Below are 458009 nucleotides of genomic sequence, written 5' to 3'. Positions count from 1 at the left end.
CGTCGGCCGCCGCAATCACCTTGTTCACCGCCGCCACCACCAGTTCCGGCTCCTCCAGCTGGATGTTGTGCCCGCTCTTCGCCGTCACCACATGCTCGCCCTTGCTGAACTGGCGCAGGAAGTCCGCGTGCAGGTCCTTCTTGATCGCCACGGCCGGCGCCGTCTCCAGGAAGAACATCGGCTTGTCCGCCTGCTGGACCGAGGTCAGGACCACGACCGGCACGTCCGGCAGCTTGCCGGACAGCGGCAACGTGCCGCTGTCGAGCACCGGCTGCAGCAGCTTGTACTCGGGCAGGAACTTCGGCGGCACGAAGCCGGCGAACTGGCGGTCGTCCGCCGCGGCGCGTTCGGCGTCGAGCTTGCGCAGGGCAGGGTTGAAGCGCTCGTCGGCCGGGTCGACCAGCACCATGCCGGCCACCTGGCCGGGATGGCGTGCGGCGAAGGAGCGCATCAGCAGGCCACCGTAGGAATGGCCCACCAGGATGAAGGGCGGGGCCAGCTTGGCCGCCGCGATCAGCTGTTCCAGTTCCGTGGTGTTCTGCTCGATGGTGCGCGGTTCCGGACGCGCTTGCGAGGCGCCATGGCCGGCGCGCGAATACGTGAGCACGCGCGCCGACTTCGCGACCTCCGGGGCAACCTTGCGCCAGGCGCGCAGGTCGGTCCCGAAACCGGATTCGAAGATCACGGTGTAGCGGCCCGCGCCCGCGGTGGCCGCCTGTACCTGGTGGGCTTGCGCTCCGACCGCAAGCAGCTCGGGAGGGGACGATGGCGCCGCGGCTTGCGCGTGGGCTTGCGCCTGGCAAGCGCCGGAGGCGACGGCCAGTACGAGGGCGAGACTGCGAGCGGTGAGCTTCATGCGGGGACTTTCAAGGTTTATATTCCGGCAAGTATAATGCAATCGCATGGCCGAAAATACACACTTTTCCACCGCTTCGGAGCGCTTACCCCTTGTGGCGGATCGCGTCGATCACCAGGGCCAGCGCGCGCGAGGAATGGCGGCGGCTCGGATAGTAGGCGTGCAGGCCGGGAAAGCGCGGGCACCAGTCTTCCATGACGCTCACCAGGCGTCCCGCGCGCAGGTGCTCGTCCACCAGGTCTTCCGTCATGAAGGCCAGGCCGCAGCCGCTGAGCGCGGCATTGAGCATCTGGTACACGCCGTTGAAGATGAACTGGCCGCGGATGCGCGCTTCCACGTCGCGGCCATCCTGGCGCAATTCCCAGGCATACACCCCACCGCTGCTCGCCAGGCGCAGCCCGATGCAGTTGTGCTTCATGAGGTCCTGCACCGATGCCGGCCTTGGGCGGTGCGCGAAGTATTCGGGCGAGCCGACGATCCTCGTCTGCATGTCCGGCGTGAGGCGTACCGCCACCATGTCCTTGTCGACCTGGTCGCCCCAGCGCACGCCGATGTCGTAGCGTTCAGCCGCGATGTCGATCATCCGGTAGTCCGAGCTGATCTCGAGGTGGATGTCCGGATACTGCGGCAGGATCCTCGCCAGCCGCGGCCACAGGATGTTGTCGATCACGTGGTCGGTCGCCGTGATCCGTACCAGGCCCGAAGGCTTGTCGCCCAGGTCGCTGATGGCGGCGATCTCCTCTTCGATTTCCTCCAGCCGCGGGCCGACGTTCTGCAGCAGGCGCTCGCCCGCTTCGGTGGGGGAGACGCTGCGCGTGGTGCGGCTCAGGAGGCGCACGCCCAGGCGTTCTTCCAGCCCGCGGATGATGTGGCTGAGGGCCGATTGCGTCATTCCGAGCTTGGCCGCCGCGCGGGTGAAGCTGCGTTCGCGCGCGATGACCAGGAAGACCAGGATGTCGTTGATGTTGTCGCGCGCCATGGTTCTGCCTCTCCGAGGAAAATGCTCGTATCTTATGATAACGCACGCTAAATAAATATTCTTATTTATGAGAAGTATTCATAAGGCCAAGGAAAATCCGGCCGGTTGCGCCCTGGCGTTTGCCGCTACCATTTCACCCCTGACAATGCAATCGAAGGAACAGCATATGACCGTCAAAGCCTATGGCGCCCACGCCGGCGACCAGCCACTCGAATCCATGGACATCCCGCGCCGCGCCGCCGGCGCGCATGACGTGCAGATCGCCATCGCCTACTGCGGCGTGTGCCACTCGGACCTGCACCAGGTGCGCGGCGAATGGGCCGGCACCGTGTATCCCTGCGTGCCGGGGCACGAGATCGTCGGCACCGTGACCGCCGTCGGCGCGCACGTCACCGGCTACCAGGTCGGCGACCTGGTCGGCGTCGGCTGCATGGTCGACAGCTGCAAGGGCTGCGAGGACTGCGAGGCCGGCCTCGAGAACTACTGCGACGGCATGATCGGCACCTACAATTCGCCCACCCCCGACGCACCCGGCCACACCCTGGGCGGCTACTCCGAGCAGATCGTGGTGCACGAGCGCTTCGTGCTGCGCGTGCGCCATCCACGGGAACAGCTCGCGGCGGTCGCGCCGCTGCTGTGCGCGGGCATCACCACGTACTCGCCGCTGCGCCACTGGAATGCGGGGCCCGGCAAGACGGTCGGCGTCGTCGGCATCGGTGGCCTGGGCCACATGGCGATCAAGCTGGCGCGTGCCATGGGCGCCCATGTGGTGGCCTTCACCACCTCGGAATCGAAGCGCCGGGATGCCGAGGCCCTGGGCGCGCACGAAGTGGTGGTCTCGCGCGATCCTGCCGCCATGGCCGCACAGGTAAAACGCCTGGACCTGATCGTCAACACCGTGGCCGTGCCGCACGACCTGGACGCCTACCTCACGCTCCTCAAGCGCGACGGCACCATGGTGCTGGTCGGCGCGCCGTCCTCGCCGCATCCGTCGCCGCAGGTGTTCAACCTGATCATGAAGCGCCGCGCGCTGGCCGGCTCGATGATCGGCGGGATTCCGGAAACCCAGGAGATGCTCGACTTCTGCGCCGAGCACGGCATCGTCGCCGACATCGAGATGATCCGTGCCGACGAGATCAACGCCGCCTACGAGCGCATGCTGGCCGGCGACGTGAAGTACCGCTTCGTGATCGACAGCGCCACGCTGGCGGCCTGAAGGTCACCGAAGGGCAGGCGGGGCTTGAGCGCCCGCTTGCCAGTCAGGCCGAGCGTCGCTTCATCGTCCGGACAAGGGAGTTGCTTCCCGATGCCAAGCGCTCGCACGGCCGCTTGAGTGCACCGGGAGAGTGGCTTCGACCCGGGTACCGAGCCCGGGACGGCTATGCACGATGAAACGCCCGCCCAACAGTAGGACCCGTTCGCGCATGCCGGCCATGCCACTGGATGCTGTCCCGGCATAGCGTTCTTCCCAACCTTCCGAATCGAAGCCGCGGCCGTTGTCTCGCACAATAATTTCCAGCTCGGCGCCATCCGCCCCGCCATTGATTTCGACGACGACATGGCTGGCTTGCGCATAGCGCACGATATTCGTAATGCTTTCTTGCACTATTCGATATGCGGTGATTTCGAGGAGCGGCGGCAGGCGTCCTGCAGGCAAGGCGCATTCGAACAGATAGGGCGGGCCACCGTCGAACTGACGCGCAAGCAGCTGTTCCAGGGCCGGCTCCAGTCCGAAATAGTCCAGGCCAGGGGGACGCAGCGAGAGCGAGATGTTGCGCACTTGCGATACCAGTGTCGCCAGCTCGCGCTCTGCGTCGCGCCAGACCTGCGCCGCAGGTGTGCCGGAGACAGACGGCTGCATCCGGTATAACAGCATGTTCAGGACACTCAGCCGCTGTCCCAATTCGTCGTGCAGCTCACGCGCCAGGCGTTTGCGCTCATCCTCCTGGGCACCGACCAGCTGTTCGCTTGCCTGGGCAGCTTTCCGGTAAAGACGCTGTTTCTCAAGCGCATCCTGTTCGGCGCGGCGCTGTGCAAACACCGCATCCTCATAAAGGAAGGCTTTGTTCAGGCCGACGGCTGCCTGTGCTGCAAGCGTTTCCACCAGCAGCTCGTGTTCCGCCTTGAAGATGGCTTCGTCTTCGTGCCCGAAAAATAATCCCCCGATGACATGTCCGTCTCCCAGCCTGACGGGCACGGCAAGGTAAGAGCAGACCGGCAGGTGTCCCGCAGGCATGCCGTCATGCGGGGCAGCCTGGCCGTAGCGAGGATCGTGCCGAATGTTGTCGCTGCGGATGGTCCCTTCACCCATGAACGTGGGACCGAACAGTTGGGTCTTGCGCGGAAGCGGGAATTGCGTGAAGTGTTCTTCCGGGACACCCGAAATCGTATAGAGCGTCAGGGACTCGCCATGTTCATTGCGAACGTTGTAGAAGAAGGCGCCGAACTGTGCACCTGTCAGGCGTGTCGCGGTATCGGTTACGGCCTGTACTATCTTTTTGTGATCGAGTTCCTGAAGAATGAGCAAACCGATCTTGTGGAGCGCATCGCGCTGGCGTTCCTGTTCTTGCTGTGGCCGCGCATCCTGCACCTCGATGACCGTTCCGACCACCGTGCCCTGGCGCCTGATGGGACTGGCGGTGAATGTTACCGGATACAAGCTGCCGTCCTTGTGGACAAACATTTCCTTGCCGCGTTCCTGCATGTCCCGGGGCGCAGCGCGATCGATCGGACATTCCTCGAGCGGGTAGTGGCTGCCGTCAGGACGGGTGTGATGAACGAAATTGTGTAGCGGCGCCCCCTGGACCTCGGCCAGCGTGTAACCCGTGAGATGCTCGGCTGCCGGGTTCATGTAAACGCAGTGTTGACGATGGTTCATCACGAACAAGGCGACGGTGGCATTGCCACACAGGTCATGTAAATTCAGCAATACATCGTTTTCTAATGGCGCCGGCATCATTGAGAATAAATCATGATCTGGAATCCATTATATGGACGGAAACTCATACAGCAGCGTACGATTCGGACCGCCTGCCTTCGTTCACACGCACGCATCGGCAAGCGGCCTGGGTGTTCTCAGAACAGTTCGATCAGGGGCGCGTCGTCCTGTCCGCCGAGGCTCGTCCCGTGCAGCTGTTCGGTGGCCAGGTACTCGGCGGTGATGTCGGCGATGAGCCGGGCCAGGACCGCCGGTTGCGGCGCGGACTGGCTGGCGAATTCCTGGCCGAGGGCCGCATTGCGCTGCGCGATCGCGTGCTGGAGCCGTTCGACGCACTGGCGCACCACGTCCTGGTACTGCAACTGGCCCAGTACGCCGGCGCTGCCGGCCGCCAGCGCTTCGCCGTGCGCCAGCATCTCGGCCAGGCGCGCATGGTAGCTGCCGCTGATCTGGTCGAAGCTCGACTGCAGCGCGGCCACGGTCCGGGCGGCCTGGGTGATCTGGGCCAGGTCGTCGGTCGATTGGGCCGCGTTCAGTTCCAGGCCTTCCCTGAGCGTGCTGCGGATGCGCTGCAGGCTGCCGCCGATGCGGGAGGCGGCCGCGTTCGAGTTGGCGGCCAGCGTGCGCACTTCCTCGGCCACGACCTTGAACGCCTGTCCGGCGGCGCCCGCGCGGCTGGCTTCGATGGCGGCGTTGATCGACAGCAGGTGAGACTGCATGCTGATCGCCTGCACGCTTTCGGCCAGCCCGGACAGGCTCTTGATTTCGGCGGCGATCTCGGAGATGCAGGCGAGGTCGCGCTGCAGGCGCTCCGGCAGGCATTCCAGGAAACGCGCCATCTGGCGCAGCGCGGCCACGTTGTCCACCATGTCGCGCTCGAACTGGTCGGCTTCCCGGCTGGCGGCCTGCAGGCGCCCGGCCAGTTCGGCCGAGCGGTCGCATAGCGCGCGCACTTCCTCCATGATGGCCAGGGCCGAGGCTTCGGTACGGGCGACGGCTTCGTCGAGCTTGCGGCCGATTTCCCGGTCCAGGTCGCAGCTGGCCTCGATCGCCGCCCCATAGCCGGTGTCGTTCGCGGCCGGAACGGCGACGGCACGCCGCGGCAGGACGCGACCGACAATGGCCGACAGGCCTTCGCGCGCGCCCATGTCAGGCTCCCGGCAGCACTTGCTTGACGATCTTCAGCAGGTCGGCGCCGCTCACCGGCTTGACCATCCAGCCGGTCGCGCCGACCTTCTTCGCCTCGTCGCGGCGTGCCTGCTGGCTCTCGGTCGTCAGCACCAGGATCGGGGTGAAGCGGTAGCCCGGCGTGGTGCGCGCGCTGGCGATGAACTCGATGCCTCCCATGTTGGGCATGTTGATGTCGGTGATGATCAGGTCGGGCTTCGGGCCGGCCCGCAGGCGTTCCAGGCCCTTGACGCCGTCGCTGGCGGTGATGACCGAGAAGCCGGCGATTTCGAGGTTGTTCTTCAGGCTCAGCACCATCGTGCCGGAGTCGTCAACAACGAGAACAGTCTTTGCCATGTTTCTTTCCTTTTTGTGTTTTAAGTAGGTAAATGCTTGTGCTCAGGCCTGGGGCAAGGCCGCGCGCAGCCAGGCGGCCAGGGCGGCATCGGCCGGCCACGCCTCGACCCGTACGCGCGCCGCCATCAGGACCTGCAGCGGCGCGGCGTGCACGTGGCTGCACCCGGACAGGTCGGTGCGGGCACCCGGCCGGGCCGCGAGCTCCTGCAATAGCGCTTCGGCGTCGTCCACCGTGAGCGGGCCGGCGCAGGCCAGCACATCGTCTTTCCATGCGAACGTCATTGCAGCAGCTCCTTCGGGTTGATCACCATGAGCACCGAGCCGTCGCCCAGCAGCGCCGAGCCGGCATAGGCGGCAAGGCTGCCCAGGATGCCGGCCATCGGCTTGAGGATCACTTCGACCACTTCGCGGAAGTCGTCGATCACCAGGCCGACGTACTGCCCGTGCACGCGCAGCACCAGGGTCGCCATCTCGTCCTGCTCGTTGTGCAGCTGCGGGCGTTCGACGGCCAGCAGCTCGTTGAGCGAGCGCAGGGGAACGATGCGCCCGCGCAGGACCGCCGCGCGGTGCTGCTTGATGGCGTGTACGGTATTGGCGGGGATGCGCACGGTTTCCACCACCATGTCCATCGGCACCCCGACCTGCATCCCGCCCGACTCCACCACCATGACGTTGGTGACGGCCATCGACAGCGGCAGCGACAGCCGCAGCCGGGTGCCCTGGCCGGGGGTGCTCGACAGGGCGACGCTGCCGCCCAGGCGCTCGATCGCGCTGCGCACCGCGTCCATGCCGACGCCGCGGCCGGACAGGTCCGACACCTGCTCGGCGGTCGAGAAGCCCGGCAGGAACACCAGGTTCACCGATTCCTGGTCGCCCATGCGTTCCAGCGCCGCCTCGTCGATCAGGCCCTTGGCATAAGCCTTCCGCCGGATCGCGGCAGGGTCGATGCCGCGGCCGTCGTCGCCCACTTCGATCACGACGCGGTCAGCCTCCTGGAATGCGCCGATGACCAGGCGCCCGCAAGGCGGCTTGCCGGCGGCAAGACGTGCCTCAGGGGCTTCCAGCCCGTGGTCGAGGGCATTGCGCACGATGTGCACCAGCGGGTCGGCGAGCGCCTCGATCACGTTCTTGTCGGCTTCGGTGGCTTCGCCCTGGAGCACCAGCTCGACCTCCTTGCCGAGGCGGCGCGCGATGTCGCGCACCAGGCGCGGGAAGCGCTGGAACACGAAGGACACCGGCGTCATGCGCACCTGCATGATCGCGTCCTGCATCTCCTCGACGATGCGGTTGATCACCGCGTGCTGGGCCTTGATCTCGCGCGCCATGTCGCGCACGCCGTAATGTTCCTCGGCGCGCGCCGCCAGGTAGGGCAGGCCGTTGCGCGCCACCACCATCTCGCCGATCAGGTTCATCAGGCGGTCGACCTTGGCCTGCTCGACCTTCAGCACGCGGCCCGCGCCGTGGTCCTCGGCGCGGCGTCCGAACTTCGGATCGGTGTCGGGAAGGGCGGCGGCCGGTGCGGCAGCCGCTTGCGTCAGGGGCGGCTCAGCGGCCGCCACCATATGGGCCGCCTCTTGCGCATGGCGCTCGATCCAGGCCAGCACCGGCGCGGCCGAGCCGCAGGCCAGTGCCTCGGCGGCGCAGCGTTCCAGGTCGTCCAACCCGGCAGTGCGGCCGATGGCCCGCATGCAGCCGCGGATCGTGGCGACAGCCGCCAGCAGGCGGCCCGGCACCCAGGGTGCGCCGTCGCCGCTCCACAGGGCTTCGCCCTGGGCCTGGACGATGGCCAGTGCCTCCGCCACCAGTTCCGGATCCAGCGCCGGCGCGGCCTGTTCCGGCAGGGCACTGACCCAGACCTGTTCCGGCACGTAGCGGAAATGCTCGTCGACCGCGGCGCGGGGAGCCTCGGTAACAGCCTGGAACAGCAGGTTGCAGCGGTAGGGGTCGAGTTCGGACAGCGCAGGCCAGGCGTCGGCCGGCACCACGCGCTGCCACAGCACTCCCGGCAGCTGCATGGCCTGGTACAGCGGATCCTCGCCCTTGTAGAAGCATTCGGCCTCGGGGGCATACTCGACCCAGTGCAGCGTCGTGCCGGCCGCAATCGACTCGCGCCAGCCGGCGTGCAGTCCGGACGGGGCCAGGGCGAGGGCGGCGGCCATGCGCGCGGCGCGCGGATCCTCGGCGGCGGCCGCGTCGATAAAGGACCCGGTTGCGCCGGGCCCGGCTTCGGCGCATGCGCCCGCGCTGCCCGTGCCGGTGCCGTCTTCGGCCAGCGCACGCAGGCGGGTGGCCAGCTGCACCGAGGCCGGACCGTGGCCGGCGCCGGGTTCGCCCGCGGCCTCGATCCCGTCCAGTTGCAGGGCCACGAAGTCCATGGCGTCGAGCAGGGCGTCGGCCATGTCGCGGTCGTAACGCAGGCGGCCGTCGCGCACCGCTGTCATCAGGTCCTCGGCGGCGTGGATCACGCGGAACATGTCGGGAAAGTCGAACAGGCCGCAATTGCCCTTCAGCGTGTGGACGACCCGGAACAGCGCATCCATCAAGGCCGCGTCGAGCGGGTCGCGTTCGAGTGCGAGCAGGCTGTCGGCGATGCCCTCGAGCGCGTCGCGCGACTCGAGCAGGAACTGCTGCAGCACGGAATTGGAAACGGGGTTCATGCCTGCCCTCCCAGCAGCAGCGTCACGATCCGCAGCAGCTGTTGCGGGCGTACGGGTTTGGCCAGGTAATGGTTGGCGCCGGCGGCCAGGGCCAGCCGGCGGTCGCCGTCCTCGGCTTCGGTGCTGACCATGATGGCCGGGGCCTGTGCGCCGCCGCGCCCGCGCAGCGCGCGCAGGAAGCCGTAGCCGTCCATCTGCGGCATGTTGACGTCGACCAGGTACAGGTCGAAGTCCGCCGTCATGGTCTTTTCCAGGGCTTCGAGCCCGTTGGCGGCCTCGGTGGCGGCATAGCCCGCCTCTTCGAGGATGCTGCGGTGGTACATGCGCACGGTGGCGGCATCGTCCACGATCAGGATGTGCTTGCAATCCTTGTTCATTGTCCCTCCATGGGCTTCTGGTACACGATCGCCTTGGGGAACTTGCGTATCCTGAACAGCGACGAAATACGGCTCATCGATTCCGAATGGCCCAGGCAGATGAAGCCGCCCGGGCGCAGTACGTCGAAGAACGACTCGGCGGCCTGGCGGCGCGAGGCGTCGTCGAAATAGATCAACAGGTTGCGGCAGAACACCACGTCGTAGTCGCGGTAGGCCGCCACCTCGGCAGGGTCGTTCAGGTTCACGCGGGTGAACGCGACCGCGTCGCGCAGCATCGGGCAGATGCGCCAGCCGCCGGCTTCCTGGGTGAAGTACTTCTGGAGCCAGGCAGCGGGCAGCTGCTGGACCGCGCGCTGCGAATACAGGCCCGCCTGGGCCTGGGCCAGGATGCGGGTGTCGATGTCCGACGACACGATCTCGACGTCCCAGTTGGCCAGCTGCGGCCAGCGCTCGAGCAGATACATGGCGATGCCGTAGGCTTCCTCGCCCGACGAGGACGGCATGACCCAGATCCGCAGCGGCTCGCCCGGGCGCTTGCGCGCCACCAGCTCCGGCAGCATCGACTCCACCAGGCACGCGAACTGGTAGTCCTCGCGCATGAAATAGGTCTCGTTGACCGTCATCTCGTTGACCAGCGCCTGCCATTCGCGGCCCGAGGCCTCGAAGCGCAGCATGGCGAAGTAGTCGCGAAAGCCGGTGCAGCCGGTGGCCTGGATGCGCTCGACCAGGCGCTTGTCGACGAAGTAGCGCTTGGACGGCTCGAACTGGATCCCGCTCCTGCGGTAAAAATACTCGCGGAAGCGCTGGAAGTCCTCGGCGGTGATGACGGTGTCGGTCATTCCTCACCCCGCCAGGCGCGCGAGCACCAGCTTGCCGGCGAACGCGATATACGGTTCGTCCGCGAAACGGGCGAGCAGGCGCGCGACCGGCGCGCGCGCGGCCTCGGTGGCGATCCCGGCCAGCACGTCGAGGGCGGCGCCGCAGACGTTGACGTCCTCGTCGGCCTCGATCAGCTGTAGCAGCCATTCCTCGACGCGTTCGTGGCGTAGGGTGTCGAGGATGCCGACGGCCAGGATGCGCACGTCGCGGTCCCAGTCCACCAGCAGGTGGGCGATCGCGCCGTCCACGCGGTCCGGCAGGCCGCGCAGCACGTCGATGGCGGTGTTGCGCAGCCAGGCGTCCTCGCGGCGCAGGCAGCCGGCCAGGGCGGCGACCGCTTCCTCGCTGCCGATGCGCGCCAGGGCGCCGAGCAGGGCGCTGCGCACGGCCTGTTCGGGCTCGTCCTCCAGCGCCGCCGCCAGGACTGGCACCGCATCCGGCCGGTCGGCCAGCGCATGGGCGGCGGCGCGGCGCACGGCCGCATCGGGCGAGGCCAGGCGCTGCGCATGCTGCGCCGGGCCGGCATCCTGGGCGACGTCCGCCAACGCGGCCGCCGTGTGCTTAATGAATGGCATGTCAGTTTCCTCCTTGCGGCTGCGGGCGTGCCGCAACCCATTCGACGAGCCGGCCCGCGACCTGCTCGGCCGCCAGCACCTGCTGCGCGCCGCCGCGACGGATCAGTTCGGCGGGCATGCCGAACACCACGGCCGAGGATTCGCTTTCGGCGATCGTGCGCCCGCCGCGGCGGGCGATCTCGGCGAAGGCATCGGCGCCGTCATGGCCCATCCCGGTCAGCATGACGGCCACGATGTCGCGCGCGGCGTAATGCTCGAGCGCGCTGCGCCCGAGCAGCTCGACCGAGGGATGCCACAGGTACTCGGCGCTTTCCGGCCGGGCCAGCAGCGTCGGCACGCCTGCGCGCCGGACCACGGTGACGTCGGCGCCGCCCTTGCAGATGTAGACCGTCCCGGCCTGGAGCGGCATCGGACGGTTGGCCTCGACCACGCGCAGGCGACACAGGCCATCCATGCGGGTTGCGAACGGGGCCGTGAAATTGGCCGGCATGTGCTGCGCCACCACGACCGGCCACGGGAAATCGGCCGGCAGTTCGGGCAGGATGCGTTCCAGCGTGCGCGGTCCGCCGGTCGACACGCCGAACAGCACGATGCCGGCCGGGGCGCCGCCAGGTGCGCAGGCGCCCGGCACGGGTTGCTGCGCGGATGCCGCGCGCGGCGCGGCAGCGCAGGCACGGGCCGGCTCGCGCGATGCGGTGGTGGGAGCCGGACGGGCCGGACGCGGAACGAGCGCGGCCGGCAGGCTGCGCCGCACCCGGGCACGGACGGCCCCGCGCACCTTCTCCACCAGCTGGGTACTGATGGCATCGAGGCCGAGCGAGATCGTGCCGCCCGGCTTCGGGACGTAGTCGACCGCGCCCAGGTTGAGCGCCTCGAAAGTCGCCAGCGCGCCCTTCTCGGTCAGGGAAGAGAGCATGATGACCGGCACCGGGCGCTCGAGCATCATCTGCGCGAGCGCCGACAGGCCGTCCATCTCGGGCATGTTGATGTCGAGCGTGACCACGTCGGGCTCGAAGTCGAGGTTGGCGGCGAGCGCCTCGCGCCCGTTGCGGGCGTAGGCGAGCTCGAATCCGCCCGCTTCCTCGAACAGCGTGCCCAGCTGGCGCCGCATCAGCGCCGAGTCGTCCACGATCAGCAGCTTCATGCCGGTCCCTTATTCCCCGAGTCCGGCCAACCGCGCCAGGTCGCCTTCGGCAACCAGGTGGCGCGGGTCGAGCAGTTGCACCATGCGCTTCTGCTTTTCCAGGTTGGCCATGCGCGCCAGCAGGCGCGACTGCTCGTGCGACAGCTGCGGGGCCGGTTCGATGGCGCGGCGCTCGACCTTCAGCACCTCGGCCACCGAGTCGACGATGAAGCCGGTGCACACGCGGTCGATCACGAACACCATGATGCGCTGGCGGTCGCTGCGCGCCGCCTCCGGCAGGCCGAGGCGGCGGCGCAGGTCGATTACCGGCAGCACCGAACCGCGCAGGTTGATCACGCCTTCGACGAAGGCGGGCGCCTTCGGCACATGGGTGAGCATTTCCGGCACGCGCACGATTTCCTGCACGCTGTCGATCGGCACCCCGAACTCCTCCTGGCCGAGTCGGAACACGACCAGCTGCTCCTCGTCGTCCTTGCCGGCGCCTTCGCCATCGAGGCCGGCATCGATGTCACTGTCCTGTTGCACGTGTTGGTTCTCCATGATGTCCTGAATGGCGCTGCGGCGGAACATGCTGGCCGCGTCGATGATCGACACCAGGCGCTTGCCGCCGTCGAGGCGGCAGATGCGCGCGATATCCGCCATCCCCGTCTCGCGTGCCAGCAGCGGCGGCACCGGCTCGACCGCGGACAGGGCGACGCGCAGCACTTCGTTGACGCTGTCCATCACCACGCCGACCGCGGCGGCGCCGATCGACACCACCACGATGCGGCTCTGTTCGTCGGCGGCGCGCGCCGGCAGCGCGAACATGCGGCGCAGCGAGACCAGCGGCAGCAGGCGCTGGCGCAGGGTCATGATGCCCAGCACGTGGGGCTGCGCATGCGGCACCTGCACGATCTCGTCCGGCATCTGGACGATTTCCTGCACGTCCTCGATCGCGACCGCGTACTCCTGGCCGGCGACGTCGAAGCTCACCAGCTGCAGCTCGTCGGCGGCGCGCTCCTCGTCGTCGCCTTCCGCGGCGTCACCGGCGTCGAGCGCACCGGCAGCGGCACGGCCGGCGCCGGCGGCCTGCGCGAACTCGGCCGCGATCAGGCGCGCGAAGTCCAGCACCATGATGGTGGCGTGGCCGCCCACGTCCTTCAGCAGGCCCGACACCAGGTCGCTGCGCACCGTGGCGGCGATGCCGGAGGCGTCCTCGATCTGGCGCACGTCGACGCCGACCACGCTGGCGACGCGGTCGACCACGAAGCCCAGCGGCTGGCCGAGGTCGATGACGACGGCGCGCGTGGCGTCGTCGGCGGCGCGCTCGGGAAAGCCGAAGATGCGGCGCAGGCTGATGATGGGCAGCACCTTGCCGCGCAGGTTGGCCAGGCCGTCCAGCGTGGGCGGGGCCAGCGGCACCCGCACCACCTCGGGCACGCGGATGATTTCCTGCACCGGCGCCATGTCCACGGCGAACACCTCGTCGCCGGCCACGAAGGTCACGAACTGGCGTACCTCCGAGTCGGCCGCGGCCTGGCCCGGCGGGTTGATTTCGTCTTTCATTGCGGTTCCCCGGATTTTTGTTAGGCGCTCTGCAGCTCGTCGGCCAGCGAGGCGACTTCCTCGACGGCGCTGGACAGTTCGTCCGCGCCCTGCGACTGCTGGCGCGAGGCGGCGGCGGCCTCGGCGGCGGCTTTCTCGGCTTCCTGGGCGGCGGCCGCGATCTGGTCGGTGGCGGTCTTGACCTGCACGATGGCGGCCGAGATGTCGTTGGCGGCGGCCAGGATTTCGCCCGTGCCTTTCTCGACCACTTCGACGTCGCCTTCGATGGCGACCAGCGCGCCGGTGATGGCCTTGGCCTTCTCGGCTCCGGCCAGCGCGGTGGCGGCGATCTCATCCAGGTCGCGGGCGACCACGCCGATCTGGTCCTGCACGGCCTTGACCAGGTCCTTGATGTTGTCGGCGTTCTCGGCCGAGTCGTGCGCCAGGTTGCGGATGTCGGTGGCCACCACCACGAAGCCCTTGCCGAATTCGCCGGCGCGGGCCGCTTCGATCGAGCCGTTCACGGCCAGCATGTTGGTCTGGATCGACACGGTGCTGATGGCGTCCACGATCTTGTCGATGCGGCGCGACACCAGGGCCAGTTCCTTGATCTGGTTGAGCGAGGCGCGCGACGCGTCGACCGAGCTGGCAATGCCGGCGATCAGGCTGTCCACCGCGGTCTTGTTCTGGCCGAGCAGGGTGCGGATCGTGCCGACCTTCTGGCCGCTGGCGCTGGCGCGGCTCTGGGCCAGTTGCAGGCCCTTCTCGATCTGGTTGATGGCGGCGCTGGACTCTTCGGTGGCGACCGACTGCACCTGCGCACCCTTGCGGATCTGGTCGATGGCGGCCATGATCTGGCCGCCGGCGCGGCTGATTTCCTGCACCGCCGACGACAGTTCCTCGGCGCTGGAAGCGACTTCCTCGGCGCTCTTGGCGACATCGGTCGAATTCTTCAGGTCTTCGGCCAGTTCGGACAGGGTCTGCGAGGTCTGCTCGCACTCGGCCAGGGCCTGGCTCTGCTCCTCGACGGTCTTGGCCGATTCCTCTGCGGCGGCCGACTGCTCCTCGGCGGCGGCCGCGATTTCCTGCGAACCCTTCAGCGCCTGCTGGGCGGCGGCGGCGGATTGCTGCGCGCCGACTGCGATCTCGCGCACGCCGGACATGATCTCGGCCGCGTCGAGGCGGATGCGCTCGAGCTGCACGCTGATCGCCTTGCCGTTCTCGACTTCTCCCAGCACGGTACGCGCGGATGCGCCGATGCCTTCGGCCACGACCTTGACTTCCTGCTGGATCTGGCCGACCAGGTCCTGGATCTGCTTGGCGCTCTTTTCCGAGGTCTCGGCCAGGGTCCGCACTTCGTCCGCGACGACGGCGAAGCCCTTGCCGTGCTTGCCGGCGCGGGCGGCTTCGATCGCGGCGTTCAGGGCCAGCAGGTTGGTCTGGTCGGCGATGCGCGCCACCGCCTTGACGATGTCGCCGATGTTGGCGGCCTGCTTCTCGAGTTCGGCGACCATGGTCACCGAGGCGGCCTGGCGCTCGGCGGCCACGCCGACATTGCCGACCAAGGCGGTGATGTCTGCGCTGGTGCCGGCCACCAGCTTCTGGGTCGCTTCCATGCGCACCGCGCTGGCGTCGGCGTTCTCGAGCTGGCGGCCGATCGCGACTTCCACCTGCTGGAAGGCGGCCAGCGATTCCTGCGAGGCCGACGAGGCCTGCTGGGCGCCGGTGGCGATCTGGTCGGAGGCGCGCTTGAGTTCCTCGGCGGCGGAGGAGGCTTCGTTGATACCGGCCGCGAGCTGGGCGGCGGCGGCGGCGATGCGCTCGGCGGCCTGCTGCTGCTTGGCCAGGGTGCGGGCCTTCTTGCGTTGTACCTCGGCGAGGCGGGCGGCAGACTGGGCCGGCTTGTCGCCGGCAGCGCTGTCGTAGGTTGTGCTGTGAATTTTCTTGACGAGCGCCATCTGCGCCTCCTGGATTGAGTTGATCGGGTACCCTTTGCAGGGATGGATCGAGTCTATGCAGGAGGAATGTTTCTATGAAGTAGGATCTGTCCTACAAGAAATAGAGTTTTTCCTAGGGAAACTTAGGAAATTGCCGCGATGACGAATTGGCTAGCCCGGTTTCTTGACCAGTCCGTGCTTGACCGCAAACAGCACCAGACCAACGAGATCCCTTACGCCGGTGCGCTCCATGATCTGTGCACGGTGGGCAGCGATGGTCTTTTCGCTAAGGTCTAGCTCATAGGCAATTTCCTTAGTTGATTTTCGGTTGGCGATCATCGTGAGGATTTGTTGTTGCCTTGGTGTCAGCAGGCCGAGTGGCTTGTCGGCAACAGTTTTTGGTCTGACGAAACGGTCGATCATTTTTTTCGACACGGCCGGGCTGAGGTAGCTGTCGCCACGGGCCACGGCCTGCAGGGCGATCTGGAGTTCGCCTGGCGCCGATTCCTTCAGCAGGTAGGCCGCTGCCCCCAGTTGCAGGGCTTCGGCGACCAGCTCTTCCGAAGCATGCATGCTGAGGATGACCACGCGGGTCAGGGGACTGGCCTGCGCCACCGGCGCCAGCAGGTCGAGGCCGCTTTGTTCGCCGATCGTGATGTCGGCCACCAGCACTTCTGGGCGATGTTGCCGGACCAGTTCCAGGGCGTCGGCATTGTTGCTGGCTTCGCCGACGACCTGGAAGCCGTCGATCTGGTTGATCAGGTTGGAGATGCCGGCACGTACCAGCGCATGGTCATCGACCAGGATCACGTTCATGGTTGTTCTCCACAGGATGCAGGGGAAGGGTGGCAGTGATGCGCGTACCGCGGCCGGGCGCGCTGTCCACCTCGAGGCTGCCGCCCAGGAGCTGGATGCGTTCGCTCATGCCTGCCACGCCGGCACGCCCGGTGCGTGCCGCATGTTCGCGCCAGGACGCCGCGTCGAAACCGATGCCGTTGTCCCGGACGATCAGTTCCAGTTCCCTGCCGTCGGCGCCACCGTTGATCTCCACCACCACGTGGCGGGCCTGCGCGTGGCGCACGATGTTGGTGACGCTTTCCTGGACAATGCGGTACACGCTGATCTCGATCGTCGGCGCCAGCCGCTCGGGCAGGCCGGCATACTCGAAGACCCAGGTCGGCCCGGCTTCGAACTGGCGGGTCAGCAATTGCCGGATGGTAGGTTCCAGGCCGAAAAAATCAAGGCCCGGCGGCCGCAGCGAGACCGACAGGTCGCGCACCAGCCCGACCAGCGCGCCCAGTTCCCGTTCGGCCTGGCGCCACAATGCCTGTGCCTCGCCTTGCTCGAAGTAGGGCAGGGCGCGGTGCAGCAGGAGGTTCAGCGCCGACAGGCGCTGCCCGAGCTCGTCGTGCAGTTCGCGCGCCAGGGCCTTGCGTTCGTTTTCCTGCGCATTGATCAGGTCGCGCGACAGGCGGCCCATGTGGTGCCGTTTCAGTTCGAGCTGCTCGATCAGGCGCGCGCGTTCGCTCGCGGTCTGTTCGAGCTCGGCCAGGAGCCTCCTCTCCAGGGTGACATCGTGCTGTACGCCGATGCAATGCGTGATCGCGTCTCCCGCGATCCGGAACGGGAACAGGTAGAGTTTGTTCCAGAACATTTCGCCGGATCTGCGGTAGTTCCGCAGCAGGCATTCGCAGGACGTGCCGTTGCGGACCGCGTCGCGGATGACCGCCCGGTCGTCCTGGTGCCGGTCCTCGCCCTGCAGGAAGCGGCAGTTGCGCCCCACGACCTCCGTGCCGGTATACCCGGTCATGCGTTCGAAGGACGGGTTGACGAACACGATCGGGTTGTCGGGTGCCTGAGCGTCGGTAATCACGATCGACGAATTGCTGGCGTTCGCGAACGAGAACAGGAAGCCGAGCGGGTCTGGCGGGGAATACGCGATACTCATCTGGCCCTGGCAAAAGAATACACCTCCTCATGCTAGTGCAAGCGGTGTACGTACGTCGCGCGGGACAGGGGCGATGAAGCGGGCATGACGCTTCAAGAGCGGCATGGTGCGGCTGTCCGGATGCTCAGTCTGCGCTCTTGAGCTCGACCCGCTCGATATTGCGGCGCCATTCCTGCAGGCTCAGGATGCTGCCGGTCTCGGTGTCGTCCACCAGGATCTCGTCGCCCTGCTGGGAAACGAGGAAGCTCTCGCGGCGGCGCACGTCGTTGGCGCGGTTTTCCACGAACGTGAGCTGGTAGTACTTCCTGCCGTTGATCTCGCGCGGCGCCGGGTCGTCTTCGATGACGGCGCCGTGCGCCTTGCCCTTCGAGCGCTTCTCGATCTGCTCGGACCAGGCCTTCAGCTCGGGGACGGCGAGCAGGGCGCTCATCGCCTGCTCCTTCGTGCGTACCGGCGCTTCCTGTACCTTTGCCGGGGCCGGCTTGGCCGCTTCCTCGCGCTCGGCGCGCTTGCAGCCGCCCGCGCTCATGGCCAGGGCCACGATGAGCGGCGCGGCCAGCAGGGACAGGGAGGGGCGGGTTGCAGCGCGTGGGAACATGGATTGCCTCGTTTGGTGACAGGGCAGTCTACACCTTGCGTGTTTCAGCGGCAATATTGCCCTCATGCCGACAATGCCAGGCCATGTTCTTCGCACCAGGCGCGCATGGCGGCGAGGGTGCGCGCCTGGCGGAAGGCGTGCCAGCGCGCCAGCAGGCCGCGGCTATCCGCCAGTTTCGCGAAGCGTTCGAAGCCGCCGGCGCCGCGCAGCATCCCGGCGACGGCATCCTCGTCGCCCGGCATGTGCTCCCGCACGAAATCGCGCACCAGCGCCTGGCCCAGGCCGAGGCGCCCCAGGCCGGGGACGGGGAGGTATCTTCCTTCTTCGCGGATGTCATCGGGCAGCCGGTCGTGGCTGCCCACCATGTCGGCGCGCACCAGCACCGTGCCGCTCCGGGGATCGACCCAGGCTCGCCCCGCGCGCGGCGGGTCGGCCAGGATCATCGCGTTTTCGAGTTCGTCCGCGTTCACGGTCGCCATGCTCGCCTCCAAAAGAAAAAAGCCTGCAAGGTTCAACCTTACAGGCTTTTCGGTGCTGGGCAGCGCCGGAAAGACCGGCGCCATTCCTGGACTATTACATCATGCCGTCCATGCCGCCCATGCCGCCCATGCCACCCATGCCGCCCATGCCGCCGGCCGGCTTGTCTTCGACGACTTCCGAGACCATGCAGTCGGTGGTCAGCATCAGGCCGGCGATCGACGCTGCGTTCTGCAGGGCCGAGCGGGTGACCTTGGCCGGATCCAGCACGCCCATTTCGACCATGTCGCCGTAGGTGCCGTTGGCGGCGTTGTAGCCGTAGTTGCCCTGGCCGGCCAGCACGGCTGCCACGACGACCGACGGCTCGTCGCCGGCGTTCTGGACGATCATGCGCAGCGGCTCTTCCATGGCGCGCAGGACGATCTTGATACCTGCGTCCTGGTCCGGGTTGTCGCCCTTGATGTCCAGCGAAGCACGTGCGCGCAGCAGGGCCACGCCGCCGCCCGGGACGATGCCTTCTTCCACGGCAGCGCGGGTTGCGTGCAGCGCGTCTTCCACGCGTGCCTTCTTCTCTTTCATCTCGACTTCGGTGGCTGCACCGACGCGGATCACGGCAACGCCGCCGGCCAGCTTGGCCACGCGCTCTTGCAGTTTTTCGCGGTCGTAGTCCGAGGTCGCTTCTTCGATCTGGATGCGCACTTGCTTGACGCGTGCCTCGATCGATTCAGCCGAGCCGGCGCCGTCGATGATGATGGTGTTTTCCTTGCCCACTTCGACGCGCTTGGCCTGGCCCAGCTCGTTCAGGGTGACTTTTTCCAGGGTCAGGCCGACTTCTTCGGCGATCACCTGGCCACCGGTCAGGATGGCGATGTCTTCCAGCATGGCCTTGCGGCGGTCGCCGAAGCCCGGAGCCTTGACGGCGACGGTTTTCAGGATGCCACGGATGTTGTTGACCACCAGGGTAGCCAGCGCTTCGCCTTCGATGTCTTCGGCGATGATCACCAGCGGACGGCCGGCCTTGGCGACTTGTTCCAGCACCGGCAGCAGGTCACGGATGTTCGAGATCTTCTTGTCGCACAGCAGGACGAACGGGTTCTCGTGAACGGCAACCTGCTTGTCCGGGTTGTTGATGAAGTACGGCGACAGGTAGCCGCGGTCGAACTGCATGCCTTCCACGATGTCCAGCTCGTCGTTCAGCGACTTGCCGTCTTCGACGGTGATGACGCCTTCCTTGCCGACTTTTTCCATCGCTTCGGCGATGCGCTCGCCGATCGAGGTTTCCGAGTTGGCCGAGATGGCGCCAACCTGGGCGATTTCCTTCGAGGTGGTGGTCGGCTTGGCGATCTTCTTCAGTTCTTCGACGGTGGCGGCGACGGCCTTGTCGATGCCGCGCTTCAGGTCCATCGGGTTCATGCCGGCGGCAACGAACTTCATGCCTTCGCGCACGATGGCTTGTGCCAGCACGGTCGCGGTGGTGGTGCCGTCACCGGCGTTGTCGCTGGTCTTCGAAGCGACTTCCTTGACCATCTGCGCGCCCATGTTCTGCAGCTTGTCCTTCAGTTCGATCTCTTTCGCGACCGAGACGCCGTCCTTGGTGACGGTCGGGGCGCCGAACGAGCGCTCCAGCACCACGTTGCGGCCTTTCGGGCCCAGGGTGACCTTGACTGCGTTGGCGAGGATGTTGACGCCTTCAACCATCTTGGCGCGCGCTGCGTCGCCGAAAATTACTTCTTTAGCTGCCATTTGTTATTTCTCCGAATGAATTCGTGAATGTAGTACGGGAGGAGTGCGTTGATTGGCCGATTACTGGCTGACGACGGCCATGATGTCTTCTTCGCGCATCACCAGCAGTTCCTGGCCATCGACCTTGACGGCCTGGCCCGAGTACTTGCCGAACAAAACGCGGTCACCGACCTTCACTTCCAGCGCGCGGACCTGGCCGTTTTCCTGCACCTTGCCGTTGCCGACAGCCAGGATCTCGCCCTGGTCCGGCTTTTCAGCGGCCGCATCAGGGATGATCAGGCCGGATGCAGTCTTGGTCTCCTGGTCGAGACGCTTCACGATTACGCGATCGTGCAGAGGACGAAGGTTCATGCAAAACTCCTTATTTTTCAGTGGTTTGACTAGCTATTCAGTACCGCCGCCAGCGTGGCGTCGGTTTCGGAATTTGTATAAGCGGTTGTTAGCACTCTCTACTAACGAGTGCTAATTATAGGGATCATAACACCCTATTTCAAGACGCTATGTGTGTGCGCTAACCGACTTTTTTGACAGAACACAATGTAATGAAAGGCTGTGTTCAAGCAGGATGTGGTCTCGTGTGCAACAGCCGGGCAGGTTACACTGGATGGCGAGCCCATGACGCACGCGAGGCGCGCCACCATTTTTTGCGCCTGGGCGCGCATGCGACCTGCGACCGTCAGCGTTTGCGATTCGGTTGACGGAAAAACCATCTCAGTCCTATAGTGTCGAATGATTTCCGAATTCCAAGACCTCTCAGACAAAATCGACCGGCTCGCCCAGCTGACCCAGTCGCTGCGTGCCGAGAACTATCTTCTTCGCCAGGCCAATGCCCTGCTGAGCGCCGAGAACATCGCGTTCAAGGAGCGGCTGAACCAGGCGCAGCGCCGCGTCGAGGCGCTGCTCGAACACTTCCCGGCACCCGGGGCAGAGGGCGGCGACGGCAGTGCCGGCGCCGATGAGGGTGCCCCCGGAGACGGCGCCGCGCCGGGCGCCCGCGACAGCGAGGCCTCCCAATGATCTATCTCGATTGCACCATCATGGGCCAGCCCTATCGCCTGGCCTGCCGCGAAGGCGAAGAGCGCACGCTGCGCGAAGCCGTCCATTACCTCGACGGCAAGATGTGCGCGCTGCGCGATTCGGGCAAGGTCAAGGGGACCGACCGCATCGCCGTCATGGCCGCGCTGAGCGTGGCGGCGGAATTCCTGTCGGTGAAGTCGCCTCAGGGACCGCTCTCGGACATGTCGATCCTCGAGGTCAAGCAGAGGCTGGAAGCGATGCACACCGTGCTCGACAGTGCACTGTCGCCACAGGAAAATTTGTCCTGAGGTCTCAATTTCGTTTGACATGGCGGAGCAAGCGAGTAAACTGCGCACTACCCTGCGGTGTTCGAGATTTGCCATATATTCCTTGAACCATTTTCGTGCATAGGTTGTGGGACATGTTCGATGGGCGTGAGCGTCGCTAGTCCGACGAACCCGAAATTGAACTGACTGCGACCACCTTGAACCGTCAGGTTCGGGATGCCGGCAAAAACGGCACAGGCGGGGCTACACACACGAGCGGTTGCGCACTTCGGTACGCAGCCGCTTTTTTATTGGTTTTTTGTAGGTGAGGCGCGATGCGCTATTGGTTGATGAAATCCGAGCCCGACGAAGTCAGTTTCGAGGACGTCTTGGCCGCCCCGGACCGCACCGTCGCCTGGTTCGGCGTACGTAACTACCAGGCGCGCAATTTCATGCGCGACGCCATGTCGGTCGGCGACGGCATCCTGTTCTACCACTCCAGCTGCGCCGTGCCCGGCGTGGCCGGCATCGCCGAAGTGGCGAGCACGCCGTACCCGGACGCGACCCAGTTCGACCGCGCCGGCAAGTACTTCGACCCGAAGGCGACGCCGGAACAACCGCGCTGGATCTCGGTGGACGTGCGCGCGGTGGAGGCCGGGCGGTTCCTGGCGCTGTCCGAGATGCGCGCCATCCCCGCGCTGGAAGACATGGTGCTGCTGCAGAAGGGCAGCCGGCTGTCGATCTCGCCCGTCACCCCGGGCCAGTGGAGCACCATCGTTTCCCTGCTGCGCGAAGGGGAGCGCTGATGGACATCGGCTTGATCCTGGCGCTGCTGGCCATGGGCACCTTCGGCGGTTTCGCGGCCGGCTTGCTCGGCATCGGCGGCGGCATGGTGCTGGTCCCGTTCATCACGATGATCTTCACCGCGCGCGGTTTCAACCCCGAGCTGGTGATCCACATGGCGATCGCCACCTCGCTGGCCACCATCCTGTTCACGTCCCTGTCCTCGGTGCGCGCCCACCACAAGCACGGTGCGGTGCTGTGGCCCGTGGTGAAGCTGCTGGCGCCGGGCATCCTGGTCGGCTCCTGGATCGGCCCCTGGTTCGGCAAGCAGATGGATGCGTCGGTACTGGCGGCCTTCTTCGGCGTGTTCGTCGCGTTCTCCGCCACCCAGATGCTGGTCGGGAAAAAGCCCGCCGCCGCGCGCGAGCTGCCCGGCAAGCCGGGCATGTTCGCGGCCGGCGGCTTGATCGGCATCCTGTCGGGGATCGTCGGCGCCGGCGGGGGTTTCATTTCCGTACCCTTCATGACCTGGTGTAACGTGCGCATCCACAATGCGGTGGCGACCAGCGCGGCCCTGGGCTTTCCGATCGCGCTCTCCGGAACCCTCTCGAACATCTGGTTCGGCTGGGGCGAGCCCGGGTTGCCGGCGTATTCGCTCGGTTTCATCTACGTGCCGGCGCTGGCCATCATCGTACTGGCCAGCGTGACGATGGCGCCGCTCGGCGCGCGCACCGCCCACAAGATGCCGGTGCGCCAGTTGCAGAAGGTGTTCGCGGTGATCCTGTATGCCCTGGCGGCCTACATGTTCTGGAAGGCGGTCAACTAGGGCTGTCCGACGGAGCTGGAAGGCGTACGGCATATCAAATCGAGCATGCTTTCCGGCGACGCCGCCTTCAGCTGAACGCGCGGTCGGCGGAGCCGACCACCCTACGGTGGCACCTGGCTGCCGGATGTGGCCGGGCCTAGACCTTTGTCGCGAAGGCCCGCATGCGCGCCCGGTCCAGCGGCAGGTCGCGCACGCGCACGCCGCAGGCGTCCTGCACCGCGTTGGCCAGCGCCGCCGCGGCCGGGCCCTGCGCGGCTTCGCCCACGCCCAGGAAGGGCTGGCCGGGGCGGTCCGCGAGATGCACGCCGATGTGGTCCGGCAGCTGCCTGAAGCGCAGGATCGGATAGCCGGCCCAGTCCTGCGTGAGCACGCGGCGCTCGTCGACGCGCACCTGCTCCAGCAGTGTCCAGCTGGCGGACTGGAGGATGCCGCCTTCGATCTGGTTGCGCACGCCGTCGGGGCTGACGACTTCCCCGCAGTCGATTGCGGCATCGAGCCGCGTGATGCGCACGAAACCGGTATCCAGCGCCACCTCGACCTCCAGCGCAATCGCGCAGTAAGCCGCCAGGTTCTTGTAGCGGGCAAAGGCAAAGCCGCGGCCGCGCCGGGCGCTGCGCGCGTACGCATCCCATCCGAACTTCGCGCTTGCCAGGCGCACGACCTCGATGGCGCGCGGGTCGGCCAGGTGGCGCAGGCGGAAGGCCACCGGATCGATCCCGGCCTCGCGCGCCAGCTCGTCCATGAAGCTCTCGATCGCGAACACGTTGCAGTAGGCGCCGAGCGAGCGCACGGCGGAGGTGCGCAAGGGGGCGGCAGGCTGGAAGTGGTGGGTCACGCGCGCGTTCGGAAGGGCGTAATAAGGCACGGCGTTGCGGTCGCCGCCGCCCTGGGGCTGCGGGATCGGTCTCGGCGCCGGCGGCGCGAACGGGCGCGCCAGGTGGGTGGCGGCCAGCAGGTTGCCCGCCCGGCCGGGCCGGGTGCTGTGCGGCGGGCTCCAGACGGCGTATTGCCAGTCGGCGATCCGGCCGTCCGGCCCCAGCGTCGCCTCCACCTCGGCCACCATCGCCGGGCCGAACGGCTCCCAGCAATGTTCGTCCTCGCGCATCCACTGCACCCGCACCGGCACGCCCGGGAAGGCGCGCGCCAGCAGGGCGGCGTCGGCCGCCGCGTCGTCGGCGCCATTGTGGCCGTAGCAGCCCGAGCCTTCCATGTGGAGGCAGTGCACCGATTCCTCGGGCGCGGCAAGCAGTTCGGCCAGCGCGCGGCGCAAGGGGAACACGCCCTGGGAATGGGTCCAGACCGTGTAGCGGCCTTCTTCGAGCCTGGCGATGGCACAGGAAGGGCCGATCGAGGCGTGCAGCTGGAACGGGCGGACATAGCGCGCGCGCAGGGTCTTGCCAGCTGTTCCAGTGACGCCTGCAACCCCGCGCGCGAATACCTGTTCCGGTTGCGCCGGCAGGCCGCGCACCAGGTCCGCCACCGGGCGGCCAGCCGGCAGCGTGGCCGGCACTTCCCAGCGCGCGGCCCGCGCCAGCGCCATCGCCGCTTTCACCGCGCGCCACTCCTCCATCGCGATGACGGCCAGGAAGCGGCCGTCGCGCACGACTTCCAGCACGCCGGGCAGGCGCGCCACCGACGCGGTATCGACCTCGAGCAGGCGCGCCGCCGGCGAGGGCGGGCGCACCACGCGCGCGTGCACCATGGCCGGCAGGCGCAGGTCCTGCAGGTAAGCAAGGTGTCCCTTCACCTTGCCCGGGATGTCGACCCGCGCCACGTCCACGCCACTGTAGCGCGGCGCGCCGGGCATGCGCGGGGGCAGGGCGCCGGTTGCGCGCACGTGCTGGTCCCGGCCGGCCACCAGTTCGCCAAAGCTCACGCGCCGCCCATCGAAGGTACGGAACACGCCTTCGCGCAGCGTGAGCGCTGCCGCCGGCACGCCGAGGCGCGCGGCGGCCTGCTGCAGCAGCAGCGCGCGCACCTGGGCGGCCGCGTGGCGCAGCGCGGTGCCGCTGTCCTGCATCGACTGGCTGCCGGCGGTGTAGCCTTCGTCGGGCGTGCGTTCGGTGTCGGCGGATACGAGGCTCATGCGGCCCGGATCGACGTGCAGCTCGTGCGCCGCCACCTGCAGCAGGGCGGTCTTGATGCCCTGGCCCAGTTCGGCCTTGCCGGTGAAGACGGTGACGCGGTTGTCGGCGCCGATCCGGATCCAGGCGTCCAGCCAGGGCGCCTTGCCGAGGCTGCCGGGCAGCGTGCCGTTGCCCGGCGCATCCGGCGCGGCGCGCAGCGGCAGCGCGAAGGACAGCGTCAGCGCGCCCCCCGCGGCAAGGAAGCGGCGCCGGGCGGGGCGCTCGGGCGCGTCGTTCATGGTTCTACCTTCATCGTTCCACCGTCATCTTCCACAGTCATCCATCCACCTCATCGGCCAGGCCGTTTCACGCGCTGGTGGCGGATCGCCAGCACGTCGGCGGCGCGGCGCACCGCGCGCAGGATGCGCAGGTGGGTGCCGCAGCGGCACAGGTTCGGCTGCATGGCGGCGCGGATCTGGGCGTCGGTCGGGTTGCGCGTGCGTTCGAGCAGGGCGGTGGCGCGCATGATCATGCCGGCGATGCAGTAGCCGCATTGCGCCGCCTGCTCGTCGATGAAGGCCTGGCTCAGCACCGAGGCCGGCACCGCCTTGCTGCCGCGCGATTCGATCGTGCGCACCTGGCGTTCGCCCACCATCGCCACCGGTACGATGCAGGACATCACGGCCGCGCCGTCGAGCATCACGGTGCAGGAGCCGCATTGCCCCAGGCCGCAGCCGAACTTGGCGCCGTTGAGCTCCAGGTTGTTGCGCAGGACGTACAGCAGCGGCGTGTCGGGATCGGTATCGACCGTGTGCGCCGTGCCGTTCACCTGCAGGCGGTAGCTCGTCATGGTTTCCTCGTTTCTTTCACGGTTTCTTCCAGTCCTGGCCAGGGCGCGGCATGCGCGCCGTAGCGCCGCAGGTAGGCCGCCAGCGCCGTCACCTGGGCGTCGCTCATCATGTCGAAGCCCGGCATCCAGCGGCCCGGTTCGCCATCCGGCGGCACGATGCCTTGCCGGATGATGTGGATCAGGCTGCGCGGATCGGGATCATGCAGCGCCACCGCCTGCTGCAGCGGCAATGCCGTGCCGGAGCTCGCCTCGCGGCCCGCGTCGTGGCAGCGCGCGCAGGCCGTCGTGTACAGCTCGTGGCCGAGGCGCATGCTCGCCAGTTCGGCATCGTTCTCGGCCGGCGCGGGCAGGGGACCTGGCTGTTGCGCCGGCGGGTGTGCCTTGTGTTCGCGCGCCGGCGCCTGGCGCAGGTAGCCGTGGATGTAGGTGGCGAGGGCGGCGACGTCCGCCGGCTCGGCCTGGCCGAGTTCATGCACCACGTCCTGCATCGGTCCCGCCGCCACCGCGTGGCCGGGCGCGATGCCAATGCGCAGGTATTGCGCGAGGTGCTCGCGCGTCCAGGGCAGGGGAGAGGGCGAGTTCGCGTTGAGCGCGGGCGCGTACCAGCCGCCGGCCTCGCCGCCGTCGAACTGGCGTTGCAGGTCGGGGCCGCCCAGCCCCGTGCGGGGCGTGTGGCAGGCGGCGCAATGCGCCAGCGCATGGGCGACATAGGCGCCGCGGTTCCATTCGGCGGACTGGCGCGGGTCTTGCCGCCACGGCGAATCGTCGAGGTAAAGGCTATTCCAGAACGCCACCAGCGGACGCAAACCGAAGGGGAAACGCAGGTCGTTCGGGCGCGCGGGCGCTTCCAGCGCGAGCCGCGTCATGAAGTAGGCGTACAGCGCGCGCATGTCGTCCCGGGCCAGCCTGGTGTAGTGGTTGTAGGGGAAGGCCGGGTAGAGCAGGCGGCCGTCGCGCGCGACGCCCTGGCGCATGGCGCGCTCGAACGCTTCCAGGCTCCAGTTGCCGATGCCGGTGCGCGCGTCGGGGGTGATGTTGGTGCTGTAGACGGTGCCGAAGGGCGTCCCGATGGGCACGCCGCCGGCGAAGGGCCGCGCCGGGTCGGCCGTATGGCAGGACGCGCACATGCCCAGGCGCGCCAGGTTGGCGCCGCGCGCGAGCAGCGTGCGGTCCACGCTTGCCGGCCTGTCCAGCGGCGCCAGGGCGGGGCGCCACATGATGGCCCACGCGGCGCCGGCCAGCACGGCCAGCAGCGCCAGCGCAGCCAGCCATCGGTTGCGTCGCCTGGATTGCGCCATGCCCGGTTTTCTCCTCAGTTCGCTCGGTTCGTGATTGGGGTGACAGGTTAGCATCTCTGCCGCTTCCAGGCACGCCAAGGGGGACGATGCGGCGCCGGCGGCGGTGGTATGCTGGCGCCATGACTACCGATTCCGACATCGAACTGTCCGGCCCCTTCCAGGCCAAGGACGGCAACGGCCGTACCCTCGACGTCAAGGCGATCCGCATCTTCGACGAGGGTTACGGGATCATCGACGTGTACGTGGATTTCGCGGCCAGGCTCGACCCTGGCGCCTACAAGGACACGGTGCTGGTGCGCCAGATCGTGGACCGCCTGCGCGCGCTCGGCTACAAGGGCCCCGATTTCGGCCACAGCGATCCGGGGCTGCAGGAGAGCCGGCTGATCGTGCTGGAGGCGCCGGAAGAGTTCACGGACTTCGCCAAGCGCCGCGGCTGGAAGAACCTGGCCGAAGACTTCGACGAGTAAGGCCGAACAAGGACGCGAGCGCGGCGGTCGCTGCGGCACCCGGCCCTGGCGGATTTTCTGGCGGTCGCGGCATTGTGCCTATAATGTCCTTTTCCTTTGGGCCAACCTCATGCCGCCGCGCCAGCGCTCTACCGTCTCGCTCCGGCGCCTGCTGGTCCTGCTCACCGCGCTCGGCCTCTTGCCGCTGGCGCTGCTGGGCGTATGGGGCTTGCACCTGGTCAGCGAGTACCAGCACCGCGAGCAGGAGCGCTCGTTGCTCGACCTCGCGCGTGCCCTGTCGAGTGCGGTCGACGCCGAGATCGACGGCGCCATTGCGGCGCTGACGACCATGGCGCGCACGCCTGCCATGACGGAGGGCGACCTGCGCGGCGTCTACGAGGTCGCGCGCCAGCAGGTGGCGGCGCAGCCGGAGTGGATGGCCGTGATCCTCACCGACGCCGGTGGCGCGGTCCTGTTCCGCACCTCCGCACCCTTCGGCACGCCCGGCGGCACCATCGCCGACCCGGAAAGCATGCAGCGCATCGCCGCTGCCCACCAGCCCGTGGCCGGCAGCGTCGCGCGCGGCAAGGGCGGGCGCGCAGCCTTCCCGGTACGCATTCCCGTGGAAGACGACGCCGGCCGCCGCTATATCCTGACCGCCGTGATCCAGCCCAGCCGCATGCTGCGCGTGATCGAGCGGCAGCAGGTTCCGCGCAGCTCCGTGCTGTCGATCGTCGATAGCGCCGGCAACATCGTGGCACGCTCGAAGGGGCAGCAGGAGCTGGTGGGCGGGCCGCCCAGCGCCTCGCTTGCGAAGCTGATGCGCGAAGCGGGCGCCGAAGCCGTTGGTGACACCACCACGCTCGAAGGCGAGCACGTGGTCAGCGCCTACGCGCGCTCGCGCTATGGATGGGGCGTGGCGATCGGCGTGCCGACCGCGACGCTTGCGCAGGCCTCGCTGCAGGCCATTGCCCTGCACGCCGCGGGACTGGCGGCATCGCTGCTGGCCTGCATGCTCATCGCCACCGTCGTCTCCGGCCGCATCGTGCGCTCGTTCCGCAGCCTCCAGGAAGGAAGCGCGGCGCTGGGAGCCGGGCAGCCGGTCGCGGTGGCGTCTTCGCACATCACCGAAATCGCCCGCATGGAGGGAGCCTTGATTGCCGCCGCCGCCCGGCGCGACGCACACGAGGCGGAGCGCTCGCGCCTGCTGGTGTCGCTCGAGCGGGCGCTTGCCGACAGCCGCGACGCGGGGCGGGTCAAGGACGAGTTCCTCGCCATGCTCGGGCACGAGCTGCGCAACCCGCTCAGCCCCATCGTCGCCTCGCTCGACCTGATGGACATGAGGAATGAACCGTCGAGCCAGCGCGAGCGTGCCATCCTGCGGCGCCAGGTCAATCACCTCAAGCGCCTGGTGGACGATCTGCTCGACGTCTCGCGCATCGCCAGCGGCAAGCTGCAGGTCGACATCGCGCCGCTCGACCTGGCCGAGCTGGTGCGCAATGTGGTCGCGTCCTTTCCCGGCGAGCCGGTCGCCCTGGAGGCAGTCGATAGCCTCTGGGTGAACGGCGACGAGAACCGGCTCACCCAGGTGCTCAACAACCTGCTGTCGAACGCGGCGCGCTTCGGCAGGGGCGACACGCGGGTGGCGCTGGCGGCCGAAGGCGGCCTGGCGCGGCTGTGCGTCAGCGACGATGGCATCGGCATGCCCGCGGAGATGCTGGCGCGCGTGTTCGACCCCTTCTTCCAGGCGCCGCAGCCGCTGGCGCGCCGCACCGGTGGGCTCGGACTGGGGCTGGCGATCGTGCGCCAGATCGTGGAGCTGCACGGCGGCACTGTCAGTGCGCACAGCGAGGGGCCGGGCAAGGGCAGCCGCTTCGAGGTGTCGCTGCCGCTGGCGGGCGCCGGCATGCAGGCGCAGCCGCGGGCCCCGGCGCCGCAGGGCGTGGGGCTGGACGTGCTGCTGGTGGACGACAACGGGGACGCGGCCGCGGCGACGGCCGAACTGCTGCGGCACATGGGACACACCGTGCGCGTGGCGGGAACGGCGACGGAGGCGATCGCGCAAGCGGGAGTGCGGGCGCCGGACGTCGCGATCCTCGACATCGGCCTGCCCGACATGGATGGCTATGCCCTGGCCGCGCGCCTGCGCGAAGGGCAACCAGGGCTGCGGCTGGTGGCGCTGACCGGCTACGGCCAGCAGGCCGACGTGGCGCAGGCACTTGGCGCCGGCTTCGACCTGCACCTGACCAAGCCGGCCACGCTGGAAGAGCTGGGGCGCGCGCTGGCGCCCCCCGCATGAATCCGGCTCAGGCGTGCGCCGGACGCCCGTTCGGCTGGCGGTAGGCCCAGGCCAGCATGGCCAGGGCGGCCACGATCATCGGCAGCGACAGCACCTGGCCCGAGGTGATCGGCATCCCGAGCACGGTGGTTTCCCAGTCCGGCACCCGGAAATACTCGGTGGTGAAGCGCGCGCACCCGTACAGCAGGGTGAACATGGCGCCCACGGCCAGGCGCGGGCGCTGCTTGCGCGCATACGGCCACAGGATCAGGAACACCACGATCCCGTCGAGCAGCATCTGGTACAGCGGCGACGGGTGGCGCAGGCCTTCCACGCCGGGCCACAGCATCGCCCACGGCAGGCTCGGGTCGGCCAGGCGGCCGGGCAGTTCGGCGTTGATGAAGTTGCCGAGGCGGCCGGCGGCATACCCCAGCGGCACCATCGGCGCGATGAAGTCGTACACGTCCAGCAGGTTGCGCTTGCGTTTGCGCGCCCACAGCGCCATCGCGATCAAGACGCCCAGGAAGCCGCCATGGAAGGACATGCCGCCGCGCCAGACCATGAAGATCTCGAGCGGGTTTTCGAGGAAGTAGGCCGGCTGGTAGAACAGCACTTCGCCCAGGCGCCCGCCCACGATCACGCCGAGCATGCCGTAGAACAGCATGTCGTCGAGGTCATCGGTCTTCCAGCCCTGCGCCGCGATGTGGGGCTGGCGGATGCGCACGCGCCCGAGGATCAGGAACAGGGCGAAGGCCACCACGTACATCAGGCCGTACCAGTGGATCTGCACCGGCCCGATGGCAAAGGCGATGGGGTCCGGCTGCGGATGAATCAGCATAGTCAGTCTTTCTCAATCTTGAAGAAGCAGGTCCAGGAAGCCCCTGAGCACGGGCGAGGCGTTGTCGCGGCGCCAGGCCAGGCCGGTTTCGGCCAGCGGCGTGGGCCCGGCCAGGGCACGGTATTCTACGCCCGCACGCATCAGGTTCGACACGGATTGTGGCACAAGTGCCAAGCCCATGCCGCCGGACACCAGGCTGACGATGGTCTGCATCTGGATCGCTTCCTGGCCGATGACCGGGGTGAGGCCGGCCGCGCGGAAGCACCCGAGGATGGCGTCGTGCAGCGCGGGCGCCACCGCGCGCGGGAAGATCACCAGGGGCAGCGGCGGCAGGTCCTGCAGCCGCACCGGGACGCCGCCCCGCAAGGCGTCGAGGCCGGCGGGGGCGCACAGGATCAGCGGTTCCTCCAGCACTTTCACATAGTCGAGCAGCCCGTGCGCATTGCCCGGCAGCGGCGGGATCACGAAACCGGCGTCGATGCGCCCGGCAAGCAGTTCTTCCGACTGCACGTCGGAAGTCGCTTCGCGCAGCACCAGCTGGACCTGTGGGTAGGCGGCGCGGTAGCGCTGCAGGATCGACGGCAGCACGCTGTAGTCGGCGGTGGAGACGAAGGACAGCAGCAGGCGTCCCGCCTCGCCGGCGGCGACGCGGCGCACCAGGTCGGGCAGGCCGGCCGCGTCTTCCAGGATGCGGCGCGCTTCGGGCAGCAGGGCGGCGCCGGCCGGGGTGAGCGCCACCTGGCGGCGGTTGCGCAGGAACAGCGGGGCCCCGAGCAGGTCTTCCAGCCCGGCGATGCTTTGCGACAGCGGCGGCTGGGTCATGTGCAGGCGTTCGGCGGCGCGGCCGAAGTGCAGCTCTTCGGCGACCGTGACGAAGTGGCGCAGCTGGCGAAGTTCGAGGTTCATTGATACGCGCAGTATATGGGACGGGCCCGGTGATATGCAGAACATATCACACTGCGCGCAAGACGCCATCAAGAGGGATCAGCGGCGCTTGTCGAAGGCCTGCTTGACGCGCGCGGCGCGCTGCTTGTCCAGGTCCTTGTGTTGCTTTTTCTTGTCCAGGCCGAGCAGCTTTTCGATGAACTCGAACCAGACAAAGGCAAACACCATCAGCGCAATGATGTAGCCCCAGGACAGGTCGGCAAACACCCACACTTCGAACACACGCAGCCCGCAGAGGGCTGCAATCAAGACAATCAGCGGCATGGAAGACTCCTTCAAGCATGCATAGTACAAAACAAAATGATGCCGCGTGGAAAATTTTTGCTCATTGCGCCAAATTGAGCAACCCGGCCGTTGCACCTTCGTTACAAAGTGTTTCGCCAGATGGTTACTGGGGAAAATCACGGTAGAATGCAGGCGTCATAAACCTGGAGAAACAAATGAAACGGTCTTTGTTGTTGTGTGTCGTGATGTCGGCCTTCGCGTCCACCAGCGCGTTCGCACAAGCCGACCTGGCGAAAGCCAAGAACTGCATGGCCTGCCACGCGGCAGCCAACAAGCTGGTCGGCCCCTCGTACAAGGACGTGGCCGCCAAATATGCCGGCCAGAAGGGCGCCGAAGAAAAACTGGTGCAGAAAGTGATGAAGGGCGGCGCGGGCGTGTGGGGCCCGGTGCCGATGCCGGCCAACCCGCAGGTGAGCGAGGCCGAAGCCCGCAGCCTGGTGAAATGGGTGCTGGAGCAGAAGTAAGCTTCCGCCATAAGCCTGCCGCCGCAAGCGGCAACGAACGAAAAGCGCGCCTGCGTGAGCATGGCGCGCTTTTTTGTTGGTCAGCGGCCGATGCGGTAGATGACGTCGACACCCTGCCACAGCGTCTGCGCGGCCACCAGCGTCAGGCCGCGCGGGGCATCGGGGGCGCCGCCCGTGTAACGCCCGCTCGGGTCGGTCGCCATGCCCATCGCGTTCGACAGGTTCTTGAACGCGCCCAGCGTGACGCCGGTTGCCGGCTCGAGCTTGGTCCCGACGTTGCGCGCGATGTTCTGCGCCTTGTCCCTGGCATTGGCCAGGGCCTGCCGGACCAGTTCCGCTTCGATCTTGTCGCGGTCGCTGCGGCTGAACGCGACCGCCAGCGATTCGACGTTCGCCATCGTCATGAGGGACTGGATCATGGCGGCCCAGGCCGACAGGTCGCGGACCACGACGTTGACGGCCACGCGCGTGTCCATCTGTGGCGGCGTGCCGTCGGCCGGATGCTCGGTCTTGCGGGGACGGCGCAGGATGTCCTGCACGGTGATGTCCTCGGCGGCGACGCCGTGGGCGGCGAACAGGGCGCGGCTGGCATCCAGGCGTTCGCGCACCAGGTTCCACGCAGTGGTCGCATCCTGGTCGGCGGAGACGATCTCGAAGTCGATCTCGCCGGTGTCGGGCGTCACGCCGAGGCTGGCGCTGGCGCTCACGTGGATAAACGGATGGGTGGGCAGGTCGGCCGCCATGCCCGGCAGGGCGGCGGCAGCCAGGAAGAGTAGCGCGGCGAGTCGTGTCAGCATGCGTGCAATCCTTTTGTCGATGAGGGAAGGTACGCATCGACGATAGAGTATCTAGACATCAATGTCTATAAAAATACCTATGTGGGATGCAATTTATGCCCCACTCATAGAACTGTCTTTCTAGGTTCGCAGACCATGAAATGGCGGTAGCCGAGCGCGCAGAAATAGTCTTCCAGCGCCTGCGCCGAGGCGCCCGGGTCGCACAGGGCCACGTGGCCGTCCGGGCGGACGAGGTAGCCCGCGTCGCGCGCGAAGCCGGCGTCCTCGTGCTCCTGGCCCCATTCGAACTCGCGCAGGATCATGCCGTGGCGGTCGCACCAGGCACGCAGGTCCGGGTAGGCCTGGCCGTAGACGTGCACCTGCCAGTCGATCCGTGCCGGCGGCGCGTGATTGTCCACCCCCTGGCGCGCCACCCAGGGCAGGCGGTCGCCGCCATGCACGCGGCCGGCGGCGCCGCTGCTCAGGGGGCTGTCGCGGTAGTGGAGCGTGGTCTGCGAAATGATTCGGAACAGCAGCTCGCGCACCGGCCCGATGCCGTAGGCGACGCTGGCGAACAGCGGGGCGATACGGGTGCGGGCGAAGTCGGCGAAGTTGCCCTCCGCGGTGACGAAGCTGAACATGCGGTCGGTGGTCTCCACCAGCTTGCGCGCGAAGGCGATGCGCTCGGTTTCGTAGGTGTCGAGCAGGCTGTCCGGGGCGTCGCCGCGCACCACTTCGGCCAGTTTCCAGCCCAGGTTGATGGCGTCGCCGATGCCGGTGTTCATGCCCTGGCCCCCGGCCGGGCTGTGCACGTGGGCCGCGTCGCCGAGCAGGAACACGCGGCCGCGCCGGTAATGGGCGGTCACCCGGTGGTGCACGCGGTAGGTCGAGAACCAGTGCACCTGCTCGACTTCCAGACCCAGGCTGCCCATCGCGCGGCGGCTGACGTCGTCGAACGTCAAGCCGTCTCCCTGCGCGTCGCGTTCGCCGCGGATGGTTCCGACCAGGCGCCCGCGCCCGGTATCGGTGTAGCCGAGCAGGAGCACGAAATCCGAGGTCTCGAGCGACAGGTGGATTTCGCCGTTGGCGGCCGGCCCGCGCGCCTGGACGTCGGCCACGTAGAACAGCTGGTCGTAGGTGCCGCCGGCAAAGCCGGTGCCGAGATTGCGCCGCACGAAGGAGCGCGCGCCGTCGCAGCCGGCCAGGTAGCGCGCCTCGACCTGCACGTCGTTGGGCTGGCCGCGCACGGCGCGGCGCAGGCGCGCCACCACGTGGTCGCCGCGGTCCTCGAAGCCGGCCAGCTCGGTCTGGCGCTGGACCGACACGCCCGCCGCCGCCAGGTGCCGCTCGAGCAGTTGCTCGTGCGCATCCTGCGGGTAGATCAGCACGAACGGGTAGGGCGTCAGGCGCGCGCCGGCGGATTGAAAGTCCAGGTGGGCGCGGCGCTTGCCCTTGACCCACAGGTTGATGGCGGGGTTGCGCTTGCCGGCGGCAACCACCTCGTCGGCCAGCCCCAGCGGGCGGTACAGCTCCAGCGTGCGCGCCTGCACCGCCATCGCGCGCGAGGTCGTGCCCGGCCCGGCCGCCTTGTCCACGATGCAGACCCTGATGCCCTGCTTGGCCAGCGCCAGCGCCAGCACCATGCCGATGGGTCCGGCGCCCGTGATGAGTACGTCGTAACGGTCCATCTTCGTCTCCTGCTGCGGGTCGTACTTGCACAGATGCCGGCGTGGGGAAAATGTTCCGCTCCAGAGGGAAGTGCCGCAAAAATTGTTGTCGTCAGATTCCGCTATTGATCTCTGCCATATACGCCAGTACTGCCTGCTCAACAGTTTCGTTTCGATTTAGGTCAGGCCTTACCGTGCCACGGGAAATGCTGCCTGTGGTAATGCGCGCATTTCGCCAGATCGCGGCAAGCTAGAATCGGCATTGACAACTGCCTCCCGCCAACCCTGCCAGGAGTCCCATGTTCCATAGCTCCAAACAATCGATCCTGATGGCCGTGATCCTCGCCGCGCCATGGCCAGCGGCATGGGCGGCGTCGCCCTTCGCGCGGGAAGTGCCAACCACCTATGCCAGGTTTGAAGACGGCGCGGGAAGCTTGACGTTGGTTGTAACGGAGGTCGTCGCCACCGATTACCTGAAGGGCTACGATTGTCCCGAATCGCGGACCAACGCCGATGGCAGCACCATGGTTTCCATTTGCTTGAACCCGCCTCCAACCTGGTTCAAGGCGCGTGTGCTGCAGCATGTGGCGGGAGCGGACATTGGCGACGAGTTTTACGCGGTGACCGGCAGCCATTGGGGCGCAATGAAAGTCGGCCCCGCCGAGCCCGCAAAGCTGATGCTGCTCAATTCGAATGGCACGGCACTGGAAATGCTGCGCTATAGGTCCTGGCCCCTTGCAAGAAGCCGCGACGGGCAGTACCACCTGGTCGTTGAAGGGGGGGGGCATTCATTGGCTGCCTTGCTGGACCGCTTCCTTGAAGCAGGAAATCGACTATGGCGAATTTGCCGCCGACCTGGCGATCACGCGCGAGGAATACAACAGCCGCTGGGCGGAACGACATGCGGCCTACTACCGCGTCACCGCTGACAGCGTGCGCCCGCGTTACGCGATCCCCGTCGCCCGCTTGCAGCAGGGCTTGAAGGATGTGCCGCTGGCGGCTGCCGATTTTTCCTGCCGTCAGCCAACTCCAGGACGTTGAGCAGAGATTGGCAGCCAGCGCCGTCAGGCCAGCCAGTACCAGATCCCTGCCGCCCGCCCGGCCAGCGGAATATGCGCCCAGGTCGCCAGCAGCCAGACCAGCAGGCCGCCGCCCAGCGCATGGGCGCCGAAGCCGCCGAAGCGCGCCCGGCCCTGGAGGATGGCGGCGAAAGGCCAGTAGCTGGTGCGGCTTTCCCAGGCAACCCAGCCCTGCGGATCGAGGGCCGCCTTCTTGCGGTCCTGGAGCGCCGCGCCGCCCAGCGACAGCACGATGATGGCCACCGCGACGATGATGTTTTTTGTCACCGGATACACCAGGATGTGCACCATGCCCCAGATGGCGAAGGCCCATAGCATCGGATGCCGGGTGATGCCGTACACGCCGCGGGCCTCGGCGCTGGCCGCGTTGGTGGCGCCGGGCATGGCCGGGTTGCCCACCAGCGAGCCGAGCAGCATGATGGAAGCGGCCAGCATCAGGACCGTGGCCAGCGCCCACATGCCGTCGCCGACCTGCCACAGCGGCGCGGTAGTCGGGGTCCTCGGGTAGGCCCAGGCGATGGCGCCCAGGGTGGCGAAGGCCACGACGGAATATAGCGCCAGGAAAGCTTTTTCGCCCAGCGCACCCACCAGGGGACGGCGCAAGGGGTGGGACAGGAGGAAATGCGACCCTACGAACGCGCCGGCGCAGGCCAGCAGCAACATCGATCCGTCCATGCGCTGCTCCTCGGTGATTGTCGGGGAGCGCCGACTATAGCAAATGCAGGAATGTCAACTTGTCGATCGAGGCAAACGTGCGTCATGCGTCGCTCACTGCGCTCCGGGCTGATCTGCCGGCTATTCGATGACGAGCGGCAGGTCGCGTCGCTCGCGCGCGACATGGCCGGCATAGTCGGCCGCATGGATGCGCAGGATGTACGCGCCCGGCGCCAGGCCGCCGACTTGCCAGCTGCCGGTCTCGACTTCGCCGTCGCGCAGGCGGCTGTGCAGCGCATACGCGAAGCGGGTGGTCTTGCTGCCGTACACGGTGATGCCGCTGTCGGGCGCATACACGGCCTTGACCGCATCCTGGTTGCGCGGCAAGCGGTCATAGACCTGGGTAATGCGCGGGCGCTCATAGCCGGGCAGGGGCGTGCCGTCGGCGCGCAGCAGCTGGTAGCCGAGCTGGTACAGGCCCAGGCGGCGGCGCGCCAGGTTGCCGTCCACCTGGTCGTAGGCATCGACGACCACGTTGACTTCGCCCAGCGCGCGCGGCACGCGCAGCGGTTCGCCCCGCTTTCCCTTCGGTGCACTCAGCCGCTTTCCCTGGCTGTCGAACAGGGTGATGCTGTTGATCGTCGGCGGCACGGTGTCGGTAAAGCCCACGAAGGGCAGGCTCAGGGGATTGACCACCGCGCCGCCCTGGTAGTAGTCGAGGTGCACGTGCGCCATCGCGTTGATGGTGCCGAGCGGGTCGCCGACCGCGAAGCGGGTGCCGCGCGGCACCCGCACGCGCTCGGCCTTGCCGCGCGCCTTGGGGTCTTCGCTGCGCAGGACCTGGAAGCGCGCATCCAACGCATTGCCGCGCGTGTCGCGGCCGACCCGCATGTGGATGTACGACAGCGGGCCGACGCTGATGCCCTCGCTGAGCGTGTTGAAACCCCAGTTGGCATACGGGTCCGACACCTTCGAGGGAAACACGGCCAGCACTTTCGCGCCCACGTCGGCGCGCACGTCGAGGCCGGCGTGGAAGTGGTGGCGGCTGTCGCCGTTGTAGCTGCCGCGCACCTCGCCCATCACGCCGACGACTTCGTGGACGGTGTCCTGGGGGCCGACCGGCCAGGGCATCGGTTCGGTGCGCCGCACGGCCACCGGCTGCGGGCGGGCCGGGGCCGCTTCTTCGGGGCGGGGACTCGACAGGCGGTGCAGGCGGTGGGCATTCGCGTCCGCCACCACCAGGCTGCCGTCGCGCTCGACCGCGATGCCGCGCGGGCCGTAGAACTGCACCGTGCCGTCGGCGCCGAAGCCGTCGGCGGCCGGCGGCACGTCCGCATCGGCCAGCGCCCGGTATTCGCCCTCCGGCGTGAGCTGCAGGATGCGCCCGCCCGAGCTGGCCGCGATGTACAGGTAGCCGTCGTGGGTGAGCGCCAGGCCCACCGGACGGCGCAGCACGGGACGCTGTTCGCCTTCGCGCGGCTGGGCGATGGTCGTCACCATGCCATCCGGGCTGACGCGGCGGATCGCATTGTTGCCGGTATCGGCGACGTAGAGCGTGCCGTCCACGGCGACGGCGATGGCGCTGGGCGTGTCGAAGCCCGCTGCCGTGGCAAGACCGTCCGCATTGCCCGGCCTGGCGCCGCCGGCGACCGTCGTCACGCTGCCGTCCTTGCCGATGCGGCGGATGCGGTCATTGTAGGTATCGGCCACGTAGACGATGCCGGCATGGTCGACCGCCAGGCCGACCGGGCCGTTGAAGCGGGCCGCGCGCCCGATGCCATCGAGCTCGCCCGGGGTGCCGTCGCCGGCCAGCGTGGTGACGCTGCCGTCCTGGTCGATTTTCCGGATCGCGTGGTTGCCGGTGTCGGCCACGTACAGGTTGCCTTCGTGGTCGAAGGCGAGGGCGGACGGGGTGTGGAAGGCGGCGGCGGTGCCCACGCCGTCGGCAAAGCCTTCGCGGCCGCCGGCGAAGGTGGTCACCGTGCCGTCCGGCGCGATGGCGCGGATGCGATTGGCGTCGCCGGCGTCGGCGACATGGATCCTGCCTTTGGCATCGACGGCGACGCCGAAGGGGTCGTCGAAGCGGCTCGATGCGGCCGGGCCGTCGACCGCGCCCGGGATGCCTTCCCCGGCCAGGGTGGTCACACGCGCCGGCCAGAACGCCTGCGTCTTCGCGGCTTTCGGGGTGAACACGGCCAGCGCGCCCGGCTGGCGCTCGATGGTGTCGGTGAAATACAGGACGGCGCCGGCCGCCAGGATGCCCGCGCCCGCAAGCGCCGCGATGAGGATCTTTCGGTTCACTGAAGCCGCTGGATGAATTGCAGAGGCTGCAATCTTAACGGAAGTTTCATCGTAGGGTGGCCGGCTTGGCCGGCCGCGCGTTCAACGCACGGATGCGTCGTGGCGACACCTATTCGAACTCCATCCCGTCGCATGCGGGGTTGCCGCCCCAATCGGCCGGGTATATTCCCGTGCGCACAAACCGTCCAAATGTTGAGAATGGCCATTCCGATGCATGCTTCGCCAATCCATGCTTCACCGGATTGAAATGAATGTAATCCACGTGTCGCTCCATATCGACCTCGTTCCGGATCTGATGTTCCCAAAAGCGGCGCTGCCAGATAGGCGCGGCCCCGCGTTCTTGCCTCGACTTCGACAGGGTCATCGGATACAAGTGGCCGCAGGAATACGAGACGTGGTGCTTGATCTGCGTCCAGCGAATCGAGAAGTTGGTATCGTCGTCGGGAAGCGTCCATATGCAGTGGAGGTGATCCGGCATCAAGACCATCGCATCGGTTGTAAACGGAAACCGGATGCGTACGCGTTCGATGGCATGGCGAAGCGCGGCGCGTATCGCATCGTCACAGAGGATCGGGCGGCGGTGGGTGACGACCGTGAAAAAGTAGGTCGTGCCGGTCAGGGCGCGGCGGTAGTGGGGCATCGGCGCATGTTAAGTTGCCGCCGGAATTAGAAGGTGCGTCCGATCAAAGGGAAGTTGGACGCGCGGACGGCGAAGCCGTCCACCCTACTGCGTGCGCAGGTATTCGATTTCCTGCGACACGGCCTTGCTGACGATCTCGCCCAGCGCCTCGTGCAGCCCTTCGCGCAGGTCGGCGGTGAAGGTTTCGAGCGTGCGCTGCATGGCGTCGGCCATGGCGTCGCGCACGCGCTGCTCGAGCACGAAGTCGACGCGGCCCTGCAGTTGCTGCAGCACGCGCTCGGTCACGCGGCGCTCCAGCACGCTCCATTCCTCGCCGGTCCAGCGCTCGCTGGCACGGCGTTCCAGCTGCTGCGCCAGCGGTTCGGGCGGCTCGGGAGGCGCGGCTGCCGGCGCCGGCGGGATGACCGGCTCGGACACGACTTCCGTCAACACGGGGATGCTCGGGTCGAAAGCGGCGTTCTGGCTCATGACTGTCCTGCGACGAAGTGGGTCAGGGGGTAGGACTGCTTCTTGTAGGCGACGTAGCGCTTGCGGCCCTCGGCGGCGTCCGCTTCGTCGGTGGAGATGATCTCGAACACGCGCGCGAACTTCGCCAGTGTAGCCGGCGTGCGGCGGGTGAGGTTGACCAGCATCTCATGATGTGGCAGTGGCGCGCCTTCATCGAAGGTGACGATGACCGGCGTCTGGCCCGCCAGCGGATCGCCGGCCAGGACGTGCGGGATGAAATCGGTGCTCGAGACCGTCCACAGCGCCGCGTTCAGCGCTTCGGCCTGGGCGGCATCCTCGGCCAGCAGCACGACCCTGGCCTTGGCGGCATAGGCTTTGCGGGCCAGGCGGCAGGCGTAGGACAGCTTGTCCGGGATGTTGGTATGGAAGTCGATGCGGGTCATGGTGCTTGCAAGGAAAGAGGGCGGCACGGGCCGCCCTCGGGACATCAGGCGTTCATGCCGCCCTGGGACTGGCCGGCCTGCGCAATATCGGCCTGAACCATGCCGCTATGGCGCAGCAGCGCGTCGATCGAGGGCTCGCGGCCGCGGAAGGCCCTGAACGATTCCAGCGCCGGGCGCGAGCCGCCCACCGCCAGGATCTCGCGCTGGAAGCGCTTGCCGGTCTCCTGCAGCTGGCCGGACTCCAGCGCCTCCTCGAACGCCGCATAGGCGTCGGCGGACAGCACCTCGGCCCACTTGTAGCTGTAGTAGCCGGCCGCGTAGCCGCCCGAGAAGATGTGGCCGAACGAGTGCTGGAAGCGGTTGAAGGACGGCGGGATCATCACCGAGAACTGCCTGCGGATGTCGTCGATCAGGGCCTGCACGGTGCGCTCGCTGGCCGGGTCGAAGTCGTAGTGCAGGTGCATGTCGATCAGCGAGAACTCGACCTGGCGCAGCGTCATCATCCCGGACTGGAAGTTCTTCGCCGCCAGCATCTTGTCGTAGAGCAGACGCGGCAGCGGTTCGCCCGTCTTCACGTGGGCGGTCATCTGCTGCAGCTTGTCCCACTCCCAGCAGAAGTTTTCCATGAACTGCGAAGGCAGTTCCACCGCATCCCATTCCACGCCCGAGATGCCCGATACCGACAGTTCCTCGACTTCGGTCAGCATGTGGTGCAGGCCGTGGCCGAACTCGTGGAACAGGGTGATGACTTCGTCGTGCGTGAACAGCGACGGTTGCAGCTTGCCGTCCACCGTTGCCGGTGGCGTGAAGTTGCAGGTGAGGTAGGCGATCGGGGTCTGCACGATGCCGCCCGTGGTCAGGCGGCGGCCGCGCGCGTCGTCCATCCAGGCGCCCTGGTTCTTGCCCTCGCGCGCATACAGGTCGAGGTAGAACTGCCCCACCAGTTCGCCGTCGCGTTCGATGCGGAAGAAGCGCACGTCCGGATGCCACACGGGCGCTTCATCGGCCTTGATCTGCACGCCGAACAGGTCCTGGATGACCGTGAACAGTCCCTGCACGACCTTCGGTTCGGGGAAGTATTCCTTCACTTCCTTCTCGGAGAAGGCATAGCGCTGCTCGCGCAGCTTTTCCGAGGCGTAGGCCACGTCCCAGGATTGCAGGTCTTCGATGCCCAGCTCGCTTCTAGCGAAGGCGCGCAGCTCTTCCAGGTCCTTCTCGGCGAAGGGGCGCGCGCGCTTCGCCAAGTCTTCCAGGAATTCCACCACGTGCTGCGGGCTCTCCGCCATCTTCGGCACCAGCGACACTTCGGCGAAGTTGGCGTACTCCAGCAGCTGGGCTTCTTCGTGGCGCAGCTGCAGGAGCTTGACGATGTTCCCGGTGTTGTCCCATTCAGCAAGCTTGCTGAACATGGTGCCGGCGTCGGAGGCCTTGGTGGCGCTGGCGCGGTAGATGGTTTCGCGCAAGGAGCGGTTATCGCAGAACTGCAGCACCGGGTAGTAGGACGGGAAGTGCAGGCTGAACTGCCAGCCGGCCTTGCCGTCCTTCTCGGCGCTGGCGCGGGCCGCAAGCTTCACGTCGTCCGGAATGCCCGACAGTTCTTCTTCGCTCTCGACCAGCAGCTTGTAGTCGTTGGTCGCGTCGAGCACGTTCTGCGAGAAGCGGGTCGAGGTGGCGGCCTGCTGTTCCTGGATGTCGGCGAAGCGCTGCTTTTTATCTTCCGGCAGCTCGGCGCCGCCCAGGCGGAAGTCGCGCAGCGCGTTCTCGACGATGCGCTTGCGGGCAGGCGTGAGGCTGTCGTATTCAGCGCTGGCGCGGAGCAGCTTGTACTTGGCGAACAGCGCCTCGTTCTGGCCGAGGGAGGTCCAGAACTCGGTGACCTTCGGCTGGTTCTCGTTGTAGGTGGCGCGCAGCTCGGGCGTGTCGGCCACGTGGTTCAGGTGGTTGACCACGCCCCAGGCGCGGCCCAGGCGCTCGGTGGCTTCCTCGAGCGGCACCACGAAGCTGTCCCAGGACACGTTCTCTTGCGGCGCTTCGAGCCGGGTGACGACCTCGGCGGCTTCCTTGATCAACTGTTCGATGGCCGGCGTGACGTGCTCCGGGCGGAACAGGTCGAAGCGCGGCAGGCTCGAGAAATCGAGGAGAGGATTGCTGGTGTCAGTCGTCATGGTGTTCCTTCCTGGTTCTGGGTTATGCCACGCCGGGCTTCGGTTCCATTCCCGTTGCCTGGCTGGGGCAGTTCTGGCTGCTGGAGTGCACGCGCTCGGCGGACTCCACCGTGTTCATCAACAGCATGGTGATCGTCATCGGACCGACGCCGCCCGGCACCGGCGTGATGTGCGACGCGACTTCGCGTACGCCCGCATAGTCCACGTCGCCGCACAGCTTGCCGGCGTCGTCGCGGTTCATGCCGACGTCGATCACGACGGCGCCCGGCTTGACCATGTCGGCGGTAAGCGTATTGCGGCGGCCGACGGCGGCGACGACCACGTCGGCCTGGCGGGTATGGTAGCCCAGGTCCGGCGTTGCGCTATGGCAGATGGTGACGGTGGCGTTGCCTTGCAAGAGCAGCAGCGCCATCGGCTTGCCGACGGTATTGGAACGGCCGATCACGACCGCGTGCTTGCCGCGCAGGTCGATGCCGGTGGTCTCGATCAGCTTCATGCAGCCGTAGGGCGTGCAGGGGCGGAAGCCCGGCAGGTTGGCGACCAGTTCGCCGGCCGACAGCACCGAGTAGCCGTCGACATCCTTGCTGGTGGCGATCGCCTCGATGACCTTGCTCGGGTCGATGTGCTTCGGCAGCGGCATCTGCACCAGGATGCCGTGGATGCTCGGGTCGGCGTTCAGCGCGGCGATACGGTCCAGCAGGGCCTGTTCCGTCAGGTCGGCGTCGTATTTCTCCAGCACAGAGTGGAAGCCCACGTCGCCGCAGGCCTTGACCTTGTTGCGCACGTAGACGTGGCTCGCCGGGTCCTCGCCGACCAGGATCACGGCCAGGCCGGGCTGCCTGCCGGCAGCGGTCAGCTTGGCGGCGCGCTGGGCGATCTCGCCGCGCAGTTGTTGGGAAAGGAGGACTCCGTCGATGTTCTGGGCTGGCATGTTCTGGCTCATGGCTAGGCAAAAATGAAATTATAAGGCCCGCGCCCGCAATGCACCCTGAATCGCGCGCCGCGGCGGGCCAAGCATTGTCATATTTACCTTTCGCTCCGCCAAAGGGGGAGTGGCCGGCAGCCGCTTCGATATACGATGGTCTGCAGGGCGGACGGCTCTGCCGTCCGCGCGTTCAAGCGCATGATGAACAGCCCCCGCGTCAATTCGCGCCGGATTTGAACGCGTGGTCGGCGAAGCCGACCACCCTACGAAAATGTGCGGTCGCAGCATGGAATTTCGCAATGTGAAATTACATATCGCAATTTGAAAAAGGCAAAATCCACTGGTAGAATCGAACGGTTTATTTTCAGATATTTGAAATTTCACCATATCGCCGCCAGCCATTTTCAGGGAACGGGTGGGGCGACACTCTAAGGAGACGCATTACATGTCAGCTCAACTCGACCAGTTGACGGCACAAGCTGCCAACGACCCGGATACGCTCGAAACCCAGGAATGGCTGGACGCGCTGGAAGCGGTGATCGAACATGAAGGCACCGAGCGCGCGCATTATCTGATGGAGCGCATGGTCGACCTGGCGCGCCGCCGCGGCGCCCACATCCCGTTCTCGAGCAATACCGCCTACGTGAACACCATCCCGGCGCACCTGAACGTGAACTGCCCGGGCAACCTCGAATACGAAGAGCGCCTGCGCTCGTGGATGCGCTGGAACGCGATGGCGATGGTGGTCAAGGCCAACCGTGCCGACGGCGACCTGGGCGGCCACATCTCGTCCTTCGCCTCGCTGGCGAACATGCTGGGCATCGGCTTCAACCACTTCTGGCACGCCCCGACCGAAGAGCATGGCGGCGACCTGCTGTACATCCAGGGCCACTCTTCGCCCGGCATCTACGCGCGCGCCTACCTGGAAGGCCGCATCACCGAAGAGCAGCTGCTGAACTTCCGCCGCGAAGTCGACGGCAAGGGCCTGTCGTCGTACCCGCACCCGAAACTGATGCCGGACTTCTGGCAGTTCCCGACCGTCTCGATGGGCCTGGGGCCCCTGATGGCGATCTACCAGGCGCGCTTCCTGAAGTACCTGCACGCACGCGGCATCGCCAACACCGAGAACCGCAAGGTCTGGGTCTTCTGCGGCGACGGCGAGATGGACGAGCCGGAATCGATGGGCGCGATCGGCATGGCCGCGCGCGAGCGCCTCGACAACCTGGTCATGGTCGTCAACTGCAACCTGCAGCGCCTGGACGGCCCGGTACGCGGCAACGGCAAGATCATCCAGGAACTGGAATCGGACTTCCGCGGCGCCGGCTGGAACGTCGTCAAGGTCATCTGGGGCTCGCAGTGGGATGCGTTGCTCTCCAAGGACAAGGACGGCATCCTGCAGCGCGTGATGATGGAAACCGTGGACGGCGAATACCAGAACTACAAGGCCAAGGACGGCGCCTACGTGCGCAAGCACTTCTTCGGCAAGCACCCGGAGCTGCTCAAGATGGTCGCCAACATGAGCGACGACGACATCTGGCGCCTGACCCGCGGCGGCCACGACCCGCACAAGATCTACGCCGCGTTCAAGAACGCGCAGGAAAACAAGGGCACCCCGACCGTGCTGCTGGTGAAGACCGTCAAGGGCTTCGGCATGGGCAAGTCGGGCGAGGCGCGCAATACCGCGCACCAGACCAAGAAGCTGGACGACGCCGCCATCCGCGAGATGCGCGACCGTTTCAACATCCCTATCCCGGACGACAAGCTGGCCGAGATCCCGTTCTTCAAGCCGTCCGACGACGCGCCGGAGATGCAGTACCTGCACGAGCGCCGCAAGGCCCTGGGCGGCTACCTGCCGCAGCGCCGTTCCAAGGCGGACGAGCAGCTGGTCGTGCCGCCGCTGGAAACCTTCAAGGCCGTGCTCGAGCCGACCGCGGAAGGCCGCGAGATCTCGACCACGCAGTCGTACGTGCGCGTCATCACCAGCCTGCTGAAGGACCCGAGCATCGGCCAGCGCATCGTGCCGATCCTGGTCGACGAATCGCGTACCTTCGGCATGGAAGGCCTGTTCCGCCAGATCGGCATCTTCAACCAGCAGGGCCAGCTGTACGAGCCGGTCGACCGCGACCAGGTGATGTACTACCGTGAAGACAAGGCCGGCCAGATCCTGCAGGAGGGCATCAACGAAGCGGGCGGCATGAGCTCGTGGATCGCCGCGGCGACCTCGTACTCGTCGAACAACCGCACCATGATCCCGTTCTACACGTTCTACTCGATGTTCGGCATGCAGCGCGTGGGCGACCTGGTCTGGCTGGCGGGCGACATCCGTGCCCGCGGCTTCCTGATGGGCGGCACTGCCGGCCGTACCACGCTGAACGGCGAAGGCCTGCAGCACGAGGACGGCCACAGCCACGTCATCGCGGCCACGGTCCCGAACTGCATTCCCTACGACCCGACCTTCGGGCACGAAGTGGCGGTGATCATCCAGGACGGCCTGCGCCGCATGGTGCAGGAGCAGGAGGATGTGTTCTACTACATCACCATCATGAACGAGAACTATGCCCACCCGGGCCTGAAGCCGGGCCAGGAAGAGGGCATCCTGAAGGGCATGTACCTGCTGCAGGAAGGCGCGCCGATCGAAGGCGACGCCGCCAGCGCCAAGCGCGTCCAGCTGATCGGTTGCGGCACCATCCTGCGCGAGTCGATCGCAGCAAGCGAGCTGCTGAAGAACGACTGGGGCGTCGATGCGGACGTGTGGTCGGCTCCGTCGCTGACGCTGCTGGCGCGCGACGGCCAGGATGCCGAGCGCTGGAACATGGTCAACCCGGACGCCGAGCAGCGCGTGCCGTACGTGACCTCGCTGCTGCAGAACACCGCCGGCCCGATCGTCGCCACCACCGACTACATGCGCCTGTTCGCCGAGCAGATCCGCGGCTTCATGCCGAAGGACCGCACCTACAAGGTGCTGGGCACCGATGGCTTCGGCCGCTCGGATTCGCGCGTCAAGCTGCGCGAGTTCTTCGAAGTGAACCGCTACTACATCACCGTGGCATCGCTGCGCGCCCTGGCCGATGAAGGCAAGATCGACCGCGCCATCGTGACCCAGGCGATCCAGAAGTACGGCATCGACCAGAACAAGCCGAATCCTGTGACCGTGTAAATGCTCAGAGGCGTCGCTCCCGCACAGGCGGGAGCCCAATTTTGCGTGAGCAGCCTGCATGCAAAATTGGGTCCCCGCCTGCGCGGGGACGACGACTCAGGCGCTAACTCAAAGAATAATTGGAGCTAACACTATGAGCATTGTGGAAGTCAAAGTCCCCGACATCGGCGACTTCAAGGAAGTCGAAGTCATCGAACTGCTGGTCAAGCCGGGCGACACCATCAAGGTCGACCAGTCCCTGATCACGGTCGAATCGGACAAGGCGAGCATGGAAATCCCGGCCAGCCACGCCGGCGTCGTCAAGGAAATCAAGGTAAAAGTCGGCGACAAGGTCGCCGAAGGTTCGCTGGTGCTGCTGGTCGAGGAAGCCGGCGGCGGCGCCGCCGCTGCTGCGCCCGCACCGGCTGCCGCTGCTCCGGCTGCCGCACCTGCCGCGGAAGCCGCGCCTGCACCTGCAGCCGCTGCCCCGGCAGCATCCGCGCCGGCTGGCGCCGGCGCCATCGTCGAAGTCACCGTGCCGGATATCGGCGACTTCAAGGAAGTCGAAGTCATCGAGCTGATGGTCAAGCCGGGCGACCAGATCAAGGTCGACCAGTCCCTGATCACGGTCGAGTCGGACAAGGCGAGCATGGAGATCCCGTCCAGCCACGCCGGCACCGTCAAGGAAATCAAGGTCAAGGTCGGCGACAAGGTCGCCAAGGGCTCGCTGGTGCTGCTGGTCGAGTCGACCGGCGGGGCGCCGGCTGCCGCACCGGCCGCTGCCGCCCCTGCGCCTACCGCAGCCGCACCGTCGGCCACGGCCGCCGCGTCCGCACCTGCTGCTGCTCCAGCGCCTGCCGCAGCCGCACCGGCGCCGGGCGTCACCGGCTCGAAGGCCCACGCCTCGCCGTCGATTCGCAAGTTCGCCCGCGAACTGGGCGTGGACCTGGCGCGCGTGCCGGGCACCGGCCCGAAAGGCCGCATCACCCAGGTCGACGTGCAGAACTTCGTCAAGGGCGTGATGGCTGCGCCGCCGGCAGCAAGCGCTCCTGCAAAGGCAGGCGGTTCGGGCGTCGGCCTGGACGTGCTGCCATGGCCGTCGCTGGACTTCTCGAAGTTCGGCCCGACCGAAACCGTGGCCCTGCCGCGCATCAAGAAGATCTCGGGCCCGAACCTGCACCGCAACTGGGTCATGATCCCGCACGTGACCCACTTCGAGGACGCCGACGTCACCGACCTGGAACAGTTCCGCGTCGATTCGAACGCCGCGCTGGCCAAGCAGAAGTCGGCCGTCAAGCTGACCATGCTGGCCTTCGTGATCAAGGCCTCGGTCGCCGCGCTGAAGAAGTTCCCGCAGTTTAATTCGTCGCTGTCGGAAGACGGCGCCAGCCTGATCGTCAAGCAGTACTACAACATCGGCTTTGCCGCCGACACCCCGAACGGCCTGGTGGTGCCGGTCGTGAAGGACGCCGACAAGAAGACGATCTCGCAGATCGCCGTCGAAATGGGCGAATTGTCGGCAGCCGCACGCGACGGCAAGCTGTCGCCGGCCGCGATGCAGGGCGCGACCTTCACCATCTCGTCGCTGGGCGGCATCGGTGGCACGGCCTTCACGCCGATCATCAACGCACCGGAAGTCGCGATCCTCGGCCTGTCGAAGTCGGCGATGAAGCCGGTCTGGGACGGCTCGGCATTCCAGCCGCGCCTGATGCTGCCGCTGTCGCTGTCGTACGACCACCGCGTGATCGACGGCGCCGGCGCCGCGCGCTTCGCCGCCTACCTGGCCGACGTCCTGGCCGACCTGCGCAAGACCCTTCTGTAAGGAGCCGGGCATGAGCACTGTTGAAGTAAAAGTCCCGAACATCGGCGATTTCAAGGACGTCGAAGTCATCGAACTCCTGGTCAAGCCGGGCGACACCATCAAGGTCGACCAGTCCCTGGTGACGGTCGAATCGGACAAGGCCAGCATGGAGATCCCGTCGACCAACGCCGGCGTGGTCAAGGAACTGAAGGTCAAGGTCGGCGACAAGGTGAACGAAGGCTCGCTGCTGCTGATCGTCGAGGAATCCGGTGCGGGTGCAGCGCCCGCACCGGCTGCGGCACCGGGCGCTGGTGCGGCAAGCGACAAGCCTGCCGCCCAGATCGGCACGCAGGCCGCGGCGCCGACCGCGGCCGCCGGTCCGACCGACTCGTACGCGCCGGCCCACCCGGCGCCGGCAGCCACCCCGGCGGCCGCCCCGGCTCCGGGCGCGGCCAGCTACGGCGGCCCGGTCGACATCGAATGCGAAATGATGGTGCTGGGCGCCGGCCCGGGCGGCTACTCGGCCGCCTTCCGCGCCGCCGACCTCGGCATGAACACCGTGCTGGTCGAGAAGTATGCGACCCTGGGCGGCGTGTGCCTGAACGTGGGCTGCATCCCGTCCAAGGCGCTGCTGCACGTGGCGCACATCATGGACGAGACCGCGCACATGGGCGACCTCGGTGTCACGTTCGCCCCGCCGCAGGTCGATATCGACAAGCTGCGCGCGTACAAGGATGGCGTGATCAAGAAGATGACCGGCGGCCTGAACTTCATGGCCAAGGCGCGCAAGGTCAATGTGGTGCAGGGCGTGGGCAGTTTTCTCTCCCCGAACCACATCGAAGTCACGGCCGGCGACGGCAGCAAAAAGGTCGTGAAGTTCGCCAAAGCGATCATCGCCGCCGGCTCCTCGGTGGTGAAGCTGCCGTTCGTGCCGGAAGACCCGCGCATCGTCGATTCGACCGGCGCGCTGGAACTGCGCCAGGTGCCGAAGCGCATGCTGGTCATCGGCGGCGGCATCATCGGCCTGGAAATGGCAACCGTGTACTCGACCCTGGGTGCGCGCATCGACGTGGTCGAGATGATGGACGGCCTGATGCAGGGCGCGGACCGCGAGGCCGTCAAGGTCTGGCAGAAGTTCAACGCGCACCGCTTCGACAACATCATGTTGAAGACCAAGACCGTCGGCGTGGAAGCGCTGCCGGAAGGGATCAAGGTGACGTTCGAGTCGGCCGAGGCAGGCCAGGCCGCGCCGGAACCGCAGCTGTACGACCTGGTGCTGGTGGCCGTGGGCCGCAGCCCGAACGGCAAGAAGATCGCCGCCGAGAAGGCCGGCGTGGCGGTGACCGACCGCGGCTTCATCGGCGTGGACGGCCAGATGCGCACCAACGTGCCGCACATCTTCGCCATCGGCGACCTGGTGGGCCAGCCGATGCTGGCGCACAAGGCGGTGCACGAGGCCCACGTGGCGGCCGAGGCGGCGCACGGCGAGAAGGCCTATTTCGACGCCAAGGTGATCCCGTCGGTGGCCTACACCGATCCGGAAGTCGCGTGGGTCGGCCTGACCGAGGAAGAAGCCAAGCAGAAGGGCATCGCCGTCGAGAAGGGCCACTTCCCGTGGAACGCCAGCGGCCGCGCGGTCGCCAACGGCCGCGAAGAAGGCTTCACCAAGCTGCTGTTCGACGCCGAGACCAAGCGCATCATCGGCGGCACCATCGTCGGCACCAATGCCGGCGACATGATCGGCGAGGTGGCGCTGGCCATCGAGATGGGCGCGGACGGCGTGGACATCGGCAAGACCATCCACCCGCACCCGACCCTGGGCGAATCGATCGGCATGGCGGCGGAAGCCTACAAGGGCGTCTGCACCGACCTGCCGCCGGCACGCAAGAAGTGAGCACTGCGCCGGCAAGCGTCGGAGACCGACGGTAGCCGGTAAACATCAAAGGCCGGGTCCTGGTTGAACAGGACCCGGCCTTTTTGCTTCTGCTACGGTGGCGCTTACCGTAAACATGCTTCGAAAATCACACAAAGTAACAATTTGACTTGCATCGAAGTAACAATAGTTTCAGCTTGGTTAATTTGTGTCTATACTGCCGGCCTTTCATCCGAAGCAGTAGACAAGCATGACCACCGTGCGACCAGTAGAAGAAGCTCATCAGAAAGCTCATCATCCGGCAAAAGTAGAGAAAAAGCGGTCATTGTTCAATATCTATCCGCTGCTGGGTGTCGTGCTCGTTCTTGTCACGGCGCTCCTGACATACGGCGGATTGTTACTTTTCTTCGTCGATGACTGGAGTTTCCTCCAGTTCGGCGAGCCGGCCAAGGCAAGTCGATAGCCGGGCGCCTGGTCGGCCGAAGATCATGCCGTGGGGCATCCGGCGGCATCAATGCGGCGACAGGAAGGCGTGCAGTTGTTCGCTCGAGAGCGGCCGGCTGAAGAGATAACCCTGGAACGATGTGCAGCCGCAGCGTCCAAGCAACTCGCGCTGCGCCTGCGTTTCGACGCCTTCGGCGATCACGGCGATTCCCATCGCCTGCCCGAGCGCCATGATGGCGTTGACGATCGCCAGGTCGCGTGCGTCGAGCAGCAGGTTGTGGACGAAGGACTGGTCGATCTTGAGCTGGTCGAGCGGCAAGCGCTTCAGGTACGACAGCGACGAGTAGCCGGTGCCGAAATCGTCGAGCGAGAAACATACGCCATGCCGCTTCAGTAACTGGATCTTGTCGATCGCGCTTTCGATGTCCTCCACCAGGAGCGATTCGGTCAGCTCTATTTTCAGCCGGCGGGGATCCGCCCCGGAACTGGCCAGCACCGCCAGCACATCGGCAACGAAGCCTGGCTGGCGAAACTGCAGCGCACTGACATTGACCGACATGTGCAGGTCCTGTCCCACCGGGCCACCGGCCAGGCGCACCAATTGCGCGCACGCCTCTTCCAGGATCCAGCGGCCCAAAGGAAGGATCAGGCCGGTGTCTTCGGCTGCCGGGATGAATTCCGCAGGCGACACCATGCCGCGCTGCGGGTGGCGCCACCGCACCAATGCCTCGACGCCGGTGACGGCGCCTTCGCTGTCCAGCTGGGGCTGGTAATAGAGCAGGAATTCGCCGCGCGACAGGCCTTGACGCAACTCCGCCTCCAGCATGGCGCGTGCCAGCGCAGCCGCTTGTATCTTCGGATCGAAGAAACAGACCATGTTGCGGCCCGCCGCCTTCGCCTGGTACATCGCGAGGTCGGCACGCTTGAGCAGTTCGGTGAGGGTCAGCGTGCTGCAGCCGAACAGGGCCACCCCCATGCTCGGCGTGATGTGGCGCTCGTAGCTTCCAAGCTTGAATGGGGTGTTCAGTGCGTCCAGGATCCGGTGGGCCACCTCGGTGGCGTGTTGCGCCGCCGCCTCCTCGCAAGCCCCGATGTCCTCCAGGATAATGACGAACTCGTCGCCGCCGAGCCGCGCCACCGTATGGCGCTCGGCGACGCTCGCCAGCAGGCGACTGGCCACGAGATCGAGCAGCAGGTCGCCGTTGTCATGGCCAATCGTGTCGTTGATGTTCTTGAAGTTGTCCAGGTCGAGCAGCAGCACCGCGCCGACCCGCCCGAGCCGTGCATGCAGCGTCACGGCATGGTCGAGGCGGTCCATCAGCAACTGCCTGTTCGGCAGCCCGGTCAGCGTATCGTAGAAGGCCAGCCTGCCGATCTCTTCGTAGGCAAGCTTCATGTCGTGGATGTCGGTGGTGGTGCCGTACCACTTCGTGATGTTTCCTTGTCCGTCCCGGATCGGCATGCCTTTGGCAAGGTGCCAGCGGTAGACCTGGTCTGCGCGGCGCAAACGGTACTCGGCGGAGAACACGGCGCCTGTCTGCACCGATTCTGCCCAGGTTGCGAGCGTCCGCTCGACGTCGTCCGGGTGCAGCAGTCCGATCCATTGTTCGCCAATACGCTTGCTGTCGGGAAGATTGGCATAGTCGATGATCGACTGGTTGGCGAAGTCGATCACGCCCTCCGGTGTCGCGGACCAGACGATGTAGGGCATCGAGTCGGCCAGCTGATGAAAGCGGTCGCGGTGCGACGCTCCGTGATCGCAGCCGTACCGGCGCAGTTCGAGCCGCGCCATGACTTCCTGCGCCAGGATTCGCAAACCGTCCAGCTGGCCTGGCGTCGGGGTATGAGGTTCGCAATGGATGACCACCAGTGCGCCAAGCACACAGCCGTCGTGCGTGAGCAGCGGAATTCCGGCAAAGAAGCGCCAATTGTCCGGTACGCCGGCCGCGGCCTCCCGGGGCAGGGCGCGCAGGTCGGCAACGACAAGCTCTTCACCGCTGGCGATGACCTGCGCGCAAAGGGAATCCTGGCGCGCCACCTCGGCCACATCCAGGCCGACAAGCGATTTACGCCACTCGCGGGCGGCGTCGACAAAACAGAGCGCGGCCATGGGCGTGCCGCATAGTGTTGCAGCCAGCCGTACCAGCCGGTCGAAGCAGTCTTCGGCACCACTGTCGAGGATGTCGTAGGCGTGCAGGACATGGAGGCGGCGCGCTTCGTTCAGGTCATCAAAAGACATACTTTACCGGTGAAATTGGCAATAACGCCACGGCCGGCATGGAACGCATTACCTGCCGCGGCGCATTTTCATTCTAGCCAATGTTGAATATATTCCCGGAACGAATGCCGCGATGCAAAAGCGTTCGGCATTGCATCAGTCCCGCAGTATCCAGCCCATGCCACAGCCGGGTCAGGATGCCGCCCATTCGACCTGCAGGGCCGTCCTCGAGGCGGACCGGGTGCGCGGGCCGGTGGCATGCGTCGCGGCGCGCTGGGGCTGCGCCTCCTGCCCGAAGCGGAACACGCTCACGCGCTGGGCCAGGCCGGCAGCGCTTTCTTCCAGCGATTGCGCCGCGCTGGCTGCTTCCTCGACCAGGGCAGCATTCTGCTGCGTGACCTGGTCCATCTGGCTGATGGCCTGGTGGATCTGTTCGATGCCCGCACTCTGTTCGCTGGACGCGGCCGTGATCTCTTCCATGATGTCGGCCACGCGCCGCACGCTCAGCACGATCTCTTCCATGGTGGCGCCTGCCTGATTGACGAGGCGGCTGCCGCTGTCGACCTTGTCGACCGAGTCGGTGATCAGGGTCTTGATCTCCTTGGCCGCGGCGGCCGAGCGCTGGGCGAGGTTGCGCACCTCGGAGGCGACGACGGCGAAACCGCGGCCCTGTTCGCCGGCCCTCGCGGCCTCGACCGCGGCGTTCAGGGCCAGGATATTGGTCTGGAAGGCGATGCCGTCGATGACCGCGATGATGTCGACGATCTTGCGCGCGGAATCGTTGATTGCGCCCATGGTGTCCACGACCTCCGCGACGACGGCGCCGCCGCGGGTCGCCACATCCGACGCGGTGGCCGCCAGGCCGTTCGCCTGGCGTGCATTGTCGGCATTCTGGCGCACCGTGGTGGTGAGTTCCTCGACCGAGGCCGCGGTTTCCTCGATCGAACTGGCTTGCTGCTCGGTGCGCGAAGACAGGTCCATGTTGCCCATGGCGATCTGGCTCGAGGCGGTGGCGATCACGTCGCTGCTGCTGCGCACTTCACTCACGATGCCGGCCAGGCTGGCCGTCATGTCGCGCAAGGCGCCGAGCAACTGGCCGAATTCGTTGCGGGAGTCGACCGTGACGCGTGCGCCGAGGTCGCCGTCGGCGACGCGCCGCGCCAGGTCCACGGCCACGTCGAGCGGGCGGGTGATGGCGCGCACCAGATACACCGTGGCGGCAGCCGCGAGCAGCACCGCCAGGACGATGGCGCCGATCGTCAGCATGTTCAGCAGGCGCAGTTCGGCATGCAGTTCATCGCTCTGGCGCGCATTGCGCGCGCTGAGGTAGTCCTGCAGCTCCTTGTAGGCGCGCTGTCCTTTCAGGTAGGTCGGGTTGATCTGGCGAATCAGGATGGCCTGGGCCACATCCCAGTTGTTCTCTTCGAGGGCGCGGGCCGCGTTGCCGACCATGTCGATGCCGAAGTTCTGGCTCTCGTTTTCCCAGCGTACGATTGCTTCCCTGGTTTCGGGAAAGCGCAGCGATGCCAGCAGCGCATCGCGCTCCTGTTGCAGCTCGGCGGTATTGCTGTGGATGCTGTTGAAATGGTTCGCGAGCGGGTGGTCGTGCATGACTGCGTACTTGCTCTCAGGATTGTGCTGGAGCGCCTGCAGAATCTGGCTGCGGTTGGTTTCCATGCGGTGTGCGATGCTGGCCAGCGCCAGCTGCTGCTCGGCGCTGCGCAAGGCGGTATGCTCGAGCAGGTTGACGGCATGCTGGGTCGAATAATAGCCAAGACCGCCGACCGCCAGGGTCACGGCGATGAGGCCGCTCGTCACCAGGGTGATGACATGTTTGATACGGAGGTTTTTCATGAATGGGAGATTGGCGTTGTAAGAACGGCGAGGTGCCGCAGAAGCGTTGTATTCTCGGCTAAAAAATGACGAATTTCCACACGGAAACTATGCAGATCGTCCAGAATAGTGTGCTATCTGTCTGAATTTGATTAAATGGATAAATTGTCATCAGTTTTGGGACGCCACGCCTTCCACGCCCGTATCTTCTTCAACGGCCGGTTTTGCGACGCCAACCAGTTCCGGGAGAACGGCAGCTCCGGCCACCTTCACTTGGTGCGCGTCGGGCCGGTCGAGTTCGTCCACGACGACGGTTCGGTGGTGCGTGCCGACCAACCTGCACTCGTCTTCTACCCGCGCGGCAGGGCGCACCTGCTGCGCGTGCCGGAGGGCCATACGGCCTTGCTCCTGTGCGCCAACATCGTGTTCGAGCATGGCGTGAGCAATCCGCTGGCAGGGGTGTTGCCGGATTGCCTGCACCTGCCGCTGTCCGAGATCGCAGGCCTGGGCGCCACGCTCGAGCTGTTGTTCAGTGAAGCGGGCAGCGCGGCGCCTGGGCGCGAACTGATCCTCGACCGGCTGTGCGACGTTCTGCTCACCCAGGTGATCCGGCGCGAATTCGAGACCGGCACGCTGTCGCCGGGCCTGCTGGCCGGGCTGGCGGACCGCCAGCTCGCGCTTGCCCTGGCGGCGATCCACGAACGGCCGCACGAACCCTGGACCTTGCATTCCCTGGCCGGGGTCGCCTGCATGTCGCGCGCCGCCTTCACTGAACATTTCCGCGAGGTGATCGGCATTCCGCCCGGGGAGTACCTGAGCCGCTGGCGTATCGCATTGGGCGCCCGGCTGCTGCGCCAGGGGATGCCGGTCAAGCTCGTCAGCAGCCAGGCAGGCTATACGAGTCCGTCCACGTTCACGCGGGCTTTCACCGCACACATGGGCGCCGCGCCGCGCGACTGGCTGAAACGGGCGGCCTGAAGGCGTGATTTCAATCGTGACAGGCCCTCTGCGGTGTATTGACGCGCTATGATGAAGGACATGTGGCGGCAGGCCACTTTGTCGCCGATCGCGTGTTACAGCTACAGGGAGACGGCTATGTACGAACACGGCAATGAATACGTCGGGACGGTTTTTGTGCTGCCCGAAACACGCTGCTTCGAGCTCAAGACCACCATCCACGGCTCGCCCGGCATTCTCCACGGCACCATTTCCCAGCAACTGGCGGCGCGCCTGGCAGACGGTGCACCGGACGGAATCGACCCGCGCCTGGTGGCAACCGAGCCGCGCCGGGTCGAGGTGATGACCCGCGAGATCCACGAACGTCACCGCGCGCCGCGCAAGGTGTATTGCCTGACGCGGCTGTTCGACTTCGAAACCCGCACCGAAGGCAGTGCGGCACCGGCCATTGCCGGCTGACCCGGCCGGCAGGGCATGAAAAATGCCGCCTGGCTTGCGCCGGGCGGCATCCTGGTCATTGCAAATGAGCGCTCGGCCGAGCGCTCGCCTGAGATCAACTGAACGCGATGAAGCGTTCCGGAATATCGATCGCGCCAGACTGCGCTGCGGCGGCGTATGCGCGCATTTCGGCAACGACCGCTTCCAGCTGTTCGTTGTCCGGATTCTGGAGGAATCCTTTCATCCGTTCCTGCAGGGCCGCCTGCTGGTCTCGCCACTCGTATCGGGAAGACTTGCTCATGCTTCCTCCTCGCGGCAAACAGCCGCTGTCGTTTTATTGTTCATGACATCCTCCTGTAAAGGAGTTCAGGTTGTCATAGATACCCGCACAAGGTCGGTGCGTTGACGCACAGACCCCCGGTTCATTCTCTGGTCAAAGGATGCTGCGGTAAAACAATTCGAGCCGTTCGGCAAGAAGCTGGCGTCCTTCCTGGTGTCCCGGCCCCCGTTCCGGAAACAGAAAGCGGATGACCGGGTCTCCATTGATACAGGCAATCAAATGCGAGGGCAGGAGGGCGAGCGGGGCGTCCGGGCGCAACTGCGCACGGATGTCGGGGCGCGCGAAATAGCGCTCGAGCATGTCGCGGGTCATGCGCGGGCCAGCTTCGTAAAAGGCTTCCGCCAGTTCCGGGTTGCTGCCGGCTTCCGCCATGACCACGCGCTGCAGCGCCACCGCGTCCGGTTCGCACAGCATGTCGTAGAAATGACCGGCGAACTCGCCGATCACCTCGCGCAAGGGGCGCTCATCCTTGTCCATGCCGCCGACGGCGAAATAGCGTTCGCGGCGTGCCAGCAGCACGGCCTTGAACAGGCCGGCCTTGCCGCCGAACTTCACATAGATGGTCCGCACGGCCACCCGCGCTTCGCGGGCGATGGCCTCCAGGCTCACGCCGGCATAGCCGTGCCTGAGGAACAGGCGGGCTGCCGTATCGATCAGTTCCTGCAGGCGTGCTTCGACTTCCGACGCCTTCGGGCGGCCGGCCGACTTGGCAGGGGTAGGAGACGTGGTCGGTTTGCTCATGGGGCAACTCTAAACGACTTTAAAATGAAACGCAACCGTTTCATTTCTTGACTTGGGGCGGCGCCTGGCGAATAATGCGCATGACCCATTTCATTTTTCCTTTGGAGTTTGTTTTCCATGGCAGAAACGCATATCCCGGCTGCGCAGCAAGGCGCCCAAGCTCACGCCACGGCACAAGCCAAGGCGCCGACCAACAAGCGCGTGCTGGGCGTGGTGGCATTGATCGCGGTGGCCGCCATCGGCGCGGGCGGGCGCATGTGGTACCGCAGCCATCATTACGTCGAGACCGAAAACGCCTACGTGACCGGCCGCGTGCACCCGGTCTCGGCGCGCGTGCCGGGCGTGGTGACGCGCGTGCTGGTGGACGACAACCAGCAGGTGAAAGCGGGCGACGTGATCGCCGAGCTGGACCCGGCCGACCACCACGTGCGCGTCGAGCAGATCGAAGCGCAGATCGCCACCGTCCAGCAGCAGATCGGCCAGGCCGATGCACAGGTGGCGCAGGTGAAGGCGCAGGCTGCCGCTGCCGGCGCGCAGGTAAGGCAGGCCGAAGCCCAGCTGCTGCGTGCGCGCCAGGATGCCGAACGCTTCGGCCAGTTGTACAACGAGACCATGAAGGCCGTGTCGAAAGCGGAAGTGGACGCGTCGAACGCCGCGCGCGCGGCCGCCCTGGCCGACGTCGCGGCGCGCCGCGACAGCGCCGCCGCCGCCCAGGCGCAGGTGGCCGCGGCCGGCGCCGGCCGCGGCGTGCTCGAGGCCCAGGTCAAGGTGCTGCAGGCCCAGCTCAAGGACGCGCGCCAGCAGCTGGCCTACAACCGGATCGTCGCGCCGGTGTCGGGGCGTGTCGGCAAGCGCAGCGTCGAAGTCGGTGCGCGCGTGCAGCCGGGCCAGCAGCTGCTGGCCGTGGTGGAGGACGAGGTCTGGGTTACCGCCAACTTCAAGGAAACCCAGCTGGCGGGACTCGAGCCGGGCCAGCAGGTCTCGCTCGAAGTCGACGCGCTGCCGGGCAAGCACCTGAGCGGCCGCGTGCACAGCTTCTCGCCGGCCTCGGGCAGCCAGTTTGCGCTGCTGCCGGCCGATAACGCCACCGGCAACTTCACCAAGATCGTCCAGCGCGTGCCGGTGAAGATCGTGCTCGACCCGCTCGATGTGAAGAAATACGCCGGTCGCCTGGTGCCGGGCATGTCGGTGGTGGCCGAGGTGGAGCTGGGCCAGAAGCTTCCTCGTACCCAGACCGCTGCTGCGCACTAAGGCCCCGCCATGACAAGCCTGACCACGGCAACTGCTCCCGGCACCATGCCGGGTGCGGCACCGGTCGCGCCGCTCAACGGCACCCCCGGCGAGGCGCGCATCGACGCCCGCACCTGGATCGCGGTGGCCGCCGGCATGCTGGGCGCCTTCATGGCGGTGCTCGACATCCAGATCACCAATTCCTCGCTGCGCGACATTCTCGGCACGCTGTCGGCTACGCAGGAAGAAGGTTCCTGGATCTCGACCGCCTACCTGTGCGCGGAAATCGTCGTGATCCCGATGACGGCGCTGTTCACGCGCGCCCTCGGCGCCCGCACCTACATGATCGGCACCACCGCGCTGTTCCTGGTCTTCTCGACCTTGTGCGGGGCGGCCTGGAACCTGGAAAGCATGATCGTGTTCCGCATGCTGCAGGGTTTCACGGGCGGCGCGCTGATTCCGATGGCGATGACGCTCGTGATGACGCGCCTGCCGGCTTCCAAGCGCGCGGTCGGCATGGCGATCTTCGGCCTGACCGCCACGCTGGCGCCAGCCATGGGCCCGACCCTGGGCGGCTACCTGTCCGAGATCTACGGCTGGCCGTCGATCTTCTACATCAACTGGATTCCCGGCGTACTGCTCATCGCGGGCATGGTGTGGGGGCTGGACCCGGAGAAGCCGGACTACAAAAGCCTGGTGAAGGCCGACTGGCTCGGCATCGGCCTGATGGCGATGGGCCTGGCCTGCCTGACCATCTTCCTGGAAGAGGGCAATTCGAAGGACTGGTTCGAGTCGTCCTTCATCGTGAGCTTCGCCTCGCTGTCGCTGGTGGGCATCCTGGGCTGGGTCGTGGTGAGTTTCACGCGGCCGGATCCGTTCGTGAACCTGCGCCTCTACGGACAGCGCAATTTCCTGGTCGCGACCGTGCTGTCGGCGGTGACAGGCATGGGATTGTATGGGTCGTCGTTCCTGCTGCCGCTGTACCTGGGCCAGATCGCCGGCTACACGCCGATGCAGATCGGCGAAGTCATCGCCTGGGTCGGGCTGCCGCAACTGATCGTGATGCCGTTCGCGGCGGCGCTGTCGTCGAAAGTGGACAATCGCATCCTGTGTTCCTTCGGGCTGCTGCTGTTCGGCGGCTCCTGCCTGATGAATGCGTTCATGGATGCGAGTACCGGCTACGACCAGCTGATGCTCACGCAGGTGATCCGCGCGATCGGCCAGCCCTTCGTGATGCTGACCTTGTCGAATTTCGCGATGCAGGGCCTGGCGCCGAAGGACATGCCCTCGGCGTCGAGCCTGTTCAACATGACGCGCAACCTCGGCGGCTCGATCGGCATTGCGCTGCTGGCAACCGCCTTGAGCAAGCGCGAGCATTTCCACTCGGCCCGGCTGGGCGAGTCGGTGTCGCACTACGCCTTGCCGACCCAGCAGCGCCTTGAACAGCTGAGCCAGGGGTTCATCGCGGGCGGCATGGACCCGGCCACGGCCGCCAGCCAGGCGCTGGCCATGCTGGACCGCCTGGTGCGGCGCGAAGCCTACGTGATGGCCTATAACGATGCCTTCTGGATCATTGGCCTGGTGCTGGTGGGCTGCATCGCCGCGATCTGGCTGGCCGACAAGGTGAAGTCGCCGGGCGGCGCATCGGGTGCCCATTGAATACGCGCATTGAATACGCGCATCGAATGCGAATGAAGAGAAAACAGATGTTGAAGAACTTTGCCAAGGGTGTCATTGCCGCCGCTGCCGTGGCGGCGCTTTCCGGTTGTGCCACGGTCGGTCCCGACTTCAAGGAACCAAAGGTTGCGAGCGACGCCGCCTACCGTCATGCGGCTGCCTCCACGGACGCCGCGCGCCTGCCGGCCGCATGGTGGACCGTATTCGGCGACGCCACGCTCGACGCACTGGAGCGGCGCGCCCTGCGCGACAACCCCGGGGTGCGGGCCGCGGCGCAGCGCCTGCTGCAGGCGCAGGCCCAGTTGGGCGTGGTGCGCGCCGGCCAGGCGCCGAACGTTGCGGTGAGCGCCGGCGTGTCGAATGCGCGCACGTCGAGCGAGACCTCGCAGGGCCTGGCGCTGGGCGGCCGTTCGATCGAGGGCAACAACCTCAGCGTCGGTGCCTCGCTGTCGTATGAGCTCGACCTGTGGGGCCGCGTGCGCCGCGTGGTGGAGGCGGCTGACGCCCAGGCGCTGGCGGCGCAGGATGACCGCGATGGCGTGATCCTGCTGCTGTCGAGCCAGGTGGCCTCGAACTACTGGCAGCTGCGCGGGATGGACGCCGAGCTGGCGATCCTGCGCAGTGCACTGGACGCACGCCGGGAAGCCTCGGCGTTGGTCGAGGCGCGCTTCAAGGCCGGGCTGTCGAACGAGCTGGACGTCTCGCGCGCCCGCATCGAGCGCGCCAATGCCGAGGCCGACCTGCACGAGGTGCAGCGCCAGCGCAACGCCGTCGAGCATGCGCTGGCGACGCTGGTCGGCGCCTCGCCGAGCGCGCCGCTGCTGGCCGGCACCCCGGGTGCGCAGCTGCCGCTGCCGCCGCGCGTTCCGGTCGGCCTGCCGGCCAGCCTGGTTGGCCAGCGTCCCGACCTGGCGGCCAGCGTGGCCCAGCTGAAGGCGGCCAATGCGCAGGTGGGCGTGGCCGAGGGCGCGTTTTATCCGTCGCTGACGCTGACCTCGAATTTCGGCTTCGCTTCCGAGCACCTGCGCGACCTCGCCAGCGGCGGCGCGCGCCAGTTCTCGATCGGGCCGCTGGCGCTGTCGTTGCCGGTGTTCGACGCAGGACGCAACCGCGCCAACCTGGCGCTGTCGAAGGCGCGCTACGAAGAGGCCGTCGCGAACCACCAGGCGCGCCTGTTGACGGCGCTGCGCGAAGTGGAAGACGCGCTGTCCGACGTTCAGCAGCGCCAGCAGCAGGGCGAGGTGCAGGCGCAGTCGCAGCAGGCGGCGGCGCGCGCGCTGCAGGTGGCGCAGGCGCGCTACGAGCGCGGGGTGTCGACCTACCTCGACGTCACCGATGCCCAGCGCACCTCGCTGGCGGCAGACCGGGCGGCGGCGCAGATCCGTACCCAGCGCCTGCTGGCGACCGTGGCCGTGGCGCGTGCGCTCGGCGGTGGATGGGAGCAGGGGCCGGCGCTGGCGACCGTGCGTTGACCCTGCGGCCATGCATACGCAAAACCCGACAACACCCGCTCTTTCGAGGATTACAATGTTCCGGTTGTCATTCCTAAAATACGGAGACCCATGAAGAACATCCTTGCTCCTCTCGTGCTGTTCGCGGCCGTCGGCGCCGCGGTACAGGCGCAAGCGGCCGAACCGGCCACCCCGGCCACCGTCAGCCAGCTGAACGCCATGGCCAAGCGCTTCGCGCCGGTCGAGCTGAAGGCCGATACCTCGAAGCTGTCCAAGGGCGACCGCGCCGCGATGGCCAAGCTGATCGAGGCCGCCAGGATCATCGATACCCTGCAGCTGCGCCAGCGCTGGTCCGGCAACGAGGCGCTGTGGGCGGCACTGCAGAAGGATGATTCGGAACTCGGCCGTGCGCGCCAGAACGCGTTCTGGCTGAACAAGGGCCCGTGGTCGGGGCTCGACGACAACCGCTCGTTCATGCCTCTTGAGTACGCCGGCATCAAGATCCCGGCCAAGAAGCCGCTGGGCGCCAACTTCTATCCCGAGAACGCGACCAAGGAAGCGCTGGAAAGCTGGATGAACGGCCTGCCGGCCGCGCAGAAGGCCGAGGCGCAGTGGTTCTTCACCACCATCCGAACCGGTCCGGACGGCAAGTTCCGCACCGTAAAATACTCGGACGAATACCGCCCGGACCTGGAAAAGCTGGCAAAACTGCTGCGTGACGCCGCAGCACTGACCGACAACGCCTCGCTCAAGAAATTCCTGAGCCTGCGGGCCGATGCCTTCCTGAGCAACGACTACCTGGCCTCCGATTTCGCCTGGATGGACCTGGACTCGCCGGTCGACGTCACGATCGGCCCGTACGAAACCTATAACGACGAGCTGTTCGGCTACAAGGCGGCGTTCGAAGCCTATGTGAGCATCCGCGACCAGAAGGAAACGCAGAAGCTGGCCTTCTTCGGCAAGCACCTGCAGGAGCTGGAAGACAACCTGCCGCTCGACAAGCGCTACCGCAACCCGAAGGTCGGCGCAATCGCCCCGATGGTCGTGGTCAACCAGGTGTTCGGCGCCGGCGACGGCAACATGGGCGTGCAGACCGCCGCCTATAACCTGCCGAACGACGAGCGCGTGATCCGCGAGCGCGGCTCCAAGCGCGTCATGCTCAAGAACGTGCAGGAAGCCAAGTTCGAATCGACCCTCAAACCGATCTCGAAACTGGTATTGCGCCCGCAAGACCAGAAGGACCTCGACTTCGACTCCTTCTTCACGCACATCCTGGCGCACGAGATCATGCACGGCCTCGGCCCGCACACCACCAGGAAGGACGGCAAGGAATCGACCCCGCGCCAGGACCTGAAGGAAACCTACTCGACCATCGAGGAAGCCAAGGCCGACATCACGGGCTTGTGGGCCTTGCGCTACATGATGGACAAGGGCCTGCTGAAGGACACGCTGGGGCAGGGCGAGGCGGCCGAGCGCAAGCTCTACAACACCTTCCTGGCCTCGAGCTTCCGCACGCTGCACTTCGGGCTGACCTCCTCGCACGCGCGCGGCATGGCGATCCAGGTGAACTACCTGCTCGACAAGGGCGCGTTCGTGGCCAATGGCGACGGCACGTTCTCGGTGGATTTCAAGAAGATCAAGGGGGCCGTCACCGACCTCGATCGTGATTTCCTGACCATCGAGGCCACCGGCGACTACGAGGCTGCCAGGGAGCTGATGAAAAAGTACGTGGTGATCCGCCCGGAAGTGCAGCAGGCGCTCGACCGCCTCAAGCAGGCCGTGCCGAACGACATCCGCCCGGCCTTCGTCACGGCTGCCGCGCTGACGAAGTGATCGGCACATAAGCGGCACGTGAGCAGCCTGGCAGCGGAAGAAGGCGATTGGCATCCACGCAACAGTGATGCCAATTTTGCTTAACTTAAACTGAAGCCTGCGTCAATCCATACACCGGCCATGTTATAGTCGCTGCATTGCCTGGGGGAAATTTCTGGCGCTTGAATGCGCCTCTTCACAGGCGGATTGTGACCATGACATGAACAAGCCCCTCTCGATTGGCGCGCGGCTGGCCATCGGCTACGCCGCCGTTTTCCTCCTGATCGTCGTCCTGGCGACGCTGGCGGCGGCGCGGGTCGGGCAGATCGATGGGCTGCTCGACCGCATTGGCGACGTCACCGACGCCAAGCAGCGCTACGCGGCGAACATGCGCGGCAGCGTGCACGATGTCGCGATCGCGCTGCGCGACGTGGTACTGGCCCCGGATGCGGCAGCCGCGGCGACGCCGATCGGTAAGATCAAAACCCTCGGCGACACCTATGCGCGCGCGGTTTCGCCGCTGCAGGCGCTGGTCCATGAACTGCCGGACGGCACGCTGAAGGAAACCGAAGCACTGGCCGCGATCCGCGAGCAGGAGCGTCGCGCGCGGCCGTTGGCCGACCGCGTCATCGCGCTGCATGCCACCGGGCAGGCGAGGGAAGCGGCAACGCTGCTGTCGCAGCAGGCGGCGCCGGCGCTCGCGGACTGGCGCGCCAGCATCACGCACTTCATCGACCTGCAGCAGGCGCTGCACGACAAGGACACGGCCACCGCCCGTGAACTGGCGTCCGGTTTTTCCGCCTGGATTTTGCTGCTGTGCGCCGCCGCGATTGCCGTCGGGGCGCCGGGAGCTTGGGCTGCCCTGCACAATCTGCCGCGTGAGCTGCAGCGCAGGCCGGAGCACGAGGCAGCGCAGGATCCGGTGCCCATGCCGACCGCGGCGCCAGCCTTTTCGAGAAACGCTGAAGACATCGTCAGTGCCATCGACGGCATCGCCTTCCAGGCCAATATCGTCGCGCTCGATGCGGCGGTGGAGGCCGTCCGTGCCGGCGAGCAGGATGGCAGCGTGGTCGCGGTGGCGCAGGAAGTGCAGGAGCTGGCGCAGCGCTCGGCGGCGGTGGCGCAGGACATCCGCGCGCTGCTCGGCAATCCGGTGCAGCAGGCCGGCGACGCCGGCAGGCTGGACGAGATCGCCGACGCGGTGGCACGGCTCACGGCCATCACCGGTGGCATCGCCGACGGCCAGCGCGGCGAACCGGTCCCCTTGGACGAGGCAACGCGCACGAACGCGGCCCTGTTGCATACCGCCGCGGCGGCAACCGCCCTGGAAGCGGAAGCGCAACGGCTGGGGCGTACCGCGAGCGCGTTCCTGGCGCGCTCGGAGCCGGCCAAGGCGGTGCCGCTGCCCTCCGGCACCTGAGCCGGCCTGCCGGCAAGGCAAGATTGACAAGTTTGACGTTCTCGAAACGACGAAAAATTCTCCTGAAAGCGGGGCTTGATCCGGGGCTAGAATTGCCGATAGGAATTTATTGTCCTTCGGAGTATCACCGTGTTCAAACCCCTCCTGATCGCCGCCACCCTGTTCGCCCCCGCTCTTCACGCCGCCGAGTTGACGGCCCTGGAGAAACGCTGGCTCAGCGCCGCAGGCCCGGTGCTGGCCTACGCCCAGCAGCTCAAGCTTCCCCTCGACATCACCGTGCAGCCCCAGCCCCGTCCCAACGACGTGCCGCTGGCAATGGGCTTCGACAAGGGCCGCTGCAAGCTGGTCATGACCCTGCGTAACAACCCGGATGCGGAAACCGTGCTTGCCGGTATTCCGGAAGCCGAGCAGGACGCCCTGATCGAAACGATGGCGGCGCACGAGATCGCGCACTGCTGGCGGTATGCGCAAGGCGCCTGGCATGTGCTCCCGGCCGGCTTCGTGGAGGTAGGCGAGGAAAGCGCGGCCGATCCGGCGCTGCTGGCCGCTTCGCGTGCCATGCGCGAAACGCGCCGCGAAGAAGGATTCGCCGACCTGGCGGCGCTGGCCTGGATGCAGCATAGCAAGCCGGCCGAGTACGCGCGCGTGTACCGCTGGCTTGCCGGCGTGCGCGACAAGGTGGCGGTGCCGCGCAGCAGCCATGACACGCGCGCCTGGGTGCGGCTGGCCGGCGACGGCGCCCGTTTCGGTGCAGCGGATACGCCGTTCGAAGGCGCCATGGCGCTCTGGCGCGAAGGCCTGGTCGAGACCGAGTAAACGCGTCTGGCAGGCACGGTGGCGGGACGCCGCCGCCACGCCTGCGGTGCCATGGATGCGTCAATTCCATGCTGGCACGATCGCAACAGCAAAAGCTGTTTTTCCGACAAGTGTGTACGTTGTCGCACAGATGGGTCCCGGCGTGGGGCGTTTAATGGACGCTACCACAACAACCGAATGCAAGGGACACCATCATGAATACCCTCATCGCGACGCTGCTGGCTTCCGTAGCCGGCGCCACCATCGCGGCCGCACCGGCCGCTGCCCAGACCAACGACGCTGCGGGTTACCGCAACGCGATGCAAAAGATCGAGGCCGACCACAAGGCGGCCAAGCAGAAATGCGACGCGCTCAAGAACGAGGACATCTGTGAAGAGCAGGCCGATGTCGCACGCGCCCGCGCCGAGCTCGCGGCCGTCACCAAGTACGACAACACCCCGGGCAACCTCGAGTCCGCACGCCGCAAGCTGGCCGATGCCGAGTACGAGCTGGCGGAAGAGAAGTGCGACGTCATGAAGGGCAACGAAAAAGACAACTGCATGAACAATGCCAAGTCGGTGCGCACCGCCGCGCTGGCCGATGCGAAAGCCGGCGGTGAAAGCAGGACCGGCAGCACCGGCGGCAGCGGCGCTACCGCTGCCACGGCTGCAGGCGCCGGCGCCGCCGCAGGCAGCAGCTCGTCGAACCGGGACAAGGATGGCGGCCTGGTTGCCAGCACCGACACCAGGGATCCGGTGAAGGCAGCCGCTGTCGAGAAGTGCGACGAGAAGGGTAACAAGACGGCTTGCCTGGTCGAGAACAAGGGCACGGCCGACACCGCATTGGAACGTGCAGGCGAGAAGACCCGCGCCGCCGCCGCGACCGCGGTCGACAAGACCAAGGAAGCAGCGCGCAACGTTGCCGACAAGACCAAGGAAGTCACTGGGGCCGCCGTTGCCCGCACCGAGCAGGCCGCCGAGAACGTCGGCGACAAGACCCGCCAGACCGCCTCGAATGCCGCCGACAAGACCGAGAACGCCACCGGCCGTGCCGGCAGCAGGACCGCCACCGCGATGTCGGATACCGCGATCACGGCCAAGGTCAAGGCCGGCCTGGCTGCCCAGCCGGATACGAGCGCACTGGCCATCAAGGTCGAAACCGAGAAGGGCGTGGTCATGCTGAGCGGCTTCGTCGATTCGAAGGCCGAGGCGGAACGCGCCGAGAAAGTCGCCAAGGGCGTGGAAGGCGTCACCAGCGTCAAGAGCACCATCAAGGTGAAGTAATTCCGGCGGCCGCTGCCCGCAGCGTTCCCCGCATCCGGCCCGCACTGTTGTGCGGGCTTTTTCTTTGCCGCCCTGGGCCATGGCATTTGGCGGGAGCCGGCAGGGCCGGGGGTATAATGGCCGCGTGAACAAACTCGAAGCCTTTGGATACATTGCCGCCCAGGCGGCGCGTGGAGAAATCAGCTTTCCCACCAGCGTCAACGCGGTGCTGCGCCTGCAGCTGGCCCTGGACGATCCCGATTGCCACGTCGAAGAGGCGATCCGGCTCGTGCTGTCCGAGCCGCAGCTGGCAGCGCGTACCGTGGCGCTGGCCAACACCGCCGCCTTCGGCGCCGCCGGCGTGCAGGTGACCAACGTACGCGCGGCCGTGCAGCGCATCGGTTACCACCGCCTGCGCGGACTGGTCGCGGCGCTGCTGGTGCGCCAGTTCGGCCACCGCATCGGCGACCCGCTGCTGCGCGCCAAGGCTGCGCAGTTGTGGGAGCATAGCGCGCAGGTCGCGGGGCTCGCGCAGGCGCTGGCGCGCCACGTCACGAAGATCGATCCGGATACCGCGCTGTTCGCCGGCATCGTCCATGAAGTCGGCGGCTTCTACCTGCTGTCGCGCGCCGACGAGTTCCCCGGCCTGCTCGAGGACGACACCGAGAACTGGAGCGAGCTGTGCGAAGACGTGGTCAGCATCGAGGTCATGCGCAAGCTGGCGATCCCGGCCGACGTGGCAGCGGCGATCGGCGCGCTGCGCGACGGCGTGCTCGACCCCGAGCCGCATACCCTGCTCGACACGCTGCTGCTGGCCAACCGCTACGCACCGGTGGCGTCGCCGCTTGCCGCCGCGCCAATCATGCAGGATGGCGGCCCGCTCGATGGGGCCGTGCTCGACAAGCTGCTTGCCGAAGCCGGCGAGACCGCCCAGGCGCTGGGCGACGCCGCGCTCGTCTGATTCTCTTTATTCCCAACCGATGATGCCGGCGCGTCCGGCTTGCGTCGTCGAGCGGACCGGGACGTTCGCCGCTGCTCAGTCCTGCGTCAGGCGGGTTCAGGCGGCGGCGCGCGCCCGGGTGCGGCCTTGTGCCAGCATGACGAGGGCCAGCGCGACGCCGGCCAGCGCCAGCCCGGCCGCCACCCATTGCGGCGAGGCATACGAGTAGCCGAGGGTGAGCGGAATCCCGCCGAGGAAGGCGCCGGTAGCGTTGCCGATGTTGAAGCCCGATTGGCCCAGCGAAGAACCCAGCATTTCCGCTTCGCGCGAGTGCTCGATCAGCAGCATCTGGATCGGCGGGCCGAGTGCCAGCGCATTGGCGCCGGTGGCGAAGGCCAGCGCCAGCATGGCCGGCTGCGAGGTCGCGAACAAGCCGTTGCACAGCAACAGGGTCGTCATCGTGCCCAGCAGGATCAGGATGGCCGGCAGCGGCGCGGTCCGGTCGGCCAGTCTGCCGCCGAGCTGCACGCCGACCGTCATGCCGATGCCGACCACCGTCATCACCGTCGGGATGGAGGACGGTTTCATGCGCGTGACCTCGATCAGCAGCGGTGCGATGTAGCTGAAGAAGGCGAAGAAGCCGCCGGTGCCGATCGAGGTGATCGCCAGCGCCAGCCACAGCGCGCGGCTGCGGAAGATGCGCAGGTCCTGCATCAGGCCGGTGCGTGCCCTGGCTTCGATGTGCGGCACCAGCTGCCTCAGGCACAGCATGGTGGCCAGCCCGATGGCTGCGACCACCAGGAACACCAGGCGCCAGCTCATGTTGTGGCCGAGCCAGGTCCCGGCCGGCACCCCGACCACGTTCGCAAGGGTCAGCCCGGTGAACATCGTCGCCATGGCGGCCGCGACCTTGCCTTCATCGGCCAGGCGGCTGGCAACGACCGCGCCGACACCGAAGAAGGCCCCGTGCGGCAGGCCTGCCATGAAGCGCGACAGCATCATCACCTCGAAGTTCGGTGCGAATGCCGACGTCGCATTGAACACCGTGAACATCAGCATGAACCAGACCAGCACGCTGCGCGGCGGACGGTGCGCGAACAGGCTCACCAGGGTCGGCGCGCCGACCACGACGCCCAGTGCATAGGCCGTGATGAGGTAGCCGGCTTGCGGGATAGTGATGGCGAGGCCGGTGGCGATGTCGGGCAGGATGCCCATCATCACGAACTCGGTCATGCCGATGCCGAATCCGCCGAGGGCGAGGGGAAGGAGACTTTTTTTCAAGATGGGTGCGGTAATGTGGCGCCGGCTGTCGTGCATGGCGCAGCCGTACTGGGGCGGCCACTATACGCGCCGGTGGCTGCGGCGTCCGCTTTCGTGTCGTGATGACAGGTATAGCCCGCGAAAATACATCCTTACCGTTCGGGGCGGGGCCAGCCGATGCGGCCGTGGCCGGCATTGTCGAGGCGGGCGCGCAGCGCATCCGCATCCTGTGCAGGAAGGCTGAAGTCGAACAGCACCTCATCGCCGTGCGCTACCGCGTCGAGGCAGGCGCCGGCAGCATCGAGTTCGCGCCGCACCAAACCTTCGAGCGCGTACGGCGCCGTGCAGCGCAGCTGCTGGAGCTTGACGATCGGCACCTTCTGCGCCTGCAGCAGGGCCTGCGCCACGCTGTCGGTATAGGCCCGCACCAGCCCGCCCGCGCCGAGCTTGACGCCGCCGAAGTAACGCACCACGGTGGCCAGCACGCCTTCGAGGTCCTGGTGGCGCAGCACGTCGAGCATCGGCCGGCCGGCCGTGCCGCTCGGCTCGCCGTCATCGACCGCCGCCGACTGGCCGCCGGCCAGCAGCGCCCAGCACACGTGCGCGGCGCCGGGATGGTCGGCGCGCAGCCTGGCGACGACCTGCTGGGCGCCGGCCCGGTCGGGCATCGGCTGGACGCAGGCGAGGAAGCGGCTCTTCTTGATGACGAGTTCGAAATGGACGGGGGCGGCGATGGTCTGTGGCATGGCGCCGGGTATCGGTAATGCGGTAAGACGGAAAAAGAAAACAAAAAAGGCGTCACGATTACTCATGACGCCTTCCTTGCTGAATCTTTGGTAGGCCGTGCGGGATTCGAACCTGCGACCAACGGATTAAAAGTCCGCTGCTCTACCAGCTGAGCTAACGACCCGAAGAAGCCAAGATTATAGCGGCGTTTGCGCGAATGTCCAAGTGTTTCGTTTCATTTCTGGCGACATCCGTGCAATTCCTGCCGCCCGCGCTCATTTTTCGATCTCCTTGTCCTCGGCCTGGACCTTGTGCATGGAATACGGCTCCAGCTTTTCGGCATCGACGTTCATGCGCACGAACAGGCCCCACGTCGCCAGGATCGCCGCGGCGGCAAGCCCGATTGCCGCGGAATGCAGCAGGAATTCGGGTTTGCTGTGCATGAACTGGAACACGCCGATCAGGCATTCGATCGACAGCGACACCACCACCACGATCAGGAAGCGGGAAAGGAAGCGCCTCACGCGGGTAGGGGAGCTGATGTTGACCGAGGGCTGCACTTCTTCCTCGAGCACGGTCTGGCCGAGTTCGAGCGCGGCGACGGCGATCGTCAGCAGGCCCACGCATTCGAGGATCAGCTGGAAACGCCCGCGGATATCCAGTTTGCCACCGGGGCTGAGCGCGCTCCAGGTTTCGATTGCGGCAAGCACGATCAGGCCGGCGCCGCAGACGAAGAAGAGTGCGACGATCAGCAGGTAACCGACCGTAAAGATGTTCTGGATGAGTTTCACGGCCTGCCTCGTGGAGATGCGCGTGTTTCAGTCTAATCCTGCCTGCGGCGGGACCGCGCCCGCCAGGAAGCGGCATTTCGCCAGGGGATGATGCTCCGCAAAAATTTCCTTTAAGACTGCCACTATCGTGGGGACTTCGGCTGTCGCCACGGCGACGCTTCATCGTCTCGACGGAAGGAGTTGTGTCGGTATGAGCATGGCGCTGACGGAACAGGTGATGGCCGCGCTGGCGGAATTCGGCAGCGCCAGCAGGCTCTACGCGCTCAGGATTGGCGACGGCGATGGCCCCGGTCTCATGGTGGAAGCGTTTGCGGCGCAGGACGCCGTCCAGGAAATCGGCAGCCGCGACGTCATCGCCCTGGCAACCGACGCCCATATCGACCTGGACGCTCTGCTGGGACAGCCCGCGACACTCGAGATCAGCCTGGCGGACGGCACGCGGACCGCCTTTGCCGGCGAGATCAGCGCGGCGGCCATGCTCGGCAGCGACGGCGGGCTGGCGCGCTACCGGGTACGGATCGCTCCCTGGCTGTGGCGCCTGGGCCAGGTGCGCAATGCGCGCGTGTGGCAGGACAAGAGCGTCATCGAGATCGTCGACGCGGTGTTCGACGCCTACCGGCCTGCGGCCCGGTGGCGCTGGAGCGACGACACCGGACCCTTCCTGTCGAAGGTGTCCGCGCGCAGCTACTGCTGCCAGTACCGTGAATCCGACCTCGACCTCGTGCAGCGGCTCCTGGCCGAGGAAGGGCTGTGCTGGCGCTGCGAGCAGACCGAAGACGGTCCCGGGCTGGTGCTGTTCGCGGACAGCAGCCAGCGCAGCGCCGTACCGGAAGACGCCAGCAGCGCGGCGCACGCGGGGATCCGCTTCCACGGGGCGCGCTCGATGGAAGAATCCGACAGCATCCAGGCCTTGTACGCCCAGCGGCGCATGCACGCATCGCTGACGACCGTCTTGAGTAGCGACTACAAGGCGAAGCGGGTCATCGGGGCTGCTTCGCCATCGCACTTCCGCAACGGGACGAAGCTGCCGGAACTGGAATCCTTCGACGTGCCGGGGCAGTACGCCTATGCGGACTGGAGGCAGGCCCAGCACTATGCCGACCTGCGGATGCAGGGACAGGAAGCGCGCGGGCAGCTGTGGCATGGCCGCTCGACGGTGCGGACCCTGCGCGCGGGCACGCGGGTGCGCGTCGTCGGCGCACCGCTGCGGCGGTTGGGTGACGATGCATCGTTCACGGTGCTGCGCGTGCTGAGCATCGGCGTCAACAATATGCCGCCGCCGACGCAGCACGCGCTGGCGGAGCTGTTCGGGCCGATACCGGAATTGCTGGAAGAGATCGTTCAGAAAGACATGGCCGACGACCTCGCGCCGGTGATCGCCCAGGCGCGCGAGACCGGCTATGCGAACTGCTTCGATGCGGTCGCTACCGACATGGTCTGGCGGCCTGCGCCGGCACGGGAAGATGGACGGGGCCGCGCGAAACCGGTCGCGTTCGGTGCGCAGAGCGCCATCGTCGTCGGCGCCGACGGCAGCGACCAGCCGAACGGTGCGGACGAGGTGTACTGCGACCGGCTCGGGCGGATTCGCATCCGGTTCCACTGGCAGGACAGCGGCGATGCGACCTGCTGGGTGCGGGTGGCCCAGCGCTCGGCTGGCAGCGGCATGGGGCAGCAATTCCTGCCGCGGATCGGGCAGGAGGTACTGGTGCAGTTCCTGGAGAACGATATCGACCGCCCGATCGTCGTCGGGGCACTCTACAACGGCCGGGGCCAAGGGGGCATTCCCGCCACGCCGGGCGGAAGGCGCGACAGCGCCGCGGAGCTGTCCTGTTTCGAGCGCGCCAACGATCACATGACATCGGGGCAGGGCAATCTCAGCGGCGGGAACAGCCCGGTCTGGCACGGTGCCTCGGCAGACAGTGCCGGGCACCGCAATCCGGCGGCGCAGTGGGGGATTCGCAGCAAGGAGTTCGGCGGTTTCGGGTATTCGCAGCTGTTGTTCGACGATGTGGATGGGCAGGGGCGGGTGCAGCTCAAGACGACGTATGCGGGCAGTGAACTGAATCTTGGGCATTTGATTCATGCGGCCGACAACTATCGGGGGAGCTTGCGCGGGCGGGGGGCGGAGTTGCGTACGGATGCGTATGGGGCGGTGCGGGCCGGGGCGGGGTTGCTGGTGACGAGCTACAGGATCAATCACAGCAATACGAAACGCGATCCGGCCGGTGATAACGCGGCCGGCGTGGGATTGATGAAGCAGGCGGTCGCAATGGCAGAGTTGTTCAGCTCGGCGGCTGGAACGCATCAGACCGTGGCATTGGCTGCGCATCTCGGTGCAAGCAAAGCGAACGCGAGCGTGCTGGACACCGCAGCCGCGCCGCTCAAGGCGGTGCAGACTGCCCTGGCAGGAATGCTCGACGCAAAGGATGCTCGGGCCGCCCTTGCGGATGCCGGCGTGAAAAGCACGAAAGCCGATGATGGAAAGCTGCCTGCGCCGACCGACCCTGTTGTCGCAATTGCTGCGCAGGCGGCATTTGGCGCGAGCGCTGGACAAAGCGTGCAACTGGCAAATGGTGAAGCAGCGATTTTGATGAGCGGACAAGATACTCAGCTTGTCGCAGCTGGCCAGATGCGGCTCCAATCCAGGCAGGCGGTTGGCATATTGAGCGGAGCAATCAAGCCGGTCGAGGTCGGCCTTGGCTTGGACCTGGTTGCTGCCAAAGATGCGATCGATATCCAGTCCCAGGCAGATGAGCTGAAAGTATATGCAAGAGATGAACTGAGCATTGTCAGTGCCAGCGCTCACGCCGACTTTGCCGCTGCAAAGAAGATCACGCTATCGACATCAGGTGGAGCAAGTATTGCAATCGACGGAGGAAATATTCTGTTGGCCTGCCCTGGGTCGATCAAGGTACACGCTGGCAAGAAAAGCTTTGTTGGGCCTGCTCGGATGAATTATCCCATGCCCGGATTGCCGCGCAGTATTTGCGTTGAATGCTTGAGAAAATCCCTTCAGGTCGGACCGGCGTTCACCAAGGTTGAATAAGATGCTAATTGATAAATTTGACTCTCAGTGTCTGGATAAGCTTTATCAACGGGCTACTGGCCTGCTTGCCGAACACTATCTATATCTTTTGGTTGACGGCGCGTTCGTCTGCGGTTTGCACAGAAGCATTGGCGAACAGGAGAAAAGAATATTCTTCGAAGCACTTCCGTCCTGCAACGATGACACGCGTGATGTCTCGCCATTTCTAATAAATTTTGATCCGCAAAATAGCAAGCTTCGGCGTCTGCTGGAGAAGTGCAGCGGTTGGCCAATGCTCAGCGTGATTGAAACACCTGAAACGCTTGACCAGGTGGCCGAACGATTATCAGCGTGGTGCGTTGTCGATATCGACAGGGAGCGTTTTAATTTTCGATTTGCCGATACGCGTCGCCTGCCAGCAATCGGACGGATTCTTACTCCGGGCCAGAGATCGAACTTTATGGGGCGGACTCAACGATGGGATTATGTTGGTAGAGACGGCGCTTGGCAGGCACTCGCCGTGGATTCAAGAATGGGGTTGGCCAAAAGCACCCGGGGTCTTGATGCAGCACAATTTGCTTCGCTCGTTGCCGATGGCAGAGTTGATGAACTGTTGGCGCTATTAGCATACCGTGGCCAGAAACTCAGCATGTCTCCATCAGCGCAATTTGCCGCGGTGGGCGCCGCGATTGCGGAGGTTGAGAAACTTGGATTAGATGACATTGATAGCGCTGAAGAAATACTCGCCATCGTGTACGCTCAAGACAGGGGTGGCGAGGTTCTTTTTGCTAAATAATTTTACCGGAATTTACGGTCCCATCTAGTTCTTTCATTGGATGCGGAATTTGAACGTTGATGTAAGTAGTCATGCAAAAATCAAATTAACCCGGGAGAAGGTCATTATGAGATGGTGTCCGGCTATTCAGTCTATAAAGCGAACATGTACCTTCCTGGTTTGCAGTGCTTGGTTGTTCTTGTTGCCTGGTTGCGAAGCTCAAACTATCGGCGTTAGTGTGCATGGCGTTAACTACACAAAGGAAATATTTAGGTACGGCGTAACCAATCCTGAAATACCAAGCTCCCGGGGAGCAGGTGAACTCATTGACCCGTTTGCTGGAGGCGGCACAACCTGTTGCGTGGTGTTGCCGGTAGTATGGGCGCCAAATATATATCTCGATGTTGAGACAAAACATTGGGTGAGAAAGCATCCGCAAGACGAGCTTTCTGAAGTTGCAGGAAGCTATCGCGTAAAGGTTCCTCAGTACACGAACGGAAAACCCGGGGAGATCTGGGTCATCCGTGAGCCGGATGGGAAAATAAGCGTTGTGTCCAGCAATCTGCAGCCAGACCATCCGAAGTGGCCAGGGAAAATCAAGGGATGGCCGGTTGCATCGTTAGAGTACCGACGAGAGCGTTGGGAAATTTTTCGTAAACACGAGGCGGATGGGGTAGATCTCTACATGAGGCTATTGGCTGACCTAGAAGCTTCGCCAGAAAAACGTGCAAGCGAAGCATGGGAGAACTCTAAAGAAAATTTTCCAGCTGAAATCGAAGGCTTCTCTGGTCCTGACGATCCGCGATATCGGGTCGCACTACTAAAAGAGTACGAAGAAGGGCTGCTGGAAAGTAAGCGACGTCTAAAAATAGTGATGGAGTCTAAGCCATGACAGCCAAGTTATGTCCAATGATTCCGGCGGAGTTCGTTGAGGCCCAAAATAGCGATAAGTTCTTCGGGAAAGATGGAATGAATACGATTCGCAGGATTTGGGAAGTCCGAGAATTTTTTACGGCCAAAAACCCAGATAAATCTTGTGAGTCGAATCTTTTCTTCGGGTTCTTTTTCGACGGAACTAAAAATAATTATCGGGAAGATGAGCGGACAAACGGGTTTTCAAATATAGCGCACTTGTACGATTGCTATCCTGGGAATGGCGTTCGGTATGTTCTGCCGGAGTCTTCCGACTGGCAACATGAGATTGAGAAATATTCGCACTTCTTCAAGGTATATATTCCTGGCGTGGCGTCCCCCTTTGGACACGTCAACGATACTGGTGCGGGGAACGATCTTACACTTGGCGCGGCGATGGGATGGCTTGGCGAGCGGCGTATTATCTGGGCTTTGGTGCAGGCAATCAATAATGTACACAGATTCATATTGAAAGAAGCGCTGGTGGGTCCCGATGAGTTAAAGAAAATATTCCCGAAGATCACGCTTGATAAAAAAGCCAGGAGCCTGATGGTTGGCCCGAATCCAGCACTCAGGCGGAATGACCGACATATAGGTGAGATTACCAGTGATGGTGCAGCCCGAGTTCAGTTCGAGGTGTTGCTGAAGAGATTGCATGCGGTATCGTCTAATCATTGGCCGGATAAGAAGACTGGAAAGCCAAAGAAAATTGATCCTGCGATCATCAAGAACATTTATATTTCGATATTTGGTTTTTCCCGAGGAGCGACGCAAGCTCGAGCATTTACCAATTGGCTACAATCACTTTGCAAGCTTGATGCGCAGTTGGCGGGACGCGGCGCCGATATGTCGCTCGGTGGGTTCAACGTACAGTTTGACTTTCTCGGAATATTCGATACGGTTGCGTCGGTCGGGGGCGGTAATACCTTAGGCAATGCTCCGGTTGGAACGTATTTGGATGGTCACGGCGCCTGGGCAGACGCGGAAGATAGCCTTCGAATCCCATGTGGATTGAAGTGTTTGCATCTCGTGGCTGCACACGAAATTCGGCGTAGCTTTCCAGTCGATTCTATTTCGGTGGGTGGCAGTGTGGCTGGACAATGCGAAGAGCTGGTTTTGCCCGGTGCACACTCTGATGTTGGAGGGGGGTACTGTCCGAGAGAGCAAGGAAAAGGATCTGATTTACTCGGTTCGGACATGATGTCTAGAATCCCGCTGCTATTGATGTATAAAAGCGCTAGATTGAGCGGTGTGCCGTTCAAGCTTGAGCTGGCCAATGAGATCGCACGAAAAAGATTTGCAGTGGATCCTCGGGTAATTCAGCATTTCAATGCATACCTTTCCAATTGTATTGAAAAGCAAGGGCCGCTTCATCGCCTCATGCGGGAGCATGCTCGCAAATATATTGAATGGAGATTGTTAAGGCGGATAGCGGGAAAGGAGTCGTTGCAGCGGATCGGGAGTTTTTCGCGGGCTTCCAATTTTCATCAAAATGATCTTCATAGTGCTGCGGTTGAGTTTGAAGAGGAATTGAAGCGATTTGCGGGCTGGCTTGGTGAGAAAGGAAAAAAATTTGTTCCGCAAGCCCAGAAAATGGGGTTTGGGAATGAGGTTGAAGCGGAGTGGGAGGAAATTGCGCGGTGGTGGGGTAAGCCGAGCTCACTAAGTCCCGAGGCTGTCCGGTTTTTCGATGATTATGTCCATGACTCACGTGCCTCTTTCAAGTTGCTCGGACCAGATAGCGAGAGCAAGCAACATGAGGAATTGCGGGAATGGTTGCGAAGAAAGAAAATTGCAAGTGATATCAACTCTGCGCATTCAGCAATGGGGGGAGGCGGACTTGGCGTAGATATGGGCATCAACATTGCAGTTTCGGATGGCTTGAATACTGTGCAACGCCGAGCAGTCGATGAGTATTCGACGACCAAGAAAATTCCTCGGATGGTGAACAGCGGAAGAGAGCCTTGGAAAGCACCCGTTTACGCGGGGTATCTTCGATATAGAAAGGTATATGGCGGCGCGGATAACGTCTTATTATCATCTGCATCAAAGCACTCGACTTTGATCGAGCAAATTGCAGACTTTGACTCCAGTTCGGATGGTGCGTTAGTGTAGTCGTGAGCAATACAAAAAAGGCGTCACGATCACTCGTAACGCCTTTCTTGCTACAACAAATTCGTGGTAGGCCGTGCGGGATTCGAACCTGCGACCAACGGATTAAAAGTCCGCTGCTCTACCAGCTGAGCTAACGACCCGAAAGAGGCAGCATTATAGCCGGGCATTTTGATTTGCGCTAGTGCCGGTTTCGCAAGCCGCTTCACGACAGCGCGGCCGTCACCTTCAATACCTCGTCCGCGGTCGTCACGCCTTCGACCACCTTCATCGCACCGGCGATGCGCAGCGGCTTCATGCCATCCAGCACGCTCTGCTGGCGCAGCTTCTGGATCTCGCCGGATTCGCGCACGGCCCGCGCAAAGCCGTCGCTCACCGTCAGCAGTTCATAGATGCCGGTCCGGCCGCGGTAGCCGGTCTGGCGGCATTCGGGACAGCCGATCGGCCGGTACACGGTGGCAGGCTTCGGGATATTCCACGCGCCGCCGATGCCCTGCCACAGTTCGTCACTGAGCTCGCCACCCGGCGCCTTGCAGTCGGGGCACAGCGTGCGCACCAGGCGCTGGGCCAGCACGCCGATCAGGGTCGCCTCCAGCAGGTAATCCGGTACGCCCAGCTCCAGCAAACGCACGACCGCCGCCGGCGCATCGTTCGTGTGCAGGGTCGAAAACACCAGGTGACCGGTCAGCGCCGCCTGGATCGCCATCTCGGCCGTCGCCAGGTCGCGGATCTCGCCCACCATGATGATGTCCGGGTCCTGGCGCATCAGCGCGCGCACGCCGTCGGCGAACGACAGGTCGATCCCCGGCTGCACCTGCATCTGGTTGAAGGAAGCCTCGACCATCTCGATCGGATCCTCGACCGTGCACACATTGACTTCGCTGGTCGCCAGCGCCTTGAGCGTCGTGTACAGCGTCGTGGTCTTGCCCGATCCGGTCGGCCCGGTCACCAGGATGATCCCGTGCGGACGCGACGTCAGCGCATCCCAGCGCTGCGCCTCGACCGGCGGAAAGCCCAGTTCCGGCAGCGTTTTCACCACGACTTCCGGGTCGAAAATACGCATGACGAGCTTTTCGCCGAAGGCGGTCGGCAGGGTGGACAGGCGCAGCTCGACTTCCTGGCCGCCGGCGGTGCGGGTCTTGATGCGCCCGTCCTGGGGGCGGCGCTTTTCGATGACGTCCATCCGCCCGAGCAGCTTGATTCGCGCCGTCATCGCGATCATCACCACGGCAGGTACCTGGTACACCTGGTGCAGCACGCCGTCGATGCGGAAACGGATCACCGCGAATTCGCGCTTCGGCTCCAGGTGGATGTCCGAGGCGCGCTGCTCGAACGCATAGCTCCAGAGCCAGTCGACGATGTTGACGATGTGCTGGTCGTTGGCGTCGAGCTGCTTGGTCGACTTCCCCAATTCGACCAGTTGCTCGAAGTTGTTGCGCATCGCCAGGTCCTGCCCGGTGCTGCGGTTGGCGTCGCGGATCGACTTGGCCAGGCTGAAGAACTGCGAAATGTACTGGGCGATGTCGAGCGGGTTGGCCAACACCAGTTCGATCTTGCGGCGCGAGATTTTCGCAATCTCCGCCTCCCATTCCACATTGGCCGGGTCGGCCGTCGCCACGACCAGGGTCGAGCCGCTCATTTCCACCGGCAGGATATTGAAGCGCGCCGCATAGCTGGCCGACATCACGTCCGCTACCTTGGTGAAGTCGATCTTCAACGGATCGATGCGGATGAACGGCAGGCCGACCTTGGCGGCGCACCATTCGGTCAGCACGTCGAGTGTCAGCAGCCGGTGCGGCGGCTGGCTGGAAACCAGCTTGCACTGGGCGAGCGCGGTGAGCGGATGCATCGACCCCACCGCATTCTTGAGGATGCCCTGGGCCTGCGCGAACTGGGCCTTGACGTGTTCCTTGGTGACGATGCCGTCGGCCAGCAGCCAGGAGAAAATCGACTGCAGGTCGAGCGCCCGCAGGCGTGGCGCCTTGGGGGGAGTGGGTGGGGCGGCATGGGTGTTCACGTTCGGCTCCCGGTGGGAAGGTTCAGGCGGCGGCGAGGATACCCTTGACCCAGGATTTCGCCGGCAGCCTGGTATCGGCCACGATCTGCGCCGCACGCGCGGCCAGGGCGTCCTTGTCCAGCTGCGGCCGGTTGCGGAAGCACAGCGCCACGACGTTGCCGTCATGGACTTCCGGCAGGCAGATCACGTGCTCGAAGGCGAACTTCATGGCCTTGATGTTCTTGGCAAAGCTCGGGTGGTCGCCGAACAGGTTGACCGTCATGATCCCGCCATCACGCAGGCAGTCGTTGCAGGCCTGGTAGAACTCGGGGGTGTCGAGCACGGGGCCGCGGGCGGTGGCGTCGTACAGGTCGCATTGCAGCACGTCGAAGGCGCCGTGCCTGGCCGGATCGGTCACGAAATCCATCGCATCCATTTCCAGCACCGACAGGCGCTCGTCTTCGGGCGGCAGCTTGAACATCGAGGCGCAGATGCCGATCACCGATGCATTGAGCTCGACGGCCGCTACCGTCGCTTCGGGGAACTGGCGGTAGCAGAACTTGGTCAACGTAGCAGCACCGAGGCCCAGCTGGGCGATGGACTGGGGCTGTTCGATGAACAGCATCCACGCCATCATCTGCTGCGCGTATTCGAGTTCGGGCCAGTCCGGCTTGCGGATGCGCATGGCGCCCTGCACCCATTCGGTGCCGAAATGCAGATAGCGGACGCCGTCCTGTTCGGACAGCGTGACGGGGGCGAACTTGGGCTTGCGTGCAGGACGGCGCGAGGATTCGGCCTGTTCGATGGATTTGCGTTTGATGAGCATAGGGCTACCTGGTGGAATCGCCCTATTATCGGGGGAGGGGTTCCCGTAGCGCAAGCGCGGGAACCGGAAGGATGCGGCGGAGCCACCGGGGGGGCGCCGGCAGCCCGATCAATAATAAGCGTCGAGCGGCTGCACCGATACGCGCAGGCGCACGCGGTTGCCCGGGTCGCGGTTCATCAGCGAGGTGTAGGTCTGGCCGCGGTATTCGTAGGTGACGTCGTAGCCGTTGGTGCGCGACTCGTACGCGTCCACGGTGCGGCACTGGCGCACGGCCTGTTCCTGTACTGCGGGGCCTTGCACGCGGCCGTTGTTGTCGACACGGTCGCCAACCATGGCGCCGGCGATGGCGCCTGCCGCCGTTGCGGCCACGCGGCCGCTACCGCCGCCGACCTGGCTGCCGAGCAGGGCGCCGGCAATGCCGCCGACGATCCCGCCGCCCGCGCTGCGTTCCTGCTGCACCGGCACCTGCACGTAATCGGTGCGGCATTCCTGGCGCGGCACGCGGATCTGTTCCACACGTGGCTGCACACGCACCACGCGGCCGAAGTCTTCGAAATCGTTCGGTGCCTGGGCCTGGGCCAGCGGCATCGCGGCGACACCCATGGCAGCAATGATCAGTTTGGCTTGGAAGTTCATGTTCTACCTCGTAATGGACTCGTTCATATGGTCCGGTGGGGAGCGGAAACCGACCAGACTTCTTGCGTTCTATGGTAATCCGATCGACCCATTACAACGAATCTTGGTGGCAACAAAATGTAACAGCTACTCGGCCGTTTGCAGACTGCCGCCAGAATGGCGGAGCTGTCGTTCAAGGGGTGATGTATGCATGCCGGTTGCTAACCAAATCTTACAAAGCTGATTCCTGTAATCACATTTGGGTTGCTTCCAATACCACAAAACGTTACCCTTACACACTAGTGGGTTATTGGTGCATGGAAATGACAGCGGGGGAGAAAGAGTGGCGGATGCCAACCGTCGCGACATGTGGTGCTTGTCCGTGCGCTCGTTCGTGCATCGACGCCCGCTGACACTGACCTGGTCAACCTGAGGAAAAAATGAGTTTGTTGATGAGAGTGCCGCCCAATCTTGTGCAGTCGATCCGCGCGTTCCGCGTCGCCGAGCTGCAGCAGGAGGCTGCGCGCCTGGGTCATCACTTCCTGTATGCGCATTGCGCCAACACCCTGACCAAGCAACAAGTCTGCGCCCGTATCGGCGAGAGCTTTTATTTCCCCAAGCCTTGCAGCAAGAACTTCGACGCCTTGCGTACCTGCCTGACCGACACCGTACACGAAGCCGGCCCGCAGCCGGGTTTCCTTGTGGTGCTGGAACAACTGCCCAGCGCCCAGAAATTCGACAAGGAAGCGCGCGAAAACCTGCTCGACGTGTTCCGCGATGCGGCCGAGTTCTGGGCCGAGAAGAAAGTGCCTTTCCGCGTATTCTACTCCTTCGCGATTCCCGCCTAGGAGCGTTCGACACCCGCCTGGCGGTGTCGAGGCGTGCCTTGCCCTGAAGGCTTTGGCGGGCGCTTCCCGACGCCGTCTCATCCCCCGGCCGCTGCGGTTGCCCGCCGGCGATACGTTACAATGCCGGGTATGAAAAATATCGTGATCCTCATTTCCGGCCGCGGCAGCAACATGGAAGCGGTCGTGCGCGCCCTTGATGCGGAAGGGTGGCCTGCCCGTATTGCGGCGGTCATCAGCAACAAACCGGAAGCAAAAGGCCTGGAGTTCGCCCGTGCCCGCGGCATCCCGACGGCCGTGGTCGCGAACAAGGAATTCGCCACCCGTGCCGAATTCGACGCGGCCCTGCAGGAAACGATCGACCGCTTCGATCCGGACCTGGTCGTGCTGGCCGGCTTCATGCGTATCCTGACGGCGCCCTTCGTCGAGCACTATGCGGGGCGCATGCTGAACATCCACCCGTCGCTGCTGCCTTTGTTCCCGGGGCTGGGCACGCACCAGCAGGCGCTCGACGCCGGCGAGAAGGAACACGGCGCCACGGTGCATTTCGTGACGGCCGAACTGGATCACGGTCCGGTGGTGGCGCAGGCCCGGGTGCCGGTGCTGCCGGGCGACACCGAAGACAGCTTGTCGGCCCGCGTGCTCGTCGAGGAACACAAGATCTACCCGTATGCGGTGCGCCTGTTCGTCGAAGACAGGCTCAGTATTGAACATGGTGAAGTACGCATCCGCGAAACGCGCGATGGCGCTCCAGCCTGAGCCCGCAGACATCCAATCAAGAATTTAACCAAGGAATTTCATGAGATTGCCACCTGCAATCCTCGGCAATACGGAAGAGGTATTGCGTGAGGTACTGCGCTTTACATCGCCGGCCGACGTCACCCTGTCGCGCTACTTCAAGGAGCACCCGCGTTTCGGCGGCCGCGAGCGCGGCGTCATCGCCGAGGCCGTGTATGCCGTGCTGCGCAACAAGTCCTTCTTCACCGATTTCGCCGGCGCCGGCAACACGCCGTCGATGCGCAAGCTGGCCCTGCTGGGCCTGGCGGAGACCGTCGGCATCGATGCCCTGGGCGGCCTGAGCGAGGATGAGGTGCACTTCCTCACCCGCGTCAAGGAAGTCGACCGCAAGCTGCTGCCTGCACAGATGCGCGCCAACATGCCGGGCTGGCTGTACGAGAAGCTCGTCGCCCAGTTCGGCGAAGCCGAGGCGCTCGAGCTGGCGGCCGTGCTGAACACGCCGGCGCCGCTGGACCTGCGCGTCAATTCCATCAAGGCCAACCGCGACGACGTGATCGCCGAACTGGCCAAGGCGCCGATCGCGGCCGAGCCGATGCCGTATGCCCCGCTCGGCCTGCGCGTGCTCAAGAAGCCTGCGTTGCAGAACCTGCCGCTGTTCAAGGAAGGCGCGATCGAGGTGCAGGACGAAGGCAGCCAGGTGCTGTCGCAGATCGTCGGCGCGCGCCGCGGCGAGATGGTCGTCGACTTCTGCGCCGGCGCCGGCGGCAAGACGCTGGCGCTGGGCGCCCTGATGCGCAATACCGGCCGCCTGTACGCCTTCGACGTGTCGGACAAGCGCCTGTCGAAGCTGAAACCGCGCCTGGCGCGCAGCGGGCTGTCGAACGTGCACCCGGTGCTGATCGCACACGAACGCGATGCCAAGATCAAGCGCCTGGCCGGCAAGATCGACCGCGTACTGGTCGATGCGCCATGCTCCGGCCTGGGCACCCTGCGCCGCAACCCGGACGTGAAGTGGCGCCAGAAGCCGGACGCCATCGCCGAGATGCAGGAAAAGCAGGCCTCGATCCTGGACGGCGCCGCGCGACTGGTCAAGAACGGCGGCCGCCTCGTGTATGCCACCTGCAGCCTGCTGAACGAAGAGAACGATGTCATCGTCGAACAGTTCCTGTCCACCCATCCGGACTTCGAACTGGTACCGATGAACCGGGTGCTGGACGAGCAGAAGATTCCGCTGGAAATGGATGCCTACCTGAAGATGCTGCCGCACAAGCACCAGACCGACGGCTTCTTCGCCGCCGTGCTCGAACGCAAGGCGAAAGCGAAACCCGCCTCGACGAATGAAGCGGGTAGTGATGCGGCCGGCGAGTCGGCTGGCGACACCGACGAATAACGCCGGGTCATGCCGCTCCAGCAACTGCTGGCCGACCTGCTCGGCGACATCAACAAGCCTGCCATCCTGTGGCAGGCGCTTGCCATCGTCCTGTGCGTTGCAAGCGGCTGGAGCCTGGCGCGGCTGATGCACCGTTCGTGGCTGGAGAACCGCGAGCACACCGGCCTGATCGGCCTGGGCATGGGCAGCTTCAGCCGCGTGCTGCCGCCGTTGCTCATCCTGGCGCTGCTGGCGATCACGCGCGCCGTGATGGCGCGCTACCACAGCGTGCACCTGCTCGACATCGCGGTCCCGCTGGCAGCCTCGCTGGCGGTGATCCGCACCGTCCTCTACCTGCTGCGGCGCGTGTTCGCGCGCCACGGGCCGCTGGGCGAGGCGCTCAAAACGTTCGAGAAGATGTTCGCGCTGGTCGTCTGGCTCGGCGTGGCCCTGCACATCACGGGCGTGCTGCCCGACGTGATGCACGTCTTCGAAACCACCGAGCTGACGATCGGCAAGCACAAGCCGTCCCTGGCCGACCTGGTCGAAGGCATCGTGTCGATCGTGGTGCTGATGATGCTGGCCCTGTGGGCCGGCGCCGCGCTGGAAGAGCGCCTGATGAACGTCGAGCGCATGCACACCTCGATCAGGGTGGTGCTGGCGCGCATGAGCCGTGCCGTGCTGATCCTCGTCGCCGTGCTGTTCAGCCTGTCGCTGGCCGGCCTCGACCTGACCGTGCTGTCGGTGTTCGGCGGCGCGCTGGGCGTCGGTCTCGGTCTCGGCATGCAGCGCATTGCCAGCAACTACGTGTCCGGTTTCATCATCTTGCTGGAACGCAGCCTGACGATCGGCGACCCGATCACGCTGGACAAGTATTCCGGCAGGGTCGCACGCATCAATACCCGCTACACGGTGCTGCGCGGGTCCGATGGCACCCAGACGCTGTTGCCGAACGAGATGCTGATCACCGGCGTGGTGCTGAACCAGTCCGCGACCAACCGCAACGTGCGCGCCACCACCAAGCTGACGGTATCCTACGACAGCGACTTGACCAGGGTCTTGCCGCTGCTGGAAGCGCAGCCGAAGGGCGTGCCGCGCGTGCTGGAAGAGCCGGCGCCGAACGTCCTGCTCAATGCCTTCACCGCCGACGGCTACGAGATCGAAGTCGGCTTCTGGCTGGGCGACCCGGAAAAGGGGCTGGGCGGGCCGGTCTCCGACGTGAACCAGAAGATCTATGCGCTGGTGCGTTCCGGCGAGATCAAACTTGGCCATCCGGCCATGGATATGCGCCGGCTCGATGCACACATTGCATCGGTTGTGGCAAGAACTCCGGGTCAGACCTGATTCACACCTGAATTCGGACATCTTGGCGTGCCGTGCGTCACTAGAACCGCGTAAAATAATGGGTTGCGAGCGCCGTGCATGAAACGGTGCCGACGCAACATCCATTGGAGACTGAATGAATTTCTTTAGTAGCGAACCCGTGCACGCCGTACTGCAGTTCCTGTCGACCGGCCTGCTCGATTTCACCGGTTGGGAGGTGTTCTTCGCCACGCTGGTGCTGACGCACATCACGATCGCGAGCGTGACCATCTACCTGCACCGTCACCAGGCGCACCGCGCCCTCGATCTGCACCCGATCCCGAGCCATTTTTTCCGCTTCTGGCTGTGGCTGACCACCGGCCAGGTGACCAAGGAGTGGGCATCGATCCATCGCAAGCACCACGCCAAGTGCGATACCGTGGAAGATCCGCACAGCCCGCAGACCCGCGGCATCCGCAAGGTCCTGTTCGAGGGCGCCGAGCTGTACCGCGCTGAAAGCAAGAACAAGGAAACGATGGAAAAGTACGGCCACGGCACGCCGGACGACTGGATCGAGCGCAACCTGTACACCAAGCACAGCGCCATGGGCATCGTGCTGATGCTCCTGATCGACTTCGCGCTGTTCGGCATCGTCGGCATTTCGGTGTGGGCGGTCCAGATGATGTGGATCCCGATCACCGCCGCCGGCATCATCAACGGCATCGGCCACTACTGGGGTTACCGCAACTACGATTGCAGCGATGCGGCCACCAACATCTTCCCGCTGGGCATCCTGATCGGAGGCGAGGAGCTGCACAACAACCACCACACCTTCGCTACCTCGGCCAAGCTGTCGAGCAAGTGGTACGAGTTCGACCTGGGCTGGGGCTATATCCGTATCCTGGAAACCCTGCGCCTGGCCAAGGTGAAGAAGGTCGCGCCGAAGCCGGAATTCGCCAAGGGCAAGCTGGTGGCCGATCTCGACACCCTGCAGTCGGTCATCGCCAACCGCTACGACGTGATGGCCAAGTACGCCAAGTCGGTGCGCCATGCCTTCCACGAAGAGTTCGAGCACCTGAAGCACAAGGCCGAGCTGGAAACGCGCTTCCTGAAGAGCTCGCGCAAGCTGATGCAGCGCGAGCCGGCCAAGCTGGAGTCGCAGCACCACCAGCAGCTGAACGAGTTGTTCCAGCACAGCAAGGCGCTGGAAACCATGCACCAGATGCGCGTGGAGCTGGGGGCGATCTGGGAGCGTTCGCACGCCACCCGCGACCAGCTGCTGCAGCAACTGCAGGATTGGTGCGCCCGTGCCGAAGCCTCGGGCATCAAGGCGCTGCAGGACTTCTCGCTGCGCCTGCGCAGCTACGCGTAAGCAAGACGCGCCGGCAAGCCGGCAGTAACTGAAAACGGCTCCTTCGGGAGCCGTTTTCCATTGCAGCGGCCGTGCGCAATTCAGATGAGGAGCACCTGCGCATTTTCCGGCAGCACCAGCCGGGCGCGCGGATCGAAGGCTTCGTCGCCGGTAAAACGGTGGCAGTACACCGGCGCGTTCGCGTGGTTGCGCGCCGGCTCGCTCGCCGGGATCCGCGCCAGCAGCCGGCTGCCGTCCAGCACGTCGACATGCGCGTGCGGCGAGGGGCTGCACACCGACAGGCCGAGCCTGCGGGGGAAGGCCCAGTTCAGGACGCGGTGGTGCCAGGGCACCAGGGGATCGATGGTGGCATGCACGTCGTGCAGCAGGCGCCGCACTTCGCCGATCGTCCATGCATCCGGCGCCAGGGTGGGAACCAGCACCAGGTTGGCGCGCAGGTCGGTGGGTTGCTTGTTGATCGTTACGCTGCCGTCGTGCTCGGCGATGCGGTCGTCCACCGGCACCACGTAGAGCCCGTGTTCGCCGGCAGGGAGCGGCAGGGATGCGCCCCCGCCTTCGAGCCAGATTGCCAGGTCGTCGGTGCGTACGCCCACCCGTGCCGCGCGCAATTGCACGGCCAGCGTGGCGCGGCCCGCCAGCTTGGTGCGGACAGCCTTGGCCATTGGGTAGAACAATTCCTTGTACGGCGCCAGTCGCGCGTGGCTGGCCCGGACTTCGACCGTATGCGGCTGTTCGGGCGCAGGGGGCGGCAGTGGCGCCGGCGGCTGGGCGTGTGCCGGCAAAGTCGACAGTGCGCAGGCGGCAAGGAGGGATGACAGCTTGGACATGCTGTTCGCGATGAGATCAGGACACGCCATGCTTTCACGGCCGGGTAGCGAATGCAATCCGTGCATGCCTTATCGCTGAGTGCGCTCAACAGGAGCTCATGGCGCGGGTGACTGCTGTCGCGTTGTCCGCCATGCCGGCAGCTCCAGGTAAGTGAGCATGCGCCACACCCATTCCGCCGGTCCATACTGGAAGCGCGCCAGCCACCAGCCGCTGAACGCCGCCTGTGCGGCGCACAGCGCCACCGCCACCGCCGTCTGCCCGCCCCGTCCCATGCCCCAGAGGCCCAGCCCGTAGCTGTAGAACAGGCAGGACAGCACCAGCGACTGCACCAGGTAGTTGGTGAGCGCCATGCGGCCGAATGGCGCCAGGACGCGCGTCAGCCCCGGCCAATGCCCCAGCAGCAGGAGGACAAGGGCCATGTAGCCGAGCGAGGCGGGCAGGCTGCCCAGCATGAGCAGGCCGTGGGCGAAATCGTAGCCCTGGTCGTCCACGCCGACCGGCCGTCCGGTCGCGATCAGGCTGCTTGCCAGGCCGAGCCCGATGCCCAGCGGCAGGCCGATCCAGGCAAGGCGGCGCAGGAGCGGCCGATGCGCGCCGCTGTCGGCGACGATACCGCTGCGCACGCACCAGACGCCGATCAGGAATACACCGGTCAGCACCACGGCAAACCCGGGTTCGTCGCGCATGCGCTCGCCGAGATGGCCGGCACGCATCGCCACGGCTTCGCGGTAGCTTCCGCTGGTGAGGACGATACGCTCCTCCCTGCTGCGCTGAACGCGTTCGCGGTCGCGCAGGCGGCGTGCCGTATCGTCGTCGACTTCCGTGCCTTCGGCGTTGGTGGCGGCCGCTGTCGTCAAGGGGCCGGCCGCGGGCGCGACATAACGCGTGCCGCCTTCCGCCGCCAGCAAGCCGAAGGTGAGCACGAAGATCGCCACGCCCGCGCGCCAGGGCCGCGCTTCGGCACTGCCGCCGTAGCGTTGCGCCAGCAGGCCGATCCCGATCAGGACTGCCCCGGCAACGATGAGCAGGCGGGCATCGCCCGACCCTCTGCCCAGCAGCAGCACGAGCGCTGCCAGCAGGATGATGCAGCCGGGTACGATCATCGCCAGCGGAAACATCGACCTCTCGGGCGTGCTGCGCAGATACAGGGCCAGCAGCCCCGCAAAGCCCAGCGGCATGGACAGGGTGGCGAGTGCATGCCATGGGGCCGGCAACAGCGCCAGGGCCATGCACGCGAGAATGGCGGCCAGCAGCCAGCGGCCGCGTGCGAACAGCGCCACCAGCAGGAGCAGGGCGCCGACGGCATAGCTGATCAGGATGTCGCCGCTCCACAGGAAGACATGGTGCAGCAGGCCGAAAACCAGCAGTGCGGCGATGCGCCGCAAGTAGACCGGCAGGAACGAACGGCCGGCTTGCCGGGCACGCTCGAGCATCAGTGCAAAGCCCATCCCGAACAGCAGGGTGAAGATGGTCCAGAATTTCCCGCTGAAGAAGTAAGCGACCACCCACGCCACGAGCCAGTCCAGCCCGTGCAGGCCCTGCGCCATCCCGAGACCGGATTCCACCACGGGACGGTTGAAGAATTCGACGTTGACGATGCAGATGCCAAGCAATGCAAAGCCACGCAGCACGTCCAGCGCATCGATGCGGGTGCCAGCCGCGACAGGGGAGAAGGATTGCGGATTTGTCATCGTGTCGCAAGCTTACCGCAGGGCTCCGGCCGGCAGCGAACAATAAAAAAGCCGCCCGTCTGGGACGGGCGGCTTTTCGGGATCGCGCAAGATCGATTACTTGATCTTGGTTTCCTTGTAGATCACGTGCTTGCGTGCCTTCGGGTCGAATTTGGTGATTTCCATCTTCGCCGGCATCGTGCGCTTGTTCTTGGTGGTGGTGTAGAAGTGACCGGTACCTGCGGTCGATTCCAGCTTGATTTTGTCGCGGCCAGTTTTTGCCATGATAGCTCCCTAATTAAACTTTTTCGCCACGGGCACGCATGTCGGCCAGCACGGCGTCGATGCCGAGCTTGTCGATCACGCGCAGACCGGCGTTGGACAGACGCAGGGAGACCCAGCGGTTTTCCGATTCCACGAAGATGCGGCGGTTCTGCAGGTTCGGCAGGAAACGACGCTTGGTTTTGTTGTTAGCGTGGGAGACGTTGTTGCCAACCATCACTCCCTTGCCGGTAACTTGGCAGACACGTGCCATAGTGCACTCCTTAAGAATATCCAGGATTGGAAAAACGAGAGTATAGCGTGAAAACAGACGACAAATCAATCACTTGCGAAAAACAATTGTGTCATATTCAAATCGAACTATTTAACAATTGCGGTTGAGCTGTCTAGACCTTTGTTTTGCCTCGGTTTACAGAACACGGGCGTCTATTGATGCATGTGAAATCTCTGCAACAAAGAAAGAAAAATACCCTGCTGTGTCGTACTTCCCATACTGTTACTTGCAAGATCTACATGCTAAAGTTGTACGGTTTTACCGTCACCATTCCACTTAGAAAGTAGGTATTCCATGCGCATACTCGCCACCTTGTTGCTCAGCCTTGCCATCCTCTCGCCGCACGCCGCCATGGCGAGTCCCGCCTCGGATGCGTTGGGCAACTGCTTGAAGGACAACACCAGCGGCAAGGACCGCAAGGACCTGGCGCGCTGGATCTTCGTGTCCATGTCGACCCACCCCGAAATCCGGACCATGGCCAACATCAGCGAATCCGTGCGGACCGATACCGACAAGCAGATGGCGGACCTGTTCACCCGGCTGCTGACCGTGAACTGTGCCGCGCAGACGCGCGCCGCCGCCCAGCAAGACGGTCCGAACGGCATGATGTCGTCGTTCAAATCGCTGGGCGAAGTCGCGATGATGGAACTGACCTCGAATCCTGCGGTGGCTCAATCGATTACCGCCTATGTCCAGTTCGTGGATAAGAAGAAAGTCGAGGAAGTGCTCGGCAAGTAAGCGGCAAACAACGACAAACAGCGGCAAGCGCGCCGGCTTACAGCTGGCCGTGCTCAGCGAAGGAGTGCACTTGTGCGCCGGCCACCACGAAGTGGTCGAGCACGCGGATATCAACCAGGGCCAGCGCCTGCACCAGGCTTGCCGTCAGGCGCAGGTCGGCTTCGCTGGGCTCGGCTACGCCGGACGGATGGTTGTGCGCCAGGATCACCGCCGCGGCGTTGCGGTGCAGTGCCGTCCTCACCACTTCGCGTGGATAGACGCTGGTATGGGTCAGCGTGCCACGAAACATCTCTTCATGGTTGATCAGCCGGTTCTTGACGTCGAGGAAGAGCACGACGAAGGATTCATGCGCCTGTAATGCGAACTGGTGGCGCAGGTAGCCGCGCACGGCGTCCGGCGAGCACAGTGCCTTGCGCTCGAACTCCTCGGCCACCGCGCGCCGGGTCAGCTCGACCGCCGCTTGCAGTTGCGCATACTTGGCCGGGCCGAGCCCATGCAGCGCGCCGAATTCGCTCGCGCTGGCGTGCAACAGGCGGTGCAGCGAGCCGAAATGGTCGAGCATGTCGCGCGCCAGCGCCACTGCGCTTTTTCCTGCGACGCCCACCCGCAGGAAGATCGCCAGCAGTTCCGTGTCGGACAGTACCCTGGGGCCGCCGCGCAACAGACGTTCACGCGGGCGTTGATTTTCCGGCCAATCAGTGATTCTCATTGTCTGATCCTTGCGATAAAAAAGGGAGGCGCCGGGGCGTGAGAAGCGGGCGTGGCTTACAATAACGGTTTGCCTGAATCAGGCCTGCCTGTCACCACAACGAACATGTCCAACGCCCAGTCGCCCAACGCCGTCGTCAACGAATCGTCCTACCTGACCCTGCATTATCGGCTTGCCACCGCCGACGGTACTGATCTCATCACTACCTTCAACGGCACGCCGGCTACCTTGATGCTGGGACAGGGCCAGCTGGCGCCTTTCCTCGAGTCGCGCCTGATCGGCCTGCCGGAAGGCGCGCACCAGACCTTCCAGCTGAGTGCGGCGGACGCCTTCGGCGACCGCAACCCGGACCTGATCCAGCCGGTCTCGAAGGCCACGCTCGAACAAAACTCGGTGCCCGACGCCGACTACAAGGTGGGCGAGCTGATCGAGTTCAATGCGCCCAAGGGCGGCCGCTTTGCCGGCGTGCTGCTGGAAATGCGCGAGACCACGGCGCTGTTCGATTTCAACCATCCGCTGGCCGGCCAGGCCCTGCAATTCGAAGTGAAACTGATTTCGGTTCTGTAAAACAGGAAACCTTCATGGAAAACGAAATTCTGCTTGCCCAACCACGCGGCTTCTGCGCCGGCGTGGACCGCGCCATCGAGATCGTCGAGCGCGCCCTGAACCAGTTCGGCGCCCCGATCTATGTGCGCCACGAGATCGTGCACAACGCCTACGTGGTCGAAGACCTGCGCAACAAAGGCGCCATCTTCATCGAGGAACTTGAAGACGTCCCGGCCGGCAACACGCTGGTGTTCTCGGCCCACGGCGTCTCGAAGGCCGTGCGCGCCGATGCCGAAGCGCGCGGCCTGACCATCTTCGACGCGACCTGCCCGCTGGTCACCAAGGTCCACGTGGAAGTGGCCAAGATGCGCAAGCAGGGCTGCGAGATCATCATGATCGGCCACGACGGCCACCCGGAAGTCGAAGGCACGATGGGCCAGGCCGAGGAAGGCATGCACCTGGTCGAGACCGTCGAGGACGTGGCCACCCTGCAGGTGAACAACCCGGACCAGCTGGCCTACGTATCGCAGACCACGCTCTCGGTGGACGACACCGCCGACATCATCGCCGCGCTCAAGGCTCGCTTCCCGAACATCATCGAGCCGAAGAAGGGCGACATCTGCTACGCCACCACCAACCGCCAGGAAGCCGTGAAGTTCCTGGCGCCGCAGGTGGAAGTGGTGATCGTGGTCGGCAGCCCGAACAGCTCGAACTCGAACCGCCTGCGCGAAGTGGCCGAGAAGAAGGGCACGCCGGCCTACATGGTCGACAATGCCTCCAAGATCGACCCGCAATGGATTGAAGGCAAGAAGCGCATCGGCGTCACCGCCGGCGCCTCGGCCCCGGAAGTGCTGGTGCAGGCCGTGATCGACCGCCTGAAGGAACTGGGCGCGGCCAGCGTGCGCGCGCTCGAAGGCGTCGAGGAGAACGTGGTGTTCCCGCTGCCGAAAGGGCTGGACGGCGTTAAGGCGGCCTGATCAATGTAGCGTGGCTGCTTGTCCGCCCACGCTGCAACCGCTGAACAAACTTTAGCGGAGTAACATGTTTTCCGGTTCTAGTTTTCCAAGCGTCAAGTTATGATGGCGGCCATCGGAACATGAACGTCAGGCCAGGAACGGCACTGCGGGGATACCCGGAGTGCCGTTTTTGTTAGACCGGAGAACAAACGCACGATGGAAACATTCATCCAACAAATCCTCAACGGCCTGGTGCTGGGCAGTATGTACGCACTCGTCGCCCTCGGCTACACGATGGTGTACGGCGTGCTCAACCTGATCAACTTCGCCCATGGCGACGTCCTGATGATCGGCGCGATGATCGGCTTGACCATCCTGAAACTGCTCGACGCCTGGGCGCCCGGCCTGCCCGGTTACGTGCAGCTGGCCGTCGCCATCCTGGGCGCGATTCCCGTCACCATGCTGGTCAACGTCTTCATCGAACGCGTCGCCTACCGGCGCCTGCGCAATGCGCCGCGCCTGGCGCCCCTGATCACCGCGATCGGCGTGTCGATCCTGCTGCAGACCTTCGCCATGATGATCTGGGGCCGCAGCCCGCTGCCGTTCCCGCAGCTGCTGTCGCCGGAGCCGATCGAGATCGGCGGCGCTTTGATCTCGCACACCCAGGTGCTGCTGCTGGTGCTGGCCGCTTGTGCCATGGTGGCGCTGGTGCTGCTGGTCGAGCGCACCCGCATGGGCCGCGCGATGCGCGCCGTGGCCGAGAACCCGCGCGTGGCCGGCCTGATGGGCGTCGATTCGAACCGCGTCATCGTCGCCACCTTCGCCATCGGCGCGGCGCTGGCGGCGGTGGCCGGCGTGATGTGGGGCGCGAACTATGCGTCGATCACCTTCACCATGGGCGTGCTGCCGGGCCTGAAGGCCTTCTGCGCGGCCGTGCTGGGCGGGATCGGCAACATCTACGGTGCCATGATCGGCGGCCTCCTGCTGGGCATCATCGAGGCGCTCGGCGCCGGCTACATCGGCGACCTCACCGGCGGCTTCCTGGGCAGCCACTACCAGGACATCTTCGCCTTCGTGGTACTGATCCTCGTGCTGACCCTGCGCCCGTCCGGCATCATGGGCGAGCGCGTGGCGGACCGCGCCTGATCGAGAGAGGACCCCAACATGGCACTCCTGACCTTCGACGTCCAGCACAAGCCGCGCCAGGCCTACGCCAGCATGGCCATCGTCCTTGCGATCATGCTGGTCTTCCCCTTCGTCGCCTCCCAGTTCGGCAACTCCTGGGTGCGCATCATCGACATCGCGCTGCTGTACATCATGCTGGCGCTGGGCCTGAACATCGTGGTCGGCTTCGCCGGCCTGCTCGACCTGGGCTACATCGCCTTCTTCGCGGTGGGCGCCTACCTGGTCGGCCTGTTCTCGTCGCCGCAGTTCGCGGCGCTGCTCGAGTCCGTCATCTACTATTCGCCGGCCCTGGGCGAAGCGCTGGTGGCCTTGTTCGGGCCCGAGATCCAGCAGAACGGCATCCACCTGTCGGTGTGGGCGATCGTCCCGCTGGCGGCCATCGTCGCGGCGCTGTGCGGCGCGCTGCTGGGTGCGCCGACCCTGAAGCTGCGCGGCGACTACCTGGCGATCGTCACGCTCGGCTTCGGCGAGATCATCCGCATCTTCATGAACAACCTGAACGACCCGATCAACTTCACCAACGGGCCGCAGGGCATCAACATGATCGACCCGATCCGCGTGTTCGGCGTGTCGCTGGCGGGCGAGGCGGGCTCGCAGGCCACGGTGCACATCGGCGGCTTTTCCATGCCGTCGGTGAACGCCTACTATTTCCTGTTCCTGGGCCTGGTCATCGCGACGATCTTCATCACCTCCAGGTTGCAGCATTCGCGCCTGGGCCGTGCCTGGGTGGCGATCCGCGAAGACGAGATCGCGGCCAAGGCCATGGGCATCAACACCCGCAACGTCAAGCTGCTGGCCTTTGCGATGGGCGCCAGTTTCGGCGGCGTGGCCGGGGCGATGTTCGGCGCCTTCCAGGGCTTCGTGTCGCCGGAATCGTTCTCGCTGACCGAATCGATCGCCGTGCTGGCGATGGTGGTGCTGGGCGGGATCGGCCATATCCCGGGCGTGGTGCTCGGCGGCGTGCTGCTGGCGGCGCTGCCGGAAGTGCTGCGCCACGTGGTGGAGCCGGCCCAGCACGCGCTGTTCGGCACGGTCGTCATCGAAGCCGAAGTGCTGCGCCAGCTGCTGTACGGCCTGGCGCTGGTGCTCATCATGCTGGTACGGCCGGCCGGCCTGTGGCCGTCGCCGAACAAGGAAGACCGTCCCAATGCGGCACTGGCGCGCGAGGATGAAGAGGCCGCGGCGGCCTGAGGAACGGAACCATGAGCGACCAGACCATCCTGAACATTTCCGGCGTCAACAAGCGCTTCGGCGGCCTGCAGGCGCTGACCGACGTCGGCATCCGCATCGAGCGCGGGCAGATCTACGGCCTGATCGGCCCGAACGGCGCCGGCAAGACCACCTTCTTCAACGTCATCACCGGCCTGTACCAGCCGGACAGCGGCAGCTTCGAGCTGGCCGGCAAGCCGTATTCGCCGTCGGCGCCGCATGAAGTCGCCAAGGCGGGCATCGCGCGCACTTTCCAGAACATCCGCCTGTTCGGCGAGATGAGCGCCCTGGAAAACGTGATGGTGGGACGCCATGTGCGCACCCGCCAGGGCGTGCTGGGCGCGATCTTCCGGCACAAGGCGGCGCGCGAGGAAGAAGCGGCGATCCGGACCCGCGCCCGGGAACTGCTCGATTTCGTCGGCATCGGGCAGTTTGCCAACCGCACGGCGAAGTACCTGTCGTATGGCGACCAGCGCCGCCTCGAGATCGCGCGCGCGCTCGCCACCGACCCGCAGCTGCTGGCCCTGGACGAGCCGGCGGCCGGCATGAACGCCACCGAGAAGCTGGCGCTGCGCGAGCTGCTGGTGAGAATCAAGGCGCAGGGCAAGACCGTGCTGCTGATCGAACACGACGTCAAGCTGATGATGGGCCTGTGCGACCGCATCACGGTGCTGGAGTACGGCAAGCAGATCGCGGAAGGCGTGCCAGCCGAGATCCAGAAGAACGAGGCCGTGATCAAGGCCTACCTCGGAGGTGCCCACTGATGGCAGAACAGATGAGCAACTGCGTCCTGAAGATCGCCGGCCTGAAAGTGGCGTACGGCGGCATCAAGGCCGTCAAGGGCATCGACCTGGAAGTGAACAAGGGCGAGCTGGTGACGCTGATCGGCGCCAACGGCGCCGGCAAGACCACCACCCTCAAGGCCATCACCGGCACGCTCCCGTCGTGCAAGGTCGAGGGCGAGATCGCCTACCTGGGCCAGCCCCTGAAGGGCACGCCGTCCTTCCGCATGGTGCAGCGCAAGCTGGCGATGGTGCCGGAAGGGCGGGGCGTGTTCACCCGCATGACGATCCACGAGAACCTCTTGATGGGCGCCTACACGCGCAGCGACCAGGCCGGGATCGCGGCGGACGTCGAGAAGTGGTACGAGGTCTTCCCGCGCCTGAAGGAACGCTCGACGCAACTGGCCGGCACCCTGTCCGGCGGCGAGCAGCAGATGCTGGCGATGGCGCGCGCGTTGATGTGCCACCCGACCCTGCTGCTGCTCGACGAGCCCTCGATGGGCCTGTCGCCGATCATGGTGGAGAAGATCTTCGAGGTGATCCGCGACGTGTCGCAACAAGGCATCACGATCCTGCTGGTGGAGCAGAACGCCAAGCTGGCGCTGCAGGCGGCGCACCGGGGCTACGTGATGGATTCCGGAGCGATCACGATGACGGGGAATGCGGCGGCCATGCTGAACGATCCACGGGTACAGGCGGCGTATTTGGGGGAATGACTTGGCGGTACGCGCGCGCCGGTTCGACCATTAGCTCGAAAACCGTCGCTCCCGCGAAGGCGGGAGCCCAATGCCCCATGCAGGTCGGTGGCTTCAGGCGGTAGCGGTTTTGCGACAGACTTGGATTCCCGCCTGCGCGGGAATGACGGTTTCCCAGTGAGCAGGGACGGATGAGCCGAATAAGCTGATGCCGTCCAAAAACAAAAAGCCGGGACATCGTCCCGGCTTTCTCATTTCACGAGGTACAGCTTAGGCAGCAGCCGCAGCGGTCGCAGCAGTCGCGCTGGCAGTAGCCTTGTTGGCAGTCGCCGAAAACTGGCTCACCGCGGCGTTCATGTTGGTTTCCATGGCTTCGACAGCCTGCTTGGTGGTCTTGCTGAACTGCTCGTAGCCGGCATTGGCGTTGCTGATGGCGGTCTTGACGGCGGCAACGAAGCTCTCCGAACCGGCCGGGGCGTTCTTGCTCACTTCGTCGACCAGCGAGATCACCTTGCGGTTGGCTTCGACGATCTGGCCTTCGGCGGCTTTCGAGAACTCGGCGCCGGTGCCGGTGGCGATCGATGCCAGCTGGCGGCTGTACGACAGGGCCTTTTCGGCGGTCGGCTGGGCCTGCGATGCGGTCACCGAGAAGAATTCCTGCGGGTCCTTGGCACCCAGCAGCTGGCGGGCGACGTTCGACGAATCCTGCAGGGTGCTGCGGGCGGTGCTGATGTTCAGGTCGACCAGCTTCTCCATGCCTTCGAAGGTCTTGGCCGTCAACGACGACATCAGCGCGAACTGCGACTCCAGGCTGGCTTTGGTGGCATTCGAGAACTGCTCAGGAATTGCAAACATGTGACTCTCCAAAATTCAATACGTTTAGTGGATGAAATGTTGCTTGGACCGGTGAGGCAGGTTTTATCGTCGGTTTTGAACGAAACTCTTTTTTGTGCACCGCAACAGGGCGAATTTTCACTTAACTTTGGGGGGGGCGTCAAGCGTTTTTGACGCGCTGCACCATCTAATGTGCATAATTTTCTTGAATGCATTGAATGCAAGAAATTTCAGCCTTTTTCGATTGATTTATATCAATAAAATGGCAATCTGCCCATCGCCAACGCAGCCTGCCTCAGCATGCTAGACTAGGCGCTTGTGTTTTCGTTAAGCTGCTGCGCAGCATCTTCCCATCCATGTCGCACGGCACTCCATCCAGCGCGCCATCCGCATCCGCTTCCTGGCTGTCGCCGGTGCCGCTGTTTTTCGTCTTCCTGTGGAGCACCGGCTTCATCGTCGCCAAGCTGGGCCTGCCGTATGCGCCGCCGCTGACCTTCCTGATCCTGCGCTGCCTCGGGGTGCTGGCCGTGCTGCTGCCGCTGGTGCTCGTGTTCCGCGCGCCCTGGCCGCGCGGGCAGCTGCTGCACGTGGCGGTGGCCGGGCTGCTGCTGCATGCGGGCTACCTGGGCGGGGTCTGGGCCGCCATCAAGCTCGGCATGCCGGCCGGGCTGGCCGCGCTGATCGTCGGCATGCAGCCCATCCTCACCGCCGCCGCCGCGCCCCTGATTGGCGAACGGGTAAGGCCGCGCCAGTGGCTCGGGCTGGTCTTCGGCCTGTCCGGCGTGGCGCTGGTCGTTTATGCCAAGCTCCACCTGGCCGGCCTGAGCACGGCCGGCATCATGCTGTGCGTGTTCGCGCTGCTGAGCATTACCGCCGGCACCATGTACCAGCGCCGCCATTGCCCGTCCTTCGACCTGCGCACCGGCACCGTCATCCAGTTCGGCGCCACGGCCGCGGTGCTGCTGCCGCTGGCAGTCGTGCTCGAAGGCTTCGATGTGCGCCTCTCGAGCGTGACCTGGAGCCCCGACTTCATCATTGCCTGGCTGTGGTCGATCTTCGCGCTGTCGATCGGCGCGATCTTCCTGCTGTTTACCCTGATTCGCCGCAGCCAGGCCACTGAAGTGACGAGCCTGCTGTACCTGACGCCGCCCACCACGGCCATCATGGCCTGGGCGCTGTTCGGCGAGTCCTTCAGCCCCCTTGCGCTGGCCGGGATGGCGGTGGCCGTCCTCGGTGTCGCATTCGTCGTCAAAAAATAAGGAAAAAGGAGACCCCATGATTACCAGCCCCCAGCAGGAAGCCGTCGACGCGGCCATCACCTCGCGCCGCTCGATCCGCGCCTTCCTCGACAAGCCGGTGGCGCGCGACGACATCGAACGCATCCTGGACGTGGCCGCCCGTGCGCCGTCCGGCACCAACACCCAGCCGTGGAAGGTGTACGTCCTGAGCGGCCGGGCGCGCCAGGATCTCGTGGATGCGATCCTGGCCGTGAACGCCGACCCGGAACAGGCCGGGCAACACACCGAGGAATACGCCTACTACCCGCGTGCCTGGGTGTCGCCTTTCGTGGACCGCCGCCGCAAGGTCGGCTGGGACCTGTACAGCCTGCTCGGCCTGACGCGCGACAACAAGTCCGGCATGGCTGCCCAGCACGCGCGCAACTACCGGTTTTTCGACGCGCCCGTCGGCCTGATCTTCACGATCGACCGTATCATGGAACAGGGCTCATGGCTGGACTACGGCATGTTTCTGCAAAACATCATGGTGGCGGCGCGCGCACGCGGCCTCGACACCTGTCCGCAAGCCGCGTTTACGCAGTACCACCGCGTCATCGCGCAGCAACTGCAGTTGCCGGAAAATGAGATGGTGGTGTGCGGCATGGCACTGGGCTGGGCCGACCCGGGCAAGATCGAGAATTCCCTGATCACCGAGCGTGAGCCGGTGCATGGTTTTACGCGCTTCATGGAGTAAGCTTGCGGTAAATACAGTGGTAAATGCGTGGGTAAGCACTAGCCCTTGTATTTCGAAATATTGCTGCACGGAATTTACATTTTGCTTGCGATCAGGCGCTGTTCGGCTAAACTGCGTTTCGTACCTCATCAGTTTGCGTCGAAGGGTTTCCAGATGTTCAAACTTGCATTGGCCGCCATCGTTTCGCTGCTGTTTGCCCTGCAGCCCGTCCAGGCTGCCGGCGCAGGCGCAGGCGCCGAGGCCGGCAAGAGCCAGGCCGTCAAGAAAAAACAGAAGGGAAAGGCCGCGAAAAAAGGCAAGGCCGTGCGCAAGAAAGCCGTGCGCGGCAAGCGCAAGGACCTGGCCCACCAGATCGCTGACGACAACCGCGAGCGCATGGTGCGCCGGGTGGAGACGGTGCGCGGCAAACGCAAGGTCAGCTACCACACGGTGCGCCGCGCCGCGGGCGCCGGCGCCGCCGTTGCCCTGGACCCGCGCAGCCTGGGTGACATCGCCGGCCTGAACCGTACCGTCGACGCCCTGTCGCTGCGCTCGAACGTCGCCCTCGTGCTCGACCAGAACAGCTCGGAAGTGCTGTTCGAGAAGAACGCCAATGTCGCGCTGCCGATCGCCTCGATCACCAAGCTCATGACCGGCCTCGTCGTCGTCGAGGCCAGGCAGGACCTCGACGAAGTACTGCGCATCACCGATGCCGACGTCGACCGCCACAAATATTCCAGCTCGCGCCTGCCTGTCGGCACCCGGATGACCCGGCGCGAAATGCTGCACATTGCCCTGATGAGTTCGGAGAACCGCGCCGCGTCCGCGCTCGGACGCCATTATCCCGGCGGCATTCGCGCCTTCGTCGACGCCATGAATGCCAAGGCGCGCGAACTGGGCATGGACGACACCCGCTTCGTCGATTCCAGCGGCCTGTCGAGCCGCAACGTGTCGAGCGCGCGCGACCTCGCCAAGCTGGTCGTGTCCGCCCACCAGATGCCGCTGCTGCGCGAATACTCGACCACGCCGAAATCGACCGTCAAGGCCAGCGGTCGCACCATGCATTACGCAAACACCAACTACCTCGTCGCGCTGCCCGACTGGAACATCGGCCTGCAGAAAACCGGCTTCATCAACGAAGCCGGGCGCTGCCTGGTGATGCAGGCCATGATCCATGGACGCAACGTCGTCATGGTCTTCCTGGATTCGAAGGGAAAGATGTCGCGCACGGCCGATGCCAGCCGGGTCCGGCGTTTCCTGGAGAAGCTGCCCGATAACCTTGGGGCAACGTCCAGCGGCAATATACCGGTCATGAGCGCCGCCAATGCGGTCGCGCCGACCCTGGAGTAAGCGACCGTACCCGCGGGCTCAGATCGGCGGGGCAGGGCGGTAGCCCAGCGTCGCCGAGATGCTCGAGGCCGTCTGCACCAGGTCTTCCAGCCATTCTTCCTGCAGGCGGTCGGCCGGCGCCGAGATCGACAGGCCCGCCACCAGCTTGCCGCTGTCATCGAAGATGCCGGCGGCCATGCAGCGCACGCCCAGTTCCAGCTCTTCGTTGTCGCGTGCATAGCCGCGCGCGCGCACCAGGCCCAGCTCGCGCTCGAAGCGCGCCAGGTCGGTGATGGAATTCTTGTTGTGGCCTGCCAGGCCGGTGCGTGTCGCATAGGCGCGGATCGCCTTGGCGTCGTCGATCGACAGGAACAGCTTGCCGGTCGAGGTCAGGTGCAGCGGCGCCCGGCCGCCGATCGCGCGCACCACCTGCATGCCCGAGCGCTCCGAATAGGCGCGGTCGATGTAGACGATCTCGTCGCCCTGGCGCACCGACAGGTTCACGGTCTGCTGGGTCTTCTTGTGCAGGGCGCGCATGAAGTCGAGCGCCGCCTCGCGCACCGACAGCCTGCTCTTGACTACGTTCCCCAGTTCGAGCAGGCGCATGCCGAGGCGGTAGGTGCCCGGCTCGACCCGGTCGACGAAGCGCGTCACGACCATGTCGTTCAGGATACGGTGCGCGGTCGAGGGATGCAGGCCGGAGACCTTCGACAGTTCCTTCAGGCTCACCGGGTCGGAATAATTGGCCAGCGCGTCGAGCAGCGCCATCATGCGCTCGATCACCTGGATCGAGGTCTTGGCCGGGGCCGACGCGGGTGCCAATTCTGGGGTTTCCATTTTCATGATGTGGTTGGTGCAGTGCAGTATCTGCCTCTTTATACCATGATGTGAAACGCTGATGCAAACCGATGGGTTGTAGTGTGCAGGGCAGGGCCGACACGGCATAATGACATTCCGGCATTCTTTTCGAGCATTCATGGAACAACCGACCAGCGAGTTCAAGACCAAACGCGGCATCGCCCGCATCCTGGCGGCCTGCCGCAACACCTGGGACGGCCTGGCCTGGGCCTGGCGCAGCGAAGCCGCCTTCCGCCAGGAGGTCATGGTGATCGCATTCGCCTCGCTCGTCGCCGTGTTGCTGCCGGTCTCGGGCTTCCAGAGGCTGGCGCTGGTCGGCGTGCTGGTCTTCGTTCTGATTGTCGAGATCATCAACTCGGCCATCGAAGCCGTCGTCGACCGCATCTCGCTCGAGCGCCACCCGCTGTCGAAGGTGGCCAAGGACATGGGCAGCGCTGCGGTGGCGCTGAGCCTGCTGCTGGCATTCGCGACCTGGGCGGTCGTGTTGTACAGCCGGTTCATGTAATCAGCCAAGTAACGCCGCCGCACAAGCAAATAACAAACTTGTCGTTTGCATCACTGCCGAGTCCTCTTAGACTATGCGTTGATGTTGCCGATCCGTGATCGGCTTCCGTAGTTCAATCACCATGGAGAAATGAAATGACCTTACGTCTTGGCGATACCGCCCCCGACTTCGAGCAGGAATCCAGCATCGGCAAGATCCGTTTCCATGAGTGGGCGGGCGATTCCTGGGTGGTGCTGTTCTCGCACCCGGCCGACTTCACCCCGGTCTGCACCACCGAGCTGGGCCTGACTGCCAAGCTCAAGCCGGAATTCGACAAGCGCAACGTCAAGGCAATCGCGCTGTCGGTCGACCCGGCCGACAAGCACCGCGACTGGATCAAGGACATCGAGGAAACCCAGCAGACCGTGGTCGGCTTCCCGATCATCGCCGACGCCGACAAATCGGTCTCGGCCCTGTATGACATGATCCACCCTGAGGCTTCGGCCACCGCCACCGTGCGTTCGCTGTTCGTGATCGACCCGGCCAAGAAGGTGCGCCTGATGATCACCTACCCGATGAGCACCGGCCGCAACTTCGACGAAGTGCTGCGCGTGATCGACGCCTTGCAACTGACCGACGGCTACACCGTCGCCACCCCGGGCAACTGGAAGGATGGCGACCCGGTCATCATCCCGCTGACCGTGCAGGATCCGGAAGTGATCAAGCAGAAGTATCCGAAAGGCTATGAGGCGCCCCGTCCTTACCTGCGCCTGACGCCACAGCCGAACAAGTAATTGTTTCTGCGCCGGGTATCGATTGCCCGATGCGTCAGTAGGGTGGACGGCTTTGCCGTCCGCGCGTCCAACCAGTTCATGAGCAGCCGGCCCGGCCTTTCTACTGGTAACGATCACCGCGCGGCCGGCGAAGCCGGCCACCCACAGCCCATCCCTTGCCGCATAAGCAAATAAGAAACCTGTTGTTTGTTTCACTGCCGAATCCCCTTACCCTGTGCCATAACTTAGGGGTAAAGGCATGTCGACGACGTACATCATCGCAGGGTTTGCAGTAGGGCTATTGGTTGGAATGACAGGCGTAGGGGGCGGCTCGCTCATGACGCCGCTGCTCACGCTCCTGTTCGGCGTTTCGCCTTCGGTTGCCGTCGGCACCGACCTCGCCTTTGCCTCCATCACCAAGGGTGTCGGCACCATCACCCACCGTTTCAACCGCACCGTCCAGTGGCAGATCGTCGGCCGCCTGTGCCTGGGCGCCTTGCCGGCTGCGCTGCTGACGGCGCTGGCGCTCAAGTACTTCGGCGGGATCGACGAACGGATCGGCCAGTTCATCCGCTATGCGATTGCCGTTTCCGTGATGCTGACCGTGGTTGCGCTGCTGTTCCGTGCACGCATGCAGGCCTGGGTGAATGCGCGTCCGGGACGCCAGTTGCAGGGACGGGCGCTGGCCGTCACCACCGTCGTTTCCGGCGCCGTGCTCGGCGTGCTGGTCACGGTGTCCTCGATCGGCGCAGGCGCGATCGGCGCCACGCTGCTGGTCATGCTGTATCCACGCCTGACCCCGGCCGAGGTGGCCGGTACCGACATCGCCTATGCCGTGCCCCTGACCGCCATCGCCGCCATCGGACACTGGTGGCTGGGCTCGATCGACTGGATGTTGCTGCTGACCCTGCTGGTCGGCTCGGTGCCCGGGATTACCCTGGGTGCGATGGCGGCGCGCAAGGTGCCGGAACGCTTCCTGCGCGCATTGCTGGCCACGACGCTGACCGGCGTTGCTGCAAAACTGGTTTTCTGAGCGTGGCAAGAAGGTGCGGCGGCGCCGTGGCGTGTTGTCAGGCGTGCCAAGTCGTAATAGCCGAAACCGTCTATACAAATGAGGAAAGTTTCGTTTGTAATATGAAGGCTGCGTGAGATTATGGCAGCCCGTTAGAAGAATTTGTAATAAGGGCTTCCATGACATCGCTCAAAGCGCCACGCAGGTCTCCCGGCCGGGTCATCCCCGGATTCGGCATCTCGCTCGGCTTCACGATTTTCTACCTCGCGCTGATCGTCTTGATCCCGCTGTCGGCGGTCTTCCTCAAGACCTTCACCATGAGCTGGGAGGCATTCTGGAGCGCGGTCACTTCCGAGCGCGTGATGGCCTCGTACCGCCTGAGTTTCGGCGCCTCCCTGATCGCCGCCTTCATCAACGTCATTTTCGGCGGCATCGTCGCCTGGGTGCTGGTGCGCTACACCTTCCCGGGCAAGCGCATCGTCGACGCCCTGGTGGACCTGCCGTTCGCGCTGCCCACCGCGGTGGCCGGCATCACCCTGACCGCCCTGTACTCGCACAACGGCCTGATCGGCGAACAGCTGGCCAAGCTCGGCATCAAGGTGGCCTTCACCCCGCTGGGCGTGGTGCTGGCCCTGACCTTCATCGGCCTGCCGTTCGTGGTGCGCACGGTGCAGCCGGTACTGGAAGAAGCCGAGCGCGAGCTCGAGGAAGCCGCCGCCAGTCTGGGCGCCTCGCCGCTGCAGACCTTCTTCCGCGTGGTGCTGCCCTCGATCGTGCCGGCGCTGCTGACCGGCTTTGCGCTCGCCTTTGCGCGCGCCACCGGTGAGTACGGCTCGGTGATCTTCATCGCCGGTAACCTGCCGATGGTGTCGGAGATCACGCCGCTGCTCATCATCAGCAAACTCGAGCAGTATGACTACACGGGCGCCACGGCGATCGCGGTGGTGATGCTGGTCGCGTCCTTCATCATGCTGCTGGCCATTAACCTGCTGCAGGTCTGGACACGCAAGCGTTCGGGCAAGGAGGCGGGCCAATGAGCGCCGTCCTCGACAACATCAAGCCGGCGCCGGCCGCTGCGCGCGGCCGCCCATCGACCAACGTGCTGGAGCCGGACTGGATGCGCTGGCTGCTCATCGCCGTCGCGCTGACCTTCCTGACCCTGTTCCTGTTCGTGCCGCTGGCCGCGGTCTTCACCGAAGCACTCAAGCGCGGCTGGGATACCTACCTCGAGTCGATCCGCGACCCGGAGGCGCTGTCGGCCATCAAGCTCACCCTGATCGCGGCCGCCATCTCGGTGCCGCTCAACCTCGTGTTCGGCGTGGCGGCGTCCTGGGCCATCGCCAAGTTCGAGTTCCGCGGCAAGAGCATTCTGCTCACGCTGATCGACCTGCCGTTCTCGGTGTCGCCGGTGATCGCGGGCCTGACCTTCGTGCTGCTGTTCGGCGCGCAGGGCTGGTTCGGCGAGTGGCTGGCCGAGAACGACATCAAGATCCTGTTTGCGGTGCCGGGCATCGTGCTGGCGACCGTGTTCATCACCTTCCCGTTCGTGGCGCGCGAGCTGATCCCGCTGATGCAGCAGCAGGGCACCGAAGAGGAAGAAGCCGCGCTGGTGCTGGGCGCCTCGGGCTGGTCGACCTTCTGGCGCGTGACGCTGCCGAACATCAAGTGGGGCCTGCTGTACGGCGTCATCCTGTGCAATGCCCGTGCGATGGGCGAATTCGGCGCCGTATCCGTGGTCTCGGGCCACATCCGCGGCGAGACCAACACCATGCCGCTGCAGGTCGAGATCCTCTACAACGAATACAACTTCACGGCCGCGTTCGCGATCGCCTCGCTGCTGGCGCTGCTTGCGCTGGTGACCCTGGCCGTAAAAAGCTTTATCGAATGGCGCCTGCACCAGGCAAGGGCCGGGAACAAGGACGCCGCCGACGCACACCTGAAGGAAGCAACATGACTATCGAAGTCCAGCACATCCGCAAGCAGTTTGGCCAGTTCACCGCACTGGACAACGTGTCGCTGCAGTTCCCCGACGGCGAGCTGACGGCCTTGCTCGGCCCCTCGGGCTGCGGCAAGACGACCCTGCTGCGCATCATCGCGGGCCTCGAGCATCCTGATTCCGGCACCGTGCTGCTGGACGGCCAGGACGCCGCGTACCGCCATGTGCGCGAGCGCCAGGTCGGTTTCGTGTTCCAGCACTATGCGCTGTTCAAGCACATGACCGTGTTCGAGAACGTCGCCTTCGGCCTGCGCGTCAAGCCGCGCAAGGAACGCCCGTCCGAGCAGCAGATCCGCGACAAGGTGCGCCAGTTGCTCGAGCTGGTGCAGCTCGACTGGATCGCCGACCGCTACCCGCCGCAACTGTCGGGCGGCCAGCGCCAGCGCATCGCCCTGGCGCGCGCGCTGGCGGTGGAGCCGCGCGTGCTGCTGCTCGACGAGCCTTTCGGCGCGCTGGACGCCAAGGTGCGCAAGGAACTGCGCCGCTGGCTGCGCCGCCTGCACGACGAACTGCACGTGACCTCGATCTTCGTCACCCACGACCAGGAAGAAGCGCTGGAAGTGGCCGACCAGGTGGTCCTGATGAACAAGGGCCGCATCGAGCAGCTCGGCACGCCCGACGCCGTGTACAACCAGCCGGCTTCGCCCTTCGTCTACGGCTTCCTGGGCAACGTCAACCTGTTCCATGGCCGCGTGCACGAAGGCGTGCTGGCCAGCGGCGAAGTCCAGTTCGACGTGCCCCAGCATGCGCAGGTGCGCAATGGCGCGGGCATCGGCTACGTGCGCCCGCACGAGCTCGATGTCGCACGCTATACGCCCGGCGAAGGGGAGCCGCAAGGCGTGGTCGCGAAACTGCGCCGCGCCCACGCGATCGGCCCGCTGGCCCAGCTCGACCTCGAGCGCGCCGACAACCAGCAGCTGATCGAGGCCGTGATCCCGAACGAACTGTTCTCGCGCCAAGGCTTCAAGGAGGGCGATACCCTTGTGGTCAAGCCGCGCCGCATCGAAGTGTTCGTCGACGCCGGCGAAGGCATCTGAGAGGCGCGGGGACATGAACTTCCAGCAGCTGCGTTCCGTGCGCGAGGCCGCGCGCCGCGACTTCAACCTGACCGAGGTGGCCAACGCGCTGTTCACCTCGCAGCCCGGCGTATCGCGCCAGATCCGCGAGCTCGAGGAAGAGCTCGGCGTCGAGATCTTCGAGCGTAACGGCAAGCGCCTGACCGGCCTGACGCCGCCGGGCAAGGGCATCCTCAGGATCGTCGAGAAGCTGCTGGTGGAAGCCGAGAACCTGCAGCAGGCCAGCCGCGAGTACGCGGCCCAGGACAGCGGCACCCTCACGGTGGCCGTCACCCACACCCAGGCGCGCTATGCGCTGCCGCAGGTGGTGCAGTCCTTCCGCAACGCCTTCCCGGGCGTGCGCATCGCCCTGCAGCAGAGCGCACCGGAACACATCGCCGAATGGGTTTTATCCGGCAAGGCCGACATCGGTATCGCCACCGAAGGCCTGTCGGCCTTCCCCGACCTGGTCTCCTTCCCGTGCTACCGCTGGAGCCACCTGGTCGTGGCGCCGGAAGGCCACCCGATTTTTGCCTCGAGCCAGCCGCTGCGGCTGGAAGACCTGGCCGAACATCCGCTGATCACCTATGACGTCGGCTTTACGGGCCGCAGCCACATCGATGCGGCTTTTGTGGAAGCCGGGCTGGCGCCTGACATCGTGCTGACCGCGATGGACTCGGACGTCATCAAGCAGTACGTGTCGCTCGGCATGGGCGTGGGAATCGTGGCCTCGATGGCTTTTGATCACGGACGCGACAAGGGCATGCGGGCGATCGAGGCCTCGCACCTGTTCGCGCCGAACGTGACGCGCCTCGCGGTGCGCCGCGGGTCTTACCTGCGGGCGTATGCCTACCACTTCATCGAGCGCTTTGCGCAGGGGTACACGAGGGCGGATATCGAGAAGGCCTTGCAGGCGGTGGAGTGATTGTTTGCGGTAATGGTGTGCTACTAACATTGGGTTCCCGCCTTCGCGGGAAGTCGTAGGCGCCAGTGGCGCGTACGACGTGCTAAGTGTACTGGCTGGTGTAGTGTGATCGGTTCGCTAGCCTAAGAACCGTCGTCCCCGCGCAGGCGGGGACCCGATTTCCCATCCGAAGTCACATCAGCCGACCAAGCCCTCACTGCCCCGGATTCGTGTACCTCGCATGAATCTCCTCGATCCCCTTCACCACCTCCTCTGACAGCACCAGCTCAGCCGCATCGATGTTCTCCTTCAGCTGCGTCAGGTTCGTGGCCCCGATGATGGTCGCCCCCACGAACCAGCGCGAATAGCACCACGCCAGCGCCATCTGCGCCGGCGTCATTCCATGCGCCCTCGCCAGCGCCGCATATTCCGCGGTCGCCTCCAGCACGCGAGGGCGCACATAGCGAGGACTCCAGTTCTTCGGGAAGATGGTCAGGCGACCGCTTGCGTTCGGATCGTCGAGATACTTGGCCGTGAGCTGCCCGAAGGCCAGCGGGCTGTAGGCCAGCAGGCTCACGCGTTCGCGGTAGCAGGCCTCGTCCATCAGGCTGGTCTCGAAGTGGCGCGCCGTCAGGTTGTACAAATTCTGCACCGTGGCGATGCGCGGTAGCCCGAGCAGCTCCGACTGCTTGATGTACTGGCACACGCCCCAGGTGCTCTCGTTCGACACGCCAATGTGGCGGATGGTCCCGGCACGCACCAGTTCGTCGAGCGCGCCGAGCGTCTCGGCGATCGGCACCGCCGGCCGCTCGCCTTCCGGATTGAAGCTGTTGGCGCCGAAGATCGGGAGGTTGCGGCTCGGCCAGTGGATCTGGTACAGGTCGATGTAGTCCGTGTTCAGGCGACGCAGGCTGTCCTCGACGGCGGCGCGGATGTTGGCCGCATCGAGGTTGTGGTTGGCGCCGCGGATCCAGGGCATCATCTTGTTCGGGCCGGCGATCTTGGTCGCCAGCACGATGTCGGCGCGGCGCCCGGTCTTCTTCAGCCAGCTGCCGATGAAGCGCTCGGTCGAACCTTGCGTGTCGGGGCGAGCCATCACCGGGTACATCTCGGCGGTGTCGATGAAGTTGATGCCGCGCGCCAAGGCATAGTCGAGCTGGGCGTGCGCATCCGCTTCCGTGTTCTGCTCGCCGAAGGTCATGGTGCCGAGGCACACTTTTGAAACCATCAGATCGGTTTGCCCCAGCTGCCTGCGTTCCATCATTGCTCCTTCAGCGGCGCAGCGCGGCCGCGGTGTCGCGCACCAGCGCCGGGCCGGCGTAGATCAGTCCACTGTAGAGCTGCACGAGTTGCGCGCCGGCTTCGATCTTGGCGCGCGCATCCTCGCCGCGCATGATGCCGCCCACGCCGATGATCGGCAGCGCGTCGCCCAGCTCGCTCTTCAACAGGCGGATCACCGTGTTCGACAGCTCGAAGACCGGCGCGCCCGACAGGCCACCCGTCTCCTCGCCGTGCTGCATGCCCTGCACCGCGGTGCGGCTGAGCGTGGTGTTGGTGGCGATGACGCCGTCGATCTTGTGGCGCAGCAGGGCGCCGGCGATGTTGCGCACCTGGTCGCCGTCGATGTCCGGAGCAATCTTGAGGGCGACCGGCACGTAGCGCTTGTGCTGGTCGGCCAGCCGCAGCTGTTCTTCCTTGAGTTGCGACAGCAGGGCGTCGAGTTCCGATTCGCCCTGCAGCTGGCGCAGGTTTTTCGTGTTCGGCGAGGAGATGTTGACCGTGACATAACTCGCGTACGGGTAGACCTTGCGCAGGCATTGCAGGTAGTCGTCGGCGGCGCGCTCGATCGGCGTGTCGGCGTTCTTGCCGATGTTCAGGCCGAGCACGCCTTGCTTCTCCTGGTAGAAGCGGGAAGCCTGGACATTGGCGACGAAGGCATCGACGCCGCCGTTGTTGAAGCCCATGCGGTTGATGATGCCCTGCGCCTGCGGCAGGCGGAAGATGCGCGGCTTGGGGTTGCCGCCCTGCGGGCGCGGCGTCACGGTGCCGATTTCGATCGATCCGAAGCCGAGCGAGGCGAGGCCGTCGATGTAGGCGCCGTCCTTGTCGAGGCCGGCGGCCAGGCCGACCGGGTTCGGGAAGGTGATGCCCATGACGGTGCGCGGATCGGGCGCCGGCTTGGCCGACAGTTTCGTCAGGCCGAGCGCGGCGGCGCGGCGCAGCAGCGGCAGGGTCAGGTTGTGGGCGTTCTCGGCATCGAGCGAGAACAGCATCGGACGGGCGAGCTTGTACAGGAGTTTGTCTGGCATGGGGGACTCGGGGAAATGACTCTCGCCATTTTACCGCGTCGGACTTGTCCCTTCGACCGAGATGGCTTGTTAGCGGTCGAGTACGCCCCAAACGCCCTTGATGCGCGCTTCCAGCGGCCGGAAGTTGATCTTGTAGGCCATCTTCGGGCTTTGCTCGATCCAGTACCCGAGGTAGACGTAGGAGAGGCCGAGCTCGCGCGCCTGGTTCACCTGCCACATCACGTTGTAGGTGCCGAAGGACGCGCCCGGCACGTCCGGGTCGAAGAAGGTGTAGACCGAAGACAGGCCGTCGGACAACACGTCGATGATCGACACCATGCGCAGGGTCCCGTCCGGCTCGCGGAACTCGACCAGGCGCGTGTTGACGCGGCTTTGCAGCAGGAACTGGGCATACTGGTCACGGCTGTCCTGGTCCATGCCGCCGCCGACGTGGCGCGTGGTCTGGTAACGCAGGTAGAGCGCGTAGTGCTCGTCCGAAAAGGCGAGGTTGGCCACCATCGCGACCAGGTCGCCATGGCGTTTCCAGGCGCGGCGCTGGGTGCGGTTGGGCGTGAAATCCTCGCACTTCACCCGCACCGGGATGCAGGCCTGGCAGCCGTCGCAATAAGGACGGTAGGTGAAGATGCCGCTGCGGCGAAAGCCGTTCTTGACCAGTTCGGAATACACGTCGGCGTTGATGAGGTGCGACGGCGTCGCGACCTGCGATCGGGCCTGGCGTGCATCGAGATAGCTGCACGGATAGGGTGCCGTGGTGTAGAACTGCAGCGTGGCAAAGGGCAGGTCATTTAGGTGCGTCATGCAAAAGCTCTCGAGACGACGTGATGAACCTATTTTAGCGAATTCGAACGGGTGTCACCGTTAGCCAGTCAACGGTGGCGCGCAGGGCGGAACAACTTCCCAACGCGGGATGGCAGGCTCGTGGATGGCCTGGCGCAGGTGCGAAAGAAAAGCGCTGCGTGGGATCGGCGCGGCGCCCAGCGAGGCCAGGTGCCCGGTCTCCTGCTGGCAGTCGATCATCCTGACCCCATGGCTGCGCAGGAAGGCGACCAGGTAGGCCAGCGCCACCTTGGACGCATCCGGGACACGCGCGAACATCGATTCGCCGTAGAACATGCGGCCGATGCACACGCCGTAGGCGCCCCCCACCAGCTCGCCCTCGAACCAGACTTCGGACGAGTGGGCGTAGCCCATCGCGTGCAGGCCGGTATAGCCGGCGATGATGTCTTCGGAGATCCAGGTGCCGGGCCCGTCCTTGCGCGGCGCGGCGCAGGCGCGCATCACGGATTCGAACGCGCTGTCGAAGCGCACATCCCAGGGGCCGCCGCCGGTGCGGCTGCGCTCGACCCGGCGCAGGGTCTTCTTCAGGCTGTCGCTGACCTTGAAGCGGGAGGTAGGCAGCACCATGCGCGGGTCGGTACTCCACCACAGGATGGGCTGGCCTTCGGAGAACCAGGGGAAGATGCCGTTCTGGTAGGCCAGCAGCAGGCGCTGCGGCGACAGGTCGGCGCCGGCCGCGAGCAGGCCTGGGGCGTCCGCGGTCAGTGCCTCGGACACGTCGGGAAACGGCGATGTCGGCTCGAGCCAGGGAATCATGGCGGCGCTCGCTGGATCAGTCGGGCTCGCGTGGAGCCAGCATCGGGCGCACGATGTCCCGGCTATGGAACCCGTAGCTGCCGCCCTCGCGGATTTTGACGCGGTCGGCGAAGAACAGTTCCAGCGTGGTGCGGATGGTCGGGAAGGCCAGGTCGTCCCACGGAATCTCGTCTTGCGTGAACAGCCGCACGTCGAGGCTTTCCTCGCCCGGCGCGAAGTCGAGGTCGCGCAGGCGCGCCAGGTAGAACAGGTGGACCTGGTGCACGTGGGCGACGTTGAGCAGGGTGAACAGATTGCCCAGCTCGACATGGGCGCCGGCTTCCTCTTCGGTTTCGCGCACTGCGGCCTGCTCGGTGGTTTCCTCGTTCTCCATGAAGCCGGCCGGCAGCGTCCAGTAGCCGTAGCGCGGCTCGATCGCACGCTTGCACAGCAGGACCTGCAGCTTGCCGTCCTGTTCCCAGACCGGGATCGAGCCGATGACCAGCTTGGGGTTCTGGTAGTGGATGGTGTGGCAGTGCGGGCAGACGTAGCGCGGCCGGTTGTCGCCTTCGGGGACGGCCAGGGCGACGGGATGGGCGCACTCGGAGCAGAATTTCATAGGTCAGCGGCAGGTTGGGATTGTGCTTACTTTACACTGAATTGCCGTCGCCATGACGTGCTTCGGAGGCGGGCGCCGGGGGCGGGGCGGCGGGGAGGGCGTCCCGGATAGCCATCGTGTGCTGCAATTGCACACCGGGAAGGCATTGGATTTGCCTAATGGCCTGTTTCGGCGTATAATTCATTTCATCAGACGCGGGGTGGAGCAGTCTGGCAGCTCGTCGGGCTCATAACCCGAAGGTCACAGGTTCAAATCCTGTCCCCGCAACCAGATTCGAAGCCGTTGATCCGCAAGGATCAGCGGCTTTTTCATTTCCTGCCCGGTTTCCCGCCTTCAAATCGACGCACATCAAGCCTGTCGCGTCCGCCTGCAACATCCACACCCCCTGTCCGGTCAAACAACGCGATCGCCGGCCTTCACGCTTCCCGCGCCGGCATGCGACGCAATAGGGGCACAAAGACATGATCAACGTAGACGACATCAACGACGCCTGGGGATGGGTTGGCTTGACAGCGGTCGAAGTCCTTGGGGCGAATGCATTCGGCAACCTCATCATCCGCGACGACGAAGGGCGCTACTGGCGCCTGCGTCCGCAAGACCTGTGCTGCGAGCCGGTGGCCGACAGCCGCGCCGCATACGACGCGCTCGCGTACAACCAGGATTTCCTGAACGACTGGTACATGCCCGAAGTGGTACACCTGGCCGAAGCGACGCTGGGGCCGCTCACCGACGGGCGGAAATACTGCCTCAAGATTCCGAGCGCACTCGGCGGGCATTATGGGTGCGACAACCTGGCCATCGTGCCCTTGCCGGAACTCATACGGTTTTCGGGCGAGGGGGCGCAGCAGTTCGACAATCTGCCGCGCTGGAACTGAAGCGCTTCGTTGGGTGGGCGGCTCTGCGCCGTCCGGGTCAGTCGATGACCTCACCCAGGCTTGCCCACAAATACGCTGCCGCCATGGTCCGGTGCGGGGCATAGCGTTCGAGCAGCCGTTCCGTGGCCGGGATGCTCGGCCGCTCGTCTCCGCCCAGCAGGCGGTGGAAGGCGGTGCGGATCGCCACGTCGCCCTGCAGCGAGCAGTCCGGGTAGCCGTAGCCGCGCAGCAGGGCATAGTTGACCGTCCAGGGGCCGATGCCCTTGATGGCCAGCAGTTCCGGCACCACCTCGTCGATTGGGCGCCCGCGCTCGAGCGAGAGCGCCCCATCGGCGACGAGCCGGGCCACGCGCAGCAGGGTCTCGGCTTTCGCGCGCGAGAACTTCCGGCTCGTCAGCGCTTCCAGCGCCAGGCGGGTCACGTCGGGCGCTTCCGGGTAGCACCACAATCCGCCCGAGTGGGGGCGGCCTGCCAGTTGGATGAAGGTGCGCCGCAGCGCAATCGCGAACGGCAGGTTGATCTGTTGGCCAATGATCGCCCAGGTCAGCGCCTCGAAGACCGTCGCGGACTGGACGATGCGCAGGCCGGGCTGGCGCGCCAGGATCGGGCCGAGCATGGGGTCGTCGTGGGCGAAGGCGGCGAACGCGGCCGGGTCGATGCGCAGGCCGAGGATGTTGAGCAGCGCATCGTGGGCGCGTGCGAGCAGGTCGGGCGTGAGCTCCCCGTCGGCGTCGGCCGTGCAGCGCGCCTCGCCGGGCGTGAATCCGGCTGCCAGCACGACCGGCACGCCGCCCAGCAGCACGCCCTTGCGCAAGCCGTCTGCCCCTACCTGTTCGGCCAGGGCCTCGGTATCGCGGCCGTGGAAGTCCAGCACATCCTGCAGCCGGTACCCGTCCGGCAGGGCGATCGAAAGTTCCGCCGCCGCCATCATTTGCCCTGCACGGCCGCAGCCGGCCGCCGCATGAAAGCGGGCACGAAGCCGGTCACCAGCGCGGTGCCGACCAGCACGACGGCCGAGCCCACCAGCGTATGCCAGCCGATCACTTCATGCAGGAAGATCGCGCCCCACAGGATCCCGAACATCGGGTTCAGGAAGGTGACGGTGAGCGCCGAGGTGGTCCCGACTTCCTCGATCAGCTTGAAGTAGATCATGTAGGCGATGCCGCTGCACAGCACGCCCAGCGCGAGCACGGCGGCCATGATGCCGACGGTGGGCTCGCCGGGGGCCGGGAAGAAGGGCAGCGCCGGGATCACGAACAGCGTGGCCGCCCACATCGAGCCGTGCGCGTTGGCGAAAGGCGGCACCGCCCTGGCCGTCTTCGCATACTGGCTGGCGATGCTGTAGCTGAATGCCGCCACCAGCGCGGCGCCGATGGCGACAAAGGCGCCCGGGCGTTCCGACACATGGTCGAAGCCGACCAGCAGGGCCACGCCGCCGGTGCCCAGCAGCAGCCCGAGCGCGCTGCGTCCCGAGACAGCCTGGCGCGCCCACACGGCCCCGACCAGGGCGCCGAACATCGGTGCGGTGGCGTTCAGCACCGACAGCACCGAGGCCGACAGCGTGCGCGCCGCGAATGCGAACAGCAGGAATGGAAGGGCGGAATTGAAGAAGCCCAGGATCAGGTAATGCTTCCAGTGCCGGCGCAGGTCGAGCGGCACGCCCTTGCCACGCCGGCGCATGAACCACGCGACCCCCAGCAGGAACAGCGCCGCGAACGCCACCCGGTATTCGATCAGCACGGCTGGGCCGAGCACCGGTGCGGCAATGCGCATGAAAAGGAAGGAGCTGCCCCAGATGGCGGCGAGCGCCACGAGGCGCAGCATGTTTGTCGTGTTCATCGGTGCAGCAGGCAATGAAGTGGAAGTATGGCGGCGCGGGCGCGCCCATGCCATCCGGTTCTTGCGGCCGGATTCACGCCGCGCACGCGATGCCGGTGGCCGCTTGCGGGGCGGCCGCGTGCGGCACCAGCAGCTCGGACGGCACGCCGTTCTTCACCGCGGTCATCTCGGCCATGATCGAGATCGCGATCTCGGCTGGCGTCTTGCTGCCGATGTAGATGCCGACCGGACCGTGCAGGCGCGCCAGTTGGGCGTCGTCGAGGTCGAACAGCCTGAGGCGCTCGCGGCGCTTCTCGTTGTTCAGGCGCGAGCCGATCGCGCCCACGTAGAAGGCCTCGGACTTGAGCGCTTCCATCAGTGCCAGGTCGTCGAGCTTCGGGTCATGGGTGAGCGCCACGACGGCGCTGCGCGCGTCCAGCCGTGCCTCGATCACCAGGTCGTCGGGCATGGCGTGCACCAGCTCGACGCCTTCCAGGTTCCAGCCGCTGCGGTATTCCTCGCGCGGATCGCACACGGTGACGCGGTAATCCATGCCGCTGGCCACCTGCGCCAGGAAGCGCGACAGCGGGCCGGCCCCGATGATGAACAGGCGCCAGCGTGGGCCGTGGATGGTGGCGAGCACGCCATCCTCCACGCGCTGGATGGCGCTGGCGGCGGCGCGCCGCAGCTCCACCGCGCCGGTCCCCAGGTGCACGCGGCGCTCGACCAGTTCGCCGCCGAGCAGGCGCGCGAGCAGTTCCGGGATGCGGCTGTCGAACGACAAGGGTTCGATGGCCAGTTCGATGGTGCCGCCGCAGGGCAGGCCGAAGCGGTGCGCCTCGTCGGCGCTGATGCCGTAGCTGACGATCTCCGGCCGTGCCAGTTCGATGCCGTTGCGGCGCACCCGGTCGATCAGGTCGTCCTCGATGCAGCCGCCTGAGACCGAGCCGACCACGGTGCCGTCGTCGCAGACCGCGAGCGTGGCGCCGATCGGGCGCGGGCTCGACCCCCAGGTCTTCACGACCGTCACCAGCTGGCAGCGGTGGCCGGCGGCGAGCCAGGCGTCGCAGGTCTTGAGTACGTCGAGGTCGATGCTGTCCATGGGGCGCGGCCGCTTGCGCGGCGCTGGTGTCCGAGATGGACAATGATACAAAAAACGGGGATATCCTGCCGGATGGGTGCATGTAGGGTGGCCGGCCATGCCGGCCACCCTACGAAATCACGGCGTCAGCGGCCTGTTCGCCGACTTCTTCGCCTTGACCTCGGCCACCGCCTTGTCGATCGCCGCGATCCGCTGCGTCATGGCGGGGTGGTTGGCCGTGTGGCCGTTCAGGACCGTCGCCGGGTGGGTGGCGGCGAAGCGCTTCCAGAAGGCCGTCACGCCGTCGATGCGGTAGCCGGCGCGCGTGAGCAGGTAGACCGCGAGGCGGTCGGCCGAGGCGTCGAGTCCGGAGGGCATCGCCTTGATGCCGCCGCTGCCGATCAGCATCGAGGTGTCCGGCGAGATGCGGGTGAGGTTGTCGATGATGCTGCCGATGGTGGCCGCGTTGCGCTGGCTGGCTGCGTGGCCAAGCATGTTGTGCGCCATCGTATGGGCGACCACGTAGGCCAGTTCCTCGTCGTTCTGGGTAAAGCCCATCATGCCGCGCGTGACCATGATGCGCGCACCGTCGGCATAGGCATTGACATTGTCCGCGTTGCCCAGTTCGATGGCGAAGGCGCAAGCGCGCGTGACGGGGATGGTGAGGTCGCGCGTGCTGCCGTTGCGTTCGATCGTCAGCGGCAGGTTGGACTGCTTCGTGACGATCGGACCGAACACGGCGCCCGCTTGCGACAGCGCGTTCGGGCCGGTGGGCAGCGGCTTGCCGCCGGCGGCCACCAGTTCGTCGCCCTGGCGCAGGCCGGCCTTGGCCGCGCCGCTGCCGACCAGCACGTTGGTCACCTGCAGGCGCTCGCCCATGCCGAGCACCATGTGCGCAGCGTCGTTATAGTTTCCCGGGTAGGTATGGCGGTTCTTGGCGGTGAAACCGAGCAGGTTGCGCGCGTGGCGCGTGCACAGTTCCGCATTATCGATGAGGAGAGGCGCGGCGACCTTGTACAGGCGGTCCTGCAGGGTTGCCATGCGGGTCAGCGTCTCGGCTGCCGCCGCCATTTCCGGGCTCACTTGCGGGGCGGCCGGCGTGGCCGGGCCGAAGGGGCCTTGCTGGCCGCCGGGTGCCACCGGACCCTGTGTGGCGCAGGCCGTCAACAGGGCGGCGGTGGCGATTCCCAGCGCAGTCTGGCGCATGCGTTGGATGCGGGTCATGGTCCTCCTTAACTCGTTTTTATTGTTTGCCGGTGCTGCCGAATCCTCCGGCGCCCCGTTCGCTCGATGCGAACTCCTCTACCACGTTGAAGCCCACCTGCAGCACCGGCACGATCACGAGCTGGGCCAGCCGGTCCATCGGCTGCAGCGTGAAGGTGGTGTGGCTGCGGTTCCAGGTCGAGACCATCAGCTGCCCCTGGTAGTCGGAGTCGATCAAGCCTACCAGATTGCCGAGAACAATGCCGTTCTTATGGCCGAGTCCGCTGCGCGGCAGGATCATCGCCGCATAGCCCGGGTCGCCGATGTGGATGGCCAGGCCGGTCGGCACCAGCACGGTCTGGCCCGGCTCGATGACGAGCGGCGCGTCGATGCAGGCGCGCAGGTCCAGGCCCGCGCTGCCGGGCGTGCCATAGGCCGGCAGCAGCTCCTTCATGCGCGGGTCGAGGATTTTGAGATCGATGTTCTTCATGCTCTTCTTGTGTTTTCAGGTGAGTAAGGAGCGGCGTTCCAGGCGCTTCGCAATTTCGGATACCAGCTGGCGTGCCAGCGTCAGTTTGTCGGCGCGCGGCAGGACGGTATGGCCGGTCTCGTCGAACAGGATGATCGTGTTCTCATCCTGCCCGAAGGTCTGCGGCCCGATATTGCCCACGAGCAGGGGAATGCCTTTTCGCTCGCGCTTGGCCGCGCCGTACTCCACCAGGTTCTCCGATTCGGCGGCAAAGCCCACGCAGTAGGGCCAGCCCGACAGCGAGGTGGTGGACGCGACCGAGGCCAGGATGTCGGCGTTCTGCACGAATTCCAGCTGCGGCGCGCCGCCGTCCTCCTGCTTCTTGAGCTTCTGGCCGCTGGCATTGGCCACGCGCCAGTCCGCCACTGCGGCCACGCCGATGAAGACGTGCTGGCCTTCGACGCCGGCCATGACCGCGTCGTGCATCTGCTGCGCGGTGAGCACGTCGATGCGGCGCACGCCGTGCGGCGTCGGCAGGGAAGTGGGGCCGGTGACCAGGGTGACGTCGGCGCCGGCCTCGCGCGCGGCGCGGGCCACGGCGTAGCCCATCTTCCCGGACGACAGGTTGGTGATGCCGCGCACCGGGTCGATCGGTTCGAACGTAGGGCCGGCCGTGATCATCACGCGGCGGCCCGCCAGCACCTTGTGCTGGAACGAGGCGATCAGTTCTTCCACCAGCTCTTCCGGCTCGAGCATGCGCCCCAGGCCGGTCTCGCCGCAGGCTTGCGAGCCGGCGGCAGGGCCGAACAGCTCGATGCCGTCCTCGCGAACCTGGGCCACGTTGCGCTGGGTCGCCGGGTTTTCCCACATCTCGACGTTCATCGCCGGCGCCACCAGCAGCGGCACGTGGCGTGGCCTGGCCACGCACAGGGTCGACAGCAGGTCGTCGCAGGCGCCGTGCGCCAGCTTGCGGATGAAGTCGGCCGAGCAGGGCGCGACCAGCACCGCGTCGGCATGGCGGGTGAGGTCGATGTGGGCCATGTTGTTGGCCATGCGCGGATCCCACTGGTCGGTGAAGACCGGTTGGCCGGACAGGGCCTGCATGGTGACCGTGCCGATGAAGTGGGTGGCCGCTTCGCTCATCACGACCTGCACGCCCGCGCCCTGCTTGACGAGGGCGCGGCACAGTTCCGCAGCCTTGTAGCAGGCCACGCCGCCGGTCAGGCCGAGGACGATCTTCTTGCCCTTCAGGTCCATGCTCATGATGCCTCCAGCATTCAATGCTTGTTCAATACAACTTGTACGATGCAACTTGTTGCTACGACTGGTTCACGCGGCGCAGTTCGTCCACGATGAACAGGAAGGCGCCCACGCAGATGCCGATGTCGGCGATGTTGAAGGCCGGGAAGTGGCCGATGCCGTTCCAGTAGAAGTCGAGGAAGTCGATCACGTGGCCGTAGGCCATGCGGTCGATCACGTTGCCGATGGCGCCGCCCATCATCAGGGCCACGCCGAAGCAGAACAGGCGCTGGCTGGCGTGCTTCTTCAGCAGGTAGAGCATGAAGCCGACGGCGACGAAGGCGATCGCGGTGAAGAAGTAGCGCTGCCAGCCGCCGGCGTCGCCCAGGAAGCTGAAGGCCGCGCCCGGGTTGTACACCTTGATGAGGTTGAAGAAGCCGGTGATCGGCAGTGTTTCGCCATAGGCGAAGCTGCGCTCGACGGTGATCTTGGTGACCTGGTCGAGCAGCGCGACGATCAGGGCGATGCCGAGCCACGGCAACAGGCCGGCGGAGCTCTTGTAGACGGGCTTGGCGCCCGGGGATGCGGTTTTCTTTTTGGTGGCCATGGTAGAGGTGTCGGTGGCCGCCATGCCGTCGCGGGGATGGCATGGCGGTGGAACCCGCGAAGGGGCTGGGCGCTAGCGGTGCTCAGGCAAAGCGGCGCTGCTCGCCGCTGCCGAACAGGTTGCTGACGCAGCGGCCGCACAGGCCGGCGTGCTCGTGGTTGTGGCCGACGTCGCGGCGGTAGTGCCAGCAGCGCTCGCACTTTTCCGCTTCCGACGGGGTCACGGTCACCGCTTCGCCGGCGGCGTCTTCCACTTGCTCGACGCTTGCCTGCGAGGTGATGAAGACGAACTTCAGGTCGTCCTCGAGGCTCGACAGCAGGGTGTACTTCTCGCCGGCGGCCTTGATCGCCAGCTCCGCCTGCAGCGAAGAGCCGATAGCGCCCGAGGCGCGCACTTCTTCCAGCTGCTTGGTGACGTCGGCGCGCACCTCGCGCAGCGCGGCGTACTTGGCCAGCAGCGCTTCGGCGTCAGGCAGTTCCGGGAAGGTCCACAGCGTCTGCGTGAAGATGGTCTCGCCGCTGTCCTTGTAGGCTGCTTCGCCCGCGAACACGGCCCAGGCTTCCTCGGCGGTGAACGACAGGATCGGTGCCATCACGCGCAGCAGGCTGTGCGCGATGTGCCACAGCGCGGTCTGGGCCGAGCGGCGGGCCGTTGACTCGACGCCGGTGGTGTACAGGCGGTCTTTCAGGATGTCGAGGTAGAAGCCGCCGAGGTCTTCCGAGCAGTAGTTCTGCAGGCGCGCGACCACCGGGTGGAACTCGTAGCGCTCGAAGTGCGCGTCGATGTCCTTCTGGAGCGCGGCCATCGCGGCGATCGCATAGCGGTCGATCTCGAACATCTCCGCCACCGGCACGGCGTGCTGCGCCGGGTCGAAATCCGAGGTGTTCGCGAGCAGGAAGCGCAGGGTGTTGCGGATGCGGCGATACGATTCGGTGACGCGCTTGAGGATTTCCTCGCCGATCGACAGCTCACCCGTGTAGTCGGTCGAGGCGACCCACAGGCGCAGGATGTCGGCGCCGAGCGTGTCCGAGATCTTCTGCGGCGCCAGCGTGTTGCCGAGCGACTTCGACATCTTCTTGCCCTGCTCGTCGACCGTGAAGCCGTGGGTCAGCAGCGCCTTGTACGGCGGGCGGCCGTTGAGCATCGAGGAGGTCAGCAGCGACGAGTGGAACCAGCCGCGGTGCTGGTCCGAGCCTTCCAGGTACAGGTCGGCCGGGAAGCTCGACTGTTCCAGGTGCGAGCCGCGCAGCACGGTCTGGTGCGTGGTGCCCGAGTCGAACCAGACGTCCAGCGTGTCCTTGTTCTTCTCGTAGTTGGCCGCATCCTCGCCCAGCAGGGTGGCCGGGTCGAGGGTCTGCCAGGCGTCGATGCCGTTCTGCTCGATCAGCCGGGCGACCTGCTCCAGCAGTTCCGGGGTGCGCGGATGCAGTTCGCCGGTCTCCTTGTGGATGAAGAAGGCCATCGGGACACCCCACTGGCGCTGGCGCGACAGGGTCCAGTCCGGACGGTTGGCGATCATGCCGTGCAGGCGCGCCTGGCCCCACTCTGGGAAGAATTTGGTTTCGGCGATGCCGGCCAGCGCGGTCTCGCGCAGGCTCGGGCCGCCGTCCTTGGGCGTGATGTCCATGCCGGCGAACCACTGGCTGGTGGCGCGGTAGACGATCGGGGTCTTGTGGCGCCAGCAGTGCATGTAGCTGTGGTCAAACATCTTGAGTTCGAACAGCGCGCCGGCGCCGCGCAGCGCTTCGCAGATCGGCTTCGAGGCTTCCCAGATGGTCAATCCGCCGAACAGCGGCAGGGTCGAGGCGAAGCGGCCGTCGCCCATCACGGGTTTCAGGATATCGTCGTCCTTCATGCCGTGTGCCTTGCACGACTGGAAGTCTTCCAGGCCGTAGGCCGGCGCCGAGTGGACCACGCCGGTACCGCTGTCGGTGGTGACGTAGTCGGCCAGGTAGACCGGCGAGGTGCGGTCGTAGAACGGGTCTTGCGCATGCAGCGGGTGCTTGAAGCGGATGCCGTCCAGTTTTGCGCCCAGGGTGGTGGCGATGACCGTGCCTTCCAGCTTGTAGCGCTGCAGGGTGGCTTCGACCAGGTCCTGCGCCAGGATCAGGAGCAGGGGCTGGCCTTCGCGTTCGGTCTGCACCAGCGCGTACGTCACTTCCGGGTTGGCGTTGAGCGCCTGGTTCGACGGGATGGTCCACGGGGTGGTGGTCCAGATCACGATGAAGCCGTTTGTGGTCGGCAGTTGCGGCAGGCCGAAGGCGGCGGCCACTTTGTCGGCTTCAGCGAACGGGAAGCCGACGTCGATCGCCGGGTCGCGCTTGTCCTGGTACTCCACTTCCGCTTCGGCCAGCGCCGAGCCGCAGTCGAAGCACCAGTTCACCGGCTTGAGGCCGCGGTAGACGTAGCCCTTCTCCAACAGCTTGCCCAGCGCCCGCAGTTCGTCGGCCTCGTTACCGTAGGCCATGGTCATGTACGGATTGTCCCATTCGCCCAGCACGCCCAGGCGGATGAAGCCGGCGCGCTGGCGGTCGATCTGCTCGAGCGCATAGGCGCGTGCCTTCTGGAGCACCTCGGCGGTCGGCAGGTTCTTGCCGAACTGTTTTTCGATCTGGATCTCGATCGGCATGCCGTGGCAGTCCCAGCCCGGCACGTAGGGTGCGTCGAAGCCGGCCATGGTGCGCGACTTGACGACCATGTCCTTCAGGATCTTGTTGACTGCGTGACCGAGGTGGATGTCGCCGTTCGCATACGGCGGGCCGTCGTGCAGGATGAACTTCGGACGGCCGGCGGCGGCCTTGCGGATGCGCTGGTAGATCTTCTTGTCCTGCCATTGCTTGACCCAGCCCGGTTCACGCTTGGCGAGGTCGCCGCGCATCGGGAACGGGGTGTCGGTCATGTTGACAGGGTATTTGCTTTCCGGCTTCTTGGCCGCTTTCTGCGCAGGCTTGTTCTGGTCTGGTTTGGTATCGGACATATGCTTCTTCTCTAGGGGATTCTTCAGGATCGCGGCAGGGCGCCTCGGCGCTGCGCCGGCTTGCATTCAGGGCGGGCTGCGCGTCAAATTCGGTCGGTCGCGGTCAGGGCGCCGTTGCGGTGCGCGAAGAACGCGCGCGCCTGCGCGGCGTCGCGCTCGATCGCGGCGGTCAAGGTAGGCAGGTCGACGTATTTTTCCTCGTCGCGCAGCTTGGCGAGGAATTCCACGCGCACCAGCTTGCCGTAGGCCGGCTGGCCGTAGTCGAAGACGTGTACTTCGAGCAGCATGCGGCCCGCGTCCTCGACGGTCGGGCGTACGCCCAGGCTGGCCACGGCCGGCAAGGGCTGTTCGGCCAGGCCATGCACCTGCACCACGAAGATGCCTGCCAGGGCGGGGCGGTGCGCCACGCGCAGGTTCAGGGTCGGGAACCCGAGCGTGCGGCCGAGCTTCTGGCCGTGGATGACGTGGCCGGACATCGCATAGGGGTGGCCGAGCAGTTCCTGGGTGGCGGCGAAGTCGCCGGCCGCCAGCGCCTCGCGTACGGCGGAAGAGGAGATGCGGCGCGCGCCATGCATCACGGCGCCGAGCGTCTCGACCTGGAAACCCAACTCGCGGCCGGCTTCCTGCAGCATGGCGATGTCTCCAAGGCGCCGCGCGCCGAAGCGGAAGTCGTCGCCGACCATGAGCCATTTGACGTGCAGGCCGTCCACCAGCACGCGCTCGATGAAGTCCTGCGGCGACTGGGCGGCGAAGTGTTCGTTGAAGTGCTCGACGATGACGCGGTCGATGCCGGCCGCGGCCAGGTCGCCCAGCTTGTCGCGCAGATTGGCGATGCGCGCCGGTGCTTTCGACAGGTCGCCGGTGCGCTGGGCAAAATACTCGCGCGGGTGCGGTTCGAAGGTCATCACGGCGGCTTCGATCCCGAGCGATGCGGCGGCGCCGCGCACGTGCGCCAACAATGCCTGGTGTCCGCGGTGGACACCGTCAAAGTTGCCGATCGTGAGGGCGCAGGGCGCGCGCGCCCTGTCGTTGGGAAGTCCGCGAAATACCTTCATCAATGTTCCTTGGCGCTGCCGGACGCTCCGGCGCGAAATACCGATTATACGGTAACTCGGATGTTGCACAGCAACGTGGGTTTCCGTAAGGGTGGCCGCATCTCTCGGCCGTGCGATCGCGTCACCGATGCGCTGTCGCAACGCGGTCCGGAGTTGGACGCGCGGCCGGCAGGGCCGACCACCCTACGCTTGCGGCAATCCGGCCCCGGCCCGACCGGCAAAAAAAACGCCGCCTGCGAACAGGCGGCGTTTCATGATCGCTCGATCGATCGTCTTATCAGGCAACCGGACGGTTGATTGCCATGATCCAGTAGCGGGCCAGGTCGGCAGTGCCTTCCTTGCCGCCCACGGTCTTGAGCGTGTTGATGGCCTGCTGCTTCTTGCCGGCCGCGGCATAGGCTTCGCCCAGGCGCAGCTTGGCTTCATCGGCATAGCGCAGGTTGCCGGCCTTGATGGCGTTCTCCATCATTTTCAGGCCCCTGTCGGCCTGGCCAGCCTGCACCAGCGCGTAGCCGAGGCCCACCAGCGCGTCGTTGTCCTTGGCGGCCGTGTATTCGGCCTCCAGGGCGGCAACGTTCTTGTTCTGGTCAGCCAGGTTCTTCTCGGCCAGGTCCTTCAGGCGCTTGTGGCGCTCGGCATCAGGGCCGGTGCCCAGGGCGCCGGCCTTGTAGCCCTTGTCGATGACCTTCAGCGCTTCCGCCGGAGCCTTCGCCTGCAGCACGAGCTGGGCCATTTCCATGTACTCGCTCGGCTTCTTCATCAGGTTGTTGGCCAGCTTCAGGCGGTACACGTCCACTGCCAGGCGGCCGGAGAAGCCCGGCTTGCCCTGCACGCGGTTCAGCAGGTCAGTCCAGTACTGGGCCTTCGGGTAGTTGGCGGCCAGCTTCTCGATGGTGTTGACGTAGCCTTCCTTGTCGTTCTTCTTGAGCTGGATGTTTGCCAGCATGCCGAGCTCGTCTTCGCTCAGGCGACCGCTCTTCTCGGCATTACGCAGTTCCTGCTCAAGCGCGGCGACGTTGCCCTGCTTGTAGTAGTTCTGCATCAGGTAAGCGCGCAGCTTCGGATCGTTGCCGTTCTTCAGCAGCTTCTGGATGGTGGCGTTGGCCTTGTTCAGGTCACCGGCGCGCATGTAGATGCCGACCAGGCCTTCCGAGAACTGCGACCGTTCAGTGGCGCTCAGCTTGCCCGAGTCGAGCAGCTTCTCGAACGACCTGGCAGCGGTGTCCCAGTCGCCGGCCGACGACGCCGCCGAGGCGCGCACGCGCTCGATCAGGAAGCGTTCGTTGTCGGTGTTGGCCGCCTTGTCCGCATCGCGCAGGGCAGCCAGAGCGCCCTTGTGGTTGCCTTGCTTCATCAGCGATTGGGCTTGCTGCAGCGGCTTGCCGACTTCCGGGCGCATGCTGACTTGGGCGTGCGCAGGTGCCAGGCCGACGACCGGCACGGCAGCGGTAAAGCCGAGGGCGGCCAGTGCGAGGCCAAGGTGTGCGAGACGGAATTTAATCATCTGAAAACATCCTTCTTCAAAATGGACACGGCAGGGAAACCCTGCCGTGTTGGTCAAACATGCATCGATTACTGGAACTGCTCGTTACCGACCATGCCGATCTTGGTGACGCCGAGACGCTGGGCCGTTGCCATGACACCGGCAACCACCTTGTATTCGACCAGCTTGTTCGGACGCAGGTGCACTTCCGGCTGGTTAGGCATCGCAGCGACGCCGTTCATCTTGGCTTCCAGTTCCGCACGACTCGGGACAACCTGGCCATCCCAGAGGATAGTGCCGTCGAAGTCCACGTCGATCGTGACAACCACCGGTTTCTCATCCGTCATCGGCGGGGGGGTACCGACCGGCATGTTCAGATTGACCGAGTGGTTTTGCTTCGGAATCGTGATAATCATCATAATGATGAGAACGAGCAGGACGTCGATCAGCGGCGTCATGTTCATTTCCATCATCGGTTCCGGATCAGCTCCTTTGGCGGAGCCCGAACCTACGTTCATGCCCATGGTGTTTCCTTTTCAAATGTTGGGTAACCGACGCGGCGCCCGGTTTCCCGGGCGCCGCGGACAAGGGTGGTTAGCCCCCCTTGTCAGGCGGTTCGATGACGAAACCGACCTTCTGAATCCCAGCACGCTGTGCCGTGTAGATGACCCGGCCGATCGATTCGTAGCGCGATTCCTGGTCGCCACGAACTTTCACCGCAGGTTGCGGGTTCTTCACCGACTGCTCCGCGAGGAACTTGAACAGCTCGTCCGTGTTCGCGATGCGCGTCTGGTTGTAGTACATCTCGCCATCACGGTTGATGGTGATGTTGACGTCTTCCGGCGTGGTCTTGGTAACCTGGTTCGTCTCTGTAGGAAGGTTCACTTTCTGCAGATTCAGAACCACCGGGCTGGTGATCAGGAAGATGATCAGGAGAACCAACATGATGTCCACGAGGGGCGTCGTGTTGATCTCCGACATCACGGTATCTTCATCTCCGCTATCGGAGCCGACACTCATCGACATGATTAGCCAGCCTTCTTAGCACCGGCGGCAGCGTTCGAGGTCGACATGGCACCCGAGATCAGGACCGAGTGAACGTCAGCCGAGAACGAACGGATGTCTTCCATGACGCCCTTGTTGCGGCGCACCAGCCAGTTGTAACCCAGAACCGCCGGGACTGCAACGAACAGACCGAACGCGGTCATGATCAGTGCTTCACCCACCGGGCCTGCCACTTTGTCGATCGACGCGTTACCCGACATACCGATGGCGGTCAGCGCGTTGTAGATGCCCCAGACGGTACCGAACAGACCGATGAACGGCGAGGTCGAACCAACGGTTGCCAGGAACGACAGGCCATCCTGCAGGCGCGACTGGACGCGGTCCACGGCGCGCTGGATCTGCATGGTCACCCAGGTCGACAGGTCGATCTGCTCGAGCAGGGCGCCGTCGTGGTGCTGGGTTGCCTTGGTGCCGGTTTCAGCAATGAAGCGGAACGGCGAGCCTTCCTTCAGCGTTGCCGAGCCAGCGGCGATCGACGGCGCTTTCCAGAACTTGGCCGACGCTTCCTTCGACTGGCGCATGATCTTCTGCTGGTCGATCAGCTTGGTGATGATGATGTACCACGAACCGATCGACATCAGGGACAGGATGATGATGGTGCCCTTGTTGACGAAGTCGCCGTGTTCCCACATAGCCTGGATGCTGTATGGGTTTTCGATTTCTTCGGTAACGCCTTCAGCGCCGCCAGCCGCAGGAGCGGCTGCGTCGCCGGCAGCAGCGTCGGCTGCCGGTGCGGCAGCGTCGGTAGCCGCAGCGTCGGCTGCCGGAGCTGCCGTGTCAGCCGCCGGGGCAGTAGCGCCTGCAGCAGGAGCGTCAGCGAAGGCCGGTGCGGAGACCAGGGCCGATGCCGCCGTTACCGAGAACAGGACAGCCGCCAGCATAGCGGACAAACGGGTATTCTTAAACATGCTTCCTCCAAAAATATAAAATAGACAGTTCGCTGAACTAGTGACAACGAAAATCATAGATTGAGACGATGCTCTGTCTCGGTTTTATTCCAGCGTCCAGACGTACTGCACCGCTGTCCACGCCTGTTGCGGCTGGCCATCTACCGTGGCCGGCTTGAATCGGCATTTGCTGAGAGCCGAAATTGCGGCTCGGTCCAGATCGCGGAAGCCACTCGACTTCTGCAGTTTGGAATCCATTACTCGACCATCGACACCGATCAGGAACTGCAGGGTCGTGGTACCCGTTTCTTCGTTACGCTGCGACGAACGCGGATATTCCGGACGTGCGCAAGTGTTGAAGTCGGCCACTGCTTCGGTACGGCTTGGACCACGCGGTGCTGCCGGTGCCGGCGGAGCTGGCGGTGCCGGCGGGGCCGGAGGAGCCAGGGTCGTGGTCGGCGGCGGCGTGTTGGTCGCAGTCGTGATCGCGTTTTGCGGTGGCGGCGGTTGCTGCACCTGCACTTCGACCGGCGGGATGAACGGCGGTGGCGGAGCCTTCATTTCCGGCGGTGGCGGCGGGGGCGGCGTCTCCGGCGGCGGTGGCGGTGCCACCTCTTCAATCAGTTTCGTTTCAACAGCCTCGGTTACCTTGGTGACGATTCGGGTGCCCAGGCCATTCATGAATGCCCAAGCTACCACCACGTGCAACAGGATAACAATGGCGAGACCGGTGTAGTTCTTTCCCGGGTTCTTATCATGCGTAAAATTCATGCCATCTTTCTCCAATACCAACTCTTTTTTGTTGCCACTAAACCCACTAAACACGACAAAAACTCATGGCCGCATCCGGGACATTCGCGGAATTATACCTACGAATTCTTTTTTGGGCATACATTTTTATACCCAAGAAAGTACCCCTAACTACCTGTAAAAACAGGCAAAGCAGCTCATCTATACAAGTGTGATGTCGTGTCGTGTGTGGTCAAGAAAGCAAAGCCCGTTTGTAATTGTTTGTAGTTGTTCTCCTCCATATGTGGATCGTCAGGCAGGAATGCTGGTTTTGCCAAATTTTCCTTGCCAAAACAGCTCAGCAGCAAATTTCATATGACTCAACCGTGATCTTTATGCAAACTATAGCCAGTTTCAACCTTGGCGTGCGTACTGTTGACTTGTCAACTCACGGGTATCTGGCCCGCATAACTCATAGCTGAAAGTCATGGCACGACCGCTTCTTGATATGCTTCAGTTGCGCATCAGTTGCGGTTCTGATAACGTCATAACTCATCACTGACTACATACGCATAGCAAAACTACATGTAAATGCCGCTTTTGAACAGTGTGTTCGCGCACTCAGACGCAAAAAAATTACGTGGTCCTGGTGCTTTTGTTGGGATGTTCTGGCAAAAGTGGCGGCTAGTCAAGAGAAGAGAGCTCGTCCGATGGACGGTGGGGAGCCCATGCGCGTAGGGTAGCAGCCCGGCGCGGCCCGGGCGAAGCGCCGGCAAGGCAGGACATGGCAGCGCAGCCGGCGTGCTACCGGTGCGAAGCGGCGAGGGTTGGAAGAGGTGGGAAGGAGGAGGGGCCGGGCCCGCTTCGGCAGAAGGAGCCCGGCAGGGGAGGATCTCAGCGACCGCGCTTCTCGCGCCGGCACTCGAGGAAGCTGACCACGTGGCCGCTCGGGTCCACGGTTTCCAGGCGTACGTCGAAACCCCACAAGCGGGCGACGTGCTTGAGCACTTCCTGCGCCTGCTGGTTCAGGGGACGCCGGTTGAACTGGGTATGACGCAGGGTCAGGGCACGGTCGTCCCGGGTATTGACCTGCCAAACCTGAATATTCGGCTCGCGGCTGCCCAGGTTGTACTGGTCGGCCAGCTTCTGGCGCACGTAGCGGTAACCCTGCTCGTCGTGGATCGCCGAAATCGTCAGCTTGTCGCTGCGGTCGTCGTCGAGCACGGCAAAGAAGTGGAATTCGCGGATCAGCTTGGGCGAGAGGTATTGCGCGATGAAGCTCTCGTCCTTGAAGTTGCGCATTGCAAAGTCCATCGTCTTCAGCCAGTCGCTGCCTGCGATATCGGGGAACCAGGCGCGGTCCTCGTCGGTCGGGTCTTCGCAAATGCGCCGAATGTCGCTCATCATCGCAAAACCGAGCGCATACGGATTGATGCCGCTGTAGTAAGGACTGGTGGCCGGCGGCTGGTAGACGACGTTGGTATGGCTCTGCAGGAACTCCAGCATGAAGCCGTCACCGACGATGCCCTCCTTGTACAGGTCTTGCAGGATCGTGTAGTGCCAGAAAGTGGCCCAGCCTTCGTTCATCACCTGGGTCTGGCGCTGCGGATAGAAGTATTGCGAAATCTTGCGCGTGATGCGCACCAGTTCGCGCTGCCACGGTTCCAGCAAGGGCGCATATTTCTCAATGAAGTACAGCAGGTTTTCTTCGGGCTCGGGCGGAAAGCGCGCCGGCGCGGTGCTCGCCACGTGTTCCTCGCGCAGGGGCAACGTGCGCCAGATGGAGTTGACCTGCGACTGGGCGTATTCCTCGCGCTCTTTCTGGCGAGCCTTCTCTTGTGCCACCGACAGCTTGGCCGGGCGCTTGTAGCGGTCGACGCCGTAGTTCTGCAGCGCATGGCAGGAGTCGAGCAGTTCCTCGACCGCGTCGATGCCATAGCGCTGCTCGCATTCGGCGATATAGTTCTTGGCAAAGACCATGTAGTCGACGATTGCGTCGGCATCGGTCCAGGTGCGGAACAGGTAGTTGCCTTTGAAGAAGGAATTGTGCCCGTAAGCAGCATGCGCAATGACCAGGGCCTGCATCGTCAGGCTGTTCTCCTCCATCAAGTAGGCAATGCAGGGATTCGAATTGATGACGATTTCGTAGGCCAGACCCATCTGGCCGCGCTTGTAGCTCTTTTCGGTCGTCAGGAAGTGCTTGCCGAAAGACCAGTGGTTGTACGACACCGGCATGCCGACGGACGTGTAGGCGTCCATCATCTGCTCGGCGGTAATGATCTCCAGCTGGTTCGGATAGGTGTCCAGGCCGTAGCGCTTGGCCACCCGCTTGATTTCCTCGTGCGCCTGTTCGATCAGGTCGAATGTCCATTCCGACTGCTCGGGTAGTGCGCGCGGGTTGTTCGGGTCTCGTGGCATGGCGGGCCTCCGTGTTTTCTGCTGCGTGCTTTACTTCGGCTGTTTCTTGAACAGCTCGCGGAAGATCGGGTAGATATCGGCCGGGGTGACGATCTTCTGCATCGCGAAATTCTTGTGGTGGTCGGCTACCTCGCAGTACTGCTCCCACAGGTTCTGCGGCGGGCCGTCGGTGATTTCGACATAGGTGTAATACTGGACGCGCGGCATGATCGCGTTGCTCAGGATCTGCTTGCACAGCACCGAGTCGTTGTCCCAGTTGTCGCCGTCCGAGGCCTGGGCCACGTAGGCGTTCCAGTCGGCGCTGCCGTAGCGTTCGGCCAGCACCTTCTGCAGCAGGTGCAGGGCCGAGGACACCACGGTGCCGCCGGATTCGCGCGAATGGAAGAACTCGTTCTCGTCGACCTCGGCCGCGGCCGTATGGTGGCGTATGAAGACGACATCGATCTTCTCGTACACGCGCTTGAGGAAGAGATACAGCAGGATGAAGAAGCGCTTGGCCGTGTCCTTGCGGGTCTCGTCCATCGAGCCGGACACGTCCATGATGCAGAACATCACGGCCTGGGTGCTCGGCTTGGGCACCTTGATGCGGTTCGAGTAACGCAGGTCGAACGGGTCGATGAAGGGGATCGCGTTGAGCCGGATGTGCAGGTGGTGGATCTTGTCCTTCAGCGCCACCACTTCTTCGTCATCGGAAGGCGCGCCGCGGTCGAGCAGCGCCTGCAGGGCTTCCTCGGCTTCCTTGAGCTCGCGCTTGGCCGGGCCGCCGACGGCGATGCGCCGCCCGAGCGCGCCGCGCAGCGAGCGCAGCACGTGGATGTTCGAGGGCGTGCCGGACACGTTGTAGCCGGCGCGCTGGTTCTTGAATTCGATGGTCTGGGTAAGCTGCGTCTTGACCATGTTGGGCAGCTCGAGGTCCTCGAAGAAGTAATTCATGAATTCTTCGCGCGACAGCTCGAAGATGAAATCGTCTTCGTTCGTTTGGTCGCTGTTGCCGGCGCGCCCGCGCCCGGAGCCGCCGCCGCCGCTGCGCGGCCGGTTGAACTGGTCGCCTTTCTGGTATTCGGTATTGCCCGGGTTAACGGTTTCCCAGACACCGCCGTGGGCATGGCCGAAATGGGGCTCGTTCACGTCCTTGACGGGAATCGTGACTTTTTCGCCGTTCTCGATGTCGGTGATCGAGCGGCCCTTGATGGCGCGGCCTACCGCGTCCTTGATCTGCGCTTTGTAGCGGCGCAGGAAGCGTTCGCGGTTGACCGCAGACTTGTTCTTGCCCTGCAAGCGACGGTCGATGAGATAAGTCAAAACTGGCCTCCTGTGGTGACGGCTCGAAGAACCTACTGCGCGTTGCAGTTGCGGTCTGCGATGCTCACCGTACGCCTGTACGGTTGCGCTTCTCGACCGCAACTGCCGCCGCTCGCTACGGTTCTTCGAGCCGCCGATGCTATGCGGGCGGGCTGCTGAAATCTCGATAGGTCTATCTTAATACGCACCGCCATCGCGTGTGCAGCGCACGCCATTTTTTTGCGGCGCGCCCCGGCGCCCTTGTCAGGAGGATTTCCTCACGCGCAGGTACCATTCGCACAGCAGGCGCACCTGCTTCGGCGTATAGCCTTTTTCGACCATGCGGGCCACGAAGTCGGCATGCTTGTTGGCATCCTCGGCGCTCGCCTTGGCATTGAACGAAATCACAGGCAGCAGTTCTTCGGTGTTCGAGAACATTTTCTTCTCGATCACGCTACGGAATTTCTCGTAGCTGGTCCAGGCCGGATTCTTGCCGGCATTGGTGGCCCGCGCACGCAGGCTGAAGTTGACGATCTCGTTGCGGAAATCCTTCGGGTTCGAGATCCCGGCCGGCTTCTCGATCTTCTCGAGCTCGGCGTTGAGCGATTCGCGATCAAAACTCTCGCCGGTATCCGGGTCGCGGAATTCCTGGTCCTGGATCCAGAAGTCGGCGAAGGTCACGTAGCGGTCGAAGATGTTCTGGCCATATTCGGAATAGCTCTCGAGGTAGGCGGTCTGGATTTCCTTGCCGATGAAGTCGACATAGCGCTGCGCCAGGTGCTCCTTGATGTAGGACAGGTAGCGCTGCTCGGTCTCCGGCGGGAACTGCTCGCGTTCGATCTGCTGCTCGAGCACGTAGAGCAGGTGCACCGGGTTGGCCGCGACCTCGGTGTTGTCGAAGTTGAAGACCTTGGACAGGATCTTGAACGCGAAGCGGGTCGACAGGCCGTTCATGCCTTCGTCCACGCCGGCGTAGTCGACGTACTCGTGCAGCGACTTGGCCTTCGGGTCGGTGTCCTTCAGGTTCTCGCCGTCGTACACCAGCATCTTGGAGTAGATGCTCGAGTTCTCCGGGTCCTTCAGGCGCGACAGGATCGCGAACTGCGCCATCATGCGCAGCGTGCCGGGTGCGCACGGCGCCTTGTCGAGCGAGGAGTTGTGCAGCAGCTTGTCGTAGATCTTGATCTCGTCGGACACGCGCAGGCAGTAGGGCACCTTCACGATGTAGATACGGTCGAGGAAGGCCTCGTTGTTGCGGTTGTTGCGGAAGGTCTTCCATTCCGACTCGTTCGAGTGCGCCAGCACGATGCCCTCGAACGGAATCGCGCCGAAGCCTTCGGTGCCCTTGTAGTTGCCTTCCTGGGTCGCCGTCAGCAGCGGGTGCAGCACCTTGATCGGCGCCTTGAACATCTCGACGAATTCCATCAGGCCCTGGTTGGCCAGGCACAGGCCGCCCGAGTAGCTGTAGGCGTCCGGGTCGTCCTGGGCGTAATCCTCGAGCTTGCGGATGTCGACCTTGCCGACCAGCGAGGAAATATCCTGGTTGTTCTCGTCGCCCGGCTCAGTCTTGGCGATCGCGATCTGCTTCAGGATCGACGGGTAGCGCTTGACCACGCGGAACTTGTTGATGTCGCCGCCGAACTCGTGCAGGCGCTTGACGGCCCACGGGCTAGGGATCGTGCGCAGGTAGCGGCGCGGGATACCGTAGTCTTCTTCGAGGATGGTGCCGTCTTCGTCCTCGCTGAACAGGCCGAGCGGCGATTCGTTCACGGGCGAGCCCTTGATGGCATAGAAGGGCACCTGTTCCATCAGGTGCTTGAGCTTCTCGGCGATCGAGGACTTGCCGCCGCCGACCGGGCCGAGCAGGTAGAGGATCTGCTTGCGTTCTTCCAGGCCCTGGGCCGCGTGGCGGAAGTAGGAAACGACCTGCTCGATCACTTCTTCCATGCCGTAGAACTCGCGGAATGCCGGGTAGATCTTGATGACCTTGTTGGCGAAGATGCGCGACAGGCGCGGGTCAAGACGGGTATCGATCAGGGTCGGTTCGCCGATGGCCGCCAGCATGCGCTCCGGGGCGCTTGCATAGGTCAGTGGATCTTTCTTGCACAGTTGCAGGAACTCCGACATGGAGTATTCCTCTTCCCGGGTACGCTCATAGCGGGATGCGTAATTATCAAAGATGCTCATTTCGAATGTCCTTTAATGTGCAAACAACGATCACTGTGGTGGGCGCCCCGAATAACCTACTGCGCGTTGCATTGCCGGCCTGCGATGCTGCCGCTCGCTACGGTTGTCGAGGCGCCCGTGACAGTCCCACTATGCGAAGGACTGCCATGGGCCCCGGTCTTATTGGCGTACTCCTCGTCGGTCGCGGCGCATGCGGGACCGGGGTGGCCGGCGCCGACTATGCGTGCGATTTTCTTGTTGTCGTCCCGGATGGTCCTGGTTGGCCCGCCCGGTCTCCCGCTGGTTGGAGAGCGTCTTTTTTGCGTTTGTGAAATTTATTATGTGCCTATTGGTTTCCGAAGTCAAAGCAGTGTCGTGCGAGCTGGTGTGGCTTGTGTAAATGCTTGAAAACAAATAAGAAACTGGCTTTTCCGGGCGCTCGGGCGGCGCTTTCGGCAGGGCCCCGGCGCAGAGCGCCGCGGCGCGCGGAGACAGCCGTTTTGCTCCGCTTGAGGCTGCTTAAATTCAACGAGCCATGAACCGATATTGCACGATATGTTCAAGCTGTGGCGCACGCGAACCCTCGCTGCAAAGCACCCGTTTTCGCCTATGACGCAGGGTGTGGGCAGGCATGCGTTACACTTGTGGGTCACGCCCGTCCACACAAAGAAAAGCCGGAGAAAAACATGCTGAACGACCAGCTGCGCCACATCCTCCAACACATGCCGAAGGCAGAATTACATATCCACATCGAAGGTTCGCTGGAGCCCGAGCTGATCTTTGCGCTGGCACAAAGAAATGGTGTGTCGCTGGCTTACCCATCGGTTGAGGCGTTGCGCGATGCCTACGCTTTCAGCGACCTGCAATCCTTCCTCGACATCTATTACGCCGGCGCCAGCGTGTTGCTGACCGAGCAGGACTTCTACGACATGACCGCCGCCTACCTCGCACGCGCGCATGCCGACAACGTGCGCCATGCCGAGATCTTCTTCGACCCGCAGACCCACACCGCGCGCGGCGTGCCGTTCGAGACCGTCATCAACGGCATCTGGCGCGCCTGCCAGGAAGGTCCCATCAGCGCCAGCCTCATCATGTGCTTCCTGCGCCACCTGTCCGAGGAAGAAGCCCTGGCCACGCTGGACGAAGCGCTGCCGTACCGCGACAAGTTCATCGGCGTGGGCCTGGATTCGTCCGAGGTCGGCCATCCGCCGGAAAAATTCGCGCGCGTGTTCGAGCGCGCCCGCCAGCTCGGCCTGCGCCTGGTGGCGCATGCGGGCGAGGAGGGGCCGCCGGCCTACATCGACAGCGCGCTCGACATCCTGAAGGTCGAGCGCATCGACCACGGCGTGCGCAGCCTGGAAAGCCCGGAACTCGTCGAGCGCCTGGCGCGCGAAGGCATGGCGCTGACCGTTTGCCCGCTGTCGAATATCAAGCTGCGCGTATTCGACGTCATGGGTAGCCACAACCTGCGCAAGCTGCTCGATGCCGGCCTGGCGGCCACCGTCAATTCGGACGATCCGGCCTACTTCGGCGGCTACATGAACGCCAACTTCATCGCCGCGTTCGAGGCGCTGCCGCTGGACGAAACACATGCGCGCCAGCTGGCGCGCAACAGCTTCGCCGCGTCCTTCCTCGACCCGGAGCGCAAGCGCGCCTTCCTCGCCGAGGTCGACCAGTTCTTTGCCAACGCCAGCGCCAACGCCAACGCCAACGCATAAGGACGGCACATGTTCATCCAGTCCCTCCGCATGACCGCCCGCGACTGGCGCGCCGGCGAGCTGCGCTTCCTGCTGGTAGCGCTGATCGTGGCCGTCTCGGCCCTGTCCTCGGTCGGCTTCTTCATCGACCGCATGCGTGCGGGCATGGAGCGCGACGCGCACCAGCTGCTGGGTGCCGACCTCCTGATCAATGCCGACGACCCGGTGCGCGCCGCGTGGCGCGACGAAGCGCGCCGCCGCGGCCTGCTGGTGGCCGACACCGTCGCCTTCCAGAGCATGGCGCAGGCCGGCGAGGGCGAGGCCACGATGGCGCAGCTGTCGGCTGTGAAAGCGGTGTCGAACGGCTACCCGCTGCGCGGCCAGCTGGCGGTCACCACCAATCCGGAGGACGCCAGCCGCGCCATCGGCCAGAAGACGACGGCCATTCCCGCGCCGGGTACCGTGTGGGTGGACGCCAACCTGCTGCCGGCGCTGCGCGTCGAGGTGGGCGGGACCATCCAGCTGGGCGACAAGCAGTTCCGCATCGCGCAGCTCATCGCCACGGAGCCGGACAAGGGCGCCTCGTTCGCCAACTTCGCGCCGCGCGTGATGCTGTCGATCGAGGACCTGCCGGCGACCAGGCTGGTAGACGCGTTCTCGCGCGTGACCTATCGCCTGCAGGTGGCCTCGACCTCGAAGAACGACCTGGCCGGCGTCAGGGACTTCGAGCAATGGGTGCGCGCCGACATCGTGAAGAACAACGTGCGCGGTGTGCGCATCGAGACGCTGGAGAACGGCCGTCCCGAAATGCGCGCGACGCTCGACCGCGCCGACAGCTTCCTGTCGCTGGTCGGCCTGCTGTCGGCGATGCTGGCCGCGGTGGCGGTCGCGATGGCGGCGCGCCGCTTCATGCAGCGCCACCTGGACGCCTGCGCCATGCTGCGCTGCCTGGGCATGACCCAGAACCAGGTCGGGGCCATGTACCTGATCGAATTCGCCATCGTCGGCCTGGGCGGCAGCCTGCTCGGGGTGCTGGTCGGCTTCGGCGCCCACTTCATCCTGCTCGAACTGATCGGCAACCTGCTGCCGCCCGACCTGCCGCCGGTATCGGTGCTGCCTGCGCTGCAGGGCGTCGCGACCGGCATGCTGCTGCTGGTGGGCTTCGCCCTGCCGCCGGTGCTCCAGCTGCGCAACGTGCCGCACAACCGCGTCATCCGGCGCGAGCAAAGCGCGCCGCAGCCGATGGCGCTGGCCACCTACGGCCTGGGCATCGGCGTGTTCCTGGCGCTGCTGCTGTGGCAGGCCGGCGATACCAGGCTGGCCCTGATGACGGCCGGCGGGTTCCTGGGCGGCCTGGCCGTGTTCGCGCTCGTTGCATGGCTGGGGCTGCGCCTGCTGCGCCGCCTGCGTGGCGTGTTCAGGCACCAGGGCTGGCGCTTCGCCATCACCTCGCTGCAGCGCCGCCCCGGCGCCACGACCGTCCAGGTGGTGTCGCTCTCGCTCGGCCTGATGGCGCTGCTGCTGCTCACCGTCGTGCGCGGCGACCTGATGGCCGCCTGGCGCACCGCCACCCCGCCCGATGCGCCGAACCGCTTCATCATCAACATCCAGCCCGAGCAGGCGGCGGGCGTCGAGCAGCAACTGGTGGCCGCCGGCGTGAAGGACGTGACGCTGTACCCGATGATCCGCGGCCGCCTGACCGCCGTCAACGGCAAGCAGATCACGCGCGACACCTACCAGGACGGCGACGCGCGCCGCCTGGCCGAGCGCGAGTTCAACCTGTCGACGACGACGACGCTGCCGGAGACCAACGAGATCATCGCAGGCAGCTGGTACAAGGATGCCCCGGGGGTGGCGGAAGCGTCGGTGGAGCAGAGCCTGGCCAACAGGCTGGGCCTCAAGCTGGGCGACGTCATGCGCTTCGACATGGCGGGCATGCCGGTGGAGGCCAAGGTGACCAGCCTGCGCAAGCTCGAATGGGGCTCGATGCGTGCGAACTTCTTCGTCATCATCAATCCGCAAGCGATGCAGAATGCGCCGAAGAGCTACATGACGGCTTTCCACCTCCCTGGCAGTGCAGGCAACCTGACCAACGCCCTGACGCGCGAATTCCCGAACCTGACGGTGATCGACGTCTCCGGCATCATCCGCCAGCTGCAGGAGGTGCTCGACCAGGTCGTGGTGGCGGTCGAATTCCTGTTCCTGTTCACGCTCGCTTCCGGCGTGCTGGTGCTGTATGCGGCGCTGATGGGATCGCAGGCGGAACGCACGCGCGAAGCCGGCCTGCTGCGCGCGCTCGGCGCCACGAAGGGCCAGCTGGCGCAGGCGCAGCGCATCGAATTCGTGCTGGTGGGCGGCTTGTCCGGCCTGCTGGCGGCGACCGGCGCCGCGGCGATGGGCTGGGCGCTGGCGGAATACGCCTTCAAGTTCCCCTGGAAGTTCGAGCCCGTCGTCTGGGTGGCGGGTATCGCCGTGGGCGCGCTGTGCGCGCTGGTCGGCGGCTGGCTCGGCCTGCGCAGCGTGCTGCGTCAGCCACCGTTGCAGACGCTGCGGGAGGCATAAGCACCCAGGTCCGGGCCGGCGACGGGCTTGCCGGCTTCATGCGGCCAGGTCCGCCGGCGCGCTGGACAGCAGCGCACGATAATGGCGGTACCAGTTGCTCTGGAAGCGCTGCTGAGGGTCGAGGCGGCGCTTCGCTTCGAGGAACCGCCCGATGTCCGGATGGCAGGCGCGCACCTGGTCTGCGCTGGCCGCTCTCGAGTAGGTCAGGTAAAAGCTGCCGTCGCGTGCGATCGCCATGTCGATCAGCCGGCGAAAGCTGCGCTCCGTCGCGGCGATGCCGTCCGGCGTGTGCGGCGTATGCAGGTTGAAGATCACGCAGGCGTAGTCCTGGCGTGCCCACGGCAGGAAGCTTTCGGTATCGCGTTCGATCAGGCGAACGGTCCCGTAGATGAGGTCCACGCGGTGCTGCCGGAAGTCGGCTGCGGCCGCGCGCATGAAATCCACCAGGCGCTCGCGCGGCACATAGAGTTCGCCGATCACCTCCGAACCGCAGTGCTTGAGCGTGCGGTCGATGTCGAGATGGTAGCCGTCCAGGTAGGTGCTCTGCTGCAGCCGGTCGCTCCAGTCATGCTGGCCGTTGGTTGCCAGGTAATGGCGTGCGTAGGATTCGAAAGCGTGCGTCTTGTCGGTGTGGGCCAGGTGCAGCAGCCTGCGCCAGTCCTGTTCCGACAGTTCCCGGGCCGCGCCGGCCTGCGGCAGGGTATCGCCCACCGGCACGTAGCAAGAGAACACGCCGCGCTCCATGAAGTCGCGCGATGCCGGATCGATCGCGAACTGGAAGTCGCCGAACGCATAGCCGGCGGCGATGCGCTGCGCAAACGCGGGCATGAGATCGTCCAGGCCGAGCAGCGTCACGTCGCGCCGCAGCGCCTGGCGTGGCGCCAGGCGCAGGGTGAGGCTGGCGATGACGCCGAACAGGCCATAGCCGCCGATCGCCAGCGCGAACAGTTCGGGGTTGCTGCTGCGGCTGCAGTGCCGCACCTCGCCGTCGGCGTCGACCAGCGTGAAGGCTTCCACGTCGCCGATGAACGGGCGCATGCGCAGCCCGCGGCCATGGATGTTGGCCGAGAGACAGCCGCCGAGCGACAGCCGGTCGGCGCCGGTCTGCTTCTGGCGAATGCTCCAGCGCCGGCCATGCGGCGTCGGCGCGCAGTCGAGGTAATCGATCAGCTCGGGCCACTCGATGCCCGCCTCGACTTCGATCAGGCCGGCGGCCGCGTCGAACGCCAGCACGCGCCGCATCTGCCGCATGTCGAGCAGCACTGCATCGGCAGCGAACTGCTGGCCGCCCATGGCATGCCGTCCGCCGCATATCGAGAGCGGCATGCCGTGTCGCGACGCCTGCGCAATGCAGGCGCGAATCTCGGATACCGAGCGCGGTTGGTGGATCGTCGCGACGCGGGTCGCGTTGAGTGCCGAATGGATGTCGTTGACGAGCGAGGAGGCATAAGGTGGATGCATGGCGTGACTCCCGAGTGAGAAGTGCGGCCAGTATCCAGAGGCGGGCTGGCCGATGCCAGCGATTCCCGCCGGGTAGCGCGGGACGCCACCGGGCGTATCGCCCACAGCGCCGGGCCGTCGTTGCAATATCGCGAAGGGGCGGCCACGGGCCGCTTCGGCTGCGCTATCATGGCGGCATGTCCGAACCGCACAACTCCGAAGCACAAACACTGTATGACGTGATGGGCGGCGCCGAGCGCCTGCGCGAACTGGTCGACCGCTTCTACGACCTGATGCAGCTGGAGCCGGAATTCGCCGGCATCCACGCGATGCACCCGCAACCCAACGACAGCTCGCGCGAGAAGCTGTTCATGTTCCTGTCCGGCTGGATGGGCGGCCCCGACCTGTTCGTGCAGCAGTACGGCCACCCGCGCCTGCGCGCGCGGCACCTGCCGTTTGCCATCGGCACCAAGGAGCGCGACCAGTGGCTGCGCGCGATGGCCTGGGCGATGGAAGACCTCGGCTACGACGAGGAACTGCGCATGCGCCTCATGCAGTCCTTCTACCATACCGCCGACTGGATGCGGAACAAGGCGGACTGAGCGCAGTATCCAATCCATGAATATCGTCGACATCCTGATCCTGCTGGCCGTGCTGGCGGTCGCCGCCCTGCAGCTGGTCCTCCTGGCCCGCATGCGCAAGTCCGGCCCTGAGGCCGGCGACGGCCGCCACATCGAGCGCCTGGAGCGCGAACTGCGGCTCGAGATGCAGTCCACCGCCCAGGCCACGCGCCAGGAAGTGGCGGGGCACATGGGCCAGTACCATGCCGCCACCGTGCAGCAGCTCGACGGCATGCGCCAGCAGATGCAGCTGCACTCGGCCAGCGGCCGCGAGGAGCAGGCGCGCGCCCTCAAGCGCTTCGCCGACACGCTGCAGCTGACCCTGTCGAACCTGACCGAATCGAACGCCCAGCGCATGCTGGAAGTGCGCGGCACGCTGGAAACCAAGATCCGCGACCTGCAGCTTGATAACGCCAGGCGCCTGGAAGAAATGCGCCAGACCGTCGACGAGAAACTGCATGCGACGCTGGAAACCCGCTTGAGCGAATCGTTCCGGCAGGTGAGCGAGCGCCTGGAGAAGGTGCACCAGGGCCTGGGCGAAATGCAGGCGCTGGCCATCGGCGTGGGCGACCTGAAGCGTGTGCTCACCAACGTCAAGACCCGCGGCACCTGGGGCGAAGTGCAGCTCGAGATGCTGCTCGAGCAGGTGCTCACGGTCGACCAGTACGCCAAGAACGTCGAAACGGTGGCCGGCTCCAATGCGCGTGTCGAATTCGCGATCAAGCTGCCGGGCGTGGTCGACGGCGGGCCGCCGCTGTGGCTGCCGATCGACGCCAAGTTCCCGAAGGAGCAGTACGAGCGCCTGCTGGAAGCGGCCGAACTGGCCGACGCCGACGGCGTGGCGCGCGCCGGCGCCGAGCTGGAACGCGCGGTGCGCGGCGAGGCCAAGACCATCTGCGAGAAGTACGTGTCGCCGCCGCAGACCACCGACTTCGCGATCCTGTTCCTGCCGACCGAAGGCCTGTACGCGGAAGTGATGCGCCGCCCGGGCCTGGCGGACGACCTGCAGCGCTCGCTGCGCGTGACGATCGCCGGCCCCTCGACCCTGAGCGCGCTGCTCAACAGCCTGCAGATGGGCTTCCGCACGCTGGCGCTGGAAAAGCGCTCGTCCGAGGTGTGGCAGGTGCTGGGCGCGGTGAAGACCGAGTTCACCAAGTTCGGCGACGTGCTGGCCACCACCAAGGCCACGCTGGAGAAGGCCGCCAAGAACATCGAAAGCGCCGAAGTGCGTAGCCGCCAGATGGCGCGCAAGCTGAAGTCGGTGGAAGCGTTGCCGAGCGAGGCGGCGCAACTGATGCTGGGGCCGGACAGGCTGGATTCAGACGACGGCTCGTAGGGTGGACGGCATAGCCGTCCACCCTACATCAATCCCTCGAAGACCAGCACGTCGACCATATCCCCCGCCGCGACATTGCCCTGCCCGTCGTGCAGCACCACCATGCAGTTCGCTTCGGACATCGAGCGCAGGATGCCCGATCCCTGCGAACCCGTGATGCGCACTTCCGGCTGCTCGTCCTCGCCCCGGGACAGGATGCCGCGCTGGTATTCGGTGCGGCCCGGTTTCTTGCGGATTGCGCCGCTGGATCTCGCGCGCAGCAGCGGCAGCGGGGCTTCGGCGCCCATCATGCGCAGCAGCGCTTCGCGCGCGAAGAAGTAGAAGGACACCATCACCGCCACCGGGTTTCCCGGCAGCCCGAACAGGAAGGCGCTGCGGCCGTTCGAGTTGATCCGGCCGAAGGCCAGCGGGCGGCCGGGGCGCATGCCGATCTTCCAGAAGGTGACGTCGCCGAGCTTGGCGATGATCTGCTTGGTATAGTCGGCCGCGCCCACCGACACGCCGCCCGACGTGATGATGGCGTCGGCGTTCTCGCAGGCGCTGCGCAGCGCGTCTTCCAGCGCCTGCGGGTCGTCGCGCACGACGCCCATGTCGATGATGTCGCAGCCCAGGCGCTGCAGCATGCCGTAGATGGTGTAGCGGTTGCTGTCGTAGACGCAGCCTTCGTCCAGCGCTTCGCCGACCGAACGCAGCTCGTCGCCGGTCGAGAAGAAGGCCACGCGCAGGCGGCGCTGCACCGCGACCTCCGGGATGCCGAGCGAGGCGAGCAGCCCGAGGTCCGCCGGCCGCACGACGCGGCCCGCCTTCAGGGCCGGGCTGCCGGCCCGCAGGTCTTCGCCCGCAAAGCGGCGGTTGTCGCCGGTGCGGATCACCCCTGCCGGCAGGGTGATGCTGTCGCCTTCCTGCGTCACGAATTCCTGCGGCACCACGCTGTCACAGCCTTCGGGCATCACGCCGCCCGTCATGATGCGCACGCATTCGCCGGATGCCGGCACCAGTCCCGACGGGGTGCCGGCGAGGGCGGTGCCGAGGACGCGCAGGGTGAGCGGGGCGTCGGGACGCAGGTCGCTGCCGCGCAGCGCGAACCCGTCCATCGCCGAATTGTCGTGTGCCGGCACGTCGATCGGCGAGACCACGTCTGCCGCCAGCACGCGCCCGAGCGCGGCGCGCAGCGCCACCTTCTCGATGGCCCGCACCGGCTGCACGAACTCGCGGATGATGCGCTGGGCGTCGCGCACGGGCAGGGCGTCCGGGTCGTAGCCGGACAGGCAGCTCGTCACTGTCGCCAAGTTCGGCGGCACTGCGGGCGGCACTGCGGGCGGCAGCGTGTCGTCCAGGCCGTGCAGCTCGTCGAGCGTATTGATGTTGCGGAAGGCCTCGGCATCCTCGAACGGCACCTCGACCGCCGTCAAGTCCTTGTACCAGCCGTCCATGCGGCGGCCGCCTTCGGCCAGGTAGCGCGACAGCACCGGCAGCCGGCTTGCCTTCACCAGGCAGAACACCGGATGCGGCTGGGGGCGCATGCCCGGCTCCCGGGTCACCGCGAAAGCGAGGTCGGCATCGGTTTCCTCGGCTGCGGCGGCCAGCCGTTCGGCCAGGTCGGGCGGCAGGAAAGGCGAATCGCAGGGCACGGCCAGCAGCCAGGGCGTGGCGCAGTGGCGCAGGCCGGCTTCCAGCCCGGCCAGCGGGCCGGCAAAGTCCGGCGTTTCGTCGGGCCACACCGGCACGCCAAGCGCACGCCAGGTGTCGAGATTACGGTTGGCATTGACCATGACCGTGCCGACCTGCGGCGCGAGGCGCTCCAGCACATGCTGCGCCATCGTCGTGCCGCGGAAGGGCTGCAGGCCCTTGTCCACGTTGCCCATGCGCGAGCCGCGCCCGCCCGCCAGAACCAGTCCGGTAATGAGGTGTCGTTCCATGTTTTCTCAGCCGCCGATATATGACATTTCGACCTTCTTCGCGCCGCGCGCCAGGCCGGCGGTATCGATCGTGCGCGTTTCCGAATAGCGGTCGGTGCGCCCGCGCCACAGCTGGGCGACGGCGGCCGAGACCTCGGCGTCCGTGCGCCCGGCGCGCAGCAGTGCCCGCAGGTCGTGGCCGCGGGTGGCGAACAGGCAGGTATAGAGCTTGCCCTCGGTGGACAGGCGCAGGCGCGAGCAGTCGTGGCAGAAGGCCTGCGTCACGCTGGAGATCAGGCCGATCTCGCCGCTGCCGTCAAGGTAGCGCCAGCGCGCCGCGGTCTCGCCGCTGTAGTTGGCAGCCACCGGCGCCAGCGGCAGCTCGGCCGCGATCCGGCGCACGACCTCGGCCGAAGGCACCACTTCGTCCATGTTCCAGCCGTTGGAAGCGCCCACGTCCATGTATTCGATGAAGCGCAGGATGAAAGGCGACCCCTTGAAGTGGCGCGCCATCGGCAGGATCTGGTCGTCGTTGGTGCCGCGCTTGACCACCATGTTGACCTTGATCGGCCCCAGCCCCGCCTCGTGCGCGGCATCCAGCCCGTGCAGCACGTCGCTGACTGCGAAATCGACATCGTTCATGCGGCGGAATACGGCATCGTCGAGCGCGTCGAGCGACACCGTCACCCGGTCCAGGCCCGCATCCTTCAGGGCGCGCGCCTTGCGCGCCAGAAGCGAGCCGTTGGTGGTGAGGGTGAGGTCGAGCGGACGGCCGCTCGGGGTCGGCAGCGCGCGCAGCATTCCGACCAGGCGTTCGAGGTGCCTGCGCAGCAGCGGCTCGCCGCCGGTCAGGCGGATCTTCTCGACGCCGTGGGCGATGAAGGTGCGCGCCACGCGCGCGATCTCTTCGAACGACAGCAGGTCGCCGTGCGGCAGGTAGGCATAGTCCTTGTCGAACACCTCTTTCGGCATGCAGTACACGCAGCGGAAATTGCAGCGGTCGGTCACCGAGATGCGCAGGTCGTGCAGCGGCCGGCCGAGGGCGTCCGACAGCAGTCCGGTAGGCGCTTCATCGACCTGGGACGCCGCCGGCACCGTCAGCGACGGCGAGCGCAGGTCATTCAGCAGGATGATTTTTTCAGGCATGCCAATACGATAGCACGAGCCCCGCCAGCGCACAGGCGGCGATCAGTTTGATGGGCCCGACCTGGTAGCGCAGCAGGGCAATGCTCGCCAGCACGCCGATCGCGATGGCCGCCGGCTGCGCCTGTCCCCCGGCGAAGAACACGTGCTGCCCGAAGAACACCGCCAGGCTGGCGACCACGCCGACGACCGCAGCCGAAATGGCCGTCAAGGGCGCGGTGAGCCGCACATTGCCGCGTCCGGACTCGACCAGCGGCGCGCCGGCCAGGATGAACACGAAGGACGGCAGGAAGGTGAACAGGCTTGCTACCAGCGCGCCGGCGGCGCCGGCCAGCGGCAGGGCGGCCGGGCCGAACAGCGCATGGGTCCAGCCGCCGACGAAGCCCACGAAAGCGACGATCATGATGAGCGGCCCGGGCGTGGTTTCGCCCAGCGCCAGCCCGTCGATCATCTGCGCCGCGCTGAGCCAGCCGTACTTCTCGACCGCGCCCTGCACGACATAGGGCAGCACGGCATAGGCGCCGCCGAAGGTCATCAGGGCGGCCTTGGTGAAAAACCAGCCCATGCGCGTGAGCGTACCGTCCACCCCGTACACGGCGGCCAGCGCCAGCCAGGCGGCCAGGGCCAGGCCGAAGCCGATGGCGGACGCCTTGAGCAGGCCGCGCAGCGAAAAGCGGGCGTGGCCGGGCGTGGGCGTGTCGTCGTCGATGAGCGCCGGGCCGTAGTGCTTGCGGTCGGCGGGATGGCCGCCGCCGGGCTGGAAGCGCTGCGGCGCCAGGCGGCCGCCGGCGAAACCGGCCAGCGCGGCGGCGAGCACGATCAGCGGAAAGGGAACGTCGAGCAGGATGGCCACGAAGGCCAGCACGGCGATGGCGCACAGCAGGCCGTTGCGCAGGGTGCGGGTGCCGATGCGCCAGGCGGCCGCGATCACGATCGCCACCACGGCCGGCTTGATCCCGGCCATGATGCCGGCAATCGCCGGCAGGTGGCCCCAGGCCAGGTAGATCCACGACAGGCCGATCAAGAGCAGCAGCGAGGGCAGGATGAACAGCAGCCCGGCCATGATGCCGCCCCAGGTCCGGTGCAGCAGCCAGCCGATGTAGACGGCGAGCTGGGTCGCTTCCGGACCGGGCAGCAGCATGCAGTAGTTCAGCGCGTGCAGGAAGCGCTGTTCCGAGATCCAGCGCCGGCGCTCGACCAGTTCGCTGTGCATCAGGGCGATCTGGCCGGCGGGGCCGCCGAAGCTGATGAAGCCGAGCTTGAACCAGTAGAGGAGGGCTTCGCGAAAGGTGACGGGGGCAGGTGGGGGCATGTCGTTATCGTAACCCATCAATATGTCGGCAGTGTTTGCTGAGTGGCTTCGGTGAGGAAACCGGATCCCGGCCTGCACCGGGATGACGGTCTTCAAGTTTTGGTGGGAGTACAGCGTCAACTCCCGGCCCGCACCTTCGCCCGTCGCTCCCGCGGAGGCGGGAGCCCAAGTTCGTTTGCACAGCCACCTGCCAAACAAAAGGGAAGCCGAAGCTTCCCTTTCTTACCGTTCACGCCAGAACACTTACTGGCGCGTATCCACCTGGATCAGCGGCTCGTCCACCGGTGCTGCCACCGGCTTGCGGGCGCGGCCGACGCGCGGCGGGGTGGCTGCGGCCTGGGCGGCAGCTTCCTGGGCGGCGCGCAGCTTTTCCGGATCGGTCGCTGCGAGCTGCAGGCCGGCCTTGGCCAGCACTTCGCTCATGTCCATCGGAGCCTGGGCAGGCGCCGGTGCGGTGGCGACAGGCGCAGCCGGTGCTTCAGCCACAGGTGCCGGAGCCGGGGTCGGAGTAGCAGCTGGGGCAGCAGCAGGGGCAGCGACAGGAGCCGGAGCAGCAGGAGCAGCCGGAGCAGCAGCAACCGGAGCAGCCTGGACGGCCGGTGCCGGTGCAGCTGCGGCTTCAGCGGCTGCCTTCGCAGCGGCCACCGAGGCGGCGGTCGGGAACGCCCACGGCGCCGGTGCGGTTGCCACGGCCGGAGCCGGAGCAGCGGCGGCCGGTGCAGCCGGGGCAGCGGCAGGTGCAGCCGGGGCCGGTGTTTCGGCCGCAGCCTTTGCCTTGGCAGCGGCGGCGGCTACCGACGCGGCGGTCGGGAACGGCCACGGGCCCGGTTCGGCCTTGGCGCCAGCCTTCTTCGGTGCGGCGGCCTTGGCCTGGGCGGCTACCTTGGCGGCTTCCTCGTCGGCCACCGGCTCGAAGGCCGGGGTGCCGTCGGCGCCGTCGGCCGATTCCATGCCTTCGACCTGGTCGCGGTCGCGGCGGTTACGGTTGCGGCCACCGCGGCGGCGGCGGCGGCGCGGCTCGTCGCCGCCTTCGGCGTCCAGTTCCTCGCCGTTCGGGCCGGTGGTCGCGACCTTCACCGCATGATCCAAGATGTCACCGTGCGGGGTGGTGGTCGACAGTTCGCTTTCCGGCGTCGGGATGGCTTTCACTTCCTCCAGCTTGGCTTCGATCGCCTGCTGGGTGCGCTCGGTCCGCTCGCCACGCTCGCGCGGCTGGCGAGGTGCGCGTTCCGGACGCTCGGCACGTTCGCCACGCTCTGCGCGTTCGCCACGTGCAGCCCCCGGCGCGGCCGGTGCTGCCGCCTGTGCAATGTCGAGCTGCTCGCGCGGCTCGCGTGGTGCGCGCGGCTCGCGCGGCGGGCGCGGCGGACGCGCCGGCTTGGCTTCGGGCGTCTCGGCGGCCTTGACGGTACTGTCCTCGGCCTTGCCGTTCAGGTCGCGCTCGTCGCGGTCACGGCCGCCCTTGGCGCCGCGGCCATTGCGGCCGCGCTGGCCGTTGCCACGGCCATTGCGCTCGCCGCGCTCGGCAGGCGCCGGTGCGGCCGGCTTGTCGGCGACGACCGGGGCTGGGGCCGGAGCCGGTTCGTCAGGCTTGCCGAAGAAGAAGCTGCGGATGCGGGCAAAGAAACCGCTCGCGGCAGGCGCCTGGGCAGGCGCTTCGACCGGCGCCGGCGCGGCGGCGGGCGCGGCAACCTTGGCCGGCTTGGCCGCTTCGCTGCGGTCCACCATCGGGGCCGGCTGCGCCGGGGTGATGGTCTTGACCACGGCTTCCTGGCGCGGCTTGGCTTCTTCCTTCTGGCGCTTGGCGAAGCCCATGTCGGTCTCGGCCGATTCCGCCATGGTGTAGCTGGCGGCGGCGTCTTCCAGGCGCGGGTCGTCGCCCTTGATGCGCTCGAGCTTGTAGTGCGGCGTGTCCAGGTGCTTGTTCGGGATCAGGATCACGGTGATGCGGTGGCGGTTCTCGATCTTGAGCACTTCACCACGCTTTTCGTTCAGCAGGAAGGCGGCGACGTCCACCGGCACCTGCACGTGGATCGCGGCCGAGTTCTCCTTCATCGCCTCTTCCTGGATGATGCGCAGGACCTGCAGGGCCGAGGATTCGGTATCGCGGATGTGGCCGGTGCCCGAGCAGCGCGGGCAGGTCACGTGCGAGCCTTCCGACAGCGACGGACGCAGGCGCTGGCGCGACAGTTCCATCAGGCCGAAGCGGGAAATCTTGCCCATCTGCACGCGTGCACGGTCATGGTGCAGGGCGTCCTTCAGGCGCGTTTCGACTTCGCGCTGGTTCTTGGCCACTTCCATGTCGATGAAGTCGATCACGATCAGGCCGCCCAGGTCGCGCAGGCGCAGTTGTCTAGCCACTTCGTCAGCGGCTTCGCAATTGGTGTTGAAGGCGGTGGTCTCGATGTCCGAGCCGCGCGTGGCGCGTGCCGAGTTGACGTCGATGGAGACCAGGGCTTCGGTGTGGTCGATGACGATCGCGCCGCCCGACGGCAGCGGCACGGTGCGCGCGTAGGCGGTCTCGATCTGGTGTTCGATCTGGAAACGCGAGAACAGCGGCACGTCGTCGCTGTAGCGCTTGACGCGGTGCGCCATGTCGGGCATCACGTGGCTCATGAACTGCTGGGCCTGGTCGAAAATCTCGTCGGTGTCGATCAGGACTTCGCCGATGTCAGGCTGGAAATAGTCACGGATGGCGCGGATGACGAGCGAGGACTCCTGGTAGATCAGGAACGGACCGGCGGCCGACTTGCCGGCGCCTTCGATCGCGCGCCACAGCTGCATCAGGTAGTTCAGGTCCCACTGCAGTTCTTCGACCGTGCGGCCGATGCCGGCGGTGCGGGCGATGACCGACATGCCCTGTGGCAGGTCGAGCTTGTCCATGGTTTCGCGCAGTTCCTGGCGCTCTTCGCCTTCGACACGGCGCGACACGCCGCCGCCGCGCGGGTTGTTCGGCATCAGGACCAGGTAGCGGCCGGCCAGCGAGATGAACGAGGTCAGGGCAGCGCCCTTGTTGCCGCGCTCTTCCTTCTCGACCTGGACCATGATTTCCTGGCCTTCCTTGAGGGCTTCCTTGATCGTGCAGTTACGCACGTCGACGCCATCGCGGAAATAAGAACGGGCAACTTCTTTGAAGGGGAGGAAACCGTGGCGGTCTTCGCCGTAGCTGACGAAGCAGGCTTCGAGGGAGGGTTCGATGCGGGTGATGACACCCTTGTAGATATTGGACTTGCGTTGCTCGCGACCAGCGGTCTCGATATCGATGTCGATCAGTTTCTGGCCGTCGACAATTGCTACGCGCAACTCCTCTTGCTGCGTAGCATTAAACAACATGCGTTTCATTTTTATTAACTCCGCGACCCGAAGGCCGTGTCATGCCGCGTCTGGTGGACGCGGCGAAAGTACAGGGAATGTACGCGGAGACAGGAATGTCGGAGGGGGGAAATGCCCGGGCGTGGGGCACGACGACGCAATGCGTCGCTGCCGCACAGGGCGCAGATGGAAGTCGAACGTCATTGTCTACGCACGCCGCAACCAGCAACTGGCCGCCTGCCACCACGTTGGGGTGGGCACGACGGGATCAGCGGGGCGGTGTGCAACAACGAGCCAAACCGTAGCCAGCATACAACCAAGACTTCGATACCGAGGCGAACAATCAGCCTTACTCTCTCAAGCCTTCAGGTGAGGCTTACATCAGGTCGGGCGAAAACGACAAGCGTTATCGACACCATCAACCGGCGAGCCGCCAACCGGGCGGCTTGCTGGTAATGTCCTTAAGAATCCAAACAATCCAATCCTGCATCCACGCGCGCAACCCGATTAACAACTGCAGGTGCAACCCTGATTCGCGCCTGAATGTGCATACACGTTTTTTTCCATCGAATTCGCCTCCGGCAGGGCCGATGGAGCGCGCCCCTGTGTAGAATATCGTTTTAATTCTTACACCAGCAGAGGTTTGACCGCCGCCTGTCGATTATATATTCAAAATGAAGGACTTAGAGAGAATTTCTGGGAAGACAGAGAGAATGGCAGTGCAAAGCGATGTTGTTCCCCCTTCATCACAGCAGGCGTTACAAGCCCAGTTCGTTACGATCACCGAAGAAGAAGCCGGCCAGCGCATCGATAATTACCTGTTGCGTGTGTGCAAAGGCGTTCCCAAGAGCCACGTCTACCGCATCCTCCGTTCGGGAGAGGTGAGGGTCAACAAGGGCCGTATCGACCAGCTCTACCGGCTGGCGGAGGGCGATGTCGTGCGCATCCCGCCGATCCGCATTGCCGAAAAAAGCAGCACCCAGGCCGCGCCCGGCGCCGAGTTCGCCATCGTGTTCGAGGACACCCACCTGCTCGTCATCGACAAGCCGGCCGGCGTGGCCGTGCATGGCGGCTCCGGCGTATCGTATGGTGTCATCGAGCAACTGCGCGCGGCGCGCCCGCAGGCCAAGTTCCTGGAACTGGTGCACCGGCTCGACCGTGAAACGTCGGGTTTGTTGCTCATCGCCAAGAAACGCTCGGCGCTGACCAACCTGCACGACCAGATGCGCGATGGCGTGACCGACAAGCGCTACCTGACGGCTGTGGCCGGCGACTGGACCAACAAGCGCCAGCATGTAAAGCTTCCTTTACATAAATTCACGACGCCGGACGGCGAGCGGCGCGTGGTGGTGCAGGCCGGCGGGCAGGAAGCACACACGGTTTTCAACCTGAAGCGCAAGTGGAAGGACTTCGCCCTGCTGGAAGCCGAGCTCAAGACCGGACGCACACACCAGATCCGCGTGCACCTGGCCTCGAGCGGCTTCCCGATCCTGGGCGACGAGAAGTACGGCGATTTCGCGCTGAACAAGCAGTTACAGAGGGCCACGGACGGGCGGGGGGCGCTCAAGCGCATGTTCCTGCACGCCTACCAGATCACGTTCACGCATCCCGACACCGGCCAGCTGCTGACCCTGCGCGCGCCGCTGCCGGCCGAGTGCGACCGATTCTTGGTAAGCTTGGGGCAACCATTAACATGAGCAAAACAAAAAAAATGCCAAGAAAGCAGTTTGACCTGATCGTCTTCGATTGGGACGGTACGCTGATGGACAGCACGGCGACGATCGTCAAATGCATCCAGTCGGCTGCGCGCGACCTCGGCCTGCCGGTACCGAGCGATGCCTCGGCCGCGCACGTGATCGGCCTCGGCCTGCTTGAGGCGATGCAGGCCGTGATGCCGGACATCGACCCGGCGCTGTACCCGCGCATGGTCGAGCGCTACCGCTACCACTTCCTCACGAAGGACCACGAACTGGTGCTGTTCAAGGGCGTTCGCGAGATGTTGAGCGAACTTCAGCAGGAGGGCTACTTCCTGGCCGTGGCCACGGGCAAGAGCCGTGTGGGTCTGAACCGCGCGCTGAATGCGGCCGGGCTGCTGGCCACTTTCGACGCCACCCGCTGCGCGGACGAGACCTTCTCCAAGCCGCACCCGGCCATGCTGCAGGAACTGACGCGCGAGCTGGGCCAGGACATGCGCCGCACCGTGATGATCGGCGACACCACCCACGACTTGATGATGGCGAACAATGCCGGCGCGTCCGGCATCGCGGTCGAGTTCGGTGCCCACCCGGTGCACCAGTTGCAGGCATGCCGCCCGATCTTCTCGGCCCGCTCGATTCCCGAGTTGCACGCGTGGTTGCTGGAGAACGCATAAGAATGTCGGCAGAAGAGGGCCTGTTCGTGTGCGAAGCCGCCGCGCTGCTCGACGGCGGCAAGGGCGTGCGCTTCCCCGTCATTGCCTTCGGGCACCCGGCTACCGGCTTTGTGGTACGGTATGACGGTAAACCATTTGCCTATCTGAACCGTTGTGCCCATGTGCCGATCGAGCTCGACTGGTCGCAAGGCGACTTTTTCGAATCGAGCGGCCTGTACCTGATGTGTGCAACCCACGGCGCCGTGTATGCGCCGGATACCGGCAAGTGCGCCGGCGGCCCCTGTCGCGGCGGCCGGCTGCGCCCGATCGCGGTCAGCGAGCGCGACGGTGGCATTTACTGGCAGCCCGACGACATGGTCCGGGCGCCGGCGCAAGGCGGTGCGCCAGAGGGCAAGGTTATTTAGACATCCATATTTATGAGCGACCAAAGAAGTCACGATCATCCGGGTGCGCAGTCGAGCGAACAGCGTTTCGTTGCCAACCCGACGGTGGGTAACTGGGAGCGCGAGACACTTGAAAAGCTCGTCCTCGCCACTGTGCACGAGCGCCGTGCGGCGCGCCGCTGGGGCATCTTCTTCAAGCTGAGCTTCCTGCTGGTTGCGGTCCTCGCGCTGATGACCTATTACGGCTCGACTTTCGGCTTCGGCGGCGACGAAAACCTGGGGCGCCATACCGCGTTGATCGAAGTCAAGGGCGAGATCGAATCCGGAGGCAGCGGTGCGGCCGATACCGTCATCCCGTCGCTGAACAAAGCCTTTTCCGACCCGGGCTCGGCCGCCGTGGTGCTGCGCATCGACAGCCCCGGCGGCAGTCCGGTGCAGGCCGGCATCATCGTGGACGAGATCCAGCGCCTGAAACGGGGCTACCCGAACAAGCCCTTGTACGTCGTGGTCGACGAGATGTGCGCCTCGGGCGGCTACTACATCGCCTCGGCGGCCGACCGTATCTATGTCAACAAGGCCTCGATCGTCGGCTCGGTCGGCGTGCTGATGGATGGCTTTGGTTTCACTGGTGCAATGGAAAAACTGGGGATCGAGCGGCGCCTGCTGACGGCGGGCCAGAACAAGGGTTTCCTGGACCCGTTCAGCCCGCAGTCCGACAGGCACATGGAACGCGCCCAGGCGATGCTCGACGAAATCCACCAGCAGTTCATCTCGGTGGTGCGTGCCGGCCGCGGCAAGCGTCTCAAGGAGACGCCGGAAACCTTTTCGGGCCTGTACTGGACCGGGGCGAAAGCAGTCGAGATGGGCCTGGCCGACGGCTTCGGCACGGTCGACACCGTGGCGCGCGACATCGTCAAGGCCGAGGACATCGTCGACTACACCGCCCAGGAAGGATTGCCGGAGCGGGTGCTGAAGAAGTTCGGCGCGTCCGTCGGGAACGGCGCCGTGGATGCCGCCTACCGCGGGGCAGTGCCAAGGGTACGTTGACTTTTTGCTTGCATCCTGCGATTCGTGTTCTATATTGTGTGTAGCGGCTAGCGGACGGGCGATAACAGGATTCAATTGTTATCACCCGCATTGCGAGGCGCTCCCAACCGCACTGCGGTGCGGCTTCGAGAGAATTCAATTCCTCACAGTAGTGTTCCTTCTCAGGAAATGAAAACGACGGCTCCGGCCGTCGTTTTCATTTCCCGGGGAGGATTTACCTGTTGAAATCCTTCAGCTGCAGGTGCCGACCTGCTGGGTGTCGCCATCGGGCATCGGCTGGGCCTGGTCCTCGTACTGGCTGAAGCCCCCGCGATCGAGCCAGGACTGGAAGTTGCGCCGGGCCGCGGCATGCCAGGCGGCGCGCAGCGCGGGCAGTTTGGCGCTCATCTCCCCGAAATGCGGGTGCGGCAGGTGGACCCCATGCTGCCAGCGGGCCAGGGCGAGCCGGGTCGGGAACAGGGAGGCGTGAAATCGGGCAATCTGTCGCCGCTCCACGGGGTTAGCAGGGAGGGGGGACGGTCCATCGGTCGCTTGCGTGTCGGTGTGCACGGTGTTGTCCTATCGTCGATGCGAGTGAACTCTAGAGTAAAGATTTCCTCGGGCCGTTAGGCGGATTCCTAACGCGTTGAAGTCTATCAATCGGAATTTTCCTAGGCTTGACGCTCGTCAAATGAACCTACGCATGTCACGGCCTTGAAACCGGATCATGCTTCCCTCACGGCAGGGGGTGGCTTTGTCCGGGACAGGCCCTTCTGTTAAAGTGGCGCCCCATGAGCAAACTTTCCCTCGACCGGATCCTGCAATCGCAGGGATTCGGCACCCGCAAATACTGCCGCGCCCTGATCGAAGACGGTGATGTCGCGGTCAATGGTGTGGTCGAAGACAACTACAAGGCCAGCTTCGACACCACCGACCTGGTGCTGACCGTCTTCGACGAAGAATGGCGCTACCGCGAGCACGTGTATGTCGCGCTGTACAAGCCGGCCAACTACGAATGCTCGCGCAAGCCCAGCCACCACCCCGGCGTGCTGACCCTGCTGCCCGAACAGTTCGAATGGCGCGACGTGCAGCCGGTCGGACGGCTCGACCATGACACCACCGGCCTGTTATTGATGTCGGACGACGGCCCCTTCATCCACGCCCAGTCCTCGCCCAAGCGCCACGTGCCCAAGGTCTACCAGGCCACCACCGCCGAGCCGGTGACGGCGGCGCTGGTGGAGCAGATGCTGGCGGGCGTGCAGCTGCATGACGAACCCGCGCCCCTGAAGGCGGTCTCGTGCGTGCAGCGCGGCGAGCACCTGCTCGAGATCGTGCTGGAGCAGGGCAAGTACCACCAGGTCAAGCGCATGCTGGCCGCGGCCGGCAACCACTGCAGCGCACTGCACCGCTCGCAGATCGGCGGGCTGACGCTGGAATCGCTCGGGCTGGAAGAAGGCGAGTGGTGCTTCCTCGAAAAAGAGCAACTGGATCTATTGGTTCCGTAAGGTTTTCGCCGCACCGCAGCAAGCCGTGCGACATAAACCGGGCTTTTCCACGACACTGCTGTTGACAATCCGCCATGTCATGGCGGCCGTTCAGCCGTTTCGAAGAAAACCCATGCATTTGAAGAAGATTCCTGCCGCACTGCTGCCGCTCCTGCTGTCCCTCCCTGCCACCGCCCAAGAACAAGCGCCACAGTTACCCCAGCAACTGAGCGGCTGCGCCCAGGTCGTCGACACCGCCCAGCGCCTTGCCTGTTTCGACCGCCTGGCCGCCGCGCACGGGGCCGCTCCCGCTGCCGCCACCCCGGCGCCGGAAGTCGCCGCGGCCCCACCCGGCCAGCAGCCGACTGCCTTCCCGACCACGCCGCAGCCGAACCCGGCGGCATCGGTCGACCCGGTCGTCGAGGCCGCCAACGAATTCAGCCTGGACAGCCACTGGGAGCTCAGCGACAAGCACCGCCGCGGCACCTTCGTGTTCCGTCCGCACCGCCCGAACTACCTGATCGCGAACCGTACCTACCGTCCCAACAACGCCCCGTACGAACCGTTCCGCACCCGCGACTTCACCGGCGACCTGTCGCACGCCGAACTCGAATACCAGCTCGGCTTCAAGATGAAGCTGGTCGAAACCGCGTTCGAATCGCCGGTGGACGTCTGGTTCGCCTACACCCAGAACAGCTTCTGGCAGGCCGGCAACCGCGAGGCGTCCAGCCCGTTCCGCGAGACCAATTACCAGCCCGAAATCATGCTGGTGACGCCGCTGAACATCCCGTTCCTCGGGGCCAACCTGAAGTTCCTCAACTTGGGCCTCAACCACCAGTCCAATGGCCAGTCCTCGACCCTGTCGCGCAGCTGGAACCGGATCTATGCCCAGGTCGGCCTCGAGCGCGGCCCCTTGACCATGACGGCACGCGTGTGGAAGCGGCTGAACGAGTCGATCGAGGACGACAACAACCCCGACATCGTCGACTACATGGGCCGCGCCGAACTGAACGGCCTGTACCGCGTGGACGGGCACGAGTTCTCGGCGATGCTGCGCCATAACTTCCATACCAACAAGGGGGCGACCCAGCTCGGCTGGGCCTTCCCGCTGGCCGGCCCGCTCAAGGGTTATGTGCAGTGGTTCTCGGGCTATGGCCAGAGCCTGATCGACTACAACTACTTCCAGCGCAGCATCGGCGCCGGCGTGGTGGTCAGGTATTGACGGCAGGGCGGGCCGGCGCGATTACAATGGCGGGTCGCCAACAGGAGGAGCCCGCCTTACATGAAACTCGCCACGCTCAACGACGGCACCCGCGACGGTCAATTGCTGGTCGTCTCGCGCGACCTGAAAACCGCCCACGTCGCCGACGGCATCGCCCCCACGCTGCAGGCCGCGCTCGACGACTGGGCCTTCATCGCGCCCCAGCTGGCTGAGCTCTACCAGTTGCTGAACGAAGGAAAAGCGGAAGGGCATGCGCGCCGCCCCTTCGATTTCGACCCGAAGCAGTGCATGGCGCCGCTGCCGCGCGCCTATCAATGGGCCGACGGATCGGCTTACGTCAACCACGTCGAACTGGTGCGCCGCGCGCGCAATGCCGAGATGCCGGCCTCGTTCTGGGAAGACCCGCTGATGTACCAGGGCGGCAGCGACGATTTCATCGGCCCGATGGACGACATCGTGCTGGCGCACGAGGAGTGGGGCATCGACTTCGAGGCCGAGGTGGCGGTGGTCACCGGCGACGTGCCGATGGGGGCGACGCCGGACCAGGCGCACGGGCAGATCCGCCTGTTGATGCTCGCGAACGACGTCTCGCTGCGCAACCTGATCCCGGACGAGCTGGCGAAGGGCTTCGGCTTCCTGCAATCCAAGCCGGCGACGAGCTTCGCGCCGGTGGCGGTCACCCCGGACGAGCTGGGCGAGGCCTGGCGCGGCGGCAAGGTGCACCTGCCGTTGCGATCGAGCTGGAACGGCCACCTGGTCGGGCAGCCGGACGCCGGCACCGACATGGTGTTCAACTTCCCGCAACTGATCGCCCACCTGGCCAAGAGCCGCAACGTGCGCGCCGGCAGCATCATCGGGTCCGGCACGGTCTCGAACAAGGATGCGTTGCGCGGTTACTCATGCATCGCCGAGAAGCGCTGCCTGGAGATGATTGCGGATGGGGCGGCGAGCACGCCGTTCATGCGCTTCGGCGACACGATCCGCATCGAGATGCTGGACGAGAAGGGCAGGTCGATCTTCGGGGCGATCGACCAGGCGGTAAAGCGGCTGGAGCGTTAATTCGACCAGAATGCATCCGGCGCGCCCGATCCGCGCAAATCCACCTCCACCGGCCGCGCCATCCTGCGCAGCACATCCGCCGCCAGCAGCCGCCCGTCCGGCTCGTGCAGCCGGTACCACAGAATGGCAACCCCCGACAGCCGCAGGTGCTGCCCCGTGAACAAGTTCTCCTTCACGATGCCCAGCCCCTCCAGCCGCAGGTCGACATCGAGCACCAGGGAACCGGCCGTGCGTTCGCCATAGCCGAGGTAGCGCGCCGTATTGAACAAGGGACTTTTCTCGCTCGCTTCGCCTGCCTTGAGCGAGTCCACGAAGGCATCCACCAGCTTCAGCTGCGCCAGCGCCGCCTGCGCCACCGCCGCCAATTCCTTTTTCTCTTCTCCCTTGGCGTTCTCGGCCATCGCCTGCAGTTCGGCGATGCGCTGGGCGTAGGCGGCGCGGTGGCCGGCCAGGGCTTGCAGGCGGCCGAGCAGTTTTTCGTAGCGCGCCCAGTCGAGTTCCCCCAGGTAGCCGGTGCCCAGGCCGCTCACGCGCTCCGGGCAGCTTTGCGCCAGGGCGCTGGCGAACAGGCTGCGCGCGCCTTCGCCGTAGCCGATAGCGGTCGCCGTGACGTCGCTGCGCAGCAGGGCGGCGATGTCGGCGCCGGCGCGCACCGTGGCCGGTACCGCCGCCAGCACGGCCAGCGGCAGCGCGGCCGCGCTCGAGCCGGGCGGGCGGCGCGTGTCGAGGTAGCGCTGCAGGGCCTTGTTGCGGTCGGCCATGTCGTTCGACAGCCGGGCGAGGGCGCTGTCCACGGTGCGCGCTGCCACCATGCCCTGGGCGGCGGCCGGATCGTAGAGCGCTGCCGTGCGTCCGGCCGGCAGGCGGGTGCAGAGTTCGCGCGCTAGTTCGCGTGCCAGGTCGACCGCACGCACCAGGCCGGCGGCGCCGAACCCGCGGGTCTCGACCGTGCCGGCCAGGGGCTTGGATTGGGCAGGCGGCAGGCGCGCCAGCAGTTCGGCGCGCTCGGCTTCGGCGAGCGCCTGGCGTGCCTCGGCCTCGAGCCGGCGGCTGCGCAGGTCGGCCAGCTCGGACGCCGATTGGGCATGAGCCGTCCCGGCCGCCATCGCGATCAATATTGGGAAACAATGCGTGATAGATAAAACAGGGATTCTAAAAGAAAGGTTCCCGCATATCCGGAACATCCGTTTCCAGTTCATTAAGAATATTTCCAAATAAAAATGTCACGAATTGTCGGGAAATAGTAGAGAAGTTCAAGCGCGATTGCTTGGCGAATATCAAATTCCATAGAATCGTCAGATTGTCCAAGACAATCAGGGACTTGCGTCACTCATGCGGAAACAGGTTGTAACACTATTAATAGTTGGCCAAATCGAAATGCGATAGAATTGACGAGTTAACAAAGTGGTTCTATGAGTATTACTAATCTGCCATTCGCCGGCCTCGAGCTTGGTTTCGCCGTGTCGCTCGCCTGTTCGCTGCTGCTCGTCCTGACGACGCGCTGGCACGGGCGCTATTCGCTGGACGCTACGCACGGCGTGCAAAAGTTCCACATTACGCCCACCCCGCGCGTGGGCGGCGCCGCCATCATGCTCGGCTTGTGGCTGGCGCTGGGCGTGCTGCCCGAAGCGCTGCAGGAACTGCTGCTGCCGGTGCTGGTCGCGGCGATGCCCGCTTTCGTGTTCGGCCTGGCCGAAGACCTCACCCGCAATGTCTCGGTGCGCGCGCGCCTGCTTGCCACCATGGCCAGCGGTGTCTGCTGCTGGGCACTGACCGGCGTCAGCCTGCTGCACAGCGGCATCGCGCCACTCGACACGCTGCTGGCCTGGTTGCCGTTCTCCGTCCTGTTTACCGCCTTCGCGGTCGGCGGCGTGGCCAACGCGGTCAACATCATCGACGGCTTCAACGGCCTGGCCAGCGGCACTGTGCTGATCGGCCTGGTCGCGCTCGGGCTGATCGCCCAGGGCGCCGGCGACGTTGCGCTGGCACAGCTTTGTTTCGTCGTATGCGCGGTCACCGCCGGTTTCTTTGTTGTGAATTTCCCGTTCGGCAAGCTGTTCCTGGGTGACGGCGGTGCCTATCTGCTCGGCTTCCTGCTGGCCTGGCTGTCGGTCATGCTGGTCTACCGTAACCCGGGCGTGTCGCCATGGGCGCCGCTGCTGGCCTGCGGCTATCCGGTGTTCGAGACCGTGTTTTCGATCCTGCGCCGGATCTGGTGCCGGCGCCATCCGGGATTGCCCGACAGCCGCCACCTGCACAGCCTGATCAAGACCGCCATCGCGGCGCGGTATTTCCGGGCCTTGCCGGCACCGCTGCGCAATGCCTCGGTGTCACCCGTATCCTGGGCGCTGGCCATCGTGCCTGCCGTCTCCGCGGTACGCTTTGCCGACAACCCCTTCCTGCTGATCCAGGCGGTGTCGATCAGCTTCGCACTGTACGTGCTCGTCTATGCCCTGGTCGCCCTCCTTGGGCGCCGGAGCGCCCGCTCGCGTCATGCCGTGCCGGCCAAGCCGGTCTTCGCCGCGCCCAGCGACGAGTTCGACGTCAAGCCGGCGCGCCGCGCCGCCAGTTGACGGCCCGGCCGTCCAGCGTCCGTAGCCGCACGCCACTTGCTAGGCCGCCTTTGCCAGCTTGTTGCCGCGCGTGCAGTGCGGCACACGCTGCGTACCACCCGTCTCGTCCGTGTCGTCTGCCACGAAAATAAAGAATAGTCAAGAAGATGCGATACGCATGCGCACCTTTCGCATGCCTGTCGCCGTCTTTTTTGGACGCCCAACTTGCAAGCACCTATTTGCACGGCTGAACCTTATGGAAGAGGGCGCTTGGGCCAGAAACGGAAACAGTCGTGACCGTTGTTCAGATACAACAAGAACACAAGTTTTTGCTTTCCCAGTGGAATTTTTTTTGTCTTGACTAAATGAAAACGATGATGGCAAACGATTCATGCCACCGCATAAAATTTCACTTTGGATTATCACTAAATGTAACAAAAAATGCTGGAAACCCTTCCTTTGATTGCAAACGATAAACATTTGTACCAAGTATTTGTAAAATTGGCTATAAACCGGTGTTTTAGCTTGTAATGACGGCAATATCGGCAAAAAAGTTCACCGATCTAATACCTAGAGCAAATATTTTTCTTCGACTACAATCCCTGTTTGCCTGCAATTGATCGACTTTTCGTTAGCACGATTGCAGGATTGTGAACGTCAAATAGCCATTACTCCCGCACGCTGTCGTCGAGCGTGCATGGTCTTCCGCTGCCGCCTTCGCAGCACCACTTGGATTTGCCATGACTGCCCTGTCCCGCCCGGGTCTTTCCGTACTCTATTCGACGTGGAATGCCTTGTTCCTGCGCGAAACCGTGAACCGCCTGTCGGCGGGACGCGCCGCATGGGTGTGGCTGCTGGTCGAGCCGATGGTGCACGTGTTCTTCATGCTCGCCATGTTCACGCTGGTGCGGGTGACGGCGGTCGGGGGCATCGACGTGACGGTCTGGCTGACGATCGGCATGCTGTCCTTCTTCCTGTTCCGCCGCACCGCCAACCAGTGCGCGAACGCCATCGGCGCCAACCGCGCACTGTTCACTTATCGCCAGGTCAAGCCGGTCGATACCGTCCTCGTGCGCGCCGCCAGCGAGGGCTTCCTCATGCTGCTGGTCATTAGCCTGGCCGTCGTCATCCTGGCCCTGCTGGACCACCGGGTCGCCCCGGCGGATCCGCTGGAGCTGATGGGCGCGCTGCTCGGCCTGTGGCTGGTCGGCCTGGGCTACGGGCTGATGGCGTCGGTGGCCGTCGAACTGATCCCGGAACTGGGCAAGATCCTCAGCATGATCATGATGCCGCTGTATCTCATGTCGGGCGTGATGGTGCAGATCGGCGCCATCCCGGAGCCGTATCGCAGCTGGCTGGCGCTCAATCCGCTGGTGCATGGCCTGGAAGCGGCGCGCCTGGCCTTCGCCCCGTACTACCACACGATCTCCACGCTGAGCCTGGCCTACCTGTATGGCTGGGCGCTGGTGCTGGTCTTCCTCGGGCTGGCGCTGCACGTGCGCTTTGCCAACCGCCTGGTGAGCCAATGATCATCGTCGACGACGTTCACAAGCGCTACCGTACCGAGCGCGGCCCCGGTAAATGGGTGTTGCAGGGGGTCTCGTTCACGATCCCGCGCAACGTCAGCGTGGGCCTGGTCGGCCGCAACGGCGCCGGCAAGTCGACCCTGCTGCGCCTGGTCGGCGGCACCGACACGCCGAGCCGCGGCCGGATCGAGCGCCAGTGCCGCGTGTCCTGGCCGATGGGTTTCGGCGGCGGGCTGCAGGGCTCCCTGTCGGGACGCCAGAACGCCAAGTTCGTCTGCCGCATCCACGGCCACGAACACGACATGGCCGAGCGCATCGCCTTCATGCAGGACTTCGCCGAAATCGGCGCCTCGTTCGACGAGCCGGTCAAGACGTATTCGGCCGGGATGAAATCGCGCCTGCAGTTCGCGATGTCGCTGGCCTTCGATTTCGACGTCTACATCTCCGACGAAGTCACCTCGACCGGCGACGCTGCATTCCGCGGCAAGGCCAACAAGGCATTCAAGGGCCTGGCCGACCGCGCCAGCCTCATCATGGTCTCGCACAGCGACAGCACCCTGCGCGAATTCTGCAAGGCCGGCATCTGGCTGCACGAAGGGCGCGCGCACTGGTTCGACGATATCAACGATGCCCTGAAACACTACAAGGAAAGCATAGCTGTATGAATGACCGCATCAACGAAGACGCCGTCACGCCGGTGGCGCCGCCGGCGCCAGGGTCACCGCTGGGGCGCGCCGGCAAGCGTGCCCGCGGCCTGTTCGCGTCCGTGCGCAAGCGCGGCATCTTCGGCGTGGCCGCGCTGGCCTGCGCGGCAGCCGCCACCTACTGGGGCGTGGTTGCCTCCGACCGCTACGTATCGCAGGCCAACGTGATCGTGCAGCGCACCGACCTGGCGGGCAGCCAGACGATGGATTTCAGCTCGCTGCTGGGCAGCGTGAACGGCAGCCGCAGCGACGAGCTGCTGCTGCGCAACTACCTGCTGTCGATGGACATGTTGCGCAAGCTCGACGCCAAGCTGAACCTGCGCGCCCACTACAGCGATGGCGCGCGCGACCCGCTGTCGCGCATGTGGGCGGCCGACGTGCCGGACGAACGGTTCCTGGAATACTACCTGTCGCGCGTGAGCGTGGAGCTGGACGAGTATTCCGGCGTGCTGGTGGTCAAGGCGCAGGCCTTCGATGCCCGCACCGCCCAGGCCATCACCACCTTCCTGGTCCAGGAAGGCGAGCGTGCGATGAACGAGATGGCGCACCGCCTGGCGCGCGACCAGGTCGCGTTCGTCGAAAAGCAGGTGGCGCAGATGGCCGAGCGCTTCCAGCAGACCCGCCAGGCGGTGGTGCGCTTCCAGAACGCGCACGGCCTGGTCTCGCCCGAAACCCGCGCCCAGCAGCTCAACAGCGTGGTCGAGCGCCTGCAGGCCCAGCGCACCGAGCTGCAGACCCGCCGCACGGCCCTGCTGGGCTACCTCGAGCCGCACGCGGCCGCGGTGGTCGAGGTCGACCTGCAGATCGGCGCCATCGACAAGCAGATCGCGCAGGAGCAGGCGCGCCTGACCTCGACCAGCGGCAAGGCGCTCAACACCACCGTCGAGCAATACCAGCGCCTCGAGATGGAAGCCGGCTTTGCCAACGACATCTACAAGACCGCGCTGGTGGCGCTGGAAAAGGGGCGGGTCGAGGCGACCCGCAACCTGAAGAAGGTCTCGGTGGTGCAGAACCCGACCCTGCCGCAGCAGGCGCTCGAGCCGCGCCGCGTCTACAACATCATCGTATCGGTGCTGACGATCCTGCTGCTGGCCGGTGTCGTCCACCTGCTCGCGGCGATCGTCCGCGACCACAAGGATTAACATGTTCCGTCATATCGTTACCTGCTTGACCACCCTGGCCGCGCTGCTGTCGTGCGCTTCGGCCATCGCCCAGGCGCCGGCCGGCATGACGCCGGCGATGCTGGCCCGAGTCGCCGCTGCGCAGCAGGCGGGCGCTTCACAGCCGGCCGCCGGAGCGCAAGTCCAGCCAATGCAGCAGATGCAGCAGCAGGGCGCCGCCCCGGCCGTCGATGCCCCGGTGGCGCTGCAGGCGCCGCAGCACTACGACTACAGCGCCAACCGCAACAGCGACGTGTTCGGCGCCTCGCTGTTCTCGGGCAGCTTCGCGCTGGGCGGAGCGACCCAGTTCAACCCGGACTACCTGATCACCATCGGCGACCGCATCCAGGTGCGCCTGTGGGGCGGCTACACCTTCGAGGGCACCCTGGTGGTCGACCCGCAGGGCAACCTGTTCGTTCCCCAGCTCGGCCCGGTGAAACTGGCCGGCGTGCGCAACCGCGAGCTGCAGGGCACGCTCGAGCGCGCCATGCGCCAGGTATTCCGCGCCAACGTGTCCGGCTACGCCAGCCTGGCCACGGCCCAGCCGGTGCGCATCTTCGTCGGCGGTTTCGTCAACCGTCCCGGCATGTACAACGGCACCAGCATGGACAGCCTGCTCAACTACCTGGACCAGGCCGGCGGCATCGATACCGAGCGCGGCAGCTTCCTGATGGTGCAGGTCAAGCGCGGCACGCAGGTGCGCGCCACGGTCAACCTGTACGACTTCCTGCTCGACGGCACGATCCCGCAGATCCAGCTCAGCGACGGCGACGTGATCTTCGTGACGCCGCGCCAGAACACGGTGCGGGTGGGCGGCATGGCGGCAAACGCCAAGCGCTTCGAGTTCGCCGGCCCCGCGCTGACGATCGACGAACTGGCGCGCCTGGCCAAGCCGGCCGCCGCCGCCACCCACGTGCGCGTGGTGCGCAACACCGGCACGGTGCGCAATACCGACTATTACCCGCTGGCCGAGGCGCGCCAGGTCAGCGTCGCCAATGGCGACGACGTCGAATTCACGGCCGACAAGAAGCCCGGCACGATCACGGTCCGGGTCGAAGGCGAGCACGCCGGCCAGCAGGAATTCGTGCTGCCGTACGGCTCGCGCGTCGGCGCCCTGCTGGGGCAGGTGCGCTTCACCGAGATGTCGGACCGCGCCAGCGTGCAGCTGTTCCGCCACAGCGTGCGCGAGCGCCAGCGCCAGATGCTGCAGACCTCGATGCGTTCGCTGGAATCGGCCGTGCTGACCGCGCGCAGCGGCACCAACGACGAAGCGGCCCTGCGCAAGGGCGAAGCCGACCTGATCCTGCAGTGGGTGGAACGCGCCAGGAAGGTCGAGCCGAGCGGCCAGGTCTTGATCGCCAGCGCGAGCGGGCGCGACGAACTGCTGCTGGAGAACGGCGACGTGATCCGCATCCCGTCGCGCGACGGCCTGGTGCTGGTGAGTGGCGAAGTGCTGTTCCCGAACGCGGTGGCCTTTGATGGCAAGTTCAGGGTAGGGGACTACATCGCCCGCGCCGGCGGCTATACCCAGAACGCGAAAAGCTCGCGCGTCGTGATCGCCCACCGCGACGGCAGCTTCGAAGAAGGCACGGAAAGCACGGCGCTGCGCGCCGGCGACGAAATCCTGGTGCTGCCGAAGGTCGACGTGAAGTCGCGCCAGATCTTCAAGGACATGACCCAGATCATTTATCAAATCGCGGTGGCGGCAGGCGTCGTGATCGGCCTCTGACCCGCACCCACCTGCCCGGCGAATCACCGGGCGACAAAGAACACAAATACTAGGAATCGACTGAAATGACAATTCTCGTAACGGGCGGCGCCGGCTTCATCGGCTCGAATTTCGTGATGGACTGGCTCGCGCAGAGCGACGAGCCGGTGGTGAACCTCGACAAGCTGACCTATGCCGGCAACCTGGAGAACCTGGCCAGCCTGCAGGGCGACGCGCGCCACATCTTCGTGCAGGGCGACATCGGCGACCGCGAACTGGTGGCGCGCCTGCTGGCCGAGCACGGGGTGCGCGCGGTGCTGAATTTCGCCGCCGAAAGCCATGTCGACCGCTCCATCGAAGGCCCGGGCGCCTTCATCCAGACCAATATCGTCGGCACCTTCAACCTGCTCGAATCGGTGCGCGCCTACTGGGGCGGCCTGGACGAGGCGGCCCGCGCGGCCTTCCGTTTCCTGCACGTGTCGACCGACGAGGTGTACGGCTCGCTCGAGAAGGACGCGCCGGCATTCAATGAGCTCAACCGTTATGAGCCGAACAGCCCGTACTCGGCCAGCAAGGCCGCCTCGGACCACCTGGTGCGCGCCTACCACCACACCTACGGCCTGCCGGTCCTGACGACCAACTGCTCGAACAACTACGGCCCGTTCCACTTCCCGGAAAAGCTGATCCCGCTGGTGATCAAGAATGCGCTGGAAGGCAAGCCGCTGCCGATCTACGGCGATGGCCAGCAGATCCGCGACTGGCTGTACGTGACGGACCACTGCAGCGCGATCCGCCGCGTGCTGGAAAGCGGCAAGCTGGGCGAGACCTACAACGTGGGCGGCTGCAACGAGAAGGCCAACATCGACGTGGTGCGCACCCTGTGCGCGATCCTGGACGAACAGCGCCCGCGCGCCGACGGCCAGTCGTACGCCACCCAGATGACTTTTGTAAAAGACCGCCCGGGCCACGACCGCCGCTACGCCATCGATGCCGGCAAGCTCGAGCGCGAACTGGGCTGGCGTCCGGCCGAGACCTTCGAGACCGGCATCCGCAAGACCGTGCTGTGGTACCTGGAGAACGGCGCCTGGGTGAATAACGTGAGCAGCGGCGCCTACCGCGAGTGGGTGGAAAGGCAGTACACGAAATGAGGATACTCCTGTTAGGCAAGGACGGCCAGGTCGGCTGGGAGCTGCAGCGCGCGCTCGCGCCGCTCGGCCTGGTGCGCATGCTGGGCCGCGACGAGGCGGACCTTTCGCAGCCCGAATCGCTGCGCGCCTGGGTGCGCGGCTTCGCGCCGGACGTGATCGTGAACGCGGCGGCCTACACCGCCGTGGACAAGGCCGAGAGCGACGCCGAGACCGCGCACCTGGTGAACGCGGTGGCCCCCGGCGTGCTGGCCGAGGAAGCCGCGGCCCTCGGCGCCTGGCTGGTCCATTACTCGACCGACTACGTGTTCGACGGCAGCAAGGACGGCGCCTGGGTCGAGACCGACGCGACCAATCCGCTGTCGGTGTATGGCCGCACCAAGTGCGAAGGCGAAGAGCGCATCCGCGCGAGCGGCGCGCGCCACCTGATCCTGCGCACCAGCTGGGTGTTCGCGGCGCGCGGCGGCAACTTCGCCAAGACCATGCTGCGCCTGGCGCGCGAGCGCGACCAGCTCAACGTCATCGCCGACCAGTACGGAGCGCCGACCAGCGCCGAGCTGCTGGCCGACGCCACGGCGCTGGCGCTGTACCGCATCGCCGGCCTCGGTGGGGACGCGGCGGCCCTGTCCGGCACCTACCACCTGGCGGCCGGCAGCACGACCAGCTGGCACGGCTATGCCCAGCACGTGCTGGAGCAGGCCCTCGGGCACGGCGCCGCGCTCAAGGCGCTGCCGCAGAACGTGAACCCGATTGCTACCGAAGCCTATCCGACGCCGGCGGCGCGGCCGCGCAACTCGCGCCTGTCGACCGAGCGTTTCCGTGCGGCCTTCGGCCTGCAGCTGCCGGACTGGCGGCACCATGTCAATCGCTTGATCGCCGAGCTGGCGGAGCAGGGGAAACTATGAAACGTAAAGGCATCATTCTTGCCGGCGGCAGCGGCACGCGCCTGCATCCGGCCACGCTGGCCATTTCGAAGCAACTGCTGCCGGTGTTCGACAAGCCAATGATCTACTACCCGCTCAGCACGCTGATGCTGGCCGGTATCCAGGACATCCTGATCATCTCGACGCCGCAGGACACGCCGCGCTTCGAGCAGCTGCTCGGCAACGGCGAGCGCTGGGGCCTGAACCTGTCGTACGCGGTGCAAGCATCGCCGGACGGCCTGCCGCAGGCCTTCACCATCGGCGAGCGCTTCCTCGACGGCAGCCCGTCGGCGCTGGTATTGGGCGACAACCTGTTCTACGGCCACGACTTCAACCAGCTGCTCGAGCGCGCCACCGACCGCGCCCACGGGGCCAGCGTGTTCGCCTACCACGTGCAGGACCCGGAACGCTATGGCGTGGTCGAGTTCGACGCCGCCGGCAAGGCGCTCAGCCTGGAAGAAAAGCCGGCCGCGCCGCGCTCGCACTATGCGGTGACCGGGCTGTATTTCTATGACAACGAGGTGGTCGACATCGCCCGCTCGCTCAAGCCCTCGGCACGCGGCGAGCTCGAGATTACCGACCTGAACCGCATCTACATGGAGCAGGGCAAGCTGCACGTCGAGATCATGGGCCGCGGCTACGCCTGGCTCGACACCGGCACCCACGAATCGCTGCTCGAGGCCAGCCTGTTCATTTCCACGCTCGAGCACCGCCAGGGACTGAAGGTCGCCTGTCCGGAGGAGATCGCCTTCCGCAAGGGCTGGATCAGCGCCGAACAACTCGAAGTGCTGGCCGAACCGCTGAAAAAGAACGGTTACGGCCAGTATCTCTCTCGCATCCTGAAAGAGACCATTTTCTGATGAACACCACTCGCCTTGCCATTCCCGACGTCCTCCTGCTCGAACCGCGCGTGTTCGGCGACGACCGCGGTTTCTTCTTCGAGAGCTTCAACCACCGCCGTTTCGAGGAAACCGTCGGCCGCCAGGTGGCGTTCGTGCAGGACAACCATTCGAAGTCGTCGGCCGGTGTGCTGCGCGGCCTGCATTACCAGATCCAGCAGCCCCAGGGCAAGCTGGTGCGCGTGGTAGCCGGCAGCGTGTTCGACGTCGCCGTCGACCTGCGCAAGGGTTCGCCCACCTTCGGCCAGTGGGTCGGGGAAGTGCTGAGCGCCGAGAACAAGCGCCAGCTGTGGGTGCCGGAAGGCTTCGCGCACGGCTTCGTCGTGCTGTCCGAATCGGCCGAGTTCCTGTACAAGACCACCGACTACTATTCGCCCGAGCACGAACGCTGCATCGCCTGGAACGATCCCCAGCTGGCGATCGCCTGGCCGATCGGCGGCACGCCGTCGCTGTCGGCGAAGGATGCGGCGGGCGTGGCGTTTGCCAACGCAGAGGTCTTCAGCGCATGAAGCTGGTCAAGCTTGTCGCGAAACCGCTCAGGCACTTGAAGAAGAGTGTGGGCGGCAGCGCTTCGTCCCTGCTCAGGAAAGCCTGGCCGCTTTTTACGGCAAAGGACTGGGTGCCCGCTCACCAGCTGGCTGCGCACGGCAACGGCCGCTTCGATTCGCTCGGCAGCGACCCGCACTTCCGGCTCGGCCACAAGGTGCCGGCTGGCTGGTACATGCTCGAGGCCAGGCTGCACCTGCCGACCGCCTGGGTGGAAGTGAAGCTCTATCCGGACACCGGCGAAGGCGAATCCGAAGCCAACGCGATGCCGCTGCGCCTGCATACGGACCGCCTCGGCAAGCGCCTGGTCTACCTGCCGAAGCCGGCGCGCCTGCGTTTCGACCCGGTGGCGGCGCCCGGCGGCTTCGTGCTGCAGCACCTGCGCCTGGTGAAGGTTGCGGACGCCTTCGCGCGCAAGCGCCTGCTGCAGAAACTGGCGTCCAAGCATCCCGTGCATGCACGCAAGAGCGGCAAGGTCTCCGCCAGGGAGCATTCGGACGAGCAGCTGTGGAGCGACTATTGCAAGCTGTTCGAAATCGGCAGCGAGCTGGTGTCCTACGCCGACTGGATCGAGCACACCGAGCAGCCGCAGCTGCCGTCGCCGGACCAGCAACGGGAAGAGATCGCGGCATGGGACTGGAAGCCGCGCCTTTCCATCGTCGTCCCCACCTACAATACCGATCCCGACATGCTGCGCGCCTGCCTGGACAGCGTGCTGGAGCAGAGCTATCCGCACTGGGAACTGTGCATCGCCGACGACGCGTCGCCGAAACCCTCGGTACGCACCATCCTGGGCGACTATGCCAAGCGCGACGAGCGCATCAAGGTGGAATACCGCGCGGCCAACGGCCATATCGTCGCAGCCAGCAACAGCGCGCTGGCGCTGGCAAGCGGCGAATTCGTGGTCCTGCTGGACCATGACGACGAACTGGCGGCACACGCACTGTACGCGGTGGCCAAGGCGCTGCAGGCACGGCCGACCGCGCAACTGGTGTATTCGGACGAAGACAAGCTCGACGCCGAGGGACAGCGCTGCGCGCCGTACTTCAAGCCGGACTTTTCTCCGGACCTGCTGTATTCGCAGAATTACTTCTCGCACCTGGGCGTCTACCGGCGCGAACTGGTGGAAGCCGTCGGCGGTTTCCGTCCCGGCTACGAAGGCAGCCAGGACTACGACCTGGTGCTGCGCTGCGTGGCGCGCGTGCAGGACGCACGCGACATCGTGCACATCCCGCAGGTGCTGTACCACTGGCGCATGGCGGACGGCTCGACCGCGGGCGGCCACGAGCAGAAATCGTATGCCAGCGACGCCGGCCGCCGCGCGCTGCAGGACTATTTCGATGGCCTCGGCATGCCGGTGAAGGTCAGCGTCACCGCGCCGGGCATCTACCGCCATAGCTGGGCGCTTCCCGAACCGGCGCCGTTGGCGAGCCTGATCGTGCCGACGCGCGACGGCTACCAGGTGCTGAAGACCTGCATCGACTCGATCCTGGCCCTGACCAGCTACCGCAACTACGAGATCCTGATCGTCGACAACCAGAGTACCTGCCCGCAGACCCTGGCCTACATGGCGCGGCTGGAGGCCGACGGCAGGGCGCGCGTGCTGCATTACGACGCGCCGTTCAACTACTCGGCGATCAACAACTTCGCCGCCAGGCAGGCGCGCGGCAGCGTGCTGGGCCTGATCAACAACGACATCGAGGTCATCAGCCCGGAATGGCTGACCGAGATGATGAGCCACGCCATGCGCGCCGACATCGGCTGCGTGGGCGCCAAGCTGTACTACCCGAACGACACCATCCAGCATGCCGGCGTCATTTGCGGGCTGGGGGGGATTGCCAATCATTCCCACCGCCACTTCGCCAAGGGCTCGCCGGGTTATTTCGGCCGCCTGTGGCTGATCCATAACCTCAGCGCGGTGACGGCGGCAGTGCTGCTAGTGCGCAAGGAGATCTTCGACCAGGTCGGCGGCCTGGACGAGGCGGGCCTGCCGGTTGCCTTCAACGACGTGGACTTCTGCCTGAAGGTGAGGGAGGCGGGTTACCGCAACCTGTGGACTCCGTTTGCCGAGCTGTACCACCATGAATCGGTGAGCCGGGGCAGCGATGAAACGCCGGAGAAGCGGCAGCGCTTCCTGGGTGAGATCGCGGTCATGGAAGGACGTTGGGCGGCACAGCTCCGATATGACCCTTATTACAACCCGAACTTGACGCGGCATCGCGAAGATTTTTCTTTGCAGGGCGTGCTTGAGCAGTAATATGAGCAACTTCACAAGTATCAAGAAATTGCCGCCCCGTGATGGGAGCCTGCAAGCCTGGGCGTTGGACTTTCCGCAGCAGGACAAGGCGCCGCGCGTCACCGAGCGCGGCCTGTACCTGCAGGGATGGGTGCTGGCTCACGCCGGCGTTGAGCGGGGCGAACTGCTCGCGCGATTCATCACGGGCGGGCAGGAGGTGTTGTGCGCTATTCCCTTCAATAATGACCGTCCCGACGTGATCCAGCGCGTGCTGGGTGCTGACCCGTCCGGCCATCCCCAGTTGCGCTGCGGCTTCATTGCCTATCTGAAGGAAGCGCCACAGGCGTTCACGCTGGGCGTCAAGCTGGACGGCGAGACCGTCTGGTTGTGTGACGTGCAGTTGATGGAAAGTACACCAGTTGCGACTACCGAGAATAAGCGGGCAGAAATGCAGGTTATTCGGGGGACTGGCGGCTGGCTGTTCCTCGATAATGACACCAATCGCAGCGTTGACCAGTACACCGGGCGCCTGCAACTGGACGGTGCCGGACTGGAGCGGTGGCAGGCTTACCTCGACGGCTGTGTTGCTATCGCCAAGGACGTAGCCGCACCCCATGCGCTAGTCATTGCGGCATCGAAGGAACAGGTCCTGCCAGAACACTATCCGCATCAAAAGGGCGAGAAGACCGTACATGAGCAGGTGCTTGGCTTGTGCCGCGAAGAGCACCGTGTGCTCGACACCGTGCAGTTGCTGGCCGCGCGGCCGAACAAGGAAACACTGTTCATCAAAACCGACACCCACTGGACGGACCGTGGCGCGCTGGCGGCAACGCTGGCGCTGCTAGCACGCTTGGGACTGGATGCCAAGGCGTCGCAGGATAGTCTGACCCAGGATGTGTATTACACGATGCCGTTTATAGGCGACCTCGGCGGTAAGCTTTCGCCTGCGGTAAGTGAGCCAACGGAATTTCTGCAGGCGCCGCCGCCTGCTAGCAACGCCGTGTTCGACAACAACTTGGCGAATATCGGTCGTGTGCTGGTCTTCGAAGATGAGCATGCGCTTTGGTCTCACAGTTTGTTGGTGTTCGGCGCTTCCTCATCGTATCCGATGCTGAAGTACCTGAAACGGCTGTTCGGCCGTGTCGTGTTCGTGCACAGCGCCGGGCACGTCGATCGGACGATCGTCCAGCATGAGAAGCCGGACTTTCTGGTCATGCAGACGACGGCACGTTTCATGATCGAGCCGCCAGGTGTCGGATTCGTCCTCGCAAGTGCAGTGGCGGACAAGATGGCCATCACTACAGAGGACGTACGTGCGCGTGCGCTGGCTGCACGCAAGGCGGCCTCAGCAAATCCGAAAAACCTTCCTTACTGTGACATGCTGAAAATCAGATGAGCAACAACAAAGCAACATACTTAGGGCGGCGTAGAGGCTGGCTAACCATGCTGGCAATTGCGCTGTCTGGTTGCGGCGGTGGCGGTGGCGGTGACCCAATTTCCGGTTCCGCTACTGTTCCAGCGTCTGTCGTTACCCCGGCGGTCGCTCAGATTTCCAGTGGTACGTGGGTAGTGATGGGCTCATCGACGGCAGCGGGAGCGGGGGCACCTGCAGGCAAGGGCTGGGTTGACCTGCTTCAGGCGGCAACAGCGTCGCGTGGCGCACAGTTCGCCAATATTGCTGTCGGTGGGAGCGTTACATATCACGGACTAAGTGCGTCCGCGCCAGCGGTATCGGGGCGCCCTTCGCCTAATCTTGCCGCAAATATCGACCAAGCTCTGTTGCGCAAACCAGTAGCGCTTATCGTTTCCTATCCCAGCAACGATACGGCGCTTGGCTACAGCACGGAAGAAACCGTGAACAACATCTTGTCGATTCGTACGAAAGCGTTGGCCGCTAGCGTGCCGGTCATAGTCATGTCGACCCAGCCAAGAAGTCTAAGCGATGCCCAGCTTGAAAAACTGCGCATGATCGATCAGCACCTTGCCAAGAGCATTGGAACTTGCTTCGTTGATGTGAGGACGACTCTTGCTGGAGGCGATGGGCGTCTTGCGCCACAGTATGACTCTGGCGATGGTGTACATCCAAACAGTGCGGCTCATTTCGTTATTGCCGCCGAGGTAGAAAAAATGCTGAACCAAGAAAAATGTATCGGCTTTGTAAAGAATTAAATAGTGCTGCAGTTTTAATATTGCGGTGGCGCATCGCAACAGAAAACCAACTTGAATTTAATCCATGAGTTTTTTTAAAATTAAGAAAAAGGCAAAAAAGTCTTCCTTGCCAAACGTCGTCGATGTCCAGACTGTGCCGATCTTGATAGGTAGCGCTAGCTCGGCAGTGCAACAACGCCTAAAAGTTGACAATGTTCAACGTAGTGGTACCAAAGTGGTCATCGACGGATGGACTAACGCAGATATCCAGCTGTCAGTGGCTTCCGGTGTCGCAGAGGTAGAGGTGCGTCGTGAAAACTCATCACGCGCTGACGTTGCCAAACACTTTGGTTTTTCAACGGCTGAAGGACTCGGTTTTAAGTTAACTGCGGAAGTCGCCATAAACGAGCCGTTAATTCTTTCGTGGACTGAATCATCGGGTTTGCGTCGCTGCTCGACTCCCTTAAATTGGGTGGATGCGCCTAGTGAACCTAAGATCGTAGCGGCGCTGGAAGCGCTTAGCAATGTGTTTGATGACACGAGTATTGGCGCAATCGCAATCGATCATGGCGTTTCACTTGGCGCAGACGGTTTGCTTATTTATGGGTGGCGCTATTTCCGAAAAGGAAAAGTAGAATCCCTCTGTTTGCATGCGTCTGAGGGGATGGTACTTGACGTTACCGATTCGTTCTTCCCGCTTGCGCGCCTAGATGTCATGCGCTCGCTGCAGGGGCGGTTCGAGGACGTCAGCGAATTCTGCGGTTTTATTGCGCATATTAAGACGCCCGTCAATAAACTCGACAGACCGCAACTTGAGATTCGTCTGACGGACGGTACAAGCAGGTGCTTGAGTATTCCGGTGTCGAAGGAGGAGATTAGTGGCTTACCCTTGATTAAGGATTTGCTAATGCGCGTTCCGGCGCCAAACCGGATTCAGACTCATTTGTTCGACTTATTCGATCAACAGCTTGGCCCGGTTATTGAAAATATTAGTCAGGCTCGACCAACTTTCGATGGCACGATTGTTGAACGCCAGTTTGGCGCACCACCGCAAAATCCCAAAGTTTCGGTGATTGTTCCGTTGTATGGGCGGTATGATTTCGTTCGCTATCAACTATCACATTTTGCGGATGACATCGAGTTCAAGAATATCGACCTGATCTATGTAATCGATGATCCGAAAATCATTACTGAGACGAACGAGCTGGCAACGATCTACTACCCAGTATTCAATCTGCCTTTCCGCACATTGTCTTATGACTGCAATCTTGGCTTCGCAGGTGCGAACAATATAGGCGTGAGCCGTGCACGAGGAGAAACGGTCGTATTGCTTAACTCAGACGTCCTGCCGCGTAACCACGGCTGGGTATCGAAGTTAAAGGGAGCGCTTGACCAGTTGCCGGACGCTGGAGCAGTTGGCCCTCTGTTGCAGTTTGCCGATGACAGTGTGCAGCATGCGGGAATGGTTTCTAAAAAGGATGCACGGCTTCCAGGCTTCATTTTAAATATTCATCCAGGTAAAGGTCAGCCTTGGAACGGTCCTGATACTCCCCGCGAATGCCAAATGCTGACTGCAGCATGCGTCATGCTCGATAAGACGCTCTATCTTGAGTTAGGCGGTTTAGATGAAGGGTATGTAATTGGAGACTTCGAGGACAGTGATCTTTGCCTCGCTTTGCGCAAGCGGGGAAAGCGTCTCTGGCTGGTTCCCGAGGCAAAACTGTGGCACTTGGAACGGCAATCACAAAATCTCGAAAGCATCAGCGGATACCGGCAATTACTCACTCTATTTAACGGCTGGCGTTTTCATAGAAAAATTCGGGATGGCCAGATCGCCGATCCTACCCAACTCACGAAAGTGGAAGTTTGATTATGCGAGTTTTAGTTTTCAGTCACGGGCACCCGACGTTCAGCAAAGGTGGAGGGGAATACGCCGCGTATTATCTGTATAAAGGGATCGATGAGACCCCGGAGAACGAGGCATGGTTTGTAGCGCGTGGTGAAGAGAAATTATTGCACCTCGGTACACCCATTGCTTCGTTGAACAAAAAGGAATATTTGATTTCCGGTAATGCGGACATACCGCATTTGACGACGTGGTTAGCCTTGGATGACGAAAGTGATTACGCGGAAATGCTGCGTACGGTTCGTCCCGATGTGATTCATTTCCATCACTATGTTCATCTTGGTTTAGAGTTGATTCGCGCGGCAAAGCGAATTTGTCCCAATGCACGTATTATTCTGACCTTGCACGAATACATCGCGATCTGCATGAATAGTGGTCAAATGGTTAAGACTGATGGTCGACTATGTCACCAAGCAAGCCCGCGAGAATGCGCGCAATGTTTCCCGGACCGAACGCCGGAAACGTTCTTCCTACGTGAACGGTACATTAAATCATTTTTTGATATCGTCGACGAGTTCGTTTCGCCAAGTGAATTCTTGCGTGACCGTTATATCGCATGGGGTATCCCGGCAAATCGAATTTCGGTAATTGAAAATGGCCTGCCGCGAGCAAAACGACTGCCAGCCCGGCCTATAAAAACCGGCGAAGTCCGTGGACGGTTTGCTTATTTTGGTCAGATTAATCCTTTTAAGGGCGTCGATGTGGTACTAGAGGCATTCGCGCAGTTGCCTACCAGAATGAAGCGCCAAGTATCACTCGATATTTTCGGCTCCGGTCTGCAAAACCAACCGGTTGAGTACCAAAAAAAGTTTGCTGCGTTGTTGGAAGAAAACAAAGGCCATATCCGTTATCACGGCGCCTATGAACCACATGAAATGGGTCGCATCATGGCTGAGGTGGACTGGGTATTGATGGGATCGGTTTGGTGGGAAAACTCTCCACTTGTTATTCAAGAAGCGTATGCTCACGGCCGCCCTGTGATCTGTCCCGATATTGGAGGTATGGCTGAGAAGGTTAGAAATGGCATTAGCGGACTTCATTATCGCGCGCGAGATCACATTGCCTTAGCCTCTGTAGTTGAAAAAGCAGTATTGGAAGATGGGCTGTATGATCGGCTGATCGATGGAATTCCGTCAGCCTCGACCATAGAAGATTGTGTGAATGCGCACCTGCGGTTGTATAACAACGTAGATCTTGCCGCGTGAGTTAAATCCCGTCCACGTTTCTAGAAAAAGGATACGCAATCTTCAGTTGCTATAGCAGAAGAGTTTGCCAGCGGAGATGATTGCTATCCAAGCCTAAACCAATTTGAACGAAGAATATTATATGTCTGACTCTACCATTGTTAAACCAAATGCGCTGCCGCCGAGCAGCCTAATTGGTTACGTCGATCGATGCGACTCAGAAGTCGTATCTGGCTGGATCGTCAATTTGGCGAATGTCCACGACTATCAAACCGTCACCGTATTGGTAGATGGCGTCGAAGTGTGCTCGGCTGTCGCGAATGAATATCGCGAAGATTTGGCAAAAAATCCAGGATTCGCTGGAACGGCCCACGCTTACAACATTCGCCTGGCCGGACTTGTGGCAGACGGTCGGGAACACGAGGTGACTGTTGTCGAGTCAAAGTCAAAATACATTCTAAAAGGTGCGCCGAAAACCTTGTTTTTCCCGAAGAATAATACTGTTCCTGCAAAACACTTAGACGTTGCGCTTGTCGGGAAAAACGGATGGCTATTTTTGTGCCATGATTCAAACGGATGCATTGAGCAATATGTTGGCACGTTGCAACTGAGCGAGCAGACCCTTGAAGATTACGCGAACCTGTACGAGAAACGTCAAGCTTATCTGCGTAGCCGGAACATTTATTACGCCCTTGCAATCGCACCAGGAAAAGAGTACATATATTCTGAGTATCTTCCTGAAGGGGTCAAAGCAAGCCAGCTTCCGACAGTACGAGATAGATTCATTGCGGCGGTAAATCCTGTTCTTGATGCCCCAATTATCGATTTTTGCTCTGTTTTGCTGAAAAGCAAGAGTCGTGGTCAGCTCTGCTACATGAATGATTCGCATTGGAATTATCTTGGTGCAATGATTGCGTCCGCAGAAATCATTCGTCATGTCCGCGCTCAGTTTCCACAAGTGCCGGAATTCGATGAGTCTAAATTCCAGCTCATCTGGGGACCAGAAGGCACAGGCGACTTGTCGCTGAAAGAGCGCCTTGATTATGTTAACGGGATTTATATTGAGGCTGCCGAGCGTCCAGTGATCGCACAGTCGCAGGCTGCTATTGGAGTTGAGTACCAGGTTACTGCACGCGAAATTGTCGAACATCAATATAAAGGCCTCTCCGCAACACGTCCGACGCGTCTGTATAAAAAGGCCGAGGCAGGCAATCTTCCTCGTGCGATCATCATTAGAGACTCGTATGCGGACTGGATGATTCCATTCTTAAGCGAGCACTTTGCTGAGTCATTGTTTATCTGGACACGAAATCTTGATGAGCAAGTTATTGAATCTTTCAACCCCGACCTAGTGCTCGAAGAAGTTGTTGATCGTTTCTTAATTACAAACCGTGCTGCCGCGCGGGTGCCTCGCGAGCCAGCACGTAAGATTGGCGCAGGCGTAGGTGCAAACGCTTCGGCGGGGATGAGTGCCCATCTTTATGGAATTTCATCATACGTACCTGATGCGGCATTTCTTAATGCAGATGAGCTCTCACAGCAAAGTGGCGCTAACACGGGTAATTTTGTGTTTTGCCATGCGATTTCGCGTATTTTGGAGGTTGGTCCGCACTCTAATCCTTGGGGAGCTGACTTGTCTCACCTTAAGCCGGAGTCCGACCGATTGGTGGTTCCACTCGCTAATTGGCTCGGACCCCACGTTGATCTTGGCAAACTTGCCGAGACGTTCCGAACGGTTCCTATCCCCATGGTAGGTGTGGGTTTAGGAGCGCAAGCGCCAATTTCCGGCATCGACATCGACGCAATTCCAGAAGGCTCTTGGGAATGGTTACGCGTGGTATCCGGCAAGTCTGCAAGCGACCGTCCAAATATTTCTCTTCGGGGGCAAGCAACTTTTGACGCAATTGCGAAAAAAGGATTGGCTGAGAAATGCGTCGTGACTGGATGTCCTTCGAATTTCATCAACCCGTCTATCCAACTCGGAAAGGACATCCGAAAAAAGTGGAAGTCACGCGGGCTTCGTCGCGTTGCTGTTACCGCTGGCACACCGTCGAACCGTCTGCCGGCATTAGAACAGTCGCTTATTTCTCTAGTTGAATCGACTCAGGGGATCTATGTCTGCCAAGCCCCGCTCGATATGTTGCGTCTTTTCAAAGGTGAGTTCGACAAGCTAACGAAAGACAGCTTGGCTGCTCACAAAGCTTATTTGTTGCCTGCGCTCACCGACGATGAGTTCAAGAACTGGTTCCGTACGTGGGCATACGCATATACGAGTGTACCGGAATGGTTAACTCAAATGAATCAATATGATGTAGTGGTTGGAACACGCATTCACGGTGTCATGGCTGGTATTCAAGGAGGCGTGCCAAGTATTTGTATTTGTATTGATTCGCGTACATTAGAACTGTGCCAAACCATGAAGATTCCGCATGTTGATGTCCGCGACTATAAAGACGGCATCACTTTGGATCAAATCGCAATGATTTTAGAAAGCTGGAATGCGGAAGAGTATGACGCTAATCGTCGAGTACTCGCCAAGCGATTCCACCAGTTCTTCCGCGATAACGATTTGGAGATCAAGGGCGCGCCGAGAGGCATCATTAAGGCCGCAGGAGTTATTGCTTAGAACCAGAAAAGAGGATAACGGCTGAGGTCTTCCCTACTCAGCCGTTTGTAGATGCCATGCATTGCCCCTTTTTTTGCATGCTGCTTTTTCCAATCATTGTTCTTTGTGGAAGTAAAATAATTTCAAGATTATCCTGTATGACAGCAAAGCTAAACCCGGTTCGTCTGTTGGCGAGGCTGTTCAAACCAAGGGAAGAACATCGTATCCATCATGAGTCGGCAAAGACTAAACCCACTGTCGGATTATTAAGCAGCAGCGATACGGCATCAATTACCTATTTGTTGAGACCTTATCTCTCTAAATTAGGGCAGCGAGGTGTGATCATAGACACCGAAACCGGAGTTGCCGAAGACGGGCTACCTGCAACATACAACTGTGTCGTTATCGTGCGTTATCTTCCTAGTGAATGGGTCCAACCACTACAAGAATTTCGTGCTAGTGGCGGACGGGTCATCTATTTTATGGATGACGACCTGATGGATCCGCTAGCTCTGAAAAACCTACCTGCATCATACGAAAAAAAGATCAGGAAGTTTGCAGTTCATCAGCGTACAAAGCTTGAGTCAATCTGCGACGAATTTTGGGTGTCAACTCAATATCTAGCAGAAAAATACTATAAGTGGAGACCTACATTGCTCCTTCCGGGTGCTAGTATTGGCGATATCGCGGTTGAGGGTAACATGTGTTCGATTTGCTATCATGGAACGGCTTCGCACAAGGCAGAACTGGAATGGTTGGTGTCGATCTTCTCAAGCGTGCAGCGGGGTAATGACGAAACTCGAGTAGAGGTGTTCGGAGACCATCAGGTAAACCGCATGTATAGGCAGATACCCCGCGTCGCAGTTTTGCACCCAATGAGTTGGCCGAGTTATCTCGCCTACACGTCAGCGATAAAACATGACATTGGGTTGGCTCCACTGCTGCCCGATCCCTTCAACGCGGCGCGCGGTCCAACGAAATTCTTTGACTTCGCGCGTATGGGAGCCGTAGGCATTTATTCCAATGTCGCTCCATACCGTGATTTTATTCAGGACGGTGTCGATGGCATATTGCTGCCAAACGAACCGGAACTGTGGGTGGAGACCATCCTCGATTTGAGCCTGGATACGCAGCGACGTCAGAGGATGAGGGCTGCGGCACGGGAACGAGCACAATCGATGACTTGGGACGGACCTTTAAAGGGCGTTTAATAGATCACATCGTTTAGAAATAATTAAGTATGTCGCAGAGCTTAAAAGAAAAATGAAAGCAGTTACAAAAGCAGTTTTCCCGGTCGCAGGTCTCGGCTCACGTTTTCTTCCGGCTACGAAAGCCAGTCCGAAAGAAATGCTGCCAATTGTCGATAAGCCGCTGATCCAATACGCAGTGGAGGAAGCAGTCGCCGCGGGCATCACCGAAATGATCTTCGTTACCGGTCGCAACAAGCGAAGCATTGAAGACCACTTCGACAAGGCATACGAACTGGAGAGCGAACTGGAGCGCGGCAGTAAGCATCAACTGCTCGAACTGGCCCGCGATATCCTGCCGCCTCAGGTGTCGTGTCTCTACATCCGCCAGGCGGAAGCCCGCGGTCTAGGCCACGCTGTCCTGTGCGCTGAACCAGCTGTCGGTAATGCGCCTTTTGCTGTAATTCTCGCAGATGACCTCATCGATAGTGCGCCTGGGGCAATGGCTCAGATGGTGAAAACCTACGAGAAAACAGGTAGCTCCGTTATCGGAGTTGAAACCGTGGAATGGGAGCGGACCGGCTCTTACGGAATCGTTGAAATATCGGAGCGGAATGACGGTTTTCAGCAGATATCCAGTATCATCGAGAAACCACATCCCAACGTAGCACCCTCTAACCTCGCTGTAGTAGGACGTTACATTCTTAATCCGTCTGTATTTGATAAGTTGCGTGCTGTGCGTGTAGGTACAGGTGGGGAAATCCAACTCACTGACGGCATCGCTGCGATGCTCAAAGACGAAACGATACTTGCGCAAGCCTTGCAAGGTACGCGCTACGACTGCGGCTCTAAGCTTGGTTACCTTAAGGCCACGCTGGCTTATGGCATGAAACATCCCGAGGTTGGACAAGCATTTACTGAACACTGTAACTTAATACAGGCCTGACGTGATTGGTATTTGCTCTTCCGGTATCTGGCGTGTACCTTACCTGACATCGTTTCTTGGTGAAGAAGTAGTCAAACTTGGCTCGTCGCCACGGAGGCGCTCGGTGCAAATGCGCGCTGTAGCGGGCTGGGGGCGGCGTCAAACCGCCGAGCGGGCACGCACATTGGCACAGCAGCACCACCTGCCATTTATCGCTCTCGAAGACGGCTTCCTGCGCTCAGTCGGCCTGGGCGTCTCCGGCGCGCCGCCGCTGTCGATGGTGATCGACGACCTCGGCATCTATTACGACGCCACCGGGTCATCGCGCCTGGAGACGACCATCGCCACGCTGGCGCACGACGACGAACTGCAGGCGCAGGCGCGCCGGGCGCTCGGGCAGGTCCGCCGCCACCGGCTCTCGAAATACAACCATGCACCGGAGCGTACGCTGCCGCCGGTCGCCGCGCCGTGTACATCACGGGTGCTGGTCATCGACCAGACCGTAGGCGATGTCTCGGTACGCCTGGGCGGCGCCGACCATGCGCGCTTCGCGGCGATGCTCGACGCCGCGCTGGCAGAGAACCCCCAGGCCGAGATCTGGGTCAAGACCCACCCCGACGTCCTGAGCGGCAAGAAGGAAGGCTACCTGCCGGCCGCCAGCCTGGCGCGCCATCCCGATCCGCGCCTGCGCCTGTACGCCGAGGACATCTCGCCGCTCTCCCTGCTGGAGCAGGTGGACAAGGTCTACGTCGTCACCTCGCAGATGGGCTTCGAGGCGCTGATGCTGGAAAAGCCCGTGGTCTGCTTCGGCCAGCCCTGGTACGCGGGCTGGGGCCTGACCGACGACCGCCACCCCGGCATGGAGGCGCTGCGCCAGCGGCGCAACGTGCCGCGCACGCTGGAACAGCTGTTCGAGGCCGCCTACCTGCGCTACACCCGCTATATCGACCCCGTCAGCGGCGCGCCCGGCACCATCTTCGACGTCATCGACTGGCTGGCCCGTAACAAGGCCGCCAACGACAAGACCCGCGGCACGCTGTATTGCGTCGGCATGAGCATGTGGAAGAGGGCGATCGTTCGGCCCTTCCTGGGCGGCCCGTCCACCCGGCTGCGCTTCGTCCGGTCGGTGGACGCGCTCGAGCGCCAGCAATTCGTACCCGATGCGCGCATCGTCAGCTGGGGCATCCGGCAGGAACAGCGCGTCGTCGCGCTCGCCGCGCGGCACGGCTTGCCGGTCTGGCGCATGGAAGATGGCTTCCTGCGCTCGGTGGGGCTGGGTTCCGATTTGTTCCGCCCGGTGTCCCTGGTGCTGGACGAGCACGGGATCTACTACGATCCGGCGTCGGGCAGCGACCTCGAACGCCTGCTGGCCACGCAGAACCTGGACGCGGACGAGCTGCAGCGTGCCGCGCGCTTCCGCTCGGCCTATGTCGCATCCAAGCTGAGCAAGTACAACCTCGGGCGCAGCACGCTGGCGCTCGACACCGGCGGCAGAAAAGTGATCCTGGTTCCGGGGCAGGTCGAGGACGACGCCTCGATCCAGCGCGGGTCGCCCGCCGTGCGCACCAACCTGGACCTGCTGCGCAGGGTGCGGGAAGCCAATCCCGACGCCTGCATCCTGTACAAGGCCCATCCCGACGTCGTCGCCGGCAACCGCCAGGGCGCGATACCCGAGCAGGAGATGGCGCGCCTGGCCGACCAGTGCGTCAATGAGGCCAACATCATCGACTGCATCCTGGCGGCCGACGAGGTGCACACGATGACCTCGCTGTCCGGGTTCGAGGCCCTGCTGCATGGACGGACGGTGCATTGCTACGGCGGACCGTTCTATGCCGGGTGGGGGCTCACCACGGACCACTTCGCCTTGCCGGCGCGCACGCGCCGCATCGGGCTCGACGAGCTGGTGCATGCGGTGATGCTGACCTATCCGCGTTACGTCCTGCCGGGCGTCGCCGGATTCGTGTCCGCGGAACAGGTCATGGATTATCTGCGGCAGCAGGCGGCCGACGCCCACGGCATCAAGCGCGGCTGGGTTGCACGAAAACAACGCAAGGCGCGGGCGCTGTTCGAACTGCTGAGAGGGGAGATCGCGGCAATCCGTGCTGCATTGCATTAGATTGTTACATACTGAGACATTTCCAGGAGGGAAAATGGCTATAATCCGGGGGTGATTTCCCATTAGCAATTCCCTCCAATGAACGCTCCCCTTCATGCATCGCAGCTAGCGCGCTACCTGCAAGGCGACTTCTCCGTCCCTGGTCATTATCACTTGCTGCAGTGCCGCAAAGTGTTAATGCTGCAAGGTCCGATGGGGACGTTCTTCAACCGGGTCGCGGTCTGGTTGAACGAGCAGGGCATTGGCGTCAAGAAGATCAACTTCAATGGCGGTGACTGGTTCTTCCACCGTAAACTCGACGCTGTCGACTACACCGGCAAGCTGCGCGACTTTCCGGATTTCCTGCGCCGTTTCATGATCGAGCATCGTATCGACGGTGTGGTCTGCTTCGGCGATTGCCGCCATTACCACACCGCCGCCAGGCAGGTGGTCCAGGGCTTGGGGCTGCCGTTCTTCGTGTTCGAGGAAGGCTATGTGCGTCCCGACTACATCACCCTGGAATGCGGCGGCGTGAACGCTCATTCGCCGCTGCCGCGCAGCCCGGCGTTCTACCGTGCCTTGCCCGACCGTCCGGTGCCGAAGCCCGAACCGGCCTATCCGAGCTTCAAGCGCAGTGCCTGGTCGTCGATGTTCTACTACGGGGCAGGCCGCCTGTTCGGCGCGCTTTATCCGCACTACCAGCATCACAAGAAATTCTCGATCCGCTACGAGGCGCGCAACTGGTGCCGGGCGTGGGTGCGCAAGCACCTGAACCGCCACCGCGACGCGCCGGTCATGGAGTCCCTGCTGCGCGAGCACGACGGCGAATATTTCGCAGTCGCGCTCCAGGTGTACAACGATAGCCAGGTACGGGTCCACAGCGACTATCCGGACGTACGCGATTTCATCCGCGCAGTGGTGGCTTCGTTTGCCGCCGGCGCTAATCCGCGCCACCAGCTGGTGTTCAAGCACCACCCGATGGACCGGGGCCAGCGCGATTACCGGCGCCTGATCGATTCCCTGTGCGAGGAACATGGCGTTGTTGGCCGCGTGCATTACGTACACGATGTGCATCTGCCGACGCTGCTGCGCCATGCGCGCGGCGTCGTCACCATCAACAGCACGGTGGGCCTGTCGGCGCTGTACCACGCCAAACCGCTCAAGCTGATGGGCCGTTCGCTGTACGACATGGAAGGCCTGACCTACCAGGGAGAGCTGGCCGGGTTCTGGACCGCGGACCACCGCATCGACTGGGAACTGTGGCGGCGCTTCCGCACCTACCTCATCACCCAGACCCAGCTCAATGGCGCCTTCTACGGCCGCGACTTCCACGCCCTGCACAAGCAGGCCGCCGCCGCGGCCGAGCTGCCTGCGCCGCTCGTGCTCAGGCCGCGCACCGTACGCCTCGACCGTCCGGCGCGCCAGGCGACTCAGGAGCGCCAGGCCGCCTGAGGAAGCGCCGGCTTACAACGCCATCTTCAGCATGACCAGCAGGATGTCGCCCTTGGTCTTGCTGTTGTTCGAGATGCGCGGCACGTAGGTCGCCAGCAGCTGGGCATCGCGCTTGCCGATCGAGGCAACCGGCAACACGGCAGGGAAGGGGCGGCCGCCATGCCAGTCGTGGCGGCGGATCATCAAGGCGCTGAACCCCATGCCGACTTCCATGCTGGTGTGCTTCACCGGGAAAATCCACTGATAGGCATAGCCCGCCATCCATTGGGCGCGCTCGTGCGAATCGCGCATGCCGATCACGTACAGCGACTCGTCGTTGCCGCGTTTGTCGCGCAAGGTGCGCCCCAGGCCCGCGCCCAGGGTCTGCTCGTTCATCTTGCTGATCTGTTTTCCCGTGTAGGTGCTGCGCCCATGGTGGGCATAGCCCGTCATGTAGACGTCCCACTGGACGTTTTTCGGCGCATTGGCCGCTTCGGCGAACAAGCCGGCAAACGGATTGTCGGGCGCGGCGATGCCATTGGCGTGCGCCGTTGCCGGCATGGCCAGCAGGGAAGCGGCGAATGCTGCGGCGCAGCAAAATATGCGAGTAGAAACGGTATGCATGGAATCTCCTGACGTACAACGACATCGATCGATACGGCGACCTTGTCCCCTCAGTGCATGCCTATCCCTTGCCGATTATAAAGATTTCCTTTTTGAATCATCGACTTGCGCCGCTTTGTTCATAACCGGTTTGGGTATTGTAGAGCAGTTGTTTATGGTTCAGTTGCACAGTTGGCTAGCCTTTATTTCAATATTTTTTCGTGTTGCTGCGCATTAAAAGATGTGCGTTCAAAAGCCTGTTTCGCACAAGCCCGCGAATTGGCACAAGGTTTCCCGCTTGTTTTGGGTATAGCCGTAGGGCAATCCCGGCGATAATCCTGTTTTCGACAGATTCGTTGACAGGAGTGGTGGATGGCGGACGACAGCGACGCAGAACGGACTGAACCGGCCTCACCCCAGAGGCTGCAGAAAGCCCGCGAAGACGGCGACGTTCCCAGGTCGCGCGAGCTGGCTACGTTTACCGTCCTGATGACCGCCGGCGCCGGCCTGTGGATGACTGGCGGTGCGCTCGTCGGCAAGCTGGAGCTGGCGCTGCAGTCGGGCCTGTCCCTGAGCCGCGACCAGGCTTTCAATCCCAACGTCCTGATCGAACGCATCACGGTCGACCTGGTGGGCGTGCTGCTGGCCTGCCTGCCGCTGGCCGGACTGATCATGCTGGTCGCCCTGGCGTCGCCGCTCCTGATCGGCGGCTGGTTGTTCTCGTCCAAGGCGTTCATGCCCAACTTCATGAAGCTGAACCCGATCAAGGGTATCGGCAACATGTTCTCCACCAACTCCCTGATCGAACTGCTGAAGGCCATCGCCAAGACCCTGGTGGTCGGCGCCGTGGCCTGGGTGGTCATCATGGGCCAGAAGGACGCGATGCTCGGCCTGGCGGTCGAGCCGCTGAACGTCGGCAGCGCCCACGTGGGCGAGCTGATGGGCAAGGCTTTCCTGTTCATCGTCGGCGCCCTGGGCATCATCGCTGCCATCGATGGTCCGTACCAGCTCTGGCACTACGGCGACAAGCTCAAGATGACGCGCCAGGAGTTGATCCAGGAGTCGAAGGAATCGGACGGCAATCCGCAGATCAAGGGCAAGATTCGCCAGATGCAGCGTGAAATGGCGCGCGGCCGCATGATGCAGAATGTGCCCACTGCCGACGTGATCGTCACCAACCCGACGCACTATGCGGTGGCGCTGAAGTACGCCGACGGCCAGAAGGGCGCGCCGCGCGTGGTGGCCAAGGGCGTGGACGAGGTGGCGGCGAAGATCCGCGAACTCGGCGCCGAGCACAAGGTGGCCCTGCTGGAAGCGCCGGCCCTGGCCCGTGCGCTCTACAAGCACACCGACATCGACGAGGAAATCCCGGAAAAGCTGTACTCGGCCGTGGCGGAAGTGCTGGCCTACGTCTACCAGCTGCGCGCCTACAAGAAGGGCGAAGGCCTGTACCCGGATCGCCCGACGAAACTGGCCGTGCCGCCCGAGATGGACCCGCACAACCCGGCTTCGCAACAACAGCAACCTGGCACGAATAACGGAGCACTGCACTAATGAACAGCATCAAACTGCCGGCATGGATGAACGGCCTCGGCGCGCGCGGCGGCAGCGCCCTCGCGGCGCCGATCTTCATCATCGTCCTGCTGGCGATGATGATCCTGCCGCTGCCGGCCTTCGCGCTGGACGTGTTCTTCAGCTTTAACATCGCGCTGTCCGTCATCGTGCTCCTGACCGCGCTGTACACGGTCAAGCCGCTCGACTTCATGGCCTTCCCGGCCATCCTGCTGGTCTCGACCATGCTGCGCCTGGCGCTCAACGTCGCCTCCACCCGCATCGTGCTGACCGAAGGCCATACCGGCGGCGACGCCGCCGGCAAGGTGGTCGAGGCCTTCGCCCACTTCCTCATCGGCGGCAACTACACGGTCGGCATCGTCGTGTTCGTCATCCTGACCCTGATTAACTTCACGGTCGTCACCAAGGGCGCGGGCCGTATCGCCGAGGTGGGCGCGCGCTTCGCCCTGGACGCGATGCCGGGCAAGCAGATGGCGATCGACGCCGACCTGAACGCCGGCCTGATCGGCGAGGCCGAGGCGCGCAAGCGCCGCAACGAAGTGGGGCAGGAGGCCGAGTTCTACGGCGCGATGGACGGTGCGTCCAAGTACGTCAAGGGCGACGCCATCGCCGGCATCCTGATCACCCTGATCAACGTCATCGGCGGCCTGGTCATCGGCATGGTCCAGCACGACCTGGCCTTCGGCAAGGCCGCCGAGGTGTACACGCTGCTGGCCATCGGCGACGGCCTGGTGGCGCAGATTCCTTCGCTGATCATCTCGGTCGCGGCCGGTATGGTGGTCTCGCGCGTGGCCAGCGACGAAGACATCAGCAGCCAGCTCACCAACCAGCTGTTCGCCCGTCCGGAAGCGCTGTACATCACCGGCGGCATCATCCTGGCGCTGGGCATGATCCCGGGCATGCCGAACCTGGTCTTCCTGCTGCTGGGCGGCGCGCTGCTGGGGTGCGGCTACCTGGTCGCCAAGCGCCGCAAGGAGAATCCGGCCAAGGAGGCGGGTGCGGCCGCGGCCGGTGCCGCCGGCGCGGGTGGCGCAGGCGGCGCAGCCGGTGCGGGTGGCGGGGCTGCGCCAGCCGAATCGGAAGAAGCCACCTGGCAGGACGTGATGGCGGTCGACACCCTCGGCCTGGAAGTGGGCTACCGCCTGATTCCGCTGGTGGACAAGGCGCAGAGCGGCGACCTGCTCAAGCGCATCAAGGGCATCCGCAAGAAGTTCGCGCAGGAAGTCGGCTTCCTGGCCCCGCCGGTGCACATCCGCGACAACCTGGAGCTCAAGCCCTCGGCCTACCGCATCACCCTCAAGGGCGTGGAAGTGGGCACCGGCGAGGCGATGAACGGCCAGTTCCTGGCCATCAACCCGGGCATGGCGAGCGGCACGCTGCCGGGCCTGGTGACCACCGACCCGGCCTTCGGCCTGCCGGCCACCTGGATCGACGCCGGCCTGCGCGACGAGGCGCAGAGCATGGGCTACACGGTGGTCGATGCCGGCACCGTGGTGGCGACCCACCTGAACCACCTGATCACGACCCACGCGTCGGAACTGCTGGGCCGCATGGAAGTCCAATCCCTGCTCGATCACCTGGGCCAGGCGACGCCGAAGCTGGTCGAGGACCTGGTGCCGAAGGTGGTGCCGCTGTCGACGCTGCAGAAAGTGCTGCAGAACCTGCTGGCGGAGGGGGTGCACATCCGCGACATGCGCACCATCATCGAAACGCTCTCCGAGCACGCGGTGCAGACCCAGGATCCGAACGAGCTGACCGCCTTGGTGCGGGTGGCGCTGGGCCGCGCGATCGTGCAGCAGCTGTTCCCGGGCACCAACGAGCTGTCGGTCATGGCCCTCGACAACCGCCTCGAGCGCCTCCTGATGCAGGCGATGGGGGCGGGCGGCGACGGCAGCGGCATCGAGCCGGGCCTGGCCGACACCATCGCCCAGCAGGCCGCCAACGCCGCCCAGCAGCAGGAGCAGATGGGCCTGAGCCCGGTGCTGCTGGTGCCGGCCCCGCTGCGCGTGCTGCTGTCGCGCTTCCTGCGCCGCGCGGTGCCGCAGCTGAAGGTGCTGTCGCACAACGAGATTCCGGAAACAAAAACGATTCGGGTGACCAGCCTGGTGGGTGCGCCGATGTAAGGCAAACCGGGGTTCGTAGGGTGGGCGGCTTCGTCCGGCAAGCTGAGCAGCCGGTACCGGGAACGCCGCCCACGCGTTCAACTCTCCATTGAAAAGACGCAGCGGCTGCGCTTGTGCTTTGAACGCGTGGGCGGCGTCCGCGGCGCGGCCAGGCACGATTTCTGGGGTCGAGCCGCCCACCCTACAGAACCCGTCTTTCACGCCCAAGCGACCTCGGCCTTTTGAAATAGGCCCATTTCCCCTTCTTTCTCCCCCGATGGTTTCCTGACGGCATCGCCAATAATGCTGGCTATGGACGGGCAATGGCGCCCCCGGCAATCAGACACAGAACAGACCAGTTGAAGTGCGGAGAACAACGATGAACGTGAAGAAATTTACAGCGGCTACCTCCCGTGACGCCTTGCGCAAGGTGCGCGAGGCGCTCGGCCCTGACGCGGTCATCCTTTCCAACCGCCCGGTCGACGGCGTGGTCGAGATCCTGGCGCTGGACAACGACGACGTCGCCTCGCTGTCCGCCCCCAGCATCGAAGAGCCGCAGCAGCCGCAGTTCCAGGCCTTCGACAACGATTTCGACCCGGAGCCGGTCTTCACCCGCGCCCCGGCCGCTTTTGCGCCGGCCGCGCGCGAGCCCGAGCTGCGCCAAAGCGCGCCGCGCGCCGCCGCCCAACCGAGGCTGGACCCGTTCGCCGGCCAGCATTATGCGGAGCGCCGCGCCGCGCCGATGGCCGAACCCGAACTTCCGCCGACCTACGCCAACCGCCGCGCCCCGGCGCCGGAAGCGGGCATCGACATGGCCGCCATGACCCAGATGATGAGCGCCGCCATCGCCCAGGCCAAGGAATCGGCCGCGCTCGAGATGAGCGGCATGATGAACGAGATCCGCGCCATGCGCGGCCTGATGGAAACCCAGCTGGCCGAACTGTCGTGGAACGCCACCGCCCAGCGCGAGCCGCACAAGGCCGCCGTGCTGCGCGAGATGCTGGCCGCCGGCTTCTCGGCGACGCTGGCGCGCTACCTGGTCGACAAGATGCCGGCCACGAAGGATGCGGCCGAGGCCATGCGCTGGATCAAGACCGTGCTGGCGCGTAACCTGACCACGATTGCCAACGAAGACGACCTGCTGTCGCGCGGCGGCGTGTTCGCCCTGGTCGGCCCGACCGGCGTCGGCAAGACCACCACCACCGCCAAGCTGGCGGCGCGCTGCGTGATGCGCCACGGCCCGGACAAGCTGGCCTTGATCACCACCGATGCCTACCGTATCGGCGGCCACGAGCAGCTGCGCATCTACGGCAAGATCCTGGGCGTGATGGTGCACTCGGTGAAGGACGAGGCCGACCTGCGCATCGCCCTGAAAGAGCTCAAGAACAAGCACACCGTGCTGATCGACACCATCGGCATGTCGCAGCGCGACCAGATGGTGACCGAGCAGGTGGCCATGCTGAGCGAATCCGGCGCCGACGTGAAGCGCCTGCTGTGCATGAACGCGACCTCGACGGGCGAGACCCTGAACGAAGTGGTGCGCGCCTACCAGGGCAGCGGCCTGGCCGGCTGCATCATGACCAAGCTGGACGAAGCCGCCTCGATCGGCGGCGTGCTCGACGTCGTGATCCGCCAGAAGCTGAACCTGCACTACATCTCGAACGGCCAGCGCGTGCCGGAAGACCTGCACCTGGCCGACCGCGCCATGCTGGTCGACCGCGCCTTCCGCAACAACCGCAATGCCAGCGCCCAGTTCGGCGACGCCGACCTGCCGCTGATGATGGCCGCCGCCGGCGCCAACGCGTCGATCCACAACGACCGCGGCCTGCGCGAGGTGAGCCTTGGCTAGTTTCGATTTCGACCAGGCCGAAGGCCTGCGCCGGATGCTGCAGGGCCCGCGCCCGCGCATCGTCACGTTTCTCTCCGCCACGCCCGAGGACGACAAGGGCGCGATGCTGGTCAACCTGGGCGCTTCGCTGGCGCAGCTGGGGGACGAGGTCCTGATCGTCGACGCCTGCGAGCGCGAATACGGCGTCGCCCGCCGCCTCGGCCTGAGCCGCGCCGGCACCCTGGCGCACGTGGCGCGCCAGGAGTGCGCGCTGAACCAGGTGATCCACCAGGTGCCGCAGGGCTTTTCCGTGGCCGCCCTCGGCAGGCCGGAGGGCCATGCCGCGCATCACGGCGAGACCCGCCGCCTGGCCAAGACCTTCGACGTGCTGGTCAAGCAGGCCGGCATCGTGATGGTGGACGGCGAACTCGGCCCGGACGGCGACTTCCCGCTGCCGCCGATGGCGACGTCCGAGATCGTGGTGCAGGTCGGGACCTCCGCCGCCTCGATCACGAACGCCTACGCGCTGATCAAGCGCCTGTCGCAGCAGCTGGGCCGCCGCCCCTTCGGCATCCTGGTCACCGGCGCCACCGAGGCCGAGGCCAGGGTTGTATACGATAATATGTCTACCGCGGCAACACGCTACCTCGCGGTCAGCCTCAGTTCGATGGGCTCGGTGCCGGCCGACGAGTACCTGCACCGGGCCGCGCGCCTGGGCCGGGCCGTGGTCGACGCCTTCCCGCTGGCCGGCGCGTCGGTCGCGTTCCGCCGCCTGGCGGGCAAGTTCGCCTTGCGTGCCATGCCCGGACTGGGCAGGGGAGGCAGTGCCCATTTCGGGTCTTGAGTATCAGAGAAGAAGAACAGGCAGCGCATGTACACGGTCAAAGGGAAAGCGGACAAGAACCATTTGCTGACGGAGCACATGCCGTTGGTGAAGCGCCTTGCCCACCACATGAAGGCCAAGTTGCCGCCTTCCGTGGAAGTCGATGACCTGGTGCAGGCGGGCATGATCGGCCTGCTCGACGCGATCAACCGCTACGAGGACAACCACGGGGCCCAGTTCGAGACCTATGCGGTGCTGCGCATCCGCGGCGCCATGCTCGACGAGCTGCGCAGCAGCGACTGGATGCCGCGCAGCACGCGCCAGAACATGCGCAAGGTGGAAGCGGCCATGGAAGCGCTGCAGCAGCGCCTGGGCCGCCCGCCGAGCGAATCCGAGATCGCCAAGTCGCTCAAGCTGTCGCTGGCCGACTACCAGGAAATGCTGGGCGAGAGCGGCGGCCACCAGCTGCTGTATTACGAAGACTTCCACGAGCAGGACGGCGACGGCGGCAGCGACAGCTTCCTCGACCGCTACGCGGTGGACGACGCCGACCCGCTGCGCAACCTGCTCGACACCGACTTCCGCCAGGCCGTCATCGACGCCATCGACAAGCTGCCGCCGCGCGAGAAGATGCTGATGGGCCTGTACTACGAGGAAGAACTCAACCTGAAGGAAATCGGCGCCGTGATGGGCGTGAGCGAGTCGCGCGTGTCGCAGCTGCACACCCAGGCGGTGGCGCGCCTGCGCGCGGCGCTGAAGGAGCAGTTGTGGACTGGGCCAGCGTAGCCGGCCTGGTGCTCGCGATCGCGGGCATCCTGGTCGGCCACACGCTCGACGGCGGCAAGTTCGCCTCGCTGCTGCAGCCGGCCGCCTTCGCCATTGTCGTGGTCGGCACCTTCGGCGCGGTGCTGCTGCAAAGCGAAGCGCGCACCTTCCTGCATGGCGTGCGCATGCTGCGCTGGGTGTTCTTTCCCCCGAAGTCCGGGCGCGACAAGCTCTCGCGCGAGATCGCGCTGTGGAGCCTGACGGCACGGCGCGACGGCCTGCTCTCGCTCGAGCAGTACATGGGCACGAAGGACAAGTTCATCCAGAAGGGCCTGCGCCTGGTGGTGGACGGCATCCACCCGGAGAAGATCCGCAGCCTGCTCGAGAACGAGATCACCGCCTACGAATTCGCCCAGCGCCAGGCAGCGCGCATCTGGGAGTCGGCCGCCGGCTATGCGCCGACCATCGGCATCCTGGGCGCCGTGCTGGGCCTGATCCACGTGATGGAAAACCTGTCCGACCCTTCGCGCCTGGGCTCGGGCATCGCCGTCGCCTTCGTCTCCACCGTGTACGGCGTGGGGCTGGCCAACCTGTTCTTCTACCCGGTCGGGAACAAGCTCAAGGCCATCGTCAGCGACAAGGTGGCGCAGTACGAGATCCTGGCCGAAGTCTTCCACGACCTCGCCAGCGGCGACCACACCCGCGTGGTCGACGAGCGCGTGGCCAGCCTGCTGGCGCGCCACTAGGCGGCGCTTCGACGACATGGCGCGCAAACGCTACGACGACGAGGCCGGCGACGGCGGGCACCACGAGCGCTGGCTCATCTCCTACGCCGATTTCATTACCCTGCTGTTCGCGTTCTTCGTGGTCATGTACGCGATCTCCATCGTCAACGAAGGCAAGTATGCGGTGCTGTCCGAAGCGCTGGGCGACGCCTTCGGCGGACGCGGCGCGGCCACGCAGGTGAACACCAACGTCGAGCCGGTGCTGCCGCTGTCGCACATTGTCAACCGCAAGCGCCTGGAAGCGGCGCGGCGCGAGCGCGAGCGCATGGAGACGCTGGCCAGGGATTTGTCCGCCACCCTGCTGCCGCTGGTGAAGTCGGGGCAGGTGCGGGTGACGCAGAACGCGCGCGGCATCAGCGTCGAGATCAATGCCAGCGTGCTGTTCGAGCAGGGCGAGGCGGTGCTGGCCGGCGACGCGCGCGACATCCTGGGCCAGGTGGCGGGCCTGCTGAAGAACGATCCGCACCGTATCGAGGTCGAAGGCCATACCGACAACCTGCCGATCGCGAACCTGCGCTACCCGTCCAACTGGGAACTTTCGGCCTCGCGCGCGGCGAGCGTGGTGCGGCTGTTCATCGAGAGCGGGGTGGCGGATGCACGGCTGTCCGCCATCGGCCACGGCGCCACGCGGCCGGTGGCGCCGAACGACACGCCGGCGAACCAGGCGCGCAACCGGCGGGTGGCGGTGATGATCCTGGCGGCGACGCCGGAGCCCGTTTCCGTCCCGCTGCAACCGTAGGGTGAAATATTTTTTCAGGGGAGCGTACATGCATGTCAAACGAATCCTGCCCTTGCTGGCCCTGGCTGCGGGTGGCCTGGTGAGCGCCATCGGCACCGTGGGCGCGGTCGAGAAAGACCCGGCGGTGCGCCACCAGCTCGAGGTCGAAACCACGGAAGGCAAGGTGCGCGTGCGCCTGATCGTCGAGAACCACGGCGAAACCACGATCTACGTCCCGCGCGAGGTGGCGGTCGAAGACGAGCTCACGGGCCGGCGCTTCGACGTGCGCGATGCGAAAGGAACACCGCTCGACTACACCGGCAGGATGGTCAAGCGCAGCGCGCTCACGGCCGCGGATTACCAGGCGGTGGACCCGCACACGATGCACGTGAACACCATCGACATCACGCCGACCTACGCCTTCAAGCAGGGACGCAACAGCTACGAGATCCGCTACGACGGGCCGTACCTGGCCGATGTGGCCAAGCTCGATGCCGTCAGCCACAGCCCGGCGGCGCCGGTGAAGTTCAGCTTCGGCAAATAATCCGGTTCACTTCAGCTGCAGCACCGGCGTGTTCTCTCCGAAATACTCGTACGAGTCGGCGTTGTTGACCGCCCGCGCCGGGCTGGTGCGGGCCAGTTCGGCGGCGCCCTGCTGGCCGTAGACATGGTCGTCGGTCGCGGCGACGATGTCGAAATGGCTCAGTTCATGGAGCATGGTGCCGCCGCGCGAGTCGGTGCCCGTCAGCGGGGCCGTCCAGAACGCCTTGCACACGTAGACCGTGTAGGGTTGGGCCGGGTACACGTAGGCGAAGTAGGGCTCGTTGCAGCCGCAGTCCACCTTCAGCGGCTTGTTCTCGAAGGCGTCGCGGATGGCGGCGAAGTTCTTCGTGGCCTTCGCGCTGCGCTCCGCATCCTGCACGCCGAACCAGGTCGTGTAACGTGCGCCGTAGCTGATGCCGGCGGCGGCGCCGGGCCTGTTGCCCGCCCTGGCGCCCGCTTTGGCGCCAGGCTTGGGGCCGCCCGTCAGGTAATCGTGACCCTCGACCGTCATTGCGCGGCCCGCGTCGATGGCCGCCGCCACCTGCTCCTGCTGCGCATTCGAGCATTTGCTGAATTCCAGGCTGCCGCTGCCGGCCGCGGCCCGCTTCGCCGGCGGGCGGGCGCCGCGCGGCAGGCGCCCGTCGATCCAGATGCTGACCTGGCTTGATTCCAACTGGCCGGTCGTCGGCTGCAGCGCGCGGCTGCCGAACAGGCCGAGGCCGGCGGTGCGGTAGCGCAGCTGGTAGCTGCCGGTCACGTTCATCTCGTACAGCGCCGACAGCTCGACTGTGCTGCTCACCGCATCGCCCGGCTCCAGCCGCACGTAGTCGCCAGGCCCGGGAGCGGGGCGCTTGGCCTTGATGCCGAGGTAGCGCACCGGCTGGCCGTCGCGCAGCACCTCGAACAGCGGCGCCTGCACGCCGTGCACCGGCGTATGCCACTTGAGCAGGAACTGTGGCGTACTGCCATGGTTGGCAAGGGTGACGCGCACCTGCACGTCGTCGCTGCGCGCGAAGTTCTGGCGTACCGGTTCGAGGGTGACGGACACGTCCTGCGCAAGCGCGGGCGCCGCATGCAGGGCGAGAACGGGCGCAAGGAGGGGAACAAGGATCAGGGAGCAGGGCAGGGAGCGGGGCAGGGAGCGGGGCAGGCGGCGCGGCATGGAAATCTCCTCGGCAAGAGTGGATCAGCCTACTTTGCGGCGGGGCGCCACCCAGTGTGTTGCGCAATCCCAAGAATTTATTGACTCCAGGAAATAAGTTGTACGGAGCGTATGGCTCGGAAACAACAGGCGTGATTTTTCGTGAATATTTGCTCGATTCAATAACATCACATTGCTATCATGCAATGACTCTATCTCTATGTAAATATTTGCGCCAACGGCGGCAGGCCTGTCATGACATTCCCATATCGACACGGAGCATCACCAGGACAGCCCCGCCAGCCGGAAGGGCCGTCGACCAACGAGCTCAACGAGGACATCGACAACCTGGCCCGCGAGCTCGGGCTCGACCGCGAGGAAGTCGACGCGCGCAAGGCCTTCCTGGAGCTGGGCGAGGCCGACGTCGAGGCGCTGCGCGACGTGCATGACCTGCTCGAATGCCACCGCGACGTGTTCACCGACCGTTTCTATGCGCACCTGCTGGCCTTCCCGCAGCTGCGCGCCATGCTCGGGGGCGATACGGAGGCGCGCCTGCGCCAGGTCCAGGCTTCCTACTTCAGCAGCCTGACGGCGGGCGAGTACGGCCAGGACTACATCCGCGAGCGCCTGCGCGTGGGCGTTGCGCACCAGCGCATCGGGCTCGATCCCAAGTGGTACATCGGCGCCTACCGCAAGTACCTGGCCGAGCTGCAGGAGATGCTGTGGCGCCGCCTGCAGCACCAGCCCGGCCGTTTCCACGCCGCCTGCGACGCGCTGCTCAAGATCGTCTGCTTCGACATGGGCCTGGCGCTCGACACCTACGCCCACGCCAGCCAGCGCAGCCTGGTGCAGAACCAGAATTACCTGGAACAGGTCATCGACGGCATGCCGGCCGGCCTGGTGGTGGTCGACGCCGGCCTGCGCGCCTGCTCGATGAACCGCATGATGGCCGAGCTGCTCGGCGTGCCGGACGGCCTGCTCGACGAGCAGGGCCTGGCGCTGGAGGAGCTGATCCCCTGCCCGGACCTGGCGCGCCACGCGGCCGAGGCGCTGGCCTCCGGCGCGCCGCACGACAATGTGCTGGTCACGCTCGACAGCCGGGCCGACGGCGTGCGCTACGTCGACTTCAACATCCGCCGCACCCGCAAGGACGGGGCCCCGATCCTGCTGCTGATCGGGCAGGACATCACCTTCCGCCGCAAGGCGCGCCTGCGCCTGCAGGAAAGCGAGGAGTTCTTCCGCCTCACCTTCAACCAGGCCGCGGTGGGCATCGTCCTGCTGGGCAGCGATGGACGCGTGCTGCGTACCAACAGCAAGATGTCGCACATCCTCGGCTACAGCGAGATCGAGCTGCTGCAGCGCTTCTTCCAGCAGCTCACCTGCGAGGCAGACCTGCCCGACGAGCTGGCGCTGATCCGGCGCCTGAAGGCGGGCGAGATCAGCGACTACCAGCGCGAAAAGCGCCTGATCCGGCGCGACGGCGTGCTGGTCTGGGTCAGCGTCAACGTATCGAGCATGCGCGACGCCAACGGCAACCAGCGCTTCATCTGCGTCATCAAGGACATCTCGCGCCAGAAGCAGGCCGAGGAAGCGCTGCTGCGCATGGCCAACCACGACGCGCTGACCGGCCTGCCGAACCGCGTGCTGATGCAGGACCGCCTGGGCCAGGCCATCATGCACGCCCACCGCAACGGGCGCCAGGTGGCGCTCATGTTCATCGACCTGGACCGCTTCAAGCACGTGAACGACAGCCTCGGCCACGATGCCGGCGACGCCCTGATCGTCGAGATCGCGCGCCGCCTCTCCAGCAGCCTGCGCGAGAGCGACACCGTGGCGCGCCAGGGCGGCGACGAGTTCGTGGTCGTGCTGCCCGACCTGGCATCCGAAGAGGACGCGTCGACGGTGGCCTGCAAGCTGCTCGAGAACCTGTTCCAGCCGATCACCCTGTGCGGCCAGGAGGTCTTCCCCTCCGGCAGCATCGGCATCGCGATGTACCCGCGCGACGGCGAGGACAGCGCCACGCTGCTCAAGTGCGCCGACAGCGCCATGTACGGCTCCAAGGGGCAGGGCGGCAACCATTACTCGTTCTACACCGCCGAGATGGGCGAGCAGGCCTATGAGCACCTGCGCATGGAAGGCGCGCTGCAGCGCGCCCTGCAGCGCGGCGAATTCCTGCTGCACTACCAGCCGGTGGTGGACATCGGCAGCGGCAGGGTGACCGGGGTCGAGGCGCTGCTGCGCTGGCAGCCGCAGGACCGCGGCATGGTCTCGCCCGCCGAGTTCATCCCGCTGGCCGAGGAGACCGGCCTGATCGTCCCGATCGGCGACTGGGTCCTGCAGACGGCGATGCGGCAGCAGGTGGCGTGGCGCCAGGCCGGCCTGCCCCTGGTGCGCATCAGCGTCAACCTGTCGGCGCGCCAGTTCCTGGGCCAGGACGTGGCCCAGCGCGTGGCGGGCCTGCTGGCGCAGACCGGCTGCGACCCGAGCTGGCTGACGCTGGAGATCACCGAGAGCGTGCTGATGGAAAACCCGGTGGCCGCGACCGAGACCATGGGACGCCTGGCCGAGATGGGCGTGCAGCTGGCGATCGACGACTTCGGCACCGGCTATTCGAGCCTGGCGAGCCTGAAGCGCTTCCCGATCCACAGCCTGAAGATCGACCGCTCCTTCGTGATGGACCTGACCCAGGACGCCGACGACGCCGCCATCGTCAACGCGGTGATCGCGCTGGCCCATTCGATGAAGCTGAACGTGATTGCGGAAGGCGTGGAAACCACCGAGCAGCTGGCTTTCCTGCAGGAGCACGGCTGCGACCAGATGCAGGGCTACTGCTTCAGCCGCCCGGTGGCGCCGGAGCGGATCGAGGCGATGCTGCGCAGGGAAAGCGCGTAATCCCGGGCGGCACAGGCCGCCGCATCCGCACTGATTTTGTCGGCTCGGCACGTGAACGCGCGGCACGCGTGCGCGTCAAAACCTGCGTGGCATCCTGGTTGTACCCTGGTTGTGTCAACGATCACGGAGGCTTGAGATGGAGCGAAACGCAGCGTACCGGCCGCCCGACGAGAGACCGGCCGCCGCCGGACCGGAACCCGAATACCGGCCGCCGCCCGGCTACGTCGAGTACTGGGACTGGAGCCGGATCAGGGACGATGCCGGCGGCGTGGCGACGGGCCGCCTGGCGCCGTGGCTGCGCGAGGTGGCGCGGATGGACGCCCGGGCCAGATTGCTCCTGTCCTGCCGTAAACGCCTTGAAGGCGACGAGACCGCTGCGAACGCCATGGCGGACCTGGCCGTGACGGGCCGTGCGTCCTATGGCGCGTTCCTGCGGCTGCATCCGACGGACACGGGTCTCCTCGATGCGGTGCTGGGCGACATACCCGGGCGCGATGCCGGCCAGGCACGCGCGGCGGTGAAGGCGACGCTGGACCGTGCCTACACCGTCGCGTGGGCCCTGCGCGGGGCGCCGCGGCATCGCGCCGAGCTGCGCCCCGCGCTCGGCTGGATCGCCGTCTCCGGCGAGGACGACCCGGCCCATGCGCCGACCAATCGCCCCTGCACCCGGGACCACATGGGGGAACTGCACCTGGCGGCCTCACCCCGCGACCCGGTCGCGATCTGCCGCGTGGCCATCAAGGTGCCCCGTACGCCGGCAAGCCTGCCCCTGCCGGACCTGACTGCGCGGGCGCTGCCGAACGATCCGACCTTCATGGCGCTGCTCACCACCGGGCGCGACGCACATTACGACGACCTCGCCTTGTTCATCCACGGACTCGGCTCGCGCCTGGAAGAATCCGATGGCTACAAGCAGGCCTTGATCGACCGTGCGGCCGAATGCGGCCGGCGCCTGGCGGTGCTGTCCCTCGACATGCCCGGAATGGGCTATTCGTCGCGCATCGATCTCGACGAACTGGTCAGGAAGCGGGTGCGCGGATTCCACGGTTTCAAACTGCCGGACGGCCGCGGCTCGGATTTCCCGCTCCTGGGCTTCTACCGGGACGTGCTGGTGAAGCTGTCGGCACACATCGCCCGCGGGATCCAGTATGTGATGGGCGGCAGCCTGGGCGGCAACATGACGCTCTGGCTTGCCGAGCAGCCCATGTTCTCGGCCTCGGACGGCGTGCGCACCCTGACCAGCGCGCTCCGCTTCGCCAGCTGGTCGCCCGGCTCGATCTGGGAATCGTACGAGCGCTCGCGCGACCTGGTGGAGGTGGGGGGCGGCACGCACGTGGACATCGGGAAGAATGGCGCGAAGAAGCAATCCAGGGAGCGGATGAACCGGGCCGAGGATCCGGAAGCCCGCAAGAGCTTCTTCGAACCCATGCAGCGAGGCGAAGCGATCCTGGGCCTGCGCATCCTTGGGGCCTGGGGCTACCCGCCGACCAGGAGCGGCCTGCTCGAGCAGGCGGAGTTCTACGGGCCGGACTACCGGCGCGTGTTCTGGGCCACAGCCTACGAACAGGTAACGTTCAGCCACCAGGAACCGCTTGCGCCGGGCGGCCGGCTCTGGCCCTTTGCGACCATCGACCGGCCGCTGCTCCTGGCGGCGGGTGCGCGCGACACCGGCGAGCATGGCGTCATGGATATCTATAACGAGGTCGTCAAGGTCACCGATCACGTACCCGACATACCGGGTGAACGCCTGCTGCTGCTCGATACCGGCCACAGCATTTCCGACGAGCGGCCGGCCCACTTGGCCTACCGGGTCTCGCGCTTTTTCTGGCACACGAGGGCGACAGGTCCGCGCGGCACGCGCCCCCTGGATACCTACTGGAGCAATGCGCGCGGCGACAACTTCGCCACCTGCACCCGGGACGGCCGCGACGCCGCAGTCCAGGCCGGATACCGGCCGGTACGCACCGAGGGTTTCGTGTTCGGCGAAAGCCGCAGCGGCACGGTCGCACTGAAGCTTTTCTGGCATCCCGCACGCGGGGACAACTTCGTGACCTCCACCGTCAAAGGGGAGCAGGACGCCCTGGCGGCCGGCTACGCCTTCGTGCGCGTCGAGGGCCATGTCTGGTCCGGCTGGCGTCCGGATACCGTTGCCCTGGACCTGTACTGGAGCGCAGACAGGGCGGACAATTTTTCGACCGCGACCCAGAAGGGACGGCAGGACGCGCTCGACGCCGGCTACGTGTTCGTCCGGACGGAAGGCTACATCCATCCTGCGGGGCTGGCCCTGAAAGCCCGCAGCGGCGCCTTCGCCGGGGTGGCGGAAGGCGGCGGCGTGGCCAGCGCCGGCCACGCCGCGATCGGGCCGCTGGCGAAGTTCGAGGTGGTGTACGGTGCCGGGGGGGCGATCGCCCTGCGCACCCTGGCGGGCAGGCTGCTGGGAATCGACGACGGGCCGGCCGGACAGGTGATTGCGGACCGGCTCGTGGCCGGCACCCGGGAACTGTTCCAGCCGGTGGCGGCGCCAGGCAACCGGGTCTGCCTGCGTGCGGCCAACGGCCGCTTCGTCGGCGTGGCCGGCACAGGCGGCCTACTGGTTGCCGATCGCGCCGATATCGCGGCAGCCGAACACTTCGAATTCATCGGCGTCTCGACCGATGGGTAGGATCGATGGCTGAACCGGCGCAGCCGCCCTGAGCGCCGGTGCGTGTCGCGGCCCTACCAGCCGCTGTCGCGCAGCAGGGCCTCGGCGTCGGTCTCTTCCAGCAGCCGCGCCACCGCCGCCTGCTTGTCGGGGCTGCGCTCGTAGAAGGCTTTCGCGATGCGGTAGCCGTACCAGTACCCGAGGTCGCCCGGCGCATCCGGCGTGCCGGCCCCGTTGTAGATCCAGTCCCCGAGGTCGGTCTTGCGCATCGCCGCGCGAAAGCGCGCGTCGGTTGCCGTGGTTCCGGCCTGGCTCCACGCACGCAGGTGTTCATTGTGGATGCGGCCGGACAGCAGTTCGCCGACCAGTTCCGCCACCCCTTCGTTGAGCGAGGCGTCGAGCAGGGTGCGCCCGGCAAAGCCGCGCTGCTGGGTGTGCACCAGCTCGTGCGCGATGAGGGCGGCAAGACGCTCCTCCAGCGGCAGCGCGCTGGCGCCGCGGTTCGCGCACGCCACTTCCAGGCCGATGAGCACGTTCGTGCCGGCCACGGTCCCGCCCGAATTGCCGGGCCCGATGACGACCGTGACGCGCGGATCGCGCGCCGCCGGGTACAGCGCCTTCAGGCGCTCCACCAGCGCGGGCACACGCTCCTTCATGTGATGTAAACCGTGCAATCTTGTCACGGCGGTGCCGTATGGGTCAATCGCAGGCGGGTAGGACTCGCGCCACCATGGGGCATCAATGAAAAACGGCCGCTTGTGCGACCGTTCCTGTTTATCCCACCACGTAGCGTTTCGACGGCCCGCCGGCGATCGTCTGCCCGCTGGCCCCGTACACGCCGCCGGCCTCAAGCCCGGCCGGCATGCGCAAGGCGTTGAGCATGCCCTGTTTGTGCGCCAGCTGCTTGTTGATCAGCATGCCGTTGACGCGGTTGAGTTCCTTGGCTTCGCGGGCGAGGTGGAGCAGCTGCTCCCACTGGGCGCGCGCCTCGGGATTGCCGCCGACCGCCAGCCACGGTTCCATGCCCGCTTCCGATCCTTCGCAGCCCGCCGCGGCCAGGGCCGCATGGCGTTGCGCGGACAGCGCGGCCAGTTCCTGCAGCAGCGCATTCTTGCGCGGGGTGAGTTCCGCCAGCCCGTCGGCGTCCGCCGCGACCAGCAGCGCCTGTTCCTGTTTCATCAGCTCCAGCAGGGAACTGACGTGTTGCTGTTCGAGGGGGACAGTATGGATCGGGCTGGTCGGCATGTAGGGTTATCGCTTGCGGGAATGGAGCAGGTCGCGCACGGTGTCGAGCAGGCCGTCGGCGACTTTCTCGGAGTTGACCTGGAACTGGCCATCGGCGATGGCCATCTTGATGCGTTCGACTTTCTTGGTGTCGAACACCTGGTTGTTGCTGCCCACGGCATTCGCCATCGCCTGGCCCTGCGACGACAGGCGCACGCTGTCGGTCGCGGCCTGGTTGGTCGCGGCGGTGCTTGCGGCGGTGTTTGCTGCTGCCTTGTCGGCGCCACGTGCGTTGTTCGCGCCGTTGGCGTTGGTCGGCTGAAGGCCCGGGTTGCCCTTGAGGGTATCGTTGATTTTCACAGCATCATCCTTCTCTGTTCGGAGCGGAAACTCCGGTATCTGCATCGGGTATCGGCGCGGATTTCACAAACTTTAGAGCAGAAAAGGGGTTTATAAAAAATTATGCGATGGCCTTAGATGGCGACTTCGATGATCCCGCCGGCGCGCGCCGTGCCGCTCACCACGGTGCCGGACTGGGTGCGCGCCTGCGCTACCTGGCCTTCGCCTGCATTGTTGATCGCGCGCGCTTCGCCCGAGACCGAGAAATTCGCGCCTTTCGAGACCAGGCGCACCGCCTGGCCCTGCTGCACCACCGGTTTCGAGCGCAGGGTATCGAGACGCAGCGGCGTGCCGGCCGGCAGCGACGCGGTGGGCGTGCGGCCGATGGCCTGCGCCATGTCGGTGATGATGCCGTTCGGCATGGCGGCGATGTCGCCTTTCATCATGACGAGCTGGCCGGCATCCACCGGCTGGCCCTGGGCCAGCGGCACCGCGGCGGCCACATAGTCGGCGACCACGTTCACGGTGGCCTGAATATACACCGTCCATGAGCTCGGCGCGGTGCAGCGCACGCCGACCGTTGTTTTTCCCCACGCCCGCGCGCCCGGCTGCTGGAAGGCTTCCGGCGCCGGGCAGGCCGCCAGGCTGGTGCGCGGGTCGACGTTGCCCACCTTGATCGTCACCTGGCCCGGCAGGCCGGCGGTCTGGACCTGCAGGTATTGCTCGACCACCGCGCGCAGGGCCGGCAGGTTCTGGCGCTGGGCGGGCGCCTGTTGCGCGCTCGCGAACGGCGCAGCCAGCAGAAGGAGGGCGGCAAGGTAATGCTTCATCGGTCGAGCCTGGATAGGAAAGAGAAGATGCTGCCATTTTAGGCAGCGTGATTCCCTGGCGAAACTTTGAATAGCCGGGGTTTGCCCGTCCTTCTCGGCCGATTGGGAATTGTTGCCTATCCGTATCATCGGTGCTGTCCCAACAAGTATCCCTGCCAGGAGGCGGCATGATCGGCAAAATCGACCAGTACCTGAGTTTCAATGAAACGGCGCTGTCCCTGCGCGCCCAGCGCCAGGAACTGCTGGCGTCGAACATCGCCAACGCCGACACGCCCAACTACAAGGCGCGCGACATCGATTTCACCTCCGCGCTGCAGGGCGCCCTGGCCAGCAAGGGCGCAGGTGGCGCAACTGCGGGCCCGCTCGCCACCACCGCCCAGGCCCACATCGGCCGCGGCAAGCCCACCGGCGACATGCTCGCCAACGGCACCCCGGTGCTGTATCGCGGCGTGGTGCAGGGCAGCGTCGACGGCAACACCGTCGACATGGACGTGGAACGCAACCAGTTCGCCGACAACGCGCTGCGCTACGAAGCCGGCATCACGATGATCAATTCCCAGATCAAGGGCCTGCTCGCGGCCATCCAGGGTCAGTAAGGGGTAACTCAGCATGTCCTTATTCAATATCTTCAATGTTTCCGGTTCGGCCATGAGCGCCCAGGCGCAGCGCCTGAACACCACGGCCAGCAACCTGGCCAATGCCGACAGCGCCACCAGCCCCACCGGCGAAGCCTACCGCGCCAAGGCGGTCGTGTTCGAGGCGGTGCCGCAGGCCTCCGGCGCCACCGGCGTGCGCGTGCGCGAAGTGGTCGAGGACCCGTCGCCGCTCAAGCAGGTCTACGACCCCAAGCACCCGATGGCCGACGAGAAGGGCTATGTGGCGATGCCGAACGTGAACGTGGTGGACGAGATGGTCAACATGCTGTCGGCCTCGCGCTCCTACCAGACCAACGTCGAGACCATGAATGCGGCCAAGACCATGCTGCTCAAGACCCTGACCCTCGGCCAATAACGCCAACGATTAAGCCACCATGACCACCATCAACACCACCGGCAGCCCAGCCAAGGCCAGCGACCTGATGTCGACCATGAACGCCAGGAAGGCGGAAGTCGACAGCGTCCAGGCCGACACCGACAAGTTCATGACCCTGCTCGTGACACAGCTGAAGAACCAGGATCCGCTCAACCCGCTCGACAACGCGCAGGTCACCAGCCAGCTGGCCCAATTGCAGACCGTCACCGGCGTCAACAAGCTCAACAGCACACTGGAATCCCTGAAGAGCAGCTACCAGTCGTCCGAGGCGATGCAGGCGACCAACCTGATCGGCCACGGCGTGCTGGTCGAGGGCCACCAGCTGGGGCTGAACGACGGCAAGGCCATCCTGGGCGTGGAGCTGGACAGCGCGGCGGACAAGGTGCAGGTGCTCATCACCAGCACCGCCACCGGCAAGGAAGTCGCGACCATCGAGCTCGGCCCCCAGGCTGCCGGCGTGGTGCCGATCGCCTGGGACGGCGTGCCCGACCCGACCAAGGTCGATGCCGACGGCAAGCCCGTCACGCTGCCCAACGGCACTTACACCTACCGCGTGGTGGCCACGCGCGCCGGCGAAGAACTGAAGGATGCGCGCACGCTGTCCTTCGACAGCGTGGCGAGCGTGACCACCAATGCCAAGGACGGCGTCAAGCTGAACCTGCCGGTCAAGGGCGTCGTCACGATGGCCGATATCAAGCAAGTCCTGTAAGCCGGGCCGCACACCACAATCTCACCAGGAGTACACCATGTCTTTCCAACAAGGCCTGAGCGGCTTGAACGGCGCAGCCAAATCCCTCGACGTCATCGGCAACAACATCGCCAACGCCAGCACCGTCGGCTTCAAGGGCTCGACCACCCAGTTCGCCGACGTCTACGCCAACTCGCTCAACGGCGCCGGCGGCATCTCGGCCGGCATCGGGGTGAAGGTCGCGAACATCGCCCAGCAGTTCACGCAGGGTAACGTCGAAGCCTCGAACAATCCGCTCGACATCGCCATCAACGGCGCCGGCTTCTTCCGTACCGAAGCCTCGGGCATCGTGCAGTACAGCCGCAACGGCCAGTTCTCGCTCGACAAGAACGGTTTCCTGATCAACGCGCAAGGCGCCAAGCTCACCGGCTACGGCCTGAACCAGGACGGCTTGTTGGTGGCCGGCGCCCCGACCCCGCTGCGGATCGACACCACGGACCTGGCCCCGGTGACGACCACCAAGGTGCAGATGGAACTGAACCTGGATTCGCGCAGCGTGAACCCGGTCAACGCCCCGTTCGACGCGAACGACCCGACCACCTACAACAAGCAGACTCCGATGAGCGTGTACGACACGCTGGGCAATCCGCACGTGCTGTCGACCTTCTACGTGAAAACCGGTCCGGGCACCTGGAACGTCTACGCCGCCGGAAACGGTACCGAAAGGACAGCCCTGACGGTAGCCGCTGCCACACAGGGTCCGAACGCCGGCGCTGCGACCACCGCGCGCCAGGCCTGGGAAGCGGCGACCAAGGCCGTGCCGCCGGTGCAGGCCGATATCGCCGCTGCCCTGAGGACTTACGCTGCCGCGGCCTCCGGCCTGGTGACGGGCGCCGCCAGCCCCATGATCCCCGAGGCAGACCGGACTGCGGCACTGGCCGAGATCACGACCGCGGCAACCAATGCCGCAGCCGTGCCGGGCGGTACGCCGGACGAGATCGATGCGGCGATGGCCAAGGCCATCAAGGTGCCGGCCGTCGAGGTCGGCACGCTGGTGTTCGACGCGAACGGCGGCCTGGACAAGGTACGGTCGACCAACGCCGGCAAGCTGATCGTGGAACTGCCAGTGTATCCGGCGACCGGCGCCGAACTGGTCATGCCGCTCACCGTCGACTACAACGGCTCCACCCAGTACGGCACCGCCACCAGCGAGAAGCGGCTGGTCCAGGACGGCTACGCGGCCGGCAACCTGCAGCGCTTCACCACCGGCCAGGACGGCGTCATCCTTGGCCAGTACAGCAACGGCCAGACCAAGCCACTCGGCCAGGTGATCCTGGCCAACTTCACCAACCCGAACGGCCTGGAGCCACTGGGCAACAATGCCTGGGCCGAATCGGCCAGCTCGGGCGTGCCGCTGCTGGGCACCCCGAACACGGGCAGCATGGGCGTGCTGCAGCAGTCGGCGGTGGAGAGCTCGAACGTCGACCTGACGGCCGAGCTGGTCAACATGATCACAGCGCAGCGCGTGTACCAGGCCAATGCGCAGACCATCAAGACGCAGGATTCGGTGATGCAGACGCTGGTGAACCTGCGCTAACCGATGTAGCAAACGATGCTTGAACGCGCGGCCGGCAAAGCCGACCACCCTACGAAAAGCCAATGCTCTTGTAGGGTGGGCGGGTCCCCCGCCCACGCGTTCAACCGGCAGCAGCGCAGCCGAGACCTATCTATCCAGCTGTAGCGTCACCGCAATATGGAGCAAACATGGACCGCCTGATCTACACCGCCGCCAGCGGCGCCAAGCATATCCTGGAACAGCAGGCCACCACCTCGAACAACCTGGCCAACGTCAACACCACGGGTTTTCGTGCCCAGCTGGATGTGTTCCGCGCCGTGCCGGTGCAGAGCGAAGGCCTGCCGACGCGCGCCTTCGTGGTCAACTCGACCCCGGCCGCCGACTTCACGCCGGGCGCGCTGCAGGTGACGGGGCGCGACCTCGACGTGGCCATCAAGGGCCAGGGCTGGTTCGCGGTCCAGATGCCGGACGGAACCGAAGCCTACACCCGCAACGGTTCGCTGCAGACCAGCCAGAACGGCCTGCTCACCACCGCCGGCGGCGCCACCATCGCGGGCGAGGGCGGCCCGATCACGATCCCGCCGGACGTCACGGTGACGGTCGGCGGCGACGGCACCATCTCGACCATCTCCACCACCGACCAGCCGGCCGCGTCCAACATCCTGGGCCGCCTGAAACTGGTGAACCCGGTCGAGGCCGACCTGGTGCGCGGCGACGACGGCCTGTTCCGCCTGCGCGACGGCGGCACCGCCCAGGCGGACCCCGCCGTGCGGGTGGCGGGCGGCGCGCTCGAGGGCAGCAACGTCAGCGCCATCGACTCGATGGTCAACATGATCGCCCTGGCGCGCTCCTTCGACACCCAAATGAGCCTGCTGAAGAACGCGGAGAATAACGCCGCGAAAGCCACCCAGATCCTCGCTTTGAATTGATAGTTGCTGCAGCATAATTCTCCTGTACGTGGCGGACCTCGTCCGTCGCCCTTAGGAGAATGCCATGATCCGTTCGCTGTTTATCGCCAAGACCGGCCTCGAAGCGCAGCAGACCAACCTCGACGTCATTTCGAACAACCTCGCCAACGTCAGCACCAATGGGTTCAAGCGATCCCGTGCCGTGTTCGAGGACCTGCTGTACCAGAACGTGCGCCAGCCGGGCGCGCAGTCCTCGCAGCAAACAAACTTACCTTCGGGCCTGCAGATCGGCACCGGCGTGCGCACCGTCGCCACCGAGCGCATCTTCACCCAGGGTAACCCGCAGCTGACCGGCAACTCGAAGGACGTCATGGTCAACGGCTCGGGCTTCTTCCCGGTCCTGCTGCCGGACGGCACCCAGGCCTACACCCGCGACGGCTCGTTCCAGACCGATGCCAACGGCCAGCTGGTCACCTCCAGCGGCTTCGTGGTGCAGCCGGCCATCACCATCCCGGCCAACGCCGAATCGATCACCGTCGGCCGCGACGGCACGGTGTCGGTGAAGCTGCCGGGCACCGTGGCCCCGACCCAGGTCGGCGCGCTGCAGCTGGCCACCTTCATCAACCCGGCCGGGCTGGAGTCGCGCGGCGAGAACCTGTACGTCGAGACCGGCGCCTCGGGCAACCCGAACCTGAACGTCCCCGGGACCAACGGTTCCGGCGTGCTGATGCAGGGCTATGTCGAATCCTCGAACGTGAACGTGGTCGAGGAAATGGTCAACATGATCCAGACCCAGCGCGCCTACGAGATCAACAGCAAGGCGATCACCACGTCCGACCAGATGCTGCAGAAGCTGTCCCAGTTATAACAACGCGCTCCACCGCATACGTATGAAACTCGCTTCCTTCGTCCTTGCCGCCGCCGCCGTGTCTGTCCTGGCCGGCTGCTCGACCACTCCGAGCACGATCGTGCAGGGGCCGACATCTTCCCGCCCGATGCTGGTGCAGGCCGCGCCTGCCAGCGATGGCGCCATCTACAACGCGGGCAGCTACCGCCCGATGTTCGAGGACCGCCGCGCGCGCCACATCGGCGACCTGCTGACGGTGAACATCACCGAGCGCACCTCGGCCGGCAAGTCGGGCGCCAGCACCGGCAGCAAGTCGGGCAGCGCGAGCTTCTCGACCCCGGGCGTGCTGCAGGCGAAGTTCGGCGCCGGCGTGGCGCTGGAGGGCGCCAACAAGTTCGCCGACGCCGATACGCAAAGCGCCTCCAACAATTTCAGCGGCACGATCGGCGTGACTGTCACCGAAGTGCTTCCGAACGGCAACCTGATCGTCGCCGGCGAGAAGCAGGTGGCCATGAACAAGGGCATCGAGTTCATCCGCTTCTCGGGCATGGTGGCGCCGGACACGATCCAGCCGGGCAACGTGGTCTCGTCCACCGTGATCGCCGACGCGCGCGTGGAGTACCGCACCAACAGCCGCGTCGACCGCGCAGAGATGAGCAACATGCTGTCGCGCTTCTTCCAGTCGATGCTGCCGTTCTGAGGCTTGCCATGCGTTTGACATTCTCCACCATCCTCGTTCTCTGCGCCGCCCTGGCAGGCGCGGCGCCTCTCGCCCACGCCGAGCGCCTGAAGGACCTCGCCAGCATCGCCGGCGTGCGCCAGAACCAGCTGTCGGGCTACGGCATCGTCGTGGGCCTGGACGGCACCGGCGACCAGACCAGCCAGACCCCGTTCACCGTGCAGTCGATCCAGGCGATGCTGCAGCAAAAAGGGGTCAACCTGCCGCCGGGCACCCAGCTGCAGCTGAAGAACGTGGCGGCGGTGATGGTCACGAGCTCGCTGCCGGCCTTCGCCCAGCCGGGCCAGACCATCGACATCACCGTGTCCTCGATCGGCAATGCGAAAAGCCTGCGCGGCGGCACCCTGCTCATGACGCCGCTGCACGGTGCGGATGGCCAGGTGTACGCCATGGCCCAGGGTAACGTGCTGGTCGGCGGCGTCGGCGCCCAGGCCGGCGGCGCGCAGGTGCAGGTGAACCACCTGTCGGTGGGCAAGATCTCGAATGGCGCCACGGTGGAGCGCGCCGTCGCCTCGAACCTCGGCGCCGACAACCAGATCCGCCTGGAACTGAAGGAAACCGATTTCTCGACCGCCGCCCGCGTGGTGGAAGCCATCAACGACCAGTTCGGCCCGGGCATCGCCACCGCGCTGGACGGCCGCGTGATCCGCGTGCGCACCCCGTCCTCGAGCGACCAGCGGGTGGCCTTCATCGGACATTTAGAAAATATCAACATCAATCGGGGTCGTGATTCAGCAAAGGTGATCATGAATGCGCGCACCGGCTCGGTCGTGATGAACCAGGCCGTCATGCTGGAAGATTGCGCGATCTCGCACGGCAACCTGACCGTGACCGTGGGCGCCGAAACCAATGTCAGCCAGCCGGCCCCGGGCTCGCTGGGCGGCACCGCCGTCACCCGCAACAGCACGGTCGACGTCAAGAAGGAACCGGGCCGGGTGCTGATGGTGAAGGGCGGCGCGTCGCTGGCCGAAGTGGTCAAGGCCATGAACGCCATCGGCACCACCCCGCAAGACCTGCTGGCCATCCTGCAGGCCCTGAAAGCCGCCGGCGCGCTGCGCGCGGAACTCGAGATCATCTAAGGATGCGCACATGATCGGATCTCCTTCCACTGACCTGACCAGCAAGTTTGCCCTCGACACCCGGGGGCTGGGCGAACTGAAGCAATCGGCCAAGGCCGGCTCTCCGGCCGCGCTGAAGGAAGCTGCCACCCAGTTCGAAGCGATGTTCATCAACATGATGATGAAGAGCATGCGCGAGGCGACCCCGCAGGACGGCCTGATGGACAACCAGCAGACCAAGATGTTCACCGGCATGCTGGACCAGCAGATGAGCCAGAACATGGCCAAGCGCGGCATGGGCCTGGCCGACATCCTGACGCGCCAGCTGACCGCGAACCAGATGGGCGCGCAGGCGCTGGCGATCGGCGCCGACGGCGTCGCGGCGGGCAAGGCGGCGGCTGCCGCATCGGCGCTGGTGCCGCTGGACGGCAGCATGCGTCCGGGCATGGACGCGGCCACCCTGATCAAGACCGGTGCACCGCGTCCGGGCGCGCCGGCGCTGCCGCTCACCACCGACAGCGGCCGCATCCAGCCGCCGCACGTGCGCGCCTTCCAGGAAAAGCTGCACGCGCATGCGGCCGAGGCCGAGCGCGCCACCGGCGTGCCGGCCAAGTTCATGCTCGGCCAGGCCGCGCTGGAAAGCGGCTGGGGCAAGCGCATGATCCGCAATGCCGACGGCACCAGCAGCAACAACCTGTTCGGCATCAAGGCCGGCCCGGGCTGGAAGGGCAAGGTCGCCACCGCCGTGACCACCGAGTACGTCAACGGCGTGGCGCGCCAGAAGGTGGAGAAGTTCCGCGCCTACGACACGCCGGCCGATTCGTTCAAGGACTACGCCAACATGCTGGCCAGGAACCCGCGCTACGAGAAGGTGCTCGACAGCGGCGGCGACGCCGCCGCCTTCGCCCGCGGCCTGCAGCGCGCCGGCTATGCGACCGACCCGATGTATGCGGCCAAGCTGACGCGCATCATCAAGCAGTCGCTGGCGTGAGGCAACCAGCCCATGCGTTGCCGCAGGGCGGCCGTAAGTTGAACGCGCGGTCGGCCAAGCCGACCACCCTACAGTCAAGTTTTTCGCATTGCTGCCGTAGATAGAACCGTTAAAGAAGGAAAAAACATGTCCGGCAACCTCCTCAGCATCGGCAAGACTGGCCTGTTCGCAGCGCAGGCGGGGCTGTCCACGACCGGCCATAACATCACCAATGCCAACGTGGCCGGCTACAACCGCCAGGTGGTGGTGCAGGCGACCGGTCCCTTCCTCGATACCGGCGTCGGCTTCCAGGGCACCGGCACCCAGGTGGCGCAGATCAAGCGCTACAGCGACGAATTCCTCAACACCCAGGTGCGCAATGCCCAGGCCAGCAAGAGCGGGCTGGATTCCTACCACGCCCAGATCAGCCAGATCGACAACATGCTGGCGGACCAGACCTCGGGCCTGTCGCCCTCGCTGCAGGGCTTCTTCAAGGGCGTGCAGGACATGGCTGCCAACCGCGCCTCGGTGCCCTCGCGCCAGTCGATGTTGTCCGCGGCCGACACCCTGGCCACGCGCTTCCAGGCGCTCGACAGCCGCCTGGGCGAAATCCGCGAAGGCGTGAACCGTACCATCGAGACCAGCGTCACGATGATCAATTCCTATGCCCAGCAGATCGCCGACCTGAACGACAAGATCGGCAGCTTCGCCTCGGCCATGCAGCGCGCGCCGAACGACCTGCTCGACAAGCGCGACCAGCTGGTGATGGAGCTGAACACCCACGTCAAGGCCAACGTCACGCCGGGCGACAACAACAGCCTGACGATCTCGATCGGCAGCGGCCAGCCGCTGGTGGTGGGGCAGAAGGCCTTCCAGCTGGCGGCCAGCAAATCGCCCACCGACCTGACCCGCCTGGAAGTCGGCTATGTCACCGGCAGCAAGGTGACGGTACTGGCCGACAATGCCCTGAGCGGCGGCGCGCTCGGCGGCGCCCTCGAATTCCGCAGCAAGACGCTGGACCCGGCGCAGAGTGCGCTCGGCAAGGTCGCGATCGGCCTGGCCTTCGAATTCAATGCGCAGCACCGGCTCGGGCTGGATCAGAACGGCAACCCGGGCGGCGACTTCTTCAGCGTGGCGCCGGCCTATGTCAACAAGAACATCAACAACGCCCTGGCCAGCACCACCGCCGTCCAGGCCGTGGTGAGCGACCCGTCGAAGCTGGCCGACAGCGACTACAAGGTCGAGTTCGACGGCACCAACTTCAACGTGATCCGCCTGTCGGACAACAAGAAGACCGCCATCACGCCGTACGACGCGAACGGCACCACGCAGACCATCGACGGCGTGGACTTCACGATTTCCGGCCGGGCCGCCAGGGACGACGAATTCCTGGTGCGCCCGACCATCGGCGGCGCCGCCAACTTCAAGGTGCTGGTGGCGGACGTGGCCAGCATCGCGGCCGCCGCGCCGGTCGCCACCAGTTCGCCGCTCAGCAACACCGGCACGGCCAGGATCAGCGAGGGCAAGGTCGACGCCGACTTCCTGGCCGGCGCCCCGGCGCTGCCGCTGACCCTGACTTTCGACCGCGCGAGCGGCAACCTGACCGGCTTTCCGGCCGGGATGGCGGTGCGAGTGACCGATAGCACCGGTGGGCCGTTGCGCGACGACCCGGCGCCGCCACCGGGCAACGCCCGGTTTGTGGATGGCGCGACCTACACCTTCGGCGGCATCAGCGTGACGATGACGGGCGTGCCCGGCGACGGCGACAGCTTTACCATCGCCGGCAACAGCAGCGGCGTCGGCGATACCCGCAACATCGGCCTGCTGGGCGACCTGCAGACCAAGAACATCTTCAACAACGGCACCGCCACGCTGCAGTCCTCGTACGCCCAGCTGGTCAGCACGGTGGGCAACAAGACGCGCGAGGTGCAGGCCAACGCCAGCGCCGGCGAAGCACTGCTGACCCAGGCAAGGAGCGCCGCCCAGGACGTCTCGGGCGTCAACCTGGACGAGGAAGCGACCAATCTGATCAAGTACCAGCAGGCCTACCAGGCGGCCGGCAAGGTCATGCAGATCGCCGGCACCATCTTCGACACGCTGCTGTCGATCGGCCGTTAATAAGGCAAGCACAAGCCAAGAACAGTAGAGGCACCCATGCGCATCAGTACCCTGTCAATCTACGGCAACGCCACCGCCCAGCTCAACACGCTGCAGAGCGCCCTGGCGCGCACCCAGATGCAACTGTCGACCAACCGCCGCATCATCACCCCGGCCGACGACCCGGTGGCATCGGCGCGCGCGCTCGAGGTGAGCCAGTCGCGCGAGATGAACGCGCAGTTCGCCACCAACCGCGCCAACGCGCGCTCGTCGCTGTCGAGCGTGGAGGGCGCGCTGCAGAACGCCGGCAACCTGCTGCAGGATATCCAGCAGCTGGCTGTCAACGCCGGCAACGGCACCATGCTGCCGCAGGACCGCGAGGCGCTGGCCACCGAGCTGGAAGGGCGCCTGCACGACCTGCTGGGCGTGGCCAATACCACCGATGGCGCCGGCGGCTACCTGTTCTCCGGCTACATGGTCACCACCCAGCCGTTCAACCTGACGCCGGGCGGCGCCCAGTACCAGGGCGACCAGGGCCAGCGCCAGTTGCAGGTGGGCGCATCGCGCAAGATTCCGCTGTCGGCTTCCGGCAGCGCCGTGTTCGAAAACAACCCGACCGGCAACGGCAGCTTCCAGACCCAGGCCGCCGGCACCAACACCGGCGCGGGCATCATCTCCTCGGGTTCGGTCACGAACCGCGGCGCGCTGACCGGCCACGATTACGCCTTGAGCTTCTCCGTGACCGGCACGCCGGCGGTGACGACCTACACCGTCAACGACACCTCGACCACGCCGCCGACCGAGGTGCTCGCGAACCAGCCCTACGTGCCGGGCAACACCATCAGCTTCGGCGGCATGAGCTTCGACATCAAGGGCGAGCCGGCCGACGGCGACAGCTTCACGGTCAAGCCGAGCGAGAAGCAGTCGGTGTTCACCACCGTGACCGACCTGATCGCGGCGCTGCGCGCCCCGGCCGACGGGTCAAGCGGTAAGGCGGCGCTGACGAACAGCCTCAACACCGCGCTGGACAACCTGAAGTCGGCCCACGACAATGTGCTGACGGTGCAGGCCTCGGTAGGCGCGCACATGAAGGAACTCGACTACCTCGACAGCGCCGGCGACGACCTCGACATCCAGTACGCGTCCACGCTGTCGGATCTGCAGGACCTGGACATCGTCAAGGCCATTTCCGAATTCTCCCAGCAGCAGACCACGCTGCAGGCGGCGCAGATGTCGTTCAAGACGATGTCGGGGCTGTCGCTCTTCAATTACCTGTGATCCTTGTAAGTTCCTCCATGGAGCCGGCGCCAGCCGGCTTTTTTTTCTTTTCCTCGTCCCTTAGAGCGATTGAATTGGATGCCTATCTCGATGGCACACGCTGAAATTTTTCGCGTAACAGAAATGCACGCAAAGTAACAGAATGTATCAAATACGCCACGGATAGTTCCCTAAAAACAAATTTTCTTTCGGAAACTCGTCTTTACGCCTTTGCATTACAGCAATGTTGTGTAAAAGTATTTGCCCGCATTGTTCAAGCTGCAAGGATCAAGGCAGCTGGGAGAATGCGTGTAGCAAGAAAAATTTACTATCCTGGAGTCGTTTTGAAGCACAAGAGTACTTTGAATAAGCGCGCCATCGCGGTCGCGTTGAGCATGGCATTCCCTGCGCTGGTTGGCGCGCAAGAAGCAAACCCGCAGCCGATGAAGATGCAGCGCGTGGAAATCACGGGTTCGAGCATCAAGCGTACCGAAACGGAAGCAGCCGCTTCGGTGCAGATCCTGACCCGCGACGATATCGAGCGCACCGGCGAAACGACGGCCCTGGGTATCCTGACCTCGACCGCATCGATCAACACCAACCTGAGCTCGGCCAGCTCCTCCTCGGGCAGCTTCGCGACCGGCGCCTCGGCCGTCAGCATGCGCGGCCTGGGCAAGGTCTCGACCCTGGTGCTGGTCAACGGCCGCCGCATCGCGCCTTACGGCCTGTCCGACGGCGCGCAGGAAAACTTCACCAACCTCGACGCGATCGCCAGCGACGCGATCGAGCGCATCGAAGTGCTGAAGGACGGCGCATCGGCGATCTATGGCTCCGATGCCGTTGCCGGCGTGGTCAACATCATCCTGCGCAAGGAATTCACCGGCGCCCGCGTGCGCGCCAGCTACAAGGAATCGCAGCATTTCAAGGATGACCGCAACCGCAACGTGTCGGCCATCGTCGGCTGGGGCGACATCGATACCAACGGCTTCAACACCTACCTGACCGCCGAAGTCTACAAGCGTGACGGCTACAGCGTCGGCGACCTGCGCCGTCACTACCCGGCATGGCACCGTTTGACCCCGGGCCGCTCGACCTGGGATGCGAAGAGCTCGTTCTCGCCGACCGGCAACTACTTCCTGAGCAGCACCAACATCGTCGCGGCCCCGGGCTGCCCGGCCGAGAACATCGATCCGGCCGACAAGCTGTGCAAGATGGACATCCTGCCGTACAGCGGCTTGATCACCGACAACAAGCGCCACGCCATCGTCAGCCACACCAGCTTCCGTATCGGCAAGGACATCGATGCCAAGCTGGAGATCAGCAATTCCGGCGCCGAGAGCGACTACATCGTCACCCCGTTCAACGTCAGCAACGGCAGCGCGACCAGCTCGTCGAGCATCTGGTACGACGTCATGGGCGGCAAGATGGTCGGCCCGTTCTCGTATCCGAAGCTGCCGGTCGGCCACCCGAACAATCCGTACAACGTGCCGGTCGAGTACCGTGCGCGCATGATGGATACCGGCGACGGCTTCAACTTCAACACCACCGATTCCGAGCAGTCGCGCGTGATGCTGTCCCTGACCGGCACCATCGGCAACTATGACTGGCGCTCGGCCGCCGGCTGGGCCAAGTCGACCGCATCGAAAGCCACCCGCGCCGTCAGCGCCAAGGGCTATACCGACGCGATCGTCAACGGCACCTACAAGTTCGGCCAGCAGAACGATCCGGCGCTGCTGAACGCGATGTTCCCGGTGCGCACCACCGAAGGCGAAGCGGTCGTGAAGTTCTTCGACGCGACCATCTCGGGCACGGTCATGCAACTGCCGGCAGGTCCGCTGAACGTCGCGATCGGTACCGACATCCGCAGCAACTCCTACCAGATGAAGAGCTCGGACAACGTCCTGCGCGGCGAACTGGTCGGCATCTTCGGCCTGCAGGTGGACGACACCGTCAGCCAGTACGCCCTGTTCACCGAAGCGAACGTGCCCCTGACCAGGAAGCTGGAGCTGAGCGCCGCCCTGCGTGCCGACAAGACCGATGGCGCCGATGCGCATGTGTCGCCGAAACTCGGCCTGCGCTACAACGTCACCAGCAGCCTTCTGCTGCGCGCCACCGCCTCGGGCGGCTTCCGCGCACCGAACATCGTCGAGTCGGGTAACGGCCTGGGCCGCAGCTCGGTTGCCAACAGCGTCAACGACCCGCGCCGCTGCACGATCGCCAACCAGCTCAACGCACTGGTGCAGGGCGCGCCGAACGCGACCACGGCCGAGAAGGCGCAGGCCAACACCTTCCGCAACGCCGACTGCTCGGGCAGCCTGCCGAGCTTCGTGTCCTCGAACCCGGACCTGAAGCCGGAAACCTCGCGTTCGTTCACCAGCGGCATCGTGTTCGAGCCGGTCAAGAACTGGAGCATGGGCCTCGACTACTACTTCATCGAGCGCCGCAACGAGATCGGCACCCGTTCGGTGACCGACGTGCTCAAGGGCGAGGCCAGCCTGCCGGCCGGCCAGCTGATCCGCGTCGACAACAGCGCCAACGACAACGAGTTCCTGGCGCTGGTGCGCAAGTACGCCCCGAACAACACCGTCAACTACGGCGGCGTCGGCAAGCTGGGCATGCTCTACAACCCGTACGTCAACAGCGGCAAGACCCGCGTCTCGGGCTTCGACTTCGACGCCTCGGGCCGCTTCAAGCTGGCAGGCAACGACGTGCGCCTGAAGCTCGACGGTACCTATGTCTGGAAGTACCAGGACTTCAGCGTGGCCGACAACGCCTACGGCCCGGACATGACCGGTACCTGGGACTACGGCAGCGCCCTGAAGGTCAAGGCCCGCGCCTACGTCAAGACCGGCGACTTCGACCACGGCCTGACCGCGAACTTCGCCAGCAGCTACAGCAACAACAGCATCTCGTCGCCGACCTACTGCGTGACCCAGAAAGTCGCCGCCGAGTACATGGATGCGTGCCAGCGTGTCGGCAGCAACACCACCTGGGACTACAACCTGGCCTACTCGGGCATCCCGCACGTGAGGCTGAACCTGTACATCGACAACATCTTCGCGCGCAAGACCCCGATCGAATGGCGTGACGGCTGGAGGACCACCAATCCGCAGTTCCGCCGCTTCGGCTTCGCCGCCAGCTACACCTACTGACCGCTTGACCTTCGGTAGATAGCAAAAGACCAGGCTTCGGCCTGGTCTTTTTTTATCTTGAAAAAGGGAAGCGGTCCCTCAGCCGTTGGTTGGCACAAGAATGCAAACGACATTCGCAGCGATCACTGCTTGCAGGGCGGCGCCAGCCGGCTTTCCTACTGCTTCGCCCGGGTGTCCGCTGCGCGCAGCGCCTTCAGCTCCCGGTGCAGCCAGGCCCGGCTCTCGACCGGGTCGCCATTGCCGCACCTGACCCGGTAGGGCCGGCCCGAGAAGCTGCTTTTCGAGGCGGCGAATTCGATGAACTGCTCGGTGCTGGTGACCGTTTCCGGCCGGCCTTCGATGTGTTTCAGCTTGCGCAGCAGGTGCGCGCGTGCGTCGTCACCGCTGTGCCAGCTGCGGTTGCGTTCGAACTGGCAGCCGGACGCGGTGATCCTGCCGAGCAGTGCCTCGATCTCGGCACGCACTGTGGCCGGCGTCGGGGCGGCGTTGGCGGAAAGGCAGGCCGCTCCCAGCAGGGCGAGCGCGGCCAGGCGGCTGCGGCGAATGAATGGCATAGTCATTGTGGCGGGTGCCGGCCCGGCATGCCCGCAACGTTCATCGGGCCGCCAGCATAATCGAAATACCGCGTGGCGAGCGCCCAAATGACAAATGCCAGTCAGTTTCCTGACTGGCATTTGAACGATCACCGGCGCGTCGCCGTTTGCCTGGCGCGCAGGCTCCGGGATCAGGACTGGCGGCGGCGGCGGACGGCGAGTGCGGCCAGGCCCAGGCCCATCAGGCCCAGGGTAGCCGGTTCCGGCACGGCGCGCTCGCGCTGCGGCTTGTCGACCACCGTGGCGCTCAGGCTCGAACCCGTAAAGTTGTAGTCGCCCGCGCTATCGGTGCTCAGGAAGACCGACAGCTTGCCATACGTGTTCAGTTGGCCGAGCGCCGTGGTCAGGTCGATGTCGACGGGCGTGATATTGTCTTTGCCGTTGTTGACAGCATTGTTCCTGTCGTCGCGGTACACCTGTGCGAACTCGGTGCCGCCGATGATGAACTTGAGGGTCTCGTCGCCTTTGTTCTCGTCGGTGAGGAAAATCGTCAGCTTGACGTCTTCCAGCGACTGGGTCAGGTAATCGAAGTTCTTGGTCGGGACGGTGTATTCGAACTCGAAGAACTTGGTCTTGGTGACCGTTACCTTGGTCGCCGGGGTGAAGGTATCGATGACGCCGGCGTGCGAGAGGAGGGCGGTGCCGAACAGGGATGCAGCAAGGATCAGGTTTTTAGCGATGGACATGATAGTTCCCTTTATAAGAATGAACTCACATAAAGCACAATCCATGCCAGGTAAAAAATCACTTTATAATCAATTAGTTACTCGCATTCTGTGTTCGCTTCCATTTGCACTGTAAAGATTTCCAGACAGTAATGCAAATTGCAAAATGGAGATTTATAAGACTGTGAACTATCTTGACAATTTCGTGGCTGTTTGTAAATTATGATAAATTAATTGAAACTATTATTCTTAAAATGTACGATTAATTTCTTAATTGCAATTTTGTGCTGTAAAGAAAGTCGACACTTTACAGCCGTATAGGTGAGCAAGCGCTTGTATGCCTCGTCAGTCGGGCGTGCGCGCCGGTGCTGGTGCCGACGCTGGCGGGCGCTCGGCGGCGCCGCGCGGCACCGCACGTCCGGCCTCGATGCCCTGGTTGAACAGGTTCACGATCGGCATGCCGAGGTAGGGCATGGCCAGGCTCAGGGTCAGGAAGCCCACGCCGAGCGTCACCGGGAAGCCGATACCGAAGATGTTCAGCTGCGGCGCGGCGCGCGTCAGGATGCCCAGGGCCACGTTGGTGATCAGGAGGGCGGCCACGATCGGCAGTGACAGCTGCAGGCCGGCCGAGAAGATCTTGCCGCCCCAGCGCGCCAGTTCCAGCGGCGCACTGCCCGAGAAGGGCGTGGCGGCGATCGGCATCGCGTGGAAGCTCTCGGCCAGCGCCGCCAGCAGCATCAGGTGGGCATTCACGGCCAGGAAGGCCATGGTCGCCACCAGCGCCAGGAACTGGGCGATCGCCGCCGAGCGGCCGCGTGAGTTGGGGTCGAAGAATACCGCAAAGCCCAGGCCCATGGTCATGCTGGCCACTTCGCCGGCGTACTCGATGGCGGCGAACACGATGCGCATGGCAAAGCCCATCGCCAGGCCGATCAGGAGTTCCTTGAACAGGATCAGCAGGCCGGCCCAGGACGTGGGCTCGATCGCCGGAATGTCCGGCACCGTGGGGGCGATGACGGACGCCAGCAGCACGCCGAGTGCGACCTTGATGGACATCGGCACGCCGGCATTGCCGAACAGCGGCGCGGAGGCGACCAGGCCGAGGATGCGCGTGAGCGGCCACAGCAACCCGGCTATCCAGGCATTCATTTCGCCTGTGGTAAGGCTCAGCATTGTGCAGGAATGGTTGCGCGTTCGCCCAGGGCCCGCATCACGAACTCGTCCTCACGGTGTTATCCGATCAGTCCCGGAATGCTGGTGAACACCTGGCGCATGTAGTCGAGCATGGTCGACAGCATCCACGGCCCGGCCACGACCAGCGCGATGAAAATGCCGACCAGCTTCGGGATGAAGGACAGGGTCGCTTCGTTGATCTGGGTGGCGGCCTGGAAGATGCTGATGACCAGGCCGATGATCAGGGCCACCAGCAGCATCGGGGCGGCGACCATCAGGGTCACCTCCATGGCCGTGCGGCCCATCGTCATGACGGTTTCTGGAGTCATGCTTTGCTTCCCCTAGTAGAAACTCTGGGCGAGCGAGCCCAGCAGCAATTGCCAGCCGTCGACCAGCACGAACAGCATCAGCTTGAACGGCAGCGAGATCACGGCGGGCGACATCATCATCATACCCATGGCCATCAGCACCGACGCGACCACCATGTCGATGATCAGGAAGGGGATGAAGATCGCGAAGCCGATCTGGAACGCGGTCTTCAGCTCGCTGGTAACAAAAGCCGGGATCAGGACGCGCAGCGGAATGTCCTCCGGCCCCTGCAGGGCGGGCGAGCGCGAGATTTTGACGAACAGGGCCAGGTCCGATTCGCGGGTCTGCTTGATCATGAATTCCTTCAGCGGCACCGCGCCGCGCTCGAGCGCCTCGCCCATCTGCACCTGGTTTTGCTGCAGCGGCAGGTAGGCCTCGGTATAGATGCGGTCGAACGTGGGGCCCATCACGAAGAAGGTCAGGAACAGCGCCAGGCCCACCATCACCTGGTTCGGCGGGGCGGTCTGGGTGCCGAGCGCCTGGCGCAGCAGCGACAGCACGATGATGATGCGGGTGAACGCCGTCATCATCAGGAGCGCGGCCGGCAGGAAGGTCAGCGCCGTCAGCAGGATCAGGGTCTGCACCGGCAGCGAGAAGGACGTGCCGCCGCCCGCGGCAGGGCGGGTGGTGAAGGCCGGGATGCCGGCCTGGGCCTGGGCCAGCAGCGGCAACAGCGCCAGGCCCACCAGTCCGGCCCCCAGCAGGAGGCGCTTTGCAGCTTGATTATTTCGCATTACGTTTGTCTATCGTGTTCTTGAGCCAGTCGCCGAAGCTGGCATTGGGTGCAGCGTGGCCGGCGAGCGTGGCATGTCCATGCGCGCCTTCCTGGCGCGGCATGGTGGCCAGCGCGTTGACGCGTCCGGGCGAGGCGCCGACGACGATCCACTGGTCGCCCACTTCCACCACCATGATCCGTTCGCGCCCGCCGATGCTCAGCGCGCCGACCAGCTTGACGTTGGCGCTGGCGCCCATGGCGCGCGGACCGAAGCGCTTCATGAACCACGCCAGGCCGAGCAGGAGGCCGAGCACCAGCACCAGCGCGAGGATGGTCTGCAGCAGGCTGCCGGTACTCGGCGTGGCCGAACCGGGCATGACGACCTGCGGCGGGCGCCCGTCCGGGGCCGGGGGCGTGGTTGCAGTCGTGCCGGCAGCAGGTTCCTGTGCGGTAGGCGCGGGCGGCGTTTCGGCAGTGGGCGCAGGACCGGGCGCCTGGACCGGCGTCGAAACCGGGCCGGACGGGGCAGGGCGGGCCGGGGTGGCCGGGCGGCCGGCCGTGGTGGCGCCGGGGGGCAGGGGTTGGGTTTCCTGCGAAGCCGGCGGCGTGGCTGGGACCGGTGCGGTCGCGGCTGGGGCGGCAGGTTCGATGCGGGGAGCGGCTTGCGGGGCATCCTGCTGCTGGGTAACGGGTGCGGGTGCCTGGCCGGCTCCGATTGGGGCTGCACAGGCTGCCAGTGGTGCAAACAGCAGCGCTGCCGCAATCCGTAGGCGTAGGGTGGTCGGCTTTGCCGACCGCGCGGTGATCGCCAGCGGATGAAATGACGCACGGGCAGATCCTGCCCAGTGTGAACGCGCGGACGGCGGAGCCGTCCACCCTACAACGTCGCCCGCCGCCGGGTGCGTCCGCACCGCGGTGGACTGATCATGTTCAAAAGAGGCGACGTTGCTATAGGTCATTTATTCAGTTTTCTGATCCGTTCCGACGGCGTAATGATATCAGTCAGGCGGATACCGAACTTGTCGTTCACGACCACGACTTCGCCCTGTGCGATCAGGCAGCCGTTGACCAGCACGTCCATCGGCTCGCCGGCCAGGCCGTCGAGTTCGACCACCGAGCCCTGGGCCAGTTGCAGCAGGTTCTTGATCGCGATCTTGGTGCGGCCGAGCTCCACGGTCAGCTGGACCGGGATGTCGAGGATGAAGTCGATGTCGTTCGGCGTCTCGTTGCGCGTGCCCTTGTTCGAGAAGTCCTTGAACACGGCGGCGGCCGGGGCGCTTGCTGCGGCCTGCTGCTGGCGTTCGAGCGCCGCCGCCTCGGCCGCGGCCTGCTCGGCGATCGCCGCGCCCCAATCGTCGTCGAGGCTGCTCTGGTCGTCCTGGGTGTCAGACATGGTGCTCTCCTGGTACTTGCCGGCGCAAACGGCCGGCGTGGTGCATGGGTTGCTGGATTACTTGTTGAAGTTGTCGCTGTTGGCGAGCAGGCGCTCGACCTTCAGCGCGTACTGGCCGTTGTGGACGCCGTAGCTGCAGTCCATCACCGGCACGCCGTCCACCGTGGCCTGCAGGGTTTCCGGCACCGTGATCGGGATGACGTCGCCGACCTTCATGTTGAGGATCTCGTCGAAGTTGGCGCGCCCTTCGCCCAGCACCGCCACCAGCTCGACTTCGGCGACCTGGATCTGCTGCGTCATCAGGCGCACCCAGCGCTTGTCGACTTCGAGCGCCTCGCCCTGGATGCTCGAGGTCAGTGCGTCGCGGATCGGCTCGATCATCGAGTAGGGCATGCAGAAGTGGATCTGGCCCGACACCGAGCCGAGCTCGATGGTGAAGGTGCAGGACACCACGACCTCGTTCGGGGTCGCGATGTTGGCGAACTGCGTGTTCATCTCGGAACGGATGTACTCGAACTCGATCGGGTACACCGGCTCCCACGACTTGGCATAGGCCTCGAACACGATGTCGAGGATGCGCATGATGATGCGCTGCTCGGTCTGGGTGAAGTCGCGGCCTTCCACGCGCGTGTGGAAACGGCCGTCGCCGCCGAACAGGTTGTCGACCAGCAGGAACACGAGGCCCGGGTCGAACACCATCAGCGCCGTGCCGCGCAAGGGCTTCATGTGGATCAGGTTGAGGTTGGTCGGGACCACCAGGTTGCGGATGAACTCGCTGTACTTCGAGACCCGCACCGAGCCCACCGAGACCTCGGCGCTGCGGCGCAGGAAATTGAACAGGCCAACCCGCAGATACCTGGCGAAACGCTCGTTGATGATCTCGAGCGTCGGCATGCGGCCGCGGACGATCCGCTCCTGCGTTGCCAGGTTATATGTGCGAACCCCCGAGGTGTCTTCAGGCGCCGCAATGTCGTCCTGATCGCCGTTGACCCCCTTCAGGAGGGCATCGACTTCTTCCTGTGAGAGGAAATTATCGGCCATGGTGCTTCCGCGCTTCTTTCTCGGTACTTTCTCGGTTACTGGATGATAAACGAGGTAAACAGGACGTCGGTGACGTCCTGCTCGTCGCCGCCTTTTGCAAAAGGTTCCTGGACGATTGCCTGGATCTCGGCGGCGAGCTGCTGCTTGCCTTCGACCGTGCTGATCTCCGATGCCTTCTTGCCCGACAGGAGCAGCAGCACGCGGTTGCGCACGATCGCCATGTTGTCCTTGATGAGCGTGGCCTGTTCCGGGCCGTCGACCTGCAGCGTGAACTGCACCTGCAGGTACTGCTCGCCGTTCTCCGGCTGCAGGTTGACCGTGAAGGCTTCGACCGGCACGTAGTGCGGCTTGACGTTGGACGCCTTCTTCTTTTTCTTCGATGCCTTGGGGGTATCTTCGGCGGCCGCGTCGCCGCCTTGCATGAAGAACCATGCCGCGCCACCGCCGCCGCCGAGCAGCAGGACGGCCGCGAGCGCAGCGATCATCAGCTTCTTCTTCGAGCCGGCGGGCGCTGCTGCGGCGTCGGCTTTCGGATCGGCCTTGGCTTTTGGATTCGCTTTCAAGATGCTCTCTTTACTGCTGAAAAGATTGTGTCCGTCATTATGGCATTATCGTGGGCAAGCAAAGACCGGCAAGCCCCGAAAAGAGGGGAGAAGGGCCGGCAATCCCGACGATTGTTGCGCGCGCGTGCTGACAAGCTTGTAACGCAGGGTGGGCGGCCATGCCGCCGACCCCGGATCATGCGAAGGTATCGACCATGCCGCTGTCACCCAGCGCCACGGTGCGCGTGGCCGGGCGGGCAGCGGTGTCGCCGGCATCGGCCAGGGTGCCGCCGTTACCGGCGTCGCCATTTCCGCCACCGTTCCCACGCCGCTCGCCATCCTGCGCCTGGCGTCCGTCCGGCACGCCGGCATCGACCGTCGCGTTACCGAGCGCGATGCCGCTTTCGCTCATCATCTCGCGCAGGCGCGGCAGGGCATTTTCCAGGGCCTGGCGCACTTCCAGCTGGCTCGAGGAGAAGGCCACGCTGGCCTGGTCGTTGCTCACGTTGAGCACCACCTGCACCGGACCGAGATCCGGCGGATTCAGGGTCAGCGTGGCGGCCTGTTCCTTGCCCACCATGTAGACGATGCGCTGGCTCACCTGGTTGTCCCAGGCCTGGGTGCCCACGCGGGCCGGGATGCGGTCGCCAGGGACGGCAGCCGGGTTGGCCGCGGCCTCGAGTCTGGCGGCCTGCGCCTGCAACTGGGTGAGGGTCGGGGCCGGTGCCGGGGCTTCCGCCGCGGCCTGGCTTGCGGCCTCGCGCGCCTGGCCCTGCAGCTTGCCCGGGTCTGCCGGGACGGCTGCCTGGGCATGCTGTTGTGGAGCGCGCAGGTCGGCGGCGCCGTCACCGGCAGGCTTGACGCCGGCCGCCAGCGCGAAGCCGGCGTCGTCTTCGGCAGCGGCTGCCGCAGCCGGGTCGGTGCCGGCCGCGCTATCCTGGATGTCGAGCTTGGCAAAGGCGGACTGGAGCGCGGCGAGCTGCAGCTCGGCGCCGCCTGCCGGCGCCGCTTCGGCGGCAACCGGCGCCTCGGCCTGCGCCTGCCGGGCGAGGCTGGCCATGAAGGCCAGCATGTCGGTCACCGGCGTAGCGGCGGCCTCGGCTGCCGCGGCCGCCTGTTCGGCGCTCGCCGCGTCCTCGGCGCCATCGGCGGAGCCGGCAGCCGTGGCCTGGGCCGTCGCAGGCGCGTCGGATGCCGCTTCGTTCTGCTTCGCCGGTTCGCGCGCGGCAGCCTTCGCGCCCTGGGCCTGCGCCGCCGGCTTCTCGGCGCCCTGCTGCCGTGCCGGCGCGGCCGGCTTGTTGGCGGCGGTGTTTGCCGGCGCAGGGGAGGGGGCGCCGCTCATGCCGGGCATGGCCTGGCGCTGCGCGAGCTCGCGCGAGAGCGTGGCGCCGAACAGGTTCGGGTCGGGCGCCTGCACGCCCGCCGCGGCGTTGCGCTGGGGCTGCGCCGGCGCGCCGGCGCCGGAGACCTGGAACGGAAGAGGGGTCGTCTGCATCGTCATGGTGTTCAGCCTTGGTCAGCTCAGGGGTCAGTTCTGCTTGTGGCGGGCGCCACGCGCAGCGTGGTCGTCCATCAGTTTCTGGTCGCGCTTGTTCTCGATCGCCAGCGCCTCAAGGGCGACGCGTTCGTTCAGGGTGCGGTAGGACAGGCGCTTGCGCTCGCTTTCCTGCCATGCCTTCTTTTCCACGTCCGCCTTGTACTTCGCGTGCTTGATCACTTCGCGCTGGCCGGTGATGGCGTTGTCCAGCTTGCCGATGAAGGCCACGAAGTTGTGGTACGCGAAGGGCGTGATGCCCGCCATCTGGGCCGCATCGAGCTTGCGCACGTAGTCGTCGCGGTAGCCGTCCAGCATGACCAGCTTCTGCTCGGCTTCCTCGACCGCCTTCAGGGCCGCGCCCAGGCGCTTGGCGATCGCGTCGGAGTCGCGCTGCGCCAGGTCGATCAGGGTCTCGAGTGCGGAAGGGTTGGCCATTACCGAAGCAAATGCGCGTTCACGTTAATGAGCGCAGTATAGTGCCCACCGGCATCCTTTCATCACTGGAATAGAGAGGTCAATTGCCCCAAGCTCTCCAGCATGCCTGCGTTGTCGTGGATTTCCTGGCACAGGAAGTGTTCGATCTGCTCGTGCTTGGCGATTGCCTGGTCGAGCACCGGGTCGCTGCCGGCGGCGTAGGCGCCCACGCTGATCAGGTCGCGCGAGCGCTGGTAGCGCGAATACAGCTGCTTGAGCTTGCGCGCCGCCAACTGGTGCTCGTGCGAGGTGATCGAGTGCATCGCGCGCGAGATCGACTGTTCGATGTCGATCGCCGGGTAGTGGCCCGCTTCGGCCAGGTGGCGGTTCAGCACGATGTGGCCGTCCAGGATGCCTCGCGCGGCATCCGCAATGGGGTCCTGCTGGTCGTCGCCTTCCGAGAGCACGGTGTAGAAGGCGGTGATCGAGCCGCCGCCCTCGACGCCGTTGCCGGCGCGTTCCACCAGTACCGGCAGCTTGGCGAACACCGAGGGCGGATAGCCCTTGGTGGCCGGCGGCTCGCCGATGGCCAGGGCGATCTCGCGCTGCGCCATCGCATAGCGGGTCAGCGAATCCATGATCAGGAGGACGTTCTTGCCCTGCTCGCGGAAGTGCTCGGCGATCGCGGTGGCGTAGGCGGCGCCCTGCAGGCGCATCAGGGGCGGCGCGTCGGCCGGCGCGGCCACCACGGCCGAGCGGGCGCGGCCTTCCGGCCCGAGGATCTGTTCGATGAATTCCTTGACTTCCCGCCCGCGTTCGCCGATCAGGCCGACCACGATCACGTCGGCGGTGGTGTAGCGCGCGATCATGCCCAGCAGGACCGATTTACCGACCCCGGTGCCGGCGAACAGGCCCAGTCGCTGGCCGCGGCCGACCGTCAGCATGGCGTTGATGGCGCGCACGCCCACGTCCAGGGTTTCCGAGATCGGGGCGCGGTCCAGCGGATTGATCGGACGGGCATTCAGGGGGCCGACTTCGTTGGTCGAGAGCGGCCCCTTGCCGTCGAGCGGGCGGCCGGCGCCGTCCACCACCCGGCCCAGCAACTGCATGCCGACCGGCAGGTGGCGCGCGCGGTCGCTCGGGCGGCGGCGCGGGTGCTGCACGGTGCCCGGTTTCGGCAGCGCCGACTCGACCGGGAACACGCGCGAGCCGGGCACCACGCCTTCGACGTCGCTCTGCGGCATCAGGAACAGGCGCTCGCCCTCGAAGCCGACCACCTCCGCTTCGATCTTCACGCCGTTGGCGACCGGGATGGTGCAGGCGCTGCCGACGGCCAGCTTCAGGCCGACGCATTCCATCACCAGGCCGGCCACGCGTGTGACGCGGCCCGAGACCTGCATCGGCTCGGCGAAGCCGACCAGGGCGTCGCAGTCCTTGATGAAGGCTTTCCAGCGGGCGGTGTGGCGGTCGGTCGTTTGTGCAGTCATGGTTTTGTAGGGTGGCCGGGTTTCCCGGCCGCGCGTTCAACGATCGTATTGGATTTCAATGGGTGTTCATGGTCCGCGGCCGGGGTTTGAACGCGCGGTCGGCGGAGCCGACCACCCTACGGCAGCCAGTCGACGTTGGATTGGAGGGCATGCGTCAGCCGTGCCCAGCGGGCAGCGGCTTGCGCATCGATCTGGTTGCTGGCCGTATCGACCTTGCAGCCGCCGCGCGCCATCGCGGCATCCTCGGCGATGCGCCAGCCGCCCTTGACCAGCTCCTGGCCCATGGCCTGGCGCACGATCTCGGCATCGAGGGGATGGAGCGTCAGCACGGCCGGCTGGGCCAGTACCGGCAGGTAGCCGATCGCTTCCTGCACTACCGGCAGGATCAGTTCGGGGCGCACGTCGAAGGCGGTGCGCACCATGCCGCGCGCCAGGCGCAGGGCCAGTTCCAGCACGTCGTGGGCAATGGTCTCGTCGGCCTGCATCACGGCCTCGCTGAAGGTGGCGGCGATGGACCGCAGGTGTTCCAGTTCGGCCGTGGCCTCGGCCTGGCCGGCGCCGGCGCCGTCGGCATAACCCTGGGCGTGGCCTTCGGCATGGCCGGCAGCATGACCTGCAACCCGGCCTTCCTCCAGCCCTTCGGCATAGCCCTCGGCGCGCGCCTGCTCGCGGATCGCTTCCAGTTCCTCGATGGTCGGCAGCGCGACCTGCGGCACGATTTCCACCGGTGCCGCGGCGGCGGCGGGGGCGGGCGCCTGGCGGCGCGCCGGACGCTCGTCGAACGAGGTCATTTCCCAGCGCTGGTAAGCGCTTTGCTGTTCCTTTGGAATCATCAGATGAACGAATCCTCGCCTTTACCGCCCAGCACGATCTGGCCTTCGTCCGCCAGGCGGCGCACGATCTGCAGGATCTGCTTCTGCTGGGTCTCCACTTCCGACAGGCGCACCGGGCCTTTCGATTCCAGGTCTTCGCGCATCATCTCGCCGGCGCGCTGCGACATGTTCTTGAAAATCTTCTCGCGCAGGTCCTGCGAGGCGCCCTTGAGGGCGATGATCAGCATCTCGGACTGCACTTCGCGCAGCAGCAGCTGGATGCCGCGGTCGTCGATGTCGATGATGTTGTCGAACACGAACATCTCGTCCATGATCTTCTGCGCCATGTCGTTGTCGTAGTTCTTGATGTTGTCCATGACGGCCGCTTCCTGCTCGCCGCTCATGAAGTTCAGGATCTCGGCGGCGGTGCGCACGCCGCCCAGCGAGGACTTCTTGATGTTCTCGTTACCCGACAGCAGCTTGGTCAGCACGTCGTTCAGCTCGCGCAGCGCCGCCGGCTGGACGCCGTCCAGGGTCGCGATACGCAGCACCACGTCGTTGCGCAGGCGTTCGGTGAAGTGGGCCAGGACTTCGCAGGCCTGGTCGCGTTCGAGGTGCACCAGGATGGTGGCGATGATCTGCGGGTGCTCGTTGCGGATCAGTTCGGCCACCGAGGGCGAATCCATCCACTTCAGGCTCTCGATGCCCGAGGCGTCCTTGCCGCCCAGGATGCGGTTGAGCAGCACGGCGGCCTTGTCGTCGCCCAGCGCCTTGGTCAGCACCTGGCGGATGTACTCGTCCGAGTCGAGGCCGACGTTCGAGTGCAGGTTGGTCTCTTCCACGAAGTCTTCCAGCACCTTCACGACTTCGCCGTGCTGCACCGCCTTCATCTGCGCCATCGCGGCGCCCAGCTTGAGCACCTCGCGCGGGCCGAGGAACTTCATCACTTCGGCCGCTTCCGTCTCGCCCAGGGCCAGCATCAGGATCGCCGCCTTCTGTACGCCTTCCTTGTCCTTGTCACTCATTTGATCCCAACCATGCCTTGATTACGTTTGCCACGATGCGCGGGTCTTCGCGGGCCAGGTCCTGCGCCATCTGCAGGTTCGCCCGGTAGCCCTGGTTCCGGCGTTCCACTTCCTGTTCTTCCAGCTCTTCCGGATCCGGCTCGGCTTCTTCCTCGGTCTCTTCTTCTTCCGGTTCCGGTTCCGGCGGCAGCGCCGTGGCCTCGTCGAACTTCTTGATCGCCGGGCGCATCAGGGGCAGCAGGATGCGGAAGTAGAGGAAGGCCAGCACCGCGAACAGCAGCAGGTACTTGCCGATCTCCTTGGCCAGCGGCAGGTTGGCCGGGTCGCGCCACCAGTCGATGCTCGGGGGCGTCTCGTCCGGGCGGTCGACGCCGTCGAACGGGGCGTTGGTCACGTTCAGGGTATCGCCGCGCGCCTCCGAATATCCCATCGCCTGCTTGACCAGCTCGTTGATCTGGGCGACTTCGGCGGCGGCCAGCGGGCGCACGGTGATCTTGCCGGTGGCGGGGTCGACGCTGCGGCGGTGGTTCACCACCACGCCCACCGTCAGGCGCTTGACGCCGCCCATCGGGCGCTGCTCGTAGCGGATGGTCTTGTCGACTTCGTAGTTGGTGGTCGCGTCCCTGCGGGTCGGGCCGGCGGCGGCCGGGCCTGCGGCCGGCCCTTGGCCGTCGATCGGCGCGGTGGCCACGCCCGGCGGCTGGTTCGACAGCGCGCCCGGGATACCCGAGGCGCCAGGGCCCGGCTGGGTCGATTCCGAAGTCTGCTGGCTGCGGATCGCCTGCGGTTCCGGCGGCGAGTTCGGCTTGTACATCTCGGCGGCGGTGTCGACCTGGGCAAAGTCGATCTCGGCGGTCGCCTCGGCGCGCACGTTGCCCTTGCCGACCAGCGGGATGATGATCGACTCGACCTGCTTGATGATGTTCTGCTGCACCTGCTCGACATACTTCAGCTGGCTCGGGTCGAGCTGCTTGCCCAGCCCGGTCTTGTTCGAGGTGTCCGACAGCAGGTTGCCGTGCTGGTCGACCACGGTGACGTTGCCCGTGGTGAGTTCCGGCACGCTCGAGGCGACCAGGTGGACGATGGCGCTGACCTGGCCCGGGTCCAGGGCGCGGCCCGGCTGCAGGTTCAGCAGCACGGAGGCGGTGGGCTTCTGCTGGTCGCGCACGAAGACCGAGGGCTTGGGCAGGGCCAGGTGCACGCGCGCGGCGCCGACCGAGCCGAGCGACTGGATCGAGCGTGCCAGCTCGCCTTCGAGCGAGCGCTGGTAATTCACTTGTTCCAGGAACTGCGACACGCCCAGCTTCTGGTTTTCCATCAGTTCGAAGCCGACGTTGCCGCCCTTCGGCAGACCCTGGGCCGCGAGCTTCAGGCGCAGGTCGTGGATCTGCTCGGCGGGCACCAGGATCGCGCTGCCGCCTTCGGAGAACTTGTACTTGACCCCCATCTGGTCGAGCGAGGCGGTAATGGCGCCGCCGTCGCGGTCGCTGTAGTTCGAGAACAGCACGCGGTAGTCCGGCGCCTGGCTCCACATCCAGAGCGCGATCATGATTGCGAGGACCGCCGCTATGCCGCCGCCGACGGCGACGCGCTTGCCCATCGTGGTCTGGAAAAAGCCCTGCGGCTGCTCGGGCGCCGGGGTGTCGATCAATTCATCAGCAACTGCTGCCATGGTGGGGTCGGGTGTCCGGAATAGGGAAGAATCGTACGTTAGGCCATATTATGGAGCCGCGGGGCAACATTCAAACCCTGAAATAGGGGTGGAAAACCGTGCTTCTTCACCCGAGGAAGTAGCCGGTGGGCTGATATTCTGGCAGCCTGAGTTCAATGGCAGGATCGACAGGGCAGGAGGAGCGATGAGTATTGGTGGAATCGGCGGCATCGACAGCAGCCGCATCCAGGCGATGATGGAGCAGTTGAAGGCCGCGGCGACCAAGCCGGCCGCAGCGCCGCTCGCGCCCGCGGGCCTGGGCAACGTCGGCGCCAAGCCCGCCGTCGAGAAGCTCGACTTCGCCGAGGCGCTCAAGACCTCGCTGCAGCAGGTCAGCGACACCCAGAAGGCGGCACAAGCGCTGGGCCAGCGCTTCGCCATGGGCGACGATACCGTGAGCCTGTCGGACACCATGATCGCCATGCAGAAATCCAGCATCGCCTTCCAGGGCACGGTGCAGGTGCGCAACAAGCTGGTGTCGGCCTATCACGACATCATGAACATGCAGGTGTAAGCCTGGCGGGAACACGCCGTGTCGTACAGCAGTTCCAGACTGCGCATCAGGCCGCCTGTTGTTCCTTGCGATGGAAGGTGACCGGAATGCTCGGGTCGCGCGGCGCCGGTTCCGGCAGCAGCGAGGCCAGGGTGTGGCGGTCGAGTTCGGCGAGGTAGGCGGAGGTGGCGTTGCTCAGCACGCCCTTGAGGCTGCAGTTCCTGACCAGCCCGCAGGGGTTGCCGGCCGGGTCGAAGCACTCGGCCATGTAGAAGTCGCTTTCGCTCTGGCGCACCACGGCCCCGATGTTGATGTCCTCGGGCCTGTGGGCCAGGCGGAAACCGCCGTTGCGGCCGCGGATGGTTTCGATGACGCCGTTGCGGCCGAGCTCGTGCACCACCTTCATGAGGTGGTTCTTCGAGATCGAATGCAGGTCCGCGATCTCCTGGATCGTCACGAGGCGGCCCGGATTGCTGCCGAGGTGGAGCAGGGTCCGCAACGTATAGTCGGTGAAGGAGGTAAGGCGCATGATCGGCCAAGTATAGCGCATCGCCGTTGCCGGCGCGTCGAGCGGACCTCCGCCGGGCAGGCAACGAGGCATGCATATCGACTAGTTATTACAAAGCATTACTTGCCTTATTGTTCTTGTCGTTTCAATATGATGGTTGTCCGCCGCCCGCCGCGGCCGTCTGCTGGAGTCCGCCCATGCACCCGATACCATCCGCCGTCCACATCATGCATGCCGACCCGATCGTCACGATCGGCCTGCATGCCGTCCTGGCCGAGCATCCCGGCCTGCGTGTCACCACGCACCTGCGTCATCCGGAAGCACAGCGCGCAGCGCGCGTGCTCGTGACCGATTACGACACCGGCGTCGCGCTGGCGCGCCAGCCGGCCGGTTTGGGACAGCTTCCCGGCGTACTGGTCGTGACAAGCTTCGACAAGGAATGGGAAGTGCGCCTGGCGATGGATGCCGGCGTGGCCGGCTACCTGCCGCAGTCCTGCGCCCCCGACGAACTGTCGCACGCCGTGGGCCTGCTGGCGCGCGGCCAGCGCTACCTGAGCGAGTCGATGACGCGCAGCGTGGCCGACAGCCTGACCCGCGAGGCCCTGACCGGACGCGAGACCGACGTGCTGCAACTACTGGCGCAGGGCTGCTGCAACAAGTCGATCGCGCGCAAGCTCGGCATCGGCGTGGGCACCGTGAAGACCCACGTCAAGGGCGTCATGAACAAGCTCGATGCCACCGCGCGCACCCACGCAGTGGTGGTGGCGACGCAGCGCGGCCTGATCCGTCCCGGAGGCGGCGCGGCGGCGCACGGCTGATCGCCGGCTTCAGCCGGCCGGCGCCGGCCGGCGCCGCGCACCGTCTCAACGTCCGCCAGCCCTGACCACCCACAGCCCGTCGCGCAGGAAGGCAACCCGGTTCTTGCCGGCATTCTTGGCGACGTACATTGCCGCATCGGCGCGCGACAGCAGGGTGTCGGCGCTGTCGGCGGGCTGGTAGAGCGCCACGCCGATGCTCGCCCCGACCTCGGTGCGGCCCGCCAGCTGCGGATAGGGCCTGCCGGCCGCGCCGAGGATCTTGCTGCAGACCCCTTCCGCGTCGAGCTCGGCGTTGGCCACGTGGTCGAGCAGCACCACGAATTCGTCGCCGGCCAGGCGCGCCACCTGGTCGGTGCGCCGCACCGACTGGCCGAGGCGGCGGCCGAACTCGATCAGCACGGCGTCGCCCATTTCGTGGCCGCAGATGTCGTTCACGGCCTTGAAGCCGTCGAGGTCGATGAACAGCAGCACCAGCGGGCGCGGCGGCTGGCGGCTGGCGGCCTCGATCGCGCGCTGCAGGCGGCCCATGAATTCATAGCGGTTGGGCAGGCCGGTGAGGAAATCGTGGGTGGCGCGGTGGTGCAACTGCTCCGACATGCGGCGCTGCTCGGAGACGTCGCGCAGGAAAGCGTGGAAATAAAGTTCGCCGTCGAAGGGCAGCGCGCCGACCGTGATCTCGACCAGGATCTCGCTGCCGTCCTTGCGCAGCGCCGGCACCTCGACCCGCTTGCGCGGCGACGCGAGCTGGCCGTGGCGCAGGAAGGCCTGCACGCCGTCCAGGTGCTGGCGCCGCATGCGCTGCGGCGTGAGCAGTTCCACCATCGGCTGGCCGATCGCCTCCTGCGCGCTCCAGCCGAAGGTGAGTTCGGCCTGTTTGTTCCACTCGGTGATGATGCCCCGTTCGTTCATGCCGAGGAAGGCGTCGTTGGCATTCTCGATCAGCAGGCGGATCTTCTGCTCCTGGCTGCGCAGCCGCTCTTCGTTCTCGATCTGGGTGGTGACGTCGCGCACCGAGCAGTACATCAGTCCGTTGTTGAGGGCGCGCGTGCTCCACTCGAGCCAGCGGTAGCCGCCGCGCGCGTGGCGATAGCGGTTGCGGAAGCCCCTGGCCACCCCGCCGCGGTAGATCCTGCCGGCTTCGGCCAGCGTGGCCGCGACGTCGTCCGGATGGACGAAGTCGATGAAGGGGCGCGAGCTCAGCTCGTCCTGCGTCCAGCCCAGTGCATCGGTCCAGGCCGGGTTCACCTGCAGCAGGTAGCCGTCGGTGCCGGTGATCGCGAGCAGGTCGGGCGACAGGGTAAAGAAGGCGTCGCGGTCTTCGACCGCCTTCTTGTGCTCGGTGATGTCGATCATCTGCCCGATCAGGCATTCCGGATTGCCCCCGGCATCGCGGCTGAGCGTCACCGTCAGCAGGCCCCAGATGATGCGCCCGCTCGCATGCCGGTAGCGCTTTTCCAGGTTGTAGAAATCGATTTCGTTGGCCAGCACCTTGTTGAGCAAGGTCAGGTCGCCGTCCAGGTCGTCCGGATGGGTGATTTCCTGGAAGGTCAGCGCCAGCAGTTCGTCGCGCGTATAGCCGATGATCCGGCACAGTGCCGGATTGACCTCGATCCAGTGGCCTTGCAGGCTGATAAGTGCCATGCCCACCGACGAATGGGCAAAGGCGGTAAAGAAGAGGTCGGTCGTCGGGGAACGCGTCGGCATCGGGTCACCAGGGGTCAATACAGCCGCTAGTGTAGCCCAACTCCTGTTTGTTAACTATAGGGCAACAAGAAATACTGCCGGCCAGTCAATGCCGCGATCTGGTGGATCAGGCCAGGCCCGCCAGCCGTGCATTGCGCTCGCGCTCGAGCTTGGTGATGTAGCGTTGCACGCCGGCCATTCCGCCGCGCGAGATGTCGACGAACTGCAGGCCGAGGCGGCGGTTGGGCTTGTTGTTGAGCAGGGTCATGTCGAGCGAATTGCGCACCTGCAGCGTGACCGTGACCGGGCCGATCTCGGGCAGTTCGATGCGGCAGTTGGGGAACTCCTCGCCGACCGTGCTGCTGAGCTGGAGCTTGTTGTCGAGGATGGCGATGCCGCCGCAACTGATGTCGTGCAAGGGGAACACCCCGGTGCCGGCGCCCAGCGCGGGCGGCAGCGGGATGATCGCGCGCACCGGATTCGAGACCGGCGTCTCCATCCGGTAGTACTCGCGGCGCTGCAGGCGGATCAGGGTGGGCGGGATGTCGGCGCGCAGCGCGGCGTTGCCCTCGAACAGGGTGGGGCGCAGTTCCTCGGCGGTGAACAGGATGCGGATCTTGTCGAGATAGGTTTCGCAGCGCACGCGGCCGGCGGCGACGATGCGCTCGTTCTGCTCGCGGTCGATCGAGCGGTCCAGCACGATGGTGTTGGTGTCGGGATCGACCTCGAGGATGGTCGTGACGCAGACGTCGGCCTCGCCCTTGACCAGCATGCGGATCAGCTGGTGCTTTTCGCCGATCTGGCGCAGCAGGGCCACGATTTCGCGACGCGACTCCACCTCGTAGTCGTGCCAGTTTTCCAGTTCCTGATTATTCATTGCTTGTACCGGCGTTCGCCGCGTCGTCCTGGTTGAGGTGGGGCGTCGGATCGGGCGGAGGCAGAATCGGAATCGGACCTCCATGTTTCTGAGCCGACTCAATATGATATAGCCATGCCAACAGTTCCGCAATTGCGCGGTACAGGGCCGGCGGGATCTCGCGGTCGAGGTCGACCCGCATCAGCAGCCCGACCAGCTCCTTCGATTCGTGCACGAAGACGCCGGCCTCCCGGGCGCGCTGCATGATCTGCTCGGCGACCAGGCCCTGGCCCTTGGCCACGACCTTCGGCGCCGGGTCGCCGCTGCCGTAGGCAAGGGCGACGGCGCTCGGGCGTCCCTTGCTCGGTGGTTCAGCCATCGTTGGGGTGGTCGTCCTGGCGCGGGGCCCCGCTGCTGCGCACGTCGAAGCCCGCCAGGTGGGTGCCGGCCGCCTCCAGCGCGCCGGCCAGGCCGGCCATGTGCCGGCGCAGCAGGGCGGCGGTGGCGTCGCTGCCGGCCGCGAACTGCACCTGCACCCGGCTGCCCGCCAGCGTCAGGCGCGCGTCGATCTCGCCCAGTTCGGGAAAGCGCAGGCGCAGGCGGCTGTGCCAGTGCGCGTCGGGCGCCCCGGCTTCGTCGCGGCCCTCCTGCTGCCCGTCGTCCACCTTGCGTTGTATTTCCAGTTCCATCGGCTGGCCCGGCCACAGCTTGCCCTGCCAGGCGACCTGCGCCTGCTCCTGGGTGGCCAGCTGCAGGTTGATGAACTGGGCCACCGCGGGGTCGAGGGGCGACTGGCGCAGGCCCTCGCGCGCGGCCTGCTGCTGCGGTTCGGCGTCCAGCTCGGACAGCAGGCGGGCGCCCTGCGCCCATTGCGCCACATGCGACTCGTAGAACAGCCCGCTTTTGCCCAGCGCCTGCCGAAGGCCGGCGGCGATGCCGGCGGCGTCGGCCCCGGCCGCGGCGACCACCGGCGCCCGGCCGACGATCGAGGTCAGCGGCTCACCGGCTTTCCCGGCCGCGGCCAGCACGGCGCCGATGGCCTGGCCGGCCGGGCTGATGGTGGTGTGGTTGGCGTCCGCGCCGGCGCCCAGGGCGGCCGCGCCGGCCGCGGTGGCCTGCAGCAGGGCGGCGGCGCGCCCGATGCCGGCACTGGCGGCGCCTTCGCGCATGGCGAGCGGGGCCTTCGACGGATCGGCGCCCTGCGGCAGCGGCGGTCCGGCTTCGCTGAAGACGGCCCCGCCCTGGACGCCGACCTGGAAGGTCGGGCGCGGGTGTACCGAGACCAGGGTCAGGGGCACGTCGGCGCCGACCTGGGCGCTGGCCGGGAGCTGCATGCGGGCGGGGATGTTGGCGACCTTGACGACGAAGCTGCCGTCGCTCAGTTTGGCAAGGACCTCGCCGTGCAGCGCCTTGCCCAGCTGGGGGGCGAGGGCGCGCTGGAAGGCCTGCTGGCGCGGATCGGCAAGCTGCTCGGCCGGCCTGGCGGGCGTGACCGGGCCGACGGGGGCAACGAGATCGCGCGGCAGCATGCTTCGTCAAACGAGGCCGGGCGGCCTCAGACGCCGTAGGCGCGCGCGATGCGGCGTTCGGTCGAGGTATTGCCGATCAGGGCCGACAGGCGCGCCATCCACGGGGTGGTCAGGTCGCGGATCTGGCGGTCGGCGTCGAGCATGCGGCGGATCGCGTTGACCTTGCGCTCGCGCTGGGCGCCGGCGAGCGGCTGCGCGCCTTCGTGTTCCTTCAGCTGGCGCACGCAGGCGGCGCATTGCTGTTCGAGCTCGGTCAGGCGGTCCCAGTCGCTGGCGGTCGCGGCATCGAGCATCTGGTCGGTGATGCCGACCATGGTTTCATAAACGGAAACGACATCTTGTCCGGTCATCATCATTCTCAAGCGCTCAACAGGGTTGCCTTGTGCAGGAAGGAAGGTGCGGCGGCCGCGGCGGCCGGTCCGGCAGCACCTGGCTGCTCGTTCTTGTCGCCGATCTGGACCCATGCCCCGCGCAGGTCCGACAGCAGGCCATGGACTTCCTCGACCGCGGCGATGTCGTTCTTGATGTTGGCCTGCAGCAGGCGGCGGCTCATGTAGTCGTACAGCGCGTCGAGGTTCTGGGCGATCTCGCCGCCGGCCGACTTGTCGAGCGAGGCGCGCAGGCCGTTGTCGATGATCGTGATCGCCTTCGAGATGGCCGCACCCTTGGCCGCGATGCTGGCCGTGGCGTTGGCCGACTTCATGTGGTTGATCGCGCTGAGCAGCGCCACCATGGCGCCGTCGTACAGCATGACGACCAGTTTGTGCGGCGAGGCCGCGGCGACGCCGGTCTCGAGACCGACCTTGGCGTAGGCGTTGACGCCGCGTTGCATGGTTCCAAACATCTTGGTTCTCCAGGTACTGTGGATCAGCGTGTGTTCGCGGTCAGTGCCGCGAGCTGCTGGGTCAGGTAGGCCGAGGTCGATTGCATCGACATCAGGGCGGTGTCGAGCGCCGTGAACTGGGCCCGGTAACGTTTTTCGATCGTCTCCAGGCGCGAACTGAACTGGTCGCGCGCCGTGGCGACGGATTTGAGCGTGATGTTCAGCCCGTCGGTCTTGCTGGTCAGCAGGCTGCCCTTACCGGTGAAGGTGGCGGCCAGGTTGGTCAGCTCGAAGGCGAAGCCCTTGGAAAAGCTGACGCTGCCGCGCTCGCCTGTGCTGCCGCCGGTGATCGACAGCTGGATGCCCTCGGCAGGCGAACCGGCCGCGGCGCTCAAGGCCTGGCCGTTGCCGGTGGCGGCGACGCCGCCGATCGTGCCTTCGACGTCCTTGCCCACGACCGGCGCTGCGCCGAACAGCAGGCTCGGCGAAAAACCGCTGACGCCGCTGATCGCGATGTTCGACATCGAGCCGTATTTGCTCGAGGAGATCGACAACTGGCCGTTTTCGAACCTGGTCTCGACCGTGTCGCCGGCGCCGGCGAAGGTGGTGTTGCCGTTGATGGCCGCGCGCAGCATGGCTGCCAGCTGCGTGCCGGTATAGGTACCTGCCGCCAGCGCGATGTCCTGGGTCTTCTTTTCGTTTACCGGGTCGGTCTGGTTGAGCGTGACGCGCCAGGTGGTGCCCGGCGGAATCATGGTGCTGGCCGACAGGTCGGCGGTGCTCGCCAGCGTGCCCTGGGTCGCCAGGCTGGTGATGTTGACGCCGTAGGTCCCCGCCTTGGTGGCCGCGCTCGACTTGCTGAATTTGACCATGCCGTCGGTGGCGCTGCCCATGGCTGCGAACAGGTTGCCGATCTCGGCGAAATTTTCCGTGACAGCCTTGTTGAGCTTGCCCGAGTCGACCGCCAGGCCGCCGTCCTTCTGGAAGGTGATGCCCACTTGGCTGAGGGTGTTCAGGCTGCCGCCCGTGCCTTCGACGGCGGCGCCGAGCTGGCGCCGCAGCTGGTTCTGGATCGAGCGCACCGAGGCGTCGCCCTGCAGCGGGCCGCCGGTCTTGGTTTCGGCGTTGTAGCCGGTCAGGCTCGAAATCGTCTTGTTGAGCTCGTTATACGCCTTGACGAAGTTGTTGACGGCGGTCGATACCGAGGCGGTATCGCGGGTGACGTTCAGGGTGGTGTTGCCGGTGGCGGAGACGTCGAGCGAGACGCCCTGCACGGCGTCGGTGACGGTCGTGCTGCTGCTGCGGATGTCGATCCCGTTCATGTTGAGCAGGGTGTCCTGCGCCGCGCTGGTCTGCGTCAGTCCCTGGGCGCCGCCCGGGTCGTGTCCGAGCAGGGCGGCGATACCCGGGTTCGGGTCATTGCCGTCGACACCGTCGACACTGATCTTCATCGACGATTTTTCACCGGTCTTGTTCGAGGTGATCACCAGGTGGTAGGGATTGTCGCTGCCGTTCGAGACGATGGTGGCGGTGACGCCGATGTTGGCCTTGTTGATCGCGTCGCGAATGCCTTGCAGCGACTGCTCGCCGGGGGCGAGGGTCACGGTGCCGCTGGCCTGGGCGCCATCCTGGACGAAGGCAGCGCCGTCCAGGTAGCTGCCCACGCTGCCTTTGGTCAGGCCGGCGGCGGCCGGGTTGGTGCCGCCGACCAGGATCTGGCTGCCGTCGCGCGAGCTCAAGGTCACGCCGGCGGTGGTGGTCACGCGCGAACCGGTGTTCTCGGCCGGGGCGCCGATACCGCCGGCAACCAGGCCTTCGCCGCCCACGGCCTCGGCCACGGTCAGGTTCGAGCCGTCCATGGCAGTGAAGCGCAGGGTGCCGTCCTCGGCCTTGCCGCTCACGGTAATGTTGGCGGCAGCCAGTGCGGCGCTGACGCCGCCGCCCTCCAGGGCGTGGTCGAGGTCCGCAGCGGTAAACGCCGCTTCATGGTCGCTGTGGGAAACGATCTCCACGCCGCCGACGGTAAGGGTGTAGCGCGCGCCCTCTTCGACGCTGACATCCCCGAAGCCATCGAACAGGCCCTCGGCGCTGGAGGCCGGACCGGCCTTCGCGGTCACGCCGGTGGTTTCGCTCTTGGCATTGATCGCTTCGGCCAGCTGGGCCGCGCTGCGGGTGGAGGCGCTGGTCGTGATGGCGGTGCCGTTGATCGACAGCGAGCCGTTGCTGATGCCGCTCGTCGCCACCGAGGCGCCGAGCGCTGCGCCGGCAAAGCCGAAGCTGCCGCCGCTGATGCTGCCGAACTGGAACGTGAGGGTGGTAGGTGCGGCGACGCCGATGGTCGCGCTCATGCTTGCCCGGCCCGTCGTGCTCAGGCTCTGGGCCGACGCCAGTTGCGATACGTTGATCCTGTACTTGCCGGCGACGGCGCTGCCGCTGGCGCTGCCGTTCAGGATGTCCTTGTTGCTCGACGTCGCGCTCAGGGCGCTGAAGGTGGAAGGCGAGTTGAGGGAGGTGAGGGCGCCCTGGAATGCGCCGACCGCAGCGCTGACTTTGCCGAGCGCGGCCACGCGCGCCTGCAGCGCAGCGGCCTTCTTGTCGAAGTTCGCGAGCGGCGCCGCCTCGGCCTGCATCAGCTTTGCCACCAAGCCTGCGACGTCGAGGCCGGAACCGATACCAGATGAACTGATGCCCACTTGTTTCTCCCGTGAAAGCAATAATGTAAGTCATTATCGACAGAAGCAAACCGGACTTAAGAGTGGGAAATGTGTCTCAATTCAAATAGATGAAGAAAGCCGGAACGGGGATGACAGGCGTGCAAAGGCAGCGCACGCTCCCGGGAGCGCGCGCTGGAATGCGGTGATGCAATGCCGCGGCTCAGGCGGTCTGGCTGATCAGGAGGCCGCGCATCTTGTCGATCGACTTGGCGATCTCGAGCGCTTCGACCGAAGGAATCTGGCGCACCACTTCGCGCGTGCCCTGGTCGATGATCTTGACGACGATTTCCTTGCTTTCCTCGTCGATTGCGAATTCCAGGCTTTGCGCCGAGGCGGCCATGCCCTCGTTGATCTTCTTGACCGCGTCGCTGACCTGCTCGCGCGACGGTTGCTCGCGCACGGGCTGTACGGCGTCGGGCGCGACGGCGGAGGTCGCCCCCCTGGCGGACTGTACGTTTTGCTGCTCGACCGCCGGGAGCGTGCGCTCCTCCAGCCGCGACGCCACGGGTGAACCAAGAGATTGGATGTTCATGTGACTTCCCTAGCAAAAAATCCCCGGCTGAATTTCTTCAGCCGAGGATCCGTTTTACTGCACGGATGGACTAGCTAGCCGGTGATTAACCACGCAGCAGCGACAGGACGCCGTTCGGCAGCGAGTTCGCCTGGGCCAGCATCGAGGTACCGGCCTGCTGCAGGATCTGGCCGCGGGTCATTTTCGCGGTTTCCGAAGCAAAATCGGTGTCGACGATGCGGCTGCGCGATGCCGAGAGGTTCTCGGTGGTTGAAGCCAGGTTTGAGATCGCCGAGTCAAAGCGCGATTGCAGGGCGCCGTATTCCGCGCGCTGGCTGTTCACCTGGCCAAGGGCCGCGTCAGCAATCTTGATTGCCAGCTGGGCACCGTCGAAGGTGCTGATGTCCAGTTTGGCGACCGACTTCAGTTCCGACGCGCCGTTGGCGCCGTCTGCGTCGGTCATGCCGAAGCCGCTGGTGTCGGTCACCGAGAAGCTCTTTTCGGAGTCCAGCACCAGACGACCGACGGCGGTCGCGCCATCATCGCCTTCGGTTGCGACAGGGTCGGCCAGAGCGGTGCCTTTAGCGTCGTACGTGCCCAGGGTAGCGGCCGACGTTGCATCATTCGATACGTTGGCCAGCTTGATGTCATTGCCCGAGGCGTTGGTCAGTTTGACGCCGCCGTTGGCTGCGTCGTACGAGGCGGTTACGCCCGTCTTGGCCGACTGCGCGTTGAAGGCACTGATGGCCGCCGCATATCCGTTGGCGCTGTCTTCGCTGACCGAGAACGAGACCTTCACGGCTTCGGTGCTGTTGTCTGAAGTCAGGTCGAAGGTGAACGACTTGCCGGCGCCGTCTGCGAAATCCGCCTTGAGCAGGGCTTCGGTTTTGGCTGTGGCGGTCACGCCGGTTTCGCCGCTGGCGCTATTGATGGCTGCTGCGGCATCCTTGGCCGACGAGCCGGCAGCAATGTCAACGTCCTTCGAGCCGGTCGAACCATAGATCTTCATCGTGCCGTCGCCGCCGGTGATGCCGTTGGTGGCAGCGGTGTCGGCCTGGACCGCATCGACTTCCAGGCGGTTGTTGCCGTAGGTCGAGGTGGTGAAGTTCGAGCCGGTCATCGAGATCAGCTGGCCTGCGTTGGCGCCGACCTGGAAGTTGGCGGTGCCCATCGAACCGTCCAGCAGCTTCTGGCCGTTGAATTCGGTGGTGTTGGCGATACGGTTCAGTTCCGAGGTCAACTGGGTGACTTCGGTCTGCAGGGCCTTGCGGTCACCAGCCGAGTTCGACGAGTTCGACGACTGCACCGCCAGTTCGCGGATACGCTGCAGGATGTCGCCCGAGCTCGACAGGGCGCCTTCGGCGGTCTGGGCCATCGACACGCCGTCGTTCGCGTTGCGGGTTGCCTGGTTCATGCCGCGAATCTGCGAGCTCATGCGGTCCGAGATGGCGAGGCCGGCGGCGTCGTCCTTGGCGCTGTTGATGCGCAGGCCCGACGACAGGCGCTGGATCGAGGTGTTCAGGGAAGCTTGCGAAGTCGACAGGTTGCGCTGCGAGTTCAGGGATGCGACGTTGGTGTTGATAACGGATGCCATGGTATTTCTCCAGACTTATTTCGGGGTGGGCTACCTTGCCCTGTTCACTTTGGTGCGCCACGCTGTTCCGTGACGATCACACCGCTGTTGATGCAGGTAACGTGCTCCACGGCAAAAACTTGATGGTGGGAACCAAAAATAAATTCGGATTTTTTCGCTCAAGTTTTCCGGCCGCCGCGTCTAGACGACCATGACAATCGGAACTTTAGGGCGAAAAAAAATTTATTTTTCTTCTCAAGTCAGCCTGGAAGGCGGCAGTTGACAGCGAAAATGTTGCTATTACAACCATCCATCGGAAGCCGGCGCTACCAGGAGGCGTCATCCCCCGAGGATAATTTTTACAAGATCGGCTGCTGGCGTTGGCAAAATGCTAGGATTCCAACGAGCCCTGCCGTATTGACGGCCCATCCGCTTCTTGTCCGGAGAACGAAATGAAGATGATTGCAGCAGCGTGCACCGCACTGGCCCTGGCGTTGACGGGATGCGCCACGGCGCCGGATGCCCAGGACGTCCCCACCGAGGCCGAACTGATCGCCAACGCCGGCAACACCGCCGGGCAGGATGGGCACCAGATGACCGGCAGCCGCCTGAAAGACCGCACCTCGACCGACCGCATGTTGAAGGCCGTCGGGGCCCAGGGCGCGCGCGACGAGATGCGCAATGCCGCGCGTCCGCTGGGGGCGCCGGGCACGTAAGCGGTAAACGATCAGCGCCAGGACGCAGCGTACATTCAGCTGCGCTTAACTTTTTGCGGTTTGATTAAGCGGCGCTAATCTACAGGCGTCAGCCGGCGACCACGACCCGGTTCTTTCCGCTCTGCTTGGCCTGGTACATGGCGCGGTCGGCGCGCGCCATCAGGCTGGCCTGGTCCTCGTTCGGATGGCGCAGCGCCACGCCGCAGGAGAAGGTGATTAGCATCTTCTCGTTGTCGTGCATGAAGAAGTGGCGCGTCAGTTCGCGCTGCACGCGCACCATCGCCGCCGCCGCCGCCTCGACCGTCGTCTCGGGCAGCAGGATCAGGAATTCCTCGCCGCCGAAGCGGGCGATCACGTCCATCGAGCGCAGCGTCTCGCGCACCACCTTGACCAGGTGCTTGAGGGCGCTGTCGCCGGCCAGGTGGCCGTAGGTGTCGTTGAGCTTCTTGAAATTGTCGAGGTCGAGCATGGCCACGCACAGCGGCGTGTTGCGGCGGTCGGCGCGCGCGCTTTCGCGCTCGAACACGTCGTCCAGGCCGCGGCGGTTCAGGCTGCCGGTGAGCTGGTCTTCGCGCACCAGTTCGCTCATGTGCTGCAGCTCGGCTTCCAGCGCGCGGATGCGCTCCTCGGCTTCCTGCACCTCGCGGTGCACTTCCACCATCCGGTCGCGCGAGGCCAGCGCTTCGTCCTGGGCGGCGCGCATCTCGCGCAGCACCTCTTCCATCACGTCGTTCAGCTCATCGATACCGGACGCGCGGCCGATGCGCTCCGAATAGCCGGCCAGCCGCGCATGGTGGTCGCCGGTCGACGCCGCCACCGAACCGAGACGGTCGATGAAGGTCATCATCATGTTCTTCATGGTGGCGCGCACATCCGCGATGCCGTGCCTGAGCCGGCCCTGCTTGAGGATCACGTCCTTCAGGCTGCGCGTCGCGTCTTCCAGCGAACGGCTGTCGAGCGGGCCGGCGATCAGGTCCTGCACGGCGGCGATCTGGCCGCGCATCCAGTTGTCGTCGTCGAGCAGTTCGGTGACGTTGTCGAGCAGCAGGCGGAACAGGCGCAGCAGCAATTCCTGCTGCTCGGCCGCGTCGCCGCTGCGCAGTTCGATCTGGTAGCACAACTGCTTCAGGCGCCCAGACAGCTCCTGCAGCGCGGCATCGCCGCGCGCCAGCTTGACCGCGCCGCCCAGCGCTTCGGCCTCCTGCGCCAGTGCCGGGCTGCCGGCCAGCAGGGTCGCCAGCGCGTAGGCCAGCGAGCGGCCCAGCATCTCGCGCAGGTGGCGCGCGTCCGGGTCTTCGTCGCCGAGGGCCATCACCGGCGTGTTGCGGCGCAGGTGGCGCTCGGCCATCTGCGAGAGCGCCTGGGCGTAGCCGGACCAGTCCTGGGTCCTGGCCGCGCGCAGCATGCGGCGGCCGTACTCGGCCACTTCGCCCGGCGTGTCGGCCAGGCGGCGGGCAAACACGGCCAGCACGTCGGCGGCAGGGTTGTCGGCCGGGGCCGGGGCCGGCGGCAGCGGGGCCGGTGGCGCGGGCGGCACCCCGGCAATCTCGTCGTAGATCGCCCGGTAGGCATCCGGCGTGGGCGCGATGCGGCGCGTCGCGAGGCGGCGGAAGGCTTCGCGGGCGATCTCGGCGGGATTCTGGCCGGGGGGGACGGGGGGCAACGACGGGAAGGACATGGCTGTAGTGACGCGGATTGCAGGGTGGCGTAATGATAAGCAGCTTTTTTGCCGCACATCAATTAAAACAGAAACAAAAGGTCTTATTCCTGCCGTTCTACAACGACTGGCTTATTCGACAAGTTCGCGCACCATTGTTCGTAGGGTGGACGGCTCGGCCGTCCGCGCGTTCAACCGGGATCAAAATCAATCGTGCCGGTTTCTTGCCGGGTCCGCCTCCCCGGTCGCTACCCGACGAGCTGGTTGCGAATCGCATAATGCGTCAGCTCCGCGCTGTTCTTGAGCTTCATCTTCGCCAGCAGGCGGGCGCGGTACTCGCTGACGGTCTTGACCGACAGCGACAGCTCGCGCGCGATGTCGCTGACCGTCATGCCGGAGGCGATCATGGTGAGGGTCTGGTATTCGCGGTCGGACAGGGCGTCGTGCAGCGGCGCCTCGTGGTCTTCGCCGACCTGGGCGGCCAGGGTCTGGGCGAGCGCGGCGCTGACGTACTTCTGGCCGGCGGCCACCTGGCGGATCGCGGTGACCAGCTCGCGCGGGGCGCTCTGCTTGGTCATGTAGCCGGCCGCGCCGGCCTTGAGCGAGCGGATCGCGTACTGGTCCTCGCGGTGCATGGACAGCATCAGCACGGCCAGCTCGGGCCTGTCCTTCTTGATCTGCTTGAGCACCTCGATGCCGTTGCGGTCGGGCAGGGAGATGTCGAGCAGCATCACGTGGGGGCGCGCCTTGCCGACCAGCTTGACGGCGTCGAGCCCGGTTTCGGCCTCGCCCGCGACGATGATGTCGCGCTGCTCGGCCAGGATCTGCTTCAGGCCTTCGCGGACGATCGCATGGTCGTCGGCGATGAATACACGAATTGTTGCTTTGTCAGTCATCTTGCCTGGACTTGTGAGGGAAGGCGGCGGCATCGCGGGCAAGTTGCGGAGCGGCCAGCCTGATCTTGATAGTCACCATCGTGCCACCTCCGGGCGCGGACGACAAGGCCAGCGTGCCGCCCAGCGCCTTGGCCCGCTCGCTCATGCCGCGCAGGCCGAAGGACTGCGGCTTGAGGCGGTCGCTCGGTACGATGCCGCGGCCGTTGTCGCAGATCTCGAGGGTCAGGTGGGCGCGCTGGCGCCGCAGCGAGACGGTGACGCGGGTGGCGCCGGCGTGCTTGGCGATGTTGGTCAGCGCTTCCTGGAAGATGCGGAACAGGGCGGTGGCGTGGTCGTCGTCCAGCAGGATGTCGTCGTCCGGCCCGCGGAAGATGCAGGCGATGCCCATCTGCTTCTCGAATTCCCGGGCCTGCCATTCGAGCGCGGCGACGATGCCCAGGTCGAGCATGGTCGGGCGCAGGTCGAGCGAGATCCGGTGCACCGCCTCGATGCTGCGGTCGACCAGGTCGTCCAGGTAGTTGGCCCGTTCCAGCAGCGCCGGCTGGTCGCCCGGCAGGCGCGCCGCCAGCATGGACAGCGCCATCTTGATGGCCGTGAGGTTGCCGCCGAGGTCGTCGTGGATCTCGCGCGCGATGCGGGCGCGCTCCTGTTCCTTGACCTGCTCGATGTGGTCGGTGAGCTCGGCCAGCCGCGCGCGCGAGCGCAGCACCTCGTGCTGTTCGTGCTTGCTGGCCGTGATGTTGGTCATGATGCCGTCCCACTGCACCGCGCCGCCCTCGATGGCGTGCGGCGTGGCGCGCAGGTTGATCCACTTGACGTCCTTCCAGGCGTCGATCCAGATCCGGCCCTCCCAGTTCCAGGCCGTCAGGGCGGCGCGCGAGGCCGCCATTGCCTCGACATAGCCCTTGCGGTCTTCCGGCAGGATCAGGCGCTCGAACAGGGTGGCGTCGTGCTGCAGTTCCGACACCGACAGCCCCAGCAGGGCCGGGCAACCGTCGCTCAGCCAGGGGAAGTCCATGCGGCCGTCCGGGTACAGCACGAACTGGTAGACCAGTCCCGGCGTGTTGCGCACCACGGCGTCGAAACGGGCTTGCGACTGGACCAGTGCCTGGGCCGCGGCGTCCAGCAGCGTGAGGTCGTCGGCGATGGCCAGCAGCAGCGCGCGCCCGTCGCGCACGATGCGCAGGAACGTGAGCCTGACCGGATAGCGGCTGCCGTCGGCGCGCTGCAGGCTGGCGCGCAGGCTGGCCTGGGCGCCGACTTCCTCGCCCAGTCCGGCCAGCAGGTCGTCCAGTTGCGCGCGGTCGAGCGTCGGCGCAACAGCGCAGAAATCCAGCGCGTCCAGGGCCGCCGCGTCGTGGCCGAGGTTCAGGCGCGCGGCCTGGTTGGTGTCGACGATGCCGAGGGTGGCGGCGTCGAGCAGGTAGATTTCGGAAGCGGCCGCCTGCATTTCGGCGGCCAGGGCGGGAGCGGGTGGGACTGGTGGACTCATTGGTGTTCGGTGTCGGGTTTGTCCTGGGCTTGCCGCTGGCGCGTGCGCAAACGCGCGCCCATGCGGCGCAGCACGCGCATCAGGTGGCCGGGCTGCCGTCCGGCATGCCGCAAGGATGTGCGCACACCCCGGCGCATGGCCGCGACCAGGGCGCGGGCATGGCGCCAGAAGCCGGTGGCGCGCAGCGCCGCCAGCGCGGCCAGAGGCGCCGACAGCCGGGAGCGTGAGGCAATACGCGATTGTGCTCGTCTCATGATGCGCATGATACGGCAAGCCGGTGTATGGCAGCGCCGCTTGCCGTTACAATAAGCTTATGAATAAGGCATTCGTAAAAGAGACGGACAACGACGACGACGACGACGACGCGTTGGCGCTGGCCCAGGCGATTCCCGCCGGGGCCAAGAACTACATCACGCCCGCCGGCTACAAGGCCATCAAGGACGAACTGCTGCAGCTGATCGACGTCGAGCGTCCGGAGGTGGTCAAGGTCGTGCACTGGGCCGCCTCCAACGGCGACCGCTCGGAAAACGGCGACTACATCTATGGCAAGCGCCGCCTGCGCGAGATCGACCGCCGCATTCGCTTCCTCACCAAGCGCATGGATTCGGCCTTCGTGGTCGACCCGAGTGTGCATTACGGCAACGACCAGGTCTTCTTCGGCGCCACCGTCACCTACCTGAACAAGGCGGGCGAGGAGCATACGGTCACGATCGTCGGCATCGACGAGCTCGATCCGCTCAGGGGCAAGATCAGCTGGGTCTCGCCGGTGGCGCGCGCCCTGACCAAGGCGAAGGAGGGCGACCTCATCACCCTGCAGACACCGCTTGGTACGGATGAGCTGGAGATCCTGTCGGTCGAGTATCCCGAACCCATCACCGACTGAGCAGTACCGGGGCTGGTAAGATGAGCGATTCGCCGCTTATTGAGCCCCATGGACCGTTCCAACGATTCCGCGCGCGACACCGATGTACTGGCCGCGCTGCGGACTGCGACTGCCTCCCGGCACGAGCGGCTCGACAGCGGCCTGCCGTTGTCCGCCCCCGCAGCTTCCCTCGACGATTACGCCGCCCACCTGCGCATGGTGCGCGACTGGCTCGCGCCACTCGACAGCTGGCTGGCCGGCTTTGCCGACGGCCCGCAGGCCGAATTGGCGCCGCCGTCCGTGCCACGCCTGGCGCTGATCCAGGCCGACCTTGCCGAGCCCGGCATGCCCGAGGTCGCGCCGCTGCGCCCTGCACCCGGCTGGCCCGTCGATGCCAGCGCCGCCTGGCGCTGGGGCGTGGCCTACGTGATCGAAGGCTCGCAACTGGGCGGCGCCGTGCTGTACAGGCAACTGGCCGAACCGCTGGCGCCGCACCCGCTGCGCTACCTGCGCGGCGAGGAGGGCGGTCCGGGCCCGCGCTGGCGTGCCTTCATGCAGGCGCTGCGCACCCGTGTGAACACGCCGGAAGAGATCGCCGAAGCCTGCGCCGGCGCCTGTGCGGCCTTCGACGCCATCCTCGCGCTGGCGCCGCTGGAAGAATAATCCAAAAAAATGTTCGGGCGATGTCGATTCGATGTCGATTTCGCGTCGCGCCGATCGTCGAGCTGTCAAATGGCGGATAAAAGGGGACCAACCAGCCGCCGTCTTCAACCAGAACCGATGGAGGATGCGATGCGATTCATGATTTTGCTGAAAGCGGACAAACACAGCGAAGCCGGCCAGATGCCTGACGAAAAACTGCTCACGAAGATGGGCAGGTTCAACGACGAACTGCTCAAGGCGGGCGTGATGGTGGGCGGCGAAGGACTGCACCCGTCCTCGCGCGGCGCCCGCATGCAGTTCGGCAAGGACGGCAGCGTGCGTGTGGTCGACGGCCCCTTTGCCGAGACCAAGGAACTGCTGGCCGGCTTCTGGATCTGGCAGGTGAAGTCGAAGGAAGAAGCGATCGAATGGGTCAAGCGCGTGCCCATGCCGATGGCGGGCGGCGAAGCCGAGATCGAGATCCGCCAGATCTTCGAGATGGACGACTTCGGCGAGGCGATGACGCCGGAACTGCGCGAGCAGGAAGAGCGCCAGCGCGCCGTCCTGGCCGGCTAGCTGCCACAGCAACCCCGGGCGTCATGCGCGCGGCACCCGGTTGACGAGTTCCTCGCCGCGTTCGAACGCGCTGATGCTGTCGATCGTCGTCTGCATGATCTGCCCGATCGCCTCGACGGTAAAGAAGGCCTGGTGGCCGGTGACGATCACGTTCGGGAAGGACACCAGGCGCTGGATGACGTCGTCGCAGATGATCGTCGACGACAGGTCCTGGAAGAACAGGTTGGCTTCCTGCTCATAGACGTCGATCGCCAGGCCGCCCAGTTGCCCGGTCTTGAGGGCGGCAATGGCGGCTTCGGTATCGACCAGGCCGCCGCGGCTGGTGTTGACGAGGATGCTGCCGCGCTTGGCGCGCGCCAGTGCGTCTGCGTTCACGATATACCGGGTCGCGTCGGTCAGCGGGCAATGCAGGGACACCACGTCGCTGCACGACAGCAACTCGTCGACCGACACATAGCGTCCGCCGGCTTCCTCGAACGCCGCGCTCCGGTACGGATCGTGGCCGACGACGGTGCAACCGAAGCCGGCCATGATCCTGGCGAAGATCGTCCCGATCTTGCCGGTCCCGATCACGCCGACGGTCTTGCCATGCAGGTCGAAGCCCATCAGGCCTTCCAGGTCGAAGTTGCCGTCGCGCGTGCGGGCGCTGGCGCGCGCGATTTTCCTGTTCACGGCAAGCAGCAAGCCCACGGCAAACTCTGCAACCGAATGCGGGGAGTAGTCGGTCACGCGGACCACCGCAATGCCGTGCCGTTCGGCCGCGGCCACGTCGATCTGGTTGTAGCCCGTGGAACGCGTCGCCACCAGGCGCGTTCCCTGTGCCGCCAGGATGGCGAGCGCCGCCGCATCGACGCTGTCGTTGACGAACACGCAGACCGCCTCGCATCCCTTCGCCAGGCTTGCGCTGTCCGCCGTCAAGCGGTCCTCGAAAAACCGCAGTTCGTGCCCGGCGCCGGCGTTTGCCCGCTCCAGCATCGTCCGGTCATAGCGGCGTGCGCTGAATACTGCCGTCTTCATCGTGACTCCTTCATTGGCCATGCAGGCGCGTCCAGTGCCGCAAAATAGCAGCCGCCGCTGCGCCGCGACGCACGGTTCGACGGCGGGGCGGCAAGTGGAATACGGGATATCCCTGAGTTGCGCGTTTGCCGCAATGCGTCGTAGTTGCCCTGTGGCAATGCTATGCTCCGCACTGTGCAGCTTGGCTTGCCTGCATGTCCAGGCGCTTGTCTTATAACCGTCCCATCCATTCCCGTGCGTCGCCGGTGCGGCACGCCGCTACACCCAGAAGGAATCCCCGTCGTGAAGAACCTCAAGATCGGTGCCCGGCTCGGCATCGGGTTCGCCATCGTCCTGTCCCTGTTGCTCGCCGTAACGCTCACTGCGCTGGTACGCATGCAGTCGGCCGGCGACCTTACCTACCGCCTGGTGAACACCAGCATCAAGAACCAGCGTAACGTGGCCGAGTGGAGCAAGCTTATCGAACTGAACAATGCGCGGATGGAAACCGTGTTCGTGGCGACCGATCCGGCGGTGGCCGTGGACATGGCCGAACGCATGAAGGCAGTCTCGGCCCGTTCGACCGCGTTGCAGAACGAGATCGAAGGTTCGCTGCGCAATCCGGGCGTCAAGGAGCAGTTCAAGGTCGTCAAGCAGGAGCATGTCGCTTACCTGGCCGCGCGCGACGCGCTGTTCAAGGCCAAGCTGGCCGGCGACCACGACCTGGCCGTTACGGTCCATCGCGAGCAGATGGTGCCGCGTACCGCCGCGTTCCAGGCAGCGATCGACAAGTTCGCCAGGATGCAGGTCACCGCCGCCGACGGGATCGCCACCTCCATCCTCGACTCCTACGCCAGCACGCGCGTGCTCCTGGTCTGGCTGGGCCTGGCAGCCGTCGCACTGGGCATCGCCTGCGCCTGGCTGATCACCCGCTCGATCACCGTGCCGCTGCGCGCCGCGGTCGCCGTGGCCGAAGACGTCGCTTCCGGTGACCTGTCGCGCCGCATCGTTGTCGCCGGCCGCGACGAGACTGCCCAGCTGATGCGCGCCCTGGGCGCGATGAACGACAGCCTGGCCGATATCGTCGGCCGCGTGCGCGCCGGCACCGGCACCATCGCCGTCGCCTCCGGCGAGATCGCGGCCGGCAACCAGGACCTGTCCGCGCGCACCGAGCAGCAGGCCGGCGCGCTCGAGGAGACCGCGGCTTCGATGGAAGAACTGATCTCGACCGTGAAGCAGAACGCGGACAACGCCCGCCAGGCCAACCGGCTGGCCGGCGAGGCCGCCATGATCGCCGAGCAGGGCGGCGTGATGGTGGGCGAGGTGGTGACGACCATGGGCGCGATCGACGAGGCGTCACGAAGAATCGCCGACATCATCGGCGTCATCGACGGCATCGCCTTCCAGACCAACATCCTGGCGCTCAACGCCGCGGTGGAAGCGGCGCGTGCAGGCGAGCAGGGCCGCGGCTTCGCCGTCGTGGCGTCCGAAGTGCGCAACCTGGCCCAGCGTTCGGCCGGCGCCGCCAAGGAGATCAAGGCACTGATCGACGACTCGGTGTCGAAGGTGGCGGAAGGCGGCAGCCAGGTCGACCGGGCCGGCGTGACGATGAACGAGATCGTGCGCAGCATCGGCCAGGTGACCGCCATCATGAGCGAGATCGCCAACGCCAGCGAAGAGCAGCGCGCGGGAATCGAGCAGGTCAACGGGGCGATCGTCGAGATGGACCGCGTGACCCAGCAGAACGCGGCCCTGGTCGAGGAAGCCGCGGCGGCGGCGGTCGCCATGCAGGAGCAGGCGGCAGGACTGTCGCAGGTGGTCGGGACGTTCAGGCTCGAACGGGAGGGGCGCCCCGTGCGCCAGCAGGGCATGCCGCGCGCGCAGCTTGCGCTTGATCCGGCGGCCGCCGGCTGAGTACTGCATGGTGCGAAAAAAAGGTCCGACACGTCGGACCTTTTTTCTTGCGCTTCAGCGAGGGCAGAGCACTACGACCGCTCGCGCTCGACCCGGTTCACGCCCGCTACCCTGCGCAGGTTGCGGATCAGCTGCGCCAGGTGCACCCGGTCCTTCACCTGGATGGTGAAGCGCAGCTGGGTCATCAGGTGTTCGTCGTCCTCGTCCATGCCGACATAGGTGATGTTGGCGTCGGACTCGCCGATCTCGGCCGCGACCCGCGCCAGGATGCCCTTCTCGTTGTTGATGAGCAGGCGGATGCGGCAGTCGAAGCGGCGGTTGAGCTCTTCGCCCCACTGCACGGCGATCCAGCGGTCCGGCTCCTTGGCGCGCACGCGCTTGGCCGGCAGGCACTCGCAGGTATGCACCACCAGGCCCTGGTCGCGGCGCAGCTGGCCGACGATCTGGTCGCCCGGGATCGGCAGGCAGCACGGCGCCAGCTGCACCGACACGCCTTCGCTGCCGTAGATCGTGACCGGATCGATCTCGGCGGCGGGCAGCGGCTGGCTCGACGGCTTGTGCTCCGGATCGGCCTCCATCAGGCCGAAGATGTGGCGCGCCACCAGCTGCGGCATGCGCTTGCCGATGCCGATGTCGGCATACAGCTCTTCCATCGACTTGGCCGAGGATTCGGCCAGCAGCCGTTCCACCGTCGCCGGCGGCAGTTCCGGAGCGATGTTGCGCGCGGCCAGCGCACCGGCCAGCAGTTCCTGGCCCAGCTCGACCGACTCGTTCACGTTCACCGTGCGCAGGTAGTGGCGGATCGCGGAGCGCGCCTTGCCGGTGCGGACAAAGCTCAGCCAGGTCGGGCTCGGGCGCGATTCCGGGTCGGTGACGATCTCGACGATGTCACCGTTGTGCAGCTCGCTGCGCAGCGGCGCCGGCTCGTTGTTGATCTTGACCGAGACCGTATGGTCGCCGATGCCGGTATGGATCGAGTAGGCGAAGTCGAGCGCCGTGGCGCCGCGCGGCAGCGCGATGATCTTCGACTTCGGCGTGAACACGTAGACCGAATCCGGGAACAGGTCGACCTTGACGTGTTCGAGGAACTCGGCCGAGTCGCCGGTCTGCTGCTGGATGTCGAGCAGCGACTGCAGCCATGCATGGGTGCGTTGCTGCAGGTCGGACATGTTCGAGTCGCCGGTCTTGTACAGCCAGTGCGCCGCCACGCCGCTCTCGGCGGTGCGGTGCATCTCCTGGGTGCGGATCTGGAACTCGACCGGGGTGCCGTAGGGGCCGATCAGGGTCGTGTGCAGCGACTGGTAGCCGTTGATCTTGCCGATCGCGATGTAGTCCTTGAACTTGCCGGGCATCGGCTTGTACAGGGCGTGCAGGGTGCCGAGCGCGACGTAGCAGTTCGGGACCGTGTCGACCACCACGCGGAAGCCGTACACGTCCAGCACCTGCGAGAACGACAGGTGCTTGTTGCGCATCTTCTTGTAGATGCCGTACAGGGTCTTCTCGCGGCCGTAGACTTCGGCCTGGATGCCTGCGCTGGCAAGCTGGTTCTTGACCGCCTCGAGGATCTTCTTGACCACCTCGCGGCGGTTGCCGCGCGCCGCCTTGATGGCCTTGGCCAGCGTGAAGTAGCGCAGCGGGTACAGGTGCGCGAAGGCCAGGTCCTGCAGCTCGCGGTAGATGTTGTTCAGGCCGAGGCGGTGCGCGATCGGCACGTAGACTTCCATCGTTTCGCGCGAGATGCGGCGGCGCTTGGCCGGCAGCATCACGCCCATCGTGCGCATGTTATGCAGGCGGTCGGCCAGCTTGATCAGAATGACGCGCACGTCCGAGGCCATCGCCAGCAGCATCTTGCGGAAGTTCTCGGCCTGGGCCTCGATCTGGCTCTGGAACTCGATCTTCTCGAGCTTGGACAGGCCGTCGACGAGGTTGGCGACCTGGGCGCCGAAGCGCTCGATCAGCTCGTCCTTCTTGACGTCCTGGTCTTCGATCACGTCGTGCAGCAGCGCGGCCATGATGGCCTGGGCGTCGAGCTTCCACTCGGCGCAGATCTCGGCGACGGCGATCGGATGGGAGATGTACGGCTCGCCCGACTTGCGGACCTGGCCGAGGTGTTTCTCGTCGGAGAAGCGGTAGGCTTCCTTGACTTTCTTGAGCTCGGCGGGGGTGAGGTAGTCGGACAGCTTGTTGATGAGCTGCGTGACCGAAGCGACGCCCGGGGCGGGCGCCGCTGCCTCGGCGTCTTGCGGTTTGCCCGGTCGCTTGGAGCGGGCAGGCGTGGGGACTGGATGGGTCGAATCCGGGGAAGACAATTTCATACGTTATATCGATCAGCCAGTATGAAGAACAGCATAACAGATTCGTCGAAGGAAGCGCCCGAGCCCCCTGAGTATTACATCGGGACTTTCTTCAGCATTTCCAGGCCGACTTTACCAGCGGCGATTTCGCGCAGCGCGACGACGGTCGGCTTGTCCTTGGCTTCGACCTTCGGGGTGTGGCCCTGCAGCAGCTGGCGTGCGCGATAGGTCGCGGCCAGGGTCAGCTGGAAGCGGTTCGGGACGTTCTTGAGGCAATCTTCGATGGTGATACGGGCCATGGTCACTCCTAAATGGACGGGAACACCGGATAACCTAGTGCGCGTTGCACTGGCGGCCTGCGATGCTCACTGTACTCACGTACAGCTCCGCTTCTCGGCCACCATTGCTGCCGCTCGCGACGGTTCTCCGATGTCCCTTATTTACTTACAAAGTTGGTTGATGCGCGTGGATTCCCAGCTGGGCAAACAAGTCGGCGTTGCGCGCCGCCTGCTGGGCGAAACGGCAACGTGTCGCTTTGACAATCGCCTGCAGTTCCGCGAGGGCGACGTTGAACTCTTCGTTGATGATAGCATATTCGAACTCCGGAGCGTGAGCGATCTCCCCCCCGGCGGCCAGCAGGCGGCGGGTAATGATGTGCGGTTCGTCGGTGCCGCGCTTGTGCAGGCGCTCCTCCAGGGCTTCGATCGAGGGCGGCAGGATGAAGATGCCGGCCGCGTCGGGGAACTGCTTCCTGACCTGGCGCGCACCCTGCCAGTCGATTTCCAGCAGGATGTCGGTCCCGGTCTTCATTTCCTGTTCCACGGTCAGGCGGCTGGTGCCGTAGTAGTTGCCGTGGACTTCCGCCCACTCCAGGAACTCGCCGCGGTCGGCGCGCGAGATGAAGTCTTCCGCCGTCGTGAAGTGGTATTCGCGGCCGTCCTGCTCGCCCGGGCGCGGCGCCCGGGTGGTGGTCGAGATCGACAGCTTGATGCCCGGTTCCAGCTTCAGCAGGGCGTTGACCAGGGTCGATTTGCCGGCGCCGGACGGGGCGGCGACGACGAACAGGCTGCCGGAGAGGGCGGGAGTGATCATGGTTGGGTCCTTATTGCGTTAGTTCTTTGGCGACAATCGGTCGCGTGGTGTTCATCATAAGTTCGAACGCGCGGGCGGGAAACCCGCCCACCCTACAATATCGCTCTGTAGGGTGGGCGGGTCCCCCGCCCGCGCGTTCAGGGTCACCGTCGCGCTGTTGCGCAACGACAACAATCTATATCGATTACTCGAGGTTCTGCACCTGCTCGCGCATCTGCTCGATGAGCAGCTTGAGCTCCATCGACGCATCGGCCAGTTCCTTCACCGACGCCTTGGCGCCCAGGGTGTTGGCCTCGCGGTTCAGTTCCTGCATCATGAAATCGAGGCGCTTGCCGACCTGGCCACCCTTCTTCAGGATGTGGCGCGTTTCGTTCAGGTGGGCCGACAGGCGCGACAGCTCTTCGGACACGTCGATGCGGATGCCGTAGAGCGTCACTTCCTGGCGGATGCGTTCCAGCACTTCCTGGCGGCTCAGGACGGACGGGTTGCCGTGGCCGGCCAGGCCCAGCGCGTCCTGCATGCGCTCGACGGCCTTTTGCTGGAACTGGTTGATCACCTGCGGGATGAGCGGGGTGATGCGCTTGACGATGGTTTCCATCGCTTCGATGCGCGAGAGCAGCATCGCTTCCAGCGCCGCGCCTTCGCGCTTGCGGCTGTCCACGAAAGCGGCGATGGTGGTGGCGGCGAGGGCGGCAACGTCGGCCTGCAGCGACTCCTGGCCCACGGTCGATTCCTCGATGACGCCGGGCCAGCGCAGCAGCTCGGCGACGGTCATCTGCGGGGCGGAAAGGAAGTGCTTGGTCACCTCGTTCTGCAGGCGCGCCAGGTCGGACAGCAGTTCGTGGTTGAGCGCCTGCGACCCGCCCGCGGTCTTGCGGCCGAAGGACAGGCGCACTTCGACCTTGCCGCGCGTGATGGCGGCCATGATGGCGGCGCGCAGGTCGGGCTCCAGCGCGCGCAGCTCGTCGTTGATACGGAACTGGAGATCGAGGAAGCGCGAGTTGACGCTCTTGATCTCGATGGTGAGGGTGCCGGCAGCGCCTTCGCTGGTCGCCACCGCATAACCTGTCATGCTTGAAATACTCAAAGGGGTCCCCGGTTTTTATTCTTTACAAATCCGATATTTATCCCACACAATCGTCCTGTTACGCAAGGAAACTTCCTGGATGGCCGCACAGAATAACGCACCCCTGCCCGATGGCCTGGAAATTGCCGGATATCGCATTGTAAAGAAAATTGCGTCCGGCGGGTTCAGTATTGTTTATCTGGCATATGACGGCGAAGGCAACGCGGTCGCCATCAAGGAATACCTGCCCAGCCAGCTCGCCTTGCGGGCGCCGGGCGAGCTGGTACCGGTGGTTTCGAAGCCGAATCTACCGGTATTCCGCATCGGCCTGAAGTGCTTTTTCGAGGAGGGGCGGGCGCTGGCGCGCATCGTCCATCCGAACGTCGTGCGCGTCGTGAACTTCTTCCGCGCCCACGACACCGTGTACATGGTGATGGCCTACGAATCCGGCGTCACGCTGCAGGAACACATCGCGCGCCTGCACGCGAAAGGCAGCCGCATGAACGAGGCCTCGCTGCGCCAGCTGTTCAACGGCGTGTGCGCCGGCGTGCGCGAGGTGCACGCCAACAAGCTGCTGCACCTCGACCTCAAGCCGGCCAACATCTACCTGCGCACGGACGGTTCGCCCCTGCTGCTCGACTTCGGCGCGGCACGCCAGACCATCAACATCGACGTGCCGATGCTGGCGCCCATGTACACGCCGGGCTTCGCGGCGCCGGAACTGTACAGCAAGGCGGCCGCGCTCGGCCCCTGGACCGACATCTACAGCATCGGCGCGGCCATGTACGCCTGCATGACGCGCTCGATGCCGCAGCCGGTCGACGCGCGCAGGACCGACGACAGGACCGACGCCGCGCTCGCGAAGCTGGAAGGCGTCTATTCTCCCGAACTGGTGGACATGGTACGTTCGTGCATGGCGCTCGACCCGCTCGCGCGCCTGCAGAGCGTGTTCGCGATGCAGAAGGTGCTGCAGGCGGCCCCGGCGGCGGCGCAGTCCGGGGAAGCACCGGCGCCGCGTGCGGGCGGCTGGCGCGGCATCGTCGGGCGCATCGGCATCGGGCGCAAGGTGCGCAGCTAACGCGATTCGAAGGAGCGAACATGCAGTTTTCCGTCTACCAGCAGACCCACATCGGCGGGCGCAAGGTCAACCAGGACCGCATGGGCTACAGCTTCACGCGCGATGCGCTGCTGCTGGTGCTCGCGGACGGCATGGGCGGCCACATGCGTGGCGAAATCGCGGCGACCATCGCGCTGCAGACCCTGTCGATGATGTTCCGCATGCAGGCGCGCCCCTACGTGAAGAAGCCCGAGCGCTTCCTGGAAGAGGCCCTGCAGCAGGCGCACTGGGACATCCTGGCCTACGCCGAGGCGAACAAGTTGCCCGAGACGCCGCGCACCACGGTGGTCGCCTGCCTGGTGCAGCACAACTGCGCCGTGTGGGCGCACTGCGGCGATTCGCGCCTGTACTGGGTGCGCCGCAACCAGGTGCTGGCGCGCACGCGCGACCACTCGCACCTGGAATACCTGATCGCCAAGGGCAGGGCGACGGAGGCCCAGCGCAACACCCACCCGGACCGCAACAAGCTGTACAACTGCCTCGGCGCCAGCCAGGAACCGAAGATCGAGCTGTCGCGCCAGGCCAGCCTGGAACCGGGCGACACGCTGCTGCTGTGCTCCGACGGCCTGTGGTCGATGCTGCCGGAAACCGAGATCGTGCACCGGCTGTCCACCAGTACCATCGTGCAGGCGGTGCCGGACATGGTGTCGATGGCCGCGGCGATCGGCGGCGCGCGGGCCGACAACACGACCGCGCTCGCGATCACCTGGCAGGGCGCGCACGCCGCGCCCGACGTCCCCAACCTGATCTCGACCCAGATGCTGCCCGAGGACGAAGTCAGCTCGACGATCACGGCCGGGGCACCCCTGCCGGGCGGAGCGGACGCACTACGCGACGCCTTCGACGAGGACGAGATCGAACGCGCGATTGCCGAGATCCGCGAGGCGATCGAGAAATCGTCGCAGCTGCTCAAATAACCCGAATCATCCAGACCATCACAATATAAGGCTTCCCATGACGTTTGAACAACGCCCGAGCGGGCGCGCAGTCGACCAGTTGCGCACCATCCGCATCACCCGCCAGTACACCAAGCATGCCGAAGGTTCGGTGCTGATCGAATGCGGCGACACCAAGGTGATCTGCACCGCCAGCATCGAAGAGAAGGTGCCGGGCTTCCTGAAGGGCAGGGGGCAGGGCTGGCTGACGGCGGAATACGGCATGCTGCCGCGTTCGACGCATACGCGCATGGACCGCGAAGCCGCGCGCGGCAAGCAGACCGGCCGCACCCAGGAAATCCAGCGCCTGATCGGCCGCTCGCTGCGCGCCGCGTTCGACCTGGAAGCGTTCGGCGAGCGCACCCTGCACCTGGACTGCGACGTGATCCAGGCCGACGGCGGCACGCGCACGGCATCGATCACCGGCGCCATGGTGGCCGCCTACGACGCCTTCCAGGCGCTGGCGGCGCAGGGCATCCTGCCCGTGGTGCCGGTCAAGCACTTCGTGGCGGCGATCTCGGTCGGCGTGTACCAGGGCACCCCGGTGCTGGACCTGGACTATGTCGAGGATTCGGCTTGCGATACCGACATGAACATCGTGATGACGGAGACCGGGCATTTCATCGAGGTGCAGGGGACCGCCGAGGGCGCGGCCTTCGACCGGGCCGGCATGAACCGCCTGCTGGACCTGGGGCAGCAGGGGATCGCGGAGTTGATCAGGTTGCAGAAGCAGTCGCTGGGGCTGGTCGGCTGATCTGCTTGCCCGACTTCGGACGAAAAATTGGTTCCCGGCCTGCGCCGGGATGACCGCTCATCGTCAAGCGGTACTCTCAATACGTCGTTCCGGCGAAGGACGGAACCCGATTTCGTACCGCAGCCCCGCAGCATGCTTTAGCCTGAAGCGCTAAAATACCCACCCTCCGCAGCAAACACCCCCGAGCCCCCATGACCCAACGCCTGATTCTCGCCTCCAACAACGCCGGCAAACTGAAGGAATTCGCCCAGCTCCTCGAACCCATCGGCTTCGAGCTGCACCCGCAGGGCGAATTCAATGTCCCGGAAGCGGAAGAGCCCTTCGGCACCTTCGTGGAAAACGCGCTCGCCAAGGCGCGCCATGCGTCGCGCCTGACCGGCCTGCCGGCACTCGCCGACGACTCGGGCGTGTGCGTCCACGCGCTCGGCGGCGCGCCCGGTGTCCATTCGGCGCGCTTCGCCGGCGAGCCGAAATCCGACGCCCGCAACAACGACAAGCTGGTGGCCGACCTCACCAGGCACGCCGACAAGTCGGCCTATTACTACTGCGTGCTGGTCTACGTGCGCCACGCCGACGACCCGCAACCGGTCATCGCCGACGGCATGTGGCACGGCGAGATCATCGATACGCCGCGCGGCGCCAACGGCTTCGGCTACGACCCGCACTTCCTGATTCCCTCGCTCGGCAAGACCACCGCCGAACTCGAGCCAGCCGTCAAGAACGCGCACTCGCACCGTGGCAAGGCCCTGCGCGCACTGGTGGAAAAACTGAAATGATCCCGATCAAAGTCGCCGGCCTCGGCGCGAACGCGAGCGAGCCGCGCTCGCCCGCCACCGCCGCCCTGCAGTACCTGCAGCCCGGGGCGCTGAACCTCGCGGCCCTGCCGCCGCTGTCGCTCTATATCCACTTCCCGTGGTGCGTGCGCAAGTGCCCATATTGCGATTTCAATTCGCACGAGGCCAAGGGGGAATTGCCGGAGAAGGAGTACCTCGACGCCGTGCGCCTGGACCTGGAGCAGTCGCTGCCGCTGATCTGGGGCCGCAAGATCCACACGGTCTTCATCGGCGGCGGCACGCCGAGCCTGATGTCGGCTGCAGGGCTGGACCGCCTGCTGTCGGACGTGCGCACGCTGCTGCCGTTGGAAGTCGGCGCCGAGATCACGATGGAAGCCAACCCGGGCACCTTCGAGGCCGAGCGCTTCAAGTCCTACCGCGACAGCGGCATCAACCGCCTGTCGATCGGGATCCAGAGTTTCAACGGCGCCCACCTGAAGGCGCTGGGCCGCATCCACGACGAAGCCGAGGCCCTGCGCGCGGTGGAGATCGCATGCTCTACTTTTGAGAACTTCAACCTCGACCTGATGTTCGCGCTGCCGGCGCAAACGCTCGAGGAGGCACGGCGCGACCTCTCGATGGCGCTGTCCTTCGCCCCGCCGCACCTGTCGATGTACCACCTGACGATGGAGCCGAACACGGTGTTCGCGAAGTATCCGCCGACCCTGCCGGACGACGATACGAGCGCCGACATGCAGGACATGATCCTGGAAGCCACCGCCGCGGCGGGATACGAACACTATGAGGTGTCGGCCTATGCCCAGCCGGGAAAGCGCGCCAGGCACAACCTGAACTACTGGACCTTCGGCGACTACCTCGGCATCGGCGCCGGGGCGCATTCGAAGATCTCGTTCCCGCACCGCGTGCTGCGCCAGGCGCGCTACAAGCAGCCGGGTTCCTTCATCGAAGCCGCCAGGCGCGGCAACCCGGTGCAGGAAGAGCACGAGATCGCGCGCGCCGACATGGGCTTCGAGTTCATGCTCAATGCGTTGCGCCTGACCGAAGGTTTTGATCCGAACCTGTTTGGCGAACGCACCGGCATGAACATCAGCGCCATCACCAGGGCACTGAACGAGGCGGAAAGCAAGGGGCTGCTCTACCGCGATCACAAGCTGGTCAAGCCGACCGAGCTGGGCCAGCGCTTCCTGAACGACCTGCAGGAGATGTTCCTGGGTTCGTAGGTGGCCGGGTGGACCCGATCCCGCAGGATCAGGTCCGCGCCGCGCCCGCCAGCGACTCGATCGTGCGCGCCAGCCCCTTGACCACCCGCGCCATGCTCGCGTAATCGAGCTTGTCCGGCGTATCCGCGGCGGTGTGGTAGTAGGGATAACGCATGAACGCGGTATCCGTGATCATCAGGGCTGGATAGCCGTGCCGGTTGTAGGAAGAATGGTCCGACAGGGTCACGCCCATCACGTGCGCCGGTGCCGCCAGCCCTTCCGCCGGGAAATCGGACTGCGCCTTGAATGCCGCCAGTGCCTGCCGCACCAGCGCCGACGACTCCAGCGTGCCCACGAAGGCGATGAAGTTGCCGGTGCTCGGATAATGCTTTTCGAGTCCCGGCGGCAGTTTCTGGCTGTTGGGCGCATCCGAATACCAGCCGATGGTTTCGAGGATCAGCGCCCCCGCCACCTTGTGCCCGGCCGCCTTCAGCTCGCGCGCATGCTGCATGCTGCCCATCTCCTCGCCCATGAAGAAGGGCGGTTCCTCGTTGACGAAGAAGACGAACTTTACCTCGGTGCCGCGGCTCGGCTGCATGGTCTTGAGCAGGCGCGCCAGTTCGAGCACGGCCGCCGTACCGCTGCCGTTGTCGTTGGCGCCCGGCGCGCCGCGCGCGGAGTCGTAGTGGGCGCCGACGATGAAGATGCGCTCGGGCCGCGCGCCCGGCGCCGTGTTCGAGACCGAGACTTCGATGTTGCGCACCTTCTGGCCGTCGGCTTCGTACTCCTGCCGGCGCAACCCGTAGCCGTAGCCCTGCAGCGTGGTTTCGATGTGGCGCGCGGCCTTTTCGAGTTCGCGCGGGGTGGCGGTGTTGTGTTCCTTGCTGGCGATCGCCTGCACGTGCGACTTCAGGCGCACCGAGAGGTCCGGGGACGAGGAAGGGGCGGGGCTGGCTGAGTCGGTTTCCATGGTCAAGGTGGCCAGCGCGATCGCAAGCAGGATCGCGATGATGACTTTCCAGTGTGATCGAGCGAATTTGCGCATGGCTGAGGGGCTGGGCGCCTTTCAACTGGTCTGGCTTCCAGTGTAGCCATCTTGTCAAAACGATGGCGACTCAATTCCGCGTTTCAATTCCACATCGTCGCCTGCGCTCCGGCGCGGACTGGCGCGGCGCAAAAAAAAGCCGGGCTGCGCACAGCCCGGCTTCCTGGATGAGCGACGAACGGCTCAGCGCGCCGCCACCGGCGCCGCCGGCTCGGTCCACCCGCCGCCCAGCACGCGGTACAGCGTGACCTGGTTCTGCAGGCGCTGCAGGTTGGCCTGCACCGCCTGCTGCTGCGCCTGGAACAGCGAACGCTGGGCGTCGAGCAGTTCGAGGTAGCTGGCTGCGCCGTTGCGGTAGCGCAGGTCGGCCAGGCTGAAGCGGTCGGCTTCCGCTTCGGCCACCGCACGCTGGGCGCGCAGCTGCTCGCTGAAGGTCGACTGGCCGGCCAGCGCGTCCGCCACTTCGCGGAACGCGGTCTGGATCGAGCGTTCGTACTGCGCCACGGCGATGTCGCGCTGCGCCCGGGCGCTGCCCAGCACGGCGGTGTTGCGGCCGTAGTCGAAGATCGGCAGGATCGCCTGCGGGGCGAAGGTCCAGCCGAACGAGCCGCTTTCGAACAGGCCCGACAGTTCGGTGCTGGCGCTGCCGACGCTGCCGGTCAGCGAGATGCGCGGGAAGAAGTTCGCGCGCGCCGCGCCGATGTTGGCGTTGGCTGCGATCAGCTGCTGCTCGGCCGAACGGATGTCCGGGCGGTTGGCCAGCAGGTCCGAGGGCAGGCCGGCCGGCAGGTCAGGCAGATCGGTCGAGGCCAGGGTGGCGCCGGCCGGCACGGTATCCGGGACCGGGGCGCCGACCAGCAGCGTGAGCAGGTTGATGTCCTGCGCGCGCTGGCGCTGCGTCGCGGCCAGGGTGGCCAGTGCGGTCTCGACCAGCGAGCGCGCCTGCTGCAGTTCGAAGCGCGAGGCCACGCCGTTGTCGAAGCGCAGCTGGGTCAGGCGCATCGACTCCTGGCGCGTGACCAGCGTCTGCTGGGTAATGCGCAGCAGCTCTTCGTCGGCCAGCAGCTGCAGGTAGGCGTTGGCCACCGACGAGACCAGGCTGATCTGCGTGGCCTTGCGCGCCTCTTCGGTTGCCAGGAACTGCGCCAGCGCCGCCTCGGACAGGTTGCGCACGCGGCCGAACAGGTCGAGCTCGAACGCGGTGACCGAGAGGCCGGACTGGTACAGGCTCGTGACCGGCTGGTCTTCGCCGGTGCTCTGGCGCTGCCCGCCGATGCCCAGGCCCACCGACGGCAGGCGCTCGGCGCGCTGGATCCTGAACTGCGCGCGCGCCTGCTCGATGTTGGCGATCGCGATGCGCAGGTCACGGTTGTTGACGAGCGCCTGCTCGATCAGGCCGTGCAGGCGCGGATCCGGGAAGAAGCGCTGCCAGGCCAGCGTCGCCGGGGCTTCGTTGGTCGCCGAGGCGGCAGGGGTGCCCGCGGCCTTCGGCATCTCGGGGAAGCTTTGCGTCACCGGGGCTTGCGGGCGCTCGTACTTCGGCGCCAGGGACATGCAGCCCGCCAGGGTCATCGCCAGCGCCAGCGGCACCAGCGGAGTCAGTTTTTTCATCTTGTCGATCATTTGTGTTCCTCAACTGCCGGAGTAGCGGGGGTATCGTTGTCGACTTCATGCGCATACATCTTGCGCTGGCGGTCGCTGCCCTTGAAGAGCTTGCGCACCACCACGAAGAACAGCGGCACGAACAGCACGCCAAGCGTGGAAGCCGTAATCATACCGCCCATGACGCCGGTACCGATCGCGCGCTGCGATGCCGAGCCCGCGCCGCCTGCCAGCACCAGCGGCGTCACGCCGAGGATGAAGGCCAGCGAGGTCATGATGATCGGACGGAAGCGCAGGTGGGCCGCCTCGATCGCCGCTTCCATCGGCGACTTGCCCTGCGCCTGCAGGTCCTTCGCGAATTCGATGATCAGGACCGCGTTCTTCGCCGCCAGGCCGATGATGGTCACCAGGCCGATCTTGAAGTACACGTCGTTCGGGTAGCCCCGCATCATGGCCGCCAGCACGGCGCCCAGGATACCGAACGGCACCACCAGCAGCACCGACACCGGGATCGACCAGCTTTCATACAGCGCAGCCAGGGCCAGGAAGATCGCCAGCAGCGAGAACGCCATCAGGATGCCCATGGTGCCGCCGGAAAGCTGCTCTTCGCGCGACTGGCCGGTCCATTCGAAGGCGAAGCCGGGCGGCAGCTGGCCTGCCAGGCGCTCCATCTCGGCCAGCGCGTCGCCGGTCGAATAGCCCGGCTTGGCGTCACCGGAGATGCTCATGGCCGGATAGCCGTTGTAGCGCAGTGTCTGCATCGGGCCGGTGACCCAGCGCGTGCTTGCGAACGAGGACAGCGGCACCGGCTCGCCCTGCGCGTTGATCGCGTTCAGGCGCAGCAGGTCGTCCGGCTGCATGCGGGCGCTCGCTTCGGCCTGCACCACCACGCGCTGCAGGCGCCCTGCGTTCGGGAAGTCGTTCACGTAGGACGAACCCAGTGCGGTCGAGATCGCGCTGTTGATCGCATCAAAACTCACGCCCAGGGCCTGCGCCTTGTCGCGATCGATGTCGAGCCTGACCTGCGGCGCGTCTTCCAGGCCTTCCGGACGCACGCCGGCCAGGACCGGGCTCTGCGCGGCCATGCCGAGCAGCTGGTTGCGGGCCGCCAGCAGGGCTTCGTGGCCGTTGCCGCCGCGGTCCTGCAGGCGGAAGCTGAAGCCGGTGCCGCGGCCCAGTTCCGGGATCGGCGGCGGCGACAGCGCGAAGATGAAGGCGTCGCGCACGCCCGACAGGCCGCCCATGATGCGGTTGGCCACGGCCTGGGCGCTCGAGTCTTCGCCCTTGCGGTCTTCCCAGTCCTTCAGGGGGATGAAGGCCAGGGCCATGTTCTGGCCGGCGCCCGAGAACGAGAAGCCCAGCACGCTGACCATGTTGGCCACTTCCGGCTGCTTCATGATGAAGTTCTCGGCGGTGCGCATCACCTCGTTGGTGCGTTCGAGCGTGGCGCCCGGCGGCAGCTGGATGTTGGCGATCACGTAGCCCTGGTCTTCGTTCGGCAGGAACGAATTCGGCATGCGGGTGAACAGCAGGGCGACCAGGCCGCACACCAGCACGAAAGCGACGATCGCGCGGCCCGAGCCGCGGATCAGCTTGCCGACCCAGCCTTCATAGCCCTTGGCGGTCTTGGCGAAGTTGCGGTTGAACCAGCCGAAGAAGCCGCGCTTCTCGTGGTGGTGGCCGGCCTGGACCGGCTTGAGCAGGTGCGCGCACAGGGCCGGCGTCAGCGACAGCGCCAGGAAGGCCGAGAAGGCGATCGAGGACACCATGACGACCGCGAACTGGCGGTAGATGTTACCCACCGCACCGCCGAAGAAGGCCAGCGGCACGAACACCGACATCAGGACCACGGTCACGCCGATGATGGCGCCCGAGATCTGGCCCATGGCCTTGCGGGTTGCCTGCAGCGGCGGCAGGCCTTCCTCGCTCATGATGCGTTCGACGTTCTCGACCACCACGATGGCGTCGTCGACCACGATACCGATCACCAGCACCATGCCGAACATGGTCAGCACGTTGATGGAATAGCCCAGCGCCAGCAGCGTGGCGAGCGAACCGAGCAGCGCCACCGGCACCACGATGGTCGGGATGATCGTGTAGCGGAAATTCTGCAGGAACAGGTACATCACCAGGAACACCAGTACGACCGCTTCGATCAGGGTGTGCACGACCTGCGTGATCGAGATGTCGATGAACTTCGAGCTGTCGAACGGCACGGTGACCTTCATCCCAGGCGGGAAGAACTTCGACAGTTCCTCGACGCGCTCGCGCACCAGGCGCGCGGTTTCCAGCGCGTTGCCCGACGGCGCCAGCTGCACGCCGATACCGGTGGACGGCTGGCCGTTCAGGCGCGCCGAGGTGGAATAGGCCTGGCCGCCGATCTCGATGCGGGCCACGTCCTTCAGGCGGACGGTCGAGCCGTCCGGGTTCGCGCGCAGCACGATGTTGCCGAACTGCTCGACGGTCGAGAGCTGCCCGGTGACCACCACGGTCGCGGTGATTTCCTGGCCGGCCGCCAGCGGCAGTTCGCCGATGGTGCCCGAGGCCACCTGGGCGTTCTGGCTGCGGATCGCGTTGTTGACGTCGGCCGGGGACAGGCGGAAGCCCACCAGCTTGGCCGGGTCGATCCAGACGCGCATGGCGCGCTCGGTGCCGAACAGCTGCGCGGTACCGACGCCCTTGATGCGCTGGATCTCGGGCAGGACCGTGCGCGAGGCGTAGTCGCCCAGCCTGATCGGGTCCCAGGCCGGATCGTCCGACGACAGGATGGTAAACAGCAGGAAGTTCGCGCGCACCTTGTCGACGCGCACGCCCTGCTGGTTCACCGCCGCCGGCAGGCGCGGGGCCGCGCGCGACAGGCGGTTCTGCACGTCCACCTGCGCGAGCTCCGGGTCGGTGCCGGTCTCGAAGGTCAGGGTGATCGAGCCGCTGCCGTTGGCGGTGCTGCTCGATTCCATGTAGATGAGGCCTGGCGAACCGTTCATCTCGCGTTCGATGACGGAGATGACCGAGTCTTCCAGGGTCTGGGCCGACGCGCCCGGATAGGCGGCGTTGATCACGATCGATGGCGGGGCCACGTTCGGATACTGGGCGATCGGCAGCTGGGTGATCGAAACCGCGCCGATCACCATGATGAACAGCGCGATCACCCAGGCGAAAATAGGGCGGTCAATGAAAAAACGTGCCATTGGAGTATTCCTGTTCTTTTCCTGCGACGCTTATCGGCGACTCGTACCGGCGGCCGGGGTGGCGCTGGTGGTGGAGCCGGACGGCGCCGAAGCAGGCACCTGGCCGGCCGTTTCCGCCGCGGCGGCAGCGGTCGCGGCCGCAGCCGGCGCCTGGGCGCCGGCCTGCTGCTTCGGCTGCCATGCCACTGCCTTGACCGGCGTGCCTGGCGGCATCATCTGCAGCTTCTGGAAGCCATCGACCATCACGCGCTCGCCTTCCTTCAGGCCGTCGGTGACGACCCAGTCGGAACCCTGCTGCGAAGCGATCTTGACGGTGCGCTGCGCCGGCTTGTTGTCCGGGCCGACGACCATCAGGGTGTCGCCCTGGGGGCCGCCGCGGGTGACGGCCTGCTGCGGCACCAGGATGCCGTTCGGCAGCTGGGCCTGCGCCACGCGCACGCGCACGTACTGGCCCGGCAGCAGGGCGTTGTCCGGGTTCGGTACCTGGGCACGCAGGGTGACCTGGCCGGTGCCCGGGTCGACGGTGACGTCCGAGAACAGCAGGCGGCCGCGGGTCGGCAGTTCGGTGCCGTCGTCCAGCATCACGGTGACCGGCACGTCCTTGGCGGAACCGTTGCCGCCGGATTGCCTGCGCAGGCGCTGCAGTTCGGTCGCCGACTGGGTGATGTTCAGGTACATCGGGTTGGTCTGCTGGATCAGCGCCAGTTCGGTGGCCTGGGCGGCCGAGACGAGGGCGCCTTCGGTCACCAGCGCGCGGCCGATGCGGCCGGAGATCGGCGCAGCGACGTTGGCATAGCCCGAATTGATCTGCGCGATGCGGGCCTGTGCGCGCGCGGCCGCCAGTGCGGCTTCGGCCTGCTTCTGGGCGGCGACGGCGTTGGTGTATTCCTGCTTGCTGACGGCATTCGCCTCGACCAGCGGCTTGTAGCGCTCTGCAAGGGCGGCGGCCTGGTTCAGGGTCGCCTGGGCGCGGCCGACTTCGGCCTGGGCCGCAGCCAGTTGCGCCTGGTAAGGCGCCGGGTCGATCTGGTACAGGGACTGGCCCTGCTTGACTTCGCTGCCCTCGGTAAACAGGCGCTTGAGCACGACGCCGTCGACGCGGGCGCGGACCTGGGCGGTGCGCACCGGTTCGGCGCGGGCAGGCAGTTCGGTCTGCAAGGCGACCGGTTCGAATCTGGTAGTGATGACGCCCACTTCCGGCGGCGGCATCTGGCCTCCTGCGCCGCCGGCGCCAGGGGCGGCGTCTTTGTTGCCGCAGGCCGACAACAGGGTCACGGCCACGAGCGTGGCGGCAGCGATCCGGGTCAGGGAAAGGGAGGAGTGGTCTGAGCGCATTACGTATGCTTCCTTCTCATTATTAATCAGCGACCTCGCGACAACCTTGCACCGACCCTTGGACCGCACTCGAATTGTCACTGGCTTTTACGAACAGTTTTATATACTATCACGGATGTATGTTTAGTGTTGGAGAGCCCCCTCAAATGGCGGGGGCGTAAAAAATGGCACGTAAAACCAAAGCGGAAGCTGCTGCGACCCGCGACAGCATCCTCGACGCTGCAGAGAAGTTGTTTGCTGAACAAGGCGTTTCGCGCACGACCTTGCAGCATATCGCAAGCGCCGCGGGTGCGACGCGCGGCGCGATCTATTGGCATTTCCTCGACAAGGGGGCCTTGTTCAATGCCATGATGGACCGCGCAAAGTTGCCGATGGACGAGGCGGTGAAGCTGCTCGACCAGCGCGAGCTGGCCGACCCGCTGCAATGCCTGCGCGACGAGATGATGACGGTGATGCGGATCATCGTTGAAGACTCGAAGTCGCGCCGTGTATTCGAGATCGCCATGCTGAAGACGGAATTCGTGGACGAGGTCGAGTCGTTCCGCACGCGCCGGCGCGAATCGATCGCGCTCTGGCAGGAGCGGATGGAAGGCTTCCTGGAGCAGGCCCGGGAAAAAGGCATGTTGCGTCCTGGCGTGAGCACCCGGACGGCTGCGATGGGCGGCTGGATCACGGTTGACGGCCTGATCCGCAACTGGATCTTCGAGCCGACGGCCTTCGATTTGCTGGAGGTAGGCGGGCAGGTGATCGATACCTACCTGGCCGGGTTGCGCGCTGGCTGAGCCGCGGGTTTCGTAGGGTGGCCGGCGAAGCCGGCCGCCCTACAAAAAAGCGCGCTGTGAAAAGCGCGCTTTTGTCTTACTTCATCTCTTCGATCATCTTCTTCAGCTTGATCGAGTCGGCGACGAAGGCGCGGATGCCTTCGGCCAGCTTCTCGGTCGCCATCGCGTCTTCGTTCAGCATGAAGCGGAAGGTTTTCTCGTCCACGCCGATCTTCTCGATGTCGATGTTGGCGTCGGTGGTCAGCTTGCGCTCGACCGGCGCGTCGCTGTCGGCCAGCTTCTGCAGCAGGTCCGGCGAGATGGTGAGCAGGTCGCAGCCGCTGAGCTCCAGGATCTGCGAGGTATTGCGGAAGCTCGCGCCCATGACTTCGGTTTGATAGCCGAACTTGCGGTAGTACTGGTGGATGCGCTTGACCGACTGCACGCCCGGATCGTCGGCGCCCTGGTACTCGGTGCCGGTCGACTTCTTGTACCAGTCGTAGATACGGCCGACGAACGGCGAGATCAGCTTGACGCCGGCTTCGGCGCAGGCCACGGCCTGGCACAGCGAGAACAGCAGGGTCAGGTTGCAGTGGATGCCTTCCTTTTCCAGGATCTCGGCGGCGCGGATGCCTTCCCAGGTCGACGCGATCTTGATCAGGACGCGCTCGCGCGACACGCCGGCCTTCTCGTACAGGGCGATCAGCTCGCGGCCCTTGGCCACTGTCGCTTCGGTGTCGAAGGACAGGGCGGCATCGATCTCGGTCGAGACGCGGCCAGGCACGTACTTCAGGATTTCGACGCCGAAGGCGATCAGGAGGCTGTCGACGATGGCATCAAGCGATGCGTCGGGCGCGTCGGCGATGGCCTTTTCCAGCAGCGGGCGGTATTCCGGCTTCTGCACGGCCTTCAGGATCAGCGACGGGTTGGTGGTCGCATCCTGCGGCGCATAGGCCTTGATCGACTGGAAGTCGCCGGTGTCGGCGACCACGGTGGTGTACTGCTTGAGCTGTTCGAGTTGGTTCATGGTCGTGGTGTCGAGTAGTAGAGCTATGAATCTTGGGAGTGGCTGCGGTGAGGAAACTGGATTCCCGCCTGCGCGGGAATGACGTGCTTATTTGAGCGGCGCGAGCACACATCCGTAGCCCGCAGCTGCAACACCGTCGTTCCCGCGAAGGCGGGAACCCAGTTTCAGCACATCAAGCGAAATCGGTGCCGTCGATGAACGCGGCAAGCATCTCTTCCAGCCCGGCGCGGTCCTCTTCCGAGAAACGGTCCGGCGTCGGGCTGTCGATATCGAACACGCCCAGCAGCACGCCATCCTTGATCACCGGAATGACGATCTCCGAGCTTGAAGCCGAATCGCAGGCGATATGGCCCGGGAAGGCATGCACGTCCGGCACGACGATGGTCTTGCGCTCGACGGCGCTGGTGCCGCAGACGCCGCGCCCGAAGGGGATGCGGGCGCAGGCCGGCTTGCCCTGGAACGGGCCGACCAGCAGGTCGTTGCCGTCGCCCTTGCGCGCCGGGACGGTGAAGTAGAAACCGGCCCAGTTCAGGTCGGCGAGGGTGTCGTAGACGAGGGCGGAGAACTGGGCGGCGTTCGCCATCAGGTTGCGTTCGCCTTCCAGGACGCTCTCGACCTGGCGTACCAGCAGGGGATAGTCGGGACGGGAGCTGCGTTCGGGATTGATGTGCATTGGCGTGGCCCGGGATGCATTGGAAACCCGTTATTTTACACCTGTGGCGGGTTTGGGCGCGCTGCGGCTGCTCCGCTGACATTGGATTCCCGCCTGCGCGGGAATGACGTGCGAACTGAGCGTCCGGATGACAGGTTTCCGGCATGAACACTAAACCGTCGCTCCCGCGCAGGCGGGAGCCTGGTTTTGCCTGAACAGCATCAGCCGATAAACGAATCGAACTGCATATCGAACTCCTGCAGCGCCTTCTGCGCGTTCTGCATCTTCTTGCGGAACTCCGGCCCGCGCTGCAGCGCCAGCCCCACGGCCAGCACGTCGATCACGACCAGGTAGGCCAGGCGCGCCGAGATCGGCGTGTACGGGTCGATCGCGAACACCAGGTCGATCGGGATGAACAGCGTCGCGATCTCCGCCAGCGGCGTGCCCGAGGGCGCCAGCACGATCACGTCGGCGCCGCCGCGGCGCGCCAGCTTGGCCGAGCGCGTCAGCGCCGGGTTGTTGCCGCGCTGAGAGATCGCCACCACCGCGTCGCCTTCGCGCAGCAGCGCCGCCGCGATCGAGTGGATCGCCGGGTCGGTGTAGGCCACCGTGGGCACGCCCGAGCGGAAGAACTTGTGCTGGGCGTCGGCTGCCACGAAGCCCGACGAGCCCTGGCCGTAGAACTCGATCTTGTTGGCGCGCGACAGGATGTCGAGCGCCTTCTGGACCAGTTCCGGCTTGAGGTTGTTGCGCAGGTCGAGCAGGGTGTTGATCGAGCGGCTGCAGATCTTGTTGACCAGGTCGGACGCCAGGTCGTCCGGCGCCGGCTGCTCGTTGGCGCCCGGCAGCGCCAGCGCCAGGCCCTGCGCCAGTTTCAGCTTGAACTCGTGCCAGCCGTCGTAGCCCAGCGTGCGGCAGAAGCGCACCACGGTGGGCTCGGACACCTGGGCGCTCTTGGCCAGCGCCGTGATGTTCTGGCTCACCGTGTTGGCAGGCGCGGCCAGCACGGCGAGGGCCACCTTGCGCTCGGATTTCGAGAGCGTGTCGAGCTGGGTGCGGATGGAATCGAGCAGCATGTCAGTCAGTATCCATCAATCTTCCGGCAGCACTTCTTCGCGCCACTGCAGGCCGTCGCGGCCGATCAGTGCGCTCGAGGCGGCCGGGCCCCAGGTGCCCGAGGTGTAGGGCACCGGCGCGGTGTCGCTTTGCTCCCAGTGCTCCAGGATCGGCTCGACCCATTCCCAGGCCGCTTCCAGCTCGTCGCCGCGCATGAACAGGGTCAGCTGGCCGCGCAGCACGTCCACCAGCAGGCGCTCGTAGGCTTCCATGCGCGGGCTCTTGAACTGCTCGCGGAAGTCGAGTTCGAGTTCGGCCTGCTTCAGGCGCATGCTGTCGCCCGGGGTCTTGGCCATCAGGTTCATCGACAGGCCCTCGTCCGGCTGCAGGCGGATCACCAGGCTGTTCGGCTGGAAGCTCGACGTCGGCTGGTTGAAGATCGAATGCGGGATCGGTTTGAAGCGCACCACGATCTCGGCCAGGCGGTCGGCCATGCGCTTGCCGGTACGCAGGTAGAAGGGCACGCCGGCCCAGCGCCAGGTATCGATCTCGGCCTTCATGGCCACGAAGGTTTCGGTGCGCGAGCCTTTCGGCGCGCCCGGCTCCTCGCGGTAGCCCGGCACCGGCTGGCCGTCCACGAAGCCGTTGCGGTACTGGCCGCGCACGATGTTCTGCGACAGCGTGGTCGGCGTGAAGCGCTTGAGCGAGCGCAGCACCTGCAGCTTGGCGTCGCGCACGGCGTCCGGCGCGATCGAGGTCGGCGGCTCCATGGCGACGATGCACAGCAGCTGCAGCAGGTGGTTCTGCAGCATGTCGCGCAGCGCGCCCGAGGTGTCGTAGTAGCCCAGGCGGTTGCCCACGCCGATCTTCTCGGCGATGGTGATCTGCACGTCCGAGATCCACTCGCGGCGCCACAGCGGCTCGAACAGGATGTTCCCGAAGCGCAGGGCCAGCAGGTTCTGCACGGTTTCCTTGCCCAGGTAGTGGTCGATCCGGTAGATCTGCGACTCCGAGAAGACCTTGCCGACATCCAGGTTGATCTGCTTGGCCGAGGCCAGGTCGCGGCCCAGCGGCTTTTCCAGCACCACGCGCGAGTTCGGCGTCGCCAGCCTGGAGGCGGCCAGGTTGTCGCAGATGGTCGCGAACAGGTGCGGCGGGGTGGCCAGGTAGTAGACGCGGGTCAGCGACGGGTCCTTGCGCAGCACTTCCACCAGCGGGGCATAGGTGGCCACGTCGGTGGCGTTCAGCGCCACGTAGACGATGCGCTTCAGGAAGCGCTGCCAGCTTTCCTCGGCCGGCGGCTCCTTGATGTGCGGCTTGGAATTCGTCTCGACCGTCTTCAGGAATTCCTCCTGCGTCGCCTCGTCGCGGCCGACGCAGATGATGCGGGCGCTGTCGGGCAGGTCGTTGCAGACGTCGCGCGAGTACATCGCAGGGAGCAGCTTGCGCATCGCAAGGTCGCCGCTGCCGCCGAAGAAGACGAGATCGAAATCGGAAAGAGCCATAGGAATCGTGGAAAGAGAGGATTGAAAGCGTTCGTGTAAATTTACTACACAGATATGCGCTTAGCAAGAAAATCTACTACGGAATGGCTGAGCTGAACGCCGGATTGCCGTGCGTAGGGTGGGCGGCTCCACCCGGCGATGCGATTACCCGCGCTGCGAACGCTGCCCACGCGGTGATCGTTCGCAGCGAGATCATCCGTCCCCGCAGCGGAGCCACAAACGATCATCCCACGTCCGCGCACGCCGAGGGCGCGAGGCGATCTTCACGCAGGTGCAACCGCCCCCTGCGTGAAGATCAGCGGTGCACGTACTCCGGCTCCTCGCGCCCCGCCACGTCGACGCGGATCGACAGCACCTTGCCGCTGAGCGGATACTGCGCCAGCTCTTCCTCCGAGCGGCCATGGCTGGCGCTGGTGATGTAGAGCGTGCGCAGGTCCGCCCCGCCGAAGGCGACCGAGGTCGGGCAGCGCACCGGCAGCGCGATCTCGCGCAGGATCTCGCCGTCAGGAGACAGGCGCAGCACGCGTCCGCCTTCGAACATCGCCACCCAGTAGGCGCCTTCGCTGTCGACCGTGGCGCCGTCCGGCCGGCCGCCGTAATCCGGAGCCGATTTATCGAGCGAGAAGGTCTTGATGGTGCGCCCGTTCGCATGCACGCCGGTCGCCGGGTCGTAGTCGTAGCAATCGATCCGGTGCGTCGTGGTATCGGCATGGAACATCGTGCGGCCGTCCAGGCTCCAGGCCAGGCCGTTCGAATTGGTCATGTTGCCGGCCCAGGCGCGGCGCAGCTGGCCGCGCTCGAGCACGTACATCTCGGCCGCCGGCTGGTCGCGCGGCTCGTACATGGTGCCGATCCAGAAGCGGCCCGCCGGGTCGACGCGGCCGTCGTTGAAGCGGACCTTCGACGTGTCGTAGGGCGCGTCGATGAGCGGGGTTTCCTTGCCGCTGGTGGTGTTCAGGCAGATCAGGCCCGAGCGCAGCGAGACGATCAGGTTGTTGTCGCCGTCGACCGCCAGCGCCGAGGGCTCCGAGCCCATCTTCCAGTAGGTGAACTTGCCGCTGGCCGGGTGGACGCGGTTGACCGTGTAGCCGTTGATGTCCACCCAGTACAGCGCCGACTCGACCTCGTGCCAGGTGGCTGCCTCGCCGACGAGCATCGGCGCGTCGTGCACCACTTCGAATTTATCCTTTGCCATGTGTGTAGTATGAGCCTGGTTGGTTCAGAAAGCGGCCTTGGCGCGGGCGATCAGGCCGTTGGTGGAGCTGTCGTGCAGGTTCGGCTGCGGTTCGCCCGCCAGCTCGGCCTCGATCTTCTTGGCCAGCACCTTACCGAGCTCGACGCCCCATTGGTCGAAGCTGTTGACATTCCAGATCACGCCCTGCACGAAGGTCTTGTGCTCGTACAGCGCGATCAGGGCGCCCAGCGTGGACGGGGTCAGGCGCTCCATCAGGATGGTGTTGCTCGGACGGTTGCCCGGGAAGGTCTTGTGCGGCGCCAGGCGCTCGACTTCCTCGGGCGGCAGGCCCTGTGCCTGCAGGTCTGCGCGCACTTCAATGATGGTCTTGCCCTTCATGAAGGCTTCCGACTGCGCGAAGCAGTTCGCCAGCAGGGCGGTATGGTGGTGTTCCATCTCGTGCGCGGGGCGCAGGGCGGCGATGAAGTCGATCGGGGTCAGGTCGGTGCCCTGGTGCAGCAACTGGAAGTAGGCATGCTGGCCGTTGGTGCCGGGCTCGCCCCAGATCGCCGGGCAGGTCGGCGTATCGACCGGATCGCCGTCGCGCGTGACGGACTTGCCGTTGCTCTCCATGTCGAGCTGCTGCAGGTAGGCCGGGAAGCGGTTCAGGTCCTGGTGGTAGGGCGCGATCGTGACCGAGTGCGCATCCAGGAACTCGCGGTTCCAGAAGCCGACCAGGGCCAGGATCATCGGCATGTTCTGCTCGATGGGCGCGGTGCGGAAGTGCTCGTCCATGGCGTGGGCGCCGGCCAGGAAATCGCTGAAGTAGCCGAAGCCGACCGCCAGCGCCACCGGCAGGCCGATGGCCGACCATACCGAATAGCGGCCGCCGACCCAGTCCCAGAACGGGAACATGTTGGCCGGGTCGATGCCGAAGGTCTTGATGGCCTCGGTATTGGTCGAGACGGCGACGAAATGCTTGGCCAAGGCCTCTTCCGGTGCATGGCCCAGGAACCAGGCGCGCGCGGTCTGCGCGTTCATCATGGTCTCGGCGGTGGTGAAGGTCTTGGAGGCGACGATGAACAGCGTCGTCTCCGGATTCACCTGCCCGAGTGCCGCGTCCATGTCGTGGCCGTCCACGTTGGACACGAAATGCATCCGCAGGCGCGGATGGGCGTAATGGCGCAGCGCCAGCACGACCATCTTCGGGCCCAGGTCCGAGCCGCCGATGCCGATGTTGACGATATCCGTGATCGGCTTGCCGGTATGGCCGAGCCATTCGCCGCTGCGCACCGCGTCGGTGAAGGTGCGGATACGGTCGAGCACCGCGTGCACGTCGGCATTCACGTCCTGGCCGTCGACGACCAATTGGGCGCCGCGCGGCGCGCGCAGGGCGGTGTGCAGGACGGCGCGGTTCTCGGTGTTGTTGATGCGTTCGCCCTCGAACATCGCGTCGCGGCGCTGCTCGACGCCACGCTCGCGCGCAAGCGCCGCCAGCAGTTCAAGCGTGCGCCCGTTGAGACGATTTTTTGAATAGTCTAGGAACAGCCCCGCACCCTCGACCGACAGGCGCTCGAAGCGCTGCGGATCGGCCGCGAACAGGTCGCGCATCTGCCAGTCTTCGGCATCGATGGCATGGGTTTCAAGGGCCTGGAAGCTGGCGGTGCTGGTCAGGGATAGGGTCGATGAAGGCTGGCGCATGGGGTCAGTGTCGATGAGCGGTGTCGATGAGACAATGTTGGCAATAGCAGATTATCGAATAATACAGGAAGGCGACGTAAATTCACTACACAAAATGATGTCGCTTTGGTAGGGTGGGCGGGTTCCCCGCCCGCGCGTTCAACAAGCGTTTGCGTATTTGAGTAAGCTTTGTGATCCGTGACCGGGACTTGAACGCGTGGGCGGGAGACCCGCTCAACCTACGAAAAACGGTGCCAATGCCTCGGCCGGACGCCGCCGGCACTGGCTGGTCGAAGCCCCTCCCTGCACCCCATATAAATCTGTAGTAAAATTTCAGATACCAAATTTACGAAGGAACGATCATGGCGCTGCACCCCGTAGTCGAACAGGTAACGAACCGGATCATCAAGCGAAGCCGTCCCTCGCGCGCGGCCTACCTCGCGCATCTCGAAGCCGCCCGCGTCCAGGGCGTGCAGCGCGGGTCGCTGTCGTGCACGAACCTCGCGCACGGCTTCGCCGCGTTCCCGGCCAACGACAAGCTCAAGCTGCGCGAGTACAAGCAGCCGTCGGTGGCCATCGTCTCGTCCTACAACGACATGCTGTCGGCGCACCAGCCCTTCGAGTACTTCCCGAAAGTGATCAAGGAAGCCGTGCGCGAAATCGGCGCCGTGGCCCAGTTCGCGGGCGGCGTGCCGGCCATGTGTGACGGCGTCACGCAAGGCCAGCCGGGCATGGAACTGTCGCTGTTCTCGCGCGACACCATCGCGATGGCGACCGCCGTGGCGATGTCGCACAACATGTTCGACGCCGGCCTGTACCTGGGCATCTGCGACAAGATCGTGCCGGGCCTGCTCATCGGCGCGCTGCACTTCGGCCATATCCCGGGCATCTTCGTGCCGGGTGGCCCGATGACATCGGGCATCTCGAACAAGGAAAAGGCCGCCATCCGCCAGCGCTATGCAAAAGGCGAAGCCACCCGCGAGGAACTGCTGGAAGGCGAATCGGCCTCGTACCACGGCGCCGGCACCTGCACCTTCTACGGCACCGCCAACAGCAACCAGATGCTGATGGAGATGATGGGCCTGCACATGCCGGGCGCCGCCTTCATCACCCCGGGCACGCCGCTGCGCGACGCGCTCACCAAAGCCGCCGCCCAGCAGGCCGTGAAGATCTCCCAGCAGGGTGGTGAGTACATGCCGATCGGCCGCATCGTCGACGAGAAGAGCATCGTCAACGCCATCGTCGCGCTGCACGCGACCGGCGGCTCGACCAACCACACGCTGCACCTGGTGGCGATCGCGCGCGCGGCCGGCATCGTCATCGACTGGAACGACTTCGACGAACTGTCGAAAGTGGTGCCCTCGCTCACCAGGATCTACCCGAACGGCGAAGCCGACGTGAACCACTTCCAGGCCGCCGGCGGCCCGGGCTTCGTGATCCGCGAACTCCTGGATGCCGGCCTGGCGCACGAAGACGTCAACACCATCCTCGGCCACGGCCTGCGCGCGCACTGCAAGGAGCCGTTCCTGGACGAGAACGACAAGGTGGTATGGCGCGACGTTCCGGCGCAGAGCGGCGACGAAGCCGTGCTGCGCCCGGCAAGCAACCCGTTCGCCAACAACGGCGGCATGGTGCTGGTGCAGGGTAACCTGGGCCGCGCCGTGATGAAGATCTCGGCCGTCAAGCCGGACTACCACCTGGTGGAAGCGCCGGCCATCACCTTCGACTCGCAGGAAGACTTCATGGTGCGCTACAAGGCCGGCGAGCTTGAGCGCGACTTCGTGGCCGTGATCCGCTTCCAGGGCCCGCGCGCCAACGGCATGCCGGAACTGCACGCCTTGACCCCGGCGCTGTCGAACCTGCAGGATGCCGGCTTCAAGGTGGCGATGGTGACCGACGGTCGCATGTCGGGCGCCTCGGGCAAGGTGCCGGCGGCGATCCACGTGTCGCCGGAAATCCTGGCCGGCGGCCCGCTCGGCCTGGTACGCGACGGCGACATCATCCGCGTCGATGCGGCGGGCGGCACGCTGGACGCGCTGGTGCCGGACGAAGTATGGGCGGCGCGCAGCATGGCGACGGCCGACCTGTCGAAGAGCCACATCGGCATGGGCCGCGAGCTGTTCGCGATGTTCCGCAGTAACTCGAGCCCGGCAGAGGAGGGCGCCGCTACCTTCCCGCTGCCGTCGCCGATCCCCACCACCGTACCGCTGCATGAAGGCATGCATCCCGAGGAAGGCATGCCCGGTTCGGACGAAGACTTTCTCTTTAGGACGCAGAAATAATGGGACAAATGAGCTTACTTGAAATCATGCGCTCGGCGAGCGTCATCCCCGTCATCGCCATCGACGACCCGGCGCACGCGGTGCCATTGGCAAAAGCCCTGGTGGCGGGCGGCATCCGCGTGCTGGAAGTGACGCTGCGCACCGAGCACGGGCTGCAGGCGATCCGCGACATGAGCAGCGTCGAAGGCGCCATCGTCGGCGTCGGCACGCTCACCCAGCCGCACGAATTCGAGGCGGCGCGCGATGCGGGCGCCGTATTCGGCGTCTCGCCGGGCCTGACCGCCGCCATGATCGAGGCAGCGAAAAAGAGCGGCCTGCCGCTGCTGCCGGGCGTGATGACCCCGTCGGAAGTAATGGCGGCGCGCGAGCACGGCTTCAAGCAGCTCAAGCTGTTCCCGGCGGTGCCGGCGGGCGGCGTCGGCATGCTGAACGCCATCGCCGGCCCGCTGCCGGACGTGACCTTCTGCCCGACCGGCGGCATCTCGATCGAGACCGCGCCGAAGTTCCTGGCCTGCAAGAACGTGGCCTGCGTGGGCGGTTCCTGGCTGACGCCGAAGGACCTGATCGCTGCCGGACAGTGGGATCAGATCACCGAACTGGCGAAAGCGGCGGCCGCGCTGCGTGCTGCTTGAGCGTTCCATGAAAAGACCTCGTTCCCGGCCCCTGACCGAGAACGAGATCGCGATGGCGTCGCTGCTGTTTCGCGACGCCATCGACTACAGCCGCGTCCGTATTCACGGCCGGCGCTACATGCCCTTCCAGCCGAAGAACTGCTGCATGACGCCGAACGGCAGCATGTACTTTCATTCGTCCTGTTTTCTTCCCGACTATACCCGCGGCGATCCCGGGGCGATCCACTGGTTCATGCATGAGATGGTGCATGTGTGGCAGCACCAACTGGGGTATCCGGTGCGCTTGCGCGGTGCGGTGCGGCTTGGTCTTCCCTACGCCTATACCCTCCACGAAGAGGCCACGCTGGCGGACTACAACATGGAGGCGCAGGGCGATCTGCTGGCCGATTACTTCGTGCTGAAGTTCTTGAAGAAGCCGCAGGCGATGCGGCAGCAGCAGTACCGCGACAGTCTGGACTTGTATGAGCGGGTACTCGAGCGGTTTCTCGCGCATCCGGAAAGCCGGCGGAATTTGCATCGCGGGCCTGCACGCTGGCTGACATCGCGCGTCTAATCAGCTGCGACGGCCCCGTAGCGTCAACACCAGTGCTGCGACGACTGCTGAGCCGATGAAAGAGCAGACGATGATGTTATAAGCCTTGTCGAGATTCATACCCGGATCGAGAAAGATTATAGAAGCCCAAACAAGTACAGCTATCAACAAGGCGATGCCAAGCGAAATGAATGTGGTTCTCATGCGAATGGCTCCGCAATAGGACAATTGAAATACTGTCCGGCTTTACTACCGCCTGCCCGCACAACTTCTTCCGCAAAGGAAGTGCAGTTATGAGCTACAGCGCCCCATAGCCATGGCTTTTGCATCAGTTCATGCAGCTTGTCATGCGCCCCTTTAGGATTGGGCAGTTTGATCGTCCAGCGGCGAATTTCACGCTTGCCGTTCTCTTTCAAGTAACGTATATAGTTACTCTCAGGCATCCACTTAGGTAGTTTATAGGGTCCTGCAATGTGGACGTACCAACTCCAGCTTTCACCGACGTGCAGTAGCGTATGGCCGCATGCATTGAACCCGCTCCCTGTCACAATGACGGCACAAACGTGCTGGAAGTCACGTTCTTCCAGCGGGCAGAGAATTATTGCTGCGCCTTCGTAAGGCTGGGACATATCGCCTCCGGTTAGCACACTTTATGGGCTGAACAATCCCAGCTACCCGACGTATTACCCTGCGTGCCGCCCCTGATGGACTGCTTCGAATAATTCCAACGGATTTTGGCGTACGCTAGCTGCACCCGCTCTGTGATGATTCCGCCATCGCCACTATCCGGCGTGATGCTGGCGATCATTACGTTTTCCAGTTCGATCCTAAAGTACGTGATCGGCTTTCCGTCGCCGTCAGCCCGCATGAACTCGAAAGAAGCTTTGGGAATGGTTTTCCCGGTGGCGCAGGTTTGCAGCAAGATGGGGGAGGCTATGTCAGCAAGTTTGCTGAAGCTAATCGGGTACAGATCGGCTCGCCCGGTGGTATGCCCGCCTGCGGTCGAAACTACCTCGGCTCTCGGCTGGTGGACCGCGTAGAGGACGTTGTTCACTTCAATCCAATTGCGGTGCCGTTCGTCTTCGGACTCTCCATTAATCCCGTCTATTTTCAAATAAGCATCACTAGCCATTCCTGTCTCCGTTGTGAGTTGGGCAAGTGGTGATTCTTGCTTGAGCGTATCGGGTGGAAGTTGGCTTGAAACAGGATGCGGGACGACGAAAATCAACCGGGCTGGTCCTTGCGTAGCCTTGGCCTTCACGCTGGCTGGCATATCGTCTTGCACGTCCCACCTGACATCCGCAGACGCCCGTTTGCGGCTGCTCATCCAGCAGGATATTGTAAATTGCTTATAACACATGCGCGTGGCAGACTTCGCCATCCAATCACCTGGGAAAGCCCATGCGTTCGATTGCCCTCGCACTGACCAGCCTCATGCTAGTCGTTGCTCTGCCTGCTGCGCCTGCGTTGGCAAGCACCTGCTTCGGTACCCCAGGCAACGGCCGGATCGTTCATGCCGTTGCCTTGAGCGTCCAAGGTCGCAATTTCTCTCCTTATAGCGAATTGGGCGTGTCGCTGGGACGGACTTACGTGCATGCGACTGTCCGGGATATTGTCGAAAGCGCGTATACGGTACTGGCGCAGGAACTGCCTGGAGTGAAATTCGTGTATGGAGAAACCGGGCTCAAGAACGGAGGCCCAATGCCGCCGCACCGTACGCACAGGAATGGCACGTCGGTCGACTTCATGGTGCCGGTGCGGAATCACGATGGTGTGCCGGCCACGCTTCCGGCGTCACCGCTGAATCGCTTCGGGTATGACCTGGAGTTCGACGGGAATGGCAGGCTGGACGACTTGCGTATCGATTTTGTTGCAATTGCTGCGCATCTGAATCAACTGGACAAGCAAGCGCGCCAGCGTGGGACACGCATCTCACGGGTTATTTTTGATCCTGGGCTGACGCGTCATCTCCTTGGCACTCTAGGCGGGACAAGACTCGCTTCGCTTCCGTTCATGAAAGCGAAGCCATGGATCCGGCATGATGAGCACTACCATGTGGACTTCGCCATCGCTTGCAAGGCGACGAATTCAAGATGATGAACCATCACTGTGACCTGCATCGCGGACCGGACGCTGCTTGGCTGTCTAGTCCGCCTTGACCACTTCCTTGAGCGTCACGAGGTCGAGCTTCCCCACGAAGGCGATCTGCGCCAAGCCTGCGCGCGCGACGGCGGAGTCGTACTTCAGGACTTGGCAGGCGCCGTCGGGAATCGTCGCGGCCGGCTGGCCGTCGACTTCGATGCGGCCGGGGCCTTTGAGGAAACAGGCCCGCAAGGCATTGTGGCCATGGCGGCGAATCTCGCGCAGGTCGTAGCGGTAGGTGGGAATCCGTCGCTGGACAACAGCGACTTCCTCGAGGGCTTTCGCGAAGTCCGCGTACGAGAGCGCTTGCGTGTGCGGCACCCGGACCTTCCACGCGACGCTCATCTTGCCCTTCTGGGTCTGGGTGTTGAACATGATGGTGCCCAGTTCCAGCAAGCCCAGTTTCACTTCCGGTAGCAGGAAATAGCCGCCGCGATGGACGGGAACGACCTGGTCGAGTTCGTTTCCGACGACGGCGACTGCCCAGGACTGCGGCGCGAACAGGTCTTTCTCCACCTCGCTCTTGGCGACGAAGTGGACCCGGCCGAGGAGATCGATCGAGCGCGGTTCCGGCGGAAGGAGCGACTGGAGATAAGTCTGGATGCTGAAGAAGGGCTTGTAGGGAAGGTCGCCCAGGTTGATCTTCCGGTGGATCTTGATCGGCGCCTGCTCTTCCAGTTGCAGGTCGGCAGGCCCTGCCTCCTCCGGTCTGGAAGGCTCCGGGACCCCGGCAAACGTGGCGGCCGAAGCGCTGGCCAGTACGGCAAGTGCCACGAAGCTCGCCTTCAATCGGGTGGCCGCATCGAATGGGCTGTCCATTTCCATGCTTTCCTTCTTCCTGATCCTTATTCTTGTTCGTCACCCTGGTCATGACCGGCAAGGCCGCGATTCCGGGCGCGGGGATGATAGCCGAAGAACAGAGACAAATGTTTCGACAAACTGTAATGGGGATGCGTGCAGCGTCACGATGTTCAGCAGGCCATCCGAGGCGAGTTCGCCATCAGTTGCGACAGCCGGTGCCAACCGATGGCGAAAGCGATACCTGCGCCCTGTGCCGGTGGACATCGCGGGAATATCCGCACGGCACGCCCAGCGCAAGCGCACTTGCCCGTCCATGACGACCGACTCACTCATAGCGCAGGCAATCCACCGGCAACAGCCGCGACGCTCGCCGCGCCGGATAGAACCCGAAGAACACCCCCACCGCCGTGGCGAAGCCGCACGCCACCAGCACGCCCTGGAAGGTCAGGAACACCTCGAACTTCCCGGTCGCCGTGATCGCGGCCGCCCCGCCCATTGCAATCAAGACGCCCACCAGGCCGCCAGCCACGCAAATCACCACCGACTCCGCCAGGAACTGCAACAGCACCGCCCGCGGCCTTGCGCCGATCGCCATGCGGATGCCGATCTCGCGCGTCCGTTCGGTCACCGACACCAGCATGATGTTCATGATCCCGATTCCGCCCACCAGCAGCGAGATCGCCCCGATCAGCCCGAGCAGCAGCGCCACGCCGGCACTGATCTTGTTGGCCGTCTCCGCGAAGGACGCAATGTTCTGCACCCGGAAGTCGTCCGGATCGTCGAGTCGGATGCGGTGCCGCGCCCGCAGCGTCTCCTTGATGTCCTCGACCGCGTCGTCCAGCGCCATCTCCGGCCGGCCCTGCGCCGCGATGTAGTGCACGTTCTGCGGGAAGGGCGTCTTGATCAGGTTGGCGCTGGCGGCCGTGATCGGCACCAGCACCAGCTCCGCGATGTCGGAGCCGTCGATCTGCTTGCCTTCGCCGGCCAGCACGCCGATCACCTGGAAGGCGACGTTCTCGATACGGATGTAGCGCCCCAGCGGATCCTGCTTGTAGAAGAACTGGTCCGCCACCTTCTGGCCGATCACGACCATGCGGCTCGATGCACGCACGTCCGCTTCGCTGAACAGGTTGCCCTGGTCGAGCTTCCAGTTGCGGATATTGAACATGGCTGGCGTGATGCCGTGCACCTGGCTGTTCGAACTTTCGTTGCCGGCGCTGAGTTTGAAGCTGCCCTGCAGCGCCGGCGCCGCGCCGGTCAGGCTGGGCAGATCGTTGAGCGCAGCCGCATCGTGGATCGACAGCGAGGGCACGGTGCCGGCGCGGGCGCGCTGGGCGGTGGTGCGGTCGCCGCCCGGGAACACGTAGAGCATGTTGGTGCCCAGCGATTGCAGTTCCTTGCCAATGAAGCGCTGCATGCTGTCGCCGATGGCCAGCAGCAGGACCACGGACGCGATGCCGATGACGATACCGAGCATGGTCAGCGCGGTGCGCAGGCGGTTGGCCGCCATCGAGCGGAAGGATTCGATCAGGATCTGGATGAAGTTCATGCCGGCACCTCGGTGGAGGTCGGATGCGCGCCCGCGCTCGGCTGGCGCAGTCCTTCCGCGGCCGGGCCGTCGTACAGCACCCGCCCGTCCTTCAGGCGCACCAGGCGGCGGCTGTAGGCGGCGACGTCGGCCTCGTGGGTGACGAGCACGATGGTGATGCCGCGTTCCCTGTTCAGCTCCCGGAAGCTGTTCATGATGTCGTCGCTGGTTTGCGTGTCGAGGTTGCCGGTCGGTTCGTCGGCCAGCAGCAGCGGCGGGTCGGTGGCCAGCGCGCGCGCGATCGCCACGCGCTGCTGCTGGCCGCCGGAGAGCTGATTGGGCGTGCGTTTGGCCAGGCCGCCCAGACCGACGCGCTCCAGCTCCTGCAGCGCGCGCGTGTGCGCCTTGCCGCGGCCCCAGCCGGCATAGATCAAGGGCAGCGCCACGTTCTCGGCCACGCTCATGCGCTTGATGAGGTTAAAGCTCTGGAACACGAAGCCGATGGCACGGTTGCGGATGTCGGCCAGCTGGGCGCGCGACAGCGACAGCGTGTCCACGCCATCGAGCAGGTAGGTGCCGCCGGTGGCCTGGTCCAGGCAGCCGAGGATGTTCATCAGGGTCGACTTGCCCGAGCCGGACTGGCCCATGATGGAGACAAAGTCGCCGCGCGCCACCTGCAGGTCGATCCCGTGCAGCACGCGGGTCTCGACGCTGCCGCTGGTGTAGGTCTTGGTGACGCCGCGGATATCGATCAGGGAAGAGCTCAGCTGCGTCATCAGAAATCTTCTTTGGCTTGGCCCAGTGCGCGCGTGACGACCTGGTCGCCCGCCTTCAGGCCGCCGGACAGCACCTCGGTATAGCGGAAGTTCGACAGGCCGACCTTGATGTCGACGGGCTGGGGCTGGTTCCTGGCGTCCAGGCGGTACACCTTGTAGATGCGCGCGGTCTCGTTGGCGGTGCGGAAGGCGAGGTCGTCGTCCTGGCCTGGCGGCGCGGCCTTGTAGGCCACCTGCGTGGACTTCGCATCCTTGCCGCTCCTGGTTTTCTCCTGCTCTTTCGCCTGCGCGCGCAGCTTTTCCTGCTCTTCCTCGGGCAGCTGGAAGCGCAGGGCGGTGGTCGGGATGCGCAGCACGTTGCTGCGGTTGTCCACCACCAGGCGCACCTGGGCCGTCATGCCGGGTTTCAGCATCTCGTCCTTGTTGTCGACGTCGAGCACGACGTTGTAGGTGACGACGTTCTGCACCACGTTGGCGGCCAGGCGGAACTGGCGCATGGTGGCGTGGAATTCGCGGTCGGGGTAGGCGTCGACCACGAAGCGGGCCGGCAGGCCGTCCTTCAAGGCCCCCACGTCGGCTTCCGACACGCTGGTGTCGATCTGCATCTTGGTGAGGTCGCGCGCGATCTGGAACAGGTTCGGCGTGTTGAACGAGGCCGCCACGGTCTGGCTCAGGTCGATGGTGCGCTTGATGATCACGCCGTCGATCGGCGAGCGGATCACGCTGTTGTTCAGGTCAGCTCTAGCACGGTCGAGCTGGGCCTGCGCCAGCTGCACATTGGCGCGGGCGACGTCCATCTCGCGGCGGCTCTGGTCGAGCGCCACGCTGGAGACGAAGCTCTGCGTGACGAGCTGCTGGTTGCGCTGGTAGTTGGCTTCGGCCAGCTTCAGGTTGGCGACTGCGGACGCGCGGCTCGCCTCGGCCTGGCGGATCTGGGCGTTGAAGATGGTCGGGTCGAGCTTGAGCAGGACCTGGCCCTTGCTCACGCGGTCGTTGAAGTCGGCGTTGAGCTCGACCACGGTGCCGGAGACTTGCGAGCCGACGTTCACCAGCGCAACCGGGTTGATGGTGCCGGTGGCGGTGACGGTCTGGTTGATGGTACCGACATCGACCGGGGCGGTGCGGTATTTCGACGGCGGGACCTTGGGCTCACCCTTGGGCACCAGCCAGGCGGCAGCGCCGCCGGCCACCGCGATCACGCCGGCCGCGATGGCCAGGCGCTTCTTCGTAAAGAGTTTCATTGTCAAAGACTATATGCCTGCGGAAAGATTCAGTTTGATTCACCAGTGCAAGCTTGGCAATGCGCAATGCATTGACCGGCCAAACAGCGGGATGAACCGTCGTTTTCGAGGGATGGACCGGGCGATCCGCTAAAATGACGCCTTCTTTTCTACTCTCCAAAGTATCATGACCCAGGACGAACTCAAGCAAGCCGTGGCGCGCGCCGCGATCGATTACGTGGTGGACGGCGAGATCATCGGCGTCGGCACCGGCTCGACGGCCAACTTCTTCATCGACGAGCTGGCGAAGATCAAGGACCGCATCAAGGGCACCGTCGCTTCGTCGGAAGCGACGGCAAGCCGCCTGCGGGGCCACGGCATCCCGGTCTTCGACCTGAACGACGTGACGTCGATGGCCGTGTACATCGACGGCGCCGACGAGATCACCGCCAGCGGCGCGATGATCAAGGGCGGCGGCGCGGCCCTGACGCGCGAGAAGATCGTGGCCTCGGTGGCGAAGCAATTCGTGTGCATCGCGGACGGCTCGAAGCTGGTCGAGACGCTGGGTAAGTTCCCGCTGCCGGTCGAGGTGATCCCGATGGCGCGCGCGGCCGTGATGCGCAAGCTGGCGGAACTGGGCGGCCAGCCGCGCCTGCGTACCAAGCCGGGCACGGACGAGGCCTTCATCACCGACAACGGCGGCGAGATCATCGACGTGGTCGGCCTGTCGATTCTTGACCCGGTGGCGATGGAAGAGCGGATCAACCAGATCGTCGGCGTGATCGCCGTCGGCCTGTTCGCCAAGGCCGGCGCCACCGTCTGCCTGCTGGGCACGCCCGAGGGCGTGAAGACCCTAACTTTCTGACCCATTTTCCAAGTTTCTTAAGCGAGGAACGCATGAGGCACGCGCTGGCGCCGCTGAGCATCCTGGTGGCCGTCCTGCTGGGCGGTTGTACGCTGTTCAACAGCAGGACGGCGCCAGCGCCGGCGCCGGCACCTGTCGCGGCCGTTCAGCCGGCGCCTGCTTTGCTGGACACGAACGGCACGCCGATCGAGCGCGTGCCGTTTCGCACCGGCGTGTCGTCGGCGACGGTCGAGAAGATGGCGAAGGGACAGGGCTGCACGGGCGGGCAGGGCGCAGGTCTGGTGACGGAAGCGGGGCCGGTGGAGGTTTACCGGATGCGCTGCGAGGATGGGGCGATGCGTGGAAAGGTGTTCATGGCGCGGTGCGAGTTGCGCCAGTGCGTGAGGATGTGATTCAACACTCTTCTGCACACCTGTATCGTTACAGTATTCGCTTGCCTTAAACCGTCATTCCCGCGCAGGCGGGAATGACGGTTTTGAAGCTAACGGCAGGAATACCGCCGTAGTAATTCAAATAGCCAATCAAGCCGTCGGCGGCACGTAACCCATCGCCTGGTCGGCAGCGCCGTCACCGAAGAAATGACGTTCCATCTGCGCCGCCAGGTACTTGCGGGCGCGGTCGTCCGCCAGGTTCAGGCGGTTTTCGTTGATCAGCATGGTCTGGTGCTTCAGCCATGCCTGCCAGGCTTCCTTCGAGACCGACTGGTAGAGCTTCTTGCCCATTTCGCCTGGTACCGGCGGGAAGTCCAGGCCTTCGGCTTCCTTGTTCAGTTTGATGCATTGGACGGTGCGGGCCATGGTGTACTCCTGTAATTCTGTTAAAAAGCGGGGTCAGTGTCAGACCGCCATTATAGGGTCTTGATGAAAACCTGTGACCGGCGCTGCCAGTTGTACATGTGCTGGCGGTCCTTGGGCAGGTCGTCCACCGTGGCCGGCACGAAGCCGCGCTTCTTGAACCAGTGCGCGGTGCGCGTGGTCAGCACGAACAGTTTCGTGAGCCCGGCGGCACGGGCGCGGTTCTCGATGTGTTTCAGGATGCGCTCGCCGTCGCCCTGGGTCTGGGCGTCCGGGCTCACGGTCAGGCAGGCCATCTCGCCCATCTTCGATTCCGGGAACGGATACAGCGCGGCGCAGCCGAAGATCACGCCGTCGTGGTCGATCACGGAGAACTGGTCGATCTCGCGCTCGATCAGCTCGCGGCCGCGGTAGACCAGGGTGCCGTCGGCTTCCAGCGGTTCGATCAGCTTGATAATCCCGCCGACGTCCTCAATTGTGGCTTGACGGAGGCTTTCCAGGTTCTCGTGGCTGATCATGGTGCCGACGCCGTCGTGCGTGAACAGTTCGAGCAGGGCCGAACCGTCCATCTCGAACGGGACGATGTGCACGCGGTCCACGCCGCTGTTGCAGGCCTTGACGGCGTGCTGCAGGTAGAAGGCGGCGTCCTGGGGCAGGAAGCCGGCCTGCAGCACGGCCTCGGCCTGGTGCGAGGACAGTTCGCGGATTTCGGTGCCGCCGCCGTCCTGCATCATCGGTGTCTCGGTGATGAAGATCAGCTTGTCGGCATGCAGGGCGATCGCGGCCGAGGCGGCCACGTCTTCCATCGTCAGGTTGAAGATTTCGCCGGTGGGCGAGAAACCGAGCGGGGAGAGCAGCACCAGGCTGTCTTCGGTCTGCAGGATCGGCTGGATTTTTTCGGCGACGATCTTGCGCGTGACGCCGGTGAGTTCGAAGTCGACGCCGTCGATCACGCCAAGCGGGCGCGCGACGACGAAATTGCCCGATACGATGCTGATCTGGGCGTGCGACATCGGGGTGTTCGGCAAACCCTGGCTGAACGCCGCTTCGATGTCCAGGCGCAGTTCGCCCGCGGCTTCCTTCGCGCACTCGAGCGCGGCGCTGTCGGTGATGCGGACGCCGTTGTGGAAGCGGCCTTCGACGTTGCGCAGTGCGAGTTGCTCGGCCACCTGCGGACGCGAACCGTGCACGAGCACGAGGCGGATGCCGAGCCCCAGCAGCAGGGACAGGTCCTGGGCCAGCACCGGCAGGGCGCCGGAGGTCACCAGTTCACCCGGGAATGCAACAACGAAGGTCTTGCCGCCAAAGGCATGAATATACGGCGCGACAGAGCGCAGCCACTGGACGAATTGGGTAGGGTTTTCCATTTGCCGCATTATAATTCGCTGCGCGTTGTGCGCACCAAATACCTTATAAAATCAATGTCTGAACAGAGTAACAAGCCTTCGCCGCAACCGGCGCGCGCCGCTTCCCCGAACACTCCCGCCACCGAGCCGCGCAAGCAGCACCCGGAGGGTGAATTGCGCGCGCCGATGACGCAGACGCGCGATGGCGAACTGCAGACCAGGGCGCCGCGTAACGAACCGCGTGGCGGTGAGCCGCGACGCGACGAACCGCGCCGTGCGCCGCAGCCGCGCGCCGAAGGCGGGCAGCGCCCGGCGCAAGGCGAGCGCCCGGCACAGGCACCGCGCGCAGCGCAGCAGCAAGGCCAGCGCGGCGACGCGCAGCAGGGCGAGCGCACGCGTCCACAAGGCAACCGTGAGCGGGGCGAACGAGCGTCGCGCGACGACGCGCGTGCGTCGGATGCCCGGACGCCGCCGTTTCGCAACCCGCTCCCGCCGATCACCTTCCCCGAAGACCTGCCTGTCTCCGGCCGCCGCGCCGAGATCGCCAAGGCGATCCAGGAGAACCAGGTCGTCATCGTGTCGGGCGAGACCGGTTCCGGCAAGACCACGCAGCTGCCGAAGATCTGCCTGGAGCTCGGCCGCGGCGAGAAGGGCCTGATCGGCCACACCCAGCCGCGCCGTATCGCCGCATCGAGCACCGCCAAGCGCATCGCGCAGGAACTCGGTTCCTCGCAGGGCGAGCACGTCGGCTACAAGGTGCGCTTCAACGACACCCTGCAGCGCGGGGCCTGGGTCAAGCTGATGACCGACGGTATCTTGCTGGCCGAGACGCAGACCGATCCGCTTCTGCGCGCCTACGACACCATCATCATCGACGAGGCGCATGAGCGCAGCCTGAACATCGACTTCCTGCTCGGCTACCTGAAGCAGCTGCTGCCGCGCCGTCCGGACCTGAAGGTGATCATTACCTCGGCGACCATCGACGCCGAGCGCTTCGCGCGCCACTTCGGCACGCCGGAAAAGCCGGCGCCGGTCATCGAAGTTTCTGGCCGCCTGTACAAGGTGGAAGTGCGCTACCGCCCGGTGGACCGCGACCCGGTCGGCGTCACCGCCAAGCCGGGCGAGCCTGCGCCGAAGGCGCAAGTGGCGCGCGAAAAACGCGACATGATCGACGCGGTGGTCGATGCCGTCGACGAGCTGTGCCGCATCGGCTCGGGCGACGTGCTGGTGTTCCTGCCGGGCGAACGCGAGATCCGCGACTGCGCCGAGGCGCTGCGCAAGCAGCATCCGCCGCACGTCGAGATCCTGCCGCTGTTCGCGCGCCTGTCGGTCGAGGAACAGGACCGCGTGTTCAAGACGACGAACGCGCGCCGCATCGTGCTGGCCACCAACGTGGCCGAGACCTCGCTGACGGTGCCGGGTATCCGCTACGTGGTCGATACGGGCCTGGCGCGCGTCAAACGCTACAGCTTCCGCAACAAGGTCGAGCAGCTGCAGATCGAGCCGGTGGCGCAATCGTCCGCCAACCAGCGCGCGGGCCGTTGCGGCCGCGTGGCCGACGGCGTCTGCATCCGCCTCTACGAAGAAGACGACTACAACAAGCGTCCCAAGTTCGCCGATCCCGAGATCCTGCGCTCGTCGCTGGCCTCGGTCATCCTGCGCATGAAGTCGCTGCACCTGACCGATGTGGAGACCTTCCCCTTCATCGAGCCGCCGCAGGGCCGCGCGATCGCGGACGGCTACCAGCTGCTGCACGAAGTCGGCGCGGTCGACGAGACCAACGAACTGACCCCGCTCGGCCGCAAGCTGGCCAAGCTGCCGCTCGACCCGCGCGTGAGCCGCATGATCCTGGCTGCCGTCGACAACGACTGCCTGACCGAGATGCTGGTCGTGGCCTCGGCCCTGTCCACCCAGGACCCGCGCGACCGCCCGATCGAGTACCAGCAGCAGGCCGACGAGAAACACAAGAAGTTCGCCGACGAGAAGTCCGAGTTCCTCAGCTACCTCAAGATCTGGAAGTGGTTTGAGGACGCCATCGCGCACAAGAAGTCGAACCGCCAGCTGCAGGAAAACTGCCGCGCCAACTTCCTGTCGCAGCTGCGCCTGCGCGAGTGGCGCGACGTGCATTCGCAGCTGCTCACCACCGTGCGCGAGCAGGGCTGGCGCCTGAACGAAGCCCCGGCCACCTACGACCAGCTGCACATGGCGCTGCTTACCGGCCTGCTCGGCAACATCGGCTTCAAGGCCGAAGACGAGCCGGTGTTCCTGGGCGCGCGCGGCATCAAGTTCCACATCTGGCCGGGTTCGTATCTTGCCAAGAAGCCGGGGCGCTGGGTGATGGCGGCCGAACTGGTCGAGACCACGCGCCTGTACGCGCGCACCATCGCGCAGATCCAGCCGGAATGGGTGGAGAAGGTCGGCGCGCACCTGCTCAAGAAATCCTGGGGCGAGCCGCGCTGGGAAAAGCGCCAGGCGCAGGTGACGGCGCTGGAGCGCGCGACCCTGTACGGCATCGTCGTCTACAGCAACCGCCGCATCAACTACAGCCAGCACAACCCGCGGGAAGCGCGCGAGATCTTCATCCGCGACGCCCTGGTGGCGGGCGACTACGAGACCCGCGCGCCGTTCTATGCCCACAACCACAAGCTGGTGAAGGAGATCGAGAACCTCGAACACAAGTCGCGCCGCCTGGACGTGCTGGTGGACGAGCAGCTGATCGAGGCTTTCTACGACAAGGAAATCCCGCTAACGGTGGTGAACGGCGCGGGTTTTGAAAAGTGGTACAAGGACGCCTCGCGCGACAACCCGAAGCTCCTGTTCCTGAACCGCGAGGAGCTGATGCGGCACGAGGCGGCCGGCGTCACCACCGAGCTGTTCCCGAAGACGATGAACGTCACCGGCATCGAGATGGGACTGTCGTACCACTTCGAGCCGGGCAGCCCGCGCGACGGCGTCACCCTCACCGTGCCGCTGTTCGCGCTGAACCAGATCCCGCACGAGCGCGCGGGCTGGCTGGTGCCGGGCATGCTGAAGGAGAAGGTGCACCTGCTGCTGAAATCGCTGCCGCAAAAGCTGCGCCGCCACTGCGTGCCGCTGCCGGACTACGCGGCCAGGTTCTTCGAGCGCCACCAGGACCCGCTGCGTTTCGGACGCGGCGACCTGATCGACGCCCTGATCGCCGACATCCACATGCACACCAGTGCGCGCGTGCTCACGACCGACTTCAAGCTGGAGACGCTGCCGGCGCACCTGTCCATGAACTTCAAGGTGATCGACGAGCACGGCCGCCAGCTCGACATGGGCCGCAACCTGGCGACCCTGCAGGCCGAGCTGGGCGGGCAGGCGCGCGAGAGCTTCCAGAAGATGGCGGAAGCGACGCCGGCGGCAGCGCCGGCGAAGCTGCAGGCCGCACCGCAGCCGGCTGCGCCTGCACCTTCGAAAGGAAAGGGCAATGCGCCGGTGACGAAATCGTCGTCCGCGGCTGCTGTCCCGGCTCCGGCTGCCGGCGCGGTCCAGCACACCGGTTTGACGACCTGGAGCTTCGGCGAGCTGCCGGAGCTGCTGGAGATCACGCAGGGGAAGATCACGCTGATCGGCTTCCCTGCGCTGGTGGACAAGGGCACGCACTGCGACCTCGAAGTCTTCGACGACCCGAACGTGGCGGCGCGCACCCATCGCATCGGCCTGCGCCGCCTGTTCGCGCTGCAGCTGAAGGACCAGCTGAAGTTCGCCGAGAAGAACATCCCCGGCCTGCAGCAGATGGGCATGCAGTTCATGAGCGTGGGCATGCAGGAAGACCTGCGCGACCAGATCATCGCCAAGGCCGTCGACATCGCCTGCCTGCAGGACCCGCTGCCGCTCGACGCTGCATCCTTCAACAAGCGCAAGGACGAAGGCAAGGGCCGCATCGGCCTGTTGATCAACGAGATCGCGCGCCTGGTGGGCGCGGTGCTGGCCGAGTTCCACGGCATGCCCAAGCGCATCCAGAGCCTGCCGCCGGCGGTGCAGTCGGACATCGGGTCGCAGTTACAGGGGCTGATCCACAAGCGCTTCATCGCGGACAACGAGTACAGCCAGCTGGCGCACTTCCCGCGCTACCTGAAGGCGATCAACGTGCGCATCGAGAAGCTGCGTGGGAACCCGTCGCGCGATGCGCAGCTGATGGCGGAGTGGCAGAACGCGGCCAGCCAGTTCCAGCGCACGCTCAAGAACGGGGGGGGCAAGAACAACGATCCGCGCATGACCGAGTTCAGGTGGATGCTGGAAGAGCTGCGCGTGTCGCTGTTCGCGCAGGAGCTGAGGACGCCGATGCCGGTGTCGGCCAAGCGCCTGCAGAAGGTGTGGGAGTCGATGATTCGCTGATGCGGCTCGGTTGTTCGTAGGGTGGGCGGGGTGACCCGCCCACCCTACAGGATCAACCGATATTGCTGCCGCGAATCCGGCTCAGATCCTTGTCGTCGCCATCATGCCCGGGCCGCGGGTCCGGGCTGCCGCCGACGCCGTAGGAATCGCCGTGGACGCTGCCCGAGCCGACGCTCACGCCCAGGCTGCTGCCGGCGCCGGCGCCAACCGAGCCGCTGCCCGCCGACCCCGCGCCCATGCTCGACCCCATGCCGCTGCCCATGGCCGAGCCGGCGCCGCTGATTCCGGTCATCCCGCCCAGGGACGAGCCGGGACCCATGCTTGGTGCGCCCGAGCGCTGCGGGTCGGTGCCGTAGAAGCTGTGGACGCCGCTGGCCCAGCCCACGTCGCTCATGTCGGGCCAGGCATCCTTGTCGAAGCCGGGCGCGCTCTTCAGCCTTTCCTTCTCAACATTGAGCACCATGCGCTTGTTCACGGTGTCCAGGTGCAGCGCCTGCCAGGGCACGGCGAACAGCTTTTCGCCAATGCCGAGGAAGCCGCCGAAGGCCAGCACGGCATAGGCCACCTGGCCAGTCTGCATGTCGAGCATGATCTCCTTGATGTCGCCAAGGTCTTCCTCTTGTCCATTGACGACGCTGTCACCGATCAGCGTGCCTGCGCCCATCAGCGCCGGACCGGGACCGGTGCTGCTGGTGTCCTTGTACATGCCGTACCTGTCACGATCTGCGTAGCTCATCGCATCCTCCTGTGGTGGTGTGAACCCAGTACCTGCAAAGCCAGGGAGCCTACCCGCCGAGGGCAGGGGCCAGCCTTGCTGCCCGCATGATAAGACGCAATCGCGCACCGGCGCGCGCGGCAGGCAGGGGACAACTGTCGCGCTATGCGAGTTAGCGCACAGAGCGGTAAGGGCGCCGTGGTTATTCTGCCAAGTAATGTTCCGGAGAGAAAAGAAATGACCGTCACTTCGCGCTGCAACTACGCTGGTCCGCTGGGCAAACTGATCCCGACCCGTTCGATGACTTCCTTTTTCGCCCGCCTGAGCTGGTTCGGCCGCCGCTGAACCGGGGCGTAGCGCGCGGGCCGGCCCCGGCCCGTGCGCCAGTCTCAGGGACCGGTCAGGTACCGCCTCCACCGGACACGCCATAGACGTGGCCGGTGGTGAAGCTCGCCTCGTCCGAGGCGAGCGTGACATAGACAGAGGCCAGCTCGGCCGGCTGGCCCGGCCGCTTCATCGGCGTGTCGCCGCCGAAGCTCTTCAGGTTCTCCTGGGTCTGTCCGCCGGACACCTGCAAAGGCGTCCACACCGGCCCAGGCGCAACCCCGTTGACCCGGATTCCTTTCGATGCCAACTGCTTGGCCAGCGACTTGGTCAGCGATACTTCGGCTGCCTTGGTCATCGCATAGTCGACCAGGTTTTCCGACGGGTCGTACGCCTGCTGCGAGGCCGTATTGATGATGCAGCTGCCGGGCTTCAGGTGCGGCAGCGCCGCCTTCATAATCCAGAACATCGCATACACGTTGGTCTTGAAGGTCCAGTCGAAGTCCGCGCTCGAGATGTCGAGGATCGATTCCACCGATTTCTGGCGCGACGCATTGTTGACCAGGATGTCCAGTCCGCCCAGCTGGCGCACGGCCTCGTCCACCAGCTTGCGGCAGAAGGCCTCGTCGCGGATATCGCCGGGAATCGCCACCGCCTTGCGGCCCGCCTGCCGGATCAGCTGCACGACCTCCTGGGCGTCCGGTTCCTCCGCCGGCAGGTAGTTGATGGCCACGTCCGCGCCTTCGCGCGCGAACGCGATCACCGCGGCGCGGCCGATGCCCGAGTCGCCGCCCGTCACCAATGCCTTGCGCCCGGCCAGGCGCCCGCTGCCGCGGTAGGTGGTTTCGCCATGATCCGGACGCGGCGTCATCTTGCTGGCCAGGCCCGGCCAGGGCTGTTCCTGCTTGGGGAAGGGCGGCGCCGGATAGCGCGCGGCGGCCTCGCGGGCGCGGCCCGGCGGCGGCTGCTTATCGGCTCCTGCGGCGCCGGATTGCTGGGCCATCGCGGGAACGGCCGCGGCGCCGGCAGCAAGGCCGGTGGCGACGGTGCTGACGAAGCGGCGGCGCGAGGGCTCCACGGCTTCGCCGGTTTTCTTGTTCTCGGAATCCATGCTTGCTCCTGAAGGAAGCGGAATGCTCGGCTGTGGCAGTCACAGCGGCCGGAAGGATGGTAGCGGCGATCGGAAAAAGGGCGAGTCCGTTAGCTTGACGGCAAGGTTTCGGGAAAACAGGTGACGCTGACTGATCGATAAATACTTCTTGTGGTTTCGCACGCCTGTGCTAAAGTGCGGACATGGACACCAATGTCAAAAGCGTCACCGCCAAGAGCGAAGCCACTTACGCCACGATTCTCGCCGCCGCCGTGAACATGGCGGCGGCCGAAGGCATCGGCAAGCTGTCGCTGGGCGAGCTGTCGAAGCGCACGGGCATCAGCAAGAGCGGCGTGTTCTCGCGGGTCGGTTCGCTCGAAGCCTTGCAGGATGCGGTGATGGACGAATACGACCGCCGCTTTGCCGAGGAAGTCTTCCTGCCGGCGCTGCAGGCGCCCAAGGGCTTGCCGCGGCTGTCCATGCAGGTCAACCTGTGGCTGAAGAAGGTCGGCAGCGAGACCTCGCACGGCGGCTGCCTGTATGCGGCCGGAGCGTTCGAATTCGACGACGTGCCCGGTTCGCTGCGCGACCGGATCGAAGCGGGGGTACTGCGCTGGCGCGCGTCATTGCGCAAAACGGTAGTGCAGGCGATGGAGGTTGGGCACCTGCGGCCGGACACCGAGCCCGAGCAGCTGGTATTCGAGATCTACAGCCTGGTTTTCGGCGTGATGCACGACGTGCGCTTCCTGCGTGACGAGGCGGTGCCGCGCCGGGCGCAGCGGGCGTTCAACCGCCTGATTTCGACGTACAAGAGTTTCAGCGACCTGGAATAGGGTTGCCGGAGGAGGGCAGGCTTGCCTGTCCATTTTTTTGAAATAATTTCGCACAGGTGTGCGAAACTTGAGCTTGCCTGAAGGAGTCGACCATGTCTGCGTTCTGGATGCTGTTGATGCCCGTTGCCGAGTTTGCATGGCCCGCGTTTGGCGGTGTACTACGCGCCATCCCCGGGTGCAACGAGGATTTCGTGTTTTGTTGACCAGGAGGGCGGCGCGAGGCCGGCCGCTCAGCGCAGCAGTTTCAGGCCGGGCGGCAGCGCGTCGCCTAGCATGCGCGTTTCGACGGCCTGGTCGAGCTCGACCACCTCACGCACCATGGCCGGCCAGGCCGGCGGTGCGCCGCTGGCGGCCAGGCGCCGCAGCACCTCATCGCGCACCGGTTCGGCGATGTCGCGCGAGCGGTCACCGGTCATGCGGGCGATGTGGGTGGCGGCAAAGCCGGCCGGTTCGATCTTCTTCCAGTCGAGCTTGAAGAGCTGGCCCAGCCAGCTTTCCGCCGCCGCGGCGGGCGCCACTTCGTGCGCGGCGCCGTGGAAGGACTGGCGCGCACCGACACGGCCCAGCGCCCACAGGTAGCGTGCGTAGCGGGCGGCGGCGCGGGCGTCGACCTTGGCGCCGGTGGGCATCTCCATGATCTGCATGACGAGCCACTCGCCGATCTCGGCCTTGTAGGCGGAAGGGATGCGTTCGAGCGAAGCGCCCACGCGCAGCATGTCGTCCTCGGTACCGTCCACCAGCGTGACCGGGCGGCGCCCGCGCTCGGCCGCATCGGCCTGCAGGTTGAAGGCGAAGTCGTCCAGCACGCGTAGTTGCGCTTCCGTGGACAGGCCGCCGGCCACGCGGCGCCACAGCGTCCACCATTCGGCGCGCACCTGGCTGTCCTTGTGGTACTGCACGCCGTTCTCGAACATGGCCCACAGCTGCTCGATGCGCCATTCGTCGAGCGGGTGGCCGAAGCCGGGGCGCAGGCAATAGCCGGCCAGGTTCAGCCAGACGCGTTCGTGCTCGGCCGAGCGCCGGCGGCCCTTGGCGCGCGCCAGCAGCGCGTCGAACAGGCGGCGCAGCAGCGGCGTGGTCCAGCGCTCGCGCGACCCCAGCAGGTGCTCGAGCGTGGCGCGCAGCTGGCGCACCTCGCGCGCATCGACCTGCTGCGAACGGTTGCCGAAAATGCGGTCGATGCGGGCGACGGCTTCATCGAGCTGGGGCGGCAGTGACAGGTCTTCCACCGGCTCGCTGGCTTCGCCGCGCAGCTGGAATTCGAGGCGCCAGCGCTGGTTCGCGTCTTCTTCGGCCACGCAGAACACTTCCAGCGTGCCGACTTCGGACAGGTTGGCGGCCAGCTGCACCGGGATGTCGCTCGTGCGCCCCTTTGCGCCGCCGCGCAGGACGGTGGAGATGGCGGGCAGGCGGATGATGTCGGCAGTCGGCAGGTCCAGCAGGTCGCCGGGTCGGGGCAGCCTGCCCTCCGGGTCGGCGTTCGACGAGACCAGGTGGAAGCGCACCGGCCGCCCGAGGCGCAGGGCGAAGCTGCGGCCTTCCAGGCGGATCTCCTCGCCCGCCGGCGCGCCGCGCGGCAGCAGGCAGACCGCGCGCACGCTGTTGCCCGCGTTGTTGCCCTCGCTGTTGCCCCCATCGCCCGGCTGCTCCGCATCAAGCAGCAGATAGTAGTTGCGTGCCGAGCCGCTTTCGATGGCCGGCGCCTGGCCGGCGCGCGCCAGCGAGTAGGCCACGCCGCCGCGCGCCACGGCCACGTCCGGGTCCTCGTTGTGCAGCACGGTCACCGGCGCGCCGCGCCAGCTTGACAGCACATCGGCCAGGCGCCGGGCCAGCGCCGCGCCGCGGAACACGCCGCCGTTGAGCAACAGGGTGTCGGGCACCGGCAGCGCATCGGCCGCTTGCGCGTCGCCCTCGATGCCGAGCGCCTCGCGCGCCGCCTGCGCATGCTGGCGCAGGAAGCCGGCCAGGTGGCGCGTGACGGCCGGGTCGCTTGCATACGGCAGGCCGAATTCGACGATGCCGGCGCGGGCGCGTTTCGCCGCTTCCTGCGCCGCGTTCGGCGGGAAGAAGCCGTCGAGGACGATGCGCTGCACGTCCTCGCGCGTGATGGCGGCCGAGCGGCTGGCGCCGATCAGGCGCGCACCGGCGCCGAGCAGGGTGACGTTGACCTGCTCCGGCGCGTCGGGCGCCAGCAATTGCTCCTTGGCCGCGCGGCAGCGTTCCGTGAGCTGGGCCAGGCGGCCGGCCGACAGGCGTCCCTCGTTGCCGAGGCGCCCCTCGAGCAGGTGCGCCAGCGCCAGGTCCATGTTGTCGCCGCCGAGGATCAGGTGGTTGCCCACGCCAATGCGAGTCAGCTTCGGCTGCCCGTCCTCGCCCAGCTCGACCTTGACCAGGCTGAAGTCGGTGGTGCCGCCGCCGACGTCGGCCACCAGCACCAGGCGCGTGCCCGCCAGGTCTTGCGCCAGCGTGGCGCGATGGCGGTACAGCCAGTCGTAGAGGGCGGCCTGCGGCTCTTCCAGCAGGCGCAGTTCCGGCAGCCCGGCCATGCGCGCCGCTTCCAGCGTCAGGGCGCGCGCGCCTTCGTCGAACGAGGCGGGAACGGTGAGGACGATCTGCTGGTGCTCCAGCGGCGACGTCGGGAAATGCCGGTTCCAGCAGGCGCGCAGGTGCGCCAGGTAGCTGGCGCTGGCTGCCACGGGCGACACCTTCGGGATATCGGCGTCTTCCGCGCCCCAGGGCAGGATGGGCGCCATGCGGTCCACGCCCGCGTGCGACAGCCAGCTCTTGGCGCTGGCCACCAGCCGGCCCGGCGCCTGGGCGCCGAGCACGCGGGCCAGGCGGCCCACGGCCACCTGCTGCACGCCGGCCGGGTCCGGCGAGACCCAAGGCAGCTGGAGTTCGCCGGGAGCGAGCTCTCCTGGCGCAAGGTGATAGCGCATCGACGGCAGCAGCGGGGCGCCGGCCACTTCGCCGGGCGCCACCAGCTGGTCGATGGCCAGCAGCTCGACCTGGCCCGCCGCCTGTCTTGCGCCCTGCGCGGCGTAGGCCAGCACCGTATTGGTGGTGCCCAGGTCGATGCTGACGAGGTACTGGTTCACTGAGGCGTCAATGATGTATCACTGAAGGATCACTGAAGATCACTGCTGGTCCGGCGCGTTGCGCACGTCGAACTCGATCTTCCAGCGCTGGCCGTCGCGCGAGACCGCGGCCAGTTCCAGCGTGCCGGCATCCGTTGCCAGCGCATGCAGCTTCACCTGCACCACGTCGCCGGCCACGCGGCCTTCGGCGGGCAGGGTCGCCTGGATCTCGTTCATCTCCTGCAACTCGTCCGGTCCCCAGAATTCCAGCACCTCGCCGATGCGGTCCTGGCGGCGCGTGGTGGAGCCGAAGAAGCGGAAGGTGACCGGTTCGCCCACCACCAGGCCGAATTCCTGGCCCGGCAGTTCGAGTTCGGTGCCTTCTTCCATGCCGAAGGGGGCAACGCACAGCGCCTCGATCGGGGGTTCCATGCCCGGGATGGCCGGCATCGACGATTCCACGCCCACGTAGTAGGAGCGGGCCGTGCCGCCGCGGATGCGCACGCCGCCGCCGCGGCGCGCATAGCTGAAGTAGGCCGCGCCGCGCGCGACCGCCAGGTCGAGGTCGGCGCCTTCGAGCATGCGCGCGGGCTCCGCGCCTTCCATGTACAGCCAGTCGTTGATGGTGTCCATCACGCGCTGGGCCAGGATATTCGACTTGAACACGCCGCCGTTGAACAGCACCGCGCTCGGATGCAGGAAGGTGTGTTCCGCATTCACCCGGCCGCCGAAGCCTTCCAGCTCGGCGGTGGCGCCGGCCTGGCGCGCCAGGAAGGCGGCCAGGTGTTTCGTGATCGCCGCGTCCTGCGCGTAGGGCAGGCCGACCTGGGTCAGGCCGGCGCGCTGGCGCGTCGCGGGCCTGCTCGATGCCTCCACGCGCGGGAAGAAGCCGTCGGTGATGAAGGCGGTGACTTCGTCGCGCGTCAGTTCGGTGCGGATCGAGCCGCCGATGAGCTTGGAGCCGCGGCTGGGCACGACGATCGGCCAGGTAGTGGCGTTGGCGTCGGCCAGCAGGTGTTCCTTGGCGCTGCGGCAGCCGTAGGTGAGGGCGCGCATCTGCCAGGCATCGAGCTGGGTGCCGTTGGCGGCAAGCTTGCGCGCCACGAAGTGGGCCAGCGCCAGGTCCATGTTGTCGCCGCCCAGCAGGATGTGGTCGCCCACGGCCACGCGGTGCGGCTCCAGCTTGCCGTCGCGTTCGAGGATCGCGATCAGCGAAAAATCGCTGGTGCCGCCGCCGACGTCCACGACCAGCACGATGTCGCCGGCTTTGACCTGCTTGCGCCAGGCGCCTTTACTGCCCTGGATCCAGCTGTACAGCGCCGCCTGTGGTTCCTCCAGCAGATTGGGCGTGAAGCCGGCGTTGCGCGCCGCATCGAGGGTGAGTTCGCGCGCGCCCGGATCGAACGAGGCCGGGATGGTGACGGTCACCTGCTGCTGGTCGAAGGGCGCTTCCGGATGGGCGGCGTTCCAGGCCTGGCGCAGGTGCGCCAGGTAGCGGGTGGACGCTTCGAGCGGCGAGACGCGCGAGACTTCTTCCGGCGCGTCGTGCGGCAGGATGGCTGCGCGGCGGTCCACGCTCGGGTGGCTCAGCCAGCTCTTGGCCGAGGACACCAGGCGGATCGGGGTGGTGGCGCCGCGGCTGCGTGCCATCTCACCCGCAACAAAGCCTTCGCCGCCGGCGCTCCACGGCAGCGCCGTCTCGCCCGGCGCCAGTTCGTCCGGGTGCGGCAGGTAGAGGAAGGAGGGCAGCAGCGGCAGCGCTTCGACGGTGCCCGGAGCGCTCAGCTGCGGGATCGGCAGCACGCCGTCGAGGGTCTTCTCGCCGTCGCTGGCCTGCAGGTCGACATAGGACAGGGCGCTGTGGGTGGTGCCGAGGTCGATGCCGATGGCGTAGCGGGCCAACTGCGCGGCCGACTGTGGCGCCGGCTGCGGTGCGTTGTTCAGGTCGTTCACAGTTCCACCTCCGCCGGGGCCAGCACGCGCGCGTCGTGCTTCTCGGCCAGCTGCGGCAGCTGGACCTTGGTGGCGCGCCAGCCGCGGTGGCTGAGCGTGCCCTTGAACGGGGCCTGGCCGACCACGTTGCCGGTCAGGCGCACGCTGGCGGCATCGAAGCCTTCTTCCAGCGTGACGCGTGCGCCTTCCGCTTCGGCGCGCACCGGTTCGATGGTGAAGTGCTCGCGCAGCACGCGTGCGCAGCCTTCGTGCACCACGCGGGCGGCGGCGCCGATGTCGGCGTCGGAATAGGCGCTCAGGTCTTCCTGGGCGAAGTCGATCAGCCGGGCTTCGCGTTGGAACAGGCTGAGCAGCTGCAGGGCGGATTCGGCGGTCGGGGCGCGCAATGCCGGGGCCGGCGCTGCAGCGGGGGCCGGTGCGGCTGCCGGGGCCGGGGCCGGTGCCGGTGCCGGTGCAGGAGTAGGGGCAGGCGCGGGAGCAGCCGTGGGGCCGACCTGGTCATCGCGCACGCGCGCGGCGAATTCGGCGTCGCCCATCGACTTGAACAGGGCGCCGAAGGCGATCGACAGCCGGCTCCAGAAGCCGGGCAGGTGTTGTGGAGTATTCATTCTTGGTGTTCTGTAGGGTGAGGGACGGGCGGGCTGTCAGACAGCCTCGGGGCCGAAGTCCGAAAACGCGCATGATACCAGTTCAGCCACAGGCAAGGCACGCACGTCCCTTCATCCATGTCAGAGCGGCTGGCGCGCCGCCAGCTCGCGCACGCGGCGCCGGATCTCGCGTTCGCGCCGGTTTTCGGCAAGCCAGTCTTCGCCCAGCGCACGCCACAGGGCCACCACCATCAGGATGATCACCAGCGCAAACGGCAGGGCGAACAGGATGGTGGCGGTCTGCACGGCGTTGATTCCGCCGGCCAGCACCAGGCTGATTGCGATGCCGGCGATCAAGGTGCCCCAGATGAGCTTGGTGCGGGCAGGCGGGTTCGGGTTGCCGTTCGTGCTCATCATGCCGAGCACCAGCACGGCCGAGTCGCCGGAAGTCACGAAGAAGACGATCACGAGCAGGGTGGCGACGACCGACATGAGCTGGCCGAAGGGCATGGCGTCGAACATGGCGAACAGTGCCGTCGCCAGGTCGGCCTTGACCGCCTCGCTCAAGGGCACGTGCGCCCAGATCTCCATGTAGAGGGCGGTGCCGCCGAAGATCGAGAACCAGACGAAGGCTGCCAGCGACGGGGCCAGCACGGTGCCGACGATGAACTCGCGGATGGTGCGCCCGCGCGAGACGCGCGCGATGAACAGGCCGACGAACGGCGACCACGAGATCCACCAGGCCCAGTAGAAGATGGTCCAGTTGGCGACCCAGGTGCTGTCGCGGAAAGGCGTCGCCCGCAGGCTCATCCGGACGATGTCGTTCAGGTAGCTGCCCAGGGTGTTGCTCAGGGTATCGATGATGGCGACCGTGGGGCCGAGCAGGAACACGGCCAGCGCCAGCAGGGCCGCCAGGACCATATTGACGTTGGACAAAATCTTGACGCCCTTGGTCACGCCACTCACCGCGGAAGCGATGAACATGGCGGCCGTGACGGCGATGATGGCGACCTGCCAGCCCGGGCCGATGTCGAGGCCGAACACGGCGTGCAGGCCGCTGTTGATCTGCAGCGCCCCGACCCCAAGCGAAGCGGCGACGCCGAAGGCCGTCGCGACGATCGCCAGGCCGTTGAACACTCCCGACAGGGCGCGTACCGGACGCCAGGGCAGCGAGCTGGTGACGGTACTGATCAGGGGACTGCCGCCGCGCCGGTACTGGAAGAAGGCGATCGCCAGGGCGACGACGCTGTACACGGCCCAAGGGTGGATGCCCCAGTGGAAGAACACGTAGCGCATGGCAGCGTTTGCCGCCTCCGGCGTGGCGGGGTTAATGCCGGGCGGCGGCGTGACGTAATGGGACACGGGTTCGGCCACGCCCCAGAACACCAGGCCGATGCCCATGCCGGCGGCGAACAGCATGGCAAACCAGCTGCCGACCGAGAATTCCGGCTCGTCGTCTTCGCTGCCGAGCTTGAGGTTGCCGTAGCGGCTGAAGGCGACGTAGGCGGCGAACAGCACCAGGCCGAGCACCACCCACAGGTAGAGCCAGCCGAAGTTGCGGGTGAGGGACGAGAGCATGGTTTGGAACACGCCGGCCATGTTGTCGGGGGCAATGATCCCCCATAGGACGATCAGCAGGATAAAGCCCGCAGAGCAGAGCAGTTGCATATGCTTCCTTGTCAATTGCGTGCGGCGCCGCCGGGCCAGGCCGCCGGGCACGCGCGCTTGCAAGGGGAAGCAGTAGCGAAGCCGACAGGCGGGAGTTGACGGGGCGGGGAAGGCAGGCGTTGTGCCCGCGACGCTGGGGCGGGCAGCAACAAGCACCTTGCCGCGTGGATCGGATTGCCCGCATGGGGCAGGTACAGCGCCGGCCCGTACTGTCGGGGCCGGTCTCTGGCGAGATGGATGTGCGCGCTGGCACTGGCCAGCGGGGTGCATTGTAGCAAATGTAATGCATTTGCACAAATGCAGGGCCGAGCGCGGCAGTTACCTGGCGTCAACAACTGCGATGAGTGGCAGCAGAATGCGTCTACTGGAGATAGTTGAATGGTGAATGGCGTTCATTATGGACGGCTATTTGATTTCTATCTTTAAGCGCCCACATTGGATGTAAATCCACTTTCACAGAGAAATATCATGTCCCATACCCTGCCGGCCTCCGCCCACGTCGCCAGTACCGCCCTCGACTTCATCCTGCGCCTGGTCCGCCGTCCGGCGCCGGCCGCTGCCGATACCGGCGACGTCTGGGTCTTGTACAGCATGCACCGCGGCGGCGATTCGGTGTCGCCCGCGGTGTTGCGCAAACTGGCAGACGGCGCAGCGTCCCGCTAGCAGCCCCTGCTACCAGGGCAAGCTCCGGTATCGGTCCGTTCCGGTCCGTTTGTCGCATCGTGCCTGTGGCATACCTTGCTGTGCAGCAGGCACACTTTCACTGGTCATGAGAGCGTCACGAGCGCTGGTTACCATGCGGCCGTCTTTCACTTTCGGCAACGGCCTACCATGACCCAATCGAATTCGCGTCGTAAATTCATCCGAAACTTCTCCCTCGGCACTGTCGCCGTCGCCACGATTGCGCTGGCCGGTTGCGGCGGCGATTCAAGCCACCGGTCTGTGAGCTTTGCGCACGGGGTGGCCAGCGGCGACCCGCTTGCCGACCGCGTCATCCTCTGGACGCGCGTCACGGCCGCCGGCACGGGCGACATCGACGTTGCCTGGGAAGTGGCGGAGGACAGCGCATTCACGAGGACCGTCGCTTCGGGCATCACCAGCACCGGTGGCGCCAGGGACTTCACGGTGAAGGTCGACGCCACCGGCCTGGCCGCCAACCGCAGCTACTACTACCGGTTCGGTTGCGAGGGCGCCGTCTCCCCGGTCGGCCGCACGAAGACCTTGCCGACCGGCGCCGTGTCGCGCGTGCGCTTCGCCGTGTTCAGCTGCTCGAATTACCCCGCCGGCTACTTCAACGTCTACGCCGATGCAGCGAAGTTCGACGACATCGACGTCGGCCTGCACCTGGGCGATTACATCTACGAGTATGCAGCCGGCGGCTACGCATCGCAGAACGCCGCGAGCATGGGCCGCGTGTCGCAGCCGGCCAATGAAATCATCACGCTGTCGGATTACCGCCTGCGCTACCAGCAATACCGCACCGATCCGGACCTGCAGGCCGTGCATGCGCGGATTCCGTTCATCACCGTATGGGACGACCATGAGCTGGCCAACGATGCGTGGCGCGACGGCGCCGAAAACCACACCCCGGAAACCGAGGGGCTGTGGACAGGGCGGCGGCAGATGGCGATCCAGGCGTATTACGAATGGATGCCGATCCGCCAGCTGGACCCTGCGCGTCCGGACAGGATCTACCGTTCGTTCGACTTCGGCAACCTGTTGTCGCTGCACATGCTCGACACCCGCGTGATCGGCCGCGACAAGCAGCTTGCCCATGCCGCCTATGCCGGCGCGGACGGCAGCTTCAACGGCGCCGCCTTCATGGCGGACGTGTCCGACCCCGCGCGCCAGCTGCTAGGGCAGGAGCAGACCGCGTGGCTGCAGGGCCAGATGAGCAGGTCGACCGCCACCTGGCAGGTCCTGGGCCAGCAGGTGCTGATGGCGCGGATGCTGCTGCCGGCGCCGATGGTGCTGGACGCCACGGGCTACATGGCGTATTTCGCGATCGCGGCCAAGCTGCAGGCCGGCGTGGCGCTCACCGCCGCGGAACAGCAGCAGCTGGCCGCCACGCCGGTCCCGTACAACCTCGACGCCTGGGACGGCTACCAGGCCGCGCGCGAAACGGTGCTGAACATGGCGCGCACGCTGAACAAGAACCTGGTCGTGCTGGCGGGCGATACCCACAATGCGTGGGCCAGCGACCTGCTGGACGCCGGCGGCCGGGCGGTCGGCGTCGAATTCGGCGTGCCGTCCGTGACCTCGCCGGGTTTCGAGGTTTACTTCCCCACGGTCGCACCGGCTACCCTGGGGGGCGGCTTGGAGCAGCTGATCGGGCCGCTGCAATACGCCGAGACGGCGTCGCGCGGTTTCGTCGTGCTCACGGTCACGCCGACCGACACCCGCGCCGAGTACCGCTACGTCAATACCGTGACGTCGAAAACCTATACGGCGTCGGTCCGGAAAACGCTGCGCACCCTGCCGGGGCCAGGCAACCGGAAGATCGTCGCCGTCTAGGAAACCCCGTGTGCGCGCGGGCGGAGCGCTGCAACAGCGCGAGGCCGCGCCCGGCCGGATGCTAGACTCTGCCTGGGCCCCATGGGCTGCGTAACCCGAGATTCCGGTACGCCACCAGTCAAAGGAGATGTTGTCGAGCATGGGTTATTCTCCAGTCAGGTTCTTGCTACTGCTGTTGTTCGTACTGGTGCTGCCGTCCGGTCCGGCCCTGGCGGCCGCGCCCGAAGCCGCCGCGCCCAGTGCCGCCGTGCGGTCGGACCCCCTCGGCCGCGAGACGCCGCGCTCGACGATCTCGGGCCTGATCAGGGCCCTGGCCGAGCATGATTACGATCGCGCCGCCCAGTACTTCGACCTTCCTGCAAACAGTAACCGGCAGCGCGTGGCCGCTGCCACCAAGGCGCGCGAATTCCAGGTGCTCCTGGACAATGGCGGCTCGCTGCAGCCGTACGCCGTGTTGTCGAACGATGTCGCCGGCAGGGTGGAAAACGATCTGGCCATCGACCAGGAGCGTGTCGGCGAGATCACCATCAAGGACAAGAAGATACCGGTCCTGCTGACCCGAGGCGAAGACGACGGCCTGCAGGTATGGCGGGTGTCGCAGGAGACGGTGAGCAGGATCGCGGCCGCGACGGGCAGGTCGCTGGCGGCGCAGGACATGCAGCGTGACGGATTCGTCGTCGCCGGCGCGCCCTTGAAGGACTGGGGGATGCTGGTCGGACTCGGCGTCATGATCTTCGGCGGCTTGTGGACGGTCTCCGCGCTCCTGGTCGCCATCATGCGCCGCCTGGTGGCCGATCCCGCAGCCAATGGCGTGTACCGCTTCTTCGAGGCGGGCCTGCCGCCGCTGAGCCTCCTGATCGCCGTCTTCGTGTTCTTCGAATGGGCGGAGCGGCTTCCGGTGGCCATCGTGGCGCGCCAGACCTTGCTGCGCTATACGGGCATCGTCTCCGTCATCGCGCTCGTCTGGTTCGGCCTGCGCCTGGTCGATGCGCTCGCCGAACTGGCCATCGCGCGCATGCAGCGGCGCCAGCGCCGGCAGGTCGTTTCCGTCATTACCCTGTTGCGGCGTACCGCCAAGGTGCTGCTGCTCGTGTTCTCCGGCATCGGCATCCTCGACACCTTCGGCATCGACGTGACCACGGGGATTGCGGCGCTGGGCATCGGCGGCATTGCACTGGCGCTGGGCGCCCAGAAGACGGTGGAGAACCTGGTGGGAAGCGTCACCGTGATCGCCGACCGGCCCGCACAGGTGGGCGACTTCATCAAGGTAGGCGACGTGGTCGGCGTCGTGGAGGATGTGGGTATCCGTTCGACCCGCATCCGTACCGGGGAGCGCACGGTGGTGACGATTCCCAACGGCGACTTCTCGGCGCGCCAGATCGAGAACTTCGCCGCGCGCGACCGCTTCCTGTTCAATCCTGTCGTGGCGCTGGACTACCGGACGTCCTGCGCCAAGCTCAAGGAAGCGATCCAGATCATCCAGCAGGTACTGGCCGGGCACGAGAAGATCGCGGAAGGCGCCCGCGCCAACCTGGCGAAGATCGGCGAGCGTTCGTTCAATGTCGAAGTGTTCTCGTATATCGACGTACGCGATTTCGATGCCAGTGTCCTCGTGCGCGAGGAACTGCTCCTGTCGCTCTACGAGCGGCTCGAAGCGGCGGGGATCGGTCTTGCCTTTCCGGCGCAGACCATCGAATTTTCACCCGGGCAGCTGGAAGCCCTCAAGTCCCGGCAGGCTGCCGAACCGGCACGGGACTGAACACGGGAGTGAAGATCAGGGCGTGAGGGCGGTGACGGTATCGCCGGGCGCCGGCTCGCATTCGGCGCCGAGCGGCTCCCAGCCGCGCCGCACGACGATGTGCCGCTCGTTGTGGCACACCTGCACGCGCCGTGCCTGCGGCGACTCGCGGCGCACGAAGTCCTCGATGGCCGCCGGTACGCTCACCCGCAGCGTCAACGCGTGGATATCTTCCACCGGATGGTCGTTCATGTGCACCAGCGGCACGAACTGCCCGGCAAACATCATCCAGTGCGAGGGAATCCTCACCGGACCGGCCGTGTAACCCCGGGTGCGCAGCCACGCCTGCGCCTGCTCGCGCGGGGCCTCCTGCCCGTCGAGGCGGCCCCATGCGCTGGCGAGCAGTTCCGCCACCCACTGGTTGCAGTTCTGGTAGCGCGTGCCGAAGGCATAGGCGTTGGCGCTGTATTTCCCGGCCAGCAGGGCCAGCGCCAGCTGCTTGTCGAGCGCGGCTTTCTCCAGCAGCGCGCCGTCTTCCTCCGGCAGGAACACCAGCGACATGTGGCCGCGCGAGGGCGCCTCGGCCCCGAGCGCGAAGCCGGAGACGCCCTGGTCGAAGATGCGCGGGCGCGATTCGTCGCAGGCGTAGTAGAGCTGGCGCACGGCCCAGGGGCCGCCCGGGTTGTCGCGCAGGGCGATGCCCGCATGCGAATACAGCTGGCCGAAGCGGCTCAGGTCCAGGCCCGCGCGCGCGATGAGCGCCACCTGCGCGCCCGAAGCCTGCAGCTCCTGCTTCACGACGCCGGCAAAGCGCAGCACGCGGTCCTGGTCGGCCGCGGAGATGTCCTGCGACTGCTCGCAGAAGGTCGGCAGGCCGGCCCAGGCGCCGGCGCTGGCAAAGAAGGCGAGCGCGGCGCAGGACAGCCTGGGCTTCAGCCCCGCCTTCAGCTTCAGGAACATCAGCTCGTGACTTTGCGCGAGGCCAGTTCGCGGTACCAGTCGTCCTGCAGGGCCAGGAAGAAGGACTGCCGGGTGTCGGCGTAGGCGAACTCGTAGCCGTACACGCGCTCGCTCACCTGCACCAGTTCGCCCTTGTGCACGGCGCGCTGCGCCAGGGCACGGTTGGGCACGTCGAGGTAGAACTCGCGCACCGGGCCGCCGGCGACGGCGCGCAGGGTCATGCGGGTGGTGTCGGCCTTGGCCGGCGCCTGGGCGACGTCGATCACGCGGTAGGCGCCGGCCGCCACGCGCCGGTCGTCGCCCGAGCTGTCGCTGGAGGCGCCGAGCGAATCGGAGACGCTGCCCGAAGAGGCCGAGCCCGCGCTGGACGCCGAGGAAGTGAAGCTGGTTGCCTGGACTTGCGCGCTGCAGGCGAGCGCGATGGTGGCCAGGCAGATTGCGCGGGAGAGAGTGCTGATGGTCATGGGGGGCTTTCTTGGACAAACTGAATAACGCGTATGGTACAAGTCCCGCGAACTGTTGAGAAGGCAGCCGGGAGGGATCGCCGTGATTGACTTGTAAGCGTTGGTAACCGTGTGTGCATTTCAAGACACAGGTATCTGCCGACTTTTCAGGCGTTCCGCGCGATAATGGCCGCACAGATCAGACCAGGAGCGGACCCATGCCCAGCCATACCGACGCAGCCATCATCGATGCCTGGTCGCGCAATGCCGAGCCCTGGGTCGCGGCCGTGCGCAACGAGGAAATCGAAACCCGTGTGCTGGTCACGAACCGGGCGATCGTCGAGGCGGCGCGGGCATATCGTCCCCGCACGGCGGTCGATCTCGGCTGTGGCGAGGGCTGGCTGGTACGTGCGCTGCCGGAAGTGGAGATGGTCGGCGTCGATGCGATCCCCGGGCTCGTCGATGCGGCGCGCAACGCAGGCGGCGGCGATTTCCGGCACCTGAGCTACGAGCAGGTCGCCGCGGGAGAACTCGACTTGTCGGTGGACCTTGCCGTCTGCAACTTTTCGCTCATCGGGAACGAAGCCGTCGACGGCTTGTTCCGCGCTGCGCCATCCTACCTGCGCAAGGGCGGCATCCTGCTCGTGCAGACCGTCCATCCGCTGTTGGCCTGCGGCGACGCGCCGTATGCCGACGGCTGGCGCGAAGGCAGCTGGGCCGGCTTCAACAGCGGGTTCGCCGATGCGCCGCCCTGGTACTTCCGCACGGTCGCCAGCTGGGTCACCCTGTTCATTGCCCATGGCTTGCGCCTGGTGGAGATGCGTGAGCCCCTGCACCCGCGCACGGGCAAGCCGGTGTCGCTCATCCTGGCTGGCAAGCTGGGCGCTTAGGAAGGAGGTGACTGGTTAACACCGAGGTAACGGCTGAGTTGACCTGCTGAGTTGAGCGGCTGGGCTGCCTGCGTGCCGTTGTGCACGCTAACGCACAGACTGCCGCGTTGGAAGGGGGCATGCTCGTCACATTGCATTTCGTTACGAGTTGCGCAAACGCTGTTCCGCCCATTGAGAGCTGCCTGCCATGTTTCCCATTTTTGCGACCCTGGTTGCCCTGATCGTGCTTGCGACCTTGCTGCCGCTGTCGCGGTGTACGAAATGGTGGATACGCGACCTGGACTTTCCGCGCCTGCAGCTGGCCATCCTGTCGCTGGCCGTGCTGGCCGGGCAGGTCGCCCTGCTCGACTGGCAGGATTCCCTGTTCCACCTGCTGGCCTTCGTGAATGCCGCCTGCCTGGCCTACCAGGCCTGGTGGATCATCCCGTACACCAAAGCTTTCCCCCATGAGGTGAAGAATTCGGTTGCCGCCGTGCCGGACCGCCAGATCCGCATCCTGACGGCCAACGTCCTGACCCCGAACCGGAATGCCCCCGGGCTGACCGCCCTGATCCGCCAGCACCAGCCGCATATCTTCGTGACGCTGGAATCGGATGCGTGGTGGCAGGAAAGGCTGGATGTGCTGGACCCGGAATATCCGTATTCCATCAAGTGCCCGCTCGACAACCTGTACGGCATGCACGTGTATTCACGGCTGCCGCTGGAGGATGGCGCCATCCAGTTCCTGGTCGAAGACGACATCCCGTCGATCCATACCCTGGTGATTTTGCCGTCCGGCCACAAGATCCGCATGCACTTCCTGCATCCGACGCCGCCCAGCCCGACGGAACACGACGAATCGACCCAGCGCGACGCCGAACTGCTGGTGGTGGCCAAGAGCGTGGCCGGGCTGGACACGCCCGTGATCGTCGCCGGCGACCTGAACGACGTGGCGTGGTCGACGACGACGCGGCTGTTCCGGAAGATCAGCGGCCTGCTCGACCCCCGCATCGGGCGCGGCATGTTCAATACCTTCCATGCCGGCTTCTGGTTTGCCCGCTGGCCGCTCGACCATCTGTTCCACAGCGAGCATTTCACGCTGTCCTTCATCAAGCGCCTGCCCTCGTTCGGCTCGGACCATTTCGCGATGCTGGTCGAGCTCACCTACGACAGGGCCAACGGCGCCGAGCGGGAGGGGCTGGTCGCGGACGAGGAAGACCACGAGATCGCGGACGAAAAGATCGCCGCCGAGCCGGTGAAGGTGGGAGACGTGCACGAGCCCCAGCCCTGAAGCGGGGCCGGGTTGTCTGCTTGCCTGCGTTCAGGCCGGGGCGGTGCCGGCTCCGGCCACCAGCGCCTGCGCATAGGCGCCGAAATCGTCCAGCCCGCGCTTGATGATCGTCACCAGCGCCGGCAGCGGGGCCTCCTGGTGGTCCCATTCGGCGCGGCAGAACTCGCCGGTGCGCTTCAGGTCTTCGGCCAGCGTGGGATCGATCCAGCCGTGTTCGGCCAATAGGGTGATGACTTCGCGCTCGTCGTGCGGCAGGCCGAGGCGTGCGTTGCCGATCACGTAGTCGCCCATCTCGATGGCGGCCTCCCAGGCGCGGATCACGTTGAGGGTGGCCGCGTCCTGGCGCGTGATGTCGCTCACGAAGGTGGCCGGGTCCTTCTCGTATTCCTCGCGCGCACGGCGGCAGCAGCGTTCGATGGTGCCGGCCTTGCCCAGCAGGATGTCGTCGTCCATGGCTTCCTCCGCTTTTTCCGCGCTTTGCGCTTTCGTCAGATCAGGAACATCGCCGCCGCCATGGCGGTCGGCGCCAGCGCTCCCAGGAACAGCCCGCCCATGCCGATCGAGCCGCCGTCGAAGCCCTCGCGCAGCAGGGCCGCGCCGGCCGGGTTCGGTGCGTTGGCGATCACGGTCAAGCCGCCGCCGCCCACGGCGCCGGCCACCAGCATGTACTTGGCGTGATCGGACAGGCCTTCGATCAGCGAACCCAGGTAGGTCAGTGCCGCATTATCGGTGATTGCGGTCAGGGCCAGCGCGCCGAAGAACAGCGCGGTCGGCTCCAGGCTCGAGACGATCGGCTGCAGCCACCATTGCTGCATGCCGCCGAGTATCACCAGGCCGGCCAGGAAGAAGCCCACCAGCAGGCCCTCCTTGAGGATCAGCGGCGACTGGTGCTTCGGATAAGCCTTGGTATAGCCGAGGAAGAACAGGAACAGGCCGATGAACAGCACCGGATGGTGGGCCAGCAGCACCACGCCGGCCAGCAGGGCGATGTGGACGCCGGATACGACCAGCGGCATGCGCACGTCCTGGACGACGTTGTGCGGCGTCAGGTGGCGGCGCAGCAGCAGGGTGACGACGGTGGCATTGACCACGACGGCAACCGCCGCGCGCCAGCCGAAGGTGCCCGCCATGAACGCGCTGTCCCAGCCCCAGGTGCCGGCCACCATCAGCACCGGCGGCGCTGCGTAGGCGGTGAGCGTGCCGCCGATCGAGACGTTGACGAACAGGACGCCCAGCGCGCCGTACTTGAGCGCTTCCGGAATGCCGGGGCGGAACACCTGCGGCGCCAGCATCAGCGCCGCCAGCGTCATCGCGGCCGGCTCGGTGATCAGGGAGCCGGCCAGGGGCACCAGCGCCAGGCCGAGCCAGCACAGCGCCACCTCGGTGCGCAGCGGCGCCAGCCGGGCCAGCATGGCCAGCAGGTCGCGCACGGCGTCGAGCACCGGGCGGGAGGCGGCGATCACCATCACCACGAACACGAACAGCGGCTCGGTGTAGTGGCGCGACTCGGCATAGGCGATGGCCGTGTCGGCGCCGGCCAGCAGCGCCATGGCAATGATCAGCACGAAGGCCCAGAAGCCGAACACCACCTCGACCTCGCCCAGCAGGTGGAACAGGCCGGCGTGGCGCGGATGGCGCTGGGCCAGCGAATGGAACAGCTTGGTGGAAAACGTATGGATGAGGGCAATCGCGAACAGGACGGCGCCGACGAGCTGGAGCGTACTCATGGGCGGGCTCCGTGGCGTAGGGAAGACAGGGTGATCATTGCTTGGGTAGAAATGGACAAGCCGCCATTATTTCATGTTTCCGCTTTACTTTTGCTTTCTGCCGGGCCGGCGGGAGCAGGAGGGCGCTTCGCATTGTCCCTTTTATTTTTGTCAATACCAATCGGTGGACTGGTATGTCCAAAATGAATACATCTTGCAAAATCCGGGCTCAGCGAGTACTGTACGTTTATACAGTATTTTTGCCAAAACCATCATGCACTGCTCATCCACCCCGGGCCCATCCTCCTGCATTGCGCCGGAAGCCCTGCATCCCTCGCTCTGGCGCGCATCGCAGCTGGCGCATGCCGGCACGCGCTGCATCGATACCGGTCATGCGCCGCTGACGTCCCAGCTGCCGGGCGGCGGCTGGCCGCTCGGCACGCTCGTCGAGCTGCTGCAGCAGCAGCCCGGCATCGGCGAGATGCGCCTGCTGCGCCCGGCCCTGCAAGCCTGCGCGGAACGCCGCATCGTCCTGCTGCAGCCACCCCATCCACCGCAAGCCCTGGCGCTGGCCGCGCTGGGCCTGCCGCCGTCGCGCCTGCTCTGGCTCAAGACCAGCCGCAGCGCCGACGCGCTGTGGGCGGCCGAGCAGGTGCTGCGCAGCGGCAGTTGCGGCGCGCTGCTGTTCTGGGCCAACCATGTGCGCGGCGAGAGCCTGCGCCGCCTGCACCTGGCGGCGCAAAGCGGCGAAACCCTGTTCTTCATGCTCCGCCCGCTGGCCGCGGCGCAGGACGCATCGCCCGCGCCCCTGCGCCTGGCGCTGCGGCCGGCGGCCGGCGGCATGCACATCGACTTCGTCAAACGCCGGGGACCGCAGCGCGACGCGCCGCTGTTCCTGCCCCTCGGCTTGTCCGTTACTCCTTCTCTCCTGCAACGACATGCGTTTGTGGATCGGCCTGTCACTACCCCAGCTCGCGCTCGACATCTTCAGCCCACACTGGTGCAGTGACGCGGGCAGCGTCGTCCTCGAAGGGGAACGGGTGCTGGCGATGTCGCCGGCGGCGCACGCGGCCGGCATCCGGCCCGGCATGCGGCGTGGCGGCGTGCTCATGCTCCTGCCCGAGGCGCGCCTCCACGAGCGCGATCCCCGTCGCGAAGCCGAGGCGCTGAACGCGGTGGCGCTGGCCATGCTCCAGTACACCCCGCAGGTGGCGCTGGCCGAGGAAGCGACGCTCCTGATGGACATCGGCGCCAGCCTGCGCCTGTTCGGCGGCATCCGCGCCCTGTGCGCACGGGTGCGCGCCAGCCTGCGCGCACTCGGCTTCACCGCCTCCATCAGCTGCGCGCCGACGGCGCGGGCGGCCTGGCTGCTGGCCCGCTGCGGCCGTGGCGGCAGCGGCGGCGGCAGCGGCGGCGGCAGTGGCAGCCGCGCGCTCCGGATGGTCTCGCTCGAACGCCGCCTCGACCGCCTGCCGGTGGCGCTGCTGCCGCCGGCGCGTTCCTACCTCGGCTGGTTCGAGGGCATCGGCTGCGAGCGGCTGGGAGAGTTGCGGCGCCTGCCGCGTCCCGGCCTGCAGCGGCGCTGCGGGCGCGCGCTGCTCGACATGCTCGACGCGGCCTATGGCCTGTGCCCCGAATTGTTCGAGTGGATCGCGCCGCCGGAAAGCTTCCGCGCCCGGCTGGAACTGTTCGACCGCATCGAGCAGGCCGACCTGCTGCTGGCGGGCGCCCACCACCTGGTGCTGCAACTGACCGGCTGGCTGTGTGCGCGCCAGCTGGCGGTGGAGCGCATCACGCTGCTGATGGAGCACGAGCGCGGCCGGGTGGCCATGCCGCCCACGCCGCTCGAGATCGCACTGGCCGAACCGACCTGGCGCGACGAGCACCTGGTGCGGCTGTTAAGGGAAAGGCTGGCCAAGCAGGAACTGGCCGCGCCGGTGATCGGCCTCGGCCTGGAAGCAGGGCAGGTGCGGGCGATGGCGCCGCCGAGCGAATCCTTGTTTCCCGAGCCGGGAGGCACCGAGGAAGACCGCATGCGCATGCTGGAATTGCTGGTGGCGCGCCTGGGGCCGGAAAACGTGCTGCAGGCACTGCCGCGGGCCGACTACCGGCCCGAGGTCGCCAACGAATGGGTGCCGGTGCAGCAGAAGGTGCGGGAGGCCGAGCGCGCGGCGCGCCTGCCGCCCGATGTGGCGAGCCTGCCGCGCCCGAGCTGGCTGCTGGCCAAGCCGATCGCACTCTTGATGCGCAACCACCGGCCCTTCTATGGCTCGCCGCTGACGGTCGCCTCGACCCCGGAACGCATCGAGGCCGGCTGGTGGAGCGAAACGCAGACGCGCGACTATTTCATCGCCGAAGGGCAGGACCATACGCTGTACTGGATCTACCGCGAGCGCATCGTCGGCGCCGGCGAGGATGCCGCGCCGCGCTGGTATCTGCACGGCCTGTTCGGCTAGCGGCGAAGGACCGGCCGGGCTGCCGTCCCGGTCCCGGCCGTCAGGCCAGCCAGCCGCGTCTCTTGAAATACAGTAAAGGAATGGCTGCGCTCGCCACCATGAGTGCGATCGCGAACGGATAGCCAAGGGACCATTGCAGCTCGGGCATGAGCTCGAAGTTCATCCCGTAATTGCTCGCGACTAGCGTCGGCGGCAGGAAGGCAACCGAGGCAACCGAGAAAATCTTGATGATCTTGTTCTGGTTGATGTTGATGAAACCTACCGTGGCGTCCATCAAGAAGTTGATTTTCTCGAACAGGAACGAGGTGTGGCCATCGAGGGACTCGATATCGCGCAGGATCTGCCGGGCCTCCTCGGACTGGCTTTCATTCAACAACCGGCCACGCATCAGGAAGCTCACCGCCCGGCGGGTGTCGAACATGTTGCGCCGGATGCGTCCGTTGAGGTCTTCGTCGTGCGCGATGGCGCTCAGGATGCGCGCGGCTCCCTGGTCGCTCAGATCCCTCTTCAGCACCGACTGGCTCACCTGTTCCAGGCTGCGGTAGATACCCTCCAGGACGTCTGCCGAGTATTCGATATCGGTCGCGTAGAGATCGAGCAGTACGTCCTTGAAGTCGACGATCGATCCCGGCCGCGACCGGGCCCGGAGCCGCACCAGCCGGAATACCGGAAGATCGCTGGCATGTACCGAGAACAGGATGCCTTTTGCCAGGACGAAGGCCACCGTGATGACGCGCGATGCCCCCTCGTCCTCTTCCAGCAGGAAGTCGGTCTGCAAATGGAGGTCGCCGTTTTCTGCCTCATAGTAGCGCGCCGAGGCCTCGATGTCCTTCAGCTTTTCCTCATCCGGCAGCACGACACCGTAGGCAGCCTGCACCCAGGCACGTTCCTCATCGTCGGGCGCGGTCAAGTCGAGCCATACCGGTGCGCACGCCTGCTTGTCTTTCCAGGCTCCCGGCGGCAGCTGGACCAGCCGCCCATTTTTTAGAACGAATGCATTGATCATTTCTCATCCTTCCAGAACGACCGCCATGCTTATGGCAGGATGCGGTCGGTGACGAATTTCAGTCCGATCGAAATTTGCCGTTCCCTGCCGCAATCCATGGCATGCCTGCCATAGGTACCGTCGACCTGGACGCGCTCGGGGACGATCCAATGCCGGAAACCGAGCTGGTAGGAAGGTTTCGAGCCACTCTGGCCGAACGCTTCCGTGGTCAGCCATGTCCGCTCGCCCGCGCGCAGTTCGGATCCGATGCCCCAGGTTGCGCGATGCCGGTTCTGCAGCCCCTCGCGCAGCCAACCGAGGTTGGTGTGCACCAGCAGCCGATCGTCATGGAAGGAATGGCTCAGCGGCACGAACGCATAGCGATCGGTGCTGCGCTCGCCGGAGCGGGTGAACTGTGTTCCGAACACCAGTCCGACGCCCCAGCCGTTGGTGTCCATTGCCTTGAATAGCGTCTTGCCCTGCAACACTGCCATCGAGCCGGCATCGTCCGCGCCGCTGCTGCGTCCCGCGCCCAGGGCGAGCTCGAGCTTGCCTGTGAAGTTGCAGGCAGGAACTGCCCAGAATGCGCGCGCCCGTGGACCGCGCTGGGTCCAGGTTTCGAGCTGGCATGCGCGCGGGTCGACGATGCCGGCATCGTCGGTGATCATGGGCCGGCCGGCCTGCCCCGGGATGCTCAAGCTGCTCAGCAGCACGAGCGCCGCGGCCTGCAGGCGGCGCGGCAGGGCAACGACGGGACGGATTGCCGACGCAACGGCAGGCGCAAGGCGCCTCGGTAGGACCTGATGATGCATGAGTTCTCCCCTGCGGCGCGTGTCGGCGCCGCCAGAAGTGCGCCGCAGGACGCGGCAGACTGTCACATGGGAAGCGGCGAGTACCGGGATCGGTATTCGAGAGCGCTGCCCGCCACAAGGCAAGGCAGCGGGCAAGCTGGTCGCTTACTCGATACCTCGCCGGAACGTTGTCGATGAATGTCGACTCCGAGTAGGGTCCAAAGAAATATCCTCCGTGAAACGCGCGGAGTGTATCACTCGACAATGGCCCCCGCAACGATCGATTGTTTACGCGAGGGCGGGCCTACGCTTGTCAGCCGTTCAGGCGCAGGAACAGTTCGCGCGCGGCCAGGCCGCCGCCGCCGATGAGCACCGCGAAATACAGCATGGTCAGCACATTGCTGATGTGGCCCAGCAGCACGCACACGCCGTCGCGCTGCAGCAGGCCGATGGCCAGGAACAGCAGCGCCACGGCCGGGAAGGTGTTGCTGAACGGGATCAAACCGAAAGGCATCATCAGCAGCACGGCGCCCAGGATGAGGGCTGCGTTGTTCAGGTGCTGGATCGGGCCGTTCGCCACCAGCCACTGAATGCGGTTGGGACGGCTCACGCGTTCGATCTTCTGCATCCAGCGCAGCGCCTTGCGCAGCAGCGGGCGCAGCTTCCTGGTGGCGATGACCCTGTGCTTCAGGCGGCCCGGGATCCACAGTTCGCGCCCGAACAGGCGGCTCATGCCGATAAGCAGGATGGCGGCGCCGAACACCGTGCTCACGCCCGGGATCGACACCGGGATCAGGAACACCAGCGTCAGCAGCGTCGTCAGGATCAGCAGGCCGTCGCTGCCGACCTGGTGGAGAAGTTCGCTCAGCGTGATGCCGGAGCGCGGCAGCGAGCGGACCAGGCTGCGGAGCCTGTGGGAAACGGGTTGATCGTACATCGTGTGCTTTTCGTCGTGGTTCATCGTGGTTGGTGAATCCCGGACATTGTCCTCGGCCTTGCCGGACATGACGTGCGTGCGCCCAACTGCGGCGCCCGCAACAGTATAACGAGTGCGGGGCGTCAACGACCGTTCACTGGCGTGCCCATGCTGCAGGCGCTATTTTTGCAGTACGACAATGCCTGCCTGGTGTTTCGAGAACAGTACCGTGAACAAGCCCACCAGCGTGCGCATGCCCGGCACCCGCAGCAGCTTGCCCAGCATGCCGTGCTGGTTGCGCCGGTACAGCGCGATGTACAGGTAGGAGGCATGCGGGTGAACACTGAACTTGCGGAAGCCCACTTTCCTTGCGCCGCGGATGATCTTGGCGGGATGCATGTCCCGCTCCGTAACGCCGAACTCGGCCATGATGGCCGCCGAACGCCGCTCATGCCCCAGGCCAGGCTCGGAGGTGATGACGATGCCGCCCGGCTTGAGCGCACGGTAGGCGCTGGACAGGGCGCTCACTTCGTCGACGGCATGGTGCAGGCAGTCGAAGAACACGACTATATCGAACTCTTCCTTGAATGCCAGCGACTCGTAATCGCCAACGACGAAGTCCAGGTTCCCGATCCGGTTTTCCTGCTTCAGCCGGCGGCCCGCTTCGATTGCCTCGGGCACCAGGTCCTGGCCGACGACGTCGTAGCCCCGCTTCGCGAACAGCACGCTTGTCCAGCCGGTGCCGCAACCCATGTCGAGCAGACGCCCGCCCTCCGGCATCAGGCCCATCATCGCGCCCAGTTCCATCAGGTACAAGCCGCATTGGCTGTCGGACCAGGGCTTGTGCGTCGCATGGTGCATCCCTCCTGCGCCGATGTTCTTGAAATAGTCGTATTCGCCCTGTGTGGCCATTGCATTCACATGATTTTCAAAACGCCGTATTCTACAGGGGGAATGATTATGCAATCTTTAACACGGCAATATGGAAGAAGCGGGCATCATCGCCGCCGGCTACGGGCTGCATGAGGGCGCTTATTCCCCCACCTTGCCGCGCAGCGCCTTGGTGCGGCTGCTCTTCGCCTTGCTGTCGAGCCGGCGCAGCTGCGAGCCGCGCGTCGGCCGGGTAGGGCGGCGCACCACGGGCACCGTGGCCGCCCGGTCCACCAGCTCCTGCAGGCGCCGCAGGGCGTCCACTTTGTTCTGCTCCAGGCTGCGCGAGCCCTGCGCCTTCAGGACGATGACGCCCTCGGCTGTGATGCGCGCGTCGCGCAGCGCCAGCAGGCGCTCCTTGACCGGCGCCGGCAGCGACGAAGCCGCCACGTCGAAGCGGGCGTGCACCGCGCACGACACCTTGTTGACGTTCTGCCCGCCCGGCCCCTGGGCCCGGATCGCGCTGAATTCGACTTCGTCCGGATTGACGGCCGCCATATCTCTCGTCCCTGTTTTCCGGCACCGGATGGCGCCGCCACCGCATTGTAAGCGGCCGGTAAGCGCCCTGTCAGCGCCCTGGCGCAGCAAGGGATTGTCCCGGGAAAGCGCAGCACGGTACGATTCCGATTCGCCCGCGACGGCTTGCTGCGCTATCATGTATTTACGCGTGCAAAGGCACGGCAGTCCTGGAGAAGCGTTTGAACCTCTCGCCCTTGCCCCTTGCGGTGTTCGTCGTCGATGCGGCCGGTGTCCTGAAAAGCTGGAACAAGGCATGCGAACAGCTTGCCGGCTACACTGCGGCCGATATCCGCGGCATGACGATCGACCGCATCATCGCGTTCGACGAGCCCGCCGGCGGCAAGCCGCGCATGGCGGCGCGCGTCGATGCCGAGAACGTCGGCACCGTGATCTGCGCCGACGGCAGGCGCCTGCCGGTGCGCGTGATGGTGGCGCCGCAATCCTTCGACCCCGACCAGTCCGGCACCTACAGCGTCATCGTGGTCCCGCGCGCCGGCCAGCTTCCGCCGCGCTATGCCCTGATCCAGGATCTGCCTGTGGACGACCTCATCGAGGCCTTGCCCTGCGTGTTCTACGTCATCGACCAGAGCGGCCACCTGCTGCTGTGGAACCGCCAGCTCGAAGAAGCCCTCGAGATGGACACCGAAGACTTGCCGACAACTAACGTCAAGTTCTTCTTCGACGAGAAGGACCGGGCGATGATCGTCGAAAAGATCCTGCGCGCCTTCGAAGATGGCTCTTCCCACCACGAGGCGGAGCTGGTCGGCAAGCACGGCAAACGCACCGCCTTCCTGTTCCAATGCTCGCGCACCAGCCTGGGCAACCTGCCCTGCGTCTTCGGCACCGGCCTGGACATCACGGCGCGCAAGCATGCGGAGCAGGGCCTGCTGGTGCGCGAGCGCGCCATCTATTCCAGCCTGAACGCCATCGTGATCACCCTGTGCGACGGGAACGAGCACCGGATCGAATACGTCAACCCCGCATTCGAGCAGATCACCGGTTATACGCTTGCCGACATCAAGGGACGGAACCCGCGCTTCATGGGCCTGGACGGATGCGACCTCGACGAGCGCGCCCGCATCCGCGCAGCGCTCGGGCGCAAGGAGGGCGTGCGTTCGGTGCTGCGCAACGTGCGCAAGAACGGCGAGATCTTCTGGAACGATCTGCGCATCGACCCGGTGGTCAACCTCGACGGCGAAGTCACGCACTTCGTCGGCGTCATCAGCGACATCACCGAAGCGCGCCACTACGAGCGCCGGCTGCACCACCTGGCCCACCACGACCCGCTTACCGGGCTGGCCAACCGCACGCTGCTGCAGGAGCGCCTGCACCATGCCATCGAGCACGCCACGCGCCACCAGACTGTCGGGGCGCTGGCCTTCCTCGACCTCGACAACTTCAAGCACATCAACGACAACTTCGGGCACGAGGCCGGCGACGCCGTGCTGCGCGAAATCGCCGGGCGGCTGCGCGAGAACATGCGCGAGGACGACACCGTGGCGCGGGTCGGCGGCGACGAGTTCGTGCTGCTCATCTGCGACCAGCCCGACATCGAGCGCATCGCCGACCTGCTTGAACGCATCCGCCGCAGCGTCACCCAGCCGGTCGTGGCGGCGGGACAGGAGATCGTGCCGGGCACCAGCATCGGCGTGAGCCTGTTCCCGAACGACGGCGACAACCCGGACAAGATCATGCGCGCGGCCGACTCCGCCATGTACCACGCAAAAACCATGGGCAAGAACAACTGCCAGTTTTACTCAAGCGAGCTGAACCAGATCGTGCACGAGCACCTGCTGCTCGAAGCCAGCCTCGGCCGGGCGATCCGCGAACACGAGCTGGTGCTGGGCTACCAGCCGAAGGTGGACCTGCGCACCGGCAAGGTGGTCGGCGCCGAGGCGCTGGTGCGCTGGCAGCACCCGGTGGACGGCACCATCTCGCCGGAGCGCTTCATTCCGGTGGCCGAGGAAACCGGCCTGATCGTGCCGCTGGGCGAATGGGTGATCGACGAGGCCTGCGGCGCGCTCAAGGCGATGGACGCGCTCGCCGTGGACGACTTTGTCATATCGGTCAACCTGTCGGCGCGCCAGCTGCGCCAGCGCCAGTTTGCCGACCGCCTGGCCGCCACGCTGGCGCGCCATGGCATCAACCCGGGCAAACTCGAACTCGAGGTGACCGAAAGCCAGTTGATGGACCGGCCCGAAGAAGCAATGGAAGTGCTGGCCCAGCTCAAGGCGCTCGGCGTGCGGCTGTCGATCGACGATTTCGGCACCGGCTATTCGAGCCTGAGCCACCTGCAGAAATTCCCGGTCGACTTCATCAAGATCGACCGCTCCTTCCTGCGCGATGTCCCCCACGACGGCCACCTGGTGATCACGCGCGCGATCATCGCGCTCGGGCACAACCTCAAGCTGAAGGTGATCGCCGAAGGCGTCGAGACGCGCGAGCAACTGACCTTCCTGCGCGACCACGATTGCGACCAGATGCAGGGCTATTACTTCAGCCCGGCGCTGTCGCAACAGACCTTGCAGGAAATGGTCAGCAGGGACGCGCGCCTGCCCGACTGAAAACACGGTGCGGCTGCGCCTCTTTCCCTGCCTCTGCCATTCGGCAGAGACCCGTAAGCTTGCCAGAAACACATGCTACACTCCCGGCCCCGCTGACCGAGCAAGGCATTCACGCGTGCCACGATCCCTGTCCCGCCTCCCTTCGTTCCTGCTGTCGTCCTGCGTGCTGCCCGGGGCCTTGCTTGCCACCGGCGCCCTCGCGGCCGACGAGGGACGCCGCGGCCTGCATGCGTTCCGCATCACCGGCGCGTCCGCGCCGGTGATCGACGGCCGGCTCGATGACGCTGCCTGGCAGCGTGCGCCGGTCTTCGACGCCTTCCACAAGCATGCGCCGCGCGACGGCAAACCGCCGGGTGCAGGGGTGCGCACGGCGGTGCAGCTGCTGGTCGACGACGATGCGCTGGTGTTCGGCATCCGTGCCTGGGACGACCGGTCGGAGCGGATGCGCGGCGTGCTGGCGCGGCGCGACAAGGTCGGCCTGGACCAGGACTTCATCGGCATCTGGATCGACCCGGTGGGCCATGGCCGCGCCGCCCAGTTCGTGCGCGTGAACCTGGCCGGCGTGCTCACCGACGGCCTGCACCGGGCCGATGGCGACGAATCCGACCTGGGGCCCGATTTCCCGATCGAGGCCGCCGTCGCCCGCCTGCCGGACGGCTACAGCATGGAAGTGCGCTGGCCGCTGTCGAGCCTGCGCTTTCCCTACACCGGCGGCAAGGACTGGCGCGTGCTGGTCGAACGCAGCATTCCCCATGCCGACGGCGCCCTGCTGGTGAGCGCGCCCTTGCGCACCGATGCCCTGAGCCACCTGGCCTTCCTGCGGGACGTGGCCGGCATGGACGACACCGTCGTCGCGGTGCGCGACTGCCGCTTCGTCGAGCTGCGGCCGGAACTGACCGTGCGCAGCGAGCGCAGCGCCGCCGACGGCGTGGGCAGCCGCGGGCGGCGCGCCGAACTCGGGCTCGAGGTCAATGCGCGCCCGCGCGCCGACTGGGTGCTCAACGCCACGCTCAACCCGGATTATTCGCAGGTCGAGTTGGACCAGCCGGTGTCCCAGGGCGCCGGCAACATCGCCCTGAGCCTGCCCGAGAAGCGCGGCTTCTTCCTGGAGAGCGCCGACGTGCTCGGCCTGCCGCTGCCGGCTTTCTATTCGCGCACGGTGGGCGACCCGGACTGGGGGCTGCGCGCCACTTGGCGTTCGGCCGGCGCGGACGCCACCGCGATGCACCTGCGCGACGCCGAAGGCGGACTGGTGCTGCGCGGCCGTCCCTACGAGACCTTCGAAGCCGTGCAGCCGCGCGCCACCACGGCCAGCCTGGTGCGCATGCGCTGGCACGGCGACGGGCTGCTGCTGGGCGCTTTTGCTTCGCAGCGCGCGGTCGAAGGCGGGGGCGCCAACGACGTGGTCGGCGTAGACGCGCAATGGCGCAGCGGCGGCGGTGACACCGGAGGCGACCATGCCCAGCGCCAGGCCGGCATCACCGTGATGCATTCGCGCACCACGGCCGGTTTCGACGAGGCGATGCAGCCGGTGCGCGGCGCGCGCCGCTCGGGCGCCTACCTGCATGGCAAGTATGTTCACAGCACCGAAGCGTGGTGGAACGAATTCTCTCTGGAGGCGATCGGGCCGGGCTTCGTCAACGACAACGGCTTCGTGCCGCAGGCCGGCATCGCCAGGGCGACTGCGGAGGTCAACCGCATGCTGGGGCAGCGCCGGGTGGCGGGACTGGAACTGTACGAGTTCGAGGCGCATGTGGGCTTGCAGGAGACGCGCACATTATCCGGGCACGGCGCCGGGCACGACGCCGGACAGCCCGGCGGAGAAGTCGTGGAACGCAAGGTCCGCCCCGGTTTCTGGCTATCGGCCCCGGGCCAGACCGAGTTCTGGACCCAGCTCGGGTTCGACCGCCAGCGCGGGCGGCGCGGCGGCCGGCTGCACCGCACGCCGGCGCTGCATGTCGGCGGTGCCACGGTGCCGGCGCCGTGGGTGTCGAGGATCGCGTTCGAAGCGACGCTGGGACGCCAGCTCGACGTCGATGCCGACCGCGTGGGACCGGGCGGGAACGTGACGCTCGACGTCGGCCTGCGCTTCGCGCTGGCGCGCGGCTGGGCGCTGGAACTCGACCACCACCTCAACCGCGCCTGGGTGCAGGGCACGCTCGGCCATCCGGCCTTCGCCGATACGGCCTGGCGCTGGCTGGCCAACCTGCACCTGAGCCCGCGCGACTCGGTGCGCCTGCTGGCCCAGAACACCTGGGCCGCGCGCCGCGACGACGGCGTCTCGCAGCTGGAAGCGTGGAACGAGCGCGAGGTGCACCGCTCGCTGCTGGTCCGCCACCTGTGGCGGCACGGACGCGCGGTGTCGGCCGGCTATGTGGACGAGAAGCGGCCGCTGGCAAGGGAGCGCAGCAAGTCGCTGACGCTCAAGCTGCAGTGGGAGATCTGAGCGTCAGCTTGATGATCTCGCCCGGTTGCCACAGGCGCATGCGCGGGCCCCAGCTGCCGGCGCCGCGCGTCACGTACAGCGTCATGCCGTCCACGTCGTAGGCGCCGGCATACTTCGCGAAGCGCTTCTGCACCGCATAGCTGAACGGCCAGATCTGGCCGCCGTGCGTGTGCCCGGACAGCATCAGGTCCACGCCGCGCGCGCTGGCTTCCTCGATGATGGCGGCGGCCGGGATGTGCGACATCAGGATCGTTGCCGCTTTGGTTTCCGTTGCGGTGGCGGCTGGAATGGTGCGCGCCAGGCCGCCCGTGATGTCGCCGTCGCGGCGCATGGCCGCGCCGATGTCCTCGATCCCGGCCAGCACCAGCCCCGGCGCCAGTTCCACCTGGCGGTCGCGCAGCCAGCGCACGCCGCCTTCCTCGAACTGCGCCACCGTGGTCTCGGCATCGCCGTAGAACTCGTGGTTCCCGGTCACGGCCCACACGCCGAGCGGCGCGCGCAGGCCGCGCAGCGTCGGCGCCAGCTGCGGCTCGCCGATCGGGTTGTCCTCGACCTGGTCGCCCAGCAGCAGCACCGCGGCCGGATTGATGGCGTTGATCTGCTCGACGCGCCGCGCCAGCCATTCCGAACGGCGCTGGGCGCCCAGGTGGATGTCACTGATGGCCACGATCACGGTGCCGTCCAGCGCCTGCGGCAGGTCCCGCATGACGACTTCCTGTTCGACGATGACGGGCGCGCGCATGCCCTGGAACAGGGCGAAGGCGGCCAGCGAAATGCCCGCCAGCGCACCGGCGCCGCGGATCTTCTGCGTATGCGCGCGCCACCAGAAACCGAAGCCGCTCGCGATGTCCGCCACCAGCAGGCACAGCGACATCACGAAGGTGATGCCGAGCCAGGTCAGCGCGAACTGCCCGGGCCACCAGCGCCAGTCGAGCGCCTGGTCGCCGATGTGCACGCCGGCGATGTACAGCAGCCAGACGAGCAGGGCGCCGATCCACCAGGCGGGCGCCGGGATGCGTTTGCGGACCGGGGCAAGGGAATACAGCCGTGCGGCGACGTACAGGTGGAACAGCGAACCGATGATGTTCAGGACGATGGAAAACATGGTGGCTGGGTATGGTGGCGAAGGCCGTTACCTTAGCGCAAATTGAGCCGCCTTGCGCGCCTGCGGTGCGGTCGACGCGCAAGGCCGCCACCGGTGGTACTGCCGCGTTCCGCGTGCTCGCAGAGCGGGCGACGGCCAAACATGCCGTACAACATGAATCCAAATAAAATTTGCAAAATGTGCCAAAATTTCATATTTTGTATGTCTTGAAAGTGCGTTGGCATGGCACTAGATTGGAGTCACCGGATGCTCACGATGAGGTCCGGCAACATATCGCTTAACTTAAAAAGGATATCTACCATGCGTACTTTCGACCTGACTCCCCTGTACCGTTCCGCCATCGGCTTCGATCGCCTGGCCAGCCTGCTCGAGCAGCGCAGCGAGCCGAGCTACCCGCCGTATAACATCGAACTGGTGAGCGAAGACAAATACCGCATCGTCATGGCCCTGGCCGGCTTCACCCGCGATGAAGTGGAAATCGTCGCCGAACGCGACACCCTGCACGTCACCGGCCGCAAGCAGAAGGATGAGGTCCAGCGCACCTACCTGCATCGTGGCATTGCTGCCCGTGACTTCGAGCAGCGCTTCCAGCTGGCGAACCACGTGAAGGTCACCACCGCTTCCTTCGACAACGGCATGCTCACCATCGAACTGGTGCGCGAAGTGCCGGAAGCACTGAAGCCGCGCAAGATCGCCATCGCCGACGCCACCGGCAATACCGGCAACGTCCAGGCGCTGGAACAGCGCGAAGCTGCCTGATCTGGAAGTAGGCGCTTGAGGTACGGAGAAGTAGCTTGAAAGAGGGCGCCCATGTGGCGCCCTTTTTGGCGAATGGGGCTGTGTTTTCCGTAGGGCGGTCACGATCATCTGAACGCGACATTAAGGATGACGTAAGGAACGAAGTTGCCAGCTTAAGCATGTTCTAAGCCAGCTTTGGGAAACTACACCCATCGATAAGACACCATCATCGAACAACTATTTTTCATCAGGAGCACATACATGCGTAACGAAGGTGCCGTCACTGCCATCACTGCCAAACGCCTCACGCTGGCCCTGGGTGCCGCGGGCGTCATCGGCGGAGCGGTCGGTGCGCTTGCCGTCAACCACAATAATGTCGCAGCCGAGACCGCGCCGGCTGCCGTCGCCGCCCCGGCGCCCGTCGCCGCACCGGCACCTGCCGCGGCAGCCCCGGCTCCGACGCCGGCGGGCACGGTCACCCTTCCTGATTTCACCCGCATCGCCTCCACCAACGGCAAGGCGGTGGTGAACATTCGTGTCATGGGCACTACCAAGACCGCCAACCGCGGCGGCGGCGTGCCGCAGCTGTCCCCCAACCATCCGCTGTACGAGTTTTTCCGGCAGTTCCAGGACCCCCGCTATGGCGGCGGTCGCGGCACGCCGGCTCCCGTTTTCGGCGCCGGATCGGGCTTCATCGTAAGCCCGGACGGCGTCATCCTGACCAACGCCCACGTCGTGCAAGGCGCCGACGAAGTGACCGTCAAGCTGCAGGACCGCCGCGAATTCCGCGCCAAGGTCCTGGGCTCCGACCCGCGCACCGACGTGGCCGTGCTGAAGATCGACGCCAAGAACCTGCCGGTGGTGCCGATGGGTAAATCGCGTAACCTCGCGGCGGGCGAGTGGGTCCTGGCCATCGGTTCGCCGTACGGCCTGGAAAACACCGTCACCGCCGGCGTGGTGAGCGCCACTGGCCGCTCGCTGTCGGACAGCATGGTGCCGTTCATCCAGACCGACGTGGCGGTCAACCCGGGCAACTCGGGCGGCCCGCTGTTCAACACCCGCGGCGAAGTGGTGGGCATCAACTCGCAGATCTACAGCCAGACCGGCGGCTTCCAGGGCCTGTCGTTCGCGATCCCGATCGATGTCGCGGTCAAGATCAAGGACCAGATCGTCGCCACCGGCAAGGTGCAGCACGCCAAGCTCGGCGTGAGCGTGCAGGAAGTCGGCCAAGCCTTTGCCGATTCGTTCCGCCTCGAGTCGCCGGAAGGCGCCCTGGTCTCGACCGTCGAGCGCGGCGGTCCGGCCGAGCGCGCCGGCCTGAAGTCGGGCGACGTGATCCGCCGCGTCAACGGCCAGGCGATCGTGTCCTCGGGCGACCTGCCGAGCCTCATTGCCCTGTCCAAGCCGGGCGAGCGCGTGGCGCTGGACGTCTGGCGCGACGGCAAGCTGGTGCGCGTGGACGCCGTACTCGGCGACGCCAGCGAAAAGGCCAAGCGCTCGCCGCAGGAAGAGCTGGCGGCGAACCCGGGCGACAGCAGCGCCAAGCTCGGCTTGGCCCTGCGTCCGCTGGAGCCGATCGAGCGCCGCCAGAGCGGTATCCCCGCGGGCCTGGTCATCGAATATGCGCAGGGCGCGGCGGCAATTGCCGGCGTCGAGCCGGGCGACGTGCTCATCTCGGTCAACGGCCGTGCGGTCAACTCGGTCGAGCAGGTGCGCGACGTGGTGGGCAAAGCCTCCAAGTCGGTGGCCTTGCTGATCCAGCGCGGGAGTGACAGAATCTTTATTCCAGTGCGGATTGGTTAAGGAAGCGTAGCGTCCTCGGCCCGCTGGTTTCACGAAACGGGGAATTCATGCGGCTATTGCTGGTGGAAGACGATACGATGATCGGCGAAGTAGTGCTCGACCTGCTGCGGGCCGAGCACTACGCCGTCGACTGGGTCAAGGACGGCGAAATGGCCGACACGGCCTTGATGCAGAACCAGAACTACGACCTGGTGCTGCTCGACCTGGGGCTGCCCCGCAAGGACGGCCTCGACGTGCTGCGCTCGATGCGCGCACGCAAGGACCGCACGCCGGTCCTGGTCGCCACCGCGCGCGACTCGGTCGCGCAGCGCATCGCCGGGCTCGATGCCGGCGCCGACGACTACGTTCTCAAACCCTACGACCTCGACGAAATGCTGGCGCGCATCCGCGCGCTGCTGCGGCGCGCCGCCGGGCGCGCCGAACCGGTCTTCGAATACAAGAACATCTCGGTCAATCCCGCCACCCGCGAAGTGCTGGTCGATGGCGCGCAGGTCGCGCTGTCGGCGCGCGAATGGGCGGTGCTGGAAGCGCTCGTGGCCCGGCCCGGCGCCGTGCTCTCGCGCGCCCAGCTCGAGGAAAAGCTGTACAGCTGGCGCGACGAAGTTTCCAGCAACGCGGTCGAGGTGTACATCCACGGCCTGCGCAAGAAGCTGGGCAGCGACCTGATCCAGAACGTGCGCGGCGTCGGCTACATGGTGCCCAAGGCATGAAGCTCAAGCGCACGGTGACCCACTCGCTGCGCGGGCGCCTGCTGTGGTACCTGCTGGCGGCGATCACGATCGCCGCGCTCGCCCAGGCCTCGATCGCCTACCGCACGGCGCTGCACGACGCCGACCAGATCTTCGACTACCACATGCAGCAGATGGCGCTGTCGCTGCGCTCGGGCACGCCGTTGTCCAACATGGAGGCGCGCGAGCGGCTCGAGGCCCATGCCGAAGGCGGAAGCGGGACCGGCAGCGACGACATGGTGGTACAGATGTGGTCCCCCGACGGCGTGCAGGTGTTCCACAGCGTCTCGCGCGCCAAGCTGCCGCAGCGCGCGGTGCTGGGTTTTTCCAACGTCAAGGCCAACAACACGGTCTACCGCGTGTTCTCGATCCAGACCGCGAACCAGACCGTGCAGGTGGCGCAGGACCTGGCCGTGCGCCGCAACATGGCCGGCAACCTGGCCCTGCGCACGCTGGGCCCGATCGCGGTCATGATGCCGATCCTGATGCTGGTGGTGTGGTGGGTCGTCAGCGGCTCGCTCGACCCGGTAGCGCGGGTGCGCTCGCAGGTGGCTTCGCGCCAGGCGGACGACCTGTCGCCGGTATCCGAGGCCGGCCTGCCGGACGAGGTGCGCCCGCTGGTGCATGAACTGAACCTGCTGTTCGACCGCGTGCAGACCGCTTTTGACGCCCAGCAGAACTTCGTGGCCGACGCCGCGCACGAGCTGCGCACGCCGCTGGCCGCGCTGCGGCTGCAGGTGCAGAGCCTGGACCGCGCCGACTCGCCCGAGGCGCGCAAGGTGGCGGTGTCGCGCCTGACCGCCGGCATCGACCGCGCCACGCGCCTGGTCGAGCAATTGCTAGTGCTGGCGCGCCAGGAAGCCACGGCCGCCACCGGCGCCGCCTGCCGTCCCGTGGACCTGGCCGAACTGGCGCGCCGCACCGTGGCCGACCTGGCCGGCGTGGCGGCCGCCAAGGGCGTGGACGTGGGCGTGCACCAGGCCGAGCCGGCCACGGTGGAAGGGCAGCCGGACGCGCTGCACATCCTGCTGCGCAACCTGGTGGACAACGCGATCAAGTACACCCCGAGCGGCGGCACCGCCGACATCTCGGTGCGGACCGAAACTGCCCCCGAAGCTGGCAAGGACGCGGGCAGGGAAGCGCAGAGGATCGTCGTCACCGTCGAGGACAGCGGCCCTGGCATCCCGCCGGAAGAACGCGAGCGCGTGTTCGACCGTTTCTACCGCGTGGCCGGCAGCGAGGCCGCCGGCAGCGGGCTGGGGCTGGCGATCATCAAGGCCATCGCCGAACGCCACGGCGCCACGCTCACGCTCGGCCAGTCCGAGCGCCTGGGCGGCCTGGCGGCCACGGTCGTCTTCAAGGCCTAGTTGCGGTCAACGAGGTTCAGCAGCCCAGCGTCTTGTAGCGCTTGCGCAGGATGAACAGGTCCTGCTGGACCGACTCCATTACCCCCTTCGCGCGCCGTTCCGCCTGTTCGGATGCCAGGATGGCGTCCCGGCGCGATCGTCCGGGCGACGGTAGAATGCATCCTTTGGGCCTTTGGCCCTGACCGGAATGACGAGGAATCGATGAAGAAGCAAGCAGTCCTGCTGGCTGCGCTGTCGGCAGCCAGCGTGGCGTCGGCGCAGGAAGTGGTAAAGATCGGCCATGCGGCCGCGGTGACGGGCCCGGTGGCCTATTTTGGCAAGGACACCGAGAACGGCGCCCGCATGGCAATCGAGGCGCTCAACGCGAAGGGGGTGAGCATCGGCGGGAAAAAAGTGAACTTCCAGCTGATGGCCGAGGATGACGCCGGCGACCCGAAGCAAGCCACCAACGTGGCGCAGAAGCTGGTGGACGCGAAGATCCACGGCATGGTCGGCCACGAGACCTCGGGCACCACGATTCCCGCTTCAAAGATCTACCATACGGCCGGCATCCCGCAGATTTCGCCCTCGTCCACCTCGCCGAAGTACACGCAGCAGGGATTCAACACCACCTTCCGCGTGGTGGCCAACGACGTCCAGCTGGGCCAGGCGCTGGGCCGCTACGCGGTGGGCGAGATGAAGGCGCGCCGCGTCGCCGTGGTCGACGACCGCACGGCCTACGGCCAGGGCCTGGTCACGGAATTCGCGCGCAGCCTGCAGCAGCAGGGCGGCACCGTGGTGGCGAAGGAATTCACGCACGACAAGGCGACCGACTTCAGCGCCATCATCACGCGCATCCGCGCGACCAAGCCGGACCTGGTCTTCTTCGGCGGCATGAGCGCGACCGCCGGCCCGATGCTGCGCCAGATGAAGCAGCTCGGCATGAACGTGCGCATGATGGGCGGCGACGGCATCTGCTCGGACGAGATCCACAAGCTCTCGGGCGGCACCATGCAGGACGGCCAGGTGGTGTGCGCGGAAGCGGGTGGCGTGCAGGGCGAAGCCAGGGCCGGCATGGACAAGTTCCGCGCCGATTATAAAAAGCGCTTCGGCATCGATGTGCAGATCAACGCGCCGTACGCCTATGACGCCGTGATGACGATGGCCGACGCAATGGTGAAGGCCGGCTCCGCGCAGCCGGCAAAGTACCTGCCGGTGCTGGCAAAAACCCAGTACAGGGGCGTGACCGGCCCGATCGCGTTCGACGCGCGCGGCGACATTCGCGACGGCACCATCACGCTATATTCGTTCAAGGGCGGCAAGCGTTCGCTCCTGAGCGTCACCAAGTAAAGGAAGACCACATGGCCGGCGACGAAAAACTCAGTCCGGACGCGTTTGCCGCCCTGCAGGCCCGCGTCAAGCAGCAGTCCCTCAAGGCGCAGGCCTACTACACGGTCATGCACGAGGTGCGCCGTGTGCTGGGGAGCGACGACGCCGCGAGCGCGTGGATGGAACAGCCGCAGCCTGCGCTTGGCGGCAAGTCCGCTGCGCAGGCCGTGGGCGAGGGGCGCACGGACGAGGTGCTGGCCCATGTGCGCTCGCTGAAGGGCTGAGCGCGGCCGGCCGCGCCGGCCTGCTACAGGATGCCGAAGACGAGCAGCAGCACCAGCGTCAGCACGACCGAGACGAGGATCGATCCCAGGCAACCGAGTTTGTTCGAGAAGAATACGAACATGTCAGTCGCCCGGTCCTTCGCCAGGCATGGTGTCGGCCATCAGCCGTAGCTCTTCCGGCGTCAGCTCCTCCGGTTTCTTGTTCGCCAGGCCATCCACGTCGGTGGCCCCGCCATTGCCGGGCTGCGCCTGCTGTTCGGACTGTCCTTGCGGCTGCCCCTGCTGCTGTTGCTGCTGTTGCTGTTGCTGTTGCGGCTGACCGGAGGCCTGTGCGTCCTGGTCCTGTGCGCGCTGCTCGTTGCTCATGATCTGCTCCTTGCGACGTTCGATCCGATGACCGAGTGTGGCACAGAGTCGGTTTTGGCGGCGTTCAGGTAGGCAGTGCACCGTCCGCCCGGGGGCGGGGCATGCCGGTAGGCCCGGCGCGGTCGAGCGCGCGCTGGACGCTGACGGCCAGTTCGGCGAGCTGGAAAGGCTTGCGCAGCAGGATATCGTTGCCGAGCACATGGTCGATCGCGTGCATGTCGGCGTAGCCGGTGGCGATAATGATGGGAATCTCCGGGAACACTTCACGCGCGCGCAGCATGAGTTCCACGCCGGTGATCCCGGGCATCAGGTAATCCGTGATGACCAGGTCGGGACGCGCGCGCTGCAGTTCGCGCAGTCCGGCCTCGCCGTCGGCCGCCTGCGTGACGATGTGCCCGAAGGCTTCGAGCGAGGACACCATCGACTCGCGCACGAAATGGTCGTCCTCCACGATCAGGATGCGCGAGCCCGGCCGGGTTTGCGCCACGGCCGGCGGCGCAACGGCTGCTGCGCCACCCATCCCGTCCATCCCGTGCGCGACCGGCAGCCAGATTTCGACCGTCGTGCCGGCCCCTGGCTGGCTGAGGATGCGTGCCGCGCCGCCCGACTGGCGCGCCATGCCGTACACCTGGCTCAGTCCCAGGCCGGTGCCCTTGCCGACCGCCTTCGTGGTGAAGAATGGTTCGAATACCTTGGCGATGATATCCGGCGGCATGCCCGCGCCGCTGTCGGTGACCGCAATGCGCACGTACTCGCCGGGCGCCAGCAGGCCCTCCGGCGGCGCTGCGTTCCCGGCGTGGAAGCACAGCTGGCCGCTGCCATCCATGGCATCGCGTGCGTTGATGGCCAGGTTCAGCAGGGCCATCTCCATCTGGTTGGCGTCGGCCAGGATACTGGAACAGGGTTGCGCCACCTCGAAGCGCAGGGCGATCGCCGATCCCACCGAGGTGGACACCAGCTCGCGCACCCCTTCGAACAGCGCGCCCACGTCGGCCTGGCGCAGGTCCAGGTTCTGGTTGCGTGCAAAGGCCAGCAGCTGCCTGGTCAGCTTGCCGCCACGCTGGCAGGCACGCCGCGCGATCTCGGCGCGCCCCTTCGCCACCTCGTCCTTCGACAGCAGCAGGATCAGGTCCATGCTGCCCTGGATCACGTTGAGCAGGTTGTTGAAGTCGTGGGCGATGCCGCCGGTGAGCCGGCCGACCGCTTCCATCTTCTGGAATTGCACCATCGCCTGCTGCACCCGCTCGCGCTCGATGACTTCGTTCATCAGGCGGTCGTTGGCCTGCGCCAGTGCGCGCGTGCGTTCCTCGATGCGCGACTCGAGCGTCTCGTTGAGGCTGAGCAGGGCATGCCGGCTTTCCCGCAGGCTGGCGGCGGTGCGCTCGCGGTCGGCCAGCACCTCGCGTGCCTGGTACTGGCGGCGCCGTGCCCGCAGGGCGGAGGTGGCGGCGCTGCGCAGGGTCTGGGCGTTGAGCGGACGCTCGAGCAGGATGATGTTGCCCAGTTCGTCCAGCCGGGCCCGCGCGCCGTCCACCGGCGGGCCGATGGCCTTGGCGAGCAGGATCACGAACGGGAAGTCGGACCAGGGTGCCTGGCGCGACAGCCAGGCGTGCAGCGCCGCGATGTCGACCTCGTGCAGCGCCTCTTCGGCGATGAGCGCCGTACCGGCGCCATGTTCGATGGCGGCGACGAGCGCGGCGAAATCGCGCACGATCTCGCAGGCGCCTTCGTCGCGCGTCAGCACGGAGCACATGACCTCCGCATCGCGCCCGCGCGGCGCGAGAATCAGGATGCGTTCGTCGTGCTGGTTAGCTGTCTGCATGCGGCAGGGCAGACATCATCGGCGTCACGCCACGATAGCTGGGCAGACCGGTCAGGACGCCTTCGAAACCCTCCAGCGGTTTGCCGATGCGGATGCCGTCGCGATTGAGCTGCAGCTCGTGGATGGTCTGTGCGTGTTCGGCGGCGCGGCTCTTGATCACCGTGAGGGCGCGGCGCACGCGGCCATTCGATTCGAAGAAGCGCAGCAGCACGGTGCTGTCGCTCAGGTAGCTCAGGTCGACGTCGGACTTCACTTCGCCGATCATGCCGTGCTGTCCCAGCACCAGCACCGTGGTGACGCCCTGCTGGTTCAGGTAGGACAGCAGTTCATGCATCTGCAGGATCAGGTACTGCTCGCCCGGCATGGCCTGCAGGTAGGCGTTCAGGCTGTCGATCACCAGGAAACTCACGCCTTTCAGCTCGACCGCGTCGCGCAGCATCTGCGCGAATTCGCCCGGCGACAGTTCGGCCGGATCGATATGGTGGATATGCAGCTGGCCGCTGTCGGCAAACGGTTTGAGGTCCATCCCGAGCGCGGCGCTGCGCGCAAAGAAGGTGCCCAGTCCTTCGTCGAACAGGTAGAACGCCGCCTTCTCGCCGCGCTCCAGCGCCGACAGCAGGCAGCGCGTCGACAGGGTGGTCTTGCCGATGCCGGACGGGCCGACGACCAGGGTATTGGTGCCGCGTACCAGGCCGCCGCCGAGCAGCTGGTCCAGGCCCTCGGAGCCCGTCGAGCGGACCGAGGGCACGAAGGCGGCGTTATGTTCGGCCGCCACCAGGCGTGGATACATCGTGATGCCCCCCCGTATCCAGGGTATAGTCATGGTATCCGCCGCGGAAGCGGATGCCGCGCATCTTGACGATGTTGACGCGCCGGCGTTCCTTGCCGAACTCCTTGGCGATCTGCTCGAGGCTGATGACGCCATGCGCAATGCTGTGCAGGTGCTGGTCGGACTGGCTGGTCTTGTCGTCGAGCAGCAGCACGGTGCAGCCACGCGCGGAGAAGAACTGCTTGAGCGCCAGGATCTGGCGCCGGTAGCGCAGCGGGTTCTGGGCCAGCAGGCGCATTTCCGACAGGCTGTCGAACACGACCCGAACCGGCTTGAATTCATCGACCCGCGTCATGACGTTACGGGTGGTTTCGCCCAGCTCGACTTCGGAGGGGTGGAGCACCGATTGCTGGGCGTCGAGGTCGAGCTCGACGTCGCCGGCCAGCTCGAAGATCGACAGTGCATCGATGCGCCAGCCGTGGCTGGCCGCCACTGCCTTGAGCTCGTCGGCCGTTTCGGACAAGGTGATGTAGAGCCCGCTCTCGTTCCTCGCCACGCCGTCGAGCAGAAACTGCAGCCCGAGCGTGGTTTTGCCGGCGCCGGGCGACCCTTCGACCAGGTAGACCCGTTGCGGTGTCAGCCCGCCGCCCAGGATGTCGTCGAGTCCGGTGATGCCGGTGGAAATGCGCGTGTCTGCAACGGTATTCATAAATCGGCCTATCGATGCCGCGCATGCGCGGGCGGGGTGATGTGTCGGTGGAGCCAACGGGAGATGCAGAGCATTATACGCACGCATTGTGGCACCACCGCGTGGTTTCGTACCTTGCTCAGCCATCGAGGCGGACGAAAGCGGGACGCGCGGCGCCGCCATCCTCTGCCCCGGGGGGCGCCTTCATCGCTGCGCGAACCAGCGCATGATCGCGTCGTACTCCGGCTGCACCTGGGGGAACGATCCCCCTTCCGGCACCAGGCTGTGGTTCGCCGTCGGCACGCGGCGGAACGTCACGTCGCGCCCCTGCGCGCGCAACTGCGCATACATTACCTCGTTCGACAGGATCGGCGAGCCGCGTCTGAAAGGTGTCGATCTTGCCACCCGGTCCGGGCGGGCGCAATGCGGCGTGAATAATGCAGGTGGAGGCGGGTAGAAAAAAGGGCTCCGGAATCGGAGCCCTTCGCATGCCGTCCGGCGCCGGCAGGCGCCTGTCCCCGGAACGCCTCAGAACCGGTGCGACAGCCGCGCGAACAGCGCCGCGCCGTTCAGGCCGAACTGCACGCTCTCGTACCTGAAGCCGTTGTCGGTCTCGTTCGGGTCCTGCGCGCTCGGTTTCACGTCGAAGATGTTGGTGCCGCCGAAGGTCAGCCTGGTCTTGTCGGTGAAGGCCCAGGTGAAGGACAGGTCGCTTGACGTCTTCGGTTCGTAGTACTGGTTCGGCACCGGCGGACCCGAGAAGGTGCCCAGGGTTTGCGGGCCGAAGTGCACGATGCGCAGCGCGGTTTCCAGCTTGCCTTGCGTGTACTCGAAGCCCAGCGTGGCCTTGCGGCGCGGCGCGCCCTGTTCGATGAACAGGCGTTCGCGCTCGGACAGCAGCACGTCCTCGAAACCCCGCAGCGCGCTCGGCGCGTGCACGCCGGTGACCTCGGTCTTGCTGAAGTTCAGCGCCAGGAAGGTATTGAGCTTGCCGGGGCCGAGGTCCATGCGGTTCGACACCGTCACGTCCAGGCCCTGGGTCCTGGTGTCCACCGAATTGACGAAGAACTGGGCCTGGCCCACGCCCAGTTGCTGCAGGGTGGCGCCCAGGGCAGGGTAGTTGTCGGCGTCGAAGCGCCCCGACAGCACGATGCGGTCGTCGATGTCGATACGGTACAGGTCCATCGTCACCGATGTCGCTTGCGCGGGCGACCAGGTCAGGCCCAGGGTAAAGCTTCTCGATTGCTCGTCCTTGAGCTGGGGGATGCCGGCGGCGTCGGCCACGCGGCCGCCGTTCGGCGCCAGCACCACGTCCAGCGGCTGGCCGCTGACGAAGTCGGTGAAGGTCGAGGAGAAGAATTTCTGCTGCAGCGAAGGGGCGCGGAAGCCCGTGCTGGCCGAGCCGCGCAGCAGCAGCGCCGGGTTGAGCCGGTAGGCGCCGGCCAGCTTGCCGGTGGTGGTGGAACCGAAGTCCGAATAGCGCTCGTGGCGCAGCGCGGTCTGCAGCTTGAAGCGCTCGGTGACGTCGGTCTCGATGTCGAGGTAGGCGGCGCTGCTGTGGCGGTCGCTGTCGGTCTCGTCGCCCGGCTGGAAGCCCGGGAAGCCCTGGCTGCCGGCGTTGCCGCCGAAGCCCACGCCGTCGGCGTCGATGTACGAACCCGGTTCACCGGCGAAGATCTTGTAGTTCTCGCGGCGGTGCTCGAGCCCCCAGGCCACGTTCATGCCGTTCATCACGCCGTTGTAGAAGCGGCTGAAGTCGAGGTTGGTGGTGGCCTGGCGGAAGGAAAAGCCGCCCGCATCGAAGGTGCTGGCGCTCCTGCCCGGGCCGCGGTTGATCAGGTCCAGGTTCGCGATCGAGGCGTTGAGCGTATTGGCGATGGTGTACATCATGCGGTTGTAGCCGTAGGTCTGCGACAGGTCGGCGTTCCATTCGCCCACCTGCCAGCGGTAGCCGGCGGTACCCCACATGTCCTCGATGTAGCCGTCGATGAAGGGGACGAAGCCGTTCGGGTACATCGCTGCCGCGTTACGCGAAGGGATGTCCTCCGAGCCCAGGCCTTCGCGCGCCCAGGCGGCCGACGAGGCGTCGCGGCTCTGGGCGCCGACGGTGAAGTACAGCTTGCCCGTGGCTGCCGGGAATTCGCCGTTCAGGTAGACGGTCTCGTTGGTCGCCTTGGTGTCGCCGATGATGCGCGGGTTGCCCGGCTCGGCGCGGTTGGAGCGGCCACGGTCGTAGTATTCGCCGGTGATGCCCAGCACGCCGCCCGCCACCGCCACGCCGCAGTAGGCAGAGGCCAGCCGGTTCTCGCCGTCGCCCGCGCTGTACTGGCCGTACCCAAGCACCGATTCGCAGCCCAGGCTCTTCTTCAGTTCGACGTTGATCACGCCGGCGATGGCGTCGGAGCCGTACTGCGCGGCCGCGCCGTCGCGCAGCACCTGCACGCTGCGGATGGCCATCAGGGGAATCGCGTTCATGTCGGTGCCGGTGTTGCCGCGGTTGCGCGCGCCGAACAGGTTCACCAGGGCCGTGGTGTGGCGCCGCTTGCCGTTCATCAGCACCAGGGTCTGGTCCGAGCCCAGGCCGCGCAGGGCAGCGGAGTCCACCAGGTCGGCCCCGTCAGCGCCGGTCTGGCGCGTGGAGTTGAACGAAGGGGAGATGTTGTTCAGGGCCTGCGCCAGGTCGAACTGGCCGCCTTGCTCGGTGGCCTTGGTCATCGGAATGAAGTCGACCGGCACCGGCGTGTCGATCGAGGAGGAACTGCCGACGCGGCGCGAGCCGACGATGTTGACGCTCTGGATCGTGTCGGCCGCGGCCGGGGTGCCGGCGGCGACTGGGGCAGAAGCGGGCGCCTGCGCAGTGCTCTGGGCGCGGGCGGCGGCGGGATGCAGGCAGGCGAACGCGGCGCCGCCGTACAGTGCGAGCAGGACCGACCGGGGAAGGCGTTTGAGTGTGAGCACAGGTTTCTCCCATGAAAAATTAAATATTAAACAATTGGTTCAAGGAGCACCAAGGTTCTGTACCATTAACACAACATTGTCATTACATAACCTGTGCTTATGCATTACGGCTTGCCGCGCCGCAGCTGCCTGGCAATAAAAAACGCGGCACCGGTACTGGGAACCGGGGCCGCGTCGTGCGTGATGGAGCGTGCGGCCGTGCCGCAGCTCCTCAGGCAGGCATCAAGGTTTTCTCGTTTCTTCCCTTGGCCAGGCAACGCCGAGCCAGGAGGCATTCAGCGCCTTCTGCGCGTTGCTCGCCTTGTCCGCGGCCTGCAGCTTGGTCTTGCCTTTCGGCTGCAGCACAGGCGTCAGCTGCATCTCCACCAGTTCGTCGCGGCGGAACAGGTGCAGCTTGAACGGGGCGGTCTTCGAGAGCGACATCTTGTCGGCGATGTCCTTGGCCGATACGCGCAGGCCGTTCACCGCCACCAGGGTATCGCCCGAGACCACGCCGGCCTTCCACGCCGGGCTGTCGCGCTCGACGACGGTGACCACCGCCGGGTCGCTGCCGTCGCGCAGGGTCCAGCCGGCCCACCATTGCGTTTTTTGCTCCTGGTCCTTCGGCACGTCGACCAGCTTCTTCAGGCCGACCTGGGCGAGCAGGGTGTCGAACGGGATCTCGGCGGTGCCGTCCACGTACTGGTTCCACCAGGCGCTCCAGTCCTGGCCGCTCACGGCGCGCAGCGCGGCGAGCACGTTCGCCACGTCGTAGCCGCCCTTGTCCGTCGAATGCTGCTCGAACAGGATGCGGTGCATGTCTTCCAGGCCGCGCTTGCCGCCGGTCTGGCGGCGCAGTTCGATGTCCATCATCAGCGCCAGCAGCTGGCCCTTCGAATAGATGTTCACCGACGCGTTGCGCGCACGTTCGCCGCCCACCGCGATCCACTCGTCGAAGCTGGCGTCGGCCGCGCTTTGCTGGAAGCGGCCCGGCTGGTGCAGGTAGTCGTCGATCAGCTTCGCGTACTCCTCCAGGAATTCCTCGCGCTTCTGCAGGCCGGCGCGCAGCACGATCAATTCGTCGTAGTACGAGGTATGGCCTTCGGCGATCCACAGCAGGCGGTTGTAGTTCTCGTTCTGGTAGTCGTACGGAACCATTTCCTTCGGACGGTAGGCCTTCACGTTCCAGGTGTGATAGAACTCGTGCGCGGCGGTGCGCAGGAAACCCAGGTACTGCTTGCGCGGCGCGAAGGTCCAGCGCGGCTTCTGGATGACGGTGGAGTTGGCGTGCTCGGTGGCGCCGCCGGCGCCGTCGGTGGCGTGGACGATGAACAGGTAGCGCTGGAACGGATAGTTGCCGCCATAGAGCTTCGCCGTTTCGGCGACGATCTTCTTCAGGTCGGTCATCATCTGCTTGCCGTCGTGGTTGCCGCGGCCCCAGATCGCCAGTTCGATGGTGCGTCCGTCCACCTTGTCGGTGTAGAACTCGTGGATGCCGGTCTCGATCGGGGCGTCGGTCAGCACGTCGTAGTCGGCCGCCACGAAGCAGTGGTCGCAGTCGCCGGAATCCATGCCCGAGCGCGACTTCCAGCCCTGCGGCACCTCCAGCTTCACCTTCACCGGCTCCTTGCGGAATGGCGCGGCATAGACAAACACGCCGCTGGCATTCAGGTAGGCGTGGGTGTCGTCGATGTGGCGGGTGCGCTCGCCCAGCAGGTTGGCGTAGAGCTCGTACTGCACGGTCACCGCGTCGCCAGGCTTGGTACGTACCTGCCAGGTGCCCTTGTCGGTCTTGGACACGGCCAGCGGCTCGCCCTTGGCGTCGAAGGCCTTGAACAGGCGCACGCCGTTGGCCAGGTTGAGCATGTTGTAGCGGCCGGTGCGCCAGTTCGGCATCGAGACGTCCAGCGTGGTGCCTGAGGTCGCCGGGAAGGTCGCGCGCACTTCGGCCAGGTGCTGGGCCGCATCGGTGATGCGCAGATGGTAGTCGACGTCGGCGTGCGCGCTCGCGCTGGCGCCGAACAGCAGGAGGGAAAGAAGCGGGGGAAGGGCGTAGGAAAAGAGTGGTTTCATGTCCGCAGTATGGATGAGCTCAATGAGCGTGCGCGGAAGTGTATACGAGCTTGCCCCGTGCGGATAGCGCCGGCTTTCCGTCAATACGCCCCGCCGCTACAGGCGTGCGGGCCCGCCGCCGATCGATGTGACGACAGCCGCGGGTCCGGCGCGGCCGCCGACGAGGATCGCCCCGTCTTGCTCGACCCGGGTCCGTATCAGGCACGAACGGCCGGTGGCGCGGCCCTGGAGCAGCGTGATGCCGTGCCCGAGCAGCGCCGTGAGCGCGCCTGCCGCCACCCCGGTGGCGCTGTCTTCCAGCGCCGGGTCGAGGTGGTTGAAGTTGCGGCCTTCATGGCACCCGTCATTGCGTCCGTCGTGCAGCCGGCACCACGCGTAGATGCCATTGACGCCCGTATCCTTGCCCCATGCCGTGATCGCTGCCAGGTCCGGGCGCAGGCCGTGCAGCGTTGCGGCATCCGCTACTTCGACCAGCAGCTTGGGGCTGCCCACCGAGGCTACCAGCGGCGGCGATGCCGGTTCGAATCCGGGCAGTGCCAGCAGGCGCGCAAGCAGGCCGGATGCAAGCGGCGGCTGCGCCACTTGCTGCGCCCGCAGGCGCACGAAGAACTCCGCGCCGTCGCGCACCAGGTCCAGGCGCTGGCCGCGCATCGCCGTCGTCACCGACAGCAGGGCCGCCTCGGGATGGCGCGCGAACAGCACATGGGCCACGGCCAGTGTGGCGTGCAGGCACAGCGGGCTGCGCATGTGCGGGTAGTAGAAATCGATCACGTCGCCGTCGAGGTAGACGCAGGTGGTGTTGCGGACCTGCGCAAAGGCCTGCCGTGCCGCCTCGTCCGCGGCATCGCCCTCGATGACGAGTGCGGGGTTGCCGGCGCCGGCGGTTTCGCCAAAACATGTCAACGCACGAATCTTCATGGGTTTTCCTTGTAGCACGGGTCGTGTCGGTTATACTGTGTTTTTATACAGTATTGCTGGTTTGTCCAGCATGGTAGCCCTTGTTATAGCCGATTCTTTCACCGCTCGCCGATGACCGACCCGCTTTCCTCTCCGTCCCAGGCAGTTTCCCAGGTCTTGCCGCCCTATGCGGAGCTGTTCTGCCTGTCGAACTTCTCCTTCCTCGAAGGGGCGTCGCATGCGGAGGAACTGGTGGCGCGGGCGGTGCAGCTCGGTTATTTTGCGCTGGCGCTCACAGACGAGTGCTCGCTGGCCGGCGTGGTGCGCGCCCATGCCGAGGCGAAGAAGGCCGGCCTGCACCTGGTGATCGGGGCCCATTTCCATTTGCAGAACCCGGACGGCACGCCGGCGCTGTCCCTGGTCCTGCTGGCGCAGAACCGCAACGGCTACGGCAACCTGTCCGAGTTCATCACGCTGGGCCGTACCCGCAGCGAGAAGGGAAGCTACTTCCTCACCCCGCAAGACCTGGCCGACCCGGGGCCGGCCTACGCCCACCTGAAGCACATGCCCGACTGCCTGGCGATCCTGCTTCCGGCGTATCCCGCGCACGAAGCGCGCGATGTCGACCGCTTGCACGCGCAGGCCGCCTGGATGGCTGGGACCTTCCCCGGCCGGGCCTGGCTCGGATTGAATCTGCTGCACCGCGCCTTCGACGAAGCGCACCGCGCCACGGTGGAAGAGGTAGGCTGGCAGCACGGCCTGCCGATCACGGCGCTCGGTCACGTGGTGATGCATGTGCGCTCCCGTAAACCCTTGCAGGACACGCTCACCGCCACGCGCCTGAAGAAACCGGTGGCCGAATGCGGCTACGGCCTGGCGCAGAACGCCGAGCAGCACCTGCGCGCGCGCCTGCGCCTGGCCAACATCCATACGCGCGAGGCGCTGGCCGAGACGGTGCGCATCGCGCGCCTGTGCACCTTCTCCTTGGATGAGCTGCGCTACGAGTACCCGGACGAAGTGGTACCGCCCGGCCACGATGCGGCGAGCTTCCTGCGCCAGGAAACCTATATCGGCGCGCACCGGCGCTTCCGCGACGGCATCCCGGCCAAGGTGCAGGCCCAGGTCGAGCACGAGCTGGGGCTCATCGCCGAGATGCGGTACGAGCACTACTTCCTCACCGTATACGACATCGTGCGCTTCGCGCGCTCCCAGCACATCCTGTGCCAGGGACGCGGCTCGGCCGCCAACTCGGCGGTGTGCTACTGCCTGGGCATCACCGAGGTCGACCCGGCGCGCGCCAACCTGCTGTTCGAGCGTTTCATCTCGAAGGAGCGCAACGAGCCGCCCGACATCGACGTCGACTTCGAGCACCAGCGGCGCGAGGAGGTGATCCAGTACATCTACTCGAAATACGGGCGCGACCGGGCCGCGCTGGCGGCGGTGGTGATCAGCTACCGCCCCAAGAGCGCGCTGCGCGACAGCGGGCGGGCGCTCGGCATCGACTTGGCCATCGTCGAAAAGGTGGCCAGGACCCACCACTGGTTCGACAACCGCGCCGACCTGCTGGGACGCCTGGCCGAAGCCGGGCTGGACCCGGAATCGCGCCTCGCCCGGCAGTGGGCTTCGCTGGCGCACAAGCTGCTGAACTTCCCGCGCCACCTGTCCCAGCACCCGGGCGGCTTCGTCATCGCGCGCGGCAAGCTGTCGCGCCTGGTGCCGGTCGAGAACGCCACCATGGCGGATCGCAGCGTCATCCAGTGGGACAAGAACGACCTGGAAGAGCTCGGCCTGATGAAGGTGGACGTGCTGGCGCTGGGCATGCTGTCGATGATGCGGCGCGGGCTGGAGCTGGTGGGCCAGCGCTACGGCAACCTGTTCGAGATGCAGGACATCCCGGCCGACGATCCCGCCACCTACGACATGATCTGCGCGGCCGACACGGTCGGGGTGTTCCAGATCGAGTCGCGTGCGCAGATGAGCATGCTGCCGCGCATGCGGCCGCGCAAATTTTATGATCTCGTCATCGAGGTGGCCGTGGTGCGTCCCGGTCCGATCCAGGGCGGCATGGTGCACCCGTATCTACGGCGGCGGCAAGGCCTGGAACCCATTCATTATCCGAGCCCGGAAATGAAGGTAGCTTTGGCGCGCACGCTGGGCGTGCCGATCTTCCAGGAGCAGGTGATGCAGGTGGCGATCCTGGGCGCCGGTTTCACGCCGGGCGAGGCCGACCAGCTGCGGCGCGCGATGGCGGCCTGGAAGCGCAAGGGCGGGCTGGAACAATACTACGACCGCATCGTGTGCGGCATGCTGGAACGCGGCTACACCCTGGCGTTCGCCGAGGCGATCTTCAGCCAGATCCAGGGCTTCGGCGAGTACGGCTTTCCCGAGTCGCACGCGGCCAGCTTCGCGCTGCTGGCCTATGCCAGCTCCTGGCTCAAGTGCCACGAGCCGGCGGCTTTTCTTTGCGCGCTGCTCAACAGCCAGCCGATGGGCTTCTACAGCCCTTCCCAACTGGTGCAGGACGCGCGCCGCCACGGCATCGAGGTGCGGCCGGTGGACGTCACCGTCAGCGGCTGGGATTCCACGCTGGAGGAGCTGCACCCGGTGGACCGGTCGCGCCAGCCGGCGGTGCGGCTCGGACTGTCCCTGCAGCGCGGCATGAAGCAGGAAGCGGCACTGCGCATCGAGATGGCGCGCGCCATCCGTCCCTTCGAGAGCGTGGCCGACCTGGCGCGCCGCGCCCGGCTCGACCGCAACGACCTGCAGGTGCTGGCCGGCGCCAACGCGCTGCGCTCGCTGGCCGGCAACCGGCGCGAGGCCCTGTGGCAGGCGGTGGGCGCGGTGCCCGACCGCGACCTGCTGCGCCCCACCACGCCGCAGGAGGAAATACCGCAGTTGGCCGCGCCGTCCGAAGCCCAGGAAATCGTCGGCGACTACCGCGCGCAAGGCCTGACCCTGGGCCGCCATCCGCTGGCGCTGCTGCGCGAACAGCTGCTGGCCAGGCGCTTCATGCCGGCGTCCACGTTGATGGATTACGCGGACGGCCAGCTGGCGCGCGCCTGTGGCCTGGTGACGGTGCGCCAGCGTCCCGGCACGGCCAAGGGCGTGCTGTTCATGACGCTCGAGGACGAGACCGGGAACGTCAACGTGATCGTCTGGCCGACCCTGGTCGAGCAGCAGCGGCGCGAGGTCCTGAACGCGCCGCTGCTGGGGGTGTACGGGGTCTGGCAGAAACAGGGGGAGGTGCGCCACCTGGTGGCCAAGCGGCTGGTGGACATGTCGCACCTGCTGGGCGGGCTACGCACGCCGAGCAGGGATTTCTGCTGATTTTCAGCCGGCGTTCAGGCAGCCAGGGGCAGTCGAGCGCGGCCGGATGGCAGCGCCTGCGCAGGAGCGGCGCCGTGCCGGAGGCGGAACACCGCCAGCGCCTGCGCCACGCCTTCCGTTTGCTGGGCCAGCGAAGCGGCCGCTGCGGCGGCCTGCTCGACCAGGGCGGCGTTCTGCTGGGTGATCGCATCGAGCTGGCCAACCGCCTGGTTGACTTGTCCAATGCCGCCGGCCTGCTCGCGGGTGGCCGAGGCGATTTCTTCCATCACGCGCTTGACATTGTCTACCGCGCCGATGATCTCGTTCATGGTCTGGCCTGCGGCCGCGGTGAGCCGGTTGCCGTTATCGACGGTGGCGATCGACACGTCGATCAGCTGCTTGACTTCCTTCGCCGCTGTAGCGGTGCGCTGCGCCAGGTTGCGCACTTCTCCGGCGACGACCGCGAAGCCGCGGCCCTGCTCGCCGGCACGCGCCGCCTCGACGGCCGCGTTCAGCGCCAAGATGTTGGTCTGGAAAGCGATCCCGTCGATCAGGCCGATGATGTCCAGCACCTTGTTCGACGAGGTGCTGATCGCCTGCATCGTATTCACCACTTCCGAGACGGTGGAGCCGCCGCGCGTGGCCATGTCGGCCGCGCGCATGGCCAGCTCGCTGGCCGATTTCACGTTGTCGCTGCTTTGCGCCACGTTCTGCGTCAGCTGTTCCATGCTGGCGGCGGTCTCCTCGAGGCTCGAGGCCTGCGATTCCGTGCGGCTGGAGAGGTCCATGTTCCCGGTGGCGATTTCGCTTGTGGCGTCACGCATCTCCTCGAAATTGCCGCGCACGTCGCCGATCACGCTATACAGATTGACCGAGGTCTGGCGCAGCGCGGCGACCAGCTGCCCCATCTCGTTGTCTGCGACGTCGTCGATGCGCCCGGTCAGGTCGCCACCGGCGAGGCGGCGCGTAAACGAAGTGGCATGGTCGAGCGGCGCCAGCACGTTGCGGCGCAGGCTCAGCCACAAGCCGAGAGCGATCGCCAGCGACAGCGCCAGTCCCGGCATGATCCAGCCGGACAGCCCCGCCTGCCAGCCAGAGAGGAGTTGCGCGACCAGCATCAGCGCAAGCACTCCCATGGCGCCATTGACCTGGACGCGCAGTGGCACGCGGCGCAAGGCGCCGATGCGGCCCGCGAGTCCCGTTTCCTGCACGCGGCCGCGTTGCAGCACCAGCCTGCGCGGATTGCCCGCCTTGAATTCGGCATAGAGCGCCGCAGCCGCAGCGACCTGCGCGCGCGAGGGCTTGGTGCGCACCGACATGAAGCCGACCACGTTGCCGGAGTCGAACACCGGCGTCACGTTCGCATACACCCAGTAATGGTCCCCGTTCTTGCAGCGGTTCTTGACCATGCCGCTCCAGGGCATGCCGGCGCGGATGGTCGACCACAAGTCGGCAAAGGCTTCCACCGGCATGTCGGGATGGCGCACCAGGTTCTGCGGCGCGCCGATCAGTTCCTCCTCGGTGAAGCCGCTGACCTCGATAAAATAGGGATTGGCGTACTGGATGTTACCCTGCAGGTCCGTAGTCGAGACAATCGTCTTGCCTTCGGCAAGCATGTATTCCCGGCCGGTGACCGGAGTGTTCACGCGCATGGCGCGCTCCTTCTTTGCTGAACGAAAGTTTATAGCGGGCAAGCCCAAAAATGGCAAATTTATTGTGCAGTTCGCCGTTCGAGGCGTATTTGCCTTGTTCCAGTATATGCAGGATCAATTTAAGCAAATACAGAAACTTGCTTGATTGCACCAAAATACAACGTGTGAATATCTTCTGATGGAACAGGTGACAACAAAGGCCTGGGTGGTAATGGGGGTGAGCGGTTGCGGCAAGAGCGAGGTCGGCATGCGTCTGGCGCAGGCGCTGGGCGCCGCCTTCATCGAAGGCGACCGATTCCATCCGGCGGAGAATGTAGCCAAGATGTCGGCCGGCATACCGCTGGAGGATGAAGACCGGCGGGGCTGGCTGGGGGCACTGCGCGCCGAGATCGTGCGTGCCTGGGAAGCAGGGCAGGCGGTGGTGCTGTCCTGCTCCGCCCTCAAGCGCGCCTACCGCGACGTGCTGCGGGGCAAGGACGGCGAGGTGCGCTTCGTCCACCTGCACGGCGACCGTTCGCTGATCGCGCGACGCATGGCCGCGCGGCACGGCCACTTCATGCCCTTGTCCCTGCTCGACAGCCAGCTGCGCGACCTCGAACCGCTGCAGCCGGACGAGCGCGGCATCACGCTCGACGTGCGCGAGCCGCCGGAGCGGCTGGTGCAACAGGTGCTGGCGAGCGCGCGGGCGGCCAGGCGCCCCGCTTCAGGGTAGCTGCTCGAGCACTGCCGGAGCGGCGTTCTCCTCGGCGGCCGGCTCCTGCCCGGCAAACTCCGCATACACCCAGTCCGCCCCCGTGTGCACGACCCCCTCCGGCGCCAGGCGCTCGCGCTGCGGCACCTTGGCCAGCGCCACCCGCATGTAGTCGATCCAGGCCGGCAGCGCGACGGTGGAACCGAACTCGCGCGCGCCGAGCGAACGCGGCTCGCTGTGGCCCATCCACGCCACCGCCACCACGTTGCCGCCGTAGCCGGCGAACCAGCCGTCGATGGCGTCGTTGGTGGTGCCGGTCTTGCCGGCGATATCGAGGCGCTTGAGCTGGCGCACCGATTCGGCGCCGGTGCCGTAGCGCGTGACGTCGCGCAGCATGCTGTCGGTAATGAAGGCGTTGCGCGCGTCGAGCACGCGGGCGCTCTCGGCATTCACCACGGGCCGCTTGTTCTCGAAGTGGACCTTGCCGTCCCGGTCGCGGATGCTCGTGATCAGGTAAGGCTCGATGCGGTAGCCGCCGTTGGCGATCACCGCGTAGGCGCCGGCCATCTGCAGCGGAGTGACGGCGCCGGTGCCGAGGGCCAGGGTCAGGTTCTTCGGGTGGCGCGCCATGTCGAAGCCGAAGCGCCCCATGAAGTCGCGGGTATGGTCGATGTCCAGCGCACGCAGCATGCGCACGGCCGGGACGTTCTTCGAATGCGCCAGCGCGTAGCGCACCGTCACCGGGCCCTCGAAGCCGCCGTGGTCGTTGCGCGGCGACCAGTTGGCGTAGGCGCGCTCGTTCGAGAAGTCGATCGGCTCGTCGAGGACCTGCGTGCCCGGGAAGAACCCGCGTTCCAGCGCCGCCGAATACACGAAAGGCTTGATCGCCGATCCCGGCTGGCGCCAGGCCTGCGTCGCGTGGTTGAGCTTCTGTACGCCGTAGTCGAAGCCGCCGACCAGCGAACGGTAGGCGCCGGTCTGGGCGTCGAGCGCCACGAAGGCGGCCGCCACCTGCGGCACCTGGGTGATCGCCCAGGCGTCCTTGCCCGTGCGGCCGAGCCGCACGACCGCGCCCGGCGTGAGCCGCAGCGCAGTTTTCGCCGTCGGCGACAGGGCCGGGGCGGCAAAAGCCAGCCCGCCGCCCGTCACTTCGATCGTCTCGCCGGCCTGGGTGGCCACGCGCACCCGCTTTGGCGAGGCCGCCAGCACGACGGCGGGAACGAAGCCCTCGACCGCGGGGCGCTGCTGCAGGGCCGCGGCGATCGCCTCCTCGCGCTCCTGCTCCTCCTTGGGCAGGGCGATGCGCGCTTCGGGGCCGCGGTAGCCGTGGCGCCGGTCGTAGGCGATCGCGCTGCGGCGCACGGCCTCGTGCGCCGCGTTCTGTTCGGCGGCCAGGATGGTGGTGGTGACGGTGTAGCCGCGCTCATAGGCCGCCTGCCCGAAGCGGGCGTAGGCCGCCTGGCGCGCCAGCTCGGCCACGTGGTCCGCCCTGGCGCCGAAGTAGCCGCCCTCGCGGCGGACGTGCAGGGGTTCGGCCAGCGCGCGGCGGTACTGCGCTTCGGTGATGTGTCCCAGTTCATGCATGCGGCGCAGGACGACGTGCTGGCGCTGCTGCGCGCGCTTCGGGTTGGCGACCGGGTTGTGGCGCGAGGGGTTCTGCGGCAGGCCGGCCAGCATCGCGGTCTCGGCCAGGCTCAGTTCATTCAGGCCCTTGCCGAAGTAGGTGCGCGCGGCGCTGGAAAAGCCGTACGAGCGCTGGCCGAGGTAGATCTGGTTCATGTAGACCTCCAGGATCTGGTCCTTGCTCAGGGACTGCTCGATCTTGTAGGCGAGGGCGGCCTCGGTGAGCTTGCGCGGCAGGGTCTTGTCGCGCGACAGGAAGAAGTTGCGCGCCACCTGCATGGTGATGGTGGAGGCGCCCTGCAGCGATCCCCCGCCCAGGTTGGCCTTGGCGGCGCCGAGCGCGCGGATCCAGTCGATCCCGCCATGCTCGTAGAAGCGGGTGTCCTCGATGGCCAGCACGGCCGCCTTCATCAGCGGCGGGATCTTCGCGATCGGCACGAAGTCGCGCCGCTCGGTGCCGAATTCACCGATCAGGACATTGTCGGCGGTGTAGACCCGCAGCGGGATCTTCGGCCGGTAGTCGGTCACGGCCTTGATGTCCGGGAGTTCGTCCAGCAGGTTCGCCCGGGCAGGGGCCGCGCCGGTCGCGAACAGCAGCGCGGCGAGCAGGGGAAGATGGCGACGGGAGCGGAGCAGCGGCCCGGTTGGTGCAGTCATGGCGATCAGTCGGTATGGTTGGAGGAAAGCGTTGCTGCGAGGCAGCAGCGATGCAGCGGATAGTAATGCGGTCCTCCGCATGACGCATCCGCAACAGGCAAAGTATTGCCGGGTGCCATGTTTGGGCTCGGCTGGCGGTACTGCCGGGCGGGCGACGGCGGCAGGCCGTCAGGCAGACGCTTCGGCGGGCAAGGCTGCGATGATCTCGGCGACCCGCACGCTGAAGTCCTTGAGCGCAAACGGCTTGGTCAGCAGATGCATGCCGGGCTCGAGGGAGCCCCCGTCCAGGACGGTCGATTCGGCATAGCCCGTGATGAACAGCACCGGGATCTCGGGGCAGGCACTGCGGATGGTGCCGGCCAGCTGGCGTCCGTTGACGCCTCCGGGCAGGCCGACATCCGTCACCAGCAGCTCGACCCGGTCGATATGGCGCAGCTTGGCCATGGCGGTGGCGGCGTCGCCCGCTTCGAACACCGTGTGGCCGGCGCTGCGCAAGACCTCGGCCAGCACCTGGCGCAGCGCGGCTTCGTCGTCCACCAGCAGGATGGTCGCGCTCCTGGGCGGCGTCGCGGCAGGGATGCCGTCCGCGCCGGCCGGGTGGGCCGGCACCAGTCCGGCTTGGTGCTCCAGGTCGATGAACACCGTGGTGCCCTGGCCCGGCGCCGACGCGATGCTCACGTGGCCCTTGCTCTGGTTGACGAAGCCGAACACCATCGACAGGCCGAGGCCGGTTCCCTGCCCGAGCGGCTTGGTGGTGAAAAAGGGTTCGAAGGCGCGCGCGGCGGTTTCCGCGTCCATGCCGGTGCCGGTGTCGCGGACGCTGATGCGGATGTAGTCGGACGAGGCCAGGCCGGCCGGGGACTGCGGCAGTTCGCGCCTGTGGTCTTCGGTGCGGATCAGGAGGCGCCCGCCCCCGGGCATGGCGTCGCGCGCGTTGATCGCCAGGTTGAGCAGGGCGTTCTCGAGCTGGTTCGGGTCGCAGAAACTCACCCGCCAGATGCTCTCCAGTTGCAGCTCGACGGAAATTGCCGGCCCCATCGTGCGGTCGATCATCTCGGCCATCGACTCGACCAGGGCGTTGATGTCGGTTGGCTTCGGTTCGAGCGTCTGCCGGCGCGAGAAGGCCAGCAGGCGATGGGTGAGGGTGGCGGCACGGTTGGCGGAATGCTGGGCCCCGTCGAGGTAGCGGTACAGCTGTTCCACGCGGCCGGCTTCGAAATGGAAGCGCGCCAGCTCGATGTTGCCGACGATCGCGCCGAGCATGTTGTTGAAGTCGTGGGCAATACCGCCGGTGAGCTGGCCGATGGCCTCCATCTTCTGGGCCTGGCGCAGCGCGTCCTCGGCCTGGCGCAAGGCTTCCTGGCGCTGCTTTTCCCCGGTCACGTCGCGCCCGGCCATGTACAGCAGCTTGCCCTGCGGGACCACGGTCCACGACAGCCAGCGGTAGCTGCCGTCGCGGTGCCGGCTGCGCACTTCGTAGCGGCTGACAGTCTTGCCGGCGGCAAGCTGCGCCACGATGCCGCCCAGTTCTTCCAGCTGGTCGGGATGGGCGAACTGCGCAAACGGCGTGGCCCGCAGTTCGGCTTCGGTCCAGCCGAGGGCCTCGGTCATGGCCGGATTGCAGCTGACGAAATAGCCGTCCGTGGTGGCGATGGCCAGCATTTCCTGCGCCATCTCCCAGACCCGGTCGCGTTCGGCGGTGCGTTCGCTGAGCAGCGCTTCCAGCCGGCGGTTGGCCTCGCGCAGCGATGCTTCGGCACGGGCGCGCTCGATCGCGTTCCAGGTGCGCTCGGCCACGTCTTCCACTAGCGCGACCTCGTGCGGGGTCCACCTGCGCGGCGTGCGATGGTTGACGATCAGGATGCTGGTGAGGCGCCCCTCGCGCAGCACCGGGACGCTGATCTCGGCACGCGTCTGCACCGCGTGGAAGTTCCGCACTGCCGCCCGGTCGACAGCGCCCGGTTCGGCGTCGCGCAGTTCAACGTCGATATCGTGATGCACGCTGGTACGGCCGCTGCGCAGGGTGGCGAACAGGCTGGCGCCGAAGTCGCCGGTCCTGAACCCGCCGTGCAGCGCGCCGACCGAGCCGTCGGTGTAGTTGGAGTGGAAAACGCCGCCGTCGTCGTCCGTGATCTCGCCGAACAGCACCCGGCTGGCGCCCAGTTCCTTGCCCAGCAGCCCGCTGGCGCGGCGCGCGATCTCGAGCGGATCGCCCAGGCCGCGCAGCGCGTCGGCCATGCGGACCTGGAAGGCCAGGCGGCGCTCGGTCGTCACCCGCCGGGTCGTATCGGTACCGGTGCCGACCAGGCCGACGATGCCGCCCGCGTCGTCGTAGATCGGCGAATAGGAGAAGGTGAACCAGGTGTGTTCGTCGCAGCCGTTGCGGAACATTACCAGCGGCATGTCCTCGATGTAGATCGACTCGCCGGCCAGCGCCCGTTCGACCAGGGGCGCCAGTTGCGGCCACAATTCCGGCCAGGTGTCGCGGAAAGGACGGCCCAGCGCACGCGGATGCTTGTCCTGCAGGAATTCCACGTAGGGCTGGTTGTAGACCAGCCCCAGCTCCGGCCCCCAGAACACGAACATGGCATGCTTGGCGTCGAGCATGAGGCGGATCACGGTGCGAATCGCGGCCGGCCAGGTGTCGGGTGCCCCCACGGCCGATGCGTCCCAGTCATGGCGCGCCATGTAGAGGGAAAGCACGTCCGTGCCGGAAAAGAGGGGAGCGAGAGTCATCGAATACCAACAACTGGGTATGCACCGGGCTGGTGCGGTCATGTACGTGTGATTCTACCCGGATTACCCACTTTCAATAGAACAATGCCGTGCGCAAGCGCGCGGCGCATGCTCAGCTGCGCAGCAGCGCCAGGATCGTGTCGATCTTGTAGGGCTTGGTCGTGAACAGGTAGGGCCGCTCGCGGTCGGCCAACTGGCCGGGACGGGTGAAGCCGGACGCCAGCACGACCTTGACGCGCGGGTACATGACCCCGATCGCGTCCGCCAGCTCCAGCCCGGTCATCCCGGGCATGACCACGTCGGAGAACACGGCGTCGATGTCGCCCTGGCTCGCCAGCAGCGCCATGGCTTCCTGGCCCGAATGCGCGACCACCACCTCCAGTCCGCGGGATTCCAGCAGCGCCGCCGCAAGGTCGGCCAGGTCGGTTTCGTCATCCACCACCAGGACTTTGCGCAACAAGCCGGCTACCGCGTCACCGGCGCCCAGGGCAAGGGACGATGCCGGTTCCGCGACCGGGGGGCGGCTGCTTCCATTGCAGCGGTAAGCTATCCTAGTGGCGTACATATGATTTGGTCAATTCGGCAAGCCTTTTATTCTATCTCTGCTTGGCGTGTGCTTACAACGCAATTAACAAAAAACAGGAACCGCGCCCGCATCGGCGCGGTCCACGCGGCTCACCAGCGGCGATAGAGGCCGATCGAGACGCCGCGCTCGCGGCCGCCGGCGCCGCCGTCAGTGCGTGCATAGCTGGCGCCGATCTTGCCGCCCCAGTCGCGCGACAGGTAATGCACCCAGGCGAGGCTGCCGCCGCCCGAGCGCGCACGGCCGCTGGTGAGCGACAGCAGGTCGTCGCTGCGGCCGCGGTTGACCGTCATCTCGACATGGTTGTCGGCCTCGCCCGTGTAGTACCAGCGTCCCAGGAGGCGGTCGCCCGAACTGCGCGCGCCCCCGGAGACGATGTTCTGGTGGCGCAGCTGGACATAGAAGTTGCCGGTATACCTGGCCAGGCCGACGCCGTAGATGTTCACGCGCGTATCGAAGCCGAGCACGTCGTTGCTGAGCGAGGCTTCCCAGCCATTGCCGAGCGACTGGTACAGCTCGACGCGGCCGGCGTTGGCGGGGAACAGGCGTGCCCCCGGGGCGCGCTGGTAGCGCAGGTTGGCATAGGCGCCGTTCCACAGGCTCGCGTAGGCATCGATCGCCCATGCGCGGCCAGCCTGGTCGAAGCGGTGGGCGCGCAGGGCCTCGACGCCGATCGAGCCGCCCTGCAGGTAGCGGCGCACGCTCAGGGTCTGGTCGTTCCACCGCGTCCCGGCGCCGACGTCCTGCCAGTTGCCGTGCAGGCCGGCCACCCAGGTATGGCCGGAGGCAAGCGCCGCTTCCGGATTGACGGGCTTGGCAGGGGCGGCAGGTGTGACGGGAGCGGGCTGCATGGCGCCCAGGGCGCGGGCCTGGGCCAGCCGGGCGGCGGCATCCTGCGGGCGCAGCGCGGCCGCGCGGCCATAGGCCTCGGCTGCCCTGGCCGGCTGGTCCTGCCACTGGTAGAGATTGCCAAGTGCGAACCAGACGTCGGCATACTCCGGCGCCGCCTTGGCGGCCGCCCCCAGGTCGGCCTCGGCCTCGGCCCAGCGTTCCAGGCGCGACAGCACGATGCCGCGTCCCAGCAGCACGTCCACGTTGCCCGGCGAGCGCGCCAGCAGCAGATGGTAGGCGGCCAGGGCGAGTTCGGGCTGGCCGTCGTTGGCAAGCTTGCGGGCCTGCTCGACCTGTTCATCGAAGGAGGCGGAAGGGGGCTGGGTGGCCTGGACGGCTTCGGCGGGCGCGTGCTGGTAATCGGCGGGCATGGTACTTCTGGGTGAGAAAAGGGATGGCGGTCGGGGGCTGGACAGGCGAAACTCTGCCCGAGCGACCTTAGTGCGTCAAGGAAACAATGCCCTTGCGTGCCGGAGTGTCGCGCAAAATCGTCAAATCAGGGCGGCAAAGCATGGCGCGGCGCAAAAAAAAAACCGCCCGGCGAAGCGGGCGGCTTGTCGTGACGGGGAGACGGTCAGAACTCTTCCCATTCCGCTTGCGCTGCCGTGGCGCGCGCCGCCGGCTTGGCCGCGTCGGCCGGTGCCGTCACGGCCGGTTTGGCGGCAGGGCGGGTGGCCGGCTTTGCCAGCGCAACACGGGCGCGCGGGGCTGCCTGGGGAGCGCGGGTGGCCGGGGCCGCCATCGAGTGCGCGTCGAGCTTGAACACGCCGACCACTTCCGCCAGTTTGGCGGCCTGTTCCTGCATCGAGGTGGCGGCAGCGGCCGATTCCTCGACCAGGGCGGCATTCTGCTGGGTCACCTGGTCCATCTGGCCGATGGCGGCGTTGACCTGCTCGATGCCGCCGGTCTGTTCCTGGCTGGCCGACGAGATCTCGGCCATGATGTCGGTCACGCGGCGGATCGAGGTGACCACCTGTTCCATGGTTTCGCCGGTCTGGTCGACCAGCCTGGTGCCTGCTTCGACCTTCTCGACCGAGTCGCCGATCAGGGACTTGATTTCCTTGGCGGCGGCGGCCGACCGCTGGGCCAGGTTGCGCACCTCGCTCGCGACCACGGCGAAGCCACGACCCTGCTCGCCGGCGCGTGCCGCTTCCACCGCGGCGTTCAGCGCCAGGATGTTGGTCTGGAAAGCGATGCCGTCGATGACGCCGATGATGTCGACGATCTTCTTGGACGAGTCGTTGATCGAGCTCATCGTCGCCACCACCTGGTCCACCACGCTGCCCGCCTGCGCCGCCACGCTCGACGCGTCGATGGCCAGCTGGTTGGCCTGGCGTGCATTGTCCGCGTTCTGGCGCACGGTCGTCGTCAGCTCTTCCATCGACGCGGCGGTTTCTTCCAGCGCGCTGGCCTGCTGCTCGGTGCGCGCCGACAGGTCGAGGTTACCGGCCGAGATTTCGGCCGAGCCGGTGGCGATGGTGTCGGTGCCGGAGCGGACCTGGCTGACGATCGCGACCAGGCTGTCGTTCATGTGGCGCAGGGCGCGCAGCAGGGCGCCGGTTTCGTCGCTGCCGCCGGCGTCGATGCGGCGGGTCAGGTCGCCGCCGGCGACGGTTTCCGCCACCTCGACCGCCGAGCGGATCGGACGGGTGATGCCGGTGGTGAGCAGCCAGGACAGCATGGCGCCCAGCGCGACCGCGCAGGCGGCCAGCACGGTGATGGTGGTGGTACTGTGGACGGCGCTCTCGTCGATCGCCTTCGCCGTGGCGTCGATGCTGTGGCGCTGCATGACGACCAGGCTTTGCAGCAGGTCCTGGTATTTGTTGGCGGACGGGGTGAATTCCTGCTCCAGGATGCGCGCGGCTTCCTCGGCATCGCCGTCCGCCTTGGCCTTGACGGCACCATCGCGCGACGCGCTATAGGCCTTGCGCTGCTCGAGGATCTGCGCGAACAGCGCCTTTTCCTGCTCGCCCGCGATCAGCGGCTCGATCTGCTTGAGCAGCTCGGCAGCCTTTTTCACCGAGGCGGCGGCGTCTTCCTTGAAATAGGGGCCGAGTGCCGGGTCGGTGCTCTTGACGATGGCGGCGGTACGGCGGATCGAGGCGAAGTTCAGGCTGTACCAGTCGGTGATCAGGCGCTCCTTGGTCAGGGGCGCCGCCATCATGTCGCGCGTGGCGCCGGCCACTTCGCTCAGGCGCCAGACACCGGCACTGGCGATGATCACGGTCATTGCCAGGATCAGGGCAAACCCCAGGCCGAGGCGTTTGCCGATCTTGATATTCGAGATGAAACCCATTACTGCTTTCCTTCTGGTTCGGTGGGGGTAGGGACGCGGGGCCGTTGCCGGCCGGCTGCGCGGAGCGGCGGCGCACACATGGGGCACGATCGCTGCATAGGGGCAACATGAGGAGAAATTGTACGGGTGGATGCTGCACTGCGAAAGAAAAAATTGGCCTAGGGAAATTTTTACGACACTTTCTGACTTTTAAGTCAGGAATTCGCCCGGTAAATATTGCCGCACGGAAATGCTTCTGCTAGGCTTGCGGCCCTCTACGATCTGCACTAGATTGGGTACTACCTGCGCCCTGGTGCACCACTTCCGAAGAAGCCATGAAACCATCCATCCGACTCCTGAACCACCTGATCCTTGCCGGCGCATTGAGCGCGGGCGTGGCGCACGCGCAGGCCCTGCCGCCGCAAGTCGCCGCCCAGCTCGACAAGGACTATCCGATCATCGAGGCACTGTACCAGGACCTGCACCGCAACCCGGAACTGGCGTTTGCCGAGCACCAGACCGCGAAGAAGCTGGCCGAGCGCGTCAAGGCGCTCGGCTTCGAAGTGACCACCGGCGTCGGCGGCACCGGCGTGGTGGCGATCCTGCGCAACGGCCCCGGCCCTGTCGCGATGCTGCGCACCGAACTGGACGCGCTGCCGGTCCTGGAAAAGACCGGCCTGCCGTTCGCCAGTACTGCTACCGCCAAGAACGCGGCCGGCGAGACGGTACCGGTGATGCATGCCTGCGGCCACGACGTGCACATGGCGGCGTGGTACGCCACCGCCAGGCTGATGGCCGAGAACCGCAAGCTGTGGAGCGGCACCCTGATGCTGGTCGGCCAGCCGGCCGAGGAGCCGCTCAAGGGTTCGGCGGCGATGATCAAGGACGGCCTGCTCAAGCGCTTCCCGAAGCCCGACTACGCGCTGTCGATGCACGACGAAGGCACGTTGCCGGCCGGCCAGGTCGGCTACCGCGCCGGCCACTTCCGCGCTTCGGCCGATACCGTGACCATCACCATCCACGGCCAGGGCGGCCACGGCGCCACGCCGCATGAAACGCGCGACCCGGTCGTCATGTCGGCACGCGTCGTGATGGCGCTGCAGACCCTGATCTCGCGCGAGAACAACCCGGCCGACCCGGTGGTCATCACCGTCGGCAGCATCCATGGCGGCACCCAGGCCAACATCGTGCCGGACCAGGTCAAGCTGCAGCTGACCGTACGCACCTTCAAGCCGGAAGTGCGCAAGCGTGTCCTGGCCAGCATCGTGCGTGAAGTCGAGGGCGAAGCACAGGCCGCCGGCGCGCCGAAGAAGCCGGAAGTCGAGATCGTGCCGGGCGCCGACTCGGTCTACAACGATCCGGAGCTGATCGCGCGCGCAGTCACCGCCATGAAGGGCGCCCTGGGCGAGGACAAGGTGGTCGAGATGCCGGCCAAGATGACCTCGGAAGACTTCGCCAACTTCGGCCAGGCCGGCATCAAGTCGATCCTGCTGCACGTCGGCGCGGTGGAGCCGGGCAAGCTGGCGGCGGCACGCGCGGCCGGCAAGTACCCGCCGGGCACCCACTCGCCGCAGTGGGCGCCGGACTTCAAGCCGACCGTGCGTTCGTTCATCGCGGCGGAAACGGCGATCCTGCTCGACCTGCTCAAGCCGGGCCAGAAGTGATTGCAGCCGACTCCCGCCGCTGGCGGGAGTCTCGGCCAGACCAATAAAAAACGGATCCACGTTTTGGCGCGGATCCGTTTTTTTATGTCGATGCTGGCGACGCGTCAGTGCATGGTCAGAAGCTTTCCCACTCGTCCGCGTTCGCAGTTACACGCATGGCGGGCTTGCGGCCGGCCTGCGCGGCGACGCTGCGCACCTCGCGCCTGGCTGCCGTGACAGGGGGGCGAGCAGGCGCAGCCAGGGCGGGTGCGGCGCCGCTGGAGCCGGCGAGCTTGAACACATTGACCATGCCCGCCAGGCGCGAGGCCTGGTCCTGCAGCGAGCCCGCTGCGGCAGCCGATTCCTCGACCAGCGCCGCGTTCTGCTGCGTCGCTTCGTCCATCAGGCTGATCGCCCGGTTGACCTGGTCGATACCGTGGATCTGTTCCTGGCTGGCCGACGAGATCTCGGCCATGATGTCGGTCACGCGGCGGATCGAGGTGACCACCTGTTCCATGGTTTCGCCGGTCTGGTCGACCAGCCTGGTGCCTGCTTCGACCTTCTCGACCGAGTCGCCGATCAGGGACTTGATTTCCTTGGCGGCGGCGGCCGACCGCTGGGCCAGGTTGCGCACCTCGCTCGCGACCACGGCAAAGCCGCGTCCCTGTTCGCCGGCGCGTGCCGCTTCCACCGCGGCGTTCAGCGCCAGGATGTTGGTCTGGAAAGCGATGCCGTCGATGACGCCGATGATGTCGACGATCTTCTTGGACGAATCGTTGATCGAGCCCATCGTCGTCACCACCTGGTCCACCACGCTGCCCGCCTGGGCCGCCACGCTCGACGCGTCGATGGCCAGCTGGTTGGCCTGGCGCGCATTGTCCGCGTTCTGGCGCACGGTGCCGGTCAGTTCCTCCATCGACGCGGCCGTCTCCTCGAGTGAGGCGGCCTGTTGTTCCGTGCGGCTCGACAGGTCCATGCTGCCCGCGGCGATCTCGCCCGATGCGGTGCCGATGGTGCCGGTGCCGCTGCGCACTTCGCTGACGATCTTGACGAGGCTGTCGTTCATGTGGCGCAGGGCGCCCAGCAGGGCGCCGGTTTCATCCTTCGTGGTGGCGTCGATGCGGCGGGTCAGGTCGCCGCTGGCGACGGTCTCGGCCAGCTCTACTGCGTCGCGGATCGGACGCACGATGCCGCGTGTGAGCAGCCAGGAGCACAGCGTGCCGAGCGCTACCGCAACCAGGGCCAGCATGCCGAGCATGCGTGCACCGTCGTTGTTGTCGGACTTGATGCCGGCGGCGATGGTGTCGATGTGCTTGTGCTGCAGCTTGACCAAGTCGGCCAGGGCGCCTTCGTAGGCATCGGCGGCAGGTAGGTATTCCTCGGTCAGGATGCGGGCTGCAAGGTCGGGATCGCCGCCGGCGCGCGCCGCGACCGCCTTGTCCTTGGCATTTGTGTAGGCCTTGCGCAGCTCGCCGATGCGATCGAACAATACGCGCTCGTCCTGACCTTCCAGCAGCGGCTCGATCTGCTTGATCAGCTCCGTCGAGCGGCCGGACGTCTTGGCGCCGTCCGCCTTGAAGAACTCCACCAGGCTCGGATCGTTACTTTTGACAATCGCAGCTGTGCGGCGGACCGCCGCGAAAGTCTGGGTATGCCATTCGCTGATCATGCGTTCCTTGGCCATCGGCACGGCCATCATGGCGCTGGTGGCATCGGCAATCGAATTCAGACGCCAGATACCGGCGACAGCCATCACGACAGTCAGCGCAAGCACAAGCGTGAATCCCGCGCCGAGTCGTGTCCCGATGTTCATGCTAGCTAATGCCTTCATCCTTAAACCTATTACCTATGTTGCGTTCAAAGTCCGGATTCTACATTGCCACAAAGCATGATTTTTCGGGCTGTGGGAAGTACTTATTCCGAAAAGCAACACTCGAGCTGGAAGCGTAACAAGAAAAACGCCCGACACGCGGGCGTTTCCCCGCCGCTGTGCCAGGCTTATTTTTCCTGTCCGGCCGCCGCTTCCCGCAGGCGCTGGCTGCGCGCGTAGCCGTCCGGGTGGGTCGAGGCGTACGACATCACCTGGCGCAGGAACTTCGGCATCTTGTCGGCCTTCTCGTCGAGCTGGTCGAACAGGTCGGCCAGCGGCAGGATCGAGATGCCGTGGCGCCGCAGCGCGGCCGCGGCATGCTCGTCGGCGGCCAGCTCCATCTCGCGCGAATACTCCATGTTGCCCAGCAGCGCAGGCAGGCCGGCGGCCACCGCGCTGAAGTCGCCGAACAAGGTGGCCGACAGCGCCGCCGTCAGGGACGAGCGCGTGATGCTGCGCACGCTGTGGCGCATCTCGATGTGCCCGATCTCGTGCGCCAGCACACCGGCCAGCGCCGCCGCTGCCCTGGCGTCCAGCTCGCCCTTCTCGCCGATCGCCGTGCCCACCAGCTGGTCGGTGACGACGATGGTGCCGTCCGGGAAGGCCAGGGCGTTCGGCCCCAGTCGCGGCGCGTTCGCCACCAGCAGGCGCAGCGGGATGCGCGGCGTGGCCGGCTTCATGCGCTGGAACATGCCCTCCAGCACATGGAGCCGCTCGTCGCCCAGGCGCGACGGATTCAGGATGCCCTGCTTCTGCAGCACGGCGAGGGCGTGCCGGCCCAAGGCATGGTCGGCCGATGGCGGGATCGCGCGCGACAGGCGCTCGGCGGCGGCTGGCAGGCCCCAGAACCAGGCCGATGCGATCAGGGTCACCAGCAGCGCCAGCGCGACCAGTGCGGCGGCGCTGTGCTCCTGCCAGCGCACCACCCGCGATTTGCGGTAGCCGAGGGCATCGAGCAGCAGCGGGCGCATCGCCGCATCCGGCACTTCGGCGTGGGTGCCGTCGTTGAAATACAGGACCGTCGGCGCATGCGCGAACGGTTCGGCCAGGCGGGTGCCGGCCATGGAATAGGTGCGCTCGGTGTCGCCGCGCAGGTGGATGGCGCCGTTGGCGGCGCTCAGTTCGACGTGGTGGAGACGGGCGCTATGGCCGTCGAAATAGTGTGCTGAGATCATGATGGTTCTACCAGGTGTGTTACCAGGACAGGTCGATGCCGAAACTGTCTGCGGCGCCGTCGCCGGCCGCCCCGTCGCGCCGCTTCGCCACGCCGGCGGCGGTCGCTTCGATGTCGCCGTCCACCTCGATGTGCACGTGCGCCAGGCGGAAGCGGTACACGTTGACCACCGCGAACGGCCGGTACAGGCCCAGGGTCAGCAGGGTGAGCAGCACGTTCCTGGTCTGCAGCGCCATGAAGGCCTTTGCCGGCAGCGTCGAGCGGATGCGGATGCCGGGGAAGCTTGTGTTCGACCAGGCCAGGTTGGCGATGCGCACCACCATGTAGGGCCCGGCCAGCAGGTACATGACATACATCACGATCACCGCCGTAGCGAGCGGGAGCCACATCGCGCCCGAGCCGCCGGAAGCGAAGGCGCCGGCCAGGGCCAGCACGAACGCGGCCACGACGCCGCCGATGCCGAGCAGGCCGGCCATCAGGTAGGGCTTGTAGAAGCTGGCTGCGCGCACTGCGTAGCGGGAAGGCTGGTCGCCGAACAGCAGGTGCGCATGCTGGAAGCGCCGGATCCGCGCATGCATCAGGGGCCAGGCCAGGTAAAGCGGCAAGACCATGGCCGCCAGCTGCGGTTTGCCGGGGTAGAGCGCAAGCAGCACACCCGGCAGCAGGAAGGTCAGGGCCGGCGGCAGCCAGGCCAGGTAGGCATGCCCCACCGAGCCGTCGAAGCCCAGCGGTAGGCCCCGGTAGGTGGTGTTGCCGAGACGAAAGCGCAGCGCGCCGCGCATCAGGTAGGGGAACACGACGAGCAGGCCGGCGATGACCGCCAGGCCGAATGCGGTCGAGAAGCCGAATGCATAATGGTAGCCGGCCAGTAGCACCAGCGAGAGCAGGCGCCCGGCCAGCACCGCGCGCGGGTTGCCGTGGAAGTCGAAGGTGGCGCCCGCCAGCACCGTATTGCGGTCGAAATACTGCAGGCGGCGCACCTTCGCCCAGGCCGAGTAGATGCCGAGCGTGGCGAGCGTCAGCACCAGGTTGACGATCCAGATGCGGAAATACTCGCGGCCGTCGCCGGTGAAGGCCGGCGTGAGCGTGCGCGGCTGGGTCGCAGGGGGCGCTGTGGGGCCGCCCGAAGGCGCGATCGAAGGATCGGCTGAAGGATCGGCTGAAAGAGCGGCGGGTGGGTCGGAAAGGGTGTGCATGGCAGTGCCGCAAAAAGATCCAGTATAGGTCCGCCCCCTCTCGGCTCGTCAATTTGCCAGGCATATTCTCGGCACGGACGGGCACGCCGGCGGCCCGGCAGGCTGTCGTATTTTTCCTGATGACGGGCAGTTTTGAGGGGAAGCCGGCCCGGCGGGCCGAAGACTTTGCGCGGTTTAAGGTATAATTTCTATTTCCCGCGCGTGCCATTCGGCACCTTCAGTACAAATGACCAAATTCGTATTCGTCACTGGCGGCGTCGTGTCTTCCCTGGGCAAGGGGATCGCGGCCGCTTCCCTCGCTGCGATCCTCGAATCGCGCGGCCTCAAAGTCACCCTGCTCAAGCTCGACCCGTACATCAACGTCGACCCCGGCACGATGAGCCCGACCCAGCACGGCGAAGTGTTCGTCACCGACGACGGCGCCGAGACCGACCTGGACCTGGGCCATTACGAGCGCTTCATCAGCACCCGCATGAAGAAGGTGAACAACTTCACCACGGGCCAGATCTACGAGTCGGTGATCCGCAAAGAGCGCCGCGGCGAGTACCTCGGCAAGACCGTGCAGGTCATCCCGCACATCACCAACGAGATCCAGGACTACATCCGCCGCGGCGCCGAAGGCGTCGACGTGGCGCTGGTCGAGATCGGCGGCACCGTGGGCGACATCGAGTCGCTGCCGTTCCTGGAAGCCGCGCGCCAGCTGTCGCTGCGTTCGGGCCGCAAGGGTGCCGCTTTCGTCCACCTGACCCTGGTGCCGTACATCGCCTCGGCCGGCGAGCTCAAGACCAAGCCGACCCAGCACAGCGTGCAGAAGCTGCGCGAGATCGGCATTTCGCCGAACGCGTTGCTGTGCCGCGCCGACCGCCGCATCCCGGACGACGAGCGCGCCAAGATCTCGCTGTTCGCCAACGTGGAAGAGCAGGCCGTGATCTCGGTGTGGGACGTGGACACCATCTACAAGGTGCCGCAGGTGCTGTGCGACCAGGGCCTGGACGACATCATCCTCGAGGCGCTCGGCCTGGAAGCGCCGAAAGCAGACCTGTCGATGTGGACCCGCCTGATCCACACCCTCGAAAACCCGCAGCACGAAGTCACCATTGGCATGGTGGGCAAGTACGTCGACCTGATCGAATCGTACAAGTCCCTGACCGAGGCGCTGCGCCACGCGGGCATCCACACCGAAAGCCGCGTCAACATCGAATACCTCGACTCGGAAGAGATCGAAAGCCGTGGCTGCGACCACCTGGCCAAGTACGACGCCATCCTGGTGCCGGGCGGCTTCGGCAAGCGTGGCGTGGAAGGCAAGATCCAGGCCGCCCGCTACGCCCGCGAGAACAAGATCCCGTACCTGGGCATCTGCCTGGGCATGCAGGTCGCGCTGATCGAATACGCCCGCCATGTGGCCGGCCTGGCGAACGCGAACTCGACCGAGTTCGATCCGGAAACCGACCAGCCGGTGGTCGCCCTGATCACCGAGTGGCAGAACCACGACGGCAAGGTCGAGCGCCGCGACGTCAATTCCGACCTGGGCGGCACGATGCGCCTGGGCGCCCAGACCTGCGCGGTGAAGCCGGGTACGCTGGCCGCCGAGATCTACGGCAATGTCGTGACCGAGCGCCACCGCCATCGCTACGAAGGCAATAACTACTACCTGCCGAAGATCGAAGCGGCTGGCCTGGTGGTTGCGGCGCGCACTCCGAACGAAGACCTGCTGGAAATCATGGAACTGCCGCGCAGCGGCGACAACGCGCACCCGTGGTATGTGGGCGTGCAGTTCCACCCGGAGTTCAAATCGACCCCGCGTAACGGCCATCCGCTGTTCACGTCGTTCATCAAGGCTGCGCTGGCGCACCAGGCAGCCAATACCAACGCGGCGGCGAACAATGGTTCGACGCTGCAAGGAGATGCAGCATGAAACTCGCAGGATTCGATGTCGGCCTCGACAAGCCGATCTTCCTGATCGCCGGCACCTGCGTGATCGAATCGCGCCAGATGGCGCTCGACACCGCCGGCACGCTGAAGGAAATCACCTCGGCACTGGGCATTCCGTTCATCTACAAGTCGTCCTTCGACAAGGCCAACCGCTCGTCCGGCAAGTCGTTCCGCGGTCCGGGCATGGACAAGGGCCTGGAGATCCTGGCCGACGTGCGCAAGGAAATCGGCGTGCCCGTGCTCACCGACGTGCACGACGAAGAGATGATCCCGCAGGTGGCGAGCGTGGTCGACGTGCTGCAGACGCCCGCTTTCCTCTGCCGCCAGACCGACTTCATCAACGCCTGCGCGCGTTCGGGCAAGCCGGTCAACATCAAGAAGGGCCAGTTCCTGGCGCCTGGCGACATGAAGAACGTGATCGACAAGGCGCGCGCCGCCGCGCGCGAAGCGGGCCTGCCGGAAGATAACTTCATGGCGTGCGAGCGCGGCGTCTCGTTCGGCTACAACAACCTGGTCTCGGACATGCGGAGTCTGGCCATCATGCGCGAATCGAACTGCCCGGTGGTGTTCGACGCGACCCACTCGGTGCAGCTGCCGGGTGGCCAGGGCACCTCGTCCGGCGGCCAGCGCGAGCACGTGCCGGTGCTGTCGCGCGCGGCCGTGGCGGCCGGCATCGCCGGCCTGTTCATGGAAACCCACCCGGACCCGGCCAATGCGCTGTCGGACGGCCCGAACGCGGTGCCGCTTGGCCGCATGAAGGAGCTGCTGACCACGCTGGTCGAGCTCGACCGCATCGTCAAGAAGACCGGCTTCCTGGAAGCCGACTTCAAGTAAGCACGGCATCGGCGGCGCTTTGCAACATGACGCGCGTGCGCCCGGCGGCCGGGGCACGCGTTTATTTTGTTACAATACCCGGCGTTTGGCTACGGCGCCCTGGCGATGCGTAGCCGCTACAGACTTTTACCTTCCGGAGACTGAAAAACATGAGTGCTATCGTTGATATCATCGGCCGCGAAATCATTGACTCGCGCGGCAATCCGACCGTGGAATGCGATGTCCTGCTGGAATCGGGCGTGATGGGCCGCGCCGCCGTGCCCTCGGGCGCATCCACCGGTTCGCGCGAAGCCATCGAGCTGCGCGACGGCGACCCGAAGCGTTACTTCGGCAAGGGCGTGCTGCAGGCCTGCGAGAATATCAACACCGAGATCTCCGAAGCGATCATGGGCCTGGACGCCAATGAGCAGGCGTTCCTGGACCGCACCCTGATCGATCTCGACGGCACCGAGAACAAGAGCCGCCTGGGCGCCAACGCCATGCTGGCCGTGTCGATGGCCGTGGCCAAGGCCGCCGCCGAAGAGGCAGGCCTGCCGCTGTACCGCTACTTCGGCGGTTCCGGCGCGATGCAGATGCCGGTCCCGATGATGAACGTCATCAACGGCGGCGCGCACGCGGACAACAACCTGGACATCCAGGAATTCATGATCATCCCGGTCGGCGCGCCATCCTTCAAGGAAGCGCTGCGCTACGGCGCCGAGGTGTTCCACACCCTGAAGAAGATCCTGCACTCGAAGGGCCTGAACACCGCGGTCGGCGACGAAGGCGGCTTCGCCCCGTCGGTGGCCAACCATGAAGAAGCGATCAAGCTGATCATGCAGGCGATCGACCAGGCGGGCTACGTGGCCGGCCAGGACATCGCGATCGGCCTGGACTGCGCGGCGAGCGAGTTCCACAAGGACGGCAAGTACGTGCTCGAAGGCGAAGGCGGCCTGGCGCTCTCCAGCGCCGACTTCACCAACATGCTGGCAACCTGGTGCGACAAGTATCCGATCATCTCGATCGAGGACGCCATGGCCGAAGGCGACTGGGAAGGCTGGGCGACGCTCACCGCCGCCCTGGGCAAGAAGGTGCAACTGGTGGGCGACGATTTGTTCGTCACCAACACCAAAATCCTGAAAGAAGGCATCCAGAAGGGCATCGCCAACTCGATCCTGATCAAGATCAACCAGATCGGCACCCTGACCGAGACCTTCGCCGCCATCGAGATGGCCAAGCGCGCCGGCTACACCGCCGTGATCTCGCACCGCTCGGGCGAAACCGAAGACTCGACCATCGCCGATATCGCGGTTGGCCTGAACGCCCTGCAGATCAAGACCGGCTCGATGTCGCGTTCGGACCGCATGGCCAAGTACAACCAGCTGCTGCGCATCGAGGAAGACCTGGGCGATGTGGCGACCTACCCGGGCCGCGACGCGTTCTATAATCTCAAGTGAGCCTGAAGTAAGATCCACGGCCGGCCAGCCCAGCGGGCGCGCCGGCCTTTTCACGCACGTTCCATGCGACTCATCACCCTCGCGCTGGCCTTCCTGCTGCTGCTGATCCAGTACCCATTGTGGCTGGGCAAGGGCGGCTGGCTCGCCGTCGCCGACATGCGCGACCAGGTCGCGGCGACCCGGCTGCATACCGAAAAGCTCAAGGCCCGCAACGCCAAACTGGAATCGGAAGTGCGCGACCTGCGCGACGGGACCGGCGCGGTCGAGGAGCGCGCGCGCTACGAACTGGGCATGATCAAGCAGAACGAAATCTTCATTCAGGTGCTGCGCAAGGACGAGCGGCCGGCGGTCTCGATGACCGAACCGCCGCCGCCGCCGAAGCCGAAGGAAAAGCGCAACCCCTGACACCCGGACCATTTACCGCGCGGCAGCTCCCGGGAAGAAGGCGCCGCGCGGCGGCCGGTTTCAGGCGCCGCTGCTCGCGCGCGGCGGCATGTAGCCTGGTTGCAGCAGTCCCGTGATCGGCGCATCGCCTTCGAACAGGACGATCTCGCCCATGTTCTGCTGGCTCGATGCAATCCGGTCGCCGTTTTCGACGTGGCTTCCTACCAGCGCGATCGGCCGGTCGTCGAAGGTGGAGGCATTGCCGGCGCCGGAAACGATGATGCTTTCGCTGCCATCGGGATAGCGGACCCGGTCGCCGACGCAGGCGACACGAAAACCGTCCAGGTGCAGCTCATGCTCGGCCACGACGATCCTCCCGCCCCGTATGGTGCACGAACCGACCGTTGCGATCGGATACCGGGCCATCACTTTACGCGATGCGGGGCGTGATGCTGCCACTTCGTGATCGGCCGACAATACTTCAGCTGCTGACATGCGCTTCATTTGCACTCCTTTAAATATGACCGGCGAGAATGTTCCTTGCGCTAAAGCCAAGCGCTCTCGACACGGTCTTGCTTTTTAATATGGCAGGGCGTATTTGACGCCCCCGCAGCCGGAAGATGTTTGATTTTCATCAGAGTAACTTTCATGTAGGACGGAGACTACAAGAAAGTTGCCGGAAATCGCAGTGTGTTGCCAGGGATACACGAGCCGATATGCGATCGCTTTCGCCGAAAGCCCGCTGCACCTTCCTCAGGCAATGCCCCGGCGGTGTATGATCGCGGGAACGACATCTCCCTGCAGACCGGCGCCCGGCCGGCAGCCGGCCAGGAACACGACCAACAAACACTGCACCAGACGAGCGTGGTGCGAACGACTGAAGCGATGCCGCAGCGAGCGCTCGCTTCGATGGAGCCAAGCATGACCCAAGAAAACGCACCGCCGAATCCCGCGGAGCTCGATTCCCTCGACACCATTGCCGATTGCCTGGCCGAGGCGTTCGAGGACGGCGACGGCGCCGTCATCACCGTCGCCATGCAGGCGGTGGCGCGGGCGCCGGGCCTGGGCGCGCTGGCCGCAGCCGTGGGGATGCCGCGCGACGAGCTGCAGGCTGCCCTGGTGGCGGACGAATTCAACCTCGACCTCACCCTCGAGATCATGAAGGTGGTCGACCTGCACATGTCCGGCGGACGCGCCTAGCGCGGCGCTCCCAGCCGGCGGCTTGGCCGATACCTGCCCGCCATGAAAAAACGCGCCATCCGGCGCGTTTCTTCGTTCCGCATGCCAGTGGCGCAATCAGTCCGACGAGGCCTCGCCCTGCATCGCGCCGGCACCCTGTTCCAGGAAGGAACGCAGCATCCAGGCGTTCTTTTCGTGCACTTCCATACGGGTGGTCAGCATGTCGGCGGTCGGGAAGTCGTCCAGCTCGTCGGCCACCTTCACGCCGGCGCGCAGGGTACGGATCAGGGTTTCATTGCCTTCCACCAGCTGGCGGATCATTTCCTTGGCCGAGAGCACGTCCGGCTCTTCGGAGATGCTCGACAGTTCGGCATAGCGCTTGTAGGTCGCCGGCGCGAAGTGGCCCAGGGCCCGGATGCGCTCGGCGATATCGTCCAGCGCATTCCATTGCTCGGTGTACTGCTCCTCGAACATGACGTGCAGGGTCGAGAACATCGGTCCGGTCACGTTCCAGTGGAAATTGTGGGTCTTCAGGTACAGCATGTAGGCGTCCGCCAGCACGGTAGAGAGCGATTCGACGATCTTGGCGCGGTCTTCGGTGCTGATTCCAGTGTCCATGTGCATTGCGTGTTCCTCCTCGGGGTCAAAAGCGATAGTGTTCGTATGAAATCTGCAACACTGTCAGAGAGGCATCAGCTTAGCACCGGCGCGGAAATCGTGAAGCACGGTGCTCCGGTTCAAATCCGGGGCGTGGGAAGGCACGCATGGGTGGTGCACGGGAAGCGGGGAAGGCGAGGGCGCGGCATGCATTGTGTCGCTCGCCGCTGCGACTGCCGGCCTGCGGGCAGGTCGCCAGTCGCCTGAGGAAGCCCCGGGAGGGGCTTCGCGCAATTACGCCACCTGGCGCGCCTTGCGGCGGGAAGCGGCGAAGCCCGCCAGTCCGGCGCCCAGCAGCAGGAGTGAAGCCGGCTCCGGCACGTCGGTGCCGGCGTCCGGCGTGACGCCGATTTCCCGGATATTGGAGATCCGGCCGTCTTCCGCGGTCATCGTCAGGCGCCATGCGCCCCAGTTCTGGTCACCGATGAAACGGTCGTAAGGACGGTTCTTCTCGTAACCCTGCAGGGCTTCGTGCGCGAAATAGGTGCCTTGGCCAATGGTGATCATGTAGGTGCCGGCGGTGTAGAACGTGTAGCCACGCGCCGCGTCGAAGAAGTCGACCGAGCCGTCGGCCCGGCCGATCGAGCCAGTCGTATCGTCCGCGATGAACAAGGTATTGCCGGACGCGTCGAAGAGCATCATGTAGCTGTCGAAGCCGGTGATGAAGCCATCGCCATTGAGGTCGACGCCGGTGGATTCGCGCACCAGGGAGTCGAAGAACACGTAGGTGCCGGCGGTAACATCGAACGTGATACGCGAAATCTTCAGGTCGTTGGCGCGGCCGTCGCCATCGCCATCAAAGTTGTAGATCTTGCCGTTGATAACAGCTGCGCTTGCGATCGACGACATGGCAACACCAGCCAACAAAAACAATCCTGCAACAATCTTCCGCATTTCCTGCCTTAAAGTGAGGTTTAAAACCTTCTATAAAGCAAAACATATGCCAGATTTCAATTATTGATTAAAATCAATGGCTTGCAAGTAAGAATCTATCGGAGCGTGTTTGTTTGTAAAATTTCTCGACACCGGTCAGGACACATCCGGCCCGTGTCGACGAAGGGCCGGGCCTCAAGCGGTGTCATGCCGTGGCTGCATTTTTCACGATACGTGCGAAATCGGCCGCAAAACCGACGAATTCGCTACGCAGCGTGTTTTCTGCTCGGGGAAGCGCGCTCAGTTGATGCTGCCGCTGGGCGGCATCATGGTCTCGACCGGGGTATCGCTCGCGAACAGCTGGGCGCAATCCACCTTGTCGAAGGCGTAGTGCTTGCCGCAGAAGTCGCAGTTGATGCCCAGTTCGCCCAAGTCTTTCAGCGCCGCATCGACTTCCTGCTGGCCCAGCATCTTGAGCATGTTGCCGACCTTTTCGCGGGTGCAGCTGCAGTGGAATTGCGGATGCGCGGGCTCGAACACGCGGATGGTCTCTTCCCAGAACAGGCGCTTGAGCAGGGTTTCGATGGAGGTGGACAGCAGTTCCTCGCGCTTCAGGGTCTGGCCCAGCATCACGGCGCGGTTCCAGGTTTCCAGGTCTTCGGCTTCCGAGGCCTGCTTCTGCTGGTCGTCCTTGCCGCTGTGGCGCGGGAGCTTTTGCAGCAGCAGGCCGCGCGAGACCTGGTCGTCGGCCGCCAGCCACAGGCGGGTGTCCATCTGCTCGGAACGCAGCATGTAGTTCTCGATGACGGTCGCCATGTCCTCGCCGACGAGCGGCACCACGCCCTGGTAGGGCTGCTGGCCGGGCACCTTGTCGACCGGGTCGAGGGTGATCACGAAGCGGCCCTTGCCGTGCACATTGAACATCTGGCTGAGCGTCGCATCGTCGGCCAGTTCGGCGTCCGGCGCCAGTTTCGCGGTGGCGCGGATGCGCAGCTGGGCGTCGCACTCGACCACCAGCAGGCGCACCGGCCCGTCGCCGAAGATCTGCATCACGATGGCGCCGTTGAACTTCAGGTTGGCCGAGAGCAGGGCGCTGGCCGCCACCATCTCGCCGAGCGCGGCGCGTACCGCCTTCGGGTAGGCGTGCCGGGCCTGGATCTCGCGCCAGGTGTCGGAAATCTCGATCAGCTCGCCGCGGACGGCGGCGTTGTCGAAGATGAATTTTTGCAGGGTGTCGCGGGTTTCCGTAGTCATTCTTTATCCGATTTTCTTGAGCTGCGCCTTGAACAGCTGGCCGCGCGCCACGTAGCTCGCGGCGCTGGCCTGCAGGCGCAGCAGGTCTTCTTCCGTCAGGGTGCGCACGGCCTTGGCTGGCGAACCGAGGATCAGCGAATGGTCCGGGAAGTCCTTGCCTTCCGTGACCAGGGCACCGGCACCCACCAGGCAACCCTTGCCGATCCTTGCGCCATTCAGGATGACGGCCTGGATGCCGATCAGCGAGCCGTCGCCTACCGTGCAGCCGTGCAGCATGGCCTGGTGTCCGACGGTCACGTCCTTGCCGAGCACGAGCGGAAAGCCCATGTCGGTGTGCATGACCGTACCTTCCTGCACGTTGCTGTTTTCGCCGATGGTGATGCGTTCGTTGTCGCCGCGCAGGGTGGCGCCATACCACACCGAGGCATTCGCCTCGAGCGTGACCTTGCCGATCAGGGTTGCCGTATCGGCCACGAAGCTTGATGCGTCGATCTCGGGCGCATGCTCGCCCAGCTGGTAAATCGCCATGGATGTGCTCGCGGAAGGTTGATATGTCGCTATTGTAAACCCTGCGCCCGCCATCGTCCGGTCGGTGGAAGATGGGGCTGCCCAGCGGGATATCAAGCATGGGGTTATAATGCGAACGATCGTACTTTTTTGATCGACCCTTTTGTCCGAGGCAGCATGACACCTTCCCGTTCCGAATTCCTGACCATCCGCGGCCTGCGAACCTATGTGCGTCACTGGGGCCGCGAAGGCGCCCCCAAGATCTTCATGCAGCATGGCTGGATGGACGTGTCGGCCTCGTTCCAGTTCGTGGTCGATTGCCTGAAGGGCGACTGGCACGTGATCGCCTTCGACTGGCGCGGTTTCGGGCTGAGCGAGCGTGCGCACTCGGACACCTACTGGTTCCCGGATTACCTGGCCGACCTGGAGGCGGTGCTCGACCATTATGCGCCGGGCGAAGCGGTCAACCTGCTCGGCCACAGCATGGGCGGCAATATCGCCAGCCTGTATGCCGGCGTGCGACCGCAGCGCATCGCGAAGCTGATCAACCTCGAAGGCTTCGGCCTGCCGGCGACCCGTCCGTCGCAGGCGCCGGGACGCTTCGCCAAGTGGCTCGACGAGTTGCGCGCCAAGCCCGAGATGCGCGGCTATGCCAGCGTGGAGGAGGTGGCCGCGCGGCTGCAGAAGACCAATCCCCGCCTGCCGGCGGACCGTGCGGCCTTCTTGGCCGGGCACTGGTCTGCCAGGGATGCCGACGGCCAGTGGCGCATCCTGGGAGACCCGGCGCACAAGATGACCGGTCCGCTGCTGTACCACGCCGACGAGGTGCTGGCCTGCTGGACCCAGATCACGGCCCCGGTGTTGTGGGTCGAGGCCGAGGAGACCGAAATGTGGCGCTGGATGGGGCCGAAGGAGCAGGCGCGGGCGGAAATCGACCGGCGGCGCGAACACCTGGCCGACGTGACCGCGCGCATGATGCCGGGTGCGGGGCATATGCTGCACCATGACCAGCCGGAGCTGCTGGCGGCGATGGTCGAGGCGTTCCTGACGGGGGCCGAGGTTCCGGGCTGATCGGCTGAACCCCGATCCCGGCCTGCGCCGGGACGGGGTGCTCGAGTCATGTCCGAGGCCTCGCACCAACGTTGTAAGCACCCCTCACAAGGCAAGCCTGTAATTGCCCTACGGCAATGCCCGTGCTACAGTCGCTCTCCACATCGGCGCATCTGCGCCATCGAGACAGACTGACAGGATTCCCATGCAATTCCGAGCCGCCCTCGCGCTCGCCGGCGCACTGCTCATGGCAGGCTGCGCCGTCCCCCACACCCCGGCCCCGGTGGCCACCAACTTCCCGAGCACCCAGCAGGCCAGGCTGCAGGCCGCCGCCCACTGGGGCGTGATCGCGCGCCACATGGCGGGCCAGCTGGCGCCTTCGCTCAAGGTCAATGCGCGCCGCCCGCTGTACGTGACGTCGCAGCAGTCCTCGCCGTTCGCGCAGGGTGTGAGCAGCCACCTGGTCACGGCCCTGGTCAACGAGGGCTATATCGTGGTGAAGGTGCCGGACGCGAACACCTTGCGCATCGAACTCGACACCCAGGTGGTCGCGTTTTCGCCGGACCGCCCGCAATACAGGTTCGCCGGCGAGCGCACCGCGCTGGTGGCGAGCGCCTGGGTGCTGACCGGGATCGAGCAGACGGCCGAATGGCTGCTGAGCGCCGCCATCGCCGGCCGGGACGCCTATGCGTGGTTCCATTCGCAGTTCGCCACCGGCGCCACGCCAAAGACCGAGATCGTCGTCAACCTGTCGCTGGCCGACGACCAGCGCTACTATGCGCGCAGCACCTCGGTGTACTACACGACGGACAGTGACCGCGCCCTGTACGACGCGGCGCACCAGCCGACCCGGACCTTCGCGGTCCGCAACCATTGAGCGACAGGCCTGCCATGCGATCCACCTTCCTTCGCGCCGGCGTGCTTGCCATGACGCTGGTACTCGGCGCCTGCGCCACCAATCCGGAAGAAAGCACCGACTACACGGCGGTCTCGGCCAACGCCTTCGTGGCCGCCAACTACCGCGCCGCCGATGCGCTGGCCGGGCAACTGCGCGGCAAGCTGGCCGACGACAAGCCGCTGATCATGGCGACCATCGTCAACATCGATGCGCTGGACCAGACCTCGATGCTGGGCCGCCTGGTCTCGGAGCAGCTGTCCACGCGCCTGGCGCAGGGCGGCATGAGGATGCTGGAGCTGAAGCTGCGCAGCAGCATCTACCTCAAGCGCGGGCAGGGCGAGCTGATGCTCACGCGCGAGATCGGCGACGTGGCGCACGCCCACAACGCCCAGGCGGTGGTGGTCGGCTCGTACGCCGAGACGCGCGACGCGGTCTTCATCAACGTCAAGGTGATCCAGCCCACCACCAACCTGGTGCTCGCCGGCCACGACTACGTGCTGGCGAAAGAGGGCACGGTGCGCTCGATGCTGCAGTCCTACTGAGGCGGCAGCGCGGCAGCGCGGCGGGCAAATGGCGCGTACAATCATCGCTCCATCGCCTTCCTCACCACTCGCGCCGCACCATGAAAGCCGACCTTCACTGCCATTCCAACGTCTCCGACGGCGTGCTCGCGCCCGCCGCGGTGGCTGCCTACGCCCGCAAGGGCGGCGTCGACCTCTGGGCGCTGACCGACCACGACGAGGTCGGCGGCATCAAGGCGGCGCGCGCGGCGGCCGGCGAGCTCGGGATGCGCTTCGTGGCCGGCGTCGAGATCTCGGTGACCTGGGCCAACGAGACGGTGCACATCGTCGGCCTGCAGGTCGACGAGGACAACCGCCTTCTCGTCGAGGGCCTGGCCGCCACCCGCAACGGCCGCGAGGCCCGCGCCAGGGAAATCGCGGCCCAGCTGGAACAGGCCGGCATTCCCGGCGCCTACGACGGTGCGCTCAATTACGTCGGCAACCCGGACCTGATCTCGCGCACCCATTTCGCGCGCTACCTGGTCGAGCTCGGCGTGTGCGGCTCCACCACGGAAGTCTTCCGTAAATACCTTACGGAGGGCAAGCCGGGCTACGTACCGCACCGCTGGGCCACCCTGGAGCAGGCGGTCGGCTGGATCCGCGGGGCCGGCGGCATTCCCGTCATCGCCCACCCGGGCCGCTACAAGTTCGGCCCCACCGCCGAAGGGGCGCTGTTCGACGCGTTCCGCCAGCTCGGCGGCAATGCCATCGAGGTCGTCACCGGCAGCCATACGCCTGACCAGTACGGCACGTATGCCGAGATTGCGCGGCGCTACGGTTTCCTGGCCTCGCGCGGGACCGATTTCCATGCGCCGGGCGAAGCGCGGGTCGAGTTTGCCGAATTGCCGCCCTTGCCGGCCGGGCTGACCCCGGTTTGGCATGACTGGTAGGGTGGGCAAGCGTCCGGTATCGCATGGGCTGGTTGAACGCGCGGCCGGCGAAGCCGGCCACCCTGCCACGGCCGAGCCCTTGAATTCCCGGCCTTGCAGCCCAATCTTGGCAGCCTGACATCTTCAAGCTGCCAGGAGGCCCATTCATGAAACGCATCGTTCTCTTCCTTGCCACCAACCTCGCCGTGGTGCTGGTGGTGTCGCTCGTGCTCAACCTGCTCGGGGTGGGGCGTGCCGTCTCGGGGCAAGGGATCGATATCGGCGCGCTCGCCATCTTCTCGCTGGTCGTCGGCTTTACCGGCGCCTTCATTTCGCTGCTGATGAGCAAGCCGATGGCGAAGTGGACGACCGGCGCGCGCGTCATTGAAACGCCGGCCAACGGCACCGAGCGCTGGCTGGTCGACACCGTGCGCAAGCTGTCCGAGCGCGCCGGCATCGGCATGCCGGAAGTGGCCGTGTACGAGGGCGAGCCGAACGCGTTCGCCACCGGCGCCTTCAAGAATTCCGCGCTGGTGGCCGTGTCCACCGGCCTGCTGGCCAGCATGAACCAGGACGAGGTCGAGGCCGTGCTCGGCCACGAAGTCGCGCACATCGCCAACGGCGACATGGTAACGCTCACCCTGATCCAGGGCGTGGTCAACACCTTCGTCGTGTTCCTGGCGCGCGTGGTCGGCTATTTCGTGGACAAGCTGCTGTTTCGCAGCGAAGACCGCGGGCCCGGCGTCGGCTACATGATCACCGTGTTCGTCTGCGAGATCCTGTTCGGCATCCTCGCCTCGATCATCGTGGCCTGGTTCTCGCGCCAGCGCGAATTCCGGGCCGATGCCGGCGCCGCGAAGCTGATGGGCACCCCGGTGCCGATGCAGCACGCGCTGGCCCGCCTCGGCGGCCTGGTTCCGGGCGCGCTGCCCTCGTCGATGTCCGCTTCCGGCATTTCGGGCAGCGGCGGCGGCTGGGGCGCGCTGTTCTCCACCCACCCGCCGATGGAACAACGCATCGCCGCGCTGCAGGCGCTGCGCTGAGCGACCGACAAGAAAGGCTGCCGATGGCCCAATACTTCCAGATCCACCCCGAGAACCCCCAGCCTCGCCTGATCAAGCAGGCAGCCTCGATCATCGGCGCGGGCGGGATCGTCGCCGCGCCCACCGATTCGGCGTACGCGCTGGTCTGCCGCCTCGACGACAAGGGCGCGGTCGAGAAGCTGCGCCGCATCCGCGGCGTCGACGACAAGCACCACCTCACGCTGCTGGTGCGCGACCTGTCCGAGATCGCGCATTTCGCGCGCGTCGACAACACCCAGTACCGGCTGCTGAAGGCGACCATGCCGGGGCCGTACACCGTAATCCTCGAGGCGACGCGCGAAGTCCCGCGCCGCCTGTCGCACCCGTCGCGCAAGACCATCGGCGTGCGTGTGCCCGAGAACCACATCCTGCTGGCGCTGATCGAGGAACTCGGCGAGCCGCTGATCGGCACCACCCTGCAGCTGCCGGGCGACGACCACATGTTGTCCGATCCGGATGAGGTGCTGGAGCGCCTCGGCAAGCAGATCGAGCTCGTGATCGACGGCGGCGCCGGCACCCTGGAAGCCACCACGATCGTGGACCTGACCGGCGCCGTGCCGGAACTGGTGCGCGAGGGCAGGGGCGACCCGGCCGCGTTCGGGCTGTAGGGTGGCCGGCGGGCCGCAGGCCCGTCTTCAGCCTCTCCTAACTGCCGGGGTCCGCGCCTCTGATAAAATCCGGTAATGGATGAAATGATTCGGGCCGTTACGGTCTATGCTTTACCGCTGATCTTCGCAATCACCTTGCACGAAGCCGCCCATGCTTACGCGGCCAAGCGATACGGCGATGCCACCGCTTTTGTCGCAGGCCGCATGACGCTGGACCCGTTCAAGCACATCGACCCGTTCGGTACCGTCGCCATGCCCTTGCTGCTGTATTTCGGTACGCAGGGCGCATTCACCTTCGGCTATGCCAAGCCGGTTCCCGTCGATTTCGGCGCGCTGCGCAGTCCGCGCCTGCATTCGGCCCTGGTCGCATTCGCCGGGCCGGCGGCGAATCTCGTCATGGCGCTGGGCTGGCTGATACTGGCGACGATCCTGCTCAACCATTCGGGGCGGGGCGACTTCCTGCATGAGGTGTCGATCGCCGGCGTGAAGGTCAACCTGTTGATGTTCGCATTCAATCTCATCCCGATCCTGCCTCTCGACGGCGGACGTATCCTGAACAGCATGCTGCCGCGCCAGCTGGCGTACCGGTTCTCGCAACTCGAGCGCTATGGCTTCATCATCGTGCTGGCGCTGGTGTTCATGCGCATGCTGGATTTCTGGATCATCGGTTTGCAGAATATTGCCTTGCAAGTGCTACAGGTCGTGGCGCTTCCCCTGCAGTTGCTGTTCCGCTGACCGGCACATGAGCACGAACATCAATATGATGAGCTTGCCGGTCTCGCCCTGGGTGGCGCGCTTCGCGCCGCTGGCGAAGGGCGGCGAAGCGCTCGACCTTGCCTGCGGCAGCGGCCGCCATACGCGCCTGCTGGCCGCGCGTGGCATGCAGGTGCTGGCGCTGGACCGCAACGCGGAACTGCTGGCGCCGCTCGCCGGTCCAACTGTCCAGACGATGCAGCACGACCTCGAAGCCGAGGGCGCCGTATGGCCATTCGAACCGGGTCGTTTCGCGCTGATCGTCGTCACCAACTACCTGTACCGCCCGCTGTTTCCCCACCTGGCGCGGAGCCTGCGGCCGGACGGCGTCCTGGTCTACGAAACCTTCGCGCAGGGGAACCAGATCTACGGCAAGCCCTCGAATCCCGATTTCCTGCTGGCGCCGGGCGAACTCCTGGCGCTGGCGCAGCAAGGCGGGCTGCAGGTGCTGGCCTATGAAGACGGCCATGTGGACCGTCCGCACCCGGCACAGGTGCAGCGCCTGTGCGCGGCCGGCCCCGCCTATGCCAAAACCGAAGCGAAGCTCGACCACGAATCTCGACCATATTCTGGGTCCGAATGAACCATAGATGCGGTCGATCCGCTACAATCAGATTTTATTTACTCAATGGCACCGTCAACGCATATGATTAAGGGCAGTATCGTAGCAATCGTCACCCCGATGTTCGAGGACGGCAGTCTTGACCGCGACTCCCTGCGCAAGCTGATCGACTGGCACATCGCGGAAGGCACCGACGGCATCGTGATCGTCGGCACCACGGGCGAGTCCGCCACCGTCTCTCCCGACGAGCATGGCGAACTGATCAAGCTGGCGGTGGAACACGTCGCCGGCCGCATCCCGGTGATCGCCGGCGCTGGCGGCAACTCGACCGCCGAAGCCATCGCACTGACCCGGCACGCGAAGGAAGTCGGCGCCGACGCCTCGCTGCAGGTGGTGCCGTACTACAACCGTCCGACCCAGGAAGGCATGTACCGCCACTTCAAGGCCATCGCGGAAGCGGTCGACCTGCCGGTCATCCTGTACAACGTGCCGGGCCGCACCGTTGCGGACATGAACAACGAGACGGTGGCCCGCCTGGCGCCGATCGACAACATCATCGGCATCAAGGACGCAACCGGCAACATCGGCCGCGGCATCGAGCTGCTGCGCATGGTCGACAAATCCTTTGCCGTGTACTCGGGCGACGACCCGACCGCCATGGCGCTGATGTTCTGCGGCGGCGCCGGCAATATCTCCGTGACCGCCAACGTCGCCCCGCGCGCAATGCACGAACTGTGCGTCGCGGCGATGGCCGGCGACATCGCGAAAGCGGTCGAGATCAACAACCGCGTGCTCGACCTGCACGCCCGGCTGTTCGTCGAGCCGAACCCGGTGCCGGTCAAGTGGGCCCTGGCCGAGATGGGCAAGATCCCGTCCGGCCTGCGCCTGCCGCTGGCCCCGCTGTCGTCCTCGTACCACGAGACCGTGCGCGGCGCACTGGCCCAGGCGGGCCTTCTCCCGTCCTGAACCCGCAAGGGTTCGGGTTCCTAGTACCTGACATCGAACGACATGACTATTCGCAACAACAAGACCCTGGTTTCCGCTCCCGCCGCCGCGCGCGTGCTGACGCTCGGCGCCGTCGCGCTGAGCCTGGCGGCCTGCACCACCATCTTCGAATCGGACAAGGTCGACTACCGCGGCGCCAAGAAAGCCGCGGCACTGGAAGTTCCGCCTGACCTGACCGCGCTCCAGCGCGACAACCGCTATGCCGTCCCGGACGGCAAGGGCGTGGCCACCGCATCGGGCTTCCAGCAGCAGATGGGGGCGCAGAATGCACAGGGCGCGGCGCCGATGGCAGGTTCGATGCAGCCGATCGGCCCGGTGTCGACCGATGCCGTCAGCGTCCAGCGCGCCGGCGACCAGCGCTGGCTGGTGGTCAAGCAGACCCCGGAACAACTGTGGCCGCAGCTGCGCCAGTTCTGGGAAAACCAGGGCTTCGCCATCGAGACCGAGTCGGCAACCACCGGCACGATGGAAACCAACTGGGTCGAGAACCGTTCCAAGATCCCACAGGACTTCATCCGCAATGCCTTGGGCCGGGTGTTCGACCGCGCCTATTCGACCGGCGAGCGCGACAAGTTCCGCACCCGCCTGGAGCGCCTGCCGGACGGCTCCACCGAGATCTACATCAGCCACCGCGGCGCCGAGGAAGTGCTGCAGGGCGCGCAGAAGGAAACGACGATCTGGACCGTGCGCCCGAACGACCCGGGCCTGGAGTCGCAGTTCCTGGGTCGCTTGGTGGCTCAGCTGACTGGTGTCAAGGAAACCAAGCAGGCCGAAACCATGGTCGCCAACGCACCGGTGGCGGCGCCGAACGCCGCGCTGGTGGGCAGTGCCGTGCAACTGAACGAAGGTTTCGATCGCGCATGGCGCCGCGTCGGCCTGGCGCTGGACCGCGTCGGCTTCACCGTGGAAGATCGCGACCGCGTGCAGGGCGTTTATTTCGTGCGCTACGTCGATCCGGACGCCGTCAACCAGGAAGGCTTCTTCAAGCGCCTGTTCACCTTCGGCGGCGCCGACGACAAGGCCAAGGAAGCGCAGCGCTACCGCGTGATCGTGAAGGGCGCACAGGATGCGGCAAGCAGCGAAGTGACCGTGCAGACCAATGACGGCAAGCAGGAAACCGGCGCGACCGGTGCGAAGATCCTGAAGTTGCTGACGGATGAGCTGAAGTAAGCGGTTTGTTCGCTTCCATGAAAAACCGGCCTGGATGGCCGGTTTTTTTACGTCCGCAGTGCACGCTGGACGCGAGACCCGGCCTGCGCCGGAACCCCGGTCGCGCGCCCATCGATCACGCCAAACGATGGGCGAAAAAAAACCGGCCCGCAGGCCGGTTCTGAATCAGATCGTTCTGATTACTTGGTTGCAGCAGCGTCAGCAGCTTGCGAAGCAGCCTGCGAAGCAGCAGCGGCAGCGTCAGCAGCGGTCGAAGCAGCGTCAGCAGCAGCAGCAGCGTCAGCCGGAGCGGTGGTAGCAGCAGCGTCGGTGGTGACAGCAGCGTCGGTGGTAGCGGCAGCGTCGGTAGCAGCCGGTGCTTCAACAGCAGCCGGAGCGGCCGGAGCGGCGTCTTCCTTCTTGCTGCAAGCAGCCAGAGCAACGGCCATCAGGGAAACGATCAGCAGGGATTTTTTCATGATTTTCCTTAATATTTACAAAAGTAAAGTACTGCTTGTTTGAATAATAATTACCGGTAATTATTGCTCAGAGGAATTCTCGTGCTTTCGCTTAAAGCAATACTGCCAGACTGGCAACGGAACCTTCCTGACCTGATATTATAGCCAAATTTACTGAATCGCAATAGCGAAGTCATGCCTCGGCGAAAGTAATTTGCGGTCTAACAAGCTTCATATTGTTACAAGATGCAACGACCAAACTGGGCAAACAGTCACATCCATGCCTATAACGCTTACAAGCCTGTTATGGTTGACTGCAAGACAGTTTTTGATTCTTCCCAGATGGCATCGAAGCGGTGGCGCGGCAGTTCGGTCGCGTCTGGCGAGGCGAAAGCCGCTTCGCCACGCAAATGGTCGCTGTGGAAACGCCGCACTACATGCAGGTCGTCGGCGATGCAGAAGGAATCGGTCAGGGTGCGCAACCCCTTGGGCGTGACGCGGCACTCGACCTGGTGGCTGTAGTCCCGGACCAGCCGCAGGAAGCGCGGGTAGTGGCGTTCGATATGCGTCGGCGTGTGCATCGCCAGGCGCAGCGCGGCGCTGCGCGCGAGGAGGGATCGTAGCGCCGCTTCGGTGTCGGGCGTCCCGAGGGGAAAGATCGCAAAGTCCGGATCGAACAGGTCCAGGCGCGTGCGGGCGGCGGCCAGGCAGGCGCCGAACTGTGTGCCGAATTCGCGGCGGGTATCGAAACGCATCGTCGTCGGTTCCTGCATGGCAGCTCCCCGCTGTCGTTTGCCGGTCTTCCTCAGCCCAGTTCGACCCAGCCGTCCTGGTACCAGGTGTACAGCGCTTCGAGCACGTCGTCGGTGGCGCCGGCGAGCATCGCGCCCTCCAGCCGGCGCGCGTTGGCCAGCACGTCCAGCACGGCCTTGTCGGCGCGGCCGACGGCGAAGGACTCGCCGTTGATGAACACGTTCTTGCCGCGGTAGAGCATCAGGGTCTTGCTCGAGAGCTTCAGCCCCTTTTTGCTTGCGGTCTCCATGAAGCGGCCCACCGTCAGCGGCTTGGCCGGGCCGGTGAAGAACACGTTGTGCTTCGGCTCGGAGAGGTATTCGCCCAGGAAGATGGTCACGTCTTCTTCGTCCCAGCGCACCTTGTTGAGTTCCTCGGCGATGGTGGACAGCATCTCGCGCGGGATCTCGGCCGGATTCTTCGCCGGCGCCAGCTGCGGGTCGGCATAGCGGCCGGGCAGGTCGATCGAATCGGCCATGAATTGCAGGAAGGCTTCGCCCAGTTCCTGGAACGAGGGCGAGCGGAAGCCGATCGAGTAGGTCATGCATTCGCCTTCGGCGACGCCGTCGTGGGCGTAGTGCGGCGGCAGGTAGAGCATGTCGCCCGGCTCGAGAACGAATTCCTGTTCCGGCTCGAAGTTGGCCAGGATCTTGAGCGGCAGGCCGTCGACCAGGGTGAGATCCTGCTGGGCGCTGATGCGCCAGCGGCGCTTGCCCTGCGCCTGCAGCAGGAACACGTCGTAGGAATCGAAGTGCGGGCCGACGCCGCCGCCGTCGCTGGCGTAGCTGATCATCAGGTCGTCGAGGCGCGCGTCCGGCACGAAGCGGAACTGGCGCAGCAGTTCGTCGGCGCGTTCATCGTACAAGTTGGCGCCCTGGACCAGCATCGTCCATTCGCGCTCGGTCCGGGCCGGCAATTCGGCCAGCGGGCCGTGCTGCATGTCCCACTGGCCGTCACGCAGGGTGACCAGGCGCGATTCGACATGGTTTTGCCTGGCCAGTTCGGCCAACTTGTCGAATTTCAGGAGCGGCTTGAAGCCGGGAATGGCCTGGCGGATCAGCAGCGGTTTTTTATGCCAGTAATCGCGCAGGAACTGTGCGGGAGTAATATCCCCAAGAAGCTGTAATTTTTTCATGCGCCATTATATCAACGCAAATGCGCCAGCCGGGCATGGGCGGCTGGCCGGTAGGGGTATAATCCGCAGCTTACAACGAAAGGATCTGCGATGAAGATTGCCAAGAATACGGTCGTGACGGTCAACTACAAACTGTCGGACGCCCAGAACAACCTGATCGAGGAGGGCTCCCAGCCGATGGTGTACCTGCACGGCGGCTACGAAAACACCCTGCCGAAAATCGAAGAAGAACTCGACGGCAAGGAAGCCGGCTATTCGTCGATGCTGCAAGTCGAGCCGGAAGACGCGTTCGGCGACTACGATCCTGCGCTGGTGAAGGTCGAAGACCGCAAGCGCCTGCCGGAGCCGCTCGAAGTCGGCATGCAGTTCGAAGGCGTGGCCGAAGGTGTCGACGAGGAGCCGACCATCTTCACCGTGACCGACATTGCCGATGACAAGGTCGTCCTCGACGGCAACCACCCGCTGGCCGGCATGGCCCTGCGTTTCGAGCTGTCGGTGGTCGACGTGCGCGCCGCAACCGACGAGGAAATCGCACACGGCCACGTGCATGGCCCGCATGGCCACCATCACCACCAGGAAGAGATGGAAGACAGCGAGCCGGGCGACCATTTCCGTAGCCAGCGGCTGTAATTTCCGTGCGCCTGGGGTGCCCTGTGGCGCCGCAGGCGCGCGTCGAACCTGGGTTCCCGCCTGCGCGGGAATGACGTGCTGACGTCGGCGATGAAGCTACGCTGACGCATTATTCGGCACACAGCCGTTGACCCGTCGTGCCTGCCACTGGCATCGTTCCGCCCCGGTTTGCATGAGCAGCCGCTTGCAAGCGCTCAGCGCACCGCCTCCCCCAGCCTGAACACATTCTTGCCGGTCCCCGCCACGCGCACCTCCACCGCGTGCGCCCCGACCGACAGGTGTCCCAGGTTCCCGCGCCATTCGATTGCCGGCTGTGCATCCTTGGGCAGTCCCGCGCTGTCGATCACCAGCACCTGCCCGTTGAACTTCGCCGCGCGCAGCTGCACCTGGCGGCGCGCCTCGGCGAACCCGTCATGGCCGGACGGCGCGCGCTGCAGCAGGGCACGCAGGCCGTTGGCCGGCTGCAGCAGCGGCTGCATGTTCCCCTCCGCAAACAAAACCACGGCATCCACCTTGTCCTGTTTGGCGATCGCGAACAGGCGGTTGAGCCAGAACCGGTTGGCGACCAGCCGGTCCTCGTACTCGCTGTTGCGCCCGGCCGCCGGCAGGTAGTGGTTGTTGGCTGCCGGCAGGTTGATCGTGGCATACATCACATTGCCGACCTGCCAGTGCGCGTTCTCGGCATAGCTGCGAAAGCGCGGGCTGCTCGACAGGCGCGTGACCGGCAGTTTCTCCTTGCCGAGCGAGGACGGCTCGCCGTAGAACAGCTCGCGCAGCCGGTGCAGGCGTTCGATGGCATTCGTGCGGCCGGCCGAGTTGCGGCAGCCGGTCCAGTCGTTCCCGGTCAACGACAGGATCACGGGGCGCCTGGCCTTGTCGAACAGGTTGCGCCGTTTCTGGTACAGCCGGTCGCCGCAGGATTCGTCCGGCCCCTTGATGCCGGTGACCACGAGGAAGGCGAGATCGTCGTCCTTCGCATTGTCCAGCACGGCCTTGAGCGCCGCTTCGCCGCCTTCGGCCGCGCGGTGTCCGACGATGCCAAACCGGTGTGCATGCTCGTCCTTTTCCTGCTCTTTCTTCTTGTCGCGCGCCAATGCCGGGCCGATGGCAACGGCGGCCGCGAGCAACGTAGCGAAGAGGAGGACGGGACGGCGCGCCGGCATCAGGCTGCGAGCCGTTTCAGCTCGTAGAGCCGTTCGAGCGCTTCGCGCGGGCTCAGGGCATCCGGGTCGATGGCGGCCAGCGCGTCCAGCAGTTCACCCCGGGCGGCGTCCTGCGCCTGGTCCGGCGCCGGCGCCGCGTCCGCCGGCTCGTCGCAGGGCGCGGCGAACAGGTCGAGCTGCGGCGTCGCGTCCAGCGCCTGCGATTCCAGGCGCGCCAGGTGCTTGCGCGCGGCACGGATCACGGCGGGAGGCACGCCCGCCAGCTGCGCCACCTGCAGGCCGTAGCTCTGCGAAGCCGGACCGTCCTGCACCGCATGCAGGAACACGATGCTGTCCTTGTGCTCGACTGCCGAGAGGTGGACGTTGACGGCGCTCGGATGGGTTTCCGGCAGCTGGGTCAGCTCGAAATAATGGGTCGCGAACAGCGTGAAGCTGCGGCTGGTCTCGATCAGGTGGCGCGCGATGGCCCAGGCCAGCGCCAGGCCGTCGAACGTGGAGGTGCCGCGTCCCACTTCGTCCATCAGCACCAGCGAATGCTCGGTGGCGCCGTTCAGGATCGCGGCCGATTCGGTCATCTCCACCATGAAGGTCGAGCGGCCGTTGGCCAGGTCATCGCTGGCGCCGATGCGGGTAAAGATGCGGTCGATCGGGCCGATCGTCGCGCTGGTGGCCGGCACGTAGCTGCCCACGTAGGCCAGCAGCGTGATCAATGCCACCTGGCGCATGAAGGTCGATTTACCGCCCATGTTCGGGCCGGTGATGAGGAGCATGCGGCGGTCGTTCGACAAGCGGCAGTCATTGGCGATGAAGCGCTCGATCTGGTTTTCCACCACCGGGTGGCGGCCTTCGACGATGGTGAGGCAGGGCTCGTCCACCAGCTGAGGCGCGCACCAGTTGTTGCGCACGGCGTGGCTGGCCAGCGCCACCAGGGTGTCGAGCTGGGCCAGGCCGCCGGCGACCGACTGCAGGCAGGCGATGAAGGGGGCGAGGTCGCCCAGCAGCCCGTCGTACAGCATCTTCTCGCGCGCCAGCGCGCGGTCCTGGGCCGACAACGCCTTGTCCTCGAAGGCCTTGAGTTCCGGCGTGATGTAGCGCTCGCAGTTCTTCAGGGTCTGGCGGCGGCGGTAGTCTTCCGGCACCTTGTCGGCCTGGCCGTTGGTAACCTCGATGTAGAAGCCGTGCACGCGGTTGTACTCGACGCGCAGGTTGGCGATGCCGGTGCGGGCGCGCTCGCGCGCCTCCAGGTCGACCAGGAACTGGCCGGCGTTCTCGGACAGCGCGCGAAGCTCGTCGAGTTCGGCGTCGAAGCCGCGCGCGAACACGCCGCCGTCGCGCACCATCACGCTCGGCTCTTCCATGATCGCGCGGCTGAGCAGGTCGAGGCAGGCCTCCGGCGGGGCGAGCAGGTCGTGGATCTCGCGCAGCAGGGACGTATCACCCGGGACGAAGCAGCGCGCCACCCCCTCGCGCAGTGCCGGCAGCTGCTTCAGGCCGTCGCGCAGGCAGGACAGGTCGCGCGGGCGCGCCGACAGCAGGGCGATGCGCGTGGTGATGCGCTCGATGTCGGGCACGTTTGCCAGCGTGCTGGACAGGCCGCCCATGGCGTCGGCCTGCGCCAGTGCCGCGATCGCCTCGTGGCGCGAGCGCGCCATTGCCTGGTTGCGCCGCGCATGGTGCAGCCAGTGGCGCAGCATGCGCGAACCCATCGCGGTGCGGCATCCGTCCAGCAGCGAGAACAGGGTCGGCGCTTCCTGGCCGCGGATGGTCTCGGTCAGTTCCAGGTTACGGCGCGTGGCCGCGTCCAGCCCGATGTATTCGTTTTCCGTCTCGCAGGCCAGGCTCTTGACGTGTCCCAGGGATCGCCCCTGGGTCGACTGGGCATAGCGCAACAGCGCGCCGGCCGCGCCGAAAGCGGCGCCCATGCCGTCGGCGCCGAAGCCGGTGAGGGTGGCCACGCCCAGCTGGTCGAGCAGCGACTGGTGGCCCTTGAGCACGTCGAAGTGCCACTCCGGCACGCGGTTGGTGTGCGCCACCGGCTCGGCTTCAAACAGGTCGGCGCAATCTGCGCGCAGGATCTCGGCCGGCGAGATGCGTTCGAGTTCATGCGCGAGGCGCGCTTCGGCCGCGCGCACGTCGCCAGAGAATTCCATCAGGCGCAGCACGCCGCTGGCCAGCGACAGCCAGGCCAGGCCGACGGTGACGTTCTTGCGCTGTGAGAGGAGGCACATGGCCAGCAGCGGGCGGTCGGCCTTTTCCGGCAGCAGGTCGCTGTCGGTCAGGGTTCCCGGGGTAACGACGCGCACCACCTTGCGCTCGACCGGACCCTTGGAGAGGGCCGGGTCGCCGATCTGTTCGCAGATCGCACAGGATTCGCCGATCTTGACCAGCTTGGCCAGATAGCCGTCGAGCGAGTGGAAGGGCACGCCGCACATCTTGATCGGCTGGCCGTTCGACGTGCCGCGCGCCGTCAGCGTGATGCCGAGCAGGCGTGCCGCTTTTTCCGCGTCGTCGTGGAACAGCTCGTAGAAATCGCCCATGCGGTAGAACACCAGCATGGTGGGGTAATCGGCCTTGATGCGCAGGTATTGCGCCATCATGGGAGTGACTTTTTCCGCCGGGCTGCTCTTGATGGCGGCGGCGTTGATTTCGTTGGGAGCGTTCATCTCTTCGGTGGTCGTGCGGCAAAGCGGGGGGCGGAGCCAGAGCTCGACATTTTACCAAGATCGGACAGGCCGGAGCGGAGTACGGACAATCCAAGGGCCGCTGTGTTGCCCCGGCGCTTGGAACCTATCCCAGCAGGGAGGAGAAAGTTGTCGAAAAAATTTACATCGTGCACGGGTTCGCGCCGTTTCATTTCTCTAACTCATTGTATTTGCGAAACATTGTTTTTTGGCATGAAGATTGCTAACTGTTGGTTACTGGCGTGACAAGCCATTTGCTTTAATAAGCAATACCAACCATCCACACCATTACTAGGACAGAAATGAAACTCCTGAAATCCCTTCTGCTGACCGTGGGCGTCGCCATGTCGTTTGCTGCCCAGGCTGCCACCATCAATTTTTCCGATTACTCGGGTTCGCTGGCTTCGGTGGGCGACGTACACTTTTCGCTGGCTGGTGACGGCGAACAGGGAACGCCATCGGTAGAAGGCGGATATCTGTTCAATTCCATCGACGGCCCCACTTATCCGACCAATTCGATCCTCAAGCTTGCTTTCGACAAGAACGTCACCGGCGTCAAGTTCGTATTCGATATCTTCGGCTACCGCACTACCCCGACCTGGTCGCTCTACGATGCGAATCGCACGCTGATCAGTTCCGGCTCGCTGTCAACGCATGCCGACACCTTCTATGACGTCTCGCAATTCAGCAATGTCCGCAGCCTGGAGTTCTACAACGGCGGGAACAACTGGTATTTCGGCATCAAGCAACTCGAGTACGCGGTCCAGGCCGTGCAAGTGCCGGAACCGGGCATCCTGCCTCTGCTGGGCCTGGGCATTGCCGGCTTCATGATGGCGCGTCGTCGCAGCGCCGCCAAATAATCGCCTGCTAAACGCCAGCTAAGCGCCGGCCTGCGCTACCAGGCGGGCGCCCGGCCGGATGCCTGGGGCCTGGGCACCGGCTCATGCCAGAATGCAGCGTCCCGTCACCGCCGGCTTGCCGCCGGCCTCGACCAGGAAGTCGCCGGGCTCGGCACCGGTGCGCAGCGATACGCTGCTGCCCAGCGCCACCGGCGCGCGGAAGCGGCAGGCGATGCCGGTGGCGTGCCTGCCCGCGTGTTTCTCCAGCTCCGCGCACGCGGCCGCCAGCGTATGCATGCCGTGGATGATCGGTGCACGCATGCCCATCAGGCGCGCGCTCCAGCCGACCAGGTGGATCGGATTCCAGTCGCCCGACAGGCGCGCGTAGCGCCGGCCCGCAGCGCCGTCCAGCGTCCACTGCGCCACCGGCTCGCCGGCAGGCGCGTCGGGCGTTTCCGCCCGCTGGCCGTCGCGCCGGGCGCCGCGCCGGATCAGGTAGGTACTGGTGCAGGTGAAGACGGAAATGCCGTCCGCGCTGCCGGTCGTTTCGAGCGCGCAGCGCAGGGCGCCGTTGGCGGAGGGCGGCAGCAGGCGCAGCACGGTGCGCAGGGCGAGCGGCCGGTCCGGGTTCACCGGGCCATGTTCGGCCAGCGTATTGTCCATGTGGACCAGGCCGACGATACGAAACGGGAAGCCCGGTTCCAGCATCGTCGCCAGGTGCGCGCGTTGCGCGATGAGGTACCACCAGGTGACGGGAATGCGTTCACCCGTGAAGCCGAAGGCGGCGCGGTAACGGGCGACCTCGTCCCGCGGCAGACGGTCGAGACGATACAGGGTCTCCAACGGCGGCATGCCGGCTTGGCGATGACGCTGCGGACGCTTCAGCAGCGCCCGCAGCAGCGTGACCGGGCCCATGGCCGGCAGCGCCGGCGCATGGACATGTTCGTGGGCGGGCATCAGCCTTCGGCCACGCGCCGGGCGATGTGCGCCAGCGCCGCGTCCACCTGGTCGATCAGGATCAGGCACAGGTCGCCGGGCGCCAACCGCGACAGGGCGCGGTCGATGGCGACGAATTCGCCGTTGATTTCCTCGACATGGCTGGTGCGGGTGGCGCCATCGAGACCCTTGCGCAGCAGGGCGATCACCTCGCCGTCGGCGCGGCCGCGCTGGCATTGGTCCTGGTACAGCAGCACCTCGTCGAAAGCCTTGCCGAGGATTTCGGTTTGCTGGGTGATGTCCTGGTCGCGGCGGTCGCCCGCGCCGCTGATCACGACCGAACGGCGCTTGCCCGGCATGCCGTCGACCGCATTGACCAGCGCGGCGATCGCATCCGGATTGTGGCCGTAGTCCGCGATGACGGTGGCGCCGCGGTAGTCGAACACGTTGAAGCGGCCCGGCGCATTGTCGCTCTCGCCGACGAAGGTCTTCAGGCCCAGGCGGATCTTGTCCCAGTCGATGCCCACGGCCCAGGCCGCTGCCACCGAGGCCAGCACGTTCTCGACCTGGAAGCCGACCGTGCCGTTACGGGTGATCGGCACCTCGCCCAGCGGCACACGATGCTCGACATTGCCCCGGGCGGCGACCAGGTGGCCATCCTCCACGAACACGACGCGGCGGCCCTGGGCGCGGTGCATCGTCATGATCGCGTTGCCGACGTCGAGCGCGAAGAAGGTCACGTCGCCGCGGGTGACTTCGGCCATCGCGGCCACCACGGGGTCGGCGGCGTTCAGCACGGCCATGCCCCCGATCGCCACGTTCTGGACGATCACGCGTTTCAGCACGGCGAGGTCTTCCAGCGTGGTGATGTAGTTCAGGCCGAGGTGGTCGCCGGCGCCGATGTTGGTCACCACCGCCACCTGGCAGCGATCGAAGGCCAGGCCTTCGCGCAGCAGGCCGCCGCGCGCGGTCTCGAACACGGCCGCGTCGACGTCCGGGTGCAGCAGCACGTTGCGCGCGCTGCGCGGGCCCGAGCAGTCGCCGCTGTCGATGCGGCGGCCTTCGATGTAGACGCCGTCGGTGTTGGTCATGCCGGTGCGCAGGCCGGATGCGGTGAGCAGGTGGGCGATCAGGCGCACGGTGGTGGTCTTGCCGTTGGTGCCGGTGACGGCCACCACCGGGATGCGGCCGTCGTCGCCGTCCTCGAACAGGGTATCGACGATGGCTTCGCCGATCGGGCGGGGCTTGCCGAACGAGGGCGACAGGTGCATGCGCAGGCCCGGCGCGGCGTTGACCTCGACGATGCCGCCGCCTTGCTCCTCGATGGGTTTCAGGACGCTGTCGCACACCAGGTCGACACCGCAGATGTCCAGGCCCACCATGTGCGCGGCGGCGATGCAGCGCTCGGCGACTTCCGGATGCACGTCGTCGGTCACGTCGGTGGCGGTGCCGCCGGTGGACAGGTTGGCGTTATTGCGCAGCACCACGCGCTGGCCCCTGTCCGGCACCGAGTCGGCGTCCAGGCCATGCGTGGCCAGCGTGGCCAGGGCGATGTCGTCGAAGCGGATCTTGGTCAGCGAGGTCGCATGGCCTTCGCCGCGGCGCGGGTCCCTGTTCACCTGCTCGACCAGCTCGCGCACGGTATGCACGCCATCGCCCACCACCTGCGGCGGGTCGCGGCGGGCACAAGCCACCAGCTTGTCGCCGATGACCAGCACGCGGTAGTCGTGGCCCGGCAGGTAGCGCTCCACCAGGATGTCGTCGCGGAACTCGGCGGCCGCGTGGAAGCCGGCCACGAGCTGCTCTTTCGTCGTGACGTTGACGGTCACGCCCTTGCCCTGGTTGCCGTCCTTCGGCTTGATCACCACCGGCAGGCCGATCTCGAGGGCGGCGGCCCAGGCGTCCTCCGGGTCGCTCACGCTGCGGCCGTTCGGCACCGGCACGCCGGCGGCGTCCAGCAGCTTCTTGGTCAGTTCCTTGTCCTGGGCGATGGTCTCGGCAATGGCGCCGGTGGCGTCGATCTCGGCGGCCTGGATGCGGCGCTGGCGGCTGCCCCAGCCGAACTGCACGAGGCTGCCCTCGGTCAGGCGGCGGAACGGGATGTTGCGGGCGCTTGCTGCCTGCACAATGGCGCCGGTGGACGGGCCGAGGCGCACGTCCTCGTCCAGTTCGCGCAGGCGCGCCAGTGCCCCGGCCAGGTCGAACCCGGTATCGTTGCGGGCGGCGTCGAGCAGCTGCTGCGCCAGCTCCAGGGCCAGGCGGCCGACGTCTTCCTCGCTGTACTCGACCACTACCTGGTAGATGCCGCGCTCGACGGTGGCGGTGGTGCGGCTGAAGGTGACGGGACAGCCGGCTTCGGCCTGCAGGGCGAGCGCCACGCGCTCGAGCACCTGGGCCAGCGACACTGTGTCGTCATGGCCATAGGGCTGCAGTTCGCCCACCTGCGGGAAGCGCGCGCGCAGGCGCGTTTCGAAGCCGGCGAGCTGCCCGATCGATTCTTCGTCAAGGGTGCAGGCGACGATCGCCTCCACCGAGGTGTGGTGGCTCCAGAGGTTGGGGCCACGCAGGGCCCGTACGCGAGATACTTCCATAAACCTTCAGTCCTTTCGGGGCGCGACGCCAGGCTGCTGCAGCCGGTGCGTGGGGCGCCAGGCTCCGGCACAGGCCGGGCCATTCATATTTAGTAGTTCGTTTTCTTCGGGGTGGCGTCGAACGCGCGCAGGCCGCCGCAGATCAGGTCCGGGGGCACGCCCAGCGCCCAGGCCGCGGCCACCGCGGCCAGCACGCTGTCCGGGTGCCTGACGGTGGCCGGCGGGATCTTCGCCAGGTCGAGCAGCGTGGTTTCCTCGCTGCCTTCGGCCAGCGTGATGCGGTTGTCGCGCAGGAACACCACGCGCTCGCCGCTGGCACGGTGCGCCGCCACCACCGGATTGTGCTCATCCAGCGCGTAAAAGATCACGCGGCCATCGGACAGTTCGGCCAGTGCCGCCACGGCTTCATTCGCGGCGTTGAGCACCGCAGCGCCTTCCGGCAGGATCACGTCGACCTGGCTGCGGATCACGTTGCGCATGCCGTCCTGGTCCCGGATGTGGAACTCGGCGACATCGTCCAGGCCTTCCATGTCGGTGACGATGCCGACCAGGCAGCGGTCGTAGGGCAGGCCCTCCGACAGGATCGAGCGCGCGTTCGATTCGAACACGGCGGTCTGCACGGTGCGGTTGATCAGGATGCGCTGGCCGGCCTCGAAGCCGGTCGAATCGCGGTTGGAGACTTCGCGCGCGTCGAGGTACAGTCCTTCGCCGTTGGCCACGCCGACATGCTTGCCGGTGATGTGCACCAGGCAGCCCACCAGGCGTGCGATCAGGCTGGTGCCCAAGGTCCCGGTCACGCCCACGACGGGGATACGGCCAGTCTCTTCTTCCGCGAACAGGTGGTCGATGATCGCCTTGCCGACCTTGCGCGGCTGGCCGCTGGCCGGCTTGATGTGCGCCAGCAGGCCCGGGCTCGAATTGACTTCGATGATCGCGCCGCGCTGTTCTTCGAGCGGGCGCGAGATGTCCTCGCACACCAGGTCGATGCCGGCGATGTCCAGGCCGACGATGCGCGCGGCCAGGGACGCCGCATGCGCGACCGAGGGGTGGACCTGGTCGGTGACGTCGTCGGCGACGTTGCCGTTCACCTGGATCAGCACCTTCTGCCCAAGCTGCGGCACGGAGCCGGGCGTGAGGCCCTGGCGCTTCAGGTCAAGCATGATTTCACTGTCGTGCGGGTTGACGCGGCCGAGCGGGTGTTCCTCGCTCTCGCCGCGGCGCGGGTCGGTGTTGATCTGGCTGTCGCACAGTTCGATGACGCTCGAGCTGCCGTCGCCCGTCACCCACAGCGATTCGCCCTTGGCGGCGGCGACCACTTCGCGGCCGACCACCAGCAGGCGGTGCTCGTTGCCGGGAATGAAGCGCTCGACCAGCACCGAGGCGCTGTCGCCGGCTTCCGAGGCGATCGCATAGGCAGCAAGGACCTCGGCCTCGCTCATCAGGTTCAGCGTCACGCCGCGGCCGTGGTTGGCGTCGACCGGCTTGAGCACGACCGGCAGGCCGATATCCTGCGCTTCTTCCCAGGCTTGCTCGGCACTCCTCACCAGGGCGCCTTCCGGCACCGGCACGCCGCAGGAGGCGAGCAGGGTCTTGGTCAGGTCCTTGTCGCTGGCGATGCCTTCGCCGATGGCGCTGGTGCGGTCGGTCTCGGCGGTCCAGATGCGGCGCTGTGCGGCGCCGTGGCCGAGCTGCACCAGGTTGCCCTCGGTGAGGCGGATCGAGGGGATGCGGCGGTCGGTGGCGGCGTCGACGATGTGCGCCGTGGACGGGCCCAGGCAGTGGCGGTCCACCAGCTCGGTGAGCTGCTTCACCGTGCCGGCCATGTCGAACGGCGTGTCGTTGATGGCGGCCATCATCAGGGCGTGGCCGGCTTCGAGCGCGGCGCGGCCGACGACCGGATCGCGGGTGCGGAAAGCCATCTTGTAGATGCCGTGCTCGCCGGTCGAGCGGGTCTTGCCGAAGCCGGTCTTCATGCCGGCCATGTTCTGCAGCTCGAGCACGACGTGTTCGAGGATGTGGCCGGCCCAGGTGCCGTCGCGCAGGCGCTCCAGGAAGCCGCCGCGGTGGCCGACGCCGCAATGGTGTTCGACCAGGCCCGGCAGCCAGGTGCACAAGCGTTCGGTAAAGCCGGGCAGGGTGTTCGAGGGGAAGTCTTCGAGTTCGCCGATGTCGAGCCAGGCTTCGATCACGGGGCGGTAGGTCCAGATGTTCGGGCCGCGCAGGTGGGTTACGCGGAGGAACTTGATGTCGTTCTTCTTGTTCATGAAAAAATGTCTTTGCCAACGAACGAAGCGTGCGCCGCCGGCCTTTACCTTTAGTTGCCTGCCTGCCGCTACGGTAACCGAAAGGCGGTGTTCCATAGCGCACATCATGTATACTTGCCGGCCCGAAGTTTAGGTGCCGAACGTTTCCCTGTCAGTTGTGGTTATTCCTGTCATCCAAAAGATGAGCAGAAACGTTATCCCCGTTTGTGCAGCGCCTTTGTGTTGCACATAACGCAAACGGGCATCCCGGCAGTCCTGTGCGCTGCCAAGCCGCAATGTTGCAATCCCTCCAGAACCTATGCCTGAATCTCGGGCGCACTACATGACAACTCAACAACCTGCTATTCCGTCGTCCTTGGCGGTTTCCGCCAGTTTTTTGCCTGAGCACTGGCAAAATGACGTTACGAAACAGCTTGCACCAGGGGAAAACGTTTTGACCGGTGTCGAGGTTGACCTCGACGCAAAATTACGTTTCATCAAAGGTCTGGTGGTGGTGACCGACCGTCGCCTGCTGGCGCGCGCCCCGGGCGAGGCCACCTGGCGCGAGTGGGGCTACCGTTCCGGCCTGGAACTGCGCCACCACGACCATGCCGGCGTCGGCCACCTCGACCTGGTCGATACCGAGGGCCTGCTGGCGTCCTGGCGCTTCACGCTCGGCCAGAACCTGCACGCGATCCGCGTGGTGGACCATTTCAACCAGCAGGCCAGGAGCCATGCCACGGGCGTGCCCGTGGTGCCGCCGGACCAGCACACCTGCCCGACCTGCAAGGCGCCGCTCGAAGCCGACGACGCCGAGTGCGCCGTCTGCGCCAAGGTGCTGCACACCCCGCCGTCCACCTGGACCCTGTTCCGCTTGTGGCGCTTCGCCAAGCCGTACAAGGGCCAGCTGCTGCTGGGCTTCCTGCTGATGGTGGGCTCGACCGGCGCACACATGATTCCGCCCTACCTGACCAAGCCGCTGATGGACAACGTCCTGATTCCCTACCAGAACGGCGAGATCATCGACACCGCGCTCGTCTATTTATATATGGGCGGCCTGTTCGCGGCGGCGGTGCTGGCCTGGGCGCTGGGCTGGGGCAAGACCTACGTGCTGGCGCTGGCGTCCGAGCGCATCAGCGCCGACCTGCGCTCGACCACGTATGAACACCTGCTGCGCCTGTCGCTGGAATATTTCGGCGGCAAGCGCACCGGCGACCTGATGGCGCGCATCGGCAGCGGTTCGGACCGGATCAGTGTCTTCCTGTCGCTGCACCTGCTCGACTTCCTGTCGGATGTCCTCCTGATCATCATGACGGGCGTGATCCTGTTCACCATGAATCCCTGGCTGGCGCTCGTTACCCTGGTGCCGCTGCCGTTCATCGCCTGGATGATCCACGTGGTGCGCGACAAGCTGCGCACCGGCTTCGAGAAGATCGACCGCGTGTGGGGCGAGGTGACCAACGTGCTGGCCGATACCATCCCCGGCATCCGCGTGGTGAAGGCCTTTGCCCAGGAAAAGCGCGAAGCGGCGCGTTTCCGCGAAGCCAACAAGCACAACCTGGCCGTCAACGACAAGCTGAACAAGGTCTGGTCGCTGTTCTCGCCGACCGTCTCGCTGCTGACCGAAATCGGTTTGCTGGTGATCTGGTGCTTCGGCATCTGGCAGGTCTCGCGCGGCGACATCACGGTCGGTACCTTGAGCGCCTTCATCGCCTACAGCGGCCGCTTCTACGTGAAGCTCGATTCCATGAGCCGCATCGTGTCGGTGACGCAGAAATCGGCCTCGGCCGCCAAGCGCATCTTCGACATCCTCGACCACGTCTCGAGCGTGCCCGACCCGGTCAACCCGGTGAAGGTCGACAAGGTGCTAGGGAACATCGAGCTGCGCGAAGTCGGTTTCCGTTACGGCAATCGCGCGGTCAACCGCGGCATCTCGCTCAAGATTCGCGCCGGCGAGATGGTCGGCCTGGTCGGCCACTCGGGTTCGGGCAAGAGCACCCTGGTCAACCTGATCTGCCGCTTCTACGACGTGGCCGAAGGCGCGATCCTGCTCGACGGCCAGGACATCCGCACCTTCGCGGTCAGCGACTACCGCCGCCACATCGGCCTGGTGCTGCAGGAGCCTTTCCTGTTCTTCGGCACGATCGCCGAGAACATCGCCTACGGCAAGCCGGGCGCGACGCGCGAGGAAATCATCGCGGCGGCGCGCGCGGCGCACGCCCACGAGTTCATCCTGCGCCTGCCGCAGGGCTACGACTCGATGGTCGGCGAGCGCGGCCAGGGCCTGTCGGGCGGCGAGCGCCAGCGTATCTCGATCGCGCGCGCGCTCTTGATCGACCCGCCGATCCTGATCCTGGACGAAGCGACGTCCTCGGTGGACTCGGAAACCGAAAAAGAGATCCAGAAGGCGCTCGACAACCTGGTGAAGGGGCGCACGACGATTGCCATCGCCCACCGCCTGTCCACGCTGCACAAGGCCGACCGGCTGGTGGTGCTGGACCGCGGCGTGGTGGTGGAAGAGGGCAGCCACGACGAATTGATGGCGGTTGACGGGGCCTACCGCCGCCTCTACGAAGCGCAGGCGCGCAACGTGGACCAGGATCCGGACGACAAGGAATAACATGAGCACGACCTTTGCATTGCGCCGAGACAGTTTCGGCAAGCTGGTGCTGACCACGCTCGACGGCGAAGAGCACGTCGGCGTCATCCCGGTGCGCGCCTTCCCGATCCAGGCGCCGACCAAGGGCATCTCGATGGTGCGCGACGGCGGCAAGGAAGTGGCCTGGATCGACGACCTGGACGCCGTTCCGGAACAGATCCGCAGCCTCATCCGGGAGGAGATCGAAGGGCGCGAGTTCATCCCCGAGATCCTGGCCATCAAGGACGTGTCGAGCTTTGCCACGCCGTGCACGTGGTTCGTGAAAACCGACCGCGGCGACACCGAGTTCGTGCTCAAGGTGGACGAGGACATCCGCCGCATCGGCGAAAGCTCGCTGCTGATTTCGGACAGCCACGGCATCAACTTCCTGGTGCGCGACATGTTCCGCATCGACAAGCACAGCCGCAGGATCCTGGACCGCTTCCTGTAGAAACGCGGTTTTCACCAGTCCGTGCTATGGTCTTTTCCCTCATGGACAAGGGAGGCGGCGATGGCACGAACGGCACTGGTGGTGGGCGCAAGCGGTATCGGGGGCAACTACACGGCCCGGGCCTTGCTGGCGGAGGGCTGGACCGTCCACGGGCTGGCGCGCCGGCCCGGCAATGATATTCCCGGCATGCTGCCGGTTGCCGCCGACCTGCTCGACGAGGCCGGCCTGGCCGCCGCGCTGGCGGATGTTTCTCCCACCCACGTCTTCATCACCACCTGGATGCGCCAGGCCACCGAGGCGGAGAACATCCGCGTCAATGCCGCCATGGTGCGCAACCTGCTGTCCGCACTATCGGGTAAACAATCGGTGCGGCACGTGGCCCTGGTCACCGGCCTGAAACACTATCTTGGTCCGTTCGAGGCCTACGCCGCCTCCGGCACCTTGCCCGACACCCCGCTGCGCGAAAGCCAGCCGCGCCTGCCCGTCGAGAATTTCTACTACGCACAGGAAGACGAGGTCTACGCCGCCGCCGAGCGCGACCGCTTTACCTGGACCATCCACCGGCCGCACTCGATCATCGGCATGGCCGTCGGCAACGCGATGAACCTCGGCACCACGCTGGCCGTGTACGCCACCATCTGCAAGGAAACGGGACGGCCTTTCCAGTTTCCGGGGTCCGAAGCGCAGTGGAAGGGCCTGTCCGACGTCACCGATGCGCGCATGCTGGCCAGACAGCTGGCCTGGGCTGCCGACACCGACGCCGCGCGCAACGAAGCCTTCAATATCGTCAACGGCGACCTGTTCCGCTGGAGCTGGCTGTGGGGGCGCATTGCCGACTGGTTCGGCGTCAAGGCCGCCGGCTTCAACGGGACCGTCCAGCCGCTGGAAGTGACGATGTCGGGCAACCAGGGCCTGTGGGCGCAGATCGCCGCCCGCCACGATCTGGCCGAGCCGGACCTCGACCGCCTGGCCTCGCCCTGGCATACCGACCTCGACCTCGGTCGTCCGATCGAGGTGATGACCGACATGGCGCGCAGCCGCAAGCTCGGCTTCACGGCTTACCAGGCGACCGACGAATCCTTCTTCGACCTGTTCGGCCAGTTGCGTGCGGCGCGCTTGATTCCCTAGCCGAGCCGGTGCCCGGCAAGCCGGCCTTGCCGCGAGCGCCGGCTTGCACGAGGGGCCGGCCAGTGCTAGAGTCGTTAACACGTTAACGAATTCCCCGGCCATGAGACCCGAGCACTTCTCCATTCCTGCCGGCGGCAACGCCGTCGGCGCCAGTTGCTGGACCGTGCCCGGCGCGGTCGCCACCGTCCTGCTGCACCCGGCCACGGCGGTCACGCAAGGCTTTTACGCATCCTTTGCCGGTTACCTGGCCCGGTCCGGCTTCAACGTCGTCACCTACGACTACCGCGGCACCGGACGTTCGCGTCCGCGCAGCCTGCGCGGCTTCCGGGTCACGATGTCGGCATGGATCGACGAGGATGTCGCGCTGGTGACGCGCTGGGCCGAGGCGCGCTTTCCCGGCCTGCCGCTGCTGGCGGTCGGCCACAGCGTCGGAGGGCATGCGATCGGCCTGTCGCCCGAGACGGCCAAACTGCGCGCGGCCGTGCTGGTCGCTTCCCATGCGGGCGCCACCCATACCGTGCGCGGCGTCGCCGAGCGCTGGCGCGTGCGCTTCGTGCTGCGCGTGCTCGCTCCGCTGCTATGCGGGGTGTTCGGCTACATGCCGGGGCGCCGCATCGGCCTGGGCGAAGACCTGCCGCGCGGCGTCATGCTGCAATGGGCCGGCTGGACCGCGCTGCCGCGCTACTTCTTCGACGACCCGGCGGTCGACGCGGCCCGGCGCATGGCGCGCGTGACGGCGCCACTGCTGGTGCTGGGTTTCGACGACGATCCGTGGGCGAATCCACAGGCGGTGGACATGCTGGCCTCGCACCTGGTCAACGCACCGGTCCACCGCAACACCGTGCGCCCGCGCGAGGCCGGCGTGCCCGCGATCGGGCACATGGGATTCTTCCGGCGCCGCTGCGAAGCCGTTCTGTGGAAGGAAGTGGCCGCCTGGCTGCTGCTCCATGCGCAGCAGGCGCATCCGGCGCATGCCAGCCGCTAGGATGTCGAGCACCAAAATGCCGGCCGCCGGTACGCCGGCCGCCAGGCCGCGCCTGGTCCAGCTGCTCGGCCGCGCGCAGCGGGCGGTCCAGCGCTGGATCGAAACGCGTCCGGAAGCGTGGGAAGGCGCCAGCGCGGCGCAGGCCGGGCTGCTGTTCGTGCTGAAGTCGCGCAAGGGGCGGCCCGCGGCGATCGGAGAAATCGCGCAGGAACTGGGCGTGGCGCCGGCGGCCGTGACCAACCTGTCCAAGCGCATGCAGGCAGCCGGCCTGGTCGAGCGCGTGGCCGACGCGTCCGACGCACGGCTGACGCGCCTGCGCATGACCGAGCAGGGCGCGCAGGCCGGCATGCGCGCCGGCGACGTGCTGGTCGAGCTGAACGGGCGGCTGGCGCAGGGTTTTACCGCGGAGGAAATACAGACGGTCGCGCGCTGGCTGGCCCAGGCGGCAGCGCTGGAGCAGGACCTGCCGGGAGATTGACCGGGGCGCGTAGCCCGGGGCGCGCATGTCCGGAGTTGAACCGCGTTCCCGTCCCGTCTTGACGCGCAGTGTTCGCGCGTTCACATACATCCCTGCGCCGCACAGGTAGAGTCCTCCCATCCGCCGTCCCGGCGCCAAGGAGACTCCCATGGATTCCATCAACCGCAACCAGCCCGAAGTCAACCGCCGCGACCTGAGCGGGAGCGCGGCCGTCGAGCGCCTCAAGGAGATGGTGGACGATGCCGAATCGTGTTTCTTCGTGACCCAGTCCGGAACCGGGCCGAACCGTGGCGTGCGCCCGATGAGTGTGCGCGAGGTCGACGATGCCGGCCAGCTGTGGTTCCTGAGCGCCAACGACAGCCACAAGAACGCCGAGATCGCCGCCAATCCGTCGGTCAAGCTCTATTTCCAGAAGAATGCGCACGCCGGTTTCCTCGAAATCGACGGCTATGCCGAGGTCGTGGGTGACCGCGCGCGCATTCACGGCCTGTGGAGCTTCATGCTGAAGACCTGGTTCACCGAAGGCGAGGACGACCCGCGCATCACGGCCATCCGGGTGATCCCGCGCCTGGGCTACTACTGGGACAACAAGCACGGCGACGCGGTGGCCGGCGCCAAGGTGGTGGTCGGGGCCGTCATCGGCAAGACGCTGGACGATTCGATCGAAGGCACGCTCACGTTCTGAGGCGCAAGCAGCATGACCGACCCTGCGGCATGATCCACTTCGTCGTCGTCACCATCGGCTCGGCCGGCGACCTGTTTCCCTTCATGCGCGTGGCCCTGGCGTTGAAGGAGGCCGGGCACCGGGTCAGCATGCTCGGCCCGACCCAGCACGCGCCCTTCGTGGAGGGGGCCGGCTTGCCGTTCCACGGCCTGCCGGCCGACGAGGCGGTGCTCGACCATCCCGACCTGTGGCATCCGACCCGCGGCTTGGCCGTGGTCTGGAATGCGACGCGGCCGGCAATGGCGCGGATCCCGGAAATCGTCGGCGCACTGCCTCCGGACGAGCAGGTGCTGCTGCTGGCGCATCCGCTGGCGCTGCCCGAGGCCGACCTGTGCCGCGCGCGCCGTCCGGGCCTGAAGGTGGCGGCGGCCTACCTGGCGCCCTCGAACCTGCCGACGGTGCACGATCCGCTCATGCTGGGTCCGTATCCGGTGCCGCGCTGGGTGCCGCTCGGGGCGCGACGCTGGCTGTGGCGGCGCCTCGGCGATGCGTTGATCAACCCGGTGGCCCTGCCGGACGTGAACGCGGCCCGCGCCCGGTGCGGCCTGGCGCCGGTCGCGGACCTCGTCGGTTACATCGTCGGCGTGCCCGACCTGTCGATCACCCTGTTTCCGGAATGGTTCGCCCCGACCCAGCCCGACTGGCCGACGCCGCTCGTGCGCGGCGATTTTCCCCTTTACGATCCGACGCCGGAGGCCCGGTTGGCCCCCGAGGTGGCGCGCTTCATCGAAGCCGGCGCGCCGCCGGTCGTGTTCACGCCGGGCACCGGCAACCGCCAGGCCGCGCACTACTTCCGCTGCGCGCTGGACGCCTCGGCCCGGCTGGGCCTGCGCGCCATCTTCCTGACCCCGCACCGGGACCAGTTGCCCGCGGCGCTGCCGTCGCCCGCGCTCTGGCAGGACTATGTGCCGCTGCGCGTCCTGCTGCCGCACGTGGCCGCCCTGGTGCACCACGGCGGCATCGGGACGACGGCCGAAGCCCTGCGCGCCGGCACGCCCCAGCTCGTCGTTCCCCTGGCGCACGACCAGTTCGACAACGCGGCCCGGGTGCAGGCCCTGGGCGCCGGGACGAGCTTGCGGGCGGCGCGCCTGACGCCTGGCCGCCTGGTGGCGGCGCTGCGCCGGGTGACCGGCGACCGGACCGCGCTGCGGGCCGGGACCGTGAGCCGCAATTTCCACGCCCGGGAGGGGATCGAGCGGGTGTGCGAGCACCTGGTCGCCCTTGCCGGCGAGGGCTGACGAGCGCTACTGTTGGAGAGCGCACCGTCAGGCCGGTAGCAAAGGGCGATAATGCGCCATCGTCCAGGAAGGCGGGAAGCGCATGCGCAACAAAGACAATCGAACGCCGATGGCCGGCGAAAGCCGGGCAGGCTATGTGCGGGTGCGCGGCGCCCGCGAGCACAACCTCAAGAACGCCGACGTCGATATCCCGCGCGGCGCGCTGGTCGTGTTCACCGGGGTGTCCGGTTCCGGCAAGTCCTCGCTGGCCTTCGGCACCCTGTACGCCGAGGCCCAGCGGCGCTACCTCGAATCGGTCTCGCCCTACGCGCGCCGCCTGTTCCACCAGATGCCGGTGCCGGAAGTCGACGAGATCGACGGCCTGCCGCCGGCGGTGGCCCTGCAGCAGCAGCGCGGCTCGCCCACCGCGCGCTCGTCGGTGGGCAGCGTCAGTACCCTGTCGAACTCGCTGCGCATGCTGTACTCGCGTGCCGGCGACTATCCGCCGGGGCAAGCGTTGCTGTATGCCGAATCGTTCTCGCCGAACACCCCGGAAGGCGCCTGCCCGCAGTGCTCGGGCCTGGGCCGCGTGTACGAAGTGACCGAGCAGTCGATGGTGCCGGACGACTCGCTCACCATCCGCGAGCGGGCGGTGGCGGCCTGGCCGCCGGCCTGGCACGGCCAGAACCTGCGCGACATCCTCGTGACCATGGGCTTCGATGTCGACACGCCCTGGCGCGATCTGCCGAAGAAGGACCGCGACTGGATCCTGTTCACCGACGAGACGCCGACGGTCCCCGTGTATGCCGGCCTCACGCCGCAGGAAACGCGGGCGGCCCTGGAGCGCAAGGACCCGCCGAGCTACCAGGGCACCTTCACCGGCGCGCGCCGCTACGTGCTGCAGACCTTCGCCAACACCGAGAGCGCCTCGATGAAGAAGCGCGTGGCGCGCTACATGGTCTCGACCGAATGCCCGCTGTGCCGCGGCAAGCGCCTGCGCCAGGAGGCGCTGGCAGTGACCTTTGCCGGCATCGACATCACCGAGCTGTCGCGCATGCCGCTGGCGCGCCTGGCCGAGCTCCTGGAACCGTACGCCGCGGGCGGCGCACGGCGCGACAAGGCGCGTGCCAGGGAGCACCCGGAACAGATGATCGTTACGCAGCGCATCGCCCAGGACCTGTGCGCCCGCCTGCGCGTGCTGCTCGACCTGGGCCTGGGCTACCTGGCGCTCGAGCGCAGCACGCCGACCCTGTCGCCGGGCGAACTGCAGCGCCTGCGCCTGGCGACGCAGGTGCGCTCGAACCTGTTCGGCGTGGTCTACGTGCTCGACGAGCCTTCCGCCGGCCTGCACCCGGCCGATACCGAGGCGCTGCTCGACGCGCTGGCCCAGTTGAAGAGCGCCGGCAATTCCTTGTTCGTGGTCGAGCACGCCCTGGACGTGATCCGGCGCGCCGACTGGATCGTCGACGTGGGTCCGGCTGCGGGCGAGCGGGGCGGGCAGGTGCTCTACAGCGGGGTGCCGGATGGCCTGAAAAACGTGGCGCAGTCGCAGACCCGCCGCTACCTGTTCAATGAAGCGCCCGTGGAAAAACGCACGCCGCGCGAACCGGCAGGCTGGCTGCGCCTGGAAGGGGTGAGGCGCAATAACCTGGACAAGGTCGATGCCGCCTTTCCGTTGGGCGTGCTGACGGCCGTCACCGGGGTGTCCGGATCGGGCAAGTCGAGCCTGGTCAGCCAGGTGCTGGTCGAGCTGGTCGGCGCGGCGCTCGGCCAGGCGGCGCCGGAAGCCGAGGCGCCCGAGCTCGACGAGCCGGGACTGGAACAGGAGGCGGCCCTGCCGCTCGAGGGCCGCATCGTCGCCGGCATGGAGGGAATACGCCGCATGGTGCGGGTCGACCAGAAGCCGATCGGGCGCACGCCGCGCTCGAACCTGGCGACCTACACCGGCCTGTTCGACCAGGTGCGCAAGCTGTTCGCCGCCACGCCGGACGCCAGGAAGCGCCGCTACGACGCCGGCCGCTTCTCGTTCAACGTGGCCAAGGGCCGCTGCGAACATTGCGCGGGCGAAGGCTTCGTGATGGTCGAGCTGCTGTTCCTGCCGAGCGTGTATGCGCCGTGTCCCACCTGCGAGGGCGCGCGCTACAACGCCAAGACCCTGGAAGTGAGCTACCGCGGCAAGAACATCGCCCAGGTGCTGGGCATGACGGTGGGCGAGGCCATCGCCTTCTTCGAGGGCGAGCCGCTGGTCGAGCGCTCGCTGGAGGTGCTGGCCGAGGTGGGACTGGACTACCTGCGCCTGGGCCAGCCGGCCACGGAACTCTCCGGCGGCGAGGCGCAGCGCATCAAGCTGGCGGCCGAACTGCAGCGGGCAGGGCGCGGCAACACCCTGTACGTGCTGGACGAGCCGACTACCGGCCTGCACCCGCGTGACGCCGACCGGCTGGTGCTGCAGCTCAACCGCCTGGTGGATGCGGGCAATACCGTCATCGTGGTCGAGCACACGATGCGGGTGGTGGCGGGCTGCGACTGGGTGATCGACGTCGGGCCGGGGGCCGGCGACGAGGGCGGCAGGCTGGTGTGCGCCGGCCCGCCCGCGGAGGTGGCGGCCTGCCGCGCCAGCCGCACGGCGCCCTACCTGGCGGCGCAGCTCGGCTGAACTGCCGGCGTCTCGATATATTTCTGTAATGACAATTGCGATGCCAATTCGTAATTCAATTGTGTGACCGGAAGTGGAGGGCGTGCGTTACACTTAGGATATTTTTGTCCTGAGATTTCGTCGCGAATGCCCGGTCCAACCATCGATAATTCACAGTTTCGCCGCATCCTGAGCCGCAACGTCGCCCTGCCGCTGGCGCTGAGCGTGGTGACGGCGATCGTCTTCGTCGGCATCATCGCCTACCTGATCAATGTGCTGAACCGGGTCGAGCATTCCGAGCGCGTCATCGGCAATGCCCAGGAGGTCAGCAAGCTGTCGGCCGAAATGGAAACCGGCATGCGCGGCTACCTGCTGGCCGGCGACGAGTCCTTCCTGTCGCCCTACCTGCTGGCGCTGCAGCGCGTGCAGACCGGCCTGGGGGCAATCGGCGAGATGGTGGACGACAACCCGGCCCAGGTCGAGCGCGTCAAGCGCATCCAGGCGGCGCAGCTGCAGTGGAAGGACTTTGCGGCCCAGATGATCGAGCGCCGCCGCCAGAACGATCCCGCCTACATCGAGGCCGTGCGCAGCGGTCGCGGCAAGATCCTCACCGACGAGATGCGGCGCACCTTCGAGGAGTTCCTGGACCAGGAACGCCGCCAGCTGCGCGAGCGCAACGACGAGGCGCGCCGCGTCACCACCTGGTCGGTCGCGAGTTTCCTGCTGTTGAGCCTCCTGGTGGGGGGCGGCCTGGCCATGTTCGGGCGCCGCCAGCTGGTGACCCTGTCCAGTTCCTACCAGGAGACCCTGGAGCACGAGGCGGAACACAATGCCCAGCTGCGCCACCAGGACTGGCTGCGCACGGGCCAGGCCGAACTCGCCACGCTCAGCGCCGGCATCCACGCGCTCGAGCCGCTCGCCGACGCCGTGCTCACGCACGTCACGCGCTACCTGGAAGGCGTGGTCGCCGCCATGTACGTCAACGGCGAAGACGGCGTGCTGCGCCGCATCGGCGCCTACGGCTTCGCTTTCGATGCGGCCGACGACGCGCAGGTGCTGATGCCGGGCGGTTCGCTCGCCAGCCGCGCCGTGACGGAGAAGCGGGTGCTGGTGCTGCAAGACCTGCCGCCCGGGTATATCAAGGTGGCCTCGGCGCTGGGCGAGACGCCGCCGCGCGAGCTCCTGATCGCGCCGGTGCACAACCACGGCAAGATCAAGGGCGTGATCGAGATCGGCTTCCTGCATCCGGTGACGGAGCGCGACCGCGAATTCATGACGCTGATCGCCCCGGCCGTGGGCGCCTCGATGGCGGCCGTGCTGTACCGCCTGCGCCTGCAGCATGCGCTGGAAGAGACGCAGACCCTGAACGAGGAACTGCAGGTGCAGCAGGAAGAGCTGCGCACCGCCAACGAGGAGCTCGAGGAGCAGTCGCGCGCGCTGGAAGAATCGCAGACCGCGCTGGAAAACCAGCAGTCCGAGCTGCGCGCCACCAACGACCAGCTGGCCGAGCAGGCGCTTCACCTCGACATGAAGAATGCCTCCTTGAGCGCAGCCCAGGAGCAGCTGCGCCAGCGCGCGCTGGAACTGGAGCGCGCCAGCCGCTACAAGTCCGAATTCCTGGCCAATATGTCGCACGAGCTGCGTACGCCGCTCAACAGCTCGCTGATCCTGGCCAAGCTACTGGCCGACAACGCGGCCGGCAACCTGAACGACGAGCAGGTGCGCTTCGCCCAGACCATCTATTCGGCCGGCAACGACCTGCTGCACCTGATCAACGACATCCTCGACATCTCGAAGGTCGAAGCCGGCAAGCTGGAACTGCTGCCGGAAGAGGTGCCGTTGCGCCGCATGGTCGAGGGCATGGCGCGCACCTTCGAGCTGCTGGCGCGCCAGAAGAAGCTCGACTTCAGCGTCACCGTCGAGCCGAACGTGCCGCCCACCATCACGACCGACCGCCAGCGCGTGGAACAGATCCTCAAGAACCTGCTGTCGAACGCGGTCAAGTTCACCGACAGCGGCAGCGTCGCGATGACGGTGTCGGTGACGCCGGAGGGCTGGGTGCAGTTCGGCGTGCGCGATTCGGGCATCGGCATCGCCCAGGACCAGCAGGACAAGATCTTCGACGCCTTCCACCAGGCCGACGGCACCACCAGCCGCCGCTTCGGCGGCACCGGCCTGGGCCTGTCGATTTCGCGCGACCTGACCAACCTGCTGGGCGGCAGCCTGAACGTGTCGAGCAAGCCGGGCGAGGGCAGCCTGTTCACCCTGAGCCTGCCGCGCAGCGGCGCGGTGGCGGCGACCCCGCCGCCGGCGCCGGCGCTGCCGTCGGCGCAGGCGCCGGCCTCCAGCGCGGCGTTCCCGGCAGCCGCAGCGGTGCAGGGAGCAGCCGCGGCTGCCGGTACGGCCGACGCCGAGCCGCCGGCCACCTTCCCCGATGACCGCGACCTCCCGGCAGAGGGTGCGCGCACCGTGCTCGTGATCGAGGACGAACCGGAATTCGCGCGCATCCTGTTCGACCTGGCGCACGAACTCGACTACCGCTGCCTGGTGGGGCTGAGCGCCGGCGAAGGCCTGGCGCTGGCGGCAAGCCAGAAGCCGGACGCGGTGCTGCTCGACATCCGCCTGCCGGACGGCTCCGGCCTGTCGGTGCTGCAGCAGCTGAAGGACAATCCGGCCACCCGCCACATCCCGGTGCATGTGGTGTCGAGCATCGAGAACGGCGGCGAGGCGCTGCACCTGGGCGCGATCGGCTATGCACTGAAGCCGACCTCGCGCGAGCAGCTGGAAGAGGTGTTCCGCAAGCTGCAGGAAAAATCGAGCCAGAAGATCAAGCGCGTGCTGCTGGTCGAGGACGACGAGCGCCAGCGCGAGAGCGTGGTGCAGCTGATCGCCGACGCCGACGTCGAGATCGCGGCGGTCGGCACCGGGGGCGAGGCCCTGGCCCTGCTGCACGACCGGATCTTCGACTGCATGATCATCGACCTGAAGCTGCCCGACATGCAGGGCAGGGAGCTGCTCGAGCGCATGTCGGCGGAAGAGCTGTGCTCGTTCCCGCCGGTGATCGTGTACACCGGCCGTAACCTGACCCGCGACGAAGAGGCCGAGCTGCTCAAGTATTCGCGCTCGATCATCATCAAGGGCGCGCGCTCGCCCGAGCGCCTGCTCGACGAGGTGACCCTGTTCCTGCACAAGGTGGAAAGCGAGCTGTCGTCCGAGCGCCAGAACATGCTCAAGGCGGTACGGGGACGCGACCGCGTGTTCGAAGGGCGTACCATCCTGCTGGTGGACGACGACGTGCGCAACGTGTTCGCCCTGACCAGCGCGCTGGAGTCGCGCGGGGCGAAGGTCGAAGTCGGCAGGAACGGCTTCGAAGCCATCGCCAAGCTCGACGAGGTGCCGCAAATCGACCTGGTGCTGATGGACGTGATGATGCCGGGCATGGACGGACTGGAGGCGACGCGCCGCATCCGCGCCGACGGCCGCTTCGACCGCCTGCCGATCATCGCGATCACGGCCAAGGCCATGAAGGACGACCAGGAACAGTGCCTGGCCGCGGGGGCCAACGATTACCTGGCCAAGCCGATCGACCTGAGCCGCCTGTATTCGCTGCTGCGCGTGTGGATGCCGGCACTGGAGCGCATGTAATGTCGGAACCCAAGCTGCCGAACCTGCTGCCGCTTCAGGACGTGCCAGCTGCGCCGCCGGAAGACTTCGACATCGAGCTGAAAATGCTGATGGAAGCGGTCTACCTGAAGTACAACTACGACTTCCGCGACTATACGGGCGCCTCCCAGAAACGCCGCATCCTGGTCGCCATGCGCGAAATGGACTGCGATACCGTGTCCGCCCTGCAGGCCAGGGTGATGCACGAGCCGAGCGGCTTCGCGCAGCTGCTGCAGTACCTGACGATTCCCGTCACCGAGATGTTCCGCGACCCCGAGTACTGGCTGGCCCTGCGCGAGCAGGTCGTGCCGTTCCTGAAGACCTACCCGTCGCTCAAGCTCTGGGTGGCCGGCTGCAGCACCGGCGAGGAAGTGTATTCGCTGGCGATCCTGCTCAAGGAGGAAGGCCTGCTCGAGCGCAGCATCATCTACGCGACCGATATCAACCCGGAGTCGCTGGAGGCGGCGCGCAAGGGCGTGTTCGCGCTGGAGCGCATGCGCACCTATACCGAGAACTACCAGCGCGCGGGCGGCAAGAGCGCCTTTTCCGACTACTACACCGCGGCCTACGACGGCGCGCTGTTCGACCGCGTCCTGGTCGAGAACGTGACCTTCGCCGACCACAGCCTGGCGACCGACAGCGTGTTTTCGGAAACCCACTTCGTCAGCTGCCGCAACGTGCTGATCTACTTTAACCGCAAGCTGCAGGACCGCGTGCTCGGCCTGTTCCATGAATCGCTTTGCTACCGCGGCTTCCTCGGCCTGGGCAGCAAGGAGAGCATCGAGTTCTCGCGCTATGCCGACCGTTTCGACGTGCTGTCGCGGCGCGAGCGCCTCTACCGCAAGGGGGCGCTGTGACGACCCAGTCACAGGTCTGCCTGGCCTTGGCCGGCCGCAGCGTCGAGCTGGTGGTCATCGGCGGCTCGGCCGGCGGCGTCGACGCCCTGGTCGGGCTGCTGCCGGCGCTGCCCACGGGCTTCGGCCCGGCCGTCACCTGCATCCTGCACGTGCCCGCCGACCGCGAAAGCCGCCTGGCCGAGCTGTTCGGCATGCGCAGCGCGCTGCCGGTGCGCGAGGCACGCGACAAGGAATCGGTCGAGCCAGGCATCATCTATTTTGCCGGCGCGGGCTACCACCTGTCGATCGAGCGCGACCGCACGTTCTCGCTCAGCTGCGAGCCGCCGGTGCACTTCGCGCGCCCGGCGATCGACGTGCTGATGGAGTCCGCCGCCGACGCCTACGGCCCGGCGCTGGCAGGCATCCTGCTCACCGGCGCCAACCATGACGGCGCCGAGGGCATGCGCCGCATCCGCGCGCGCGGCGGGCTGACCGTCGTGCAGGATCCGCTTGAAGCACAAGCGAGCACCATGCCCGAGGAAGCCATCCGCCGCTGCGCCCCGCACCTCGTGTTGCCCCTGTCCGGAATCCGGGCACTGCTTCCCCAGTTGGAGAAACCATGAGCGTCCAAGACCCAAGCAAACTCCTGATCGTCGACGACCTGCCGGAAAACCTGCGCGCCCTCGACGCCCTGATTCGCGGCGAGGAGCGCCTCGTGTTCCAGGCCTCGAACGGTGACGAAGCGCTGGCGCTGATGCTCGAGCACGAGTTCGCGCTCGCCATCCTGGACGTGCAGATGCCCGGCATGGATGGCTTCGAACTGGCCGAGCTGATGCGCGGTACCGAACGCACCCGCAACATCCCGATCGTGTTCGTCTCGGCCGCCGGGCGCGAGCTGAACTATGCCTTCAAGGGTTATGAGACCGGCGCGGTGGACTTCCTCTACAAGCCGCTCGACTCGGACGCGGTGCGCAGCAAGGTCAACGTGTTCGTCACGCTCGACCAGCAGCGCCGCCAGATGCAGCGCCAGATGGCGGCACTGGAGCGCAGCCGCCAGGAACAGGAAACCCTGCTGCGCGAGTTGAACCAGACCCAGGAAGAGCTGCAGCGCTCGCTGCGCATGCGCGACGAATTCATGTCGCTGGTGGCGCACGAGCTGCGCACGCCGCTCAACACGCTGTTCCTGGAAACCCAGATGCGCAGCTTGCAGCTCAAGCGCGGCACGCTGGCCACCATCAACCCGGACCAGTTCGACGCCATGATCAAGCGCGACGAGCGCCAGATCAAGGCCATGATCCGGCTGATCGACGACATGCTCGACGTCTCGCGCATGCGCAGCGGCCAGCTGTCGATCCGCCCGGCGCAGGTCGAGCTCGTCACGTTGCTGGAGCGGGTCGTCAGCGACCTGTCGCTGCAGGCGGCCGCCACCGGCAGCACGCTGACACTGCGCGAGCATCATCCGGTGCAGGGTTGCTGGGACGAGTTCCGCATCGAGCAGGTGGTGGTCAACCTGCTGACCAACGCGCTGCGCTACGGCGGCGGCCAGCCGGTCGAGGTCAGCGTGCAGTACAACGGCGACACGGTGCGCATCGACGTGCGCGACGAGGGCAAGGGCATCGCCCCGAGCGACCTGGAACGCATCTTCGAACCCTACGAGCGCGGCGCCCGTAACGGCGAGCCGAAGGGGCTGGGACTGGGCCTGTACATCTCGCGCCAGCTCGCGATCTCGCACGGGGGCGAGCTGACGGTGACCAGCAAGCCGGGGGAGGGCTCGACGTTCAGCCTGGTGTTGCCGACCTGCGAGCAGACGGTGCCGGCAGCAACCACCGCCTGAACTCGTCTATAACGTAGGCTGGTCGGCTTCGCCAACCAGCCTACGAAAACCATCCTGTCACACGAACCCGCTATCCTCCCCAATCGAAGCGCGGGTTGCACACCGCTGTCATTTCGTCCACACTCCACGGATCGCGCCGATTCGGCACGATAGTCCCCTTCCAAAAGGGGTATTGATACTTGCTTGATAGTTAAAATCTATAGCGGGTATCGCATCAATCAATTTCACAAAAGATGCTCAGGTCGGTACACTGGCGTCTATCAAATCTTTCAACCACCCGAAAACAGGAGATTACATGTCCCTCATCAACACCCAGATCAAGCCGTTCAAGGCAACCGCTTACCACAACGGCAAGTTCATCGATCTGACGGAAGAGAACTTCAAGGGCACCTGGTCGGTTCTGATGTTCTACCCGGCTGACTTCACCTTCGTCTGCCCGACCGAACTGGAAGACCTGGCTGCATTCCAGCCGGAATTCGAAAAGATGGGCGTGAACGTGTACGGTGTCTCGACCGACAGCCACTTCGCACACAAGGCATGGCACGACACCTCGGACGCCATCAAGAAAGTGAACTACCCGCTGATCGGCGACCCGACCGGCACCCTGTCGCGCAATTTCGAAGTCATGATCGAAGAAGAAGGCATGGCACTGCGCGGCACCTTCGTGATCAATCCGGAAGGCCAGATCAAGGTCATGGAAGTGCACGACAACGGCATCGGCCGCGACGCATCGGAACTGATGCGCAAAGTGAAGGCTGCCCAGTACGTCGCTTCGCACCCGGGCGAAGTGTGCCCGGCCAAGTGGACCGAAGGCGCCGAAACCCTGACCCCGTCGCTGGACCTGGTCGGCAAGATCTAATCTAGCAGCACCGTAGTACTGTCCCGGGCCGCCGTGGCGGCCCGGTGCATTTCAGGGACCTGTTTCGGTCCCAGGCATCACCGTATTCATATCAATAACGTCATAGTCAAGGAAAACATCATGCTGGACGCAACCCTCAAGAAGCAGTTGCAAGCCTATCTGGAAAAAGTGGTGCAGCCGATTGAGCTCGTTGCATCGCTGGATGATTCGCCGAAGGCGCGCGAAATGGATGAACTGCTCCGCGAAATCGCCGCGTTGAGCAACAAGATCACCGTGCGCAACGACGGCAACAATGCCCGCAAGCCTTCCTTCTCGATCAAGCGCGTGGGCACCGATATCGCCGTGGATTTCGCCGGCATCCCGCTCGGCCACGAATTCAGCTCGCTGGTGCTGGCGCTGCTGCAGGTGGGCGGCCACCCGATCAAGCTCGATGCGTCGGTCATCGAGCAGATTCAAAACCTGGAAGGCGACTACGTCTTCGAGACCTTCATCTCGCTGAGCTGCCATAACTGCCCCGAAGTGGTGCAGGCGCTCAATTCGATGTCGGTGATTAACCCGCGCATCAAGGTCGTCGCCATCGATGGCGGCGTGTTCAAGAGCGAAGTCGAAGCGCGCCAGATCATGGCGGTACCGATGATGTTCCTGAACGGCCAGCACTTCGGCCAGGGCCGCACCAGCGTGGAAGAGATCCTGGCCAAGATCGACACCGGCGCCGGCGCCCGCAAGGCGGCTGAGCTGAACAAGAAAGACCCGTTCGACGTGCTGATCGTCGGCGGCGGTCCTGCCGGCGCGGCCGCGGCGATCTACGCCGCCCGCAAAGGCATCCGCACCGGCGTGCTGGCCGACCGTTTCGGCGGCCAGGTGCTGGACACGCTCGCCATCGAGAACTTCGTCTCGATGAAGGAAACCGACGGCCCGAAGTTCGCTGTCGCCCTGGAAGAGCACGTCAAGCACTATGAAGTCGACATCATGAACACCCAGCGCGCCAACAAGCTGGTCGAAGGCAAGCTGATCGAAGTGCACACCGAGACCGGTGCGGTGCTCAAGTCGAAGTCGGTGATCATCGCCACCGGCGCCCGCTGGCGCGAGATCAACGTGCCGGGCGAGCGCGAGTACCGCAACAAGGGCGTGGCTTACTGCCCGCACTGCGACGGCCCGCTGTTCAAGGGCAAGCGCGTGGCCGTGATCGGCGGCGGCAACTCGGGCGTCGAAGCGGCGATCGACCTGGCGGGCATCGTCAAGGAAGTGACCCTGATCGAGTTCGGCGCGGAACTGCGCGCCGATGCGGTCCTGCAGCGCAAGCTCTACTCGCTGAAGAACGTCACGGTGATCAAGTCGGCGCAGACCACCGAGATCCACGGCGACGGCAAGATCGTCAACGGCCTGAGCTACAAGGACCGCAACACTGGCGAACTGAAGCGCGTCGACCTGGAAGGCGTGTTCGTCCAGATCGGACTGGTGCCGAACGCCGAGTGGCTCAAGGGCACGATGGACCTGTCGGCGCACGGCGAGATCGAAGTCGACGCCAAGGGCCAGACCTCGATCCCGGGCGTGTTCGCGGCCGGCGACGTCACCACGGTGCCGTTCAAGCAGATCGTGATCGCGGTGGGCGAGGGCGCCAAGGCCTCGCTGGCGGCCTTCGACTACCTGATGCGCCTGCCGGTGGAAGAAGAGAGCACGGCCGAGGAAGCCAAGGCAGCCTAAGCAGTCAGGAACGCCATTCCCGTCATGGGGGATGGCGTTTTTTTACGGTTGCAGAATCCAGTTTACCGGATGTATTAATCCAGTATAATGGATTCATGGACATTAATGACCTGATCTCCCGCCGAGTGCGGACCTTGCGCGAGGAGCGGGGTTTCTCGCTCGCGACCCTGGCCGACTTGAGCGGTGTTGGCCGCTCGACCATCTCCCTGATCGAGCGTGGCGAAAGCAGCGCCACCGCGACGGTGCTCGACAAGCTGGCCAGCGCCCTCGGCGTGCCCCTGGCCTCGCTGTTCGAGCCGGCCGGTGAGGGCGATACCGCGCCTTCGCCCGTCTCGCGCGCCGCGGAGCAACCGGTGTGGACCGACCCGGTCACCGGCTACGTCCGCCGCAACCTGTCTCCCGCGGCGCCTTCCCCGATCCAGCTGGTCGAGGTGGTCTTCCCGCCGGGCCAGCGGGTGGCCTTCGATACCTCGACCCGCGATGCCGATATCCAGCAACAGGTGTGGATGATCGAAGGAGAAATGGACATCACGGTCGGCGACGCGCACTGGCACCTGGACAGCGGCGACTGCCTGGCCATGCGGGTGGACCGTCCCATCAGCTTTCACAATCGCGGCGGCAAAGCGGCGCGCTATCTGGTGGCGCTGGTGACGCAGGCAAACTCTTCCAACAGGAGAAATGGATGAACGAATCAGTCACCGTGCGCCGCCTCGGCGCCCGGGAAGCCGCTGAAGCCGTGCAGGGCCTGGCCGACGTGCTCATCGATTGCGTCGAAGGCGGCGCTTCGGTGAGCTTCATGCTGCCGCTGGCGCGCGACAAGGCGCTGGGATTCTGGCGTGGGGTGGCCGATGGGGTCGCGCGCGGCGAGCGGGCTTTATTGGTTGCCGAAGACGCCGGCGGCCGGATCGTCGGCACCGTGCAACTGGTGATGGCGATGCCCGACAACCAGCCGCACCGGGCCGACGTCGCCAAGATGCTCGTGCATCGTCGGGCGCGCCGCGCTGGGGTCGGTCAGCGGCTGCTGGTTGCGCTGGACGAGGTGGCGCGGGAAGAGGGCAAAAGCGTGCTGGTGCTCGACACGGTCACGGGCGGCGACGCCGAGCGCCTGTACGAGCGGGCCGGATGGCAGCGTGCCGGGGTGGTGCCGAAGTTCGCGCTGATGCCCGATGGCGAATTCTGTGCGACGACCTTCTTCTACAAGCATCTTTGAATGCCGCGTCGCAAAGCGAATGCCGCACACTCGTAGCGGCGACATCAGCATATGAAGCGCTTGCGCTGAGCGGAGTTCCGCCGTACATTGAACTGCTGAGATCGGCCAGAAGTGGACATTGAGATCAGTGAGCACACTGCCACAAACGCCAAGTAATGGTGCTCAATCGCCTCCGCCGCACCCACCACCGCATCCACCGCCGCCATCCCCGCAATCTCCACTGCTGTCGCAGTCGCTGTTGGTTGAAGCGACATAGCCGTCCCCGCCATCCTTCCGCCTGCGCAGCGCTTCCGCGTGGGTCTCTTCGGTAATGTAGCCACCCGCCAGTAGCGCCGCCAGCGAGAGTTCGGGCTGGGCGCGCGCCGTCCTTAACCTGCGCCCCGTCGCATCGAGCCGGGTGTAGGCGACCTCGCCGTGCTGGGCCGCGTAACCATGGCCACGCGGCATCCGCAGCCGCGCATCCAGGGTGAACAGGCGGGGCAGCGCCGGTCCGTGGGCGGGAATACCTTCCTGCGTGCGGCACGCCACCAGTGTCCTGATCAGAGCGCCTTGGTCCAGCCTGTCCGCCTTCAGGTGCGGTACCGCGGCCCCGAAGTGGCGCCGGCAGAAGTGCTCGAGGCCTTCCGGATCGTGCCTCAGCCAGGCGTGCCACACCGAGTCCGCCGCCAGCGAGGGCAAGGCGCAGGGGCCGCCCTGCGTGGTGACGTCGAAGAAACCGAGCAGCCCTTCCGCCGCGCGGACGAAAAAAAGGGCATCCCTTGGGATGCCCGGAAACTCGGCCGATGCGCCGTCCCGCCACGCTGCCTCCAGCTCCGGCGGCAGTTCCGCCAGCGCGGTCCGGTAGCCCGAGGTCCGCAGGTGGCGGGTGACGCGCAGATTGTTCAGCCAATTCATCTTGCCTCCTTTGTCGTTGTTATCGGCATCAACAGCGTAAGACAGGAATGTGACAGCAAGATGACAGCACTACACGCCTCTTACGGTACCGCATTTGCCCACGCGTGGGGCTAGCCCGGCCGCGTCGGCGCCGCTAAATTGGAACACCGGATGCGCGGGCGCCGCTCGCCGTCCGAACTCGCCGCCTGACCATGACACTTCGATTTCTCCCGCCTACGGTCCTCGCCCCCGTCTGTATATGGACTCCTCCTCGTTTGCAAACAATCCGTCTTCAGGCCGTGAGGTACGACTGCTCACGTATATCCGGTCTCGTACTGCTGCACCTGCTCCAGGTGCTGGACCCTGATGGGCTATTCGCGCGCTGACTCCCTATCGCTTTGACGGGCTCGAAGGCCTCAGACGTTATCGGGTTTCATCAGCGCCGGTTCGACCTGTTGACCATCATGCGGCTTGTCATGCAATCGTGGTTCGGATACTTCTTCAGGTACATCTACAGCTGTGCGCACGCCGCTCGAGGTTGGTAATCGGTCCCCTTCGTGAGCATTGCCCAGGCTATGCGGGCTGTCTTGTTAGCCAACGCCACGGCGGCGATATTCGGGTGTCGCGTCGTCGCGATGCGCATCACCCAGGTGCTTAATCGATCCGTTTTCGCTTGAGCCGTTCGGATAACTGCTCGGGCGCCATGCACGAGCAAACTGCGCAGATAGACGTCGCCTCGCTTGCTAATGCCGAGCAATCGCTCTTTTCCTCCCGAGCTGTTTTGTTTGGGCGTAAGTCCAAACGAAGCAGCCATCTCTCGGCCGTTGGAAAACTGACTTGCATCTCCGACCGTGGCTAGTAGTGCCGTCGCGGTAAGCGGGCCGATGCCACGCACCTGCTGCAAACGCATCGCCGCCGGCTCTTGCCGAGCAATCTGTTCTATCTCCCGATCGAGCTCTTCAATTCGTTCGTCGAGTGTCTTCAGATCTCGCCACACCCCACGCAAGAGCCGGCGAAAACGTTCGCTCAGCCCGTTGTCGTTATCTTCGAGCCAGCGTGGGATCGCCGATCTTAGGTGTAGCAATTCTTTTGGCGCCACCAATCCATATTCTGACGCCAGACCACGCAGCTGATTGGCTTTCGCTTTGCGCTGACCCATCAGTCCCGAGCGCACCCGGTGCACAGCTTGGATATCCTGTTGCTCGACGGTTTTGACGGCCACAAAACGCATGCTCGGTCGGCTCATCGCTTCGCATATCGCCTCGGCATCGTTTGCGTCGTTCTTGTTGCTCTTGACGTAGGGTTTAACAAACTGCGGAGCGATCAATTTGACCGTGAATCCCTTCGCCTGCAGCACCCGGACCCAGTGATGCGCGCCGCTACACGCTTCCATCCCGATTTCACAGCCCGGTTCGATCCTGTCGAGCAGTGACTTGATCCAGTCTCCTCGCACCAGCTTGCGCCGCCAGACCGTCTTTTCCGAGCGGTCTATGCCGTGCAGTTGAAAGACATCCTTTGCCAAATCGACCCCAACGCGGATAAGCTTCATGACGGACTCCTTCTTTCCAAACCGGTTGTGTGGAAACTCCAGTTTGGCACTTACGTGCCCTCAGGGGGAGGAGGAGTCCATCCCTTTGCAATGGGTCGTTGCAGACGTCCAGCTAGGTCCGCAACTGGCCAGTTACGGACCGTCAGCCACGAATGTTGAAAGCAAGAGAAGCACGGCCGTGGCACATCGACGTCGCCGGCCCGGCGCGGGTAGCGCAGCAGGCCTTCGACATCGCCATGCTGGCCGGCGCCATCCGCGGCGCCTACGACATGTCGGGGCGCGCGCTGGTGCCTGAGATGCTGCCGGAGATCGAGATGCCGCCCGTGCGCATCGTCGATCCCAGCCAGCGGGTCGTGGCAGAACCGGAATCAGTCGATCTCGCTCACGAACTGCCCGAGCGGGCGGCGCACCTTCGGCAGGTCGACCAGCCAATCCTGCTCGGCCTTGCGGTAGCCCAGCGGCAGCATGACCGCGCTGCGCAGGCCGCGCTCGCCCAGGTTCAGGATGCGGTCGACGGCGGCCGGATCGAAGCCTTCCATCGGCGTGCAATCGACTTCCTCGAAGGCGGCCGCGATGACCGCCGCGCCGAAGCCGATGTAGGCCTGGCGCGCAGCGTGCTCGAAGTTCACCTGCGGGCCGCGGCCCGGGTAGGTCGACAGCAGTTGCTGGCGGTAGGCTTCCCAGCCTTCGTTGCGGAAGCCGCGCACCTCGTTGGTGAGGTCGAACATGTGGTTGATGCGCTCGGGCGTGTAGTCGTCCCAGGCGGCGAACACCAGCAGGTGCGAGGCGTCGACCACCTGCGCCTGGTTCCAGGCGACCTCGCGGATCCGGGCGCGCAGCGTCGGATTGTTCACGATCAGGATTTCATAGGGCTGCAGGCCGGACGATGTCGGTGCCAGGCGCGCCGCTTCGATGATGCGGTCGAGCTTATCCTGCGGCAGCTTGCGCGTCGGGTCCATTGCCTTGGTGGCATAGCGCCATTTCAGTTTGTCGAGCAATTCCATGTGGATGTCGTTCGGGTTAAAGATGCGCCATTGTATTTGGTCACGCGATGGGCGTCATCTGGCTTGCCGAGCAGGACATGGGGATCGCGCGGTGTCCGCGCCTGTTTGCGCAAGCCGGCCTGGCGGCAGGACAGCTGGTGGAGGTGTTGCCGCAGCCGGGTGGACGGACGCGGACGTTCTCGGTCGTCTATCCGGCCCACCGCGGCTTGTCGGCGGCGTCGCGCGCGCTGATCGACATGCTGGCGGCGGCGCGGGACGGTTCAGGCGGGATATAGCGCGCCCGGCACACCCGCCCGAGCGCGCCGGTCACGTGTTGCCGATCAGTGGAAGGCGAGCAGCAGGGCGCCAGTCAGCGCTTCGGTCTTGAACAGCAGCCAGGTGGCCGCGCCGGCGAGTGCCAGGTGGACTGCGGTCCAGGTCATTGGGTGGTGGCGTGCCATGATGAGACTCCCTGATCGGTTGGATTCGTAGTGACGATGGTGTCATCTTAGTCACCTGTCCCGACCATAACCATCGGCAAAAACACCGTCGCTTTGTAGGAGTAAAGCTTGTGACATTGTCACGAAGAATTTAGGTTACAGCAGCGCTCTTCTCAAACGTTGAGCTCCTACGGGTGAGGTAGGCTGCGTCCTATATTGTGCGAGGGGGTGGCGGGCATAGAGTAGCGTCCATCATGACCCGACACGAACCCAAACTCCTGCACCGCGGTCTGCTCGCCGTGCGCCGCAACACCATCCGTCGCCTGCTGCGTTCCACCTTCGGAATCGAACAGCTGCGCGACGGCCAGCAACGCGTCATCGACAGCGTCCTCGACGGCAAGGACACGCTGGCGATCATGCCCACCGGCGGCGGCAAGTCGCTGTGTTACCAGATCCCCGCCAAGATGCTGGAGGGGATCACGATCGTCGTCTCGCCCCTGATCTCGCTGATGAAGGACCAGCTCGAGAAACTGGAAGAGCTGGGCATCCGCTCGGTCCAGGTCAACAGCAGCCTGAACGCCGAAGAAGAGGCGGCCGCCATCGAGGCGATCGCCAGCGAAGCCTGCGAGATCGTGTTCTGCACGCCGGAACGCCTGGTCTCGCCCGAATTCATCGAGGTGCTAAAGCAGGTCACGCTCGACATCGTCGTCGTCGACGAAGCCCACTGCATCTCGCAATGGGGCCATGATTTCCGCCCGGCCTACATCGGCCTGTCTGCCGTCCTCGATGCCCTCGGCAAGCCGCCGGTGCTGGCCTTGACGGCAACCGCGACCGAGGACGTCATGGCCGACATCGGCAAGCAGCTGGGCCGCAAGCTGAATGTCATCAACACGGGCATCTACCGGCCCAACCTGCACTACAGCGTGGTCCAGGTGACCAATCCGCAGGAAAAGCTGACCCAGGCACTGAAGCTGGTGCGGGAAACCGAGGGCATCGGCATCGTCTATGCCGCCACCGTGAAGGTGGCCGAGGAAATGCTGGCGGTGCTGGAAGAAGCCGGCGAATCGGTCACGATCTACCACGGCAAGCTGGCAGCAAGCGAGCGCAAGCAGAACCAGGACATGTTCATGAACGGCGAACGGCGCGTGATGGTGGCGACCAATGCCTTCGGCATGGGCATCGACAAGAGCGACACCCGCTTCGTGATCCACCTGCAGATTCCCGCCAACCTCGAGTCCTATTACCAGGAATCGGGCCGCGCCGGACGCGACGGGCTGGATGCAAAGTGCACCCTGCTGTTCCTGCAGGACGACAAGCGCATCCAGCAGTTTTTCCTGGTCAAGCACTATCCCACCGAGGCCGAGCTGCAGACCGTGTACACCATGGCGCGCGAGCTGGCGGCAAGCGGGCCGCTCACCTGCGACCGGCTGGAGACGGCGCTGGAGGAAGCGGGCGAAGCCAAGCTCAAGGTCTGCCTCAAGCTGCTCAAGGACGCCAGGCTGCTGCGCCAGAACCGCAAGCTCGAGTTCCTGGTTTCCAGCAAGGAGCCTGAACCGGGAGTGTTCGGCAAACTGGCCGAAGTCTATGTCCAGAAGGCCGAACGGGAACGCGAAGCGCTCGAGCAGATGGTAGGCTATGCGGTAAGCGGCTTCTGCCGCTGGAAGCTGCTGCTGGATTACTTCGGCGACGAGGTCGAGGGCTTCGAGAAGTGCTGCAAGTGCGATAACTGCCTGAATCCGCCGGCGCTGTCGCTGACCGAAGAGATCGAGATTCGCGACGATGAGTTCAACCGCGAACCGGCGCCCGAGCCGGCTGGAGCGGGCTTCGAGGTCGGCGGGCGCGCCAGGGCGCCGAAGTATGGGGACGGCACGGTGACCGCCGTCGCCGGCGACCAGGTGACGATGGAATTTCCTGGCCAGGAAGAACCGCACACTTTCCTGGCAAGTTATCTCGAGCCGCTGTAAGGCGCCGGAGAACCGAGAAAGGAGCTGCATGGGAGACATGGTCGTCGTCCGCAAGGAGGGGCTGTACTGCGTGCCGGGCGGGTTCTACATCGACCCGTGGCGCCCGGTCGACCGGGCCGTGATCACGCATGCCCACGGCGACCATGCGCGCTACGGCCACGGGCACTACCTGTCGGCGGCTTCCGGCGTGGATGTGCTGAAGTCGCGCTTGGGCGACATCCACGTCCAGGGCCTGGAGTACGGCGAGACCGTCACGCACAACGGCGTCGCCATCTCGCTGCACCCGGCCGGTCACGTGCTCGGCTCGGCGCAAGTGCGCATGGCGTGCGGCGGCGAGGTCTGGGTCGCCTCGGGCGACTACAAGGTGGAGCCCGATAAAACCTGCGCGCCCTTCGAGCCGGTGCGCTGCGACACCTTCATCACCGAATCGACCTTCGGCCTGCCGATCTATCGCTGGGAGCCGGAACAGCAGGTCATCGACGAGATCAACGCCTGGTGGCGCCGCAACGCCGACGAAGGGCGCTGCAGCGTCGTCTTCGCCTATGCCTTCGGCAAGGCGCAGCGTATCCTCTCGCGCCTGGACCCGTCGATCGGGCCGATCGTCTGCCATGGCGCGGTCGAGCCGCTCAACCGGGTGTACCGCGCGGGCGGCGTGGCGCTGCCCGACACCGTGATGGTGAGCGAGATCGACAAGGCGGCGCTGCGGCGCGCCATCGTCATCGCGCCGCCGTCCGCCAGCGGTTCGCCCTGGATGAAGCGCTTCGGCGACTACAGCGATTCCTTCGCCAGCGGCTGGATGCTGCTGCGCGGCGCGCGCCGGCGGCGCGGCGTGGACCGCGGCTTCGTGCTGTCCGACCATGCCGACTGGCCCGGCCTGATGAGCGCCATCAAGGCTACCCAAGCCCAGCAGGTCATCGTCACCCACGGCTCGATCCCGACCATGGTGCGCTGGCTGTGCCAGAACGGGCTCGATGCCAAGGGTTTCGATACCGAATACGGCGACGAGGAAGAGGACGAGGCGCTGCCGCCCACGGGCGCGGCGGCCTCGAAGGACGCAGCCGAACCCGCCGCGGAGGCGCCATCGGGAGAATCCGATGCGTGAATTCGCCCGGCTGTACGCGGAGCTGGACGAGACCACCTCCACCACCCGCAAGCTCGACGCCCTGCAATCCTATTTTTCGCATGCCGCCCCCGAGAACGCCGCCTGGGCGGTGTACTTCCTGGCCGGCGGCAAGCCGCGCCAGGCGGTGCCGACCAAATTGCTGCGCCAGTACGCGATCGAATACGCCGGCCTGGACGAATGGCTGTTCGACGAGTCCTACCATGCGGTGGGCGACATGGCCGAGACCATCGCCCACATCCTGCCGCCGCCGGGCCGGCGCAGCGAGGCCGGGCTGGCCGAATGGATGGAAGGACGCATCGGCCCCTTGCGCGGCGCCGACCCGGGCACGATCCGGGAAGCGCTGTTCGCGGCCTGGGACGAGCTCGACTGGCGCGAGCGCTTCCTGTTCGTCAAACTCATCGGCGGCGGTTTCCGGGTCGGCGTCTCGCGCCTGCTCGTCACGCGCGCGCTGGCGGCGATTGCCGCCGTGGACAGCAAGCTGATCGCCCAGCGCCTGATGGGCTGGACCGACGGGTCGGTACGCCCGACCGCTACCGGCTTCCTGCAGCTGATCGCCGCCCAGTCCGATGACGAGCACAGGCAGCGCGGCGGCCAGCCCTATCCCTTCTTCCTGGCGCACCAGCTGCAGGGCGAGCCGAGCGCTCTGGGCGAGGTCGACGACTGGCTGGTGGAGTGGAAGTACGACGGCATCCGCGCCCAGCTGGTGCGCAGGGGCGGCCAGAACTTCCTGTGGTCGCGCGGCGAGGACCTGATCACCGAGCGCTTCCCCGAGCTGGCCGCCGTGCAGCTCCCGGAAGGCACGGTGCTGGACGGCGAAGTGCTGATCTGGCAGCTCGGCGTTGAGGTCCCTGCGCCGTTCGCCGACCTGCAGAAGCGCATCGGCCGCAAGACCCTGAGCGCCAAGCTGCTGGGCGAGCTGCCGGCCGTGCTGTGCTGCTACGACCTGCTCGAGTTCGGCGGCGTCGACCTGCGCGCGCTGCCCCAGCACGAGCGGCGCGCGCTGATGGAAACCGAGCTTGCCGCGATGGGCCAGCCGCGGCTGCGCCTCTCGCCCCTGGTAAAGGCCGACAGCTGGGACGAGCTGGCCGGCCTGCGCCTGGAGTCGCGCGAGCGCGGCGTGGAGGGCATGATGCTCAAGGCGCGCAGCGCCCAGTATGGGGTGGGCCGCACCAAGGATGTCGGCACCTGGTGGAAGTGGAAGATCGACCCTTATACGGTTGATGCGGTGCTGATCTACGCGCAGGCCGGCAGCGGGCGCCGCGCCTCGCTCTATACCGACTACACCTTCGCGGTCTGGGACGGGGAAGGCGAGGAACGCCGCCTGGTGCCGTTCGCCAAGGCGTATTCCGGCCTGACCGATGCCGAGATCGCGCAGGTCGACAACGCGGTGCGCAAGACCACCATCGAAAAATTCGGCCCGGTGCGCTCGGTGAAGCCAACCATGGTGTTCGAGATCGGCTTCGAGGGCATCGCCTTGTCTACCCGCCACAAGGCCGGGATTGCCGTGCGATTCCCGCGCATCCTGCGGCGGCGCTTCGACAAGCCGGTCGAGGAAGCCGATACCCTCGACACCCTGAAAGGCCTGCTGGCGGCGGCCAGCCCATGAGCACGCCGGTCGCCAATCCGGTCGACAATCCCGTTACCGGGCGCATCGATGCCTGGTTCAAGGAGCGCGGCTGGACCGTGTTCCCGTTCCAGCGCGCGGTCTGGGATGCGGTGCTGGCGGGCCACTCCGGCCTGCTGCACGCGAATACCGGCGCCGGCAAGACCTTCGCCGTCTGGTTCGCCGCCCTGCAGCGTGCAGGGTTAACATCCGGCCGCCATACGGCCGGCCTGCGCGTGCTGTGGATCACGCCGATGCGCGCGCTCGCCGCCGACACCCAGCGCGCGCTGGAAGAATCCGCCGCCCAGCTCATGCCCGAGTGGAAGATCGGCGCCCGCACCGGCGACACCGGCTCGGCCGAGCGCGCGCGCCAGTCCAGGAGCATGCCCGCCACCCTGGTGACGACGCCGGAGAGCCTGTCCCTGATGCTCAGCCATGCCGCGGCTGCCGAGCAGTTCAGGCACCTCGACATGATCGTCATCGACGAGTGGCACGAACTGATGGGCAGCAAGCGCGGCGTGCAGGTGCAACTGGCGCTGGCGCGCCTGCGTCACTGGCGCCCGGAGCTGCTGGTGTGGGGCGTATCGGCCACCATGGGCAACCTCGACCTGGCGCGCCAGGTGCTGCTGGGTGGCGACGAGGGTGTGCTGGTGGAAGGCGACCTGCGCAAGAAAATCGAGGTCGATTGCCTGATTCCGCCGAACGTGGCGCGCTTTCCCTGGGCCGGGCACATGGGCCTGCAGATGCTGCAGCCCGTGATCGACGAGATCGCGCACTACGACGCCACCCTGGTGTTCACCAATACCCGCGCCCAGTCCGAGATCTGGTACCAGAACATCCTGGAGCAGCGCCCCGACTGGGCCGGCCTGATCGCGCTGCACCACGGCTCGCTCGACAGGGAAGTGCGCGAATGGGTCGAAATGGGCCTCAAGAAGGGCGAGCTGAAGGCGGTGATCTGCACCGCCAGCCTGGACCTGGGCGTGGACTTCCTGCCGGTCGAGCGCGTGCTGCAGGTGGGCAGCGCCAAGGGCATCGCGCGTCTGCTGCAGCGCGCCGGCCGCAGCGGCCACGCGCCGGGGCGGGTCTCGCGCGTGACCCTGGTGCCGACCAACAGCCTGGAACTGCTGGAAGCGGCAGCCGCGAAAAAGGCGGTTGCCGCGCGCCGCATCGAAGGCCGCTACGTCCCGAACAAGCCCTTCGACGTGCTGGTGCAGCACCTGGTCACGGTGGCGCTGGGCGGGGGCTTTCGCTCCGACGCATTGTTCGAGGAAGTCAAGCGCGCCTGGTCCTACCGCAATCTCGATGAAGAGGAATGGCAGTGGGCGCTGGACTTCGTCGCGCGCGGCGGCCAGAGCCTGACGGTCTATCCCGAATACCGGCGCGTGCTGCCGGACGAGGAGGGCGTCTACCGCGTGCCGGATGCGGCCATCGGGCGCCGCCACCGCATGGGCATCGGCACCATCGTGTCCGACTCCACGATCTCGGTGAAGTACATGAGCGGCGGGCGCATCGGCAGCGTGGAGGAGTCCTTCATCTCGCGCCTGAAGCCGGGCGACCACTTCCTGTTCGGCGGGCGCATCCTGGAATTCGTGCGCGTGCACGAGATGACGGCATTCGTGAAGCGCGCCAACGCCAGCCGCGGCGCGATTGCGCGCTGGGGCGGCGCCAAGATGCCGATGTCGTCCGAGCTCGCGCATGCGGCGCTGGAAGAGCTGCGCCTGGCCTCCCAGGGCGTCTACGACAGTCCCGAGATGCAGGCGCTGCGCCCGCTGGTCGAGATCCAGTGCCGCTGGTCGGCGCTGCCGACCGACGAGACGCTGGTCGTCGAAAGCCTGAAAAGCCGCGAAGGCTGGCACCTGTTCGTGTACGCCTTTGCCGGGCGCGCGGTGCACACGGGGCTGGCCTCGCTGTTCGCCTGGCGCATCGGGCGCATGCAGCCGTCGACCTTCTCGATCGCGGTCAACGACTACGGCTTCGAGCTGCTCACGCCCGAGCCGGTGGCCTGGGAGCGCATCTTCGACGCGGAGATGGGCAGCGGCGTGGACCTGTTCAGCCTGGAAGACCTGCTCGAGGACGTGCTGGGCAGCCTGAACGCCACCCAGCTGTCGCAGCAGCGCTTTCGCGAGGTGGCGCGCATCGCCGGCCTGGTGTTCCAGGGCTACCCCGGCCAGCCGAAGTCGAACCGGCAGCTGCAGGCCTCGTCGTCGCTGTTCTTCGAGGTGTTCCGCAAGCATGACGCCGGCAACCTGCTGCTCACGCAGGCCCAGCGCGAAGTGCTGGAACAGGAACTCGAGCTCACCCGCCTGCGCGAGACCCTGGAAGAACTGCACCGGCGCCGCGTCGCCTACCGCGAGGTCAAGCGCGCCACGCCCTTCGGCTTCGCGCTGATGGTCGAGCGCTTCCGCGAAAAGGTCAGCACCGAGAAGCTGTCCGACCGCGTGGCGCGCATGGTGCGCGAACTGGAAAAGGCGGCCGCGGCATGAGCGGAGCGAATGCAAACGCGGGCAGCGTCGCGCTCAGGGTGGCGGGCGAGACAGTGCTGCTGCTGCCCGAGAAGGCGCTGTACTGGCCTTCGCAAGCGATGCTCGTCATTGCCGACATCCACTTCGGCAAGGCGGCCGCGTTCCGGGCGCTGGGCGTGCCGGTGCCGCGCGGGACCACCAGCGAGAACCTGGCAGGGCTGGATGCCCTGGTCGATGCGCACGGGGCGCGCCACATCGTCTTCCTGGGCGACTTCCTGCACGCGCGGGCAGCTCATACCAGCGCCACCCAGCAGGCCATGCTGGCCTGGCGCGGGCGGCGCAGCAAGCTGCAGCTGACCCTGGTGCGCGGCAACCACGACCGCCACGCGGGCGACCCGGCCGCGGCGCTCGGCATCGCACTCGTGGACGAGCCTCACGCCATCGGCCCGTTCGCGTTCTGCCACCATCCGGATCTCGAATTGGCGCCGATACAAAGCGGTGCGCCAGGCTATGCGCTCGCCGGCCACATCCACCCGGCCTACGTGCTGGCGACCCGCTTCGACGCGCTGCGCCTGCCGTGCTTCGTGGTCGGGCGCGAGCGCATGATCCTGCCGTCCTTCGGCGCCTTTACCGGCGGACACGCGATCCGGCCCGAGGCGGGCGACACCATCTACGTCACCTCCGGCGACGCCGTCCACTGCGTACGTTAGCGAACTGACTCCTTTTGTGCTGGGGCGTAAGTTCCCTCATGACTGAGTGTGCTGTGAAGCCGGGCCCTTGAGCCGCATTGCCAACCGAGGAGACGCCATGAATTTCCGCAACCTGCTGCACGCCGTATTTGCTGCTGCGCTCGTGAGCATCGGAACGCTCGGCCCGGCTGTCCTGGACGGCGCCAATGCGCATGCCCAGCAATACCAGAACAGTCGCGCCCATGGGCCGGTCATCAATGGATTCAACGTGGAAGAAGTGCGCCGCCTGACGCCGGGTGTCGAGCTGCACTTCGACCTGTACGGCAGCCCCGGCGGCATGGCGAGCCTGCGCATCGACGGCGCGACCCGCAACCTGAACCTCACCGAAGTCGAGCCCGGCCAGTATGCGGGCACCTATACCATCGGTACCCATGACCGCATCCGCCCGGAAAGCGGCGTGACCGCGACCCTGCGCCTGGGCAACCAAGTGGCCACCAGCGTGCTGGGCGAATCGCTGCTACAGCCGGATGCCCCGCGCAGCCGCCGCGGCGAACTGGCGGAGGCGCGCACGACCGAGGCGCGGCAGGCGCGCTACTGCACCAATTGCGCGGTCGTGGAAGCGGTCAACGTGGTCGAGGTGGCGGAAAATGGCAACTACCTGGGCACGATCGGCGGCGCCGCGGTCGGCGGCATGCTCGGCAGCCAGGTCGGCAGCGGCAGCGGCCGGACGGCGGCCTCGGTGGCCGGGGCCGTCGCAGGCGGCATGGCGGGCCGCAACATTCAGCGCAACATGAACCGCAGCCAGCGTTATGAGGTGTTGGTGCGCTACAGCACCAGCGGCGCGACCCAGACCCTACAGTACGAGAACGATCCGGGCTTCCGCATGGGAGACCGGGTGCGCGTGAGCAATGGGGTGCTGACGCGGGACCAGTGAGATGTTCGTAGGGTGGCGGGTCTCCCGCCCACCTACGCCACAGCCGTATATATAAGAAATAAGAAAGGCCGGCCCCTTGCGGGAGCCGGCCTTGTTGTTTTTACGATAGGTCTTTACATGCTCAGGCCGTTGCCAGCACCTGGTCGTCGCCCGGCTGCCCCAGCTCCGCCTTCTGCTTGGCGCTGCCCTTGGTGCGGGAACGCGAGGGCGGCAGGCGGCGCAGGGTCTTGAGCGCTTCGGCGTCCTTGATGCCGATGGTGCGCTGGTCGACGGTGATCAGGCCGATCTCGTTGAAGGCCGACAGGGTGCGGCTGACCGTTTCCAGCGTGAGGCCGAGGTAGCTGCCGATCTCGTGGCGGGTCATGCGCAGGTTGAACAGCTTGCTCGAATAACCCATCGCGGCGAAGCGGTCGGCCAGCGAGACCAGGAAGCGGGCCACGCGTGCTTCGGCAGAGAGGGCGCCGAGCATGCCGATCATGGTCTGCTCGCGCACCAGCTCGCGGCTCATGACGCCGTACATCATGTTTTCGAGTTCGGCATGGACGCGGCCGAGGGCGGTGAGCTTCTTGAACGGCAGCAGGATCAGGTCGCAATCCGACAGCGCCACGGCTTCCGAGGCGTAGTGGCGGGTGTGGATGCCGTCCACGCCCAGCATGTCGCCCTTCATCGGGAAGCTCAGCACCTGCTCGTTACCGAACTCGTCGATGAGCACGGTTTTCAGGAAGCCGGAGTTGACGATGTACAGGGTGTCGAAGGCCTGGCCGATGGTGTGGACACGCTGGCCGGTCTTGAATTGCACATGCTGAAACAGCAATTCTTCCGAGGTAACCGACACGCTGGCCGGAATACGGAGCAGGTCACAGACTTCCTTGAGGTTGGACCAGAGGCGTCCCTGGCGCTGGCGGCCAGCTTCCATGGGCGAATGCATGGTCGGCTGGGTGACGTTGCGTTGTTCTGATGGTGGCTGGGACTGCATGCTCATCTCCAGTTGAAAAATCCTAGTGTTTCAATCGGCGACCTCGGGGCGGAGCGGCAACCGGCGCTGCGGGAGGTTGATCCTGCCAGGCTGGCTCACGCTGGGACTTGGATCGCAAGCAAGTCGAAACGTTGAATTCAGTATGCCAACACGAGTCCGGCACGAATATCAGCAGGTGCTGAATATGTAGGTAGGAGTGCTGATAGGCTTGTAGGAATCGTCCGACCCTGGGCTGCGGCGCCAGAGGGAAGGCGAGGTATCGGGAGGCTGGGAGAAGGGGGCGGGCAGGGCAGGGCGCCCCGCCGCAAGGAGAAAACCGCGTGGCACAAAAACCGCGGTGGTCTGTCTAAAACCTTTTGTTTCCTACGCTTTGTCCTACATTCTGCGCGCCAGCGCTGCCGTCGCTTACGCTTTCATCGGCGACAGGAGGCGGTGCGCCACGGCGTACTGGACCATTTCGGACAAGGAGGTCATGCCCATCTTCTGCATGATACGCGTCTTGTGGGTACTGACCGTCTTGACCGAGAGATGCAGGCTGTTGGCGATCTCGGTGATGGATTTTCCACCGACGAGTAGCGAAAACACCTCGAACTCCCGGTCCGACAACTGCTTGTGGAGCAATTGCTCGTTGGGCGCCATGATGTTCAGCGCCAGCTGCTCGGCCACTTCGGTACTGATATAGGGGCGGCCCGACGCCACCTTGCGGATCGCGCCCACCAGCTGGGTGCCGGCGCTTTCCTTCGTCAGGTAGCCCTGGGCGCCGGCGCGGATCGCGCGCACGGCATATTGTTCCTCTTCGTGCATGGTGAGGATCAGGATGGCGAGCTTGGGCGCTTCGCTGCGTACCTGCCGGATCAGGTCGACGCCGCTGCGGCCGGGCATCGACAGGTCGAGCAGAAGCAGGTCGAAGCCGCCCTGGCGCACCTGGGCCAGTACTTCGAAACCGTTGGTGGCTTCGCCGGCGATTTCGATGTCCGGCGCCCCGTCGAGAATGCGCTTGAGGCCTTCGCGCATGATCGTGTGATCATCGGCAATGACAATGCGAATCATAACTATCCTTCAGGGTGCGAGCGGCGGTAACCAGAGCAGGCTAACACATAATCACAGGGAAATTGTCGTACTTTTTTCACAACGCCACGCCGTCGCGGCCGGTTCCGCGCCGCCAATGCACGGTGGGTTGGCAGCCCTGGCCTTCACGTGCTTGCCGGTTCCTTGATCAGGCGGTGCACCAGCACCGGCTTGGTCGTGTGCGACAACACCTTGTTGGTCACGCTGCCCAGCAGCAACTGGCCCCAGCCGCTGCGGCCATGCGAGCCCATGAAGATCAGGTCGCAGCCTTCCTGCTCGGCGACGTCGACGATCTTCAGGGCCGCGGTGTCGGAAAACGCCGTCATGCACGCATGCTTCAGGTTCGCGTCGGCACACGAGCGCATGATCTTGCCCATGTATTCCTCTCCCAGGCGGCGCATCTGGGCGATGTATTCCTCTTCGCTCGGATAGGAGGGCGGAATGATTTCCACATAGACGGGGTACTGGTAATCAGGCGCGACGAACAGGGCAAGCACTTCGGCGCCCATCTGTTGCGCGAATTTGACGCCGGCGCAGGCCGTATGCTGCGACACGGCCGAGCCGTCGGTGGTGATCAGGATTTTGCGATACATGGTTGACTCCTCCAATGGCCACGCCATTCTGGATTGTCCAGGGCGTGGCGGCGATTGCAAGAACGCAAACTGTTGAGCTCGATCAAACTTTCGACCGGGGTTCCACTGTGCAGGCTCAGCAAGACCACTGCCCGTCGCGATTACGAAAAACAACACCTCCCTTGTGTAAACGATCAGGAACCGTGCGTTTTGATTGTCGCGGAATTAAGTTTCCTTGTCCATTTTGTTGCGTCCTGATCGCCGACATTTACCTGAGGCAACAGCACTGCTACACTCCCATGCAGACTTTTGCCATCCGTTCCATGCCGCGCCGCGCGGCCGGATGGTCGCAGTACCGACCAAATTGCACGCTCATCGCGAACTTATACATCATGGAGAAGCAGGGATTATGACCGACGCCGCTGACGATTTCGACGCATTATTCGAGGAAGTGGCGGCGCAGCGCGCCAACGCGCCCGCTCCGGCGCCGGCCGAATCGGCTCCGGCCTCGGCACCGGCCGCTACGCAAGCCGCCGACGAGGACGACCTCGAGTCGCTGTTCGACCAGGTGGCCGCATCCAGCGCGCCAGCCGTTGCCGCTTCCGCTGCCGCCGTGCCCGCACTGGCCGCCGCCCCGGCGCTGCCGGCCGCCACCATTGACAGCGAGCATGGCATGTACGAGCGCCTCGGCGGCATCGTCCGCCTGCTGCACGATTCGCTGCGCGAGCTGGGCTACGACAAGGCGCTGACCGAAGCCTCGTCGGCCATCGTCGACGCCCAGGACCGCCTGGAATACGTGGCCACGCTGACCGAGCAGGCCGCCAACAAGGTGCTCAACACCCTGGATGACGGCATGCCGGCCCAGGACCTGCTGTCGAAGCAGGCCAAGGACATGGAGAACCGCTGGGCCGACCTGTTCTCGGGCAAGCTGAGCCTGGACGAGTTCAAGGCCCTGGCCGGCGATTCGCGCCAGTTTGCCGCCGCCGTGAACGAAGCGACCGAAGCCGAAAAGGCGCGCCTGCTCGAGATCATGATGGCCCAGGACTTCCAGGACATCACCGGCCAGCTGATCAAGAAGGTGGTGAAGATCACCCAGACGGTCGAGCAGGAGCTGGCGCAGCTGCTGCGCGACCACGCGCCGGCCGACCTGAAGGAAAAGCTGGCCAAGAAGGAGACCCCGCCGGCGCCTGTGCCGCTGATGCAGGGTCCGTCGGTGCCGGACACGGCGCTGAACCAGGATAGCGTTGACGATCTTCTCGCCGATCTGGGGTTCTAATGGACGATATGCTCAAGGACTTCGTCGTCGAGGCGATGGACCTTGCAGTGAATGTTGAAGAACATTTGCTGCGCCTCGAACGCGATCCGGACAACAAGGAAACGCTCAATGCGGTGTTCCGCTCCTTCCACACGATCAAGGGCGGCGCCGGCTTCATGGGCCTGCCCGCGCTGGTCGCGGCCTGCCACCTGACCGAAAACCTGTTCGACGCGCTGCGCACAGGCGTCGCGCCGGTGACCCCGCTCGCGATCGAAGCGGCACTGGAGGCGTCCGGCTTCGTGGCCGACCAGCTCAACGACCTGAACAACGGCACCCCGCCGGAAGGCCTGGCGTCGATGCCGGCCGACCTCGAGCGCATCCTGATGGACGCGATCGAAGGCAAGGGCGCGTCGAGCGCCCCGGCTGCTGCGCCAGCTCTTGCGCCGGCGCCTGCTGCCGTTGCTGCCGTGCCGGCCGTGGCTGTTCCGGCTGCACCTGCCGTGGGCGAGGATGGCCTCGACTGGGTCGGGATGTACAACGCCGTGGTGCCTGCGGGCGCCGCGATTGCCGCGCCGGCCGATCCGTCGGCTGCAGTCGTGCCGGCCGCCGCCCCTGTGCAGGCCGCTGCCCCGGCGCAGGCCGACTCCGCGCCGGCTGCCAAGGCATCCGGCTGGGACGGTGTCGACCGCCGCCAGAACGACAAGGTGGCCGATGCGCGCGCAGCAAGCGCCCCGGCCAAGGACGAAAGCATCCGTATCGATGCGGTCAAGCTGGACGCGCTGCTGGAAGTGGCGGGCGAATCGGTGCAGGCCGCCAACCAGGCCGCCGTGCTGCTCGAGCGCCTGCAGCAGTTCAAGTTCGAAGGCCCGGCCGCCGCCCTGTTGGCAACGCTCACCGAGACGCTGGAGCGCGCCTCGCGCTACTCGGCCGAACTGCAGCGCGCCACGCTGGCGACCCGCATGCAGCCGGTCGGCCGCCTGTTCCAGAAGTTCCCGCGCCTTGTGCGCGAACTGGCCAAGGACCTCGGCAAGGACGTCGAGCTGACCATCGAAGGCGCCGAGACCGAAGTCGATCGCGTCGTGGTGGACAGCCTGTACGACCCACTGGTGCACATGCTGCGCAACGCGCTCGACCACGGCGTCGAGTCGCCGGAGGAGCGGGTTGCCGCCGGCAAGCCGGCCAAGGCCTTCATCCTGCTCAAGGCATGGCAGGAAGCGAACAGCGTCATGATCGTGCTACAGGACGACGGCAAGGGCATGGATCCGGTCAAGCTGCGCCGCAAGGCCATCGACAAGGGCCTGATCGGCGAGAACAGCGCGCAGAGCGACGACGAGGCCTACCAGCTGGTGTTCCTGCCGGGCTTCTCGACCAAGGAAGTGGCGTCCTCGGTCTCGGGCCGCGGCGTGGGCATGGACGTGGTCAAGACGGCGGTGGAGAAGAACCGCGGCGCGATCCGCATCGAATCGCAGCTGGGCGCGGGCACGCGCTTCGCGATCCGCCTGCCGATCGAGCTGTCGATCGTCCCGACCATGCTGGTGTCGACTTCCAGCGCCCAGCTGGCGCTGCCGATGGCCGTCGTCGAGCGCGTGGTCGAGCTGCCGGAAGAGTTCCAGTGCGTGGGCGGCGCCCCGGTGCTGAAGGACCAGGGCCGTCCGCTGCCGGTGCGTTCGCTGGCGCTGGCGCTGGGCTACGAAGCCTGCTCCGAGCGCGTCGGCATCGTCGTCAACGCGCCGCAGCCCTACATCCTGGCGGTGGAAGCGGTGGACGGCACGGCCGACCTGGTGATCAAGCCGATGACCGCGCTTTCCGTCGAAGGCATCACCGGCACGGCGCGTTCGGCCGAAGGCGAACTGGTGCTGGTGGTCGGCCTGTCGTTCCTGATGGATGGCTGCCGCAGCACGGTGCGTTTAGCGGCATAAGTAGTTACCGCAGTGCGCAAAGCGGGGATTGTTTCCACTCTGCGACAAATTCGCATACAAAAGCCTGAGCAAGCCCACTCAGGCTTTTTTTATTTGCATAGTGAGTTGTCTATGCAAATATTATTTGCACGAGTTCCGATTGATTGGCAGGAAAATGCGCTGCCTCGGCTTGGTGCGGCAGTGCACAATTATGGCATAATCAAAAACCGTCCCCGCATAAGGGGTGCTGCGTTCACCGGATAGACCATGCAAAAAACGCTTTACGACAAACTCTGGGAGTCCCATGTCGTGCGTGCCGACGCCGATGGCACCACCGTCCTCTACATCGACCGCCACCTGGTGCACGAAGTCACCAGCCCGCAAGCCTTCGAGGGCCTGCGCGAGGCCGGCCGCGGACTATGGCGTACCTCGGCAAACCTGGCCGTGGCCGACCACAACGTGCCGACCACCGACCGCGCCCATGGCATTGCCGATGCAACCTCGCGCCTGCAGGTCGAGACCCTCGACGCCAATGCGAGGAGCTTCGGCCTGACCTACTTCAACATGAACGACAAGCGCCAGGGCATCGTCCACGTGATCGGGCCGGAGCAGGGCGCCACGCTGCCGGGCATGACGGTGGTCTGCGGCGACTCGCACACCTCGACCCATGGCGCCTTCGGCTGCCTGGCGCACGGCATCGGCACTTCGGAGGTCGAGCATGTGCTGGCCACGCAGACCCTGCTGGCCAAGAAATCGAAATCGATGCTGGTGCAGGTCGACGGCGAACTGCCGCCCGGCGTGACCGCCAAGGACATCGTGCTGGCCGTGATCGGCAAGATCGGCACCGCCGGCGGCACCGGCTACGCCATCGAATTCGGCGGCTCGACCATTCGCGCGCTGTCGATGGAAGGCCGGATGACGGTCTGCAACATGGCGATCGAAGCGGGCGCGCGCGCCGGCATGGTCGCGGTGGACGACACCACCATCGAGTACGTGAAGGGCCGCCCGTTCTCGCCCAAGGCCGAGCAGTGGGAGCAGGCTGTCGCCTACTGGCGCACGCTGCACTCCGACGAAGGCGCTGTCTTTGACACCGTCGTGACGATCGACGCAGCGGCAATCCGGCCGCAGGTCACCTGGGGCACGTCGCCCGAGATGGTGACGTCGGTGGACGGCCGCGTGCCCGATCCGCGCGAGGAATCGGACCCGGTGCGCCGCGGCGCGGTTGAAAAGGCGCTGGCCTACATGGACCTGGCGCCGAACACCCCGATCGACCAGATCAGGATCGACAAGGTCTTCATCGGCTCCTGCACCAACTCGCGCATCGAAGACCTGCGCGCCGCCGCCGAGGTGGTGCGCGGCCGCCGCCGCGCGGAGAACGTCAAGCTGGCGATGGTCGTGCCGGGTTCGGGCCTGGTCAAGGAGCAGGCCGAGCGCGAAGGGCTGGACCGCATCTTCAAGGAAGCCGGCTTCGAATGGCGCGAGCCGGGCTGCTCGATGTGCCTGGCCATGAACGCCGACCGCCTGGAGCCGGGCGAGCGCTGCGCCTCGACCTCGAACCGCAACTTCGAGGGGCGCCAGGGGCAGGGCGGCCGCACCCACCTGGTCTCGCCCGCAATGGCGGCGGCGGCCGGGATTGCCGGCCACTTTGTCGACGTGCGGGCGCTCTGATGCGTTAATGGGGGGGCAGGCCCCTCCTTCAACCGTTTTACTCAGTCATACCGAAACACAGGAACATCATGAAAAAAGCAATCGCCCTCGCATTTGCCGCCACCTTCGGCGCCATCGTCCTCACCGGCTGCAACACCATCTCCGGTATCGGCAAGGACGTGCAGAAGGTCGGCCAGGTCGTCACCAGCGCCGGCGGCAAATAAATAGCCAGCGCAAGCAGCGCAAGCAGCCGGCGGCACGCGCCGCCGGCATGAACCTACAAGGGGGCAAGAACATGGATAAATTCACCGTACACGAAGGCTTGGTGGTGCCGCTCGACCGCGCCAACGTCGACACCGACGCCATCATCCCGAAGCAGTTCCTGAAGTCGATCCGCCGCACCGGCTTCGGCCCCAACCTGTTCGACGAATGGCGCTACCTGGACCGCGGCGAGCCGGGCCAGGACTGCAGCACCCGCTTGGTGAACCCCGATTTCGTGCTCAACCAGCCGCGCTATGCCGGCGCCTCGATCCTGCTGGCCCGCAAGAACTTCGGCTGCGGCTCCTCGCGCGAGCACGCGCCGTGGGCGCTGCAGCAGTACGGCATCAAGGCCATCGTGGCGCCGAGCTTCGCCGACATCTTCTTCAACAACTGCTACAAGAGCGGCCTGCTGCCGATCGTGCTGTCGGAAGATGAGGTGGACGGCCTGTTCAAGGCAGTGGAAGCGAACCCCGGTTTCACGCTGGTGGTGGACCTGGAGCGGCAACGCATCGGGACCAAGGACGGCAGCGTCTCGTACGGTTTCGCCATCGACGAGTTCCGCAAGTACTGCCTGCTGGGCGGCCTGGACGACATCGGCCTGACCCTGCGCCACGCCGACGAGATCCGCGCCTTCGAACAGCGCCACCTGGCCGCCCAGCCCTGGCTGGCGAATACCATTTGAACACCCTGAAAGAGACCGCATGAAAATCGCAATCCTGCCTGGTGACGGCATCGGCCCGGAGATCATGAACGAAGCGGTCAAGGTCTTGAACGCGCTGGGCGAGCCGTTCGAGATGGAAACCGCGCAGGTCGGCGGTGCCGGCTATGCCGCGCACGGCCACCCGCTGCCCGAGGGGACCCTGAAGCTGGCCAAGGAAGCCGACGCGGTGCTGTTCGGCGCCGTGGGCGACTACCAGTACGATACGCTCGAGCGCGTTCTGCGTCCCGAGCAGGCGATCCTGGGCCTGCGCCGCGAGCTCGGCTTGTTCGCCAACCTGCGCCCGGCCATCCTGTACCCGGAGCTGGCAGGCGCCTCCACGCTCAAGCCGGAAGTGGTGTCGGGCCTGGACATCCTGATCATCCGCGAACTCACCGGCGACATCTATTTCGGCAAGCCGCGCGGCGTGCGCGAATGCCCGGATGGCCCGTTCCAGGGCCAGCGCGAAGGCTTCGACACGATGCGCTACGCCGAAGGCGAGATCCGCCGCATCGCCCACGTCGCCTTCCAGGCCGCGCGCAAGCGCGACCGCCGCGTGACCAGCGTGGACAAGGCAAATGTCCTGGAAACCTTCCAGTTCTGGCGCGACATCGTCACCGAGGTCCACACCGAATACCCCGACGTCGAGCTCGAGCACATGTACGTCGACAACGCCGCCATGCAGCTGGTTCGGGCCCCGAAAAAGTTCGATGTCCTCGTTACTGGTAACATGTTCGGCGATATCCTGTCGGATGCCGCCGCGATGCTGACCGGTTCGATCGGCATGCTGCCGTCGGCCTCGCTCGACGCCGCCAACAAGGGCCTGTACGAACCGTCCCATGGATCGGCGCCGGATATCGCCGGCAAGGGGGTGGCCAATCCGCTGGCGACGATCCTGTCGGCCGCCATGATGCTGCGCTTTACCTTCGGCCGTACGGAACAGGCCGACCGCATCGAGAACGCGGTCAAGCGCGTGCTGGCCCAAGGCTTGCGCACCCCCGACATCTTCGAGGCGGGGACCAGCCGGGTCGGCACGAAAGAAATGGGCGACGCTGTCGTCGCAGCGCTCGCCTGAAGCCCGAGACAGGGCAGAACAGCGCAAATACAGAACAGATTTTTATACCTGAGGGAAGACAATGAAATTAGTAGGCCTGGTAGGCTGGCGCGGCATGGTAGGCTCGGTCCTGATGCAGCGCATGCAGGAAGAGGGCGATTTCGACCATATCGAGCCGGTGTTCTTCACCACCTCGAACCCGGGCGGCGCCGCGCCGAAGATGGCGAAGAACGAAACCCTGCTGAAGAGCGCGACGGACATCGCCGAGCTGTCCAAGTGCGAGATCATCATCTCGTGCCAGGGCGGCGACTACACCAGCGATGTGTTCCCGAAGCTGCGCGCGGCCGGCTGGAACGGCTACTGGATCGACGCGGCCTCGACCCTGCGCATGAACGACGACGCCGTCATCGTGCTGGACCCGGTCAACAAGGACGTGATCAAGAACGCCATGTCGCGCGGCGTGAAGAACTTCATCGGCGGCAACTGCACCGTGTCGTGCATGCTGATCGGCCTGGGCGGCCTGTTCGAGCAGGGCCTGGTCGAGTGGATGACCTCGATGACCTACCAGGCGGCATCGGGCGGCGGCGCCCAGCACATGCGCGAACTCTTGAGCCAGTTCGGCACCATCAACGGCGCCGTCAAGCCGCTGCTGGACGACCCGGCCTCGGCCATCCTCGAAATCGACCGCACCGTGCTGGCCACCCAGCATGGCTTCTCGAGCGAAGAGACCAAGCAGTTCGGCGTGCCGCTGGCCGGCAACCTGATTCCCTGGATCGACAAGGACCTGGGCAACGGCCAGTCGAAGGAAGAGTGGAAGGCCGGCGCCGAGACCAACAAGATCCTGGGCCGCGGCGAAGGCTTCGCCGGCACCAAGGCGATTCCGGTGGACGGCCTGTGCGTGCGCATCGGCGCCATGCGCTGCCACTCGCAGGCGCTGACCATCAAGCTGACCCGCGACGTGCCGCTGGACGAGATCAACGACATCATCGCCTCCCACAACCAGTGGGTGAAGGTGGTGCCGAACACGCGCGAAGCGTCGATGCGCGACCTGTCGCCGGCCGCCACCAGCGGTGGCCTGACCATTCCGGTGGGCCGCCTGCGCAAGATGTCGATGGGGAACGATTACCTGTCGGCCTTCACCGTCGGCGACCAGCTGCTGTGGGGCGCCGCCGAGCCGCTGCGCCGCATGCTGCGCATCGTGCTGGACAAGTAATCCCGGTAGGGTGGCCGGCACCGCCGGTCACCCGACGGCTGCCGGCGATGCATGTTGGCGCCTTTGCCACACCCGCTATAATATTGCCAAGCGATCGTACACAAACGCTATCAATATCACCCCGCATCGGCCATTCTGGCCACACATCCTTCATCACTGCGTCGTTGATGTGCGCAGGAAGCTTGCATGCCCTAGAGCATGATGTTATGTTGAGACTCCCGGGAAACCGTCTTTCCCATGGTCAACTTCTTTCGCTGCCAACTATGCATTCTCCTCACCGTCCTCCGCTCATGGCGTTTGCGCTGAAAACAGTCACCGCGGCCGTCGCCAGCGCCGTGCTCCTGTCGTCCGCCGCTTCGGCTGCCGGCCTTGGGAAGCTGACGGTGCTGTCGGCGCTCGGCCAGCCCTTGCGTGCCGAGATCGAACTGACGACGACCGCAGGCGAGGATGCATCCAGCCTGGCAGTGAAGCTGGCGTCGCCCGAGGCTTTTCGCACGGCGAATATCGAATTCAACCCGGCGCTGCTGTCGCTGCGCTTCAATGTCGAGCAGCGCGCAGGGCGCCAGTTCATCCGCGTGAGCTCGACCCAGCCGCTGAACGAGCCTTTCGTCGACATGCTGATCGAGCTGTCGTGGAATAACGGCCGCCTGGTACGCGAATATACCTTCCTGCTCGACCCGGCCGAACTGCGCACGCCGCAGCCGGCACAGGTGGCGGCGGAAAACGGCCGTCCGGCCCAGCCGCGTGCAGCGACGCAACCGGCCGGCGCGGCCGCTACGCCCGCCGCGCCGGCGGTGCAGCCGCAACAGGAACAGCGGCGCGAGACGCCTGCGGCCGCACCGGCCCCGCGCGCTGCGCCGGCTGCGGCGAGCGGTGCGTCCGGCGGCGGCACGCCGTCGAGCTACCGCGTGCGCCAGGGGGACACGCTCAGCAAGATCGCCACCAGGCTCAAGCCGGCCGACATCTCGCTCGACATGATGCTGGTGGCGCTGTACCGCGCCAACCCGGAAGCCTTCATCGGCCAGAACATGAACCGCCTGAAGTCGGGCCAGATCCTGAAGGTGCCGGATTCCGGCGCGCTTCGTGCCACCGGCGCCGAGGAGGCGGGCAGCATCGTGATCGCCCACGCAGCCGATTTCAATGCCTACCGCAACAAGCTCGCCGGCCAGGTTGCCAACGCCGCGCCGCAGCGCACGCCGCAGGCCGGCCAGAGCGCTGCCGGCAAGATCACCGCGAAGGTCGAGGAACGCCCGACCGCTGCCAACGAATCGCAGGACCAGTTGCGCCTGTCGAAAGCGACCCAGGCCGCCACGGGCGCGCAAGGGACAACCGCCAGCACCGAAGACACGATCGCGCGCCAGCGCGAGCTGGAGCAGGCGCAGGCCCGCGTCAAGGAACTCGAGCGCAACGTCAGCGAGCTGGAATCGCTCATGACGGTGAAGAGCCGTGCGGGCAGCGAAGTACAGAACGCCGCCGTTGCCGGCGCGGCCGCGGGCGGCGCCGCCGCGACTGCGGCCGACCCGGCCGCCCCCGCCGCCAAGCCGGCTGACCAGGCCGGCCAGGCCAAGCCGAAGGCGCCGCCGAAGAAGGCCAAGCCGGAAGAGAAAGGCTTTGCCGATACGCTGATGGACAACATCAACTACGTCGCCGCCGGCGCCGCCGTGCTGCTGCTCGGCGCGCTCGGTCTCTCGCAGCGCCGCAGGAAGAAAAAGGACGGCGCCAAGACCGTGCTCAACGAGCCGTCGGTGCTGGGCGTGCCGACCCAGGCTGCGCACTCGCTGTTCGCCGAAGCGGGCGGCCAGAGCGTCGATACCAGCAACAGCGTGTTCAACTCCAGTTTTGCGCCGTCTGCTTCGCAGCTCGACACCAATGAAGTCGATCCCGTGGCGGAAGCCGACGTCTACATCGCCTACGGTCGCGACGCCCAGGCCGAAGAAATCCTGAAGGAAGCGCTGCGCAACCATCCGGAACGCCACCCGGTGCGCCTGAAGCTGCTCGACATCTACGCCGCGCGCAAGGACCTGCGCGCCTTCGAAGCCCAGGCCAGCGAGCTGTACAGCATGACGCGAGGCCAGGGCGCCGATTGGGCCCAGGCAGCAGCGCTGGGGCAGAGCATCGACCCGGGCAACCCGCTGTACGCCAGCGCCGGTCCGGCGCCGGCGGCACCGGCGCCGAGCCCGCAGGAGCGCGACCAGCAATCCCTGCTGTCGAAGCAACTGGAAGAGGCCTTCCGCGGCGGCGCCCCGGCAGGTGCCGCCGCCTTTGCCGCCGGCGCAGGCGCCGCTGCTGTTGCCGCTGCGGGCGGCGCCGCCTATGGGGCAACGGACCATGACGGACAGGAGGCGACGGCGCTGCCCGGCGCCGATGGCATGGCCGACCAGCGCGACCAGCGTCTCGAGGACAATACGCTCGACTTCGACCTGGGCGGCCTGACCTTCGAGCCGGTCTCCAGCAATGAGCCGATCGCGATGGCGGGTCCCGGCGCCGCTGCCGCGCAGGACGATACCGCCGTGCCCGACCTCGACTTCGCACTGGACCCGGTCACCCCGGCCGACGTGACCGCCGCCCCGGCGCCGGCTGCCGAGGAGCCGTTCGATCTGGCCTTCGACATGGGCTTCGACGAGCCGGCGCCGGGGACGGCCGCGGATGCCAGCGCCGCCGGCGTCCCGGGCGCGGACGTCGACATGGCCGGCCTGGCCGCCGAGTTCGACCTGCCGCCGCTGCCGGAGGTCGTGGAGGAGGCTCCTGCGGCGGCCACGTCTTCGGCCGCGATGGAAGACCCGCTGTTCGACCTCGACACGATGGACTTCGGCCTGCCGCCGACGCCGGCGCAGCCGGCCGCCGTCGCCGAAGCGACCCCGTTCCATGAGGAGCTGCCTGCCGCGCTTGCCGCGCCGGCCGCCGCTTCAGCGGTCGCGCCGGCGCCGGCCGGCATGGCGGACGACCCGCTGTTCGACCTCGACATGATGGATTTCGGCAGCCCGTCCGGGCAGGCGCCTGCCGCTGCGCCTGCGGCGGCAGCGTTTGCCCAGCCATCCGTCGAGCCCTTCGACTTCGACGCCCCGCCGGCAGCCGCTGCGCCGGCAAGCACGCCGGACCTCGACGACGATCCGTTCGCCCTGCCGGAATTGCCGGCAGCGACGCCGGCCGGCGCCACCGTCCCGATGCCGGGCGTGCCGGCCGAGCCTTCGTTCGACCTGGCCGACATCGACCTCGACCTGCCGCCGGCCGACCAGCCGGGCGCAGTGCCGGGCCACGACATGCCCCCCCCGCAGGAGGCCGAGCCGGCCGCCATGTCGCCCGAGCATATGGAAATGGAAACCAAGCTCGATCTCGCGATCGCCTACCAGGAAATCGGTGACAAGGAAGGCGCACGCGAGCTGCTCGACGAAGTCATCAAGGGTGGCAGCAGCGAACAGGTGAGCAAGGCCAGCGCAATGCGCTCCCTGCTCGCGTGAGGCGCATCGCACTGGGTGTCCAGTATGTAGGCACCGCCTGGAACGGCTACCAGAAGCAGCCGTCGCGCAACACGGTCCAGGACCAGCTCGAGATCGGCCTCGAGAAGTTCGCCTGTACGACGCTTGCCACCACCTGCGCCGGGCGCACCGACGCCGGTGTGCACGGCATCGAGCAGGTCGTCCACTTCGACACGGAACTCGACCGCACCATGCAGAGCTGGGTGCGCGGCGTGAATGCCTTCCTGCCCGAATCGATCGTGGTGCGCTGGGCGCACGAGGTCAAGCCGGACGCCGAGGGCCAGGACTTCCACGCGCGTTTCTCGGCGCGCTCGCGCACCTATCACTACGTGCTCTACAACAATCCGAACCCGTCGGCGCTGCTGGCCGGCCGGGCAGGGTGGGTGTTCCGTCCGCTGGACGTGGCGCGCATGGTCGAGGCCGGGCAGTACCTGATCGGCGAGCACGACTTCTCGGCCTTCCGCGCCTCCGGCTGCCAGGCCAATTCGCCGGTCAAGCAGATGCACGAGGTCGGCATCCAGCGCTACGGCGACGTGATCGTGTTCACCGTGCGCGCCAGCGCGTTTCTCCATCACATGGTGCGCAACATCGTCGGCTCGCTCATCTACGTGGGCACGGGCCGCAACGAGCCGGGCTGGATGAAAGAGGTGCTGGAGAGCCGCTCGCGCGACGTGGCCGCCCCCACTTTCATGCCGGACGGCCTGTACCTGGCCAAAATCGATTACGATCCCAAGTGGGGATTGCCGCAGGAGCCTGCGCATCCTTTGCCGTGGCTTTGAGCCACCCTTCTGGAATCACTATGCAACGCACCCGTATCAAAATCTGCGGCATCACGCGCGAGGAAGACCTGCGCGCGGCCGTCTCGATGGGCGCCGACGCGCTCGGTTTCGTGTTCTACCCGAAGAGCCCGCGCTACGTCACGCCCGAGCAGGCGGCCGAGCTGTGCAAGGCGCTGCCGCCCTACGTGAGCGCGGTGGCGCTGTTCGTCAACGCCAGCGTGGAAGAGGTCAGGGCAGTGGCGGCCAGGGCGCCGCTGTCGCTCATCCAGTTTCACGGGGATGAAACGGCCGAGCAATGCGCAGAGCTGGCCGCGGCCGTGCAGCGCCCCTTCGTGCGGGCCTTCCGCGTGAGGCCGGACACAACGCATGGCGAGCTGCTAGAATACGAGCGTGCATACCGCGCCGCCAGTCCCTGGTTCTCCGGCCTCCTGCTGGACACCTGGGTAGACGCCTACGGCGGCGCAGGAAAGGTTTTCGATTGGTCTCTCGTCCCAAAAGAGCTCGCGCCTCGGGTCGTTTTGAGTGGTGGCTTGAACGTACAAAACGCGACTGACGCGGTGGTACGTGTTCGTCCCTTCGCGGTCGACGTCAGCAGTGGCGTCGAAGCGCAGAAGGGCATCAAGGACGCCCGCAGGATCGCCGACTTCGTTGGCGCCGTGCGGGCCGCCGACGCCATTGCATCGAGTGAGAACCAACATGAAAGATCGTCCTAGCGGAAATGCTCCGCTGTTCCAGACCCCGGATTACCAGCTGCCCGACCAGACCGGGCACTTCGGCCCCTACGGCGGCAGCTTTGTCGCCGAAACCCTGTCCCATGCCCTGGCCGAGCTCAACGAAGCCTACGCGCGCTATTCGAACGATCCCGAATTCCTCGAAGAATTCCGCTACGAACTGGCGCACTTCGTCGGCCGTCCATCGCCCGTCTATCACGCCAGGCGCTGGTCAAGCCAGGCCGGCGGGGCCCAGATCTTCTTCAAGCGCGAAGACCTGAACCACACCGGCGCGCACAAGATCAACAACGTGATCGGCCAGGCCCTGCTGGCGCGCCGCATGGGCAAGAAGCGCATCATCGCCGAGACCGGCGCCGGCCAGCACGGCGTGGCCACCGCCACCATCTGCGCCCGCTTCGGCCTCGAATGCGTGGTGTACATGGGCAGCGAAGACGTCAAGCGCCAGGCGCAGAACGTCTACCGCATGAAACTGCTGGGCGCGACCGTCGTACCGGTGGAGTCGGGCTCCAGGACCCTGAAGGACGCGCTCAACGAAGCGATGCGCGACTGGGTCACCAACATCGAAAACACCTTCTACATCATCGGCACCGTGGCGGGCCCGCACCCGTACCCGATGATGGTGCGCGACTTCCAGTCGGTGATCGGCGAGGAATGCCGCGTGCAGATGCCTGCCATGACCGGGCGCCAGCCGGACTACGTGCTGGCCTGCGTCGGCGGCGGCTCCAACGCGATGGGCATCTTCTACCCCTACATCGACGAGCCGGGCGTGAAGCTGGTCGGCGTCGAGCCGGCGGGCGAGGGGCTGGAGACGGGCAAGCATGCGGCGTCCCTGAGCGCCGGCATCCCGGGCGTCCTGCACGGCAACCGCACCTACCTGCTGCAGGATGCGAACGGGCAGATCATCGAGACGCATTCGGTGTCCGCCGGCCTGGATTACCCGGGCGTGGGGCCGGAGCATGCCTGGCTGAAGGACATCAAGCGCGCCGAGTACGTGTCGATCACGGACGAGGAGGCCTTGGCCGCCTTCCACGACTGCTGCCGCATCGAAGGAATCATCCCGGCGCTGGAATCCTCGCACGCGATCGCGTACGCGGTAAAGCTGGCAAGCACGCTGCCGGAAGACCAGCTCATCCTGGTCAACCTGTCGGGCCGCGGCGACAAGGACATGCACACGGTGGCGCAGAGGATGGGCCTGGACTTCGGCTGAAAGCAGCTGCCCATCTTTGCCCATCCATCCGTGTACCCTTGAAAGAAAGAACAGCATGTCCCGTATCGCTTCGACCTTTGCCGCGCTGAAGGCGCAGAACAAGACCGGCCTGGTCACCTTCATTACCGCCGGCGACCCCGGCCCCGAACTGACCGTGCCCCTGATGCACGCCCTGGTGGAGGGCGGCGCCGACGTCCTGGAACTGGGCGTTCCGTTTTCCGACCCGATGGCCGAGGGCCCGGTCATCCAGCGCGCCTGCGAGCGCGCACTGAAGTTCAATATCGGCCTGTCCGACGTCTTCAACTTCGTGCGCGAGTTCCGCAAGACCAACACCACCACCCCGGTGGTCCTGATGGGCTACGCCAACCCGGTCGAACGCATCGGTCCCGACAACTTCATTCGCTGCGCGAAGGAAGCAGGCGCCGACGGCGCGATCGTGGTCGACTACCCGCCGGAAGAGTGCGCGGCCTTTGCCGAGGCCATGCGCGCCGCCGACCTCGACCTGATCTTCCTGCTGGCCCCGACCTCGACCACCAAGCGGGTGCAGCAGGTGGCCCAGTACGGCAGCGGCTTCAGCTACTACGTATCGCTCAAGGGCGTCACCGGCGCCGGCAGCATCGACACCGCCGACGTGGCGCGCCGCGTCAATGCGATCCGCGAGCATGTGAAGCTGCCGATCGGCGTGGGCTTCGGCATCCGCGACGGCGCCACGGCGCGGGCCGTGGCGGAAGTGGCCGATGCCGTCGTGATCGGCAGCCGCATCATCCAGGAGCTGGAGTCGGTGCCGAAGGAAAACGCCGTGGAAGCGGTGCGGACCTTTACCGCAGGCATCCGTAGCGCGCTGGACGCCTGAACGGGGATTGCATCCACGCGTCGAGGAGCTGCCCGGTAGCGCTCCCGATGCCTGTCGATCGCTTCGCCATGCGGATTGCCCTTGTCCGTATTGCCGCCGCCGAGGGACGCCGCTGGGCGTCCCTTTTTTACGCGCCATGAATGGGATGCGACCAGGGCATTCCCCTGGGCCGGTCCATGGGTTACATTGGCTGTGTTTCAAAATAACAACTCAACAGGCATCCCATGAAAAAGCAGATCATCCACATCTCCGTCCTCCAGTCGGCCAAGGTCATGGCCGTGCTCTACCTGGTGCTGTCGCTGCCGATGGTGCTGCTGATGGCCGTGCCTGCCATGTTCAGCGGCCAGGAATTCTCGCTCGCGATGCTCATCCTGATGCCGGTGCTCTACACCCTCATCGGCTTCATCTTCACCGCGCTCGGCGCCTGGGTCTACAACATCGTCGCGGCCAGGGTCGGTGGCTTCGAGTTCGCGACCGCCGAGGTCGACAAGAACTAGGAAGCTGCAAGACAGGCCGGCATCGGGCAGGCGCGCAGCCACTGGCAATCATGTCGGATTGCTAATTGGCAGGGCGACAGCATTCGACAAGCGAGGCGCTTGCGGCTACACTACCGCCACTTCGAAGACTTGCCGCAAGGAGAAAAGATGAGTTGGCTAGAAAAACTGCTGCCCCCACGGATCCAGCGCTCCGATGCCGCCAAGAGCAAGACCATGCCCGAAGGGCTGTGGGTCAAGTGCCCGTCGTGTGAAGCGGTCCTGTACCGCGCCGACCTGGAATCGAACCAGCACGTTTGCCCGAAGTGCGACCACCACATGCGCATCCGCGCCCGCGAGCGCCTCGATGCGCTGCTTGACGAAGGCGGCCGCTACGAGATCGGCCAGGAAGCCCTGCCGGTCGATACCCTGAAGTTCAAGGACAGCAAGAAGTACCCGGACCGCCTCAAGCAGGCCATGGACGCCACCGGCGAGACCGATGCCCTCATCGTGCAGGGCGGCTCGATCATGAGCCTGCCGGTCGTCGTCGCCTGCTTCGAATTCGAATTCATGGGCGGCTCGATGGGCTCGGTCGTCGGCGAGCGCTTCGTGCGCGGCGCCCAGGTGGCGCTGGAGCAGAAGGTGCCTTTCATCTGCATCACCGCCACCGGCGGCGCCCGCATGCAGGAAGGCCTGCTGTCGCTGATGCAGATGGCCAAGACCACCGCCATGCTGACCAAGCTGTCGGAAAAGAAGCTGCCGTTCATTAGCGTGCTGACCGACCCGACCATGGGCGGCGTCTCGGCTTCGTTCGCCTTCATGGGCGACGTCGTCATTGCCGAGCCGAAGGCCCTGATCGGCTTCGCCGGCCCGCGCGTGATCGAGAACACCGTGCGCGAAAAACTGCCGGAAGGCTTCCAGCGTGCCGAGTTCCTGGTGCAGAAGGGCGCCGTCGACATGATCGTCGACCGCCGCAAGATGCGCGAAGAAATCGCGCGCCTGCTGGCCCTGCTGCAAAACCAGGCTGCCGACGCACTGGCCTGATTGGTCTCCTGATCCCGTTCCCGGTGCGGGCGCCCATGCGTCCGCACCAGCGCCCCGCGCACCATCCTTGAGCTTCATTCCCATGTCCACTCTCCCGACCACCTTGCCCGACTGGCTGGCGCTGCTCGAGTCGCGCCATGCCGAAACCCATATCGACATGGGCCTCGACCGCGTGCGCGCCGTCAAGGAACGCCTGCAGCTCGCCTTCAGCTGCCCCGTGATCATGGTGGCCGGCACCAATGGCAAGGGCTCGACCTGCGCCATGCTGGAAGCCGTGCTGCTGCAGTCCGGCTACCGCGTCGGCCTGTACATCAAGCCGCACTTCCTCGACTTCAACGAGCGCGCCCGCATCAACGGCGAGATGGCATCCAGCGAAGCGCTGGTGGAGGCCTTCGATGCGGTGGAAAGCGTGCGCGGCGACGTGGCGCTGACCTACTTCGAATTCACCACGCTCGCGATCATGCACCTGCTCTCGAAGAGCGGGGTGGATGTCGCGATCCTGGAAGTCGGGCTGGGCGGACGCCTGGACGCCGTCAACGTGGTCGATGCCGATGTTGCCATCGTCACCAGCGTGGACATCGACCACACCGACTACCTCGGCGACACGCGTGAAAAAATCGGCTTCGAAAAGGCCGGTATCTTCCGCGCCGGGAAGGCCGCGATCTGCAGCGACCCGGTGCCGCCGCAATCGCTGATCAAGCATGCCGAGGACATCGGCGCCGACCTGTGGCTGATCGGGCGCGACTTCAACTACCAGGGCGACCAGCAACAGTGGAGCTATGGCGGCCGCGGCCAGCGCCGCAATTCGCTGGCCTATCCGGCCCTGCGCGGCGCCAACCAGCTGCTCAATGCCTCGGCCGCCCTGGCCGCGCTCGAAGTGCTGCGCCTGGAGCTGCCCTGCGGCGCGCAGGAAGTGCGCGCGGGCCTGGCCATGGTCGAGCTGCCGGGACGCTTCCAGGTGCTGGCGGGCCGGCCCACCCAGGTGCTGGACGTCGCCCACAACCCGCACGCCGCCGCGGCGCTCGCGCAAAACCTCGGCAACATGGGCTTCCACCGCTACACCTACGCGGTGTTCGGCATCATGGAAGACAAGGATATTGACGCCGTGATCGCGCCGATGCGCGACATCGTCGACCACTGGTGCGTCACCGCGCTGCCCTCGCCGCGCTCCAGCGATCCGGCCAAACTGGCGGAAAAGCTCGCCGGATTGCGGCCGGCAGGCGCGAAAGAGGACGATTTTTCGGTCACCACCTTCGCCAACCCGGCCGAGGCCTATGCGAATGCCGTGAGCCGCGCAGGGGAGAATGATAGAATTGTGGTCTTTGGCTCGTTCTACACGGTCGCCGGCGTGATGGCGGCCCGCAAATCCTCATTACACTGATAACAGAAACGCATGGGCTTGTTCTCGTTCGGTACTAAAAACAAGCAAGACACGGTCCGGGACAGCGGGCACTTCGTCAAGGAAGACGATGCAGCCTACGGCGAGCGCGCCCGCGCCAAGCGCGCGTCGCACGCGGGCGACGGAGCGCGCGGCAAGCGCGCCGCCGACCCGATCCTGCCCGAGAAGAAGCGCGCGCGCCGGCGCTTGGTGGGCGCCATCGCACTGGCCCTGGCAGCCGCCGTCGGCCTGCCGATGCTGCTCGATTCCGAGCCCAAGCCGCTCGGCGCCGACATCGCCATCCATATCCCGTCGAAGGACAAGGCCGCGCCGCTGCCGGTGCCGGCCGCCGCCGCCGTCGACAGCGGGGAAGAGATCGTCGAGCCGACCGATACCGAGGTGCAGCCTGCACCGGCGTCGGCAGCCGCGCCGGCCGACCCGCCGCCGCTGCGCACCCTCGACACGCGCCCGCCCGCCGCCCGCGCCGACGCCGGGCTGCAGAACGCCGAGCCGCCCAAGCCTGAGCCGAAGCGTCCCGAGGCGGACAAGCCGGCCCTCGAAAAGAAGCCGGTCAAGCTCGCGGAAGCCGAACCGAAGAAGGTCGAGAAGCCCGCGGCCAAGCCGGCCGAAGACAAGCCGCGTGCAGTCAACGACGACGCTGCCCGCGCACTGGCGCTCCTGGAAGGCAAGCCGCCCGTGAAGGCCGAAGGCCCGTCGCAGAGGTACATCGTGCAGGTCGCGGCACTGGCGACCCCGGAAAAGGTCGAAGAACTGCAGGGCCGCTTGCGCGCAGCCGGCGTATCCTCCTTCACCGAGCGTTCGGGCGACCTGATCCGCGTGCGCGTGGGCCCGTTCGGCAAGGAAGAGGCGGACAAGATCCGCGCCAAGCTCGTCGGCATGGGCCTGTCGAGCAAGATGGTGCCGCTCTGATCCAGGCGTTTTGATGGAAAGCGACGCGGCGTGACGATTTTCGATTATCTGGTCCTGTTCGTCCTGGTTTCGTCCGTTATCATCTCCACCTTGCGCGGCCTGGTGAAGGAAATCCTCTCCCTGCTGGGCTGGGTGGTGGCCTTCGTGGTGGCGAACGCCTACGGCGCGCAGCTGGCGCCGATGCTGCCGGAGCTGATGCCGGGCGATACGGCGCGCCTGATCATGGCCTTCATCGTCCTGTTCCTTGGCGTGCGTATCCTGATGGGCCTGCTGTCGCTGGCCATCGGGGCGCTCATCACCGCATCGGGCCTGAGCCTGGCCGATCGGGGACTCGGGGGATTGTTCGGCCTGGCGCGGGGCATTGTAATCGTGCTTGCCGCCGTCATATTGAGCGGGATGACTTCCATCCCGCAACAGGATTTCTGGAAAAATGCGCTGCTGTCGCCGATGGCGGAAACAGGAGCGCGCACGGTCAAACCTTTCCTTCCTGCGGCACTGGCCGAGCACGTCAGGTTTTGATCCAACGGTTTCAACTTTTTGTAATCCAAGCAGTCCAGTCTTTAGGAGCGCACCATGTGTGGCATCGTCGGCGTCGTCTCGAACAATCCCGTCAACCAGCTTTTGTATGACGCGTTGCTGCTGCTGCAGCACCGTGGCCAGGATGCGGCGGGCATTGCAACCAATCACAGCAGCATGTTTTCGATGTACAAGGCCAACGGCCTGGTACGTGACGTGTTCCGCACCCGTAACATGCGTACGCTGCAGGGCAACACCGGTATCGGCCACTGCCGCTATCCGACCGCCGGCTCCTCGAGCGAGGAAGAGGCGCAGCCGTTCTACGTCAACGCACCGTTCGGCATCACCCTGGCCCACAACGGCAACCTGACCAACCAGGCCCAGCTCAAGGAAGAGCTGTTCAAGAACGACCGCCGCCACATCAACACCGACTCCGACTCGGAAGTGCTGCTGAACGTGCTGGCCCACGAGGTCCAGGAAGCGGCCGACGGCTACAAGCTGGACACCGACGCCATCTTCAAGGCGGTCGCCGCGGTACACCGCCGCGTGCGCGGCGCCTATGCCGTGGTGGCGCAGATCGCAGGCCATGGCATGCTGGCCTTCCGCGACCCGTTCGGCATCCGTCCGCTGTGCCTCGGCATGAACGAGGGCGAGCACGGCACCGAATACCTGGTGGCGAGCGAATCCGTGGCGCTGGAAGGCCTGGGCTTCCGCTTCGTGCGCGATATCGCCCCGGGCGAGGCCATCTTCATCAGCAACGACGGCACGCTGCACGAGCGTCAGTGCGCCGAGAACCCGTCGCTGAACCCGTGCGCTTTCGAATACGTCTACCTGGCGCGCCCGGATTCGGTGATCGACGGCGCGTCGGTCTACGCCACCCGCCTGCGCATGGGTGAATACCTGGCCGACAAGATTCGCAAGGAAATCCCGGTCGAAGAGATCGACGTGGTCATGCCGATTCCCGATTCCTCGCGTCCGGCGGCGATCCAGCTGGCGCTGAAGCTCGGTGTCGAGTACCGCGAAGGCTTCATCAAGAACCGCTACATCGGCCGCACCTTCATCATGCCGGGCCAGAACATGCGCAAGAAGTCGGTGCGCCAGAAGCTCAACGCGATCGGGTCCGAGTTCAAGGACAAGAACGTGCTGCTGGTCGACGACTCGATCGTGCGCGGCACCACCAGCCGCGAGATCGTGCAGATGGCGCGCGACGCCGGCGCCCGCAAGGTCTACTTCGCTTCGGCTGCGCCGCCGGTGCTGTACCCGAACGTGTACGGCATCGACATGCCGACGCGCGACGAGCTGATCGCCCATGGCCGCACCAACGAGGAAATCTGCGCGGAGATCACCGCCGACCGCCTGGTCTACCAGGACGTGGATGCGCTCAAGAAGGCGATCTCGGACGTCAACCCGGCGTTGAAGAACTTCGAGGCTTCGTGCTTCGACGGCGTGTACGTGACCGGCGACGTGACCCCGGAATACCTGGATCGCCAGGAGTCGGCACGCCACAAGGGTGGCAGCAAGGGTGTGGAGGACGCGGCGACCAACCAGCTCAACCTCAACCGCCCGGTCACGGCCGAGTGACGGGGGCGGCATGACGGACAAGCGCTACGGTTTCACGACCACCATCCTGCACAACGACCGCAGGAAGAGCATCGAGCAGGGCTCGCTGCACAAGCCGGTGCACACCTCGGTGGCCTTCGGCTACGGCGATGCGCGCCAGCTGGCTTCGGTCTTCCAGGGCAAGGAGCCGGGCTTCCGCTACGGCCGCCAGGGCAACCCGACCGTCGGCGCGCTCGAGGACAAGATCACCAGGATGGAAGACGGCGTTGGCACGCTGTGCTTCGCCACCGGGATGGGCGCCATCGGCGCGCTGTTCCAGGCGTTGCTGCGTGCGGGCGACCACATCGTGTCTTCGTCCTTCCTGTTCGGCAATACCAACAGCCTGTGGCAGACGGTGGCAGGGCAGGGCGTGGCCGTGGATTTCGTCGACGCGACCGATGTCGCCAAGGTCGAAGCGGCCCTGACCCCGGACACGCGCATGGTCTTCGTCGAGACCATCGCCAATCCGCGCACCCAGGTGGCCGACCTGGCGCGCATCGGTGAGCTGTGCCGCGCGCGCGGCATCCTGTACGTGGTCGACAACACGATGACCACGCCTTACCTGTTCCGCCCGAAAACGGTCGGCGCGGGGCTGGTGGTGAACTCGCTGACCAAGTCGATCGGCGGCCACGGCAATGCCCTGGGCGGCGCGCTGACCGACACCGGCCTGTTCGACTGGAGCGCCTACCCGCACATCGCGGCCAACTTCCGCAAGCAGCCGGTAGCAGCCCAGGGCCTGGCCCAGCTGCGCGCCAAGGCGCTACGCGACTTCGGGGCGGCGCTCGGGCCGGAAGCGGCGCACCACATCGCGGTGGGCGCCGAAACGCTGGCGCTGCGCATGGAGCGCACCAGCAGCAATGCGCTGGCGCTGGCGCAGATGCTCGAGGCGGACGAGCGCGTGTCCGCCGTGTACTATCCCGGCCTGGCCTCGCATCCCCAGAACGGCATCACGCGGGAGCTGTTCCGCGCCGGCGGCTCGCTGCTCAGCTTCGAGCTGGTGGAGTCGATCGACCCCTTTGACTACCTGAACCGCCTCAAGCTCGGCATTCCGGCCAGCAACCTGGGCGACACCCGCACCCTGGTGATCCCGGTGGCGCACACCATCTTCTTCGAGATGGGGGCGGAGCGGCGCGCCAGCATGGGCATCGCCGAGTCGCTGATCCGGGTCTCGGTCGGCATCGAGGATACCGACGACCTGCTGATGGATTTCCGCCAGGCGCTCGACGCCTGAGCGGTCGGCGCGCTCTCCGGCGGCCGCAGGCTGCGGTCGTCAAAACGGCGCCTGTGGTTGCCGTTGTCAAAACGGCTCCTGTGGTCGCCGTCGTCAAAACGGCTCCTGTGGTTGCCGTCGTCAAAACGGCGCCTGTGGTCGCCGTCGTCAAAACGGCTCCGGTGGTCGCCGTCGTCAAAACGGCTCCTGTGGTCGCCGTTTTGTTTCAGCGGTTGAGCGGGGCGGGGGATTGCCGCTATCATGGGATTCTTTCCTCTTTCATCACCTGCCATGAAGACCAAGCTGTTCCTTGCATCCCTGCTGCTGTGCGGGTCCGCCTTTGCCGGGGAACTTGAAGATGCGCACGCCCTGTTCGCCAAGAAGGACTACGCGCAGGCGCAAAAGATCTACACGAAGCTGGCCAATGCCGGCAATCCGGAAGCCCAGCAGGCGCTCGGCCAGATGGTCTGGTATGGTGAAGCGGGGCAGGTGGACGAGGCGAAGGCGCGCGAGCTGTTCAAGAAGGCCGCGGCCAAGGGCAACAAGGTCGCAGCCGCGTCGCTCGACGTGATGGACCAGCGCGTCAAGCGCCGCGCCGAGATCGACTACTGGATCAAGGGCTACGACGGGGAAGACCTGAAGTCAGGCGAGTTCCGCTGCGTGGCGCCGCGCATTCCGGCGATGTCGAAGATTAATACGGACATCGACCGCATCGGCAATGCCGTGACCGCGTGGCAGGAGTGCTACAACAAATTCGTCACCAACCTGAACGCGGCAATGCCGCTGACCAAGCGCATCCCGGCCGATATCGCCAAGCTGATGAACAAGGACGAGACCGAGCAGTCGACGGCTTACCTGACCCAGCTGCAGTCCAACCTCACCGAGGAAGCGAAGGTGAGCTCGAAGCTGGTGCTCGCCGATTTCGCGGCCTGGCGCGCGGCGACCGAGGCATATGTGGCCGAGCACAACGCGATGGTGAAGGGCTTGCAGGAGGCGAAGAAGAGAGGGGAGTGAAGCGTTGGAGGCTACTCGCCGAAATGGGATTCCCGCACAGGCGGGAACCCGATTTTAGAAGCGCAGTGTCAGCATGTCAGTGCCAGCTGCGCATCAGTCCAACCGCCAGCCCCTCGAGCGCGAACTCGTCTTCCGGCTTTACCTGGATCACTTTGAAATCAGGATTTTCCGGCAGCAGTTCGACCAGGCTGCCTGTCTTGCGGTAGCGCTTGACGGTGACTTCCTCGCCAAGTCGCGCGACCACGATCTGGCCGTTCTTGGCGCTGTCGATCTTCTTCACGGCGAGGAAATCGCCGTCGCAGATGCCGGCATCGCGCATCGACCAGCCCTTGACCTTCAGCAGGAAATCCGGACGCGCCGAGAACATCGCGGCATCGACGGAATAGGTGGCTTCGACGTGTTCCTGGGCCAGGATGGGCGAGCCGGCAGCCACGCGTCCGACCAGCGGCAGCGACATCATGAGCGCCGGCGGCACCATCGGGACCTGTTCGACGGAAGCGCCGACCAGGCGGATGCCGCGCGAGGTGCCCGGCGAAATCTCGATCGCGCCCTTGCGCGCCAGGGCCTGCAGGTGTTCTTCGGCCGCATTGGCCGACTTGAAGCCCAGCTCGGCCGCGATTTCGGCGCGGGTCGGCGGGAAGCCGGTGTTTTCGATCGCTTCCTTGATCAGGTTAAGGATCTGTTCTTGCCTTGCAGTGAGCTTGAGCATGGATGTGTTACGGCAAATGGTTGTAAGAGCAGACTGTATTTTTGTACAGTATTCTGATATGCGCAAGGGCAAACACGGGAAAAGTGTAAAAAAATTGTGCAATGCGGGTTGCGGTCAGCGCGGACTGTGGCGCGATGCACGCAAATTGGGTTCCCGCCTTCGCGGGAACGACGTGCTATTGCTACAAACTCCGGTTGCGCCCAGCCTTGCCCGAGTCCTGAAAGCCGTCGTATGCCCCATTGGGGCCTACGACTTCCGGCGAAGGCCGGAACCCAATTTCGTTGCTTCACGTTGGCGTACGCGTCCCCTGTAACAACAACCCCAGTTCCCAACCGCCTCTTTTTCCGGCTATAATGGCAGGCTTTCCCTTCCCACACTCGTCTTGACGCCGAGGTGGGCATTTGTTTAAACGTCCTCAAGGAGTGTTGCATGCGTCATTATGAAATCGTTTTTATCGTCCATCCGGACCAGAGCGAGCAGGTTCCGGCGATGATCGAGCGTTACAAGACCACGGTGACCACCCGCGGCGGTAACATCCATCGCGTGGAAGACTGGGGCCGCCGCCAGATGGCTTACCAGATCCAGAAGCTGCCGAAGGCTCACTACATCTGCATGAACATCGAGTGCGACAACGAGACCCTGGTCGAGCTGGAAACCGCATTCAAGTTCAACGATGCCGTCCTGCGTCACCTGACCGTCAAGATGAAGAAGGCCGAAACCGCTCCGTCGCCGATGATGAAGTCGGTGCAGCGCGAAGACGCAGCCAAGAGCCACCGCGCGGAAGCAGCAGCCGCTGCCCCGGCCGCCGCTGCTTGATTGTTGACTGAGTTTTTCCAGGAAGTCCCAGAACCAGCGCAGTGAATCAACTTCAGCTCATCGCGACCATCGCGGAGCGGGATGTGCTGCGTTACACCCCGGCCGGCGTCCCCATCGTGGGTGCCATCCTGTCGCATAGTTCGCAGCAGGAAGAGGCCGGAGTCGCAAGGCTGGTCGCATTCGAAGTCCCCGCGCTGGCCGCGGGCGAGATTTCGGGCAGGCTGGCCGGCGCCGAACTCGGCGCCGCGTACCGGTTCGACGGCTTCCTCGCACGGAAAAACCGCAACAGCAAAGCCTTGGTGTTTCACATTATTGATTTCAGTGCCGCATAGTCGACGACTACGGCGCGTTAGATTACAGATACAGGAGCCTCGAAATGGCATTCGGTAAAAAGTTCGACAAAAACAAAGCTAAAGAAAAACTCAAGCGCAAACAGCAGAACCCGCTGTTCAAGCGCAAGAAGTTCTGCCGCTTCACCGCAGCAAACGTGGAACAGGTTGACTACAAAGACGTCGACACCCTGAAGGACTTCGTCCAGGAAAACGGCAAGATCATGCCGGCACGCCTGACCGGCACCAAGGCGCACTACCAGCGCCAGGTCGACACCGCCATCAAGCGCGCACGCTACCTCGCGCTGCTGCCGTACACCGACCTGCACAACGCTTAATCGCGTCGGTCAGTTCAGAATATCCTGGAGAAAAAACATGCAAGTTATCCTTTTGGAAAAAGTTGTTAACGTCGGCAACCTGGGCGACGTGGTCAAGGTCAAGGACGGTTACGCACGTAACTTCCTGATCCCGCAGAAGATGGCACGCCGTGCTACCCAGGCCGCCGTGGCTGAATTCGAAGTCAAGCGCGCCGAACTGGAAAAAGCAGCAGCTGAAAAGCTGTCGGCTGCCCAGGCACAAGGCGACAAGCTGAGCGGCATGACCGTCACCATCGCCCAGAAGGCGGGCGTGGACGGCCGTCTGTTCGGTTCGGTCACCAACTTCGACATCGCCGAAGCCCTGAGCAAGCAAGGCTTCCCGGTCGAGAAGTCGCAGGTTCGCATGCCGACCGGCCCGCTGAAGACCACCGGCGAATTCCCGGTTGCCGTCGCGCTGCACACCGATGTCGTCTCGGACATCACCATCGCCGTCGTCGGCGAAGCTGCTTAAGTCTTTGACGTAAGCAACTGTTGTATAAATGAAAAAGCCGGGTTCGCCCGGCTTTTTTTGCGTCCTGAAAAACGCGGCAATTATGACAGCCGCATGACAGGAGAAGGTATAATGCCCGCCATGAATTCTCCAGCCGATCCGCAAGTCGATTCCCTGCGCATTCCACCGCACTCCATCGAGGCAGAACAGTCCGTCATCGGCGGCCTGCTGCGCGATAACGCGGCGTGGGACCGCATCGCCGACTTCATGCACGCGGACGATTTCTACCGCTACGACCACCGCATCATCTTCGAGCAGATGGTCCGCCTGATCAACGCCGGCAAGCCGGCGGACGTGATCACGGTGTACGAGGCCTGCAACATGCTCGGCAAGGCCGAGGAAGTCGGCGGCCTGCAATACCTGAACGCGATGGCGCAGAACACGCCGTCGGCGGCCAACATCCGCCGCTATGCCGAGATCGTGCGCGACCGCGGCATCCTGCGCAAGCTCATCACCGTCGCCGACGAGATCTCGGGCAATGCCTTCAACCCGCAAGGCAAGGAAGTCAAGCAGATGCTTGACGAAGCCGAATCGAAGATTTTTGCGATCGCCGAGTCGGGCGCCCGAGGCGCTCAGGGCTGGAACCCGATCCAGCCGCTGCTCACGCAGGTGGTCGAACGTATCGACGAGCTGTACTCGCGCGAGAACCAGGGCGAGATCACCGGCGTGCCGACCGGCTTCATCGACCTCGACCGCATGACTTCCGGCCTGCAGCCGGGCGACCTGGTCATCGTCGCCGGCCGTCCGTCGATGGGCAAGACCGCATTTTCGGTCAACATCGGCGAGAACGTCGCGATCGAAGCCGGCTTGCCGGTGGCCGTGTTCTCGATGGAGATGGGCGGCGCCCAGCTGGCCATGCGTATGCTCGGTTCGGTCGGCCAGCTCGACCAGCACCGCCTGCGTACCGGCCGCCTGAACGACGAGGACTGGCCGCGCCTTACGCACGCCATCCAGAAGATGAACGACGCCCAGCTCTACATCGACGAAACGCCGGCGCTGAACCCGATCGAGATGCGCGCCCGGGCACGACGCCTGGCGCGCCAGTGCGGCAAGCTGGGCCTGATCATCGTCGACTACCTGCAGCTGATGCAGGGCAGCCAGCCGGGCGACAACCGCGCGGCCGAGATCTCGGAAATCTCGCGAAGCCTGAAGGGCCTGGCCAAGGAACTGCATTGCCCGGTCATCGCGCTGTCCCAGCTGAACCGCTCGCTGGAACAACGTCCCAACAAACGTCCCGTCATGTCCGACCTGCGCGAATCCGGCGCTATCGAGCAGGATGCCGACGTCATCATCTTCCTGTATCGCGATGAGGTCTACAACCCCGATTCGCCCGATAAAGGAACCGCCGAGATCATCATCGGTAAGCAGCGTAACGGCCCGATCGGGGCAATTCGCCTTACCTGGATCGGCTCCTACACCAAGTTCGGCAACTACAGCGGTAACCTCGCCATCTACCAGGGCGATTAAGCTCCAAAGAAGTGCCTAGCGACGTATCTAAATAAAGCCGGCGCCAAGCCGGTTAACTTTGCCGCTGCCAGCCGTGGCAGCGGTTTCGAAGTCCCAAGAGATTCACAACGGAGAATAAAATGTTTGGACGCCTAATGCCCCAGGAGGGCAAGTTCTTTGACCTGTTCAACCAGCACGCCGCGCTGTGCGTGAAGGGCGCGCAGGAAATGGTTGGCTTGATGACCCACTTCGACGACCTGGAAACCCGCACCCACGCCGTCGAGAGCATCGAGAAAGAAGCGGACAAGATTACCTACACCTGCGTCGACCTGCTGCACAAGACCTTCATCACGCCGCTCGACCGTGACGACATCCACAAGCTGATCACCAGCATGGACGACATCCTGGACATGATGGAAGACGCTGCCCAGACCGTTTCCCTGTATGACCTGCACGCGGTGACGCCGGAAGCCGCACGCCTGGCCGAACTGTGCCTGTCGGCCTGCATGAAGGTGCAGGAGGCCGTCGCGCTGCTGCACGACATGGGCAACGCCCACCAGATCGTGGCCATTTGCGAAGAGATCGATCGCTTCGAGTCCGACGCCGACCACGTGATGCGTGCCGCCATGTCCAAGCTGTTCCGCGACGAACCGGACGTGCGCAACCTGATCAAGATGAAAGCGATCTACGAGATCCTCGAAACCGTCACCGACCGCTGCGAAGACGTCGCCAACATCGTCGAAGGCATCGTCGTCGAAAACGCATAACGCGCCAAGAACAAGAACAATTATGGAATCTCTACAAATCAGCATTTACGTGCTGGGTTTCCTGGTGCTGCTGGCGCTGGTATTCGACTTCATGAACGGCTTCCACGATTCGGCGAACTCGATCGCCACCGTGGTGTCGACGGGCGTGCTGAAACCTCAGGCCGCGGTGGCCATGGCGGCCTTCTTCAACTTCATCGCAATCTTCGTGGTCAGCATGAAGGTGGCGCAGACCATCGGCAAGGGGACGATCGTCGCCGATGTGGTGGACCATTACGTCATCTTCGGGGCCCTGGTCGGGGCCATCACCTGGAACCTGATCACCTGGTATTACGGCATTCCGTCGTCCTCGTCGCATGCGCTGATCGGCGGCCTGGTGGGCGCCGCGGTGGCCAAGGCCGGTACCGGCTCGCTGATCGCCGGCGGCCTGCTCAAGACCGTGGCCTTCATCGTCGTCGCGCCGCTGCTGGGTTTCGTGCTGGGATCGAGCATCATGCTGCTGGTGTCATGGATGTTCGTGAAATCGACGCCGCGCAAGGTCGACGTCTGGTTCCGTCGCCTGCAGCTGGCCTCGGCGGCGGGCTATTCGCTCGGCCACGGCGGCAACGACGCGCAAAAGACCATGGGCATCATCTGGATGCTCCTGATCGCGGCCGGCGTGACCAGCCCGGACGACGCGATGCCGCCGACCTGGGTCATCATCTCGTGCTACGCCGCGATCGCCTTCGGCACGCTGTTCGGCGGCTGGCGCATCGTCAAGACCATGGGCCAGAAGATCACCAAGCTCAAGCCGGTGGGCGGTTTCTGCGCGGAGACCGGCGGCGCCATGACGCTCCTGATGGCCACCTTTTTTGGCATCCCGGTCTCCACCACGCACACCATCACCGGCGCGATCGTCGGGGTGGGCGCCTCGCGCAAGACCTCGGCGGTGCGCTGGGGCGTCGCCGGCAACATCGTCTGGGCCTGGATCTTCACCATTCCGGCGTCGGCTTTCATGGCCGCCATCGCATGGTGGATCGGTACCAAGATCATGTAAGGCGCCATGTAACAGCGCCAGCTCCATGAAACAAGCCCGGCAATGCCGGGCTTGTTTCGTTGGGGGCGGCATGCTGTGCGGCGCTCCGTGCGGCCTTGCCGCGCCGGGCCTGCGGGTTATACTTGGTTCGCCGCTGCCCATGCCACGCAGGACCACCGATGAATCCGCGTACCGACGAGGCGAAGCCGGCCGGCGCCGCAATGGCCCGGCGGGCCTTCGGCCACCTGCACCCGCTCCTGGCGTTCCTGCGCCAACGGGCGTCCTTGCTGCTGGTGTGGCCGGCAATCGTGCTTACCGCTGGAATCGTGCTGTGGGGCTATGTTCTACTCGATATTGAGCACGAGCGGCGCGAACGGCAGGCCGAACTCGTGCAGCGGGTCGACGCCTATACGCGGGGTTTCGTCCAGCGCACGCAGCGCTCGATCGAGGACACCGACCGCTTCCTGCTGCTGTTGCGTCACAACTGGACCGTTTCCGGCGGACGAACCGAGCTGGCCGGCACCATCGAGGCGGGCATCTTCGCGAAAGAAAACATTGCCGCCGCAGGTGTGCTCGACCGCAACGGGGTGGTCGTCACAGGCACGCAAGTGGCCGTCCTGGGCCGGAATTTCAGCCACAAGCCTTACTTCGCCGCACAGCAGCGTTCCCAGGGCGACCACCTGTACGTCAGCGATCCGATCATCGGCGAGTTGACCCACCGCGAAGTGATCGTCTTCTCGCGCCCGCAGCTTGCGCCGGACGGGCGCTTCAACGGCATCGTGATGCTCTCCGTGCTGCCTTCCTTCTTTACCCAGCATTACACCGAACCCATCCTGGGCGAGCACGGTTTCGTCGGGGTGATCGGGGACGACGGCGT

401 protein-coding genes, 3 tRNA genes, 1 other RNA gene and 1 pseudogene (2 of these 406 cut by a window edge) are annotated in these 458009 nt (G+C 65.6%); 213 read left to right on the top strand and 193 right to left on the bottom strand.

All coding sequences use genetic code 11. The annotated features are described in order from the left end of the window. On the bottom strand, window positions 1–856 hold the 5' portion of the coding sequence (locus ACFFJK_RS15650; RefSeq protein ID WP_379680348.1) for an alpha/beta fold hydrolase. The gene continues 44 nt to the left of window position 1, outside the view; only the first 856 of its 900 coding nucleotides appear in the window; its start codon is at window positions 854–856; its stop codon lies off the left edge, out of view. Between the two features lie 85 nt (window positions 857–941). Beyond that, window positions 942–1835, bottom strand: coding sequence for a LysR family transcriptional regulator (locus tag ACFFJK_RS15645; protein ID WP_379680346.1), 894 nt, complete (start codon window positions 1833–1835; stop codon window positions 942–944). Between the two features lie 166 nt (window positions 1836–2001). Here ACFFJK_RS15645 and ACFFJK_RS15640 point away from each other — a divergent pair, with 166 nt between their 5' ends. Beyond that, a complete protein-coding gene (locus ACFFJK_RS15640; RefSeq protein WP_379680345.1) occupies window positions 2002–3051 on the top strand; it encodes an NAD(P)-dependent alcohol dehydrogenase in 1050 nt (349 codons plus the stop codon). A gap of 60 nt (window positions 3052–3111) precedes the next feature. Here the strand turns inward: ACFFJK_RS15640 and ACFFJK_RS15635 are convergent, their stop codons facing one another. From ACFFJK_RS15635 to groES, 17 genes are all read right to left on the bottom strand, one after another. Then, window positions 3112–4794, bottom strand: a complete 1683-nt coding sequence (locus ACFFJK_RS15635; RefSeq protein ID WP_379680343.1) for a GAF domain-containing sensor histidine kinase — start codon at window positions 4792–4794, stop codon at window positions 3112–3114. 116 nt (window positions 4795–4910) lie between these two features. Continuing rightward, window positions 4911–5921: a methyl-accepting chemotaxis protein gene (locus ACFFJK_RS15630; RefSeq protein WP_379680341.1), complete on the bottom strand. Its 1011-nt coding sequence runs from the start codon at window positions 5919–5921 to the stop codon at window positions 4911–4913. Between the two features lies 1 nt (window position 5922). Next, on the bottom strand, window positions 5923–6297 hold the full coding sequence (locus ACFFJK_RS15625) for a response regulator (RefSeq protein ID WP_379680339.1): 375 nt from the start codon (window positions 6295–6297) through the stop codon (window positions 5923–5925). Window positions 6298–6339: 42 nt separating this feature from the next. Continuing rightward, a complete protein-coding gene (locus ACFFJK_RS15620) occupies window positions 6340–6579 on the bottom strand; it encodes a hypothetical protein (RefSeq protein ID WP_379680337.1) in 240 nt (79 codons plus the stop codon). Beyond that, window positions 6576–8954: a chemotaxis protein CheA gene (locus ACFFJK_RS15615; protein ID WP_379680336.1), complete on the bottom strand. Its 2379-nt coding sequence runs from the start codon at window positions 8952–8954 to the stop codon at window positions 6576–6578. Before ACFFJK_RS15615 ends, ACFFJK_RS15620 begins: the two co-directional genes overlap by 4 nt. Then, the gene (locus ACFFJK_RS15610; protein ID WP_379680335.1) at window positions 8951–9331 is read right to left on the bottom strand and encodes a response regulator; all 381 of its coding nucleotides are present in this window, start codon (window positions 9329–9331) and stop codon (window positions 8951–8953) included. The genes ACFFJK_RS15615 and ACFFJK_RS15610 overlap by 4 nt, the downstream gene beginning before the upstream one ends. Continuing rightward, complete coding sequence (locus tag ACFFJK_RS15605) at window positions 9328–10170, bottom strand: CheR family methyltransferase (RefSeq protein ID WP_379680334.1); 843 nt, start codon at window positions 10168–10170, stop codon at window positions 9328–9330. Before ACFFJK_RS15605 ends, ACFFJK_RS15610 begins: the two co-directional genes overlap by 4 nt. Before the next feature lie 3 nt (window positions 10171–10173). After that, window positions 10174–10785, bottom strand: coding sequence for a HEAT repeat domain-containing protein (locus tag ACFFJK_RS15600; protein WP_379680333.1), 612 nt, complete (start codon window positions 10783–10785; stop codon window positions 10174–10176). Between the two features lies 1 nt (window position 10786). Then, window positions 10787–11929, bottom strand: coding sequence for a chemotaxis-specific protein-glutamate methyltransferase CheB (gene cheB / locus ACFFJK_RS15595; RefSeq protein WP_379680332.1), 1143 nt, complete (start codon window positions 11927–11929; stop codon window positions 10787–10789). A 9-nt stretch (window positions 11930–11938) separates the two neighbouring features. Continuing rightward, the gene (locus ACFFJK_RS15590) at window positions 11939–13474 is read right to left on the bottom strand and encodes a chemotaxis protein CheW (RefSeq protein WP_379680331.1); all 1536 of its coding nucleotides are present in this window, start codon (window positions 13472–13474) and stop codon (window positions 11939–11941) included. A gap of 20 nt (window positions 13475–13494) precedes the next feature. Then, entirely contained in the window at window positions 13495–15411 is a 1917-nt protein-coding gene (locus ACFFJK_RS15585) for a methyl-accepting chemotaxis protein (RefSeq protein ID WP_379680329.1), read from the bottom strand. Between the two features lie 150 nt (window positions 15412–15561). Further along, a complete protein-coding gene (locus tag ACFFJK_RS15580; protein WP_379680327.1) occupies window positions 15562–16206 on the bottom strand; it encodes a response regulator in 645 nt (214 codons plus the stop codon). Continuing rightward, on the bottom strand, window positions 16184–17338 hold the full coding sequence (locus tag ACFFJK_RS15575) for a sensor histidine kinase (protein ID WP_379680326.1): 1155 nt from the start codon (window positions 17336–17338) through the stop codon (window positions 16184–16186). Before ACFFJK_RS15575 ends, ACFFJK_RS15580 begins: the two co-directional genes overlap by 23 nt. 124 nt (window positions 17339–17462) lie before the next feature. Next, window positions 17463–17936, bottom strand: coding sequence for a hypothetical protein (locus ACFFJK_RS15570; protein WP_379680324.1), 474 nt, complete (start codon window positions 17934–17936; stop codon window positions 17463–17465). A 62-nt stretch (window positions 17937–17998) separates the two neighbouring features. Next, window positions 17999–18415 carry a hypothetical protein gene (locus ACFFJK_RS15565; RefSeq protein WP_379680323.1) on the bottom strand — a complete coding sequence of 139 codons (417 nt, stop codon included), beginning with the start codon at window positions 18413–18415 and terminating at the stop codon, window positions 17999–18001. 94 nt (window positions 18416–18509) lie between these two features. Further along, the gene (groL, locus tag ACFFJK_RS15560) at window positions 18510–20156 is read right to left on the bottom strand and encodes a chaperonin GroEL (protein ID WP_379680321.1); all 1647 of its coding nucleotides are present in this window, start codon (window positions 20154–20156) and stop codon (window positions 18510–18512) included. 60 nt (window positions 20157–20216) lie between these two features. Continuing rightward, the gene (gene groES / locus ACFFJK_RS15555) at window positions 20217–20507 is read right to left on the bottom strand and encodes a co-chaperone GroES (protein WP_379680320.1); all 291 of its coding nucleotides are present in this window, start codon (window positions 20505–20507) and stop codon (window positions 20217–20219) included. A gap of 378 nt (window positions 20508–20885) precedes the next feature. On the opposite strand from groES, the gene ACFFJK_RS15550 reads away from it, so the two are divergent. The 5 genes from ACFFJK_RS15550 (at window position 20886) to ACFFJK_RS15530 (ending at window position 23048) form a co-directional block, all read left to right on the top strand. Beyond that, complete coding sequence (locus ACFFJK_RS15550) at window positions 20886–21173, top strand: hypothetical protein (RefSeq protein WP_379680319.1); 288 nt, start codon at window positions 20886–20888, stop codon at window positions 21171–21173. Then, window positions 21170–21481 carry a cell division protein ZapA gene (locus ACFFJK_RS15545; protein ID WP_379680318.1) on the top strand — a complete coding sequence of 104 codons (312 nt, stop codon included), beginning with the start codon at window positions 21170–21172 and terminating at the stop codon, window positions 21479–21481. The genes ACFFJK_RS15550 and ACFFJK_RS15545 overlap by 4 nt, the downstream gene beginning before the upstream one ends. 46 nt (window positions 21482–21527) lie before the next feature. After that, window positions 21528–21708: non-coding RNA, 6S RNA (ssrS, locus tag ACFFJK_RS15540), on the top strand. A gap of 66 nt (window positions 21709–21774) precedes the next feature. Then, window positions 21775–22245, top strand: a complete 471-nt coding sequence (locus tag ACFFJK_RS15535; RefSeq protein ID WP_379680316.1) for an EVE domain-containing protein — start codon at window positions 21775–21777, stop codon at window positions 22243–22245. Continuing rightward, a complete protein-coding gene (locus ACFFJK_RS15530) occupies window positions 22245–23048 on the top strand; it encodes a sulfite exporter TauE/SafE family protein (RefSeq protein WP_379680314.1) in 804 nt (267 codons plus the stop codon). The genes ACFFJK_RS15535 and ACFFJK_RS15530 overlap by 1 nt, the downstream gene beginning before the upstream one ends. Window positions 23049–23184: 136 nt before the next feature. Here ACFFJK_RS15530 and ACFFJK_RS15525 read toward each other — a convergent pair whose 3' ends face one another. From ACFFJK_RS15525 to ACFFJK_RS15515, 3 genes are read right to left on the bottom strand one after another with little or no spacing between them, the layout of a single operon-like run. Next, a complete protein-coding gene (locus ACFFJK_RS15525) occupies window positions 23185–25413 on the bottom strand; it encodes a xanthine dehydrogenase family protein molybdopterin-binding subunit (protein ID WP_379680313.1) in 2229 nt (742 codons plus the stop codon). A gap of 50 nt (window positions 25414–25463) precedes the next feature. Then, window positions 25464–25964: a (2Fe-2S)-binding protein gene (locus ACFFJK_RS15520; protein ID WP_379680312.1), complete on the bottom strand. Its 501-nt coding sequence runs from the start codon at window positions 25962–25964 to the stop codon at window positions 25464–25466. Further along, on the bottom strand, window positions 25961–27262 hold the full coding sequence (locus tag ACFFJK_RS15515; protein WP_379680310.1) for a c-type cytochrome: 1302 nt from the start codon (window positions 27260–27262) through the stop codon (window positions 25961–25963). The genes ACFFJK_RS15520 and ACFFJK_RS15515 overlap by 4 nt, the downstream gene beginning before the upstream one ends. Window positions 27263–27381: 119 nt before the next feature. Between ACFFJK_RS15515 and ACFFJK_RS15510 the strand changes: the two genes are divergently transcribed. Together ACFFJK_RS15510 and ACFFJK_RS15505 are read left to right on the top strand one after the other, a co-directional pair. Next, window positions 27382–27729 (top strand): hypothetical protein, encoded by a 348-nt coding sequence (locus ACFFJK_RS15510; RefSeq protein ID WP_379680309.1) that lies wholly within the window; start codon window positions 27382–27384, stop codon window positions 27727–27729. Window positions 27730–27838: 109 nt separating this feature from the next. Continuing rightward, complete coding sequence (locus tag ACFFJK_RS15505) at window positions 27839–30007, top strand: hybrid sensor histidine kinase/response regulator (protein WP_379680308.1); 2169 nt, start codon at window positions 27839–27841, stop codon at window positions 30005–30007. A 7-nt stretch (window positions 30008–30014) separates the two neighbouring features. On the opposite strand, the gene lgt is transcribed toward ACFFJK_RS15505, so the two are convergent. From lgt to ACFFJK_RS15490, 3 genes are all read right to left on the bottom strand, one after another. Continuing rightward, window positions 30015–30824 (bottom strand): prolipoprotein diacylglyceryl transferase, encoded by an 810-nt coding sequence (gene lgt, locus ACFFJK_RS15500; protein ID WP_379680306.1) that lies wholly within the window; start codon window positions 30822–30824, stop codon window positions 30015–30017. A gap of 12 nt (window positions 30825–30836) precedes the next feature. Beyond that, a complete protein-coding gene (locus ACFFJK_RS15495) occupies window positions 30837–31730 on the bottom strand; it encodes a LysR family transcriptional regulator (RefSeq protein ID WP_379680304.1) in 894 nt (297 codons plus the stop codon). 78 nt (window positions 31731–31808) lie between these two features. After that, the gene (locus ACFFJK_RS15490) at window positions 31809–32033 is read right to left on the bottom strand and encodes a hypothetical protein (protein WP_379680303.1); all 225 of its coding nucleotides are present in this window, start codon (window positions 32031–32033) and stop codon (window positions 31809–31811) included. A gap of 176 nt (window positions 32034–32209) precedes the next feature. Here ACFFJK_RS15490 and ACFFJK_RS15485 point away from each other — a divergent pair, with 176 nt between their 5' ends. Next, window positions 32210–32518 (top strand): c-type cytochrome, encoded by a 309-nt coding sequence (locus ACFFJK_RS15485; RefSeq protein WP_379680301.1) that lies wholly within the window; start codon window positions 32210–32212, stop codon window positions 32516–32518. An 80-nt stretch (window positions 32519–32598) separates the two neighbouring features. On the opposite strand, the gene ACFFJK_RS15480 is transcribed toward ACFFJK_RS15485, so the two are convergent. Both ACFFJK_RS15480 and ACFFJK_RS15475 read right to left on the bottom strand, forming a co-directional pair. Beyond that, window positions 32599–33315 carry an SIMPL domain-containing protein gene (locus ACFFJK_RS15480; protein WP_379680300.1) on the bottom strand — a complete coding sequence of 239 codons (717 nt, stop codon included), beginning with the start codon at window positions 33313–33315 and terminating at the stop codon, window positions 32599–32601. 104 nt (window positions 33316–33419) lie between these two features. Then, window positions 33420–34982, bottom strand: coding sequence for an FAD-dependent monooxygenase (locus ACFFJK_RS15475; protein ID WP_379680299.1), 1563 nt, complete (start codon window positions 34980–34982; stop codon window positions 33420–33422). A 278-nt stretch (window positions 34983–35260) separates the two neighbouring features. On the opposite strand from ACFFJK_RS15475, the gene ACFFJK_RS15470 reads away from it, so the two are divergent. Next, window positions 35261–35890, top strand: a complete 630-nt coding sequence (locus tag ACFFJK_RS15470) for a hypothetical protein (RefSeq protein WP_379680298.1) — start codon at window positions 35261–35263, stop codon at window positions 35888–35890. A gap of 135 nt (window positions 35891–36025) precedes the next feature. On the opposite strand, the gene ACFFJK_RS15465 is transcribed toward ACFFJK_RS15470, so the two are convergent. The 7 genes from ACFFJK_RS15465 to folD all read right to left on the bottom strand — a co-directional run bounded on the left by ACFFJK_RS15465 (window position 36026) and on the right by folD (window position 43621). Beyond that, the gene (locus tag ACFFJK_RS15465) at window positions 36026–36715 is read right to left on the bottom strand and encodes an NnrU family protein (protein WP_379680297.1); all 690 of its coding nucleotides are present in this window, start codon (window positions 36713–36715) and stop codon (window positions 36026–36028) included. 120 nt (window positions 36716–36835) lie between these two features. Continuing rightward, on the bottom strand, window positions 36836–38995 hold the full coding sequence (locus tag ACFFJK_RS15460) for an NHL repeat-containing protein (protein ID WP_379680296.1): 2160 nt from the start codon (window positions 38993–38995) through the stop codon (window positions 36836–36838). A 109-nt stretch (window positions 38996–39104) separates the two neighbouring features. Continuing rightward, window positions 39105–39635, bottom strand: a complete 531-nt coding sequence (locus ACFFJK_RS15455; protein WP_379680295.1) for an REP-associated tyrosine transposase — start codon at window positions 39633–39635, stop codon at window positions 39105–39107. Between the two features lie 84 nt (window positions 39636–39719). Then, complete coding sequence (locus ACFFJK_RS15450) at window positions 39720–40103, bottom strand: DUF2486 family protein (RefSeq protein ID WP_379680294.1); 384 nt, start codon at window positions 40101–40103, stop codon at window positions 39720–39722. After that, on the bottom strand, window positions 40100–40525 hold the full coding sequence (locus ACFFJK_RS15445) for a DNA polymerase III subunit chi (RefSeq protein ID WP_379680293.1): 426 nt from the start codon (window positions 40523–40525) through the stop codon (window positions 40100–40102). Before ACFFJK_RS15445 ends, ACFFJK_RS15450 begins: the two co-directional genes overlap by 4 nt. Before the next feature lie 44 nt (window positions 40526–40569). Further along, window positions 40570–42690 (bottom strand): M3 family metallopeptidase, encoded by a 2121-nt coding sequence (locus ACFFJK_RS15440; RefSeq protein ID WP_379680292.1) that lies wholly within the window; start codon window positions 42688–42690, stop codon window positions 40570–40572. 22 nt (window positions 42691–42712) lie between these two features. Beyond that, window positions 42713–43621: a bifunctional methylenetetrahydrofolate dehydrogenase/methenyltetrahydrofolate cyclohydrolase FolD gene (folD, locus tag ACFFJK_RS15435; RefSeq protein WP_379680567.1), complete on the bottom strand. Its 909-nt coding sequence runs from the start codon at window positions 43619–43621 to the stop codon at window positions 42713–42715. A 439-nt stretch (window positions 43622–44060) separates the two neighbouring features. On the opposite strand from folD, the gene aceE reads away from it, so the two are divergent. The 4 genes from aceE to ACFFJK_RS15415 all read left to right on the top strand — a co-directional run bounded on the left by aceE (window position 44061) and on the right by ACFFJK_RS15415 (window position 50888). Continuing rightward, window positions 44061–46772, top strand: coding sequence for a pyruvate dehydrogenase (acetyl-transferring), homodimeric type (gene aceE / locus ACFFJK_RS15430; RefSeq protein WP_379680291.1), 2712 nt, complete (start codon window positions 44061–44063; stop codon window positions 46770–46772). A 133-nt stretch (window positions 46773–46905) separates the two neighbouring features. Further along, window positions 46906–48573: a dihydrolipoyllysine-residue acetyltransferase gene (aceF, locus tag ACFFJK_RS15425; RefSeq protein ID WP_379680289.1), complete on the top strand. Its 1668-nt coding sequence runs from the start codon at window positions 46906–46908 to the stop codon at window positions 48571–48573. 10 nt (window positions 48574–48583) lie between these two features. After that, window positions 48584–50446, top strand: coding sequence for a dihydrolipoyl dehydrogenase (lpdA, locus tag ACFFJK_RS15420; protein ID WP_379680288.1), 1863 nt, complete (start codon window positions 48584–48586; stop codon window positions 50444–50446). Between the two features lie 229 nt (window positions 50447–50675). Next, on the top strand, window positions 50676–50888 hold the full coding sequence (locus tag ACFFJK_RS15415; protein ID WP_379680286.1) for a hypothetical protein: 213 nt from the start codon (window positions 50676–50678) through the stop codon (window positions 50886–50888). A 48-nt stretch (window positions 50889–50936) separates the two neighbouring features. Here the strand turns inward: ACFFJK_RS15415 and ACFFJK_RS15410 are convergent, their stop codons facing one another. Both ACFFJK_RS15410 and ACFFJK_RS15405 read right to left on the bottom strand, forming a co-directional pair. Continuing rightward, the gene (locus ACFFJK_RS15410) at window positions 50937–53108 is read right to left on the bottom strand and encodes a putative bifunctional diguanylate cyclase/phosphodiesterase (protein WP_379680285.1); all 2172 of its coding nucleotides are present in this window, start codon (window positions 53106–53108) and stop codon (window positions 50937–50939) included. Window positions 53109–53279: 171 nt separating this feature from the next. Next, on the bottom strand, window positions 53280–54941 hold the full coding sequence (locus ACFFJK_RS15405) for a methyl-accepting chemotaxis protein (RefSeq protein WP_379680284.1): 1662 nt from the start codon (window positions 54939–54941) through the stop codon (window positions 53280–53282). Window positions 54942–55085: 144 nt separating this feature from the next. On the opposite strand from ACFFJK_RS15405, the gene ACFFJK_RS15400 reads away from it, so the two are divergent. Then, window positions 55086–55898 (top strand): AraC family transcriptional regulator, encoded by an 813-nt coding sequence (locus ACFFJK_RS15400; protein WP_379680283.1) that lies wholly within the window; start codon window positions 55086–55088, stop codon window positions 55896–55898. 48 nt (window positions 55899–55946) lie between these two features. After that, window positions 55947–56336 carry a hypothetical protein gene (locus ACFFJK_RS15395; protein ID WP_379680281.1) on the top strand — a complete coding sequence of 130 codons (390 nt, stop codon included), beginning with the start codon at window positions 55947–55949 and terminating at the stop codon, window positions 56334–56336. A 94-nt stretch (window positions 56337–56430) separates the two neighbouring features. Here ACFFJK_RS15395 and ACFFJK_RS15390 read toward each other — a convergent pair whose 3' ends face one another. After that, window positions 56431–56616 carry a hypothetical protein gene (locus ACFFJK_RS15390; RefSeq protein WP_379680279.1) on the bottom strand — a complete coding sequence of 62 codons (186 nt, stop codon included), beginning with the start codon at window positions 56614–56616 and terminating at the stop codon, window positions 56431–56433. Window positions 56617–56748: 132 nt separating this feature from the next. Then, a complete protein-coding gene (locus ACFFJK_RS15385) occupies window positions 56749–57396 on the bottom strand; it encodes a TetR/AcrR family transcriptional regulator (RefSeq protein ID WP_379680277.1) in 648 nt (215 codons plus the stop codon). 117 nt (window positions 57397–57513) lie between these two features. Between ACFFJK_RS15385 and ACFFJK_RS15380 the strand changes: the two genes are divergently transcribed. From ACFFJK_RS15380 to ACFFJK_RS15345, 8 genes are all read left to right on the top strand, one after another. Then, window positions 57514–58647: an HlyD family secretion protein gene (locus ACFFJK_RS15380; protein WP_379680275.1), complete on the top strand. Its 1134-nt coding sequence runs from the start codon at window positions 57514–57516 to the stop codon at window positions 58645–58647. 9 nt (window positions 58648–58656) lie between these two features. Next, window positions 58657–60285, top strand: a complete 1629-nt coding sequence (locus tag ACFFJK_RS15375; protein WP_379680274.1) for a DHA2 family efflux MFS transporter permease subunit — start codon at window positions 58657–58659, stop codon at window positions 60283–60285. A gap of 47 nt (window positions 60286–60332) precedes the next feature. Beyond that, window positions 60333–61775 (top strand): efflux transporter outer membrane subunit, encoded by a 1443-nt coding sequence (locus ACFFJK_RS15370; protein WP_379680273.1) that lies wholly within the window; start codon window positions 60333–60335, stop codon window positions 61773–61775. Window positions 61776–61865: 90 nt separating this feature from the next. Continuing rightward, complete coding sequence (locus tag ACFFJK_RS15365; protein WP_379680271.1) at window positions 61866–63587, top strand: DUF8614 domain-containing protein; 1722 nt, start codon at window positions 61866–61868, stop codon at window positions 63585–63587. Between the two features lie 199 nt (window positions 63588–63786). Next, window positions 63787–64986: an MCP four helix bundle domain-containing protein gene (locus ACFFJK_RS15360; protein ID WP_379680270.1), complete on the top strand. Its 1200-nt coding sequence runs from the start codon at window positions 63787–63789 to the stop codon at window positions 64984–64986. A gap of 129 nt (window positions 64987–65115) precedes the next feature. Continuing rightward, window positions 65116–65802 (top strand): hypothetical protein, encoded by a 687-nt coding sequence (locus ACFFJK_RS15355; RefSeq protein ID WP_379680268.1) that lies wholly within the window; start codon window positions 65116–65118, stop codon window positions 65800–65802. 194 nt (window positions 65803–65996) lie between these two features. Next, a complete protein-coding gene (locus tag ACFFJK_RS15350) occupies window positions 65997–67064 on the top strand; it encodes a BON domain-containing protein (protein ID WP_379680267.1) in 1068 nt (355 codons plus the stop codon). 124 nt (window positions 67065–67188) lie between these two features. Further along, window positions 67189–68004, top strand: a complete 816-nt coding sequence (locus ACFFJK_RS15345) for an HDOD domain-containing protein (protein ID WP_379680266.1) — start codon at window positions 67189–67191, stop codon at window positions 68002–68004. 96 nt (window positions 68005–68100) lie between these two features. Here the strand turns inward: ACFFJK_RS15345 and ACFFJK_RS15340 are convergent, their stop codons facing one another. The 4 genes from ACFFJK_RS15340 to ACFFJK_RS15325 form a co-directional block, all read right to left on the bottom strand. Beyond that, the gene (locus ACFFJK_RS15340; RefSeq protein WP_379680265.1) at window positions 68101–69264 is read right to left on the bottom strand and encodes an MFS transporter; all 1164 of its coding nucleotides are present in this window, start codon (window positions 69262–69264) and stop codon (window positions 68101–68103) included. Window positions 69265–69395: 131 nt separating this feature from the next. Then, on the bottom strand, window positions 69396–69989 hold the full coding sequence (locus tag ACFFJK_RS15335) for an IMPACT family protein (RefSeq protein ID WP_379680264.1): 594 nt from the start codon (window positions 69987–69989) through the stop codon (window positions 69396–69398). Between the two features lie 88 nt (window positions 69990–70077). Continuing rightward, window positions 70078–70153: transfer RNA gene (locus ACFFJK_RS15330), tRNA-Lys, on the bottom strand. Window positions 70154–70244: 91 nt separating this feature from the next. Continuing rightward, window positions 70245–70760, bottom strand: a complete 516-nt coding sequence (locus ACFFJK_RS15325) for a hypothetical protein (protein ID WP_379680263.1) — start codon at window positions 70758–70760, stop codon at window positions 70245–70247. Window positions 70761–70950: 190 nt separating this feature from the next. Between ACFFJK_RS15325 and ACFFJK_RS15320 the strand changes: the two genes are divergently transcribed. From ACFFJK_RS15320 to ACFFJK_RS15305, 4 genes are read left to right on the top strand one after another with little or no spacing between them, the layout of a single operon-like run. Next, a complete protein-coding gene (locus ACFFJK_RS15320; RefSeq protein ID WP_379680262.1) occupies window positions 70951–73806 on the top strand; it encodes a type VI secretion system Vgr family protein in 2856 nt (951 codons plus the stop codon). Between the two features lies 1 nt (window position 73807). Then, window positions 73808–74581, top strand: a complete 774-nt coding sequence (locus ACFFJK_RS15315) for a DUF4123 domain-containing protein (protein ID WP_379680260.1) — start codon at window positions 73808–73810, stop codon at window positions 74579–74581. 49 nt (window positions 74582–74630) lie between these two features. Continuing rightward, on the top strand, window positions 74631–75452 hold the full coding sequence (locus ACFFJK_RS15310) for a DUF3304 domain-containing protein (protein WP_379680259.1): 822 nt from the start codon (window positions 74631–74633) through the stop codon (window positions 75450–75452). Next, window positions 75449–77587, top strand: a complete 2139-nt coding sequence (locus ACFFJK_RS15305; RefSeq protein WP_379680258.1) for a Tle1 family T6SS lipase effector — start codon at window positions 75449–75451, stop codon at window positions 77585–77587. The genes ACFFJK_RS15310 and ACFFJK_RS15305 overlap by 4 nt, the downstream gene beginning before the upstream one ends. 64 nt (window positions 77588–77651) lie before the next feature. Here ACFFJK_RS15305 and ACFFJK_RS15300 read toward each other — a convergent pair. From ACFFJK_RS15300 to ACFFJK_RS15285, 4 genes are all read right to left on the bottom strand, one after another. After that, a tRNA-Lys gene (locus ACFFJK_RS15300) sits at window positions 77652–77727 on the bottom strand. 62 nt (window positions 77728–77789) lie between these two features. Then, on the bottom strand, window positions 77790–79601 hold the full coding sequence (tfpB, locus tag ACFFJK_RS15295; protein WP_379680257.1) for a type IV pilus assembly ATPase TfpB: 1812 nt from the start codon (window positions 79599–79601) through the stop codon (window positions 77790–77792). A 22-nt stretch (window positions 79602–79623) separates the two neighbouring features. After that, on the bottom strand, window positions 79624–80406 hold the full coding sequence (locus tag ACFFJK_RS15290) for a spermine/spermidine synthase domain-containing protein (protein WP_379680256.1): 783 nt from the start codon (window positions 80404–80406) through the stop codon (window positions 79624–79626). 108 nt (window positions 80407–80514) lie between these two features. Beyond that, entirely contained in the window at window positions 80515–81042 is a 528-nt protein-coding gene (locus ACFFJK_RS15285; protein WP_379680255.1) for a glycine zipper 2TM domain-containing protein, read from the bottom strand. 419 nt (window positions 81043–81461) lie between these two features. On the opposite strand from ACFFJK_RS15285, the gene ACFFJK_RS15280 reads away from it, so the two are divergent. The 5 genes from ACFFJK_RS15280 (at window position 81462) to ACFFJK_RS15260 (ending at window position 86647) form a co-directional block, all read left to right on the top strand. Then, window positions 81462–81869, top strand: coding sequence for a barstar family protein (locus ACFFJK_RS15280; protein ID WP_379680253.1), 408 nt, complete (start codon window positions 81462–81464; stop codon window positions 81867–81869). 129 nt (window positions 81870–81998) lie between these two features. Further along, window positions 81999–82625: a phosphoribosylglycinamide formyltransferase gene (gene purN, locus ACFFJK_RS15275; RefSeq protein ID WP_379680252.1), complete on the top strand. Its 627-nt coding sequence runs from the start codon at window positions 81999–82001 to the stop codon at window positions 82623–82625. Window positions 82626–82665: 40 nt separating this feature from the next. After that, entirely contained in the window at window positions 82666–83994 is a 1329-nt protein-coding gene (locus ACFFJK_RS15270) for an RsmB/NOP family class I SAM-dependent RNA methyltransferase (protein ID WP_379680251.1), read from the top strand. 9 nt (window positions 83995–84003) lie between these two features. Beyond that, on the top strand, window positions 84004–85317 hold the full coding sequence (locus ACFFJK_RS15265) for a mechanosensitive ion channel family protein (RefSeq protein ID WP_379680250.1): 1314 nt from the start codon (window positions 84004–84006) through the stop codon (window positions 85315–85317). Between the two features lie 115 nt (window positions 85318–85432). Continuing rightward, the gene (locus tag ACFFJK_RS15260) at window positions 85433–86647 is read left to right on the top strand and encodes a DesA family fatty acid desaturase (RefSeq protein WP_379680249.1); all 1215 of its coding nucleotides are present in this window, start codon (window positions 85433–85435) and stop codon (window positions 86645–86647) included. 80 nt (window positions 86648–86727) lie between these two features. Here the strand turns inward: ACFFJK_RS15260 and ACFFJK_RS15255 are convergent, their stop codons facing one another. The 4 genes from ACFFJK_RS15255 to rpmB form a co-directional block, all read right to left on the bottom strand. After that, window positions 86728–87474: a hypothetical protein gene (locus tag ACFFJK_RS15255; RefSeq protein ID WP_379680248.1), complete on the bottom strand. Its 747-nt coding sequence runs from the start codon at window positions 87472–87474 to the stop codon at window positions 86728–86730. 96 nt (window positions 87475–87570) lie between these two features. Then, window positions 87571–89166, bottom strand: a complete 1596-nt coding sequence (locus tag ACFFJK_RS15250) for a DUF418 domain-containing protein (RefSeq protein ID WP_379680247.1) — start codon at window positions 89164–89166, stop codon at window positions 87571–87573. 96 nt (window positions 89167–89262) lie between these two features. Continuing rightward, window positions 89263–89430, bottom strand: coding sequence for a 50S ribosomal protein L33 (rpmG, locus tag ACFFJK_RS15245; RefSeq protein ID WP_005665735.1), 168 nt, complete (start codon window positions 89428–89430; stop codon window positions 89263–89265). 13 nt (window positions 89431–89443) lie between these two features. Then, window positions 89444–89680, bottom strand: coding sequence for a 50S ribosomal protein L28 (gene rpmB / locus ACFFJK_RS15240; RefSeq protein ID WP_026354825.1), 237 nt, complete (start codon window positions 89678–89680; stop codon window positions 89444–89446). Window positions 89681–89995: 315 nt separating this feature from the next. On the opposite strand from rpmB, the gene ACFFJK_RS15235 reads away from it, so the two are divergent. Beyond that, window positions 89996–90439 (top strand): hypothetical protein, encoded by a 444-nt coding sequence (locus ACFFJK_RS15235; protein WP_379680245.1) that lies wholly within the window; start codon window positions 89996–89998, stop codon window positions 90437–90439. 37 nt (window positions 90440–90476) lie between these two features. Here the strand turns inward: ACFFJK_RS15235 and radC are convergent, their stop codons facing one another. Then, entirely contained in the window at window positions 90477–91148 is a 672-nt protein-coding gene (gene radC, locus ACFFJK_RS15230; RefSeq protein WP_379680244.1) for a RadC family protein, read from the bottom strand. A 105-nt stretch (window positions 91149–91253) separates the two neighbouring features. Here radC and ACFFJK_RS15225 point away from each other — a divergent pair, with 105 nt between their 5' ends. The 6 genes from ACFFJK_RS15225 (at window position 91254) to ACFFJK_RS15200 (ending at window position 96542) form a co-directional block, all read left to right on the top strand. Further along, a complete protein-coding gene (locus ACFFJK_RS15225) occupies window positions 91254–91715 on the top strand; it encodes an FKBP-type peptidyl-prolyl cis-trans isomerase (protein ID WP_379680242.1) in 462 nt (153 codons plus the stop codon). Window positions 91716–91729: 14 nt separating this feature from the next. After that, a complete protein-coding gene (gene ispH / locus ACFFJK_RS15220) occupies window positions 91730–92671 on the top strand; it encodes a 4-hydroxy-3-methylbut-2-enyl diphosphate reductase (protein ID WP_379680241.1) in 942 nt (313 codons plus the stop codon). A gap of 195 nt (window positions 92672–92866) precedes the next feature. Beyond that, window positions 92867–93796 (top strand): branched-chain amino acid ABC transporter permease, encoded by a 930-nt coding sequence (locus ACFFJK_RS15215; RefSeq protein WP_379680240.1) that lies wholly within the window; start codon window positions 92867–92869, stop codon window positions 93794–93796. Between the two features lie 18 nt (window positions 93797–93814). After that, the gene (locus ACFFJK_RS15210; protein WP_379680239.1) at window positions 93815–95026 is read left to right on the top strand and encodes an ABC transporter permease subunit; all 1212 of its coding nucleotides are present in this window, start codon (window positions 93815–93817) and stop codon (window positions 95024–95026) included. Between the two features lie 11 nt (window positions 95027–95037). Beyond that, a complete protein-coding gene (locus ACFFJK_RS15205; protein ID WP_379680238.1) occupies window positions 95038–95808 on the top strand; it encodes an ABC transporter ATP-binding protein in 771 nt (256 codons plus the stop codon). Between the two features lie 11 nt (window positions 95809–95819). Further along, window positions 95820–96542 carry an ABC transporter ATP-binding protein gene (locus ACFFJK_RS15200; RefSeq protein ID WP_379680566.1) on the top strand — a complete coding sequence of 241 codons (723 nt, stop codon included), beginning with the start codon at window positions 95820–95822 and terminating at the stop codon, window positions 96540–96542. Between the two features lie 249 nt (window positions 96543–96791). On the opposite strand, the gene phaP is transcribed toward ACFFJK_RS15200, so the two are convergent. Then, window positions 96792–97376: a TIGR01841 family phasin gene (gene phaP, locus ACFFJK_RS15195; protein WP_379680237.1), complete on the bottom strand. Its 585-nt coding sequence runs from the start codon at window positions 97374–97376 to the stop codon at window positions 96792–96794. 335 nt (window positions 97377–97711) lie between these two features. Between phaP and ACFFJK_RS15190 the strand changes: the two genes are divergently transcribed. The 3 genes from ACFFJK_RS15190 (at window position 97712) to pbpG (ending at window position 100655) form a co-directional block, all read left to right on the top strand. Then, the gene (locus ACFFJK_RS15190; RefSeq protein WP_379680236.1) at window positions 97712–98614 is read left to right on the top strand and encodes a DMT family transporter; all 903 of its coding nucleotides are present in this window, start codon (window positions 97712–97714) and stop codon (window positions 98612–98614) included. 16 nt (window positions 98615–98630) lie between these two features. Further along, window positions 98631–99326 carry a nitroreductase gene (locus ACFFJK_RS15185; protein WP_379680235.1) on the top strand — a complete coding sequence of 232 codons (696 nt, stop codon included), beginning with the start codon at window positions 98631–98633 and terminating at the stop codon, window positions 99324–99326. 153 nt (window positions 99327–99479) lie between these two features. Beyond that, window positions 99480–100655: a D-alanyl-D-alanine endopeptidase gene (gene pbpG, locus ACFFJK_RS15180; RefSeq protein WP_379680234.1), complete on the top strand. Its 1176-nt coding sequence runs from the start codon at window positions 99480–99482 to the stop codon at window positions 100653–100655. An 18-nt stretch (window positions 100656–100673) separates the two neighbouring features. Here pbpG and ACFFJK_RS15175 read toward each other — a convergent pair whose 3' ends face one another. Further along, window positions 100674–101477, bottom strand: a complete 804-nt coding sequence (locus ACFFJK_RS15175) for an IclR family transcriptional regulator (protein ID WP_379680232.1) — start codon at window positions 101475–101477, stop codon at window positions 100674–100676. Window positions 101478–101610: 133 nt separating this feature from the next. Between ACFFJK_RS15175 and ACFFJK_RS15170 the strand changes: the two genes are divergently transcribed. From ACFFJK_RS15170 to ACFFJK_RS15140, 7 genes are all read left to right on the top strand, one after another. Continuing rightward, window positions 101611–101997 carry a diacylglycerol kinase gene (locus tag ACFFJK_RS15170; protein ID WP_379680231.1) on the top strand — a complete coding sequence of 129 codons (387 nt, stop codon included), beginning with the start codon at window positions 101611–101613 and terminating at the stop codon, window positions 101995–101997. 134 nt (window positions 101998–102131) lie between these two features. Further along, window positions 102132–102770: a peroxiredoxin gene (locus tag ACFFJK_RS15165; RefSeq protein WP_379680230.1), complete on the top strand. Its 639-nt coding sequence runs from the start codon at window positions 102132–102134 to the stop codon at window positions 102768–102770. A 238-nt stretch (window positions 102771–103008) separates the two neighbouring features. Next, window positions 103009–103782 carry a sulfite exporter TauE/SafE family protein gene (locus ACFFJK_RS15160; protein WP_379680229.1) on the top strand — a complete coding sequence of 258 codons (774 nt, stop codon included), beginning with the start codon at window positions 103009–103011 and terminating at the stop codon, window positions 103780–103782. 158 nt (window positions 103783–103940) lie between these two features. Next, the gene (gene cysT, locus ACFFJK_RS15155) at window positions 103941–104798 is read left to right on the top strand and encodes a sulfate ABC transporter permease subunit CysT (protein WP_379680227.1); all 858 of its coding nucleotides are present in this window, start codon (window positions 103941–103943) and stop codon (window positions 104796–104798) included. Next, the gene (cysW, locus tag ACFFJK_RS15150) at window positions 104795–105715 is read left to right on the top strand and encodes a sulfate ABC transporter permease subunit CysW (RefSeq protein ID WP_379680226.1); all 921 of its coding nucleotides are present in this window, start codon (window positions 104795–104797) and stop codon (window positions 105713–105715) included. Before cysT ends, cysW begins: the two co-directional genes overlap by 4 nt. Beyond that, window positions 105712–106794 (top strand): sulfate/molybdate ABC transporter ATP-binding protein, encoded by a 1083-nt coding sequence (locus ACFFJK_RS15145; protein ID WP_379680225.1) that lies wholly within the window; start codon window positions 105712–105714, stop codon window positions 106792–106794. Before cysW ends, ACFFJK_RS15145 begins: the two co-directional genes overlap by 4 nt. A 13-nt stretch (window positions 106795–106807) precedes the next feature. Then, complete coding sequence (locus ACFFJK_RS15140; protein WP_379680224.1) at window positions 106808–107737, top strand: CysB family HTH-type transcriptional regulator; 930 nt, start codon at window positions 106808–106810, stop codon at window positions 107735–107737. A 193-nt stretch (window positions 107738–107930) separates the two neighbouring features. Here the strand turns inward: ACFFJK_RS15140 and ACFFJK_RS15135 are convergent, their stop codons facing one another. The 5 genes from ACFFJK_RS15135 to ACFFJK_RS15115 all read right to left on the bottom strand — a co-directional run bounded on the left by ACFFJK_RS15135 (window position 107931) and on the right by ACFFJK_RS15115 (window position 112216). Then, window positions 107931–108977, bottom strand: a complete 1047-nt coding sequence (locus ACFFJK_RS15135) for an aldo/keto reductase (protein WP_379680222.1) — start codon at window positions 108975–108977, stop codon at window positions 107931–107933. Window positions 108978–108987: 10 nt separating this feature from the next. Then, entirely contained in the window at window positions 108988–110025 is a 1038-nt protein-coding gene (locus ACFFJK_RS15130) for a quinone-dependent dihydroorotate dehydrogenase (RefSeq protein ID WP_379680220.1), read from the bottom strand. 69 nt (window positions 110026–110094) lie between these two features. Then, entirely contained in the window at window positions 110095–110823 is a 729-nt protein-coding gene (locus ACFFJK_RS15125) for an arginyltransferase (protein ID WP_379680219.1), read from the bottom strand. A 60-nt stretch (window positions 110824–110883) separates the two neighbouring features. Then, window positions 110884–111618 (bottom strand): leucyl/phenylalanyl-tRNA--protein transferase, encoded by a 735-nt coding sequence (gene aat, locus ACFFJK_RS15120; RefSeq protein ID WP_379680217.1) that lies wholly within the window; start codon window positions 111616–111618, stop codon window positions 110884–110886. Window positions 111619–111634: 16 nt separating this feature from the next. Continuing rightward, window positions 111635–112216: an NUDIX hydrolase gene (locus ACFFJK_RS15115; RefSeq protein WP_379680215.1), complete on the bottom strand. Its 582-nt coding sequence runs from the start codon at window positions 112214–112216 to the stop codon at window positions 111635–111637. Between the two features lie 193 nt (window positions 112217–112409). Between ACFFJK_RS15115 and ACFFJK_RS15110 the strand changes: the two genes are divergently transcribed. After that, window positions 112410–112486: transfer RNA gene (locus ACFFJK_RS15110), tRNA-Met, on the top strand. A 191-nt stretch (window positions 112487–112677) separates the two neighbouring features. After that, window positions 112678–113091 (top strand): T6SS immunity protein Tdi1 domain-containing protein, encoded by a 414-nt coding sequence (locus ACFFJK_RS15105; RefSeq protein ID WP_379680214.1) that lies wholly within the window; start codon window positions 112678–112680, stop codon window positions 113089–113091. 37 nt (window positions 113092–113128) lie between these two features. Here ACFFJK_RS15105 and ACFFJK_RS15100 read toward each other — a convergent pair whose 3' ends face one another. The 17 genes from ACFFJK_RS15100 to ACFFJK_RS15020 all read right to left on the bottom strand — a co-directional run bounded on the left by ACFFJK_RS15100 (window position 113129) and on the right by ACFFJK_RS15020 (window position 133590). Next, a complete protein-coding gene (locus ACFFJK_RS15100; protein WP_379680565.1) occupies window positions 113129–114019 on the bottom strand; it encodes a DNA-3-methyladenine glycosylase 2 in 891 nt (296 codons plus the stop codon). Beyond that, a complete protein-coding gene (locus ACFFJK_RS15095; protein ID WP_379680212.1) occupies window positions 114019–114930 on the bottom strand; it encodes a DMT family transporter in 912 nt (303 codons plus the stop codon). Before ACFFJK_RS15095 ends, ACFFJK_RS15100 begins: the two co-directional genes overlap by 1 nt. Before the next feature lie 73 nt (window positions 114931–115003). Next, window positions 115004–116011, bottom strand: coding sequence for an XdhC family protein (locus ACFFJK_RS15090; protein ID WP_379680211.1), 1008 nt, complete (start codon window positions 116009–116011; stop codon window positions 115004–115006). A 117-nt stretch (window positions 116012–116128) separates the two neighbouring features. Continuing rightward, the gene (locus tag ACFFJK_RS15085) at window positions 116129–117214 is read right to left on the bottom strand and encodes a M48 family metalloprotease (protein ID WP_379680209.1); all 1086 of its coding nucleotides are present in this window, start codon (window positions 117212–117214) and stop codon (window positions 116129–116131) included. 19 nt (window positions 117215–117233) lie between these two features. Then, window positions 117234–117683 (bottom strand): dUTP diphosphatase, encoded by a 450-nt coding sequence (dut, locus tag ACFFJK_RS15080; protein WP_379680207.1) that lies wholly within the window; start codon window positions 117681–117683, stop codon window positions 117234–117236. 15 nt (window positions 117684–117698) lie between these two features. After that, a complete protein-coding gene (coaBC, locus tag ACFFJK_RS15075; protein WP_379680564.1) occupies window positions 117699–118919 on the bottom strand; it encodes a bifunctional phosphopantothenoylcysteine decarboxylase/phosphopantothenate--cysteine ligase CoaBC in 1221 nt (406 codons plus the stop codon). 61 nt (window positions 118920–118980) lie between these two features. Next, window positions 118981–119508 carry a signal peptidase II gene (gene lspA / locus ACFFJK_RS15070; protein WP_379680206.1) on the bottom strand — a complete coding sequence of 176 codons (528 nt, stop codon included), beginning with the start codon at window positions 119506–119508 and terminating at the stop codon, window positions 118981–118983. A gap of 82 nt (window positions 119509–119590) precedes the next feature. Continuing rightward, window positions 119591–122485 (bottom strand): isoleucine--tRNA ligase, encoded by a 2895-nt coding sequence (ileS, locus tag ACFFJK_RS15065; RefSeq protein ID WP_379680205.1) that lies wholly within the window; start codon window positions 122483–122485, stop codon window positions 119591–119593. Between the two features lie 83 nt (window positions 122486–122568). After that, window positions 122569–123540, bottom strand: coding sequence for a bifunctional riboflavin kinase/FAD synthetase (locus tag ACFFJK_RS15060; protein WP_379680203.1), 972 nt, complete (start codon window positions 123538–123540; stop codon window positions 122569–122571). 277 nt (window positions 123541–123817) lie between these two features. Next, entirely contained in the window at window positions 123818–125044 is a 1227-nt protein-coding gene (locus tag ACFFJK_RS15055) for a tetratricopeptide repeat protein (RefSeq protein WP_379680202.1), read from the bottom strand. A gap of 68 nt (window positions 125045–125112) precedes the next feature. Further along, window positions 125113–125547 (bottom strand): ExbD/TolR family protein, encoded by a 435-nt coding sequence (locus tag ACFFJK_RS15050; RefSeq protein WP_379680201.1) that lies wholly within the window; start codon window positions 125545–125547, stop codon window positions 125113–125115. 70 nt (window positions 125548–125617) lie between these two features. Next, entirely contained in the window at window positions 125618–126049 is a 432-nt protein-coding gene (locus tag ACFFJK_RS15045; protein WP_379680199.1) for an ExbD/TolR family protein, read from the bottom strand. A gap of 2 nt (window positions 126050–126051) precedes the next feature. Then, entirely contained in the window at window positions 126052–126996 is a 945-nt protein-coding gene (locus tag ACFFJK_RS15040) for a MotA/TolQ/ExbB proton channel family protein (protein WP_379680198.1), read from the bottom strand. A gap of 84 nt (window positions 126997–127080) precedes the next feature. After that, window positions 127081–127746 (bottom strand): energy transducer TonB, encoded by a 666-nt coding sequence (locus ACFFJK_RS15035; RefSeq protein WP_379680196.1) that lies wholly within the window; start codon window positions 127744–127746, stop codon window positions 127081–127083. Window positions 127747–128598: 852 nt separating this feature from the next. After that, complete coding sequence (locus ACFFJK_RS15030) at window positions 128599–130122, bottom strand: SpoVR family protein (protein ID WP_379680195.1); 1524 nt, start codon at window positions 130120–130122, stop codon at window positions 128599–128601. Window positions 130123–130152: 30 nt separating this feature from the next. Next, window positions 130153–131424: a YeaH/YhbH family protein gene (locus tag ACFFJK_RS15025; RefSeq protein ID WP_379680194.1), complete on the bottom strand. Its 1272-nt coding sequence runs from the start codon at window positions 131422–131424 to the stop codon at window positions 130153–130155. A 243-nt stretch (window positions 131425–131667) separates the two neighbouring features. Continuing rightward, window positions 131668–133590 carry a PrkA family serine protein kinase gene (locus ACFFJK_RS15020; RefSeq protein ID WP_379680193.1) on the bottom strand — a complete coding sequence of 641 codons (1923 nt, stop codon included), beginning with the start codon at window positions 133588–133590 and terminating at the stop codon, window positions 131668–131670. Between the two features lie 665 nt (window positions 133591–134255). Between ACFFJK_RS15020 and ACFFJK_RS15015 the strand changes: the two genes are divergently transcribed. Both ACFFJK_RS15015 and ACFFJK_RS15010 read left to right on the top strand, forming a co-directional pair. Continuing rightward, window positions 134256–135287 (top strand): adenosine deaminase, encoded by a 1032-nt coding sequence (locus tag ACFFJK_RS15015; protein ID WP_379680191.1) that lies wholly within the window; start codon window positions 134256–134258, stop codon window positions 135285–135287. 9 nt (window positions 135288–135296) lie between these two features. Beyond that, window positions 135297–137828 (top strand): ABC transporter permease, encoded by a 2532-nt coding sequence (locus tag ACFFJK_RS15010; RefSeq protein ID WP_379680190.1) that lies wholly within the window; start codon window positions 135297–135299, stop codon window positions 137826–137828. Between the two features lie 36 nt (window positions 137829–137864). On the opposite strand, the gene ACFFJK_RS15005 is transcribed toward ACFFJK_RS15010, so the two are convergent. Beyond that, window positions 137865–139289 (bottom strand): FAD-binding oxidoreductase, encoded by a 1425-nt coding sequence (locus tag ACFFJK_RS15005; RefSeq protein WP_379680189.1) that lies wholly within the window; start codon window positions 139287–139289, stop codon window positions 137865–137867. A 176-nt stretch (window positions 139290–139465) separates the two neighbouring features. Here ACFFJK_RS15005 and ACFFJK_RS15000 point away from each other — a divergent pair, with 176 nt between their 5' ends. Both ACFFJK_RS15000 and ACFFJK_RS14995 read left to right on the top strand, forming a co-directional pair. Continuing rightward, the gene (locus tag ACFFJK_RS15000; protein WP_379680187.1) at window positions 139466–139870 is read left to right on the top strand and encodes a group II truncated hemoglobin; all 405 of its coding nucleotides are present in this window, start codon (window positions 139466–139468) and stop codon (window positions 139868–139870) included. A gap of 16 nt (window positions 139871–139886) precedes the next feature. Next, window positions 139887–141224, top strand: a complete 1338-nt coding sequence (locus ACFFJK_RS14995; RefSeq protein WP_379680186.1) for a DNA recombination protein RmuC — start codon at window positions 139887–139889, stop codon at window positions 141222–141224. A 23-nt stretch (window positions 141225–141247) separates the two neighbouring features. On the opposite strand, the gene moeA is transcribed toward ACFFJK_RS14995, so the two are convergent. The 4 genes from moeA to ACFFJK_RS14975 all read right to left on the bottom strand — a co-directional run bounded on the left by moeA (window position 141248) and on the right by ACFFJK_RS14975 (window position 148919). Then, window positions 141248–143143: a molybdopterin molybdotransferase MoeA gene (gene moeA / locus ACFFJK_RS14990; RefSeq protein ID WP_379680185.1), complete on the bottom strand. Its 1896-nt coding sequence runs from the start codon at window positions 143141–143143 to the stop codon at window positions 141248–141250. A gap of 6 nt (window positions 143144–143149) precedes the next feature. Continuing rightward, window positions 143150–144268: a GTP 3',8-cyclase MoaA gene (gene moaA / locus ACFFJK_RS14985; protein ID WP_379680184.1), complete on the bottom strand. Its 1119-nt coding sequence runs from the start codon at window positions 144266–144268 to the stop codon at window positions 143150–143152. Next, window positions 144261–145577 (bottom strand): chromate efflux transporter, encoded by a 1317-nt coding sequence (chrA, locus tag ACFFJK_RS14980; RefSeq protein ID WP_379680183.1) that lies wholly within the window; start codon window positions 145575–145577, stop codon window positions 144261–144263. The genes moaA and chrA overlap by 8 nt, the downstream gene beginning before the upstream one ends. A 243-nt stretch (window positions 145578–145820) precedes the next feature. After that, the gene (locus ACFFJK_RS14975; RefSeq protein WP_379680182.1) at window positions 145821–148919 is read right to left on the bottom strand and encodes an Rne/Rng family ribonuclease; all 3099 of its coding nucleotides are present in this window, start codon (window positions 148917–148919) and stop codon (window positions 145821–145823) included. Between the two features lie 683 nt (window positions 148920–149602). Here ACFFJK_RS14975 and ACFFJK_RS14970 point away from each other — a divergent pair. Genes ACFFJK_RS14970 through ACFFJK_RS14955 form a run of 4 tightly spaced genes read left to right on the top strand, consistent with a single transcriptional unit; the run spans window position 149603 to window position 152690 of the window. Continuing rightward, window positions 149603–150586, top strand: a complete 984-nt coding sequence (locus ACFFJK_RS14970) for an RluA family pseudouridine synthase (RefSeq protein WP_379680181.1) — start codon at window positions 149603–149605, stop codon at window positions 150584–150586. Window positions 150587–150600: 14 nt separating this feature from the next. Further along, entirely contained in the window at window positions 150601–151260 is a 660-nt protein-coding gene (locus tag ACFFJK_RS14965; protein WP_379680180.1) for an HAD-IIIA family hydrolase, read from the top strand. Window positions 151261–151262: 2 nt separating this feature from the next. Further along, on the top strand, window positions 151263–151664 hold the full coding sequence (locus ACFFJK_RS14960; protein WP_379680179.1) for a Rieske (2Fe-2S) protein: 402 nt from the start codon (window positions 151263–151265) through the stop codon (window positions 151662–151664). 12 nt (window positions 151665–151676) lie between these two features. Further along, on the top strand, window positions 151677–152690 hold the full coding sequence (locus tag ACFFJK_RS14955; protein WP_379680177.1) for a S49 family peptidase: 1014 nt from the start codon (window positions 151677–151679) through the stop codon (window positions 152688–152690). Between the two features lie 231 nt (window positions 152691–152921). Here ACFFJK_RS14955 and ACFFJK_RS14950 read toward each other — a convergent pair whose 3' ends face one another. Then, complete coding sequence (locus tag ACFFJK_RS14950) at window positions 152922–153077, bottom strand: hypothetical protein (RefSeq protein WP_379680175.1); 156 nt, start codon at window positions 153075–153077, stop codon at window positions 152922–152924. Window positions 153078–153460: 383 nt separating this feature from the next. Here ACFFJK_RS14950 and ACFFJK_RS14945 point away from each other — a divergent pair, with 383 nt between their 5' ends. The 3 genes from ACFFJK_RS14945 to ACFFJK_RS14935 all read left to right on the top strand — a co-directional run bounded on the left by ACFFJK_RS14945 (window position 153461) and on the right by ACFFJK_RS14935 (window position 156434). After that, on the top strand, window positions 153461–154174 hold the full coding sequence (locus ACFFJK_RS14945; RefSeq protein ID WP_379680174.1) for a pseudouridine synthase: 714 nt from the start codon (window positions 153461–153463) through the stop codon (window positions 154172–154174). A gap of 112 nt (window positions 154175–154286) precedes the next feature. After that, window positions 154287–155375, top strand: coding sequence for a phospholipase A (locus ACFFJK_RS14940; protein ID WP_379680172.1), 1089 nt, complete (start codon window positions 154287–154289; stop codon window positions 155373–155375). A gap of 60 nt (window positions 155376–155435) precedes the next feature. After that, window positions 155436–156434, top strand: coding sequence for a fumarylacetoacetate hydrolase family protein (locus ACFFJK_RS14935; RefSeq protein WP_379680171.1), 999 nt, complete (start codon window positions 155436–155438; stop codon window positions 156432–156434). On the opposite strand, the gene ACFFJK_RS14930 is transcribed toward ACFFJK_RS14935, so the two are convergent. Beyond that, a complete protein-coding gene (locus ACFFJK_RS14930) occupies window positions 156431–157540 on the bottom strand; it encodes a hypothetical protein (protein ID WP_379680563.1) in 1110 nt (369 codons plus the stop codon). The genes ACFFJK_RS14935 and ACFFJK_RS14930 overlap by 4 nt on opposite strands. Before the next feature lie 306 nt (window positions 157541–157846). Here ACFFJK_RS14930 and ACFFJK_RS14925 point away from each other — a divergent pair, with 306 nt between their 5' ends. The 19 genes from ACFFJK_RS14925 to ACFFJK_RS14835 all read left to right on the top strand — a co-directional run bounded on the left by ACFFJK_RS14925 (window position 157847) and on the right by ACFFJK_RS14835 (window position 183335). Further along, window positions 157847–159007 (top strand): MraY family glycosyltransferase, encoded by a 1161-nt coding sequence (locus ACFFJK_RS14925; protein ID WP_379680169.1) that lies wholly within the window; start codon window positions 157847–157849, stop codon window positions 159005–159007. 719 nt (window positions 159008–159726) lie between these two features. Then, window positions 159727–160515 (top strand): ABC transporter permease, encoded by a 789-nt coding sequence (locus tag ACFFJK_RS14920; RefSeq protein WP_379680168.1) that lies wholly within the window; start codon window positions 159727–159729, stop codon window positions 160513–160515. Next, on the top strand, window positions 160512–161177 hold the full coding sequence (locus ACFFJK_RS14915; RefSeq protein ID WP_379680166.1) for an ABC transporter ATP-binding protein: 666 nt from the start codon (window positions 160512–160514) through the stop codon (window positions 161175–161177). The genes ACFFJK_RS14920 and ACFFJK_RS14915 overlap by 4 nt, the downstream gene beginning before the upstream one ends. After that, window positions 161174–162358, top strand: coding sequence for a KpsE/RkpR family capsule polysaccharide export protein (locus tag ACFFJK_RS14910; RefSeq protein ID WP_379680165.1), 1185 nt, complete (start codon window positions 161174–161176; stop codon window positions 162356–162358). Before ACFFJK_RS14915 ends, ACFFJK_RS14910 begins: the two co-directional genes overlap by 4 nt. A 1-nt stretch (window position 162359) precedes the next feature. Further along, window positions 162360–164105 (top strand): polysaccharide biosynthesis/export family protein, encoded by a 1746-nt coding sequence (locus ACFFJK_RS14905; protein WP_379680163.1) that lies wholly within the window; start codon window positions 162360–162362, stop codon window positions 164103–164105. A gap of 65 nt (window positions 164106–164170) precedes the next feature. Continuing rightward, window positions 164171–165232, top strand: a complete 1062-nt coding sequence (gene rfbB, locus ACFFJK_RS14900; protein WP_379680161.1) for a dTDP-glucose 4,6-dehydratase — start codon at window positions 164171–164173, stop codon at window positions 165230–165232. Continuing rightward, window positions 165229–166134 carry a dTDP-4-dehydrorhamnose reductase gene (rfbD, locus tag ACFFJK_RS14895; protein ID WP_379680160.1) on the top strand — a complete coding sequence of 302 codons (906 nt, stop codon included), beginning with the start codon at window positions 165229–165231 and terminating at the stop codon, window positions 166132–166134. The genes rfbB and rfbD overlap by 4 nt, the downstream gene beginning before the upstream one ends. After that, complete coding sequence (rfbA, locus tag ACFFJK_RS14890) at window positions 166131–167012, top strand: glucose-1-phosphate thymidylyltransferase RfbA (RefSeq protein ID WP_379680159.1); 882 nt, start codon at window positions 166131–166133, stop codon at window positions 167010–167012. Before rfbD ends, rfbA begins: the two co-directional genes overlap by 4 nt. Beyond that, the gene (gene rfbC / locus ACFFJK_RS14885) at window positions 167012–167560 is read left to right on the top strand and encodes a dTDP-4-dehydrorhamnose 3,5-epimerase (protein WP_379680157.1); all 549 of its coding nucleotides are present in this window, start codon (window positions 167012–167014) and stop codon (window positions 167558–167560) included. Before rfbA ends, rfbC begins: the two co-directional genes overlap by 1 nt. Window positions 167561–167595: 35 nt before the next feature. Then, the gene (locus ACFFJK_RS14880) at window positions 167596–169854 is read left to right on the top strand and encodes a glycosyltransferase family 2 protein (protein WP_379680155.1); all 2259 of its coding nucleotides are present in this window, start codon (window positions 167596–167598) and stop codon (window positions 169852–169854) included. A 1-nt stretch (window position 169855) separates the two neighbouring features. Next, the gene (locus ACFFJK_RS14875) at window positions 169856–171229 is read left to right on the top strand and encodes an alginate O-acetyltransferase AlgX-related protein (protein ID WP_379680154.1); all 1374 of its coding nucleotides are present in this window, start codon (window positions 169856–169858) and stop codon (window positions 171227–171229) included. After that, window positions 171226–172002, top strand: coding sequence for an SGNH/GDSL hydrolase family protein (locus ACFFJK_RS14870; protein ID WP_379680153.1), 777 nt, complete (start codon window positions 171226–171228; stop codon window positions 172000–172002). The genes ACFFJK_RS14875 and ACFFJK_RS14870 overlap by 4 nt, the downstream gene beginning before the upstream one ends. Before the next feature lie 64 nt (window positions 172003–172066). Next, window positions 172067–173851: a glycosyltransferase family 2 protein gene (locus tag ACFFJK_RS14865; RefSeq protein WP_379680152.1), complete on the top strand. Its 1785-nt coding sequence runs from the start codon at window positions 172067–172069 to the stop codon at window positions 173849–173851. Window positions 173852–173853: 2 nt separating this feature from the next. Next, window positions 173854–175092, top strand: a complete 1239-nt coding sequence (locus tag ACFFJK_RS14860) for a glycosyltransferase family 4 protein (protein WP_379680151.1) — start codon at window positions 173854–173856, stop codon at window positions 175090–175092. A gap of 121 nt (window positions 175093–175213) precedes the next feature. Further along, complete coding sequence (locus ACFFJK_RS14855) at window positions 175214–177697, top strand: alginate O-acetyltransferase AlgX-related protein (RefSeq protein WP_379680150.1); 2484 nt, start codon at window positions 175214–175216, stop codon at window positions 177695–177697. 77 nt (window positions 177698–177774) lie between these two features. After that, complete coding sequence (locus tag ACFFJK_RS14850) at window positions 177775–178887, top strand: glycosyltransferase family protein (RefSeq protein ID WP_379680149.1); 1113 nt, start codon at window positions 177775–177777, stop codon at window positions 178885–178887. A gap of 52 nt (window positions 178888–178939) precedes the next feature. Continuing rightward, window positions 178940–179809, top strand: a complete 870-nt coding sequence (gene galU / locus ACFFJK_RS14845; protein ID WP_379680147.1) for a UTP--glucose-1-phosphate uridylyltransferase GalU — start codon at window positions 178940–178942, stop codon at window positions 179807–179809. 109 nt (window positions 179810–179918) lie between these two features. Beyond that, window positions 179919–181904, top strand: coding sequence for a capsule polysaccharide biogenesis protein (locus tag ACFFJK_RS14840; protein WP_379680146.1), 1986 nt, complete (start codon window positions 179919–179921; stop codon window positions 181902–181904). 177 nt (window positions 181905–182081) lie between these two features. Further along, the gene (locus tag ACFFJK_RS14835; RefSeq protein ID WP_379680145.1) at window positions 182082–183335 is read left to right on the top strand and encodes a capsule polysaccharide biogenesis protein; all 1254 of its coding nucleotides are present in this window, start codon (window positions 182082–182084) and stop codon (window positions 183333–183335) included. A gap of 12 nt (window positions 183336–183347) precedes the next feature. Here ACFFJK_RS14835 and ACFFJK_RS14830 read toward each other — a convergent pair whose 3' ends face one another. Next, entirely contained in the window at window positions 183348–183938 is a 591-nt protein-coding gene (locus ACFFJK_RS14830) for a hypothetical protein (protein WP_379680144.1), read from the bottom strand. 351 nt (window positions 183939–184289) lie between these two features. Here ACFFJK_RS14830 and flhB point away from each other — a divergent pair, with 351 nt between their 5' ends. The 8 genes from flhB (at window position 184290) to ACFFJK_RS14790 (ending at window position 193054) form a co-directional block, all read left to right on the top strand. Further along, entirely contained in the window at window positions 184290–185471 is a 1182-nt protein-coding gene (flhB, locus tag ACFFJK_RS14825) for a flagellar biosynthesis protein FlhB (RefSeq protein WP_379680142.1), read from the top strand. Then, window positions 185471–187612: a flagellar biosynthesis protein FlhA gene (flhA, locus tag ACFFJK_RS14820; protein WP_379680141.1), complete on the top strand. Its 2142-nt coding sequence runs from the start codon at window positions 185471–185473 to the stop codon at window positions 187610–187612. Before flhB ends, flhA begins: the two co-directional genes overlap by 1 nt. A 358-nt stretch (window positions 187613–187970) precedes the next feature. Beyond that, on the top strand, window positions 187971–189440 hold the full coding sequence (flhF, locus tag ACFFJK_RS14815) for a flagellar biosynthesis GTPase FlhF (RefSeq protein WP_379680139.1): 1470 nt from the start codon (window positions 187971–187973) through the stop codon (window positions 189438–189440). Continuing rightward, on the top strand, window positions 189433–190263 hold the full coding sequence (locus ACFFJK_RS14810; RefSeq protein ID WP_379680137.1) for a MinD/ParA family ATP-binding protein: 831 nt from the start codon (window positions 189433–189435) through the stop codon (window positions 190261–190263). Before flhF ends, ACFFJK_RS14810 begins: the two co-directional genes overlap by 8 nt. A 27-nt stretch (window positions 190264–190290) precedes the next feature. Further along, window positions 190291–191028 carry an RNA polymerase sigma factor FliA gene (locus tag ACFFJK_RS14805; RefSeq protein ID WP_379680136.1) on the top strand — a complete coding sequence of 246 codons (738 nt, stop codon included), beginning with the start codon at window positions 190291–190293 and terminating at the stop codon, window positions 191026–191028. Beyond that, the gene (locus ACFFJK_RS14800; RefSeq protein WP_379680134.1) at window positions 191010–191753 is read left to right on the top strand and encodes a flagellar motor protein; all 744 of its coding nucleotides are present in this window, start codon (window positions 191010–191012) and stop codon (window positions 191751–191753) included. The genes ACFFJK_RS14805 and ACFFJK_RS14800 overlap by 19 nt, the downstream gene beginning before the upstream one ends. 16 nt (window positions 191754–191769) lie before the next feature. Beyond that, window positions 191770–192531, top strand: a complete 762-nt coding sequence (motD, locus tag ACFFJK_RS14795) for a flagellar motor protein MotD (protein WP_379680132.1) — start codon at window positions 191770–191772, stop codon at window positions 192529–192531. Between the two features lie 28 nt (window positions 192532–192559). Continuing rightward, complete coding sequence (locus ACFFJK_RS14790) at window positions 192560–193054, top strand: hypothetical protein (RefSeq protein WP_379680131.1); 495 nt, start codon at window positions 192560–192562, stop codon at window positions 193052–193054. A gap of 6 nt (window positions 193055–193060) precedes the next feature. On the opposite strand, the gene ACFFJK_RS14785 is transcribed toward ACFFJK_RS14790, so the two are convergent. Then, window positions 193061–194215, bottom strand: coding sequence for a M35 family metallo-endopeptidase (locus tag ACFFJK_RS14785; protein ID WP_379680129.1), 1155 nt, complete (start codon window positions 194213–194215; stop codon window positions 193061–193063). Window positions 194216–194449: 234 nt separating this feature from the next. Here ACFFJK_RS14785 and ACFFJK_RS14780 point away from each other — a divergent pair, with 234 nt between their 5' ends. Continuing rightward, window positions 194450–197086 carry an EAL domain-containing protein gene (locus ACFFJK_RS14780; protein ID WP_379680128.1) on the top strand — a complete coding sequence of 879 codons (2637 nt, stop codon included), beginning with the start codon at window positions 194450–194452 and terminating at the stop codon, window positions 197084–197086. A gap of 136 nt (window positions 197087–197222) precedes the next feature. After that, window positions 197223–199748, top strand: coding sequence for an alpha/beta fold hydrolase (locus ACFFJK_RS14775; protein WP_379680126.1), 2526 nt, complete (start codon window positions 197223–197225; stop codon window positions 199746–199748). Between the two features lie 53 nt (window positions 199749–199801). On the opposite strand, the gene ACFFJK_RS14770 is transcribed toward ACFFJK_RS14775, so the two are convergent. The 4 genes from ACFFJK_RS14770 to flgA all read right to left on the bottom strand — a co-directional run bounded on the left by ACFFJK_RS14770 (window position 199802) and on the right by flgA (window position 202120). Next, window positions 199802–200383, bottom strand: coding sequence for a gliding motility protein GldB-related protein (locus tag ACFFJK_RS14770; RefSeq protein WP_379680124.1), 582 nt, complete (start codon window positions 200381–200383; stop codon window positions 199802–199804). A gap of 118 nt (window positions 200384–200501) precedes the next feature. After that, entirely contained in the window at window positions 200502–200972 is a 471-nt protein-coding gene (locus ACFFJK_RS14765) for a flagellar protein FlgN (protein ID WP_379680123.1), read from the bottom strand. A 6-nt stretch (window positions 200973–200978) separates the two neighbouring features. Then, window positions 200979–201311 (bottom strand): flagellar biosynthesis anti-sigma factor FlgM, encoded by a 333-nt coding sequence (flgM, locus tag ACFFJK_RS14760; RefSeq protein WP_379680121.1) that lies wholly within the window; start codon window positions 201309–201311, stop codon window positions 200979–200981. A gap of 113 nt (window positions 201312–201424) precedes the next feature. Further along, window positions 201425–202120, bottom strand: a complete 696-nt coding sequence (gene flgA, locus ACFFJK_RS14755) for a flagellar basal body P-ring formation chaperone FlgA (RefSeq protein ID WP_379680119.1) — start codon at window positions 202118–202120, stop codon at window positions 201425–201427. Window positions 202121–202287: 167 nt separating this feature from the next. Between flgA and flgB the strand changes: the two genes are divergently transcribed. The 12 genes from flgB to ACFFJK_RS14695 all read left to right on the top strand — a co-directional run bounded on the left by flgB (window position 202288) and on the right by ACFFJK_RS14695 (window position 216444). Continuing rightward, window positions 202288–202716, top strand: a complete 429-nt coding sequence (gene flgB, locus ACFFJK_RS14750; RefSeq protein ID WP_379680117.1) for a flagellar basal body rod protein FlgB — start codon at window positions 202288–202290, stop codon at window positions 202714–202716. A 13-nt stretch (window positions 202717–202729) separates the two neighbouring features. Further along, the gene (flgC, locus tag ACFFJK_RS14745) at window positions 202730–203131 is read left to right on the top strand and encodes a flagellar basal body rod protein FlgC (protein WP_379680116.1); all 402 of its coding nucleotides are present in this window, start codon (window positions 202730–202732) and stop codon (window positions 203129–203131) included. Between the two features lie 19 nt (window positions 203132–203150). Further along, a complete protein-coding gene (locus ACFFJK_RS14740; protein WP_379680115.1) occupies window positions 203151–203861 on the top strand; it encodes a flagellar hook assembly protein FlgD in 711 nt (236 codons plus the stop codon). A 37-nt stretch (window positions 203862–203898) separates the two neighbouring features. Beyond that, window positions 203899–205437: a flagellar hook protein FlgE gene (locus ACFFJK_RS14735; RefSeq protein WP_379680113.1), complete on the top strand. Its 1539-nt coding sequence runs from the start codon at window positions 203899–203901 to the stop codon at window positions 205435–205437. Window positions 205438–205604: 167 nt separating this feature from the next. Beyond that, on the top strand, window positions 205605–206345 hold the full coding sequence (gene flgF, locus ACFFJK_RS14730) for a flagellar basal-body rod protein FlgF (protein ID WP_379680112.1): 741 nt from the start codon (window positions 205605–205607) through the stop codon (window positions 206343–206345). Between the two features lie 64 nt (window positions 206346–206409). Beyond that, complete coding sequence (gene flgG, locus ACFFJK_RS14725) at window positions 206410–207192, top strand: flagellar basal-body rod protein FlgG (RefSeq protein ID WP_379680110.1); 783 nt, start codon at window positions 206410–206412, stop codon at window positions 207190–207192. Between the two features lie 22 nt (window positions 207193–207214). Further along, window positions 207215–207871, top strand: coding sequence for a flagellar basal body L-ring protein FlgH (locus tag ACFFJK_RS14720; protein ID WP_379680109.1), 657 nt, complete (start codon window positions 207215–207217; stop codon window positions 207869–207871). An 8-nt stretch (window positions 207872–207879) separates the two neighbouring features. Then, window positions 207880–208989 carry a flagellar basal body P-ring protein FlgI gene (locus tag ACFFJK_RS14715; protein ID WP_379680107.1) on the top strand — a complete coding sequence of 370 codons (1110 nt, stop codon included), beginning with the start codon at window positions 207880–207882 and terminating at the stop codon, window positions 208987–208989. A 10-nt stretch (window positions 208990–208999) separates the two neighbouring features. Then, entirely contained in the window at window positions 209000–209959 is a 960-nt protein-coding gene (gene flgJ, locus ACFFJK_RS14710) for a flagellar assembly peptidoglycan hydrolase FlgJ (RefSeq protein WP_379680106.1), read from the top strand. A 126-nt stretch (window positions 209960–210085) separates the two neighbouring features. Continuing rightward, window positions 210086–212056 (top strand): flagellar hook-associated protein FlgK, encoded by a 1971-nt coding sequence (gene flgK / locus ACFFJK_RS14705; RefSeq protein ID WP_379680105.1) that lies wholly within the window; start codon window positions 210086–210088, stop codon window positions 212054–212056. Window positions 212057–212092: 36 nt separating this feature from the next. Continuing rightward, window positions 212093–213313 (top strand): flagellar hook-associated protein FlgL, encoded by a 1221-nt coding sequence (flgL, locus tag ACFFJK_RS14700; RefSeq protein WP_379680104.1) that lies wholly within the window; start codon window positions 212093–212095, stop codon window positions 213311–213313. A 374-nt stretch (window positions 213314–213687) separates the two neighbouring features. Then, complete coding sequence (locus tag ACFFJK_RS14695) at window positions 213688–216444, top strand: TonB-dependent receptor plug domain-containing protein (protein WP_379680103.1); 2757 nt, start codon at window positions 213688–213690, stop codon at window positions 216442–216444. Window positions 216445–216599: 155 nt separating this feature from the next. Here the strand turns inward: ACFFJK_RS14695 and ACFFJK_RS14690 are convergent, their stop codons facing one another. From ACFFJK_RS14690 to fliF, 15 genes are all read right to left on the bottom strand, one after another. Next, complete coding sequence (locus ACFFJK_RS14690; protein WP_379680102.1) at window positions 216600–216998, bottom strand: YfeK family protein; 399 nt, start codon at window positions 216996–216998, stop codon at window positions 216600–216602. A gap of 170 nt (window positions 216999–217168) precedes the next feature. Continuing rightward, window positions 217169–217723 carry a PEP-CTERM sorting domain-containing protein gene (locus ACFFJK_RS14685; RefSeq protein ID WP_379680101.1) on the bottom strand — a complete coding sequence of 185 codons (555 nt, stop codon included), beginning with the start codon at window positions 217721–217723 and terminating at the stop codon, window positions 217169–217171. Between the two features lie 324 nt (window positions 217724–218047). Then, on the bottom strand, window positions 218048–218875 hold the full coding sequence (gene fliR, locus ACFFJK_RS14680) for a flagellar biosynthetic protein FliR (RefSeq protein ID WP_379680099.1): 828 nt from the start codon (window positions 218873–218875) through the stop codon (window positions 218048–218050). 59 nt (window positions 218876–218934) lie between these two features. Further along, window positions 218935–219204 (bottom strand): flagellar biosynthesis protein FliQ, encoded by a 270-nt coding sequence (gene fliQ, locus ACFFJK_RS14675; RefSeq protein WP_379680097.1) that lies wholly within the window; start codon window positions 219202–219204, stop codon window positions 218935–218937. 12 nt (window positions 219205–219216) lie between these two features. Then, window positions 219217–219978: a flagellar type III secretion system pore protein FliP gene (gene fliP / locus ACFFJK_RS14670; RefSeq protein ID WP_379680096.1), complete on the bottom strand. Its 762-nt coding sequence runs from the start codon at window positions 219976–219978 to the stop codon at window positions 219217–219219. After that, on the bottom strand, window positions 219968–220336 hold the full coding sequence (gene fliO, locus ACFFJK_RS14665; protein WP_379680094.1) for a flagellar biosynthetic protein FliO: 369 nt from the start codon (window positions 220334–220336) through the stop codon (window positions 219968–219970). Before fliO ends, fliP begins: the two co-directional genes overlap by 11 nt. A gap of 578 nt (window positions 220337–220914) precedes the next feature. After that, a complete protein-coding gene (gene fliN, locus ACFFJK_RS14660; RefSeq protein ID WP_379680092.1) occupies window positions 220915–221352 on the bottom strand; it encodes a flagellar motor switch protein FliN in 438 nt (145 codons plus the stop codon). Window positions 221353–221409: 57 nt separating this feature from the next. Beyond that, window positions 221410–222393 carry a flagellar motor switch protein FliM gene (fliM, locus tag ACFFJK_RS14655; RefSeq protein WP_379680091.1) on the bottom strand — a complete coding sequence of 328 codons (984 nt, stop codon included), beginning with the start codon at window positions 222391–222393 and terminating at the stop codon, window positions 221410–221412. A gap of 35 nt (window positions 222394–222428) precedes the next feature. Continuing rightward, a complete protein-coding gene (gene fliL / locus ACFFJK_RS14650) occupies window positions 222429–222956 on the bottom strand; it encodes a flagellar basal body-associated protein FliL (RefSeq protein ID WP_379680090.1) in 528 nt (175 codons plus the stop codon). Window positions 222957–223131: 175 nt separating this feature from the next. Next, a complete protein-coding gene (locus ACFFJK_RS14645; protein ID WP_379680089.1) occupies window positions 223132–224436 on the bottom strand; it encodes a flagellar hook-length control protein FliK in 1305 nt (434 codons plus the stop codon). Window positions 224437–224463: 27 nt separating this feature from the next. Next, window positions 224464–224907 carry a flagellar export protein FliJ gene (gene fliJ / locus ACFFJK_RS14640; protein ID WP_379680088.1) on the bottom strand — a complete coding sequence of 148 codons (444 nt, stop codon included), beginning with the start codon at window positions 224905–224907 and terminating at the stop codon, window positions 224464–224466. A gap of 62 nt (window positions 224908–224969) precedes the next feature. After that, complete coding sequence (gene fliI / locus ACFFJK_RS14635) at window positions 224970–226373, bottom strand: flagellar protein export ATPase FliI (protein WP_379680086.1); 1404 nt, start codon at window positions 226371–226373, stop codon at window positions 224970–224972. 116 nt (window positions 226374–226489) lie between these two features. Beyond that, window positions 226490–227206 (bottom strand): flagellar assembly protein FliH, encoded by a 717-nt coding sequence (gene fliH, locus ACFFJK_RS14630; protein ID WP_379680085.1) that lies wholly within the window; start codon window positions 227204–227206, stop codon window positions 226490–226492. After that, on the bottom strand, window positions 227206–228210 hold the full coding sequence (fliG, locus tag ACFFJK_RS14625; protein ID WP_379680083.1) for a flagellar motor switch protein FliG: 1005 nt from the start codon (window positions 228208–228210) through the stop codon (window positions 227206–227208). Before fliG ends, fliH begins: the two co-directional genes overlap by 1 nt. Continuing rightward, window positions 228203–229882, bottom strand: coding sequence for a flagellar basal-body MS-ring/collar protein FliF (gene fliF / locus ACFFJK_RS14620; protein ID WP_379680081.1), 1680 nt, complete (start codon window positions 229880–229882; stop codon window positions 228203–228205). Before fliF ends, fliG begins: the two co-directional genes overlap by 8 nt. A gap of 184 nt (window positions 229883–230066) precedes the next feature. Here fliF and fliE point away from each other — a divergent pair, with 184 nt between their 5' ends. Beyond that, window positions 230067–230435: a flagellar hook-basal body complex protein FliE gene (gene fliE, locus ACFFJK_RS14615; RefSeq protein WP_379680080.1), complete on the top strand. Its 369-nt coding sequence runs from the start codon at window positions 230067–230069 to the stop codon at window positions 230433–230435. 46 nt (window positions 230436–230481) lie between these two features. Here fliE and ACFFJK_RS14610 read toward each other — a convergent pair whose 3' ends face one another. Next, complete coding sequence (locus tag ACFFJK_RS14610) at window positions 230482–230943, bottom strand: RrF2 family transcriptional regulator (protein WP_379680079.1); 462 nt, start codon at window positions 230941–230943, stop codon at window positions 230482–230484. A 176-nt stretch (window positions 230944–231119) separates the two neighbouring features. On the opposite strand from ACFFJK_RS14610, the gene ACFFJK_RS14605 reads away from it, so the two are divergent. Beyond that, entirely contained in the window at window positions 231120–231740 is a 621-nt protein-coding gene (locus ACFFJK_RS14605) for a response regulator transcription factor (protein WP_379680078.1), read from the top strand. Window positions 231741–231785: 45 nt separating this feature from the next. Here ACFFJK_RS14605 and ACFFJK_RS14600 read toward each other — a convergent pair whose 3' ends face one another. The 9 genes from ACFFJK_RS14600 to ACFFJK_RS14560 form a co-directional block, all read right to left on the bottom strand. Next, a complete protein-coding gene (locus tag ACFFJK_RS14600; protein WP_379680076.1) occupies window positions 231786–233444 on the bottom strand; it encodes a PAS domain S-box protein in 1659 nt (552 codons plus the stop codon). 106 nt (window positions 233445–233550) lie between these two features. Continuing rightward, entirely contained in the window at window positions 233551–234300 is a 750-nt protein-coding gene (locus ACFFJK_RS14595) for a flagellar brake protein (RefSeq protein WP_379680075.1), read from the bottom strand. Continuing rightward, on the bottom strand, window positions 234293–234658 hold the full coding sequence (locus ACFFJK_RS14590; RefSeq protein ID WP_379680074.1) for an EscU/YscU/HrcU family type III secretion system export apparatus switch protein: 366 nt from the start codon (window positions 234656–234658) through the stop codon (window positions 234293–234295). The genes ACFFJK_RS14595 and ACFFJK_RS14590 overlap by 8 nt, the downstream gene beginning before the upstream one ends. After that, on the bottom strand, window positions 234651–235808 hold the full coding sequence (fliK, locus tag ACFFJK_RS14585) for a flagellar hook-length control protein FliK (RefSeq protein WP_379680073.1): 1158 nt from the start codon (window positions 235806–235808) through the stop codon (window positions 234651–234653). Before fliK ends, ACFFJK_RS14590 begins: the two co-directional genes overlap by 8 nt. 26 nt (window positions 235809–235834) lie before the next feature. After that, window positions 235835–236161, bottom strand: a complete 327-nt coding sequence (locus tag ACFFJK_RS14580; protein ID WP_379680562.1) for a flagellar protein FliT — start codon at window positions 236159–236161, stop codon at window positions 235835–235837. A gap of 5 nt (window positions 236162–236166) precedes the next feature. After that, window positions 236167–236652: a flagellar export chaperone FliS gene (gene fliS / locus ACFFJK_RS14575; RefSeq protein ID WP_379680071.1), complete on the bottom strand. Its 486-nt coding sequence runs from the start codon at window positions 236650–236652 to the stop codon at window positions 236167–236169. A gap of 23 nt (window positions 236653–236675) precedes the next feature. After that, window positions 236676–239324, bottom strand: coding sequence for a flagellar filament capping protein FliD (fliD, locus tag ACFFJK_RS14570; protein ID WP_379680070.1), 2649 nt, complete (start codon window positions 239322–239324; stop codon window positions 236676–236678). 181 nt (window positions 239325–239505) lie between these two features. Beyond that, window positions 239506–239877: a flagellar protein FlaG gene (locus tag ACFFJK_RS14565; protein ID WP_379680069.1), complete on the bottom strand. Its 372-nt coding sequence runs from the start codon at window positions 239875–239877 to the stop codon at window positions 239506–239508. Between the two features lie 85 nt (window positions 239878–239962). After that, a complete protein-coding gene (locus ACFFJK_RS14560; RefSeq protein ID WP_379680068.1) occupies window positions 239963–241450 on the bottom strand; it encodes a flagellin in 1488 nt (495 codons plus the stop codon). 431 nt (window positions 241451–241881) lie between these two features. On the opposite strand from ACFFJK_RS14560, the gene ACFFJK_RS14555 reads away from it, so the two are divergent. Continuing rightward, the gene (locus tag ACFFJK_RS14555) at window positions 241882–242145 is read left to right on the top strand and encodes a hypothetical protein (protein WP_379680067.1); all 264 of its coding nucleotides are present in this window, start codon (window positions 241882–241884) and stop codon (window positions 242143–242145) included. An 88-nt stretch (window positions 242146–242233) separates the two neighbouring features. On the opposite strand, the gene ACFFJK_RS14550 is transcribed toward ACFFJK_RS14555, so the two are convergent. From ACFFJK_RS14550 to ACFFJK_RS14535, 4 genes are all read right to left on the bottom strand, one after another. Further along, the gene (locus ACFFJK_RS14550) at window positions 242234–243823 is read right to left on the bottom strand and encodes a GGDEF domain-containing protein (protein WP_379680066.1); all 1590 of its coding nucleotides are present in this window, start codon (window positions 243821–243823) and stop codon (window positions 242234–242236) included. A 227-nt stretch (window positions 243824–244050) separates the two neighbouring features. Then, window positions 244051–244698, bottom strand: a complete 648-nt coding sequence (locus ACFFJK_RS14545; RefSeq protein WP_379680065.1) for a response regulator — start codon at window positions 244696–244698, stop codon at window positions 244051–244053. Next, window positions 244691–246190 carry a sensor histidine kinase gene (locus ACFFJK_RS14540; protein WP_379680064.1) on the bottom strand — a complete coding sequence of 500 codons (1500 nt, stop codon included), beginning with the start codon at window positions 246188–246190 and terminating at the stop codon, window positions 244691–244693. Before ACFFJK_RS14540 ends, ACFFJK_RS14545 begins: the two co-directional genes overlap by 8 nt. Beyond that, window positions 246187–246444, bottom strand: a complete 258-nt coding sequence (locus ACFFJK_RS14535) for a hypothetical protein (RefSeq protein ID WP_379680063.1) — start codon at window positions 246442–246444, stop codon at window positions 246187–246189. Before ACFFJK_RS14535 ends, ACFFJK_RS14540 begins: the two co-directional genes overlap by 4 nt. A 59-nt stretch (window positions 246445–246503) precedes the next feature. On the opposite strand from ACFFJK_RS14535, the gene greB reads away from it, so the two are divergent. From greB to ACFFJK_RS14520, 3 genes are all read left to right on the top strand, one after another. Further along, on the top strand, window positions 246504–247073 hold the full coding sequence (gene greB, locus ACFFJK_RS14530; RefSeq protein ID WP_379680062.1) for a transcription elongation factor GreB: 570 nt from the start codon (window positions 246504–246506) through the stop codon (window positions 247071–247073). A 48-nt stretch (window positions 247074–247121) separates the two neighbouring features. Next, on the top strand, window positions 247122–247715 hold the full coding sequence (locus tag ACFFJK_RS14525; protein ID WP_379680061.1) for a biliverdin-producing heme oxygenase: 594 nt from the start codon (window positions 247122–247124) through the stop codon (window positions 247713–247715). Between the two features lie 129 nt (window positions 247716–247844). Next, complete coding sequence (locus ACFFJK_RS14520; protein WP_379680060.1) at window positions 247845–248270, top strand: YciI family protein; 426 nt, start codon at window positions 247845–247847, stop codon at window positions 248268–248270. A gap of 21 nt (window positions 248271–248291) precedes the next feature. Here the strand turns inward: ACFFJK_RS14520 and ACFFJK_RS14515 are convergent, their stop codons facing one another. Then, window positions 248292–249287 (bottom strand): 2-hydroxyacid dehydrogenase, encoded by a 996-nt coding sequence (locus ACFFJK_RS14515; protein WP_379680058.1) that lies wholly within the window; start codon window positions 249285–249287, stop codon window positions 248292–248294. Window positions 249288–249569: 282 nt separating this feature from the next. On the opposite strand from ACFFJK_RS14515, the gene ACFFJK_RS14510 reads away from it, so the two are divergent. Continuing rightward, entirely contained in the window at window positions 249570–251180 is a 1611-nt protein-coding gene (locus ACFFJK_RS14510; protein WP_379680057.1) for a methyl-accepting chemotaxis protein, read from the top strand. A 71-nt stretch (window positions 251181–251251) separates the two neighbouring features. On the opposite strand, the gene ACFFJK_RS14505 is transcribed toward ACFFJK_RS14510, so the two are convergent. From ACFFJK_RS14505 to ACFFJK_RS14490, 4 genes are all read right to left on the bottom strand, one after another. Further along, entirely contained in the window at window positions 251252–253495 is a 2244-nt protein-coding gene (locus ACFFJK_RS14505; RefSeq protein ID WP_379680055.1) for a RelA/SpoT family protein, read from the bottom strand. Between the two features lie 74 nt (window positions 253496–253569). After that, the gene (gene rpoZ / locus ACFFJK_RS14500; protein WP_005665923.1) at window positions 253570–253773 is read right to left on the bottom strand and encodes a DNA-directed RNA polymerase subunit omega; all 204 of its coding nucleotides are present in this window, start codon (window positions 253771–253773) and stop codon (window positions 253570–253572) included. A 145-nt stretch (window positions 253774–253918) separates the two neighbouring features. Next, entirely contained in the window at window positions 253919–254566 is a 648-nt protein-coding gene (gmk, locus tag ACFFJK_RS14495; protein WP_379680053.1) for a guanylate kinase, read from the bottom strand. Between the two features lie 184 nt (window positions 254567–254750). After that, the gene (locus ACFFJK_RS14490) at window positions 254751–255638 is read right to left on the bottom strand and encodes a YicC/YloC family endoribonuclease (protein ID WP_379680051.1); all 888 of its coding nucleotides are present in this window, start codon (window positions 255636–255638) and stop codon (window positions 254751–254753) included. A gap of 94 nt (window positions 255639–255732) precedes the next feature. On the opposite strand from ACFFJK_RS14490, the gene ACFFJK_RS14485 reads away from it, so the two are divergent. The 5 genes from ACFFJK_RS14485 (at window position 255733) to hemW (ending at window position 260452) form a co-directional block, all read left to right on the top strand. After that, the gene (locus ACFFJK_RS14485) at window positions 255733–256710 is read left to right on the top strand and encodes a serine/threonine protein kinase (RefSeq protein ID WP_379680050.1); all 978 of its coding nucleotides are present in this window, start codon (window positions 255733–255735) and stop codon (window positions 256708–256710) included. 20 nt (window positions 256711–256730) lie between these two features. Beyond that, window positions 256731–257666 (top strand): PP2C family protein-serine/threonine phosphatase, encoded by a 936-nt coding sequence (locus ACFFJK_RS14480; RefSeq protein ID WP_379680048.1) that lies wholly within the window; start codon window positions 256731–256733, stop codon window positions 257664–257666. 37 nt (window positions 257667–257703) lie between these two features. Continuing rightward, entirely contained in the window at window positions 257704–258438 is a 735-nt protein-coding gene (rph, locus tag ACFFJK_RS14475; protein ID WP_379680046.1) for a ribonuclease PH, read from the top strand. Between the two features lie 191 nt (window positions 258439–258629). Beyond that, window positions 258630–259214 carry an RdgB/HAM1 family non-canonical purine NTP pyrophosphatase gene (gene rdgB, locus ACFFJK_RS14470; protein ID WP_379680045.1) on the top strand — a complete coding sequence of 195 codons (585 nt, stop codon included), beginning with the start codon at window positions 258630–258632 and terminating at the stop codon, window positions 259212–259214. Beyond that, window positions 259211–260452, top strand: a complete 1242-nt coding sequence (gene hemW / locus ACFFJK_RS14465; protein WP_379680044.1) for a radical SAM family heme chaperone HemW — start codon at window positions 259211–259213, stop codon at window positions 260450–260452. The genes rdgB and hemW overlap by 4 nt, the downstream gene beginning before the upstream one ends. Before the next feature lie 28 nt (window positions 260453–260480). Here hemW and ACFFJK_RS14460 read toward each other — a convergent pair whose 3' ends face one another. The 4 genes from ACFFJK_RS14460 to ACFFJK_RS14445 all read right to left on the bottom strand — a co-directional run bounded on the left by ACFFJK_RS14460 (window position 260481) and on the right by ACFFJK_RS14445 (window position 267601). Next, window positions 260481–261476, bottom strand: a complete 996-nt coding sequence (locus tag ACFFJK_RS14460) for a M28 family peptidase (RefSeq protein ID WP_379680042.1) — start codon at window positions 261474–261476, stop codon at window positions 260481–260483. A 183-nt stretch (window positions 261477–261659) separates the two neighbouring features. After that, window positions 261660–263099, bottom strand: a complete 1440-nt coding sequence (locus tag ACFFJK_RS14455; RefSeq protein WP_379680041.1) for an efflux transporter outer membrane subunit — start codon at window positions 263097–263099, stop codon at window positions 261660–261662. Continuing rightward, window positions 263096–266266 (bottom strand): efflux RND transporter permease subunit, encoded by a 3171-nt coding sequence (locus ACFFJK_RS14450; protein ID WP_379680039.1) that lies wholly within the window; start codon window positions 266264–266266, stop codon window positions 263096–263098. Before ACFFJK_RS14450 ends, ACFFJK_RS14455 begins: the two co-directional genes overlap by 4 nt. Window positions 266267–266296: 30 nt before the next feature. After that, complete coding sequence (locus ACFFJK_RS14445; protein WP_379680038.1) at window positions 266297–267601, bottom strand: efflux RND transporter periplasmic adaptor subunit; 1305 nt, start codon at window positions 267599–267601, stop codon at window positions 266297–266299. Between the two features lie 164 nt (window positions 267602–267765). Here ACFFJK_RS14445 and ACFFJK_RS14440 point away from each other — a divergent pair, with 164 nt between their 5' ends. Then, window positions 267766–268383: a TetR family transcriptional regulator gene (locus ACFFJK_RS14440; RefSeq protein WP_379680037.1), complete on the top strand. Its 618-nt coding sequence runs from the start codon at window positions 267766–267768 to the stop codon at window positions 268381–268383. A gap of 76 nt (window positions 268384–268459) precedes the next feature. On the opposite strand, the gene tal is transcribed toward ACFFJK_RS14440, so the two are convergent. The 6 genes from tal to pgi all read right to left on the bottom strand — a co-directional run bounded on the left by tal (window position 268460) and on the right by pgi (window position 275477). Then, window positions 268460–269389 (bottom strand): transaldolase, encoded by a 930-nt coding sequence (tal, locus tag ACFFJK_RS14435; protein ID WP_379680036.1) that lies wholly within the window; start codon window positions 269387–269389, stop codon window positions 268460–268462. Between the two features lie 172 nt (window positions 269390–269561). Beyond that, the gene (gene msrC, locus ACFFJK_RS14430) at window positions 269562–270062 is read right to left on the bottom strand and encodes a free L-methionine (R)-S-oxide reductase MsrC (protein ID WP_379680035.1); all 501 of its coding nucleotides are present in this window, start codon (window positions 270060–270062) and stop codon (window positions 269562–269564) included. A gap of 200 nt (window positions 270063–270262) precedes the next feature. Further along, a complete protein-coding gene (locus ACFFJK_RS14425; protein ID WP_379680033.1) occupies window positions 270263–271117 on the bottom strand; it encodes an SIS domain-containing protein in 855 nt (284 codons plus the stop codon). A gap of 15 nt (window positions 271118–271132) precedes the next feature. After that, window positions 271133–272602 carry a glucose-6-phosphate dehydrogenase gene (gene zwf / locus ACFFJK_RS14420; protein ID WP_379680032.1) on the bottom strand — a complete coding sequence of 490 codons (1470 nt, stop codon included), beginning with the start codon at window positions 272600–272602 and terminating at the stop codon, window positions 271133–271135. A 295-nt stretch (window positions 272603–272897) separates the two neighbouring features. Then, window positions 272898–273797: an SMP-30/gluconolactonase/LRE family protein gene (locus ACFFJK_RS14415; protein WP_379680030.1), complete on the bottom strand. Its 900-nt coding sequence runs from the start codon at window positions 273795–273797 to the stop codon at window positions 272898–272900. 24 nt (window positions 273798–273821) lie between these two features. After that, a complete protein-coding gene (pgi, locus tag ACFFJK_RS14410; protein WP_379680028.1) occupies window positions 273822–275477 on the bottom strand; it encodes a glucose-6-phosphate isomerase in 1656 nt (551 codons plus the stop codon). A gap of 341 nt (window positions 275478–275818) precedes the next feature. Here pgi and edd point away from each other — a divergent pair, with 341 nt between their 5' ends. From edd to ACFFJK_RS14395, 3 genes are read left to right on the top strand one after another with little or no spacing between them, the layout of a single operon-like run. Then, complete coding sequence (edd, locus tag ACFFJK_RS14405) at window positions 275819–277738, top strand: phosphogluconate dehydratase (protein WP_379680027.1); 1920 nt, start codon at window positions 275819–275821, stop codon at window positions 277736–277738. Window positions 277739–277746: 8 nt separating this feature from the next. Continuing rightward, window positions 277747–278370 (top strand): bifunctional 4-hydroxy-2-oxoglutarate aldolase/2-dehydro-3-deoxy-phosphogluconate aldolase, encoded by a 624-nt coding sequence (gene eda / locus ACFFJK_RS14400; RefSeq protein WP_379680026.1) that lies wholly within the window; start codon window positions 277747–277749, stop codon window positions 278368–278370. Window positions 278371–278377: 7 nt separating this feature from the next. Next, complete coding sequence (locus ACFFJK_RS14395) at window positions 278378–278923, top strand: Rhs element Vgr protein (protein WP_379680024.1); 546 nt, start codon at window positions 278378–278380, stop codon at window positions 278921–278923. Here the strand turns inward: ACFFJK_RS14395 and ACFFJK_RS14390 are convergent, their stop codons facing one another. The 3 genes from ACFFJK_RS14390 to ACFFJK_RS14380 are packed head-to-tail and all read right to left on the bottom strand — an operon-like array spanning window position 278924 to window position 280187. Continuing rightward, the gene (locus ACFFJK_RS14390) at window positions 278924–279106 is read right to left on the bottom strand and encodes a hypothetical protein (RefSeq protein ID WP_379680023.1); all 183 of its coding nucleotides are present in this window, start codon (window positions 279104–279106) and stop codon (window positions 278924–278926) included. Continuing rightward, the gene (locus ACFFJK_RS14385) at window positions 279103–279531 is read right to left on the bottom strand and encodes a hypothetical protein (RefSeq protein WP_379680022.1); all 429 of its coding nucleotides are present in this window, start codon (window positions 279529–279531) and stop codon (window positions 279103–279105) included. The genes ACFFJK_RS14390 and ACFFJK_RS14385 overlap by 4 nt, the downstream gene beginning before the upstream one ends. Window positions 279532–279542: 11 nt before the next feature. Then, window positions 279543–280187 carry an Hcp family type VI secretion system effector gene (locus tag ACFFJK_RS14380; protein ID WP_379680021.1) on the bottom strand — a complete coding sequence of 215 codons (645 nt, stop codon included), beginning with the start codon at window positions 280185–280187 and terminating at the stop codon, window positions 279543–279545. 116 nt (window positions 280188–280303) lie between these two features. On the opposite strand from ACFFJK_RS14380, the gene ACFFJK_RS14375 reads away from it, so the two are divergent. Next, entirely contained in the window at window positions 280304–280999 is a 696-nt protein-coding gene (locus ACFFJK_RS14375) for a penicillin-insensitive murein endopeptidase (RefSeq protein WP_379680019.1), read from the top strand. A 48-nt stretch (window positions 281000–281047) separates the two neighbouring features. Here the strand turns inward: ACFFJK_RS14375 and ACFFJK_RS14370 are convergent, their stop codons facing one another. From ACFFJK_RS14370 to ACFFJK_RS14355, 4 genes are all read right to left on the bottom strand, one after another. Next, window positions 281048–281863 carry a hypothetical protein gene (locus tag ACFFJK_RS14370; protein ID WP_379680018.1) on the bottom strand — a complete coding sequence of 272 codons (816 nt, stop codon included), beginning with the start codon at window positions 281861–281863 and terminating at the stop codon, window positions 281048–281050. 307 nt (window positions 281864–282170) lie between these two features. After that, the gene (locus ACFFJK_RS14365; protein ID WP_379680016.1) at window positions 282171–283394 is read right to left on the bottom strand and encodes an ABC transporter permease; all 1224 of its coding nucleotides are present in this window, start codon (window positions 283392–283394) and stop codon (window positions 282171–282173) included. Next, window positions 283391–284149 (bottom strand): ABC transporter ATP-binding protein, encoded by a 759-nt coding sequence (locus tag ACFFJK_RS14360; RefSeq protein WP_379680014.1) that lies wholly within the window; start codon window positions 284147–284149, stop codon window positions 283391–283393. Before ACFFJK_RS14360 ends, ACFFJK_RS14365 begins: the two co-directional genes overlap by 4 nt. Next, window positions 284149–285390, bottom strand: coding sequence for an efflux RND transporter periplasmic adaptor subunit (locus ACFFJK_RS14355; protein WP_379680013.1), 1242 nt, complete (start codon window positions 285388–285390; stop codon window positions 284149–284151). Before ACFFJK_RS14355 ends, ACFFJK_RS14360 begins: the two co-directional genes overlap by 1 nt. A gap of 166 nt (window positions 285391–285556) precedes the next feature. On the opposite strand from ACFFJK_RS14355, the gene rpiA reads away from it, so the two are divergent. Further along, window positions 285557–286234: a ribose-5-phosphate isomerase RpiA gene (rpiA, locus tag ACFFJK_RS14350; protein WP_379680012.1), complete on the top strand. Its 678-nt coding sequence runs from the start codon at window positions 285557–285559 to the stop codon at window positions 286232–286234. A gap of 32 nt (window positions 286235–286266) precedes the next feature. Further along, a complete protein-coding gene (locus ACFFJK_RS14345) occupies window positions 286267–286626 on the top strand; it encodes a hypothetical protein (protein ID WP_379680011.1) in 360 nt (119 codons plus the stop codon). 129 nt (window positions 286627–286755) lie between these two features. On the opposite strand, the gene ACFFJK_RS14340 is transcribed toward ACFFJK_RS14345, so the two are convergent. Beyond that, on the bottom strand, window positions 286756–287031 hold the full coding sequence (locus ACFFJK_RS14340; RefSeq protein WP_379680010.1) for an oxidative damage protection protein: 276 nt from the start codon (window positions 287029–287031) through the stop codon (window positions 286756–286758). Window positions 287032–287081: 50 nt separating this feature from the next. Further along, the gene (argA, locus tag ACFFJK_RS14335) at window positions 287082–288395 is read right to left on the bottom strand and encodes an amino-acid N-acetyltransferase (protein WP_379680009.1); all 1314 of its coding nucleotides are present in this window, start codon (window positions 288393–288395) and stop codon (window positions 287082–287084) included. A 54-nt stretch (window positions 288396–288449) separates the two neighbouring features. Here argA and hrpA point away from each other — a divergent pair, with 54 nt between their 5' ends. Next, complete coding sequence (gene hrpA / locus ACFFJK_RS14330) at window positions 288450–292736, top strand: ATP-dependent RNA helicase HrpA (RefSeq protein ID WP_379680008.1); 4287 nt, start codon at window positions 288450–288452, stop codon at window positions 292734–292736. A 52-nt stretch (window positions 292737–292788) separates the two neighbouring features. On the opposite strand, the gene ACFFJK_RS14325 is transcribed toward hrpA, so the two are convergent. Both ACFFJK_RS14325 and ACFFJK_RS14320 read right to left on the bottom strand, forming a co-directional pair. Next, a complete protein-coding gene (locus ACFFJK_RS14325; protein WP_379680006.1) occupies window positions 292789–293472 on the bottom strand; it encodes a PRC-barrel domain-containing protein in 684 nt (227 codons plus the stop codon). Between the two features lie 379 nt (window positions 293473–293851). Continuing rightward, on the bottom strand, window positions 293852–294886 hold the full coding sequence (locus ACFFJK_RS14320; protein ID WP_379680004.1) for an SDR family oxidoreductase: 1035 nt from the start codon (window positions 294884–294886) through the stop codon (window positions 293852–293854). A 182-nt stretch (window positions 294887–295068) separates the two neighbouring features. On the opposite strand from ACFFJK_RS14320, the gene ACFFJK_RS14315 reads away from it, so the two are divergent. Then, a complete protein-coding gene (locus ACFFJK_RS14315; RefSeq protein WP_379680003.1) occupies window positions 295069–295698 on the top strand; it encodes a TetR/AcrR family transcriptional regulator in 630 nt (209 codons plus the stop codon). Window positions 295699–295928: 230 nt separating this feature from the next. On the opposite strand, the gene ACFFJK_RS14310 is transcribed toward ACFFJK_RS14315, so the two are convergent. From ACFFJK_RS14310 to ACFFJK_RS14295, 4 genes are all read right to left on the bottom strand, one after another. After that, window positions 295929–298796 (bottom strand): Hsp70 family protein, encoded by a 2868-nt coding sequence (locus tag ACFFJK_RS14310; protein WP_379680002.1) that lies wholly within the window; start codon window positions 298794–298796, stop codon window positions 295929–295931. Between the two features lie 39 nt (window positions 298797–298835). Then, window positions 298836–300728, bottom strand: coding sequence for an Hsp70 family protein (locus ACFFJK_RS14305; RefSeq protein ID WP_379680001.1), 1893 nt, complete (start codon window positions 300726–300728; stop codon window positions 298836–298838). Then, window positions 300725–301336, bottom strand: a complete 612-nt coding sequence (locus tag ACFFJK_RS14300) for a DUF2760 domain-containing protein (protein WP_379680000.1) — start codon at window positions 301334–301336, stop codon at window positions 300725–300727. Before ACFFJK_RS14300 ends, ACFFJK_RS14305 begins: the two co-directional genes overlap by 4 nt. 120 nt (window positions 301337–301456) lie before the next feature. Then, on the bottom strand, window positions 301457–302983 hold the full coding sequence (locus tag ACFFJK_RS14295) for a BCCT family transporter (RefSeq protein WP_379679998.1): 1527 nt from the start codon (window positions 302981–302983) through the stop codon (window positions 301457–301459). A gap of 468 nt (window positions 302984–303451) precedes the next feature. Between ACFFJK_RS14295 and ACFFJK_RS14290 the strand changes: the two genes are divergently transcribed. The 3 genes from ACFFJK_RS14290 (at window position 303452) to ACFFJK_RS14280 (ending at window position 307256) form a co-directional block, all read left to right on the top strand. Continuing rightward, on the top strand, window positions 303452–303646 hold the full coding sequence (locus tag ACFFJK_RS14290) for a hypothetical protein (protein ID WP_379679997.1): 195 nt from the start codon (window positions 303452–303454) through the stop codon (window positions 303644–303646). 168 nt (window positions 303647–303814) lie between these two features. Continuing rightward, window positions 303815–305497 carry an alkaline phosphatase D family protein gene (locus tag ACFFJK_RS14285; protein ID WP_379679995.1) on the top strand — a complete coding sequence of 561 codons (1683 nt, stop codon included), beginning with the start codon at window positions 303815–303817 and terminating at the stop codon, window positions 305495–305497. Between the two features lie 139 nt (window positions 305498–305636). Next, window positions 305637–307256 carry a mechanosensitive ion channel family protein gene (locus ACFFJK_RS14280; protein WP_379679993.1) on the top strand — a complete coding sequence of 540 codons (1620 nt, stop codon included), beginning with the start codon at window positions 305637–305639 and terminating at the stop codon, window positions 307254–307256. Between the two features lie 15 nt (window positions 307257–307271). Here the strand turns inward: ACFFJK_RS14280 and ACFFJK_RS14275 are convergent, their stop codons facing one another. Then, window positions 307272–308195 (bottom strand): DUF2145 domain-containing protein, encoded by a 924-nt coding sequence (locus ACFFJK_RS14275; protein ID WP_379679992.1) that lies wholly within the window; start codon window positions 308193–308195, stop codon window positions 307272–307274. Then, a complete protein-coding gene (locus tag ACFFJK_RS14270; protein ID WP_379679991.1) occupies window positions 308195–308659 on the bottom strand; it encodes a hypothetical protein in 465 nt (154 codons plus the stop codon). The genes ACFFJK_RS14275 and ACFFJK_RS14270 overlap by 1 nt, the downstream gene beginning before the upstream one ends. Before the next feature lie 197 nt (window positions 308660–308856). Here ACFFJK_RS14270 and ACFFJK_RS14265 point away from each other — a divergent pair, with 197 nt between their 5' ends. Both ACFFJK_RS14265 and ACFFJK_RS14260 read left to right on the top strand, forming a co-directional pair. Further along, the gene (locus ACFFJK_RS14265; protein ID WP_379679990.1) at window positions 308857–309528 is read left to right on the top strand and encodes a methyltransferase domain-containing protein; all 672 of its coding nucleotides are present in this window, start codon (window positions 308857–308859) and stop codon (window positions 309526–309528) included. A 187-nt stretch (window positions 309529–309715) separates the two neighbouring features. After that, on the top strand, window positions 309716–310798 hold the full coding sequence (locus ACFFJK_RS14260; protein ID WP_379679988.1) for an endonuclease/exonuclease/phosphatase family protein: 1083 nt from the start codon (window positions 309716–309718) through the stop codon (window positions 310796–310798). A gap of 30 nt (window positions 310799–310828) precedes the next feature. On the opposite strand, the gene hepT is transcribed toward ACFFJK_RS14260, so the two are convergent. Next, a complete protein-coding gene (gene hepT, locus ACFFJK_RS14255) occupies window positions 310829–311251 on the bottom strand; it encodes a type VII toxin-antitoxin system HepT family RNase toxin (RefSeq protein WP_379679987.1) in 423 nt (140 codons plus the stop codon). A 35-nt stretch (window positions 311252–311286) separates the two neighbouring features. Beyond that, window positions 311287–312525: a putative Na+/H+ antiporter gene (locus ACFFJK_RS14250; RefSeq protein WP_379679986.1), complete on the bottom strand. Its 1239-nt coding sequence runs from the start codon at window positions 312523–312525 to the stop codon at window positions 311287–311289. Between the two features lie 253 nt (window positions 312526–312778). Between ACFFJK_RS14250 and imuA the strand changes: the two genes are divergently transcribed. Beyond that, on the top strand, window positions 312779–313513 hold the full coding sequence (gene imuA, locus ACFFJK_RS14245; RefSeq protein WP_379679984.1) for a translesion DNA synthesis-associated protein ImuA: 735 nt from the start codon (window positions 312779–312781) through the stop codon (window positions 313511–313513). Beyond that, on the top strand, window positions 313443–314960 hold the full coding sequence (locus tag ACFFJK_RS14240; RefSeq protein ID WP_379679983.1) for a Y-family DNA polymerase: 1518 nt from the start codon (window positions 313443–313445) through the stop codon (window positions 314958–314960). The genes imuA and ACFFJK_RS14240 overlap by 71 nt, the downstream gene beginning before the upstream one ends. A 40-nt stretch (window positions 314961–315000) precedes the next feature. On the opposite strand, the gene corA is transcribed toward ACFFJK_RS14240, so the two are convergent. The 5 genes from corA to arfB all read right to left on the bottom strand — a co-directional run bounded on the left by corA (window position 315001) and on the right by arfB (window position 319080). Next, the gene (corA, locus tag ACFFJK_RS14235; RefSeq protein WP_379679981.1) at window positions 315001–315966 is read right to left on the bottom strand and encodes a magnesium/cobalt transporter CorA; all 966 of its coding nucleotides are present in this window, start codon (window positions 315964–315966) and stop codon (window positions 315001–315003) included. Window positions 315967–315995: 29 nt separating this feature from the next. Continuing rightward, window positions 315996–316757, bottom strand: coding sequence for a PA4824 family protein (locus ACFFJK_RS14230; protein ID WP_379679980.1), 762 nt, complete (start codon window positions 316755–316757; stop codon window positions 315996–315998). 292 nt (window positions 316758–317049) lie between these two features. After that, window positions 317050–317742 carry an exopolysaccharide biosynthesis protein gene (locus ACFFJK_RS14225; protein WP_379679979.1) on the bottom strand — a complete coding sequence of 231 codons (693 nt, stop codon included), beginning with the start codon at window positions 317740–317742 and terminating at the stop codon, window positions 317050–317052. Between the two features lie 90 nt (window positions 317743–317832). After that, window positions 317833–318564: a class I SAM-dependent methyltransferase gene (locus tag ACFFJK_RS14220; RefSeq protein ID WP_379679977.1), complete on the bottom strand. Its 732-nt coding sequence runs from the start codon at window positions 318562–318564 to the stop codon at window positions 317833–317835. A 120-nt stretch (window positions 318565–318684) separates the two neighbouring features. Then, window positions 318685–319080 (bottom strand): alternative ribosome rescue aminoacyl-tRNA hydrolase ArfB, encoded by a 396-nt coding sequence (gene arfB / locus ACFFJK_RS14215; protein ID WP_379679975.1) that lies wholly within the window; start codon window positions 319078–319080, stop codon window positions 318685–318687. A gap of 200 nt (window positions 319081–319280) precedes the next feature. Here arfB and ACFFJK_RS14210 point away from each other — a divergent pair, with 200 nt between their 5' ends. Further along, entirely contained in the window at window positions 319281–321665 is a 2385-nt protein-coding gene (locus ACFFJK_RS14210; RefSeq protein WP_379679974.1) for a sensor domain-containing protein, read from the top strand. 115 nt (window positions 321666–321780) lie between these two features. Beyond that, window positions 321781–324111, top strand: coding sequence for a DOMON domain-containing protein (locus ACFFJK_RS14205; protein WP_379679972.1), 2331 nt, complete (start codon window positions 321781–321783; stop codon window positions 324109–324111). Here the strand turns inward: ACFFJK_RS14205 and ACFFJK_RS14200 are convergent. Next, window positions 324089–325216: a metallophosphoesterase gene (locus ACFFJK_RS14200; RefSeq protein ID WP_379679970.1), complete on the bottom strand. Its 1128-nt coding sequence runs from the start codon at window positions 325214–325216 to the stop codon at window positions 324089–324091. The genes ACFFJK_RS14205 and ACFFJK_RS14200 overlap by 23 nt on opposite strands. 300 nt (window positions 325217–325516) lie before the next feature. Here ACFFJK_RS14200 and ACFFJK_RS14195 point away from each other — a divergent pair, with 300 nt between their 5' ends. The 6 genes from ACFFJK_RS14195 to ACFFJK_RS14170 all read left to right on the top strand — a co-directional run bounded on the left by ACFFJK_RS14195 (window position 325517) and on the right by ACFFJK_RS14170 (window position 331444). Then, the gene (locus ACFFJK_RS14195; protein ID WP_379679968.1) at window positions 325517–325975 is read left to right on the top strand and encodes an Hsp20 family protein; all 459 of its coding nucleotides are present in this window, start codon (window positions 325517–325519) and stop codon (window positions 325973–325975) included. A gap of 240 nt (window positions 325976–326215) precedes the next feature. Next, entirely contained in the window at window positions 326216–327757 is a 1542-nt protein-coding gene (locus ACFFJK_RS14190) for a Do family serine endopeptidase (RefSeq protein WP_379679967.1), read from the top strand. Window positions 327758–327804: 47 nt separating this feature from the next. Continuing rightward, complete coding sequence (locus ACFFJK_RS14185) at window positions 327805–328467, top strand: response regulator (protein ID WP_379679966.1); 663 nt, start codon at window positions 327805–327807, stop codon at window positions 328465–328467. Then, on the top strand, window positions 328464–329852 hold the full coding sequence (locus ACFFJK_RS14180; protein ID WP_379679965.1) for an ATP-binding protein: 1389 nt from the start codon (window positions 328464–328466) through the stop codon (window positions 329850–329852). The genes ACFFJK_RS14185 and ACFFJK_RS14180 overlap by 4 nt, the downstream gene beginning before the upstream one ends. 201 nt (window positions 329853–330053) lie before the next feature. Continuing rightward, window positions 330054–331181, top strand: a complete 1128-nt coding sequence (locus ACFFJK_RS14175) for a branched-chain amino acid ABC transporter substrate-binding protein (protein WP_379679964.1) — start codon at window positions 330054–330056, stop codon at window positions 331179–331181. A gap of 11 nt (window positions 331182–331192) precedes the next feature. Then, the gene (locus ACFFJK_RS14170) at window positions 331193–331444 is read left to right on the top strand and encodes an MbcA/ParS/Xre antitoxin family protein (RefSeq protein WP_379679963.1); all 252 of its coding nucleotides are present in this window, start codon (window positions 331193–331195) and stop codon (window positions 331442–331444) included. Between the two features lie 123 nt (window positions 331445–331567). Here ACFFJK_RS14170 and ACFFJK_RS14165 read toward each other — a convergent pair whose 3' ends face one another. From ACFFJK_RS14165 to ACFFJK_RS14135, 7 genes and pseudogenes are all read right to left on the bottom strand, one after another. After that, a complete protein-coding gene (locus ACFFJK_RS14165) occupies window positions 331568–331810 on the bottom strand; it encodes a hypothetical protein (RefSeq protein ID WP_379679962.1) in 243 nt (80 codons plus the stop codon). Window positions 331811–331874: 64 nt separating this feature from the next. Further along, the gene (locus ACFFJK_RS14160) at window positions 331875–333632 is read right to left on the bottom strand and encodes a response regulator (protein WP_379679961.1); all 1758 of its coding nucleotides are present in this window, start codon (window positions 333630–333632) and stop codon (window positions 331875–331877) included. Then, window positions 333619–335110 (bottom strand): annotated as a pseudogene (locus ACFFJK_RS14155) (ATPase domain-containing protein). The gene ACFFJK_RS14160 and the pseudogene ACFFJK_RS14155 overlap by 14 nt, the downstream one beginning before the upstream one ends. Before the next feature lie 183 nt (window positions 335111–335293). Next, on the bottom strand, window positions 335294–335494 hold the full coding sequence (locus tag ACFFJK_RS14150; protein ID WP_379679959.1) for an alpha/beta hydrolase family protein: 201 nt from the start codon (window positions 335492–335494) through the stop codon (window positions 335294–335296). Between the two features lie 123 nt (window positions 335495–335617). Beyond that, on the bottom strand, window positions 335618–338047 hold the full coding sequence (locus ACFFJK_RS14145) for a TonB-dependent receptor plug domain-containing protein (protein ID WP_379679958.1): 2430 nt from the start codon (window positions 338045–338047) through the stop codon (window positions 335618–335620). Between the two features lie 222 nt (window positions 338048–338269). Continuing rightward, a complete protein-coding gene (locus ACFFJK_RS14140) occupies window positions 338270–340099 on the bottom strand; it encodes a M61 family metallopeptidase (RefSeq protein ID WP_379679956.1) in 1830 nt (609 codons plus the stop codon). Between the two features lie 96 nt (window positions 340100–340195). After that, window positions 340196–341017, bottom strand: a complete 822-nt coding sequence (locus ACFFJK_RS14135) for a PhzF family protein (RefSeq protein WP_379679954.1) — start codon at window positions 341015–341017, stop codon at window positions 340196–340198. A gap of 111 nt (window positions 341018–341128) precedes the next feature. Here ACFFJK_RS14135 and ACFFJK_RS14130 point away from each other — a divergent pair, with 111 nt between their 5' ends. Next, a complete protein-coding gene (locus ACFFJK_RS14130) occupies window positions 341129–344323 on the top strand; it encodes an error-prone DNA polymerase (RefSeq protein WP_379679952.1) in 3195 nt (1064 codons plus the stop codon). Between the two features lie 14 nt (window positions 344324–344337). On the opposite strand, the gene ACFFJK_RS14125 is transcribed toward ACFFJK_RS14130, so the two are convergent. Further along, a complete protein-coding gene (locus ACFFJK_RS14125) occupies window positions 344338–345954 on the bottom strand; it encodes a methyl-accepting chemotaxis protein (protein ID WP_379679951.1) in 1617 nt (538 codons plus the stop codon). On the opposite strand from ACFFJK_RS14125, the gene ACFFJK_RS14120 reads away from it, so the two are divergent. Then, window positions 345953–346099: a hypothetical protein gene (locus ACFFJK_RS14120; RefSeq protein ID WP_379679950.1), complete on the top strand. Its 147-nt coding sequence runs from the start codon at window positions 345953–345955 to the stop codon at window positions 346097–346099. The genes ACFFJK_RS14125 and ACFFJK_RS14120 overlap by 2 nt on opposite strands. A gap of 33 nt (window positions 346100–346132) precedes the next feature. Then, window positions 346133–346666, top strand: coding sequence for a gluconokinase (locus ACFFJK_RS14115; RefSeq protein ID WP_379679949.1), 534 nt, complete (start codon window positions 346133–346135; stop codon window positions 346664–346666). Here ACFFJK_RS14115 and ACFFJK_RS14110 read toward each other — a convergent pair. The 5 genes from ACFFJK_RS14110 to ACFFJK_RS14090 all read right to left on the bottom strand — a co-directional run bounded on the left by ACFFJK_RS14110 (window position 346658) and on the right by ACFFJK_RS14090 (window position 355431). Beyond that, a complete protein-coding gene (locus ACFFJK_RS14110) occupies window positions 346658–348925 on the bottom strand; it encodes a penicillin-binding protein 1A (RefSeq protein WP_379679948.1) in 2268 nt (755 codons plus the stop codon). The two genes, ACFFJK_RS14115 and ACFFJK_RS14110, sit on opposite strands and share 9 nt — an antisense overlap. 168 nt (window positions 348926–349093) lie before the next feature. Beyond that, on the bottom strand, window positions 349094–351661 hold the full coding sequence (locus ACFFJK_RS14105) for a PAS domain-containing protein (RefSeq protein ID WP_379679947.1): 2568 nt from the start codon (window positions 351659–351661) through the stop codon (window positions 349094–349096). A 112-nt stretch (window positions 351662–351773) separates the two neighbouring features. Beyond that, complete coding sequence (locus tag ACFFJK_RS14100) at window positions 351774–352121, bottom strand: response regulator (RefSeq protein ID WP_379679946.1); 348 nt, start codon at window positions 352119–352121, stop codon at window positions 351774–351776. 215 nt (window positions 352122–352336) lie between these two features. Continuing rightward, window positions 352337–353506, bottom strand: a complete 1170-nt coding sequence (locus tag ACFFJK_RS14095; RefSeq protein ID WP_379679945.1) for a YaiO family outer membrane beta-barrel protein — start codon at window positions 353504–353506, stop codon at window positions 352337–352339. Window positions 353507–353709: 203 nt separating this feature from the next. After that, window positions 353710–355431 carry a methyl-accepting chemotaxis protein gene (locus ACFFJK_RS14090; protein WP_379679944.1) on the bottom strand — a complete coding sequence of 574 codons (1722 nt, stop codon included), beginning with the start codon at window positions 355429–355431 and terminating at the stop codon, window positions 353710–353712. A 314-nt stretch (window positions 355432–355745) separates the two neighbouring features. Here ACFFJK_RS14090 and ACFFJK_RS14085 point away from each other — a divergent pair, with 314 nt between their 5' ends. Further along, entirely contained in the window at window positions 355746–357074 is a 1329-nt protein-coding gene (locus ACFFJK_RS14085; RefSeq protein ID WP_379679943.1) for an amidohydrolase, read from the top strand. A gap of 115 nt (window positions 357075–357189) precedes the next feature. Here the strand turns inward: ACFFJK_RS14085 and ACFFJK_RS14080 are convergent, their stop codons facing one another. From ACFFJK_RS14080 to ACFFJK_RS14070, 3 genes are all read right to left on the bottom strand, one after another. Next, window positions 357190–358884, bottom strand: coding sequence for a methyl-accepting chemotaxis protein (locus ACFFJK_RS14080; RefSeq protein ID WP_379679942.1), 1695 nt, complete (start codon window positions 358882–358884; stop codon window positions 357190–357192). A 167-nt stretch (window positions 358885–359051) separates the two neighbouring features. Further along, the gene (locus tag ACFFJK_RS14075) at window positions 359052–360098 is read right to left on the bottom strand and encodes a M48 family metallopeptidase (RefSeq protein ID WP_379679940.1); all 1047 of its coding nucleotides are present in this window, start codon (window positions 360096–360098) and stop codon (window positions 359052–359054) included. Window positions 360099–360117: 19 nt separating this feature from the next. Further along, complete coding sequence (locus ACFFJK_RS14070; protein ID WP_379679939.1) at window positions 360118–361293, bottom strand: YjgN family protein; 1176 nt, start codon at window positions 361291–361293, stop codon at window positions 360118–360120. Window positions 361294–361519: 226 nt separating this feature from the next. Between ACFFJK_RS14070 and pyrG the strand changes: the two genes are divergently transcribed. The 4 genes from pyrG to ftsB all read left to right on the top strand — a co-directional run bounded on the left by pyrG (window position 361520) and on the right by ftsB (window position 365900). Next, window positions 361520–363208, top strand: coding sequence for a CTP synthase (pyrG, locus tag ACFFJK_RS14065; RefSeq protein ID WP_379679938.1), 1689 nt, complete (start codon window positions 361520–361522; stop codon window positions 363206–363208). Beyond that, entirely contained in the window at window positions 363205–364059 is an 855-nt protein-coding gene (kdsA, locus tag ACFFJK_RS14060; protein WP_379679936.1) for a 3-deoxy-8-phosphooctulonate synthase, read from the top strand. The genes pyrG and kdsA overlap by 4 nt, the downstream gene beginning before the upstream one ends. 149 nt (window positions 364060–364208) lie before the next feature. Next, window positions 364209–365495: a phosphopyruvate hydratase gene (gene eno / locus ACFFJK_RS14055; protein WP_379679934.1), complete on the top strand. Its 1287-nt coding sequence runs from the start codon at window positions 364209–364211 to the stop codon at window positions 365493–365495. Window positions 365496–365558: 63 nt separating this feature from the next. Then, complete coding sequence (gene ftsB, locus ACFFJK_RS14050; RefSeq protein ID WP_379679932.1) at window positions 365559–365900, top strand: cell division protein FtsB; 342 nt, start codon at window positions 365559–365561, stop codon at window positions 365898–365900. A 60-nt stretch (window positions 365901–365960) separates the two neighbouring features. Here the strand turns inward: ftsB and ACFFJK_RS14045 are convergent, their stop codons facing one another. After that, window positions 365961–366383 (bottom strand): PAAR domain-containing protein, encoded by a 423-nt coding sequence (locus ACFFJK_RS14045; RefSeq protein ID WP_379679931.1) that lies wholly within the window; start codon window positions 366381–366383, stop codon window positions 365961–365963. Window positions 366384–366499: 116 nt separating this feature from the next. Here ACFFJK_RS14045 and ACFFJK_RS14040 point away from each other — a divergent pair, with 116 nt between their 5' ends. Both ACFFJK_RS14040 and ACFFJK_RS14035 read left to right on the top strand, forming a co-directional pair. Beyond that, complete coding sequence (locus tag ACFFJK_RS14040) at window positions 366500–366658, top strand: hypothetical protein (RefSeq protein WP_379679929.1); 159 nt, start codon at window positions 366500–366502, stop codon at window positions 366656–366658. A gap of 142 nt (window positions 366659–366800) precedes the next feature. Further along, window positions 366801–367079, top strand: coding sequence for a hypothetical protein (locus ACFFJK_RS14035; RefSeq protein WP_379679927.1), 279 nt, complete (start codon window positions 366801–366803; stop codon window positions 367077–367079). Window positions 367080–367175: 96 nt separating this feature from the next. Here the strand turns inward: ACFFJK_RS14035 and ACFFJK_RS14030 are convergent, their stop codons facing one another. The 4 genes from ACFFJK_RS14030 to ACFFJK_RS14015 form a co-directional block, all read right to left on the bottom strand. Further along, complete coding sequence (locus ACFFJK_RS14030) at window positions 367176–367682, bottom strand: Dps family protein (protein WP_379679925.1); 507 nt, start codon at window positions 367680–367682, stop codon at window positions 367176–367178. A gap of 267 nt (window positions 367683–367949) precedes the next feature. Further along, window positions 367950–368609, bottom strand: coding sequence for a DVUA0089 family protein (locus ACFFJK_RS14025; RefSeq protein ID WP_379679924.1), 660 nt, complete (start codon window positions 368607–368609; stop codon window positions 367950–367952). Between the two features lie 279 nt (window positions 368610–368888). Then, on the bottom strand, window positions 368889–369842 hold the full coding sequence (gene hslO / locus ACFFJK_RS14020) for an Hsp33 family molecular chaperone HslO (protein ID WP_379679922.1): 954 nt from the start codon (window positions 369840–369842) through the stop codon (window positions 368889–368891). Between the two features lie 3 nt (window positions 369843–369845). Continuing rightward, on the bottom strand, window positions 369846–370370 hold the full coding sequence (locus tag ACFFJK_RS14015; RefSeq protein WP_379679921.1) for a gamma carbonic anhydrase family protein: 525 nt from the start codon (window positions 370368–370370) through the stop codon (window positions 369846–369848). 156 nt (window positions 370371–370526) lie between these two features. Here ACFFJK_RS14015 and ACFFJK_RS14010 point away from each other — a divergent pair, with 156 nt between their 5' ends. The 10 genes from ACFFJK_RS14010 (at window position 370527) to bamC (ending at window position 378906) form a co-directional block, all read left to right on the top strand. Next, on the top strand, window positions 370527–371420 hold the full coding sequence (locus ACFFJK_RS14010; protein WP_379679920.1) for an alpha/beta fold hydrolase: 894 nt from the start codon (window positions 370527–370529) through the stop codon (window positions 371418–371420). 184 nt (window positions 371421–371604) lie between these two features. Then, window positions 371605–372276: a hypothetical protein gene (locus tag ACFFJK_RS14005; protein ID WP_379679919.1), complete on the top strand. Its 672-nt coding sequence runs from the start codon at window positions 371605–371607 to the stop codon at window positions 372274–372276. A gap of 14 nt (window positions 372277–372290) precedes the next feature. After that, window positions 372291–372839: a FlgO family outer membrane protein gene (locus ACFFJK_RS14000; RefSeq protein ID WP_379679918.1), complete on the top strand. Its 549-nt coding sequence runs from the start codon at window positions 372291–372293 to the stop codon at window positions 372837–372839. Window positions 372840–372919: 80 nt separating this feature from the next. Continuing rightward, entirely contained in the window at window positions 372920–373747 is an 828-nt protein-coding gene (locus tag ACFFJK_RS13995; protein WP_379679917.1) for a 3',5'-nucleoside bisphosphate phosphatase, read from the top strand. 146 nt (window positions 373748–373893) lie between these two features. After that, window positions 373894–374769, top strand: coding sequence for a protease HtpX (gene htpX, locus ACFFJK_RS13990; RefSeq protein WP_379679915.1), 876 nt, complete (start codon window positions 373894–373896; stop codon window positions 374767–374769). Between the two features lie 23 nt (window positions 374770–374792). Then, window positions 374793–375416 carry an L-threonylcarbamoyladenylate synthase gene (locus tag ACFFJK_RS13985; protein WP_379679914.1) on the top strand — a complete coding sequence of 208 codons (624 nt, stop codon included), beginning with the start codon at window positions 374793–374795 and terminating at the stop codon, window positions 375414–375416. 75 nt (window positions 375417–375491) lie between these two features. Next, on the top strand, window positions 375492–376151 hold the full coding sequence (locus tag ACFFJK_RS13980; protein ID WP_379679912.1) for a site-2 protease family protein: 660 nt from the start codon (window positions 375492–375494) through the stop codon (window positions 376149–376151). Between the two features lie 7 nt (window positions 376152–376158). After that, a complete protein-coding gene (locus tag ACFFJK_RS13975; protein WP_379679911.1) occupies window positions 376159–376752 on the top strand; it encodes a class I SAM-dependent methyltransferase in 594 nt (197 codons plus the stop codon). Window positions 376753–376815: 63 nt separating this feature from the next. Then, window positions 376816–377697 (top strand): 4-hydroxy-tetrahydrodipicolinate synthase, encoded by an 882-nt coding sequence (gene dapA, locus ACFFJK_RS13970; protein ID WP_379679910.1) that lies wholly within the window; start codon window positions 376816–376818, stop codon window positions 377695–377697. A 42-nt stretch (window positions 377698–377739) separates the two neighbouring features. Beyond that, entirely contained in the window at window positions 377740–378906 is a 1167-nt protein-coding gene (bamC, locus tag ACFFJK_RS13965; RefSeq protein WP_379679908.1) for an NlpB/DapX family lipoprotein, read from the top strand. A gap of 179 nt (window positions 378907–379085) precedes the next feature. Here bamC and ACFFJK_RS13960 read toward each other — a convergent pair whose 3' ends face one another. The 3 genes from ACFFJK_RS13960 to ACFFJK_RS13950 form a co-directional block, all read right to left on the bottom strand. Beyond that, a complete protein-coding gene (locus ACFFJK_RS13960) occupies window positions 379086–379364 on the bottom strand; it encodes a hypothetical protein (RefSeq protein ID WP_379679906.1) in 279 nt (92 codons plus the stop codon). Window positions 379365–379636: 272 nt separating this feature from the next. Next, window positions 379637–380116 carry a DUF7931 domain-containing protein gene (locus tag ACFFJK_RS13955; RefSeq protein WP_379679904.1) on the bottom strand — a complete coding sequence of 160 codons (480 nt, stop codon included), beginning with the start codon at window positions 380114–380116 and terminating at the stop codon, window positions 379637–379639. A 32-nt stretch (window positions 380117–380148) separates the two neighbouring features. Beyond that, window positions 380149–381270, bottom strand: coding sequence for a JmjC domain-containing protein (locus ACFFJK_RS13950; RefSeq protein WP_379679903.1), 1122 nt, complete (start codon window positions 381268–381270; stop codon window positions 380149–380151). Between the two features lie 90 nt (window positions 381271–381360). Between ACFFJK_RS13950 and ACFFJK_RS13945 the strand changes: the two genes are divergently transcribed. Continuing rightward, on the top strand, window positions 381361–381900 hold the full coding sequence (locus ACFFJK_RS13945) for an FKBP-type peptidyl-prolyl cis-trans isomerase (protein ID WP_379679902.1): 540 nt from the start codon (window positions 381361–381363) through the stop codon (window positions 381898–381900). Between the two features lie 194 nt (window positions 381901–382094). Here ACFFJK_RS13945 and ACFFJK_RS13940 read toward each other — a convergent pair whose 3' ends face one another. Beyond that, window positions 382095–383027, bottom strand: a complete 933-nt coding sequence (locus ACFFJK_RS13940) for a hypothetical protein (protein ID WP_379679900.1) — start codon at window positions 383025–383027, stop codon at window positions 382095–382097. Window positions 383028–383062: 35 nt separating this feature from the next. Continuing rightward, window positions 383063–385726: a DNA mismatch repair protein MutS gene (gene mutS, locus ACFFJK_RS13935; protein ID WP_379679898.1), complete on the bottom strand. Its 2664-nt coding sequence runs from the start codon at window positions 385724–385726 to the stop codon at window positions 383063–383065. Between the two features lie 320 nt (window positions 385727–386046). On the opposite strand from mutS, the gene ACFFJK_RS13930 reads away from it, so the two are divergent. After that, window positions 386047–386604: a PEP-CTERM sorting domain-containing protein gene (locus ACFFJK_RS13930; protein ID WP_379679897.1), complete on the top strand. Its 558-nt coding sequence runs from the start codon at window positions 386047–386049 to the stop codon at window positions 386602–386604. 81 nt (window positions 386605–386685) lie between these two features. On the opposite strand, the gene ACFFJK_RS13925 is transcribed toward ACFFJK_RS13930, so the two are convergent. The 3 genes from ACFFJK_RS13925 to ACFFJK_RS13915 all read right to left on the bottom strand — a co-directional run bounded on the left by ACFFJK_RS13925 (window position 386686) and on the right by ACFFJK_RS13915 (window position 392374). After that, complete coding sequence (locus ACFFJK_RS13925; protein WP_379679896.1) at window positions 386686–387540, bottom strand: MaoC/PaaZ C-terminal domain-containing protein; 855 nt, start codon at window positions 387538–387540, stop codon at window positions 386686–386688. Then, window positions 387540–390110: a cyanophycin synthetase gene (cphA, locus tag ACFFJK_RS13920; RefSeq protein ID WP_379679894.1), complete on the bottom strand. Its 2571-nt coding sequence runs from the start codon at window positions 390108–390110 to the stop codon at window positions 387540–387542. Before cphA ends, ACFFJK_RS13925 begins: the two co-directional genes overlap by 1 nt. Before the next feature lie 89 nt (window positions 390111–390199). Then, a complete protein-coding gene (locus tag ACFFJK_RS13915) occupies window positions 390200–392374 on the bottom strand; it encodes a cyanophycin synthetase (RefSeq protein ID WP_379679893.1) in 2175 nt (724 codons plus the stop codon). A 322-nt stretch (window positions 392375–392696) separates the two neighbouring features. Between ACFFJK_RS13915 and ACFFJK_RS13910 the strand changes: the two genes are divergently transcribed. The 16 genes from ACFFJK_RS13910 to ACFFJK_RS13835 all read left to right on the top strand — a co-directional run bounded on the left by ACFFJK_RS13910 (window position 392697) and on the right by ACFFJK_RS13835 (window position 412715). Continuing rightward, window positions 392697–394973, top strand: a complete 2277-nt coding sequence (locus ACFFJK_RS13910; protein ID WP_379679892.1) for a cyanophycin metabolism-associated ABC transporter — start codon at window positions 392697–392699, stop codon at window positions 394971–394973. 1 nt (window position 394974) lies between these two features. Beyond that, on the top strand, window positions 394975–395442 hold the full coding sequence (locus ACFFJK_RS13905; protein ID WP_379679891.1) for a cyanophycin metabolism-associated DUF1854 family protein: 468 nt from the start codon (window positions 394975–394977) through the stop codon (window positions 395440–395442). A gap of 60 nt (window positions 395443–395502) precedes the next feature. Further along, window positions 395503–396570: an SDR family oxidoreductase gene (locus ACFFJK_RS13900; RefSeq protein WP_379679890.1), complete on the top strand. Its 1068-nt coding sequence runs from the start codon at window positions 395503–395505 to the stop codon at window positions 396568–396570. A gap of 100 nt (window positions 396571–396670) precedes the next feature. Beyond that, window positions 396671–397555: an alpha/beta hydrolase family protein gene (locus tag ACFFJK_RS13895; RefSeq protein WP_379679888.1), complete on the top strand. Its 885-nt coding sequence runs from the start codon at window positions 396671–396673 to the stop codon at window positions 397553–397555. 1 nt (window position 397556) lies between these two features. Beyond that, on the top strand, window positions 397557–398033 hold the full coding sequence (locus ACFFJK_RS13890; RefSeq protein ID WP_379679887.1) for a MarR family winged helix-turn-helix transcriptional regulator: 477 nt from the start codon (window positions 397557–397559) through the stop codon (window positions 398031–398033). Between the two features lie 148 nt (window positions 398034–398181). Further along, window positions 398182–398718 carry a pyridoxamine 5'-phosphate oxidase family protein gene (locus tag ACFFJK_RS13885; RefSeq protein ID WP_379679886.1) on the top strand — a complete coding sequence of 179 codons (537 nt, stop codon included), beginning with the start codon at window positions 398182–398184 and terminating at the stop codon, window positions 398716–398718. A 29-nt stretch (window positions 398719–398747) separates the two neighbouring features. After that, window positions 398748–399995: a glycosyltransferase gene (locus ACFFJK_RS13880; protein ID WP_379679884.1), complete on the top strand. Its 1248-nt coding sequence runs from the start codon at window positions 398748–398750 to the stop codon at window positions 399993–399995. A gap of 82 nt (window positions 399996–400077) precedes the next feature. Next, entirely contained in the window at window positions 400078–402630 is a 2553-nt protein-coding gene (locus ACFFJK_RS13875) for an excinuclease ABC subunit UvrA (RefSeq protein WP_379679883.1), read from the top strand. Between the two features lie 126 nt (window positions 402631–402756). Continuing rightward, a complete protein-coding gene (locus tag ACFFJK_RS13870; protein WP_379679882.1) occupies window positions 402757–406254 on the top strand; it encodes a response regulator in 3498 nt (1165 codons plus the stop codon). Then, window positions 406254–407129, top strand: coding sequence for a CheR family methyltransferase (locus tag ACFFJK_RS13865; RefSeq protein WP_379679881.1), 876 nt, complete (start codon window positions 406254–406256; stop codon window positions 407127–407129). The genes ACFFJK_RS13870 and ACFFJK_RS13865 overlap by 1 nt, the downstream gene beginning before the upstream one ends. Further along, complete coding sequence (locus ACFFJK_RS13860; protein WP_379679879.1) at window positions 407126–407731, top strand: chemotaxis protein CheB; 606 nt, start codon at window positions 407126–407128, stop codon at window positions 407729–407731. The genes ACFFJK_RS13865 and ACFFJK_RS13860 overlap by 4 nt, the downstream gene beginning before the upstream one ends. Further along, window positions 407728–408942 carry a hybrid sensor histidine kinase/response regulator gene (locus ACFFJK_RS13855; RefSeq protein ID WP_379679878.1) on the top strand — a complete coding sequence of 405 codons (1215 nt, stop codon included), beginning with the start codon at window positions 407728–407730 and terminating at the stop codon, window positions 408940–408942. Before ACFFJK_RS13860 ends, ACFFJK_RS13855 begins: the two co-directional genes overlap by 4 nt. A 295-nt stretch (window positions 408943–409237) precedes the next feature. Continuing rightward, complete coding sequence (gene ahpC / locus ACFFJK_RS13850; RefSeq protein ID WP_027864232.1) at window positions 409238–409801, top strand: alkyl hydroperoxide reductase subunit C; 564 nt, start codon at window positions 409238–409240, stop codon at window positions 409799–409801. 120 nt (window positions 409802–409921) lie between these two features. Continuing rightward, window positions 409922–411505, top strand: a complete 1584-nt coding sequence (gene ahpF, locus ACFFJK_RS13845) for an alkyl hydroperoxide reductase subunit F (RefSeq protein WP_379679877.1) — start codon at window positions 409922–409924, stop codon at window positions 411503–411505. 95 nt (window positions 411506–411600) lie between these two features. After that, window positions 411601–412191 carry a helix-turn-helix domain-containing protein gene (locus ACFFJK_RS13840; RefSeq protein ID WP_379679876.1) on the top strand — a complete coding sequence of 197 codons (591 nt, stop codon included), beginning with the start codon at window positions 411601–411603 and terminating at the stop codon, window positions 412189–412191. Next, complete coding sequence (locus ACFFJK_RS13835) at window positions 412188–412715, top strand: GNAT family N-acetyltransferase (protein ID WP_379679874.1); 528 nt, start codon at window positions 412188–412190, stop codon at window positions 412713–412715. The genes ACFFJK_RS13840 and ACFFJK_RS13835 overlap by 4 nt, the downstream gene beginning before the upstream one ends. A gap of 162 nt (window positions 412716–412877) precedes the next feature. Here ACFFJK_RS13835 and ACFFJK_RS13830 read toward each other — a convergent pair whose 3' ends face one another. From ACFFJK_RS13830 to ACFFJK_RS13820, 3 genes are all read right to left on the bottom strand, one after another. Continuing rightward, on the bottom strand, window positions 412878–413609 hold the full coding sequence (locus ACFFJK_RS13830) for a UCP032817 domain-containing protein (protein WP_379679873.1): 732 nt from the start codon (window positions 413607–413609) through the stop codon (window positions 412878–412880). A 490-nt stretch (window positions 413610–414099) separates the two neighbouring features. Next, a complete protein-coding gene (locus ACFFJK_RS13825) occupies window positions 414100–415137 on the bottom strand; it encodes an IS110 family RNA-guided transposase (protein ID WP_379679872.1) in 1038 nt (345 codons plus the stop codon). A 368-nt stretch (window positions 415138–415505) separates the two neighbouring features. Beyond that, window positions 415506–416141, bottom strand: coding sequence for an NAD(P)H-dependent oxidoreductase (locus tag ACFFJK_RS13820; RefSeq protein ID WP_379679871.1), 636 nt, complete (start codon window positions 416139–416141; stop codon window positions 415506–415508). Window positions 416142–416170: 29 nt separating this feature from the next. On the opposite strand from ACFFJK_RS13820, the gene ACFFJK_RS13815 reads away from it, so the two are divergent. From ACFFJK_RS13815 to ACFFJK_RS13785, 7 genes are all read left to right on the top strand, one after another. Further along, window positions 416171–416416 (top strand): LysR substrate-binding domain-containing protein, encoded by a 246-nt coding sequence (locus tag ACFFJK_RS13815; RefSeq protein ID WP_512700283.1) that lies wholly within the window; start codon window positions 416171–416173, stop codon window positions 416414–416416. Between the two features lie 398 nt (window positions 416417–416814). After that, complete coding sequence (locus ACFFJK_RS13810; protein WP_379679868.1) at window positions 416815–418524, top strand: RecQ family ATP-dependent DNA helicase; 1710 nt, start codon at window positions 416815–416817, stop codon at window positions 418522–418524. A 28-nt stretch (window positions 418525–418552) separates the two neighbouring features. Further along, window positions 418553–419626: a ligase-associated DNA damage response exonuclease gene (locus ACFFJK_RS13805; RefSeq protein ID WP_379679867.1), complete on the top strand. Its 1074-nt coding sequence runs from the start codon at window positions 418553–418555 to the stop codon at window positions 419624–419626. Beyond that, window positions 419619–421253, top strand: coding sequence for an ATP-dependent DNA ligase (locus ACFFJK_RS13800; protein WP_379679866.1), 1635 nt, complete (start codon window positions 419619–419621; stop codon window positions 421251–421253). The genes ACFFJK_RS13805 and ACFFJK_RS13800 overlap by 8 nt, the downstream gene beginning before the upstream one ends. Then, window positions 421250–423733, top strand: coding sequence for a ligase-associated DNA damage response DEXH box helicase (locus ACFFJK_RS13795; RefSeq protein ID WP_379679865.1), 2484 nt, complete (start codon window positions 421250–421252; stop codon window positions 423731–423733). The genes ACFFJK_RS13800 and ACFFJK_RS13795 overlap by 4 nt, the downstream gene beginning before the upstream one ends. After that, window positions 423730–424422 carry a ligase-associated DNA damage response endonuclease PdeM gene (gene pdeM / locus ACFFJK_RS13790; RefSeq protein WP_379679864.1) on the top strand — a complete coding sequence of 231 codons (693 nt, stop codon included), beginning with the start codon at window positions 423730–423732 and terminating at the stop codon, window positions 424420–424422. The genes ACFFJK_RS13795 and pdeM overlap by 4 nt, the downstream gene beginning before the upstream one ends. 97 nt (window positions 424423–424519) lie before the next feature. Beyond that, the gene (locus ACFFJK_RS13785; RefSeq protein WP_379679863.1) at window positions 424520–425335 is read left to right on the top strand and encodes a glycine zipper 2TM domain-containing protein; all 816 of its coding nucleotides are present in this window, start codon (window positions 424520–424522) and stop codon (window positions 425333–425335) included. 121 nt (window positions 425336–425456) lie between these two features. On the opposite strand, the gene ACFFJK_RS13780 is transcribed toward ACFFJK_RS13785, so the two are convergent. From ACFFJK_RS13780 to ACFFJK_RS13770, 3 genes are all read right to left on the bottom strand, one after another. Next, window positions 425457–426251 carry a Crp/Fnr family transcriptional regulator gene (locus tag ACFFJK_RS13780; RefSeq protein ID WP_379680560.1) on the bottom strand — a complete coding sequence of 265 codons (795 nt, stop codon included), beginning with the start codon at window positions 426249–426251 and terminating at the stop codon, window positions 425457–425459. A gap of 465 nt (window positions 426252–426716) precedes the next feature. Then, the gene (locus ACFFJK_RS13775; RefSeq protein WP_379679861.1) at window positions 426717–427361 is read right to left on the bottom strand and encodes a response regulator; all 645 of its coding nucleotides are present in this window, start codon (window positions 427359–427361) and stop codon (window positions 426717–426719) included. 143 nt (window positions 427362–427504) lie between these two features. Continuing rightward, complete coding sequence (locus ACFFJK_RS13770; RefSeq protein WP_379679859.1) at window positions 427505–427972, bottom strand: universal stress protein; 468 nt, start codon at window positions 427970–427972, stop codon at window positions 427505–427507. A gap of 388 nt (window positions 427973–428360) precedes the next feature. Between ACFFJK_RS13770 and ACFFJK_RS13765 the strand changes: the two genes are divergently transcribed. From ACFFJK_RS13765 to ACFFJK_RS13670, 20 genes are all read left to right on the top strand, one after another. Then, window positions 428361–429227, top strand: coding sequence for a protein phosphatase CheZ (locus ACFFJK_RS13765; protein WP_379679858.1), 867 nt, complete (start codon window positions 428361–428363; stop codon window positions 429225–429227). Continuing rightward, window positions 429227–431125: a chemotaxis protein CheA gene (locus ACFFJK_RS13760; protein ID WP_379679857.1), complete on the top strand. Its 1899-nt coding sequence runs from the start codon at window positions 429227–429229 to the stop codon at window positions 431123–431125. The genes ACFFJK_RS13765 and ACFFJK_RS13760 overlap by 1 nt, the downstream gene beginning before the upstream one ends. Window positions 431126–431371: 246 nt before the next feature. Continuing rightward, window positions 431372–432772, top strand: a complete 1401-nt coding sequence (gene leuC / locus ACFFJK_RS13755; protein ID WP_379679855.1) for a 3-isopropylmalate dehydratase large subunit — start codon at window positions 431372–431374, stop codon at window positions 432770–432772. 68 nt (window positions 432773–432840) lie between these two features. After that, a complete protein-coding gene (locus tag ACFFJK_RS13750) occupies window positions 432841–432975 on the top strand; it encodes an entericidin A/B family lipoprotein (protein WP_379679854.1) in 135 nt (44 codons plus the stop codon). Window positions 432976–433046: 71 nt separating this feature from the next. Continuing rightward, entirely contained in the window at window positions 433047–433694 is a 648-nt protein-coding gene (gene leuD / locus ACFFJK_RS13745) for a 3-isopropylmalate dehydratase small subunit (protein ID WP_379679853.1), read from the top strand. 19 nt (window positions 433695–433713) lie between these two features. Further along, entirely contained in the window at window positions 433714–434784 is a 1071-nt protein-coding gene (gene leuB, locus ACFFJK_RS13740) for a 3-isopropylmalate dehydrogenase (protein ID WP_379679851.1), read from the top strand. Window positions 434785–434845: 61 nt separating this feature from the next. Then, window positions 434846–435976: an aspartate-semialdehyde dehydrogenase gene (asd, locus tag ACFFJK_RS13735; RefSeq protein ID WP_379679849.1), complete on the top strand. Its 1131-nt coding sequence runs from the start codon at window positions 434846–434848 to the stop codon at window positions 435974–435976. 290 nt (window positions 435977–436266) lie between these two features. Then, window positions 436267–439434 carry a motility hub landmark protein FimV gene (locus ACFFJK_RS13730; RefSeq protein ID WP_379679847.1) on the top strand — a complete coding sequence of 1056 codons (3168 nt, stop codon included), beginning with the start codon at window positions 436267–436269 and terminating at the stop codon, window positions 439432–439434. Beyond that, the gene (gene truA, locus ACFFJK_RS13725) at window positions 439431–440231 is read left to right on the top strand and encodes a tRNA pseudouridine(38-40) synthase TruA (RefSeq protein WP_379679845.1); all 801 of its coding nucleotides are present in this window, start codon (window positions 439431–439433) and stop codon (window positions 440229–440231) included. The genes ACFFJK_RS13730 and truA overlap by 4 nt, the downstream gene beginning before the upstream one ends. A 20-nt stretch (window positions 440232–440251) precedes the next feature. Further along, complete coding sequence (locus ACFFJK_RS13720; protein ID WP_379679843.1) at window positions 440252–440944, top strand: phosphoribosylanthranilate isomerase; 693 nt, start codon at window positions 440252–440254, stop codon at window positions 440942–440944. After that, window positions 440928–442169: a tryptophan synthase subunit beta gene (trpB, locus tag ACFFJK_RS13715; RefSeq protein ID WP_379679841.1), complete on the top strand. Its 1242-nt coding sequence runs from the start codon at window positions 440928–440930 to the stop codon at window positions 442167–442169. The genes ACFFJK_RS13720 and trpB overlap by 17 nt, the downstream gene beginning before the upstream one ends. Before the next feature lie 55 nt (window positions 442170–442224). Beyond that, window positions 442225–443022, top strand: coding sequence for a tryptophan synthase subunit alpha (gene trpA, locus ACFFJK_RS13710; RefSeq protein ID WP_379679839.1), 798 nt, complete (start codon window positions 442225–442227; stop codon window positions 443020–443022). Between the two features lie 224 nt (window positions 443023–443246). Next, complete coding sequence (locus ACFFJK_RS13705) at window positions 443247–443519, top strand: hypothetical protein (RefSeq protein WP_379679838.1); 273 nt, start codon at window positions 443247–443249, stop codon at window positions 443517–443519. Between the two features lie 147 nt (window positions 443520–443666). Further along, entirely contained in the window at window positions 443667–444539 is an 873-nt protein-coding gene (gene accD / locus ACFFJK_RS13700) for an acetyl-CoA carboxylase, carboxyltransferase subunit beta (RefSeq protein ID WP_379679837.1), read from the top strand. An 82-nt stretch (window positions 444540–444621) separates the two neighbouring features. Beyond that, window positions 444622–445920 carry a bifunctional tetrahydrofolate synthase/dihydrofolate synthase gene (folC, locus tag ACFFJK_RS13695; protein WP_379679835.1) on the top strand — a complete coding sequence of 433 codons (1299 nt, stop codon included), beginning with the start codon at window positions 444622–444624 and terminating at the stop codon, window positions 445918–445920. 12 nt (window positions 445921–445932) lie between these two features. Next, window positions 445933–446847 carry an SPOR domain-containing protein gene (locus ACFFJK_RS13690; RefSeq protein WP_379679834.1) on the top strand — a complete coding sequence of 305 codons (915 nt, stop codon included), beginning with the start codon at window positions 445933–445935 and terminating at the stop codon, window positions 446845–446847. A 30-nt stretch (window positions 446848–446877) separates the two neighbouring features. Next, on the top strand, window positions 446878–447366 hold the full coding sequence (locus tag ACFFJK_RS13685) for a CvpA family protein (RefSeq protein WP_379679833.1): 489 nt from the start codon (window positions 446878–446880) through the stop codon (window positions 447364–447366). Window positions 447367–447420: 54 nt separating this feature from the next. Continuing rightward, a complete protein-coding gene (gene purF, locus ACFFJK_RS13680) occupies window positions 447421–448944 on the top strand; it encodes an amidophosphoribosyltransferase (RefSeq protein WP_379679831.1) in 1524 nt (507 codons plus the stop codon). 10 nt (window positions 448945–448954) lie between these two features. After that, window positions 448955–450193, top strand: coding sequence for a cystathionine gamma-synthase family protein (locus ACFFJK_RS13675; protein ID WP_379679830.1), 1239 nt, complete (start codon window positions 448955–448957; stop codon window positions 450191–450193). Between the two features lie 270 nt (window positions 450194–450463). Further along, complete coding sequence (locus ACFFJK_RS13670) at window positions 450464–451186, top strand: tetratricopeptide repeat protein (RefSeq protein ID WP_379679828.1); 723 nt, start codon at window positions 450464–450466, stop codon at window positions 451184–451186. Window positions 451187–451262: 76 nt separating this feature from the next. Here ACFFJK_RS13670 and lexA read toward each other — a convergent pair whose 3' ends face one another. Next, on the bottom strand, window positions 451263–451895 hold the full coding sequence (gene lexA / locus ACFFJK_RS13665) for a transcriptional repressor LexA (protein ID WP_379679826.1): 633 nt from the start codon (window positions 451893–451895) through the stop codon (window positions 451263–451265). 429 nt (window positions 451896–452324) lie between these two features. Here lexA and rpsF point away from each other — a divergent pair, with 429 nt between their 5' ends. The 8 genes from rpsF to ACFFJK_RS13625 all read left to right on the top strand — a co-directional run. Beyond that, on the top strand, window positions 452325–452711 hold the full coding sequence (gene rpsF / locus ACFFJK_RS13660) for a 30S ribosomal protein S6 (protein WP_379679824.1): 387 nt from the start codon (window positions 452325–452327) through the stop codon (window positions 452709–452711). Between the two features lie 41 nt (window positions 452712–452752). Next, window positions 452753–453043 (top strand): primosomal replication protein N, encoded by a 291-nt coding sequence (priB, locus tag ACFFJK_RS13655; protein WP_379679822.1) that lies wholly within the window; start codon window positions 452753–452755, stop codon window positions 453041–453043. Between the two features lie 44 nt (window positions 453044–453087). Continuing rightward, window positions 453088–453378, top strand: a complete 291-nt coding sequence (rpsR, locus tag ACFFJK_RS13650; protein ID WP_056332995.1) for a 30S ribosomal protein S18 — start codon at window positions 453088–453090, stop codon at window positions 453376–453378. Between the two features lie 37 nt (window positions 453379–453415). Then, entirely contained in the window at window positions 453416–453868 is a 453-nt protein-coding gene (rplI, locus tag ACFFJK_RS13645) for a 50S ribosomal protein L9 (protein ID WP_379679821.1), read from the top strand. A gap of 120 nt (window positions 453869–453988) precedes the next feature. Next, window positions 453989–455374, top strand: coding sequence for a replicative DNA helicase (locus ACFFJK_RS13640; protein ID WP_379680559.1), 1386 nt, complete (start codon window positions 453989–453991; stop codon window positions 455372–455374). 119 nt (window positions 455375–455493) lie between these two features. Continuing rightward, window positions 455494–456120 carry a DUF47 domain-containing protein gene (locus ACFFJK_RS13635; RefSeq protein WP_379679819.1) on the top strand — a complete coding sequence of 209 codons (627 nt, stop codon included), beginning with the start codon at window positions 455494–455496 and terminating at the stop codon, window positions 456118–456120. A gap of 22 nt (window positions 456121–456142) precedes the next feature. Continuing rightward, window positions 456143–457153, top strand: a complete 1011-nt coding sequence (locus ACFFJK_RS13630; RefSeq protein ID WP_379679817.1) for an inorganic phosphate transporter — start codon at window positions 456143–456145, stop codon at window positions 457151–457153. Window positions 457154–457311: 158 nt separating this feature from the next. Beyond that, a protein-coding gene (locus tag ACFFJK_RS13625) for a bifunctional diguanylate cyclase/phosphodiesterase (RefSeq protein WP_379679815.1) crosses the window boundary here: on the top strand, window positions 457312–458009 show its beginning. It continues 2038 nt past the right edge of the window; only the first 698 of its 2736 coding nucleotides appear in the window; it begins with the start codon at window positions 457312–457314; its stop codon lies off the right edge, out of view.

The sequence above is a fragment of the Massilia consociata genome (genome assembly GCF_042432755.1).
GTDB classification, from domain to species: Bacteria; Pseudomonadota; Gammaproteobacteria; order Burkholderiales; family Burkholderiaceae_D; genus Telluria; species Telluria consociata.
Note: the sequence above shows the minus strand (reverse complement) of the source record. Positions and strands in the feature narration are given on the sequence as shown.

Bases quoted from the DNA above. Each gene is read 5' to 3' on its own strand.
- ACFFJK_RS15645 (WP_379680346.1), bottom strand. From the start codon at position 1,835: ATGGCGCGCGACAACATCAACGACATCCTGGTCTTCCTGGTCATCGCG.
- ACFFJK_RS15640 (WP_379680345.1), top strand. From the start codon at position 2,002: ATGACCGTCAAAGCCTATGGCGCCCACGCCGGCGACCAGCCACTCGAA.
- ACFFJK_RS15635 (WP_379680343.1), bottom strand. From the start codon at position 4,794: ATGATGCCGGCGCCATTAGAAAACGATGTATTGCTGAATTTACATGAC.
- ACFFJK_RS15630 (WP_379680341.1), bottom strand. From the start codon at position 5,921: ATGGGCGCGCGCGAAGGCCTGTCGGCCATTGTCGGTCGCGTCCTGCCG.
- ACFFJK_RS15625 (WP_379680339.1), bottom strand. From the start codon at position 6,297: ATGGCAAAGACTGTTCTCGTTGTTGACGACTCCGGCACGATGGTGCTG.
- ACFFJK_RS15620 (WP_379680337.1), bottom strand. From the start codon at position 6,579: ATGACGTTCGCATGGAAAGACGATGTGCTGGCCTGCGCCGGCCCGCTC.
- ACFFJK_RS15615 (WP_379680336.1), bottom strand. From the start codon at position 8,954: ATGAACCCCGTTTCCAATTCCGTGCTGCAGCAGTTCCTGCTCGAGTCG.
- ACFFJK_RS15610 (WP_379680335.1), bottom strand. From the start codon at position 9,331: ATGAACAAGGATTGCAAGCACATCCTGATCGTGGACGATGCCGCCACC.
- ACFFJK_RS15605 (WP_379680334.1), bottom strand. From the start codon at position 10,170: ATGACCGACACCGTCATCACCGCCGAGGACTTCCAGCGCTTCCGCGAG.
- ACFFJK_RS15600 (WP_379680333.1), bottom strand. From the start codon at position 10,785: ATGCCATTCATTAAGCACACGGCGGCCGCGTTGGCGGACGTCGCCCAG.
- cheB (WP_379680332.1), bottom strand. From the start codon at position 11,929: ATGAAGCTGCTGATCGTGGACGACTCGGCGCTGATGCGGCGCCAGCTG.
- ACFFJK_RS15590 (WP_379680331.1), bottom strand. From the start codon at position 13,474: ATGAAAGACGAAATCAACCCGCCGGGCCAGGCCGCGGCCGACTCGGAG.
- ACFFJK_RS15585 (WP_379680329.1), bottom strand. From the start codon at position 15,411: ATGGCGCTCGTCAAGAAAATTCACAGCACAACCTACGACAGCGCTGCC.
- ACFFJK_RS15580 (WP_379680327.1), bottom strand. From the start codon at position 16,206: ATGAACGTGATCCTGGTCGATGACCATGCGCTGGTACGTGCCGGCATC.
- ACFFJK_RS15575 (WP_379680326.1), bottom strand. From the start codon at position 17,338: ATGAGTATCGCGTATTCCCCGCCAGACCCGCTCGGCTTCCTGTTCTCG.
- ACFFJK_RS15570 (WP_379680324.1), bottom strand. From the start codon at position 17,936: ATGTTCCCACGCGCTGCAACCCGCCCCTCCCTGTCCCTGCTGGCCGCG.
- ACFFJK_RS15565 (WP_379680323.1), bottom strand. From the start codon at position 18,415: ATGGCGACCGTGAACGCGGACGAACTCGAAAACGCGATGATCCTGGCC.
- groL (WP_379680321.1), bottom strand. From the start codon at position 20,156: ATGGCAGCTAAAGAAGTAATTTTCGGCGACGCAGCGCGCGCCAAGATG.
- groES (WP_379680320.1), bottom strand. From the start codon at position 20,507: ATGAACCTTCGTCCTCTGCACGATCGCGTAATCGTGAAGCGTCTCGAC.
- ACFFJK_RS15550 (WP_379680319.1), top strand. From the start codon at position 20,886: ATGATTTCCGAATTCCAAGACCTCTCAGACAAAATCGACCGGCTCGCC.
- ACFFJK_RS15545 (WP_379680318.1), top strand. From the start codon at position 21,170: ATGATCTATCTCGATTGCACCATCATGGGCCAGCCCTATCGCCTGGCC.
- ACFFJK_RS15535 (WP_379680316.1), top strand. From the start codon at position 21,775: ATGCGCTATTGGTTGATGAAATCCGAGCCCGACGAAGTCAGTTTCGAG.
- ACFFJK_RS15530 (WP_379680314.1), top strand. From the start codon at position 22,245: ATGGACATCGGCTTGATCCTGGCGCTGCTGGCCATGGGCACCTTCGGC.
- ACFFJK_RS15525 (WP_379680313.1), bottom strand. From the start codon at position 25,413: ATGAACGACGCGCCCGAGCGCCCCGCCCGGCGCCGCTTCCTTGCCGCG.
- ACFFJK_RS15520 (WP_379680312.1), bottom strand. From the start codon at position 25,964: ATGACGAGCTACCGCCTGCAGGTGAACGGCACGGCGCACACGGTCGAT.
- ACFFJK_RS15515 (WP_379680310.1), bottom strand. From the start codon at position 27,262: ATGGCGCAATCCAGGCGACGCAACCGATGGCTGGCTGCGCTGGCGCTG.
- ACFFJK_RS15510 (WP_379680309.1), top strand. From the start codon at position 27,382: ATGACTACCGATTCCGACATCGAACTGTCCGGCCCCTTCCAGGCCAAG.
- ACFFJK_RS15505 (WP_379680308.1), top strand. From the start codon at position 27,839: ATGCCGCCGCGCCAGCGCTCTACCGTCTCGCTCCGGCGCCTGCTGGTC.
- lgt (WP_379680306.1), bottom strand. From the start codon at position 30,824: ATGCTGATTCATCCGCAGCCGGACCCCATCGCCTTTGCCATCGGGCCG.
- ACFFJK_RS15495 (WP_379680304.1), bottom strand. From the start codon at position 31,730: ATGAACCTCGAACTTCGCCAGCTGCGCCACTTCGTCACGGTCGCCGAA.
- ACFFJK_RS15490 (WP_379680303.1), bottom strand. From the start codon at position 32,033: ATGCCGCTGATTGTCTTGATTGCAGCCCTCTGCGGGCTGCGTGTGTTC.
- ACFFJK_RS15485 (WP_379680301.1), top strand. From the start codon at position 32,210: ATGAAACGGTCTTTGTTGTTGTGTGTCGTGATGTCGGCCTTCGCGTCC.
- ACFFJK_RS15480 (WP_379680300.1), bottom strand. From the start codon at position 33,315: ATGCTGACACGACTCGCCGCGCTACTCTTCCTGGCTGCCGCCGCCCTG.
- ACFFJK_RS15475 (WP_379680299.1), bottom strand. From the start codon at position 34,982: ATGGACCGTTACGACGTACTCATCACGGGCGCCGGACCCATCGGCATG.
- ACFFJK_RS15470 (WP_379680298.1), top strand. From the start codon at position 35,261: ATGTTCCATAGCTCCAAACAATCGATCCTGATGGCCGTGATCCTCGCC.
- ACFFJK_RS15465 (WP_379680297.1), bottom strand. From the start codon at position 36,715: ATGGACGGATCGATGTTGCTGCTGGCCTGCGCCGGCGCGTTCGTAGGG.
- ACFFJK_RS15455 (WP_379680295.1), bottom strand. From the start codon at position 39,635: ATGCCCCACTACCGCCGCGCCCTGACCGGCACGACCTACTTTTTCACG.
- ACFFJK_RS15450 (WP_379680294.1), bottom strand. From the start codon at position 40,103: ATGAGCCAGAACGCCGCTTTCGACCCGAGCATCCCCGTGTTGACGGAA.
- ACFFJK_RS15445 (WP_379680293.1), bottom strand. From the start codon at position 40,525: ATGACCCGCATCGACTTCCATACCAACATCCCGGACAAGCTGTCCTAC.
- ACFFJK_RS15440 (WP_379680292.1), bottom strand. From the start codon at position 42,690: ATGACGACTGACACCAGCAATCCTCTCCTCGATTTCTCGAGCCTGCCG.
- folD (WP_379680567.1), bottom strand. From the start codon at position 43,621: ATGCCAGCCCAGAACATCGACGGAGTCCTCCTTTCCCAACAACTGCGC.
- aceE (WP_379680291.1), top strand. From the start codon at position 44,061: ATGTCAGCTCAACTCGACCAGTTGACGGCACAAGCTGCCAACGACCCG.
- aceF (WP_379680289.1), top strand. From the start codon at position 46,906: ATGAGCATTGTGGAAGTCAAAGTCCCCGACATCGGCGACTTCAAGGAA.
- lpdA (WP_379680288.1), top strand. From the start codon at position 48,584: ATGAGCACTGTTGAAGTAAAAGTCCCGAACATCGGCGATTTCAAGGAC.
- ACFFJK_RS15415 (WP_379680286.1), top strand. From the start codon at position 50,676: ATGACCACCGTGCGACCAGTAGAAGAAGCTCATCAGAAAGCTCATCAT.
- ACFFJK_RS15410 (WP_379680285.1), bottom strand. From the start codon at position 53,108: ATGTCTTTTGATGACCTGAACGAAGCGCGCCGCCTCCATGTCCTGCAC.
- ACFFJK_RS15405 (WP_379680284.1), bottom strand. From the start codon at position 54,941: ATGAAAAACCTCCGTATCAAACATGTCATCACCCTGGTGACGAGCGGC.
- ACFFJK_RS15395 (WP_379680281.1), top strand. From the start codon at position 55,947: ATGATGAAGGACATGTGGCGGCAGGCCACTTTGTCGCCGATCGCGTGT.
- ACFFJK_RS15390 (WP_379680279.1), bottom strand. From the start codon at position 56,616: ATGAGCAAGTCTTCCCGATACGAGTGGCGAGACCAGCAGGCGGCCCTG.
- ACFFJK_RS15385 (WP_379680277.1), bottom strand. From the start codon at position 57,396: ATGAGCAAACCGACCACGTCTCCTACCCCTGCCAAGTCGGCCGGCCGC.
- ACFFJK_RS15380 (WP_379680275.1), top strand. From the start codon at position 57,514: ATGGCAGAAACGCATATCCCGGCTGCGCAGCAAGGCGCCCAAGCTCAC.
- ACFFJK_RS15375 (WP_379680274.1), top strand. From the start codon at position 58,657: ATGACAAGCCTGACCACGGCAACTGCTCCCGGCACCATGCCGGGTGCG.
- ACFFJK_RS15370 (WP_379680273.1), top strand. From the start codon at position 60,333: ATGTTGAAGAACTTTGCCAAGGGTGTCATTGCCGCCGCTGCCGTGGCG.
- ACFFJK_RS15365 (WP_379680271.1), top strand. From the start codon at position 61,866: ATGAAGAACATCCTTGCTCCTCTCGTGCTGTTCGCGGCCGTCGGCGCC.
- ACFFJK_RS15360 (WP_379680270.1), top strand. From the start codon at position 63,787: ATGAACAAGCCCCTCTCGATTGGCGCGCGGCTGGCCATCGGCTACGCC.
- ACFFJK_RS15350 (WP_379680267.1), top strand. From the start codon at position 65,997: ATGAATACCCTCATCGCGACGCTGCTGGCTTCCGTAGCCGGCGCCACC.
- ACFFJK_RS15335 (WP_379680264.1), bottom strand. From the start codon at position 69,989: ATGCCACAGACCATCGCCGCCCCCGTCCATTTCGAACTCGTCATCAAG.
- ACFFJK_RS15320 (WP_379680262.1), top strand. From the start codon at position 70,951: ATGAGCATGGCGCTGACGGAACAGGTGATGGCCGCGCTGGCGGAATTC.
- ACFFJK_RS15315 (WP_379680260.1), top strand. From the start codon at position 73,808: ATGCTAATTGATAAATTTGACTCTCAGTGTCTGGATAAGCTTTATCAA.
- ACFFJK_RS15305 (WP_379680258.1), top strand. From the start codon at position 75,449: ATGACAGCCAAGTTATGTCCAATGATTCCGGCGGAGTTCGTTGAGGCC.
- ACFFJK_RS15290 (WP_379680256.1), bottom strand. From the start codon at position 80,406: ATGCTCATCAAACGCAAATCCATCGAACAGGCCGAATCCTCGCGCCGT.
- ACFFJK_RS15285 (WP_379680255.1), bottom strand. From the start codon at position 81,042: ATGAACTTCCAAGCCAAACTGATCATTGCTGCCATGGGTGTCGCCGCG.
- ACFFJK_RS15280 (WP_379680253.1), top strand. From the start codon at position 81,462: ATGAGTTTGTTGATGAGAGTGCCGCCCAATCTTGTGCAGTCGATCCGC.
- purN (WP_379680252.1), top strand. From the start codon at position 81,999: ATGAAAAATATCGTGATCCTCATTTCCGGCCGCGGCAGCAACATGGAA.
- ACFFJK_RS15270 (WP_379680251.1), top strand. From the start codon at position 82,666: ATGAGATTGCCACCTGCAATCCTCGGCAATACGGAAGAGGTATTGCGT.
- ACFFJK_RS15265 (WP_379680250.1), top strand. From the start codon at position 84,004: ATGCCGCTCCAGCAACTGCTGGCCGACCTGCTCGGCGACATCAACAAG.
- ACFFJK_RS15260 (WP_379680249.1), top strand. From the start codon at position 85,433: ATGAATTTCTTTAGTAGCGAACCCGTGCACGCCGTACTGCAGTTCCTG.
- ACFFJK_RS15255 (WP_379680248.1), bottom strand. From the start codon at position 87,474: ATGTCCAAGCTGTCATCCCTCCTTGCCGCCTGCGCACTGTCGACTTTG.
- ACFFJK_RS15250 (WP_379680247.1), bottom strand. From the start codon at position 89,166: ATGACAAATCCGCAATCCTTCTCCCCTGTCGCGGCTGGCACCCGCATC.
- rpmG (WP_005665735.1), bottom strand. From the start codon at position 89,430: ATGGCAAAAACTGGCCGCGACAAAATCAAGCTGGAATCGACCGCAGGT.
- rpmB (WP_026354825.1), bottom strand. From the start codon at position 89,680: ATGGCACGTGTCTGCCAAGTTACCGGCAAGGGAGTGATGGTTGGCAAC.
- ACFFJK_RS15235 (WP_379680245.1), top strand. From the start codon at position 89,996: ATGCGCATACTCGCCACCTTGTTGCTCAGCCTTGCCATCCTCTCGCCG.
- radC (WP_379680244.1), bottom strand. From the start codon at position 91,148: ATGAGAATCACTGATTGGCCGGAAAATCAACGCCCGCGTGAACGTCTG.
- ACFFJK_RS15225 (WP_379680242.1), top strand. From the start codon at position 91,254: ATGTCCAACGCCCAGTCGCCCAACGCCGTCGTCAACGAATCGTCCTAC.
- ispH (WP_379680241.1), top strand. From the start codon at position 91,730: ATGGAAAACGAAATTCTGCTTGCCCAACCACGCGGCTTCTGCGCCGGC.
- ACFFJK_RS15215 (WP_379680240.1), top strand. From the start codon at position 92,867: ATGGAAACATTCATCCAACAAATCCTCAACGGCCTGGTGCTGGGCAGT.
- ACFFJK_RS15210 (WP_379680239.1), top strand. From the start codon at position 93,815: ATGGCACTCCTGACCTTCGACGTCCAGCACAAGCCGCGCCAGGCCTAC.
- ACFFJK_RS15205 (WP_379680238.1), top strand. From the start codon at position 95,038: ATGAGCGACCAGACCATCCTGAACATTTCCGGCGTCAACAAGCGCTTC.
- ACFFJK_RS15200 (WP_379680566.1), top strand. From the start codon at position 95,820: ATGAGCAACTGCGTCCTGAAGATCGCCGGCCTGAAAGTGGCGTACGGC.
- phaP (WP_379680237.1), bottom strand. From the start codon at position 97,376: ATGTTTGCAATTCCTGAGCAGTTCTCGAATGCCACCAAAGCCAGCCTG.
- ACFFJK_RS15190 (WP_379680236.1), top strand. From the start codon at position 97,712: ATGTCGCACGGCACTCCATCCAGCGCGCCATCCGCATCCGCTTCCTGG.
- ACFFJK_RS15185 (WP_379680235.1), top strand. From the start codon at position 98,631: ATGATTACCAGCCCCCAGCAGGAAGCCGTCGACGCGGCCATCACCTCG.
- pbpG (WP_379680234.1), top strand. From the start codon at position 99,480: ATGTTCAAACTTGCATTGGCCGCCATCGTTTCGCTGCTGTTTGCCCTG.
- ACFFJK_RS15175 (WP_379680232.1), bottom strand. From the start codon at position 101,477: ATGAAAATGGAAACCCCAGAATTGGCACCCGCGTCGGCCCCGGCCAAG.
- ACFFJK_RS15170 (WP_379680231.1), top strand. From the start codon at position 101,611: ATGGAACAACCGACCAGCGAGTTCAAGACCAAACGCGGCATCGCCCGC.
- ACFFJK_RS15165 (WP_379680230.1), top strand. From the start codon at position 102,132: ATGACCTTACGTCTTGGCGATACCGCCCCCGACTTCGAGCAGGAATCC.
- ACFFJK_RS15160 (WP_379680229.1), top strand. From the start codon at position 103,009: ATGTCGACGACGTACATCATCGCAGGGTTTGCAGTAGGGCTATTGGTT.
- cysT (WP_379680227.1), top strand. From the start codon at position 103,941: ATGACATCGCTCAAAGCGCCACGCAGGTCTCCCGGCCGGGTCATCCCC.
- cysW (WP_379680226.1), top strand. From the start codon at position 104,795: ATGAGCGCCGTCCTCGACAACATCAAGCCGGCGCCGGCCGCTGCGCGC.
- ACFFJK_RS15145 (WP_379680225.1), top strand. From the start codon at position 105,712: ATGACTATCGAAGTCCAGCACATCCGCAAGCAGTTTGGCCAGTTCACC.
- ACFFJK_RS15140 (WP_379680224.1), top strand. From the start codon at position 106,808: ATGAACTTCCAGCAGCTGCGTTCCGTGCGCGAGGCCGCGCGCCGCGAC.
- ACFFJK_RS15135 (WP_379680222.1), bottom strand. From the start codon at position 108,977: ATGGAACGCAGGCAGCTGGGGCAAACCGATCTGATGGTTTCAAAAGTG.
- ACFFJK_RS15130 (WP_379680220.1), bottom strand. From the start codon at position 110,025: ATGCCAGACAAACTCCTGTACAAGCTCGCCCGTCCGATGCTGTTCTCG.
- ACFFJK_RS15125 (WP_379680219.1), bottom strand. From the start codon at position 110,823: ATGACGCACCTAAATGACCTGCCCTTTGCCACGCTGCAGTTCTACACC.
- aat (WP_379680217.1), bottom strand. From the start codon at position 111,618: ATGATTCCCTGGCTCGAGCCGACATCGCCGTTTCCCGACGTGTCCGAG.
- ACFFJK_RS15115 (WP_379680215.1), bottom strand. From the start codon at position 112,216: ATGAAATTCTGCTCCGAGTGCGCCCATCCCGTCGCCCTGGCCGTCCCC.
- ACFFJK_RS15105 (WP_379680214.1), top strand. From the start codon at position 112,678: ATGATCAACGTAGACGACATCAACGACGCCTGGGGATGGGTTGGCTTG.
- ACFFJK_RS15100 (WP_379680565.1), bottom strand. From the start codon at position 114,019: ATGGCGGCGGCGGAACTTTCGATCGCCCTGCCGGACGGGTACCGGCTG.
- ACFFJK_RS15095 (WP_379680212.1), bottom strand. From the start codon at position 114,930: ATGAACACGACAAACATGCTGCGCCTCGTGGCGCTCGCCGCCATCTGG.
- ACFFJK_RS15090 (WP_379680211.1), bottom strand. From the start codon at position 116,011: ATGGACAGCATCGACCTCGACGTACTCAAGACCTGCGACGCCTGGCTC.
- ACFFJK_RS15085 (WP_379680209.1), bottom strand. From the start codon at position 117,214: ATGACCCGCATCCAACGCATGCGCCAGACTGCGCTGGGAATCGCCACC.
- dut (WP_379680207.1), bottom strand. From the start codon at position 117,683: ATGAAGAACATCGATCTCAAAATCCTCGACCCGCGCATGAAGGAGCTG.
- coaBC (WP_379680564.1), bottom strand. From the start codon at position 118,919: ATGGACCTGAAGGGCAAGAAGATCGTCCTCGGCCTGACCGGCGGCGTG.
- lspA (WP_379680206.1), bottom strand. From the start codon at position 119,508: ATGGCCACCAAAAAGAAAACCGCATCCCCGGGCGCCAAGCCCGTCTAC.
- ileS (WP_379680205.1), bottom strand. From the start codon at position 122,485: ATGTCCGATACCAAACCAGACCAGAACAAGCCTGCGCAGAAAGCGGCC.
- ACFFJK_RS15060 (WP_379680203.1), bottom strand. From the start codon at position 123,540: ATGAAGGTATTTCGCGGACTTCCCAACGACAGGGCGCGCGCGCCCTGC.
- ACFFJK_RS15055 (WP_379680202.1), bottom strand. From the start codon at position 125,044: ATGATTAAATTCCGTCTCGCACACCTTGGCCTCGCACTGGCCGCCCTC.
- ACFFJK_RS15050 (WP_379680201.1), bottom strand. From the start codon at position 125,547: ATGGGCATGAACGTAGGTTCGGGCTCCGCCAAAGGAGCTGATCCGGAA.
- ACFFJK_RS15045 (WP_379680199.1), bottom strand. From the start codon at position 126,049: ATGTCGATGAGTGTCGGCTCCGATAGCGGAGATGAAGATACCGTGATG.
- ACFFJK_RS15040 (WP_379680198.1), bottom strand. From the start codon at position 126,996: ATGTTTAAGAATACCCGTTTGTCCGCTATGCTGGCGGCTGTCCTGTTC.
- ACFFJK_RS15035 (WP_379680196.1), bottom strand. From the start codon at position 127,746: ATGAATTTTACGCATGATAAGAACCCGGGAAAGAACTACACCGGTCTC.
- ACFFJK_RS15030 (WP_379680195.1), bottom strand. From the start codon at position 130,122: ATGCCACGAGACCCGAACAACCCGCGCGCACTACCCGAGCAGTCGGAA.
- ACFFJK_RS15020 (WP_379680193.1), bottom strand. From the start codon at position 133,590: ATGAGCATCTTTGATAATTACGCATCCCGCTATGAGCGTACCCGGGAA.
- ACFFJK_RS15015 (WP_379680191.1), top strand. From the start codon at position 134,256: ATGCTGAACGACCAGCTGCGCCACATCCTCCAACACATGCCGAAGGCA.
- ACFFJK_RS15010 (WP_379680190.1), top strand. From the start codon at position 135,297: ATGTTCATCCAGTCCCTCCGCATGACCGCCCGCGACTGGCGCGCCGGC.
- ACFFJK_RS15005 (WP_379680189.1), bottom strand. From the start codon at position 139,289: ATGCATCCACCTTATGCCTCCTCGCTCGTCAACGACATCCATTCGGCA.
- ACFFJK_RS15000 (WP_379680187.1), top strand. From the start codon at position 139,466: ATGTCCGAACCGCACAACTCCGAAGCACAAACACTGTATGACGTGATG.
- ACFFJK_RS14995 (WP_379680186.1), top strand. From the start codon at position 139,887: ATGAATATCGTCGACATCCTGATCCTGCTGGCCGTGCTGGCGGTCGCC.
- moeA (WP_379680185.1), bottom strand. From the start codon at position 143,143: ATGGAACGACACCTCATTACCGGACTGGTTCTGGCGGGCGGGCGCGGC.
- moaA (WP_379680184.1), bottom strand. From the start codon at position 144,268: ATGCCTGAAAAAATCATCCTGCTGAATGACCTGCGCTCGCCGTCGCTG.
- chrA (WP_379680183.1), bottom strand. From the start codon at position 145,577: ATGCCCCCACCTGCCCCCGTCACCTTTCGCGAAGCCCTCCTCTACTGG.
- ACFFJK_RS14975 (WP_379680182.1), bottom strand. From the start codon at position 148,919: ATGAAACGCATGTTGTTTAATGCTACGCAGCAAGAGGAGTTGCGCGTA.
- ACFFJK_RS14970 (WP_379680181.1), top strand. From the start codon at position 149,603: ATGGCAGTGCAAAGCGATGTTGTTCCCCCTTCATCACAGCAGGCGTTA.
- ACFFJK_RS14965 (WP_379680180.1), top strand. From the start codon at position 150,601: ATGCCAAGAAAGCAGTTTGACCTGATCGTCTTCGATTGGGACGGTACG.
- ACFFJK_RS14960 (WP_379680179.1), top strand. From the start codon at position 151,263: ATGTCGGCAGAAGAGGGCCTGTTCGTGTGCGAAGCCGCCGCGCTGCTC.
- ACFFJK_RS14955 (WP_379680177.1), top strand. From the start codon at position 151,677: ATGAGCGACCAAAGAAGTCACGATCATCCGGGTGCGCAGTCGAGCGAA.
- ACFFJK_RS14950 (WP_379680175.1), bottom strand. From the start codon at position 153,077: ATGAGCGCCAAACTGCCCGCGCTGCGCGCCGCCTGGCATGCCGCGGCC.
- ACFFJK_RS14945 (WP_379680174.1), top strand. From the start codon at position 153,461: ATGAGCAAACTTTCCCTCGACCGGATCCTGCAATCGCAGGGATTCGGC.
- ACFFJK_RS14940 (WP_379680172.1), top strand. From the start codon at position 154,287: ATGCATTTGAAGAAGATTCCTGCCGCACTGCTGCCGCTCCTGCTGTCC.
- ACFFJK_RS14935 (WP_379680171.1), top strand. From the start codon at position 155,436: ATGAAACTCGCCACGCTCAACGACGGCACCCGCGACGGTCAATTGCTG.
- ACFFJK_RS14930 (WP_379680563.1), bottom strand. From the start codon at position 157,540: ATGGCGGCCGGGACGGCTCATGCCCAATCGGCGTCCGAGCTGGCCGAC.
- ACFFJK_RS14925 (WP_379680169.1), top strand. From the start codon at position 157,847: ATGAGTATTACTAATCTGCCATTCGCCGGCCTCGAGCTTGGTTTCGCC.
- ACFFJK_RS14920 (WP_379680168.1), top strand. From the start codon at position 159,727: ATGACTGCCCTGTCCCGCCCGGGTCTTTCCGTACTCTATTCGACGTGG.
- ACFFJK_RS14915 (WP_379680166.1), top strand. From the start codon at position 160,512: ATGATCATCGTCGACGACGTTCACAAGCGCTACCGTACCGAGCGCGGC.
- ACFFJK_RS14910 (WP_379680165.1), top strand. From the start codon at position 161,174: ATGAATGACCGCATCAACGAAGACGCCGTCACGCCGGTGGCGCCGCCG.
- ACFFJK_RS14905 (WP_379680163.1), top strand. From the start codon at position 162,360: ATGTTCCGTCATATCGTTACCTGCTTGACCACCCTGGCCGCGCTGCTG.
- rfbB (WP_379680161.1), top strand. From the start codon at position 164,171: ATGACAATTCTCGTAACGGGCGGCGCCGGCTTCATCGGCTCGAATTTC.
- rfbD (WP_379680160.1), top strand. From the start codon at position 165,229: ATGAGGATACTCCTGTTAGGCAAGGACGGCCAGGTCGGCTGGGAGCTG.
- rfbA (WP_379680159.1), top strand. From the start codon at position 166,131: ATGAAACGTAAAGGCATCATTCTTGCCGGCGGCAGCGGCACGCGCCTG.
- rfbC (WP_379680157.1), top strand. From the start codon at position 167,012: ATGAACACCACTCGCCTTGCCATTCCCGACGTCCTCCTGCTCGAACCG.
- ACFFJK_RS14875 (WP_379680154.1), top strand. From the start codon at position 169,856: ATGAGCAACTTCACAAGTATCAAGAAATTGCCGCCCCGTGATGGGAGC.
- ACFFJK_RS14870 (WP_379680153.1), top strand. From the start codon at position 171,226: ATGAGCAACAACAAAGCAACATACTTAGGGCGGCGTAGAGGCTGGCTA.
- ACFFJK_RS14865 (WP_379680152.1), top strand. From the start codon at position 172,067: ATGAGTTTTTTTAAAATTAAGAAAAAGGCAAAAAAGTCTTCCTTGCCA.
- ACFFJK_RS14860 (WP_379680151.1), top strand. From the start codon at position 173,854: ATGCGAGTTTTAGTTTTCAGTCACGGGCACCCGACGTTCAGCAAAGGT.
- ACFFJK_RS14855 (WP_379680150.1), top strand. From the start codon at position 175,214: ATGTCTGACTCTACCATTGTTAAACCAAATGCGCTGCCGCCGAGCAGC.
- ACFFJK_RS14850 (WP_379680149.1), top strand. From the start codon at position 177,775: ATGCTGCTTTTTCCAATCATTGTTCTTTGTGGAAGTAAAATAATTTCA.
- galU (WP_379680147.1), top strand. From the start codon at position 178,940: ATGAAAGCAGTTACAAAAGCAGTTTTCCCGGTCGCAGGTCTCGGCTCA.
- ACFFJK_RS14840 (WP_379680146.1), top strand. From the start codon at position 179,919: ATGCGCGCTGTAGCGGGCTGGGGGCGGCGTCAAACCGCCGAGCGGGCA.
- ACFFJK_RS14835 (WP_379680145.1), top strand. From the start codon at position 182,082: ATGCTGCAAGGTCCGATGGGGACGTTCTTCAACCGGGTCGCGGTCTGG.
- ACFFJK_RS14830 (WP_379680144.1), bottom strand. From the start codon at position 183,938: ATGCATACCGTTTCTACTCGCATATTTTGCTGCGCCGCAGCATTCGCC.
- flhB (WP_379680142.1), top strand. From the start codon at position 184,290: ATGGCGGACGACAGCGACGCAGAACGGACTGAACCGGCCTCACCCCAG.
- flhA (WP_379680141.1), top strand. From the start codon at position 185,471: ATGAACAGCATCAAACTGCCGGCATGGATGAACGGCCTCGGCGCGCGC.
- flhF (WP_379680139.1), top strand. From the start codon at position 187,971: ATGAACGTGAAGAAATTTACAGCGGCTACCTCCCGTGACGCCTTGCGC.
- ACFFJK_RS14805 (WP_379680136.1), top strand. From the start codon at position 190,291: ATGTACACGGTCAAAGGGAAAGCGGACAAGAACCATTTGCTGACGGAG.
- motD (WP_379680132.1), top strand. From the start codon at position 191,770: ATGGCGCGCAAACGCTACGACGACGAGGCCGGCGACGGCGGGCACCAC.
- ACFFJK_RS14790 (WP_379680131.1), top strand. From the start codon at position 192,560: ATGCATGTCAAACGAATCCTGCCCTTGCTGGCCCTGGCTGCGGGTGGC.
- ACFFJK_RS14785 (WP_379680129.1), bottom strand. From the start codon at position 194,215: ATGCCGCGCCGCCTGCCCCGCTCCCTGCCCCGCTCCCTGCCCTGCTCC.
- ACFFJK_RS14780 (WP_379680128.1), top strand. From the start codon at position 194,450: ATGACATTCCCATATCGACACGGAGCATCACCAGGACAGCCCCGCCAG.
- ACFFJK_RS14775 (WP_379680126.1), top strand. From the start codon at position 197,223: ATGGAGCGAAACGCAGCGTACCGGCCGCCCGACGAGAGACCGGCCGCC.
- ACFFJK_RS14770 (WP_379680124.1), bottom strand. From the start codon at position 200,383: ATGAAGGAGCGTGTGCCCGCGCTGGTGGAGCGCCTGAAGGCGCTGTAC.
- ACFFJK_RS14765 (WP_379680123.1), bottom strand. From the start codon at position 200,972: ATGCCGACCAGCCCGATCCATACTGTCCCCCTCGAACAGCAACACGTC.
- flgA (WP_379680119.1), bottom strand. From the start codon at position 202,120: ATGAAGCATTACCTTGCCGCCCTCCTTCTGCTGGCTGCGCCGTTCGCG.
- flgB (WP_379680117.1), top strand. From the start codon at position 202,288: ATGATCGGCAAAATCGACCAGTACCTGAGTTTCAATGAAACGGCGCTG.
- flgC (WP_379680116.1), top strand. From the start codon at position 202,730: ATGTCCTTATTCAATATCTTCAATGTTTCCGGTTCGGCCATGAGCGCC.
- ACFFJK_RS14740 (WP_379680115.1), top strand. From the start codon at position 203,151: ATGACCACCATCAACACCACCGGCAGCCCAGCCAAGGCCAGCGACCTG.
- ACFFJK_RS14735 (WP_379680113.1), top strand. From the start codon at position 203,899: ATGTCTTTCCAACAAGGCCTGAGCGGCTTGAACGGCGCAGCCAAATCC.
- flgF (WP_379680112.1), top strand. From the start codon at position 205,605: ATGGACCGCCTGATCTACACCGCCGCCAGCGGCGCCAAGCATATCCTG.
- flgG (WP_379680110.1), top strand. From the start codon at position 206,410: ATGATCCGTTCGCTGTTTATCGCCAAGACCGGCCTCGAAGCGCAGCAG.
- ACFFJK_RS14720 (WP_379680109.1), top strand. From the start codon at position 207,215: ATGAAACTCGCTTCCTTCGTCCTTGCCGCCGCCGCCGTGTCTGTCCTG.
- ACFFJK_RS14715 (WP_379680107.1), top strand. From the start codon at position 207,880: ATGCGTTTGACATTCTCCACCATCCTCGTTCTCTGCGCCGCCCTGGCA.
- flgJ (WP_379680106.1), top strand. From the start codon at position 209,000: ATGATCGGATCTCCTTCCACTGACCTGACCAGCAAGTTTGCCCTCGAC.
- flgK (WP_379680105.1), top strand. From the start codon at position 210,086: ATGTCCGGCAACCTCCTCAGCATCGGCAAGACTGGCCTGTTCGCAGCG.
- flgL (WP_379680104.1), top strand. From the start codon at position 212,093: ATGCGCATCAGTACCCTGTCAATCTACGGCAACGCCACCGCCCAGCTC.
- ACFFJK_RS14695 (WP_379680103.1), top strand. From the start codon at position 213,688: ATGGCATTCCCTGCGCTGGTTGGCGCGCAAGAAGCAAACCCGCAGCCG.
- ACFFJK_RS14690 (WP_379680102.1), bottom strand. From the start codon at position 216,998: ATGCCATTCATTCGCCGCAGCCGCCTGGCCGCGCTCGCCCTGCTGGGA.
- ACFFJK_RS14685 (WP_379680101.1), bottom strand. From the start codon at position 217,723: ATGTCCATCGCTAAAAACCTGATCCTTGCTGCATCCCTGTTCGGCACC.
- fliR (WP_379680099.1), bottom strand. From the start codon at position 218,875: ATGCTGAGCCTTACCACAGGCGAAATGAATGCCTGGATAGCCGGGTTG.
- fliQ (WP_379680097.1), bottom strand. From the start codon at position 219,204: ATGACTCCAGAAACCGTCATGACGATGGGCCGCACGGCCATGGAGGTG.
- fliP (WP_379680096.1), bottom strand. From the start codon at position 219,978: ATGCGAAATAATCAAGCTGCAAAGCGCCTCCTGCTGGGGGCCGGACTG.
- fliO (WP_379680094.1), bottom strand. From the start codon at position 220,336: ATGCCCGGTTCGGCCACGCCGAGTACCGGCAGCCTGCTGCAGACCATC.
- fliN (WP_379680092.1), bottom strand. From the start codon at position 221,352: ATGTCTGACACCCAGGACGACCAGAGCAGCCTCGACGACGATTGGGGC.
- fliM (WP_379680091.1), bottom strand. From the start codon at position 222,393: ATGGCCGATAATTTCCTCTCACAGGAAGAAGTCGATGCCCTCCTGAAG.
- ACFFJK_RS14645 (WP_379680089.1), bottom strand. From the start codon at position 224,436: ATGACGATGCAGACGACCCCTCTTCCGTTCCAGGTCTCCGGCGCCGGC.
- fliJ (WP_379680088.1), bottom strand. From the start codon at position 224,907: ATGGCCAACCCTTCCGCACTCGAGACCCTGATCGACCTGGCGCAGCGC.
- fliI (WP_379680086.1), bottom strand. From the start codon at position 226,373: ATGACTGCACAAACGACCGACCGCCACACCGCCCGCTGGAAAGCCTTC.
- fliH (WP_379680085.1), bottom strand. From the start codon at position 227,206: ATGATTCCAAAGGAACAGCAAAGCGCTTACCAGCGCTGGGAAATGACC.
- fliG (WP_379680083.1), bottom strand. From the start codon at position 228,210: ATGAGTGACAAGGACAAGGAAGGCGTACAGAAGGCGGCGATCCTGATG.
- fliF (WP_379680081.1), bottom strand. From the start codon at position 229,882: ATGGCAGCAGTTGCTGATGAATTGATCGACACCCCGGCGCCCGAGCAG.
- fliE (WP_379680080.1), top strand. From the start codon at position 230,067: ATGAGTATTGGTGGAATCGGCGGCATCGACAGCAGCCGCATCCAGGCG.
- ACFFJK_RS14610 (WP_379680079.1), bottom strand. From the start codon at position 230,943: ATGCGCCTTACCTCCTTCACCGACTATACGTTGCGGACCCTGCTCCAC.
- ACFFJK_RS14605 (WP_379680078.1), top strand. From the start codon at position 231,120: ATGCACCCGATACCATCCGCCGTCCACATCATGCATGCCGACCCGATC.
- ACFFJK_RS14600 (WP_379680076.1), bottom strand. From the start codon at position 233,444: ATGCCGACGCGTTCCCCGACGACCGACCTCTTCTTTACCGCCTTTGCC.
- ACFFJK_RS14595 (WP_379680075.1), bottom strand. From the start codon at position 234,300: ATGAATAATCAGGAACTGGAAAACTGGCACGACTACGAGGTGGAGTCG.
- ACFFJK_RS14590 (WP_379680074.1), bottom strand. From the start codon at position 234,658: ATGGCTGAACCACCGAGCAAGGGACGCCCGAGCGCCGTCGCCCTTGCC.
- fliK (WP_379680073.1), bottom strand. From the start codon at position 235,808: ATGCTGCCGCGCGATCTCGTTGCCCCCGTCGGCCCGGTCACGCCCGCC.
- ACFFJK_RS14580 (WP_379680562.1), bottom strand. From the start codon at position 236,161: ATGATGACCGGACAAGATGTCGTTTCCGTTTATGAAACCATGGTCGGC.
- fliS (WP_379680071.1), bottom strand. From the start codon at position 236,652: ATGTTTGGAACCATGCAACGCGGCGTCAACGCCTACGCCAAGGTCGGT.
- ACFFJK_RS14565 (WP_379680069.1), bottom strand. From the start codon at position 239,877: ATGAACATCCAATCTCTTGGTTCACCCGTGGCGTCGCGGCTGGAGGAG.
- ACFFJK_RS14560 (WP_379680068.1), bottom strand. From the start codon at position 241,450: ATGGCATCCGTTATCAACACCAACGTCGCATCCCTGAACTCGCAGCGC.
- ACFFJK_RS14555 (WP_379680067.1), top strand. From the start codon at position 241,882: ATGAAGATGATTGCAGCAGCGTGCACCGCACTGGCCCTGGCGTTGACG.
- ACFFJK_RS14550 (WP_379680066.1), bottom strand. From the start codon at position 243,823: ATGTCCTTCCCGTCGTTGCCCCCCGTCCCCCCCGGCCAGAATCCCGCC.
- ACFFJK_RS14545 (WP_379680065.1), bottom strand. From the start codon at position 244,698: ATGACTGACAAAGCAACAATTCGTGTATTCATCGCCGACGACCATGCG.
- ACFFJK_RS14540 (WP_379680064.1), bottom strand. From the start codon at position 246,190: ATGAGTCCACCAGTCCCACCCGCTCCCGCCCTGGCCGCCGAAATGCAG.
- ACFFJK_RS14535 (WP_379680063.1), bottom strand. From the start codon at position 246,444: ATGAGACGAGCACAATCGCGTATTGCCTCACGCTCCCGGCTGTCGGCG.
- greB (WP_379680062.1), top strand. From the start codon at position 246,504: ATGAATAAGGCATTCGTAAAAGAGACGGACAACGACGACGACGACGAC.
- ACFFJK_RS14525 (WP_379680061.1), top strand. From the start codon at position 247,122: ATGGACCGTTCCAACGATTCCGCGCGCGACACCGATGTACTGGCCGCG.
- ACFFJK_RS14520 (WP_379680060.1), top strand. From the start codon at position 247,845: ATGCGATTCATGATTTTGCTGAAAGCGGACAAACACAGCGAAGCCGGC.
- ACFFJK_RS14515 (WP_379680058.1), bottom strand. From the start codon at position 249,287: ATGAAGACGGCAGTATTCAGCGCACGCCGCTATGACCGGACGATGCTG.
- ACFFJK_RS14505 (WP_379680055.1), bottom strand. From the start codon at position 253,495: ATGAAATTGTCTTCCCCGGATTCGACCCATCCAGTCCCCACGCCTGCC.
- rpoZ (WP_005665923.1), bottom strand. From the start codon at position 253,773: ATGGCCCGTATCACCATCGAAGATTGCCTCAAGAACGTCCCGAACCGC.
- gmk (WP_379680053.1), bottom strand. From the start codon at position 254,566: ATGATCACTCCCGCCCTCTCCGGCAGCCTGTTCGTCGTCGCCGCCCCG.
- ACFFJK_RS14490 (WP_379680051.1), bottom strand. From the start codon at position 255,638: ATGACAGGTTATGCGGTGGCGACCAGCGAAGGCGCTGCCGGCACCCTC.
- ACFFJK_RS14485 (WP_379680050.1), top strand. From the start codon at position 255,733: ATGGCCGCACAGAATAACGCACCCCTGCCCGATGGCCTGGAAATTGCC.
- ACFFJK_RS14480 (WP_379680048.1), top strand. From the start codon at position 256,731: ATGCAGTTTTCCGTCTACCAGCAGACCCACATCGGCGGGCGCAAGGTC.
- rph (WP_379680046.1), top strand. From the start codon at position 257,704: ATGACGTTTGAACAACGCCCGAGCGGGCGCGCAGTCGACCAGTTGCGC.
- rdgB (WP_379680045.1), top strand. From the start codon at position 258,630: ATGACCCAACGCCTGATTCTCGCCTCCAACAACGCCGGCAAACTGAAG.
- hemW (WP_379680044.1), top strand. From the start codon at position 259,211: ATGATCCCGATCAAAGTCGCCGGCCTCGGCGCGAACGCGAGCGAGCCG.
- ACFFJK_RS14460 (WP_379680042.1), bottom strand. From the start codon at position 261,476: ATGCGCAAATTCGCTCGATCACACTGGAAAGTCATCATCGCGATCCTG.
- ACFFJK_RS14455 (WP_379680041.1), bottom strand. From the start codon at position 263,099: ATGATCGACAAGATGAAAAAACTGACTCCGCTGGTGCCGCTGGCGCTG.
- ACFFJK_RS14450 (WP_379680039.1), bottom strand. From the start codon at position 266,266: ATGGCACGTTTTTTCATTGACCGCCCTATTTTCGCCTGGGTGATCGCG.
- ACFFJK_RS14445 (WP_379680038.1), bottom strand. From the start codon at position 267,601: ATGCGCTCAGACCACTCCTCCCTTTCCCTGACCCGGATCGCTGCCGCC.
- ACFFJK_RS14440 (WP_379680037.1), top strand. From the start codon at position 267,766: ATGGCACGTAAAACCAAAGCGGAAGCTGCTGCGACCCGCGACAGCATC.
- tal (WP_379680036.1), bottom strand. From the start codon at position 269,389: ATGAACCAACTCGAACAGCTCAAGCAGTACACCACCGTGGTCGCCGAC.
- msrC (WP_379680035.1), bottom strand. From the start codon at position 270,062: ATGCACATCAATCCCGAACGCAGCTCCCGTCCCGACTATCCCCTGCTG.
- ACFFJK_RS14425 (WP_379680033.1), bottom strand. From the start codon at position 271,117: ATGCTGCTCGATTCCATCCGCACCCAGCTCGACACGCTCTCGAAATCC.
- zwf (WP_379680032.1), bottom strand. From the start codon at position 272,602: ATGGCTCTTTCCGATTTCGATCTCGTCTTCTTCGGCGGCAGCGGCGAC.
- ACFFJK_RS14415 (WP_379680030.1), bottom strand. From the start codon at position 273,797: ATGGCAAAGGATAAATTCGAAGTGGTGCACGACGCGCCGATGCTCGTC.
- pgi (WP_379680028.1), bottom strand. From the start codon at position 275,477: ATGCGCCAGCCTTCATCGACCCTATCCCTGACCAGCACCGCCAGCTTC.
- edd (WP_379680027.1), top strand. From the start codon at position 275,819: ATGGCGCTGCACCCCGTAGTCGAACAGGTAACGAACCGGATCATCAAG.
- eda (WP_379680026.1), top strand. From the start codon at position 277,747: ATGAGCTTACTTGAAATCATGCGCTCGGCGAGCGTCATCCCCGTCATC.
- ACFFJK_RS14395 (WP_379680024.1), top strand. From the start codon at position 278,378: ATGAAAAGACCTCGTTCCCGGCCCCTGACCGAGAACGAGATCGCGATG.
- ACFFJK_RS14390 (WP_379680023.1), bottom strand. From the start codon at position 279,106: ATGAGAACCACATTCATTTCGCTTGGCATCGCCTTGTTGATAGCTGTA.
- ACFFJK_RS14385 (WP_379680022.1), bottom strand. From the start codon at position 279,531: ATGTCCCAGCCTTACGAAGGCGCAGCAATAATTCTCTGCCCGCTGGAA.
- ACFFJK_RS14375 (WP_379680019.1), top strand. From the start codon at position 280,304: ATGCGTTCGATTGCCCTCGCACTGACCAGCCTCATGCTAGTCGTTGCT.
- ACFFJK_RS14370 (WP_379680018.1), bottom strand. From the start codon at position 281,863: ATGGACAGCCCATTCGATGCGGCCACCCGATTGAAGGCGAGCTTCGTG.
- ACFFJK_RS14365 (WP_379680016.1), bottom strand. From the start codon at position 283,394: ATGAACTTCATCCAGATCCTGATCGAATCCTTCCGCTCGATGGCGGCC.
- ACFFJK_RS14360 (WP_379680014.1), bottom strand. From the start codon at position 284,149: ATGACGCAGCTGAGCTCTTCCCTGATCGATATCCGCGGCGTCACCAAG.
- ACFFJK_RS14355 (WP_379680013.1), bottom strand. From the start codon at position 285,390: ATGAAACTCTTTACGAAGAAGCGCCTGGCCATCGCGGCCGGCGTGATC.
- rpiA (WP_379680012.1), top strand. From the start codon at position 285,557: ATGACCCAGGACGAACTCAAGCAAGCCGTGGCGCGCGCCGCGATCGAT.
- ACFFJK_RS14345 (WP_379680011.1), top strand. From the start codon at position 286,267: ATGAGGCACGCGCTGGCGCCGCTGAGCATCCTGGTGGCCGTCCTGCTG.
- ACFFJK_RS14340 (WP_379680010.1), bottom strand. From the start codon at position 287,031: ATGGCCCGCACCGTCCAATGCATCAAACTGAACAAGGAAGCCGAAGGC.
- argA (WP_379680009.1), bottom strand. From the start codon at position 288,395: ATGGAAAACCCTACCCAATTCGTCCAGTGGCTGCGCTCTGTCGCGCCG.
- hrpA (WP_379680008.1), top strand. From the start codon at position 288,450: ATGTCTGAACAGAGTAACAAGCCTTCGCCGCAACCGGCGCGCGCCGCT.
- ACFFJK_RS14325 (WP_379680006.1), bottom strand. From the start codon at position 293,472: ATGAGCTACGCAGATCGTGACAGGTACGGCATGTACAAGGACACCAGC.
- ACFFJK_RS14320 (WP_379680004.1), bottom strand. From the start codon at position 294,886: ATGGATTCCGAGAACAAGAAAACCGGCGAAGCCGTGGAGCCCTCGCGC.
- ACFFJK_RS14315 (WP_379680003.1), top strand. From the start codon at position 295,069: ATGGACACCAATGTCAAAAGCGTCACCGCCAAGAGCGAAGCCACTTAC.
- ACFFJK_RS14300 (WP_379680000.1), bottom strand. From the start codon at position 301,336: ATGAATACTCCACAACACCTGCCCGGCTTCTGGAGCCGGCTGTCGATC.
- ACFFJK_RS14295 (WP_379679998.1), bottom strand. From the start codon at position 302,983: ATGCAACTGCTCTGCTCTGCGGGCTTTATCCTGCTGATCGTCCTATGG.
- ACFFJK_RS14290 (WP_379679997.1), top strand. From the start codon at position 303,452: ATGTCCCATACCCTGCCGGCCTCCGCCCACGTCGCCAGTACCGCCCTC.
- ACFFJK_RS14285 (WP_379679995.1), top strand. From the start codon at position 303,815: ATGACCCAATCGAATTCGCGTCGTAAATTCATCCGAAACTTCTCCCTC.
- ACFFJK_RS14280 (WP_379679993.1), top strand. From the start codon at position 305,637: ATGGGTTATTCTCCAGTCAGGTTCTTGCTACTGCTGTTGTTCGTACTG.
- ACFFJK_RS14275 (WP_379679992.1), bottom strand. From the start codon at position 308,195: ATGTTCCTGAAGCTGAAGGCGGGGCTGAAGCCCAGGCTGTCCTGCGCC.
- ACFFJK_RS14270 (WP_379679991.1), bottom strand. From the start codon at position 308,659: ATGACCATCAGCACTCTCTCCCGCGCAATCTGCCTGGCCACCATCGCG.
- ACFFJK_RS14265 (WP_379679990.1), top strand. From the start codon at position 308,857: ATGCCCAGCCATACCGACGCAGCCATCATCGATGCCTGGTCGCGCAAT.
- ACFFJK_RS14260 (WP_379679988.1), top strand. From the start codon at position 309,716: ATGTTTCCCATTTTTGCGACCCTGGTTGCCCTGATCGTGCTTGCGACC.
- hepT (WP_379679987.1), bottom strand. From the start codon at position 311,251: ATGGACGACGACATCCTGCTGGGCAAGGCCGGCACCATCGAACGCTGC.
- ACFFJK_RS14250 (WP_379679986.1), bottom strand. From the start codon at position 312,525: ATGAGTACGCTCCAGCTCGTCGGCGCCGTCCTGTTCGCGATTGCCCTC.
- imuA (WP_379679984.1), top strand. From the start codon at position 312,779: ATGCACTGCTCATCCACCCCGGGCCCATCCTCCTGCATTGCGCCGGAA.
- ACFFJK_RS14240 (WP_379679983.1), top strand. From the start codon at position 313,443: ATGCGTTTGTGGATCGGCCTGTCACTACCCCAGCTCGCGCTCGACATC.
- corA (WP_379679981.1), bottom strand. From the start codon at position 315,966: ATGATCAATGCATTCGTTCTAAAAAATGGGCGGCTGGTCCAGCTGCCG.
- ACFFJK_RS14230 (WP_379679980.1), bottom strand. From the start codon at position 316,757: ATGCATCATCAGGTCCTACCGAGGCGCCTTGCGCCTGCCGTTGCGTCG.
- ACFFJK_RS14225 (WP_379679979.1), bottom strand. From the start codon at position 317,742: ATGTCCGGCAAGGCCGAGGACAATGTCCGGGATTCACCAACCACGATG.
- ACFFJK_RS14220 (WP_379679977.1), bottom strand. From the start codon at position 318,564: ATGGCCACACAGGGCGAATACGACTATTTCAAGAACATCGGCGCAGGA.
- arfB (WP_379679975.1), bottom strand. From the start codon at position 319,080: ATGGCGGCCGTCAATCCGGACGAAGTCGAATTCAGCGCGATCCGGGCC.
- ACFFJK_RS14200 (WP_379679970.1), bottom strand. From the start codon at position 325,216: ATGTTTTCCATCGTCCTGAACATCATCGGTTCGCTGTTCCACCTGTAC.
- ACFFJK_RS14195 (WP_379679968.1), top strand. From the start codon at position 325,517: ATGCGTACTTTCGACCTGACTCCCCTGTACCGTTCCGCCATCGGCTTC.
- ACFFJK_RS14190 (WP_379679967.1), top strand. From the start codon at position 326,216: ATGCGTAACGAAGGTGCCGTCACTGCCATCACTGCCAAACGCCTCACG.
- ACFFJK_RS14185 (WP_379679966.1), top strand. From the start codon at position 327,805: ATGCGGCTATTGCTGGTGGAAGACGATACGATGATCGGCGAAGTAGTG.
- ACFFJK_RS14180 (WP_379679965.1), top strand. From the start codon at position 328,464: ATGAAGCTCAAGCGCACGGTGACCCACTCGCTGCGCGGGCGCCTGCTG.
- ACFFJK_RS14175 (WP_379679964.1), top strand. From the start codon at position 330,054: ATGAAGAAGCAAGCAGTCCTGCTGGCTGCGCTGTCGGCAGCCAGCGTG.
- ACFFJK_RS14170 (WP_379679963.1), top strand. From the start codon at position 331,193: ATGGCCGGCGACGAAAAACTCAGTCCGGACGCGTTTGCCGCCCTGCAG.
- ACFFJK_RS14165 (WP_379679962.1), bottom strand. From the start codon at position 331,810: ATGAGCAACGAGCAGCGCGCACAGGACCAGGACGCACAGGCCTCCGGT.
- ACFFJK_RS14160 (WP_379679961.1), bottom strand. From the start codon at position 333,632: ATGCAGACAGCTAACCAGCACGACGAACGCATCCTGATTCTCGCGCCG.
- ACFFJK_RS14140 (WP_379679956.1), bottom strand. From the start codon at position 340,099: ATGAAACCACTCTTTTCCTACGCCCTTCCCCCGCTTCTTTCCCTCCTG.
- ACFFJK_RS14135 (WP_379679954.1), bottom strand. From the start codon at position 341,017: ATGAAGATTCGTGCGTTGACATGTTTTGGCGAAACCGCCGGCGCCGGC.
- ACFFJK_RS14130 (WP_379679952.1), top strand. From the start codon at position 341,129: ATGACCGACCCGCTTTCCTCTCCGTCCCAGGCAGTTTCCCAGGTCTTG.
- ACFFJK_RS14120 (WP_379679950.1), top strand. From the start codon at position 345,953: ATGGCGCGCTCCTTCTTTGCTGAACGAAAGTTTATAGCGGGCAAGCCC.
- ACFFJK_RS14125 (WP_379679951.1), bottom strand. From the start codon at position 345,954: ATGCGCGTGAACACTCCGGTCACCGGCCGGGAATACATGCTTGCCGAA.
- ACFFJK_RS14115 (WP_379679949.1), top strand. From the start codon at position 346,133: ATGGAACAGGTGACAACAAAGGCCTGGGTGGTAATGGGGGTGAGCGGT.
- ACFFJK_RS14110 (WP_379679948.1), bottom strand. From the start codon at position 348,925: ATGACTGCACCAACCGGGCCGCTGCTCCGCTCCCGTCGCCATCTTCCC.
- ACFFJK_RS14105 (WP_379679947.1), bottom strand. From the start codon at position 351,661: ATGACTCTCGCTCCCCTCTTTTCCGGCACGGACGTGCTTTCCCTCTAC.
- ACFFJK_RS14095 (WP_379679945.1), bottom strand. From the start codon at position 353,506: ATGCCCGCCGATTACCAGCACGCGCCCGCCGAAGCCGTCCAGGCCACC.
- ACFFJK_RS14090 (WP_379679944.1), bottom strand. From the start codon at position 355,431: ATGGGTTTCATCTCGAATATCAAGATCGGCAAACGCCTCGGCCTGGGG.
- ACFFJK_RS14085 (WP_379679943.1), top strand. From the start codon at position 355,746: ATGAAACCATCCATCCGACTCCTGAACCACCTGATCCTTGCCGGCGCA.
- ACFFJK_RS14080 (WP_379679942.1), bottom strand. From the start codon at position 358,884: ATGAAGGCATTAGCTAGCATGAACATCGGGACACGACTCGGCGCGGGA.
- ACFFJK_RS14075 (WP_379679940.1), bottom strand. From the start codon at position 360,098: ATGATCTCAGCACACTATTTCGACGGCCATAGCGCCCGTCTCCACCAC.
- ACFFJK_RS14070 (WP_379679939.1), bottom strand. From the start codon at position 361,293: ATGCACACCCTTTCCGACCCACCCGCCGCTCTTTCAGCCGATCCTTCA.
- pyrG (WP_379679938.1), top strand. From the start codon at position 361,520: ATGACCAAATTCGTATTCGTCACTGGCGGCGTCGTGTCTTCCCTGGGC.
- kdsA (WP_379679936.1), top strand. From the start codon at position 363,205: ATGAAACTCGCAGGATTCGATGTCGGCCTCGACAAGCCGATCTTCCTG.
- eno (WP_379679934.1), top strand. From the start codon at position 364,209: ATGAGTGCTATCGTTGATATCATCGGCCGCGAAATCATTGACTCGCGC.
- ftsB (WP_379679932.1), top strand. From the start codon at position 365,559: ATGCGACTCATCACCCTCGCGCTGGCCTTCCTGCTGCTGCTGATCCAG.
- ACFFJK_RS14045 (WP_379679931.1), bottom strand. From the start codon at position 366,383: ATGAAGCGCATGTCAGCAGCTGAAGTATTGTCGGCCGATCACGAAGTG.
- ACFFJK_RS14040 (WP_379679929.1), top strand. From the start codon at position 366,500: ATGTTTGATTTTCATCAGAGTAACTTTCATGTAGGACGGAGACTACAA.
- ACFFJK_RS14035 (WP_379679927.1), top strand. From the start codon at position 366,801: ATGACCCAAGAAAACGCACCGCCGAATCCCGCGGAGCTCGATTCCCTC.
- ACFFJK_RS14030 (WP_379679925.1), bottom strand. From the start codon at position 367,682: ATGCACATGGACACTGGAATCAGCACCGAAGACCGCGCCAAGATCGTC.
- ACFFJK_RS14025 (WP_379679924.1), bottom strand. From the start codon at position 368,609: ATGCGGAAGATTGTTGCAGGATTGTTTTTGTTGGCTGGTGTTGCCATG.
- hslO (WP_379679922.1), bottom strand. From the start codon at position 369,842: ATGACTACGGAAACCCGCGACACCCTGCAAAAATTCATCTTCGACAAC.
- ACFFJK_RS14015 (WP_379679921.1), bottom strand. From the start codon at position 370,370: ATGGCGATTTACCAGCTGGGCGAGCATGCGCCCGAGATCGACGCATCA.
- ACFFJK_RS14010 (WP_379679920.1), top strand. From the start codon at position 370,527: ATGACACCTTCCCGTTCCGAATTCCTGACCATCCGCGGCCTGCGAACC.
- ACFFJK_RS14005 (WP_379679919.1), top strand. From the start codon at position 371,605: ATGCAATTCCGAGCCGCCCTCGCGCTCGCCGGCGCACTGCTCATGGCA.
- ACFFJK_RS14000 (WP_379679918.1), top strand. From the start codon at position 372,291: ATGCGATCCACCTTCCTTCGCGCCGGCGTGCTTGCCATGACGCTGGTA.
- ACFFJK_RS13995 (WP_379679917.1), top strand. From the start codon at position 372,920: ATGAAAGCCGACCTTCACTGCCATTCCAACGTCTCCGACGGCGTGCTC.
- htpX (WP_379679915.1), top strand. From the start codon at position 373,894: ATGAAACGCATCGTTCTCTTCCTTGCCACCAACCTCGCCGTGGTGCTG.
- ACFFJK_RS13985 (WP_379679914.1), top strand. From the start codon at position 374,793: ATGGCCCAATACTTCCAGATCCACCCCGAGAACCCCCAGCCTCGCCTG.
- ACFFJK_RS13980 (WP_379679912.1), top strand. From the start codon at position 375,492: ATGGATGAAATGATTCGGGCCGTTACGGTCTATGCTTTACCGCTGATC.
- ACFFJK_RS13975 (WP_379679911.1), top strand. From the start codon at position 376,159: ATGAGCACGAACATCAATATGATGAGCTTGCCGGTCTCGCCCTGGGTG.
- dapA (WP_379679910.1), top strand. From the start codon at position 376,816: ATGATTAAGGGCAGTATCGTAGCAATCGTCACCCCGATGTTCGAGGAC.
- bamC (WP_379679908.1), top strand. From the start codon at position 377,740: ATGACTATTCGCAACAACAAGACCCTGGTTTCCGCTCCCGCCGCCGCG.
- ACFFJK_RS13960 (WP_379679906.1), bottom strand. From the start codon at position 379,364: ATGAAAAAATCCCTGCTGATCGTTTCCCTGATGGCCGTTGCTCTGGCT.
- ACFFJK_RS13955 (WP_379679904.1), bottom strand. From the start codon at position 380,116: ATGCAGGAACCGACGACGATGCGTTTCGATACCCGCCGCGAATTCGGC.
- ACFFJK_RS13950 (WP_379679903.1), bottom strand. From the start codon at position 381,270: ATGAAAAAATTACAGCTTCTTGGGGATATTACTCCCGCACAGTTCCTG.
- ACFFJK_RS13945 (WP_379679902.1), top strand. From the start codon at position 381,361: ATGAAGATTGCCAAGAATACGGTCGTGACGGTCAACTACAAACTGTCG.
- mutS (WP_379679898.1), bottom strand. From the start codon at position 385,726: ATGAACGCTCCCAACGAAATCAACGCCGCCGCCATCAAGAGCAGCCCG.
- ACFFJK_RS13930 (WP_379679897.1), top strand. From the start codon at position 386,047: ATGAAACTCCTGAAATCCCTTCTGCTGACCGTGGGCGTCGCCATGTCG.
- ACFFJK_RS13925 (WP_379679896.1), bottom strand. From the start codon at position 387,540: ATGCCCGCCCACGAACATGTCCATGCGCCGGCGCTGCCGGCCATGGGC.
- cphA (WP_379679894.1), bottom strand. From the start codon at position 390,110: ATGGAAGTATCTCGCGTACGGGCCCTGCGTGGCCCCAACCTCTGGAGC.
- ACFFJK_RS13915 (WP_379679893.1), bottom strand. From the start codon at position 392,374: ATGAACAAGAAGAACGACATCAAGTTCCTCCGCGTAACCCACCTGCGC.
- ACFFJK_RS13910 (WP_379679892.1), top strand. From the start codon at position 392,697: ATGACAACTCAACAACCTGCTATTCCGTCGTCCTTGGCGGTTTCCGCC.
- ACFFJK_RS13905 (WP_379679891.1), top strand. From the start codon at position 394,975: ATGAGCACGACCTTTGCATTGCGCCGAGACAGTTTCGGCAAGCTGGTG.
- ACFFJK_RS13900 (WP_379679890.1), top strand. From the start codon at position 395,503: ATGGCACGAACGGCACTGGTGGTGGGCGCAAGCGGTATCGGGGGCAAC.
- ACFFJK_RS13895 (WP_379679888.1), top strand. From the start codon at position 396,671: ATGAGACCCGAGCACTTCTCCATTCCTGCCGGCGGCAACGCCGTCGGC.
- ACFFJK_RS13890 (WP_379679887.1), top strand. From the start codon at position 397,557: ATGTCGAGCACCAAAATGCCGGCCGCCGGTACGCCGGCCGCCAGGCCG.
- ACFFJK_RS13885 (WP_379679886.1), top strand. From the start codon at position 398,182: ATGGATTCCATCAACCGCAACCAGCCCGAAGTCAACCGCCGCGACCTG.
- ACFFJK_RS13880 (WP_379679884.1), top strand. From the start codon at position 398,748: ATGATCCACTTCGTCGTCGTCACCATCGGCTCGGCCGGCGACCTGTTT.
- ACFFJK_RS13875 (WP_379679883.1), top strand. From the start codon at position 400,078: ATGCGCAACAAAGACAATCGAACGCCGATGGCCGGCGAAAGCCGGGCA.
- ACFFJK_RS13870 (WP_379679882.1), top strand. From the start codon at position 402,757: ATGCCCGGTCCAACCATCGATAATTCACAGTTTCGCCGCATCCTGAGC.
- ACFFJK_RS13865 (WP_379679881.1), top strand. From the start codon at position 406,254: ATGTCGGAACCCAAGCTGCCGAACCTGCTGCCGCTTCAGGACGTGCCA.
- ACFFJK_RS13855 (WP_379679878.1), top strand. From the start codon at position 407,728: ATGAGCGTCCAAGACCCAAGCAAACTCCTGATCGTCGACGACCTGCCG.
- ahpC (WP_027864232.1), top strand. From the start codon at position 409,238: ATGTCCCTCATCAACACCCAGATCAAGCCGTTCAAGGCAACCGCTTAC.
- ahpF (WP_379679877.1), top strand. From the start codon at position 409,922: ATGCTGGACGCAACCCTCAAGAAGCAGTTGCAAGCCTATCTGGAAAAA.
- ACFFJK_RS13840 (WP_379679876.1), top strand. From the start codon at position 411,601: ATGGACATTAATGACCTGATCTCCCGCCGAGTGCGGACCTTGCGCGAG.
- ACFFJK_RS13835 (WP_379679874.1), top strand. From the start codon at position 412,188: ATGAACGAATCAGTCACCGTGCGCCGCCTCGGCGCCCGGGAAGCCGCT.
- ACFFJK_RS13830 (WP_379679873.1), bottom strand. From the start codon at position 413,609: ATGAATTGGCTGAACAATCTGCGCGTCACCCGCCACCTGCGGACCTCG.
- ACFFJK_RS13825 (WP_379679872.1), bottom strand. From the start codon at position 415,137: ATGAAGCTTATCCGCGTTGGGGTCGATTTGGCAAAGGATGTCTTTCAA.
- ACFFJK_RS13820 (WP_379679871.1), bottom strand. From the start codon at position 416,141: ATGGAATTGCTCGACAAACTGAAATGGCGCTATGCCACCAAGGCAATG.
- ACFFJK_RS13810 (WP_379679868.1), top strand. From the start codon at position 416,815: ATGACCCGACACGAACCCAAACTCCTGCACCGCGGTCTGCTCGCCGTG.
- ACFFJK_RS13805 (WP_379679867.1), top strand. From the start codon at position 418,553: ATGGGAGACATGGTCGTCGTCCGCAAGGAGGGGCTGTACTGCGTGCCG.
- ACFFJK_RS13800 (WP_379679866.1), top strand. From the start codon at position 419,619: ATGCGTGAATTCGCCCGGCTGTACGCGGAGCTGGACGAGACCACCTCC.
- ACFFJK_RS13795 (WP_379679865.1), top strand. From the start codon at position 421,250: ATGAGCACGCCGGTCGCCAATCCGGTCGACAATCCCGTTACCGGGCGC.
- pdeM (WP_379679864.1), top strand. From the start codon at position 423,730: ATGAGCGGAGCGAATGCAAACGCGGGCAGCGTCGCGCTCAGGGTGGCG.
- ACFFJK_RS13785 (WP_379679863.1), top strand. From the start codon at position 424,520: ATGAATTTCCGCAACCTGCTGCACGCCGTATTTGCTGCTGCGCTCGTG.
- ACFFJK_RS13780 (WP_379680560.1), bottom strand. From the start codon at position 426,251: ATGGAAGCTGGCCGCCAGCGCCAGGGACGCCTCTGGTCCAACCTCAAG.
- ACFFJK_RS13775 (WP_379679861.1), bottom strand. From the start codon at position 427,361: ATGATTCGCATTGTCATTGCCGATGATCACACGATCATGCGCGAAGGC.
- ACFFJK_RS13770 (WP_379679859.1), bottom strand. From the start codon at position 427,972: ATGTATCGCAAAATCCTGATCACCACCGACGGCTCGGCCGTGTCGCAG.
- ACFFJK_RS13765 (WP_379679858.1), top strand. From the start codon at position 428,361: ATGACCGACGCCGCTGACGATTTCGACGCATTATTCGAGGAAGTGGCG.
- ACFFJK_RS13760 (WP_379679857.1), top strand. From the start codon at position 429,227: ATGGACGATATGCTCAAGGACTTCGTCGTCGAGGCGATGGACCTTGCA.
- leuC (WP_379679855.1), top strand. From the start codon at position 431,372: ATGCAAAAAACGCTTTACGACAAACTCTGGGAGTCCCATGTCGTGCGT.
- ACFFJK_RS13750 (WP_379679854.1), top strand. From the start codon at position 432,841: ATGAAAAAAGCAATCGCCCTCGCATTTGCCGCCACCTTCGGCGCCATC.
- leuD (WP_379679853.1), top strand. From the start codon at position 433,047: ATGGATAAATTCACCGTACACGAAGGCTTGGTGGTGCCGCTCGACCGC.
- leuB (WP_379679851.1), top strand. From the start codon at position 433,714: ATGAAAATCGCAATCCTGCCTGGTGACGGCATCGGCCCGGAGATCATG.
- asd (WP_379679849.1), top strand. From the start codon at position 434,846: ATGAAATTAGTAGGCCTGGTAGGCTGGCGCGGCATGGTAGGCTCGGTC.
- ACFFJK_RS13730 (WP_379679847.1), top strand. From the start codon at position 436,267: ATGGCGTTTGCGCTGAAAACAGTCACCGCGGCCGTCGCCAGCGCCGTG.
- ACFFJK_RS13720 (WP_379679843.1), top strand. From the start codon at position 440,252: ATGCAACGCACCCGTATCAAAATCTGCGGCATCACGCGCGAGGAAGAC.
- trpB (WP_379679841.1), top strand. From the start codon at position 440,928: ATGAAAGATCGTCCTAGCGGAAATGCTCCGCTGTTCCAGACCCCGGAT.
- trpA (WP_379679839.1), top strand. From the start codon at position 442,225: ATGTCCCGTATCGCTTCGACCTTTGCCGCGCTGAAGGCGCAGAACAAG.
- ACFFJK_RS13705 (WP_379679838.1), top strand. From the start codon at position 443,247: ATGAAAAAGCAGATCATCCACATCTCCGTCCTCCAGTCGGCCAAGGTC.
- accD (WP_379679837.1), top strand. From the start codon at position 443,667: ATGAGTTGGCTAGAAAAACTGCTGCCCCCACGGATCCAGCGCTCCGAT.
- folC (WP_379679835.1), top strand. From the start codon at position 444,622: ATGTCCACTCTCCCGACCACCTTGCCCGACTGGCTGGCGCTGCTCGAG.
- ACFFJK_RS13690 (WP_379679834.1), top strand. From the start codon at position 445,933: ATGGGCTTGTTCTCGTTCGGTACTAAAAACAAGCAAGACACGGTCCGG.
- purF (WP_379679831.1), top strand. From the start codon at position 447,421: ATGTGTGGCATCGTCGGCGTCGTCTCGAACAATCCCGTCAACCAGCTT.
- ACFFJK_RS13675 (WP_379679830.1), top strand. From the start codon at position 448,955: ATGACGGACAAGCGCTACGGTTTCACGACCACCATCCTGCACAACGAC.
- ACFFJK_RS13670 (WP_379679828.1), top strand. From the start codon at position 450,464: ATGAAGACCAAGCTGTTCCTTGCATCCCTGCTGCTGTGCGGGTCCGCC.
- lexA (WP_379679826.1), bottom strand. From the start codon at position 451,895: ATGCTCAAGCTCACTGCAAGGCAAGAACAGATCCTTAACCTGATCAAG.
- rpsF (WP_379679824.1), top strand. From the start codon at position 452,325: ATGCGTCATTATGAAATCGTTTTTATCGTCCATCCGGACCAGAGCGAG.
- rpsR (WP_056332995.1), top strand. From the start codon at position 453,088: ATGGCATTCGGTAAAAAGTTCGACAAAAACAAAGCTAAAGAAAAACTC.
- rplI (WP_379679821.1), top strand. From the start codon at position 453,416: ATGCAAGTTATCCTTTTGGAAAAAGTTGTTAACGTCGGCAACCTGGGC.
- ACFFJK_RS13640 (WP_379680559.1), top strand. From the start codon at position 453,989: ATGAATTCTCCAGCCGATCCGCAAGTCGATTCCCTGCGCATTCCACCG.
- ACFFJK_RS13635 (WP_379679819.1), top strand. From the start codon at position 455,494: ATGTTTGGACGCCTAATGCCCCAGGAGGGCAAGTTCTTTGACCTGTTC.
- ACFFJK_RS13630 (WP_379679817.1), top strand. From the start codon at position 456,143: ATGGAATCTCTACAAATCAGCATTTACGTGCTGGGTTTCCTGGTGCTG.